This window comes from Streptomyces stoeckheimensis (genome assembly GCF_045822005.1).
Lineage (GTDB): Bacteria > Actinomycetota > Actinomycetes > Streptomycetales > Streptomycetaceae > Streptomyces > Streptomyces stoeckheimensis.
The window spans coordinates 964,520-1,415,115 of record NZ_CP169550.1; the positions used below are offsets into that span (position 1 = coordinate 964,520).

General features: G+C 71.1%; 436 protein-coding genes and 17 pseudogenes (1 of these 453 cut by a window edge). 242 read left to right on the forward strand and 211 right to left on the reverse strand.

What is annotated here, in order from left to right; genetic code table 11:
* On the forward strand, positions 1-568 hold the 3' end of the coding sequence (locus tag ACE1OC_RS04365) for a complex I subunit 4 family protein (protein WP_407835879.1). 938 nt of this gene lie to the left of the window's left edge; 568 of the gene's 1,506 nt are visible here — the last part of the coding sequence; the start codon falls outside the window, past its left edge; its stop codon occupies positions 566-568.
* Complete coding sequence (locus ACE1OC_RS04370) at positions 565-1,983, forward strand: NADH-quinone oxidoreductase subunit N (RefSeq protein ID WP_407835880.1); 1,419 nt, start codon at positions 565-567, stop codon at positions 1,981-1,983. Before ACE1OC_RS04365 ends, ACE1OC_RS04370 begins: the two co-directional genes overlap by 4 nt.
* Positions 1,984-2,344: 361 nt before the next feature.
* Here the strand turns inward: ACE1OC_RS04370 and ACE1OC_RS04375 are convergent, their stop codons facing one another.
* On the reverse strand, positions 2,345-2,731 hold the full coding sequence (locus tag ACE1OC_RS04375) for a hypothetical protein (protein ID WP_407835881.1): 387 nt from the start codon (positions 2,729-2,731) through the stop codon (positions 2,345-2,347).
* A 363-nt stretch (positions 2,732-3,094) separates the two neighbouring features.
* Here ACE1OC_RS04375 and ACE1OC_RS04380 point away from each other — a divergent pair, with 363 nt between their 5' ends.
* Positions 3,095-3,454: a cupredoxin domain-containing protein gene (locus ACE1OC_RS04380; protein ID WP_407835882.1), complete on the forward strand. Its 360-nt coding sequence runs from the start codon at positions 3,095-3,097 to the stop codon at positions 3,452-3,454.
* Between the two features lie 170 nt (positions 3,455-3,624).
* On the opposite strand, the gene ACE1OC_RS04385 is transcribed toward ACE1OC_RS04380, so the two are convergent.
* From ACE1OC_RS04385 to ACE1OC_RS04395, 3 genes are all read right to left on the reverse strand, one after another.
* Positions 3,625-5,217 (reverse strand): multicopper oxidase family protein, encoded by a 1,593-nt coding sequence (locus tag ACE1OC_RS04385; protein ID WP_407835883.1) that lies wholly within the window; start codon positions 5,215-5,217, stop codon positions 3,625-3,627.
* Between the two features lie 76 nt (positions 5,218-5,293).
* On the reverse strand, positions 5,294-5,719 hold the full coding sequence (locus tag ACE1OC_RS04390; protein WP_266448344.1) for a hypothetical protein: 426 nt from the start codon (positions 5,717-5,719) through the stop codon (positions 5,294-5,296).
* Between the two features lie 99 nt (positions 5,720-5,818).
* Positions 5,819-6,487 (reverse strand): TVP38/TMEM64 family protein, encoded by a 669-nt coding sequence (locus tag ACE1OC_RS04395; protein ID WP_266494544.1) that lies wholly within the window; start codon positions 6,485-6,487, stop codon positions 5,819-5,821.
* Between the two features lie 365 nt (positions 6,488-6,852).
* Between ACE1OC_RS04395 and ACE1OC_RS04400 the strand changes: the two genes are divergently transcribed.
* Positions 6,853-7,521, forward strand: coding sequence for a M23 family metallopeptidase (locus ACE1OC_RS04400; RefSeq protein ID WP_266448339.1), 669 nt, complete (start codon positions 6,853-6,855; stop codon positions 7,519-7,521).
* Between the two features lie 41 nt (positions 7,522-7,562).
* Here ACE1OC_RS04400 and ACE1OC_RS04405 read toward each other — a convergent pair whose 3' ends face one another.
* On the reverse strand, positions 7,563-8,603 hold the full coding sequence (locus ACE1OC_RS04405) for an NlpC/P60 family protein (RefSeq protein ID WP_266448336.1): 1,041 nt from the start codon (positions 8,601-8,603) through the stop codon (positions 7,563-7,565).
* 260 nt (positions 8,604-8,863) lie between these two features.
* Here ACE1OC_RS04405 and ACE1OC_RS04410 point away from each other — a divergent pair, with 260 nt between their 5' ends.
* The 4 genes from ACE1OC_RS04410 (at position 8,864) to ACE1OC_RS04425 (ending at position 13,137) form a co-directional block, all read left to right on the forward strand.
* Positions 8,864-9,871, forward strand: a complete 1,008-nt coding sequence (locus tag ACE1OC_RS04410; RefSeq protein ID WP_407841477.1) for an alpha/beta fold hydrolase — start codon at positions 8,864-8,866, stop codon at positions 9,869-9,871.
* Between the two features lie 786 nt (positions 9,872-10,657).
* Positions 10,658-11,080: a hypothetical protein gene (locus tag ACE1OC_RS04415; RefSeq protein ID WP_266448333.1), complete on the forward strand. Its 423-nt coding sequence runs from the start codon at positions 10,658-10,660 to the stop codon at positions 11,078-11,080.
* Positions 11,081-11,420: 340 nt separating this feature from the next.
* Positions 11,421-12,137 carry a hypothetical protein gene (locus ACE1OC_RS04420; RefSeq protein ID WP_266448331.1) on the forward strand — a complete coding sequence of 239 codons (717 nt, stop codon included), beginning with the start codon at positions 11,421-11,423 and terminating at the stop codon, positions 12,135-12,137.
* A gap of 295 nt (positions 12,138-12,432) precedes the next feature.
* Positions 12,433-13,137 carry a SanA/YdcF family protein gene (locus tag ACE1OC_RS04425; RefSeq protein WP_266448329.1) on the forward strand — a complete coding sequence of 235 codons (705 nt, stop codon included), beginning with the start codon at positions 12,433-12,435 and terminating at the stop codon, positions 13,135-13,137.
* Between the two features lie 126 nt (positions 13,138-13,263).
* On the opposite strand, the gene ACE1OC_RS04430 is transcribed toward ACE1OC_RS04425, so the two are convergent.
* Entirely contained in the window at positions 13,264-14,982 is a 1,719-nt protein-coding gene (locus ACE1OC_RS04430) for a VanW family protein (protein WP_266448327.1), read from the reverse strand.
* Positions 14,983-15,257: 275 nt separating this feature from the next.
* Between ACE1OC_RS04430 and ACE1OC_RS04435 the strand changes: the two genes are divergently transcribed.
* From ACE1OC_RS04435 to ACE1OC_RS04445, 3 genes and pseudogenes are all read left to right on the forward strand, one after another.
* Complete coding sequence (locus ACE1OC_RS04435; RefSeq protein ID WP_266448326.1) at positions 15,258-16,034, forward strand: GNAT family N-acetyltransferase; 777 nt, start codon at positions 15,258-15,260, stop codon at positions 16,032-16,034.
* A gap of 453 nt (positions 16,035-16,487) precedes the next feature.
* Entirely contained in the window at positions 16,488-17,075 is a 588-nt protein-coding gene (locus ACE1OC_RS04440) for a M15 family metallopeptidase (RefSeq protein WP_407835884.1), read from the forward strand.
* Between the two features lie 156 nt (positions 17,076-17,231).
* Positions 17,232-17,534 (forward strand): annotated as a pseudogene (locus tag ACE1OC_RS04445) (transposase); the annotation flags it as partial.
* Between the two features lie 56 nt (positions 17,535-17,590).
* On the opposite strand, the gene ACE1OC_RS04450 reads toward ACE1OC_RS04445, so the two are convergent.
* The gene (locus ACE1OC_RS04450; protein WP_407835885.1) at positions 17,591-18,559 is read right to left on the reverse strand and encodes a hypothetical protein; all 969 of its coding nucleotides are present in this window, start codon (positions 18,557-18,559) and stop codon (positions 17,591-17,593) included.
* 168 nt (positions 18,560-18,727) lie between these two features.
* On the opposite strand from ACE1OC_RS04450, the gene ACE1OC_RS04455 reads away from it, so the two are divergent.
* The 3 genes from ACE1OC_RS04455 (at position 18,728) to ACE1OC_RS04465 (ending at position 21,717) form a co-directional block, all read left to right on the forward strand.
* On the forward strand, positions 18,728-19,003 hold the full coding sequence (locus ACE1OC_RS04455; protein WP_266448318.1) for a heavy-metal-associated domain-containing protein: 276 nt from the start codon (positions 18,728-18,730) through the stop codon (positions 19,001-19,003).
* A gap of 79 nt (positions 19,004-19,082) precedes the next feature.
* A complete protein-coding gene (locus ACE1OC_RS04460; protein ID WP_407835886.1) occupies positions 19,083-21,338 on the forward strand; it encodes a heavy metal translocating P-type ATPase in 2,256 nt (751 codons plus the stop codon).
* Between the two features lie 97 nt (positions 21,339-21,435).
* The gene (locus tag ACE1OC_RS04465) at positions 21,436-21,717 is read left to right on the forward strand and encodes a metal-sensitive transcriptional regulator (RefSeq protein ID WP_266448313.1); all 282 of its coding nucleotides are present in this window, start codon (positions 21,436-21,438) and stop codon (positions 21,715-21,717) included.
* Between the two features lie 1,319 nt (positions 21,718-23,036).
* Here ACE1OC_RS04465 and ACE1OC_RS04470 read toward each other — a convergent pair.
* Positions 23,037-24,191, reverse strand: coding sequence for an aminotransferase class V-fold PLP-dependent enzyme (locus tag ACE1OC_RS04470; RefSeq protein WP_407835887.1), 1,155 nt, complete (start codon positions 24,189-24,191; stop codon positions 23,037-23,039).
* Positions 24,192-25,062: 871 nt separating this feature from the next.
* Between ACE1OC_RS04470 and ACE1OC_RS04475 the strand changes: the two genes are divergently transcribed.
* The 3 genes and pseudogenes from ACE1OC_RS04475 to ACE1OC_RS04485 all read left to right on the forward strand — a co-directional run bounded on the left by ACE1OC_RS04475 (position 25,063) and on the right by ACE1OC_RS04485 (position 26,595).
* Positions 25,063-25,800, forward strand: a complete 738-nt coding sequence (locus tag ACE1OC_RS04475; RefSeq protein ID WP_407841478.1) for a glycosyltransferase family 2 protein — start codon at positions 25,063-25,065, stop codon at positions 25,798-25,800.
* Positions 25,801-26,079: 279 nt separating this feature from the next.
* Positions 26,080-26,307 (forward strand): annotated as a pseudogene (locus ACE1OC_RS04480) (class I SAM-dependent methyltransferase); the annotation flags it as partial.
* Positions 26,308-26,337: 30 nt separating this feature from the next.
* Positions 26,338-26,595: a hypothetical protein gene (locus ACE1OC_RS04485; RefSeq protein WP_266448761.1), complete on the forward strand. Its 258-nt coding sequence runs from the start codon at positions 26,338-26,340 to the stop codon at positions 26,593-26,595.
* 600 nt (positions 26,596-27,195) lie between these two features.
* Here the strand turns inward: ACE1OC_RS04485 and ACE1OC_RS04490 are convergent.
* A complete protein-coding gene (locus ACE1OC_RS04490) occupies positions 27,196-27,615 on the reverse strand; it encodes a TIGR03618 family F420-dependent PPOX class oxidoreductase (protein ID WP_266448307.1) in 420 nt (139 codons plus the stop codon).
* A gap of 865 nt (positions 27,616-28,480) precedes the next feature.
* Here ACE1OC_RS04490 and ACE1OC_RS04495 point away from each other — a divergent pair.
* The 4 genes and pseudogenes from ACE1OC_RS04495 to ACE1OC_RS04510 all read left to right on the forward strand — a co-directional run.
* The gene (locus tag ACE1OC_RS04495) at positions 28,481-28,912 is read left to right on the forward strand and encodes a hypothetical protein (protein ID WP_407835888.1); all 432 of its coding nucleotides are present in this window, start codon (positions 28,481-28,483) and stop codon (positions 28,910-28,912) included.
* On the forward strand, positions 28,912-30,021 hold the full coding sequence (locus ACE1OC_RS04500; RefSeq protein WP_407835889.1) for an MAB_1171c family putative transporter: 1,110 nt from the start codon (positions 28,912-28,914) through the stop codon (positions 30,019-30,021). Before ACE1OC_RS04495 ends, ACE1OC_RS04500 begins: the two co-directional genes overlap by 1 nt.
* Before the next feature lie 26 nt (positions 30,022-30,047).
* Positions 30,048-30,134, forward strand: a pseudogene (locus tag ACE1OC_RS04505) (hypothetical protein); the annotation flags it as partial.
* Between the two features lie 95 nt (positions 30,135-30,229).
* A pseudogene (locus ACE1OC_RS04510) lies at positions 30,230-31,222 on the forward strand (amidohydrolase family protein); the annotation flags it as partial.
* A 37-nt stretch (positions 31,223-31,259) separates the two neighbouring features.
* On the opposite strand, the gene ACE1OC_RS04515 reads toward ACE1OC_RS04510, so the two are convergent.
* Positions 31,260-32,114, reverse strand: coding sequence for a helix-turn-helix domain-containing protein (locus ACE1OC_RS04515; protein ID WP_407835890.1), 855 nt, complete (start codon positions 32,112-32,114; stop codon positions 31,260-31,262).
* A gap of 566 nt (positions 32,115-32,680) precedes the next feature.
* Between ACE1OC_RS04515 and ACE1OC_RS04520 the strand changes: the two genes are divergently transcribed.
* The 9 genes and pseudogenes from ACE1OC_RS04520 (at position 32,681) to ACE1OC_RS04560 (ending at position 40,769) form a co-directional block, all read left to right on the forward strand.
* Positions 32,681-33,763: a hypothetical protein gene (locus tag ACE1OC_RS04520; RefSeq protein ID WP_407835891.1), complete on the forward strand. Its 1,083-nt coding sequence runs from the start codon at positions 32,681-32,683 to the stop codon at positions 33,761-33,763.
* Positions 33,760-34,518, forward strand: a complete 759-nt coding sequence (locus ACE1OC_RS04525) for an ATP-binding protein (RefSeq protein WP_407835892.1) — start codon at positions 33,760-33,762, stop codon at positions 34,516-34,518. Before ACE1OC_RS04520 ends, ACE1OC_RS04525 begins: the two co-directional genes overlap by 4 nt.
* 152 nt (positions 34,519-34,670) lie before the next feature.
* A complete protein-coding gene (locus tag ACE1OC_RS04530) occupies positions 34,671-35,387 on the forward strand; it encodes a WhiB family transcriptional regulator (protein WP_276565719.1) in 717 nt (238 codons plus the stop codon).
* A pseudogene (locus tag ACE1OC_RS04535) lies at positions 35,384-35,842 on the forward strand (DUF2637 domain-containing protein); the annotation flags it as partial. The gene ACE1OC_RS04530 and the pseudogene ACE1OC_RS04535, both read left to right, overlap by 4 nt.
* Positions 35,843-36,804: 962 nt before the next feature.
* Entirely contained in the window at positions 36,805-36,996 is a 192-nt protein-coding gene (locus ACE1OC_RS04540) for a hypothetical protein (RefSeq protein WP_407835893.1), read from the forward strand.
* A gap of 133 nt (positions 36,997-37,129) precedes the next feature.
* A complete protein-coding gene (locus ACE1OC_RS04545) occupies positions 37,130-37,756 on the forward strand; it encodes a plasmid mobilization protein (RefSeq protein ID WP_266448285.1) in 627 nt (208 codons plus the stop codon).
* Positions 37,753-39,489 (forward strand): relaxase/mobilization nuclease domain-containing protein, encoded by a 1,737-nt coding sequence (locus ACE1OC_RS04550; protein WP_266494494.1) that lies wholly within the window; start codon positions 37,753-37,755, stop codon positions 39,487-39,489. The genes ACE1OC_RS04545 and ACE1OC_RS04550 overlap by 4 nt, the downstream gene beginning before the upstream one ends.
* Positions 39,490-39,569: 80 nt before the next feature.
* On the forward strand, positions 39,570-39,992 hold the full coding sequence (locus ACE1OC_RS04555; protein WP_407835894.1) for a hypothetical protein: 423 nt from the start codon (positions 39,570-39,572) through the stop codon (positions 39,990-39,992).
* A gap of 84 nt (positions 39,993-40,076) precedes the next feature.
* Positions 40,077-40,769: a hypothetical protein gene (locus ACE1OC_RS04560; RefSeq protein ID WP_407835895.1), complete on the forward strand. Its 693-nt coding sequence runs from the start codon at positions 40,077-40,079 to the stop codon at positions 40,767-40,769.
* A 32-nt stretch (positions 40,770-40,801) separates the two neighbouring features.
* Here ACE1OC_RS04560 and ACE1OC_RS04565 read toward each other — a convergent pair whose 3' ends face one another.
* Together ACE1OC_RS04565 and ACE1OC_RS04570 are read right to left on the reverse strand one after the other, a co-directional pair.
* A complete protein-coding gene (locus ACE1OC_RS04565; protein ID WP_407835896.1) occupies positions 40,802-41,662 on the reverse strand; it encodes a nucleotidyltransferase domain-containing protein in 861 nt (286 codons plus the stop codon).
* Positions 41,663-41,977: 315 nt separating this feature from the next.
* Positions 41,978-42,286, reverse strand: coding sequence for a hypothetical protein (locus ACE1OC_RS04570; protein WP_266494483.1), 309 nt, complete (start codon positions 42,284-42,286; stop codon positions 41,978-41,980).
* Between the two features lie 415 nt (positions 42,287-42,701).
* On the opposite strand from ACE1OC_RS04570, the gene ACE1OC_RS04575 reads away from it, so the two are divergent.
* Positions 42,702-42,833, forward strand: coding sequence for a hypothetical protein (locus ACE1OC_RS04575; RefSeq protein WP_407835897.1), 132 nt, complete (start codon positions 42,702-42,704; stop codon positions 42,831-42,833).
* A gap of 152 nt (positions 42,834-42,985) precedes the next feature.
* Here the strand turns inward: ACE1OC_RS04575 and ACE1OC_RS04580 are convergent, their stop codons facing one another.
* The 3 genes from ACE1OC_RS04580 to ACE1OC_RS04590 are packed head-to-tail and all read right to left on the reverse strand — an operon-like array spanning position 42,986 to position 44,466.
* Positions 42,986-43,732 (reverse strand): DUF317 domain-containing protein, encoded by a 747-nt coding sequence (locus ACE1OC_RS04580; RefSeq protein WP_266449636.1) that lies wholly within the window; start codon positions 43,730-43,732, stop codon positions 42,986-42,988.
* Between the two features lie 24 nt (positions 43,733-43,756).
* Positions 43,757-44,050: a hypothetical protein gene (locus ACE1OC_RS04585; protein WP_266449639.1), complete on the reverse strand. Its 294-nt coding sequence runs from the start codon at positions 44,048-44,050 to the stop codon at positions 43,757-43,759.
* Between the two features lie 53 nt (positions 44,051-44,103).
* Positions 44,104-44,466, reverse strand: a complete 363-nt coding sequence (locus ACE1OC_RS04590; protein WP_266449642.1) for a DUF317 domain-containing protein — start codon at positions 44,464-44,466, stop codon at positions 44,104-44,106.
* Positions 44,467-44,766: 300 nt separating this feature from the next.
* Between ACE1OC_RS04590 and ACE1OC_RS04595 the strand changes: the two genes are divergently transcribed.
* Positions 44,767-45,237: a hypothetical protein gene (locus ACE1OC_RS04595; protein ID WP_266449645.1), complete on the forward strand. Its 471-nt coding sequence runs from the start codon at positions 44,767-44,769 to the stop codon at positions 45,235-45,237.
* A 56-nt stretch (positions 45,238-45,293) separates the two neighbouring features.
* Here ACE1OC_RS04595 and ACE1OC_RS04600 read toward each other — a convergent pair whose 3' ends face one another.
* Positions 45,294-45,593, reverse strand: a complete 300-nt coding sequence (locus tag ACE1OC_RS04600; RefSeq protein ID WP_407835898.1) for a hypothetical protein — start codon at positions 45,591-45,593, stop codon at positions 45,294-45,296.
* 182 nt (positions 45,594-45,775) lie between these two features.
* Entirely contained in the window at positions 45,776-46,126 is a 351-nt protein-coding gene (locus ACE1OC_RS04605) for a DUF6087 family protein (RefSeq protein ID WP_407835899.1), read from the reverse strand.
* Positions 46,127-46,338: 212 nt separating this feature from the next.
* Between ACE1OC_RS04605 and ACE1OC_RS04610 the strand changes: the two genes are divergently transcribed.
* Positions 46,339-47,166 (forward strand): SDR family oxidoreductase, encoded by an 828-nt coding sequence (locus ACE1OC_RS04610; RefSeq protein WP_266494470.1) that lies wholly within the window; start codon positions 46,339-46,341, stop codon positions 47,164-47,166.
* Positions 47,167-47,281: 115 nt separating this feature from the next.
* Here ACE1OC_RS04610 and ACE1OC_RS04615 read toward each other — a convergent pair whose 3' ends face one another.
* The 19 genes from ACE1OC_RS04615 to ACE1OC_RS04705 form a co-directional block, all read right to left on the reverse strand.
* Positions 47,282-48,274 (reverse strand): SpaA isopeptide-forming pilin-related protein, encoded by a 993-nt coding sequence (locus tag ACE1OC_RS04615; protein WP_266449656.1) that lies wholly within the window; start codon positions 48,272-48,274, stop codon positions 47,282-47,284.
* Positions 48,275-48,337: 63 nt separating this feature from the next.
* Positions 48,338-48,820 (reverse strand): hypothetical protein, encoded by a 483-nt coding sequence (locus tag ACE1OC_RS04620; RefSeq protein WP_266494468.1) that lies wholly within the window; start codon positions 48,818-48,820, stop codon positions 48,338-48,340.
* A 2-nt stretch (positions 48,821-48,822) separates the two neighbouring features.
* On the reverse strand, positions 48,823-49,662 hold the full coding sequence (locus tag ACE1OC_RS04625; RefSeq protein ID WP_266449606.1) for a DUF317 domain-containing protein: 840 nt from the start codon (positions 49,660-49,662) through the stop codon (positions 48,823-48,825).
* 32 nt (positions 49,663-49,694) lie between these two features.
* Complete coding sequence (locus ACE1OC_RS04630) at positions 49,695-50,954, reverse strand: ATP-grasp domain-containing protein (protein ID WP_266449603.1); 1,260 nt, start codon at positions 50,952-50,954, stop codon at positions 49,695-49,697.
* Positions 50,955-51,012: 58 nt separating this feature from the next.
* Positions 51,013-51,423 (reverse strand): hypothetical protein, encoded by a 411-nt coding sequence (locus ACE1OC_RS04635; RefSeq protein WP_266449600.1) that lies wholly within the window; start codon positions 51,421-51,423, stop codon positions 51,013-51,015.
* Between the two features lie 36 nt (positions 51,424-51,459).
* Entirely contained in the window at positions 51,460-52,725 is a 1,266-nt protein-coding gene (locus tag ACE1OC_RS04640) for an MFS transporter (RefSeq protein ID WP_407835900.1), read from the reverse strand.
* Positions 52,726-52,780: 55 nt separating this feature from the next.
* Positions 52,781-53,236, reverse strand: a complete 456-nt coding sequence (locus ACE1OC_RS04645) for a hypothetical protein (RefSeq protein WP_266494459.1) — start codon at positions 53,234-53,236, stop codon at positions 52,781-52,783.
* Positions 53,233-53,751 (reverse strand): hypothetical protein, encoded by a 519-nt coding sequence (locus ACE1OC_RS04650; protein WP_266449589.1) that lies wholly within the window; start codon positions 53,749-53,751, stop codon positions 53,233-53,235. The genes ACE1OC_RS04645 and ACE1OC_RS04650 overlap by 4 nt, the downstream gene beginning before the upstream one ends.
* The gene (locus tag ACE1OC_RS04655) at positions 53,748-54,617 is read right to left on the reverse strand and encodes a winged helix-turn-helix transcriptional regulator (RefSeq protein ID WP_407835901.1); all 870 of its coding nucleotides are present in this window, start codon (positions 54,615-54,617) and stop codon (positions 53,748-53,750) included. The genes ACE1OC_RS04650 and ACE1OC_RS04655 overlap by 4 nt, the downstream gene beginning before the upstream one ends.
* Before the next feature lie 31 nt (positions 54,618-54,648).
* Positions 54,649-55,056 carry a hypothetical protein gene (locus ACE1OC_RS04660; protein ID WP_266449581.1) on the reverse strand — a complete coding sequence of 136 codons (408 nt, stop codon included), beginning with the start codon at positions 55,054-55,056 and terminating at the stop codon, positions 54,649-54,651.
* Complete coding sequence (locus ACE1OC_RS04665) at positions 55,057-55,506, reverse strand: hypothetical protein (protein ID WP_266449578.1); 450 nt, start codon at positions 55,504-55,506, stop codon at positions 55,057-55,059. It abuts the gene before it with no gap.
* The gene (locus ACE1OC_RS04670) at positions 55,503-55,955 is read right to left on the reverse strand and encodes a hypothetical protein (protein WP_266449575.1); all 453 of its coding nucleotides are present in this window, start codon (positions 55,953-55,955) and stop codon (positions 55,503-55,505) included. Before ACE1OC_RS04670 ends, ACE1OC_RS04665 begins: the two co-directional genes overlap by 4 nt.
* A gap of 142 nt (positions 55,956-56,097) precedes the next feature.
* Positions 56,098-56,811 carry a hypothetical protein gene (locus tag ACE1OC_RS04675; RefSeq protein WP_266494449.1) on the reverse strand — a complete coding sequence of 238 codons (714 nt, stop codon included), beginning with the start codon at positions 56,809-56,811 and terminating at the stop codon, positions 56,098-56,100.
* A 40-nt stretch (positions 56,812-56,851) separates the two neighbouring features.
* Positions 56,852-57,550 (reverse strand): hypothetical protein, encoded by a 699-nt coding sequence (locus tag ACE1OC_RS04680; protein ID WP_266449568.1) that lies wholly within the window; start codon positions 57,548-57,550, stop codon positions 56,852-56,854.
* A gap of 3 nt (positions 57,551-57,553) precedes the next feature.
* Complete coding sequence (locus tag ACE1OC_RS04685) at positions 57,554-58,054, reverse strand: GNAT family N-acetyltransferase (protein WP_266449565.1); 501 nt, start codon at positions 58,052-58,054, stop codon at positions 57,554-57,556.
* Positions 58,039-58,683: a DUF3631 domain-containing protein gene (locus tag ACE1OC_RS04690; RefSeq protein WP_266449562.1), complete on the reverse strand. Its 645-nt coding sequence runs from the start codon at positions 58,681-58,683 to the stop codon at positions 58,039-58,041. The genes ACE1OC_RS04685 and ACE1OC_RS04690 overlap by 16 nt, the downstream gene beginning before the upstream one ends.
* Positions 58,680-59,165 carry a type II toxin-antitoxin system RelE family toxin gene (locus ACE1OC_RS04695; RefSeq protein ID WP_266494444.1) on the reverse strand — a complete coding sequence of 162 codons (486 nt, stop codon included), beginning with the start codon at positions 59,163-59,165 and terminating at the stop codon, positions 58,680-58,682. Before ACE1OC_RS04695 ends, ACE1OC_RS04690 begins: the two co-directional genes overlap by 4 nt.
* A complete protein-coding gene (locus ACE1OC_RS04700; protein WP_266449622.1) occupies positions 59,162-59,701 on the reverse strand; it encodes a DUF4913 domain-containing protein in 540 nt (179 codons plus the stop codon). Before ACE1OC_RS04700 ends, ACE1OC_RS04695 begins: the two co-directional genes overlap by 4 nt.
* A 279-nt stretch (positions 59,702-59,980) precedes the next feature.
* Positions 59,981-60,736, reverse strand: coding sequence for a DNA-methyltransferase (locus ACE1OC_RS04705; RefSeq protein WP_266494442.1), 756 nt, complete (start codon positions 60,734-60,736; stop codon positions 59,981-59,983).
* A gap of 533 nt (positions 60,737-61,269) precedes the next feature.
* Between ACE1OC_RS04705 and ACE1OC_RS04710 the strand changes: the two genes are divergently transcribed.
* The 18 genes and pseudogenes from ACE1OC_RS04710 to ACE1OC_RS04795 all read left to right on the forward strand — a co-directional run bounded on the left by ACE1OC_RS04710 (position 61,270) and on the right by ACE1OC_RS04795 (position 76,337).
* Positions 61,270-62,409, forward strand: coding sequence for a C40 family peptidase (locus tag ACE1OC_RS04710; RefSeq protein WP_407835902.1), 1,140 nt, complete (start codon positions 61,270-61,272; stop codon positions 62,407-62,409).
* 114 nt (positions 62,410-62,523) lie between these two features.
* Positions 62,524-62,838, forward strand: coding sequence for a DUF6112 family protein (locus tag ACE1OC_RS04715; protein ID WP_266449619.1), 315 nt, complete (start codon positions 62,524-62,526; stop codon positions 62,836-62,838).
* Positions 62,838-63,521: a hypothetical protein gene (locus ACE1OC_RS04720; RefSeq protein WP_407835903.1), complete on the forward strand. Its 684-nt coding sequence runs from the start codon at positions 62,838-62,840 to the stop codon at positions 63,519-63,521. The genes ACE1OC_RS04715 and ACE1OC_RS04720 overlap by 1 nt, the downstream gene beginning before the upstream one ends.
* Before the next feature lie 32 nt (positions 63,522-63,553).
* The gene (locus ACE1OC_RS04725) at positions 63,554-64,897 is read left to right on the forward strand and encodes an SCO6881 family protein (protein WP_407835904.1); all 1,344 of its coding nucleotides are present in this window, start codon (positions 63,554-63,556) and stop codon (positions 64,895-64,897) included.
* Positions 64,898-64,992: 95 nt separating this feature from the next.
* Entirely contained in the window at positions 64,993-66,456 is a 1,464-nt protein-coding gene (locus ACE1OC_RS04730; RefSeq protein WP_407835905.1) for an SCO6880 family protein, read from the forward strand.
* A gap of 41 nt (positions 66,457-66,497) precedes the next feature.
* Positions 66,498-66,941: a DUF6238 family protein gene (locus ACE1OC_RS04735; RefSeq protein WP_266449539.1), complete on the forward strand. Its 444-nt coding sequence runs from the start codon at positions 66,498-66,500 to the stop codon at positions 66,939-66,941.
* A gap of 30 nt (positions 66,942-66,971) precedes the next feature.
* Positions 66,972-68,489: a VirB4 family type IV secretion system protein gene (locus ACE1OC_RS04740; protein WP_266494429.1), complete on the forward strand. Its 1,518-nt coding sequence runs from the start codon at positions 66,972-66,974 to the stop codon at positions 68,487-68,489.
* A gap of 97 nt (positions 68,490-68,586) precedes the next feature.
* Positions 68,587-69,414, forward strand: coding sequence for a ParB N-terminal domain-containing protein (locus ACE1OC_RS04745; RefSeq protein WP_266449536.1), 828 nt, complete (start codon positions 68,587-68,589; stop codon positions 69,412-69,414).
* Positions 69,411-69,923: a hypothetical protein gene (locus tag ACE1OC_RS04750; protein WP_266449532.1), complete on the forward strand. Its 513-nt coding sequence runs from the start codon at positions 69,411-69,413 to the stop codon at positions 69,921-69,923. Before ACE1OC_RS04745 ends, ACE1OC_RS04750 begins: the two co-directional genes overlap by 4 nt.
* 195 nt (positions 69,924-70,118) lie before the next feature.
* Positions 70,119-70,475: a hypothetical protein gene (locus ACE1OC_RS04755; RefSeq protein WP_407835906.1), complete on the forward strand. Its 357-nt coding sequence runs from the start codon at positions 70,119-70,121 to the stop codon at positions 70,473-70,475.
* Between the two features lie 37 nt (positions 70,476-70,512).
* Positions 70,513-70,761, forward strand: a complete 249-nt coding sequence (locus tag ACE1OC_RS04760) for a hypothetical protein (RefSeq protein ID WP_407835907.1) — start codon at positions 70,513-70,515, stop codon at positions 70,759-70,761.
* Positions 70,758-71,345 carry a hypothetical protein gene (locus ACE1OC_RS04765; RefSeq protein WP_407835908.1) on the forward strand — a complete coding sequence of 196 codons (588 nt, stop codon included), beginning with the start codon at positions 70,758-70,760 and terminating at the stop codon, positions 71,343-71,345. The genes ACE1OC_RS04760 and ACE1OC_RS04765 overlap by 4 nt, the downstream gene beginning before the upstream one ends.
* Positions 71,346-71,493: 148 nt before the next feature.
* Entirely contained in the window at positions 71,494-71,796 is a 303-nt protein-coding gene (locus ACE1OC_RS04770) for a hypothetical protein (protein WP_266494419.1), read from the forward strand.
* A 23-nt stretch (positions 71,797-71,819) separates the two neighbouring features.
* On the forward strand, positions 71,820-72,254 hold the full coding sequence (locus tag ACE1OC_RS04775; RefSeq protein ID WP_407835909.1) for a hypothetical protein: 435 nt from the start codon (positions 71,820-71,822) through the stop codon (positions 72,252-72,254).
* A 53-nt stretch (positions 72,255-72,307) separates the two neighbouring features.
* Positions 72,308-73,300 (forward strand): hypothetical protein, encoded by a 993-nt coding sequence (locus tag ACE1OC_RS04780; RefSeq protein WP_407835910.1) that lies wholly within the window; start codon positions 72,308-72,310, stop codon positions 73,298-73,300.
* Positions 73,301-73,448: 148 nt separating this feature from the next.
* Positions 73,449-74,504, forward strand: coding sequence for a hypothetical protein (locus ACE1OC_RS04785; RefSeq protein WP_407835911.1), 1,056 nt, complete (start codon positions 73,449-73,451; stop codon positions 74,502-74,504).
* Positions 74,505-74,678: 174 nt separating this feature from the next.
* Positions 74,679-75,587: pseudogene (locus ACE1OC_RS04790) on the forward strand (MFS transporter); the annotation flags it as partial.
* Between the two features lie 252 nt (positions 75,588-75,839).
* A complete protein-coding gene (locus tag ACE1OC_RS04795) occupies positions 75,840-76,337 on the forward strand; it encodes a hypothetical protein (RefSeq protein ID WP_407841479.1) in 498 nt (165 codons plus the stop codon).
* Positions 76,338-76,404: 67 nt separating this feature from the next.
* On the opposite strand, the gene ACE1OC_RS04800 is transcribed toward ACE1OC_RS04795, so the two are convergent.
* Positions 76,405-77,142: a TIGR02391 family protein gene (locus tag ACE1OC_RS04800; protein ID WP_266494406.1), complete on the reverse strand. Its 738-nt coding sequence runs from the start codon at positions 77,140-77,142 to the stop codon at positions 76,405-76,407.
* 158 nt (positions 77,143-77,300) lie between these two features.
* Here ACE1OC_RS04800 and ACE1OC_RS04805 point away from each other — a divergent pair, with 158 nt between their 5' ends.
* The 23 genes from ACE1OC_RS04805 to ACE1OC_RS04915 all read left to right on the forward strand — a co-directional run bounded on the left by ACE1OC_RS04805 (position 77,301) and on the right by ACE1OC_RS04915 (position 97,669).
* Positions 77,301-77,720: a hypothetical protein gene (locus ACE1OC_RS04805; protein ID WP_266449760.1), complete on the forward strand. Its 420-nt coding sequence runs from the start codon at positions 77,301-77,303 to the stop codon at positions 77,718-77,720.
* Between the two features lie 8 nt (positions 77,721-77,728).
* On the forward strand, positions 77,729-78,475 hold the full coding sequence (locus ACE1OC_RS04810) for a hypothetical protein (protein WP_266449762.1): 747 nt from the start codon (positions 77,729-77,731) through the stop codon (positions 78,473-78,475).
* A 32-nt stretch (positions 78,476-78,507) separates the two neighbouring features.
* On the forward strand, positions 78,508-79,218 hold the full coding sequence (locus ACE1OC_RS04815; protein ID WP_266449765.1) for a hypothetical protein: 711 nt from the start codon (positions 78,508-78,510) through the stop codon (positions 79,216-79,218).
* Positions 79,219-79,242: 24 nt separating this feature from the next.
* Entirely contained in the window at positions 79,243-79,992 is a 750-nt protein-coding gene (locus ACE1OC_RS04820; protein WP_407835912.1) for a hypothetical protein, read from the forward strand.
* Positions 79,989-80,630, forward strand: a complete 642-nt coding sequence (locus tag ACE1OC_RS04825) for a hypothetical protein (RefSeq protein WP_407835913.1) — start codon at positions 79,989-79,991, stop codon at positions 80,628-80,630. Before ACE1OC_RS04820 ends, ACE1OC_RS04825 begins: the two co-directional genes overlap by 4 nt.
* A gap of 29 nt (positions 80,631-80,659) precedes the next feature.
* Entirely contained in the window at positions 80,660-81,418 is a 759-nt protein-coding gene (locus ACE1OC_RS04830) for a hypothetical protein (RefSeq protein WP_407835914.1), read from the forward strand.
* Between the two features lie 28 nt (positions 81,419-81,446).
* A complete protein-coding gene (locus ACE1OC_RS04835) occupies positions 81,447-81,857 on the forward strand; it encodes a hypothetical protein (RefSeq protein WP_407835915.1) in 411 nt (136 codons plus the stop codon).
* A gap of 261 nt (positions 81,858-82,118) precedes the next feature.
* Complete coding sequence (locus ACE1OC_RS04840; protein WP_407835916.1) at positions 82,119-82,493, forward strand: hypothetical protein; 375 nt, start codon at positions 82,119-82,121, stop codon at positions 82,491-82,493.
* A complete protein-coding gene (locus tag ACE1OC_RS04845; RefSeq protein ID WP_407835917.1) occupies positions 82,490-83,290 on the forward strand; it encodes a DUF317 domain-containing protein in 801 nt (266 codons plus the stop codon). Before ACE1OC_RS04840 ends, ACE1OC_RS04845 begins: the two co-directional genes overlap by 4 nt.
* Positions 83,291-83,328: 38 nt before the next feature.
* Positions 83,329-83,676 (forward strand): hypothetical protein, encoded by a 348-nt coding sequence (locus ACE1OC_RS04850; protein WP_266494397.1) that lies wholly within the window; start codon positions 83,329-83,331, stop codon positions 83,674-83,676.
* Positions 83,604-84,497 (forward strand): DUF317 domain-containing protein, encoded by an 894-nt coding sequence (locus ACE1OC_RS04855; protein ID WP_266494394.1) that lies wholly within the window; start codon positions 83,604-83,606, stop codon positions 84,495-84,497. Before ACE1OC_RS04850 ends, ACE1OC_RS04855 begins: the two co-directional genes overlap by 73 nt.
* A 212-nt stretch (positions 84,498-84,709) precedes the next feature.
* On the forward strand, positions 84,710-85,366 hold the full coding sequence (locus ACE1OC_RS04860; RefSeq protein WP_266494392.1) for a DUF317 domain-containing protein: 657 nt from the start codon (positions 84,710-84,712) through the stop codon (positions 85,364-85,366).
* A gap of 35 nt (positions 85,367-85,401) precedes the next feature.
* Positions 85,402-85,986 carry a hypothetical protein gene (locus tag ACE1OC_RS04865; RefSeq protein WP_266494389.1) on the forward strand — a complete coding sequence of 195 codons (585 nt, stop codon included), beginning with the start codon at positions 85,402-85,404 and terminating at the stop codon, positions 85,984-85,986.
* 50 nt (positions 85,987-86,036) lie between these two features.
* Entirely contained in the window at positions 86,037-87,830 is a 1,794-nt protein-coding gene (locus ACE1OC_RS04870) for a type IV secretory system conjugative DNA transfer family protein (protein ID WP_407835918.1), read from the forward strand.
* A gap of 120 nt (positions 87,831-87,950) precedes the next feature.
* On the forward strand, positions 87,951-88,847 hold the full coding sequence (locus ACE1OC_RS04875; protein WP_266445259.1) for a hypothetical protein: 897 nt from the start codon (positions 87,951-87,953) through the stop codon (positions 88,845-88,847).
* Positions 88,848-88,948: 101 nt separating this feature from the next.
* Positions 88,949-89,614, forward strand: coding sequence for a hypothetical protein (locus ACE1OC_RS04880; protein WP_266445257.1), 666 nt, complete (start codon positions 88,949-88,951; stop codon positions 89,612-89,614).
* 28 nt (positions 89,615-89,642) lie between these two features.
* On the forward strand, positions 89,643-90,212 hold the full coding sequence (locus ACE1OC_RS04885) for a hypothetical protein (protein WP_266445255.1): 570 nt from the start codon (positions 89,643-89,645) through the stop codon (positions 90,210-90,212).
* A gap of 202 nt (positions 90,213-90,414) precedes the next feature.
* Entirely contained in the window at positions 90,415-91,179 is a 765-nt protein-coding gene (locus tag ACE1OC_RS04890; protein ID WP_266445253.1) for a hypothetical protein, read from the forward strand.
* A gap of 186 nt (positions 91,180-91,365) precedes the next feature.
* On the forward strand, positions 91,366-92,235 hold the full coding sequence (locus ACE1OC_RS04895) for a hypothetical protein (protein ID WP_407841480.1): 870 nt from the start codon (positions 91,366-91,368) through the stop codon (positions 92,233-92,235).
* Complete coding sequence (locus ACE1OC_RS04900; protein ID WP_407835919.1) at positions 92,181-93,479, forward strand: DNA cytosine methyltransferase; 1,299 nt, start codon at positions 92,181-92,183, stop codon at positions 93,477-93,479. The genes ACE1OC_RS04895 and ACE1OC_RS04900 overlap by 55 nt, the downstream gene beginning before the upstream one ends.
* A complete protein-coding gene (locus ACE1OC_RS04905; protein ID WP_266445249.1) occupies positions 93,479-94,609 on the forward strand; it encodes a DnaB-like helicase N-terminal domain-containing protein in 1,131 nt (376 codons plus the stop codon). The genes ACE1OC_RS04900 and ACE1OC_RS04905 overlap by 1 nt, the downstream gene beginning before the upstream one ends.
* A gap of 58 nt (positions 94,610-94,667) precedes the next feature.
* Positions 94,668-96,056: a DUF317 domain-containing protein gene (locus ACE1OC_RS04910; protein WP_266445247.1), complete on the forward strand. Its 1,389-nt coding sequence runs from the start codon at positions 94,668-94,670 to the stop codon at positions 96,054-96,056.
* A 95-nt stretch (positions 96,057-96,151) separates the two neighbouring features.
* Positions 96,152-97,669, forward strand: coding sequence for a gamma-glutamyltransferase (locus ACE1OC_RS04915; RefSeq protein WP_266445244.1), 1,518 nt, complete (start codon positions 96,152-96,154; stop codon positions 97,667-97,669).
* 327 nt (positions 97,670-97,996) lie between these two features.
* Here the strand turns inward: ACE1OC_RS04915 and ACE1OC_RS04920 are convergent, their stop codons facing one another.
* A complete protein-coding gene (locus tag ACE1OC_RS04920) occupies positions 97,997-98,890 on the reverse strand; it encodes a DUF5655 domain-containing protein (protein WP_266445242.1) in 894 nt (297 codons plus the stop codon).
* A gap of 1,342 nt (positions 98,891-100,232) precedes the next feature.
* Here ACE1OC_RS04920 and ACE1OC_RS04925 point away from each other — a divergent pair.
* Positions 100,233-100,571 (forward strand): hypothetical protein, encoded by a 339-nt coding sequence (locus tag ACE1OC_RS04925; protein ID WP_266494370.1) that lies wholly within the window; start codon positions 100,233-100,235, stop codon positions 100,569-100,571.
* A 185-nt stretch (positions 100,572-100,756) separates the two neighbouring features.
* Here ACE1OC_RS04925 and ACE1OC_RS04930 read toward each other — a convergent pair whose 3' ends face one another.
* Complete coding sequence (locus tag ACE1OC_RS04930) at positions 100,757-101,425, reverse strand: DUF1326 domain-containing protein (RefSeq protein ID WP_266445237.1); 669 nt, start codon at positions 101,423-101,425, stop codon at positions 100,757-100,759.
* A gap of 440 nt (positions 101,426-101,865) precedes the next feature.
* On the opposite strand from ACE1OC_RS04930, the gene ACE1OC_RS04935 reads away from it, so the two are divergent.
* Positions 101,866-102,486, forward strand: coding sequence for a DUF1326 domain-containing protein (locus ACE1OC_RS04935; protein ID WP_053682911.1), 621 nt, complete (start codon positions 101,866-101,868; stop codon positions 102,484-102,486).
* A 43-nt stretch (positions 102,487-102,529) separates the two neighbouring features.
* Positions 102,530-102,736: pseudogene (nrtS, locus tag ACE1OC_RS04940) on the forward strand (nitrate/nitrite transporter NrtS); the annotation flags it as partial.
* Between the two features lie 55 nt (positions 102,737-102,791).
* Here the strand turns inward: nrtS and ACE1OC_RS04945 are convergent.
* On the reverse strand, positions 102,792-103,625 hold the full coding sequence (locus ACE1OC_RS04945) for a DUF2182 domain-containing protein (RefSeq protein ID WP_266445229.1): 834 nt from the start codon (positions 103,623-103,625) through the stop codon (positions 102,792-102,794).
* 62 nt (positions 103,626-103,687) lie between these two features.
* Positions 103,688-103,879, reverse strand: a pseudogene (locus ACE1OC_RS04950) (hypothetical protein); the annotation flags it as partial.
* Between the two features lie 25 nt (positions 103,880-103,904).
* Between ACE1OC_RS04950 and ACE1OC_RS04955 the strand changes: the two are divergent.
* Entirely contained in the window at positions 103,905-104,450 is a 546-nt protein-coding gene (locus ACE1OC_RS04955) for a hypothetical protein (RefSeq protein ID WP_407835920.1), read from the forward strand.
* A 139-nt stretch (positions 104,451-104,589) separates the two neighbouring features.
* On the opposite strand, the gene ACE1OC_RS04960 is transcribed toward ACE1OC_RS04955, so the two are convergent.
* Positions 104,590-105,708 (reverse strand): carboxylate-amine ligase, encoded by a 1,119-nt coding sequence (locus tag ACE1OC_RS04960; protein WP_407835921.1) that lies wholly within the window; start codon positions 105,706-105,708, stop codon positions 104,590-104,592.
* A 329-nt stretch (positions 105,709-106,037) separates the two neighbouring features.
* On the opposite strand from ACE1OC_RS04960, the gene ACE1OC_RS04965 reads away from it, so the two are divergent.
* The 5 genes from ACE1OC_RS04965 (at position 106,038) to ACE1OC_RS04985 (ending at position 109,646) form a co-directional block, all read left to right on the forward strand.
* Positions 106,038-106,616 (forward strand): hypothetical protein, encoded by a 579-nt coding sequence (locus tag ACE1OC_RS04965; protein WP_266494365.1) that lies wholly within the window; start codon positions 106,038-106,040, stop codon positions 106,614-106,616.
* Between the two features lie 53 nt (positions 106,617-106,669).
* A complete protein-coding gene (locus ACE1OC_RS04970; protein WP_266445221.1) occupies positions 106,670-107,401 on the forward strand; it encodes a hypothetical protein in 732 nt (243 codons plus the stop codon).
* Between the two features lie 70 nt (positions 107,402-107,471).
* On the forward strand, positions 107,472-107,969 hold the full coding sequence (locus ACE1OC_RS04975; protein ID WP_266445218.1) for a hypothetical protein: 498 nt from the start codon (positions 107,472-107,474) through the stop codon (positions 107,967-107,969).
* A gap of 94 nt (positions 107,970-108,063) precedes the next feature.
* Positions 108,064-108,693: a DUF305 domain-containing protein gene (locus ACE1OC_RS04980; protein ID WP_407835922.1), complete on the forward strand. Its 630-nt coding sequence runs from the start codon at positions 108,064-108,066 to the stop codon at positions 108,691-108,693.
* 89 nt (positions 108,694-108,782) lie between these two features.
* Entirely contained in the window at positions 108,783-109,646 is an 864-nt protein-coding gene (locus tag ACE1OC_RS04985) for a F510_1955 family glycosylhydrolase (RefSeq protein ID WP_266445212.1), read from the forward strand.
* Between the two features lie 507 nt (positions 109,647-110,153).
* Here the strand turns inward: ACE1OC_RS04985 and ACE1OC_RS04990 are convergent.
* Both ACE1OC_RS04990 and ACE1OC_RS04995 read right to left on the reverse strand, forming a co-directional pair.
* Positions 110,154-110,702, reverse strand: a complete 549-nt coding sequence (locus tag ACE1OC_RS04990) for a hypothetical protein (protein WP_407835923.1) — start codon at positions 110,700-110,702, stop codon at positions 110,154-110,156.
* Positions 110,702-110,842: a hypothetical protein gene (locus ACE1OC_RS04995; RefSeq protein WP_266445206.1), complete on the reverse strand. Its 141-nt coding sequence runs from the start codon at positions 110,840-110,842 to the stop codon at positions 110,702-110,704. The genes ACE1OC_RS04990 and ACE1OC_RS04995 overlap by 1 nt, the downstream gene beginning before the upstream one ends.
* 118 nt (positions 110,843-110,960) lie before the next feature.
* Here ACE1OC_RS04995 and ACE1OC_RS05000 point away from each other — a divergent pair, with 118 nt between their 5' ends.
* Positions 110,961-111,623: a TetR/AcrR family transcriptional regulator gene (locus ACE1OC_RS05000; protein WP_407835924.1), complete on the forward strand. Its 663-nt coding sequence runs from the start codon at positions 110,961-110,963 to the stop codon at positions 111,621-111,623.
* 11 nt (positions 111,624-111,634) lie between these two features.
* Here the strand turns inward: ACE1OC_RS05000 and ACE1OC_RS05005 are convergent, their stop codons facing one another.
* Positions 111,635-112,060 carry a heavy metal-responsive transcriptional regulator gene (locus ACE1OC_RS05005; protein ID WP_266445202.1) on the reverse strand — a complete coding sequence of 142 codons (426 nt, stop codon included), beginning with the start codon at positions 112,058-112,060 and terminating at the stop codon, positions 111,635-111,637.
* 82 nt (positions 112,061-112,142) lie between these two features.
* Here ACE1OC_RS05005 and ACE1OC_RS05010 point away from each other — a divergent pair, with 82 nt between their 5' ends.
* From ACE1OC_RS05010 to ACE1OC_RS05035, 6 genes are read left to right on the forward strand one after another with little or no spacing between them, the layout of a single operon-like run.
* Positions 112,143-112,862 (forward strand): tRNA-dependent cyclodipeptide synthase, encoded by a 720-nt coding sequence (locus ACE1OC_RS05010; protein ID WP_266445200.1) that lies wholly within the window; start codon positions 112,143-112,145, stop codon positions 112,860-112,862.
* Positions 112,863-112,892: 30 nt separating this feature from the next.
* Entirely contained in the window at positions 112,893-115,205 is a 2,313-nt protein-coding gene (locus tag ACE1OC_RS05015; protein WP_266445197.1) for a heavy metal translocating P-type ATPase, read from the forward strand.
* Between the two features lie 26 nt (positions 115,206-115,231).
* Entirely contained in the window at positions 115,232-115,693 is a 462-nt protein-coding gene (locus ACE1OC_RS05020; RefSeq protein ID WP_266445195.1) for a hypothetical protein, read from the forward strand.
* Positions 115,694-116,014 carry a hypothetical protein gene (locus ACE1OC_RS05025; RefSeq protein ID WP_266494347.1) on the forward strand — a complete coding sequence of 107 codons (321 nt, stop codon included), beginning with the start codon at positions 115,694-115,696 and terminating at the stop codon, positions 116,012-116,014.
* Positions 116,004-116,957, forward strand: a complete 954-nt coding sequence (locus ACE1OC_RS05030; RefSeq protein WP_407835925.1) for an FAD:protein FMN transferase — start codon at positions 116,004-116,006, stop codon at positions 116,955-116,957. The genes ACE1OC_RS05025 and ACE1OC_RS05030 overlap by 11 nt, the downstream gene beginning before the upstream one ends.
* On the forward strand, positions 116,912-118,414 hold the full coding sequence (locus ACE1OC_RS05035) for a 2Fe-2S iron-sulfur cluster-binding protein (protein ID WP_266445185.1): 1,503 nt from the start codon (positions 116,912-116,914) through the stop codon (positions 118,412-118,414). The genes ACE1OC_RS05030 and ACE1OC_RS05035 overlap by 46 nt, the downstream gene beginning before the upstream one ends.
* Positions 118,415-118,495: 81 nt before the next feature.
* Here the strand turns inward: ACE1OC_RS05035 and ACE1OC_RS05040 are convergent, their stop codons facing one another.
* The 3 genes from ACE1OC_RS05040 to ACE1OC_RS05050 form a co-directional block, all read right to left on the reverse strand.
* Entirely contained in the window at positions 118,496-118,765 is a 270-nt protein-coding gene (locus ACE1OC_RS05040) for a heavy-metal-associated domain-containing protein (RefSeq protein ID WP_266445182.1), read from the reverse strand.
* Positions 118,765-119,904 carry a sulfite exporter TauE/SafE family protein gene (locus ACE1OC_RS05045; protein ID WP_407835926.1) on the reverse strand — a complete coding sequence of 380 codons (1,140 nt, stop codon included), beginning with the start codon at positions 119,902-119,904 and terminating at the stop codon, positions 118,765-118,767. Before ACE1OC_RS05045 ends, ACE1OC_RS05040 begins: the two co-directional genes overlap by 1 nt.
* A gap of 129 nt (positions 119,905-120,033) precedes the next feature.
* Positions 120,034-120,432 (reverse strand): hypothetical protein, encoded by a 399-nt coding sequence (locus tag ACE1OC_RS05050; RefSeq protein ID WP_407835927.1) that lies wholly within the window; start codon positions 120,430-120,432, stop codon positions 120,034-120,036.
* A gap of 210 nt (positions 120,433-120,642) precedes the next feature.
* Between ACE1OC_RS05050 and ACE1OC_RS05055 the strand changes: the two genes are divergently transcribed.
* The 16 genes from ACE1OC_RS05055 (at position 120,643) to ACE1OC_RS05130 (ending at position 131,895) form a co-directional block, all read left to right on the forward strand.
* Positions 120,643-120,870: a hypothetical protein gene (locus ACE1OC_RS05055; RefSeq protein ID WP_266445174.1), complete on the forward strand. Its 228-nt coding sequence runs from the start codon at positions 120,643-120,645 to the stop codon at positions 120,868-120,870.
* Positions 120,867-121,079 (forward strand): hypothetical protein, encoded by a 213-nt coding sequence (locus ACE1OC_RS05060; RefSeq protein WP_266445171.1) that lies wholly within the window; start codon positions 120,867-120,869, stop codon positions 121,077-121,079. Before ACE1OC_RS05055 ends, ACE1OC_RS05060 begins: the two co-directional genes overlap by 4 nt.
* Before the next feature lie 248 nt (positions 121,080-121,327).
* Positions 121,328-122,002, forward strand: coding sequence for a hypothetical protein (locus ACE1OC_RS05065; RefSeq protein WP_407835928.1), 675 nt, complete (start codon positions 121,328-121,330; stop codon positions 122,000-122,002).
* Positions 122,003-122,086: 84 nt separating this feature from the next.
* Positions 122,087-122,707 carry a copper resistance CopC family protein gene (locus tag ACE1OC_RS05070; protein ID WP_266445166.1) on the forward strand — a complete coding sequence of 207 codons (621 nt, stop codon included), beginning with the start codon at positions 122,087-122,089 and terminating at the stop codon, positions 122,705-122,707.
* Positions 122,700-124,766: a bifunctional copper resistance protein CopD/cytochrome c oxidase assembly protein gene (locus tag ACE1OC_RS05075; protein WP_266445163.1), complete on the forward strand. Its 2,067-nt coding sequence runs from the start codon at positions 122,700-122,702 to the stop codon at positions 124,764-124,766. The genes ACE1OC_RS05070 and ACE1OC_RS05075 overlap by 8 nt, the downstream gene beginning before the upstream one ends.
* Positions 124,767-124,773: 7 nt before the next feature.
* On the forward strand, positions 124,774-125,442 hold the full coding sequence (locus ACE1OC_RS05080) for a DsbA family protein (protein WP_407835929.1): 669 nt from the start codon (positions 124,774-124,776) through the stop codon (positions 125,440-125,442).
* Positions 125,439-126,017 (forward strand): carbonic anhydrase, encoded by a 579-nt coding sequence (locus tag ACE1OC_RS05085; protein WP_407835930.1) that lies wholly within the window; start codon positions 125,439-125,441, stop codon positions 126,015-126,017. Before ACE1OC_RS05080 ends, ACE1OC_RS05085 begins: the two co-directional genes overlap by 4 nt.
* Before the next feature lie 49 nt (positions 126,018-126,066).
* Positions 126,067-126,528, forward strand: coding sequence for a DUF3093 domain-containing protein (locus tag ACE1OC_RS05090; protein WP_407835931.1), 462 nt, complete (start codon positions 126,067-126,069; stop codon positions 126,526-126,528).
* Positions 126,529-126,581: 53 nt separating this feature from the next.
* Entirely contained in the window at positions 126,582-126,995 is a 414-nt protein-coding gene (locus ACE1OC_RS05095; protein ID WP_407835932.1) for a hypothetical protein, read from the forward strand.
* 92 nt (positions 126,996-127,087) lie between these two features.
* A complete protein-coding gene (locus ACE1OC_RS05100; RefSeq protein ID WP_407835933.1) occupies positions 127,088-127,732 on the forward strand; it encodes a DUF3105 domain-containing protein in 645 nt (214 codons plus the stop codon).
* Positions 127,729-128,412: a DUF305 domain-containing protein gene (locus ACE1OC_RS05105; protein WP_407835934.1), complete on the forward strand. Its 684-nt coding sequence runs from the start codon at positions 127,729-127,731 to the stop codon at positions 128,410-128,412. The genes ACE1OC_RS05100 and ACE1OC_RS05105 overlap by 4 nt, the downstream gene beginning before the upstream one ends.
* Before the next feature lie 191 nt (positions 128,413-128,603).
* Complete coding sequence (locus ACE1OC_RS05110; RefSeq protein WP_266445143.1) at positions 128,604-129,356, forward strand: cytochrome c biogenesis CcdA family protein; 753 nt, start codon at positions 128,604-128,606, stop codon at positions 129,354-129,356.
* A 68-nt stretch (positions 129,357-129,424) separates the two neighbouring features.
* The gene (locus tag ACE1OC_RS05115; RefSeq protein ID WP_266494293.1) at positions 129,425-130,090 is read left to right on the forward strand and encodes an SCO family protein; all 666 of its coding nucleotides are present in this window, start codon (positions 129,425-129,427) and stop codon (positions 130,088-130,090) included.
* Between the two features lie 118 nt (positions 130,091-130,208).
* Positions 130,209-130,544 (forward strand): ArsR/SmtB family transcription factor, encoded by a 336-nt coding sequence (locus ACE1OC_RS05120; RefSeq protein ID WP_266494289.1) that lies wholly within the window; start codon positions 130,209-130,211, stop codon positions 130,542-130,544.
* Complete coding sequence (locus ACE1OC_RS05125) at positions 130,544-131,284, forward strand: cation transporter (RefSeq protein WP_266494286.1); 741 nt, start codon at positions 130,544-130,546, stop codon at positions 131,282-131,284. Before ACE1OC_RS05120 ends, ACE1OC_RS05125 begins: the two co-directional genes overlap by 1 nt.
* Positions 131,281-131,895 (forward strand): methyltransferase family protein, encoded by a 615-nt coding sequence (locus ACE1OC_RS05130; RefSeq protein WP_407835935.1) that lies wholly within the window; start codon positions 131,281-131,283, stop codon positions 131,893-131,895. The genes ACE1OC_RS05125 and ACE1OC_RS05130 overlap by 4 nt, the downstream gene beginning before the upstream one ends.
* Before the next feature lie 127 nt (positions 131,896-132,022).
* Here the strand turns inward: ACE1OC_RS05130 and ACE1OC_RS05135 are convergent, their stop codons facing one another.
* A complete protein-coding gene (locus ACE1OC_RS05135) occupies positions 132,023-132,853 on the reverse strand; it encodes an alpha/beta fold hydrolase (protein ID WP_266445130.1) in 831 nt (276 codons plus the stop codon).
* A gap of 179 nt (positions 132,854-133,032) precedes the next feature.
* Between ACE1OC_RS05135 and ACE1OC_RS05140 the strand changes: the two genes are divergently transcribed.
* Both ACE1OC_RS05140 and ACE1OC_RS05145 read left to right on the forward strand, forming a co-directional pair.
* Positions 133,033-133,704: a hypothetical protein gene (locus tag ACE1OC_RS05140; protein WP_266494280.1), complete on the forward strand. Its 672-nt coding sequence runs from the start codon at positions 133,033-133,035 to the stop codon at positions 133,702-133,704.
* A gap of 27 nt (positions 133,705-133,731) precedes the next feature.
* Positions 133,732-134,442: a DUF1775 domain-containing protein gene (locus ACE1OC_RS05145; RefSeq protein ID WP_407835936.1), complete on the forward strand. Its 711-nt coding sequence runs from the start codon at positions 133,732-133,734 to the stop codon at positions 134,440-134,442.
* A 57-nt stretch (positions 134,443-134,499) separates the two neighbouring features.
* On the opposite strand, the gene ACE1OC_RS05150 is transcribed toward ACE1OC_RS05145, so the two are convergent.
* Together ACE1OC_RS05150 and ACE1OC_RS05155 are read right to left on the reverse strand one after the other, a co-directional pair.
* Positions 134,500-135,774: an MFS transporter gene (locus tag ACE1OC_RS05150; RefSeq protein WP_266445125.1), complete on the reverse strand. Its 1,275-nt coding sequence runs from the start codon at positions 135,772-135,774 to the stop codon at positions 134,500-134,502.
* A complete protein-coding gene (locus tag ACE1OC_RS05155; RefSeq protein ID WP_266445122.1) occupies positions 135,771-136,883 on the reverse strand; it encodes a PLP-dependent cysteine synthase family protein in 1,113 nt (370 codons plus the stop codon). The genes ACE1OC_RS05150 and ACE1OC_RS05155 overlap by 4 nt, the downstream gene beginning before the upstream one ends.
* A gap of 881 nt (positions 136,884-137,764) precedes the next feature.
* Between ACE1OC_RS05155 and ACE1OC_RS05160 the strand changes: the two genes are divergently transcribed.
* Positions 137,765-138,757 carry a cation diffusion facilitator family transporter gene (locus ACE1OC_RS05160; RefSeq protein ID WP_266445120.1) on the forward strand — a complete coding sequence of 331 codons (993 nt, stop codon included), beginning with the start codon at positions 137,765-137,767 and terminating at the stop codon, positions 138,755-138,757.
* Between the two features lie 44 nt (positions 138,758-138,801).
* Here ACE1OC_RS05160 and ACE1OC_RS05165 read toward each other — a convergent pair whose 3' ends face one another.
* From ACE1OC_RS05165 to ACE1OC_RS05180, 4 genes are all read right to left on the reverse strand, one after another.
* On the reverse strand, positions 138,802-139,710 hold the full coding sequence (locus ACE1OC_RS05165; RefSeq protein WP_407835937.1) for a cation diffusion facilitator family transporter: 909 nt from the start codon (positions 139,708-139,710) through the stop codon (positions 138,802-138,804).
* A gap of 186 nt (positions 139,711-139,896) precedes the next feature.
* Entirely contained in the window at positions 139,897-140,181 is a 285-nt protein-coding gene (locus tag ACE1OC_RS05170) for a DUF2690 domain-containing protein (protein WP_353962683.1), read from the reverse strand.
* Between the two features lie 450 nt (positions 140,182-140,631).
* Entirely contained in the window at positions 140,632-141,873 is a 1,242-nt protein-coding gene (locus ACE1OC_RS05175) for an MFS transporter (protein WP_266445115.1), read from the reverse strand.
* Between the two features lie 5 nt (positions 141,874-141,878).
* A complete protein-coding gene (locus tag ACE1OC_RS05180) occupies positions 141,879-143,243 on the reverse strand; it encodes an NAD(P)-binding domain-containing protein (RefSeq protein ID WP_407835938.1) in 1,365 nt (454 codons plus the stop codon).
* Between ACE1OC_RS05180 and ACE1OC_RS05185 the strand changes: the two genes are divergently transcribed.
* Positions 143,203-144,381 (forward strand): flavin-containing monooxygenase, encoded by a 1,179-nt coding sequence (locus ACE1OC_RS05185; RefSeq protein WP_407835939.1) that lies wholly within the window; start codon positions 143,203-143,205, stop codon positions 144,379-144,381. The two genes, ACE1OC_RS05180 and ACE1OC_RS05185, sit on opposite strands and share 41 nt — an antisense overlap.
* Positions 144,382-144,457: 76 nt before the next feature.
* Entirely contained in the window at positions 144,458-144,826 is a 369-nt protein-coding gene (locus ACE1OC_RS05190) for an ArsR/SmtB family transcription factor (protein WP_407835940.1), read from the forward strand.
* Between the two features lie 31 nt (positions 144,827-144,857).
* Here the strand turns inward: ACE1OC_RS05190 and ACE1OC_RS05195 are convergent, their stop codons facing one another.
* Both ACE1OC_RS05195 and ACE1OC_RS05200 read right to left on the reverse strand, forming a co-directional pair.
* Entirely contained in the window at positions 144,858-145,409 is a 552-nt protein-coding gene (locus ACE1OC_RS05195) for a DinB family protein (RefSeq protein ID WP_407835941.1), read from the reverse strand.
* 92 nt (positions 145,410-145,501) lie between these two features.
* Entirely contained in the window at positions 145,502-146,506 is a 1,005-nt protein-coding gene (locus ACE1OC_RS05200) for an alkylmercury lyase family protein (protein WP_407835942.1), read from the reverse strand.
* Between the two features lie 62 nt (positions 146,507-146,568).
* On the opposite strand from ACE1OC_RS05200, the gene ACE1OC_RS05205 reads away from it, so the two are divergent.
* The gene (locus ACE1OC_RS05205; RefSeq protein ID WP_266494258.1) at positions 146,569-146,967 is read left to right on the forward strand and encodes a heavy metal-responsive transcriptional regulator; all 399 of its coding nucleotides are present in this window, start codon (positions 146,569-146,571) and stop codon (positions 146,965-146,967) included.
* Here the strand turns inward: ACE1OC_RS05205 and ACE1OC_RS05210 are convergent.
* The 5 genes from ACE1OC_RS05210 to ACE1OC_RS05230 form a co-directional block, all read right to left on the reverse strand.
* A complete protein-coding gene (locus ACE1OC_RS05210) occupies positions 146,954-147,958 on the reverse strand; it encodes an arsenic resistance protein (RefSeq protein WP_407835943.1) in 1,005 nt (334 codons plus the stop codon). The genes ACE1OC_RS05205 and ACE1OC_RS05210 overlap by 14 nt on opposite strands.
* A 120-nt stretch (positions 147,959-148,078) precedes the next feature.
* Positions 148,079-148,993: a cytochrome c biogenesis CcdA family protein gene (locus ACE1OC_RS05215; protein WP_407835944.1), complete on the reverse strand. Its 915-nt coding sequence runs from the start codon at positions 148,991-148,993 to the stop codon at positions 148,079-148,081.
* 13 nt (positions 148,994-149,006) lie between these two features.
* The gene (locus ACE1OC_RS05220) at positions 149,007-149,597 is read right to left on the reverse strand and encodes a redoxin domain-containing protein (RefSeq protein WP_407835945.1); all 591 of its coding nucleotides are present in this window, start codon (positions 149,595-149,597) and stop codon (positions 149,007-149,009) included.
* 94 nt (positions 149,598-149,691) lie between these two features.
* On the reverse strand, positions 149,692-150,006 hold the full coding sequence (locus ACE1OC_RS05225; protein WP_407835946.1) for a hypothetical protein: 315 nt from the start codon (positions 150,004-150,006) through the stop codon (positions 149,692-149,694).
* On the reverse strand, positions 150,003-150,788 hold the full coding sequence (locus ACE1OC_RS05230) for a heavy metal-responsive transcriptional regulator (RefSeq protein ID WP_407835947.1): 786 nt from the start codon (positions 150,786-150,788) through the stop codon (positions 150,003-150,005). Before ACE1OC_RS05230 ends, ACE1OC_RS05225 begins: the two co-directional genes overlap by 4 nt.
* 308 nt (positions 150,789-151,096) lie before the next feature.
* On the opposite strand from ACE1OC_RS05230, the gene arsB reads away from it, so the two are divergent.
* Together arsB and ACE1OC_RS05240 are read left to right on the forward strand one after the other, a co-directional pair.
* Positions 151,097-152,218 (forward strand): ACR3 family arsenite efflux transporter, encoded by a 1,122-nt coding sequence (arsB, locus tag ACE1OC_RS05235; protein ID WP_407835948.1) that lies wholly within the window; start codon positions 151,097-151,099, stop codon positions 152,216-152,218.
* Positions 152,218-152,418, forward strand: a complete 201-nt coding sequence (locus ACE1OC_RS05240) for a DUF2180 family protein (protein WP_407835949.1) — start codon at positions 152,218-152,220, stop codon at positions 152,416-152,418. The genes arsB and ACE1OC_RS05240 overlap by 1 nt, the downstream gene beginning before the upstream one ends.
* 97 nt (positions 152,419-152,515) lie before the next feature.
* On the opposite strand, the gene ACE1OC_RS05245 is transcribed toward ACE1OC_RS05240, so the two are convergent.
* Genes ACE1OC_RS05245 through ACE1OC_RS05255 form a run of 3 tightly spaced genes read right to left on the reverse strand, consistent with a single transcriptional unit; the run spans position 152,516 to position 154,709 of the window.
* Positions 152,516-153,574: an ArsO family NAD(P)H-dependent flavin-containing monooxygenase gene (locus ACE1OC_RS05245; RefSeq protein WP_407835950.1), complete on the reverse strand. Its 1,059-nt coding sequence runs from the start codon at positions 153,572-153,574 to the stop codon at positions 152,516-152,518.
* On the reverse strand, positions 153,571-154,362 hold the full coding sequence (locus ACE1OC_RS05250; protein ID WP_407835951.1) for an aquaporin: 792 nt from the start codon (positions 154,360-154,362) through the stop codon (positions 153,571-153,573). Before ACE1OC_RS05250 ends, ACE1OC_RS05245 begins: the two co-directional genes overlap by 4 nt.
* Before the next feature lie 32 nt (positions 154,363-154,394).
* Positions 154,395-154,709, reverse strand: coding sequence for an ArsR/SmtB family transcription factor (locus ACE1OC_RS05255; RefSeq protein WP_407835952.1), 315 nt, complete (start codon positions 154,707-154,709; stop codon positions 154,395-154,397).
* Positions 154,710-154,801: 92 nt separating this feature from the next.
* On the opposite strand from ACE1OC_RS05255, the gene ACE1OC_RS05260 reads away from it, so the two are divergent.
* The 3 genes and pseudogenes from ACE1OC_RS05260 to ACE1OC_RS05270 all read left to right on the forward strand — a co-directional run.
* Positions 154,802-155,224, forward strand: coding sequence for an arsenate reductase ArsC (locus tag ACE1OC_RS05260; protein ID WP_407835953.1), 423 nt, complete (start codon positions 154,802-154,804; stop codon positions 155,222-155,224).
* Entirely contained in the window at positions 155,221-156,183 is a 963-nt protein-coding gene (gene trxB, locus ACE1OC_RS05265) for a thioredoxin-disulfide reductase (protein WP_407835954.1), read from the forward strand. The genes ACE1OC_RS05260 and trxB overlap by 4 nt, the downstream gene beginning before the upstream one ends.
* A gap of 47 nt (positions 156,184-156,230) precedes the next feature.
* Positions 156,231-156,851, forward strand: a pseudogene (locus tag ACE1OC_RS05270) (PhoX family protein); the annotation flags it as partial.
* Positions 156,852-156,904: 53 nt separating this feature from the next.
* On the opposite strand, the gene ACE1OC_RS05275 reads toward ACE1OC_RS05270, so the two are convergent.
* Both ACE1OC_RS05275 and arsM read right to left on the reverse strand, forming a co-directional pair.
* Positions 156,905-157,183: a hypothetical protein gene (locus ACE1OC_RS05275; protein ID WP_407835955.1), complete on the reverse strand. Its 279-nt coding sequence runs from the start codon at positions 157,181-157,183 to the stop codon at positions 156,905-156,907.
* Positions 157,184-157,345: 162 nt separating this feature from the next.
* Positions 157,346-158,149 carry an arsenite methyltransferase gene (gene arsM / locus ACE1OC_RS05280; protein ID WP_407835956.1) on the reverse strand — a complete coding sequence of 268 codons (804 nt, stop codon included), beginning with the start codon at positions 158,147-158,149 and terminating at the stop codon, positions 157,346-157,348.
* A 147-nt stretch (positions 158,150-158,296) separates the two neighbouring features.
* On the opposite strand from arsM, the gene ACE1OC_RS05285 reads away from it, so the two are divergent.
* On the forward strand, positions 158,297-158,602 hold the full coding sequence (locus ACE1OC_RS05285) for an ArsR/SmtB family transcription factor (protein ID WP_407835957.1): 306 nt from the start codon (positions 158,297-158,299) through the stop codon (positions 158,600-158,602).
* A gap of 11 nt (positions 158,603-158,613) precedes the next feature.
* The gene (locus tag ACE1OC_RS05290) at positions 158,614-159,090 is read left to right on the forward strand and encodes a GNAT family N-acetyltransferase (protein ID WP_407835958.1); all 477 of its coding nucleotides are present in this window, start codon (positions 158,614-158,616) and stop codon (positions 159,088-159,090) included.
* Between the two features lie 1,045 nt (positions 159,091-160,135).
* Here the strand turns inward: ACE1OC_RS05290 and ACE1OC_RS05295 are convergent.
* Complete coding sequence (locus ACE1OC_RS05295; protein WP_407835959.1) at positions 160,136-161,101, reverse strand: pirin family protein; 966 nt, start codon at positions 161,099-161,101, stop codon at positions 160,136-160,138.
* 120 nt (positions 161,102-161,221) lie between these two features.
* Here ACE1OC_RS05295 and ACE1OC_RS05300 point away from each other — a divergent pair, with 120 nt between their 5' ends.
* From ACE1OC_RS05300 to ACE1OC_RS05325, 6 genes are all read left to right on the forward strand, one after another.
* Entirely contained in the window at positions 161,222-161,590 is a 369-nt protein-coding gene (locus ACE1OC_RS05300; protein ID WP_407835960.1) for a tetratricopeptide repeat protein, read from the forward strand.
* A 173-nt stretch (positions 161,591-161,763) separates the two neighbouring features.
* On the forward strand, positions 161,764-162,969 hold the full coding sequence (locus tag ACE1OC_RS05305; RefSeq protein ID WP_407835961.1) for a methyltransferase: 1,206 nt from the start codon (positions 161,764-161,766) through the stop codon (positions 162,967-162,969).
* A 123-nt stretch (positions 162,970-163,092) separates the two neighbouring features.
* On the forward strand, positions 163,093-163,857 hold the full coding sequence (locus ACE1OC_RS05310; RefSeq protein ID WP_407835962.1) for a MerR family transcriptional regulator: 765 nt from the start codon (positions 163,093-163,095) through the stop codon (positions 163,855-163,857).
* A 119-nt stretch (positions 163,858-163,976) separates the two neighbouring features.
* Positions 163,977-164,609 carry a DUF6230 family protein gene (locus tag ACE1OC_RS05315; protein WP_407835963.1) on the forward strand — a complete coding sequence of 211 codons (633 nt, stop codon included), beginning with the start codon at positions 163,977-163,979 and terminating at the stop codon, positions 164,607-164,609.
* Entirely contained in the window at positions 164,600-165,013 is a 414-nt protein-coding gene (locus ACE1OC_RS05320; protein WP_407835964.1) for a DUF6114 domain-containing protein, read from the forward strand. Before ACE1OC_RS05315 ends, ACE1OC_RS05320 begins: the two co-directional genes overlap by 10 nt.
* Positions 165,010-165,666, forward strand: coding sequence for a hypothetical protein (locus ACE1OC_RS05325; protein WP_407835965.1), 657 nt, complete (start codon positions 165,010-165,012; stop codon positions 165,664-165,666). The genes ACE1OC_RS05320 and ACE1OC_RS05325 overlap by 4 nt, the downstream gene beginning before the upstream one ends.
* Positions 165,667-165,737: 71 nt before the next feature.
* Here the strand turns inward: ACE1OC_RS05325 and ACE1OC_RS05330 are convergent, their stop codons facing one another.
* Positions 165,738-168,521 carry a penicillin acylase family protein gene (locus ACE1OC_RS05330; RefSeq protein ID WP_407835966.1) on the reverse strand — a complete coding sequence of 928 codons (2,784 nt, stop codon included), beginning with the start codon at positions 168,519-168,521 and terminating at the stop codon, positions 165,738-165,740.
* Between the two features lie 143 nt (positions 168,522-168,664).
* Here ACE1OC_RS05330 and ACE1OC_RS05335 point away from each other — a divergent pair, with 143 nt between their 5' ends.
* Positions 168,665-168,964, forward strand: coding sequence for a DUF2087 domain-containing protein (locus ACE1OC_RS05335; protein ID WP_407835967.1), 300 nt, complete (start codon positions 168,665-168,667; stop codon positions 168,962-168,964).
* Here the strand turns inward: ACE1OC_RS05335 and ACE1OC_RS05340 are convergent.
* Positions 168,937-169,701 (reverse strand): metallophosphoesterase, encoded by a 765-nt coding sequence (locus ACE1OC_RS05340; RefSeq protein WP_407835968.1) that lies wholly within the window; start codon positions 169,699-169,701, stop codon positions 168,937-168,939. The genes ACE1OC_RS05335 and ACE1OC_RS05340 overlap by 28 nt on opposite strands.
* A 32-nt stretch (positions 169,702-169,733) precedes the next feature.
* On the opposite strand from ACE1OC_RS05340, the gene ACE1OC_RS05345 reads away from it, so the two are divergent.
* The 3 genes from ACE1OC_RS05345 (at position 169,734) to ACE1OC_RS05355 (ending at position 171,890) form a co-directional block, all read left to right on the forward strand.
* Complete coding sequence (locus ACE1OC_RS05345; RefSeq protein WP_407835969.1) at positions 169,734-170,249, forward strand: SDR family NAD(P)-dependent oxidoreductase; 516 nt, start codon at positions 169,734-169,736, stop codon at positions 170,247-170,249.
* Positions 170,250-170,521: 272 nt separating this feature from the next.
* Complete coding sequence (locus tag ACE1OC_RS05350; protein WP_407835970.1) at positions 170,522-171,355, forward strand: PIG-L family deacetylase; 834 nt, start codon at positions 170,522-170,524, stop codon at positions 171,353-171,355.
* Between the two features lie 190 nt (positions 171,356-171,545).
* Positions 171,546-171,890, forward strand: a complete 345-nt coding sequence (locus ACE1OC_RS05355) for a HopJ type III effector protein (protein WP_407835971.1) — start codon at positions 171,546-171,548, stop codon at positions 171,888-171,890.
* Positions 171,891-171,918: 28 nt separating this feature from the next.
* On the opposite strand, the gene ACE1OC_RS05360 is transcribed toward ACE1OC_RS05355, so the two are convergent.
* The 3 genes and pseudogenes from ACE1OC_RS05360 to ACE1OC_RS05370 all read right to left on the reverse strand — a co-directional run bounded on the left by ACE1OC_RS05360 (position 171,919) and on the right by ACE1OC_RS05370 (position 172,822).
* On the reverse strand, positions 171,919-172,044 hold the full coding sequence (locus ACE1OC_RS05360; protein ID WP_407841852.1) for a hypothetical protein: 126 nt from the start codon (positions 172,042-172,044) through the stop codon (positions 171,919-171,921).
* Between the two features lie 149 nt (positions 172,045-172,193).
* Positions 172,194-172,268, reverse strand: a pseudogene (locus tag ACE1OC_RS05365) (ATPase); the annotation flags it as partial.
* A complete protein-coding gene (locus tag ACE1OC_RS05370; RefSeq protein WP_407835972.1) occupies positions 172,265-172,822 on the reverse strand; it encodes a winged helix-turn-helix domain-containing protein in 558 nt (185 codons plus the stop codon). The gene ACE1OC_RS05370 and the pseudogene ACE1OC_RS05365, both read right to left, overlap by 4 nt.
* A gap of 650 nt (positions 172,823-173,472) precedes the next feature.
* Between ACE1OC_RS05370 and ACE1OC_RS05375 the strand changes: the two genes are divergently transcribed.
* The 5 genes from ACE1OC_RS05375 (at position 173,473) to ACE1OC_RS05395 (ending at position 179,453) form a co-directional block, all read left to right on the forward strand.
* Complete coding sequence (locus ACE1OC_RS05375; protein WP_407835973.1) at positions 173,473-174,678, forward strand: acyl-CoA dehydrogenase; 1,206 nt, start codon at positions 173,473-173,475, stop codon at positions 174,676-174,678.
* A 118-nt stretch (positions 174,679-174,796) separates the two neighbouring features.
* Entirely contained in the window at positions 174,797-175,255 is a 459-nt protein-coding gene (locus ACE1OC_RS05380) for an RrF2 family transcriptional regulator (RefSeq protein ID WP_274550680.1), read from the forward strand.
* A gap of 169 nt (positions 175,256-175,424) precedes the next feature.
* Positions 175,425-175,523: a putative leader peptide gene (locus ACE1OC_RS05385; protein ID WP_407835974.1), complete on the forward strand. Its 99-nt coding sequence runs from the start codon at positions 175,425-175,427 to the stop codon at positions 175,521-175,523.
* Between the two features lie 243 nt (positions 175,524-175,766).
* Positions 175,767-176,885, forward strand: a complete 1,119-nt coding sequence (locus tag ACE1OC_RS05390) for an ABC transporter substrate-binding protein (RefSeq protein ID WP_407835975.1) — start codon at positions 175,767-175,769, stop codon at positions 176,883-176,885.
* Between the two features lie 294 nt (positions 176,886-177,179).
* Complete coding sequence (locus ACE1OC_RS05395) at positions 177,180-179,453, forward strand: arylsulfatase (protein WP_407841481.1); 2,274 nt, start codon at positions 177,180-177,182, stop codon at positions 179,451-179,453.
* 25 nt (positions 179,454-179,478) lie between these two features.
* On the opposite strand, the gene ACE1OC_RS05400 is transcribed toward ACE1OC_RS05395, so the two are convergent.
* Entirely contained in the window at positions 179,479-180,672 is a 1,194-nt protein-coding gene (locus ACE1OC_RS05400) for an MFS transporter (RefSeq protein ID WP_407835976.1), read from the reverse strand.
* Positions 180,673-180,802: 130 nt separating this feature from the next.
* Between ACE1OC_RS05400 and ACE1OC_RS05405 the strand changes: the two genes are divergently transcribed.
* The 4 genes from ACE1OC_RS05405 to ACE1OC_RS05420 all read left to right on the forward strand — a co-directional run bounded on the left by ACE1OC_RS05405 (position 180,803) and on the right by ACE1OC_RS05420 (position 183,864).
* A complete protein-coding gene (locus tag ACE1OC_RS05405) occupies positions 180,803-180,934 on the forward strand; it encodes a putative leader peptide (protein WP_382981487.1) in 132 nt (43 codons plus the stop codon).
* A gap of 296 nt (positions 180,935-181,230) precedes the next feature.
* The gene (locus ACE1OC_RS05410; RefSeq protein WP_407835977.1) at positions 181,231-182,340 is read left to right on the forward strand and encodes an ABC transporter substrate-binding protein; all 1,110 of its coding nucleotides are present in this window, start codon (positions 181,231-181,233) and stop codon (positions 182,338-182,340) included.
* A gap of 162 nt (positions 182,341-182,502) precedes the next feature.
* A complete protein-coding gene (locus ACE1OC_RS05415) occupies positions 182,503-183,126 on the forward strand; it encodes a TetR/AcrR family transcriptional regulator (RefSeq protein WP_407835978.1) in 624 nt (207 codons plus the stop codon).
* A gap of 285 nt (positions 183,127-183,411) precedes the next feature.
* Positions 183,412-183,864, forward strand: a complete 453-nt coding sequence (locus ACE1OC_RS05420; RefSeq protein WP_274550673.1) for a PaaI family thioesterase — start codon at positions 183,412-183,414, stop codon at positions 183,862-183,864.
* A gap of 47 nt (positions 183,865-183,911) precedes the next feature.
* On the opposite strand, the gene ACE1OC_RS05425 is transcribed toward ACE1OC_RS05420, so the two are convergent.
* Both ACE1OC_RS05425 and ACE1OC_RS05430 read right to left on the reverse strand, forming a co-directional pair.
* Positions 183,912-184,433 carry a DUF3291 domain-containing protein gene (locus ACE1OC_RS05425; RefSeq protein ID WP_407835979.1) on the reverse strand — a complete coding sequence of 174 codons (522 nt, stop codon included), beginning with the start codon at positions 184,431-184,433 and terminating at the stop codon, positions 183,912-183,914.
* A gap of 32 nt (positions 184,434-184,465) precedes the next feature.
* Positions 184,466-185,164 (reverse strand): helix-turn-helix transcriptional regulator, encoded by a 699-nt coding sequence (locus ACE1OC_RS05430; RefSeq protein ID WP_407835980.1) that lies wholly within the window; start codon positions 185,162-185,164, stop codon positions 184,466-184,468.
* Between the two features lie 192 nt (positions 185,165-185,356).
* Between ACE1OC_RS05430 and ACE1OC_RS05435 the strand changes: the two genes are divergently transcribed.
* The 4 genes from ACE1OC_RS05435 (at position 185,357) to ACE1OC_RS05450 (ending at position 187,852) form a co-directional block, all read left to right on the forward strand.
* A complete protein-coding gene (locus ACE1OC_RS05435) occupies positions 185,357-185,635 on the forward strand; it encodes a pyridoxine 5'-phosphate oxidase C-terminal domain-containing protein (RefSeq protein ID WP_407835981.1) in 279 nt (92 codons plus the stop codon).
* A gap of 94 nt (positions 185,636-185,729) precedes the next feature.
* Complete coding sequence (locus ACE1OC_RS05440) at positions 185,730-186,002, forward strand: hypothetical protein (RefSeq protein ID WP_407835982.1); 273 nt, start codon at positions 185,730-185,732, stop codon at positions 186,000-186,002.
* Positions 185,995-186,360: a hypothetical protein gene (locus ACE1OC_RS05445; RefSeq protein ID WP_407835983.1), complete on the forward strand. Its 366-nt coding sequence runs from the start codon at positions 185,995-185,997 to the stop codon at positions 186,358-186,360. Before ACE1OC_RS05440 ends, ACE1OC_RS05445 begins: the two co-directional genes overlap by 8 nt.
* A 151-nt stretch (positions 186,361-186,511) precedes the next feature.
* Entirely contained in the window at positions 186,512-187,852 is a 1,341-nt protein-coding gene (locus tag ACE1OC_RS05450) for a DUF2252 domain-containing protein (RefSeq protein WP_407835984.1), read from the forward strand.
* A gap of 83 nt (positions 187,853-187,935) precedes the next feature.
* On the opposite strand, the gene ACE1OC_RS05455 is transcribed toward ACE1OC_RS05450, so the two are convergent.
* On the reverse strand, positions 187,936-189,399 hold the full coding sequence (locus ACE1OC_RS05455) for an oxygenase MpaB family protein (RefSeq protein ID WP_407835985.1): 1,464 nt from the start codon (positions 189,397-189,399) through the stop codon (positions 187,936-187,938).
* Positions 189,396-190,115 (reverse strand): polyprenyl diphosphate synthase, encoded by a 720-nt coding sequence (uppS, locus tag ACE1OC_RS05460; protein ID WP_407835986.1) that lies wholly within the window; start codon positions 190,113-190,115, stop codon positions 189,396-189,398. Before uppS ends, ACE1OC_RS05455 begins: the two co-directional genes overlap by 4 nt.
* 644 nt (positions 190,116-190,759) lie before the next feature.
* Between uppS and ACE1OC_RS05465 the strand changes: the two genes are divergently transcribed.
* Both ACE1OC_RS05465 and ACE1OC_RS05470 read left to right on the forward strand, forming a co-directional pair.
* Complete coding sequence (locus tag ACE1OC_RS05465; RefSeq protein ID WP_407835987.1) at positions 190,760-192,037, forward strand: Nramp family divalent metal transporter; 1,278 nt, start codon at positions 190,760-190,762, stop codon at positions 192,035-192,037.
* A 480-nt stretch (positions 192,038-192,517) separates the two neighbouring features.
* On the forward strand, positions 192,518-192,700 hold the full coding sequence (locus ACE1OC_RS05470; RefSeq protein WP_407835988.1) for a hypothetical protein: 183 nt from the start codon (positions 192,518-192,520) through the stop codon (positions 192,698-192,700).
* A 211-nt stretch (positions 192,701-192,911) separates the two neighbouring features.
* Here ACE1OC_RS05470 and ACE1OC_RS05475 read toward each other — a convergent pair whose 3' ends face one another.
* The 3 genes from ACE1OC_RS05475 to ACE1OC_RS05485 form a co-directional block, all read right to left on the reverse strand.
* On the reverse strand, positions 192,912-194,309 hold the full coding sequence (locus tag ACE1OC_RS05475; RefSeq protein ID WP_407835989.1) for an MFS transporter: 1,398 nt from the start codon (positions 194,307-194,309) through the stop codon (positions 192,912-192,914).
* Positions 194,310-194,460: 151 nt separating this feature from the next.
* Positions 194,461-195,891: a dihydrolipoyl dehydrogenase family protein gene (locus tag ACE1OC_RS05480; RefSeq protein ID WP_407835990.1), complete on the reverse strand. Its 1,431-nt coding sequence runs from the start codon at positions 195,889-195,891 to the stop codon at positions 194,461-194,463.
* Between the two features lie 61 nt (positions 195,892-195,952).
* Complete coding sequence (locus ACE1OC_RS05485; RefSeq protein ID WP_323182865.1) at positions 195,953-196,426, reverse strand: thioredoxin family protein; 474 nt, start codon at positions 196,424-196,426, stop codon at positions 195,953-195,955.
* A gap of 41 nt (positions 196,427-196,467) precedes the next feature.
* Here ACE1OC_RS05485 and ACE1OC_RS05490 point away from each other — a divergent pair, with 41 nt between their 5' ends.
* On the forward strand, positions 196,468-197,055 hold the full coding sequence (locus ACE1OC_RS05490) for a hypothetical protein (protein ID WP_407835991.1): 588 nt from the start codon (positions 196,468-196,470) through the stop codon (positions 197,053-197,055).
* Here the strand turns inward: ACE1OC_RS05490 and ACE1OC_RS05495 are convergent.
* From ACE1OC_RS05495 to ACE1OC_RS05505, 3 genes are all read right to left on the reverse strand, one after another.
* Positions 197,052-198,491 (reverse strand): aldehyde dehydrogenase family protein, encoded by a 1,440-nt coding sequence (locus ACE1OC_RS05495; protein WP_407835992.1) that lies wholly within the window; start codon positions 198,489-198,491, stop codon positions 197,052-197,054. The two genes, ACE1OC_RS05490 and ACE1OC_RS05495, sit on opposite strands and share 4 nt — an antisense overlap.
* Positions 198,492-198,654: 163 nt before the next feature.
* Complete coding sequence (locus ACE1OC_RS05500; RefSeq protein ID WP_407835993.1) at positions 198,655-199,854, reverse strand: thiolase family protein; 1,200 nt, start codon at positions 199,852-199,854, stop codon at positions 198,655-198,657.
* Positions 199,855-200,070: 216 nt separating this feature from the next.
* Complete coding sequence (locus ACE1OC_RS05505) at positions 200,071-201,108, reverse strand: LacI family DNA-binding transcriptional regulator (RefSeq protein WP_407835994.1); 1,038 nt, start codon at positions 201,106-201,108, stop codon at positions 200,071-200,073.
* Between the two features lie 287 nt (positions 201,109-201,395).
* On the opposite strand from ACE1OC_RS05505, the gene ACE1OC_RS05510 reads away from it, so the two are divergent.
* From ACE1OC_RS05510 to ACE1OC_RS05520, 3 genes are all read left to right on the forward strand, one after another.
* Positions 201,396-202,640 (forward strand): MFS transporter, encoded by a 1,245-nt coding sequence (locus ACE1OC_RS05510; RefSeq protein WP_407835995.1) that lies wholly within the window; start codon positions 201,396-201,398, stop codon positions 202,638-202,640.
* Between the two features lie 48 nt (positions 202,641-202,688).
* Positions 202,689-203,384: an alpha/beta fold hydrolase gene (locus ACE1OC_RS05515; protein WP_407835996.1), complete on the forward strand. Its 696-nt coding sequence runs from the start codon at positions 202,689-202,691 to the stop codon at positions 203,382-203,384.
* A gap of 485 nt (positions 203,385-203,869) precedes the next feature.
* Positions 203,870-204,331 carry a type II toxin-antitoxin system PemK/MazF family toxin gene (locus ACE1OC_RS05520; protein ID WP_407835997.1) on the forward strand — a complete coding sequence of 154 codons (462 nt, stop codon included), beginning with the start codon at positions 203,870-203,872 and terminating at the stop codon, positions 204,329-204,331.
* An 82-nt stretch (positions 204,332-204,413) separates the two neighbouring features.
* On the opposite strand, the gene ACE1OC_RS05525 is transcribed toward ACE1OC_RS05520, so the two are convergent.
* Complete coding sequence (locus ACE1OC_RS05525; protein WP_407835998.1) at positions 204,414-206,336, reverse strand: hypothetical protein; 1,923 nt, start codon at positions 206,334-206,336, stop codon at positions 204,414-204,416.
* A 198-nt stretch (positions 206,337-206,534) separates the two neighbouring features.
* On the opposite strand from ACE1OC_RS05525, the gene ACE1OC_RS05530 reads away from it, so the two are divergent.
* The 3 genes and pseudogenes from ACE1OC_RS05530 to ACE1OC_RS05540 all read left to right on the forward strand — a co-directional run bounded on the left by ACE1OC_RS05530 (position 206,535) and on the right by ACE1OC_RS05540 (position 209,268).
* Positions 206,535-207,287: a ricin-type beta-trefoil lectin domain protein gene (locus ACE1OC_RS05530; protein ID WP_407835999.1), complete on the forward strand. Its 753-nt coding sequence runs from the start codon at positions 206,535-206,537 to the stop codon at positions 207,285-207,287.
* 155 nt (positions 207,288-207,442) lie between these two features.
* Positions 207,443-208,364, forward strand: a pseudogene (locus tag ACE1OC_RS05535) (class I SAM-dependent methyltransferase).
* Between the two features lie 76 nt (positions 208,365-208,440).
* The gene (locus tag ACE1OC_RS05540) at positions 208,441-209,268 is read left to right on the forward strand and encodes a dienelactone hydrolase family protein (protein WP_407836000.1); all 828 of its coding nucleotides are present in this window, start codon (positions 208,441-208,443) and stop codon (positions 209,266-209,268) included.
* 17 nt (positions 209,269-209,285) lie between these two features.
* Here the strand turns inward: ACE1OC_RS05540 and ACE1OC_RS05545 are convergent, their stop codons facing one another.
* A complete protein-coding gene (locus tag ACE1OC_RS05545; protein ID WP_407836001.1) occupies positions 209,286-210,131 on the reverse strand; it encodes a TIGR02452 family protein in 846 nt (281 codons plus the stop codon).
* Between the two features lie 72 nt (positions 210,132-210,203).
* Between ACE1OC_RS05545 and egtA the strand changes: the two genes are divergently transcribed.
* From egtA to egtD, 4 genes are read left to right on the forward strand one after another with little or no spacing between them, the layout of a single operon-like run.
* A complete protein-coding gene (gene egtA / locus ACE1OC_RS05550) occupies positions 210,204-211,592 on the forward strand; it encodes an ergothioneine biosynthesis glutamate--cysteine ligase EgtA (RefSeq protein WP_407836002.1) in 1,389 nt (462 codons plus the stop codon).
* Positions 211,589-212,923, forward strand: a complete 1,335-nt coding sequence (gene egtB / locus ACE1OC_RS05555) for an ergothioneine biosynthesis protein EgtB (RefSeq protein ID WP_407836003.1) — start codon at positions 211,589-211,591, stop codon at positions 212,921-212,923. Before egtA ends, egtB begins: the two co-directional genes overlap by 4 nt.
* Positions 212,923-213,783, forward strand: coding sequence for an ergothioneine biosynthesis protein EgtC (gene egtC / locus ACE1OC_RS05560; protein ID WP_407836004.1), 861 nt, complete (start codon positions 212,923-212,925; stop codon positions 213,781-213,783). The genes egtB and egtC overlap by 1 nt, the downstream gene beginning before the upstream one ends.
* A complete protein-coding gene (egtD, locus tag ACE1OC_RS05565) occupies positions 213,780-214,832 on the forward strand; it encodes an L-histidine N(alpha)-methyltransferase (RefSeq protein WP_407836005.1) in 1,053 nt (350 codons plus the stop codon). Before egtC ends, egtD begins: the two co-directional genes overlap by 4 nt.
* A gap of 236 nt (positions 214,833-215,068) precedes the next feature.
* Here the strand turns inward: egtD and ACE1OC_RS05570 are convergent.
* From ACE1OC_RS05570 to ACE1OC_RS05580, 3 genes and pseudogenes are all read right to left on the reverse strand, one after another.
* Positions 215,069-215,599 (reverse strand): annotated as a pseudogene (locus ACE1OC_RS05570) (lysophospholipid acyltransferase family protein); the annotation flags it as partial.
* Positions 215,596-216,411 carry a GNAT family N-acetyltransferase gene (locus ACE1OC_RS05575; RefSeq protein ID WP_407836006.1) on the reverse strand — a complete coding sequence of 272 codons (816 nt, stop codon included), beginning with the start codon at positions 216,409-216,411 and terminating at the stop codon, positions 215,596-215,598. The gene ACE1OC_RS05575 and the pseudogene ACE1OC_RS05570, both read right to left, overlap by 4 nt.
* Positions 216,412-216,612: 201 nt before the next feature.
* Positions 216,613-217,872 (reverse strand): extracellular solute-binding protein, encoded by a 1,260-nt coding sequence (locus ACE1OC_RS05580; RefSeq protein WP_407836007.1) that lies wholly within the window; start codon positions 217,870-217,872, stop codon positions 216,613-216,615.
* A gap of 178 nt (positions 217,873-218,050) precedes the next feature.
* Between ACE1OC_RS05580 and ACE1OC_RS05585 the strand changes: the two genes are divergently transcribed.
* Complete coding sequence (locus tag ACE1OC_RS05585; protein WP_407836008.1) at positions 218,051-218,266, forward strand: dodecin; 216 nt, start codon at positions 218,051-218,053, stop codon at positions 218,264-218,266.
* Positions 218,267-218,397: 131 nt separating this feature from the next.
* On the opposite strand, the gene ACE1OC_RS05590 is transcribed toward ACE1OC_RS05585, so the two are convergent.
* Positions 218,398-218,892 carry a hypothetical protein gene (locus ACE1OC_RS05590; protein ID WP_274550646.1) on the reverse strand — a complete coding sequence of 165 codons (495 nt, stop codon included), beginning with the start codon at positions 218,890-218,892 and terminating at the stop codon, positions 218,398-218,400.
* Between the two features lie 82 nt (positions 218,893-218,974).
* On the opposite strand from ACE1OC_RS05590, the gene ACE1OC_RS05595 reads away from it, so the two are divergent.
* The 3 genes from ACE1OC_RS05595 (at position 218,975) to ACE1OC_RS05605 (ending at position 224,049) form a co-directional block, all read left to right on the forward strand.
* Positions 218,975-220,468 (forward strand): hypothetical protein, encoded by a 1,494-nt coding sequence (locus ACE1OC_RS05595; protein WP_407836009.1) that lies wholly within the window; start codon positions 218,975-218,977, stop codon positions 220,466-220,468.
* Between the two features lie 64 nt (positions 220,469-220,532).
* Positions 220,533-221,639 (forward strand): LLM class flavin-dependent oxidoreductase, encoded by a 1,107-nt coding sequence (locus ACE1OC_RS05600; protein WP_407836010.1) that lies wholly within the window; start codon positions 220,533-220,535, stop codon positions 221,637-221,639.
* A gap of 10 nt (positions 221,640-221,649) precedes the next feature.
* Complete coding sequence (locus tag ACE1OC_RS05605) at positions 221,650-224,049, forward strand: ABC transporter (RefSeq protein ID WP_407836011.1); 2,400 nt, start codon at positions 221,650-221,652, stop codon at positions 224,047-224,049.
* A 40-nt stretch (positions 224,050-224,089) separates the two neighbouring features.
* Here ACE1OC_RS05605 and ACE1OC_RS05610 read toward each other — a convergent pair whose 3' ends face one another.
* From ACE1OC_RS05610 to ACE1OC_RS05635, 6 genes are all read right to left on the reverse strand, one after another.
* Entirely contained in the window at positions 224,090-224,461 is a 372-nt protein-coding gene (locus tag ACE1OC_RS05610) for a cupin domain-containing protein (RefSeq protein ID WP_266961902.1), read from the reverse strand.
* An 88-nt stretch (positions 224,462-224,549) separates the two neighbouring features.
* Positions 224,550-225,206, reverse strand: coding sequence for a hypothetical protein (locus ACE1OC_RS05615; RefSeq protein WP_407836012.1), 657 nt, complete (start codon positions 225,204-225,206; stop codon positions 224,550-224,552).
* A 36-nt stretch (positions 225,207-225,242) separates the two neighbouring features.
* Positions 225,243-227,099: a stealth family protein gene (locus ACE1OC_RS05620; RefSeq protein ID WP_407836013.1), complete on the reverse strand. Its 1,857-nt coding sequence runs from the start codon at positions 227,097-227,099 to the stop codon at positions 225,243-225,245.
* A gap of 142 nt (positions 227,100-227,241) precedes the next feature.
* Positions 227,242-227,988: a succinate dehydrogenase/fumarate reductase iron-sulfur subunit gene (locus ACE1OC_RS05625; protein WP_407836014.1), complete on the reverse strand. Its 747-nt coding sequence runs from the start codon at positions 227,986-227,988 to the stop codon at positions 227,242-227,244.
* A complete protein-coding gene (locus ACE1OC_RS05630) occupies positions 227,985-229,937 on the reverse strand; it encodes a fumarate reductase/succinate dehydrogenase flavoprotein subunit (RefSeq protein ID WP_382972638.1) in 1,953 nt (650 codons plus the stop codon). Before ACE1OC_RS05630 ends, ACE1OC_RS05625 begins: the two co-directional genes overlap by 4 nt.
* 1 nt (position 229,938) lies before the next feature.
* Positions 229,939-230,643 carry a succinate dehydrogenase gene (locus ACE1OC_RS05635; protein ID WP_407836015.1) on the reverse strand — a complete coding sequence of 235 codons (705 nt, stop codon included), beginning with the start codon at positions 230,641-230,643 and terminating at the stop codon, positions 229,939-229,941.
* A 94-nt stretch (positions 230,644-230,737) separates the two neighbouring features.
* Between ACE1OC_RS05635 and ACE1OC_RS05640 the strand changes: the two genes are divergently transcribed.
* Together ACE1OC_RS05640 and ACE1OC_RS05645 are read left to right on the forward strand one after the other, a co-directional pair.
* Positions 230,738-231,616, forward strand: a complete 879-nt coding sequence (locus tag ACE1OC_RS05640) for a LysR family transcriptional regulator (RefSeq protein ID WP_266961908.1) — start codon at positions 230,738-230,740, stop codon at positions 231,614-231,616.
* Between the two features lie 169 nt (positions 231,617-231,785).
* Positions 231,786-232,421 carry a VOC family protein gene (locus ACE1OC_RS05645; protein ID WP_407836016.1) on the forward strand — a complete coding sequence of 212 codons (636 nt, stop codon included), beginning with the start codon at positions 231,786-231,788 and terminating at the stop codon, positions 232,419-232,421.
* A gap of 75 nt (positions 232,422-232,496) precedes the next feature.
* On the opposite strand, the gene ACE1OC_RS05650 is transcribed toward ACE1OC_RS05645, so the two are convergent.
* Positions 232,497-232,847, reverse strand: coding sequence for a hypothetical protein (locus ACE1OC_RS05650; protein ID WP_407836017.1), 351 nt, complete (start codon positions 232,845-232,847; stop codon positions 232,497-232,499).
* Positions 232,848-232,851: 4 nt separating this feature from the next.
* Positions 232,852-233,496: a TetR/AcrR family transcriptional regulator gene (locus ACE1OC_RS05655; RefSeq protein WP_407836018.1), complete on the reverse strand. Its 645-nt coding sequence runs from the start codon at positions 233,494-233,496 to the stop codon at positions 232,852-232,854.
* A 105-nt stretch (positions 233,497-233,601) separates the two neighbouring features.
* Between ACE1OC_RS05655 and ACE1OC_RS05660 the strand changes: the two genes are divergently transcribed.
* Positions 233,602-234,723: an FAD-dependent monooxygenase gene (locus ACE1OC_RS05660; protein WP_407836019.1), complete on the forward strand. Its 1,122-nt coding sequence runs from the start codon at positions 233,602-233,604 to the stop codon at positions 234,721-234,723.
* A 49-nt stretch (positions 234,724-234,772) separates the two neighbouring features.
* Here ACE1OC_RS05660 and ACE1OC_RS05665 read toward each other — a convergent pair whose 3' ends face one another.
* Together ACE1OC_RS05665 and ACE1OC_RS05670 are read right to left on the reverse strand one after the other, a co-directional pair.
* A complete protein-coding gene (locus tag ACE1OC_RS05665) occupies positions 234,773-236,962 on the reverse strand; it encodes a putative bifunctional diguanylate cyclase/phosphodiesterase (RefSeq protein WP_407836020.1) in 2,190 nt (729 codons plus the stop codon).
* Positions 236,959-237,789 (reverse strand): SAM-dependent methyltransferase, encoded by an 831-nt coding sequence (locus ACE1OC_RS05670; protein WP_407836021.1) that lies wholly within the window; start codon positions 237,787-237,789, stop codon positions 236,959-236,961. The genes ACE1OC_RS05665 and ACE1OC_RS05670 overlap by 4 nt, the downstream gene beginning before the upstream one ends.
* A gap of 1,129 nt (positions 237,790-238,918) precedes the next feature.
* On the opposite strand from ACE1OC_RS05670, the gene ACE1OC_RS05675 reads away from it, so the two are divergent.
* On the forward strand, positions 238,919-239,689 hold the full coding sequence (locus ACE1OC_RS05675) for a hypothetical protein (protein ID WP_407836022.1): 771 nt from the start codon (positions 238,919-238,921) through the stop codon (positions 239,687-239,689).
* Positions 239,690-239,898: 209 nt separating this feature from the next.
* The gene (locus ACE1OC_RS05680; protein WP_407836023.1) at positions 239,899-240,519 is read left to right on the forward strand and encodes a hypothetical protein; all 621 of its coding nucleotides are present in this window, start codon (positions 239,899-239,901) and stop codon (positions 240,517-240,519) included.
* Between the two features lie 142 nt (positions 240,520-240,661).
* Here the strand turns inward: ACE1OC_RS05680 and ACE1OC_RS05685 are convergent, their stop codons facing one another.
* Complete coding sequence (locus tag ACE1OC_RS05685; protein ID WP_407836024.1) at positions 240,662-241,177, reverse strand: hypothetical protein; 516 nt, start codon at positions 241,175-241,177, stop codon at positions 240,662-240,664.
* 352 nt (positions 241,178-241,529) lie between these two features.
* On the opposite strand from ACE1OC_RS05685, the gene ACE1OC_RS05690 reads away from it, so the two are divergent.
* Entirely contained in the window at positions 241,530-242,219 is a 690-nt protein-coding gene (locus ACE1OC_RS05690; protein WP_407836025.1) for a class F sortase, read from the forward strand.
* A gap of 60 nt (positions 242,220-242,279) precedes the next feature.
* Here the strand turns inward: ACE1OC_RS05690 and ACE1OC_RS05695 are convergent, their stop codons facing one another.
* Positions 242,280-243,191 (reverse strand): polysaccharide deacetylase family protein, encoded by a 912-nt coding sequence (locus ACE1OC_RS05695; protein ID WP_407836026.1) that lies wholly within the window; start codon positions 243,189-243,191, stop codon positions 242,280-242,282.
* An 88-nt stretch (positions 243,192-243,279) separates the two neighbouring features.
* On the reverse strand, positions 243,280-246,594 hold the full coding sequence (lysX, locus tag ACE1OC_RS05700; RefSeq protein WP_407836027.1) for a bifunctional lysylphosphatidylglycerol synthetase/lysine--tRNA ligase LysX: 3,315 nt from the start codon (positions 246,592-246,594) through the stop codon (positions 243,280-243,282).
* 61 nt (positions 246,595-246,655) lie between these two features.
* Between lysX and ACE1OC_RS05705 the strand changes: the two genes are divergently transcribed.
* Positions 246,656-247,117, forward strand: a complete 462-nt coding sequence (locus tag ACE1OC_RS05705) for a universal stress protein (RefSeq protein ID WP_407836028.1) — start codon at positions 246,656-246,658, stop codon at positions 247,115-247,117.
* 152 nt (positions 247,118-247,269) lie between these two features.
* Positions 247,270-247,995, forward strand: coding sequence for a DUF4328 domain-containing protein (locus ACE1OC_RS05710; RefSeq protein WP_407836029.1), 726 nt, complete (start codon positions 247,270-247,272; stop codon positions 247,993-247,995).
* 18 nt (positions 247,996-248,013) lie between these two features.
* Here ACE1OC_RS05710 and ACE1OC_RS05715 read toward each other — a convergent pair whose 3' ends face one another.
* A complete protein-coding gene (locus ACE1OC_RS05715) occupies positions 248,014-249,228 on the reverse strand; it encodes a CapA family protein (RefSeq protein WP_407836030.1) in 1,215 nt (404 codons plus the stop codon).
* 293 nt (positions 249,229-249,521) lie between these two features.
* Between ACE1OC_RS05715 and ACE1OC_RS05720 the strand changes: the two genes are divergently transcribed.
* The 3 genes from ACE1OC_RS05720 (at position 249,522) to ACE1OC_RS05730 (ending at position 251,571) form a co-directional block, all read left to right on the forward strand.
* Entirely contained in the window at positions 249,522-250,061 is a 540-nt protein-coding gene (locus ACE1OC_RS05720) for a sigma-70 family RNA polymerase sigma factor (protein ID WP_407836031.1), read from the forward strand.
* A 111-nt stretch (positions 250,062-250,172) separates the two neighbouring features.
* Complete coding sequence (locus ACE1OC_RS05725) at positions 250,173-250,835, forward strand: class I SAM-dependent methyltransferase (protein ID WP_407836032.1); 663 nt, start codon at positions 250,173-250,175, stop codon at positions 250,833-250,835.
* 271 nt (positions 250,836-251,106) lie between these two features.
* A complete protein-coding gene (locus ACE1OC_RS05730; protein WP_243341408.1) occupies positions 251,107-251,571 on the forward strand; it encodes a hypothetical protein in 465 nt (154 codons plus the stop codon).
* 14 nt (positions 251,572-251,585) lie between these two features.
* Here ACE1OC_RS05730 and ACE1OC_RS05735 read toward each other — a convergent pair whose 3' ends face one another.
* From ACE1OC_RS05735 to ACE1OC_RS05750, 4 genes are all read right to left on the reverse strand, one after another.
* Positions 251,586-251,990, reverse strand: a complete 405-nt coding sequence (locus ACE1OC_RS05735; RefSeq protein WP_407836033.1) for a hypothetical protein — start codon at positions 251,988-251,990, stop codon at positions 251,586-251,588.
* Between the two features lie 80 nt (positions 251,991-252,070).
* Positions 252,071-252,931 (reverse strand): Fpg/Nei family DNA glycosylase, encoded by an 861-nt coding sequence (locus ACE1OC_RS05740; RefSeq protein WP_407836034.1) that lies wholly within the window; start codon positions 252,929-252,931, stop codon positions 252,071-252,073.
* 57 nt (positions 252,932-252,988) lie between these two features.
* Positions 252,989-255,052, reverse strand: a complete 2,064-nt coding sequence (locus ACE1OC_RS05745; RefSeq protein ID WP_407836035.1) for a SpoIIE family protein phosphatase — start codon at positions 255,050-255,052, stop codon at positions 252,989-252,991.
* 7 nt (positions 255,053-255,059) lie between these two features.
* On the reverse strand, positions 255,060-256,337 hold the full coding sequence (locus tag ACE1OC_RS05750; RefSeq protein ID WP_407836036.1) for a DUF6777 domain-containing protein: 1,278 nt from the start codon (positions 256,335-256,337) through the stop codon (positions 255,060-255,062).
* A gap of 173 nt (positions 256,338-256,510) precedes the next feature.
* On the opposite strand from ACE1OC_RS05750, the gene ACE1OC_RS05755 reads away from it, so the two are divergent.
* The 3 genes from ACE1OC_RS05755 to ACE1OC_RS05765 are packed head-to-tail and all read left to right on the forward strand — an operon-like array spanning position 256,511 to position 259,490.
* The gene (locus ACE1OC_RS05755) at positions 256,511-257,500 is read left to right on the forward strand and encodes a YndJ family protein (RefSeq protein WP_407836037.1); all 990 of its coding nucleotides are present in this window, start codon (positions 256,511-256,513) and stop codon (positions 257,498-257,500) included.
* Positions 257,497-258,093, forward strand: a complete 597-nt coding sequence (locus tag ACE1OC_RS05760) for a DUF1990 family protein (RefSeq protein ID WP_407836038.1) — start codon at positions 257,497-257,499, stop codon at positions 258,091-258,093. Before ACE1OC_RS05755 ends, ACE1OC_RS05760 begins: the two co-directional genes overlap by 4 nt.
* Positions 258,051-259,490: a lipase maturation factor family protein gene (locus ACE1OC_RS05765; RefSeq protein ID WP_407836039.1), complete on the forward strand. Its 1,440-nt coding sequence runs from the start codon at positions 258,051-258,053 to the stop codon at positions 259,488-259,490. The genes ACE1OC_RS05760 and ACE1OC_RS05765 overlap by 43 nt, the downstream gene beginning before the upstream one ends.
* On the opposite strand, the gene ACE1OC_RS05770 is transcribed toward ACE1OC_RS05765, so the two are convergent.
* Positions 259,476-260,459, reverse strand: coding sequence for an NAD-dependent epimerase/dehydratase family protein (locus ACE1OC_RS05770; RefSeq protein WP_407836040.1), 984 nt, complete (start codon positions 260,457-260,459; stop codon positions 259,476-259,478). The two genes, ACE1OC_RS05765 and ACE1OC_RS05770, sit on opposite strands and share 15 nt — an antisense overlap.
* A gap of 210 nt (positions 260,460-260,669) precedes the next feature.
* Complete coding sequence (locus ACE1OC_RS05775) at positions 260,670-260,846, reverse strand: hypothetical protein (protein WP_250741880.1); 177 nt, start codon at positions 260,844-260,846, stop codon at positions 260,670-260,672.
* Positions 260,847-261,158: 312 nt separating this feature from the next.
* Here ACE1OC_RS05775 and ACE1OC_RS05780 point away from each other — a divergent pair, with 312 nt between their 5' ends.
* Positions 261,159-261,521 carry a hypothetical protein gene (locus tag ACE1OC_RS05780; protein ID WP_407841482.1) on the forward strand — a complete coding sequence of 121 codons (363 nt, stop codon included), beginning with the start codon at positions 261,159-261,161 and terminating at the stop codon, positions 261,519-261,521.
* A 105-nt stretch (positions 261,522-261,626) separates the two neighbouring features.
* Here the strand turns inward: ACE1OC_RS05780 and ACE1OC_RS05785 are convergent, their stop codons facing one another.
* On the reverse strand, positions 261,627-263,114 hold the full coding sequence (locus tag ACE1OC_RS05785) for an SDR family NAD(P)-dependent oxidoreductase (protein ID WP_407836041.1): 1,488 nt from the start codon (positions 263,112-263,114) through the stop codon (positions 261,627-261,629).
* A 200-nt stretch (positions 263,115-263,314) separates the two neighbouring features.
* On the opposite strand from ACE1OC_RS05785, the pseudogene ACE1OC_RS05790 reads away from it, so the two are divergent.
* Positions 263,315-264,100, forward strand: a pseudogene (locus tag ACE1OC_RS05790) (DMT family transporter); the annotation flags it as partial.
* Positions 264,101-264,250: 150 nt separating this feature from the next.
* On the opposite strand, the gene ACE1OC_RS05795 reads toward ACE1OC_RS05790, so the two are convergent.
* Positions 264,251-265,504: a transglycosylase family protein gene (locus tag ACE1OC_RS05795; protein WP_407836042.1), complete on the reverse strand. Its 1,254-nt coding sequence runs from the start codon at positions 265,502-265,504 to the stop codon at positions 264,251-264,253.
* Positions 265,505-265,711: 207 nt separating this feature from the next.
* Between ACE1OC_RS05795 and gndA the strand changes: the two genes are divergently transcribed.
* Complete coding sequence (gndA, locus tag ACE1OC_RS05800; protein ID WP_407836043.1) at positions 265,712-267,157, forward strand: NADP-dependent phosphogluconate dehydrogenase; 1,446 nt, start codon at positions 265,712-265,714, stop codon at positions 267,155-267,157.
* 24 nt (positions 267,158-267,181) lie between these two features.
* Here gndA and ACE1OC_RS05805 read toward each other — a convergent pair whose 3' ends face one another.
* The 4 genes from ACE1OC_RS05805 to ACE1OC_RS05820 all read right to left on the reverse strand — a co-directional run bounded on the left by ACE1OC_RS05805 (position 267,182) and on the right by ACE1OC_RS05820 (position 268,650).
* Positions 267,182-267,349, reverse strand: coding sequence for a hypothetical protein (locus tag ACE1OC_RS05805; RefSeq protein ID WP_407836044.1), 168 nt, complete (start codon positions 267,347-267,349; stop codon positions 267,182-267,184).
* Positions 267,350-267,436: 87 nt separating this feature from the next.
* A complete protein-coding gene (locus ACE1OC_RS05810) occupies positions 267,437-267,799 on the reverse strand; it encodes a GNAT family N-acetyltransferase (protein WP_407836045.1) in 363 nt (120 codons plus the stop codon).
* 14 nt (positions 267,800-267,813) lie between these two features.
* Positions 267,814-268,233: an aspartate 1-decarboxylase gene (gene panD / locus ACE1OC_RS05815; RefSeq protein ID WP_383948972.1), complete on the reverse strand. Its 420-nt coding sequence runs from the start codon at positions 268,231-268,233 to the stop codon at positions 267,814-267,816.
* Positions 268,234-268,296: 63 nt separating this feature from the next.
* Positions 268,297-268,650, reverse strand: coding sequence for a hypothetical protein (locus tag ACE1OC_RS05820; protein ID WP_407836046.1), 354 nt, complete (start codon positions 268,648-268,650; stop codon positions 268,297-268,299).
* Here ACE1OC_RS05820 and ACE1OC_RS05825 point away from each other — a divergent pair.
* Positions 268,637-268,930, forward strand: a complete 294-nt coding sequence (locus ACE1OC_RS05825) for a hypothetical protein (protein ID WP_407836047.1) — start codon at positions 268,637-268,639, stop codon at positions 268,928-268,930. The genes ACE1OC_RS05820 and ACE1OC_RS05825 overlap by 14 nt on opposite strands.
* Positions 268,931-268,951: 21 nt before the next feature.
* Here the strand turns inward: ACE1OC_RS05825 and ACE1OC_RS05830 are convergent, their stop codons facing one another.
* From ACE1OC_RS05830 to ACE1OC_RS05850, 5 genes are all read right to left on the reverse strand, one after another.
* A complete protein-coding gene (locus tag ACE1OC_RS05830; RefSeq protein ID WP_407841483.1) occupies positions 268,952-269,641 on the reverse strand; it encodes an ABC transporter ATP-binding protein in 690 nt (229 codons plus the stop codon).
* A gap of 14 nt (positions 269,642-269,655) precedes the next feature.
* Positions 269,656-270,399 (reverse strand): ABC transporter ATP-binding protein, encoded by a 744-nt coding sequence (locus ACE1OC_RS05835; RefSeq protein ID WP_407836048.1) that lies wholly within the window; start codon positions 270,397-270,399, stop codon positions 269,656-269,658.
* Positions 270,396-271,310, reverse strand: coding sequence for a branched-chain amino acid ABC transporter permease (locus ACE1OC_RS05840; protein ID WP_407836049.1), 915 nt, complete (start codon positions 271,308-271,310; stop codon positions 270,396-270,398). Before ACE1OC_RS05840 ends, ACE1OC_RS05835 begins: the two co-directional genes overlap by 4 nt.
* A gap of 158 nt (positions 271,311-271,468) precedes the next feature.
* Positions 271,469-272,347, reverse strand: a complete 879-nt coding sequence (locus tag ACE1OC_RS05845; RefSeq protein WP_351372288.1) for a branched-chain amino acid ABC transporter permease — start codon at positions 272,345-272,347, stop codon at positions 271,469-271,471.
* A gap of 1 nt (position 272,348) precedes the next feature.
* Positions 272,349-273,521 (reverse strand): ABC transporter substrate-binding protein, encoded by a 1,173-nt coding sequence (locus tag ACE1OC_RS05850; protein ID WP_407836050.1) that lies wholly within the window; start codon positions 273,519-273,521, stop codon positions 272,349-272,351.
* 296 nt (positions 273,522-273,817) lie between these two features.
* On the opposite strand from ACE1OC_RS05850, the gene ACE1OC_RS05855 reads away from it, so the two are divergent.
* From ACE1OC_RS05855 to ACE1OC_RS05865, 3 genes are all read left to right on the forward strand, one after another.
* Positions 273,818-275,446, forward strand: coding sequence for a carboxylesterase/lipase family protein (locus ACE1OC_RS05855; RefSeq protein WP_407836051.1), 1,629 nt, complete (start codon positions 273,818-273,820; stop codon positions 275,444-275,446).
* A 261-nt stretch (positions 275,447-275,707) separates the two neighbouring features.
* The gene (locus tag ACE1OC_RS05860) at positions 275,708-276,415 is read left to right on the forward strand and encodes a tRNA-dependent cyclodipeptide synthase (protein ID WP_351372283.1); all 708 of its coding nucleotides are present in this window, start codon (positions 275,708-275,710) and stop codon (positions 276,413-276,415) included.
* Positions 276,405-277,589 carry a cytochrome P450 gene (locus tag ACE1OC_RS05865; protein WP_407836052.1) on the forward strand — a complete coding sequence of 395 codons (1,185 nt, stop codon included), beginning with the start codon at positions 276,405-276,407 and terminating at the stop codon, positions 277,587-277,589. Before ACE1OC_RS05860 ends, ACE1OC_RS05865 begins: the two co-directional genes overlap by 11 nt.
* 82 nt (positions 277,590-277,671) lie before the next feature.
* On the opposite strand, the gene ACE1OC_RS05870 is transcribed toward ACE1OC_RS05865, so the two are convergent.
* The 6 genes from ACE1OC_RS05870 to ACE1OC_RS05895 form a co-directional block, all read right to left on the reverse strand.
* Entirely contained in the window at positions 277,672-279,435 is a 1,764-nt protein-coding gene (locus tag ACE1OC_RS05870; RefSeq protein ID WP_407836053.1) for a glycoside hydrolase family 35 protein, read from the reverse strand.
* A 40-nt stretch (positions 279,436-279,475) separates the two neighbouring features.
* On the reverse strand, positions 279,476-281,434 hold the full coding sequence (locus ACE1OC_RS05875; protein WP_407836054.1) for a glycoside hydrolase family 5 protein: 1,959 nt from the start codon (positions 281,432-281,434) through the stop codon (positions 279,476-279,478).
* An 80-nt stretch (positions 281,435-281,514) separates the two neighbouring features.
* On the reverse strand, positions 281,515-282,357 hold the full coding sequence (locus ACE1OC_RS05880) for a carbohydrate ABC transporter permease (protein WP_407836055.1): 843 nt from the start codon (positions 282,355-282,357) through the stop codon (positions 281,515-281,517).
* Between the two features lie 7 nt (positions 282,358-282,364).
* Positions 282,365-283,414 carry a carbohydrate ABC transporter permease gene (locus ACE1OC_RS05885; RefSeq protein WP_407836056.1) on the reverse strand — a complete coding sequence of 350 codons (1,050 nt, stop codon included), beginning with the start codon at positions 283,412-283,414 and terminating at the stop codon, positions 282,365-282,367.
* Entirely contained in the window at positions 283,414-284,637 is a 1,224-nt protein-coding gene (locus ACE1OC_RS05890; RefSeq protein WP_407836057.1) for an ABC transporter substrate-binding protein, read from the reverse strand. Before ACE1OC_RS05890 ends, ACE1OC_RS05885 begins: the two co-directional genes overlap by 1 nt.
* A gap of 181 nt (positions 284,638-284,818) precedes the next feature.
* Positions 284,819-286,006 (reverse strand): ROK family protein, encoded by a 1,188-nt coding sequence (locus tag ACE1OC_RS05895; protein ID WP_407836058.1) that lies wholly within the window; start codon positions 286,004-286,006, stop codon positions 284,819-284,821.
* A 119-nt stretch (positions 286,007-286,125) separates the two neighbouring features.
* Between ACE1OC_RS05895 and ACE1OC_RS05900 the strand changes: the two genes are divergently transcribed.
* Both ACE1OC_RS05900 and ACE1OC_RS05905 read left to right on the forward strand, forming a co-directional pair.
* Complete coding sequence (locus ACE1OC_RS05900) at positions 286,126-288,303, forward strand: alpha-galactosidase (RefSeq protein ID WP_407836059.1); 2,178 nt, start codon at positions 286,126-286,128, stop codon at positions 288,301-288,303.
* A gap of 70 nt (positions 288,304-288,373) precedes the next feature.
* Positions 288,374-289,216, forward strand: coding sequence for an alkaline phosphatase family protein (locus ACE1OC_RS05905; RefSeq protein WP_407836060.1), 843 nt, complete (start codon positions 288,374-288,376; stop codon positions 289,214-289,216).
* Between the two features lie 80 nt (positions 289,217-289,296).
* Here the strand turns inward: ACE1OC_RS05905 and galK are convergent, their stop codons facing one another.
* Together galK and galT are read right to left on the reverse strand one after the other, a co-directional pair.
* The gene (gene galK / locus ACE1OC_RS05910) at positions 289,297-290,454 is read right to left on the reverse strand and encodes a galactokinase (protein WP_407836061.1); all 1,158 of its coding nucleotides are present in this window, start codon (positions 290,452-290,454) and stop codon (positions 289,297-289,299) included.
* Positions 290,451-291,536: a galactose-1-phosphate uridylyltransferase gene (galT, locus tag ACE1OC_RS05915; protein ID WP_407836062.1), complete on the reverse strand. Its 1,086-nt coding sequence runs from the start codon at positions 291,534-291,536 to the stop codon at positions 290,451-290,453. The genes galK and galT overlap by 4 nt, the downstream gene beginning before the upstream one ends.
* Positions 291,537-291,663: 127 nt before the next feature.
* Between galT and ACE1OC_RS05920 the strand changes: the two genes are divergently transcribed.
* Positions 291,664-292,476, forward strand: coding sequence for a DeoR/GlpR family DNA-binding transcription regulator (locus ACE1OC_RS05920; protein WP_407836063.1), 813 nt, complete (start codon positions 291,664-291,666; stop codon positions 292,474-292,476).
* A gap of 13 nt (positions 292,477-292,489) precedes the next feature.
* Here ACE1OC_RS05920 and ACE1OC_RS05925 read toward each other — a convergent pair whose 3' ends face one another.
* Genes ACE1OC_RS05925 through ACE1OC_RS05945 form a run of 5 tightly spaced genes read right to left on the reverse strand, consistent with a single transcriptional unit; the run spans position 292,490 to position 298,344 of the window.
* Positions 292,490-293,497 carry a LacI family DNA-binding transcriptional regulator gene (locus ACE1OC_RS05925; protein WP_407836064.1) on the reverse strand — a complete coding sequence of 336 codons (1,008 nt, stop codon included), beginning with the start codon at positions 293,495-293,497 and terminating at the stop codon, positions 292,490-292,492.
* Positions 293,494-295,269, reverse strand: a complete 1,776-nt coding sequence (locus ACE1OC_RS05930) for a glycoside hydrolase family 36 protein (protein ID WP_407836065.1) — start codon at positions 295,267-295,269, stop codon at positions 293,494-293,496. The genes ACE1OC_RS05925 and ACE1OC_RS05930 overlap by 4 nt, the downstream gene beginning before the upstream one ends.
* Before the next feature lie 2 nt (positions 295,270-295,271).
* Positions 295,272-296,102, reverse strand: coding sequence for a carbohydrate ABC transporter permease (locus ACE1OC_RS05935; protein ID WP_407836066.1), 831 nt, complete (start codon positions 296,100-296,102; stop codon positions 295,272-295,274).
* Positions 296,099-297,022: a carbohydrate ABC transporter permease gene (locus ACE1OC_RS05940; RefSeq protein WP_407836067.1), complete on the reverse strand. Its 924-nt coding sequence runs from the start codon at positions 297,020-297,022 to the stop codon at positions 296,099-296,101. The genes ACE1OC_RS05935 and ACE1OC_RS05940 overlap by 4 nt, the downstream gene beginning before the upstream one ends.
* Complete coding sequence (locus tag ACE1OC_RS05945) at positions 297,019-298,344, reverse strand: ABC transporter substrate-binding protein (protein ID WP_407841484.1); 1,326 nt, start codon at positions 298,342-298,344, stop codon at positions 297,019-297,021. The genes ACE1OC_RS05940 and ACE1OC_RS05945 overlap by 4 nt, the downstream gene beginning before the upstream one ends.
* A 282-nt stretch (positions 298,345-298,626) precedes the next feature.
* On the opposite strand from ACE1OC_RS05945, the gene ACE1OC_RS05950 reads away from it, so the two are divergent.
* Positions 298,627-300,594: a hypothetical protein gene (locus ACE1OC_RS05950; RefSeq protein WP_407836068.1), complete on the forward strand. Its 1,968-nt coding sequence runs from the start codon at positions 298,627-298,629 to the stop codon at positions 300,592-300,594.
* Between the two features lie 75 nt (positions 300,595-300,669).
* Here ACE1OC_RS05950 and trxA read toward each other — a convergent pair whose 3' ends face one another.
* Both trxA and ACE1OC_RS05960 read right to left on the reverse strand, forming a co-directional pair.
* On the reverse strand, positions 300,670-300,996 hold the full coding sequence (gene trxA / locus ACE1OC_RS05955) for a thioredoxin (RefSeq protein WP_407836069.1): 327 nt from the start codon (positions 300,994-300,996) through the stop codon (positions 300,670-300,672).
* A 24-nt stretch (positions 300,997-301,020) separates the two neighbouring features.
* Entirely contained in the window at positions 301,021-301,434 is a 414-nt protein-coding gene (locus ACE1OC_RS05960) for an arsenate reductase ArsC (RefSeq protein WP_250741915.1), read from the reverse strand.
* A gap of 89 nt (positions 301,435-301,523) precedes the next feature.
* Here ACE1OC_RS05960 and ACE1OC_RS05965 point away from each other — a divergent pair, with 89 nt between their 5' ends.
* Positions 301,524-301,838, forward strand: coding sequence for an ArsR/SmtB family transcription factor (locus ACE1OC_RS05965; protein ID WP_407836070.1), 315 nt, complete (start codon positions 301,524-301,526; stop codon positions 301,836-301,838).
* A 112-nt stretch (positions 301,839-301,950) separates the two neighbouring features.
* Entirely contained in the window at positions 301,951-302,754 is an 804-nt protein-coding gene (locus ACE1OC_RS05970) for an aquaporin (protein ID WP_407836071.1), read from the forward strand.
* Here the strand turns inward: ACE1OC_RS05970 and ACE1OC_RS05975 are convergent.
* Together ACE1OC_RS05975 and ACE1OC_RS05980 are read right to left on the reverse strand one after the other, a co-directional pair.
* Entirely contained in the window at positions 302,747-303,241 is a 495-nt protein-coding gene (locus ACE1OC_RS05975; protein WP_407836072.1) for a GNAT family N-acetyltransferase, read from the reverse strand. The genes ACE1OC_RS05970 and ACE1OC_RS05975 overlap by 8 nt on opposite strands.
* On the reverse strand, positions 303,238-303,600 hold the full coding sequence (locus ACE1OC_RS05980; protein WP_382972761.1) for an ArsR/SmtB family transcription factor: 363 nt from the start codon (positions 303,598-303,600) through the stop codon (positions 303,238-303,240). The genes ACE1OC_RS05975 and ACE1OC_RS05980 overlap by 4 nt, the downstream gene beginning before the upstream one ends.
* A 114-nt stretch (positions 303,601-303,714) precedes the next feature.
* Here ACE1OC_RS05980 and ACE1OC_RS05985 point away from each other — a divergent pair, with 114 nt between their 5' ends.
* On the forward strand, positions 303,715-305,076 hold the full coding sequence (locus tag ACE1OC_RS05985; RefSeq protein ID WP_407836073.1) for an NAD(P)-binding domain-containing protein: 1,362 nt from the start codon (positions 303,715-303,717) through the stop codon (positions 305,074-305,076).
* Positions 305,077-305,084: 8 nt separating this feature from the next.
* On the forward strand, positions 305,085-306,311 hold the full coding sequence (locus ACE1OC_RS05990) for an MFS transporter (RefSeq protein ID WP_407836074.1): 1,227 nt from the start codon (positions 305,085-305,087) through the stop codon (positions 306,309-306,311).
* A gap of 29 nt (positions 306,312-306,340) precedes the next feature.
* Here ACE1OC_RS05990 and ACE1OC_RS05995 read toward each other — a convergent pair whose 3' ends face one another.
* Together ACE1OC_RS05995 and ACE1OC_RS06000 are read right to left on the reverse strand one after the other, a co-directional pair.
* The gene (locus ACE1OC_RS05995; protein ID WP_407841485.1) at positions 306,341-306,751 is read right to left on the reverse strand and encodes a PaaI family thioesterase; all 411 of its coding nucleotides are present in this window, start codon (positions 306,749-306,751) and stop codon (positions 306,341-306,343) included.
* A 64-nt stretch (positions 306,752-306,815) separates the two neighbouring features.
* Positions 306,816-308,840, reverse strand: a complete 2,025-nt coding sequence (locus tag ACE1OC_RS06000) for an FAD-dependent oxidoreductase (RefSeq protein ID WP_407836075.1) — start codon at positions 308,838-308,840, stop codon at positions 306,816-306,818.
* 327 nt (positions 308,841-309,167) lie between these two features.
* Here ACE1OC_RS06000 and ACE1OC_RS06005 point away from each other — a divergent pair, with 327 nt between their 5' ends.
* Positions 309,168-309,881, forward strand: a complete 714-nt coding sequence (locus ACE1OC_RS06005) for an alpha/beta fold hydrolase (protein ID WP_407836076.1) — start codon at positions 309,168-309,170, stop codon at positions 309,879-309,881.
* Positions 309,882-309,907: 26 nt separating this feature from the next.
* On the opposite strand, the gene ACE1OC_RS06010 is transcribed toward ACE1OC_RS06005, so the two are convergent.
* The 6 genes from ACE1OC_RS06010 to ACE1OC_RS06035 all read right to left on the reverse strand — a co-directional run bounded on the left by ACE1OC_RS06010 (position 309,908) and on the right by ACE1OC_RS06035 (position 317,943).
* The gene (locus ACE1OC_RS06010; protein WP_407836077.1) at positions 309,908-312,931 is read right to left on the reverse strand and encodes an alpha-mannosidase; all 3,024 of its coding nucleotides are present in this window, start codon (positions 312,929-312,931) and stop codon (positions 309,908-309,910) included.
* A gap of 52 nt (positions 312,932-312,983) precedes the next feature.
* A complete protein-coding gene (locus ACE1OC_RS06015; RefSeq protein ID WP_407836078.1) occupies positions 312,984-313,868 on the reverse strand; it encodes a carbohydrate ABC transporter permease in 885 nt (294 codons plus the stop codon).
* On the reverse strand, positions 313,865-314,767 hold the full coding sequence (locus tag ACE1OC_RS06020; protein ID WP_407841486.1) for a carbohydrate ABC transporter permease: 903 nt from the start codon (positions 314,765-314,767) through the stop codon (positions 313,865-313,867). The genes ACE1OC_RS06015 and ACE1OC_RS06020 overlap by 4 nt, the downstream gene beginning before the upstream one ends.
* 53 nt (positions 314,768-314,820) lie before the next feature.
* Positions 314,821-316,155: an ABC transporter substrate-binding protein gene (locus tag ACE1OC_RS06025; protein ID WP_407836079.1), complete on the reverse strand. Its 1,335-nt coding sequence runs from the start codon at positions 316,153-316,155 to the stop codon at positions 314,821-314,823.
* Between the two features lie 420 nt (positions 316,156-316,575).
* Positions 316,576-317,538: a universal stress protein gene (locus ACE1OC_RS06030; protein ID WP_407836080.1), complete on the reverse strand. Its 963-nt coding sequence runs from the start codon at positions 317,536-317,538 to the stop codon at positions 316,576-316,578.
* Positions 317,539-317,586: 48 nt separating this feature from the next.
* Entirely contained in the window at positions 317,587-317,943 is a 357-nt protein-coding gene (locus ACE1OC_RS06035; RefSeq protein ID WP_407836081.1) for a hypothetical protein, read from the reverse strand.
* A 183-nt stretch (positions 317,944-318,126) separates the two neighbouring features.
* Here ACE1OC_RS06035 and ACE1OC_RS06040 point away from each other — a divergent pair, with 183 nt between their 5' ends.
* Positions 318,127-318,576, forward strand: a complete 450-nt coding sequence (locus ACE1OC_RS06040) for a universal stress protein (RefSeq protein ID WP_407836082.1) — start codon at positions 318,127-318,129, stop codon at positions 318,574-318,576.
* A gap of 34 nt (positions 318,577-318,610) precedes the next feature.
* Here the strand turns inward: ACE1OC_RS06040 and ACE1OC_RS06045 are convergent, their stop codons facing one another.
* Together ACE1OC_RS06045 and ACE1OC_RS06050 are read right to left on the reverse strand one after the other, a co-directional pair.
* Entirely contained in the window at positions 318,611-319,576 is a 966-nt protein-coding gene (locus tag ACE1OC_RS06045; protein WP_407836083.1) for a serine/threonine dehydratase, read from the reverse strand.
* Between the two features lie 31 nt (positions 319,577-319,607).
* Complete coding sequence (locus ACE1OC_RS06050; RefSeq protein ID WP_407836084.1) at positions 319,608-320,252, reverse strand: TetR/AcrR family transcriptional regulator C-terminal domain-containing protein; 645 nt, start codon at positions 320,250-320,252, stop codon at positions 319,608-319,610.
* Between the two features lie 192 nt (positions 320,253-320,444).
* Here ACE1OC_RS06050 and ACE1OC_RS06055 point away from each other — a divergent pair, with 192 nt between their 5' ends.
* The 4 genes from ACE1OC_RS06055 (at position 320,445) to ACE1OC_RS06070 (ending at position 326,682) form a co-directional block, all read left to right on the forward strand.
* Positions 320,445-322,160: a ricin-type beta-trefoil lectin domain protein gene (locus ACE1OC_RS06055; RefSeq protein ID WP_407836085.1), complete on the forward strand. Its 1,716-nt coding sequence runs from the start codon at positions 320,445-320,447 to the stop codon at positions 322,158-322,160.
* A gap of 119 nt (positions 322,161-322,279) precedes the next feature.
* Positions 322,280-324,628 (forward strand): alpha-N-acetylglucosaminidase, encoded by a 2,349-nt coding sequence (locus tag ACE1OC_RS06060; protein WP_407836086.1) that lies wholly within the window; start codon positions 322,280-322,282, stop codon positions 324,626-324,628.
* 179 nt (positions 324,629-324,807) lie between these two features.
* Entirely contained in the window at positions 324,808-325,071 is a 264-nt protein-coding gene (locus ACE1OC_RS06065) for a hypothetical protein (protein WP_407836087.1), read from the forward strand.
* A 6-nt stretch (positions 325,072-325,077) separates the two neighbouring features.
* Positions 325,078-326,682, forward strand: coding sequence for a molybdopterin-dependent oxidoreductase (locus tag ACE1OC_RS06070; protein WP_407836088.1), 1,605 nt, complete (start codon positions 325,078-325,080; stop codon positions 326,680-326,682).
* Positions 326,683-326,722: 40 nt separating this feature from the next.
* Here ACE1OC_RS06070 and ACE1OC_RS06075 read toward each other — a convergent pair whose 3' ends face one another.
* Positions 326,723-327,376, reverse strand: coding sequence for a DUF1326 domain-containing protein (locus ACE1OC_RS06075; RefSeq protein ID WP_407836089.1), 654 nt, complete (start codon positions 327,374-327,376; stop codon positions 326,723-326,725).
* Between the two features lie 233 nt (positions 327,377-327,609).
* Here ACE1OC_RS06075 and ACE1OC_RS06080 point away from each other — a divergent pair, with 233 nt between their 5' ends.
* Positions 327,610-328,437, forward strand: a complete 828-nt coding sequence (locus ACE1OC_RS06080; RefSeq protein WP_407836090.1) for a DUF2182 domain-containing protein — start codon at positions 327,610-327,612, stop codon at positions 328,435-328,437.
* Between the two features lie 189 nt (positions 328,438-328,626).
* Here ACE1OC_RS06080 and ACE1OC_RS06085 read toward each other — a convergent pair whose 3' ends face one another.
* Together ACE1OC_RS06085 and ACE1OC_RS06090 are read right to left on the reverse strand one after the other, a co-directional pair.
* Positions 328,627-329,613, reverse strand: coding sequence for a metallophosphoesterase family protein (locus tag ACE1OC_RS06085; RefSeq protein ID WP_407836091.1), 987 nt, complete (start codon positions 329,611-329,613; stop codon positions 328,627-328,629).
* A complete protein-coding gene (locus ACE1OC_RS06090; protein ID WP_407836092.1) occupies positions 329,610-330,494 on the reverse strand; it encodes a hypothetical protein in 885 nt (294 codons plus the stop codon). Before ACE1OC_RS06090 ends, ACE1OC_RS06085 begins: the two co-directional genes overlap by 4 nt.
* Positions 330,495-330,896: 402 nt before the next feature.
* Between ACE1OC_RS06090 and ACE1OC_RS06095 the strand changes: the two genes are divergently transcribed.
* Positions 330,897-331,976: an alpha/beta hydrolase gene (locus ACE1OC_RS06095; RefSeq protein WP_407836093.1), complete on the forward strand. Its 1,080-nt coding sequence runs from the start codon at positions 330,897-330,899 to the stop codon at positions 331,974-331,976.
* Here ACE1OC_RS06095 and ACE1OC_RS06100 read toward each other — a convergent pair.
* Entirely contained in the window at positions 331,953-333,254 is a 1,302-nt protein-coding gene (locus ACE1OC_RS06100) for a cytochrome P450 family protein (protein ID WP_407836094.1), read from the reverse strand. The two genes, ACE1OC_RS06095 and ACE1OC_RS06100, sit on opposite strands and share 24 nt — an antisense overlap.
* Before the next feature lie 144 nt (positions 333,255-333,398).
* Here ACE1OC_RS06100 and ACE1OC_RS06105 point away from each other — a divergent pair, with 144 nt between their 5' ends.
* A complete protein-coding gene (locus ACE1OC_RS06105) occupies positions 333,399-334,322 on the forward strand; it encodes an SDR family oxidoreductase (protein WP_407836095.1) in 924 nt (307 codons plus the stop codon).
* A 30-nt stretch (positions 334,323-334,352) separates the two neighbouring features.
* Here the strand turns inward: ACE1OC_RS06105 and ACE1OC_RS06110 are convergent, their stop codons facing one another.
* Positions 334,353-335,123, reverse strand: a complete 771-nt coding sequence (locus ACE1OC_RS06110; protein ID WP_407836096.1) for a TetR/AcrR family transcriptional regulator C-terminal domain-containing protein — start codon at positions 335,121-335,123, stop codon at positions 334,353-334,355.
* A gap of 106 nt (positions 335,124-335,229) precedes the next feature.
* Between ACE1OC_RS06110 and ACE1OC_RS06115 the strand changes: the two genes are divergently transcribed.
* Complete coding sequence (locus tag ACE1OC_RS06115; protein ID WP_407836097.1) at positions 335,230-335,625, forward strand: VOC family protein; 396 nt, start codon at positions 335,230-335,232, stop codon at positions 335,623-335,625.
* Between the two features lie 65 nt (positions 335,626-335,690).
* Here the strand turns inward: ACE1OC_RS06115 and ACE1OC_RS06120 are convergent, their stop codons facing one another.
* The 3 genes from ACE1OC_RS06120 to ACE1OC_RS06130 all read right to left on the reverse strand — a co-directional run bounded on the left by ACE1OC_RS06120 (position 335,691) and on the right by ACE1OC_RS06130 (position 339,401).
* Entirely contained in the window at positions 335,691-336,758 is a 1,068-nt protein-coding gene (locus ACE1OC_RS06120; RefSeq protein ID WP_407841487.1) for an enoyl-CoA hydratase/isomerase family protein, read from the reverse strand.
* A gap of 34 nt (positions 336,759-336,792) precedes the next feature.
* Positions 336,793-338,565 (reverse strand): FAD-dependent monooxygenase, encoded by a 1,773-nt coding sequence (locus tag ACE1OC_RS06125; protein WP_407836098.1) that lies wholly within the window; start codon positions 338,563-338,565, stop codon positions 336,793-336,795.
* Positions 338,566-338,648: 83 nt separating this feature from the next.
* Positions 338,649-339,401, reverse strand: a complete 753-nt coding sequence (locus ACE1OC_RS06130; RefSeq protein WP_351372162.1) for an AraC family transcriptional regulator — start codon at positions 339,399-339,401, stop codon at positions 338,649-338,651.
* Positions 339,402-339,464: 63 nt separating this feature from the next.
* On the opposite strand from ACE1OC_RS06130, the gene ACE1OC_RS06135 reads away from it, so the two are divergent.
* Positions 339,465-340,664: an MFS transporter gene (locus tag ACE1OC_RS06135; protein ID WP_407841488.1), complete on the forward strand. Its 1,200-nt coding sequence runs from the start codon at positions 339,465-339,467 to the stop codon at positions 340,662-340,664.
* On the opposite strand, the gene ACE1OC_RS06140 is transcribed toward ACE1OC_RS06135, so the two are convergent.
* From ACE1OC_RS06140 to ACE1OC_RS06160, 5 genes are read right to left on the reverse strand one after another with little or no spacing between them, the layout of a single operon-like run.
* Positions 340,645-341,235: a DUF6434 domain-containing protein gene (locus ACE1OC_RS06140; RefSeq protein ID WP_407836099.1), complete on the reverse strand. Its 591-nt coding sequence runs from the start codon at positions 341,233-341,235 to the stop codon at positions 340,645-340,647. The genes ACE1OC_RS06135 and ACE1OC_RS06140 overlap by 20 nt on opposite strands.
* A 41-nt stretch (positions 341,236-341,276) precedes the next feature.
* Complete coding sequence (locus ACE1OC_RS06145) at positions 341,277-342,623, reverse strand: TfuA-like protein (RefSeq protein WP_407836100.1); 1,347 nt, start codon at positions 342,621-342,623, stop codon at positions 341,277-341,279.
* Positions 342,624-342,667: 44 nt separating this feature from the next.
* The gene (locus ACE1OC_RS06150; protein ID WP_407836101.1) at positions 342,668-343,846 is read right to left on the reverse strand and encodes a YcaO-like family protein; all 1,179 of its coding nucleotides are present in this window, start codon (positions 343,844-343,846) and stop codon (positions 342,668-342,670) included.
* 19 nt (positions 343,847-343,865) lie between these two features.
* Positions 343,866-344,675, reverse strand: coding sequence for an ABC transporter permease (locus tag ACE1OC_RS06155; RefSeq protein ID WP_266962028.1), 810 nt, complete (start codon positions 344,673-344,675; stop codon positions 343,866-343,868).
* A gap of 4 nt (positions 344,676-344,679) precedes the next feature.
* Positions 344,680-345,621, reverse strand: coding sequence for an ABC transporter ATP-binding protein (locus ACE1OC_RS06160; RefSeq protein ID WP_407836103.1), 942 nt, complete (start codon positions 345,619-345,621; stop codon positions 344,680-344,682).
* A gap of 359 nt (positions 345,622-345,980) precedes the next feature.
* Here ACE1OC_RS06160 and ACE1OC_RS06165 point away from each other — a divergent pair, with 359 nt between their 5' ends.
* The 6 genes from ACE1OC_RS06165 to ACE1OC_RS06190 all read left to right on the forward strand — a co-directional run bounded on the left by ACE1OC_RS06165 (position 345,981) and on the right by ACE1OC_RS06190 (position 353,176).
* Positions 345,981-346,814, forward strand: coding sequence for a hypothetical protein (locus ACE1OC_RS06165; protein ID WP_407836104.1), 834 nt, complete (start codon positions 345,981-345,983; stop codon positions 346,812-346,814).
* A 39-nt stretch (positions 346,815-346,853) separates the two neighbouring features.
* Entirely contained in the window at positions 346,854-347,333 is a 480-nt protein-coding gene (locus ACE1OC_RS06170; protein WP_382972823.1) for an aroma-sacti cluster domain-containing protein, read from the forward strand.
* Positions 347,334-347,339: 6 nt separating this feature from the next.
* On the forward strand, positions 347,340-350,291 hold the full coding sequence (locus ACE1OC_RS06175; protein ID WP_407836105.1) for an adenylate/guanylate cyclase domain-containing protein: 2,952 nt from the start codon (positions 347,340-347,342) through the stop codon (positions 350,289-350,291).
* On the forward strand, positions 350,282-351,175 hold the full coding sequence (locus tag ACE1OC_RS06180; protein ID WP_407836106.1) for a S8 family serine peptidase: 894 nt from the start codon (positions 350,282-350,284) through the stop codon (positions 351,173-351,175). Before ACE1OC_RS06175 ends, ACE1OC_RS06180 begins: the two co-directional genes overlap by 10 nt.
* The gene (locus tag ACE1OC_RS06185) at positions 351,172-351,810 is read left to right on the forward strand and encodes a GAF domain-containing protein (RefSeq protein WP_274550538.1); all 639 of its coding nucleotides are present in this window, start codon (positions 351,172-351,174) and stop codon (positions 351,808-351,810) included. Before ACE1OC_RS06180 ends, ACE1OC_RS06185 begins: the two co-directional genes overlap by 4 nt.
* 82 nt (positions 351,811-351,892) lie before the next feature.
* Complete coding sequence (locus ACE1OC_RS06190; protein ID WP_407836107.1) at positions 351,893-353,176, forward strand: helix-turn-helix domain-containing protein; 1,284 nt, start codon at positions 351,893-351,895, stop codon at positions 353,174-353,176.
* A gap of 7 nt (positions 353,177-353,183) precedes the next feature.
* On the opposite strand, the gene ACE1OC_RS06195 is transcribed toward ACE1OC_RS06190, so the two are convergent.
* The 5 genes from ACE1OC_RS06195 to ACE1OC_RS06215 form a co-directional block, all read right to left on the reverse strand.
* On the reverse strand, positions 353,184-355,049 hold the full coding sequence (locus ACE1OC_RS06195; protein ID WP_407836108.1) for a S9 family peptidase: 1,866 nt from the start codon (positions 355,047-355,049) through the stop codon (positions 353,184-353,186).
* Positions 355,046-356,518, reverse strand: coding sequence for an NAD(P)/FAD-dependent oxidoreductase (locus ACE1OC_RS06200; RefSeq protein WP_407836109.1), 1,473 nt, complete (start codon positions 356,516-356,518; stop codon positions 355,046-355,048). The genes ACE1OC_RS06195 and ACE1OC_RS06200 overlap by 4 nt, the downstream gene beginning before the upstream one ends.
* Positions 356,515-356,832 carry a PqqD family protein gene (locus ACE1OC_RS06205; protein ID WP_407836110.1) on the reverse strand — a complete coding sequence of 106 codons (318 nt, stop codon included), beginning with the start codon at positions 356,830-356,832 and terminating at the stop codon, positions 356,515-356,517. Before ACE1OC_RS06205 ends, ACE1OC_RS06200 begins: the two co-directional genes overlap by 4 nt.
* Positions 356,813-358,312: a StsB family radical SAM/SPASM domain sactipeptide maturase gene (gene stsB / locus ACE1OC_RS06210; RefSeq protein ID WP_407836111.1), complete on the reverse strand. Its 1,500-nt coding sequence runs from the start codon at positions 358,310-358,312 to the stop codon at positions 356,813-356,815. Before stsB ends, ACE1OC_RS06205 begins: the two co-directional genes overlap by 20 nt.
* 72 nt (positions 358,313-358,384) lie before the next feature.
* Positions 358,385-358,651, reverse strand: a complete 267-nt coding sequence (locus tag ACE1OC_RS06215; RefSeq protein WP_250741964.1) for a StsA-related sactipeptide RiPP — start codon at positions 358,649-358,651, stop codon at positions 358,385-358,387.
* 311 nt (positions 358,652-358,962) lie between these two features.
* Here ACE1OC_RS06215 and ACE1OC_RS06220 point away from each other — a divergent pair, with 311 nt between their 5' ends.
* Positions 358,963-359,730: an AfsR/SARP family transcriptional regulator gene (locus ACE1OC_RS06220; protein WP_407836112.1), complete on the forward strand. Its 768-nt coding sequence runs from the start codon at positions 358,963-358,965 to the stop codon at positions 359,728-359,730.
* A gap of 53 nt (positions 359,731-359,783) precedes the next feature.
* Here the strand turns inward: ACE1OC_RS06220 and ACE1OC_RS06225 are convergent, their stop codons facing one another.
* Positions 359,784-361,634: an ABC transporter ATP-binding protein gene (locus ACE1OC_RS06225; RefSeq protein ID WP_407836113.1), complete on the reverse strand. Its 1,851-nt coding sequence runs from the start codon at positions 361,632-361,634 to the stop codon at positions 359,784-359,786.
* Positions 361,635-361,867: 233 nt separating this feature from the next.
* On the opposite strand from ACE1OC_RS06225, the gene ACE1OC_RS06230 reads away from it, so the two are divergent.
* A complete protein-coding gene (locus tag ACE1OC_RS06230) occupies positions 361,868-363,934 on the forward strand; it encodes a phosphocholine-specific phospholipase C (RefSeq protein WP_407836114.1) in 2,067 nt (688 codons plus the stop codon).
* Positions 363,935-363,995: 61 nt separating this feature from the next.
* Here the strand turns inward: ACE1OC_RS06230 and ACE1OC_RS06235 are convergent, their stop codons facing one another.
* Together ACE1OC_RS06235 and ACE1OC_RS06240 are read right to left on the reverse strand one after the other, a co-directional pair.
* Entirely contained in the window at positions 363,996-365,879 is a 1,884-nt protein-coding gene (locus tag ACE1OC_RS06235; RefSeq protein ID WP_407836115.1) for a hypothetical protein, read from the reverse strand.
* 216 nt (positions 365,880-366,095) lie between these two features.
* Complete coding sequence (locus ACE1OC_RS06240; RefSeq protein ID WP_407836116.1) at positions 366,096-367,727, reverse strand: phosphodiester glycosidase family protein; 1,632 nt, start codon at positions 367,725-367,727, stop codon at positions 366,096-366,098.
* 944 nt (positions 367,728-368,671) lie between these two features.
* Between ACE1OC_RS06240 and ACE1OC_RS06245 the strand changes: the two are divergent.
* Positions 368,672-369,249 (forward strand): annotated as a pseudogene (locus tag ACE1OC_RS06245) (IS5 family transposase); the annotation flags it as partial.
* 333 nt (positions 369,250-369,582) lie between these two features.
* Here the strand turns inward: ACE1OC_RS06245 and ACE1OC_RS06250 are convergent.
* Positions 369,583-370,965 (reverse strand): FAD-binding oxidoreductase, encoded by a 1,383-nt coding sequence (locus ACE1OC_RS06250; RefSeq protein ID WP_407836117.1) that lies wholly within the window; start codon positions 370,963-370,965, stop codon positions 369,583-369,585.
* 150 nt (positions 370,966-371,115) lie between these two features.
* Positions 371,116-372,855 carry a LuxR C-terminal-related transcriptional regulator gene (locus tag ACE1OC_RS06255; protein WP_407836118.1) on the reverse strand — a complete coding sequence of 580 codons (1,740 nt, stop codon included), beginning with the start codon at positions 372,853-372,855 and terminating at the stop codon, positions 371,116-371,118.
* Between the two features lie 245 nt (positions 372,856-373,100).
* Here ACE1OC_RS06255 and ACE1OC_RS06260 point away from each other — a divergent pair.
* Positions 373,101-373,698 (forward strand): annotated as a pseudogene (locus tag ACE1OC_RS06260) (IS5 family transposase); the annotation flags it as partial.
* 9 nt (positions 373,699-373,707) lie between these two features.
* Here ACE1OC_RS06260 and ACE1OC_RS06265 read toward each other — a convergent pair.
* Positions 373,708-374,037: a putative quinol monooxygenase gene (locus ACE1OC_RS06265; protein WP_267038229.1), complete on the reverse strand. Its 330-nt coding sequence runs from the start codon at positions 374,035-374,037 to the stop codon at positions 373,708-373,710.
* A gap of 496 nt (positions 374,038-374,533) precedes the next feature.
* Between ACE1OC_RS06265 and ACE1OC_RS06270 the strand changes: the two genes are divergently transcribed.
* The gene (locus ACE1OC_RS06270) at positions 374,534-375,958 is read left to right on the forward strand and encodes a tyrosine-type recombinase/integrase (protein ID WP_407836119.1); all 1,425 of its coding nucleotides are present in this window, start codon (positions 374,534-374,536) and stop codon (positions 375,956-375,958) included.
* A 183-nt stretch (positions 375,959-376,141) separates the two neighbouring features.
* Here the strand turns inward: ACE1OC_RS06270 and ACE1OC_RS06275 are convergent, their stop codons facing one another.
* From ACE1OC_RS06275 to ACE1OC_RS06290, 4 genes are all read right to left on the reverse strand, one after another.
* A complete protein-coding gene (locus ACE1OC_RS06275) occupies positions 376,142-378,358 on the reverse strand; it encodes a hypothetical protein (protein WP_407836120.1) in 2,217 nt (738 codons plus the stop codon).
* A 760-nt stretch (positions 378,359-379,118) separates the two neighbouring features.
* Entirely contained in the window at positions 379,119-380,009 is an 891-nt protein-coding gene (locus tag ACE1OC_RS06280) for a glycosyltransferase family 2 protein (protein WP_407836121.1), read from the reverse strand.
* Positions 380,006-381,367 carry a tetratricopeptide repeat protein gene (locus tag ACE1OC_RS06285; protein ID WP_407836122.1) on the reverse strand — a complete coding sequence of 454 codons (1,362 nt, stop codon included), beginning with the start codon at positions 381,365-381,367 and terminating at the stop codon, positions 380,006-380,008. The genes ACE1OC_RS06280 and ACE1OC_RS06285 overlap by 4 nt, the downstream gene beginning before the upstream one ends.
* Before the next feature lie 260 nt (positions 381,368-381,627).
* Positions 381,628-383,007, reverse strand: coding sequence for a hypothetical protein (locus ACE1OC_RS06290; protein WP_407836123.1), 1,380 nt, complete (start codon positions 383,005-383,007; stop codon positions 381,628-381,630).
* A 163-nt stretch (positions 383,008-383,170) separates the two neighbouring features.
* Here ACE1OC_RS06290 and ACE1OC_RS06295 point away from each other — a divergent pair, with 163 nt between their 5' ends.
* The 11 genes from ACE1OC_RS06295 (at position 383,171) to ACE1OC_RS06345 (ending at position 396,018) form a co-directional block, all read left to right on the forward strand.
* Entirely contained in the window at positions 383,171-383,575 is a 405-nt protein-coding gene (locus ACE1OC_RS06295; RefSeq protein ID WP_407836124.1) for a DUF6415 family natural product biosynthesis protein, read from the forward strand.
* A gap of 127 nt (positions 383,576-383,702) precedes the next feature.
* A complete protein-coding gene (locus tag ACE1OC_RS06300) occupies positions 383,703-384,872 on the forward strand; it encodes a hypothetical protein (RefSeq protein ID WP_407836125.1) in 1,170 nt (389 codons plus the stop codon).
* Positions 384,869-385,777, forward strand: coding sequence for a lactate/malate family dehydrogenase (locus ACE1OC_RS06305; RefSeq protein WP_407836126.1), 909 nt, complete (start codon positions 384,869-384,871; stop codon positions 385,775-385,777). Before ACE1OC_RS06300 ends, ACE1OC_RS06305 begins: the two co-directional genes overlap by 4 nt.
* The gene (locus ACE1OC_RS06310; RefSeq protein WP_407836127.1) at positions 385,774-386,880 is read left to right on the forward strand and encodes a hypothetical protein; all 1,107 of its coding nucleotides are present in this window, start codon (positions 385,774-385,776) and stop codon (positions 386,878-386,880) included. Before ACE1OC_RS06305 ends, ACE1OC_RS06310 begins: the two co-directional genes overlap by 4 nt.
* Before the next feature lie 182 nt (positions 386,881-387,062).
* Positions 387,063-388,307 (forward strand): methyltransferase, FxLD system, encoded by a 1,245-nt coding sequence (gene fxlM, locus ACE1OC_RS06315; RefSeq protein WP_407836128.1) that lies wholly within the window; start codon positions 387,063-387,065, stop codon positions 388,305-388,307.
* 2 nt (positions 388,308-388,309) lie between these two features.
* Positions 388,310-388,489, forward strand: a complete 180-nt coding sequence (locus ACE1OC_RS06320) for an FxLD family lanthipeptide (protein ID WP_407836129.1) — start codon at positions 388,310-388,312, stop codon at positions 388,487-388,489.
* Between the two features lie 144 nt (positions 388,490-388,633).
* Positions 388,634-391,600, forward strand: coding sequence for a lantibiotic dehydratase (locus ACE1OC_RS06325; protein ID WP_407836130.1), 2,967 nt, complete (start codon positions 388,634-388,636; stop codon positions 391,598-391,600).
* Positions 391,597-392,793, forward strand: coding sequence for a lanthionine synthetase C family protein (locus ACE1OC_RS06330; RefSeq protein ID WP_407836131.1), 1,197 nt, complete (start codon positions 391,597-391,599; stop codon positions 392,791-392,793). Before ACE1OC_RS06325 ends, ACE1OC_RS06330 begins: the two co-directional genes overlap by 4 nt.
* Positions 392,794-392,876: 83 nt before the next feature.
* The gene (locus tag ACE1OC_RS06335; RefSeq protein ID WP_407836132.1) at positions 392,877-393,863 is read left to right on the forward strand and encodes a thiopeptide-type bacteriocin biosynthesis protein; all 987 of its coding nucleotides are present in this window, start codon (positions 392,877-392,879) and stop codon (positions 393,861-393,863) included.
* A gap of 531 nt (positions 393,864-394,394) precedes the next feature.
* Positions 394,395-395,039, forward strand: a complete 645-nt coding sequence (locus ACE1OC_RS06340; RefSeq protein WP_407836133.1) for a helix-turn-helix transcriptional regulator — start codon at positions 394,395-394,397, stop codon at positions 395,037-395,039.
* A 16-nt stretch (positions 395,040-395,055) separates the two neighbouring features.
* Positions 395,056-396,018: a sterol desaturase family protein gene (locus ACE1OC_RS06345; RefSeq protein ID WP_407836134.1), complete on the forward strand. Its 963-nt coding sequence runs from the start codon at positions 395,056-395,058 to the stop codon at positions 396,016-396,018.
* Positions 396,019-396,034: 16 nt separating this feature from the next.
* On the opposite strand, the gene ACE1OC_RS06350 is transcribed toward ACE1OC_RS06345, so the two are convergent.
* The 11 genes from ACE1OC_RS06350 to ACE1OC_RS06400 form a co-directional block, all read right to left on the reverse strand.
* Positions 396,035-397,261 carry a nitric oxide synthase oxygenase gene (locus ACE1OC_RS06350; RefSeq protein ID WP_407836135.1) on the reverse strand — a complete coding sequence of 409 codons (1,227 nt, stop codon included), beginning with the start codon at positions 397,259-397,261 and terminating at the stop codon, positions 396,035-396,037.
* Between the two features lie 196 nt (positions 397,262-397,457).
* On the reverse strand, positions 397,458-398,138 hold the full coding sequence (locus tag ACE1OC_RS06355) for a sterol desaturase family protein (protein WP_407836136.1): 681 nt from the start codon (positions 398,136-398,138) through the stop codon (positions 397,458-397,460).
* Entirely contained in the window at positions 398,135-398,977 is an 843-nt protein-coding gene (locus ACE1OC_RS06360) for an SDR family oxidoreductase (RefSeq protein ID WP_407836137.1), read from the reverse strand. The genes ACE1OC_RS06355 and ACE1OC_RS06360 overlap by 4 nt, the downstream gene beginning before the upstream one ends.
* A 51-nt stretch (positions 398,978-399,028) precedes the next feature.
* A complete protein-coding gene (locus tag ACE1OC_RS06365; RefSeq protein WP_407836138.1) occupies positions 399,029-399,571 on the reverse strand; it encodes a flavin reductase family protein in 543 nt (180 codons plus the stop codon).
* A complete protein-coding gene (locus ACE1OC_RS06370) occupies positions 399,568-400,059 on the reverse strand; it encodes a type II toxin-antitoxin system RatA family toxin (RefSeq protein WP_407836139.1) in 492 nt (163 codons plus the stop codon). The genes ACE1OC_RS06365 and ACE1OC_RS06370 overlap by 4 nt, the downstream gene beginning before the upstream one ends.
* A gap of 1 nt (position 400,060) precedes the next feature.
* Positions 400,061-401,347 carry an aspartate aminotransferase family protein gene (locus ACE1OC_RS06375; protein ID WP_407836140.1) on the reverse strand — a complete coding sequence of 429 codons (1,287 nt, stop codon included), beginning with the start codon at positions 401,345-401,347 and terminating at the stop codon, positions 400,061-400,063.
* Positions 401,344-402,399, reverse strand: coding sequence for an SDR family oxidoreductase (locus ACE1OC_RS06380; protein WP_407836141.1), 1,056 nt, complete (start codon positions 402,397-402,399; stop codon positions 401,344-401,346). Before ACE1OC_RS06380 ends, ACE1OC_RS06375 begins: the two co-directional genes overlap by 4 nt.
* A 186-nt stretch (positions 402,400-402,585) precedes the next feature.
* On the reverse strand, positions 402,586-403,710 hold the full coding sequence (locus ACE1OC_RS06385; protein WP_407836142.1) for an acyl-CoA dehydrogenase: 1,125 nt from the start codon (positions 403,708-403,710) through the stop codon (positions 402,586-402,588).
* 271 nt (positions 403,711-403,981) lie between these two features.
* Complete coding sequence (locus tag ACE1OC_RS06390; protein WP_407836143.1) at positions 403,982-406,264, reverse strand: MMPL family transporter; 2,283 nt, start codon at positions 406,262-406,264, stop codon at positions 403,982-403,984.
* A 227-nt stretch (positions 406,265-406,491) separates the two neighbouring features.
* Entirely contained in the window at positions 406,492-407,916 is a 1,425-nt protein-coding gene (locus ACE1OC_RS06395) for a sensor histidine kinase (RefSeq protein WP_407836144.1), read from the reverse strand.
* Between the two features lie 68 nt (positions 407,917-407,984).
* The gene (locus tag ACE1OC_RS06400; RefSeq protein ID WP_407836145.1) at positions 407,985-408,674 is read right to left on the reverse strand and encodes a response regulator transcription factor; all 690 of its coding nucleotides are present in this window, start codon (positions 408,672-408,674) and stop codon (positions 407,985-407,987) included.
* Between the two features lie 248 nt (positions 408,675-408,922).
* Between ACE1OC_RS06400 and ACE1OC_RS06405 the strand changes: the two genes are divergently transcribed.
* The 4 genes from ACE1OC_RS06405 to ACE1OC_RS06420 are packed head-to-tail and all read left to right on the forward strand — an operon-like array spanning position 408,923 to position 412,407.
* The gene (locus ACE1OC_RS06405) at positions 408,923-409,306 is read left to right on the forward strand and encodes an ArsR/SmtB family transcription factor (RefSeq protein ID WP_407836146.1); all 384 of its coding nucleotides are present in this window, start codon (positions 408,923-408,925) and stop codon (positions 409,304-409,306) included.
* Entirely contained in the window at positions 409,306-411,270 is a 1,965-nt protein-coding gene (locus ACE1OC_RS06410) for a heavy metal translocating P-type ATPase (RefSeq protein WP_407836147.1), read from the forward strand. The genes ACE1OC_RS06405 and ACE1OC_RS06410 overlap by 1 nt, the downstream gene beginning before the upstream one ends.
* A gap of 3 nt (positions 411,271-411,273) precedes the next feature.
* Entirely contained in the window at positions 411,274-411,774 is a 501-nt protein-coding gene (locus ACE1OC_RS06415; RefSeq protein ID WP_407836148.1) for a signal peptidase II, read from the forward strand.
* Positions 411,775-411,801: 27 nt separating this feature from the next.
* The gene (locus ACE1OC_RS06420; protein WP_407836149.1) at positions 411,802-412,407 is read left to right on the forward strand and encodes a methyltransferase family protein; all 606 of its coding nucleotides are present in this window, start codon (positions 411,802-411,804) and stop codon (positions 412,405-412,407) included.
* 155 nt (positions 412,408-412,562) lie between these two features.
* On the opposite strand, the pseudogene ACE1OC_RS06425 reads toward ACE1OC_RS06420, so the two are convergent.
* From ACE1OC_RS06425 to ACE1OC_RS06435, 3 genes and pseudogenes are all read right to left on the reverse strand, one after another.
* Positions 412,563-413,833 (reverse strand): annotated as a pseudogene (locus tag ACE1OC_RS06425) (IS256 family transposase).
* Between the two features lie 114 nt (positions 413,834-413,947).
* Positions 413,948-414,373: an acyl-CoA thioesterase gene (locus ACE1OC_RS06430; RefSeq protein WP_407836150.1), complete on the reverse strand. Its 426-nt coding sequence runs from the start codon at positions 414,371-414,373 to the stop codon at positions 413,948-413,950.
* Positions 414,374-414,597: 224 nt separating this feature from the next.
* Positions 414,598-415,944 (reverse strand): helix-turn-helix transcriptional regulator, encoded by a 1,347-nt coding sequence (locus ACE1OC_RS06435; protein ID WP_407836151.1) that lies wholly within the window; start codon positions 415,942-415,944, stop codon positions 414,598-414,600.
* 1,744 nt (positions 415,945-417,688) lie between these two features.
* On the opposite strand from ACE1OC_RS06435, the gene ACE1OC_RS06440 reads away from it, so the two are divergent.
* The 9 genes and pseudogenes from ACE1OC_RS06440 to ACE1OC_RS06480 all read left to right on the forward strand — a co-directional run bounded on the left by ACE1OC_RS06440 (position 417,689) and on the right by ACE1OC_RS06480 (position 424,730).
* Positions 417,689-418,123: a hypothetical protein gene (locus ACE1OC_RS06440; RefSeq protein WP_407836152.1), complete on the forward strand. Its 435-nt coding sequence runs from the start codon at positions 417,689-417,691 to the stop codon at positions 418,121-418,123.
* Positions 418,120-418,875, forward strand: a complete 756-nt coding sequence (locus ACE1OC_RS06445) for an ATP-binding protein (protein ID WP_407836153.1) — start codon at positions 418,120-418,122, stop codon at positions 418,873-418,875. The genes ACE1OC_RS06440 and ACE1OC_RS06445 overlap by 4 nt, the downstream gene beginning before the upstream one ends.
* Positions 418,876-418,977: 102 nt before the next feature.
* Positions 418,978-419,625, forward strand: coding sequence for a WhiB family transcriptional regulator (locus tag ACE1OC_RS06450; RefSeq protein WP_407836154.1), 648 nt, complete (start codon positions 418,978-418,980; stop codon positions 419,623-419,625).
* 91 nt (positions 419,626-419,716) lie between these two features.
* A pseudogene (locus tag ACE1OC_RS06455) lies at positions 419,717-420,128 on the forward strand (DUF2637 domain-containing protein); the annotation flags it as partial.
* 601 nt (positions 420,129-420,729) lie between these two features.
* The gene (locus ACE1OC_RS06460; protein ID WP_407836155.1) at positions 420,730-420,921 is read left to right on the forward strand and encodes a hypothetical protein; all 192 of its coding nucleotides are present in this window, start codon (positions 420,730-420,732) and stop codon (positions 420,919-420,921) included.
* A gap of 92 nt (positions 420,922-421,013) precedes the next feature.
* Positions 421,014-421,703: a plasmid mobilization protein gene (locus tag ACE1OC_RS06465; RefSeq protein ID WP_407836156.1), complete on the forward strand. Its 690-nt coding sequence runs from the start codon at positions 421,014-421,016 to the stop codon at positions 421,701-421,703.
* 14 nt (positions 421,704-421,717) lie between these two features.
* Positions 421,718-423,427 carry a mobilization protein gene (locus ACE1OC_RS06470; RefSeq protein WP_407836157.1) on the forward strand — a complete coding sequence of 570 codons (1,710 nt, stop codon included), beginning with the start codon at positions 421,718-421,720 and terminating at the stop codon, positions 423,425-423,427.
* Positions 423,428-423,528: 101 nt separating this feature from the next.
* Entirely contained in the window at positions 423,529-423,960 is a 432-nt protein-coding gene (locus ACE1OC_RS06475) for a hypothetical protein (RefSeq protein ID WP_407836158.1), read from the forward strand.
* A 95-nt stretch (positions 423,961-424,055) separates the two neighbouring features.
* The gene (locus ACE1OC_RS06480; RefSeq protein WP_407836159.1) at positions 424,056-424,730 is read left to right on the forward strand and encodes a hypothetical protein; all 675 of its coding nucleotides are present in this window, start codon (positions 424,056-424,058) and stop codon (positions 424,728-424,730) included.
* A 298-nt stretch (positions 424,731-425,028) separates the two neighbouring features.
* Here the strand turns inward: ACE1OC_RS06480 and ACE1OC_RS06485 are convergent, their stop codons facing one another.
* The 3 genes from ACE1OC_RS06485 to ACE1OC_RS06495 all read right to left on the reverse strand — a co-directional run bounded on the left by ACE1OC_RS06485 (position 425,029) and on the right by ACE1OC_RS06495 (position 426,646).
* Positions 425,029-425,808 carry a DUF317 domain-containing protein gene (locus tag ACE1OC_RS06485; protein WP_407841489.1) on the reverse strand — a complete coding sequence of 260 codons (780 nt, stop codon included), beginning with the start codon at positions 425,806-425,808 and terminating at the stop codon, positions 425,029-425,031.
* Positions 425,809-425,823: 15 nt separating this feature from the next.
* Positions 425,824-426,150 (reverse strand): hypothetical protein, encoded by a 327-nt coding sequence (locus ACE1OC_RS06490; RefSeq protein ID WP_407836160.1) that lies wholly within the window; start codon positions 426,148-426,150, stop codon positions 425,824-425,826.
* Between the two features lie 136 nt (positions 426,151-426,286).
* On the reverse strand, positions 426,287-426,646 hold the full coding sequence (locus tag ACE1OC_RS06495; protein WP_407836161.1) for a DUF317 domain-containing protein: 360 nt from the start codon (positions 426,644-426,646) through the stop codon (positions 426,287-426,289).
* A 266-nt stretch (positions 426,647-426,912) separates the two neighbouring features.
* Between ACE1OC_RS06495 and ACE1OC_RS06500 the strand changes: the two genes are divergently transcribed.
* The 4 genes from ACE1OC_RS06500 (at position 426,913) to ACE1OC_RS06515 (ending at position 431,041) form a co-directional block, all read left to right on the forward strand.
* A complete protein-coding gene (locus ACE1OC_RS06500) occupies positions 426,913-427,683 on the forward strand; it encodes a heavy metal-responsive transcriptional regulator (protein WP_407836163.1) in 771 nt (256 codons plus the stop codon).
* Positions 427,680-427,994: a hypothetical protein gene (locus ACE1OC_RS06505; RefSeq protein WP_407836164.1), complete on the forward strand. Its 315-nt coding sequence runs from the start codon at positions 427,680-427,682 to the stop codon at positions 427,992-427,994. Before ACE1OC_RS06500 ends, ACE1OC_RS06505 begins: the two co-directional genes overlap by 4 nt.
* Positions 427,995-428,085: 91 nt before the next feature.
* Positions 428,086-429,087 carry an arsenic resistance protein gene (locus tag ACE1OC_RS06510; RefSeq protein ID WP_407836165.1) on the forward strand — a complete coding sequence of 334 codons (1,002 nt, stop codon included), beginning with the start codon at positions 428,086-428,088 and terminating at the stop codon, positions 429,085-429,087.
* A gap of 835 nt (positions 429,088-429,922) precedes the next feature.
* Positions 429,923-431,041, forward strand: coding sequence for a DUF3644 domain-containing protein (locus ACE1OC_RS06515; protein ID WP_407836166.1), 1,119 nt, complete (start codon positions 429,923-429,925; stop codon positions 431,039-431,041).
* 110 nt (positions 431,042-431,151) lie between these two features.
* On the opposite strand, the gene ACE1OC_RS06520 is transcribed toward ACE1OC_RS06515, so the two are convergent.
* The 18 genes from ACE1OC_RS06520 to ACE1OC_RS06605 form a co-directional block, all read right to left on the reverse strand.
* Positions 431,152-432,204, reverse strand: coding sequence for an MSCRAMM family protein (locus ACE1OC_RS06520; RefSeq protein ID WP_407836167.1), 1,053 nt, complete (start codon positions 432,202-432,204; stop codon positions 431,152-431,154).
* A gap of 80 nt (positions 432,205-432,284) precedes the next feature.
* Positions 432,285-433,973, reverse strand: coding sequence for an MSCRAMM family protein (locus ACE1OC_RS06525; protein ID WP_407836168.1), 1,689 nt, complete (start codon positions 433,971-433,973; stop codon positions 432,285-432,287).
* A gap of 115 nt (positions 433,974-434,088) precedes the next feature.
* On the reverse strand, positions 434,089-434,562 hold the full coding sequence (locus ACE1OC_RS06530; protein WP_407836169.1) for a hypothetical protein: 474 nt from the start codon (positions 434,560-434,562) through the stop codon (positions 434,089-434,091).
* A gap of 19 nt (positions 434,563-434,581) precedes the next feature.
* Positions 434,582-435,424 carry a DUF317 domain-containing protein gene (locus ACE1OC_RS06535; protein WP_407836170.1) on the reverse strand — a complete coding sequence of 281 codons (843 nt, stop codon included), beginning with the start codon at positions 435,422-435,424 and terminating at the stop codon, positions 434,582-434,584.
* Between the two features lie 29 nt (positions 435,425-435,453).
* A complete protein-coding gene (locus ACE1OC_RS06540) occupies positions 435,454-436,662 on the reverse strand; it encodes a hypothetical protein (RefSeq protein WP_407836171.1) in 1,209 nt (402 codons plus the stop codon).
* Positions 436,663-436,696: 34 nt separating this feature from the next.
* A complete protein-coding gene (locus ACE1OC_RS06545) occupies positions 436,697-437,962 on the reverse strand; it encodes an MFS transporter (RefSeq protein WP_407836173.1) in 1,266 nt (421 codons plus the stop codon).
* A gap of 82 nt (positions 437,963-438,044) precedes the next feature.
* Complete coding sequence (locus ACE1OC_RS06550; RefSeq protein ID WP_407836174.1) at positions 438,045-439,310, reverse strand: MFS transporter; 1,266 nt, start codon at positions 439,308-439,310, stop codon at positions 438,045-438,047.
* A 94-nt stretch (positions 439,311-439,404) separates the two neighbouring features.
* Positions 439,405-440,262: a winged helix-turn-helix transcriptional regulator gene (locus ACE1OC_RS06555; RefSeq protein WP_407836175.1), complete on the reverse strand. Its 858-nt coding sequence runs from the start codon at positions 440,260-440,262 to the stop codon at positions 439,405-439,407.
* Between the two features lie 53 nt (positions 440,263-440,315).
* Complete coding sequence (locus ACE1OC_RS06560) at positions 440,316-440,738, reverse strand: hypothetical protein (protein ID WP_267011046.1); 423 nt, start codon at positions 440,736-440,738, stop codon at positions 440,316-440,318.
* Positions 440,739-441,182 carry a hypothetical protein gene (locus ACE1OC_RS06565; RefSeq protein WP_407836176.1) on the reverse strand — a complete coding sequence of 148 codons (444 nt, stop codon included), beginning with the start codon at positions 441,180-441,182 and terminating at the stop codon, positions 440,739-440,741.
* Positions 441,179-441,622 (reverse strand): hypothetical protein, encoded by a 444-nt coding sequence (locus ACE1OC_RS06570; RefSeq protein WP_407836177.1) that lies wholly within the window; start codon positions 441,620-441,622, stop codon positions 441,179-441,181. Before ACE1OC_RS06570 ends, ACE1OC_RS06565 begins: the two co-directional genes overlap by 4 nt.
* Before the next feature lie 38 nt (positions 441,623-441,660).
* A complete protein-coding gene (locus ACE1OC_RS06575) occupies positions 441,661-441,966 on the reverse strand; it encodes an SH3 domain-containing protein (RefSeq protein WP_407836178.1) in 306 nt (101 codons plus the stop codon).
* Between the two features lie 161 nt (positions 441,967-442,127).
* The gene (locus ACE1OC_RS06580; protein WP_266949412.1) at positions 442,128-442,835 is read right to left on the reverse strand and encodes a hypothetical protein; all 708 of its coding nucleotides are present in this window, start codon (positions 442,833-442,835) and stop codon (positions 442,128-442,130) included.
* 57 nt (positions 442,836-442,892) lie between these two features.
* The gene (locus ACE1OC_RS06585; RefSeq protein ID WP_407836179.1) at positions 442,893-443,567 is read right to left on the reverse strand and encodes a hypothetical protein; all 675 of its coding nucleotides are present in this window, start codon (positions 443,565-443,567) and stop codon (positions 442,893-442,895) included.
* Entirely contained in the window at positions 443,564-444,202 is a 639-nt protein-coding gene (locus ACE1OC_RS06590) for a DUF3631 domain-containing protein (RefSeq protein ID WP_407836180.1), read from the reverse strand. Before ACE1OC_RS06590 ends, ACE1OC_RS06585 begins: the two co-directional genes overlap by 4 nt.
* Entirely contained in the window at positions 444,199-444,702 is a 504-nt protein-coding gene (locus ACE1OC_RS06595) for a hypothetical protein (RefSeq protein WP_407836181.1), read from the reverse strand. The genes ACE1OC_RS06590 and ACE1OC_RS06595 overlap by 4 nt, the downstream gene beginning before the upstream one ends.
* On the reverse strand, positions 444,699-445,328 hold the full coding sequence (locus ACE1OC_RS06600; RefSeq protein WP_407841490.1) for a DUF4913 domain-containing protein: 630 nt from the start codon (positions 445,326-445,328) through the stop codon (positions 444,699-444,701). The genes ACE1OC_RS06595 and ACE1OC_RS06600 overlap by 4 nt, the downstream gene beginning before the upstream one ends.
* Positions 445,329-445,496: 168 nt before the next feature.
* Positions 445,497-446,252 carry a DNA-methyltransferase gene (locus tag ACE1OC_RS06605; RefSeq protein WP_407836182.1) on the reverse strand — a complete coding sequence of 252 codons (756 nt, stop codon included), beginning with the start codon at positions 446,250-446,252 and terminating at the stop codon, positions 445,497-445,499.
* Between the two features lie 664 nt (positions 446,253-446,916).
* Here ACE1OC_RS06605 and ACE1OC_RS06610 point away from each other — a divergent pair.
* The 4 genes from ACE1OC_RS06610 (at position 446,917) to ACE1OC_RS06625 (ending at position 450,529) form a co-directional block, all read left to right on the forward strand.
* Complete coding sequence (locus ACE1OC_RS06610) at positions 446,917-448,029, forward strand: C40 family peptidase (protein ID WP_407836183.1); 1,113 nt, start codon at positions 446,917-446,919, stop codon at positions 448,027-448,029.
* 170 nt (positions 448,030-448,199) lie between these two features.
* The gene (locus ACE1OC_RS06615; RefSeq protein WP_407841491.1) at positions 448,200-448,502 is read left to right on the forward strand and encodes a hypothetical protein; all 303 of its coding nucleotides are present in this window, start codon (positions 448,200-448,202) and stop codon (positions 448,500-448,502) included.
* Positions 448,499-449,179, forward strand: coding sequence for a hypothetical protein (locus tag ACE1OC_RS06620; RefSeq protein WP_407836184.1), 681 nt, complete (start codon positions 448,499-448,501; stop codon positions 449,177-449,179). The genes ACE1OC_RS06615 and ACE1OC_RS06620 overlap by 4 nt, the downstream gene beginning before the upstream one ends.
* Positions 449,180-449,212: 33 nt before the next feature.
* Positions 449,213-450,529 (forward strand): SCO6881 family protein, encoded by a 1,317-nt coding sequence (locus ACE1OC_RS06625; protein WP_407836185.1) that lies wholly within the window; start codon positions 449,213-449,215, stop codon positions 450,527-450,529.
* The last annotated feature ends 67 nt before the right edge of the window (positions 450,530-450,596 follow it).

The following is a 450,596-nucleotide window of genomic DNA, read 5'->3' on the forward strand; positions in this document are numbered from 1 at the left end:
CCTCGCGATCGGCGCTGCCGCCGCGACCGCGCAGGGGCCCGCACAAGCCCGGTCACTCGCGATCACCGGATCGGTCACCCAGATGGTCAGCCACGGACTGATCACCGGCGCGCTGTTCCTGCTCGCCGGTGTTCTGTACGACCGCGGCCGCACGCACGACATGGGCGCCTACTCCGGGATCGCCGTCGCCGCACCCGTCTTCGCCGCCATGACCGGCTTGGCCGCGTTCGCCTCGCTGGGTCTGCCGGGGTTCTCCGGCTTCATCGCGGAGTTCCAGATCTTCACGGGAAGCCTCGGTCCACGGCCTGTGGCCACCGCACTCTGCGTCCTGGGCATCGTGATCACGGCCGCGCTGTTCCTCCGCGCGCTGCAACGGATCTTCATGGGTCCCCTGCGACTGCCCGACGCGCCGGGCACTCCTCGCACGTTCCCCGACATCCGCCTGCATGAGAGCGCCGCGATCGTTCCGCTGCTGGTCCTGGCCGTGATCCTCGGCGTGGCCCCGCGCTTCCTGCTCGACGTCATCGAGCCGGCCTCCCAGGCTGTGCTGGAGCTGCTCGCCCGATGACCGACATGAACGAGAACCCTCTCGCCATCCTCCCCGAGCTCCTGCTCGCGGCCTCGGCCGTCCTCGGACTGCTGCTCGGTGCCTGGCTGCCCCGGAACCGGCAGTGGATCGTCGGCGCACTGGCAGTTGTCGCCTGCGCCGGCGGGATCACCGCCGCCGCTGTGGCGGCGAGCGGTCCGACCCTGACCGCCTTCGGCGACGCGTACGCCGTCGACCCGGTCACCAGCACGTCCCGGATCGTGATCATCGGCGGCACCGTGCTGGTACTCGCCCTCGGCGCGAGCCCGCTGCACGCGCACCCCCGGGAGAGCGAGTTCTTCGTCCTGATCCAGCTCACGGCCCTCGGCTCCCTCGTTCTGGCCGGGGCACAGGACCTGCTTCTGCTCGCCGCCGGGTATCTCCTCGCAAGCATCCCCGCCTATACCCTCGCCGGGTTCCGCAAGGACGGCCCCGGCACGGAGGCGGCGCTCAAGTACTACGTGATCGGCGCCCTGCTCGGCGTCCTCATGCTGACCGGAATCACCATCCTGTATGCGACCGGACGTGCCACCGCCTACCCGGCCCTCGGCACCGCCCTTCGCGACGCGCCCGAAGTACTCGTCGCCACCGGAACCATCGGGCTCCTCGCCGGGATCCTGTTCAAGGCCGGAGCCGCGCCGGCCCACTTCTGGGTGCCGGACGCGGTGCAGGGAACCAGCCCTCCCGTCGCCGCGCTGCTCACCACGCTGCCGAAAATCGGCGCCCTGGCGGCCCTCTTCCGTCTCGGCGATGTCGTCCTGTCGGGCAGTACGCTCCCGTGGCCCGCGCTGATCTCTGTGATCGCCGCCGTATCCATGAGCCTCGGCAATCTGGCCGCCTTCTTCCAGCAGGACGTCAAACGCCTGCTGGCCTACTCGACGATCAGCCAGGTCGGCTACCTGCTGATGCCGGTGGCCATGGCGGGACGCTCGGACCTCGCCCAGGAAGCGCTGCTGTTCTACGCGGCCGCGTACGCCGTCACCAATCTCGGCGCCTTCGCCGTGGTCTGCGCCCTCCCCCGGGCCCTGAGCATCGACGATTACCGAGGCCTGGCCCGGCAGCGCCCGCTGCTGGCCGTCAGTCTCGTCATCTGTCTGCTGGGCCTCGTCGGCACCCCGCCCACCGCGGTCTTCGTCGGCAAGCTCGAAGCGTTCAGCGCCGCCTTCGACGGCGACTACGCCTGGCTCGCCGTGCTGGCCGCCGTGAACACCGTCGCCTCGCTCTTCTACTACCTGCGTTGGATCATGCCCGCCCTGTCACGCGGCACGGGGGACAAGCTCCGCGGCGGTGACCGCGGGGCGCGCGGAGCCGCATATACGGCCACCGCCGTCTCCATCGGTCTCGGCCTGGCCGGGGGCCCGGTCCTGGCTGTTCTCGACGGTCCCATCGCCACCTAGCTAGGGACGTGCCTGCGCCCAGACCACCTGGAACAATGAGCAGTGAGGTTCCGGTACTCGCACGGCGCCCCGCCCCCTCGCGGGACGCCGACTGGGGTGATGATCATGGCGGCCCTGGTAGCAGCGTTGATCGGCGCGCTGATCTTCCTGGCATTGATGTACGAGATAGCTCGGCTGATCACGCCGAACGAGAGCCGTCTCCCTCCTCTGGCACGTTTGCGGGGACGGCGCGCAGCCCTGGCGAACGCCGAGCGCTGGTGCGTCGGCCTGCTGCTGCACGGCCAGATCGGTACGGCCGACTACCAGCGGCGGATGAGCGGCCTCGCCCACGGCCACAGGACGTTATACGGCTCACCGGCAGTCAGAGGTCGGTCCAGCCATGCTTGCCATGCAGTGCATCGGCCTCGGCCTCGTCGAGCCAATCCAGCTTGAAATACCGGCCCCGTAGCTCGAAGACGCCTACGGACCAGTCCCGGAGTTCCTGGTCCAGAGCTTCAGCAGGAATGATGCCGTCGTCAAAATCGGGAACTGCCTCCGTCGGGCCGACGCTCATCAGAGCCCACTCGGGAAGCTCCCTCGCATCCACCCAGCGCCTGCGCCAGAACGGCCCCGCCTGCCACCACCACGTGGTCACGCGGATCACCAGAACACCGACCACCTCGTCACCGTCCAAGACGCGAGCCGCAGCGCGGCGGTAGGGATCAAGTCGGGTGTCGGTTTGCGGCTCGGGCCGCTCACGTCTGGGCACGCCCCCATTCTCCAGTCGGCCAGCGCGGTGTTGGTGACTGCGGTGCGGGATGCCTGCGCCGTCCCATCATCGGAACCGCCTGTCGAGAGAGTCTCAGCACGGACATCTGCCGCCCGCCGAGGCGGCGCCACGCCTTCAGGTGAGCTGACGAGGCGAATGGCGGTACTTGATGAAACGGGCGCCCCCGGGGCAGGCAAATCTGGGTATAGCGGATACCAGGGCCATCCTGAGTCGGAACTCTGTACCGACAGTGACCCCAGCCACTGATCGCCATAATCAGGCTTCTTCCGGAGGGTAAGCCCCATGCCGACTGCTACGTCCCGCCGAACCATGGGCCGTGCCCGAGGAGCGGCACTCAGCGCCATGTGCGCATTGCTCGCGCTGGTCGCCTGCACGGGCAACGGCAACGGCAACGGCGCCAACACAACACCGGGTCCAACCAGCACGTCATCCGCGACGCCCCAAGGCACGGAAGCACGGATCACCATCAAAGGCTTCAACTTCATGCCGGCCGACCTGAAGGTGCGCCCTGGTGAAAAGATCACCGTGTCGAACTTCGACTCTGCCCCGCACACAGTGACCGCCAAGGAAGGCAGCGCCTTCGACACTGGCAACATCGAAGGCGGCCAGTCAGCCACCTTCACGGCCCCGTCTAAGCCCGGCAGCTACCCCTTCTTCTGCTCGCTCCACCCGCGCATGACGGCGACACTCACCGTCGGCTGACCCGGGACACGGCTGACGTTGGCAGAGGCCGCAGACCTCCGGCGACGAGAGTTGCAGCTGCCGATGAGGCCAAAGTGGAGTTGCCGCGCAGTAGCGGCAACCCCACCCCTCACTTGCTCACCTCATGCGTAGCGACCGAGCAGCGCCACGCGCCGCACAGTCTCGTGCGTCTACCTCAGGTACCCGAGAGCCGTCATCATCCCGGATTCCGCGTGGTAGACGTTGTGGCAGTGGATCATCCACAAACCCGGGTTGTCGGCGTCGAAGTCGACGTCGAGGGTCTTGCCGGGCAGAACGATGGCGGTGTCCTTGCGTGCGCCGCCGTTGCCCAGCGCAAAGGTGTGGCCGTGCAGATGCATGGGGTGCCACATCTTGGTGCCGTTGACGAACGACAGCCGCACGCGCTCGCGCGAGCGGACCGGATATCGCTGAGCCGGGTCGTACTTCTTGCCGTTGATGGCCCAGTCGTACTTCTCCATCGTCCCCGTGAGCTTGAGCTCGATCGTGCGGTCCGGCCTGCGGGAGTCCAGTCGGACTGACTCTGCGGCCCGAAGCTGACCGGCCTGGAGCACTTTGGCGTCCAGTTCTTTCGGGCGTACGGACGCCTGCGGCGCTGCTCCGCCACCGGTGCGAAGGAGGGCGAGCGCCGTGCGGTTCTTGCCCTCGGCCAGCGCGGTGAGAGGGAAGACGCCGTCCCCGGCGGTGACGAGGACGTCGTAGCGTTCACCCATACCCACCAGCAGGGCGTCCGCTTCCGTCTGCTCGACGGGAAAACCGTCAGTGTGGGTGACCGTCAGCTTGTGACCGCCAAGGGCGATCCGGAACGCCGTGTCACCACCGGCGTTGATGATGCGCAGCCTGAGGCGGTCACCCGGCTTGGCCTGGAAGGTCTGGGGATCCTCCGGGGTGCGGCCGTTGATCAGGTAGTGCGGATAAGCGACGTCGCCCGCGTCGCCGCCGAGAAGGTCGCTCGTCGCTCCCATCATCATGCGCGACGGGCTGGACGGCTTCGGGGCGGGGGTTGCCGTGGTGCTCATCGACATGTTCGACATGTCGTGTCCCCCCATGCCGCCGGAGTCACCCATGTCCATCCCGCCCATGCCGTTGCTGAGTTCGGCGAGGACGGCGTCCGGGGTACTGCCGTCGACGCCGTCGACCCAGTCGTCGAGGACGATGACCCATTCCTTGTCGTACTTCAGCGGCTCCTTGGGGTCCTCGACGATCAGGGGGGCGTAGAGGCCGCGGTCCTGCTGGACACCGGAGTGCGGGTGGAACCAGTACGTGCCCGGGTGCGGGACCGCGAACCGGTAGTCGAAGGAAGCCCCTGCCTTGACCGGGCGCTGGGTCAGACCGGGCACGCCGTCCATGTCGTTGCGCATCGCCAGGCCGTGCCAGTGGATGGAGGTGGCCTCGGGCAGGTTGTTGGCGAGGGTGAGGGCGAGGGTGTCGCCGGCCGTGATCCGGACCTCCTGGCCCGGCAGCCGGTCTCCGAACGCCCAGGACCTGACCGTACGGCCACCCAGGTCGAGTGGAGTCTCCACGGCGGTGAGCTTCACCTTCCGTTCCGGGCCGGGCTTGCGAAGCGCTTCGGTGGCGGTGACCTCCTTGCCGTCCGGGGTCACATAGTTTTCGGCGGACGACACGGCGTCGCCGGCCGAGGAGTGGTTCATACCGCCCATGGAGCCGGAACAAGCGGTCAGCAGGCCGGTGCCGGCAACGGCGAGTCCGGCGCCCAAGACAGTGCGACGGGTGGGTTGGGTCATGACTGAGGAACCTCGTAACGATGTCGATGCGGGAAAGAGGAGCGCGATGCCGCTCCTGGCGGAGCGGCCTGCGGGCCTATATACGCAACAACGACAATCGGGCGAGGAAAGTACTACGGCTGACTGGCGGCGGCATCGGCCAAAGTGCGCGCAGGAGCCGCGCGAGCCCGGCGAGCAGGAGTCCCGAGAGCCGATATCTGCTGGAGGGGGAGACACGGAAGACCACCGTGCACGCGGTGAGCAGGGCCAGGCAGACGAGGGCGGTGTCCAGCCCCGGCAGGGGCGTGTGGCCGCCCTTGGCGGGAGCCGCGTCGGCAGTCGTCCGATGCTCGCCATCGACGGTGACCACGGTGAAGGCGACCGTAGCGAGCCGGTCAGGTGTGCGGGACGAAGCGTGCTCGGCGGGATGACCGAGCACGTGCATCGTGACCAGGCCGACGAGCAGCGCAGCGGACAGTAGAAGTCGACCGCACCAGGCGGCGGTCCTCCGCTGTCGCTCCATCGCCTACTCCGTCGACCGTCTCGGCTGAGGTAGTGATGATACCGGGCGGGGGTATGGATTCAATGAGTGCCCTCGCGGACGTGGACCTGCTCCGGGCGGTCAAACAGGCTCGCCGGCGCCCGACGGGACCATCGTGCGCCGGGCTCGCCTCATCGACACGAGCGTGAGCAACGTCATGGCGATCATCGCTGCCGTCGAGAGAAGGAAGGCAGGAGAGGTCGGCGAGGAGGCGGACGCTCCGGCGATCACGTATGCGGTCGTCCCGGGCAGCACACCGAGTGCCGTCGCGGCGACGAAGGGCCAGAGGCGGACTCCCGAAAAGGCCGCAGCCAGGTTGATCGCCTGGAAGGGAACGCCGGGCACGATGCGGAGGAGCAGCACGCTGCGAAAGCCTTGATCGGTAAGCCGCCGGTCGAGGGCAGCGAGGGCCTTCCTCTTCAACATCGGCCTAAGCGCGTCCCGGCCCAGGCTTCGTCCAAGACCGAAGGCCAGCACCGCGCCGAGAGTGGTCCCAGCGACCGCCAGCACCAGGCCTTCGGGGATCCCGAACAGGACCCCTGCGGCGGCGTTGAGCACCGGCTTCGGGAAGAAGGCGAGGGTGGCGAGCGCGAAAACAACGACGAAAGCGGGCGCCGCCCAGATCCCCGGGGCCGCAGAGGTGAAGCCCTGCGAAAGGAGCCGTTGCGGACTCCACAACAGCAGGGAACCCGCCGCGGCCGCCAGTAGGGCAACGAGGAGAGCGAGCCGAGCAGGCGGCGGTATGTGCACTCGCCGAGTCTACGGCAGTCGATTGCTGGCAACACCGATTGCCCTGCCGACTCCTACAAGACTTAAACCCACCCGAGTAATCGGTGATGTCTCGCACATGACCCGCATCACATACTAAGCTACTTAGGATACCTTGGGACGTACTCCCACTCTTCGAACCTGGGGCAGGACTCTCCAGTGAGGGCTGGGCCCAGGCACTGGACAGCGCTCACTTGGCCGCCGCGGAAGAGCCGCCAGCCCCGTCGCCGCTGCTACTACAGGCGGGCGTAGACGGACCCCTTGTTGCTCTCCGAAGGGCGGGATATCAAGGTACGGACCTCCTCGGATACCGCCGGGGATTCATTCGTTCCTTGGAGAAAACGCGTATGACGCAGCACGCCAATTCCAGTGCCTCGAGCAAGGCAATCCTGCGCCGCCGCGCTGCCGTGATGGCTGTCGGCATGGGGGTGTCGGTCGTACTCGGCGCGGGCGTGGCGCTCGCTGCGGAGCCTCAGGCGGACGCCTTCACGTACGTGGCGGGCGAACGTCTCGCGGCGACCGTGACGGCCCAGGTTGAGGGGCAGAAGCAAGCGGCGGACGCCAAGGCCGCCGTGGACCTCAAGAAGGGGGCCGCAATCAAGAAGAGCCCGGCCGCTTGGGTGAAGCCGCTGAACAAGTACACCATCGGCTCGACCTTCGGCCTCGGCGGCACCATGTGGTCCAACAAGCACTCCGGCCAGGACTTTGTGGCCCCCACCGGCACCTCCGTGAAGGCCGCGAACCGCGGGACCGTGGTCGAGGCCGGATGGGGTGGGTCATACGGGAACAACATCGTGATCAAGCATGGAAACCGTACGTACACCCAGTACGGGCACTTGTCGAAGATCGGTGTGCGAGTCGGGCAGAGCGTGACGACGGGCCAGGAGATAGGCAAGGTCGGCAGCACCGGCAACTCGACGGGCCCCCACCTGCATTTCGAGGCGCGCACGTCTCCCGTCTACGGCTACGCGATCGAGCCGCTGAAATTCCTGCGAGAGCAGGGCGTCTCGGTGTGACGCTGGGCCGGTCCCAGATCTGGGTGGAGCCCCGCGACGCATCAGCTGATGCGTACGCCCCACATGAACGGCATTCCGCTGCGGGCGATGGATTCGTACCGCACCTGGGCGCCGGGCTTGGGCGAGTGAAGGATCTGTCCGTTGCCGGCATAGAAGCCCACATGGCTCAGGTCAGTACGCATGATGATGAGGTCACCAGGCTTGAGCGCGCTCAGGGAGTTGATCCGCGTGCCGGCGTTCGCCTGCGACTGGGACGTGCGCGGTATGGACACACCTGCTTGGCGGAAAGCCCAGGAGGTCAACCCGGAGCAGTCGAAGGAGTTCGGCCCGCTGGCTCCCCACACGTAGGGCATACCGACTCTGCTCTTGGCCGCACTGAACGCTGAAGCGGCCCGCTGGGAACCACTGGCCTCGTTGCCGAGGTCGACCCGCTCACTGGCGCGGTTCGCCCGTGCCTCCTCAGCGTCGATCTTCGCTCGCTCTTCGGCCGTAAGCGTGCTCAGCAGCCTTCGCGCCTCTGCCAACTTGCCCTGGATCTCGGCCTTTCGGCTTCCCAGTTCCTTGCGCGTTGCCTCAAGGTCCTTGAGCTTTCCAGCGGCCTCGCCGCGCTGCTGGTCCAGCGACCGCTGCTGCGACAGGAACTGTCGCAGCAGACCGGCCTGCCTGTCGCTCACCCTCCCAAGCCGCGAGGCCTGGTCGAGGTAGGCGTCTGGATCGTTCGAGAGCAGCAGCTGGACCGACGGGTCCATGCCCCCGCCTCGGTACTGTGACGCGGCTAGTGAGCCCAGGGTGTTCCGCAGGTCATTGAGTTCGCCCTGCTTGCGGGCGGCCGCCTCCTGGAGGCTGGACACGTCCTTCTGCAGCCCCTCGGATTTTTCTTCCGCCCCGTTGTACTTCTCAGTGGCCTGCGTCGCTTCCTCATACAAACGGTCGACTTGGGCTTGGACGCCCTTCTTGCCCGGGTCGGGCAGAGGGTCAGCCGAAGCCGACTGCGTCGACAGGGCAACTGCCGCTGCCGCAGTCGCGGTCAGCACGGTCGCGTAGGCCGGGTTCGTCTGTTTGGGACGACGGTGGGATGCCACTGAGGCAAGCTCCTTCTTCCTCAGCCGCCTGACAGGGAAACAAGTCCAATCCCCCGCTTCGAGGAGCACAGGGGATTCAGCGGCACCTCCGCTGCCACCCGGGGCGGGTGATCGACCGTGCGAAGGGTTCGGCCGGATACTAATCAGTTTAGTGGCTCAGTGGCAACGAGCGGCAGGCAGATATGACGTCGCCCCACGGCGGAAACGATCTGATAGGTGATGTTCACGATGTGGCCAACCTGTCGAACCATGCGGCGTGCATGCGGACTGCGACCTGGTCGTCGACGCTCCGGTGGGGCGGGTACCCCCTCGTGCTCGTAGTTCTCGGGCTCCGGGTTCCCATCTCAAGGCGGCGCGTGCAGGGTGGGAGCTGGCCCCGCGAGCCGGGGACGGATCGGGACACTGGGGGCGCGGTGGAGTCGGTAGAAGTCGGTGGCGTGCGAATCGCCTTCGAGCGGCTGGGGACCGGTGATCCGGTCGTGTTGGTGGGCGGGACAGGAATGCCCCCGGTGGCATGGGAGTTGTGTGGGCTGCGAGACGCCCTGGTGGCTGCCGGGTTCGAGGTGGTGACGTATGCGGCACGCGGGGTGGCGCCCTCGGACGCACCGCCGGCCCCGTACACGATGGCGGACCTTACCGATGACCTCGCCGGGTTGCTCGACGCGCTCGGCATCGCGCAGGCGGCGGTGGTCGGCTATTCGCTGGGGAGCTTCACCGCCGAGCTGCTGGCCCGCAACCGCCCGGATCTGGTGCGATCGGTGGTACTGATGGCCGGCACCGGGCCGCTGAACGGTGTGCTGGACGCCGTCCTGCGGACCGAAGCGGAACTGATCGCGCTCACTGGACGCATCCCGCCCGCCTACGCCGCCGCGCAGACACTGCTGAGCACATTGCCGCCGCATGTGCTGACCACGGACGAGGCCCAGGTGCGGGCCTGGATCGAACTCCTCGGCGCGCAGGAGGACGTATGGGCCTCGACCGAGGGAGAGGTCGGGCAGTCCGCTGCCTCGGACGGCTGGGCCCGCGACCCCGGCCGGATGGCGGCCCTCACCCGGATCCGAGTGCCCGCGCTCGTGGTCGCCTTCGAACACGACATGCTGTTCCCTCCTTCCTCCGGTCGGACAGCTGCCGACGCACTGCCTCTGGGCGAGTTCGCCCTGATCTCCGGCGCCGCGCACGGCGGGTTGCTCACCAGCCCGACCGAAACCATCACGGCAGTACGCGCCTTCCTTTCGCGCACCACCTTGGGCGGAGGCCGGTCAAGGTAAACCGGACCGTGCGCTTGCCCTCGGTCAGCCCGACGCTCTGTAGGCTCACCGGCCACAGTCCGGTTTCAGACGAGGAGCCTTATGCAGCTGTCGCCAACAGCGCTTAATCGCGCCGCGAACAGCTCCCTCGGAGCCGTCCCGGCATGTGCGAGCGTTGCCTACGGAGCCCAAGCCACTGAAGTGTTCCCGCGGCTCGCCGCATGCTTCGTGGTGGCCGTGTGCGCCGTCCTCAGCGTCCGTGGGTATCGGCTCGGTGTCACATGCGACAGCACTCGGGTGACCGTCCGTGGCTATTTGCACACGCGGGTGATCATGCGAGAGCGCATTACGGAGGTCACAGACTTCCCAGCGATCAGATGGACTGCTCGCACGGGGCGTAGCCGGTGGACACCGGTCACGGCGTTCATGACCAGCCCGAGCGAGACGGCGGGGCCGCGGCTCAGCAAGAACAACAACACGGCGAAGCTGCGCCGGTGGGCAACGCGTTAAGTCAGTCGTGAGGTGTGCCGGACGGTCGGCCAGTCCGACGGCGCCCATGGGGCCGACAAGGGCATGGCCAACGTCATCAGCACCTCGCATAGCGCCGAGCCACCTGGATGAGCAAACTCTGGCGGGGGACCGGCCACCGGCAGCCCCGCCGTACGCCGCATCCCGAGAGACCCCCGCCCCTCGGAGCGATCCACCAGGACCGTGTGATCCCCCGCGTGCGGCGTACACCACCTATCAGGGTGGCGGTTATGCCTGGGGGGATGCACCGCGTGGAAAGGGAGCCGTTAAGATCACGGCGTGCTCACGCCCTGGTCATCCAGCCACCACCTGCGGGTCCGCCCCTCGGCGGGTCCGCTGCGCGTGCTGTGGGTGGCCCTGTTGGTGTTCACCTTCCTGTACTCCCATGGCGTGAGCACCGAGGGCGTACGAGGGCATCTCCAGCAGACCGCGTCCGCGGTCATGACCGTCCCGGACGGCCACGAGGTCGTCGAGGCGGCGCCGGTCGACCACCAAGGCGGTCACGGCGCCTCGCACCCCGCCGAGGAGTGCACGGCCGGGTACCCGCAGCAATCGCCCACGCTGGAGGACCCTCACCTGTGGGCCCTCCCGATGGAGCGACTGTCACCGGCCGCGCCGTTCGCCTTCTCCGGGACCCGCACCACGACGTCGCCCGCTTCATCGCCCCACACATCCACCAGGGCGATTGTCGTGCGGGTCTAGGATCCGCCGACTGAGAGTCTTCCGGCGGCTCCTGCCCGACCGGAACCTCCCCGGGATCGCACGCCGATGCCGAACCAGCCATGGTTCGTACAGTCGGCCATGCTTCCGCGCCTACTCGCTTCCTGGCGCAACGCCTGCATGAGCGTGGGTCTCGAGCCGTGCCCTGACGCTTCGGCCCAGGAACGCTCGCGCACCCATACGCCTGTCAACGACATGGCCTGACTGCTCGTGCCCCGTGGCGGAGAGCCGTACGGCAACGTGCGTGCGCCCCCGGGACTTCTTCTACTCCCTACCCAGCTATTCCGCCATCCCTAAGGCCACAGGCCAAGGAGCACCACGTATGACGTCCACCCAACTCACCGACCGTCCCGCCGCGTACAGCGACCAGGGACCTGGCTCCGGGACCAGCCGGTCCGGCGTGCGCCAGGCCCGCTCCCGCAAGAGGGGCCTGCTCGCCCGCTACCTCGGCTACGTCGGCTACTTCGTCGGCGCCGGACTGATCAGCGGCGCCGTCGTCCACCACCCCCTGGACCCCGCCCGCTACACGCTCATCGCGATGTACGGCGTCCTGGTCTTCCTCGCTGCCACCGTCCTCAACGAGTTCGTCCTCGCACGCCAGCGCCCCACCCTGCCCCGCGCCATCGCCATCATGGGCGCCTCGCTCCTGCTGTCCTTCGGCATCGGCATGCTCAGCGGCGGCCTCCAGCACTTCGAGGACTTCCCCACGCGCGCCGCCGTCCTCATCCCGGCCGGCATGATGCTCTCCTTCATCGCCTACGTCCTCAAGGACGAGGACACCTCCTGGCGGCGCATCTTCGGCCTGGCCGGACTCGCTGTCCTGGTGACCGCCCTCATCAGCTTCGCCGGCCTGCGACAGGTCGCCGCCAACCTCACCGAGCAGCCCGGAAGCGGCGGCCACGGCCACAGCTCCGGCGCGGAGGAGCCCGAAGAGGAGCACCAGCCCAAGGCCGGCGACCCCACAGCCGGAGCCCCCACCCCGAAGGCCACTCGCAGCCAGAGCGCCAAGCCGGGGCACGCCGACGGGCCCGGCCACTAACGATGCGGGGGCACTAGCCGGCGGGTCACGACATGAGACCGTCGCCTCGGGCGAGGTGACGGTCTCATGTCCTGGGCACGAACACCGGGGCACGTCTTGCTCCACGTGTTCGCGGCCACCGTGCGGCTCCCAGTTCGCCTACGGGCTTCAGCACTGAGTGAAGTTGTCGCGCCGCGCGGGTGAGCTGGGGACCAAGTGCGGCGTCTGGTGGAAGCTGTCGAAACGACAGAGACAGCCGAAAAACACAAGCCGCCGCCGTTGAGTACGGCGGCCGATGAACCCGGGAGTTACTGTCATGCGCTTGCCCCGCCTGCGCCTGAGCGACATCCACAGGCCGCTTCTGCCTCGTACGCGCGCGGGGCAGCGGCGGGCCGTGCAGGCGGTGATGCTGCTGTGCGTGCTGGCGCTCCTGCCCGCGACGTGGATGTTCACGGCGGCGGACTACCGGCTGCGAACGACCGCCGACGTCCCGCGCACAAGTGTGGCCGTGGTCTTCGGCGCGGGTCTGTTCGGGAACGGTGAGCCGTCGATCTTCCTCGCCAGCCGCCTCGACGCGGCGGCGAAGCTGTACCGCGAGGGCCGCGTGAAGGTGCTCCTGGTCACCGGCGACAACAGCACCGATCACTACGACGAGCCGCACGCCATGCGCCAGTACCTCACCCATCGCGGCGTACCGGACGCCCGTATCGTCAGTGACTACGCCGGCTTCGACACCTGGGACTCCTGCGTGCGGGCGAAGGAGATCTTCGGCGTCGACCGCGCCATCCTCGTCAGCCAGGGCTTCCACATCCGCCGGGCCGTCGCCCTGTGCCAGGAGGCCGGCATTGAGTCGTACGGCGTCAGGGCGGCCGATCACCAGGACGCAGTGTGGTACTACAGTGCCACCCGCGAACTGTTCGCCGCGCACAAGGCTGCTCTGGACGCAGCCCTCGAGCCGGACCCCCAATTCCTCGGGCCGAAGGAACCGGGGGTGGAGCGGGCGCTGGCCGACCGCCGGTGACCAGGCGTCGGCCATCGAGACCTCTGGGGCCACGGCCGCGCACGCTGACGATGGGGCGCGGCCCACGCGCCACACGGGCCGTCAACTCCCGCGTCAGCGAGCCGTGGTTGCCTGTCGTGCGACTGCTCAGCCGCAGATGACTTCGTCACGGGGCACATAACGGGTCTTGAACGTTTCTCGCTTGACTTCCTTGCCATCCGACCGGAAGACCCGGTCGACGTTGACGTCGAAGCCTTCGAGCGGTGTCTGCGGCAGACAGTCCGCCGCGGGCCCCTGCCGCTTCTCGGGCTCCTTGACGTTGGTGCGGGGGCTTTTGACCGCTTCCACTTCGCCGTATTTCTTGGTGCCGAGGAAGGTGACAGTGACGGAGGTGTCCGTGGCGCTCGCCTCGATGTAGATGGCGTTGCCCGAGTCGTTGAGGAACCTCAGATCGAGACTGCCCCAGGCCACCGTTGCTTCGCGACCTTCCGGGTAGCGCTCAATGTAGAACGAGTGGGCGCCATGCTCCAGCGGTTTGACCCCGGCGAAGAAGAGGGCGTTGAAGACCGTGGTGGCGACAGCGGAGACGCCACCTCCGGACGCCTTGGTGAACTGGTCGTCCTGAATGATGATGCCGTCTACGAATCCGTTGGCCTTGGTCCGCTCGCCGACGGTGCGGTTGAAACTCCAGGTCTCGCCGGGCAGCACGACCGAGCCGTTGATCAATTCGGCAGCGCGGCCGATGTTCGTGGTGCGGTACGGGGCGGGCTCGAAGTTGACGGTGAACGTGGACATCTTCTCCTTGATGCCCAGGGGCCCGACGGTGTCGCGGGTGAGCTTCGGCTGCACTGTCTGGGTGGCCACCGCAGCTGTGCGGGCCGCCCCCGTCTTGGTCAGCAGTGGCAATACTGCTTTCTCGATCGCCTGGGGGGTGACCTCCTGACCGGGTTTGCCGTCCGAGGCCACCGTCACCCGTTCGCCGTCCAGTCGCAGCTTGGCCTCGACCGCCTTGTCGGTGGCCTGTGCCAGCGGGTCGGCAACCGCCGGATCCTTCAGGAGACTCTCGCCGTCGAGGGCAGGGGTGAGCCGGTTGGACTTGTCCGGCTTCACCGTGAGGTGCTTGCCGATCGTCAACGGGCTGATCTCGATGGACCGGCCGCCTGTGGTTATCGTGACCGGGCCCGACATCGCGGGGGTGGCGAACTGGGTCATGGCACGGTTCACCTCTGCCGCATCGACGGGGGGTTCGCTGCGCCGGACCGGCAGTGAAACGGGCTCGGGCTTCTGCTCGAGGACCGCGGAGCCCAGGGCCTTGACCGCGGCCTCCACGTCGAGCACCTGCCCGGTCTGCGGCTGCACAGGCACCGGCTTGCCCTGGTCGAAGAAGATCGCGCCGTTCTTCACCGTGCGCTCGTACTGCTTCGCTGCCTTGTCCAGCGCCGCCGGGGTCTTTGCCTCGTCCACACGGATCACCGGCTCGACGTCGCGCTCCCCGCTGCTGAAGAGGCGCCCGATCACGGTCAGCGGGTCGAAGCCGTCGCGCGCGGCGCGTGCGGCGGTTTCCCGACCATCCAGAGAGAAGCCAGCCGCGCGCACGTCGATGATGCCATTGGTGTCGCCGACGCGCACTTTCACCGGTTCTGGCCAGCTCTGGCCCAGCTGCCTCTCCAACTTCTGCTGCGCCTGTGAGGCGCTCAGTCCCCCGATATCCACGCCCCGCACCCGCGTGCCCGCCGGGACGTCGTCATCGGAGGCGAGCAGCCCCGCCACGTACAAGCCACCGACACCGAGGGCCGCCACCCCCGCCACGAGCGCGACGGGGCGTGGTACGCGGCGCCGGCCGACCGCCGTGGTGGCAGCGGGCATGCCGGGTCCAGAAGAGTGAAGCACTGAATCTCCTTGTCCATGGCGCCATCACGTCGCCAAGAGGGCCTCGCGCCGCACGCCACAAAGCAACCGATCGTAATAAGAGAGCCCGTGAAGGCTGAATAAGATCAGCAACCTCAGGTCTCGTCCCTTGTGGGTACTGTGCCGGTGATTTCCGGCTTGGTGCCGGGACAGCAGGCCCCACGGAGGCAAGAGGAAGCTGCTGCGGGCCCCCGTTCTACTAAGCCACTTAACACTGTAGTACTTTCATATTCATGGACGCCGACCCGTACGCTGCCGAGCGACCGAACCGCCGGCCAGCATCCACGCACACCTGGCCCGCAGGACGTCGGATACCTGCCCTGGGAGAAGACAGCTCCTGGCAGGGCATACCCTTCCAGATCCGCCGGATGGGTCCGGAGCAGTTGCCCTTCGTCGTAGCGGAGCACCTCAAGTACTTTCCCGACGGGTTCTTCGCCCGCCTCGGCCCGTCGTTCCTGACCGCGTACTGCCGTACCTACCTCAGCAGCCCGCACGCGGCGGCCTACATAGCCGAGCGGGACGGGGAACCGGTCGGTTTCCTGGTCGGCGTGGTCGCACCGGAGGCTCATCGCCGCCACGTGCTGGAAGTACATAGGCGCAAGCTCCTGGTCTGTGCCGCGGCCGGTCTGGCTGTGCGCCCACGGTTGACCACGCACTTCTTGCGGACGCGATTGCCGAGGTATTGCCGCAAACTGCTGCCCGGACGCCCGGCCGATCAGGCTGCTGCCGGTCCGCGCGGCACCACCGCGGTCCTGGCGCATGTCGCCGTAGTGGAGCACGCCCGCTCCAGAGGCATAGGAGACGCCCTTATCGACCGGTTCGTCGAGGACGCCGCCGACGCCGGATGTGCGCGTGTCAGCCTCGTCACCGCCTTGGGCGATGATGGCGCCGGGCCATACTACGAGCGACGGGGATGGGTGTACCGAGGGGAAACCCGTACTCCCGACGGGCGCCAATTGGCCACGTACGATCTGCCTCTGCCTCTCGGCCTTGGGACCGAGACCCGGTGATCTTCGCGCTCGTTTGATTTCGCCGAAACCTTCTCAATCCGACCCTACGTCGGGCGTCGACGCCCAATGGATTGTCGCGCCCTTCCGCGTCCGGTCCCGTACCGCTGACGTCTGGCATGCCGACACGCCACGTCGGTGATCCTCAGGAGACCTTGGTTGACAACGCAGGACAGTTCCAAGCCGACCGCCGCCCTCAGGCGCCCCCGGACAGCCCCTCGTGCCGCCTGCGCAGCGCTCGCGACCGCCGCACTCCTGACAGCGGGATGTTCGACCAGCCCGGACACGGAGAACGACAACCGTCGCGACGGGAGGTCCGTACCGTCCTTCAAGACCTCGAACCCGAGCCCGAGCCCGAGCCCTTCCCCCAGCCCGAGCCCTTCCCCCAGCCGCTCCGCCGACGCCGTTGTCAAGGAACTCACGGACACACAGTGGAGCCGCATGGTAGCCGCGAATATGTGGCGCAAGGAATGCCCCGACGTCCGTGACCAACTGCGTCGTGTAGAGATCAACTACGTGAACTTCGAAGGCAAAGTCCGCCGCGGCGCCCTCGTCGTCAACGCCGACGTGGCAGACAGCGTCGTCCGCATCTTCACGCGGCTGTTCGACGCTAGTTTCCCGATCCGCCGCATGAAGCCGGTGGAGAACTACGGTGGAGACCTCAACGCGAGTCTTCGCGCCGACAACACCTCAGCTTTCAACTGCCGCCGGCCCGAGCAGATCAATGCCCCGTTCAAGGAGTCGCCCCACGCGAACGGCCGCGGGATCGACATCAACCCGCTTGAGAACCCCTGGAAGGACCTGCGAACCAAGAGCTGGTCACCGAGCGGGGAATTCAGCTCACGCACCCCTGGCAAGGGCAAGATCCTTGAGGGGGGCCTGGTGTGGCAGGCGTTCACGGACGAGGGGTGGATCTGGCAGAACATCGACGTGCCCGACTACATGCACTTCGACACGGGGTATCCGTCCGCCCCCTACAAGGGGCCGGGTGCCGGCGGGGCGACCTCGACAGCTATGGCCCCCAGCCCCTCTCCGGCCGACTGACGCCCACGGGGCCGACCGCTCCGTCTCAGTGCGGGACCGGCCGCAGACCTTCCCCTGTTACGTGCAGTGCTTCCTGAAGATCGCCGCGTCGTCTGCGGGCATCGAGGCTCGAGCCGTCCTGCGGGTAGATCTCACCGAACGGCCAGCCACTGATCGAGCGACGCTCACGCCTGGCGCGAGTCGGACCTGCCGGCGAAAGCGGCAGGCACCAAAGCCATCGCGGATGGCGCCTACCAGGGCACTGGCTGATCGTCCCGCACCGCAGAAGGGCCGGACGCCCCCTCCTGCGAGGCCAGGAGGACGACGAACTCCGGCGGGTGAGGGCCCGCATCGAGCACACCTTCGCCCGGATGAAGAACTGGAAGGTCCTCCGCGACTGCCGCCGAAAAAGGAGACAGCCTCCACCTCGCCGTCCAACCCATCGCCACCATGCACAACCTCGCACCCGGTGACCAGTGAAACGAGCAGGTCAACCAGCCCACCGCCTGCCCACACCCACCCTTCCGCAGCAACCTTTAGTGCCGGTGGCTGCCGGTGCTGTTCTCTGCGGCGGGTTCCTGCTGTCCGCCACCGGTACCTGCGGCGGCGCCCGCCTGAACGGTGAAGGCCGCGGTGCGAACGGTTCCGTTGTGCTGAAAGTCGAGGAAGAGGCGGTAGGTCCCCGCGGTGGGGGCGGTCGCGGTGAACGAGATCTCCGGGCCGGCCTTGGTGGTGCCGTCGCCCGGTTCACCGTTGGGGTGGACGTGCAGGTAGGCGAGGTCTCCCGAGCGCAGGGCGACGAGGTGACCGTAGGCGCCGAGGTAGGGCTGGAGGTCCGTGACCGCTTGGCCTTCCTTGGTGACGTTCAGCTTGAGCTCGCCTGCCGAGCCGGGACGCAGGTCACCGTTCACGGTGACCGTATATCCGTCGACCGCGGCGGTACGGGAGGGCGTGGGCGGTTCGGCGGCCTTGTAGGGCCCGGAGGCAGCAAGGTCGGCCCCGAGAGTGAGGTTCTTCTTGTCCTTGCCGGCGGGGGTGAAGTCGGCGAAGACCCGGTAGTCGCCTGCGGCGGGAAGGCTGAGCGGGATGCTCCAGCTGCCGTCTTCGGCCCTGGTGGGGTGCAGGTGGCGGTAGGTGGCGAGGTCGCGTGAGGCGAGAATCAGGTGGAGTTCCTTATCGTGCTCGCGCTGGTATGCGGTGACCTGTCGCCCGGCCTCGTCCCGTATGGCGAAGCGCAGCTCGCTCTGCTGCCCCGCCTCCAAGCGCGGGGTCTCGAGGTCGAGGGTGTAGCCGGCTTCAGAGACCTGCAGTCCCCCGGCGGGAGAGTCCGCGAGGCCGCTGCCGACGTCTGCGCCAGCCGATGCGGTGCCCGCGCCATGGCCGGCGTGGGCCGCGGGCCCGGAGCCAGCGGTGACGGGCCCGACCGCCCCGCCCACGCCGTAGGCGGCGCCGAAGGACGCCGCGAGCACGGCGGTAGACACGGTGATCTTCATAGCGGTGTTCATGACGGTCTCCTTCGACAAGACGGGCTCGCTGAGTGCCCAGATCGTATACCCCCCCGGGGTATACGCAAGGGCGCTCGGAGGCTTGCAAAAAATACGGGGTGGGGGTATACCTGACCCTGCAAGCGTGATACCCCCAGGGGGTATCACTCCATCTTCTGGGAGGTAACTATGTCCTGCTGCTCCACGGATGGCACCTGCTCCACCAGCGCCACCACCGCCGTCGCCGAAGGCACTAAAACGGTCTACAACGTCTCCGGCATGACGTGCGGGCACTGCAAGGCCACGCTCACCAAGGAGATCGGCGCCCTCGACGGCGTCCTGTCGGTGGACGTCGACCTCAGCGCCGGCCAGGTTTCCGTGACCACGTCGAACGAACCTGACGACGCGCTGCTGGCCCAGGTCATAGACGAGGCGGGTTACGAACTCACCGGACGGGCCGCCTGAGGCACCCGCCGCCTCACGCCGGGCCTGGCACACGACAGGCCCGGCGCCCCGTTCCCTTCCACCAGCCCGAGGAGCAGAGATGACTACCACGGTCCCAGGTACCGCCGAGGTCGAACTCGCCATTGGCGGGATGACCTGCGCCTCGTGCGCCGCACGCATCGAGAAGAAGCTCAACCGCATGGACGGGGTCGAGGCCACCGTCAACTACGCCACCGAGAAGGCCAAGGTCAGCTACCAGGGCGGGGCCGTCTCAGTGGCGGACCTGATCGCCACGGTCGAGGCGACGGGGTACACCGCCGCCGAGCCCACCCCGATACGTACGGGTTCCGGATCCGGCGAAACGGCGGCTGACGAGACCGACGAGTTGCGGCCGCTGCGGCACCGGCTGATCACCTCCGTGGCGCTGTCCGTACCGGTGATCGCAATGGCGATGATCCCGGCCCTCCAGATCGAGTACTGGCAGTGGCTCTCGCTCACGCTGGCCGCGCCGGTCGTCACGTACGCGGCCTGGCCTTTCCACCGGGCCGCGTTCACCAACGCCCGGCACGGCGCGGCCACCATGGACACGCTGATCTCGGTCGGCACCTCGGCCGCGTTCCTGTGGTCGCTGTGGGCTCTGTTCTTCGGTACCGCCGGCACACCCGGTATGAAGCACGCCTTCGAGCTGACCATCTCCCGCAGCGACGGCGCGGGCAACATCTACCTGGAAGCCGCGGCCGGCGTCACCGCGTTCATCCTGGCCGGGCGGTACTTCGAGGCCCGGTCCAAGCGCAAGGCGGGCGCCGCCCTGAAGGCGCTGCTGGAGCTCGGCGCGAAGGAGGTCACCGTCCTGCGCGGGGGCCGCGAGCAGCTGATCCCGACTGGGGACCTGCAAGTGGGTGACCGTTTCGTGGTCCGTCCGGGCGAGAAGATCGCCACCGACGGCACCGTGGTCGAGGGCGCCTCGGCGGTGGATGCCTCCATGCTGACCGGCGAGTCGGTACCGGTCGAGGTCGGCGTGGGCGATTCGGTCACCGGCGCCACACTCAACGCGGGCGGCCGCCTCGTGGTCGAGGCCACCCGTATCGGCTCCGACACCCAGCTGGCCCGGATGGCAAAGCTGGTCGAGGACGCTCAGAACGGAAAGGCCGCGGCCCAGCGCCTGGCCGACAAGATCTCCGCCGTCTTCGTCCCCATCGTCATCGCCCTCGCGCTGGCCACGCTGGGATTCTGGCTCGGGAGCGGTGCGGGTCTCACCGCCGCATTCACGGCAGCAGTGGCGGTACTGATCATCGCCTGCCCCTGCGCCCTGGGCCTGGCCACCCCGACCGCTCTTATGGTGGGCACCGGCCGCGGCGCCCAGCTCGGCATCCTGATCAAGAGCCCGGAGGTACTTGAAACCACCCGCAAGGTCGACACCATCGTCCTGGACAAGACCGGAACCGTCACCACCGGCAAGATGACCCTTCTGGCCGTCCACACCGCCGACGGCCAGGACGAGGCAGAAGTCCTGCGGCTGGCAGGCGCGTTGGAGCACGCCTCCGAGCACCCCATCGCCCAGGCCGTTGCCGCCGGCGCGGCCGAACGCGTGGGAGCCCTGCCCGTACCGGAGGACTTCGCGAACATCGCCGGGCTCGGCGTTCAGGGCATCGTCGACGGGCACGCGGTCCTCGTGGGCCGCGAGCGGCTGCTGGCCGAGTGGGCCATGGAACTGCCCGTCGGCCTGGAGCGCGCGAAGGCGGAGGCCGAGGCGGCCGGCCGTACGGCGATCGCGGTCGCCTGGGACGGCGAGGCCCGCGCGGTCCTCGAAGTCGCGGACGCCGTCAAGGACACCAGCGCCGAGGCCATCCGGCGGCTCCGCGCCTTGGGCCTGACACCGATCCTGCTCACCGGCGACAACAAGGCCGTCGCGGACTCGGTGGCCCGTGAGGTGGGCATCGACCAGGTGATCGCCGAGGTCATGCCCGAGGACAAGGTGAATGTCGTCAAGCGCCTCCAGGCCGAGGGCCGGTCGGTCGCCATGGTCGGCGACGGCGTCAACGACGCCGCCGTCCTGGCGCAGGCCGACCTGGGCCTGGCCATGGGCACCGGAACGGACGCGGCCATCGAGGCGGGCGACCTGACCCTGGTCCGCGGTGACCTGCGGGCCGCGGCGGACGCCATCCGCCTCTCCCGCAAGACCCTCGGCACCATCAAGTCGAACCTGTTCTGGGCCTTCGCCTACAACGTCGCCGCCCTGCCGCTCGCGGCCTCCGGCCTGCTGAACCCCATGATCGCGGGCGCGGCGATGGCCTTCTCCTCCGTCTTCGTCGTCGGCAACAGCCTCCGCCTGCGCGGCTTCCGGGCCGCGAGCTGACGCCGCCGCTTGGCCAACGGGGGCGGGCCGACCAGGCCCGCCCCCTTCCTGTCTACGCCAGTTCCGACCCGCGATCCCCCGAGACAAGGAGCTCACCATGACCGGTTATGAGAACGGCAAGGACGACATCCTGCGTCGTCTGCGCCGCATACAGGGGCAGGTAAGGGGACTTGAGCGGATGGTAGACGAGGACACCTACTGCATCGACATCCTCACCCAGGTCTCCGCCACCACTGCCGCCCTGCAGTCCTGCGCGCTGGCGCTTCTCGACGATCACCTCAGCTGCTGCGTCTCCGACGCCATCGCCCAGGGCGGAGACAAAGCGCAGAAGAAGGTCACCGAAGCCTCCCGGGCCATCGCCCGCCTCGTACGCTCATGAAAAGCGCCCTGCCGGAGCAACGCGGAGGTGAAGGCCTGCCAGGGCACCGGGACGGCCGCCTGATCGCTACCTTGGAGGGGTGCCGGCCGACCAGTGCGGAATTGGGCGGTAGGTGCGGCCGCGATTTCCGCGAACCACGGACGATCCATCGTCGGCACGAGTTCGTCGTCGCCCGCCATCGCGACATCGACCAGCGCCTCCAGCAGCGCGGGGTTGTTTCGGAAGACGAAGTGATCGGACCCTGAAGCCACTGGTCGAATGCCAGACCGCGAGAGTCGCGGCCCACGGCCGTCGTTTCTACGATGGAGAGAGAAGCATTGCCGACGATCACCAGGCCCTGTCCGGAAGGCGTTACCGCGTCGATGATGCGGCCGGTCCATCGCCCAGCCGGGAGGTGTGCACCCCATGGTGATGGGGTTCCCCGAGTCCGAGAGAAGGATCCGCCGCACGACGGGCCCGGATTGAGCAGATGCGCCGCGCCTCACGCAGACCCACGCCGAGCCACGTGCCGGAGAGCGAGCCGACGGGTCCTGCTACTCAGCCGAAGCGTCCCCGGCGCCTGGCTCTTGAGCACCCTGCTCCGCAAGCCATGCCAGCAATTCCTCGATCCGATGGTCGGCCGGCGCTTGGAGCCCTGAACCGAGACTCTCACCCGGCGGCCGCATCGAACACCGTTCATATCCCACGCTCTGACGTGGAACACCATGCATCAGCTCGAAACAGAGGCGCAGCTCCGCGTCGGTGAGCGAGGCCATTTCAGCCGTCACAATCGCGCACATCCGGCGCCCATCCTCATTCAGCCACTCACGCTGCACCCACCGAGCCACGATTCCCCCCACCCTTATAGGACAGACAGGCAGATTACGCGCACGACAGGCGGGGACACCAGAGCGGTGCACGGTCGAGACCTCATCACCTGGCTCAGAGCCGCCTCCGGCCGGCGGACCCTTTCGGCCAAGTCCACCGACAACCCGAATCCTGGCGGGATGGACGAAGGCTGTTGCGTCGGTATTCGCCTCGTACACCGTCCTCCGTCGCTGGTACAGCTCCCGAGTGTGCTGCGCAGTCGGGACCAGCCTGACAGTCTGGTCCTCCTCCTGACGCCGGAGGAGTTCTGCGTGCAAGTCCTCATCCGGGCTCGGCTGCGGTTGCAGGGAGGCCGCTCGGTCGATCGCTTCGAGCATGGCCGACCCTGTACCTGCGTGTCCTGGGGGAGGTTCAGCCGGCCGAGCTCATCGCGACCCACCTGGGCCACGGCCTGTCCACCACGCCGACGAAGGTGTGATCCCGATGGATGTGAGGCTGCGGGCAGCGGCTGTCTAGCGGGTGAGGTCAGCCAGGCTGTTCAGTGCGGTGTCGATCTCGGCTGGGGTGTTGATAACCGAGGTACCGATCCGGGTGTAGGTCGAGGTGGACAGCCGCACGCGGCGGGTGGCGGCGTGGTCGACGACCTGCTGATGGGTGTGTCCGGCCACGCTGAAACAGGTGACGCCCGCTGACAGCTTCGCGTCGGCAGGGGTGTGCACGGTGACCCCGGGAATGCGGTTCAGTCCTTGCTTCACCTGCGTCGACAGCTGTGTGATGCGGGCGGCAACGCGTGCCCGGCCCAGCTGCTCATGCAGTGCTACCGCCACCGGCAGGGCGAAGGCATGCTCGAACGCCAGGAACCCGCCGGGCGACAAGGGCGCTGCTCCCCCGCCGCTGATGAAGCTCACGAATGTGGGCCGCAGCTGGTCGAGGACGTCCGGCGCCACCCAGACCAGCCCCGTGCCCCTTGGACCGAACAACCATTTGTGCGTACCGGCGATCACCACGTCCGCGCCCAGGCTGGCGGCATCCTCGTCGATCGCCGCCAGCCCGTGCACGCCGTCGACGACCAGCAGGCACCGGTCGGCAGGGCTCCGGCCTTCATTGGCTCGGCGCACCACCTCGGCCACCGCACGCACCGGCATCCGGAGCCCCGTGCTCGATTGCACCCAGGTGATCCCCACGACCCTGGTGTTCGGGCGAATCGCCTCACCGACCGCCGCTGCGATGCCGTCCGCCGTCGCGGTGGCCGGATCGGCGAACCAGGAGCCCAGCCGTAGCGTGTTGCCATGCTTGACGGCGGCCAGTCGGGCGGCGGTGCGATGGGCGATGTGGTCGTGCTCGGTCAGCAGGAACTCCTGTCCCCGACGGGTCACGACGCCGTTGTAGAAAACACCCAGCCCGATGCTCGTGCTCGCCGTCATCGCGATGTCCTCGGGTCGGCCTCCCAGATAGGCCGCGAGAGCCTGGCGTACCCGGGGCCATCCGGTAGGACCATCGGGCAGCGCCAGCCCGGTGGGCACCGAGAGAGGATTGGCGTCGACCTGTGCGCTCAAATGATCCACCGCATCCCGCACCACCTTCGGATGCGAGGCCAGATAGAACAACGCAAGGTTCACCCATCCGGGCTCCAGGCGAAACTGCGCCCGCAAGGCGTCCCAGTCCACGCGCCCGTCGACCGTAGCGACCGGCCGCTCCCGCGGTGTGTCCACCCCTGCCGCGCCGCAGCCGGGCACGAGGGTAACCGCCACCGCTCCCGCAGATCTTGCCAACAGACCGCGCCGACTCGTCATCGACATCCCGCACCCCTTTGCACCGCGACCGGCGAAGCGGTGGCGGAATAGCTGTCCGGTGCCCTTCTGGTGACGAGATTACCCAAAGTGGCCGCGGGTGCCGACGTCACCATTACCCAAACAGCCTCTATCGAGATGCCGCACAGCACCGACCACCCGAAAAGACCAGCCATCTTGCCTGGGGAGCACTCCGTCCTTGCTCTTCGCTGGTAGTACGTCGTGCCGTGTCCCGTTCACATCTGCAGCAGTGCCGAGGCCAGAGGAATTCGACCAGATCAGTCCCGGCGACCACACACGGCCACCAACCCGGGTGGACACTCGAAGAACTGGCGACGTTGAATAGGTGAGCTCACCAGCAGACCGGGTTGAGTCGTCAGCGGAGGGGGCTTACCAGTCCGTTCGGGGTGAGCGGCGTGGACGTACTTCACGGATACTTCGCTTGACGATCTTGTCCAGCGTCGTCGGCGGCCAAACCGGCTGCATTTCGAGCCCACTGGTACTCCGAGAGCCCAGTCCTGTATCGACGGGGCCGGACTCTCCGGCACGTCGGCACGGGACGACCGCGAGGGCGGCAGAATCCTCCGCCGCAGGAGGTCACCAACTGAACCCGCACGAACTCCACTTAGTTCGCTAGGCCGAGCCATGCCGTGCGAAGAGGTCGCCTTCCGCCTCGCCCACCCCGTACGGGGTGCCCTGTGATCAGATCATCCCGGCCCGCGACCGGCCCTGACCGCTCCACCGCGCCCTGCGCAGCCTCGCCCGCCAGACCTACCGCCACTTCGAGGTCATCGTCGTCCGCGACGGCGGAACTCCCGTCGACCAGGTGGTCACCGGCTGGCAGCACGAGCTGCCCATCACCCTCCTGGGCACTGACCAACCGCTCCGTGTCTCCCACGCCCGCAACCTTGCCCTCTCGCACGCCCGGGGCGAGCACGTGGCCCTCCTCGACGACGATGACGTCTTCCTGCCCCACCACCTCGCCGATGCCGCCGACGCCCTCCGCGACGGCCAGGCTGACGCCGTCTACGGCCAGGCTCTCGTCAGCCACACCTGGATCGAGGCCCTGCCTCGCACCCCTCACGGCCTGCCCCGCAAGGACTGCCCCTTCGACGCCGTCTTCCTCGCCGTGGCCAACACCATCCACACCGGCTCCCTCGTGATCCGCAACCCCGCCTCCACCCCGGTCCGCTTCGACGAGACCATGACCCACTGCGGGGACTGGGACTTCCTCCTCGCCCTCCACCACACCGCCGGCTACCGCTTCAACCGCCTCAACACCATCACCTGCATCTACCACCAGCTACCCCGCCCCGGCGCCGTCACCAGCGCAGCCCCACGCCCTTCTCCCGTGCCCAGACCACCGTCTACCAGCGGTGGCCCGCCCAGGACCGGCGCGAAGGCGTATCGGGAGTGGTTCCGGGAGTTCGACGACCGGATCGACGCGCGCGTCGTCGGCGACCTGCCCGTCGCCCCACACCTGTAGGAGCACGCCGTCCGCGGCCTCCATGCCACGTTCACCGCCGGACGCGGACCGGACCGTACCCTCCTCGACCGGCTGCTCCCGCCCCTGGGCCAGCGGAGCGGAGAGAGCTCTCCCGCGCCGACTGCCCCGGCGCTGTCCGGAGGCACCCGTGCCACGAGCTGACGCCCCGTACGACGGGTTAGTCGACACCTTCGCCCGCGAGGCCGCCGAGCCCCCTACAACGCCCATCACGACCGGCCCGCCATCCTCGAACTCCTCGGCGACGTACGAGGGCAGCACATCCTCGACGCCGGCTGCGGCCCCGGCCTCTACCTCGCCGAGCTCACGGCCCGCGGCGCCAACGCGGTGGGCATCGACCAGAGCGCCGACATGGTCCGCCACGCCCGCACCCGCCGCGGCCCGCACGTCGAAGTCCGGCAGCACGACCTCAACGAACCCCTCGCCTGAGCCGCCGACTCCCCCTTCGACACCGTCCTGCTCGCGCTCGTCCTCCACTACGTCGAGGACCGCGTCCGCACCCTGGCCGAACTCTCCCGCGTGCTGCGCCCTGCCGGCCGGATCATCGTCTCCACCAGCCATCCGACCGCCGACTGGCTCGTCGACGGCGGCAGCTACTTCGACACCGGACACGCAGAGGAGACCTGGTCCAACGGCATGACGCACCGCTACTGGCGCCAGCCCCTCCAGGCGTGGGTGACCGAGTCTCAGCGGCGGGCCTCGCCATCGACCGCCTGGTCGAACACCCACCCGCCGCCTCAATGCCCCACCAGCACCCGGCCGCGTACGAGAAACTGAGCTACGCGAGGGCCGTGCGGGCGGCGGCGACGGTTCCAGGACGCGCGTGCTGCAGGTCGCTGGGAATCCTGGCAACGGTGCTGGGTGCGCCGGCCATCGAGCGCGGCGCTCTCACAGGGCGGGGTGCCGCGCTCCTGGCCTGCTTCGGAGTGTTGCAGATTCTGTCCCTCTGGCGGTGGAGGTCCGCGGGACGGCCGCCCTCCCGCCCCGTTCACCTTGACGAGCGGTAACAAGCCCGGTCCCGCGCCTGCCACGGGCTTGGCCGTCCTCAGCGTGTCCGACGGGCGAGAGTTCACCGCCAAGGCGCGGATGTTCGATCACGCACATCCGCCGGATCGAGCCATGCCGCGTGAAGAGGTAGACGCTAGCCATTTCGTGGACCACATCGCTCATGGACCAATTCCGGGCGCAAGTACCGTCAGGAGATGGGGGTATGAGGAAGTGCGCCTCCCCGGGTACCCGCCATCGCAGAATGACGCCAGCACGGAAGCGACCTTAGCCGCCGACGAATTGAACCCACCCGGCAATCCAGACGGCCTACTATCGCAGCACTTAAAAAGCAATTCCACCCAACGATAAGAAGCTCACGCCCCAACCAGCTTAGGAGCGGGCGGGCAACTCAACCCTGCCCATGGTACGCACCGGGGTTATCTCCAGGACAACTCGCTCGGGGTCCGGAGCGGGCCGTCGTCCATAGCGATCCGCGTAACTGTTCACCGCACTGGAGACTTCGTCCTCAGCGGTTCGAACTTCCGCAACGCCCTCGATTGTCAGCCACCTTGGGCCTGCGACCTGCGACACAGCCACGCGCGCCTCACCTGGAAGCGCGGACAGAATGTTGCTGACCTTCACGCTGCTCTTTCGTGTAATGACGCGCGCGACACCCGCTCCGTGGTCGTATGTCACACCGACGGGTACAACGTGCGGGGTTCCATCCGGACGCAATGTCGTCAGCGTGGCGAGGTGGTACTCAGACCAGAAGTCCACGAAGGCATCGGTCTTGTTGATCGCGGTAGCCATGTCGCCAGGTTAATTCACTTCTGCATTCGGATCACTGCGAGCTATGTCACGTGATCCAAGATCGCTAATCCACACCCCACCCTGGCGTCCGAAAAAGGTCGTTTTGAGCGTTATCAACTAACCCCTTTCATTTCAGATTCATAACGCCCACAACAGAACGACATCCTCGCGTACCTGACAAGTGCTCAGTATCGTTCGGGCAGGTCAGAGGGCATGCATGGCAATTCATGCCACCTTGAAGCTTGATCACAACGAGCCGTCTTGATCTTGCTTTGATTTTGCAGCGTCGCCGCGATAGCGGGCTCGAAGATTTCCACGGCCCTCGCATGACGTACGGTTCGATCAAGCAAGCGGAACCACAGGTTCAGGGGCGCCCGGCGCCCCCGACCAACCCGCAACCCCATGGGGCGCGTGCATCGCACCTCCCCCTGACAGGGCGCGGAAGTAACCCGCCCTCAGAGCCGTTGAATGATCACCACGGACGGCTCCGCTTGGAGGGCATCAAGGGCGCGCGGTCGACCAGCCGCACCCCTCCCCTATGCACAGCACGACGATACCGAGCCGCGCCCCCACTGCCGTGGCATCCGGCCCGCGTATCGAACATACGCACGATTTTGGTAGTGACCGGCCTCCGCCTTCGCAGGGCGCGGCGGTCGGCACGCCGACTGACGAGGGACCTATGTGGTGGCGAACCGGGGAAACAACGCTTCCCCACAGCAGACTTGATCGCCCGGCACGTGCCTGGCCTCTCCTCCGACTGGATACTTCGCGTCCGCGAGGGCGTGCTGACCGACTGACAGACCGCCAACTGCGCAGGCGCGTACGGCGGGAGCTGCAGGAGCTCGGCATCCAGCCTCCGCTGAGCGTGGACGAGCTCCGGATGGCGCTCGCGGCTCAGCGCGGCCGTCCCATCGTGGTGCAGCAGAAAGCGCTGCCAATGCCGGGACCGCTGGGCTTCTGGATCGATCACAAGCTCGCCGACATCATCGTCGTTCAGGAGCGCACCACGAAGCTCCACCAGGACCACATCGTCCTGCACGAGCTGTGCCATCTGAAGGCCGATGTCTCGGAGGCAACGCCCTGGGAGTCGCTTGTATCGGGCAGCGAGACGGACGGCGGGCATCAGCTCTTCCAGCGGTGCTCCTACGACAACACCGAGGAGTGCCGGGTGGAGAAGGCAGCCACGATCATCATGGAGTGGGCGTCCGTGCTGGAGCAGGTAGGGCCACCGCCCGCTGCTGATCCCTCCGTACGGCGCGTCAATCTGGCGCTGGGTGACCGGCAGGGGTGGCTGTGATGACTGTCCTGTTCCTTCTCGTCCTCGCCGCTGCCGTGGCGTGGAAGGTGTACCAGCTTACGAAGGCGCCCCGCGACGGGGCCCTTCGGTCCGTGACGCTCTGCCTGGTGTGCGCCGCCCTCTCTTACCCGGTGGCCATGCCGGGAGGCGCGAGTGGCGTGGACACCGTCGCCGGCCACGGCGCGGCGAAGCTTGTGCAGAACTTGCTGCTGCTCGGCACGGTGTACTTCCTGATGTGCTTCTACCTGTATTCGTCGGCCGATCGGGCGACCAGCAGGCGGCGGGCGCGTCTGGAGGCCGTCGTCGTGCTCGGTGTCGCGGTGGTGCTCGTCGTCGCGGCCACGACCGTGCCGCATGAGACCTTCGCCGGCAGCTTCTCGTCAGCGGATATGACGATCACGCAGCTCGCCGCCTTCTACGGCATTGCGGGGCTGTATCTCACGTACGCGCTGGGCGCGGCGGGCGTCTGGACCGTTCGCTATGCCCGGCTCTCTCCGCGCCCGCATTCCACAGGGCTGTGGATCACGGCGGTCGGGCTGCTGGCCATGGCCGCGGCCTGCGCGGTCCGGGCGGTCTTCGTCGCAACCCGCTGGCAGGGCGGCACCGTGCCGAAGGGCCTGATGGCTTCGGTGGCGATGCTGCTGGTCGTCTCCATCCTCCTCTTCGTCGTGGGGGTCTCTTACTCCGGTGCCCGCAGCCGCCTCTCGGCACTCCGGGTGTGGAGGCAGCACCGGCGCGGGTACCACCGGCTGGATGCGCTGTGGACTCTGCTCTCCACCCGGTTCCCCGAGACCGTCCTCGCCTCGCGGTCAACCCTGCTCGAACGGTGGGGTGTGCGTGGCGTGCACCGCCTCTACCACCGCCGCGTGGTCGAGTGTCGGGACGGGCTGGTCCGCATCAGCCCGCTCATGGGCGACCTGACCCCGGAGGAGCTGATGTCCATGGACGCGAACGTCCTGGCCGACCGTCTCCGCGCGGCAGCCGCTGCCGACGTCCACACGCGCGAGGGAGCCCAGCCGGTGATCCCACTGGCCGTGCCCCGGACCGACAGCCGCGGCGCTGACGCCGCTCACCTCTTCGCGCTCTCCGACGCACTCCGCGCCGCCTGACCACCCCTCATGGAAAGAGACACCCGATGCTGATCACAGCCGGCCGCATCCTGACCGGAGACGCCGAAGTAGCCGACGGAGCCGTGCTCGTACGGGACGGCGTCATCACAGCCGTCGGACCGCGGGCAGACATCGAAGCCCAGGCCGACAGCGGCGAGCTGCGGCACGACTTCCCGGACTCCACCCTGCTGCCCGGCCTGATCGCGCACACGTCCACCTCGTCTTCGACGCCGGCGCCGATCCCGTCGCCACCATGCAGGAAGCCAGCGACGAGGACCTGCTGGACGGCATGCGCAATCGCGCCGACCAGCTGCTGGCCACCGGCGTCACCACGGCCCGCGACCTCGGCGACCGGAGCGGCCTCGCCCTGCGCCTCGCCCAGGAGATCGCCGCCGGCAACTCGGCAGGCCCCCGCATCATCGGAGCCGGAGCACCCATCACCCCGCCGGGCGGCCACTGCTGGTTCCTCGGCGGCGAAGTCTCCGACGCCGAAGAAGCCCGCGCCCTGGTCCAGCGCAACGTGGCCGCCGGCGCCAAGGTCGTCAAGGTGATGGCCGGCGGCGGCGGACTCACCAAGGGCGGAGCGCCCAGCTGGAAGAGCCAGTTCGGCGCGGAGGAACTCGCGGTCGTCGTCGAGGAGGCCCATCGGGCCGGCCTCAAGGTGGCCGCCCACGCGCACGGCACCGACGCCATCGCCGACGCGGTGACCGCCGGCGTCGACACCATCGAGCACTGCACCTGGATGACCGAGGACGGCTTCGACCTCCGCGAGGATGTCCTGGCGCAGATCATCGAGAAGGGCATCTACGTATGCCCTGCCGTCAGCCCGCACTGGCGGATGCTCCCGCGCTTCTTCGGCGAGGAGAAGGCAGCGGCCATGTTCGCGCTCGTACGGCAGATGGCCGAGGCCGGGGCCCGACTGATCGCCGGCACCGACGCCGGAGTCCAGCGCGCCGGGTTCGACGGGATCGTCGGGGCCCTCGGCTTCTACGAGCACCTCGGGGTCTCCCACGACCGGATCCTGGCCATGGCCACCACCGACGCCGCGGCAGCCCTCGGAGTGGGCGAGCAGACCGGCCGTGTCGCACCCGGCTACACCGCCGACCTCCTCGTGGTCGACGGCAACCCGCTCGAAGACCTGACCGCCCTCAGCGCGGTGCGCGCCGTGTTCGCCAACGGCCGCCAGCACCAAGCCGCGTAACCGGGCACACGAACGAGCGGGGCTCCGCCCGGCGCCACTAGGCGCTGGGCAGGCCCCGCTCTTCGATTTCCGCGACCATTTCGTTGATCATGGCCATGACCTCGGTGGGCAGCCCCTCGGGCCCCATCTGTCGGCCTTTCAGGCCTCGAATACTGCCGGACTTCACGTGCGCGAGGAGCGTTAGCCCCTCCGCCACCTGCTGCTTGACCACGTCTCGGCTACGGAAGAAGAGGGCGCTGACGCCGAAGGCGGCCGACAGCCCCTCCAGCACCGGCGGGGACGCCTCGGTCACCTCGCCCGTCCGCAGGTCCGCCACACCGCCAGCGGAGATCACCCGCGCACCGACGTACTCGTTCACCGCGCTAGCGATGTCAGCATCCGAGGGCGGCACTTGATCGTCGCCCGGGTTGTCCAGCAGATACCGCATCTTGTCGGCAAGACTCGTGGGCACCTCGGGATGAGGCTCGGGCACATCCACGCCGAAGGAGCGCTCCTGGGCCGCCATCAGCTGCTCGACGCTCACGCCGTACGCCTTGGCCAGCGGCTCCACGTAGACGCCCGAAAGCCTCCGCTTGGCTCGCTCCGCGTTCGCGACCGGGCCGGCGGATTTGGTGCCCAGGAGTGCCGGGACCTCGTTCTGGAAGTAACCCGCATCGGCACGCAGATCGGCCAGGGTGGGCAGACCGTCGCGGGGGAACAGCTCGCCGAGCGACTGTCCCAGCGCGCGGGCGAGAGCCGGAAGTCTCTCCGGATCCGGGTGGCTCGTGCCTCTCTCCCACGCGGTCACGCTGGTCGCGTGGACTCCCACGGCGGTAGCCACGGCCTCCTGCGTCAGCTCGGCGGAGCGACGGAGCGCGCGTACACGCTGTCCATCGAAGATACGTGCCGGCATGCCCCTCCATCCCTTCCGTACTGTCCTGGGTTCACTGTATTCAGGAAACCTAGTTTTAGCCACTTGTGCGGTTCGCCGAACGCAGATAACTTCGACTCGACGAACGGTACCGGCCGCCGGCCAGGTCGCCTAGCCCTCGTGACTGTCTTGTCACCCGAGGGATCGGCACAGGTCAGGACGCATGTCGTGACCTGTGAGGAGTTCTAGAGCGAAGTCTAGGTATTCCGGCAGGTTCTACGTATGTTCGTCGTCGCCCGCCGGTCACCAGGTCCGGCGGAAGACTCGGAGGGGGACTGGATGCGCAGCGGATGGATCTTAAGGGCTGGCTGAGCCCGGAAACAGCGACGGCGCCCGAGAGCGGGAACTCTCGGACGCCGGACGCTTCTGGCAGCACAACCGCCCACGAATGAGCGGACAGCCACCCAACATCGCCGAACCGGACCTTCTCACGGGCACACCGGTACGGCGGGTCACACCAGAGGAGAGTGTCGCATGGCGACCGCCCCGCGCAAAAGACCGGAGCCTAAGGCCGACCCCGCAACTCGCGATCAGGGTGGTGTCGCCTAATGGCCCGCATCCGCACGATCAAGCCCGAGATGTTCTGGTCGGAGGACCTCGCTGCGTGCGACGTCACCGCGATGGTGACCTTCCAAGGACTGCTCACCCAGGCCGATGACAGCGGACGGTTCCTTGCCCACCCGGCGATCATCGCCGGACTCGTGTGGCCGCTGCGTATCGAGCACACTCCCGCCCACGTGGCCAGGGACCTCGACCAGCTGGCGGCCGTCGGCATCATCTGCCGCTACACCGGGTGCGACGACAAGGACTACTTGCACGTCGTGAAGTGGGAGAAGCACCAGAAGATCGACCGGCCCTCCGCGTCGCGCATGCCGCGGTGCCCCGTGCACCAGGCTCAGCGCCTGTGCAGCGAGTGCGGTAACGCGGCCTGCCCCGCCTCCTCCTCACCCGCCATGGCGTCGGCGCCGACCACGGCAGCCGGGCTTGCCGGTAGCGCCTCGCAGGATTCGACGAGTACTCGTCGAATACTCGATCAGCCGGTTTCGACCGATTCTGTGCCTGCAGCGAAGCCGGACCCCGCACCCGTCGGCTTCGGTACGGCCCCGGGACCCGCCTCGAGAGCCCTCCAGGAACCGCTTTCTGACCTGCCTGAAGAAACCGCAGGTCAGAAGGCATTCGACGAAGGCTCGACACAAATACGCGAGGGCTCGTCGTCTGGATCTAGGATCTTGGATCCTGGATCAGTACCTACGGGGCGCCAGGCGCCAGCGCCTGGCAGCTTCTCGGAGAAGGCGTCCGCCAAGGACCTGGTGGCCGAGTACGTAAAGGGCTGCAGGCAGAAGCCTCCGAGCGACACGCGCGGGCTGCTGGGCCGGAAGATCAAGATGCTCCTCGACGAGGACTTCGCGCCCAGCGACATCCGCGCCGCCATGGACCTGCTGCGGGACAAGGGCCTGCATCCGAGCGTCCTGCCCAGCCTGGTGAACCAGGTCGTCAACGCCTCACCGCAGCACGCAGGCTCGACGCCGTCCTCCGCCTCCGGCGCGGGGCCATGGGCCAGCACCGGATCCACCTACACGCCCTACTTCAACCCGGCGCCCGCGCCCACCACGTTCGGAGGAAGCCTGTGACCCGCGCCCGTCTCGCCGACCCGCAGCCCGCCGTCTCCGACCGCCTGCAAGCCCGCCTCGCAGCGCGCCTCACCGAACGCGGCATCGACCCGGCCGCCCCGATCCTGGCGAACACCCCGGAGCCGATCCCCGCCCTGGAGGCAGCCCAGCGGCGCATCCCGTACGACTACCGGGACGCGTTCGCCGATCACCCGGCGGTCACGGCCTGGGTGCGGACCATCGCCGAGGCGGCGACCGCGCCGCACACAGATGACCACAACCCCCACTGGGGCAGCGGCGGGCGCCGGGTGATCGCCCGCGGACCTTCGCTGCTGCTGTGGGGCAACACCGGAGCGGGCAAGACCCGCCAGGCGTACGGGGCGATCCGCTCCCTCACCGCCGCCGGGTGCGCGGTCCGCTGGCACGCCGTCAAGGCCGTCGACCTCTTCGGGCAGATGCGCCAGCGCAGCGGCGTGGACGTCGAATGGCTGCTGCGCGATATCGCCCGGGTGCCGCTGCTGCTCCTGGACGACCTCGGCGCCGGCAAGTCCAGCGAATGGAACGAGGAGATCACCTTCCGGCTGCTGGCCTGGCGCGGCGAGAACCACCTCCCGACGCTGGTCACCACCAACCTGGCGCCGATCCGCACCGAGCGCACGGACCCTCGCCAGCCGGTGCTGCGCGACAAGGTCGGAGACCGGATCCTCTCCCGGCTGTCCGGGATGTGCACCCCCGTCGAATTCGACGGCCCGGACCGCCGCTTCCAGCGCGCCTGACCGGCCCCTTCTCCTCCCTCTCCCTTTCGGTGCGGCCCCGTAGCCGCTCCCCCTGCCCTGCCTCGCCGCTGAGCCGCACCCACACCGCTTCACCGCTGGTGTGCCGCGCTGCCCGCCCGCCGGCCCATGAGGCGTACCCGGAGAACATCCCCATGCGCTACATCACCACCAACACCCCTTCCACAGACCTCCACGGCGTCGCCGATATCAGCTGGCACGCCCGAGCCGCTTGCAACGGAGTCGACCCCGCCACAGCGGACGAGCTGTTCTTCCACACGCCCAACGACGACTACGCCATCGCGGAGGCGAAGGAGATCTGCAGCTGGTGCCCGGTCCGCCGCGAATGCTTCAACTACGCCTTGGACAACGAGGTCAAGGAAGGCGTCTGGGGCGGCCTGACGGAGAGCGAACGCCTGACCTGGCACGACCAGGTTGAGAACCGGCTGGACTACAGCCGGGTGAAGGCAGCGATCGAGGGCCGGGACGTCCAGCTGAGCCGGCTGGAGCGCAGGACGCTCACCCGCTACGCGAGTGCCCAGGGCTGGAGCCCGAGTCGGCTCGCCCACACCCTCCAAGTCGGCGTCGAGTGGGCCCGTGACCTGCTCCGGGTGGAGGCCCGCGCCATCGAGAACCGCGACAACCACAACCTCGCGTCGGATCCCAATCCTGCGGAGACCGCCCGGCAGGCCGCCCTCGACGGGAAGCAGCCCCCTCGCTCCGGCCAAGCTCACGACGGTGACGGCCCCGAGCGTGACCGCAGTCTTCCCCGCAAGGACAGACGGGGCAAGGCCGTGAAGCAGAAACCGAAGCCGGTGGCTCGTCACGTGCAGACCCAGGCCCTGATCAACAACCTCCGAAAGGCAGTATGACCACCCCCGGCACGGGCCCCAGGGCCACGAAGAGCACCGAAGCCGCCGAGCGGTTCACCCTCGCCGCCGCCGGAGCTGTCATCGCAGCCCTCACCGCCGCCGCGTTCTGGCTGTCATACGCACACCTGGCCGAAGTGGCCGGGCAGCACGGCCTGGCCAAATCGCCCGAGCGCCAGTGGGCCTGGCCCGGCACCTTGGATGCCTTCATCGTCATTGGTGAACTGCTGATGCTGCGGGCGGGGCTGCGCAAGGTCACCGACTGGTGGGCTGTGGCTCTCACCGCCATCGGATCGGTCGGCTCGATCGTGCTCAACGTCGCAGGCGTGAGCGGGACCGGCACCGACCCGGTCCCCGTGCTGGACTACGTGGTCGCCGCTGTCCCGCCCACCGCCGCACTGCTCGCCTTCGGCGTGCTGATGCGACAGATTCACCAGCACGTCGCCGCACCCGCAGACGAAGCTCCGCTCCCCACGGAGGACGTCCCCGAGGGCGAGATGGCCGTCCGGACAACCAGTGGGGACCAGCCGTCCGCACAGTCAGGGGACCGCAACGGGGCCGCGGTCCCCGCCGGCGGGGACCATCGCGCGGGAGCACGTCCGGGTGGGGACCGGACGAGCACGGTCCCCGGGAAGAGCCACGGTCCCCGACTGGTCCCCGACCCGGCGGTCCCCACAGGGGCCGATACGGAGAAGGCAACGGGGACCGTCCCCGACCTGAGTACCGGGGACCGCCACAACGGGGACGGGCCAGGCACGGTCCCCACAACGACCCCCGGTCCCAACACGGTCCCCGGTACTCAGGTCGGGGACCGTCCCGGGACCGTCACCCCTGCGGGGATCGGCAACGAGCCCCGCACGGTCCCCAACCCGGTCCCCAACATCAAGGCCACCAGCGGGGACCGACCGGGGCACGCGCCCGCAACGGTGCGGAACAACGGCGTCAGCGGGGACCGTACCCGCCACGACCGCAGCTCCTCGGTCCCGGGGACCGGGGACCGTCAGGGGACGGCCCCCGGGACCGAGACGGACGGTCCCCGTCCCCACCCCGCACCGGACGGGGACCAGGACAAGGCCGGGGACCGTGACGGGGACCGGGGCAGCGCCGACCCCGAGGACCCGCCGGCGAACCCGCGCCGGGGACCGGTCCCCAAACCGAAGCGGGGGACGGGGAACCGCGTACCGGACCGGTCCCGCACCGGACGGGGACCGAGGTCCCGTCCCCGCCTCACCGAGGACGAGATCGTCGACCGGCTGCGTCCCCACGTGCGGACCGCACTTGAACGGGACGGCAACGAAGCGGTCACCCGCGTGCAACTGCGAGCGATCATGCGCGCCCAGCAGATCCCCATCCGCAACGACCGCCTCACCCCAGTCCTCGCCCGACTGCGCGACGACAACACCAAGACGAGGAGCCCCCGATGAAGACCTGCCCCCGCTTCACCCGCATCCGCGCCGACTTCGAGCGGGACATCCACTACCTCGGCAACCACGCCACCCGCCACCAGGGCACCGCCCCGGCGAAGGCCAGCGCCCGGACCGCGCTCGGCACCAAGCAGCGAATGGCCAAAGCCCTCACACGGCACTACGAGCACTGCCTCGAATGCAGCTAAACCACCCATAACGGCAGACGGAGCGCCCCCTGAGGCGCTCCGCAGGGTGGCCCGGACTCATTGCCGGGCCCCCTGCCGTTCCGCACCGCCGCCGATCCCCCGACCGAACCAGCATCACGAGGACCCGAACCCGATGGCGAACCCGCCGACTAGCGCGACCACCGACCTTGAGCAGCCGGACGCCAACTCGCTCTCGCGGCGAGCAAGTTGGGACGGAAGCGTAGCTTCCGTCACACCCGCCCCCGAGGGGGCGGGCGAGGACCTGCACCAGGGGGCGCAGGTCCTTCTGGCTCCGACCGGGGGCGGATCGAAGCCAGAGCAGGAGGAGAAGCCGTCCGATCGTCGTAGCCGCCGCGACCGCGCCGACCGCGCCCGACAGCGCCCGCGCCAGCCGCGCGAGAAGAAGCGCCTGCATCAGCCCAATACCCGCTTCAACGAAGAAGAGTTCGCTCTGATCAAGTCCGCCGCCGCCAGGTGTCACCTGTCCGTCGCCGGTTTCCTCGCCCGCGCCGCTCTTGCCGCCGCCCGTGACCTCGACCGCACCAGTGCCGAGATCGCCGACGAGCGCGAAGTGATCACCGCCTTGTTCGAGAGCCGGCGCAGGCTCGGCTGGGCCGGCAGCAACCTGAACCAGGTCTCCAAGGCCTTGAACTCCGGTGCTGACGTCCCCCAGCTCGACACGGCGGTCTCCGCCGTCCAGCGGGCCGCCGAGACCGTGCACGAAGCCGCCTCACAGCTGATCGCGCAGCGCACGTCGTGATCCCCAGCGTCAACGACCCCGGATCGCGGACCATCGGCCTCCTCGCGTACCTGTACGGGCCGGGCAAGCACGAGGAGCACACCGACCCGCACCTCGTCGCGTCCTTCGACGGCATGTCCCCCGACCCCGGCCGCGATCCGAAAGCCACCTTGAAGGACCTCCAGCAGCTCCTCGACCAGCCCGTCGAGGCCCTCCCGGAGCACGCCCGACCCGCCAAGCACGTGTGGCACACCTCCGTGCGCGCCACCGCGGGCGACCGGATCCTGTCCGACGAGGAGTGGGGCGAGATCGCCCGCCGGGTCGTGGCCGCCACCGGCATCGACCCCGGCGACGGCGAGCCGGCCTGCCGCTGGGCCGCCGTACGGCACGCGGACGACCACATCCACATCATCGCCACCCTGGTGTGCGAAGACGGCAGCCGCCCCGACGACTTCCGCTCCGGCAAGCGCGCCCAGGCCGAGTGCCGCCTCATCGAGAAGGAACTCGGCTTGCACCAGGTCGCGCCCGGAGACGGCACCGCCGCCCAGCGCCCCACCAGCGCCGAACGCCACAAGGCCGAGCGCCAGGGCCGCGAACGCACCGCCCGGGAAGAACTGCGCGAGACCGTGCGTCGTGCGGTCGCCGGCGCCCAGAGCGAGGGGGAGTTCTTCGATCGCCTGGCGGCCGCGGGCCTGCTCGTCCACAAACGGGTCGCACCTTCTGGTGATCTCCTCGGGTACAAGGTCGCGCTGCCCGACGACCGCAACAAGAAGGGTGAGCCGGTCTTCTACCCTGGTGCGCGGCTCGCCCCGGACCTTTCCCTGCCCCGCATCCGCGAGCGCTGGACAGCCCCGGTAGCGGCCGGGCCGGACGGCGAAGGCGTCACCGCGGATGCTCCGCTGCGCTCGGTGCCCGGTCCTGCTTCCGCACGTCGGGCCGCGACGACCGCCACGTGGCAGGCCGTGCTCGTTTTCGACGACGGCGACGACGGCGTGATCTCCGCGCACATCGCGGCGGCGGGCGAGGTCCTGGACGCGCTCGCCAAGACCTCCGCCGCGCACACCCGCAAGCAACTGGGCGAGGCAGCCATCGCGTTCGAGCGGGCGTCGCGCTCCCACGTCCGGGCCGCACGCGGGCACGACCGCGCCCTGCGCCAGGCCGCCCGCGACCTCGTCCACGGCGGACCGGCACTCGGCCGCGGGGAGGACGGGGCGAGCACCGCGATGATGATCGACATGGCGTTCTTCCTCGTCACCGCCGCCGCCGCGTGGCACGGCAGGAAGGAACACGCCCAGCAGGCCGCTGCTGCCCTCCAGGCCGCCGAACACCTGCGCACCGCCTACCAGGCCGCAGCCGGCCACCCCATGGCCGTACTCCACCAGCGAGGCCGCCTCCTGCCCCAGGCGCTCCAGCGGCGGCATGCCGCCGTCGTGCGCGAAGCGGTGCCGGAGCTCGCCGAGCAGGTCCTCGCCGAGGCCGGGTGGCCTGCGCTCGCCTCCACCCTCGCCGACGCCGAAGCGGCCGGCCACGATCCCGCCGAACTCCTCGTGCAGGCCACTGGGCGAAGGGAGTTGGACACCGCGTCCTCGGTCAGTGACGTCCTGGTGTGGCGACTGCGCCGTCTGGCCGGGCTCCCCGCCGACGCGTCCGCGATGCCGCTCCCCGGAAACTCCACTGCCCAGCCGTCGCGTTCGCACACGAACGGCCCCGCAGGCACCCGCCAGGACAGCCGCAACCGGCCCCGTGGACATTGAGAGATTTTAGAGTAGAACGACGACAGGGGTGTGGTGCACGATCTATGGTGCCCGGCAGGACAAGGACGAGGGGGGACCTCATGTTCGGACGCAATCGCGAACAACGAGAACGACTCGAAGCCCAGCAGCGGTGGGAAGCGTGGAGTGCGGCGCACGTCGAGCCGCCGCTGGAACCGCACCACCAGGAGCCAGGAGCCGTGCCGGTCGTGGACGACTTCCTGCCGCCCGACCTGCGCCTGCCGACGCGCGAGGAGCTGGCCGGGATGCTGACGGCCCATGACAGTCCCCTCGTCCTCGACGGTGAAGTCCGCGCCTGCAGCGAGTGCGGTGCGTACCGGAAGTGGATCGTCGCGAGCACCAACGACGGTGTGTGGCTGCGCTGCCCGGCCGGCCACCAGCAGGTCGAGCCCCGGCTCAATGCGGCCTGGTTCAACACGATCAGCGGGCCCATCACCGCGCAGCACGCCTCGTACGAGGAATGCCTGCGCTTCCTCGGCCACTGACCCAACCCCTGCCACCCACAACGCCGGAGGAGAGCCCCACGGGGGCCCGGCCGTCAGACCCGATCGACCACACCAGGGGTTCACATGCGCATGCGCGCCATCGCCACCAGCTTGACCATCGCGGCCTCCTTCGCCATATCCGGCTGCTCCGGCAACACCGCCGCAGGTTCCACCTCCCCCTTCGGGGAGCTGTCGGGGCAGCCCAAGGCCGACGCCTCAGCGTCCAACACTCCCCTGCCCTCTTCCGTGCTCGCCGCACGGCTCCTCGTCGAGGCCGATCTCGGCCAGGACTACACCCGCAAGCCCGAGAAGGCCGCCCGTCACGACGACGTGACGGTGATCGGCTGCCCGGCGCTGGAACAGCTCGGCGGTGACGCCGCCACCGGCGGGAGCCTGGACTTCCCGCACAAGGCGAAGGCCACCTTCCTCTACAGCGGCGACACCGGCTCCGAAATCTCCGAGGAGCTCTACAGCGATACCGCGCCGAAGCTGACCGACGGTACGAAGCGGATCTTCGACGCGATGACCGGCTGCCCCGTCTACCAGGTGGTGATCGGCAGCAAGCCCATCAAGATCACCACCCAGAAGCTCGCCGCCCCAGCCCTAGGCGACCAGGCCTGGAGCCAGTTGCTGACCTTCACCGCCAGCGGGCAGGACAGCATCGTCAAGCAGACCGCCATCCGCACCGGAGCCGTCCTGCTGATCGTCTCCGGATCACCGGCCCTGGTCGACTCCCACGTGGAGAAGGCCCTCGCCAAGGCCCACCCCGCCAACTGACCGCACCGCGTGCCCGGCCCGGCCGCGCAGGTTTACAGCTCCGGCAGCGCCGCGGCGTCCCGGACGGTGATGTGCAGAGCGTGCAGCGGCTGGGTGCGCGTGGGGCGGATGACCTCGAAGGTCTGTGCACCCCGGTGCAGGCGGAAGAGAAGCTGGCTGAAGTCGTACCAGCCGAGATTGATCCACACCGTGCCGGGCAGCTCGAAGCTCTGCCCGCGCTGGAGCGGATCTCCCTGTACCCACACGGCTCCCGTGACCGCCGCCAGGTCCTCGGTGTAGCGAAGGGCGGCGCCGGCGGCGCGGCGCAGCGGACTTTCGGCCTTCCACCGCCGAGCCAGCAGGGCGATGGCGTCGGGGCGGATGGGCGGGGCGTCAGGCAGTTCGACCCGGTGGATGTCGATCGCTCCCGCGGTCACCATCTCCACCAACCGGGCCCGCACCGGGAGGGGGATCCAGCGGTCCAGCCCTTCGAACTGCTCGATCATCTCGTCGCGGGGAGCCCGCCCCGCGCCGGGGTCGGGCTCGATGGCCGCCAGACGCGCCTGGGCGTCGGAGAGCGCATCCCCGCGCTTCCACAGCAACACCGGTTCTGCCCCCGCCGGCAGGTCGCTGTTCTGGTTGAACTCGAATTGGATTCCGCGCTTGTTGCCCTTGAGTGCCCTCTTCATCCCGGCCATGGGGTCCCGCCCGGACATCATGGCGCCGACGAGGCCGGCCGCGAACTCCCTGTCGGTGCGGTGCACCACCGCCACATCCAGGTCTCCCGGCTCGAGCGCACCCCGGGCGTGCGAGCCGAAGACGTACACCTCGTCCACGAGGTCCAGCGGGCGCTCGCCAGCGTCAAGCCGGGCGAGCATCTCCCGGAGCAGCTCGGTAGCTCGCTCGCGTTTCATCCCGAAACTCCCGTCCCCTATACCGCCCCCTGCTCGACCCTACGGGTACGGGAGGAACGTACGAGATCCCTCAGACGGGTGAACATCATGGCCGCAGACCCTCATCGTCTGGCCTGCTGGGCGCCAGGCGGGCCGTGGGCGGCCAGCGCTCGGAGGGGCAGTGCGCGGGGGGGTACGCGTCAGGCCCGGTTCCCTTCTCCTGGTGGAGTGGGAACCGGGCCTGACGGGCTACTGACGCTTCCATGAAGTGAGCCACCCCGTGCTCAGGGTGCCCCGGACCTGCTCTGTGGATCTCCCCAGGCGCATCGCGGCTCGTTACCCCTCGCGTTGCGGGGCGGGCAGCACGGTCGCAGTGCCGGCGGCGAACGGGCGCTGGATACCGAGGAGCCGGCCGCCGTGGACACGAGCATCGGCGATGCGGTCTTCGCCGGGCAGATAGACGACAAGGTCGACGCGGCTGTCGTAGCGGTGCCGGGAGGCGGCAACGACGTGGTGCGCTTCATCGCAGCCAGAGATCGTGTACCGGTCACCCGGCTCCAGCGACCATGCACGGTCCTCGAAGGCGCCGTGCGCATCCGGGTCCGATCTCGCCGCGTATGCGCGTACCTCGGGCAGCGTGTACATCTGGCGGAAGGTCTCCTCCTCCGCCCACAGCCGCAGGCAGCCAGGGCACTCGTGAGCCCCGGGGGCCGGAACGGTGGGCTGCCGTTCACCGCAGTACGTCTGGCCGGTGGCGCCGTTGCGGCGGTGGCCGAAGGCGGAGCGTCCAGCGCCGTGCAGGGTCCACAGCAGGTTGTCGTCACCGTGGCACGGCTCGGCCGCGGGTAGGACGAGTTCACCCGCTCGCCGGCGAAGCGCGTCCAGGGTCTTGGTGAGGTGAGCGCAGTTGGCGCAAGCACGCCTCCCGGTGGCGCGACGGGAGTCTAGGGTCTTGCCGCAGTAGCCGAGGAGGTGCCCGGGGATAGGGCGGTGGGCGGCTGCGCTCCTCCCAGCACCGGCTGCGGGCCTGGCGTCAAGCTCGCCTGAGTGGGGCGGGGTCATGAGCACCAGGAGAGCCCTCGTACAGCTCTGGCAGGTCTGGTGGGCTGTACGGTCGCTGATCGGGGCAAGGTCGGGCGAGTGCGTGGCACACGCCGTCAAGGACTCGGCGCTCCCGAACATCACGCCGTAGTGGGCAACACCGTTGGCGCGGCCGATGGAGAGTCGGATCAGCGGGTGGGGCAAAGGGCCTCCTGGTAGTCAGAGAAGTGGGCATGCCGAAGGAAGCTGCCGCCGTCCTGGAGAAGGACGGACGGCAGCCCGTTGCGGTGCAGGACGGCAGTGTCAGCCGGGGAGGCTGAAGGTAAGACGTCCCGCGGCGAGTTCCGGCAGTACTCGGCGCCGCACCGGGGCAGGCGAGGCGATCGAGGCGGCGAAGGCCGCGACCAGGTCGTGCGGGGTGCTCGCACTGAACGTCGCGCACCAGAGATAAGCGGCGCCGAGGACCGGCTCGGCCCACGCCTGCCAGCCCACAAGGTCCGGGCGCGGGTCCCCGTCCTGGATCCCCGCCGGCAGCTCCCCCCAGGTGAAGCCCGCCGACATTCCTGCATCCCAGGCGGTGGTCTCCGGGTGGTCAAAGTCCCGGGGCCAGCCCATGGCCGTCAACGCCGACATGACGGCCCCCGGGCCGCAGTAGTTGACGACGGGGTCCGTACGGGCCTCGACGGCAAGGAGGAAGTCCGCGACGGCCTCGTGCGGGGTGTCAGGGGTGAAGTACGCGTTCCACTCGGCCAAGGCACTCCCCCGGTGCGTGCGGGCGGAGATCTGCCAGGCCACCGGTAGTCCGCCCAGCAGGAAGGCGTGGTCGGTACGGATCCACTCGGCGCCGCACAGGCCGGTCGGGCTCACGAAGACCAGGGTGCTGCGGGCGGTCGTCCAGCTCGTCCAGCCGGCCTCGGCGAGGGTGTCGCAGATCCGGTCGGCGAGGACACCATCATCGCCGGCGAGGTGTCGGGGAGTGACCCAGTACGACGGGCCGGGGTCGGGGGTGGACGGGTAGCGGGAAGAGCGGGAGTTCAGGGGCGCCTCCAAGGCAGTACGGAGCGGGGGAACGGGCTACTGGTTGCCGGTGGCGCTTCGGCGCCGGCGGGACGGGGCTTCGACCGGCTCGTGCCAGGTCAGCTCAACGGCTACAGACTTGGGCAGGGGGCCGAGCTGCTCGCCGCCGTCGGCGAGGTAGACGATAGTCCGGCCCTGCGGGTCCACGGCGCTGACGATGGAGCCTGCCGTGTGCTCCATTGCGAAGAGCGGGTTGATGGCCATCCGGCAGATGGCATCACGGTCGAAGGCGGAGAGCCGGTCGATGATCTCGCCGACGGTGTACTCCGGGTCCAAGGTGTTCTCCTTCATCGTCAACAGGACGCGTGCGCGGGGTTCGTGCCACAGCGCACGCGGGGAGAAGTTCAGTGCGAGCGTACGGGCGCGGAGGTGGCGATGACCTCTGCCACCACCGCAGCTACGACCTGGGCGGGGGTCTCGGTGTCGAAGATGACGCGATAGCCGGGGACGGTGGCCGTTCCCGTGACGGCGATCACCCAGCCATCGCCATCCGTGCCGGGCCGACCCGTGGGGAACCACCCGAGATAGAAACGGCCGTCGCGGGAGTTGATGTGCATATCGGCCCGATCATCCACGACGAGTTTGAAGTCCTCGTCGGTGAACTGGTCGATCACCATGGCCGGCTGTCCAGGGCCGAGTCGCCAAGTGCGGAGCCGAAGAGCCTCGATCGTCGTAGAGAATCCGGGTTTCGCTGTGTCCACGGTCAACGGCAGACACCTCTCTGACCTGGGGTTCCTTGGGAAGGTGTCTACGTTGACATTCGTTGCGGCGTTGCACCAGTCTTTTGGGGTTCTTTCTTGTCTGCCCCGGGCGAACTGGCACTTCAGGGCCGTCCGACAAGATGTCGGCCAGCCCGTTCTGCACGTTTATGGCATTGACTCCGAGGCGGTCTCCTCGGAAGGGAGCGGCTGCCGGGCCGAACGGTCCTACATGCCGCCGTGATACCGATAGCAGTAAAGAGGTGAGATTACCCCCGCAGGCGCCCCCGATTCCGCTAGAAGGGGGCCATGGCTAAATTCGATGATCCGTGGCTGGTCGACGCGTTGTGGCGGGCGACCGACCTGACGCGTGCCTACCTCTCCCAGAACCGGGCCCACGTCGAAGCGTGCCTCGCGGGCCTGGACACCGGCCGGATGGAGCGCGTGCTGGCCTGGCTGGTCCTCGACCACGACGAGCTCTTCGAGCGGCTGGGCGAGCCGTCGATGGCGGTGCGGGAGATCGACGCGGTGGCAGCCCTGTCCCCCATGGAGAACGAGTTCGCGACGACGTCGGCTGTACGCCGAGTCGCATCGCGGGAGAAGGGACTTACTGCCGCAGTGGGGGACCTGGCGCTCTCCGACCAAGTCCACGCGGTCTCCGTCTGCACGGCGGTCATGGCGCTGCAGGCCCTTGGCCGTGCCCGTGCGCTGGAAGAAGTCGACGAGAAGGCCGTGGAGTACGAGCGGATGGGCTATCCGAGGCCCTACCCGGTCACCTGAGGCTTCGGTCCGGGCGGGCCCAGGCGGCTAGCGGGTAGGCCGACCCGGGCGTACGGTCAGACGGGATCGGTGAACGAGATCGACTTGCCGGTGGCCTGGGCATATGCGATCTCCCTCTTCGTGGACTCGCCGATATACCCGCCGGGGTTGACGACCAGAACCCGGTCAGCCAGGTCGATCTTGCGCAGGTGGAGGGCGTCCAGGGCGGTCTTCTGCTCGCTGGTGATCAACTCGCCTGCTTCGCCTGGCGCGACGACGATGACACCTGCGAAGGTCAGATCACGGTTCGCCGCACGCATCTCATTCACGAACCGGGTAGAGCCACAGATGCGGACAATCTCGGGCAGAACGGGCACGGCTCAGTCCTTCGGTCGAACGGGAAACCGTCCGTGTGCACGCTGACGTCACAGAAAGGCACACGAGCCAACGGTTTACGTAGCGAGATGGACGCCGCACAGCTACACCGTCGCAGGCAGGAGGCATGGCCCGTACCGGGAATGGCGCTGCTCGACGGCTAAGTCTGGGGTGCATCCCTGGCTCACCAGCCTTCTCTAGCAACACGGCCTAGTTCACGAACTGGGCTTGCGGTGGCGTCCGGTACCTGGGGCCAGCGTTTGCGCCCCATGACGGGACCGGTCGCCTCGGCCTGGTTGGCCGGCGTGCTATCAGGCTGCGGGTTGAGGGCGCGGCGGGCCGCTGCGTAGTTTTCCACGGGCATGAGCGGCTGCCAGGCGAAGCCGTCCCACTCCAAGATCAGGCGCGGGGCGTCGGGGTCGACGTGCGCGGCTCGCTGCGGGCCCGTGCCGAGGGTGATGGCCGTGCGTTCGCCGGGCTTGCGCAGACGGCCTTGACGGCGGGCGGCCCAGCGTTCGAGGGGTTCGTCGGTCATGGTTACCTCCGTGAGGGGCAGCACCCTACCGAAGTCGGACAGCGCGCCGCCCCCTCACTCCCAGGGCGGAAGGAAGGGGCGGTCATGTGTACGACTGTGGGCTCGGCTTGCAGAGCAGGGCCTGGACGATCGGAGGGCGTCTGGTGGTCCGTGGGGGTGGGCATCCTCTGTTCCGCCTCGGTCTGCGTGCGGTTCAACTAACGTGTAGCGGCATGACAGTGCTGGTCATCGGTGGCAGTGGCTTCCTGGGTACAGAGCTGCTGCGGCAGGCGAGGTCCGTCGGCCGCTCCACGGCCGCGACGTTCAACTCCCGTCCCGGCAACACCGCTAACACCTCGTGGCACCACCTGGACCTTCAAGACCACCGGCGTATCGACGAAGTCCTCGACGTGGTGCAGCCCAGCGTGGTGATCAATTCCTCCAGCGGGAACAGCAACTGGGCGGTCACCGCCGACGGCCCTGGCCGTATAGCCCAGTGCGCGGCGAGGCGGGGCATCCACCTCGTGCACGTCTCGAGTGATGCCGTGTTCTCCGGGAGCCGCGGCTCCGGCTACGACGAGATGGCGCTCCCCGATCCGGTCACGCCCTACGGCGCTGCGAAAGGGGCCGCCGAGACTGCGGTTCGCCTCCTCCACCCTGCCGCAGCAATCGTGCGGACCTCGCTGATCATCGGGGATGGTGGGTCCGGCCACGAACGGGTGGTGCACGAACTGGCCGATGGCACAAGGTCGGGAGCCCTCTTCACGGACGATGTGCGCTGTCCGGTGCACGTCGCCGATCTGGCTGCCGCGCTCTTGGAGCTCGCGACGTCCCGGGTGGCCGGCATCGCCCACGTCGCGGGCTCCGAGGCCCTCACCCGATACGAGCTCGGTTTGCTCATCGCGCGGCGTGACGGCCTCGACCCCTCGCTGCTGCCCGCCGGTCGCCGGGCGGATACCCGGCTCCCGGGGGCCCTCGACGTGCGCCTCGACTGCCGGGCCACGCAGCAGCGGCTGAGTACCCGATTCCGTGGAGCCCGCGCGTTCCTCCGACAGGGCTGAGAGGGGTGTCTGCGAGGAGCAGCCTGAAGCGGAGACACACGAAGGCCCCAGGAACCGGGGTCATCTTGGTTCCTGGGGCCTTGGCGTTGGGGGTCAGTTCTGGGTGGCTGTCCGGTCAGCCGGTGGTCTGGTCATCCTCGACCGCATCGCGGCGCCGTCGTACGGCGAGCAGTGCGCCTCCGCCTGCGGCGACCAGTAGTCCTGCCCCCGCCAGCAGCCATCCGGTGGCGTCCGCGCCGGTCCGGGCGAGGGAGCCTGTGGGGGCGGGCGAGGAGGTGCTGGAGGTGGTCTCCTCGGGGGTCGGGGCCGCGAAGCTGGTGGGGGGCTGGGAGGTGGCCGGCGTGCTCGGGGTCGGCTTGGTCGACGGTGTGACCGGCGGGGTGGTGGGGGTGGTCGGGGTAGGTGCCGGGGTGGTGGGCGGCTGGGTCGGCTGCTCCTTCTTCGTGTTGGTGAAGGTGGCGGTGACCGGGGCGCCGGGCTTGGCAGTGATCTTCACCGGGGTGGAGTTCAGCTGGTAGCCGTCAGGGGCCTCGGTCTCGGTGGCGGTGTAGATGGTCCCGGCGCGGGCGGTGACCGGGAGCTTGGCGGTGGCGGTGCCGTCCTTGCCCGTGGTCAGGGTGACGGGCTTGCCGTCACCGGAGGCGGGAGTGATGTTGATGACGGCGCCGGCGAGCGGCTTGCCGCTGGCCTTGTCGGTCTTGGTGACCGTGAGATCGGAGGGCTTGAACGGATCGACGACGGCGAGCTTCACGGTCTGTCCGGGGGTGACGATGACGTCCTGGTCCGGTGCGAGTTCGTGGATCGGGCTGCCGGTCGCCGTCTCCTTGAGCCGCCAGACGCCGGGGGTGACGCCTTCGAAGCGAAGGACGCCGTCCGCGTCGGTCGTCCCGCTCAGGGCCTTGGTCCCGTTGAGGGTGTCGAGCAGGTTGAACTCGGCGCCCGCGAGGAGGGCTCCGTCGGGGTCCTTCTTGGTGATCTCGACGGTGCCGGGCTGCGGTTCGGGAGCTTCGGCCCAGGCGGTCGAGGCGCTGAGCAGGGTCCCTGCTACGAGGGCCGCCACAGTTGCGGCGACTACGGTCGGGAAACGGTCGGTGGCGCTGGAGTGCATGGAGGGAGCGATGTCCTTGATCGTTGATGGCGGTGTGCTGGCGGCGGTCTCTGAGGCCGGAGGTCAGCGGGAGCGGCCGGAGGCGGGGCGCGCGGTAGGCAGAGTGGGCAGGCTCGGGCGGGAGTGATCGGGCGCCGGGGCGGGAGCCCAGACCTGGGTGTAGTGCGTGATGCCGCGGCGAAGACCGGTCAAGTCGGCGCCCTTCCAGGGCGGGGGCCCTGTCTCGTGCCAGTCGCGGAAGCGGGCGTAGCCGTCCCGTCCGGGGCCGATGCCCGTTGCCGCGTCACGCCGGGCGAAGGTCTGGTGGTCGGCGAAGGAGAGGAAGACCGTGTCCAGGGTTCCCCGGTCTGGATGGAGTACCGCCAAGCGAAGGCCGTCGTATTCCCGGTGCCGGATCGTGCTCTGGAAGTCGATACGGATCCGCACCGGGGAGTCCGCGACGGGAATGCCGTAGTAGGTGTTCCCGACGACCGCGCCGGGGAAGGCTGGCTGGAGCTCGGCGAAGAACTCCGCTGCGTGCAGGGACAGGTGAACCTCCAGGGCCATGGTCAGCGGCGAGCGGGAGCGGGAGTGGTGCTGGTGCTCCAGCGCGGCACGCTGGTTGTGGTGAGCACCGGCCGGGGGCGGGCTGCCGTGCGGCGGTGCACATCCAGCGGGGTGGGAGCCGGCGGCGGGGGCGGGACGATCGGCGTGAGCTGGACGTGCGGGAGGAGCGAGGAGAGGATCCCTTCCTGCCAGCGAGGAACGGGTTCCGGGTCGGCCAAGGCGGTGGTGATCGCGGTGACCAGGTGGACCGGGGTGCCAGTGGAGGCGGTGGCGTACCAGCGGGGTCCCTTGGGGCCGCCCCACATGTACCAGCGTGCCTCCAGGGTGGTCAGTTCCTTGGTCTCGTCGAGCCGGCCGGTGACGTACTCCAGGCCGGCCAGGCCGTCGGCGCTCTGGAGTTCCAGGACGCCCCAGCGGGGGTGCTGGAGCTCCCAACCTGCCTTCAGGAGCGGGGCAACAGCGTCGAACCGGTCGCGCGGCTCCTTGTCGAGGTAGGCGTCGGGGCCCCGGGTGTACGCGGCGGCGAGGGCGGTAGTGAAGGCGGTGACCAGTTCCGTGGGGGTCATGTCGTTGAAGCACACGCCCCAGGCGGGGGCGGCGAAGGGGTCGCGGTAGGCCGTGATGCGCCACAGGCCGTCGTCGTCGCCTTCGGGGAGGAAGCCGAGGCGGATTTTGCGGTCCGGGGAGGCGACGTACAGGTTGCCGACGTCGTCGTGGCGGCGGTCCCAGCCGAGCTCGAACAGTGGCTGGAGGGCTGGATCCCCGATCCAGGCGCTGCCAGCCAGGTATCGGGGGGTGACGTAGACGTCACCGTCGGTCTGTTCAGGTGCGGTGTAGGTCAAAGAGCAGTCCAGAGGGCAGGGGTGTGCGGCGGCTACGCGGTCGGCGTGACGGTGATCGTGATGTGGTCGCGGGCGGTCTGGAGTCGGGCTTCGGCCTGGTCGGCGTCGGGGGCGGTCACGACGAGGAGGCCGACGCGGGCGACATCGACGTCGCCCTCGGGCGGCAGGGTGACCTTCTCGCCCGGGGTGAGGATCCAGCTGGCCTGCTCCAGCCAGTCGGTGGCCTCGGCGAACTCCGAGTGGATGCTCCGCTCGACGACGGTTCCGGAAACCTCGGGGTAGAGGAGGGCGACGGCCGCGGCCTGCTGTCGGGTGGGGGTGAGGTCGGGCTGGCGCCCGAGGGCGAGGTCGGCCGCGGCGCGCGGCAGGTCGATGCCGGTGGCGAGCAGGACGAGCTTGCCGATCAGGTCGCCGCCGATCCGGCCGTTGACTTCGATGATCCGCGGGCCCGTGCTGGTGAGGCGCATCTCGACGTGCTGGATTCCGGTGGTGAGCCCGAGTGCGGCGACGGCTGCCTGGGCGACCGGTCCGACGCGGCGGAGCAGGGGGTCGGCCCCGTCCACGGTGTGGCCGACTTCTTCGAAGTAAGGAGCGAAGGCGAGCTGCTTGCGGGTGACGGCAACCGGGGTGGTGACTCCGTGGTGGGTGACGCACTCGACGGAGATCTCTTCGCCGTCGAGGTACTCCTCGACCAGGACGTCGGTGGACTCGCCGCCCCACAGGCTCGCGCCTTCGGTCGCGAACTCGAAGCCGGCGGGCAGTTCTTCGGCTCGGTCGACGCGGATGACGCCGACACTGCCGGCCTGCCCGGACGGTTTGACGACGACGGGGTAGCCGATGAACTCGGCGGCGAGGGCTGCCTCCAGGAGGTTGGCTGCCTTAAGCGACCGGGCCGACGGCACGCGGTGGTGGTCGAAGAGCTCGCGGCTGAGGGACTTGTCGCGGCATCCATGGAGGATGTCCGGGCGATCGGTGGCCACCTGCAGGTGCTGGGCGAGGACCGCGGTGTTGACCAGGAGCATCTCGTTCCAGGTGAGCACGGCGGAGATGGGCTGTCGTGCGGCCAGCGCATCCCCCGCTGCCAGCAGCGCTTCGATGTCGTACGGGTCGGCGACCTCGTGGTCGGCGACGAGGGTCTTCTCCCAGGTGAGGGGGGCCGGGGTGATGACGACGGTGTCGTAGGCGGCGGCGACGGATTCGAGGCAGTAGCCGCGGTACAGATCGTCGTTGGGCGCGACGACCAGAACAACAGGGCGGGACGTGGCAGTACGAGGGTTCTTGGACGGGGTCAAGAGTCGGGGGGCCTTTCGAAACAGACAGGGAGCGGGGAGCTATCGGGGCGCGGGAAGTTCATCTGCGCGGGCCGGGGCCTTGGGTGTTGGCCACCAGGCGGGACGCGGCTGCTGCCGCTGCGGGTGGTGGTTGCTGGCGGGGCAGGGCCAGGGGGAAGACCGTCTCCTTGGCCAGAAGCGAGAGCGGTGCCAGTTGGTCCGCTGCCTGGCCGAGGGCGTCTTGGACTTCAAAGGGGAGCGGTCCCTCGTACAGGGACGGACCGCTGGTTCCCGCCCAGTGGGATACGGCGCGGAGCAGGTGCTGGACATCGGCGACGAGGCCGTCTTCGGCGAGGAGGTTCTGGGCCAGGGCCTTGGTCTCGCCGACGGGCAGGGTGTCGAAGCGGGCGGCGAGCAGCCGTACGAGGCTTCCCGCTGCTGCGGCTTGGTCGGCGTTGAGCGAGGAGATGGCCGAAGGGCTCGGGGGCATGGGTCTCCCTGGGCGGGTGAGCGGGGGCTGGGGAGGTCAGGTCCGCTGGGGTGCGGGAGGGCGGTGGTGGCGCATGGCGGGTTCGTTGCGCAGGCGCCAGAACGCGCTGAGGAGGCCGATGGCCTGGAGGGCTGCGCAGGCGGTCAGGACGTGTCCGAGTGCCGCTGCGGGGGTGAGGGCGACAAGGATTCCGGCGAGTGGGAACGGGGCGAGCATGATCAGGATGGTGATGCTGAGGGTGGCGCCGAAGACCTTCTCGGGGATGAGGTGGGAGCGAAGGGTCCGCAGGACGACGGTCATGCCGCCTTCGCCGGCCATCAGTACGGCGGTCAGGACGAGGAGCTGGTTGTACGTGCCGGCCTGGGAGACGGCGAGGCCGGCCAGCGCTGCGACTACGGCGCTGGCGGCCCCGGTGGGCCACAGGCCGACGCGGTCGATGGCGTAGCGGCAGCAGGCGACCGCGACGAGGGAGGCTGCGGCGGCGGCCGACCAGATCACGCCGACGGCGGCGCTGGAGTGACCCAGGTGCTGCACGACGATGATCGGGGCGGCGGCCTGGAGCATGCCGGTGGCGAGGTTGGAGACGGTGAGTCCGGCGATCAGCCAGGCGAGGGCCGGCAGGGAGGCGAGGGTCGTCCATCCGGTGCGCAGTCCGGTGAGGGCGGACGCGGCGGCGGGGACTAGTCGGGTCTCTCGGTGCCAGGGGGCGAGGGCGGCGCCCAGGAGGGAGCAGGCGGCGATGGTGATCAGGGTGCCGCTGACGCCGGCCCAGTGCAGGAGGAATCCGGCGGCTGCGGGACCTGCGAGGGTGGCGGTCTGGTCGATGCCCAGGAGGGCTGACTGCACCCGGTGGGCTCGCTCCCCCGCGTCCTTGCTGGCCGTGGCCCCGGCTGTCTCGGCCGCAATGTAGCTGAACTCGGTGGCCACGCCGGTGATGGCGGCGAGCGCCATCACCGTGATCGTCGCTCCGGGGCCACCTGCCTGGGTGGGCAGGATGACGGCTGCGGCCAGGACCACCAGGGCGCGCAGCACGGAGGCGATGCGGAAGACCCGCTTGGTGCCGTGCCGGTCGACAATCGTCCCGGCCAGGGAGAACGCGGCGAGGCGGGGGATCCACTCCAGCGCGAACGCCAGCCCGGTGAGGGTGGCGGAGCGGGTGGTGGCGAGCACGATCAGCGGGATGCCGTACGTGGTCATCGCGAAGGCCGCGGCGTCCGCGGACCGAGGGAGGTAGATGCGGCGTAGCAGGGACAGCTGCGGGAGGAGGGCATGCCGTGGGCCGGCGATCACAAGATCGGTCATCGTCGCTTTCACGCAAGAAGACGCCCGCCGCGGCGAGCAGAACAGGAAGAAGAAGTCAGCGGCGCGGCGTGCGCGGCTGGGGCGCGGCGTGCGCCGGATGCGTCGGGCTGAGGGCCATCGACGGTGTGACCGAGGGGCTCGGCTCGGCTGCGGCCTGGCGGTAGACAGCCAGGTGCGTGTCGAGCTGGCGGAGCAGGTATCCGCGCTTGATCGTCAGGCCGTCGATGCGGTCACCGAGGAGGGCCTCGGTCCAGCGGTGGCCGACAGTGTCCTTGCCGGCCAGGATCTTGGACAGCTCCTGGATCGCACGAGCCGCCTCGTCGAGAAGCTGCCGCTGCACGGCATCAACTTCAAATGCCGTGTTCATCACGGCCATAACCGTCGCCTGAATATGGCCGGGGGCGTCCTGCATCGCCGTGAAGGCCCAGGCATTGGGGTCCATGCCGACCGCGCGGGCCACCTCGCTGGTCCCCAGCGCGGCCACGGCTCCCTCGTACCGGCCGTCGCTCATGCGGCAAGCTCCATCTCGTCCTGCGAGGCGGCGGTCAGCTGGGCGGCAAAGGTCGCCCCGTGGTCGCGGACCCATGACGCGAGCACGGTCCGGGGCCCGTCGAGGGATTCGTAGTCCAACTCGAGGACGTGCCCGTTCGAACCGGCTGGGGCGGAGCCGAGCAGGGTGAGCGTGGCCTGGACCCGAGTGACGAAGTCGGAGACGTCGCTGGGGTGATGGTGGGTTCTGGCCCAGCGGGCCGCCGTGTCGTAGACCTCGGCCAGCGCCTCTCCCGCGGGAGTCAGGACCAGACTCGGGATTCCTCCATGGGTGGAGGCCTTCAGCAGGCCCAGCGCGCGCCCGACCGCGGAGGCCTGGCGCAGCTGCCAGCGGGAGAGTCCGGTGAGAGTCCGGCTCAGGAGGTGCCGTTCCAGGGCCCCGTTGTCATCGATGTCACTGACGATCCGGATGAGGCCCGGGTGGGACAGAGCGGCCGTAGCCGGTACCAGCGACTTCGCGTGGGTGTCGGTGTTCATCGGGTGCGGCCTCCAGTCGTCGGCGCACCCGCAGGGCGGACCACGGTGGTGGTGTGGGAGAAGAAGAGATCGCCCGGCTTCCATGCCGGACGGGCCTGGGGCGTCGGCACTGCCGGGATACGCGGCTGGGTGGTGACCCACACAGCCGGGCGGTCCTGGGGCTGCACGGGTGTTGGTGCCCACACCGGGTGGCTCGCGGCCTCGCTCAGGGGAGCGCCGGCGGCCCAGGCGGACAGTGACTGGTAGACCGGGGCCAGATCCCGGCCGGCGGCCGTCAGTTCGACGCGGCCCTCACGGTCCTTGGTGACGAGGAAGTCCTCGGCCAGGCGGTTCAGCGGCTGGTAGACGTTGGTCAGGTGCCGCTCGGGCATGGCGGTGGCGGCCAGGGCCTTGGCGCTGGATGTTCCACGGACGCGCAGTGCCCACAGGATCGGGGTGGCCTGTCGCGGGGCGATCAGAGCGATGGTGTCCTCGATGTCCTGTGCGCGGGGCACCGCCTTGGGTACACGGTGACCGGTCGCCGGATCCAGCACCGTCTCCTTCTCCAGGTGCTTGCCACCCCAGGCAGCGATCACGCCGAGGACCGGCAGCAGCTCGCGGCCTCGGACGGACAGGCCGTACAGCACGTCCTGGGGCTCGAACTCGGTTCGTTCAAGGAGTCCGGATTCGGTGAGCTTGCCGAGCCTGGGGTGGAGCTGGCCGTCGGGGAGCCAGGGCAGTGCGCTCTTGATCTCCCGGTAGCGCAGCGGCTTCTGGGACAGGGTCAGCAGCACCCAGACGTTCCACCGCGGGGCCAGCATCTGCAGGCTCTGGGTGACACGGGACAGGTCGGACGATATGGATTCGGGCAGGCCGGTGGTAGCCAAAGCGGGTGCTCCTGGAATGTGGGTGCGAGGTTCAGCGGGCGCGGGAGGGCGGGGCGGCGGCCGGGATCGGTGGCGGGACCGGGGCGGCGGGTGTGGTCTCCAGCACGGGGGTGCGGTGCAGGCTCTGCAGCACTGCGGAGATGTGCCTGGCCTGGGTGTCTCGGACAGCGACGGCTTCACCGATGCGGCGGGCGCAGTCGAAGATGTGGCCGGCGTCGTGGCGTCCGACCTCGCGCTCGGGGTCGACCAGCTTGCGCAGTCGCTGGAGCTGGAAGTTGATGTCGGTTTCGGCGAACTCGATGGCGCTGTTGGCGGCCAAGAGCGCGGACAGCATGTTCGGGTGGGTCGTGGAGTCGGCGTGCGCTTCAAGTTCGGCGCGCGGGCGGCCGTATAGGGACTCGATGTGCTCGGCGATCTGCCGGGAGGTGGTGTGGGTCAATCAGCGGCCTCTCGCGCTCTGTGCCGCCGGGCGCGCCCCGACAGGTGAGGCTCCGGCGGCGGGGCGGGTGGTGGCCCATGGCTGGTCCAACTTCGGCGGTCCTTCGCGTGCGGTGCCCGGCGGCGGCATGGCCCGCAGGAGTTCACGCAGGGCCGTGACGTACTGGGTACGCGCGGAGAGGGCTGCGTCCATCCACTGCGAGTCGAAGCGGAGCTCGGATGTGGACAGCGTGCCTATGTCGGTGTCCGGGGCGGTGTACTGGTGGACGCGGTCCCGGACGCGGGCAACCTGTTCCTCGGCCAGGGCCAGGAATGACCGCAGCTCCAGGGCGCGGTGCGTCGCGGGCGTGGCGGCACCTGCCGCGGCAGCGGCGTAGAGCTGCGCGACCGGGGCACCGAAGACCTCTTCGAGGTGAGCGTCCTGGCTGGACGGCTTCGTCCAGGTGCTCATCGCGCGCCTCCCCGGACAGGTACGGCGGGCACTGCGGCCGGCCGGGGTACGGGGGTGGTCGCGATGGCGGGCCCGGTATGGGCGGCGCCGCGCCAAGGCCCTGGTGTGCGGTTGCCCGGTGCGTCGTCGTCGAGGAGGTGGCGGACGACCATGGCTCGGCCGTCGCGCACGGCCACGAGGGTGTTCACGCGGTCGGCGAGGGCCATCACGGGGTCGTCAAGCTCGCCGGCAGGAGCGTGGTCCAGAGCGCCGAGGATGTCGTCCTCGGCCGTGGAGAGGGCCTCTTGGGCTTCTTCGAGGAGTCCGTACCAGCGGGCCACGGTCGTCGCCTCGGCATTCGCCTGGGGCGCCGCGGTCACCGCCTGACGCAGCTGGTGCAGCGGCATCTGGAAGCGGGATTCGATCTGCTGGGCGAAGGCGCCGAGCACGTCGTCGAGTTCTTCGGACATGGCGAACTCCTCTCCATGAAGGCATGGGGTGGGAAGGGTGAAGGGGCCGCCCGTTTCTGCGTGGTGGGCCATTTCCTAGGGTCCGGAGATTCCCCGGTTTGGCTGACCGGGGATGTGCTGCTATGTTCCGGGCCCGCCGGAATCAACGCGTCCGGCCAGGCGTCCTCGGCGGGGCGCTCGGGAGGACGCTTGGGCCCGCCGTACGGACCGTGGACGGTGCGGGCGCCGGCAGCGGAGTGGAGCGGTCCTCCATCCAGTCGACGGCGGCCTCCAAGGTCTCGAAGGCGCCCTCGCGCAGGGTGTGGGTGAAGCTGTCGAGGTCGGCCTGCTCCAGCAGGACCCGGAACGGCTTCTGCACCCGCTCGCCGAGCGCTTGCAGGAGCACCACGGTCTCCGTCTGGGACGAGGTGTCGTCGGTGTAGCTATCGAGCAGGGCGAAGTGGTCACCGTCACGCATGAGCCGCCGCTGCAGAGCCACGGTTGCCGTGTCGGCGGCCGTGGTCCCCATGCCCGGCGGCAAGGCGATGCCTGCGGCGGGGCAGCCGCGCTTGATGAGCCAGGACTGGGCCATCGCCGGAAGCGGCAGCTCAGCGTGCTCGAAGGCGTACGTCATCGCGCTGCTGTCCCGTTTGATGTGCGCCGCGATGAGCTGGGGCTCGCCGGGGATTCCCCACGTGACGGCACCGTTGTGGATCACGTAGAAGCTGTTGCGGCCATCGGGGCTGTGGTGGGTGGCGAGCGTGGTCATCGACTCGCTCTCCGCGTCGAGGTGATTCCAGAACGCCTCTTCCACGGCTTCGCTGGCGGGCTCGAACCCGTCGAGGCGGAAGTCAGGACGGCGATCGCTTGGCGGCATGGAGCTCCCTTCGTATAGGGGGTTGGCGGCGGCCGACAGGTCAGCGGGACCGCGCGGGCGTCGCCGGCCAGGACCCCGCCCTGGGCGCCGGGGTAACCGTTGCCGCAGGCGAGCGGGTGGCGCCGGTCAGCGTGGTGCGGCCGGTGTCGGTGAGCGAGATGGGCTGTCCGGCGTGGAGGGGGTGGGAGGTGTCGCGGACCACCAGGCGGGCGTCCTCCAGCCGCTGGTAGAGCGGGTGGGCGACGCGTACGCCGGAGGCCGTGACGACGGACATCCGTCCGGTCTGTAGGTGCTGGTGGAGCTTCGCGCCCTGGCTGATGGCCAAGAGCGCGGCGAACTCATGGGCCAGGAGGTCCGCGCGCTGCCTGGTGGCCGGTGCCGGGGCTGCGGCTTCCAGCGCCTCCAGCACGGCGAGGGCATGGTCCTGGCGGATGTCCCGTGTGGCCGTGGCGTCCTTGAGTTGCCCGACGGTCCGCTCGATGCGAGTGAACAGAGCCTGGTCGAAGGGCAGATCCCCGGAGGCGAGGCGCTGGAGACGGGTCAGGTTGAAGGTCACGCCGCGTTCGGCGTCGGAGAGAGCGCGGTGGGCTTCGGCGAGACGACGCAGAGGTTCATCGAGCAGGCCGCGGTCGTGGTAGGCCCACAGGCTGTCGATGTCGTGGCCAGTTACCGTCGCGACGCGGTGGTCGATGCCGGTCGGGGCATTCGCCGGCTGCGTGGTGGACGGCAGAGAGAGCACCTCCTAGAAGTGGGGCGGGGAAGGTGTTGCCGGGAGCGGTACGCGGACGTCGAGGTGGGTGCCCTGTTGACGGGACTCGGTGGGGCGGCCGAGGCGTCGGGCCAGGCCGAGCATCGGCAGGTTCGACGCCTCGGCGCACACGGAGAAGGTGTGGGCGCCGCGGGAACGGGCGTGGGCGGCGGCGTGCCGGGCGAGGGCCAGGCCGATGCCTCGGCGCTGGTGGACGTCGGCGACCTGCAGGCCGAGGTCGAAGACGCCCGGCTCTCGGCTGACCGGTCCGGCCGAAGCCAGGGCGACAACCTCGTCGTAGGCGTGGAGGGCGATCCAGCAGCTGGAGTGGTCCAGCAGGCGCTCGACGTCGCGGCGAGTGATCCGCGTTCTGCCCCAGCGGCGGTGCAGTGCCTGCTCGGAGCAGCTGCGGTGGAATGTCTCGATGAGCGGCCAGTCCGCCAGGGTCGAGGTCCGGACGTGGGCGGCGCCGGCGGAGTTCAGCAGCTGGTGCACACGCCCATGGCGATGAGGAGGGCTTCGCGGCTGTAGGACTTGCGGCGGCGGCCGTCCGGCAAGGTGATGTCGCGGGTCTGCATGCCGTACGGGGCCAAGAGCTGGGCGAGGCGGGCCTGGGTGAGGTCGCTGTAGCGCCAGTGGTTTCCGGCGGTGCCCGGCAGGTGCCGAAGGGCGACGACGAGGTCGGCGGAGGCCACGGCGTGGGGGTGGCCGAGCTCAGCGAAGACGTTGCTGCACGCGTCGAGCAGGCAGGTCGCGGGCTCGTCCGGTTCCTTGCAGCACTGCTCGTCCGTGTCGATGCGGAAGGTCGCCCTGACGGCCTCCGCGGCGGCCTCTGCAGCGGCAAAGTCGGCCTCACTGAGGCAGGGCGCCGACAGGAGCAGGGACAGCTCGCGTCCGGCGGCGAGTCGTGCGATGAGGAGATCGGTGCACAGCTCCCACTCCTCGGCGCCCCCCATGTCGGGCTGCGGCGGGGCGGTCAGTGCGGATACCAGGCGCTGTTCGAGGTCCTGGACCCCGACGAACACGTTCAGGATGTGGCGGTGGCGGGGGTTTTCATACGCCGGCTTGCCGCCCAGGAGGCTGGTGGCGAAGTTGTCGAGGAAGTTGTTGGGGAAGGTCGTCAACGGGTGGGGCCTTTCGGGGTGAGCGGGAATGCGGGCTGGGGAAGTCCGGGGACTGCGTAGGGGGGCGGTCCGGGCTTGGGGAGGGTGCGGATGGTGTCGAGCTGGGGGGAGCGGCCTCGGGCGGCGTGGGTGAGGGCGTCGACCGGGCGGCGCTTGATGCCCAGGCGGGCGGCGGCGGTCCGGTAGACGTCGCTCTGTTCCCGGGGCCGGACCGCGACGACGTGGATCTCGTTGTGGAACGCGGATCCTTCGGGGGCCCGGCGCGTGGCGTAGACGATGCGCCAGGCCGAGCGGGAGTCGACGTAGACCTTGCGGAGCCCGTCCAACTCGTGGGTGAGTTTCCCGCCGAACAGGTTGGCGCTGACGACGTCCTGGAGTTTGGCGAGCGCGAGGTCGCGGATGTCGCTGGGCGCTTGGAGGAGGTCGGTCAGGGCGCGCGGGTCGAAGGTCAGGCCGAAGGCGGGTTGGTCGTTGCCGCTCACGAGGCCGCCTCGAAGGCGTGGCCCGTTTCGACTGCCGCGGTGGTCGCCGGGCGGGTGGAGCGGCCGGGGCCTCGAAGCAGGCGGTGGGCGGGGCGGTCGGGGTCGGTCTGGCAGGCAGACAGCGGTCCGCCGGCCGAGCGGATGGCGGCCATCGCGTGGGTGAGGAAGTCCCGGTGCCACACGAACATCCCGGACGGTCCGGCTTCGGGGTCCTTGTGCTGCTGGTAGGCCATCCACAGGGCGTGGAGCCACGCGACAACGTCGAGGTGTTCCTGCCACTGCTCGCACCACGGCGCGGCGGTGGTGATCTCCGCGCCGTAGACCGGCATGAGGAAGTCCTCCACCCAGTCGGTCAGCGAGTCGAGTTCGTTCTCCCGCTCTTCGCCGTCCAGTTCCAGGATCGGCTTCGGGTCGGGCGGCAGCACGGGGGCGGGCATGCCGGGAAGGCCCGGCATGGAGAAGCTGGCGAAGGGCATCGGGTCGGGTGCGGCGGCCAGGCTGTCGAGCTGCCTGGCCTGCTGGGCCGACTGGTCCAGGAGCTTGCGGACGCTGGCCTCGATGCTCTCCAGGTCGGCTTCGGGAACGCGGATCGGATCCATCGGCTGGCCTTCGGGGCCGTCTATGGGTTCGAGCACGAAATGTCTCTCCTCGCGGCCGCATGCGGCACGTCGGAATTCGGTAAAGGGGCTGGAGTTCAACGATCCGCACATTCCCCGGTTTGGCTGACCGGGGATGTCGTGCTACAAAGCCCGGCGCACGGCGGGGGCAGGAATACGAGAGGTCATCTCCCTGTCCCCGCCGCATGCGGGTGAGGGTCAGGCCGTGAGGACGAAGTCGTCCTGGGAATGCGTCTGCTGGAGGGCTTCGGTGAGGCGGTCGGAGGCGATCTCGGCGTAGTGCTTGGTCTTCTCGACGCCGATGAAGTCCCGGCCCTCCAGCAGGGCTGCGACACCGGTGGAGCCGGATCCGGCGCAGAAGTCGAGGACGGTGCCGCCCGGCGGGCTGATCTTGACGAGCTCGCGCATCACCGAGACGGGCTTCTGCGTGATGTGCTGCCTCTTCTTGCCGGCCGGCTGCGAGCCGGAGTACAGACCCGGGAGGTACACCTCGTTCCGGGAGCCGTCCATGTCGCCGTTGGATCCCCAGACGATGAACTCGCAGTTCTGGGTGAACCGGCCCTTCTGCGGGCGCGCGGCCGGCTTGTGCCAGGCCAGCACCCCGCGCCACACCCAGCCGGCGGCCTGGATCGCATCCGTGGTGATGGGCAGCTGGCGCCAGTCGGTGAACAGCAGCGCCGTGCCGCCGGGGCGGGTGAGTCGGTTGGCTTCGGTCATGATCTGCGTCAGCCAGAAGCCGTAGCTGCGCTGATCCATGTTCTCGCCGGTGAAGTCGGGCAGGGCGTGGCCGGCGTCCGCGGAGGTGTACTTCTGCCGGGCCGTGCGGCTAGTGCGCTCCTTCGCTGTCCGCCCGCCGCTGTTGTACGGCGGGTCGGTGATGACGGAGTCGACGCAGTTGTCCGGGAGGGTGGACAGGACGCTGAGGGCGTCGCCCTGGTGCAGGGAGAAAGGCAAAGAGGTACCCCAATATCGGTTCGGGAAAGTCGAGGGTGAACTCCGGCTCGCCGCAATGAATCCGCCCGCCCGGATGTGGACACAGGTGTGCCATAGGGCCATGGGGCGGTTGTGCGGGGGAGTTCCAAAACTGTAGGGCACGATCCCCGGTTGACCACGGTCGCCGCCAAAACCCTTGAAATAGAGCCTTGATCATCTTTTTCTTGGTCAACCGGGGATCCGCACTTACTGTTTTGGAACTGCCCGGCGCACACAGCGCCGGTGGTCGTATTCCCCCGTCATGCCCATACGGAGGCACCCCCTTGTCCCGGCACACCTGATCGGCCCGTACGTCGTCGCGAGCGGCAACTCGCAGCGACGTTCCGAGGCACAGCTCACCCATCACCCGGCCTACCGCGCCCTTCTCACATCTCCACGGCACCGCGCGGCCGGGGCTTCACACACTTCAAGGACACCGCTATGCCATTCCTGCGCCCTCCCCTGCCTGAAACCCGGCCGCCGGCCCTGACCGGCGAGCGCGGAGGCACTCCGGGTTGAAGGCCGTAGCCGCCGCCATCGGCGTCCTCTGCCTCTCCCCCCTCGTCCTCGCCACCACCGCCGCCATGGCCGCAGCCGGAAGCGGCGCAGCCTCCAAGGGCGCCGCCTGTGCGCCCGGCGGCAGCAGTGTCGATGCTGCCGCGGTCGCCAAGCAGGTCGGGGCGATACTCGGCGGCCAGGGCAGCGACGGCTCGATCCGCGTCGAGGGCCTGGAACTGCCCGCCGAGCAGATCCCCCATGCCAAGACCATCGTCGCCACCGGCATCGCCCTGAAGGTGCCCGAGCGCGGACAGGTCGTCGCGCTCGCCACCGCCATCCAGGAATCCCGGCTCCGCAACCTCACCTACGGCGACCGGGACTCGCTGGGCCTGTTCCAGCAGCGGCCCAGCCAGGGCTGGGGCACCCCCGAGCAGATCCGCGACCCCGTCTACGCCTCCACGAAGTTCTACAAGGGGCTGCTGGCCGTCAAGGGGTGGCAGCAGATGACCATCACCCAGGCCGCCCAGGCCGTGCAGCTCTCCGGTTTCCCTAACGCGTACGCGCAGTGGGAGCCGCTGGCCCGGGCCCTGCAGCAGGCCATCGTCAAGACGCTGCCGAACGACGGTGCGGGACAGCCCGGCCAGGAACCCGGTACCGCTCCGGGTGGCGCCGGCGGCTGTAAGCCGGGCGAGGACGGAGCCGACTGGGGCTCCATCCCCGAAGGGACAGTCCCCGCCGGGTACAAGATCCCCGCCGACGCCTCGCCGAAGGCCCGCATCGCCATCGACTGGGCGATGCACCAACTCGGCACCCTCTACCAGTGGGGCGGCACCTGCACCGCGCCGCACGGCCCCGACCCCATGGGCCGCTGCGACTGCTCCAGCCTCATGCAGCAGGCCTACGACAAGGCCGGAATCCAGCTCACCCGCACCACGTACACGCAGGTCAAGGAGGGTGACGCCGTACCGGCGAACACCCTGAAGCCCGGTGACCTGCTCTTCACCCGCGGCACCGCCGCCGTCCCCGAGCACGTCGGCATGTACATCGGCGCCGGCCTGGTGATCAACGCACCGCGCACAACGAAACCGGTGCGGATCGAGAAAGTCGGCGACTGGCAGATCCTCGGCGTCCGCCGCATCCCCGCGCTCAACAGCTAGGCCCCCAACCGCCGATGCGGGCCCGCGCCGGGCCCCTTCGCGCCCCGAGCGCCCCTCTCCCTTCCCCGCACAGCCGCAGGGCCTCTTGGGCCTGCGCCCGCAAGGAGCTTCGCCATACCCATTTCACTCGCAGACCGCGTCCTCTATCTCGCCTACGACCCCGGAATCACTCCAACGGATGGCGGCCTCCCCGGGCTCGATGTCCTGAAGAAGGTCGTCAACTCGATCAACATGTTCGGCATCATCGCCGTCGTCGGCGCGCTCGCCGTCTCCCTCGGCGTGTGGGCCTGGGGCCACCACAGCGGCGGCCACCAGGCCGAGGCCAACGGTAAGAAGGGCGCCGTCGTAGCCGCGGGCGCCGCCCTGGGCCTCGGCGCCGCCAACGGCATCGTCGCGTTCTTCTCCGCACTCGGGACGCAGGTCAAGTAGTGCCGAAACGTTCCCTCTCTCCCCTGCACCGGGCCACCACGCATTGGACGACCGGGCGACGGATCCTCGTCGCCGCCGTGGTCATCACCGCGCTCCTCGGGGCCGCCGGACTGACCGCCTGGTTCACCTCCCGCGGCGGCCAGAGCAAGACCGGCGCATCCCCCACAGCCCCCGCGCCGAGCTCGCCCGCCACCACGGCACCAAAGGCCTCCGCCGGTACGGGCTCGGTCCCGGCGCCGCCCAAGCTCACCGACCCGCTCGCCTACGCCAGGGCGGCGGCGGTGCTGCTCTGGTCGTACGACACCCGCACCACCAGCCGTGACCAGCACCTCGCCGGCATGCACGCGTGGATGACCAGCGAGACGAAGTACACCGACTGGACGGCGATCTCCGGGCAGGTCCCGGACCCGGTGCTGTGGTCGCGCATGGCCGACAACGCCCAGTACGCCACCGCCGCCGTGGGCGAAGCCCACTTCCCCTCGGCGTTCAAACAGGCCCTCGCCGAGAACCCCTCCGCGATCACCGAGGCGTACATCTACGCGGTCACCGTCACCGGCAAGCAGACCATCGCCTGGAAGGGCGGCGGGGGCGGCGCCGAGGACCGCGCCGTCACCCTCGCCGTCCAGTGCCGCCCCAGCTCCGACTGCGCCCTGGTCTCCCTCGCCCCGAGCGTCGCCCCGTAACACGCCACTGAAGACAAGGAGGTACCCCTCCAGTGGACTTCTGTTCCATCCCCATCGCCAGCAAGCTCTGCAGCGCCGCCGACGCCATCGACTTCGTCAACGACCCGGGCAAGGCCATCACCGAGGGCATCGGCAACTGGATCGCCAAGTCGGCCGGCCAATTCGCCGCCGCATCCGCCGACCTCGCCGCCGAAGCCGTCAACACGACCACCAAGGTCGACCTGCGCGCCGGCTGGTTCGTCGCCAACTACGAGCTGCTGCTGCCCATCGGCCTGACAATCCTGGTCGCCACCTTCTGCGCCCAGCTCATCCGGGCCGCGATCCGGCGCGACGGCCAGGCCCTGACCCAGGCCTTCACCGGCACCGCCGGCGGCGTGATCTTCTGCTTCATCGCCATCGCCGGCACCACCGTCGCCATCGAAGTCGTCGATGCCTTGAGTGACGGCCTGTTCGCAGCAGCCGGCACCTCGATCGAAGAGTCGGTGCGCCGCATGGTCAAGGCCAGCTCCGTCGCCTCCATGGTGCCGCTGGGCTGGATGATCCCCGGCATCGTCGGTATCGGAGCCGGCATCGGGGCCATCCTCTACTGGTGCGTGATGATGGTCCGCAAGGTCGGCATCCTCGTCCTGGTGACCTTGGCTGTCTTCGCCGGAGCCGGAGGCGGATGGGAGGCCGCGCGGCGCTGGCGCCGGGGCTGGATCGAAGCCACCGCCACCCTGGTCGTCTCTAAGCTGCTGATGACGATCGTGTTCCTCCTGGGCATCTCCGCCCTGGGCCAGACCCAGGCCAAGGACGGTCTGGGCGCCCTCGCCGACTGCCTCGCCGGAGTCGTGATCATGATGATGGTCCTGCTCTGCCCGTACGCCACGTTCAAATTTGTCCACTGGGCGGCCGAGGGCACCGACGGCGAGTCGCTCCACCGGGCCGGTGGCACCGGCGCGCAGATGGCCAAGCAGCACACCGAGCAGGCAGCCCGCAAGGCAGCCGCGATGGCCGCCACCGGCGGAGCCGGCGCAGCTGCCGGAGCGGGCGCGGCACCGCAGGGCCCCGCCGGGTTCCCCGGCGACATCGCCGCCAACCCCACCGGTGGCTCCGGAGGCGAGCAGAACAGCGCCCCGATGCCGTCCTCCGGCGGGGGTGCGGCAACCGATGCGCTGTCCAAGGCGGTTCAGCCTCCGCCGACCAGCGTGAGCCAGGACACCAGCGGCCAGCTCGGCGGAAGCACCGGATCCTCCCCGTCCGGTCCCTCTGGTTCGGGCGGTACGGGTCCCGTTCCTCGCAGCACCCAGGAAGGCCCGCCGCAAGGCGCGCCCGCGCAGGGCCCTGCCGCCGCGAACAGTCCCTTCGCGAGCGGTCCCTCGCCCACCGGCTCCTGAGCTGACCCGTCCCCGCCACCCGGGCGGGACACGCCGCACCACGATGCCGTGTCCCGCCCGGGTCCCAACCCCGAGCCCCGAAAGCGGACTCCGCCTTGTCTGACCTTGTCCTCCCTCTCACGATCAAATTCCCCCACCGGTCGCGGCGCGGCATCCTGCTCGGCCTCTCCCTGCCCCAGCTCGTCCTCACCTCCACCGCACTCGCCCTGCTCCTGGCCACCGTGGTATCCACCGGCCTCGTCGGCGCCCTGGCCCTGACCCCCCTGTGGGCCGCGGTCGCAGCCCTCGTCGTCATCCGGCGCCACGGCCGCTCCCTGATCGACTGGGCGCCGATCGTCCTGCGCTACGCCCAGCGACGGCGCACCGGCCAGAGCCTGTGGCTGGCCCGCGTGGTCTCCAGGCCCCGCACCGACGGTGTGCTCCACCTGCCCGGCACCGCCGCCTCGCTGCGCGTGGTCACCCCCTCCGGCTCGCAGGCCGCCGCCGTCCACGACCCCCACGCCCAGACCCTGACCGCCATCGCCCGCGTCTCCAGCAGGGCCTTCGCCCTCCTCGACCCCGCCACCCAGAACAGCAACGTCACCTCGTGGGGCCGTGCCCTGGCCGGCATCGCCCGCAGCGGACACATCGCCACCGTGCAGGTCCTGGAACGCACCGTCCCCGACAGCGGCGACACCCTGACCCGGCACTGGACCACCCACGGCCATCCCCAGGCCCCGGTCGCCGGGCAGGTGTACTCCGAACTCGTCTCCTCCGCAGGGCCCGCCGCCGCCCCGCACGAGAGCTACCTGGCGATCTCCCTGGACCTGAAGGCCGCGAAGCGGCTCATCTCCCAGGCTGGCGGTGGACTGCCCGGTGCCTTCACCGTGCTGGGGCAGACCACCGCATCCGTCGCCCAGGCCGCGCGCGGCGCCGGACTGATGGTCACCGGCTGGCTCACCGCCCGCGAGATCGCCGCCGTGGTCCGCACCGCGTACGACCCCAAGGCCCTGGCCGCCCTGCAGCAGTGGTCCGAGCACGGCAGGGCCGAAGCCGAACCGGCCGCCGCAGGTCCCGTCGTCCAGGTCGAGGAATACGACCGCGTGATCACTGACAGCGCCCGACACGCCACCTACTGGGTGGAGAACTGGCCGCGCACCGAGACCACGTCGGGCTTCCTGCACGGGCTGATGTTCACCGCCGGCGTGCGCCGCTCCTTCTCCCTTATATACGTGCCCCAGGGACTCGAGTCCGCGCTGCGCGACGTCCAGCGCACCAAGGCCACGATCATCGCCGACGCCGCCGAACGCCAGCGCCGCGGACAGGTCGACTCCGAGGCCGACTCCGTCGAGTACGGGGACGTCAAGGAACGCGAGCGCCAGCTGATCGCCGGACACGCCGACGTCGCCCTCACCGGACTCCTGACCGTCTCCGCCGAGACCGACGCCCAACTCGACGCCGCGTGCGCGCAGATCGAAACCGCCGCAGTCTCCGCCCAGGTCGACCTTCGCCGCCTGATCTACCAGCAGCCCGAAGCCCTCACCCTCGCCGCGCTCCCCCTGGCCCGCACCGCCCTGTAGCCGACCACCCGCCGCACGCAGCGGCAGCAAGGACCCACCACTTGACCAACACCACGATCCCGGCCGGCGACGCCCACCCCTACCTGCGGGCCGCGACCGCCGGCATCCGCCACCACACCCGCCAGTCAGCAGGAACCCTTGGCCACGCCGACCGCGTGCACCTGGACGTCCTGCACAGCCACTTGACCGGCCTCCACCTCCTGATGGACCAGCTCGCCGAGACCACCCGGCCCCTGTATCCGGCAGCCGGACGGCACATAGCCGCCGCCCACCTGCGGCTGTGGCAGGCCGCGACGAGCCTCCACGAGGCCTTCCACACCCTCCCGGCCACCGAGTCCAGCACCGATGCGGGCTGCCGCCCCGACCGGCTGCCCGAGGGACCACCGGTCCTCACCATCTGCCAACGCCAGCTCGCCTCCGGCCACGCCATCCGCCGCAAGACCACCCCCGCCGACCACGGCCCCCGCCCGGCACGCACCGCCTGAGGGCAGCCCCCGCAGAAACGATCCGCCCCCATGTCCCAGCACCGCCCCGGACGCCGCGCCCGCCGCGCCTCCGCCAGCCCCCTGTTCACCCCCCACGGCACCGACCGCCATGCCCGCAAGGCAGCCCGCCGCCAACTCGCCGAAGCCCAGGCCAAAGCCCGCGCCGAATCCACCTCCCCTTCCGGCGAACACGAGCCCGCCGAGGCGGAGATGCCCCTCCCCCTCTACTCCGCCGCCGGACGGCCCGGCGCCGCCAGCGCCCGGGGCAACAAGCTCCGGCTGCCCGCCCACCGCATGACCACCGCCGTCGCCGCCGGCGCCTACCCGTTCCTCGCCGAAGGCGGTCTCGGAGCCGACGGCATCTACATCGGGCGGGACGTCCACGCCGAAGCCGCTTTCACGTTCGATCCGTTCACCCTGTACGGCAAGGTCGACGGGTTCACCAACCCGAACGTCCTGCTCGCTGGCGTGATCGGCCAGGGCAAGAGCGCCCTCGCGAAGAGCTTCGCGCTGCGGTCGGTCGCCTTCGGATACCGCGTCTACGTGCCCTGCGACCCGAAGGGCGAGTGGACGCCTGTCGCGCAGGCCCTCGGCGGCACCTCGATCGCGCTCGGCCCCGGCTTGCCCGGCCGCCTCAACCCCATGGACGCCGCCCCGCGCCCCCCGTCCGTGACGGAGGCCGACTGGGCGGGTGAAGTCCGAAAGCGCCGCCTACTCCTGCTCGGCTCCCTCGCTCGCACCGTCCTGGGCCGCGACCTGATGCCGATGGAGCACACCGCCCTCGACATCACCCTCGACGGCGTCGTCAAGGCCGCCGCCGCGGCGGGCCGGACCCCGCTCCTGGGCGACATCGCCCACACACTGGCCCAGCCCGCCCTCCTCGACCAAGCAGCCGGCACCGTCTCCGGCCACCTCGGAGACGCGGCCCGCGACCTCGCCCACGCCATGCGCCGCCTTGTCCACGGCGACCTCGCCGGAATGTTCGACGCCCCCTCCACCGTCGCCTTCGACCCGGCCACCCCGATGCTGTCCATCGACCTGTCCCGCCTCGGCGGATCCGGCGACGACACCGCACTCGTCCTCGCCATGACCTGCGCCTCCGCATGGATGGAGTCGGCGCTCACCGACCCGCGCGGCGGCCGAAGGTGGATCGTCTACGACGAGGCGTGGCGCCTGATGCGACACCCCGCCCTGCTGCAGCGCATGCAGTCCCAGTGGAAGCTCTCCCGCGGCCTCGGCATCGCCAACTTGATGGTCATCCACCGGCTGTCCGACCTGCTGACCGCGGGTGACGCCGGATCCCAGGGCCGTGCCCTGGCCGAGGGCCTCCTCGCGGACTGCTCCACCCGCATCATCTACCGGCAGGAAACCGACCAGGTCCACGCAGCCGCCACCCTGCTCGGCCTGACCTCAGTCGAGACCGAAGCCATCTCCCACCTCAGCCGCGGACGCGGCCTCTGGAAGGTCGCAGGCCGCTCCTTCATCGTCCAGCACCTGCTCCACCCCGCCGAGCAGACCTTGTTCGATACGGATTCCCGGATGAGCTAGGCCTCCGACCGCGCTGCGCCGGGTGCGCTACCCCGTATCGACCAACGTCAGAAGCAGTCCCGATCGACGCTTCCCTCTCCCTTCACCTCGTATCCCCATGGAGAACAACATCGAGCTACACCCCACCACCGCGCTCTTCCCCATGCTCGATGAGGAAGAAATCCAGGCCCTCGCGGACGACATCCGCGAACACGGCCTCGACAATCCCGTCGTCCTCGACTCCACCGGCCGGGTCCTGGACGGCAAGAACCGCCTGCGGGCCTGCGAGATCGCCGGCGTCGAACCCGACTACGCGACCTACGACGGCGACGACACCAGGCGGTACGTGCTGTCGGCGAACAAGCAGCGTCGAAACCTGACCAAGGGCCAGCTCGCCATGATCACCGCCAAGGCTTGTTCATTCAGTGAACACGAGCAGCGTCCACTCGGTGAACAGTCCGTCCGTTCACTCAGTGAACAGTCCGGCGTCTCCACGGGACGCATCGGACAGGCCAGCATGGTCCTACGGCACGCGCCCGACCTCGCCGACGCCGTCATCAACGGAACGATGGGCCTGAACGAGGCGTACTCGGTCGCCCAGAAGAACAAGGCCCAGGCCGAGTCTGCGGAGGCACAGCTCGCCCGCCTTCGCTCAGAGGACCCCCAGCTCGCTGACCGCGTCGCCGAAGGCGAACTCACCATCCAGGGTGCATGGGCGGAACGCAAGGCCCGGCAGGAGGAAGACCTGCGGCAGCGCCGCGTCGCCACCAACCTGCTCTGCGAGATCCTCCCCGCCCTCGCGCAGATACGTGGCAGCCGCACCTTTGCCCAGTACGACCCCGAACTCGCCCCGCCCGGCCGTGCCGTCACCCACGAGGTGATCGAGCACGCAGCCACCGCCCTCACCGAAATAGCCGCTGTATGGAAGGAACGCAACCTCCCGTGAAGTACTCCGCCGACCCCCACCTGCGCCAGCTCGCCCTCGAAGCCGCGCAGCACGTCACCACCGACGCCGGCCGCATGCACAAGGACGACGTGCTCGACGACCTGTGCGCGCGGATCCGCGAACGCGAGGACCTCAATGGCGCCGTCCTCCGGAAAGCCGCCCAGGCCCTGATGCGGGACCTCGGTGAGCGCCGGAGCCCCCGCCGTAACCGACGGACCGGCGGCCTGTACCACCCCGAGAGCATCATGAAGCTCGGCAACGGAATCTGGGTGTGGATGAAGCACACCACCCAGACAGACATGTCGCAGTGGGGCGTGATCTGCGCCCGGAACACCATCCGCACCATGACCGCGGGTGCCGACAACCAGCAGTACGTCTACGAACGGACCGACGCGTTCCGGGCCAACCCTGGAATCACGACCCTGCACCCGCTGGAGTTGTCCGTCTTCCATTACCGGCAGGACACCCTCGACGGTACCGACTGGGACGAAGACCATGGCGAACTGTAGGTATCACCGCTCGCGTGCCCGCCATACGCACACACCTGCGGCCCCGGCAGCCACGCCCGTACCCGCCCGGATCCGGTGATCTCGCGTCAGGAGCCGGGGGCGGGTCGTCCAACAGAGCGTCCGCTGGCGCCTCTACCTGATCATCGCAACGTCCACGACCCCAGCTGGCAGCGGGCATGGGCCCGCTTCGCCCACGTGACCACTCCGCTGCGCGAACGCGGCCTGATCTGCGATGTCCAGTACGGACTGGATGACTGGATCGTCTATGCCTGGCCACCCCGACACGACTCCGTCATCCTCATCGGAAGACAGGGCGGATGGCTGGCCACGCACCAAGCTCCCGCCGAGAGCTGGACTTCGATGACGGTCCTGTACGACACCACAGCGTCCTCCGGCCCCGGCGACTTCGACGACGTCGGCCCGCTGCTCTCGGCGCTCGACGCGCTCCTCGCACGGCTTACCCGCGCCCCGTCGACACCGGCAGCCGGCGGCGTACACGTGGCCGAGGTGCCTGCCCCTCCGCCGGCCGGACGCGGCACCCTCGGCCGCTGATCACCACCCCCGTCCCCGTCTTTCAGGAAGGTTCTCCGTGTACCACCCCGTCAGCATCCACATAGGACTGCATGCCGCCGGACCGCTGTCCCTGCCGCTTACCGACCCGGTGCAACGCGTCCTGTGGTCAAGGGGGTTCACCTATTGCTCCCGACTGGACGCGTACACCGCGCCGGCCGCCCTGCCCGTCGAACAGCAGGAGCACCTCGTGCACCAGGCCGTGCATGCGCTGCAGCCGCTCGGACTTCCCGTGGCCCATCTCCACCACCCTGCGGCTTCCGCATGACCACCCGCTCCTTCATCGCCCGACCCACCGAGGCCGGCGGGTACGAGGGCATCTACGTCCATCTCGACGGGCTGCCCAGCCACCATCTCCCCCTCCTACTCACCGCCTACCAGTACAGGTTCAACTGTGACCTGGAAGCCATGTCCCGGCACCTGGTCGACGGCGTGGCCATCGGCTGGGACGAGCTGGGTACCGACCTCCTCGACCACGCTCCCCCGGAGCTGTTCCTCGCGCTCACCGGCGGCGAGACCTGGCCGAGCACTCAGCCCGAGAACCTCTGGACCCTGGACGGCTCGCCCCCGCAGCGGATGACCGTCAACCCCGAGGCCACAGACGATCTGGAGTGGGGGTACGTGCTGCACCCGCACGGCATCGAGGTCATCAGCCTGAGCGAACAGCACCGCGGTCCTGTTGTCGGGTGGGCGACCGACCCCCTCTACCCCTTCAGCGACAACGCGGCGATGTGGGCGCCGACAGGTCCTGGCCCGGGCCGGGTGCCCCGAACCGCGCCGAAGCTGTCCACCACCCCGGTCGCCACGAGCGTCTCCGCCCCCGCCTCCCCATCGCGCACCACGCGCCGCTGATCCACAAGGAGTCTTTCTGCCCGAACAGTTCGTCGTCGGCACGCACCCCAAGTACGGGTACGTCGCCTCCGCCCAAGGAATCCCCCACCACATCAGCCAGTGGTACCTGACCCGCCTCGGCTTCCAGCCCCTTCACGGCCTGCACGGCGTGTACCTGCTGACGGCCCCCACCCACGACGGGCCCCGCCGCACCCGCCAGGCCGTCGAGAGCCTGCGCAGCAGTGGATATCAGGTCCACGCCGACTACTCCCTCGATCCCGCGAACACCAGGACGGCACAGACCGGGCCGGTCCGGGACCCGCGCGAGTGGTACCGCATCGGAGTACCGCAGGCCGCCGCCACTGCCTCGCCCCAGTACGCCACCGCACGGGCCTGGGGCTCCAGGCCGCCGCAGACCACGCCGGTCACCCCCACACCCGCAGCATCCACACAGCCGAGCCGCACCCGCTAACGCGAGAAGGATCCGACCCGCCCATGCTCACCACCACCTACGACGGGCTCGGCAGCAGCGAACTGCGCCGTCGGGCCGCCCGGGAGGCCGCCGCCTTCCTGCGCGGCCTGCCGGTCTCGCGCGATCCCGCTGCCCCGCTGCGCGCCTGCACCGAGGCCATGGCTCAGGCCACGACTCCCGCCGAGGTCCACGCTCTGACCGAGCTGGCCGCCGGTGGCGAGGACGCCGGACTGATCGCGCTGCGGAACCTGCTTCGCGCCGCCGGCAGCCGCTGCCGGGAACAGGGCCATGCCCAGCTCGCCGCCCGTTACGACCGCACGAGCGACCTCCTCGACATCGCCGACCGCACGCTCTTCCAGCTCGGCGTCGACCTGCTGGCCGCCGCGCACGACACCCTGTCCGACCGGTCCGGGCCCACTCCGGCGCTCGTCGCCGGCGCCGAGGGAGGTCCCCGCTGACCTCGTCCGAGATCACCCTGTTCACCAGCCGGCACGACGGCATCGTCGGCCTCGTGTCCGGCGAGAACTGGCGCTGGGCCCGGACCGCGCTCCAGCTCGCAGGATTCGAGAAGGACAGCGACGGCAACTACGTCACGCCCCTGACCGACATCGCCCGCGCCCGGCAGTCGCTGGCCGCCCTCGGCGGCACCGCTCTGGCGCACGAGGCCCTGGTCGCCACCAACGGCAGCCGCTACATCGGAGACTTCGCCCGCAAGCTTGGTGAGAACCTGCCCGGCCAGTGGAGCGTGCGGGTCGAGAACTACCCGGTCCCGATAGTGCAAGAGGACCTCTTGTACGACCTGTGGACACCCCGCGCCGACCCCCTCGCGCACACGGTCAAGACCGACCGTCTGCTGGCCGCGGCGATCCTTCGCGGCGAGAGCGGCGTCGAGCTGGCCGTCGTACCGGTCCCCGGCCGCGATCAGTACCGCGTCGGCGCGCTCATCCCGGTGGACATGAACCTGACCCCGGAGGTTGCCGGGCCCTCCAGCATCACCGTGGGGGACGCGCTGGCGCACGCCGCCCACCAGGTCAGCGCCTCCCTCCTCGCCGAATACCACCATGCCCTCTGGCGGCTGCAGTTGATCACCCTCAGGGACGATCTGGATTGGGCCCACGAGGCGTACGAGCCCGGCACGGTCACCGATCCGCCCCAGCATGACCTGGCCGACGCCTTCGCCCGCTTCGCCGACGCCGCGCCGCACATCATCAGCACCGTGCGCGCCAGCAACGCCCAACTCAACCCACATGAGCAGGCGTTCCTGGAAGACATGGATGCCGTATTCGGCCAGCCAGCCCTGCCGCAGGAAGCCGCCACGGAGGCGCAGAAGACCTCGGATCCCGATCCGCTGGCGGTGTGGCTGCTCGAAGGCCAGGACCTGGTCGACCTCGCCCGCTCCGTCAGCCTGGCCTCTTGGCCCCGGAGAGCCCTCCCCCCGGTCCGCACAGCAGCCGCTCTCCCCTCCCCGCCCCTGCAGATCGCCGCCTCACGCAACCGCAGGTAGCCGCCACCCTGGAGCCTTCATCCCTCACTCCCCAACCCCACCACTGCAAGAAGCAATCGACGCTCTGACCGGCTGGGGCACCCGGTTTTCGGTCACCACGCTCAGCTGCGAGCTTGCCCTGGAGCGCCTCCACAACCGCCACGGCGACATGCTCGACGAGCAGGCTGCCCAGGCCGTCGAGGCGGACCGCAACCGGGAACTTGCCGAACTCTTCGGCGATCTCCTGCCCCACGTGCCCGCGTTGCTCGCCTACGTGAGTGCCGGTATCGAGGCCATGCCTCCCGCTCGCCACCACGCTGGCTGGCATCTTCTGGTCTCCGACCTCGCCCACGCCGCGGACGTAGCCGTACGCATCTTGGAGGACCACCCCACGGGCCACGACTCCGCAGCCCGCGACGCACGGCTGTGGCCCTACCTGCGGACCTGGGGCGAGCACGACGTACTCCTGCGGGACCTGGCCCTCCAGCCGGCCCATCCCCCGCGCCCCGGCCCGCGGCTCACGGGAGAGGAGCAGGAGTGGTGGACCGCCCGGGCCCGCGCGGCCCGCAGCCGTGATCTTCTCCAGCCCCAGGAATCGCGGTACGACGCCGCAGGCCGCCAGCTCACCGTCGCCCTGCTCCCGTACCCGGACGAGGACGAAGAGGCCGTCCTGATCCTTGCCGGGGACATCGACAGCCCCCACATGCAGGTACTGGGCTGCTACGACACCGACGACGCGGCCATCCGGGACCTTCCGCCGGCGGTCCCGCCCGGGGTGCTCTTCCCCGACGGGCACACCCCGGCACCGACCGCGCTCCCCGGGCTCCCCCTCGCCCAGCTGACGCGCGACGTCATCGACGCGAAGCACACCGGAGACGTCGCCGAGGCAATCTCCTACGTCACCGACCGGCCGCCCCACGCTCCCGCCGGGCATGTAGCCCAGCTCACGGAGTTCCTGGACACCTGCGCCACCTGGGCCGCCGCGCTGGACACCCGGGCCGGGCACGAGATCGCCGTCCGCCTGCGGATGCTCTCGGCACAGACCGGCCACCTCCTCCAGGACCTCACACACGTCGGAGAGCAGCTGGAGGAAGCCGTGGCCGTCCTGCCACCGCACCGCACCCCCGCTCCCCGGCATCTGCCCACACCCCGCCCACCAGCCATCACCACCACGCCCGTGGCGGCATCACCTCCGGTGAGCACGACCTCCGCGCACCGCCGTTAACGGCCAGCCCGGCGCCCACTCCTCGCCCGCCTTCTGACGGAAAGCCCTGCCCTGTTGACCCTGGCCGATCACCCGACCACCACCTCACCGCCCGCCACGTACGGCGCCGTCCTGAGCAGCCGGCACGTTGTCCGCCTGCTCGGCGGCACCCTGACCGGACGCCTGCCCAACGGCATGGTCCCCGTCGGACTCGTCCTGTGGATCACCGGAGGTGGTGGGTCGCTGGCCTTCGCCGGCCTGCTCGCCGCGCTGTACGGGCTGGCGTCCGGGCTGTCCCAGCCGGTCAAAGGCAGGCTGATGGACCGCTACGGCCAGACCCGCGTCTCCGCCCCGGCGGTGCTGCTGAACTCCGGCTGCCTGGCCGCGCTCCCCTGGATCGGCGCAGGCGGGCATCCAGCGGTGGTGACCGCGGTGGTGGGGTTCGCGGGCCTGGTCACGGCGCCGCTGGAATCCGGCTTGAGGGCCCTGTGGCCGACCGTCGTGCCCGATCTCGGGCAGCGCCGAGTCGTCCAGGCCCTGGACACCGGATCGCAGGGACTCCTCTATATCACGGGCCCGTTGCTCGCCTCCTGGCTTTCCACCACGCACGGTCCCGACACCGCCTTGACCGCGACCGCCGCACTCGGGCTCCTGGGCACGGTGATCGTCCTGACCGCCGCCCCGTCACGGACATGGCGTCCCGCCACCGCAGACGGGGCGGCGGGAAGCGGCCGCTTGATCGGGGCCGGCCTAGTCCTGCTGTGCACCGCCCTGGCGGGAACGGGCTTCGCACTCGGCGCGATGACCGTCTGGGCCGCCGGCATGGCCACCGCCCACGGACTGGCCATGCTCTCCGGCGTACTGCCCGCCGCATTCTCCACCGGCAGCTTCCTCGGCGGCCTGATCTACGCCCGCAGGACATGGCCCGGCACGACCACCACCCAACTCATCACCACCAGCACCCTGTTCCTCTTCGGATGGGTTCCACTCCTGGCCCAACCCGAACCCCGGGCCGCCATCGCCCTCGCGGTGATCCCGGGACTGTTCCTCACCCTGATCATCACCAACGGCTTCCACACCGTGGACTCCCTTGCCCCCGCCTCCCGCACCACCGAGGCGTACGCCTGGCTGATCCTGTCCGTCGGCACCGGCCAGGCCGCCGGGACCGCTCTCGCCGGAGCGCTCGCCGAGCACCCCTACGTACTGGCCGGGCTCCCCGCCGCCGGAGCCGCCACCTCGCTGACCATCCTCACCCTCGCCCGCCGAAAGCTCGGCCCCGGCCGTCGCCTCGGCCGCCACCGACGCCCCCGCCAGACCCAGAACCCCACCTCAGCAGCCCTCGAAGGAGATTCACGCATGGCCGTACGAACCGAATGGAAGATCGTCCACAGCTGTGGACACGAGATCACCCGGGACCTGTCGGACCGTCCCGCCGACAAGCGGGCCGGGTTCGCCCGCTGGCTCGGCGGGCGGGACTGCACCGACTGCTGGAAGGCCGCCCGCGACTCCGACACCGTCGCCCGCGAAGAATGGCTCGCGGCCAAGCGCGCCGAGGAACAGCAGGCCGCGCTCGCCTGGACTGAGCAGTTCGACATGCCGCCGCTGGAGGGCCCGGACCGGGCCTTGGCCTGGGGCGAGCGATCCCGCTACCAGCTGGCGACCACCGCGTACACCGCCCTCGTCACCGAAGGGTCCTGGGACGAGGCGGACTGGTCCGCTCTGGAGGAGAAGATCCGTACGGTCACCCGAGCCGGCTGGTGGATCGACCAGCGCGATGCCGAGGGAACGGACCTTCCCGAGCTGCTCGATGCGGCCACAACGGAGGATCGGGGAACGGAGAACCCGTTTCGTTAGCCGCAGCACGATCGACGTCACTGCCACGCGATCAGGCAGCGCAGGTAGCTCTGACGTACATCCGCTACTACGCGGCGCCTCGCGCTTTGGCTCGCTCGACAAGTCGCAGGAGTAGATCCGCGAACTGGACGATCTCGGCTGCCTCAATCGCGTCGTCAAAGACAACTGTGCGGTGGCTCGGAGGATTCTTGAAGGCCCCCATCGCCGCGGCGAACAGGTTCGTCATCGCGTCTTGCTCGCCGCCTTCTGCCCCTTGATCGGTGAGAGGGCCGGCTGGCGACGTCTTCTGAGGATTCGCCACGCGGAACGCTGCCCTCATCAGGTTGACACCTACGAGGGAGTTCTCCAGACCAGCGGCATTACGGACAGCGACCTCGACGGCCTTCATTGCAGCGAAGCAGGCGGTCTCATACTCGCCGAGGTTGAAGATGGTTCGTACGTGCCCGTCCAGGTCAGGGTGCAGGGGCCCCGCTAGGCGCTCGGCCGCCTCCATCTTCCGGAGCGCGGCCGGATCGCCGATGAGCTCCCGACCTTCCTTGGTCACCCGATGGTTGTCACTGGGTCGTGAGGTCGCAACGCTGACCAGCGCCTTGGACTGCAGCCAGGCCCAAGCTTCACCAATTCGCTCGACGAGCTCCTCCGCATCCGGAACACCTCGGAAGGCCATTCTGGCCCGAGCGAAGATGTTCTGCGGCAGGAAGAACGGCTCCTTGACCAGGTCCGCCAGCAGCAGCATCCCCAGCTCGGGTGTCGGGAGGGTGCGTAGAGCGTCGGCCGGCACAGGGGCAGCGGTATTCGTGGTCACTCCGGGAAGGTAGCCCGTTGGCCCACCGGCGTACGGCGGCATCCGGGAGCGGACATATATAGCCGACGATCCCCGGTCAGCCAAACCGGGGATTCTCCAGACCATTGAAGTACTTCACCAGCCGCTCCCCGCGGCACCTTTGTGGAAGGACTTCTGCCGTGCCCGACGCCAACCGCGCCGCGTTCATACCCGCCGATGCAATCACCCCCGAGCGGGACATCACCCACGAGCACTTCGCCCCCGGCGACCGGATCGTGGTCATCAAGGGTGTGGACGACGGCACCCTGTGGGGCGACGCGATGACGGTGGTCACCCCGTCCTGGCACACCCCGACGAACGAGGACGGGTGGCGCCTGCGCAACCCGGAGGGAGGCGCACGCAGCTTCATCACCGGACACCCCCGCTACCTCGTCCACCTCTCCGCGCACTGCCCCGACTGCCTGATCTACCAGCGGGCCCTGCAGGACTACCTGGTGCCGAAGTTCCCCGGGGCCGAGGCCGTGGATGTGGGCTGGTACTCGATCACCGAGCTGAACCAGCTCGTCCACGTCGCCGACGGCCGGGCCGGCATCCGATGATCCCCACGGTGCACAAGCCGAGCATGTCCTCGGTGGACGGGCTCGCCGAGGCGCTGGGCCGGCCCGTCAGCGACCAGGAGGGGCTGACCACCGAGGGCACGATCGTCGCCCACTGGCACTACCTCGACTACTTCACCGACGAGGACCGGACCTGGACCTCGGCCGAGTGGGCCCAGCACATCGACGACCCGCGCAGGCTCCACCCGTTCCCCGCCACTTACCGGGGCGACCCCCGCGTCATCTTCCACGCCAGCGTCCGCCTGCACCCCAAGGACCGGGAACTCACTCCCGCCGAATGGTCCGAGGTCGGCTACCGGCTCGCGCGCGTCGCAGGGATCGCACCGCCCGGCGACCCGAATCCCGGCAGGTGGATCGCTGTTCGAGACCAGTCCCACCGCCTCGACCTGCTCGCCAACCTGATCCGCGAGGACGGCAACCGCGCGGCCCTGCCCAGGCAGGTTCACCACGTCCTGGCCGCGGAATGCCGGCGTATCGAAGCAGACCTCGGTCTTCTCTCCCCGCTAGAGCACCAGGTCAGCCCCTTCAAGGCGAACATGCTGGCCTCCACGCAGCCCACCACCGAGCGACTCGAACCCAGCATCGCGGCGCACCTGTCAGACGAGGCGCACCGGCACCTGGCCGCCGCGCGCCGCCTCATGGAGAGGGCAGGTCAGCATCTCGGCGCCCCCGTCCCAAGCCCTTCCCCGCTTCTCCCCTCCGGCTTCCCGGCGCCCCGCTCCCCCCGGGGCCGCTGACCGGCCTCTCCCTTGCAGAAAGCATTCTCTTCTTGGCCCTTGCCCACCGAATTCTGACCATCCGGCGCGATCCGCACTCCGGTGAAGTCCTCGCCCGTGGAGGCGATCCGGAAGCCCACAGCCTCCTTGAGCGCAGCGGGTTCGTCCCCGTGGTCCGCCGCCACGAGACCTACCACCGTCTGCCCACCGGCCTCGACCAGGACGAGGAAATCCGCCTTGCCACCCGGGCCGTGGCCCGTCTGCAAACCGTCGGCTACGACCTCGACACCGACCCCGTCTTCGCCACCGAGCGACGCGAGCCGCATTACCTCAGCCTCGGCGACCAGGTCCGGCACCTCGCGGTCCGGATCCGGGAAGCCGAGAGCACCGAAGAGGTTGCCGACGCCCTCACGGAGCTGACCGCCACCCACGACGGGATCCTGGCGGCGCTCACCAAGGTCCTGCACACCGCGGCCGACTTCCTGCAGGATCTCGGACATCCTGCGGACCCGCACACGGCCGCCCGGCTGCGCCACCTGGCCGACGAGCGGCTCCACGTCCTCGCCTCCGACCTGCGGCACGTCCGAAACGATCTCGCCGACCGGCAGGCAGTACACCCCCACCGCGCGCCCTGCCCGCAGGAAGTCGCCGGTGACGAGCGCGAGAAGTCGGCTTCCTGCCCCTGTCCCGCGCCCGCCCGTATCCCCACCACGCCCAGCGCACCGGCCGCCGCTCCGCCCGCCCCGGCCGGCCGCCGCCGCTGACGCCCGACCCCGCCCGAGGAACCCATGCCCGACCACGATCCCGAAGAGCTCGACTCCTTCGCCGCCATCCTCACCCAGCTCCTGCCCGGTACCTGGACCCGGGAACTGCGCCAGCACACCGCCCACGACGACCAGTTCTTCCTCACCGCCGACGTCTGGGACATGAACCGTGTCGCCGACGCCCTCGCCCAGCACGCCCTGAAGCAGGACGTCATCCTCACCAGCGAGGACGGCCGGCGCCTGTTCCTCATGGACCACCCCCGCTACGAGGACGAGTTCCTCGTAGCCGCCATGGCCCCCGCCGACACCCACGCGGAGGCGTTTCGCGGGGTGCCGGAGCCGGACGGAATCACGATCACCGCCGACCCCGAGCAGGCCGCCGCCGCCATCGCCACCCAGCTCCTGCCCCGCTATGAGACCGCTCTGGCCCAGGTCCAGGACAACGCCCTGGGACTGAACCGCGCCTCCGCCCAGCCCGACACCCTGGTGCTGAACTGGACGGAATCCGGCGACCTCACCGCCACCACCGACCGGGCGGAGGTGGCCGAGGTCCTGACCGCCCACGGGTTCGTCCACGACCCCGGCCAGCAGACGTACGTCGCCTCCGGCGACGACACCGCTCACCAGGCACGGTGCGTGCGGGCGGCCGGGGCCGCGCTCGGCGCCCTGAACATCGGTGTGACCCTGCGCAACGCGCCACACCGGGGCACGCCGGCAACGCGGCCGCTGCCCGCCCCGCGCCCGGCCGGGGCGAACACGGTGCGCTCCCGGTGAAGGACGGCGGAGAGCCCGAATTCCTCGTCCTCGATTACGTCACCATCACCCGCGACCCTCGCACCCAGCTGGTGGTGACCAGCAGGTGCACACCAGAAGCCGCGGGCATCCTGGAGACCGTCGGACGTTTCCGCGACGGCGGCGTCCACTACCTCCGTCAGCCGCACGACATGCCCGTCGAACAGCAGCGCCACTACGCGACCGCCGCGGCCCAGGCCCTCCTGCTCGCCGGGTTCAGCGTCTTCCTGGATCCCTCCCTGAACACGCTCGCCACCCCCGACGGCGACCGGGCAGCGGCCCACCGCTACCTGGACCAGCTCGCCGAGCGGGCCAGCAAGGCCACCGACGACAAGCAGGTCGCCGAGGTCCTCGCCGAAGTGGCCGCGCCCACCGAGGGCCTGCTGTCCCACCTGGTGCAGACCCTGATCACGACCTGGGCCACCTGGAGCCAGCGCACCGAGGGCGCACTGTCCAAGGAAGACCTCGCGATGCGGCTGATGGACACCACCAGCGTGCTCTCGCGCGGCGGCGACGAGATCCGGCACATCCGCAATCAGGCCGCCGCCGCCAAACCGGCCGCCCAGCAACCACCTGCACCTCCAGGCCCAGCGGCGTCGCCACCCGCCCGGGGACGCTGAACCCGCCGCACTCCACCCCCGAAACGACCATGCCTCCACGACACCATCGAAGCGACCTCGCGGCCTTCGCAGACGGCCTCGCCGCCCGCCTGCCCGATACCTGGACCAGCACCTACACCCGCCACGCCGCCTACCACGACCAAATCGCCACCACGTCGACGGTGTGGGACATGGGAGCCGTCGGCTACGCCACCTCCAACTTCGTCCTCGGCCACCAGGCCGTGCTCACCCGAACCGACGGAGCACGCCTGCTGCTCTTCGACCGCCCCCGATTCCGGCACCAGTTCATGATCGGCGCACTGGAACCAGACGCCCATCACGACGCCTTCCACCAGGTAGACGAACCCAACGGCATCACCATCCCCGCCGACCCGGCCCGCGCCGCCGCCCAAGTCACCCGCAGGCTGCTCCCCCGCTACGAGAAGGCGCTGCGCCAGGTCCGGCACAACACCGCCCACCCCGCGCCCCGCCGACCCGAACCGGTGCTGATCACCGGTGCGGTGAGCATGGCCTGGCACCCGGACGGGGCCGTCGGCGCCGTCACCGGAGTCCGCGAGGCAACCGCGGTCCTGTACGGCGCCGGATTCCAGTACCACCCCTACCACCGGCAGTTCCTGCTTCCGGCGTCGTACGGCGACCGCGAGCAGATCGCACGCGTCCAGGCCGTCTCCCAGCAGCTGGCCCGCATCGGCGTCGGCGTCACCATGCGCCCCGCCCGACCGGCCCCCGCGCCCACGGCACTGCCCACTCGCCCGCCCTCCCCGACGGTCGCATCTGCGACCCGCTGATCCACCCACCACCGTGAGGAGATCCCCCGTGGGAAATCTGGCCGATGAAGCCGGCACCGACGTCGAGATCTACCGACGGGCCCACACCCCCGGCAACGTCCACATCGTCAGCCGCAGCAACGCACCCGAAGAACTCCTGGCCCTCCTCGACAGCGCCGGCCTTGAACGCCACACCGAGGCGACCTCCGGCCCCGTCTACGTCTGGCACGAAACCCCTGACGGCCTGAGCAAGCGGGCCCAGAACCGGCTCGCCACCCGCACGGTGCTCCCGCTGCTCATCGCCGACTACAAGGTCAACATCGACCCGGACGTGTACGACGTGACCGCCTGGGCCCAGGCGATGGCCGAGCACCGCACGCGACAGGCCAAAGCCCAGACCGGACTGGCCACCGCAGTGCCGCCGCAGGGGGCGCCCGGATCCCCACCTCGTTCTCGCTGACCACGCCGTCCCGGCCCTTCCCGGGCCGGGGACGGCTCCAGCCCGACCCGCCTGGAGCATCACGATCCAGCAGACCCCCAACCGACTGCCGCCGATCTCCCCCGCCCGGCGCCCGCGCCTGGCCGTCTTCCTCCTACGCCGCTACCTGCGCGCCGTGACCGCGGGGACCCCTGGCCGGCACACCCCCGCCCGTCCCGGCCCGTCCGGCCACACCGGCGCATCCCGAGCAGAGCAGCCGGCCCCGACCACCCCAGGAGGAGCATGACCGTCTACGACCCCGAAGCCCTGGCCCGCCAGATCGCACATCAGATCGCGGAGCTCAACGAGTACCTGATCGTGGCCTCACCCCGGCAAGCCGCCCGCATCCTGGGCCAGGTCCTCGAACCCGAAGAAGGCATCCTCGGATCGCTGACCGCACTGGTGGGCACCGGATCGCGCTTCGCGCAGGGCCGGGCGCTTACCGGAGCTCTGCCGCCGGAAGTGTGGCTCGCCCTCGGCCGTGCCTCGAACGAACTGCACGACATCGCCCTCGACCTCGACGAGCACGCAGAGGACATCCGCGGGCTCACCCAGAGCCCGCCGACCAGTGTGCTCCCGCCTGCTCCGTCGGCGCTCGTCGCCCGGAGGCACCGGTGAAGAAGACCTGGACAGGCTGGGGACCGACCGCCGACCAGCCCCAGCAGCACTACCTGGTCGAGCCCCGCCACCTCGGCGGCGGAGGCGACCTCCGCTTCGTCGCCGAGTACCTGCGCGCCTCCGGCTGGAAGGACATCTCCCGCACAGGCGGCCCGATCGTCTTCGACAGCCCCGACCGCTCCGTACGGGTCGGCTTCGACCCGACGGCGATGCCCGGCGGCTGGACCGTCTCCGGACAGGCTGTGGGTCAGCAGCCGGCCTGGCATGCCACGTTCACCATGGCCGTGCCGATCGAGATCGTCGCCGGGTTCACCGACACCCTGACCAAGCCCCGCTCGGCCCACGCACCGAACGTGTGGGCGCCGCTGGAGGAGAACGGGTGGGAGACCGAACGCGGGCAGCACTTCACCGCCGTCTCCCCGGACCGCAACGCCTGGCTGCAGTACCACCAGAGCGAACCCGGTCAGGCGCACTGGTGGGCCGGGGCCCGCACCGAGCACGGGACGACCTGGGACGCCGTCTTCACCCCCACGACACCGATGCACCTCATCCAGGGATTCTCGGCCGCGCTGTCGGACCCGACCCCAGTCCTGCGCCCGCGCGGCGACATCCCCGCCACGAAGTGGATCAGCACCACTTCGGTGTCCGTACGCCCCTCCGAACTCGGCGCCTGGCAGCAGGCCCGGATCACCGCCGCCCGCGCCGCCACCTGGGCCCGCAACTCCTGGAGCGCCGCCCGCCCCCGCCAGCCCGCCAACCCCTACACGGCAGCCGGCGCAAACAAGTCCCGCCGCTGACACGCCCGTTCCGCGCACCACGACCCTCGAGGAGCCCCATGACCGCATTCTCCACAGACCCCAGCCCGAAGAAGATCGAGCAGGCCGTCGACATCCTCCTCGAGCTCAGGGACTACCTGCGAGCCGAGCCGCCCGCCGACGATGTTCTGACGCTGCTGGAACCACTCCTCGACGAGGACGACGGCATCCCCATGCTCCTGTCCGACGTCCTGCGCGCATCCGCCCGAGCCATCGCCACCCGCGCCGAGCCGTACAGCAGCGACGTCAGCTCGGTGGTCACCACCCTCCGCGAAGCAGCCACCGAGATCATGCAGTGGCACTCCCTGCACTGGGAGGTCCGCCACCTGGCCCGCGCCATCGCCACCACGCCGGGAGCGACGTCCTGAGCCAGCGGCCCTTCATCCACACCCGCGCCGACGAACCGCACAACCAGATCTGGTTCGAGACCAGCCCCCGCCACCTCGCCGGCCGCGGCGACCCCCGCCACATCACCCAAGCCCTGCGGGCAGCCGGATGGTCCAACCACTCCGACCCGGACTACCCGCACGTGATCCTGGCCAGCCCCGACCAGCGCTACGCCCTGGCCCTGGAGCCGGAGAACGAGTCGTACTCCAAGTGGTGGCGGATCAGCTGCACCAGCGACACCGAGAACTGGTACGCCGAGTTCGGCGGGAACACCCCCGTGGAGATCCTCGCCGGATTCACCGACGCCCTCCTCGCACCCGCGCCCCAGACCGTCCCCGACGTGTGGCCCGTCCTCACGGCAGCGGGGTGGAGCTACGTCCAGGACGAACGCGGACACGAGCTCGCCGAACACCCCGACGGGATCATGCAATTCCGGCGGTGGAACAGGACGACCAGCTGGAACACCGGCTGGATCGCCTGCGCCCTGCTCCCCGACGGCCTCGGCGGGCAGGAATCGGTGTGGGAGGCCCACCTCGGCAACGCCCCGCACCTTGCCGCCGCGTTCGCCACCGCGCTCGTCGACCCCGCGCCGGTCGCACGGGCCGAGTTCGACGTCCCACACAGCAGCCTCGTCACCCAGAAGCCAGGTGGCCGCCAGGGCAACGACCTCGCGAAGGAGCACGCCGCGCGCCTGGCCCAAGCCCGGGCCACCGCCGTACGCAACCGGCGCACCCCCCTCACCACCCAGCCCGTCCCCAGCTCAGCCCCGGCGGCGCCCCTCGCCGCCGGGCCCCGGCGCTGACACGGGCACCCCGACCGGTCTTCAAGGAGCCCTCCCGCCTGTCCATCACCGACCGGCAGCTCGCCGCCTTCGCCTACGACCACGAGAACACCCTCGGCTCGGCCATCACCCCGCGCTACCTCGCCGACGCCGGCGACCCCCGCCACGTCACCCACGCGCTACGGGCCCGCGGATGGAGTCTGGACTCCGACCCGCTGCACCCGGCGATCCGGATGACCAGCCCCGACCACGCCTTCCGCCTCGACCTCACGCCGACGCCCAGCAGCTATCACCGCTGGTGGCGCATCGACAACAACCTCGGCCCCGGCCTCTGGTACGCCACGTTCAACGGCGACACCCCCGCCGAGATCGTGGCCGGCCTCACCGACGCACTCATCCGACCCGAGCCCGAAGAACCCTCCCCCTCGGTGATCGAGGTCCTCACCGGCCGCGGCTGGGAGCACACCACGTCCGAGACCGGCTCGCAGAGGCTGACCTCCCCCGACGGCATCGTCCAGGTGGAGCTGTACGTCTCGCCTTCCCTGGGCGTCATGGGCTGGGAGATCGAGGCCGCCCACCACCACGGCGAACACGGCCCAGAGCAACGTATTTGGCGGGCCCACCTCGACGCCGCAACCCCCGCCCACTTGCTGGCCGCCGTCGCCGAGGCGATCTCCAACCCCACGCCGGTCCTGCGCGCCCGATTCAAGATCAACGACAGTACACACCTCACGCAGGGACCGGAGTTCGCGATCGGCTCCGAGGTGGTCAGCGCACACAAACAGCGCCTGGCCGAAGCTCGCCATCACCGGCCCAAGCCGCACCTCACCACCACCGTGGCCACGCCCGCACTTCCGCGCACCGCCTCACCGGCCAGGCCCATCCGGTAGCCACCAGCTACGAACTTCCCGCCCCCGAAGGACCCGTGACCAAACCCGACCTCCACTCCAGGCACCAGCACCTCCTGCAGCAGCTCGCCCTATACCTCCAGGAGGCGGAGCAGATCCTCGCCGCCTGGGACACCTACTCCGACAAGCACACCGGCCCCGAGGGCTGGCCGCACGACGAGGAGGCCTACGGGTTTCGCCAGGCCCAGCGCGACGCCGACACCTGGCGGTCCTTCAACCGGATCCGCTCCGGAGCCAGCGACCTGGTCGCCACAGCCGAAGTCCAGCTGCAAAGACTCTCGGGGCGGACCCTCAACCACCGCTGGGCCTGGCAGATCGGCGCCCTGCGCACCGCCGAGGAACGGATCGGCGCCCTGCAGAGCGATTGGCTCGAGCTGCGCGCCACCCTGCCGCCGTCCGTACGGCCCGGAGTCGAGGAGTACGACGGGCCGCTCGCCGGGCGGAATGCCGAGGCCTGGCACTACCTAGACGAATGGTCCCTCCACGGCCAGGCCGTCCTCGACATCCACAGCGCTCTGCGGCACACCCAGTTCCGGCCGGCCACTGCCCCGGTAGCCGCGCTCCCCCACCGGGACTCCAACCCGGCAAAGCCCCGCCGGTAGCGGTTCTCCCCCGCCGAGTCCACCACCCCCTTCCCCCTGGAACCGCCCTCTTGTCCAGCCCTTCCCCGAACTCCAACTCCGACGGCTACGACATAGCCTTCAAGGCGCTCCTCGGCGCCTTCGCCATCACCCTGCCCCTGTCCACCCTGGCCTGGCTGGGAGGCAACGCGACCGCCTGGATCACCGGCAGTGGCGCCTGGGTCCCCTACCAGCCGGCCGAAGCCCTTCTCCACCCCGAAGCCCTCTGGCCCGCAGCAGGAGAAACGTCCCTGCTCGTCGGCACCCGGATCCTGCCCGCCGTGGCCCTCCTCGCCCTCACCGTGTGCGGCTACCTGTGGTGGTCCCGGCACAAGGGCACGCTCGGCAAGAAGAAGCGCATCGCCGGGATGGCCAAGCAGAAGGACATCGAGCCGCTGCTCGCCAAGGCCATCACGGCCAAGGCCCGATCCCTTCGGCCGAGCCTGAAGGACGCCAAGGCCATCGAGGCCAAGGACACCGGTGTCCTCCTCGGCAACCTGCAAGGCAGCCGTCACGAAGTCCGGATGGGATACGAGGACGTCGCGGTCGCGATCATGGCCCCCCGCTCCGGGAAGACGACCTGCCTGGCCATCCCCGCGATCCTCGCCGCCCCCGGGCCCGTACTCCTCACCTCCAACAAGGCCGCCGGAGACGCCTACACCGCCACGCTCGACGCCCGCGGAGTGGACGGCCGGACCTGGAGCATGGATCCCCAGCAGATCGCCCACGCGGCCCGCGAGATGTGGTGGAACCCCCTCGCCTCCGCCAAGTCACTCGACGGCGCAGGCCGGTTGGCCGGCCACTTCCTCGCCGCGAGCGTGGACGCCTCCCAGCAGGGCGACTTCTGGTCCAAGGCAGGATCCAACATCCTGAGCCAGCTCTTCCTGGCCGCAGCTCTCGACGAGCGGCCCATCACCGACGTCATGCAGTGGCTCGCCTTCCCCGCCGACCGCCGGCCCCTGGACATCCTGCGGGACCACGGATTCTCGGCCGTCGCCGCCCAGCTCAAGGGCACCGTCGAAGGCCCCCCGGAAACCCGTGACGGTATCTACGAGACCGCGCGCCAGTACGCCTCGGCCCTCCTGAACGCGGAGATCGCAGCCTGGGTCACCCCGCAGAAGGGCGTCCCCGAGTTCATCCCCGCCGACTTCGTGACCAGCAAGGACACCCTGTACCTCCTGTCGAAGGACGGAGGCGGCGGCGCCTCGGCGTTGATCGCGGCGTGCGCGGACTCCGTGATGCGGGCCGCCACCGCCGAGGCCGAGAGGGCCGGCGGACGGCTGGACCCGCCCATGCTCGCGATCCTCGACGAGGCCGCCAACGTGTGCAAGATCAGCGACTTGCCCGACCTGTACTCCCACCTCGGGTCCCGCGGAATCATCCCGATCACCATCCTGCAGTCCTACCGCCAGGGCCAGAAGGTCTGGGGCGACGCGGGGATGGACGCCATGTGGTCCGCGAGCACCGTGAAGGTGATCGGCTCCGGCATCGACGACCCGGACTTCGCCGACAAGCTCAGCAGGCTGATCGGCGACCACGACGTCGAGACGAAGTCCACCTCGATCTCCGACTCCGGGAAGTCCACCAGCATCAGCATGCGACAGGAGCGGATCCTGCCCGCCGACGCCATCCGCGCCCTCCCCAAGGGCACCGCGCTCTGCTTCGCCACCGGCATGCGGGCCGCCATGCTCGACCTCCGCCCCTGGTACCTGGAGCCCGGCGCCGACACCCTCTCCGCCGCCTCCGCCGCCGCCTCCAAGGGCATCACCGACCGCGCCGTCGCCAAAGCCATCCCGAAGAAGACCGATTTCGGGAAGGCGGCGTAAGCGAACCAGACCGCTCACCGCCCCGCGTGCACCCTGCCGGGTCCGCTGACTCCCCGGACAGACCGGAGGGGCCTCTCGCCCCGGCCCACCACCTCAACCCCCGCAAAGAGAAGGAAGCCCGTGCCCGATTCGAACCAGCCGCCGCTGGAGAATCCAGGCCTAGCCGACGGTATCGACGTGATCATCCAGGATCTGCGCAGCCGTCCGTTCAACATTGACCACGCCACCGTCACCACCGTGATCCGGCACATCAGCCAGGTCAGCGCGCTCCTCACACAGGTAACCGGCGAGGCTCATGCACACAGCGACCACGCCCGCCGGCACCCCGAGCCCAGCCTCTGGCGGCCGACCCACCTTCTCTCACTCGCTTCGATCCAGTTGGCCGAAGCACTGTCCAGCTACACGAAGATCCTCGCCCCCCTGACGATCGCCTGCGAGCCCACCCCGTACGGCACCGTCGACGACGCGATGGACCGGATCGACTGCTACGAAGCCATGGAGGAGCACCTTCCGGCCATCGGCCGGGCTCTGACCGAGGCACATGATCACGTAAAGCCGGACGCACCCACTCCACCACCGCCGGCGGCACCCAATCCACCAACCAAGGCCGCCGCAATCGAGGACTCGCCTGATCGCCCCGTCTCCTCACCGGCAGCACCGATCACCCACCACAGCCCACAATCACCCGCGCCCGAGGCCTTGCCCAAGCTGAACGACACCCAGCACCGCGCACTTCAGACCATCGGCGAGCACGAGATCGTGGTGTACCTGCGCAAGCACAAGCTGGCCCTCTCCGGACAGAGCGATTCGCGCCGGTTCACCATGCGCACGGTGGAAGCACTGGAAGCGAAACACCTGGTTGCGCGGAGTTTCGCCACCACTCTCGCTATGGGACAACGGCTGCACCTGACCCCCTCCGGCAAGCAGCTCCTCGACTCCCTCGGGCGGGCCCCACTACCCCCACCAGCTTCGTCTCCTGTACGGCCAATACGCCCGCCATCAGCCAGGACCCGCTAACAACCTTCGCCATACCCGCCCGGACCACCTTGGACGAGGGCGTCCACTTCATGTGCATGCCCAGGAAGCCAGTTGTCCCCGATTCTGCATAGGAGTTCACCTTGCAGATCATCGACCTTGCAGAGCAGACCCGAGTCCTCGGCCAAGTGGGCCCCACGCTGAAATCCCTCCGCCAGGAAGTGGAGAGCGTGAAGGCCGGCGAGATCGCCAAACCCATGCACGAGATCGGACCGGTCGCCATCCGCGCGCAGATGCTCGCCCTGACTTGCACTCAGCAGGTCGCGCTCCTTGCGACCAGCCAGTACGCCGCGATGAAGGACGGCCACCAGAACCTCGCCGAACTCGTCGAAGCCACCACCCAGATATCCCTCGCGGCGACCCTGTGCACCCTCGCCACCCATGACCGAACCGAAGTCCTCTTGTACGAGGGCGCCGACGAAACCCCGGCGGCGAGCCGCACCCGGCTGACCCAGGCCACCGAGGAGCTGGATCGAGCGGCGACGACGTACAGACGGCTGGCGCAACGACTGTCCTACCGCCTGGCCTCGTTCCCCGCGCGCCGCGAGGACGAGCAGCTCATCGCCCGTGCAGCCGTCCCGCCGGGTGCGGCCACCTCGCCGACCGAATCCACGGCACGACGAGAAGACACCGGCAACTCGGCAGTTGTCACCGATTCACCGCGCCCCATCACTGCAGCACCCGCCACCCCACTGCCCGGCGCACCAGCCCCTGCGGCGCCGGCGAGGTCTGCCACGCCCACCCGCTAACCCTCTCGCCCGAAGGAGCTTCCGCCCTATGCGGAACATTCCCGTTCCGGTACACGTCGACCGCCTGAACGCCCTCGCTGACCAGTTCGACCGCTTCCGCAGCGAACTGGGGAGCACTGCCCCGCTGACCGGGACCGACGGGCTGCACCAGCTCAGCGGGTACCTGCGTACCTCCCACGAACTGACCGCCGAGGCTCTCGCCCAGCTCACCGCGATCAACGGCAGCCAGGTCACGCAGATGAAGGGCGCACTCGCGGCCCTCAGCTGCCTAGCCCAAATTGTCCAGCAAGCCGGTCTGGTATCGGAGGGCTTGACCGATTCCATCGCGGCCAATGCCTACGACGGAGCCACCTGGGATCCCTTCGCGGACGCCGACAAGATCGGCCGTGGCCTCCGGCACCTCGATGCCCGAAAGGCCATCCTCCTCCACTTCGGCGACGCCGCCAGCAGCCTGGAAATCTGCGTGGAAGGCTGCCGGATCGTCGCCGGCCACCTCGACAAGGAGTTCCCCGCAGGAACAAGTGGGCCGACTGAAAAGTCCGTTGCTCCTGTGGTCACCTCGCCCGTGTCCGCTTCCGGCGCCGGACGCAGGAGGTAGCGCCGTCAGGGGCCTACGCCCGCCCCGTACCGCAGTACACCCGTGAAAGTGCTTCCGCATGACCGACGACGACGCCCTGTTCTCCCTGTCCGACGCGCCAACCCCAACCGCACCTGACCCTCCGCCCCGAACAGCCCCCGCAGCCCCTGCGCTGCCCGTACAGGGCCTCCCCGCACCAGTTGAACCGAGCGCGCCCTCGCCCGTGGCGATCCGCCTGCTCGCCCTTGCCGACCAGTTCACCCAGCACACCGACGGTCTCGCCCGGCTCCAGCCCGCCTACGTCGCGGCCCGAGGCCACGCCTCCGCCCAGTTCCTGGTCAGCGCCTGCACCCAAGCGGTCCAGGCGATCCAAGACCAGCCGGCACTCAAGGCCGCCTCGGGAAGCGAGGCCCTGGTCCGGATCAAGCAACTCGGCTACCTCACCGCCGAAGCCGGCCGCCACTTCGCCGCAGCCAAGGCACTGCTCGCCCTCCCGGCCAAGGACTCGAACCCAGAACCCAGGGCTCGAGAGTTCGACCGCCTGATCACGCTGGCACAGGAACTGCTCGTGCTGGCGCCGGCCACGGCCCTGGAGGCAGCAGCCGCCATCGCGGCAGAAGCAGGTCGCCTCGCCCCCGTTGCGGCATGGGCCTCCGACGGCCTGTCCCCAGTCGAGCAGACCGCCCTGCATGCCGCCGCCCGGGGCGACCTCGTGATCGGTTTCAGCGGAGGCCGCGAGTACGTCGAGAGCCGCGAGCCCGCCCTGCGCGCCAGCGTCGTGCACTCCCTGGAGCAGCGCGGGCTGGTAGCTCGCGAGATCGCCTCCGTGCCGCCTGCCTTCGACGGCGGGCCTCCCCATGACCGGATCCGGCTCACCCCCACTGGCGCCACCGCCGCCGCCGTCTATCTCGGCCGCCCTGCCCGCACCCCCCATGTGGCAACCACCGCCGTTCTCCCTCCCCGCGCGACCCCGTCTCGGGTCCGCTGAATCCCTCCCCTCCCCGCCGCACGTCCGCGCCGCTCAGGTGCGTGCCTACACCCGCAAGGAACCACCATCCCCGCCGACACCATCGCCCGCCGGACACCGCTCACCACCGATCTGGCGTCCGCCTCCTCCACCGAGCGCCCCGTGAAGCGCATTTTGTCGCTTGGGGCCGGCGTCCAAAGTTCCGTCCTGCTCTGCCTTTCCGCAAAGGGTCTCCTGCCCAGGATCGACGCCGCCGTCTTCGCTGATACCCAGTGGGAGCCGAAGGCGGTGTACGACCACCTCGACCGGCTCGAAAGGGAGATAGCCGCGCCTGCCGGAATCCATATCCACCGTGTCTCCTCCGGCCATATTCGCGAGGACGCCCTTGATCCGGATCACCGATTCGCTTCCATGCCCCTCTACATCCTGAATCGGGACGGAAAGGCAGGGATGACCCGGCGCCAATGTACCGGGGAATATAAAATTAAGCCGATAAAGAAGAAGGTCCGGGAAATCCTCGGATACCCTTATCCCACTCGGGTACCCAAGGGTGTATTCGTCGAGCAGTGGGTCGGCATCAGCACGGATGAATTTCATCGTGCGAAGGACGCCGACGTCAAGTACATGCGCAACGTGCACCCCCTCCTCGATATAGGCTGGTCGCGGGCGGACTGCGTCCGCTACCTGACGTCACTCGGCCTGGCGGACACTCCGAAGTCGAGCTGCCTCGGATGCCCATTCCACGGAAATGCCCAGTGGAGGACTATCAGGGATTCCTCTCCGGACGAGTGGTCGGATGTAGTCGAGTTCGACGCGGCGATACGGCGGGGAAATGCCCGCGCGAACGCGACCGGCAACCAGCTTCTTGGCCAGGCGTTCCTGCACCGGTCCCGGGTGCCGCTTTCCGAGGCTCCGATCGACCACGTCACCGCCGCGGAATGGGCAGCCCTCCAGGCTCAGGACGGCGCACCGGACGCCGAGGAACTCGAAGCCGGCGTCGTGGACGGTTGCTCGCCCTGGGCATGCCGGGGCGAGCAGCCCGAGCCGACCCGCGACGACTTCGGACTCACCGCGTGAAGGACCTCGTCGTCGATCTGTTCGCCGGTCCGGGCGGGTGGAGCCACGCCCTGCACGTGCTCGGCGTACGCGACGTGGGTTTGGAGTGGGACGAGTGGGCGTGCAAGACCCGCGCGGCGGCTGGGCAGTTGACCGTCCGGACGGACGTGGCGATGTATCCCGTGTGGCCGCTGGTCGGCCGCACCCGAGGGTTCATCGCATCGCCGCCCTGTCAGGCCTGGTCGATGGCTGGCAAGCGGCTCGGGCTGCTCGACCAGCCTCTCGTCCACCAGGCCGTCGCCGACCTCGCCGCCGGTCGGGACACCCGGGAGAAGCTCCTGACCGCCTGCAAGGACCCGCGCTCGCTACTGGCCGCAGAGCCGATGCGCTACCTCCACGCTCTGCACTCGGTGGGTGAACCGGAGTGGATCGCCATGGAGGAGGTCCCGGACGTCCTGCCGCTGTGGCGGCAGTACGCCGTGATCCTGCGGGGCTGGGGCTTCTCTGTCTGGACCGGGATCCTCAACGCCGCCGACTACGGCGTACCGCAGACCCGGCGGCGGGCGATCCTGCTCGCCTCCCGCACCCGTACCGCCGAGCCTCCGCCACCGACCCACGCCCAGGCCGCCGAACCGGAGAGCCTGTTCGGGCCGGGCCGCGAGCGATGGGTGTCCATGGCCGAGGCCCTCGGCTGGGGCGCCACCGACCGGCCCACCCCGACCGTCTGCGCCGGCGGCGGACCGGGCGGCGGGCCCGAACCGTTCCCCTCCGGGGCCCGCAAGACCCTCACAGACGCCCGCGACCGCGGTACCTGGAAGCCGCCCGCCCCCGGACAGCGCACCAGCCGCAGGGCACGTCCCGGCCGGTTGCGCCTGCCGAGCACCGATGCCCCCGTCTGTACCTGCGGGCAGCACCGCTGGTCCTGGTCGCTGCGCAGCAGCAACCAGGCCAACGCCACCGTCCGGGGTGCGGACGAGCCAGCGGGGACACTGTTTTTCGGACACCGCGCGAACGAATGCGTGTGGGTCGCCGAACCGCACTCCCTCGAAGCCGACGAGGAGAGTCCGGCACCGGAGTCGATCCGGATCACCGCCACCGAAGCGGGCGTCCTGCAGACCTTCCCCGCCGACTACCCCTGGGCCGGCAACAAGGGGCAGGCCTTCTCCCAGATCGGCAACGCCGTCCCGCCTCTACTGGCGGCCCATCTGCTGGCCCCGCACCTCGGCAAGACCCTCACCCGCTCCGACTTCACCCTGGCCGCCTAATGCCCAACCCCGCCTCGAATCAAGAAGATCTGGCCCTGGACGACGTACCGCCGGACCCGCCCGTCCGGTTCGCCGAACAAGCCCTCCTCGGCGCGGTCATCCTCGAGCCCCTCCGGATCAAGACGCTCGGCCCCCTCGGCCCCGAGCACTTCAGCGTCGCGATGCACGGCGCCCTGTTCGCGGCAATGAGCGCGCTCACCCCGCCGGCCCCGGAACTCCACGCCCGGGAACCGGTATGGATCACCGCCCTCCTCGACCACGCCCGGCCCCACGCCCGCGGACTGACCGCCTCCTACCTCCACACCCTGACCAGCGCCTGCCCCAACCCCAGCCACGCACCCGCCTACGCGCAGATGATCGTGGCCAACAGGGCACGCCTCACCATCCGCGCCGCCGCCGAGCGCCTCGTCCAAGCAGCCACCGACCTCGTGCCGAACCCCGCCGCGCACGTCCTGGACCGTGCCGATGCGGTCGCTGCCGTCCTCGACAACCTCGCGGGGCTCTTCCCCTCACACCCCGGATCCCTCCCCCGCACCGTGCTGCCGCCCCCACCGACCCTAGACGCGGGAACCGGGCCCGATGCCGTCGGGGAGGAACAGCTGCTGCTGTCGACGGCAGCAGCGCGCGCCGTCTACCTGCCCGAGATGAGGTGGCTGCGGCCCGAGGACTTCACCGTCCCCCTTCACGGCCTCCTGTACCGGTGCATGACCTCCCTCGCCTACCGGGGAGATCCGGTCGACGCGGTAACGGTGCTCTGGGAAGCACAGCACCACGGCTTCCTCGCCTCCGGGACAACCGCCACCGAGGTGCTGGACATCCTCGCCACCCCGGCCGGCTCACCGGAGCATTGGGGCGAGCAGATCCTGCAGCGCTCCCTCCTCCACCACGCCCACACCACCGGCCTGCACATCCACGCCTTCACCGACGACCCCGCGAACACCCCGCACCAGCTGATCACCGGCAGTCGCCGCGCACTCGCCGACCTCGGCGCCGTCCGAGCCCGATGGCAGCACGCCACCCGCCCGCCGTCCGTCAGCCCATCGGCTACCAAGCCCGTCCCAGCAGCGCGCGCCGGGCCTGCCACCCCACGTATTACCCCGCCCGCGGTACCCACGCGGGCCTCCCGATAGACCATCCCCCAGCGGGCCCGGCCAGCAGCACGCCGGCCGGGCCCCGGAATCGAGCCCCATGCCCCAGCCCGGCCTCAGCGACGCCCACATTTCCCTTGCTCTCCACCCCGACCACAGCAGCGCCGTAACCGCCACCCTCGCCGGCCCCGAGTCCAGTCAGAACCTCGCACGCACCGCGCTGTCCTATCGCGGCTTCCACCCCATCGACCTCAGCACGCTCGTCCTGGCCCGCATCGACCACGACGAGCCCCACTACGCCGACCAGGCCGCACAAGCGCTCCGTGAGGTGGGCGCGACGGTGGAGATCACCCCGTCGCTCCAGGAGGAGATCGACACCGAGTGGACGTACGGCAACTACCCGATGCCCTACCTCGATCGCGACGAGATCCGGGAGGTCAGCGCCGAAGCCCAGCGGATCCACGACGATATCGCCGCCGGCCGCCTGACCATCCACTGTCATGCCCATGACGGCTGGACCACCGTCGCCGTCGGCACCTACCAAGGTGGCAAGAGCGTCCACCTCCACGGCGAGAACTACCTCCGCCAGGAGGCCATGGATTACGAATCCGAGGCGGAGGCCGTGGCGGACTTCCACCGCCAGCACTCCGTCGCCGTCCGCCCCGGACCCGCGCCCCTCACCGACATCGAGCGCGCCGCCAGGGAAGCCCTCGCCAGACCGCCCGCCAACCGGCCTGTACCCACCCTGGACCCGAGCATCGCGCCCAGCGAGGCGACGTCGGAAGCAGTGCTGGCCAGCGTCGACGCCCCCGGCGACCACGAAGCACTCTTGGCCGACTTCTTCACCAAGCACGATGCGTGGGAGAAGTGGCGGCCTCACGACGAGACAACCATCGCCAGTCACGAGTCACTAACCCTGCGGGTCGAGTTCCTCCACGAAGCCCTACACGGTGACGACGCCTGGACGATCGCCGCCTACGAGTCACCGGTCGGGGAGCGTCTGTGGCATGCCACCGCAACCCCCACCACCCCTGTCGAGATCATGCGCGTCCTGCTGGACAGCCTCGGTTCGGAAGACAGCTGGGGCCAGGGCACCCCCACCCCGGTCACGGAAGAAGACCTCGCCGAAGCGTCCCGCCCCCTGGATGACGCCGGCTGGCTCCTGAAGGTCGGCTCCCGTTTGATCGACTGGGCGCCCCCCACCGCCGGCCATGAGGCGGGCCTGCGTTTCGACACCTCCGCCAAGCAGGGAAGCCTCCTGCCGGCCTGGACCCTCTGGGGCGGAAACACGGCCGACAGCCCCGACTGGGCCATCCGACTCTCCACCTACGCCCCCGCAGCACTCATCCAGGACGTCGCCTTCGAACTCGCGTACGGCCCAGGGCGGTGGCAGCCCCAGTCCACCGCAGCAACCGCGCCCAGCCTGCCGACGAAGCCCGTGGTTGCCCGCCCCTCAGCATCGGCGCCCCGGGCCGCGGCCAAACGCTGAACTCGCCGCCAGGCGGCCTCCCGAGCTGGGGATACGGGCGGAGCCCGTAAGACCCAGGATGCGGGAGCATCCCTGGTGAGTGGCACAGTAGGCCGGTGATCCCTTCCCCCTTCGCCGATGTCCCGCCCCTCCTGTACACCGACAGCGTGGACATACCCGTGGTGTTCCGCGACAGTCCGGCGGCACGACCGTTCAAGCAGTGGAGGACCGCGAAGCCGGCACCATGGCCGGCAACCTCCGGGTTTCCCGCGAAGAACGGCTGGTACCTGCCCACCACCACCTGGCGGGAGATCCTCAAGGCCGCCACCGAGGTGGGCCGGGACATCACCCCGAACCTCCTGCGACTGCCCCAGCTGGCCAGCAGCGAGCTCGTCGCCCGCGTCGCTCCTCTCTACGCCTACCTCGGCACCCACGCCGTCGACACCAAGCACCCCTTGGCCGGCAGCAAGGGCCGCCGCCTGACCGTCAACCCGGTCTACGAGTACGGAACCGAACGCTCCGCGAAGAACGCCCTCGGCTACCGCCTGGGCATGACCATGGCCGAGTGGGCAACCCGCTCACTGATGGGGCTGGGCCAAACCCTGCACATCGAGGACGGCGGCCCCATCCCCGCCCTCCGCGACAAGTTCGTCAGCACCTCTGCGAAGCTGCCCGACCTGTGGGGCCTGCACGCGCAGGAGAACCTGTACTGGATGATCGAGGCCAAGGGCGGGAACGTCCGCAGCCCCCGCCTCTGGGAAGGCTGGAAACAACTCCAGGGCGGCAGCAAGGTCCTCCACGAATACGCCCACCGGCGGATCCTCGTGGGAGCCAGCGTCCAGCCCCAGGGCGACCTGTTCCTCACCATCGACCACGACCACCACCCCGGCAAACCGCCGCTCCCTCCCACCGTCAGCACCACTGGTCCCCAGCCACCGGGGTCCCCCGAGGACCATCTCGGCGACAGCGACGACGCCCTCATGGGCACGGCACGCGCCCAGATGCTGGTGTACCTCGCGCTCAGCGGCGCCCAGCCCTCCCGACTCAAGACCGTGGCCCTGCCCGCCGACCGCACGAACCGCCGCAGAAGCACCCGCGGCGTCACCACGCCCCTGGAGCGCGACACGGACGCCCACGCCATGCGCAGCGATGCCCGCGCCGAATTCGCCGACGACGCCGAGCCCGGCCGCCGGGAGTACGCCCGGTTCCTCGGCCTCGACGACTTCCTGACCTACCGCGTACCCGGCACCGAACTGCGCCTGGGCATGTCCCGGCAGCTCTTCGCCGCCTGCGCTCAACTCCATCGCGAGGACCAGCTCATCGCCGAGCGGACCCCGGGCATGCGGGCCGAAGACGTTCGGGCCGACGAACCCGTCAGCGAGGAAGCCGAGGAGCGCCGGCGCCACACCCAGCGCAGGGTCTTCCGGGAACAGCAGGAGGAAGAGCGGGCCCGGATCGAGCCCCGCGTCCGTGCGGCCTTCGAGAACGGCAGAGACCGCCCGTGGCGGGAACTGCTCCACACCCACAGCGACCCATGGCTCGACCTCGACGAAGACCCCGGCCTCCTCGAAGCCGCGACAGCCGAGACCTACCTCGCCATCCACGAAGACGACCTCCCCCACCACGAACGATGACCGCCGACGACATCCTGCCGCTACACCGCCACGCTGCACGTCCAACGGTCGTACGGGAGGCCCCGCGTACGGCGGATGAAGCGGGGCCCCTGTCCCGCAGATAGTGCGCCCGAATCGTGTCCAGGCACACTCCGCGAGCACACCTGCCGCTGGGCGCGGCGGAACATAGCAGCAGATCCCCGGTCAGCCAAACCGGGGAATCGTCGGATCATTGGAAATCCACCGCCATCCATGCCCGCGCCGTCGAGAGGCACCATCACGAACCCAGATCGCCAGCCCGCTTCGCGCTCCTCCAATACCCGTGGTCCGGCCACGGACACCGGGCCATCACGCCAGCGCGTAGCTCTGCCGGAAGTAGTCGGCCGCGCGCTCCAGGTCCCGCTCGGACTGGAGCGTCAGCTCCAGGTCACCGGTGCCGTGGTGGCCGAGCCCCGTTACGTCACGCGCGAAGCCGGGCACGAGGTCGACCGTCGTCGGGTCGGCCTTCAGGTAGACCAGCAGCTTGGCCTTCTTCGGCGGGACCAGGCACGCGTAGTTCTGCATACGCCGGTACGCGGTGTAGGTCTGGTTCGAGACCTTCGTGAGGTCATCACCGAGCCCGAGCAGCACCTCGTCGACCGCCGCGGCCAGCTCCGCCATGGCCCCGGTCTCCGTCGCGGTCCGCTGCGCCTTCGCCGTACCCCGGTTCCGACTCCCCGCCTTCTGCGTCGCCGCGCGGCCGGCGAAGGAGGCTACCGTCTCAAGGCCGACGTGCTCGCTGCCGAAGTACCGGTAGCGGACCAGGTCGATGGCATGCCGGTGCTCGCGGACAGCGTGAATGTCGTAGCGGGTGAAGTCACCGGCCACGCAAATCAACCTCGGTGCGCTCCACAGCACCTGGGCTGCGGCGTGGGACCCGAGCCGGTCGCGGACCAGGTGCCCGAACTCGGCTCGATGGTCTAGTAGCCACGCCATGTAGAACAGGCCCTGCGAGAGGACCCCCGGGTCGGTCGCACGTTTGTACTCAATGACCGTCGGCGCACCGTTCTCATCCAGGCCCAGCGAGTCGATGCGCCCGCCGTGAACCGGTCCGGTGCTGTATTCGCTCGCCAGGAACCGGACGCCGAGCATGGTCTGCATGTGCGCCTCGACGAGGTCCTGCACGTCGGCCTCGACCTCGGCCAGACGCGGCGCGACCTCGGTCACGCCGCTTTTCGTGTTGAACAGCTTCAGGCCCGACACCTCCCCCTTCTCGACTCCGTCCTCTGCAACAGCGGGCGGGTCAAGATTGTTTCCGGGAGGGTCTTCGGCCTTGTGAAGGTCGTGTGAGAAGCTACGTCCGGCGGCTGGGGCGGTTCCCGTCCCAGATCCCACATGCGTCCCACGCTTCCCCTGATCAACCGTCAGGAGGGCACGTTTTCGCAGGTCAGCCCCCGTAGCTCAGTGGATAGAGCACGCGCCTTCTAAGCACCTGCTCTATTAGCGGGGCCCAACCCTCGACTTCACCAAAGGCCCTCGGATCGCCTTCGCCGGCCCGGGATCTTGTCCGTCGGCACCTCCGGGAGGCAATATCCCCAGGCACGACCAGGGCAGATGCCTGGAACACGGGACGAGCCGGCCCCGGGCCCTGGCCTCGGCGGGGCTCCCGGGAGCGCCGCCATTGCAGGTGTGCGTACCGCGGGGCCCCGGTTGCGGGCATGCTGGTGAGCATGAGCAGCAGGTACGCACAGCTTCGGCCGTACACCCTGCCTGGGTGAGGGGGAAACGGAGCTGGTCGCCTGTGCGTCCGCGACCGCGTTCCGGGGCCTGGACACGATCAGTGGTGAGGTGCTGAACACTGCCGCGCTGGGTGAGCGGGTGGGCTGGCTGGCCGCGCTGGTGGAGCCGATAGCTGGTGGGGTGATCGGCTGTCATTCATTGGAGCCGGGCCGAGTTGGCGCAGCTCGCTTCGGGTGCCGCGGCGTCGGGTGAGTGGTTGTCGTCGAACGCGTGGACGGCGTTGCGGACTCTGGGCTGAACCGCGACCGTTCCGGAGAGCGGGTATGTGCCCGACCGGGTCCGTCGGGTGGCTGAGGAGCAGGCCGGGCGGATGTTGCGCTCGGTCGAATGGCGCGCGGCGGTCCTGGCGGCGTGGTTGGCCGGTGTTGACCCGATGAAGCGCACCGAGGAGGAGTGCGGCGCTGCGGGACGCCTGCCCGCAGGGGGCTGCGGTGCCCGCGTCCCGTCTTCCGCTCGCGCACCCGACAGGTGGCGCGGTTCCTCGCCGCGTACCGGCGTCCGCTGGTCTGTTTGAGCTGGAGGAGACGCCGGGCGGGGGCCGTCAGGTGGTGCTGGCAGCCGCCGACAAGCAACTCGCCACCCTGGCCTGCCGCGAGGACGACCCCACCCACTACGCGGTGCTGACCGTACGGCTCCCGGCACGCCCTGACCCGCGTACCCAGACTGACTGGCATCCGGTACGGATCCGTTTCCGCCTGCCGCCCACCATCGACTCCACCGCTGCCCTGCGCACCCCCACCCTGCGCCTACGCGCCGGACGGCTGGGCCTCGGTGTCGCCCACACCACCTCTGCGCCCAAGACGCTGTGCGCTCCGGGCACAGCCGGGCGGTGGCCTTCGGCTACGGACTCAACACCCTCCTCACCGGCGGCACCCTCGCCCAATCCAGCGGTACCCAACCGGTCGTCCTGACCGACGGGCAGCCGGTCTTCCTCCGTATGAACGGGGCACTGGCCAAGGCCGACCGGCTCCGCATCCACGCCGAACGCCTGTGGGCCAAAGCCGCACACATCCACGCACTCCTGGACAGCCAGCGGGCCCTGGGCCGGTGCCCCGACCCGGCTACCGCCGCCAAGTTTGCCGTCCTGCGCACCGAGCACTCACGGGTAAGAGTGGACACGCCCAAGCCGCGCGGGCAATGGTGATCTGTCTGGAGGATCTGCGGGACATGGAGGCCCGTGGCAAGGGCCGCACCCTCAACACCCGACTCTCCAGCTCAGTACGAGGGCAGGTCGTGGCGGACGTAGACCACGCCGCCACCCGGCGCGGCATCGCCGCACCAGGCAGAACACCCAGCCTCAACCAGGAAAACCTAAGCTCATTCGAGACGCTAGTCCGGTCCCGCCCAGTCGAAGGTGATGTGCTTGCTGGACTGGCCCTCGCGGCTCCAGTGGAAGCCGAAGGCGTCGGCGCGGTCCGCGGTGGCGCGGCCCCAGGTGGCGACCTGGCCCGGCCCCGTTTCCGAGCCCGGCAGGTTGGTCGACTGGACGCGCGCGCCCTCCGGTGTCGTCGGCCCCGTGAGGGCCACCGCGCTCGCCTCGACCCGGCCAGGGATCGTGGCCCTCCAGCCGCCGAGGTCCTCGTCGACCTCGATCCGGATGGGTGCGAAGTCCATGCCCCGCATCTCGGCGGCCATCATGGTCACCATCTCGGCGGGCCAGCCGCCCGCCTGGCCGCCGAAGATCATTTGCAAGGCCCCGCGCTGCGCGTCGTCGGCCCGCTCGTCGAGGAATACCGCCGCGTACGAGTCGGTGTGTTCCGCCCATATGTTGCCGACGAAGGAGCCGAGCATGAGCACGTTGAGGCCGTCCAGCGGTACCTCTCCGTAGTTGCCCTCGCGGATGTGCCAGGCCAGGACTCCATCGCAGTCACCGAAGGTGGGCTTCTGGGCGAAGGAACAGGGGCAGGGAACATTGCACTTGCAGGTGTCGAACCAGTCCCCGGCCGCGTGCCACCTCGGGACGGTCGCCGTCGTCTCGGACGCTGTCGTCTCGGACATTTCATCGCCTCCACACGGTCCCGCGCCGGGCAGGGAACACGTGGTCGACAATGCCCCGCCGGACATCACCACAGGCGCTCGGTGGCACGGGCCATCACGTCGATTCTCCCACCGCTGCCGCTATGGGAAAAGCGGGGGCGACCGAAGCTGAGGCGATCTGTACACCCGTGGCGGGCGCGCCTAACCTTGAAGGGAAAGGCTGGCTCCTCGGACCGGAACGCCGTCCGCAGGGGCGAGTCGGAGATGCATGCTGCCATCGCGCTGGACGTCCCTGGCCCGGGCAGCGGGGTGACCTGTGCCGCCGCTGTCGTGGTAAACCTCGGCTCCTCAGCCTGCCGCGTGCCCGCCTCGCGGTCCGCGCGCTCCCCACCCGCCGCTCTCGACGCCGGCGTCGTCCGTACCGTCGGACGACGGAAACCATCCAGCGATCGGGAGCAGTTATGACGTGGAGTATCTCGGGCAACTACCTGGCTGGTTGCTCATGCGCAATGGTCTGCGGGTGCGCCGTCGACGCGAAGCCGCACGACCCGCAGGGTCGCGAGGAATGCCTCGGATGCGCCGCCTTCCATGTGGCGGACGGGCGCCTGGACGACGTCGACCTGTCCGGGGTGACGTTCGCCTTCTACAACCACTTCCCCTCCAACCTGACGGCCGGCAACTGGAAGGTCGGGATCGTCGTCGACGAGGGTGCCAGCGACGAGCAAGTCGATGCACTCGAGCGCATTCTGTCCGGGCGCGAAGGTGGTGCGTTCGGTGAACTGTCCCAGTTCTACGGCGAGTACCTCGGCGTGGAGCGGGCGAGCGTCTCACTGACGGACGGGGAGAAGCCACGGCTCAGCGTCGGCGGGAAGACGGAGCTCGCGTTCGAGCCTCTTCGCGGTCCCGATGGCGGTCCTACGACGATGAAGAACGCGATGTTCGGGTTCTCCCCCGAGTTCACCCTGGGGCGTACGACCGGCACTTCGAGCGCCTTCGGCCTGTCCTTCGAGCCGGCGTACGGGGAGCAGTCCGACTACACGTTCTCCAGCGAGCAGCCTGAGGGCGCGCCCGTAGGGCGGTAGCGCGCAGTCGGCCAGTCCGTCGAACGCGGGAGGAGGACGTCACATGTCTCCTCCCGCGCAGGTGAAGCCACGCCTGCTGCCGACCGTGTTCTCGCGCGCGTCGCTGTCCCGGTGCGTACCGATCGCGCTTCTCGTCGGCACTGTACTGTCCCTGGTCAACCAGGGATCCGTCATCGCCTCGGGCGACGCCGACGCGGCCGCCGCCGTGCGGGTGGCGGTCAACTTCGTCGTGCCGTTCTGTGTCTCCAGCGCCGGATACTTCAGCTGCCGACGGGCTGCATGGCGGGCGGATACAAGACCGCCGGTCAGAGCGAGCCCGTCATCTGGTTCATCTCCTCCATCGGCGGAGCGTTCTCCAGGCCCGGCAGCAGCCAGTCCTGGAACGGAGCGAGAGCCGCCAAAACGAGGAAGACGAGGCCCACGGCCCAAGTGAGCCAAGGCCCCTGCCGCCACAGCTTCTCCAGGAAGATCACCGCGGCCACGGCCGCCATGGCCGCCACGTTCATGAAGCCGAGCGGGATCAAGACGAGCATCAGCCCCCAGCAGCAGCCGACGCAGTACAGGCCGTGATGCGCGCCGACCCGCAGATCCTTCGCCCACGGCCGGAACCGTGAGTACCGCAGCAGCTGGAACATGGGATTGCGGCAGTGGCGCAGGCAGACCCGTTTCAGCGGCCCGAACTGGTGCAGCCCGGCGAGGAGGAAAGCCCCGGCTCCGATCCAGCGGCCGGCGTCCGGATTGCCCTCGACCAGTCGTCCGGTCGCCGCCAGGGCGCCGTACGCGAGCAGCCCGAAGCCGGTCCAGGCCAGGAGATAGCCGCCGACGAATTCGGCGATGTGCAGTGCGCGGGCCGGCCCTGCCGAGCGGCGGCTGATCCCCCTTACCCAGGTGATGGCGACCGGGGCCACCGACGGCAGCATCATCGCCGCCATCATGACCACCCACAGCAGCAAGAAGAGGGGAAGCGCCAGGCCCATGGTGCCGGGCTCCATCCCCATGTGGCGAGCCTGCCCGATCGTGAGCACCCACGCGAGTACGGCGATCAGTACCATCAGCGTCCAGCCGACCGCCAGATCGCGCCGCGTCAGAAGGACCCCGGGCCGGGTCGGCGCGGGTGCGTCGAGATGGACGTGCGGCATGGCGGGCCTCCCAGGGGCGCCGTTGCCTGAGGACACCTCCAGCTCAGCACAGAACCCGCGGGTCAGCGATGCAGCGGCTGGAAGCGGCGCAGTCGCAGGCTGTTGGTGACGACGGAGACGGACGAAGAGGCCATCGCGGCACCGGCGATCATCGGGTTGCGCATGCCCAGGGCGGCCAGCGGCACGGCGGCCACGTTGCAGGCGAACGCCCAGAACAGGTTGGCCTTGATCATACGGAGGGTGCGGCGCGCCAGTGGGCCCTCGTACTCCAGGCGCCGGGTGATCGGCGAAGGCCGCCCCGCGTGGGACGCCGCCGACTTCCTGCGCTTGGGCCCTGGGACGATCGTGGGTCAGCTCAGTCACGTCACCAACCGCTCAGGCGTTGACCACCTGCGCCACCAGCTCGGTTCCGAAACCCGTGTCCATCTACTGCAGCCCGATGACCCGCACGCCATGCACATCGATGCCACCCTGTGTCCTTTGCGCGAAGGACTGGCCCTGTACAACCCCGAGCGGATCGATCCCGTCCACCTCGTCGGCAGTCCGCTGGAAGGCTGGGAACTCCTACCCGCGCCCACGCCCGAACCACGCCACAGCCCACCGCTTTACATGACCAGCCCCTGGGTGAACATGAACCTGCTGGTCATTGACCACGAGCACGTTGTCGTCGAAGCCGGCGACGAAAAGCTCCAGGCGGTCCTCGTCTCACTGGGTCTGACGCCGCTGCCCCTTCCTTTCCGCCATGTCCAGGCACTGGGAGGCTCTTTCCACTGTGCCACGCTCGACCTGCGCAGAATCCGCCACGCACCAGTGCCGGCCGGATAGACGAGGGCTCCGACAGCGCACTCAACCTTCCCGGGCCCCGGGCCAAGCCGACGCCGCTGCGGCCCCAGTGCAGCACCGATGTCGCCGAGCAACCACCTCGCCGGTGCGCCGTCCCGGCGGCTGCTGCGCCTCCCCGGAGTCATGACACGCCCGACTTCCCGCCATCCGGCCGTTCGACGGTTGCCGTGATGAGGTCGACGACCGCGCGGATGCCGCCGTGGGCGTAGGCGTGGCGCTGGCGGTCGGCGGGAGTACCCAGGCGGAGGAAACGCGTGAGCCGGGTGGTGACGTCCTGGGTGTCCCCGGCCTCCACGAGGGCCGGGGAGATGTGGTGCATCAGCCGGTCCAGCATCTCCCGGGCACTCAGCCTGGTACCGCAGGCCGTCAGCAGGGCTCCGCCGAGTCCGTGCCGCGCGGCGTACCAGTTCGCCGCCTGGAGCATCTCGGGCGGCCAGGAGGGCAAGGGGGCGTCCGTCTCGGCCTCACGGAGGGCTGTGGAGACCAGCGCACGGACCAGTCCGGCGAACAGGACGGCGTCGTCGGCGTGCAACTGTACGTCCGCGCACCGGATCTCCACCGTCGGATAGCGCTCGGACAGTCGGGCCTGCCAGTAGATCTGGCCGGTGTCGCGGATGACCCCGCCGGCCAGGAGGGACCGTACCCTCCGCTCGTGGTCGGCGAGGCCGCCGAACTGGGGTGGGGGGCCGCTGACCGGCCACCGTCCGAAGACCACCGTGCGCCAGCTGGCGAAGCCGGTGTCCCTGCCGCCCCAGAAGGGGGAGTTGGCTGACATGGCCACCAGTACGGGCAGCCACACACGGATGCGGTTGAGGACCGCCACCCCCCGGTCGCGGTCCGGGACACCGACATGGATGTGCATGCCGTTGATCAGCTGCTCCGCCACCAGCTGCGGCGCCTGCTCCCGCAGTTCCAGGTAGCGCCGACTCTCCGTCACGGGGACCGGCGCCGACTCCTTCAACGGAGGGGCGCCGCAGGCGGCGACCCGGCAGCCGAAAGCCTCGGCCGCCTCACCGAGCGCGTGGCGCATCCGCAGCAGATGGCCGCCCACCTCGCGGAGCGAGGTACATACTGGCGTGGCGATCTCCAGCTGCGCCTGGAGCAGCTCCGCCTGCACCTCCTCCTGCCTCACCCCGGGCCGCAACCCCGCCACCGTACGGACCTTCGCCGCGAGCGGCGCCGGGAGGCCCGTGGCGGCGTCGAGCAGCAGAAACTCTTCCTCGACCCCGAGCGTGATCACGGGATACGGATACCCGCCCGGCGGCCGGAGCAGGCTAGGGCAGACGGATGCCGGTGCCGTCGGCCGGGCCTGTGGCGTAGGTCAGCGGGCGGCGCCCCCCGGGGGACGGCGAAGTCGGTCAGCCGGGCCGAGCCCGGAGCAAGCTCCTGCCAGGGACCGGAGGCGCGGTTGCCGCGCGCCCGCGTCGTACCTCTGTCCGCTCCTCCGGCCACGTACACCGCGGCGGTCGACCGGTACCTCACCGGCGAACCGGCGAACCGGCGCCGACCGCCGGGCGCGAAGCCGCCCTCTTCCCCGTCGCCGCGATCGACGATCCGGGGCTGCCGGAGGTGCTGGCCGAGCTGGCGGCGGCGCGGGCGGACGAGATGGACGCCGACACCGTCAACCGGGAGCTGTCCATCGCGCGCAAGGCGATCGGCTGGTGGCAGCGCCAGGGCTGGATCGGATCCGATCCGACGATCGGTATCGAGCGGCGTCCTGCGCCGCCGGACCGAACGCGGGCCCTCACGGCTGTTCGGTCGCTACGTGGCTACTTCGTCGGCGCCGGACTCCTCAGCGGAGCTGTGGTCCACCACCCGTTGGACCCCGCCCGCTACAGCCGCATCGCGGTATACGGCGTCCTGGTCTTCCTGGCCGCCACGGCTCTCAACGAGTTCGTTCTGGCCAGCCGACGGCCGACCCTCCCCCGCGCCCTCGCCGTCATGGGCGCCTCACTGCTGCTGCCCTTCGGCCCGCGCCGCAGTCCTCATACCTGTCGGCATCGCACTGTGCTTCGTCGCCTTCGTTCTCAAGGACGAGGACACCTCGTGGCGGCGCATCTTCAGTCTGGCCGGGCTCGCCGTCCTGGTGACGGCACTCGTCAGCCGCCTGACGCCTATACATCCCGCTTTACCCTATTCACGCCATGACATGACGTGGAGCGATCAGCCACGCCATGTGCACAGCCAAGGAGTTCGCTCGCTTGTCCTCGCACCAGCTCATCGACCGCCCCTCCCCCACCGCCCCGACCCCCGCCGCCGCTTCCGGCACGCGGGCCGCGCTGCGCCGAGCCCGTAGTCGGCAGGCCCGGCGGCTGTCCCTGCCCGCCCGTTACCTCGGATACGTCGGCTACTTCGTCGGCGCCGGTTTGATCAGCGGCGCGGTGGTGCACCACCCGCTGGATCCCGACCGCTACACCAGGATCGCCGTCTACGGCGTGCTGGTCTTCCTGGCTGCCACGATCCTCAATGAATTCGTGCTCACCCGCGAGCGGCCCGGCCTGCCACGCGTGCTGACCGTGATCGGCGCCTCACTGATGCTGTCCTTCGGCATCGGCATGTTGAGCGGCGGGCTCCAGCACTTCGCCGACTTCCCGGCGCGCGGGGCCGTCCTCGTCCCGCTGGGCCTGGTGGTCTCGTTCACCGCGTTCGTGATCAAGGACGCTGACACCTCCTGGCGACGCCTCTTCAGCCTAGTGGGACTGGCCGTACTCGTGGCCGCGACCATCACCTTCTTCGGCCTGCGCCAGGTGGCGGCATCCAAGGAAACTGCCGAGAGCGGCGGACACGGCCACGGCACCGCGGAGGGAGCCGAGCCCGAGCAGCACGCGCCGGCCGCCACACCCGCCGCCACCAGCGTCCCTGCCCCGAGCGCCTCGTCTAAGAGCGGCGCTGCCAAGCCGACCTCCGGCCACAGCGACGGCGATAGCCACTGACGGACCCGGAGCGGCCTGCGGGGGCGTGCGCTCCCGCGGGTCGTTATTGTCGGATGCGGAGGTAAGAGTGATGGTGCGGACGTACGCACGCGTGGTGGGCCTGGCGGCACGGCTGCTGTTCGTCGCCGTGCTCGCACTCGGCGTGCTCGTCATGCACACCGTCGGCCACCCCTCGGACGGTTCCGGCACGGCTGCCGGCTCCTCCTCCCACGCGGCTGCGATGGGCTCGGCGCCCGGCAGCGGCACCGCCACCACCGGGCATCACCCGGATGACACGATCACCGTGCCAGCGGGGCACTCGTCGGTTGCGGCTGCCCTCGCATGGACCACGCCGGTGGCCACCGGCGCCACGGCGGTTCCGGTGGATGGTCCCGGCATGGCGATGGACATGGCCTCGTTGTGCCTGGCGGTCCTCGGTACCTGGGCGCTGTCCGCCCTGCTCTACGCGATCGCCGTGGGCCGGCGGGGCTGGCTCACCGCGCTCTCCGCCCGCGTGCTGGCAGTCGTACGGCCCAACCCGCCGCCCATGCCTCCCGACCTCGCACAGCTGTCGGTCCTGCGGATATAGGCCGGTCGTCCCGCGCACGTCCACGCCCATCAGGGCTGCCGCGCGCCTACGCCTGCCCACCTCTCGCAGCACCGATCACACGAGGTACACCGACATGACCGCCTTCAAGCGTTCCCTCCACCGACCCCTCAACCGGCGCCGTCTCGCCGTGGCGGGAGCCGTCGCAGCCGGGGCCCTGCTGCTCGCCGCCTGCGGCGACGGCGACAGCGCCAGCTCGCCCGCGTCCTCGACACAGGCCATCGCGCCCGTCTCGGCTGGCGCGTTCAACGACGCCGACGTCACGTTCGCCCAGGGGATGATCCCTCACCACCAGCAGGCCCTGGAGATGGCCGGGCTGGCCGACGGGCGCGCCGAGGACCAGGAGATCAAGACCCTGGCCGGGCAGATCGAGAAGGCCCAGGACCCCGAGATCACGACGCTGCGGTCCTGGCTCACGGCCTGGGGCAAGCCGGAGTCGCCTGCCGCAGGTCACGGCGGTGGCCACGGCGGCATGCCCGGGATGATGTCCGAGCAGGAGATGAAGGACCTCACGGCCGCCAAGGGCAAGGACTTCGACCGCAAGTTCGCCCAGCTGATGGTCGCCCACCACAACGGCGCCGTCGAGATGGCCAAGACCGAGCTGAAGGACGGCAGCAACGCCGACGCCAAGAAGCTCGCCGACGCCATCATCAAGGCCCAGTCCGCCGAGATCACGCAGCTGCAGAGCATCCTCAACCGGCTCTGAGCCTCGTCACGCCATCGCCGTGTTCCGGGCCCTTCGTGTAAGGGCCCGGAACACGGGGCGCACACCACTCCCCCGGCAGGACAAGGACAATGAAGCCATCACTCCTGCGGCGCATGGGCGCCGCCACGCTCCTCGCACTCACACTGGCCGCCTGCTCGGCCACCCCCGACTCACCCTCCGCCGAATCGTCCAAGACGGCGGTCAGCCACATCCACGGGCTGGGCATCGACCCCGCGGACCAGCGGCTCTACGTCGCCACCCACGACGGAATCTTCACCCCGGCCCAGGACGGCACCGCCCTGCTCATCGGTGACAGCAAGGACGACTTCATGGGCTTCACCGTGGCCAAGGCGGGCACGTTCCTGGCCAGCGGGCACCCGGCTCCGGGCAGCGGCGGGCCCGGCAACAAGGGCCTGATCGAGAGCACTGATTCCGGGAAGACCTGGAAGACCCGGTCCCTGGCCGGCGAGGTCGACTTCCACTCCCTCGACTACGCGCACGACACGATCTACGGCTACGACAGCACCAACGGCCTGCTGCGCGTCAGCAAGGACGGAACCGCTTGGGACGACCGGGCCCGCCTGAAGGCGCTCGACATCGCCGTCTCGCCGGCCGACCCCGACACGGTACTGGCCACCACCGCCGACGGGATCGCGAAGAGCACGGACGGCGGCCGGACCTTCGCGGCGGGCAGGCAACCGGTCATGGCCTTCATCTCGTGGGCCGCACCGGATGCGCTGTACGGGATCGACGCCTCGGGCGGGCTCCACCGCAGCGCCGACGGCGGTACCACCTGGCAGGCGCTCGCGCCGGTGCCCGGCGGAGCCCCCCAAGCGCTCACCGCGGTGGACGCCCAGCTCCTCCTGGCCGCCACCCAGGACGGGGTCTACGAGTCGCGGGACGGCGGCAAGACGTTCACCAAGCAGCTCGCGGTCGCCGGCGGCGGCCACTGACCAATACGGTCTCACGCGACGGCCCGCCGGAGCGTGGCGAGGTGTCCGGCCTGGTGGGCGATGACGTCCTCGACGACCTGTTCGAGGGTCCGGGTGCCGTCGGAGAGGTGCGGGATCGGCGGGGGAACCGTCGAGCTGGTCGGCCGTCAGGCCGGCCAGCTCACTGATCGGGACCTCGCCGTCGGCCAGGCGGCGGACCAGCCTCGGCACGGTCGCCGGCGTCGACGCCTGGCCGTCCGGCCGGGGGTGCCCGTGCCCGGATGCCGGGCCATGGGCGGTGCCGCGCACGAGACCGCCCAGGCGGTGGTACCCCTCGGCGACGTGCTCGGCCAGGGCGCCGACCGTTTCACCGGCCTCCCCACCCGGGCAGGGTCTGCGCAGGTCGCCTTCGGTGAGTGTGGCGAAGAACCGGGCCGTCTCCGACAGCTGTCGGCTTGCCTTCGCCATCAGTTCCGTACCGCGTCCGTTCACGGTGGGCCTCCTTTCGGCGGCCGGGAGGGGGCGGGATCAGCGCGCGCCCACACCATCAGTGGGAGGCACGGTGCGCTGCTGTTGCCGCTTCCGGCGCCCGTAGCGGGTCAGCCCCTGCGGCTTGTACACCGACAGGACCGCGGCCACGAGGAGCACCAGCACGGCGGCGCCGGACTGGATCACGAGCTGGCCGGACAGGCCGGCGTGGTCACCGGCGGACCAGTCCGGGCCCGCCGCAAGGCCGGCGACATAGCTGACCGGGCCCATGTGGACGAGCAGCAGGATGGTCGCCAGGACGGTGATCACGAGCTTCACGACGACCCAGTAGTACCGCAGCAGGCCCCAGGTGGTCCCGAGTGCGGAGATCACGCCGGTCAGCAGTGAGGCCGCGGCCAGCGGCACGATCACGTACCAGCCGGTCACCTCCATGGCCATGTACATGGCCCGCGTTGTCTGGGCGTTCTGGCCGGTCATGCCGACCGCGGCGAGGGCCAGGAAGGCCGCGACCGCGCCGAGCCAGCCCACCGAGGCCGCCACGTGCGCGGTGAGCGCGAGCTTGCGCTGCCGGGGCGTCATGGCGGCCATCAGCCGTGGCCCCCCATGCCGCCGCCCGCGAGGTGGACGATCAGGAAGACCAGGACCAGGGCGATGGCGACGTAGAGGAACGCCTTCACCCATCGAGGCCGGCCCGGGTCCGATCCGGGGGAAGAGGGAGAGCCGGTCATGAGTGTGTCTCCTCCGCTGTCGCGCGTGGCTACCGTCCTTGCGTCGACCACTTTTGCGAGACAGACTGTCTCTGTCAAGTCATAGTGTCACGTAATCGGCGTCGCGTATATTCGGAGCATGCCGAAGCTGTGGAACGAGACGATCGAGTCGCACCGGCACGCGGTGCGCGAGGCGGCCCTGGACGCCACCGCCGCCCTGGTTGCCGAGCACGGCCTGTTGTCGGTGACGATGTCGCGCATCGCCCAGGAGACCGGCATCGGGCGGGCGACCCTCTACAAGTACTTCCCGGACGTCGAGTCGATCCTGGCCGCCTGGCACGAGCGGCGGGTCGCCGGACACCTCGAACGCCTCACCGCCGTACGGGACCAGGGCGGCAAGCCGGGTCGGCAGCTCGAAGCCGTTCTGTCCACCTACGCGCTCATGACCCACGAGCGCAAGGAGCACCACGGCACCGAAGTGGCCGCGCTCCTGCACCAGGGTGAGCACATCGCCCAAGCCCACCGGCAGCTGCACGACCTCCTGCGGGATCTGCTGATCGAAGGCGCGCGGAGCGGCGAACTCCGCGATGACGTCTCAGCCGACGAACTGGCCGACTACTGCCTCCACGCCCTCAGCGCGGCCTCCGGGGCGCCGTCCCAGGCCGCCGTGCGCAGGCTCGTCGCCGTCACCCTCACCGGCCTCCGCGCTCCGGGCCACCCCGCCAGCACCGCCCCCGAGGGCGAGGGCGAGGGCGAGGGCGCAACGGACGGGCACCACCACCCGCGCCACAACCACCGCTGAGAGAGAAACGGTCAGGCCGTCCGGCTGCCGGATGGTGTCGGCGTGTCCTCGATGATGTGGCAGATGACACCGGGCTCACCGCGGCCCGCCGCCTGGTCGGCGCGGTCGCGGGCGGCCTTGAGTGTGGTGCGCAGGGCCATGAGGTCGGCGATGCGCTGGTCTATTTCGGCGAGGTGTTCGTCGAGGAGGCCGGTGACCAGGGTGCAGGGCTGCTGGCCCTGGCGCTGCAGGTCGAGGATGGCTTTGATCTGTTTGAGGCTCAGGCCGAGGGCCTGGGCCTGGCGGATGAACCGCAGGTTGGGCACGACCTGGCCGGAGTACGTGCGGTACCCGGCGGCGGTGCGCTCGGGCGGGTCGATGAGGCCGTTGGCCTCGTAGAGGCGTACGGCCTTGGGGCTCATTCCGGCCTGTTTGGCGACGCGGCCGACGGTCAGCACGGGCGGTTCTCCTCGGCGTAGGGGGGATGTTGCCAGTGTGCGCTTGACCTTGCCCATGGGGCAAGGTTTTAGCGTCCGGAACATGACGACCCAGCGACAGGACGGCACCGCACCGGCCATGGCGGTCACTCCCATGAGCGCGGAGTGCGGCGCCGTGGCGGCACGCGCCGAGCACGCGTGTATCGGGATCAGCCCGTTCAACGGCTACTTCTCCGCCGAGCGGATCCGGGAGCTGGCCGAATGGGGGCTGGAACGGTTCGCTCGGGTGGATTTCTTCGTCCCTGACGCGGCGAGCGCCTTCACGTTGGAGGCTCTCGGATACACGCCCGAGCGGGCCGCGTGGAAGGCACGCCGGCAGGGGCAGTACACGCGGAACAAGATCCGTGCCGCTCTGACCGGCCTGGGTGTGGCGGACCCCGAGGACCGTGTCCTGGGGTGGGCCGAGCTGGACGGCAATGCCGCTTTCGCGCGGCTGCACGCACAGGGGTGCGAGCAGTACGGCCGCGACGAGGGCTTCCGGGCGGCCTGTCAGGAGGCCGCCGGCTGGGTGCTCGCGGGCAGGCTGCCCGACGGCGGGCCACCGGACGAGCGGCAGATCGAATCCGCGGTGCGCTACTTCCTGGCCGAGCTGCCCCTGTTCCTCGACACCCCCGCCATCGTCGGAGCCGGGGCCTCGGTCTTCTGCTATCACCAGCCGCCCGACGTACTGCGCCGCTTGTACGGGCGCGAGCTGAGCCTGCACCCCGCGCCGGGCCAGGGATTCGCCGTCGTGGCGCCATTCGCAAACGCCCCATGGAACTGACCCACGCCGATGAGTAAGGACGACCGTCGCATGACCACCACCGAAATACCGGGTCAGGCTCCCGACGTGAGCGAGCCGGTGAACACCGTCGACCTGTCGATCACGGGTATGACCTGCGCGTCCTGCGCGGCGCGGATCGAGCGGAAGCTGAGCAGGCTGCCCGGCGTGAGCGCGTCGGTGAACTTCGCCACCGCCGGCGCCCGCGTCTCCCACCCGGCTGACGTGACACCGCAGCAGCTGATCGACGCGGTGAAGGCCACCGGCTACGGCGCCTCGCTCCCCGCACCACCCGCGCCCGCCCCGGCGGGCACGAAGGCGGTCGCGGTGGAGGACGCGGAAGGCCGTCATGTGCGGGCGCTGCGGGATCGGCTGCTGGTCTCGGCAGCGCTGACCGTGCCCGTGGTCGTGCTGTCGATGGTGCCCGCCACGCAGTTCCGGTTCTGGCAGTGGCTGGCCTTCGCGCTCGCCTCGCCCGTGGCGCTGTGGGGCGCGTGGCCGTTCCACCGCGCCGCCGCCCTCAACCTGCGGCACCGGGCAGTGACCATGGACACCCTGGTTTCGCTGGGTGTGCTCGCGGCCTGGGTGTGGAGCGTGTACGCGCTGTTCCTCGGTGGGGCGGGCGAGCCGGGGATGCGGATGGAGGTCTCGCTGTTGCCCCGCTCCGGCCAGCACGGCGCGGCGGCCGAGGTGTATCTGGAGGTGGCCGCGGCGCTGACCGCGTTCATCCTGGCCGGCCGCTACTTCGAGGCCCGCGCCCGCAGGCGTGCCGGGGACGCGATCCGGGCCCTGATGGACCTGGGCGCCAAGGAAGTCACCGTGCTGCGGGACGGGCGAGAAGTACGGGTGCCGATCGATCAGCTCGCGGTGGGCGCGGAGTTCGTCGTACGGCCCGGGGAGAAGATCGCCACCGACGGGGTGGTGGTCGAGGGTTCCTCGGCGGTGGACGAATCGCTGCTGACCGGGGAATCGCTGCCGGTGGAGGTCGGCCCGGGTGACGCGGTCACCGGCGCGACCGTCAACGCCGGGGGCCGGCTCGTCGTACGGGCCTCCCGTATCGGGTCGGACACCAAACTCGCGCAGATCGCCCGCCTGGTGGAGGAGGCACAGACCGGCAAGGCGGCCGTGCAGCGCCTCGCCGACTCGATCTCGGCGATCTTCGTGCCGATCGTGATCCTGATCGCGGCCGAGACCCTGTTCGCGTGGCTCGTGCTCGGGTATCCGTCTGCCATCGCCCTGACGGCAGCGGTGGCGGTGCTCATCATCGCCTGCCCGTGCGCCCTGGGCCTGGCCACGCCGACGGCGCTGATGGTCGGCACGGGGCGGGGCGCCCAGCTCGGCCTGCTGATCCGGGGCCCCGAAGTACTAGAGTCCACCCGCAAGATCGACACGATCGTGCTGGACAAGACCGGCACCGTCACCGAGGGCCGGATGCGCCTGGCCGATGTCGTGGCGGCCGAGGGCGAGCACCGGGGCGAGATCCTGCGCCTGGCGGGCGCGATGGAGTACGCCAGCGAGCACCCGATCGCCCGCGCGATCGCGGACGCGGCCGAGGAGCAGCACGGCGACCTCGCGCCCGTCACCGACTTCGCCAACCACGCCGGGCGTGGCGTCACCGGCACCGTAGACGGACGCCGGGTGCTGGCAGGCCGGGCGAGCTGGCTCACCGGCCAGTGGGGCATGGAGATCCCGCCCGCGCTGGCCCTCGCCCAGGAGCAGGCCGAACAGGCCGGCCGTACGGTCGTCTTCGCCGCCTGGGACGAGGAAGTGCGTGCCGCACTGGTCGTCTCCGACACCGTGAAGGTGACCAGTGCCGAAGCCGTCGCCCAGTTCAAGGCACTCGGGCTTACCCCCGTGCTGCTCACCGGCGACAACACCGCCGCCGCTCGGCACGTGGCGGCGGAGGTCGGCATTGAAACCGTCATCGCCGAGGTCCACCCCGAGGACAAGGTCGCCGAGATCAAGCGCCTGCAGGCCCAGGGCAAGGTCGTGGCGATGGTCGGCGACGGCGTCAACGACGCCGCAGCCCTCGCCCAGGCCGACCTCGGACTCGCCATGGGCACCGGCACGGACGCGGCCATCGCCGCCGCCGACCTCACCCTGGTCAAGGGCGACCTGCGCGGCGCCGCCGACGCGATCCGCCTCGCCCGCAAGACCCTCGCCACCATCAAGGGCAACCTCTTCTGGGCCTTCGCCTACAACGTCGCCGCCCTGCCACTGGCCGCCCTCGGCCTGCTCAACCCCCTCATCGCCGGGGCCGCCATGGCGAGTTCCTCGGTGTTCGTCGTCACTAACAGCCTGCGGCTGCGCCGCTTCCAGCCCACCAACCGCACCGTCCGCAACTAAGCAGACAGACAAGGAAGAACCACCCCATGGCAACACCCGTCAAGCACCGCACCGCCCTCGCGATAGCCGCAGCACTCGTCACGGTCAGCGTCACCTCCGTCGTCGCCACCGCGGCCGTCGCCGGCGGTGGCCCCGACAAGCCCGCCGTCTCGACCGCCCCGGCCGCCTCGCCCACATCACCGGCTTCGCCCGCCCCGATGAACAGCCCGATGGCACCCTCGCCCTCGACTCCGCCCAGCCCGGCCCCGAGTGCTCCCGCCAACGGAGCTCAGAACAACGGCATGAACGGCAGCGGCGACATGAGCATGGAGATGCGGATGCAGCTGGAGGCCATGCGCATGGGCATGAAGGCCGGCATGGAGGAGGGCATGCGTATGGGTGCCGACAAGAACTCCGGCTCCACGGGCGCCAACGGCCAGAACAACACAGGCGGCTCCATGGGCGGCGGCAACGGCATGAGCGGCGGCATGGGAATGGACGGGATGTAGGTGTCCGACCTGAACGCCGCCGCAGACGACGAGCGGGACCGGCGCATGGCGGTACGCATCGGCGTCGCCACGGCGGGCCTCGCCGGTGCAGCCCTGCTCACCGCCGCACTGGTGTCCGGCGCCCAGCCCTCGGCGGCTGCCGCACCGGACACCTCGGCCCCGGCGGCAGCGGCCCCGGCAGCACCGCAGATCACACCCTCCGCCCCGGTGACGCGCAGCAGTGGCAGCGGCTGCGGCGCCTCACAGGGCTCGGCCGCTGCCGCAGCGCCGGCTCAGCCGTCGCAGCCCTCGCCTCCCGTGACGCGCAGCAGTGGCAGCTGAGGCAGTCGAGGCCCGGTTCCCGGTGATGGGCAGTGCCGGCCACCTCCTGGTGGCCGGCCGCCCTGACCTCCTGGCCGGCGCCCGCGAGCGGCTGGAGGAGCTGGAGTCGCTGTGGTCCCGCTTCCGCGCGGACAGCGAACTGTGCCGACTCAACGCCTCGCCGGGCCGCTGGGTGCCGCTCTCCGCTCCGACGGTCGCGCTCGTACGGCGGGCCGTACGGGCATGGGAGGTGACCGGCGGGCTGTTCGACCCCACCGTACTGCCCGCCCTGGAGGCCGCCGGATACACGCGCGGCTTCCCCGACCTGCCACCCAAGCCGCAGCCCGGCGGCCCGTCCGCGCCCACCCCGGGCTGCGCGGGCATCGAGATCGACGGCGACCGGGTGCGCCTGCCGCCCGGCGTACGGCTCGACCTCGGCGGTATCGGCAAGGGGTACGCCGCCGACCTCGTCGCGGGCGAACTGCGGGCAGCGGGCGCGCTGGGCGCCTGCGTCAACCTCGGCGGGGACGTACGTACGTCCGGCTCCGCCCCAGGCGCAGCCGGCGCCTGGGTGATCGCGGTGGAGGACGAGGCCGCCCCCGGAACCGACCTGGCCTGGCTGGCCCTCGCCGAGGGTGCGGTCGCCACCTCCACCCGGCTACGCCGCCGCTGGCAGCGGCAAGGCCGGCAGCTCCACCACTTGATCGACCCGGGCAGCGGAGCACCGGCGTGCGGCGAGGTGGCCACCGTGACGGTCGTCGCCGCCGAGGCCCACTGGGCGGAGGTACTGGCCAAGGCCGCGCTGATCGCCGGACTGCCCGCCGGGCGCTCCCTGCTGGAGGCCCACGGGGTCACCGGGCTGCTCGTGACCGAAGACGGGACCGCGCACCACGCCGGGCCCTGGGAAAGGTATGTGACATGGACCCCCAACTCTGGTGGTACCTCGCCCGCGTCGGCGGGCTGATGTCCTGGTGGCTCCTGTCGGCCACCGTCGTATGGGGGCTGCTGCTGTCCACCCGGGTGACGGGCCCACGGGCTGCCGCCGCGCGCCTGTACGACCTGCACCGCTTCCTGTCCGGGCTGGCGCTGGCCTTCCTGACGGTGCATATGCTCGCGCTGGTCGCCGACTCCTGGGTCGATATCGGCCTGCTGGAGCTGCTGGTCCCCTTCGCCTCCGGCTACCGGCCCGCGGCCGTGGCCTGGGGCGTGATCGCCTTCGAACTCGCGGCGGCGATCGGCGTGACGTCCCTGCTCAAGACCCGTATCCCGCACCGGTGGTGGCGCTACGTCCACACCAGCGCCTTCCCCGTCTTCATCCTCACGACCGTCCACGCCCTCACCGCCGGAACCGACGCCGGTACCGTCCGCTGGACCGCGCTCGTGCTGGTGGCGGCCATCTCCTTCCTCTCCGTCTACCGGCTCCTCGCGGTACGCCGTACGGACGACACGGTCGCGCCCTCCGCACCCGTACGCCCCGAGCCGCCTGACTCCCGGCCCGTCATCGTGAAGCGGCTGCGCCCGGTCGCGGACGGCGTCGTCCTGGTCGAACTCGCCGCCACGGACGGCGGTCTCCTGCCCGCATGGGAACCGGGCGCGCACATCGACCTCGCCCTCCCCTCGGGGCGGATCCGGCCGTACTCGCTGTGCGGGGACCCGGCCGACCGGACCACGTACCGCATCGGCGTCCTCAACGCGCCGAAGGGGCTCGGCGGATCAGCCGAAGTGCACGCGCTGCGGACGGGCCGGCAACTCGCCGTGTCCCGCCCCCTCAACAGATTCCCGCTGGTCCTGGCCCCGCATTACCTGTTCATCGCGGGCGGCATCGGCATCACAGCCCTCCTCCCGATGATCCACGCGGCCGAGGCGGTCGGCCATGACTGGCGGCTGCTCTACGGCGGCCGGACCCGCCTGTCGATGGCCTTCACCGACGAACTCCTCGCGCTGGGCACCGACCGGGTGCACCTGGTCCCCCAGGACACTGACGGCCTGCCCGACCTCCACACCGCGCTCTCCAAGACCACAGCGGGCACCGCCGTCTACTGCTGCGGTCCCGAACCCCTCATCGTCGCCGTGGAGAAGGCCGTAACCGACGGCTTCCCCCACCGGCACCTGCACATCGAACGCTTCGCCGCCACGGCAAAGCCATCGGCGGCCCGGGCGTTCCAGGTCGAACTGCGCCGCACGGGAAGCCTCCTGCCCGTCCCCGCCGACCGGACCCTCCTCGACGTCATCCGCCAAGCCGTCCCCGGCACCCCCGCCTCCTGCGAGGCCGGGGCCTGCGGCACCTGCGCGCTACGCGTCCTCGCCGGTACCCCCGACCACCGCGACGCCGTTCTGACGGGCCCCGACCGCAGCCGCCGCGACCTCATCTACCCCTGTGTCTCCCGCTCCCACTCCCCCACCCTCGTGATCGACCTCTAGACGGCCCCTCTCACAGCCCGAAGGCCCGGCCGGGAATCGCTCCCGGCCGGGCCTTCGGCCATGTCCGCGCGCGTACGCGCGTCAGTCGGCGAGGCGCGCTGTGTAGTCGCCCGCCCCCTCGACGGCAGCGATGAGAACCGCGGTGTCGACGTCGGCTCCGTCTTCAAGGAGTACGACGCTGCGTCCGGTGCGCGCGTCGGTGGCGGCCGAGCGGACCCCGGGGAGTTCCTCCAGCTCGTCGTCGATGAGCAGGCCGCAGCTGCCACAGTGCATGCCCTCGACGAGGAGCACTACCCTCGCGCCTGTCTCTGCCTCGGCCGCGGCCTTGTTCTTCCGTCCGAACAGGTTCATTACGCGTCCTTCTTGAATTCGATGGCGCCGGTCTGCATGCCCATGGCGCAGGAGAAGCGGAGGGTGCCGGGCCTGCGGGTGCCCAGGTCGATCTCGGTGTCGCCGTCCCGCTTGACGATTTCCTGAACGCCGAGCTCGGGGATGGTGAAGGCCCGGGCGCACCCACCGGAGTCCTTGCCCCTCAGTACCAGTGTGGTCGGCACGCCGGCCTTCACGGTGAACTGCGTGGGGAGGTAGAAGTCGGTCACGGTCAGGATGACGGTCTGCTTTCCGGAGGCGTCGATGCGGACCGGGGCATCCTCGGCCGTCGCCGTCCCGCCGTTGCCGTTGCCGCTTCCGTCGCCGCCCTCGACGATGAACGGCCCGCTCGCCACCGACTGCTTTTCGGGGGTGTTGAACGACACCCAGCCGCCCGCCTGAAGCGCGGAACCCATCGTCCAGGCGGCAACGGCCAGCACCACCACGCCCGTGAGCACGGCCAACTTCCCGGAGAGCGCCTGGCTGCTCCGCCGGAAGACATATCCGAGCGCGGCGAACAGCGGCGCAGTGCCGACCACGAACCCCGCCATCACCGCGGCCCCAGCCACCGGCGACCCCGAGGCGATGGCCAGCAGCTCCATCGAAAGCGTCACCCCACAGGGCACCAACACGGTGGCGAAGCCGATCAGCGCCGGAGTCGCGACCGAATCGGTCTTCGCGCTGCGCCGCATCAGTCGGCCAAACGAAGCCGGCATGCGCGGCAGCAGCCGTCCCACCCACTTCACTCCGAACAGGTCCAGCGCGAACAGCACCATGAGCAGCCCGGCGACCAGCAGGAGCACCGCCTGCGTACGGGGGCTGGGCTGCAGCGCATTGCCGAAGACGCCCAGCAGCGCGCCGAGCAGGGTGTGGGAGACCAGCTTCCCGGTCAGGAACGCCCCGACCGGAGCGAGCGGCGTGCCGGCCGGCTGCGCGGGCGGCGCAGCCGGCCGACGGGAAGCCTTGCGGGAGGATTTCGCGGGGGTGGGGACGGAGGCAGGGGTGCGGCGGCGGGTGACGGCTCCGGCCAGGAGGCCACCCTGTACGGCGGCGCACGAGGCACCACCGGCCAGCAGACCGGTGCTCGCACCGGTGATCAGCAAAGCGACGGACGACGGCATGCGTCGTAACTCCTGTTCTGCGACGACGGCACGCGCGCACGGAATCGGGAATCCGGGCGTGCCGAAGAGGACGTGAGGGATCACGGCGTCCCGCGAGGTGCGAACAGCAACCTCGCGAGCAACCGCCCGTCACGTCCGTGACACGCACAACCGATGCAGATCAGGAGGTTCCGCCGGCAGGGGCGGGGCATTGGGCTGCGCCACCAGGAGCGAAGGAGAACAGTCGATCGGGCTCGACTCGGCCGCGGGCACCTGGCCCGACGGGCCGTCCTGCGCGAGGACACCCTTCGGCGCCACACACTGCTCCTGCGCCACCGGGCAGCCCGGGCTGTGATCCACAGACCTTGCCACAACCGAAGCCCCGGCATGCCCGACGGCCGTCGCCTGCGGGGACATGTCCATCGACCCTGGCATCGTCGTGCCCACGGCCATCGCCGGACGCGCCAGCCCCGACAGGCAGACGAACAGCGCGCACACCAGCAGCACTCCGGGCCAAGCCCGGAGCGACAGAGGCAGGCGTCGCAGCATGGCGGCCATGCTAGGCCATCGCGGAGGCCCCCTCGCACGCCGGATCAAGCGGCCTTGACCTTGCCCCGGGGGCAAGGTTTTAGCGTCGCTTCAGGCACAGAATGGAAGTAAAGGGCACGTCATGGCACTCGTCGAAGACGCGGTGTACCGGTGCCCGGACCTCTCGCCCGATTCCCTGCCGATACCGAAGAACAACCGAAGGGGTCTGTGATGCGTGAGCTGCTGTACCTACTGCCGATACTCGCGTGCCCCCTGGGCATGGGGCTGATGATGTGGATCATGATGCGCTCCAAGCGCCACTCGACCCCCGACCACCCGAGCCCTCCCGCCCCCACCGCCGAGCAGGAGCAGGAGCTCGGCCGTCTCCGCAAGGAGGTCGACGCCCTCCGCGGCGAGCTCGACGCGGATCCCCGTCTACGCAAGGACGCCTCCGCGTGACCGGCCTCTGGCTCCCCCTGGCCGCGACCGTGCTCGCCACGGCCCTCACCTACGTGTGCTGTATCCGCGCGATGCGCAAACAGGGCGGCGGCTGCACGCCCCCTCCTCCGCAGCCACCGCAGGGCGTCGAAGAGGAGATCCACCGCATGCGGGAGGAATTGCGCCTCCTGCACGAACAGACCTCGGCGCCCCAGCGTGGCGACCGGTGAGGGCGGACGTCGGCCCGGCGGCGGACCGCGTAGGTGCGCCCGCGGTCTGATCGGACCGCGAGGGAGGGCCACCGGTGTGACCGGCGGCCCTCCCTGTGTCACGGATCGGTCCTGCCGCGCGGACGCAGAGCCGAGAGGGTCCTGGTGCCGAAGCCCCAGGGGTGCCGGGATACGCTGCTGACTGTCCCTGGGCTCCCTTCCAGTCTCAGAGGCCCAGCCGACCTCACTCCCCGAAAGTGCAGCAGCCCATGTCCGCCACCATCACCTCGCGGTCGGCCTCGCCGGCTCGCGGGCTGGTGCGCGGCCTGCGGGCAGGTGTTCTGGCAGCGCTGTGCGTGCTGCTCCCGATGACGGGGCACCTCCTCTCGCAGGGACACATGCCGCGCTGGGTGATGCTCCTGGGTATGGCCGCGGTCGCGGTGCCCGGCGCCGTGCTGCTGACGCGGGACAAGCTCTCCGACACCCAACTCCTCGCGGCGCTGGCCGGCGCTCAGCTGGCATACCACGCGGCGTACGCCGTGCCGGGCGCCTGCGCGGCGGTGACCGGGACGCGTGGGCCGCTGACCCTGCTGGAGCACGCCTCGACGTCCGGTATCCCGCCCGAGGTCTTCCTCGGCGGGCACCTGGTCATGCTGGTACTCGCCGCGCGGCTGTTCGGGCTGACCGAACGCCTCCTGTGGCGCGGCGGGCCCGTCCTGGACTCGCTGCGTGCCCTGCTGCTGTTCGTCTGGCCGCAGTTGCGCACCGACGGCGGGCCGGAAGGCGACCTGCGCGATCGGGAGACCGGAGCGCTGCCCCCGTCCGCGCTTGTGGCCCGGCTGCACTCGGGCCGGGCACCACCGTCGTCCGGGCGCACGCTACTGCGGCGTGCCCCTCTCTCGATGACCGGGCTGATGCCCGGCGGCGGTCTCTGCCTGCCCTGAGGACTGGGTGCAGGGGCCGTCCCGGGTATCGGCGTTCCCTGCTCCGGCTGGTCCGGGGAGCACAGAGAGACTTCCTCCCTTCCCATGCGTTCCTTCACCCGGCGTGCCGCCCGTACGGCGGCCCGCACCCTCGCCCTACCCCTGAGCGCCGCCTTCTTGTGGGCGGGAGCTCCAGCGGCCTCGGCCCATACCGACCTGACTTCCAGTTCGCCGTCCGACGGCGCGACGTTGGACACCCTGCCTTCGAACATCCGGCTCACCTTCAGCGACGAGATGACGGATGAGTACGCCAAGATCGCGCTGACGGCGCCAGACGGCAGCCCTGCCGGCGTGGCCGATCCGCAGGTTGACGGCAAGGGTGCCGCATTGGCTGTGAAGCCCGGCCTGCCGTCGGGCACCTACACCGTCGGATACCGGGTCGTGTCGGCCGACGGCCATCCCGTGAGCGGCTCGTACAGCTTCACTGTCCGGGCCGCGGCCACAGGCACAACCGCGCCGGTTCCGGCGCCGTCCTCACCTCCGCCTGCCCCATCGGGCGCCGCCCCGCATGACTCAGGTGACAGCCCCGCGCCGACCGCGATTGCGGACGGATCGTCCCCGTCGAGCAGCGTCGCAACATCGGTGGGCCTCGGCGTGCTGATCGTGGCGGCTGCCGGCGCCGCCGTGTTCGTCGCACGTCGCCGGAGGGTCCACCGTGGTGACTGACCTTGCACGCGGCGGAGCGGGCCGCCGCCTGCCGCTGATCATCGTCGCCTCGACTGTCCTGGCCGTCGGCGTCACGGTGGTGGCCATGTGGGCTGCGGGGTCCACGGCGCAGCGGGTGCCTGGCATCGAGGACGCCGGCCCGCTCACTTCCTGGGGTCTGCCGCTTTCTCGGATCCTGGTCGACGCCGCCTCGGTGGGGACGGTGGGAGCCCTTCTCCTGGCCGGGGTTCTACTGCCCGGCGGTCGGGATCTGGGCGCGGCGCGGATGCGCTACGTGGCGTGGGCGGCGGTCGCCGCCGGGCTGTGGGCGCTGGCGTCCGCCGCGCTGCTGGTCTTCACGCTGTCCGACCTCTTCGCGCGGCCGGTCGACGAGGTACTGGATCCGGCGATGGTGGCCGACTTCGCCCTCAGCTCGGCGCAGGGCCGGTCGTACGCGGCCATGGCGGCGGCCGGGCTGATCCTGGCGACGCTGTGCGCGGGAGTGACCACCGTCCGGTGGGCGCGGGCCGCGCTCGTCCTCGCCGTCGCGGCCGTTCTGCCACCGGCGTTCACGGGGCACTCGGCCGCCTCCGCGAACCACGACGCGGCCGTCACCAGCCTCGCCCTGCACGTGGCGGGAGTCGCGGCGTGGGTCGGCGGGCTGCTGTTCGTCCTGGTCGCCGCCCTGGGCCGAACCGAGGGGGCCGCGGTGGCGGCACGGCGGTTCAGCACGCTGGCCGGTGGAGCCTTCCTCGCGGTGGCCGCGAGCGGCCTGGTCAACGCGTTGGTCCGGCTACCCCTGTCGGGTGCGTGGTTCACCACCTCGTACGGGCGAATGGTGCTGATCAAGTCGGTGGCGCTGTTGCTCCTGGGCGCGGTGGGATGGTGGCACCGCCGCCGGACCCTGCCGGCACTCGCCGACGGCGCCCGCCGGCCCTTCGTACGACTGGCCGCGGGCGAGCTGTTGGTGATGGCCGCGGCGATGGGTCTGGCCGTCGCCCTCTCCCGGACACCGGCGCCCGGCCGGGGAAGCGGCTCGCCCTCCCCGGCGGAGGAACTGCTCGGCTTCCCGATGCCGCCGCCGCTGGGCGACTTCCCGTGGACGCCGCTGTTCACCCAGTGGCATTTCGACCCGGTCTTCGCCTTCGGTACCGGCGCGGCCGCCGCCCTCTACCTCGTCGGTGTGTTCCGGCTCCGGGCTCGCGGCGACCACTGGCCGATCGGCCGGACGGTCTCGTGGATGCTGGGCCTTACGGTCACCGTGGCAGCGACCATGAGCGGCCTGGCCGTCTACGGCAAGGTCATGTTCAGCGTCCACATGGGCCAGCACATGATCCTCGCGATGACCGTGCCGATCCTTCTGGTCCTCGGCGCCCCGGCGACGCTCGCCCTGCGCACCCTGCCCAAGGCTGGCAAGGACGAGGCGGCCGGTCCACGCGAGGCGTTGATGTGGTTGCTCCACAGCCGCTACGTGAAGATCATCTCGCATCCGGCGGTGGCCGGTGTGCTGTTCATCGGCAGCGCGTTCGCCGTGTACTACACCTCGTGGTTCGAGCGCCTGATGGGAAGTCATCTGGGTCATATGGCCATGCTGATCCACTTCCTGGCCGTCGGACTGCTGTTCTTCTGGGTGATCATCGGTGTCGACCCGGGGCCACGGCGGCCGCCGCACCTGGGGCGGCTCTTCGTGTTGATGCTGACCATGCCGTTCCACTCCTGGTTCAGCATCTCCGTGATGAGCTCCACCGGCATCATCGGCGCCGGGTGGTGGGAGGCGGTCGGCCGCACCTGGGGGCCTGATCTCGCCCAGGACCAGTACAACGGCGGTGCGATCGCCTGGGCCACCGGGGACATCCCCGTGCTGATCACGACGATCATCCTGGCTGCCCAGTGGGTCCGCTCCGATCACCGGGAGGCACGCCGCGTCGACCGGCAGATCGACCGGGGCGACGCGGGCGATCCACTGGCCGCGTACAACGCGTACCTGGCGGGCCTGCACGCGCGGGACCGGCGCCTGCAGCAGGCCGCCAAGCCTGCTGCTCGTGAGGCCGGCCCAGCGTCGGCTCAAGATCACACGTAGAGGAATCATGAACAAGCTGAAGAAGAACCTAGTGGTCGTCGCCGCCCTCCTCGCCGTCTTCGGGGCCGCGTTCGGCACGTTCCTGCTCGTCAAGGAAGGCGACTCGGCCGGGGCCGCGCAGGCACTGCCCGCACCGGGCGAGGCTCAGGTCGTGCGGGAGGACAGCCACCGGCTGACCAGCCCCCAGCGCAGCGAGCTGACGATCGTGGAGTTCCTGGACTTCGAATGTGAAGCCTGCGGAGCCGTCCATCCGACGGTGGAGAGGCTGCGCCAGGAGTACGGCGACCGGGTCACCTTCGTCGCCCGCTACTTCCCCATGCCCGGCCACAGCAACAGCCGCACCGCGGCGGTCGCCGTCGAGGCCGCCGCCCAACAGGGCAAGTTCGAGGACATGTACCGCAAGATGTTCGCCACTCAGAAGGAGTGGGGCGAGCTGAAGAACTCGCAGGCCGATGTGTTCCGCGGCTACGCCCAGCAGCTCGGCCTCGACATGGGCAAGTTCGACGCCGCGGTGAAGAACCCGGCGACCGAGGACCGGGTCCGCGCCGACCAGCGCGACGGCATGGGCCTGAACGTCCAGGGCACCCCCACCTTCTTCCTCGACGGCCGGCGAATCCAGACGCCTCGGACATATGAGGCGTTCAAGGCCGTCATCGACGAACGGCTCGCACCATGAGCGGGCCGTTCGACCAGCCGGCACTGGCCGTCCTCGTCGAGGGCAGCCGCACGTACCGCGATCGCGCTGCCGCGGCCGGAATCCGGCTCGGCGTCCTGGGCAGCGGCCAGCGTCCGAGGGTCATGCTCATCGCCTGCTCCGACGCGCGCCTGGTCCCGTCGCTGATCACCGCGAGCCGCCCGGGTGAGGTGCTGGAGCTGCGCACGCACGGGGGCGTCATCCCGCGCTTCGAGCCGGAACCGCACGCGGGGGAGGCGCTGACCATCGAGTACGCCGTATCCACCCTGGAGTTCACCGACATCGTGGTCCTGGGCCACTCCCACTGTGAGGTCGTCGACGTCGATGTCGCCGACCGCATCGCTGACGGGACGGAGCCGACTACCTGGTCCACCGGTGACTTCACAGCCGCCGGGCACGCCCACGTGCTGCGCCAGCTGGACATCCTCAGCGACTACGCCTGCATCGCACCCCGCCTCGCCGACGAAACCCTGCGCCTGCACGGCTGGTACCACGAGCTGGAGACCGGTTCCACGCTCTCCTACCGGCCTCACGCGAGCGCCTTCCTCCCCCTGTGACCGCCCGAGTCCCGGCCCCGCACCCGCATCCCGAAGGACCTCAGAACCGATGACCTCTCCCGTGCCGCTCGCCTACGACGAGCGGCTCACCGCCCCGCGGACCTGGTGGCTGATCGCAGTCGCCGTCGGCTTCTCCATGGCTCTGATCGTCCTGCCGTACGGCGGCCTCGCCGCCCTCGGCGGGTTCGGCGTCGGCACCCTGGTCGCCTGTATGTGGGTGAGCGCACAGGGCTCCTCACGGATCCGCATCACGCACGATCAGCTGATCGCCGACCAGGCGCGGATCCCCCTGACCGCACTCGGCGATGTCCTCGTCCTCGAAGGTGAGGAGGCAAGGGCCTGGCGCACCTACAAGGCCGACCTGCGCGCCCACACCCTGATGCGCAGCTACGTCACCGGCGCCGTGCGCATCGAGAACACCGACCCCGACGACCCCACCCCTTACATCTTCCTGTCCACCCGCACCCCGCAGGCCCTCGCCGACGCCCTGGGGCACGCGCGTACGGCCTGATCTCCGCTTCCTGCGCTCCCCGCCTCGGTCACCCACACTAGGATCTGCCCACCATGACGATCACGCCGTCGCCGCTCCCGCAGCCCGTCCGGGCGTTGCGGTGGCGTGCGTTCGTGAGCTGGATGTGCTGCGTCGCCGCGCTCCTGCTCGCCGTGACGGTGTGCCACCAGAGCGGCCCTACGCCCACCGCGCTGTCCACCGGGAGACCGGCCACAGCCGCCGCCCTGAGTGAAGATCAGGTGCCCGCCGGAAGCAGCCAGGGCTGCGTGAACCATCAGCCGGGCGACGCCTGCCTGACCGGGCTACAGCACCTGCCGCAAAGCGTTCAACCGCTCCCGGACACCCCCGCGCTGCCGACCGGTACCGCCACGAGGACGCCAGCGCCCGCACGGGCCGGCCCCATGGTCCGCGCCCCTGCTCCCCGTCACGCCGTCGATCTCCACTCCCTGCGGGTCCTGCGGATCTAGGCAGCCCTCCCGCGCACGTCTTCCGCTGCGTGCGCGCGCCGCTGCCCCTTCCCCGACCCGCCACCCCGTCCTGGGGAGTGAAGGAACCGATCATGGGCCTGCCCAAGAACTCCGCTGCCGCCACCCGGCGCGCCAAACTCGACGCCGTCCGCCGCGCCCAAGCGGTACGTGACCGCCGCAACAAGATCATCACCATGGTTGTGTGCGCTGCCATCTTCGCCGCCATCGCCGGCGGCACCACCTATCTGCTCTTCACCATCAAGGGCGAGGAGAAGAAGAAGGAAGCCGCCAAGACCGCACCCGTCTCCGGAGAGAAGACCTGGGACAAGCTCACCCAGAATCACGTCGCCCAGCCCGTCACCTACCCCATGACCCCCGCCACCGGCGGCGACCACGCCCAGGCCTGGATGAACTGCAACGGTGACGTGTACGCGAAGGAGGTCCGGCAGGAGAACGCCGTACACGCCCTCGAACACGGCGCGGTGTGGATCACGTACAGCGACAAGGCCGCACCCGAGGACGTCAAGAAGCTCACCGACCGCGTGAAGCAGACTCCCTACACTCTGATGAGCCCCCACTCGAAGCAGACCTCGCCGATCACCCTGTCCGCGTGGGGCAAGCAGGTCGACGTCGACAGCGCCTCCGACCCGCGGGTGAACGCCTTCCTCACCAAGTACGTACAGGGGCCGCAGACGCCCGAGCCCGGTGCGGCCTGCACGAACGGGCTGACCGCGTGAGCGGCGCCACGGGCCGGCCCCGTTGGCTGGCCTGGGGCACCGGATGGCTCCTGCTCTGCGCGCTGGCGGTCGCCGTCACGTTCGCCTCGTCGCCCGGCCGGGCGGCAACCCCGGAGCCGGGGACCGCGACGGCAGCCGATGAGGGCTTCGCCCGCGACATGGCCGTGCACCACCAGCAGGCCGTGGAGATGTCCTTCCTCGTCCGCGACAACACCGCGGACGAAGAGGTACGCACCCTTGCCTTCGACGTCATCAACACGCAAGCCAACCAGCGCGGCATGATGCTCGGCTGGCTGGACACGTGGCAGGCCCCCAAGATCTCCGTCGAAGGGGCGATGGCCTGGATGGAGGGCCACGGCGGCGGGATGGCCCCCACCGACATGCCCGGCATGGCTACCCGGGAACAAGTCGACCGCCTGAAGAACGCGAAGGGGGCGGATGCGGAAGTCCTCTACCTCCAGCTGATGATCCCTCACCACCAGGGCGGTGTCGCGATGGCCGAGGCCGCCGTGAAGCAGGCCAAGAACCCGCAGGTCAAGGCCCTGGCCGAGGGCATCGTCCGGGCACAGCAGTCCGAGGTCGACCTGATGACCAGCATGCTGGGCCGGCGCGGAGCCACGCCGACGCCCGCATCACCTGGGCCCGCCCCCTCGGCGCCCGCCCCGTCCGCACACCACTGACCGCCCCGGGCGGGCCGCCGCGGGCGGCCCGCCCCCGCCCGTGGAAGCCCGGCATGCCGCCGCACGACCGATCTGCTTCCCCATGCCCGAAAGCCACGATGACGACCACACTCCCACCCGTGCCCGAATCTCCGGGGTCCCGGCGAGCACTGCCGCCAGCCGCCCAGGTACCCGTCAAGGAGGCCTGAGCCATGCTGCTGTCAGCCGGAATCGAAGCCACCGTGGTCAGCGGGTCACTGCTGTTGGCCTTGCCGATCGCCGCGCTCGCCGGATCGGTGTCCTTCTTCTCGCCCTGCGTACTGCCGCTGGTCCCCGGATACCTCTCCTACGTGACGGGGATGAGCGGCGCCGACCTCGCCGAAGCCCGCCGAGGCCGGATCTTGGCGGGGACGCTGCTGTTCCTGTCGGGCTTCACCGCCGTCTTCGTCTCCTTCGGCGCCGCCTTCGGGTACGCCGGCAACACCCTGCTCGAGTACCAGGAGCCGCTGATCCGCGTCATGGGCGGGCTGACCATCGTGATGGGTCTGTCCTTCCTCGGTGTGCTGCCGGGCATGAGCCGCGAATGGCGTCTGCACCGACGCCCCGCAGCCGGACTGGCCGGGGCGCCGATGCTCGGCGTGCTGTTCGGGCTCGGCTGGACCCCCTGCATCGGGCCGACGCTCGGCGCGGTTCAGGCACTGGCATTCAGCGAAGCGAGCGCCGGGCGGGGCGCAGTCCTGACCGTCGCCTACTGCGCCGGACTCGGGCTTCCGTTCCTCGCCGCGGGGCTGGCGTTCCGCAGGGCGTTGGGCTTCTTCGACTGGATCAAGGCCCGCTACCGATGGGTCATGCGCATCGGCGGAGGCATGATGATCGCCACCGGACTGCTGATGGTCACCGGAGTGTGGAGCGTCCTCATCCGGCACATGCAGTCCTGGACGGCCGGATTCACCATCGGCATCTGACCACCCGACACCCGCCGCCTCCCCCCGCGCCGCCGGCCTCGGCGGCTCAATCTACGATCGGACACCCCGTGCACTCCCCCTCCAGTCGCCTGCGTCTCGCTGCCGCCGCAGGTTTCCTCTCGGCCGCCCTTCTCCTGTCGGGTTGCGGCACGCCGTCCAAGCCCGGGGCCGACGGCGCCCTGCAGAAGGAAGCCGAATCGGCCTACCAAGGCACCGAACTCGACCGGCCGTTCGACAAGCCGGACCTGCGCCTGACCGGCACCGACGGTCAGCCCTACGACCTGCGCCAGAAGACAGCCGGCAGGGCCACCCTGCTCTTCTTCGGCTACACGAACTGCCCGGACGTGTGCCCCACCACCCTGGGGGACGTGTCGGTGGCCCTTCAGCGCCAGCCCAAGGAGGTCCGGGAGAACATCGACGTCGTGTTCGTCACCACCGATCCGGAGCGCGACACCCCCGCACAGCTCGGCAAGTGGCTGCAGGCTTTCGGTGACCGCTTCACCGGTATGAGCGGCGACCTCGCAGAAGTCAAGGAAGCGGCGAAGTCCCTCGGCGTCAGCGTCGAGGATCCGACCGTCCACCACGACGGCAAGGTCACCTCCTCGCACGGCACCCAGGTCCTCGCCTTCCTGCCTACCGACAACAAGGCACACGTGATCTACACCAGCGGCACCCCCATGGAATCCTTCGTGAAGGACCTGCCCCTGCTCGCCAAGGGCGCCACGACCGGCTAGCCCGAAGGCGGCTGACGGGGAGCGGACGGCGCAGCCTCCTGGGAGAGCCGACCGCCAGACGGAACACGGACTTGAGTTCACGATTTCCTGGATTCAGGATTCTCTGTATGGTTGTGGTGTGTTGACTATCGCCACTGACATCGAGGCGCTGGCCCGGTTCGGCCGCGCACTTGCCGACCCGATCCGCTGCCGGATCCTGCTGGCCCTGCAAGAAGGGCCCGGTTACCCGTCGGAGTTCGCCGACGCGCTGGAGATCTCCCGTACCCGGTTGTCGAACCATCTGGCGTGCTTGCGCGACTGCGGCCTGGTCGTCGCAGTCCCGGATGGCCGCCGTACCCGCTACGAGCTCGCCGACCCGCGCCTGGGCCACGCGTTGGGGGACCTCCAATCGGCGGTCCTGGCGGTCGAGGCCGACAAGACTTGCGTGGACGCCGAGACGGAGGGCTGCTGCTGATGAGCGTCATATCCCTGGGCGCCTCGCCCGCCCGCCGCGAAGCGCTTACCCGCCGCATACGCTTCCTCGTCGCGGCGACGATCACCTACAACGTGATCGAGGCGATCGTGGCGATCACCGCCGGGACGATCGCATCGTCCACCGCTCTGGTGGGCTTCGGACTGGACTCGGTGATCGAGGTGTCATCAGCGGCCGCGGTGGCCTGGCAGTTCTCCGCCCGCGACCACGCTGTGCGAGAGGCCCGGGAGCAGAGGACGCTGCGGATCATCGCCGTGTCCTTCTTCGTACTCGCGGCCTACGTCACCGTCGACTCCGTCCGCGCCCTCACCGGCACGGGCGAGGCCGAGACCTCGGTGCCGGGCATCGTGATCGCCGCCCTGTCGCTGGCGATCATGCCCTTCCTGTCTGCCTCACAGCGCAAGGCGGGCCGCGAGCTCGGTTCGGCCTCTGCTGTCGCGGACTCCAAGCAGACCTTGCTGTGCACCTACCTGTCAGCGGTGCTCCTGGTCGGCTTGATTCTCAACGCCACCCTCGGCTGGTCCTGGGCCGACCCGTTCGCCGCCCTGGTCATCGCGGCCGTCGCAGTCAAGGAGGGCGTCGACGCCTGGCAGGGCAAGGGATGCGCTTGCGGCCCCTCCCCCACCGCGTTGACCGCGCCCGCTGACGGTCAGGCGGAGGGAAGCTGCGGCTCCACCGGGGATGCCTGCTGCTCCGGCGAGAAGTCGGACACCGCGCGGTGAACGGCTGGTCATGGGCCGCGCTGGCCCTCTTCACCGTCTGGGCGGTCACCGCGTTCGGGATCCGGGCCATGATCCAGGCGCGCCGGACTGGTGACGCGGGCTTCCGCGGGATCTCCGGCCGCCCTGGTACGGCCTCCTGGTGGGCCGGCGTCGCCTTCGTCCTCGCGCTGCTCGGCGGTGCGGCCGCCCCCGTCGCCGCGCTTGCCGGGATGCCCCCGCTGCCTGGTACGGACGCGGTGGCGCTTCGCTGGCTGGGACTGGCGACCGCGGGGGCCGGGGTGGTCACGACTCTCGTGGCGCAGTCAGCGATGGGCGCCTCCTGGCGGGTCGGCGTGGATGCCGCAGAGCGCACGGACCTGGTCACTTCCGGGCTCTTCGCGCACATGCGCAACCCCGTGTTCACCGCGATGGCCGTCACCGCTGCCGGCCTGATGCTGATGGTGCCCAACGCGGTCGCGGTCCTCGCCCTGGTGGCACTGGTGGCCGCACTCCAGTTGCAGGTGAGGATCGTCGAGGAGCCCTACCTCACGTCCGTACACGGCGCCGCGTACACCGACTACACCGCGCGGGCCGGGCGCTTCCTGCCCGGCATCGGCCGCCGGACCGCTTGAACCGTGTACCGGGAGGGCGACGACCGGGCTGCCGGGGGCGGTCGATAGCATCGCGGTCATGCTCGTCCGCGCTCGTGGCACCACCCGGCCCCAGGGCCCGGGCCGCCCAGCCGGTAGGCCCCAGGTATCAGGCCCTGTCCAGGAACTGCAGTAGGACCTCGGCGGTCGCCCCCGAGTGAGTAAGTACGCCGCCGTGCGCCGCACCCGCGACGACCGCCAGTTCCCCGCGCGGCAGCAGCCGGACGGCTTCGGCGCCCGTCCAGGGCGGGAAGTACAGGTCGTGCTCGAACGCCACCGCCAGGGTGCGGGCTCGGATCCCCGCGAGGGCAGCCATGCGGTCCGGGTCGCGGAGCCAGACGCGGGAAGCCGCCGACTGCCCGGCCTCTCCGTCCTGCGACGCCCACACCGCTTCTTGCCCGCCCAGCAACTCCCGCCAGGCAGCGACCTCCCCGGCGTCGTCGCGCAGCACCAGCGGCGGCAGCGTGCTCAGCAACGTCTGCAACGCCGCGAACGCAGGCGGCAGGTGCCCCAACAGGCCGACCAGCTCCGCCTCCGCGTCGAGCACGGCGTCCACCACGCCGGTCAGGGGGCCGGCCCCCGCCATCAGCACCAGTGCACCGACCAGGTCGGGACGGGTACGCGCGAGAAGCTCCGCGGTGAAGCTGCCGAGCGAATAGCCGACCACCGCCGCGCCCCGGATACCCAAGTGGTCCATCAGCCCTGCCAGATCGCCCGCCAGACCGGCCATCGTGTACGGGGCGGGCGGCGCGTCCGACGGCGCGACTCCGCGCGCCGCATACGTCACCACCTCGTGCCCGCGGGCCACCAGCGCATCCCGCAGCCCGCACAGTTCCCAGGCCACCGGCGGCATCCCTGTGCCTCCGGAAAGAACCACCGGCCGTCCTGAGCCGACCCGCTCGTAGGCAATGCGTACGCCGCCCACCGCAACCGATTCCATGAGCCACCCCCGTCACTCGTGCTCTACCGAAGACCCATCATCAAGGCCTTCGACAGGGCTGCCCAGAGCCGTGACGGTTCGTTTGTCCGGCGCAGCCGGAGCGCGCCCTTTGCGCCTTCGGCACAACATTCGGGAGCTCCCGGTGTGACGGGTGGTTCAGACGCAATGATGGGCGCGCCATGGCTGCGACGGAGCGATCACGTATCCGCGCCTGGCCTGCCTCGGTGCCCGGCCGGGGCTGGCCGGGCGCAGCGCTGTTCGCCCTGGTCAACGCGGCGCTCGCGGCGGTCGGCCATCACCTGGCATCGGAAGAAGCGGTGCCGTGGGCAAGGCTGCTCTCGGTCGCAGCCGCGGTCTTCCTGATCTCCGTGCCGGGCGCCCGGCGCCCGTGCGGGCTGGCACGGACGGTCTCCTCGACCCTCCTCGCGCAAGGGGTGCTGCACCAAGGGCTCGCGATGCCGCACCCGCACTCCGCGGACGCGTCGACGGGGTATGCGGCGCATCTCGCACCCTGGCTCATGACCTTGGCGCACGTTACCGCAGCAGTGGCTACGGCAGTCCTGTTGCACCGAGGCGACCAGAGGCTGCGCGGCCTGTCCACCGTGATGGTGAGGTGGGCGCGGGCAGCCGCCGTCGCGCTCGCGCGGGCGATCGGGTCCTTGCCGTGTCGCCCGCTCCGGCCGCCCTCCGAGGCGCGGCTCCCTCAGGTGGGGATACGCCGATCGCAAGCAGCTACGGAGCGGTTGGTGCATGTCGTCGTGCGGCGGGGACCACCTGAGGCACTCGCTCTCGGCCCAGACCGCCTGTGGCGCGACATCCCGCACGTCGGCAACGCGCCCGCACCGAAATGAGAAGACGCGACCTTGACCCGCTCACGTATGTCCACGCGCGCTGTACGCGCATCTGCCGCCATCGCCGCGGCCGCTGCCCTGGTTGTGGCTGGTGCCTCAACCGCCTTCGCTCACGCCGAGGTCACCGCCTCCGACGACCGGGCGCTGGCCGAGAACGTCACGCTCTCGTTCTCCTCGGAGGCCGAGTCCGAATCGTCAGGCATCAAGGAGCTCAGGGTCGTTCTGCCCGCGGGAATCACTCCGGACGCGGTGGTCCTGAAGGAGGCCCCCGAGGGCTGGAAGTACGCCACCACCGCCGACGGGTACACCGTCGGGGGCACCGCGCTGAAGGCCGGTGAGGACGCCAAGCACAGTGTGGTGATCAGGCAACTTCCTGACGCGAAGTCGCTCGCATTCAAGACGGTGGAGACGTACGAGGACGGCAAGGTCTCCCGCTGGATCGAGGTGCCCAGCGGGGGCCAGAAGGTGGAGAACCCGGCCCCCGTGCTCGACCTGAAGCCCGCAGCGCCGGGAGCCAAGCCTCTGGCGCCGAGCCCCAGTCCGACGCCGACCGCCGCCCCGTCGACCGCCGCGGCGACGCCGTCGCCCGAACCCAGCGTCGCCACCTCGGCTCCGAGCTCCGCCAAGCAGAAGGACGAGGGCGGCAGCACGGGTGTGGTCATCGGCATCATCGCCGTGGTCGTCATCGGCGCCGGGGCCGCCGTGTGGTTCAAGCGCCGCAGCACCAACTCCGGCTGAGCAGGTAGAGCAAGAGGGGCCGGGCACCCCGCCGAGCGCGCCCGGTCCCTCTCCCCGCTATGCGGCCACCGCCTCCTTCGCCGGTACGCGCAGGTGTCCGCCTCGGGCCAGGGCGGCGACCGCCACGGCGCACAGCCCGCCGACGGCGGCGAGCAGCACCCAAGGGGCGAAGGCGATACCCGCGGCCCGTGAGGCGTCGAGGACCGCGCCGGTCGCCAGATTGCCGAGGGTGATGCCGATCCCGCACACGGTGTTGTAGAGGCCGTAGTGCGTGGCCACCCACCGATCGCGGGCCAGCACGACGATGGTGTCCATCTCGAACGGGTACAGCACCGCCGTCGCCAGAGCCAAGCCTGCCGCGCAGGCGAGCAGGGGCAGCACCGCGAGTGCCGTGGCCGGCCAACCCGTTGCGGGCGACCGGAAGGAGCTCAGCAGCGGCGGCAGGAACGCCGCCCCCATCAGGAGCAGACCGGCCACCAGGCATTGTGGAGACGACCAGGTGCGTTTGCACCACGCCGTGATGCGCAGCTGTCCGAGCAGTGCGACCAATCCCGATACGACGAACAGCGCGCTCGTGGCGACCGTACTGGCCGAGCCCTCTCCCGTCAGCCGCTGTGTCTCCAGAGGGAGGGCGAGGTAGATCTGGAAGGACAGGACGTAGGAGCCGGTCATCGCGGCCGAGAACAGCCAGAAGGGCTTGTTGCCGAGCATCGTTCTCGCCTGCGTACGCAGGGACACGGGCTCACCCGCAGGCCCGCCGCTCCGCTCGGGCAAGTGGCGGGTCTGGAGCAGCGTCAGGCCGGCGAACAGAGCAGCCGCCACCAGGCACGTCACGGGAAACGACACGGTGAGTAGGGCCATCCCAAGCAGGGGCCCGAGCAGGATGCCGGTCTGGTAGAAGACGTTGAACAGCGCGAACGCCTCCACCCGCCGCTCGCCCGCTTCGGCCGCGAGGTAGGCCCGCACCGCCGGGTTGAACAGCGCGCCGGCCAGTCCCGTGGCCGCGGAGGCGGCGATCAGCGTCGCCAGGGAATCGGCGAACGCCAGGGCGGCGAACCCGACCGTGCGCAGCGCGCAACCGGCGACGATCAGCGGCTTGTAGCCCAGCCGGTCGGCGAGGGCGCCACCGATGAGGAACATGCCCTGTTGGGAGAGGTTGCGGACTCCGAGGACCAGGCCGACCGCCCAGGCCGCCATCGCCAGCGAGCCGGAGAGGTGGGCGGCGAGGTAGGGCATCAGCATGTAGAAGCCCAGGTTGATGGTGAGCTGGTTGATCAGGAGCAACTGCACCGCGGTGTCGAACGAGCGGGCCTGCCGCCACAGTCCGGTCACCGGCCGGCTCCCGTCTGGGGCGTGCCGGCCGAGGCGGCAGCACGATCCAGCGGATCGACGACGCGGGGGCAGCGCGTCCATGAGGTGGCTTCCCGCTCGCCGGGGTGCTCGAGAAAGTCCGGGGTTTCGGCGGGCTGGATGCCGAGGAGGTTGTTCGCGGCGCAGTAGTCGTCGTTGAAGACGGTGTCGAAGTAGCGGTGCGGGCCGTCGGGAAACACCGCGACGATCCGGGTCCCCTTGGGACTCGTGCGGGCGAGCCATCCCGCGACCAGGGCGACGGCGCCGACGCTCCATCCGCCGGTGGCGTAGTGGCGGGAGGCGAGGGCTCGGGCAGCCCAGACGGCCTCGCCCGGTGCGACCCAGTGGACTTCACTGAACGCCGGGTAGTCGACGTTGCCGGGGTGGATGGAGGAACCCAGGCCCCGCATGAGCCTGCTGCGAGCGGGCTGGCCGAAGATGGTGGAGCCGATCGTGTCGACACCGACGAGCTGCAGCCCGGGCATGCGCGGACGCAGGGCGCGCGCGATGCCCGCGGAATGACCGCCCGTGCCGACCGCGCAGACAAGGATGTCGATGGTGTCGAGTCGCTCTGCCAGTTCGGCGGCGAGAGGGGCGTACGCCTCGATGTTGTCGGGGTTGTTGTACTGGTCCGGGCACCACGCGGCCGGGTTCTCCGCGAGGAGTGCGGCAACCTTGTCGAGGCGGGCCTGCTGCCATCCGCCCGTGGGGTGAGGCTCGGGTACGAGGTGGACGTGCGCGCCGTGCGCAGCCAGCAGCCTGTCCATAATCGGTTCCATGCCCGGATCGGTGACCACATGGACGGGGTGACCGTAGAGGACGCCTGCGAGGGCGAGACCGAGGCCGAGCGTGCCGGAGGTCGACTCCACGATCGGGGCGCCGGGTCGCAGTTCGCCGCGTTCGCGGGCCCTGGCGACCATGTGCAGGGCCGCGCGGTCCTTGATTCCGCCCGGGTTGAAGCCTTCGAGCTTGGCCCAGAAGCCCTGTGGGGCGCGGGCGAAGGGTTCGTCGACGTACAGCATCGGCGTCGAGCCGACCGCGGAGAGCAGGCTGGGGTCCTGGGCAGGCACGGGTGAGCTGAGGTGCTTCATGGAGGTGCGGCTTCCTGTGTGCAGGCGCACGTGTCCGGCCCACGCCCGTAGGGGCAGGCGGGTGCCGGACAGCGCCGAGGAACGTGCAGATGGCGGCAGCCCGTCCTCCGGCCTTTGTCAGGACGGAGTCAGGGCAGGCCCGTTCATCTGCGGTCCACGCACGACAGGTTTCGCGGATCCGGTCGGGTGAGGGCCAGGGTCACGGCACGTGGAGACGAAGCGCGGAGCCCCGGCTCCGGGGAGTCCACCGCGGGTTCCAGGCCGGCGACGCGGCCCGCCTCGCCATCGGGCCTGTTCGCCGTGTGCTCTTCGACAGCCCGGCTTCCGGCATGGCATCCGCCGTCCATCGGCTCCACGGCACGCGGGTGGCCGGCGGAAGCGGTGTCAGCGGCCGCCGTCTGGACGGGCGAAGCGGCTGCGGCGGTGGACGTCAACTGGTGATGTCCTGCCGAATCACACACCCCGAGGAGCAGCACCAACGTGGCGCCGAGCAGGAGGCCGACGAGCCACCGCTCGCGCCTCACGCTCCGCCACAACCGCTCTCGATACCGCATCGTAATCTGAACGCTACCCTCAGTGACCACATGGTGCGACTAGGGAGCCCCGAACGAGTGACGTGGCCCGCGAGGCGCTCGCGCGAACGGCCTACGTCCGACTGGCGTTCGGTCCCCGACTCTTACATCAACCCATTGCTCCAGAAGCACCCCGGGCGGCGGACCGGGACGCCGCAACGCGTCCGGCGGTCAACAGCCCCTGAACGCGTTTGCGCAGTTCAGCGGCCCTCTAAGTGGAGATGACAACGGTCACCGATGCAGCCTTTGGTGATCTGCCGGTGCGTGGGTTTCACTGCCGGAAGACACCAGCCACGGAGGGGGATCCACATGAGCAAGCACGACCACGGTCATGAAGGCGCAGGGGGACACGCGGGGCACGCCCACGGTGTCACGGCTGACGCCGACCGTCGCTGGCTGACCATCGCACTCCTGCTGATCACGGGCTTCATGGCCGTCGAAGTCGTCATAGGCCTCGCAGCGCAGTCACTCGCCCTGATCTCCGACGCGGCGCACATGCTGACCGACGCCGTCTCCATCGTCTTCGCGCTCATCGCGATGCGACTGGCGGCTCGCCCCGCCAAGGGCGCGTTCACCTTCGGACTGAAGCGGGCCGAGATCCTCTCCGCTCAGGTCAACGGACTCACCCTGCTCCTGCTCGGCGCGTGGTTGGCATACGAGTCGATCGAGCGGCTGATCGACCCGCCGGAGGTCAAGGGCGGGCTGGTGCTGGCGACCGCTCTCGTCGGCATCGCCGTGAACGTGGCGGCCGCTTGGTGCATCTCGAAGGCCAACCGCTCGTCGCTGAACGTCGAGGGCGCCTACCAGCACATCCTCAACGACCTGTTCGCCTTCATCGGTACCGCCATCTCCGGCCTGATCGTGCTCACCACCGGCTTCGTCCAAGCCGACGCCATCGCCACGCTCGTCGTCGTCGCCCTGATGTTCAAGGCCGGCTACGACCTGATCCGCGATTCCGGACGCATCTTCCTGGAAGCCGCTCCCGCCCACATCAACCCGGACGAGGTGGGTGACAAGCTCGTCGCCCAGGACGGTGTCGTCGAGATTCACGACCTGCACGTCTGGCAGATCACCTCCGGACAGAACGCCCTGTCCGCGCATGTCCTCGTCGAGGACGGAGCCGACTGCCACACCGCCCGCCGCGCTCTGGAGCACCTCCTCCAGCACGACTACGGCATCACCCACACCACCTTGCAGGTCGACCACGCCGCCGAAGCGGCGCTCGAGCTGGCCGAGATCGGGAGCGGACACTGCGCCGACCCCCACGGGCCCGTCCACCTCAACGCACCCCACGCGCACTGACCACATCCACAGGCAGTGTCGGAACCGATGGCAGCGCCGCCTCGTCACCAGCCGAGTTCGTCACATCCGGCCTGGTCGGCCGGTTCCACCTGGAGGGTGGCGTGGGCGACGCCATAGCGGTCCTTCAAGATCCGCCGTGCCTCGATCAGGACCGCACGGGCATCGCCCTCGACGGGGGTGACCAGGTGGGCGGTGGCCACGTTCATGCCGGAGGTGAGGGTCCACAGGTGCAGGTCGTGGACATCGGCCACACCCTCGATCCGGGTCAGGTCCTCCGCGACCGCGTCCACGTCCATACCTTCCGGTACATGCTGCCCGAGCACGGCGAGGACCTCCCGCCCCAGCATCAGGGCGCGTACCACAACGAACACGGCGATGGCCAGCGCGACGACCGTGTCCCACACCGGCTTCCCGGTCGCCGCGACGAGCCAGCCGGCCACGATCACACCGACCGACCCTGCAGTGTCCGCGACCACTTCCAGGTAGGCGCCCTTGACATTGAGGCTTTCCGACGCCCCCGAGCGAAGCAACAGCAGAGCGACGGCATTGACAAGCAGGCCCAGGGCGCCGACGACGAGCATGGGTCCGGCTTCGACCTCGGGCTCGGTGCCGAGGCGGCCGATCGCCCCGATGACGATGTACGCGGCCACACCGAGCATCATGAGCACCGCGAGCGCCGAGGCGAACACCTCGGCCCGGTACGAGCCGTACGTACGCCTGCCGGTTGTATCCGCGCGGGTAGCGATCCGCGTAGCCACGAGCGCCGCCGCCAACGTCACCACGTCGGCCGCCATGTGGCCCGCGTCGGACAACAGTGCCAGGGAGTCGGACAGCAGCCCGTAAACCAACTCCACAACGAAGAACGAGGCGATCAGGACGAAAGTGATCGCGAGGCGCCAACGATGCCGCCCTGCCGCGTGGCCTGCCGGGTCAACACCGTGTCCGCTTCCCATGAGGCACCACTTCCTCATCGTCCGGAACCGTGGGCGTTGAGACCGCTGATCCAGGTCGGGACCACGTCCACCTCCCGACTGGCCCATGCAAGCACGATCAAGCCCCGACAGCGCGGCCGACACGACGCCCGGTCGGCCGCCCTGGCAGACCGGTCCACCTCCATCAGGGCGTCGCGGCGGTGACGCTCATTCAGCGGGCGGCGCGGGGACGATCTCGCACCAGTCCTTGCTGGTGCAGGCGAGCTTGCTTCCCGCGACGGCACAGGCTTCTTCCGTCCTGCGCTCGGACGCACGCAGCATGGGGCTGCTGCTCCCGTCTGCGCTGCCCACGGGATACGACGTCAGACGCGCGTCAGGCCCGGCCTTGTTCGAGACCTCCCTCACAGGTCCACCGGTGCGCGTGTGAACCTCGGCCCATACCGAAGAGCAGGAGGGGCTGTAGCGCAGACGCACCACGTACCTGCCGGCCATGACAGTGCTCTCCCCAACCCGCAAGTGGCTCCTCCTGGCCGGGAGAGGCGAGGCGATCGCCTGCGGCCGCACCGCAGTTCACTACAGAACGTGACCGTCGAACGGCTCCGACTTCGCGCCACCAAGGCTGGCGTCCGGCACCTCCACCGCATATACAGAAAGCCGTCTTGGGTGGCGGCGCGGGCGCCCCGACCGGGCGCACGACGTGGTCCAGAAGACGGCTCCACATTGCTGACGCTACATCAGAAAACAGGCTGGTCGAGCGTCAAATGAGCGTCGGGATATCGCCCGCAGCGCCCACAGCGCACATAATGCGCACCGCCAAACCTGCAGGTCAGCGATCCAGCGCACCTTCGATGCGCACCGGGGGCGTGGTAAATCCCTTGGCGTGCGCCGGGGGTGGTTCTGTCATCGACAACACGTCGGGCACAGCAGGCCTCCACAAACGCGTCACGCTTCAGCCGATGATGTGGGGATTGTCGAGTCGAAGGACTTGACCCGTGCGCCGACCGCAAGGAGGGCAGCCACCGCGGCAATGGCTGCGAGGGCCGCGAAGAGGTGGGGGTAGCCACCGAGGGGGCCAGCGAGAACAGCGACGACCCAGGGTGCGAGGGCTGCGGCGATGCGGGCGGGGGCGCCGAGGAGAGCGGAGAGACGGCCATAGTGGGTCGTGCCCCAGCGGTCGGTGACCGCAGTGGCTTGGAGAAGCGTGAGGTTTCCGCGCACGACACCAGCAAGGACTGCGAGGCAGACCAAGGCGGGCATGGGGCCAGGTACAAACGCCAGGGATCCTGTGGTTGCGGCGCCCAGGGCGATCAAGGTGACCGTGCGAGCGGCAACGGAGGTACGGGCGGACAGAACTGCGTACAAAGTACGGCCAAGGGTCTGGCCGACGCCGCCGAGTCCGAGGGCCCAGGCGGCGGTTGTCGCGTCCACACCGCGTTCGGTGAAGAGCGGGATGAGGCCCATGACGACGGCGTACATGACGAAGCCGGAGAGGGTGAAGGCGGCGGCCAGCAGGAGGAAGGGGCGGCTGCGGGCGATCGGGGTGCGGTCGTTGGTCGGTGCGGCTGGTGGGGCCGTCGGCCAGGGGGCCCGTAGGGCAAGCGCGTGGGCGGGAATGGTGACGGCGGCGAGGATCACGGCCAGTACGGCGTACGTCTGGCGCCAGGTGAGGTGTTCGGCGAGGGCGGCCGTGAGCGGGGCGAAGACGGTGGATGCGAGTCCGCCGGCGAGGGTGACGATCGTCAGGGCGCGGACGCGGTCGGGTCCCCACCAGCGGGTGATGGCGGCGAAGGCGGGCGGGTAGAAGGTGGCCGCCATCGTGACTCCGGCGAGCAGCCAGCCGAGGGTGAAGACCAGCAGGTTGGGTGCGGCGGCGATGAGCAGGATCGCGAGTACGCCGAGGACGGAGCCTGCGGTCATCACGGCTCTGGGGCCTCGGCGGTCGAGTATGCGGCCGACCGGGATCCCGACGACGGCGGAGACGAGCAGGGCGAGGGAGAAGGCGGCCGTGGCCGCGTTCGTGGACCAGCCGGTGTCCGCCGTCAGGCGCGGGAGCAGGACCGGAAAGGCGTAGTAGACGATGCCCCAGCTGGTGATCTGCGTGGCGCAGAGTGCGGGCAGCACGGCGCGTGGCCGCGACCGGGCCCCCGTTCCGGTCGCGGCCACGCTGGCCTGGGTGTTGGTCACCTCGGTTAGCAGCCACCGGAGGAGGCGGGAGCGCCAATGGTGAGGGTGGCCGGGGCGGCGCAGCAGCCGCCACCGGTCTCCTCGGCGGCCTCGGGCTGCTCGAAGAGGCCGGCGCCGCCGCAGACGCCGGTCTCGGGAAGCGTGAGCTCGACACGGTCTGCGGAGTCGATGTCACCGGCGAGGGCGGCGACGATGGAGCGGACCTGCTCGTAGCCGGTCAGGGCGAGGAAGGTGGGCGCGCGGCCGTAGGACTTCATGCCGACCAGGTACACGCCCTGTTCGGGGTGGGACAGTTCACGGTGGCCGTGGGGGTAGACGGTGCCACAGGAGTGCTGGTTGGGGTCGATCAGCGGTGCGAGCTCGAGCGGGGCCTGGAGGCGCTCGTCGAGGCCGAGCCGGATCTCGGACAGGAACGCCAGGTCGGGGCGGAAGCCGGTGAGGACGATGACCTCGTCCACCGGGTCGAGGCGCCGGCCGTCCTCACCTACGAGGACCAGGCGGCTGTCGGTGTCGCGCTCGATGGCTTCGGTACGGAAGCCGGTGACGGCGTCCGCGTGGCCGCTGTCGACGGCGGCCTTGGCGGCGAGGCCGAGGGCACCGCGGGCGGGGAGCTGGTCGGCGTTGCCGCCACCGAACGTGGAGCCGGAGATGCCCCGGCGCAGGATCCACAGGGCGTGCGTGCCGCTGCCGTCCTCGGCCTTGGCGAGGTCGGCCAGGTAGGCGAGGGCGGTGAAGGCGGATGCTCCGGAGCCGATGACGGCGGTGCGCTTGCCGGCGTAGCGGGCGCGGACGGCCGGGTCCTTGAAGTCGGGGACGCGGTAGGTGACGCGGTCGGCCGCGCTCTTCTCGCCGAGTGCCGGCAGTCCGCTGGCTCCGGCCGGGCTGGGGGTGGTCCAGGTGCCCGAGGCGTCGATGACGGCACGGGCGAAGAGGCGCTCCTCGCCGCCCTCCGCGGTGGTCAGGTGCAGGACGAAGGGCTGGGTGTCGCGGTCGGCGTCGACGATGCGGTCGCGGCCGGTGCGGGAGACGCCGGTGACCTTGGCGCCGTAGCGGACGCGGTCTCCGAGGGCGTCCGCGAGCGGCTGGAGGTACTGCTCGACCCAGTCGCCGCCGGACGGGTAGGTGGCGGCATCGGGCTTGATCCAGCCGGTGGGGGCCAGGAGCTTCTCGGCGGCCGGGTCGGTGACCTCGCCCCAGGTGGAGAAGAGGCGTACGTGCGACCACTCGCGCACCGCGGCTCCGGCAGCCGGGCCGGCCTCCAGGACCAGCGGTTCGATGCCGCGCTCGACGAGGTGCGCGGCGGCGGCCAAGCCTGCGGGGCCGGCTCCGATGACGACGACGGGCAGATCGGTGGTGGCAGGCGCGTTCACGGTCGACTCCTCGGTGTTTCGACATCTGTCGATGGCTTGCGTTGTCAGCATGCCACCTGATTCGATGAGCGTCAACATAGACATTCATCGAATCAGAGGGGTTTTCGTGGAACGCATCGAAGTGGCGGTGATCGGGGGCGGTCAGGCCGGTCTGGCGACGGCCCACGCCCTGATTCAGCAGGGCCTGCGGCCGGTGGTACTGGAGGCTTCGGACCGGCCAGCCGGGTCCTGGCCGCGGTACTACGACAGCCTCACGCTGTTCTCGCCCGCCCCGTACAGCTCACTGCCCGGACTGCCGTTCGAAGGCGACCCGGAGCGATACCCGCACCGGGATGAAGTCGTCGCCTACCTGACCCGTTACGCAGGGCGCCTGGATGCCGAGGTCCGCACCGGCACGCATGCAGCCACCGTCGACTCTAATGCCGACGCCAGGGGGAAGGGCTTCACCGTGAGCCTCACGGGTGGCGAACAGCTCTCGGCTCGGGCGGTGGTAGCCGCCTCCGGCACCTTCGGACACCCCCATCTCCCCGCCCTGCCCGGCATGGACCGCTTCGAGGGGACGGCGCTGCACGCGGCCGACTATCGCAGCCCCGAGCAGTTCACCGGGCGCCGGGTGGTCGTGGTCGGGGCCGGCAACTCCGCGGTGCAGATCGCCGTCGAGCTGGCCGGCGTATCGACGGTGTCGCTCACCAGTCGACAGCCCGCGAGATTCGCCCCCCAGCGCATTCTCGGCCGCGACATGCACTTCTGGCTGGTTCATTTCGGCGTGGACGCCGCCCCCATCGGGCGCTTCCTGCGCACCCCGCCCACCCAGCCGGTCTTCGACCTCGGCCGCTACCGGACCGCGATCCGGTCCGGGGCACCGGACTGGCGCCCTTTGTTCAACCGCCTGGACGGCCGGAAGGTCACCTGGTCGGACGGCGTGACGGAAGAGGTGGACGCGATCGTGCCGGCGACCGGCTACCGACCGAACCTGCCGTACCTGGAGCGCCTGAGCGTCATGGGCGACCACGGGCGGCCTCAGCACCGGGAGGGCATTTCGCTCGCGCACGACCGGCTGGCCTTCGTCGGGCTGGAAGGCCAGCGAAGCCTGTCGTCGAACTCCCTCCGGGGGGTGGCCGCGACGCCCGGCGGATAGCCGGCCGGCTGGCCCGCGCCCTCCGCTACTGAACACGCCCTGGCCCGACTGGTTCGACATGTGTCAACATAGACGTATGTCGAATGTGCAGGTGCTGCCGCTGCTGGAGCCGGGTGCCGTCGTACCGTGCTGCCCGCCACTGACCGAGCGCCCGCTGACTGCGGAGGAGGCTGAGCGCACGGCCATGATGTTCAAGGCCCTGGGCGACCCGGTACGGCTGCGGCTCTTCTCGGCCGTCGCCTCCCATGAGGGCGGCGAGGCGTGCGTCTGCGACATCTCGGACGTCGGGGTCTCCCAGCCGACCGTCTCGCACCACCTGAAGAAGCTCAAGGAGGCAGGGCTGCTCTCCTCCGAGCGGCGCGGCACCTGGGTGTACTACCGGGTGGAGCCCGCGGTTCTCGCGGCCATGGGTGCTCTGCTGGCCGGCGCGGCGAAAGCAGCCTGACCGCGGTACGGATGCCCCCGTGGCTCGCCCATCAACTGATGTCCTCCCCGCTGCCACCGAGGGTGAGCTGCCGACGGTGGAAGTCGAAGTGCTGCGTCGGGTAGCGGTAGACGTCCGCGAGGGTCATGAAGTCCTTGAAGAAGGGGTCCCAGCGGACGGGGTAGTGCATGCCGCGAGCAAGGCCGGCTTCGGACTCCGCCGCCAGGTGGCGCTGCAAGGAGCCGGTTACCCGGTCGAATGCGGCGCCCATGCGGCGCGGCCCGTACACCTTCACCGCCCCGCACGGACCGAGGTAGTTGATTAGGTCGAAGGGCACCGTGGCCGCGTTCAGCACGCGCGCGAACACCATGCTCACCCTGCGCGGGAGCCGGCTGAAAACGCGCACCAGGACGAGCAGCGCCCGGACGACCATGTAGCCGAAGAGCATGTGCCACAGCAGCTGCTCGTTGGTCCACTTCGTGCCACGAGTGGGCCGGGCGAGGTCATCCTGCGACGCCGTGTCGAGAAGGTGGTGAAAGGTCTGGCGGGCGCGCTCGTAGTCCTCGTACACGCCCTGCCGGTCCATCGGGTCCGCGTTCGCCATGGCCTGCCAGCTCTCGGTCGCCGTCCGGGACGCTGCCCCGACATTGCGATGATGCCCGCTCCACAGTGACCTCTCACCAGCAACCGCCGAGTTCAGTCCTCCTGGAGGAGAGTGCGGAAAGTCTGCTCCCCGATCTGCACGGCGCGACCCTGGCTGACGACCTGGCCGCTGATCTCGGGGTGCCCGCACTGCCACTGTTCGGCGGAGGTGCGGCTGGTGAAGAAGTTCAGCGCGTCACAGCACACAGCGACGGCGGGGCCGCTGCCTTCGCGGCGGCCGACGAAGACGACCGCGTCCGCCGGCTCCCACACCGCCGCACCGCCGGTGAAGGTGACGGTCACCGGCTCGCCGCTCACCGGGTCCGAAGAAGAGACCCGTACGTCCTGGCCGCCGAGCATGGCGGAGATGCCCAGGGCATCGACGGCACACATCGACCACACCTGCGTACCGCTCGCCAGCCGCACCCGATGCGGGGTCTCGACCGCCGAGAACGGGTACGCAGCCCGGATCCGCCCCGCCGCATCCAGGATCAGGAAGTCCTCCCGGTCCAGCTCGGCGAGCACGTCGGTGGCAGTCCGGCCGGCGCGGGCGGCGACGGCTTCGAGTGCACCTGCTTCCGGCGCCGTGCCGTGGGTGGCGAAGTGCCGCAGTACTGCCTGGTGGACGACGCGCAGCCCTCGCTCGGCCGGGGCTCGCCGGCCGCGTCCGGCCCGGCCGATCGGGTCCAGCAGATCCGCCTCGCAGCAATCCTGACCGTCGGCTGCTGCGAGGGCGGGCCTTGTGCCGGACAGGACCTCTCGCAGGGCCTGGATGCTCGGGGCGCCTTCCGCGTGGCCGTCCGCGTCCCGGTAGAGACGGCAGGACACGCTCGCCGGAGCTCCGGCCATCGCGAACGGATCGATGCCGTCCAGGAGGACCGTCGGCGAGCCAGTCATTCCCCAGCGGGCCGCTTCGGCCGCCTCTCGAACCTCGACGAGCTCCACCTCGGCGCTCCGGCCGCCGAGCACGGTGGTGATCCGCTCGCGTACCACCGGCACGTTCGGGCATTCCGGCACCGTCAGGATCGTGATCCGCATCTCCGCCGTCCTCCAGTCCATGGTCGTGGGCTCGACGGTAGACCTTCCAGTGCGCTGGAAGGTCAAGGCGTTAGCGTGGAGGTATGCGCATCGGCGAGCTGGCAGCGGCGGCCCGGCTGACCACCAAGACCATCAGGTTCTACGAGCAGGCCGGGCTGCTACCCGCGCCCCCGCGCACCTCGGGCGGCTACCGCGACTATCCGCAGCCCGCCGTCGCCCGCCTCGGCTTCATCCGTGACGCCCAGGCGGCCGGGCTGACCCTCGCCGAGATCCGATCCGTCCTGGCCCTTCGCGACAGCGGGCAGGCACCCTGTGCCCGGGTCGGCGCGCTCATCGACGAGCACTTGGCGGAGATCGACCGGCGGATGGCCGAGCTGCGCGAGGCACGTACAGAGCTACGGGAACTGGCCCGGCGGGCCGCGGTGACCGATCCCGACTCGTGTTCCGAGGGCGAGATCTGCACCATCCTCAGCCGGCCGTGACCGCGGGCCTCCGGTCCGGCTCCGGAACGAAGCGGGGAACGAGGCGTACGTAGGCGACCATGCCGATGACCTCGACGAGGGTCTGGGTGACCACGATGACCGCGGCGACGGCCAGATCGTCCGGCAGGGCGAGAGCAAGGGGCAGGACGACAAGGGAGTTGCGGGTCGCGCCGGTGAAGACGATCGCCCGGCCGGCCGGGGCTTCGAGCCGGAAGAGGCGGGCGACTGCCTTGCCGGCGAACGCCATGACGATCAGGAAGGCGACGTAGAAGGGGACCACGGCGGCGACGTCGGTGAGGCTGTCGCCGAGCTTGGGGACCTGGGAGGCGACCACGACGAACAGGGTGGCGGCCATCAGCGGGACCATCGTGGTGGTCGCGGCGTCGGAGACCTTCTGCCCGGCGGGCCGGCGGGCCGCCCACGCCTGGAGCGCCCAGGCCAGTGCCAGCGGGATCACGATCAGGATCAGGAACGCCTCGACGAACGGGCCGACCTCGACGATGTCGGCCAGCTCCGAGCCCATGAACAGGTACAGGAACAAGGGCAGCAGGAGCATCTGCGCGACCAGCAGCAGCGGGGTGGCGGCGAGCAGGCGGCGGCTGGAGCCTCCGGCCAGCCCGGAGAAGACGATCACGTAGTCCACGCACGGGCACAGCAGGACCAGCAGGACACCGATCCGTACGGCCTGGTCGGCGGGCAGGAAGGTGAACATCGCGGCGACCACGAGAGGCACCACCACGAAGTCCACCACCAGGGCGGCGGACAGGAACCGGCCGTCGCGCAGGGAGCGGACCAGTTCGGCCGCCGGGACCTGGAGGAAGGTGACGAACAGCAGCGCGCCGAGCACCGGGTTGATGGCGTGCTCCAGGCCGGGCCCGGCGGACGGGGCCGCCCAGCCCACCAGGGCGCCCGCCGCCATCGCACCGAGGTACACCGCGATCTGGTGGTGTTCCATCCGCTCCACCAGACCCTGCGGGCCCTGCTGCGACATGTGACGACTCCTCGTGGTGCTGTGCTGCTGTTCGTAGGCTGGCAGCCTGAATTCGGGCTCATTGTCGCAGGCCACAGGCCCGCCGGGCTGTGCGGGGGATGGTCCTGGCGGCGGTGGCCCTCAGGAGGCGGCCTGGGGGCCGGGCCCGGTGTCCTCGGTCGGCCTGGACCGGGTGCGATTGTGGGAGCGGTGGCGGGCGAGCAGGGCGGCTCCGCCCGCGAGCGCGGCCAGGGCGAGCAGGGTCAGGGCGAAGGGGGCGGGGCCGAGGTGGTCGACCCATCCGGCGAGGGTGTTCTGGATGCCGGAGGCCGCGGTGACGATCGGGTCGTCGGGGCTTGCGCCCGCGTACAGGCGCAGTTCGTAGACGCCGTACCAGGCGATGTAGGCGCCGACGAGGACGAGGAGGCCGCCACCGATGCGGGTGATGTGCGGCAGCACGGTGCGCAGCAGACGGGCGGCGGACTGCTGGGCGAGGGCGGCGGCGACCGCGAGGACGCCGACGACCAGGCCCATTCCGGCGGCGTAGGCGGCGTATGCGGCGATGCCGGTGGTGATGTCGCCTGCTTTGAAGGTGGTGGTGGTGACCACCAGGAACGGGCCGATGGTGCAGCCCAGCGAGGCGATGGCGTAGGAGACGCCGTACAGGGCCATCGATCCGAGTCCGGCCACGGGGTTCTTCGTGGCCTGGAGTTTGGGGGTGCGCAGCAGGACGTTGCGTCCGGTGAGCATGAAGATTCCGAGGAGCAGCAGGGCGGCGCCGATGACGATGGTGACGGTGGGCAGCCATCGCTGCACGGTGGAGGCGATCGGGGCCAGGGCCAGGCCGAAGATCCCGAAGACGGCGAGGAAGCCTGCGGTCATGGCGGCGGTGGCGGCCAGGGCCCGGCCGAGCGCGGCCAGGCGCGCCGACGGTGTGCCGCCGGTGCTGGACTGGGCGATGAACAGAGTCAGGTAGGCGGGCAGCATCGCGAACCCGCACGGGTTCACGGCAGCCAGGGCGCCCGCGGCGAGCGCGAAGGCAAGGGTCTCGTTCATGGTCGTCCGGTTCTTACGGGCCGGTCAGTTCGGCGACCTTGGCGGCCAGGGCCTTCTCGCCCAGCTCACCTCGCACGACCTCGACCTTGCCGGAGTCGTCCACGAAGGCGTAGGCGGGCTGCTGGACGACGCCGAACCGCTTCCACACCGTGCCGTCGAGGTCGGCTATGTGCGTGAAGGCGCCCACCTGGTAGTCCCTGACGAAGGCGCGCATGTCCGGAGTCTCGCCCAAGCCCGCGACGCCGACGAAGACGGCCTTGTCCTTGGTGGCGGCCTGGACGGCAGCGACGTGCGGAGCCTCGCGGCGGCACTCACCGCACCAGGGCGCCCAGAACCACAGCACCGCGTCCTTGCCCGCCAGCGTGGAACCCTCGAACGGCTTGCCGTCCACGGTCTCGGCGGCGAACTGCAGCTTCTTGGGCACCTCTGCCGAGGGGCTGGTGACGGCCGACGCGGCCGGTCCGGGTTCGGCCGGAGTCGGCGCGTCCGCGGCAGGGCTGGACAGGGACTTGGCGGGCGTGTCCGCAGTCGTGCTGCTCGTGCCGCACGCAGTCAGGGCGAACAGAGCAACAGCGGCGAGAGCCAGGGGACGGGCAGTGCGCACGTGCGGATACCTCCAGGTAGAGCGGACAAGCACCGGCCAACCGAGCCCAGAGAGTCCTGTTGAACGGGGAGAGGGAAGAGGCCGCTGGGTCCGGTCAGTGCCGCAACGGGTCTGTTTCGGCATCGGCCGGCGCGAGTGTGGGCATGCCCAGATCGACCACGCCGATCTCGGTCTTGCACGACGCGGTGCGGCGGCGGCGCACCACCCACACGACGCCCACCAGCGCGGCGACTGCCAGGATCGCGAGGGCGGGAATCCACACGGCGCCCAGCGCGGATACGGCTCCGATTCCGCCGAGCAGGGCCAGCAGCGGGCCCGCGCAGCACACCGCGCAGGCAGCCACCGCGGCCGCGCCGGCGCCGACCATGCCCCACGGACGGGACGGCTGGGGAGAGGTAGAGGCGTTCATACAGTCGCTCCGAACAGGTCGGCCAGCATGCCGGCGGCGCTCTCGGGCGCGCGGACATCCAGCTGGAGGGTGGTCGGGGTGAAGTGCAGGGTGAAGTCGAAGAACGCGCAACAGCCCTGCTCGGCTGCAGACAGCGCAGCGAGCTCGGCGGCCAGCGCGGGAGTAGCGGGGAAGGTCAGGCGTACCCCGTCCGGCACCTCCTGGCGCCCGGTGGCCTGGTCGATCAACGCGCGCCATTCTGCGGTCCGCTCCCCCAGCTCGTCGCCACCCAAGGTGCAGGCCACCGGTGCCTCCCGCCACGACTCGCCGGCCTCCGCAGGTGCCGTGGAGTGCGGACGGCTGGGCGACAGCTCCACCAGAACAGGACCCGGCGCCGCGCTCTCGCTGGTGCACCCGCACTCCGGCCCGCAGGCACCCGCTGGAGCCGGACCGGCCAGCCGTTCGTGCACTGAGGCCAGGTAGGTGGAGAACGCCGCCATCTCGGCGGCACGCCGGTCCGCGTCTGCGATCCGGTCGGCGACGAGCGGAACCATCCGGGCCCGCACCGACGCGCATACCCCGTCGTCCCGCACATCAAGAAGATCGCGGATGTCCTCGAGCGCCAGCCCCATCAGCTTGGCGGAGGAGATGAAGGCGAGACGCTCCACTGACTCCTCGTCGTAGAGGCGATAGCCGGACGCAGTGCGCTCGGCCGGCAGAAGCCCGGCCGTCTCGTAGAACCGCAGTGTCGACGGGCGAACGCCGGAGCGTTCGGCCAGCTGGGATATCCGGAAGGTGTTCATACCTCGAACGTAAACCTTCAAGTCGACTTGAAAGTCAAGCCCGCACCCTGCCGACCGCGCTAGAGGCACGGCTCCGCCACTCGTGGGCCGCGGACCAGGTTGGGCCATTCGAGGCTGATGTCAGCCATAAGTGGAGTCAGGGTGAAATGATGCGAGAACATCAGCATAAGCTGACATCAGGGTTCACTGATGCGATCGCGAATGTTGGCCACGCCGCAGGAAGCTGCTCTGGCCCTGCCTCGCACTCACCGGCGCATCCGCGCCATCGCCCTTCACTCCCACGCATTGCACCGAAAGAGAGCCTGTTCATGACCGCGACAGAACCCGGCACCGCCTCCCGGCCACCAAGTGGCGAGGACGCCTCGATCGTCGGCAAGCTGTCGACCCTCGACCGCTTCCTGGCGGTGTGGATCCTGCTCGCGATGGGACTCGGTCTCGGGCTGGGGCGTCTGATCCCAGGCCTGAACGACGTGTTGGCGAGGGTTGAGATCGGCGGTGTCTCGCTCCCCATCGCGGTCGGGCTGCTGGTCATGATGTATCCGGCGCTCGCGAAGGTCCGTTACGACAAGCTCGACTCCGTCGCCGGCGACCGCAAGCTGATGATCTCCTCGCTGGTGATCAACTGGATCGTCGGACCGGCCGTCATGTTCGCACTGGCCTGGATCTTCCTGGCAGACCTGCCCGAGTACCGCACGGGCCTGATCATCGTCGGCCTGGCCCGCTGCATCGCCATGGTCATCATCTGGAACGACCTCGCCTGCGGCGACCGTGAAGCCGCAGCCGTCCTCGTGGCCTTGAACTCGGTCTTCCAGGTGATCACGTTCGGCGTCCTGGGCTGGTTCTACCTCGACCTGCTGCCCGGCTGGCTCGGCCTGGGCGAAGGCGAGCACCTCGACATCTCCATGTGGAAGATCGCGCTGAACGTCGTGATCTTCCTCGGCGTCCCGCTGGTCGCCGGCTTCCTCACCCGCCGCATCGGCGAGAAGAAGCTCGGCCGTGAGACCTACGAGGCGAAGTTCCTGCCGAGGATCGGCCCGTGGGCCCTGTACGGCCTGCTCTTCACGATCGTCATCCTCTTCGCCCTCCAGGGCAAGAACATCACCTCGCAGCCCATGGACGTGGCCCACATCGCGCTCCCACTTCTCGTGTACTTCGCCGTGATGTGGTTCGGCACCTTCGCCCTCGGCAAGGTGATCGGCCTGCCGTACGACCGCACCACGACCCTCGCCTTCACAGCTGCGGGGAACAACTTCGAGCTGGCCATCGCCGTTGCCATCGCCACCTTCGGCGTCACCTCCGGCCAGGCACTCTCCGGAGTCGTCGGCCCCTTGATCGAGGTCCCCGTGCTGATCGCTCTGGTCTACGTGTCGCTGGCATGGCGGAAGAAGTTCGCGACTGGGGAACTGGCCACCCCTGGAAAGGCCCACTGATGCACTGCCTCGACTGCCACACCGCAGGAACGGTGAGCCATGCCGTCGGCGTCTGCCGTGACTGCGGTGCCGCCGTCTGTGCCAACCACGCCCGCGTCACCGAGCGCCAGGTCCGACGGCGGCCGCTCCTGGCGCCGCCTGTCGAGACGCCGGCCCGAACCGTGCACTGCTTCCAGTGCGCGGGAGTACACACAGGCTGACCAAGCCGACACGGCCCGTCCGCGCGGCGTCGGCTGCGTGGGGGCCGAAGGCCGTGCGGTCGATACCGACCGCACGGCCTTCGGGCGCGTGCGAAGGTCAGCTCCGGAGCAGTTCCGCGATGTCGCGGGCGGCCTCGCGGGCCGGGCGGCCTACACCGATCAGGGTCGCGGAGGCCGGTCCGGTCCAGTCCCCGTAACCGAGCAGGTGCAGTCGCGGCTCGTCCACCGCTCGAGTACCGATCGTGGCGATGTGGCCGCGGGTGCCGCGCAGGCGGAGGGAAGCGAAGTGAGCCAGGTCCGGGCGGAAGCCGGTGCACCAGATGATCGCGTCGGCCTGTGTGCTCGTCCCGTCGGCCCAGGCGACGCCATCCTCGGTGAGGCGGCTGAACATGGGCTTCGCGGCGAGAAGACCGGCATCCCGGGCGGCCCGTACCGGCGGGACGGCGACGATGTCGCCGAGCGAGGCGACACCACCGGTGTCGGTGCGGCCCGCATCGAGCGCCTGACGGCGGGCGGTGGCGGCGTCGAAGAGGGCGCGACCGTCGATGTCGTCGGGAAGGAAGCGGGGCAGGCGCTGGGTGACCCAGGTCAGGTCGGCCGTAGCGGCGAGGTCGGCGGCGATCTGGGCACCGGAGTTCCCGCCGCCCACCACGACCACACGCTGGCCCGCGAACTCCACGGGGCTCCGGTACTGCACTGTGTGGAGCTGGCGGCCGGCGAATTCGCGGCGGCCCGGGATCGCGGGTAGGAAAGGACGGGTCCAGGTACCGGTGGCGCTGATGACCGCGCGGGCTTGCCAGTCGCCGCAGTCGGTCGTGATGCCGAGGCAGGAGCCGTCGCGGTGGACTGCATCGACCCACACACCGCGCTGGACGGGAAGCTCGTACCGCTTCTCATAGTCGGCGAGGTACGAGACCACGTGTTCCGCGTCGGGGTAGACCTCGCCGGGCTGGGGCGGCATGAGGCGACCGGGCAGCGACGAGTAAGCAGCCGGCGAGAAGAGGCGCAGGGAATCCCAGGTGTGCGGCCAGGCTCCGCCGGGTGCCGCCTGGGCGTCGAGGATGACGTGCTCGATGCCCAGGCGGCGCAGGTGGTAGCCGGCGGCGAGGCCGGACTGGCCGCCGCCGATCACCACCACATCCGTGGACTGCGTCATGCGGAGGGCTGTCCGCTGTCACTCGAGCCGCGCATGAAGATGACCGCCACCAGGGCCAGGCCCACCACCGCACCCACGAGCTGCACGCCGACGAACGCCGGGACCGAGGCGGGGGCGATGCCCGCGAAGGTGTCCGTGAAGGCGCGGCCGATGGTGACGGCCGGGTTGGCGAACGAGGTGGAGGAGGTGAACCAGTACGCGGCACCGATGTACGAGGCGACGGCGACGGGGGCGAAGCGCAGGCGGTCGGTGCGGGCCAGGCCGAAGATCAGCAGGATCAGGCCGGCGGTGGCGACGACCTCGCCGAGGAGTAGGTTCCCGGCGGAGCGGTCGTGGGTGGACCACTTCACCAACGGCTCGCCGAACATTGCATCGGCCAGGATCGCGCCCGCGATCGCGCCGACGATCTGCGACGGGAGATACACGGCCAAGTCACGGGCGGTGACGCCCGAGCCACTGCGGCGGGCGGTCCACCACTCGGCCAGCGTCACGGCCGGGTTGAAGTGCGCCCCGGAGACCGGGCCGAGGAGGGCGATCAGTACGCCGAGGCCGAACACCGTGGCCAGGGAGTTCGCCAGCAGCTGCAGGCCGACGTCCTGGCTGAGCTCGGTGGCCTGGATGCCGGAGCCGACCACCACCGCCACGAGCGCGGCGGTGCCGACGAGCTCGGCGGCGGCGCGTGCGATCAGCGGAGTGGGGGGCGGGGTCGCACCAGGGGCGGGCTGGGGCGCGTCGGCGGCTATGCCGGACGCCGCTGCGGGGGCGACGACGGGCTCGGTGACGGACAACGGTTCTCCTCGGGCAGGTGAGGCAAAGCGGACTATGGGCAGGACCGCTTGACGTTCGCTTCGACGGTTGCGCGCGCGGTCTGAGCGAGGTCGGCGAACTGACCGGCGAGCTGGGCGATGACGTCCGGGCGCAGACGGTAGTAGATGTACCGCCCGCATGGCTCGGTCTCCACCACCCCGGCCTCTCTCAGCACCTTCAGGTGGTTCGAGAGGTTGGTCTGCTTGGCACCGGTCTCCTCCACGAGGTGCGTGGTACACAGCGTCTCGCGGGAGAGCAGGGTCACGATCTGAAGCCTGAGGGGATCTGCCAGGACTCGGATCAGTTCAGTGTCGACTGACGTCATCATGGACTGATACTCTCACATCAGTGGTGGCTGACACCACCGGGTGCTGATCTTTTCGTGGCCCCTTTTTCCCTTTGAGACGAGAGAGATCTCTGATGTCCGAGCAGTCCGGCAAGCCTTCTGTCCTGTTCGTGTGCGTTCACAACGCGGGTCGCTCCCAGATGGCTGCCGCTTGGCTGACCCACCTGGCCGGGGACCGCGTCGAGGTCCGCTCCGCCGGTTCCGCCCCCGCCGACTCGGTCAACCCCGCCGCGGTCGAGGCCATGCGCGAGGTCGGCATCGACATGTCCGCCGAGACCCCCAAGATCCTCACGATCGACGCGGTCAAGGCCTCCGACGTGTGCATCACCATGGGCTGCGGCGACACCTGCCCCGTCTTCCCGGGCAAGCGCTACCTGGACTGGAAGCTCGAGGACCCGGCCGGCCAGGGCGTCGAGTCCGTCCGCCCGATCCGTGACGAGATCAAGAAGCTGATCGAGGGCCTGATCGCGGAGATCGCCCCGGAGCCTGCAGCATGAGCGAGCCCACCGACATCGCGGCGATACGCAACGTCATCGTCATCGGCTCCGGCCCCGCCGGATACACCGCCGCCCTCTACACTGCGCGCGCGAACCTGCAGCCACTCGTCTTCGGCGGCGCGATCTTCGTCGGCGGCTCGCTGACGACGACGACCGAGGTCGAGAACTTCCCCGGCTTCCGGGAGGGCGTCGACGGCCCGGTCCTCATGGAGAACATGCGGGCCCAGGCCGAGCGGTTCGGCGCCGAGATGATCGACGACGACATCGTCTCCGTCGACCTGACCGGCGCCATCAAGACCGTCACCGACTCCGAGGGCACCGTCCACCGGGCCAAGTCCGTGATCATCGCGACCGGCTCCGGCTACCGCAAGCTGGGCCTGCCCAAGGAGGAGGACCTCTCCGGCCGGGGCGTCTCCTGGTGCGCGACCTGCGACGGGTTCTTCTTCCGCGACCGCGACATCGTCGTGGTCGGTGGTGGCGACACCGCCATGGAGGAGGCCACCTTCCTCACCCGCTTCGCCCGCTCGGTAACCATCGTCCACCGGCGCTCCACCCTGCGGGCCTCCCAGGTCATGCAGAACCGCGCGTTCACGGACGACAAGATCTCCTTCCTCTTCGACAGCGAGATCACCGAGCTGGATGACAAGGACGGCAAGCTCGCCGGGGTCACGGTCCGCAACACCCTCACCGAGGAGCTCCGCCACCTCGACGTGACCGGGCTGTTCATCGCGATCGGCCACGACCCGCGCAGCGAGCTCTTCACCGGCCAGCTCGACCTGGACGGCGAGGGCTACCTGCAGGTGCAGTCCCCTTCCACCCGGACGAACATCCCCGGGGTCTTCGCCGCCGGCGACGTCGTCGACCACACCTACCGCCAGGCGATCACCGCGGCCGGCAGCGGCTGCCAGGCAGCCCTCGACGCCGAGCGCTACCTCGCAGCACTCGCCGACGCCCGGTAACTCCACCCCACCACGAGAGGAGGCCACATCATGGCCCTCAAGAGCGTGACCGACGCGGCGCCACCAAGATGGACCGCCCCGAAGACGTCGAGCCCCATCCCCAGACCGGCCGCCTGTACGTCGCCCTGACCAACAACAAGGACCGCGGCGCCACCGGCAAGCCCGGCGTCGACGAGGCCAACCCCCGCAAGGGAAACAAGCACGGCCACATCCTGGAGCTCGACGAGCACCGCTCCGACGCCGCCGCCCGCACCTTCCAGTGGCGCCTCATGCTGGTCTGCGGCGACCCCGCCGACCCGTCCACCTACTTCGCGGGCTACGACAAGTCGCAGGTCAGCCCGATCTCCTGCCCGGACAACATCGCCTTCGACGAGCACGGCAACCTCTGGCTCGCCACCGACGGCAGCGCCCTCGGTTCCAACGACGGCCTCTTCGCCGTCCCGGTCAAGGGCCCCGAGCGCGGCCACGTCAAGCAGTTCCTCACCGTCCCGAAGGCGGCGGAGACCTGCGGCCCGATCATCACCGAGGACCGCATCCTCATCGCCGCCCAGCACCCGGGCAAGGCCGACGGCTCCACCGCCGAGAACCCCGCCTCCCACTGGCCCGACGGCCCGGGCAGCATCCCGCGCCCGTCCGTCGTCTCGGTCTGGAGGGAATCCCGCTCCTGATATGCACGGGCCCAGGCCGCCGCTCGCGGCCTGGGCCAGCCGGCTGGGCTTTGTCAGTACGACCGCGGCGACATGACCTGGTCTTCTGCCCCGGGGGCCTCCAGGATGCATCGCGGCATGCCGGGGCCCGGGGTGGCGCGTACGGCCACCTGGGCCGGCGGATCCGTGGGCAGCTCCACGTGCACGGCGACAGGGTGGTCGTCGCGGGTCGTGCCGTGCCCGGTCTCCTTACCGTCGACGAGAACCTCGACCACGACGGTGTGACCGGTCTGGACCGTTGCGCTCACGGGGTGCCCGGCGTGCTCGATGTGGAAGTGATGGCGTCGTCTCATCGGTACGCCCTCTCGCCGATCGCCTCAGCTCGGCCCCACCCCAAGCGTAGCCAGGCTGCCCCTCCGCTGCCCTCCCGGGAGCGTGACGAGCGCGCCGACTCGCCCCCGGCGTCGCGGCGGGCATCCTCGCGAAGGCCTCCGTGGCGACAGAGGGCCCTTGCCTCAGCCGCAGCAGGACACGCCGCCTGAGGCGTCCGTCGTGACGATTGCAAGCTCGGCACGGGCCGGCTTCACCGCGCGGACGATCGCCGAGTGCATGCCGTCGGCAACCGAGTGGGTTCGGGTGATCTCGATGTCGGTGAACCCCGCCTCCTCCAGACCGTGCCGGTACTCGGCGAACGTCAACGCGCCGGCGATGCAGCCCACGTAGTCCCCGCGCTCGGCCCGCTCGGACGGTGACAGCTCATCGTCGGCGACGACGTCCGAGATGCCGATCCGGCCGCCGGGAGTCAGGACCCGGTACATCTCCGCGAACACGGCGGGTTTGTCGATGGACAGATTGATCACACAGTTGGAGATCACCACGTCAATGGTGCCGGCGGGCAGCGGGGTCGCCTCGATGGTGCCCTTGAGGAACTCCACGTTGGTGGCGCCCGCCTTCTTCTGGTTCGCCAGGGCCAGCGCGAGCATCTCCTCGGTCATGTCCAGCCCGTACGCCTTGCCGCTCACCCCGACCCGCCGGGCCGACAGCAGTACGTCGACACCTCCGCCGGACCCGAGGTCGAGCACTCGCTCGCCCTCCCGCAGCTCGGCGACGGCGAGGGGGTTCCCGCAGCCGAGCGATGCAGCCACCGCCTCGGCCGGCAGGGCTTCGCGTTCCGCCTCCGCGTACAGCCCCGACCCGAAGTTCTCGTCGATCTCGACGCTTCCGGACCCGCAACAGGCGGTACCACCTCCAGCGACCTGGAGCGCTGCCGCCGCATAGCCGACACGGACTGCTTCGCGAAGATCGGACTGCTTGCTCATGATCTGCTCCCTATCCACTGCTTCGAGGCTTATGGGATCAACAATGAACCCAGCATCGACAAACGTCAACATAGAGGCTCATCGAAACAGCGCCCTACCCATCCCTCCTTCCATCGACTACCGTCGATAATCGATGGAAGGAGTCCGTTGACCACAGCACCTCTGACCGACGAAGACGCGGTCACCTACGCCAGCTGGTTCAAGGCCCTGGCAGACCCCATGCGCGTACGGCTGCTGCACCTGCTCGCCGGCGAGCAGCACTCCATGACGGTCGGCGAGATCACCGACCGCCTGCCTATCGGCCAGTCGACCGTCTCCCACCACCTCAAGACCCTGGCCGAGGTCCGCTTCGTCCTCGCCGAACGGCACGGCACCAGCACCCGCTACGAGGTCAAATCGGCCTGCCTGGAACGCTTCCCCGCCGCCGTACACGCGATCATGAGGCAGTCATGAGGATCATCCCGATGGCCGCTGAACATGGCGCACAGGTCCTGGCCATCTATCAGGCCGGCATCGACGAGGGGAACGCCACCTTCGAGACCGAGACTCCGGACTGGCACTCCTTCAACACGGCCAAGCTCCCCTCGCACCGCTACGTTGCCACCGACGACGCCGGGAATAGGACCCTCGGCTGGGTCGCAGTCAGCTCCGTCTCTGACCGCTGCGCCTACGCCGGCGTCGTCGAGCACTCGGTGTACGTCCACCCGGACGCCCGCGGCCAAGGAATCGCCCGCGCCCTCCTGGGCGCCCTGATTGCCTCCACCGAAGCCGCCGGCATCTGGACCATCCAGTCCGGCATCTTCCCCGAGAACACCGCCAGCCTCGCCCTCCACCAGCGCGCCGGCTTCCGCATCATCGGCACCCGCGAACGCATCGGCCACCACCACGGCCGCTGGCGCGACGTCGTCCTGCTCGAGCATCGCAGCCTCGCGATCGGGTAGACCCAACCCATGCCGGGAGGCACGCTGCGCTCAGCCCGCCGTGTTGGCCCGAGGCGCTGTAACCCCGCCACAAGCAGCCACGCCTGTACGTGTCCGAATCTTCATCGCCACGCCACCCTTGCCCCCTCTTGGAGGCGGCCGCAATCCGGCGGGCTCTCGCGGTGACCGGGTGCAGCGGCGCCAGGACCCGGCCGCCGCGCCACCCACCAGGAGGGCCGTGGTCGCCGCACCCCCACCCCTCCTCGCGGAGCAACTTCAGGCCTCCGGGCTCAAGGAGACGCCGTTGCTTCCGTCGGCACAGCCCAGGCGCTAAGGCCCTCCTCCGACAATCTCTGCGGCCTGGCGCGGAACCACAGCGCGCCCTCACTCCCCCACGACCAAGATCCGGGCCAGTTGCGGGCCGACACCCGCCCGATCGACGACGGATCCCTCTATTTTGCCTGATCAGGAGCGGTGAGGCGCGTGTACCAGCAGCACACGAAGAACCTGCTGACGAGTCACTCGCCTGAAGGACGGCCTGGCCCGTTCAACGAATAGGCGTGGCAGCCGGTGGGCCGAGCTGCCGCCAACGGCCACACCTGGACCTCCCCAAACCGCACCCGTGGGCACCCGCTGAACACGCCGCCAGGCATGGGGCCCTGCCAGCGCGACCGCGGCGGCTCCAGCACGGCGCCTTGTTGACTGCCTACAACCTCGTAGGCCGGCCTCCGCCGCGGGCGAACTGCGGGCTTCGACCCTGAAGGGGGGAGTCGAACCGGCCCTGTCCGGGGCAGTCGAACGGTTCGTGACCGGCACCTCTGCGTGACGCGCCTCTGCCACGAGGAACCGTCCGACTCTCCCTCCAGACATCTAACTACTCGTCAGTAGAGTCAGCAAAGTGTCAGCATTCGTTCGACTAGACCTGACCACACCCTGATCCACATGAGACTCGACGCCAAGATCAAAAAGCCACTACCGAGATCGTGTCGACTCCCGCCGGGCCCTCGGAAGCGGAACGATGTGAGCCGCCACGTACAGCCCGCGCCCTTGATGACATCAGCGCTGTTCAGCGCGTTCTACCCCTGGGCTTCAAGCGAGTTGGGGGAAGTTCCGGGGCAGGAATCGGAGGGCCGTCGTAGCCCTTCACGTCGCCGAAGCGACTGCCGTTCATCCAGTCCTCGCGGGCCTGTGCGATATCCTCTTGGGAGCGTCCGATCCAGTTCCAGAACATCACGATCTCCTCCTCGAACGGCTCGCCGCCCAGCAGCATCAGGCCGGCGTCCGAGATCGCGCGCAGGGGGAGGTCCGTGCGCCCGCAGCCGAGGTAGAGCATGGCGCCCGGGAGGAGGGGTACGCCGTCGACGTGGGCTTCGCCCGACATCGACAGGACCGCGTACTCGAAGTCCGGGTTCAGCGGGAGCCGGGTCTCCGTGCCCGCCGCCAGGGCCAGGTCCGCGCCGACGATCGGGCTGTACGCGGTTCCGGGCGAGGTCGCCGTGTCCAGGGTGCCCAGGATGACCGTCGCCGTCAGGCCGGGGGCGCTGACCTGCGGGAGGTCCGCGTGGTGCTGGAAGTGCGGGTCCACGTCGCGGTGCGCGTCCGGGAGGGCCACCCACAGCTGCGCGCCGTGCAGGAAGCGGGCGTGCGGGCGCGGGCTCTCCTCCGAGTGACTGATGCCCCGGCCGGAGGTCATCAGGCCGAGCTCGCGCGGGCGGATCGTCGCCAGGCTGCCGACGCTGTCGCGGTGCAGCACTTCGCCCTCGTGGAGCCAGCTGACCGTCTGGAGGCCTGAGTGGGGGTGCGGGGCCACCGCCATGCCGGGCTCGTCGGCGATGTCGTCGGGACCGTAGTGGTCGACGAAGCACCAGGCGCCGACCATGCGGCGGCCCAGGTTCGGGAGGAGCCGGCGGACTTCGGTGGACTCGCCGAGTGTGACGGTGCGCGGGCTCAGGAGTTCGCGCACGGGCTCGGCGACGACGAACCCGCGGCCGCCGCAGGTGGAGAGAGCGGGCTGGCGATCGAGATTGCTCATACCGCACAACTTAGTCCCGGCGCAGCCGCCGCAGTCAGGGGAATGTGCGTACGGATCCCCGTGTTGCAGCAGCCGGACGGAACGACGCGAAGGAAAGAAAGACGGAGGGCAGAGGACGCGATGGACGTGATGGGCGCGATCGACGCACAGCAGGGCTACCTGGAGCACGGGACCGACGCCGAGCGCTGGGACCGCGGCCGGCTCTTCTTCGAGGCGAAGGAGTACGCGAACGCCGCCCGCGTCCTGCACTGCGTGGCGGCCGAGGCCCCCGAGCTGCTGGCTCCGCGGCTGCTGCTGGCCCGCGCCTACTACCACTCCGCCCAGCTCTCCAAGGCCGAGCACGAGCTCCGCGCCATCCTGGACCGCTGGCCGGTGGAGGACTACGCGCAGCTGATGCTCGGGCGGACCCTGGAGCGCCAGGGCAGGGCCGCCGAGGCGGCTCCGTACCTGCGGATCGCCGCGGCGATGGCCGGGGATTTCCCGGAGTAGCGGTCCGGAGCAGCGGCGCCGGGCGACACCGAGCCGTGCCGGCGCCGCGCCGTGGCGGTACGGGATCCGGGTGCCCGGGCCGGGTCTACGGTGCGGCCGGGTGCCGCGCCGCCCACTCTCCCGGCCCCGCGCGTGCGGGACCGGGGCGGTCCCTCGGTTAGCCTGGGGGCAATATGAACCGTCTGACCACGCCCTTCGGCTCCTACGAGCTCGCCCGCTTCCCCGAGGACCCGCGCGACCGGCTCTTCGCATGGGACGCCGCCGACGAGTACCTGCTCCGCCACCTCGAATCCGGTACGGGTGAACGCGGCCCGGTGGATCTGGCCGGCGCCGGGCAGATCACCGTGATCGGGGACCGCTGGGGGGCACTGACGACGGCGCTGGCCGCGCACCACCCCACCCAGATCACCGACTCCAGCCTGACCCGCTCCGCCACCATGGCGAACCTGGACCGCAACGGGATCGGCACCGCCAAGGGCACCGTGACCCTGCTGACCACCCAGGACGCGCCGCCCGAGCGGATCGACGTGCTCCTGGTGCGGGTGCCGAAGAGCCTGGCGCTGCTGGAGGACCAGCTGTACCGCGTGGCCCCGCACGTGCACGCCGGCACCGTCGTCGTCGGCACCGGCATGGTGAAGGAGATCCACACCTCCACGCTGCGGCTCTTCGAGAAGATCCTGGGACCGACGAAGACCTCTCTGGCCGAGAAGAAGGCCCGCCTCATCTTCTGCACGCCGGGCAACCCGGGTGCGACCCGTCCGGCGACCCCCGGACCCTGGCCGCTGACGTACGTCGTGGACAAGGACGGCGGCTCCGGCGCCGGACTGACCGTCGTCAACCACGCGGGCATCTTCTGCGCGGACCGCCTCGACATCGGCACCCGTTTCTTCCTCCAGAGCATCCCGACCAACACGGACGGGGCCCGGGTCGTCGACCTGGGCTGCGGCAACGGGGTCGTGGGCACGGCGGTCGCGGTGGCCGACCCGCGCGCGGAGGTCATCTTCACCGACGAGTCGTACCAGGCGATCGCCTCGGCCAAGGCGACGTTCCGTGCCAACGTCACCCACGAGCGGGAGCGGGCGGACTTCCTCGTCGGCGACGGGGTGGCCATGCTGGACCCCGGCTCCGTGGACCTGATCCTGTGCAACCCGCCCTTCCACTCCCACCAGGCGACGACCGACGCGACGGCGCTGCGGATGTTCGCGCAGTCGCGCAAGGCGCTGCGGCCGGGCGGCGAGCTGTGGGTGGTGGCCAACCGCCACATGGGGTACCACACCCACCTCCGGCGGCTCTTCGGCAACAGCGAAGTCGCCGCGAGCGAGCCGAAGTTCGTGGTCCTGCGGGCGGTCAAGCGGCGTGAGCAGCCCCGCGGCGCGTGACCTGCCCGTACGTCCTGCGCATGGTCCCGCCGGCATTCCTGCCCGTAGTCCTGCCCGGCGATCTCCCAACCGCCCTGCGCTAACCCGCCGGTAGGCCCGTCGCCGCGTCCTACACTCGGCCGCGTGAGCAGTCAGGTGGATCAAGACGCGGCCGTCGGCGGGCACTACCGCCGGGACGAGGTGGCCCGCGCGGCCGGGGTCAAGGTGCGCAACCTGCGCTACTACCAGGAGCGCGGGCTCCTCCCGCCGCCGCGCCGGGAGGGGCGGATCGCCTGGTACTCCGAGGACCATCTCACCCGACTGCGCCTGATCAACGACCTGTTGGGGCGCGGCTACACCGTCAACGGCATTGCCGAGCTGCTGGCGGCCTGGGAGCAGGGCGGCGGGTTGTCCCAACTTCTGGGCCTCGAGCGGGAGATGACCCGCGACTGGGAGCAGGAGGACTCGGTCGTCATGTCCCGGGCGGAGCTGCGGGAGCTGTTCGGCCCGACGGCTTCCCCCGAGGACACCCGGCGGGCGGCCGAGTTGGGGTACGTGACGATCGACGGGGACCTGGTCACGCACCGCAGCCGGCGCCTGCTGGAGGCGACGGTGACGCTGGTGCGGGCGGGGGTTCCGCTCGCGGAGGTGCTGGACGCGGGGGACTTCGTACAGACGCAGGCGGCCGCGGTCGCGGACCGGTTCGTCGCGCTGTTCAGCACGCACGTGATCGGCACGGACGGGCTGGAGCAGCTTTCGGCCACGCGCCTGCAGCACATCACCGAGGCGGTGTCGGCGCTGCGTCCGCTGGCGGGCGAGGTCGTGGCCACCGAGTTCGCCCGGGCGATGGCCCGGCGGGTGGACGCCGAGGTCGCCGGGCTGCTGCGCACGGAGTCTCCCGGGACGTAACCGACGAGTAGGACTCGGCCTGAAAGGTACGCCCGAGCAACCTTGCCAACCCCCATTGGCACTCTTACATTCAACTCGTCGGTAACAACGGTGCACAGCCGAACATAAGGGACGATCTCATGGCAGATTCCCCACAGTTACCCGAGTCACCTGATTCACCCGAGGGCCGGGTCCGCTGGCGCCGGTTCGCCGTACTGACCCTCCCGGCCGTAGCCGTGACCGCCGGCCTCGGCATCGCCCTCGCCCAGGGTGCGCTCGCCGCCTCCTTCGCCGTCTCGGGCCAGCAGTTCAAGGTGTCGGCGAAGAGCCTGGAGGGCGAGGGCTTCGCCCAGTACGGCAGCGTCGACGTCAACGCCCGCGAGGAGCTCATCCCGGTGGCCGTCACCGCCATCAAGGAGGCCAAGCTGCACAGCCTCTGCCAGTCCGTGGTGACCACCCTCCCGATCATCGGGGACATCTCGCTCAACCTCACCGCCGGCCAGAAGGCCCCCGTCGAGGCGAGCAACCTCTTCGTGGACGCCACCCAGCTCTCCGGCGACGCGGTCTTCACCAACATCGAGATCGGCCGCGACGCCTCCACCCTCGACAAGGGGCCGGCGGACGCGGTGGGCATGCAGGACCTGTTCGCCCAGCAGGCCGACACCGTCAGCATCACCGATCTGCGCCAGACGGCCTGGGCCACCAATGCGGGCACCTTCAAGCTCTCCGGGCTGAACATGAACATCAGCAAGGGCAAGAAGGAATGCTTCTGAGCCGCTGGCGGCGCTGGCGGCGCGGCCGGCCCTTCTGGGGCGGGCTGTGCGCCATCCTCGCCGGGGCCGAGATCTGCGCCCTGCCGCTCGCGCCCTTGAAGATCATGCTCCAGCAGGGAGTCGCGGGGATCCCGTCCGTCCTGATGGGCATCGTCATGATCGTGCTCGGCCTCACCGCCTGGTTCTCCCCGCCCCAGCGCGCCCTGGCCGGCGTCCTCACCACCCTCATCGCCACGGCCGCGCTGGTCCTGTCGAACCTCGGCGGGTTCCTGATCGGCACCCTGCTCGGCATCCTCGGCGGCGGCTTGATGTTCGCCTGGCAGCCGTACGCCGCTGCGCGCCCATGCGCGCCCCCCACGTCCGCTCCCCCACAGCACCACGATCCCCAAGGAGCACAGCCATGAGCCGTACGCGCACCACCACGCTCGCGCTCGCCGCGGCCGCCGCGGCCGGAGCCATGTCCCTCGCCCCGGTCTCCGCCACCGCAACGCCCTTACCCCTGGCCGGGTCGACCACCGTCACCCCGGCCGGGCACGCGTTCAAGGCCACCCTCAGCGGGAAGGCCACCCTCAAAGCCGGTTCCGTCACGGTGACTTGTACGGTCTCCGTGTCCACCGGAACGGTGCCGGCCGCCCCCGGCAACACCAACCCGGCGGGCCCCGTCTCCTCGCCGATCTCGCCGCCCACGTACAGCTCCTGCACCTCCAGCATGTGGGGCGTGACCCCCACGGTCACCACGAGCGGCGCCTGGTCGGTGTCGATGCAGAACGGCTCCCCCGTCACCGCCACCCTGACCGTGCCCACGGGCGGGCTCGTCGTCCACACCACCGGCCTCGCCGTCTGCACGGTCACGGCCGCCCCCTCCGGACCGGCGAGCGTCCCCGGCGCCTGGACGAACGGCGCCCCGCCGAGCCTGACCTTCACCAACGCCTCGGTACCGGTGACCGTCACCGGCGGGTTCGGCTGCCCGACGAGCGCGACCGCGTCCACCTTCAACGCCCTGTACAAGGTCACCGACACCACGAACCCCGCGCAGCAGATCACCGTCGGCCCCTGACATCCCGTACGCGACGAGGCCCGCCGGTCCCGGAACGCTCCGGGGCCGGCGGGCCTTCGTGCACAGGGGCCTCAGCGGTGGGCGGGGAACTCGACCACCTGCTGATAGGTGGGCCGGTTCTGCCAGTTGATCTGCGGATGGGACAGGCCGCCCACCGGACGCTGGACGATCGCGTCCGCGCACCACTGGTTGCCCGCGGCGCAGGTCCCGTCCGCCGGATACACGGCGGCGGGTGTGGCGGCCGCCGCCTGTTTGAGCGTTGCCGTCATCGCGTCCCGGCACTCGGGGAGCGAACCGCTCCCGCAGTAGGCCCGGGCCAGGGGTCCGGACACGGGGCGGCCGAGCAGCGTGCGCAGATCCTTGTCCACGTAGCTCCACCAGCCGTACTGGAAGGCCGAGCCGGCGTGCGAACCGGTGGGCCCGTGGCCCGCGTTGGGCGCCTCGTCGATGGTGAGCGAGGCGCGCAGGGCATCGTAGAGCGGAGCCCCGAGACCGGGCTTGAACTCGGCCTCGACGAGCAGCGGCCACCAGGCGTCCATGATCCGGACGGCGTCCGCGTGCCCGTACGTCTTCGAACCGGGCGCGGTCTCCTTGCGCTCGGTGCCCGCGGCCTGCCACGCGGCGAGCTTGTCGATCGCGGCCGCGACGGCCGGATCGGTGACGGGTGCGCTGCGCAGGACGTCCAGCAGTTCGGGCAGCAGGTTCTCGGCGCGCAGGTCGGTGACCGCCGCGTCGGCCATGGCCCGGGTGAGTGCGGCCCGGGTCACGCCGCCCGCCGCGACGAGCGGTTTGACGCGCTGGTCGAGGAGGTCGCCGCGGTGGACGGAGCCCATTCCGAATCCGGCGGCGCCGTATCCCTTGGCCTGCTTGTTGTTCCAACTGATGTAGTAGTCCTGGCCGATGGACTGCGGGTGTTCGGCGGGCGGGGTGTAGGCCGCCGTGTTGGCGGCCGGGTCGAAGCCCTGCCACTCGTACTGCTGCTTGCCCTGGACGGGCAGCGCCGCGTCGACTCCGGCCGGACGGACCGGGTTCGACCCGCTGTTGTAGTAGGCCGCTTCGCGCGAGTCGACGTAGAACCAGTTGAAGGCGTAGCCGATGTGCTGGGCCGCCTCCTGGAAGGTGCGGGCGTCCTTCACGTAGGAGGGGTCGTTGAACATCTGGAAGCCGATGATCGAGTCGGCTTCGTGGCGGTACGTGGAGCGCAGTGCGGTGTAGGCCACGGGCTTGCCCGCGATGGTCGCGCGGTGCGTCACGATGCCGTAGTTCGTGCGCCACACCTGCATCCGGTAGGAGCCGCCCGGGGTGGGGTCGGCGACGGACGACTTCCAGGTGTTGGTGTGCTCCAGCTTCTCCATGGGCGTGCAGGTGCCGCGGTAGAGGTACGAGGCGCTCGTCCTGGTGGGGGCGCCGCCGCCGGGCTCGCACAGTTCGACGGCGAAGGTGTCGGTGATGTCCTGGCCGGCCGAGGTGGCGCTCCAGGCGTAGTCCTGGCCGCGGCCGAGCTGTACGTACATGCTGACGCCCGCGAAAGAGGCGCCGCGCGCGCTGATGCCCGGGCCCTGGAGCTCCTGGAGCATGAGGAGTTGGGGAGCGAGGTAGCCGGTCTGCGGGCCGAAGACGGCGACCGGGTGGCCGCTCGCGGTCTTCGCGCCGGAGACGAGCAGGGCGTTGGACATGCTCTGCTTCATCGGCTGGGGCGGGTCGGCTGCGGCGGCGGTGGCGGCCGAGCCCGTACGGTCGTACACGAGCTGCTCGGCGGTGACCGAGCCGGCGTCGGGCAGGGCGGCGCCCCGGGGGTCGGCGGGCTTCTGCGCGTAGGGGAAGCTCGTGCCGTCGTGGACGGTGAGCACGGCTTCCGGGTCCTCGCGCTCGCGGAAGGACTCCCAGACGCGGGTGCCCTCCTCCAGGCCGTATTTCTGCTGCGCGGACAACAGCGAGAGCGCGGCCTGCACTTCGCCGCCTCCGCCGCCGCCGAACAGGCCGCCCACGACGGAGGCGAGGGCGATCAGGTCGGTGAGTTTGAAGGGCTTGATCTCACCGGCGTTGGTGATCGAGTTGATGTGTCCGGTCAGTACGTACTCGCCCGGGAAGTAGCGGCCGTTCTTGGACTGCACGCGGTAGGCGTTGATGCCGTCGATGTACGCCTGGGCGTCCTCCATCGCGAGCCTTCCGCGCTCGCCCTCCGCGGTCCGGATCCGGTCCACCTGGGCCTGGAGGTCCGCCTCGGTGTACGGGGCCTGCGGCCAGAACTGCTGCTCCAGGCCCTGGTTGGCGAGGGCGCCGCCCGCGAAGGGGGTGAGGTCGCCCCGGCCGACGTGCCGGAAGAGGTCCATCTGCCAGAGCCTGTCCTGGGCAGCCGCGTAGCCGGCGCCGAAGGACGTCCCGTAGCGGGTGGTGCCCTTGATGTGCGGGACGCCGCTCTTCTTGTCCCGGGTGATGGTGACGTCGGAGCGCGGGCTCGTGGTGGACTCGACCTGGTCGGCCGGGACGCCGAAGGAGGCGTCGTTGAAGAAATCGTTGACCTTGGCGTCGGTCAGTCCGGGATAGCCGGCCACCAGCGAGTCGTAGCGCGCCAGTTGGTCGGAGGTGTGGGCGGGCAACGTGCCGAACGCCTTGTGGGCGAGGATCTGGGCGAGGGTGGCGTTGCCGCTCTGGCCGGGCGGCAGGATGTCCGCGCACTGCCGTCCGCAGTAGTCGGCGGGGTCGGCGTAGGCGGCGATCGGGCGCGGCGCCGGAGCGCCGGCCGCCGAGGCGGCAGAGGCGCCCGGGGTCAGCAGGGCCGCTCCGAGGGCGATGAGTGCGGTGGCGACGGCAGTTCTCGTGCGCTTGCTCGTGCGCGTGGCGGGGCGTCGCATGCGTGCTCCTCCGTGGGGGGCAGGAACCGGTCACGGGGAGGGTACTGGCAGGTGCTACCCCTCAGTAAGATGAACGACCGTCACTTTTGCCCGGCGGGAAAATCCGTTGCCGCGGGACGCCCGGCCGGGTGAAGCTCCATGGCATGTCACAAAGCACCGTGGAAACCGGCACGCGCACCCGACGCGGCGTCACCGACCTCTTCACCGCCGGCGGCCGCCTCGCGGCCATCCCGCGCAAGGCGGCGCGCCGCGAGCAGCTGCTCGTCCACCTCACCGAGACCCTCTTCGCGGCGGACCGCGCGTACACGGAACCCGAGGTGAACGCGCTGCTGCTCACCGTCCACGAGGACTGCGCGGCGCTGCGGCGGTACCTGGTCATCGCCGGGCACCTCACCCGCACCCGCGACGGTGCCGGCTACCGGCGGGCCACGACCACCCTGTAGTGCGTCGTCAGCCGGCCGTCCTCGCCGATCACGTGGAAGGCCACGACCGGCGGTTCGTCCGTGTGGATGTACTCGTTCCCCCCGGACGCCGCCTCCCAGGGGAGCCTCGTCGTGGACACCACGCCCGGCGCAACGAGCAGCGGCCGCCCGGCGAAGGTGGTCGCCGCGCCGGTGTGGGCGTGCCCGCACAGGAACGCCGTCAGGTGCGGATGCCGTTCGGCCAGCGCCGCCAGCCGCTCCTCGCCGAACTGCCGGATGCCGTCCACGTACGGGATGTGCAGCGGGACGGGCGGGTGGTGGAAGGCGACCAGGACGGGCACCTCGCGCGGGGTGTCGGTGAGCACCCCGTCCAGCCAGGCGATCGTCGAGTCCTCCAGGTACCCGCGGTGTTCACCGGGTACGGAGGAATCGCACACCGCGAGGACGAAGCCGTCGCCGCGCAGCACCTGGTCCACCGGGGCCGCGGACGGGCGCCCCTCCCCCAGCAGGCCGCGCCGGAAGGCGGTGCGGTCGTCGTGGTTGCCGGGACAGACGACCAGCGGATGGCGGGAGCCGAGGGCCTTGCGCGCCTCCTCGTACTCCTCCGGGCGCGCGTGATCGGCGATGTCCCCGCTCACCAGCACCGCGTCGAGCTCGTACGGGAGCCCCTCCAGGTACTCCATGACGGCACGGGTCCGTTCGGCGGCCCGGTCCCCGCCATCGAGGTGGACGTCGCTGAGGTGGGCTATCACGATCACGGGCGCTGACTCCTTCGGTCCGGAAGCTGGGATTGTATGCCCGCGGTACGAAGGCCCCGAGTTCTCGACCCATAGGTCAAGGATCGATAGCGCGGGGCCATGGGCAGGCCGCCGCCGCCACCGTGTCCGTCGACCTGAGCACGCGCGGAGGAGCGACGAGCGTGGTCCGGGAGGCGATCGACGCGGTCGGCCGGATCGACTTCCTGGTCAACAACGTCGGCGCGGGCGACCCGGACGGTCTGTCCCTGGGCGGCTTCCTCGACGTGGACGACGAGCAGTGGCAGGCCGTCTTCGACCTCAACCTGTTCAGCGCCGTCCGGTCGACCCGGGCGGCGCTGCCGAGCATCCGGGAGCGCAGGGGGTCGATCGTCGACATCTCGTCGATCAACGCCCGCGTGCCCGCCGGTTCACCGGTCGGCTACGCCGAGGCAAAGGCCGCACTGAACCAGCTCGGCAAGCGGCTCAGCAATCGTTGCGCCCACCCTCCCGGAGACGGTCGAGCGCCACCTCAAGGGAGCCACCTGCACCGCGCCGAAGCACGGCGATGACGGGACCACGTCGAACGGGCCTTGGACGAGCAAGGACGCCGGCGACCACCACCGACGCGAAGATCATCGTCGACCGGGCCGTTCCCGGTCTCGGCGACAAGGCGGCCCTGGGCCCGACCCCCGAGGACACCACTCGGTGAAGCCGCCCGGGCGACCGATCCCGTACACCGGGAACAACCGGCGCCACCGGCACGGTTGAACCGAACGTGGGGTCGCGTTACGCCCGCCGCACGCTCAGGCCACGACGTATTCCTGCAGGAGGACTGCTTTTCATGACCGACCGGCCCTTGACGCTCATGGCAGTACACGCCCACCCCGACGACGAGGCCACCAGCACCGGAGGGGTCCTCGCGCAGTACGCGGCGGAAGGCATCCGCACGGTTCTCGTGACCTGTACCGACGGCCGATGTGGTGACGGACCTGGGGGTACCAAGCCGGGTGCTCCCGGGCACGACCCGGCAGCCGTCGCCGCGATGCGCCGGGAAGAACTCGAGGTGAGCCGTGACGTGCTGAAGATCAGCGATCTGGAGACCCTCGACTACGCCGACTCCGGGATGATGGGCTGGCCGAGCAACGACGCCCCGGGATCCTTCTGGCAGACCCCCGTCGAGGAAGGCGCCGTCCGGCTCGCGGAACTCATGCGGCACTACCGGCCCGACGTGGTCGTCACCTACGACGAGAACGGCTTCTACGGCCATCCCGACCACATCCAGGCCCACCGCATCACGATGGCGGCCCTGGAGATGACCGAGCTGACACCGAAGGTGTACTGGACGACGATGCCCCGGTCGGCGATGCAGCGGTTCGGGGAGGTCATGCGCGAGTTCGGGGACGACATGCCGGAGCCGGATCCCGCCGAGGCCGCCGCGCTGGCCGACATCGGCCTCCCGGACGAGGAGATCACCACCTGGGTGGACACCACCGCGTACAGCGGTCAGAAGTACGATTCGCTGGCCGCTCACGCCAGCCAGGGCGAGAGCATCTTCTTCCTCAAGATGGGCAAGGAGAAGTTCGGCGAGTTGATGGGTGTGGAGACCTTCGTCCGCGTCAAGGACTCCACCGGCGCGGCCGTGCCCGAGACCGACCTCTTCGCCGGCCTGCGCTGATCCGCCCGTCTGTCGCGCGGGGACAAGGCGACCCCGCGGGACGGCGAGGGCGCAGGGACACACATCGTGACCTGCGGGGATACCGATCGTTCGGACGTGTCGCGCGATTCCTTCCGGCCGTCCGCAAGGGGGTAATGTCGTCCGGTCACGGACGGCACTCGGGCCGTCTGCTCAACCCAGGGGAACCACCATGACGACTGATCTGAACTCGCTGCGGGCAAGCCTCGCGTCAGGTGAGCACGAGTTCGCGGGCACCTTGGCGTTCGTCGCCGCGCACTACGCGTACCAGCCGCAGGCGTTCCGCAACGGGGACCTGGAGAACGCCGCGGGCGAGAACGAGGGCTCCTGCAAGACCCTGGGACTGGCCCTGCTGGAGGGCCTGAGCGACGAAGAAGCACTGCTGGCCTTCGGTGAGCACTACCGCAGCGTGCTGGCGACGCCGAACGGCACCGATCACGCGAACATTCGCAACCTGATGGCCCACGGCCTGGCAGGGGTGAGCTTCGCCGGGCAGCCATTGGCCCGCACGAGCTGAACAGCGAAGTCCGGGCGAGCCGGACCGGTCACTTAGCGGTCTGCGCGATGGTGTCCGAGATCAAGGCCGCCCGGACGGCCACCGGGCCGGCCGGTACGTCGACGAGCTCGTAGCCGAACCGCCGGTAGCTCTGTTCGTGGATCCGCTCGAACACCAGCGACTCCTCGAAGCTGATGCGACGGGCGGCGGTGGGCTCGCAGAAGTCGATGGTGTCGATGAAGGCCTCCTGTGTCCAGGGCTCGGCGTCGCCCGGGCCTGCTCCCGCGCGATGACCGCGGTCGCCGCCTCCTCCACGACATCGAGCCCTTGCTCCTGGAGCTCGCGGAGGATCGTCGTCTTTCCGGCTCCGGGCGTGCCGGTGAGGATGTACCGCTTCACTGGTGGTCGGGCACGTACTTGTACCCCACGCGCCGCACCGTGGAGATGCGGCCCCGGTAGGCGGGGCCGAGCTTGCGGCGCAGCCGGGCCACGTGGACGTCGACGGTACGGCCGTCGCCCACGTGCCCGTAACCCCAGATGCCCGAGATGAGCGCGTCCCGGGTGTGAACCGTGTGCGGGTGGGCCACGAAGTGGGACAGGAGGTCGAACTCCAGGTAGGTGAGCTCCAGTTCGCGCCCGGCGAGCTCGACCAGACGGCGTTCCCGATCGATCCGGATGACGTCGTCGGCGTGGACGGGGTCGAGGGGGGAGGCCGGTCCCCGATCGAGAGCCCACGGCGTCCCGGGGTCGAGGGGATGAACCTCCGGGCGCACACCGTGCGATGCCATCACCTCCACGGGGTCCACGTTCGCCGGCAGGAACACGAGGTATCCGACGCGGCCGCCGGCCGCTCCGTGGGCGGGGAGGACGGTCGGGCGGTCACCGACCAACTGGAGTCGGGAGCCCGGGGAACGGCGCGGCGGGGTGGCGGGCGCGGGAAGTGCGGTGGTCATGGTGAGCCCCTTCGGCTGCTCGGAGTGAACTGCGGATGCCGGGTGTTCGGGCACGACGACAGGGCAAGGCGGATCCAGCGGCGGAGGCTCAAAAGGGGGCCCGGCACCACGAGAACCGCTGCCAGGAGCAGAGCAGGGGAAGGCCCGGCGAGAGAAGCGGCGGCCGGATCGCCTGCGCACTACGGGGAAATGCCCTGTCGAAGAAGCCCTAGACGGGTCGGCAGGCGGCGCTGGCGACGAGACGGAAGTCAACGTGCCTGCGGCGTACGAGCAACGGCTGCGACGGGGACATGCGCACATCGTGAAGTGCCCGACAGGCCCGCGTCAAGGCTTCCCTAGTGATTCCATAGGAAACACCCGGAAGCCCCTTGATCCTGCGCCATCTCCCATTGCGAGACGGCACTGTCCGCCATGCGGTCACGCACTTGCCGAGAAGGCTGCTTCGGGCAAGTATTCCTATCAATCCGATGGGAAAAGTGGGGATACGGCGAAGCTCGGTCCGAGCGCCTCCCGCGCCACCCAGCGAGCAACCGGCCGCAACCCCAACTACGTTCCGGAGTAGCCGACATGACCACCGCCGCCCCCCATGGCACCGCTGTCCGCCCAGCCCCAGCGCCACGCAGCGACGCCCGGGTGTGTCGGTGACTCCCGTGCCGACCACACCGAGCACCGTCGGCCGCCGGTCCGCCGACGAGCAGCGCCGGGCGGCCCTCCTGCGCACCGCGCACGACGTGGCGGACGATCTCGCCGCGGACGCCATCTTCCGCGACCGGGCGGGCAGGCCGCCGACCGACGAGGTGGCCCGGCTGCGGGAGGCCGGCCTGCTGGCCGCCCTGACCCCGCCGGGGCCGGGCCGGGGAGCGGACTGGCGCACCGGATGCACCGTCATACGGAAGCTCTCCACGGCGGACAGTTCCGTCGGCGACGTGCTCGCCCGCCACTACGTGCACGCGTGGAGCGCGCGCTTCTACGCGAGCCACGACCACGCGACCGCCCTCGAAGAGGAATCGGTGCGCGAGCAGTGGCTGTGGACCGGCGCCACCCGCACTCCGGCACCCGATGACGACACCGGCGGGCCGGACCTCACGCTGCAGCCCCGCAACACCGGCTACGTGCTGAGCGGGAGCCGATTCGTGGATACGGCGGTGGCCGTCGCCGACCAGATCGTGGTCGACGCCGTCTGCGCGGTGACCGGTGACGTGCTGGTCGTACGGATCCCACCCGGCGTTCCGCGCATGACCATCGACCCCGCCCACGACCGCCTCGGGCAGCGCGTGGTCGGCGCCGGCGAGGTGGACTTCGACCGGGTCACCGTCACACCGGGCCAGGTGCTGGGCCGCCGCCCGTACGACGAGGAGCCGGCCGCCCCCTTCACCTCGCTCGCCGATCCGGCGCTCCGGCTGGCCCTGTGCCACGTCGGCCTCGGGATCGTCGAGGGCGCCCTCACCGAAGCCCGCGACCTCAGCAGGGGCGGTCACGCATACCGACTGCCTGGCGCGGACCCGGACCTCTTCCTGACGTACGGGGAACTCGCCTCCGCCGCCCAGACGGCCACCGCCGTGGTCGACCGGGCCACCGAGGTGATGGCGCAGGCCCTCGACACGGATGCACAGCTCGACGCCGAGGAACCCGCGGGCATCGCCGCCCTGGTCGCCACGGCCGAGACGGTGACGTCGAAGGCCGCCCTGCACGTCACGGCGCGCGTGCTGGAACTCGCCGATGCTCCCGGCCTGGACCGCTTCTGGCGCAACGCCCGCGTCCTGACGGCCCACCACCCCGCCGCGCACCGCCTGCGCTCCATCGGCGAGCACTACCTCAACGGCTCCCACCGCGCGGTGGCGGCGGCCTTCCACTGACACGGGACACCCCGCGGGGTGCGGATCCCCGGCCGCGGGGCGCGTGCTCGTACCCGCCCCGCGGCCGGCGGCGCACCCGCGGCGGACGCCGGACGCCGGCATGCGGGATAATGGCAGCATGCGGATCTCAGCCAGGGCGGACTACGCGGTACGTGCCGCACTGCAGCTTGCCGCGTCGCAGGACGCCGGGCCACTGAAGGCCGAGGTCATCGCCGACGCCCAGGACATCCCGCACAAGTTCCTCGAGGGCATCCTGAACGACATGCGCCGCGGCGGTCTCGTACTGAGCCAGCGCGGCGGCAACGGCGGCTACTGGCTGGCCAAGCCCGCCCAGTCCATCAGCATCGCGGACGTCATCCGCGTCGTGGACGGACCGCTCGTCTCGGTGCGCGGGGTTCGCCCTCCCGACCTGACGTACACCGGCCCCGCACAGGCCCTCCTCCCCCTGTGGATCGCACTTCGGGCCAACGTCCGCGAGATCCTCGACGGCGTGACCCTGGCGGACGTCGCGTCGTCCGACCTGCCCCCCGACGTGTCCGCCCTGTCCCGCACCCCGGACGCCTGGACCAACCCCTAGCCCTCCCCTTCCTCTCCACCCCTCTCCCCACCCCCTTTCCCACCTGCGGTTTCTCACATCTCGAGATGCAACCGTCCAGGATGTGGTCAGCATCTTGGGGCGCGTCTCCCTGTCTGCCAATATGCCTACCAACCAGGTGGGAAAACTAGGAATCAGGGGTGAGGCGACCGTGCAGACAGAGCAGCACGCCGGCCGGATCCTGCCCCTGACCTCCCGCCGGCACATCGACCTGGCCCGTACGTCCAGCGCCATCTGTCAGCCTTCCTGACACCGGCCACAGGGCCCGGTACCCCGCGCAGGGCCCTGCCGGGGCACTGAGCAGCCCGCGCCGTCGGCCGGCCCGGCCCCTCGGCCGACATCACCGCCCGCACGCTCCAGTGATCCCGCCGCCCACGGCCGGGAGCGTCTGCCGCGCGTGCCGACGGCTCCGCGTCGCCGTCTCCGTACCGCCTCTTCTCCGTACTTCCCCTATCGGTGCCTCCCCGACCGTCACCCGTGAAAGGACACCTCCGTGTCTGCCGCAAGACCGCTCACCACCCTGCGCGTCGTCGCCTTGACCGCCGCACTCCCCCTGCTGCTCACCGCCTGCGGCTACGGTTCCGAGGCCGTGAAGGACGACGCTCCGAAGGCGAACGTCGCCGCCGACGGCTCCGCGAAGAAACTCTCGGCCTCCGAGGTCCGCATCGGCTACTTCCCGAACCTGACCCACGCCACCGCGCTGGTCGGCCTCCAGGAAGGCCTGATCGCCAAAGAACTCGGCGCCACCACCATCAAGCCGCAGTCCTTCAACGCCGGCCCCTCCGAGATCGAAGCCCTCAACGGCGGCTCTCTCGACATCGGCTTCATCGGCCCCTCGCCGTCGATCAACGCCTACGTGAAGTCCAAGGGCTCCAACCTGCGGATCATCTCCGGCTCCGCCTCCGGCGGCGTGAAGCTGGTCGTGAACCCGGCGAAGATCAAGACCCTCGACGACCTCAAGGGCAAGAACATCGCGACCCCGCAGAAGGGCAACACCCAGGACGTCGCGTTCCTCAACTGGATCGCCGAAAAGGGCTGGAAGGTCGACCCGGAGTCCGGCAAGGGTGACGTCTCCGTCGTCCGCACCGACAACAAGGTCACCCCGGACGCCTTCAAGTCGGGCTCGATCGACGGCGCCTGGGTCCCCGAGCCCACCGCCTCCAAGCTCGTTTCCGACGGCGGCGCCGTCCTCCTCGACGAGACCGCCCTGTGGCCCGACAAGAAGTTCGTCATCACGAACGTCATCGTCTCGCAGAAGTTCCTCAAGGAGCACGCGGACGTCGTCGAGGCCGTGCTCAAGGGCACCGTCAAGACCAACGAGTGGATCAACGCCAACCCCGACAAGGCCAAGGCCTCCGCCAACGCCAAGCTCGCAGCCGAAGGCGGCAAGCCCCTCGACGCCAAGGTCATCGACCCGGCGTGGCCCAGCATCCTCATCACCGACGACCCGCTCGCCGCAACGCTGAAGACGCAGTCGGAGTGGGCGGTCAAGGCCAAGCTCATCGAGCAGCCCAACCTCAACGGCATCTACGACCTGACCCTCCTCAACAAGGTCCTCAAGGCCGCGGGCAAGCCCGAAGTCTCCGACGCCGGCCTCGGCGCCACCAAGTAGCACACGCTCTACGGTGCGACGGCAGTCCTACCGGACCGCCGTCGCACCGGCGTTCGCGCCGAAACCGTTCGGTGGAACTGCTGGACACGGTCGGCGTTCCCGACCCCGGACGGCTCTACGGCGGCACGGTCGTCGAAGACGGACCCACCGAGCAGGCGCTCGCCCGCCCTCCGTCTCGAAGGAGCTGCACCCGTGACCAGCCCGACCGCCCCCACGCCTCCCGCCGCCCCGGCCCCCACCCCCGCCCCCGCCGCCCCGAACCGCCACGATCCCTACGACGGCTTCGCCGGGCGGGTGGGCCGTACCTTCGCCGAGTCCGCACCGGCCTGGCAGCCGCCGCGCCGGCCCGCGGACCGCGCCCCGAACGTGGTCGTGGTCCTCGTCGACGACATGGGCTACAGCGACATCGGCCCCTTCGGCTCGGAGGTCCCGCCCCCCGTACTCGACGAACTGGCCGCGGGCGGCCTTCGCCTGGCCAAATACCACACCATGCCGCTGTGTTCGCCCGCCCGCGCCGCGCTGCTCACGGGCCTCAACCCGCACCGCGTCGGGTACGCGACGGTCGCCAACTTCGACCCCGGTTTCCCCGGCTACGGCATGGAGGTCGGCGAGGACGTCCCCACCCTGGCCGAGCTCCTGCACGACGCGGGCTACGCCACGTACGCCGTCGGCAAGTGGCACCTGACCCGCGACTCGGCCTCCAACGCCGCCGACGACAGGCGCAACTGGCCCCTGCAAAGGGGCTTCGACCAGTACTACGGCGTGCTGGAGGGCCTGACCAGCCTCTTCCATCCGCACCAACTGGTGCGCGACAACAGCCCGTTGGACATCGACGAGCTCCCCGACGGCTACTACTACACCGACGACATCACCGACCAAGCGATCTCGATGGTGAAGTCGCTCCGCGCGCACGACCCCGACAAGCCGTTCTTCCTCTACGTGGCGCACAACGCCGTCCACGGCCCCCTCCAGGCGAAGCCCGCGGACATCGCACGTCAGCGCGGGCGCTACGACGGCGGCTGGGACGCCCTTCGCCGGACCCGCTTCGCCCGCCAGATCGCCGACGGCCTCTTACCCGAGGGGACCAAGCTGCCGGACCGCAACTCCGAGGCGGGCTTCGACGTGGGCCCCTGGGACGAGCTGACGCCCGATCAACAACGCCGCTACGCCCGCTACATGGAGGTGTACGCGGCGATGGTCGACAACATCGACCAGAACCTCGGCCGGCTCACCGAAACCCTGCGCGCGCTCGGCGAACTCGACAACACCGTCATCGTCTTCACCTCCGACAACGGCGGAACCGGAGAAGGCGGCGCCGAGGGCACGCGCAGCTACTTCAGCCGCTTCGTCCACCAGCCCGTACCGGACGACTGGAACCCGGACGTGGACCTGGACACCGAGCTCATAGGCGGTCCGCAGAGCCTGGTGCACTACCCGCGGGGCTGGGGCATGGCCTCCAACACCCCCTTCCGGCTCTACAAGGGCCAGACCTACGCGGGCGGCGTGCGCGTGCCGTTCGTCATCTCCTGGCCCGCGGGCCTGCGCCGGACCGACGGCGATTCCGGGGTACGGCAGCAGTACCAGTACGTCACCGACATCACCCCCACCCTCCTGGAGCTCGCGGGCGTACGGCGCCCTGAACTGTGGCGCTCGCGGCCGGCCCAGGAACCGGACGGCGTCAGCTTCGCCCCCGTGCTGCACGACGGGCGGGCCCCCAGCGCCCACACCGAGCAGTACTGCGAGATGTCGGGCAACCGCAGCTACTACCGCGACGGCTGGAAGCTGGTCACCCTCCACCGTCCCGGGGCACCGTACGACGACGGTGAATGGGCGCTGTACGACCTGCGCACCGACCCGACCGAAACCCTGGACATAGCCCAGGACCACCCGGAGGTGGTGAAGGAGCTGGCGGCGGCCTGGGAGTCGGCTGCCTGGCGCAACGGCGTCTTCCCCCTCGCCGACGGCAGCGGCGCACTCGCCCGGCGCAACCCCGCCGAGGAGCGCTTCCACCGCCCCCTCACCCTGCTGGCGGGCACGCCCGAGCTGGAGCGCTACCGGTCCTCCCGGCTCGTCTCCTTCCGCTCCTTCGACATCACCGTCGAACTCGACGCACACGCGGCCTCGGACCAGGGCGTACTGGTCTCGCACGGCGACCAGGGCGGCGGCTACAGCCTGTACGTGGAGGACGGGCGGCTGCGGTTCGCCTACAACGAGTACGGAGAACTTCACGAGACCGACGCCGGCCCGCTGCCCGCGGGCCGCCGGACGATCGCCCTCTCGGCCGAGGCGGTGGAGGGCCTGCGCTGGGAGTTCCGCATCCTGCTCGACGGTGTGGAGACCGGCCGGTCGCCCCGCGTGCACCAGCTCATCGGCATGGCCCCGCTGCAGGGCATCAGCGTGGGCGTGGACCGCAGGTCCCCGGTCTCCTGGCCGGTCTACGAACGCCACCGCAGCTTCCGCTACACCGGCGGCCTGCGCTCGGTGACCTACTCCCCCGGCCCGCCGGCGCCCTACGACCCGGCGCTCGTGGCCCGCGCCCTGCGGGAGGCGGCCGCCGCCTTCGAGTGACGAGGCGAAGCGGTTGCCCCGTCGCTCAGGATGCGGGCCGCACGGTCCGCATCCGCCCGTAGGCGTACACGCACCCCGCGAGCGCGAGGTCCGACAGCAGCATGAAGCCGATCGAGTACGAGTCCTTCGCGCTGTAGATCGCACCCATCACCAGCGGGGGCACGAAACCTCCGAGGCCGCCCATCGCTCCGACGATGCCCGTCACGCTGCCCACCTGAGGCTGTGGCGTCACCTGCGAGACCAGGGCGAAGACACTGCCGCTGGCCGTCCCGAGTCCGGCCGCCATCAGGAGCAGGGCGCACGTGCCGACGGGGTTCATCGCCGGGTCGAAGGCCTGCACGATCGCGAGGAGCGCCACCAGGCCCAGGGCCCCCGCCGTGACCTGCGCCGGGTGGATCCGGTCCGACAGCCAGCCGCCGACCGGGCGGAAGACCACCGTGACCAGGGCGAAGCCGGCCGCCTTGGTACCGGCGTCGGTCGCGGACAGCCCGTACCAGGTCTTCAGGTACGTCGGCAGGTACACCCCGAACGCGACGATCCCCCCGAAGCCGATCGCGTAGAGCGCGGCCAGCTCCCACGTCACCCGCAGGCGCCCCGCGTCGCGCAGTCGCGAGGCCAGCGAGGCCGTCGGCACCGGCCGGTCGGGCCGGTCCCTGAGCAGCAGGGCGGCCAGGACGGCGTACCCGGCGAGCGCCAGCGCCACCACGAGGAAGGGCAGGTCGGGGTCGTGCTTGGCGATGCGCGGTGTGACGTACCCGGACAGTGCGACACCACCCATGCCCATCCCGAAGACCCCCAGCGCGAAGCCCCGCCGGGCGGGCGGGAACCAGGAGTTGACGAGCGGGATGCCGATCGCGAACGTCGTGCCGCCCAGACCCAGCAGGAAGCCGACCACGAGCGTCAGACCGTAGCTCTCGCGTGCCGGGATCAGCAGCAGCACGGGCACGATGGTGAGCGCGGACACCACCGGGAACATCAGCCTCGCGCCGTAGCGGTCGGTCAGCGCGCCCACCGGGATCCGCCCCAGCGACCCGACGAGGACCGGCACCGCGACGAGCAGCGACTGCTGGAACGAGGAGAGGTGGAGGCGGTCCTTGTAGTCGCCGGCCAGCGGCGCGATCAGGTCCCACGCCCAGAAGGTGAGCGTGAAGCCGAGCGTCGCCAGGGCCAGATTGCGGTACCCGGCGGACGAGGGCCGCGACGTCGACGTGGAGTCCATCCCGTCAGTCAAGACGCCCTGGGCCGTCCGGTCGCGCAGGACTGGGCCAAAAGGACCACGGAGGCCGGCCCACTATGTGGTCAGCCTCTTGGGCGGATGGCTCCCCTCTGCCAGGATTCCTATCAACCAGATGGGAAAACCGGGGAGTTGTGACGTGACCGTGCGAACACCGCACCCTGCGCGTCCTCCACTGCCCCCTCTTACGGCCCGTCGGTACATCGACCTGCTCCGGACGTCCAGCGCCATCTGTCAGCCCGCCTGACGTCACCGTAGGGCCCGGCTCCACGCGCAGTGCACCGTCATGCACCACGCCTTCCCGCTCTTCGCAGGCCGGGCAGCCCTTCGGCGCACCTCACCGCCGCGCGCCGCCTTCGCGCGCGGCGTGCGATGTACGGCAGCTCGACGTCCATTCCGCGACATCCCCGGCACCTTTCCCTCTCTGGCCTGCTCCGCCGTTCCCTCACCGGCGGCCGGGAGGGGGTGCCGTGCGTGTCGACGACGTCGCCTCGCCCGTCTCCCCGCCTTCCCTACCACCCACCCCCGTGAAGGGACACCTTCGTGTCTGCCGCAAGACCCCTCATCACCCTGCGCGCCATCGCCCTGACAACGGCGCTTCCTCTCGTCCTCACGGCCTGCGGCTACCGTGTCGAGGTGAAGAAGGAGGACGGCAAGACGAACCTCGCCGCCGATGCCGACAAGAAGCTGTCGGCCTCCGAGGTCCGCATCGGATACTTCCCGAACCTGACGCACGCCACGGCGCTGGTCGGCCTCCAGGAAGGCCTGATCGCCGAGGAGTTGAAGGGCACCACGATCAAGGCGCAGTCCTTCAACGCCGGCCCTTCCGAGATCGAAGCCCTCAACGGCGGCTCCCTCGACATCGGGTTCATCGGCCCCTCCCCCTCGATCAACGGCTACGTGAAGTCCAAGGGCTCCAACCTGCGGATCATCTCCGGCTCCGCCTCCGGCGGCGTGAAGCTGGTCGTGAACCCGGCGAAGATCAAGACCCTCGACGACCTCAAGGGGAAGAAGATCGCCACTCCGCAGAAGGGGAACACCCAGGACGTCGCGTTCCTCAACTGGATCTCGGAGAAGGGCTGGAAGGTCGACCCGGAATCCGGGAAGGGGGACGTCTCCGTCGTCCGCACCGACAACAAGGTCACCCCGGACGCCTTCAAGCAGGGCTCCATCGACGGCGCCTGGGTCCCCGAGCCCACCGCCTCCAAGCTCGTCGCCGACGGCGGCGAGGTCCTTCTCGACGAGGGCTTCCTCTGGCCGGAGAACATGTTCGTGATCACGAACATCGTCGTGTCGCAGAAGTTCCTCAGGGAGCACCCGGACGTGGTCGAGGCGGTTCTGCGCGGCACGGTGAAGACGAACAGGTGGATCCACTCCCACCAGGACGCGGCGAGGGCCTCCGCGAACGCCAAGCTGGCGGCGGACACCGGTGAACCTCTCGACCCGGAGGTCATCCACCCGGCGTGGCCGAGCTTCACGGTCACCGACGACCCGCTGGCCGCGACGCTGAAGAAGCAGGCCGACCAGGCGGTCAAGGCCAAGCTCATCGAGCAGCCCGATCTCAACGGCATCTACGACCTGCGGCTCCTGAACAAGGTGCTCAAGGCGGCGGGCAAGCCCGAGGTCTCGGACGCCGGCCTCGGCGCCAAGTAGGCAGACCGGTAGCCCGCCCTGGACGCACACACCCGTGCCGCGCTCCACGACGGGCTCCCTTCGCCCCGCCGGCACCTCCTCGGCTGGCCGCGAAGAACCACCCCGACACCCCTTGCATGTTCTATGCCATACCCCATAAGTTACTGCGAGGTAGCCCGCTCGGTGGGTCGCATCGTCGTCGCGAAGGTGGTGGAGCGGGTGAGTCCGCGCAAGAGTGACAGCCGTGACCGGATGGTCCTCAGCACGGTTGCCCTGCTGCCCGAGTACGGCGCGAGCGGCACCAGCATCGACCGGGTCCTCGCCCACAGCGGAGCCCCTCGGGGCTCGGTGTACCACCACTTCCCCGGCGGGCGGACTCAGCTCATCGACGAGGCGGTGACGCTGGCCGGGGACTTCATCTCGGGTCTGATCGACACCAAGATGCAAGCCGGCGATCCGGTGGACGCCATCGACGCCTTCTTCGTGCTGTGGCGCGACCGGCTCGTGGAGAGCGGCTACCGGGCCGGCTGCCCGATCGCGGCGGTGGCCGTGGAGAGCAACGACGAGGCCCCGCAGCTCACCCGCTCCGCCGCCGCGGTCTTCGCCCGCTGGCAGGAGGCCTTCGCGGCCCTGTTCGTCCGGCACGGCCTGAGCGAGGAACGCAGCCGGAGGCTCGGTTCCTTCGTCATCGCCGCGGTCGAAGGCGCGGTGATCATGTGCCGGGCCGAACGGAGCACCGCTCCGCTCGATGCGGCGGCCGCCGAGATCCACGACCTCCTCGTGCACGCCCTGCGCGACCGCCGCTAGGGCCTGTCGTCAATATCCCGTCGTCGCCCGAAGGGCGGCCGCGCGGCAGACGGGAGTTTGACGACAGGCCCTGGGCCTGACCCCGCTCCGGCCCGCAGCCCGCCACGACCCGCATCCGGCGGCGCCGACGCCGCGTCCGTCGGCGTCGTCGACCAGGCGGTCCCTGAGGATGCCGCGCTCTCCTACGCCTCGGCGCCGACACCGGCACCGGCACCGGCACCGGCACCGCCCATCGGCCACCCCCACTCAGGGGCCACTCAAGCACCTCACCCAAGGAGAACGACCGTGACCACCACCGACCTCACCGCCCTGGCGGGCCTGTCCGGCCTGGAACTGATGCGCTGGGTCCAGACCGAACGCCCGGCCGACATCCCCTCCATCGGCCGGCTGCTCGGCATGCGCTTCGACGAGGTCGAGCACGGCCGCATCGTCGTCTCCCTCGACACCCGCCCCGACTTCGCCAACCCCCTCGGCACCGTCCACGGAGGCATCGCCGCCACCCTCCTCGACTCCGCCATGGGCTGCGCCGTCCACACCACCCTCCCCGCCGGCACCGGCTACACGACCCTCGAACTCAAGGTCAACTACATCCGGGCCGCCCGCACCGACGGTCAGGTGCTCACCGCCGAGGGCAAGGTCATCCACGCCGGCCGCCGCACCGCCACGGCCGAGGGCAAGGTGCTCGACGAACAGGGCAAGCTGATCGCCCACGCCACCACCACCTGCATGATCTTTTGAGCGCCTGAGCAGATCCTCGCGACGGCCGCGGACTCAGGGCGGTCCGCTCAGGCCGCGCCGACGGGACGGCCCGAAGGATCCGGTGCGGCCCCGGCCTCAAGCTCGGCGGCCTCGGCGGCGGTGTAGGAGGAGGCGAAGGTGAACGCGCGCGGGGACGGCCCGTGCGCCTGCAGCTCCGCCAGCCGCTCCAGGGCCTCACCGACGGTCGGGAGGTGACCGGCGGGGACCCACCAGAGCACCAGGTGAGCCTCGACGTGCCGTGCGAACCATTCGCGGCGCCGCCGCATCATCTCCAAGTGCCCGCTGCGGTAGGCGAAGTCCCACAGCGACTCCTGGGTTTCCCACACGGAAAGGTTGACGATGAGGTCCTCGCCCGCCGGGCGCAGGCCGGTGGCGTCGGCCGCCCCCTCTTCCACGAGCCGCCACACGAAGCCGGGCGCGCCGTCGGCGGCCGCGTTGACCGGGTCGAGCATCTCCACGAAGGGCGCCACGCGCGGGTCGTCGAGGGGGTGGAGGAGCGTGGCGACGTTGAGTTGGGCCAGGTGGGCGGCATGCAGGGATGCGGTCATGGACTCATCCCAGCATGGCGCCCATTTCTATGTCAACAATCATTGTTTTTAGAAGGCTCGACCACGACGCAACACTCCCCCGGACGGGCGTCCATGCGGGCGCGGACGGGACCGTCCGCACCGAGCAGCCCCTCCAGCAGAGCGAGATTCATGCCGCACACGAGCGGCGGGAAGCGTTCGGCAACGGCGTGAAAGGGGCAGTTGCGCATCCGGACGACGGGCGCGGCCGCCCCCTCGGAACCTTCCGGGTCCGGGGGACCGTCGACACCTTCCAGGTGCGGTTCGTAGCCGCGGGCGGCCAGCACCTCCAGGGCCTCTTCGAGGCTGCCGCACGGCCCCGCCGGGCCGCGCAGGGCCTCACCGCGCCGGCGCGCGGCCGCGCAGAGCCCGGCATCCAGCCCGGCCTCCTCGGCGGCCTCGGCCAGCAGCTCGGCGGCGGTGCGGTAGTCGCGGGCGGGCAACGACACCGACCGCTCGGCCTGCGCCCGCGTGTACACCTTGGCGGGACGCCCCGCCCCGGGCCCCGAACGACCCGTCAGTCGACGACTCCCGCTCTCCAGCAGCCCGGCCCCCGTCAGCTTGTCCAGATGGTGCGCGGCGAGCGTGCGCGCCACCCCGACCGCCTCGGCAGCCTCGTTGCGTCCGACTTCACGGCCCTGCGCCGCCACGTACTCGTACAGACGGCGCCGCACCGGATCCTGCAGAACCGCGATCGCATCGATGTCGTTCACCTGGTCAGTCTACGAACAACGCAGGTTGGAGATAGAAGGCCGCGACCCGCCGCCAGAGGGTGCCCCTCTCGCCCCTGCGGACCGGCCCGAACGAGAACATCGCCCGGAAACGCATCTGCCGCCCACCTGGTCAATCAAACAAGGATTTGCAAGCTGATTTACGAATCCACCCTCGTGGATGCAAGATACGGAGTGCAGGGTGCAGAAGGCTCGGCCGAGGCGGCCCGCGCGGAAGCCCTGCTGGCGCGCCAGAGCCAGTACCTGATGGACATCGCGGAGCGCGACCAGGCCCTGGAGAAGTCCCGGGCCCTCATCGAGCGGGAGCCCTCGCTCGTCGATTCCGCCTGGACCCTCTACACCCTGGCCCCCTCCGAGGTGGAGTTCTGGCAGGCCGCACAGAACCGCACGCACACCCGGCTGCGCTACGAACGCTCCGGCGACGACTGGGAGCGGTTCCAGCTCTGGTCGTAGCAGCGACACACCCGCTCCCGCACACGCCCGAACCACCGGCGAACCGCGGAGCACCACTCCCCCTGTTCCGGCTCACGAGGCGAGGCAAGAACCCATGACCACACGCACGCAGGACGGCAGCGCCGGCGACGTCGGCTACGGCGCCATCGGCTCGGGCTACGCCACCTACCGGAGGCCCGACACCCGCATCGCCCGGTTCATCGCCGAGGCCCTGGGCGGCGCCCGCGACGTCCTCAACGTCGGCGCGGGCACCGGTTCCTACGAGAGCGCCGCCCGCGCCGTGACGGCGGTCGAGCCGTCCGAGTCCATGCGCGCCCGGCGCCCTGACCGCCTCGCCCGCGCCGTCTACGCCCGAGCTCGTGCGTGACTTCTGGCTGTACGCGTACGCACCCGAGGTCCTCGACACCGAGGCCCGCCGCTACCCGCCGATCGGAGACATGGCCGCCGCCCTGGGCGGCACCGGCACCATCCGGACCGTCCCGATCCCCCTCGACTGCACGGACGGCTTCAACGAGGCCCACTACGGCCGCCCCGAGCTGCTCCTCGACCCCGCGGCCCGCCAGGCCTGCTCCGCCTGGAGCTTCGTCGACGACGACGTCCGCGAACACTTCGACCGGACCCTGCGCCGCGACCTCGCCTCCGGAGCCTGGGACGAACGCTTCGGCCACCTGCGCACGCAGCCCACGTACGAAGGCTCGCTCGTCATCGTGCGCGCGACTCCGTAGAGGGACTGCTCCTTCTCCCAGCAGGCCCATTTTAGGCCGGCAGGACGAGGCTCGCCGGTCCGGTGCCCGCCGGACCCGGAGCCGCCGAGCCGGTGGACGTGCGCCGGGGCAGCGGTGCGCCCAGGCTTGGGTGGGGACAAGGAGATGGGGCATGACCAGTCCGACCGAGAAGGCCCGACGTGGCCGGGCCGCCCGCAAGCAGGTGACCCGGACCTCGCACGGGAGGTGGACCGCGGCGGCGGACCGGCCCGACCCGCTCGATGTGTTGGAGCGGCAGGCTGCCGACCGGCTCGTCGAGCTGCTGCCGATCCGCTACGGGCGGATGGCCGCTTCCCCGTTCGCGTTCCTGCGGGGCGCCGCCGCGGTGATGGCCGCCGACCTGGCGGACCGGCCCGACACCGGCCTGATCGTCCAGCTCTGCGGCGACGCCCACCTGCTGAACTTCGGCCTCTTCGCCTCACCCGACCGGGCGTTGCTCTTCGACCTCAACGACTTCGACGAAACCCTGCCCGGACCCTTCGAATGGGACGTCAAACGGCTCGCCGCCAGTGTGGCCGTGGCCGCCCGGGAAGGCGGGCACGGCGAGGACCGAGCGCGGCAATCGGCCCAAGCCACCGCTCGGGCCTACCGGTCATCCATGCGACGGCTCGCCGGACTCGGTGAACTCGCCGTCTGGTACCAGCGGTTCGACACGGCCGAGCTCCTCCCGATGATCCGCGAGACCAAGCTGCGGAGCCGGGTCGAAGCGAGTCTGGCGCGTGCCCGACGGCGTACCAGCCTGCACGCACTCGCCAAACTCACCGAGACCCGGGAAGGCCGCCGGCACATCGTCCACGACCCGCCCCTGCTCGAGCCCCTCACCGCACCCGACAGCCAGGCCGTCGACGAGATCTTCGGCGAATACCGGGACACCCTCCCGGAGGAGCGGCGGCTCCTGCTCGACCGCTACCGGTTCGTCGACGCGGCACGGAAGGCGGTCGGCATCGGGAGCGTCGGCACCCGCTGCTTCATCGTCCTGCTGACGGGCCGCGACGAGGAGGACCCGCTCTTCCTCCAGATCAAGGAGGCCGGACGCTCGGTCCTGGAAGACCATCTCCCCGCCGACGGCCACGGCCACCACGGTCACCGCGTGGTCGCGGGACAGAAGCTCCTCCAGGCAGGCGGAGACATCTTCCTCGGCTGGACGACCGGACCGGCCGGGCGCGACTTCTACGTCCGGCAGCTACGCGACATGAAGGGATCTGCCGTCGTCGAGACCATGACCCCGGCCCTTCTCCGCCAGTACGCGGAACTGTGCGGCACCACACTGGCCCGAGCCCACGCCCGCTCCGGCGACCGCATCGCCATCGCCGGGTACCTCGGCGACTCCGACGCCTTCGACCGCGCCATCGCCGACTTCGCACTCCACTATGCGGACCAGACCGTCCAGGACCACGCCCTGCTCACCGCAGCCGTCTCCGACGGCTCCATCACCGCCACCCACGGCATCTGAGCGGCGGCAACTACCTCCCGTGGGCTTCCAGCAGCCGCCGTCAAGGACGAACGTACCTGACGGGCGGTGTGCAAGCGTGCTCGTTAGGCGTCGGCGAGGAGGTGGTCGTACGGCGTGCCCGTGCGGCGGCCGGCCATGAAGGAGAGGAAGTCGCCGACGAAGGCGCTTTTGCCGTAGGCGCCGTCGGTGGTGATGAGGTCGCGGTGGAAGGCGGTACGGAAGAGGGTTCGGTACTCGTCCGCGTCGATGCTCCCGTTGCCGTCCTTGTCGGTGGCGTCGAAGAGGACCTCGGCAACGCGGATGAGCGCGGGTCCGGCGAGGGAAGGGACGGCGGTCGCGTACTCTTCGGCGCTGACGCGGCCGTCGCCGTCCGTGTCGAGGGCGGCCTGGAGTTCGCGCCACCAGGCGGCGAAGGCATCGTAGAGCCGGGTCTCCTCCGGCTCGTCCAGGTCGAGTCGGGTCGAGAGTTCGCGGGCCATGGCAGCGAGATCGGGCCAGTCGAGGTGGCCGTCGCCCGTCTGGTCCAGCACCCGGTGGAAGAACTCCTCCGCCGAGCGTCGGTTCTTGTCCGTTCCCCTCGGGGGATCCGGTTCGAAGTCGGCGTCGCCGCTGAGTGGTGTGAGGAGGCGGAGCAGGGCCGATGCCCGCTTCATGCGGGCGCGCAGGGCGGTTACGGTGCGGGCGCGGGGGTCGTCGCTGTCGGGCGAGAGCGAGAGGGTTTCGATGATGCTCTCGGCGTTGATCCAGCCCTCGGGCAGGAATCGGGTGAGCCCGGCAGCGAGGTAGGCGCCCTGCATGAGGGTCGCGGCGCCCGGCATCTCGGGCAGGCCGGCCCGGCGCCGGTAGGGCTCGGGGAGGGAGGCGACGGTGATCGCGCCCAGGAGCGGGCCGACCACGGCGCGGCCGGCCGCCCACAGCGTCGGCGCGCCGTCGAGCAGCGCAGGAGCAGGAAGGTGGTCGAAGAGCCGGTAGAGGATGACGCGGGCCGCCTCGGTGTTCTCCAGCTCGTTCTCGACGACCCGGTCGAAGTATCGCCAGAAGTCGTGCAGGTCCTCGGGGAGTTCCGCGGCGTCGCCGTCGAGCGCCGCGAGGAACGTGCGGTACTCGGCGTACATCCGCTCCATCGTGTCCTGGTCGAGCGGCTGGCCGCTCAGCCGGCACATGGTGACGGCGCTCTCGAAGAGGGTGGCGACCACCCAGGCGCGGGTCGCGCGGTCCATCGCGTCGTAGGCGCGCCCGCGAGAGTCGGATCCACTCATGCGGGCGTGCAGCCGGTTGAGCCGGGCCGCCTCCCGTTCGCGTTCCGCCGGGTCGGCGGCGAACATGCGCCGCATGCTGAGGAAGGTGTTGCGCAGTCGGCGCCAGGGGTGGGTGACGAAGGTGGAGTTGTCGGCGAGGGCGGCGCCGATCTGCGGGTGAGCTGCCTCCAGGACGGTGGCGCGGATGATGGCTAAGGCCCAGCGCGGGTCGTCGAAGAAGGCGCCGAACTGCGAATTCGGACCGAACAGGGGTACCCCGTCGGCCGCTCCCGTGGTTTCGGTGGTCATGATGGGTCTCCGTTCGTCCGGGCGGCCACGCCGCCGAAGCGGCGATCGCGGCGCCGGTAGGTGTGCAGGCAGGCCAGGAAGTCGGGGGCCCGGAAGTCCGGCCAGAGCACCTCGGGGAAGACCCACTCGGCGTAGGCGACCTGCCAGAGCATGAAGTTGGAGATGCGCTGCTCACCGGAGGTACGGACGACCAGATCCACATCAGGGGTGTCGGGGAAGGGCAGGTGGTCGGCGAAGAGGCGCTCGGTCACCTCGTCGGCGGGCGTCCCGCTGAGGATCAGCGACCTCGCGGCCTCGACGATGTCCCGGCGCCCCCCGTGGTCGAAGGCGACGGTCAGCGTCATCCCCCGGTTCTCGGCGGTCAGTAGTGCCGCGTCCTCGAAGTCCTGGGCAAGTGCACGGGGGATCCTCGGGTCGCTGACCCCGAGGAAGCGGCAGCGGATACCGCGCGCGAGCAACAGCGGCGCATGCTTGCGCACGACCCGCCGCACCAGACGCATCAGGAATTCGACCTCGGCACCGGGGCGGTTCCAATTCTCGGTGGAGAACGCGTACAGGCTGAGCCACTCCACGCCGGCAGCCCGGGCCGCCTCGATGACATCGATGACGGCGGCCTCCGCCGCGCGGTGACCCGCCGTGCGGGGAAGCGAACGCCGTTGCGCCCAGCGCCCGTTGCCGTCCATCACGCAGGCCACATGCCGCGGTCCGGCACGCAACGCCCGCTCCTCCCGCCGCTGCCCAACGGGTCCGCCAGTGGACAGTGGCCCGCCCGGCGGATCCTCCGTCACCACACGTGCACGCGGGACTCCGTGGTCCGTCCCGCCCGGCCCTGCCCCGTCCGGAGCAGTACGACCAGCCGTACCTTGCTCTTCCACGCCCACCCCGCCTCACCCAAGCCCCACCAGCGCATTCCCTCCCCGGAGTCTGGCAGTGCGAAAGGGCCATGATCGGCCGAACGAGTGGCCATCACCTTCGACTCGCACGTTCGATTCCATCCACTGATCCGGAGCTGGCCCCCGTCGTGATCGCGCCGTTCCTCGAAGCCGCCGTGGGCGCCTTCCCCGGCTGGGTCCGGCTGCAGGTTCCCGTCCCTCCCGTTCCCGATGTGGTGGGACCGCGACGCGAACGCCTGTGTACGGGACGACTTCTGCGCTCCACATCCGGGAAGTGGCTCACGAAAGCTCCTCTCTGCGGGCGCCCAGGCGGCCGACCCCCGCAGGCCGCTCCCCCATAGCCGGTTCCATTCCGGGGCGCCAGGCGCTACGCCGCCATCCCGGGGCGGAGGGCCTCTTGCGCGACCGCCACCGAACCGTTTTGGTAACTCCCGTCACTCAGGGGGCGAACGGGAAGGCAGCCGGAGATGGCGGACACCACACAGACGGACGCCGTGGGGAGCGAAAACCACGCTCCGCGCAAAGCGAGTTGGCGATCCATCGGCCCCGGAATCGTCGTGGCGGCGACCGGTGTCGGGGCCGGCGACCTCGTTGCCACGCTCCTCGCGGGCAGCAAGTTCGGCTACACACTGCTGTGGGCCGCGGTCATCGGCTGCCTCGTCAAGATCTCGCTCGCCGAGGCGGCCGGCCGCTGGCACCTCGCCACCGGCCGTACCCTCTTCGACGGCTGGCACAGCCTCGGCTCCTGGACCACCGTCTACTTCGCGGGGTACGTCGTCGTCTGGGGCTTCGTCTACGGCGCCGCCGCGATGTCCTCCAGTGCGCTCCCGCTGGCCGCGCTCTTCCCGGGCACCATGGACCTGAAGCTCTGGGCCGTGCTGTGCGGTCTGGCCGGGCTGGTCTTCGTCTGGTTCAACCGGTACGCCGTCTTCGAGAAGGTCATGACCGTCCTGGTCGGCGTGATGTTCCTGGTCACCGTGTATCTCGCGATCCGCGTCACGCCCCGGCTCGACGCGGCCTTCGCCGGCCTCGCGCCCGTACTGCCGGACGGTTCGCTGGTCTACACGCTCGGGCTGATCGGCGGCGTGGGCGGCACGATCACCCTCGCCGCGTACGGCTACTGGGTGAACGCGAAGGGCTGGACGAACACGAGTTGGATGAAGGTGATGCGGCTCGACAACCGCGTCGCCTACTTCACCACCGGGATCTTCGTGGTGGCCATGCTCATCGTCGGGGCCGAGCTGCTGCACTCGTCCGGCGTGGCCCTGGCCAAGGGGGACAAGGGGCTGCTCGATCTGAGTGCCGTCCTGGAGGAGCACTACGGAAGGGCGACCGCCAAGCTCTTCCTGGTCGGGTTCTTCGCCACGTCCTTCACCTCCCTGATCGGCGTGTGGCACGGAGTGAGCCTGATGTTCGCCGACTTCGCCGCGAAGTTCCGCCCGTCCCTCGTCCCGGCCGGGACGAACCCGGCGAGGTCCCTGCCCTTCCGGGTCTATCTGCTCTGGCTCACCTTCCCGCCCATCAGCCTGCTCTTCCTGGACCAGCCCTTCGGTCTCATCGTCGTGTACGGAGTGATCGGCGCACTCTTCATGCCCTTCCTCGCCTTGACACTGCTGTGGCTGCTCAACTCCTCGCGCACACCGGCCCAGTGGCGCAACGGCCTGCTGAGCAACGCGATGCTGGGGGCCGCAGGCCTGTTGTTCGTGGTGCTCTGCGTCCAGCAACTGTGGGAGCTGCTCAGGTAGCGGGCCCGGCCTCGATCCAGCACTGGAGGAGGAGGACGACGCCCGCGACGGTCGCCGCCGCGCCGAGGACCAGGACCTGAACGACGAAGACGAGGTCCCGAACGGAGGTGCGGCGGGCGGCGGCGGGGTCCAGGGCGAACGACTTCGGATCGCCGGGCGCGTAGTGGACGGTCAGGTCCCGGCCGTACGCGCCCTCCGGGTCCTGCGGCGGGGTGGGGAGGCGTGCGGTGACGGTCGTTCCCTCGCGGGTGGTGAGGCGATGGATGTGCGATCAAACAAGGTGTGCACCGGTGTGACATCCGGTGCCCCGTGACACGCCCGAGGAGTTGACGCGGATCCTTCGGGGTGCGCTGCGCCGCGGGGATTTCGCCCCGTATCGGTTCGTCGGCCGAGCCGGCCTCCCTGTCTGAGTACGAACGCTCGGGCAACTGAGTACGAGAACCCGGGCACTTACAGCACCCGGGGCGGTTCAATGGACCCATGGTCGATACGAACAGCGCGCAGCCGCAGGCCTCGTCGGCACGGCGCACGAGGCCGTGCCAGTGGTGCCGGCGCCCCGTACCGCAGCGCTTCCTGCTGATGCCCAAGCTCCACTGCAACAGGAACCACTGGCTGAACGACGTGCGCGACAATTTCTGGCGCAAGCTGTTCGAGCACGGCTGAGCGCCCGCCCATGGCACTGCGAGCACCCCGCCATCCATCCAGTGGCGGAGATCGGTGATCAGGCCGGGGCTCAGGTCATAGGACCAGGCCGCGAGGTAGGCGCCGATCCTTGTCATCAGGGCCGGACCACTCTCGTAGGCCAGTGGCACGAGCTCCGGGTAGAGGATGCCCGCTTCGTCGTCGATCAAGCGGGAACCAGGTCTTCATGCCGTCAGCAGCGACGGGGCTGGTACGGCACGGGGACGCGTACCGGTTCGGGCCGTGTCGGGCACCGGGTCAAGGCGACGAGGAAGGTCAGCCCGATTCCGCCTGCCACAACGAAGAGAGCGGTGCGGATCCCGCCGGCGGTAGCGGTTCGAAGCTGTTCACCGGAGAGGCCGTCGAGGCCGGCGGTCGCTACCAGGACGAGGACGGCGAGGCCGACGGCTGCGCCCGCGCCCGAGCCGGTCGAGGCAATGCCGGAGGCGATGCCTTGTTGTCGGTCGGAGATCCCGGTGGCGGCGGCGATGAACATGGCGGTGAAGACCACTCCGTCGCCGATGCCGAGCGCCACCAGGCCGGGGGCGAGGTCGATGTACTTGCCGTTCGGCGAGATCGCGAGGCCGAGAGCGACCGCACCGACCGCGAGGGCGGCGGCCAACGTGCGTCTGAGACCGAACCGCGTCACGAGCTGGCCCGCGGTTGTCGAACCGGCCACCACCACCGCCGTGGGGATGAGGAAGCCGGCGCCGGTCTGCAAAGGGTCGTAGCCCAGAACCTCCTGGAAGTAGACGGACAGGAAATAGAGCACGGAGCCAAAGGTCGCCATGAACATGAAGGCGATGACGACGCCGGTGATCAGGTTGGAGTTGGAGAGCAGCACTGGCGGCATGAGCGGGTCGGAGCTGCGCCGCTCGATGACGGCGAAGGCCCCGATCAGCAGGAGGCCCGCTGCTGCACTCAGCATGATGCCCGGCGAAGACCAGCCCGATCCGGGGCCCTGCACGAGGGCGAACACGATGAGGGTGACACCGAGAGAGATGCTGAGCGCACCGGGCAGATCGAACGTGCGGCCCTTCTCGCGTTCACCGTCCCGGGGGATCACTACGAAGGCGAGCAGCAGCGCGGGGCCGGCCAGGACGACGTTGACGAAGAAGACCGCTTCCCAGCCGAACACCTGCGTCAGGAGGCCGCCGAGCAGCACGCCGATGACGAGTCCTGCCGCGCCCGACCCTCCCCAGATGCCCAATGCGCGGTTACGGGCACGACCTTCGGCAAAGGTGGTGTTGATGAGTGCCAGGGTGGTGGGAAAGACAAGAGCTCCGCCGAGACCTTGGAATGCGCGGGAAGCGAGGAGTACTCCGGGACCGGTCGCGAGTCCTCCCGCAAACGCCGCTCCGGCATAGAGCGCGAGGCCGGTGGCCAGGATACGGCGCCGAGGGGCAGCAGGGCCGCGACGGCGCTGCCGAAGACGAGGACGAGCAGGACGAGCGTCACGGGTCCCACGGCGGCACTCCTCGCGTTGTGTGCGGAGCCCGCGCTGCGGCCCCAGGTGGAGGCGCTGGTGGCGGGTGCTCCAGCCCCCGCTCCCGAGGCGTGAGCGCGGGGTGGCCCGGCGGGGTACGGGCATGCCGGGGCGCGCCGGGCGGGCTCAGAGCCTGTCGGGTGGCTGTGGGTCCGACGTGAGTGATCGTGGGGTTCTGACTCATGTGCACACTCCGGTCACGCATTGCCGCATACCGTGCCCGCAGACCTCCGCCGTTTGTACTTGGCGGCGGTAGCTATCCCCTGTACTCCTCCAGCAGTCGCAGCCAGATCTCGCTGATCGTCGGGAACGCCGGGACCGCGTGCCACAGGCGGTCGATGGGGACCTCGCCCGCGACCGCGATGGTGGCCGCGTGCAAGAGCTCGGCCGCGCCCGGGCCGACGAAGGTGACGCCGAGCAGGATCTCGCGGTCCAGGTCCACCACCATGCGGGCCCGGCCGCGGTAGCCGTCGGCGTACAGGCCCGCTCCGGAGACCTTGCCGAGGTCGTGGTCCACGGCCCGGACCCGGTGGCCGGCGCGCTCCGCCTCCGCGAGGGTCAGGCCCACCGACGCGGCCTCCGGGTCGGTGAACACGGCCTGCGGGAGGGCCTCCGTATCTGCGGTCGCGGCGTGCGCTCCCCAACGGCCGTTGTCCAGCGGTGTGGTGCCCGCCACCCGGTCGGCGATGACGGAACCCGCGATCCGGGCCTGGTACTTCCCCTGGTGGGTGAGCAGCGCCCGGTGATTGACGTCGCCGACCGCGTACAGCCAGTCGATCCCGGGAACCCGGCAGCTGTCGTCCACCGCGATCCACCCGCCCGGCGCGAGCCCGACCGTGTCCAGCCCGATGTCCTCGGTGCGCGGGGTACGCCCCGTCGCCATCAGCAGCTCGTCGCCCTCCAGCGTCTCGCCGCCTTCGAGCACCACCGTGACGGGCCCGGTCGAGCCGTCCCGTGCGACGGACTCGACGGCCACACCCGTACGGACCACCGCGCCCGCCTCGCGCAGCGCGTCGGCGACCAGTTCCCCGGCGAAGGGCTCCATGCGCGGCAGCAGCCCGGAGCCCCGTACGAGCAGGGTCACCCGGGAGCCGAGGGCCTGCCAGGCCGTGGCCATCTCCGCGGCCACCACCGACCCGCCGACGATCAGCAGCCGGCCCGGCGCCGCCTGCGCCGACGTGGCCTCGCGGCTGGTCCACGGCCGGGCGTCCGCGAGGCCCGGCAGGTCCGGGATCACGGCCCGGGTTCCGGTCGCGACGACGACCGCGTGCCGGGCGGAGAGCACGTGGTGCTCCCCCTCCGGGCTGGTGACGGCGACCTTGCGGACCCCGTACAGCCGCCCGTGGCCCCGGTACACGTGGGCGCCGACCGACTCCAGCCAGTCGATCTGGCCGTCGTCCTTCCAGTTCCCCGTCCAGTAGTCCCGGTGCGCGAACACCGCTTCCGCGTCCAGCGGACCGGCCACGGCCCCCGCGAGACCGGGCACCCGGCGCGCGTCGGCCCGCGCCAGCACCGGGCGCAGCAGCGCCTTGCTGGGGATGCAGGCCCAGTACGAGCACTCGCCGCCCACCAGCTCGCTCTCGACCAGCGCCGTGCTCAGCCCGGCGGCGCGGGTCCGGTCCACGACGTTCTCGCCGGCCGGGCCCCCGCCGAGGACCACTACGTCGTACTCCACCGCTTCGCTCATCGGGCCAGTCTCACCGCAGGGCGGGGGCCCGTCACGTAATCAGGCGCCCGGCGTGCCGGGATCAGGCGTCCGGCGTGCCGGGCTCCTCGGCCGCGGCACCGGCTGCGCCGCCCTGCTCGGCGGCGATCTTCGTGCGCACCTCGTCCATGTCGAGAGCCCGGGCCTGGGCGATGAGGTCCGTCAGCGCCGCCTCGGGCAGCGCGCCGGGCTGCGAGAAGATCGCGACCTGGTCCCGGACGATCATGAGGGTCGGGATCGAGCTGATCTGGAAGGCGGCGGCGAGCTCCTGCTGCGCCTCGGTGTCCACCTTGGCGAAGAGCAGGTCGGGATTGGCCTCGGCTGCCTTCTCGTAGACCGGGGCGAACTGCAGGCAGGGGCGGCACCAGCCCGCCCAGAAGTCGATCAGGACGAACGAGTTCTCGCTCACCGTCCGGTCGAAGTTCTCCTTGGTGAGTTCGACAGTAGCCACGGTTTTCCAGACCTCCAGAGTGCTGTGCTGCTTGTTTTCCCTGAACGAACGACCGGCTCGAAGCATTCCTGACCGCGGACGATGCCCGGAATGCGCACAATGGGGCCATGACCCCCACCGTCCCGAACACCGTGGAGTTCCTCCGCCGGCTGTACCCCGGCGACGACCCGGACCGTGCGGCCTGGGGCGTCCGGATCGACGGTACGGACCTGCGCGCCCTCGTCGCCGAGGCCACCCGGGCCGGCTGGTCCCACGAGTGGGACACCTCCGAGGAGCCCCCCGACGGGCGGGAGGAGCGGGAGGAGCGCCTCATGAGCCAGCACGCCCCCTTGGTCATGGAAGACGACGCACACGCGCGCCGCCACTTCCTCGGCGACCCCGACCCGGAACGGCGCGCGCCGGGGACCGGGGCCATGGCCCTGCTGGGCTGCATCTGCGGTACGGACGAGTGCTGGCCCATGATGGCCACCGTCACCGTGACGGCCCGCACGGTCACCTGGTCCGGCTTCCACCAGCCCTACCGCCCCGAGTGGGGAATCCTCGCCCTGGGGCCGTACGCGTTCCCGCGCACGGCCTACGAACAGGCCCTGGCGGATCCGCTCCGGCTCCCCGGGCGCGGGTTCCTCTCCGTATCCGACCACCACGGCTTCGACGGCTGCGGCTCCCCCGAGTACGGCTCCGGGGAGACCCCCTAGAAGGGATGCCCGCCCGGGGCGGCCCGGAGCGTGGTCCAGCGCAGCTCGGTGAAGGCGTCGAGGTTCGCCTCGCCGCCGAAGCGGGCGCCGGTGCCGGACGCGCCGACACCACCGAAGGGGGCCACCGCCTCATCGTTCACCGTCTGGTCGTTGACGTGCGCGATCCCGACCGGGATCCGCCCCGCCAGGTCCAGCCCGCGCGCCGCGTCGCCCGTGACGATCCCGAGGGAGAGCCCGTAGGGGCCGGCGGAGGCCAGCTCCACGGCCTCGTCCTCCGTCGCGAAGGACCGTACGGGCGCCACCGGACCGAAGACCTCCTCCGCGTAGGCGGGGCTGTCGTCGTCTGCCCCCGCCAGCACCGTCGGCCGGTAGAAGAGGTCCTGGTGGGCGCCGCCGGTGACGAGTTTGGCGCCCTGTGCGGTGCTGGCTTCCACCAGGCCGTGGACCCGCTCCAGTTGGGACCGGTCGATGAGCGGCCCCAGGTGCACCCGCTCGCGGTACGGGTCCCCGACCGCGAGCTCCTCGGCGCGCGCGGCGAGCCGCTCCACGTACTCGTCGTAGAGCGAGGCGTGCACGAGGTGCCGGCCGGCCGTCATGCAGATCTGGCCCTGGTGGAAGAAGGAGCCCCAGGAGGCCTGCGCGACGGCCGCCGCCACGTCGGCGTCACGGAGCACGACGAGGGCCGAGTTCCCGCCCAACTCCAGGTGGGCGCGCTTGAGGTGACGGCCCGCCAGTTCGCCGACGGCCCGGCCGCTCGCGGTGGACCCGGTGAACGACACGACCCTGACCAGCGGATCGCCGACCACCGCCGCGCCCGTCTGCGCACCGCCGGGCAGGACGTGCAGCAGTCCGCCGGGCACGCCGGCCGCCGCGAAGACGGCGGCGAGTGCGAGCCCGCCGCTGACGGCGGTACGGCGGTCCGGCTTGAGGAGCACCGCGTTGCCGAGGGCGAGCGCGGGCGCGACCGAGCGGATCGAGAGGATCAGCGGCGCGTTGAAGGGCGCCACCACCCCCACCACACCGACGGGTTCACGGCGGGTGAAGGACAGTCGCGGCGCCTCGCTCGGCAGCACCTGCCCGGCCGGACGCGAGGCGAGGGCCGCGGCCTCGTAGCACTCCTGCGCGGCGACGTGCAGCTCGAAGTCGGCCTTGCCGGGGATGGATCCGGACTCCCGGACCAGCCAGTCCCGCAGCTCGTCGGCGTGGGCGGTGAACAGGTCCCCGGCCCGGCGCAGCACGGCCGCCCGCTCGAGATGGGTGGCCCGCGCCCAGTCCCGCTGGGCCGCGTGGGCCCGTACGGCTACCTCCGCCACATCGGCCGGAGCGGCCAGGTCGATGGTCGCGAGGGTCTGGCCGGTGGCGGGTTCGAGGACCGGGGCGGTACCTCCGGTGAGGGTGGGCCCGTCCTGCCAGAGCGTCGGATCGAGGAGCGGCATGGCGCGAGGCCTCCGGATGCGGTGTGCGTGGCGGGGGGGCGGCAGCACGCGCCATCGTGCCACCCCACCGCACCGGAGGCATCAATTCTCTTTACTTAGCGATCAGTTGCCACCCGACCATGTCCGGAAACGATCGCCACCCCGGAGTCGGGCCGACGTCGGATCAGCGCTCCAGAACGAGGGCGATCCCCTGCCCCACACCGATGCAGAGGGCCGCGATCCCGGTACCGGATCCGGCCGCCGCGAGCTGGTGCGCCACCGAACCGGCCAGCCGGGCGCCCGAGGCGCCGAGAGGGTGCCCGATCGCGATGGCCCCGCCGCGCGGGTTGACCACGGCCGGATCCAGCTCGGGCCAGGAAGCCAGGCATCCCAACGCCTGCGCCGCGAAAGCCTCGTTGAGTTCGAAGGCGGCGAGATCGGCGAAACCGCGGCCCGCCTTGGCGAGCGCGCGCTCGACGGCGTCCACCGGCCCCAGCCCGAACAGCTGGGGCTCGATCCCGGTGACGGCCGATGCGCTGATCCGGGCCAACGGCTCCCGCCCGGTGGCGGCCAGGCCCTCCTCGTCCGTCAACAGCAGTGCGGCGGCCCCGTCGTTGAGCGGGGAGGCGTTGCCCGCCGTGACCGTGCCGGTGCCGTCGGTCCGGAAGGCGGGCTTCAGACGGGCGAGCGCCTCCGGGCCGGAATTCTCGCGGATGCACTCGTCGCGCAACAGATCCACACCCGCGTACGGCACGACCTCGGCGTCGTACTCTCCCGCCGCCCAGGCGGCGGCCGCCTTGCGGTGGCTCTCCAGCGCGAAGGCGTCCTGCGCCTCGCGGGTGATGCCGTGCTTGTCGGCGACGAGTTCGGCGCCCTCACCGAGGGAACCGGTCCACTCCGCGGGCATCCGCGGGTTGGTCATCCGCCAGCCGAGCGTGGTGGACCACATCTGCTGGTGCCCGGCGGGGAAGGCGCGCTCCGGCTTCTGCACCACCCAGGGGGCCCGGCTCATGGACTCGACACCCCCGGCGATGGCCACGGACGCATCGCCGAGCGCGATGGCGCGGGCCGCCTGCACGACGGCTTCGAGCCCGGAGCCGCAGAGGCGGTTGACGGTGACCCCGGGCACGGTCACGGGGAGCCCGGCGAGCAGCACCGCCATGCGGGCCACGTCCCGGTTGTCCTCGCCCGCGCCGTTGGCGTCCCCGAAGACCACGTCGTCGATGCGGGCCGGGTCCAGTGCGGGCGTACGGTCCACGAGCGCGCGCACCACGTGAGCGGCCAGGTCGTCCGGGCGGACCCCGGCGAGGGCGCCGCCGAACTTCCCGATCGGCGTGCGGACGGCGTCGACGACGTAGACGTCGCGGACGGTACGGATGCTCATGGAGTCCCTCCGGAGCGAACGGGAAGCGGCGCGGCACACCGACACCGCTGTCCGGCCCGGCGCACGCTCCGCCCGCGCCCGGGTGGGGCGCGCCCGAAGTCTCCGTCGCCCCGATCCCCCTGTCAACGCCCCCCGGCTCCCGACGGGGCCCCGACCTGCGCGCGGAGCCCGCGCCTCACGCGCCGGCAGGGCCGGAGGCGCCGCGGAGCCACCGGCTCACGTCGAGTCCCGCGGCACCGCCACCGCCGCCATCAGGTCGTGCCTGCGTACCGCCGCCGCGGGCTCCCGCACCGCCTCGTCCACCAGCGCCGCCAACCGCTCGCCCGTCGGCATCTCGATCTGCACCGTGCTGAGCCTCGGGCGCAGCAACCGCCCGATCAGCAGATCGTCCGCGCCCATGACGGCCACGTCCTCCGGCACCCGCAGGCCCACGTCCTGGAAGGCCCGCATCAGCAGCATCGCGTACTCGTCGTTGTACGCGAACGCCGCGTCCAGCCCCAGCGACCCCCACCGCTGCGCCAGCTCCGCCGCCGACTCCTCCGAGTAGGCCATCCGCAGGGCCACGATCTCGGCCCCCGCCACGGACCGCGCACCCTCCAGGCGGGGCGTCGAGAACAGTCCCAGCCCCTCCTCCTCCGGAACCACCACGCCGATCCGCCGCCGGCCCCGCTCCACCAGGTGCTCGGCCGCCCGCGCGCCGACCTCCGCCTGGTCCATGAGCAGCGCGTGGGCCCCGGGAACGGCTTGCGGCCCCATCGTCAGCACCGCGCGCGCCCCGGCCCGCTTGAGCGTGGCCACGTTGTGCGCGGACAGGGCGATCTCCCCGAGGGAGAGCACCGCGACCGGCCGCAGTTCGGCCCAAGCCCGCGCGGCCTCGTCACCGGTGAGGCCGAGGCTGCCGTACTGGACCACGGTGTAGTCCAGACCGCGCAGCGCCCACTGCAACTCGTTGAGGAAGGTGCTGTACAGCGGGCCGATCGGCACGTGCGAGGTGGGCAGCAGCACGATGCGCGTGTGCCCGGCGCGCAGACTGCGCGCGGCCGCGTGGGGGACGTAGCCGAGCTCCTCGGCGGCCTCGCGCACCTTGCGACGGGTCGGCTCGCTGATGCGTACGGCCTCCGCGTTGTTCAGGACGTACGAGACCGTCGCGCGCGACACTCCGGCGAGACGGGCGACGTCCGCGCTGGTCGGGACGGGCGCCGGCGACGGGGACGGCGGCGTGGGGGGCTTCGGCGGTTTCGATGACTGAGACATTGCCGTGGCATCTTTCCAGACCGTTTGTGCCCAGGGGCTAGCGGATGGCCGGAAACCAATGCTACACAGTGGTTACACGATTCACTGACACGTGTAACCACGACGTCACCCCAGCTTCACCAAGGGTGTCTCCACACGTGCCCGTGCCGTGTCCGGTCGTGCCGCCGCCCTGCCGTGTTCCGTCGCACCCCCGCCGTCGCGACAGGGCGGCGCGCACTCCTCCCTACACCCCTCAGTGCACCCCTCGCTCCCCCCTCGCCCCTTCCCAAACCGCCCAGGAGGGCACCGTGGCCCTTTCCTCCCCCGGCACCGGCACCGCCGCCGCCACCACCGAGGCCCCCGCCAACCGGCGCGGCCTGCTCCCCTTGCTGCTCGTCGGCAACGGCGCCATGTACGCCCTCTACATCGGTGTCGCCGGCGTACTCCTCGCCCTCCAGGTCGAAGACATCGACGCCGCGAACAAGGTCGCCAACTTCGGCCTGATCGCAGGGGTCTCCGCGATCTTCGCGACGGTCTTCAACCCGGTCGCGGGCGCCCTGTCCGACCGCAGCGGACGGCGCAACCCCTGGATCCTGGGCGGTGGACTCGCCGCGATACCGGCGATGTTCCTGCTCGGCGCCGCGGACACGATCCTCCTCATCACCATCGCCTGGTGCCTCGGCCAGGCCGTGATGAACATCTACCAGGCCGCCATCACCTCCGTGGTCCCCGACCGGGTGCCCATGAGCGCCCGCGGCAAGGCCTCCGCGGCCGTCGGCCTCGGCCTGCCGCTCGGCTCGACCGTCGGCGCCCTGATCGGCGCGGCCTTCTCGGACGACTACCGCACCGGATACCTGGTCTTCGGCGCGATCGTCGCCGCCGCCGCCGTCCTGTTCACCACCTGCACCCGCGAGGAACGGCGCCCCGCCAAGCCCTCCATGCCGGTCAAGGCCCAGCTCGCCGCCTTCGCGAGCGCCCTGGCGGACCACGACTTCCGCTGGGCGTTCATCGGCCGGGCCCTGCTGGTCCTCGGCTACTTCGCGGTGAGCGGCTACCAGCTCTACATCCTCCAGGACCACACCGTGCTGCCCGAGGGCATGAAGCCGGAGGCGGCCGTCGCGATCATGATGCCGCTGACGAGCGTGGCCATGGTCGTCTCCACCGTCCTCGGCGGCTGGCTCTCGGACAAGTACGACCGCCGCAAGCTCTTCGTCGGCGCCTCCGCCCTGCTGTCCGCCGTCGCGCTGGTGATCCCGGCCCTGTCGACCAGCTGGACGGCCATGCTGGCCTTCGCCGTGATCAACGGCCTCGCGTTCGGCTGCTACATGGCCGTGGACACCGCCCTGGTGACGATGGTGCTCCCCAAGGCCGAGGACGCCGCCCGCGACATGGGCGTACTCAACATCGCCAACGCCGGCCCGCAGATCATCGCCCCCTTCATCGCCTCGGTGATCGTGTCCGTGAGCGGTGGCTACACGGCCCTGTTCATCGCGGCCGCCGCCTTGGCGGTGGCCGGCGCCCTGGCCGTCAAGCCCATCCGCAGCGTCCGCTAACCACAACCGGCGCCCCACCACCCACCTCTCCCCCTGAAAGGCACCACAGTGCAGCTCCACACCCACACTTGGGGCGAGGGCGACCGCATCGCCCTCCTGATCCACGGGATCATGGCCGACCACCGGACCTGGCGCCGGGTCGGCCCCGCCCTCGCCGAGCGCGGCTACCGCGCCATCGCCGTGGACCTGCGCGGCCACGGCGCCAGCGGCCGGGGCGAGTACAGCCCGGAAGCCTTCGCCGACGACGTGGTCGAAACCCTCCCGGCCGGCGCCGAACTCGCCATCGGCCACTCCCTGGGCGGCCTGACCCTCGCGAAGGCCGTCACCCGACTCAAGCCGCAGCGCGCCGTGTTCTCCGACCCGGCCTGGCACCTGGCGGAGCTCGGCGAAGGTTTCGGCCCCGAGATGTTCGCCCAGTTCAAGTCAGCGCCCAAGGAACAGATCCAGGCCATGAACCCGCGCTGGGAAGAGGCCGACGTGGACATCGAACTGGCCACCCTGGCCGTCTGGGACGAGGCGACCGCCCTGAGCCTGGCCCCACTGACGGGTACGGACCTGCTGCCGGCCGCCCCGGTGGTCCCGTCCCTCGTCCAGCTGGCGGACCCGAGCTTCCTGATCTCACCGGAGCGCGCGACGATCCTCAAGGAACGCGGCTTCGAGGTCCGCTCGGTCACCGGCGCCGGCCACACCATCCACCGCGACGACTTCGACGGCTTCATGGCATCGCTGGAAGGCTGGATCTAACAAGACCCAGCCCGCACCACACCCTCCCCGTCCCCCTCCACCTCCCCCTCCACCGAACTTCGCACTCCGTCTTCGGTCGAGGGGGGGGTGGAAGTATCGATCACAGACGGCCGGCAGCCGCTAAACCAACCGAAAGCGTGTAGCGATCCATCGCGCCCCCCGACCCTGAAGTCCCTCTCCTCCCCCGCCCCTCCCCGCACTTCCCCCCGGCCATTCCCCGGGTGGATCCCGAAAGTCTTGTGTTTTTCCGTGGTGGGACGGTCCGTCAAGGGTGGCCGAAGGCCATCGCGGAGCGACGCGACGCAGGAGCGCCCTTGACGGACCGTCCCACCACGGAAGGACGCTCGACTGCCGGGACGCCGCCCGGCACCCCACGCAGCCACCGCCCGGCCGACGCACCCACCCACCCCACCCCACCCACCCACCCCGCCGACCCACCGGCGCAGGCACCCCCAGGCACCTCCTCACCCGGTAACCTCGCCCGAATGACGGCACTTTCCCACCACAGCAATGGTCACGTCGAGCAACCGGGTCGCGACGGGGTCACCGCGACCGCCGAGGCCGATCCGCACGCCATCGGGCCGGTGCAGACCTCGTACGCCCCCGATCGCGACGGGGATCCCGATCCGGGCGAGATCGTGTGGACCTGGGTCCCGTACGAGGAAAACGACGGGCGGGGCAAGGACCGGCCGGTCCTGGTCGTGGCCCGGGAAGCGAGCGGCACGCTCCTGGCCGTGCAGTTGTCCAGCAAGCGGCACGACCACGACCGGGAGTGGGTCCCCATCGGGACCGGTCCGTGGGACAACGCGGGACGGGAGTCCTGGGTGGACGTGGACCGGGTGCTGCGCGTACACGAGGACGGCATGCGGCGGGAGGCGTGCGCGCTGGACCTGGGCCGCTTCCAACTCGTCGTGGACCGACTCCGCGAGCGGTACAACTGGCGCTAACCGGGTCCTGAGCCCAGCCCCAACCCAAGCCCCAGCCCCAAACTCAGCCCCAACCCCACCACCAGGCCCACCCACCCCACCCCTACAACACCCCCGGCAGTCGTTCCGCCAGCAGCCCCAGCCCCCTCCTCAGGCGGCGAAAGTACGTAGCGCGGCTGACGTGCACCTCTCGGGCGGCCTGCTGGTGGGTCCGGGGCCGCCCGCTCAGGTAATAGGCGCGCAGGATGGCGCCCGCCTCGGCGTCGGCGGGGGCGTCGGCCAGTGCCAGTTCCAGCACGGCGTTGTCCAGCCAGTCGCGCAGTGCCTGCGCAGCGCCCAGGCCCGGGCGGGCCAGCAGCGGGCTGCGGGCCAGGGCGCGCGGGTCGCGGATGCGAGCCAGCGCCCAGGCGACGGCGCCGGGGACATCCACCACGCCCGGGACGCCCACCGCACCCGGTGCCTCCCCCTCCACCCGCCCCACCCGCCCCCCACCGGGCCCGAGGGTCCGCATCCAGGCGGGAAGCCCATCGGGGTTGAAGTCGTGGCTGTAGACCTCGGGCCGACGCCCGCAGCGGTAGACGTCGTCGCGGATGCCGCCGTGCGGGCGGAAGCTCAACGCGCGCAGCAGCGTCTGGTAGTCGGGGCTGGCCGTGGACACCACCAGGTGCCCGGCGAGCACCGACTGGCCCAGGATGTCCCGCAGGATCTGCGCGTGGGCGACCGGGTCCGCCGCGTAGGCGGCTCCGAGGAACAGCCCGCCGGAGTGGTCGCGGGCACCGTCCAGCAGGCCGGTGGCGTGCTGCTGGAGGAGGGGTTCGATACCGGCCTGCGTGCCCTGCGCGACGGGCAGCAGCGCGGCCAGTCCCACGGGCCGCCCGTCCCGGTCGCGGGCCAGCCGGAAGGCGGCGGGGCCGGCCGCGTCCAGCCACTGGCCGGTGATCCGCTCGCAGCGCCGTACGTCGAACCCCCCGCGCACCGCCCACCCGCGCATCAGCCGGCCGATGTCCTCGGTCTCCCCGGCGCGGGCGGGTCCGATCGCGGCGGGCCCGATCGCGGCGGATTCCTCGGCGGGCGGGAACAGCGAGCCGCGCAGGGTCGGGTCGCCGGACAGGAACAGCCCCTGTTCCACCAGACGGGCCCGCTCCTGCGGGTCTCGGCGTTCGGTCAGCAGGGCCCGCCGGTAGTCGGCGGCGCGGGCGCGGAGCCCTTCGTGGTGCTGCGGGCGCCGCCACTGGTAGGCGAGTTCGAACAGGGTGCGGAAGGGTTCGCGGACCGCCAGCCCGAGCCGTTCCCTGCGGACGAGGCTCAGCCCGGCCAGCGCCGAGAACAGGTCGGGGCCGCCGCTCAGCAGCCGCTCGTCCCCGGCCCGTACGGTCGCCAGCAGCCGCAGCGCGTGCCGTCGGCGCCCGCTCCCGGGGGCGGCCGCCGGGCGTTCGCGGTCGAGCCGGAGCAGCACCTCCTCGGTCATGGCGTCGGCGACGGCCCCGGGGGCGTCGGCCGGGGTGCCCGCGAGGAGCGTCCGGGCAGCCAGCTGGGCCAGCAGCGGGTTCCCGCCGGCCAGCCGGACCGCCAGGGCCACCTCCTCGGGGTCCTCGACGCCGCTCGTACGGACCTGGGTCTCGACGGCCCCCGCCCGTACGGGCCCGAGGGTCAGGGTGGTCAGGGGCCGGTCCGCCCAGCCGGCCACGGCCCGCAGGGGGAGCCGCCCGACCAGCAGCACCGGCCTGCGGGGACCTCCACCCGTCCCGGCCGGGGGCTCTTCGAGGGCGGCGGCGACGGCTTCGGCCTGCCCGGGCGCGTCCACGCTGTCGACGAGCAGCAGTCCTCCGGCGGACCCGGCCGCCAGCGCGGCGCGGACCCGGGAGCCCGCCTCCCCGGCCCGTAGCCCGGCCAGGTCGACGGCGTCCGCAACGGGCAGCCGCCGGGCCAGCCGGGACTTGCCGCTGCCGAGCACCCCGCCGAGGTGGACGGGCGGTCCCGCTTCCAGGGCGGCCCGCAGCGCCGCGAGCTCCTCTGTTCTCTCCACGCTCCCGGGACGATACCGATCCGGCGTCCCGCCTGGTCAGCAGGCAACCAGCCGTTCTCTGGCCGGAGTTGACACCACGGTGAGACTGTCCGGCCGCGCCGCGCGGCTACTGTCGAGCCGACCGCGGGCCCGGCGGCACCTTCCCTCTCCTTCCCTCTCCTCCTTTCTCTCCTCCTTCTCTCCCGAAAGGAGCCACGCGTGAAGCTGGCTCGATGCCTGTCGGCCGCTGCCGCCGCTCTGTTCGCCGTCACGGCGCTGTTCGCCTCCCCGGCGGGCGCCACCCCGGCCACCACCCCGGCCGCGGCCGCCGCCCCCGCCGCCGTCTCGGGGGCCCTGGCCCCGACCGCCCCGAAGTACTTCACCGGCATGGGCTACGGCCCGTACAACATCGCCGTCGAAGGGGCCTGGAGCAGTGCCTACGGCCAGGCCGTGGGCGAGGGCTACGAGACGTTCCGCTGTTCCAAGAGCAACGGTCCGCGGGCGATGCCGATCGGCGGCGACGGGTACTACCAGGTCCTTGTGGAGATCTACTGCAACCCGGCACCGCCCGCCGGATCCGGCCAGATCGTCGGCGTGCACTCCGGCAAGTGCCTGGACGTCAAGGCCGCGGGCACCAAGGACGGCACGCCGATCCAGATCTACCAGTGCAACGGCACGGACGCGCAGGCCTGGAAGCTGGAGAGCGACGGCACGGTCCGCGCGCTCGGCCGGTGCATGGACGTCCAGTTCGCCAAGACCGAGAACGGCTCGCTGATCGGGCTCAACTCCTGCCACCAGGGCCTGAACCAGAAGTGGGAGGCGATCCCGGGCGGTCTGCTGCGCAGCGTCCACTCGGGCAAGTGCCTCGACGCCCTGGGCTGGGCCACCGCCAACGGCGCCCGGGTCGGGCTGTGGGACTGCATGCCCACGGCCACCAACCAGCAGTGGCGGGGCAGCGCGCTCGGCACCTGATCCGGCCGGGAGCCGGGGCCGGGGGCGGGGTCTCCCAGCTCCCGGCCCGAGCCCCGGCACCAGCCCGAGCCCGATCCCCAGCCCCAGCCCCAGCCCCAGCCCCAGCTTCCCCGCTCCGACATGTGGCCTCCCCGCCCCCTTGGGACAATGGCTCCATGACCGGCACAGGGCCCCAGGGCCCGGGGCGCTACGGCGAGCGGGTCTTCCGCCCCGAGGCCGGCGGCGAGGGGGACCGGATCGACCTCGGCTCCCTCACCTACGACGCGACGACCATGTCCCGGCTGCGCCGACTGGGCGCGGGCCCGGGCTGGACCTGCCTGGACCTCGGAGCGGGCACCGGGACGGTGGCGCGCCGGCTGCTGGAGGAGGCGGGGGTCGCGGAGGTCGTCGCAGTGGACCGGGACGTACGCTTCCTCGCCGCGCACCCCGTGCCGGGGCTGACCCCACTCCAGGCGGACATCACCGCGGACGGATTCTCCCCCGAGCTCTTCCCCGAGCTCTTCCCTGCCCCCTCCCCTGGCCCCTCTCCTGCCCCCTCCCCGGACCTCTCCCCGGGCCGCTTCCACCTCGTCCACGCCCGCTTCCTCCTCATGCACCCTGCCGGACCGGCCGCGGTTGGTCGCCCGGTTCGTAGAGCTGCTCGCCCCCGGCGGGGTCCTGGTGATCAGCGACGCCGTGGACCTGACGACGGACTCCGCGCCCCTCACCCCGTACACCGCCGCGATGCGGGCCATGTGGCGCGGGCTGCGCGACAGCATCGGGACGGACGTGTCGCAGGTGGCCCGCCACCCGGAGCTGCTGGAGGCGGCGGGGCTGGAATCGGTGGCCGCCGAGATCCACGTACCGCCGCTGATGCCGGGCAGCGCGATCAGCCGGTTCTGGGCGGACACCTGGGACCGGGCCCGGGCGGACATGCTGGCGACGCGGCTTCTCGACGAGGACCGGCTGGCCGAGGCCCTGCGGCTGCTGGACTCCCCCGGATACGCCGGACTGTCGCCCGGCATGCTCACGGCCTGGGGCTGGAAACCCGGAGCACCGCAAGCACCGGATGCACCGGAAGCACCGGAAGCCTCGTAGACGTCCGCCGCACCCCGTGCTGTACGGTCCCTCCCGTCACGGTCAATGAGCGAGTCGATGAGCGAGGCGGTCGTCCATGGCGGACCACGACCTGTCGGGTTTCGAGCGCGAGGCGTTCACCCACGGGGGCAGCACGCGTCCCGTCCTGCGCCGCGGCAGCGGGCCCGCGGTGATCGTGCTCGCGGAGATTCCCGGGATCACCCCGAAAGTGCTGGAGTTCGCCGAGCGGGTGGCCGCACTGGGCTGCACCGCCGTGCTCCCGGTGCTGTTCGGCACGCCCGGCCACGACCCCCACCCCAAGGCCCACGGCCTGCTGCGGGGCGCGCTGTACACCGCGTCCAGCCTGTGGAACGTGTGCGTGAGCCGGGAGTTCACCGTCCTGGCCACCGGCCGGAGTTCGCCCGTCGTGGACTGGCTGCGCGCGCTGTCCGCGGACGAGCACAAACGCTGCGGCGGCCCGGGCGTGGGCGCCGTCGGCATGTGCCTGACCGGCGGCTTCGCCCTCGCCATGGCCGTCGACGAGCACCTCCTCGTGCCCGTCCTGTCGCAGCCGTCCCTCCCCCTGGGCATCACCGCCCGCCGGCGGGACGGCATCGACATCTCCCCCGAGGACCTCGCCACCGTCCGGGGACGCTGCGAGCGCGATGGCCTGCAGGTGCTGGGGCTGCGCTTCAGGAGCGACCGGCTCACGCCCGGCGCCCGCTTCGCCTTCCTGCGCCGCGAGCTCGGTGACGCCTTCGTCGCCGTCGAGTTGGAGGACGAGGACGCCAACCCCGAAGCCGCGCTGCCGCCGCACTCCGTCCTCACCGAGCACCTCGTCGACCGGCCCGGGCAGCCCACCCGCGCGGCGCTGGACCAGGTGCTCGACCTCCTGCGGACCCGCCTGCTCCCGGACGCGGCCTAGTTCTAGGCCGTCTCCCCCTAAGCCTCCCCCGCCCCCGCCAGCACCCGCTCGAACGCCTCCCGCGTCTCCGGCTTCCGGTCGAGCACGCCGAACACCACCCGTTCGAACACACCGGCGAACCGTCCCGCCAGCAGCGCACGGAAGGCCTCCGCCACCTGGGCCGGGTCGTTCTGGAAGACTCCGCACCCCCAGGCCCCCAGCACCAGCCCCCGGTACCCGTGCAGCGCCGCCACCTCCAGGACCAGCTCCGCGCGGCGCGCGAGGGCGGCGGGGATCTCCGGCACGCGGTCCGGCTCCTGGCGGCGGATGGTGCCCGCGTTCGGGGCCGGTGAGGTGAGGAATCCGGCCCGGAAGGGGGTGTCCAGCAGGTCGCCCCGGTCGTCGCGGAAGACGGGCACCCCGGGCGAGTGAATCACCCGGTCGGTGTAGAAGGTGCTGACCTCGGCACGGTGGATCTCGTAGTACTCCGGGGCCTCCAGGAGGGTCTCGTACAACGCCGAGGCGCGGCAGAGGGCCTCCTCCTGCGCCTTGGCGCCGCGGACGTAGCCGCCCCCGGGATTCCGGGCCGAAGCGAAGTTCAGGACGGCCACCGAAACGGTCCCGGGGCGTTCCCCGTGTTCGCCCACGAGCCTGCGGGCGGCGACCGTGCTGCTCTCGCCGGTGACCTCGACGGCGGTCCGGTGGACGTCCCGCCCGTCCGGCTCGCCTGGAATGACCCGGTTTGGGCCATATATTCTGGTTCCTGCCTTGGCCTCCGCCACGGCGGCGGCAAGCGAGACCTGCCGTCCCGACCGCGTCCGGTACCCGCCGGCCGCCACTATCTCCGCGTTCTCCCGCGCGATCTCACGCAATCTGCCGCTCATGATGTGATCTTCGGCGCACCGGCACGGCGCCCGCAATGGATTTGTGCCCCGAGGGACGGGTAGGCACGGGTGATGTCACAGCCGACGACAGGAGACGAGGGCCCCGTCATGCCCCAGGACTCACTCACCCGACTGACCGAAGCCACCGCCGAGGAGCTGATCCACGGCATCTGTTTCAAGACCGGCCCGCCCCGCCAGCTGGGCGCGGAGCTCGAATGGCTGGTGTTCGACGTCGAGCAGCCCGGCCTGCCCGTGTCCCACGACCGCCTGGCCGCCGCGCACGCCGCGGCCCGCGCCCTACCCCTCGGTTCCGGCGTCACCGTCGAGCCCGGCGGCCAGCTGGAGCTCAGCTCGGCCCCCGCCGCCTCCCTGACCGGCTGCGTCGACGGCCTCCAAGCCGATCTGGCCGCCGTCCGGAGCGCCCTGCACACCCAAGGGCTGGCGCTGCGCGGACTCGGCCAGGACCCCCGTCGGCCGCTGCGGCGGATGCTGGCCAGCCCGCGGTACGACGCCATGGAGACCTACTTCGACCGCACCGGCCCGGCCGGGCGCGCGATGATGCGCGCCTCGGCCTCCGTGCAGGTCTGCGTGGACGCCGGTCACGAGGAGCCCGGCCCGCTGGGCCACGGCAGGCGCTGGCGCCTCGCCCACCTCCTCGGCGCGGTGCTGGTCGCCGCCTTCGCCAACTCGCCCGCGCACGAAGGCCCGTACGCCGGCTGGCGGTGTGCGCGCCAGGGGGTCTGGAGCGACCTCGACACCCGGCGCTCCCTCGCCCCGCCGCTGGAGGCGGAGCCGCGCGGTGCGTGGACCCGGCAGGCACTGGACACCGAGGTGATGTGCGTACGGACGGACGAGGAGGGCGCGCCCTGGGCGGTACCGCGCGGGCTGACCTTCCGCGACTGGCTCCGCTCCGACGGTGACCACCGTGGCCCCGGCGGTCACGACGGTTACCGCCCGCCGACCGCCGCCGATCTGGACTACCACCTGACCACCCTCTTCCCGCCGGTACGGCCCCGCGGCCATCTGGAGCTGCGGATGATCGACGCCCAGCCCGGCGAGGACGGCTGGCTGGTCCCGGTGGCCGTCGTGCACGCGCTGTTCGACGACCCGGAAGCCGCGGAGACCGCGTACCGGGTGGCGAAGGGGCTGGCCGACTCCTACGGCACCCAGCCCGCGCCGCGCAATCCGCTGTGGCGGTCCGCCGCCCGTGACGCGCTGTCCGACCCGGAGCTGCGGTCCGCGGCCCGCGCCTGCTTCCGGGCCGCGCTCTCGGCGCTGCCCGGGCTGGGAGCCGACGGCCACGTCATCGACACGGTCGGCGAGTTCACCGAGCGCTACGTGTCCCGCGGCCGCTGTCCGGCCGACGACCGGACCGAACCGCAGCAGCCGCACGCGCAGGCCCCGGCCCGCCCGCGCCCGCGAACCCGACCGCAGCCGGCCGGCGAGGAGGCACGCTCATGACCACCGAACCGGAGCTCCTGCGCGAGCGGGCCGCCGCCGCCCTGACCGCGGCGCGCGTCCGCACGGCCGGACTCACCGATGCCGTCAGCGAGGCGGAACTGACCGCCCAGCACTCCCCCTTGATGTCCCCGCTGGTCTGGGACCTCGCGCACATCGGGAACATGGAGGAGCTCTGGCTGCTGCGCAACGTGGCGGGCCGCGATTCCATGCACCCCGAGATAGACCCGCTCTACGACGCGTTCGAGCATCCCCGCGCGGAGCGCCCGAAGTTGCCGCTGCTGAGCCCGGACGCGGCCCGCCGGTATGCCGCCGAGGTGCGCGGCCGGGTCTTCGACCTGCTCGACCGCACCCCCCTGGAGGGCACGGCCCTGCTGGACGGCGGCTACGTCTTCGGGATGATCGCCCAGCACGAACAGCAGCACGACGAGACGATGCTGATCACCCATCAGCTGAGGCAGGGTGCGCCGGTGCTGACGGCGCCCGACCCGGATCCTCCGCAGGGACCGCCGCCGACGGCGACCGAAGTGCTCATACCCGCCGGCCCGTTCACCATGGGCACCTCCGCGGAGCCCTGGTCGCTGGACAACGAGCGGCCCGCGCACCGCCGCGAGGTCGAGGCGTTCTGGATCGACACCGTTCCGGTGACCAATGCCGCCTACCAGGAGTTCATGGCGGACGGCGGGTACCACGAGGAGCGGTGGTGGGAGGCGCCCGGCTGGTCGGAGATCCGCCGGCACGGGATCGAGGCCCCGCTGTTCTGGCACCGCGACGGCGACACCTGGCTGCGCCGCCGCTTCGGGGTCACCGAGCCGGTGCCCGGGGACGAGCCGGTGCTGCACGTGAGCTGGTACGAGGCCGACGCGTACGCCCGCTGGGCGGGGCGGCGGCTGCCCACCGAGGCGGAGTGGGAGAAGGCCGCCCGCCACGATCCGGCGGCCGGGCGCTCCACCCGCTACCCGTGGGGCGACGCGGACCCCACGCCCGCGCACGCCAATCTCGGCCAGCGCCACCTGCGCCCGGCCCGAGCGGGCGCCTATCCGGCCGGGGCCTCCCCGCTCGGGGTGCGCCAGCTCATCGGCGACGTGTGGGAGTGGACGGCTTCGGACTTCCTGCCCTACCCCGGCTTCCGGGCGTTCCCCTACCGCGAGTACTCGGAGGTGTTCTTCGGCCCCGAGCACAAGGTGCTGCGCGGCGGTTCCTTCGCCGTGGACGCCGTGGCCTGCCGGGGCACCTTCCGCAACTGGGACCTGCCGGTGCGCCGGCAGATCTTCTCGGGGTTCCGGACCGCGCGCGGCGCCGCCCCCGCGGGCTCCATCGCCGGGCAGGCCTGATGTGCCGTCACCTCGCCTACCTCGGGGCGCCCGTGAGCCTCGGTCGGGTGCTGAGCGATCCCGAGCACTCGCTGGTCCGCCAGTCGTGGGAGCCGCGCCGCCAGCGTTCCGGCACGGTCAACGCCGACGGCTTCGGCGTCGGCTGGTACGCGGAGGGGGACCCGGTGCCCGCCCGCTACCGCCGGGCCGGGCCGATCTGGGGCGACCTGACCTTCAGCGACCTCGCCCGGGTGGTCCGCAGCGGGGCCGTAGTGGCCGCCGTACGGGACGCCACGCGTCCGGGGGCGGACGGGGAGGCGGCGGCCGCGCCGTTCGCGGAGGGGCACTGGCTGTTCAGCCACAACGGCTCGCTGCGGGACTGGCCGGACGCCGCGGCCCCCGTCGCGGCGTGCCTGCCGCCCCAGGAACTGCTGTCGCTCGCCGCCCGGACGGATTCGGCTTTGATCTGGGCACTGGTCCTGCACCGGCTGCGGGCGGACCCGGACCTCGGTGCGGCGCTGGCCGGGACGGTACGGGAGCTGGCCGAGGCCGCGCCCGGATCCCGGCTGAACCTGCTGCTGACCGACGGCCGGGCCATCGCGGCGACGGCCTGGGGGGATTCCCTGTGGTACCTCGCCGACGCGGCGGCGCAGCGCACGGTGGTGGCCTCGGAGCCCTACGACGACGATGCGCGCTGGTGCGAGGTCCCGGACGGAACCCTGCTGACCGCCACCCGCACCCGGGTCGACCTCGTCTCCCTGAAGGAGCCCCCCACCGGTCCATCACCTGCACGGCACGCACGGCACGCACGGCACGCGCACCACTCACTCGACGCACCGCACGCACACCACGCACCGCAGCAAGGAGACGAAGGCAAGTGAACGACTTCCAGCTGACCCGCACCCTCGACGAGCACGCCGCCGAGACGGCACTGCGTACGGATGTGCACGACGGGCTGACCCGGTCCCCCAAATCGCTGCCGCCCAAGTGGTTCTACGATGCCCGGGGCAGCGAACTCTTCGAGGAGATCACCCGGTTGCCCGAGTACTACCCGACGCGCGCCGAGCGGGAGATCCTGCTCGAACGGGCCCGGGAGATCGCCTCGGTGAGCGGGGCCCGCACCTTGGTGGAGCTCGGTTCCGGCTCCTCGGAGAAGACCCGGCACCTGATCGAGGCGCTGCCCGCGCTGGACACGTACATACCGGTGGACGTGAGCGAGAGCGCGCTGACCGGGGCGGCGAAGATCCTGCTGGAGGAGCATCCGGGGCTGCGCGTCCACGCGTTGCTGGCCGACTTCACGCGCGCGCTGCGGTTGCCGGACTCCCCCGGACCCCGGCTGGTGGTGTTCCTGGGCGGCACGATCGGGAACCTACTGCCGCCGGAACGCGCGGTGTTCCTCGCGGACGTACGGGCGATGCTGTCGCCCGGGGACGCGCTGCTGATGGGGACGGACCTGGTGAAGGACCCGGCCGTCCTGGTGTCGGCGTACGACGACGCGCAGGGAGTGACGGCCGAGTTCAACGGAAACGTGCTGTCCGTGGTGAACCGGGAGTTGGGCGCGGATTTCCACACCGCCGACTTCGCGCACGTGGCGGTGTGGAACCGGGAGCACGAGTGGATCGAGATGCGGCTGCGGGCCCGCAGGCAGGTGGTGGTGAAGGTCCGGGCGCTGGATCTGGAAGTGCCCTTCGAGGCGGGTGAGGAGATCCTGACGGAGATCTCGGCGAAGTTCCGTCAGGACGGTGTCCGTAAGGAACTCGCATCTGCGGGGCTTGAGTTGACCCATTGGTGGACGGACGCCGCGGGCCGCTTCGCCCTGTCGCTGTCGGTGGCGGACGGCATCGGCACCGACGGCTGGGAGGGTACTCCGGGCAGCAGCGGCGCCGCGGATCGCGACACGGGTACCGGTTCGGCGAGCACGGCGGCCTGAGCCGCGGCCGCGAGGTCCCGCCGGTGCGCGTACCGGCCCGGCGGGATCCGCGGCAGCAGCCGGACCTCGGCGCGCACCCCGCGGGCCCGCGCGATCCGCCACAGCGAGGCGGTCAGCGGATCGTCCCCGACGAAGGCGGGCGCCCCGGCCGGCCCCCCGTCGTCGAGCAGGTAGGTGATCCGTACGGGCTGTACGGGCACCCGCGCGTCCAGCGCGGCCTGGAACGCGGCCCGGCGAAAGGGGCCTTGGGCCCGCCCGCACCAGGTGGAGCCCTCGGGATAGACGGTGACGCGGTCACCGTCGAGCAGGGCCCGTGTGAGGAGGCCGACGGTGGCGGGGAGGGTGCGTAGCCGGTCGCGTTCGATGTAGAGGGTGCCGGCCTGCCGGGAGAGCGGTCCGAGGACGGGCCAGCTGCGGATGTCGCTCTTGGCCAGCATCCGGGACGGCAGGGCGGCGGCGACGAGCGGGATGTCCAGCCAGGAGATGTGGTTGGCGACGATCAGCCGGCCACGGCCGGGGCCGGGTGTCCCGTGCACGGTGATCCGCAGGCCGAAGGCGCCCAGCAGGGCGGTCGCCCAGGCCCGTACCAGCACGTGCCGCACCCGCTCCGGCAGCAGCCGCAGCGGCGGGGCTCCCAGGATCCCGAGCAGGACCAGGGCGATGGCGGCGGCCAGCCGCAGGACCGCGCGCGGCACGCTCGCGGTGCGCCCCTCGTGGCCGGCGCAGTCCGCGGGGGTACAGGGCGAGGTCGGGAGCCAGGCGCTCATGCGGACGGGGCGAGCGACAGGAAGTGCTTGAGGTAGCGGGGGTTGGTGCGCCGCAGGGAGAGCAGGACGTACAGGTCGGCGCAGCCGAACTCGGCGTCCAGGGCGGGCTCGCCGCAGACCCAGGCGCCCAGGCGCAGGTAGCCGCGCAGCAGCGGGGGCAGTTCCATCCGGCCGGGGACGTGGATGCCTTCGGGGCTCCAGGGGAGGTGCGGGGTGACCCGGTACTCGACGGGTGCGAGGCTGCGGGTGAGGACGTTCTCCCGGGTGGCGGCGGCCAGCACCCCGCCGTCGGAGAGCGGTATGGAGCAGCAGCCGGCGAGCCAGTTGTGCCCGGAGCCGTCCATGTAGCGGGCGAGGCCGGCCCAGATGAGGGCGATGACGGCGCCGTTGCGGTGGTCGGGGTGGACGCAGGAGCGGCCCACCTCGACGAGGTCGGGGCGGATGGGGGCGAGGGCGGAGAGGTCGAACTCGCCCTCGGAGTAGAGGCGTCCGGCCACGGCGGCGCGTTCGGGGGGCAGCAGCCGGTAGGTGCCGACGACCTGCTCGGTCTCCTCGTCCACGACGAGGAGGTGGTCGCAGTAGGCGTCGAAGGGGTCGGAGTCCAGGCCCGGCTCCGGGCCGTCGAGGCGGGCGCCGAGCTCGTCGGCGAAGACCTGGTGGCGCAGCCACTGTGCGGCGCGCACCTCGTCCTCGTTGCGGGCGAGGCGGACGGCGTAGTGGGGTGCGGGGGCGTCCGCCGCGCGCCGGGCGGGCGCCGGGGCGGGGAGGAGGGCGGGGGACACGGCGGACGGGGACAGGGGGGCGATGGTCATGACGGCTCCTGGTCCGGCACGGGGAGCCAGGCCGGCAGGTGTGTGGCCTGGCTTCTTTACTTCTTCCGTGACCGGCTGGATTCGACATGGCCGCTTCGCGGCCCTTGGATGTGCGGACGCTGAACTTGGCGGGCGGACCCCTCCCGGGCCCTCTAGCGCACCCTCCCGCACCCTCCCGCGCCCTCGCGCGCCCTCCCGGCGTCAGCGGTCGGAGCTGAGGACCTTGCTGATGGTGTCGGAGGCCGCCTTCGCCGCCGTCTCGGGGTTCTGGCCGGTGAGTACGGCCGTCATGAACGGCTTGATCGGGTTCTTGGCCTCCACCTCGGCCCAGCGGGGGGACTGCGGGGTGGCGCGGCCCTGGGCTGCGCCGGGGGCCATCGCGGTGGCGCCGTCGTTGCCCTCGACCACGTGCGCGAGGGTGGTCTTGTTGGGTACGTAGCTCATCGTGCGGGCGAGCTCGGTCTGCCACTTCTCGCTGACCAGGGCCGTGATCACGTCGACCGCGTGCTTACGCTGCTTCGTCTTCTCGGGGATGATCAGGTCCGAGCCGCCGGTGAAGACCGAGCCCACCTTGTCGGCGGTCTTGCCGGGGATCGGGAAGAAGCCGAGCTTGCCCTTGAGCTCCGGGTTCGCGGCCTCGATGGCGGCGGCCTGGCCGGGCGGGGCGATGATCTGGGCGATCCCGCCGCGGGCGAAGACGTCGGACTGCGGGGGCGTCTCCTCGTCGGCGTCCTTGGGGCCGTCACCGAGGGCCTGGAGCTGCTTGTAGAACTCCATACCCGCCATGGCCTTCTCCTCGTCGAGGGTGCCGAGCCACTGGCCGCTGCTCTCGACGGCGAGCTCGCCGCCCTCGTCCCAGACGAACCCGGCGAGGACGTACCAGTTCTGCCCGGCGAGGTAGATGCCCTGCTGGGGGCCCTTGTCGAGCTTCTGCGTGGCCTGGATCCATTCCTGCCGGGTCTTGATCGGCGCTTTGACCCCGGCGTTCGCGAAGAGGTCCTTGTTGTAGATCACCACGCGGTTGGCGGCGTACCACGGGACGCCGAACTGGGCTCCGCGGACCTTTCCCGGTTCGGAGAGACCCTTCAGCCAGTCCTTGCCGTCCCACTCGCGCAGGGCCTCCAGGGTGAGTTCCGAGACGCCGCCGCCCTCGACGTACTGGGCGACCTGGGTGTTGCCGACCTCGATGACGTCGGCGCTCTCCTGGCTCTGGCCGGCCAGCACGGCGTTGACCTTGTCGCCGATGCCCTTCCACTCCTGGATCTTCACTTCGAGGTCCACGCCCGGGTGTTCCTTCTCGAAGCTGCTCGTGAACCGGCCTATGAACTCCTCGGAGGCGCTGCCCTTCATCAGCCAGAGCGTCACCTTCTGCGTACCTCCGCCCGCCCCGGCGAGGCTGCAGCCGGTGAGAGCGGTCGCGGCCGCGAGAGCGGTGGACACGGCAAGGAAGCGCATCTTCACGAAGGTCACCTTCTGGGGGGATGGATCGCAGATGGCTTGAAATTGGCATAGACCAATGGGTGGGTCAAGGGGGTATCGCTAGGGATCGCTATGGATTGTTCACGCAAAGTTCGCGGACCCGGACTTACTGGGGCACCGTAGAACAAGGCAACAGCCACCCCAGTGTCGGGAGACCCCCATGTCCAATCACACGTACCGGGTGACCGAGATCGTGGGCACGTCCCACGAGGGCATCGACCAGGCCATCCGCAACGGCATCGCGCGCGCGGGCGAAACGCTCCACAACCTTGATTGGCTTGAAGTCGTTCAGATCAGAGGGCACATCGAGAACGGCGAGATCGCGCACTTCCAGGTGGGGATCAAGGTCGGTTTCCGTCTCGACGGCGAGGCCTGAGGCCAGCCCGGCACCCTCGGGGCTCCCGGGACACCCGGGACACGTGCTCCCGGGGTGCGGCCTCCCCGGGGCCCCTCGGGCCCGCCCGAGGAGCCCTGGGGGCACCGGGGCACGGGGGTGCGGAAGTGCCCTCAGGTGCGGCCCTCGCCCTCCTGTGCGTCCTTGAGCTCCGGCGCGTCCGCCGCCCAGTCCGCCAGGACCACGCGGAAGCCCTCCGCGCGCGCCGCCCCGCACACCAGCTCGTCGTCGTCCACCAGCATCCGCACCTCGCGGCCCCTCGAGATCCGCCGCAGCACTTCGAGCTTGGTCGTCCGGGCGGGCCGCCGGTCCTGGTTCCCGCGCATCCACAGCCGCCCCTCGGGCAGCCCGTTCCGTGCGAGCCAGTCCTCCGTGTCCGCGCGGCACCGCTCCGGGCGGCCGGTGAGGTACGTGACCTCGCAGTCGGCCGCGCTCTCCACCGCGAGCGCGATCCCGCGGGCGAGGGGCGGATCGGCCGGGGCCGCGCCGAAGAACCCGCTCCAGTCGCGCGGCCGGCGCTCCAGGAAGTGCTGGCGGTGGGCGGTGTCGGCCAGGGTGTTGTCGATGTCGAAGACGGCCAGGGGCCTGCGATTCTGAGTCTCGGTCACCCCGCCAGCCTAAGCAGCGGGGCCGGTAGGGTCGTGGCCCGGTGGTCCGGGGGGACCAGCTGACACACGGGGGTTACGACACATGCCTACGCCTGAAGACATCTGGGCGGCCGCCGACCTGCCCGCGCGTCGGCTCGCCGGGGTGGCCCTCAATCCGTCCTCTCCGGAGGACGTCCTGCTGCGGCTGCTCGCCGACGGCCCGCCGGCCGTACGGATGGTGCTCTGCCGGGACCGGATCCTGCCCGACGCCGTTGTCGACGCCGTGCTCGAGCACCCCGACACCCGTACCCGCAGCTTCTTCGCCCGCAACCCCCACGTCGACCCGGCCCAGCGGGCACAACTGGTCGACGACCCGGAGTGGTTCGTCCGCGCCCACCTCGCCGCGGCGCCCAGACTGCCCGTCGGCGGCGCGTACAGGCCACTGCCCGACGAGACCGTCGTCCACATGATCAGCACGTACGAGAACGACATCCAGCCCGACTACCGACAGATCTCCATGGAGCTGCAGCGGTCCATGCCCACCCATCCGGTCGCGAAGGTCCGCAGCTGGGGGGTCGGCAGGTGGGGTGTGCTGCCCGCCGAGATCCGGGCCGCGCTGCTGGCGGATCCCGACGAGGACGTCCGGGAGGGCGCGCGGCGGCACGCGCGAAGCGAGGATCCGGCATGGGTGGAGCGCGAACTGCCCGACCGCACGTGCCACGCACGCTGGGGGATGCTGATGCACCAGGCCCTCAGCAGAACCGTCGTGGAAGGCGTCCTGACCTCTCCGGTCGCAGAGGGCGAACGGGCGGCGATCGCCGGGAACCCCAGCCTGCCCGCCGACGTGGTGGTCCTCCTGGCCGGCGATCCGGACCCGGAGGTGCGCGAGCGGATCGCGCACCGCACGGACCTCGGACCCGCCGAGATGCGCGCACTCGCCGTGGACCCCGACCCGACGGTGCGGCTCGCCCTGTCCGTGCACCCCGCGCTGAGCGAGGAGGAACGGGCCGGGATCGACTACGAGGTCCCCGCGGACGACCGATTCCATCCGTGGCCCGGGCCCAGAGCGCCCCGGGACCCCCAGGAGGTCCGCCGGGACGCGACCTCGGGCCACCCGCTGCTTCGCCGGAGGGCGGCCGTGGTCGCCACGCTGCCGCCCGATCTCGTGGAACGCCTGGCCGCCGACGAGGATCTCGGGGTACGCGTCCTGCTGGCCCAGAGCCATCCGGACGCCCCGGCCGCACTCCTGCTCCGCAGCTTCCTCGAGTACACCGACGAGCGCGCGCACCTCACCACCCGGCCGAAGTTTCCCACGACCGGTCTGGCCGCCTTCGCCGACCACGAGGACCCCGAGGTCCGGGCCTTGGCCGCCCTCGACCCGCAGACCGCGCCCGCCACCGCCGAGCGACTCACCCGGGACCCGGACCCGGTCGTGCGCGCGGCGATGGCACGCCACCCGAACCTTCCGCAGCACCGACTGACAGAACTCCTCGACGACGAGGAACTGGCCCACGTGGCCGCGGCGAACCCCGCATTGGATTCCGAGGTGATCCGCCGGCTGGTGGAGATGCGGGGACGGTCGGCACGACCGCTGTGACGCAGCCGGACGGTGCCCGACGGCGCCCGGGGAATCCTGACGCCCTCCGCGCGTTGACCCCAGTGTGATCCGCACACTCTCGATACTCGACCGGTCCCGCACCCGCGAGGGCCACCCCGCCGCCCAGGCCCTGCGCGACACCGTGGAGCTCGCCCGCACCGCCGAGCGGCTCGGGTACCACCGGTTCCTGGTCTCCGAGCACCACAGCGTGCCCGGGGTCGCCGGATCCGCGCCCACGGTGCTCGCCGCCGCCGTGGCCGGGGCCACCTCCCGGATCCGCGTCGGCACCGGCGGCGTGATGCTGCCCAACCACCAGCCCCTGGTGGTCGCCGAGCAGTTCGGGGTCCTCGAGTCGCTGTTCCCCGGCCGGATCGACATGGGCCTCGGCCGCTCGGTCGGCTTCACCGGCGGGATCCGCCGCGCGCTGGGGCGGGACACCGCCGACGCCGACCGGTTCGAGGAGCAGCTCGCGGAGCTGCTGGGGTGGCTCGACGGCTCCCAGCGGGCCTACCCCGACGTGCACGCCCGCCCGGCGGAGGGGATGCGGATCCCGGCGTACGTGCTGGCCACCGGCGAGGGGGCGGGCATCGCGGCCCGCGCCGGGCTGCCCCTGGTCGTGGGAGACCTGCGGACCCGGGCCCGGGTCGCGGAGATCATCACGGCGTACCGCGAGGGGTTCCGCCCCTCTCCCTGGGGCACGCGGCCGTACGTCGTGGTCTCCGGGACGGTCGCGGTGGCCGCCACCACCGAGGCCGCCCGGCGGATCCTGGTGCCGGAGGCCTGGGCCGTCGCGTACTCGCGGACCCGGGGCAGTTTCCCGCCGCTGCGCCCGGCCGAGGAGGTCGAGGCCCTCCCCATGAGCCCCAAGGAGCGGGAGCTGTACGAGGGCGCCCTCGCCGGACACATCCACGGCACGGAGGAGCAGGTCGCTGCGGAGCTGTCAGCGGTCGCGGAGCTGACCGGGGCGGACGAACTGCTGGTCACCACGTCCACGTACGACCGGACGGCGCTGGTGGACTCCTTCACGCGCCTCGCCCGCCTCACCGGCCTCACGGATACCGCGGACGGACACACGGACGGGCACACGGACGGGCACGCCGACCGGCGCACCGACGAGCGCGCGAACGGTCCCGCGGACCCCGTCGGGCAGTCCGCCGGCCCCGGACACTAAACTAGGACGAATGCACCAGCCCGCCACCCCGCACGCCCACGATCCCTACGTCCGCGTCCGCGGCGCCCGGGAGCACAATCTGCGCGGGGTCGACGTGGACATTCCGCGCGACGCGCTGACCGTGTTCACCGGGGTCTCCGGCTCCGGGAAGAGCTCGCTGGCCTTCGGCACCCTCTTCGCCGAGGCCCAGCGCCGGTACTTCGAGTCCGTGGCCCCGTACGCGCGCCGGCTGATCCACCAGATCGGCGCGCCGAAGGTCGACTCCGTCACCGGGCTCCCGCCGGCCGTCTCGCTGGAACAGCGGCGCTCCTCCCCCGGGTCCCGGTCCTCGGTCGGAACGGTGACCACGCTGTCCAACTCCCTGCGGATGCTGTACTCGCGGGCGGGCTCCTACCCGCCCGGCGCCGAGCGCCTGGACTCCGACTCCTTCTCCCCCAACACCGCGGCCGGGGCCTGCCCTTCCTGCCACGGCCTCGGCCGCGTGCACCGAACCAGCGAGGAACTACTGGTTCCCGACGCCGGCCTGTCGATCCGTCAGGGTGCCATCGCCGCCTGGCCCGGCGCCTGGCAGGGCAAGAACCTGCGCGACATCCTGGAGGCCCTCGGCCACGACGTGGACGCGCCCTGGCGGGAGCTTGCGGCGGCGGACCGCGAGTGGATCCTTTTCACCGAGGAGCAGCCGGTGGTGACGGTGCATCCGGTGCGGGATGCCGACCGGATCCAACGCCCGTACCAAGGCACGTACATGAGCGCCCACCGGTACGTGATGCGGACCTTCTCCGACAGCAAGAGCCTCACCCTGCGGGCCCGTGCCGAGAAGTTCCTGACCGATGCGCCGTGTTCCGTGTGCGAGGGCAGGCGGCTGCGTCCGGAGGCCCTGGCCGTGACCTTCGCGGGCCGCACCATCGCGGAGACGTCGGCGCTGGCGCTGACGGAGCTGGACGGGGTACTGGCCACCGCGCGCGGCGGCGGCGAAGCGTCCCGGGTGCTCACCGAGGACCTGCGCTCCCGGATCGGCCCGGTCACCGAGCTGGGGCTGGGCTACCTGAGCCTGGACCGCGCCGCCCCGACCCTGTCGGCGGGAGAGCTGCAACGGCTGCGGCTGGCCACGCAGTTGCGTTCGGGGCTGTTCGGGGTGGTGTACGTACTGGACGAGCCGTCGGCGGGGCTGCACCCGGCCGACACGGAGGCGCTGCTCGGCGTCCTGGACCGGCTCAAGGAGGCCGGGAACACGGTGTTCGTGGTGGAGCACGACCTGTCCGTGGTGCGGCACGCGGACTGGCTGGTGGACGTCGGCCCGCTCGCCGGGGAGCACGGCGGGAGGGTGCTGCACAGCGGACCCCCGCAGGCTCTGGCGGCGGTGGCGGACTCGGCGACGGCCCCGTACCTGTTCGGGGTCCGGCGGCCGGACGAGTGGCGCTCGGGGGCCGCACGGAAGGCGACCGGGTCCGTCCGGCTCAGCGGTGTCGACCGGCACAACCTGCGGGACGTGGCGGCGGAGTTCCCGCTCGGAGTGTTCACGGCGGTGACCGGGGTGTCGGGGTCCGGGAAGTCCACGCTGGTGGGCCAGGTCCTCGCACGGGAGGTCCACGAGCGGCTGGCGGAGCCGGAGTTCCCGGTACGGCGGCTGGTGGAGGTGGACCAGAAGCCGATCGGCCGGACCCCGCGCTCCAACCTGGCCACGTACACGGGACTCTTCGACGTGGTGCGCCGGCTCTTCACGGCGGCGCCGGAATCGAAGGCGCGGGGCTGGAAGGCGGGCCGCTTCTCCTTCAACGTGCCGGGCGGTCGGTGCGAGTCCTGCCAGGGCGAGGGCTTCGTCTCGGTGGAGCTGCTGTTCCTGCCCAGCACCTACGCCCCGTGCCCGGAGTGCGCGGGAGCCCGGTACAACTCCGAGACGCTGGAGGTCCGTTACTCGGGGTTGAACATCGCGGAGGTGCTCGCCCTGACGGTGGAGTCGGCGGCCTCCTTCTTCGCCGGGGTCCCGGCGGCGGCCCGCAGCCTCGGCGCGCTGTCGGACATCGGTCTGGGGTACCTGCGGCTCGGCCAGCCCGCCACGGAGCTGTCGGGCGGCGAGGCGCAGCGCATCAAACTGGCGACGGAGCTCCAGCGCGTGCGCCGCGACCACACCCTGTACCTGCTGGACGAGCCGACGACGGGGCTCCATCCGGCCGATGTCACGGTGCTGCTGCGGCAGTTGCACGGCCTGGTGGACGCCGGGCATTCGGTGGTGGTCGTGGAGCACGACATGGCGGTGGTGGCGGGCGCCGACTGGGTCATCGATCTGGGGCCGGGCGGCGGCGCGGACGGCGGCCGGGTGGTGGCCGCGGGCACCCCAGCCGAGGTGGCCCGCGCCACGGGCAGCCGTACGGCGACCTATCTGGCACGGGCCCTCGCCGCGGTCCGGTAGGGCCGGTAGTCGGGCAGGCGGTCACGCGTGAGCCAGGCGGTCACGCGTCCTTGGGCTTGGCGAAGTCTCCGTAGCCCTGCCAGTCGAGGACGACGCACTGCTCGTCGCCGAGCACCCAGGCGTCGTGGCCGGGGTCGATCTGGATGAAGTCTCCGGGCTGCGCCTCGACGCTGTCGCCACCGTCCATGACGATCTTCATCCGGCCGCTGATGATGTAGGCCACGTGGGCGGCCTCACAACTGTCGGTGCCCGCAATGGGCTTGATGTGCTGCGACCACTGCCATCCGGGCTCGAACACGGCCCGGCCGATCGGCCCGTGGTCGGTGTTGAGCAGGTCGAGCCTGCCCTTGCCGTCCTCGAACCGACGGGTCTCGTCCGCGGAATCGAAGCCCCTTCGCACGATTCCAGTCATGATCGTCGACCTCCCGGCGCACCACTGCCCCGAGTCCACTTCTCAGCGTACGCCCGTACCGCGCGGTCCTCGCGGTGTCCCGGCGCGGCTACGCGTCGCCCTGGAGCAGGTGCTGCGGAAGCTCGCGGAAGGTCCAGACGCCCTGTCTGCGGGTGAAGGTCCACACCAGGTCGTAGCGGTCGGGCCAGGCGGCCGGCAGCCCCAGCACGTCCTGCGCTCCGAGGCCCCGGATCAGGCGGGGCATCCCCTGGTGCTCCCAGCAGACCAGGACGGGTGTCCGCGCCGCCAGCACCGCCCTGGCCAGGGCGGGCTCGGCTCCGACGGCGAACTCCGCGCGGACGGGCGTACCCAGTGCGGTGGCGAGCGTCTCGACGGTCTGGCGGCACCGCGCGGGCGCCCCCTCCTTGCCGCCGGCCGCGAAGACGGCCCCCGGCCGGGGCAGGCGGGCGCCCCGGGTCGGCGGGAAGAGCGCGGGCAGCTCCTGCGCGCGGCGCCGGCCCCGGATGGCGAGGAAGCCGGGGTCCTCGTTGCCCTCGTCGTCCTCGCCGGTGTCCCCGGCGTACGGCTTCTCGGCGTGCCGGATGACCATGACCAGCACGTCCTTGACGGCCTCGGGGCCGGGGCCCGGCGCCGGAGCCCGTTCCTCCCCGGCACATCCGGCCACCGCCAGCGGGGCGAGGGCGGCGGCCAGCACGCTACGGCGGCGCGGGCCGGATCCGGCGGGGGTTGGACGGCCTGAAAGCATGCGCCCACTGTCGCCCACGCCCGGGAGGGCGGCCGGTCACGGCGCGGCGGGAGCCGCTCCGATCATCCGATCGGCGGACCCGTCGTGGCGGTGCGCGGACGGGTCGTCGCCGTGCCCGGCGGTACGGCCCTTCGCGGCGGCCCGGCCCGGAGCCTCGTACGGCGAGGCGACGGGGAAGTAGGCCTCCAGGAAGGCCTTGAGCTCGCGCTGCTGCACGTCGGGGGAGACCTCGGTGCCCGAGTCGTCGGCGAGGCAGAAGGCGTCGGTGCCCCGATCGCGCAGGAGGCCGCCCAGCCGCTGGAGCTCCTTGGTCCCGGCGGTGGACACGTACGCGGTGGCCAGGTCTCCTTCCACCGCGCGCCCCTGGGCGAGTGCCAGGTGCAGGGCGAGGGTGACGGGGGCGAGGTCGGTGGCACTGCGGAAGACGGACCGGCTGGTCGCGTCGAGCCCGCCGGGCAGCGCCTCCTCCAGCCGGGCGTAGAGGGAGCGGCTCTGCGCGTACGGGGCGTGCGCGAGGATGCGCGGGTACGTGCGCCCCGCGAGCGCTTCCACCGTGCGGCGGGTCGCCCGCTGCGAGGTGGTGTAGACGTCGTCGTGGCTGTCCGGGGAGCTGGGCGGGACGGCCCGGGTGTCGTGGAAGACCTTCGGCAGACCGGACGGCAGGAAGTAGTTCTGCGGGCGCTGGGGGCGGCCGAGGAAGATGTCGTCGTTGAAGTAGAGGTAGTGCTCGGCGAGGCCCGGGATGCGGTGCAGCTGGGTTTCGATGGCGTGCGAGTTGAAGACGGGCAGCGCGCCGGGATCGGCGAACAGCTCCCGGTGGTGGACCACGGTGAGCCCGGGGTGCTCCAGGGCCAGCCAGTCGGGGACCTGGTCGTCGGTGACGAGGAAGACGCGGCGGATCCAGGGCGCGTAGGCCGCGATGGAGCGCAGACAGGAGCGCAGCTCGCCGCGGTCCCGGAAGCGGTGGTCGCCGCTGTCGGCGGCGTCGTCGTCGGCTGTATCGGGACCGGCAGCGGTGTCGGCGCCGACAGGGCTGTCGGCCTCGCCGTTCGCGACGCCCGCGGCGGCCGCCTCGGCCCGGTCCCGGCGGCGGCGCCACTCGGGGTCCGAGCCGTCCACCCAGGTGATCACGGCGTCGATGGGGAAGTCGATGTCCTCGGGGAAGCGGCGGTCGAGGGCCGTCACCACCGGGTAGTCGCGGTCGCCGATGCGCCGGCGGGCCGTGGCCTCCATGGAGGGCACCCACCAGCCGAAGGGGGTCTCCCGGAGCGAGGCGACCCCGCCCGGGCCGTTGGCCGGCTTCCAGAACTCCAGGTCACAGCCCTGATCGGCAGCCATGTGAAGGGTGTATCCCGAGGTGACCACGGGAATGTAGAGCCGGATCCCCGCGACGACGGCGCCGGGCGTCTCGGCCTCCGCCGCGGCGACCGCCTCGGGCAGCTCCTCGGCGAGGACGGTGCCGAGCGCGGTGCGGTGGCCGAGGAGGTCGGCGTAGACGGGCCGGCCGGCGAAGCCCTTCGCACAGGCGGCGAGTGCGTCGGCACGGGTGCCGGGGGCGAGCGCCACCCGGTGGACCAGTTCCCCGTCGGGGACCAGGCCGTAGGACATCGAGGCCGCTTCCAGCACCTCGGCGACCTCACGGAGGTTCATCTCGGCGAGGTCGGCGGGGAGCAGGTCGTCCCGTACGACGGCCAGCCGGCCCCCGTGTTCGACGATGCTCCCGGTTTCGGCCGCCTGCGCCCGGATCTCCCGTTCGCGGACGGCCCGCCGGGCCTCCCGCGCCTGCGCCGGGGTCCGGGACCCGCGGCCGCGCTGCGACCCTCTCGGCTGCGACGGCAAGGCGGTCCGGGGCTGGAACGGCATCCAGCTCAGATGCCGACGGATGCCGCTCATGATCACCTCAGGGCTCGTGGACACAGAAATCGGCCCCACCGTTCCCGGCGGCCCCCGGTGGCCGAAACTCACCTTACGTGTCGGTGTCCGAAAGATGAACAGGATCTTTCTCCCAAGACCTCATTCTTATGAAATCCACAGGTCAGCGGGGGCCTCGGCGAACCGCCTTCAGCCACTCCTTGTTCATGGCCGCGATCGACGGCAGCGGGATCCCCTTGGGACAGGCGGTGGCGCACTCACCGGTCAGGGTGCATCCTCCGAAGCCCTCGGCGTCCATCGTGGCGACCATGTCCAGGACCCGGGTCTCGCGCTCCGGCGAGCCCTGCGGGAGCACGTTCAGGTGGTTGACCTTGGCGGAGGTGAAGAGCATCGCGGAGCCGTTGGGGCAGGCCGCCACGCACGCCCCGCAGCCGATGCACTCGGCGTGCTCGAAGGCGTAGTCGGCGTCGGGCTTGGGAACGGCCGTGGCGTGCGCCTCGGGGGCGGAACCGGTCGGGGCGGTGATGTAGCCGCCGGCCTGGATGACCCGGTCGAGGGCCCCGCGGTCGACGACGAGGTCCTTCACGACGGGGAAGGCCGAGGCCCGCCAGGGTTCGACGTCGATGGTGTCGCCGTCGGCGAAGGAGCGCATGTGGAGCTGGCAGGTCGTGGTGCGCTCCGGCCCGTGGGCGTCGCCGTTGATGACGAGGCTGCACGCACCGCAGATGCCCTCGCGGCAGTCGTGGTCGAAGGCGACGGGGTCCTCTCCGCTCAGGATGAGGTCCTCGTTGAGCGTGTCGAGCATTTCGAGGAAGGACATGCCCTCCGAGATGCCGTCGACCTCGTACGAGGCCATCGCGCCGGGGGCGTCGGCGTTCTTCTGGCGCCAGACGCGCAGGGTGAGCTTCATGCGTAGCTCCGCTGGGTGGGGTGGACGTACTCGAAGACGAGGTCTTCCTTGTGCAGGACGGGCGCGGCGCCGGTTCCGGTGTACTGCCAGGCGGCCGCGTACCCGAACTCCTCGTCGCGGCGGGCGGCTTCGCCGTCCGGGGTCTGGGACTCCTCGCGGAAGTGGCCGCCGCAGGATTCGGCGCGGTGGAGGGCGTCGAGGCACATCAGCTCGGCGAGCTCCAGGTAGTCGACGATGCGGTTGGCCTTCTCCAGCGACTGGTTGAACTCCTCGCCGCTGCCGGGCACCTTGATCCGCCGCCAGAACTCCTCGCGGATCTCCGGGATCCGGGCGAGGGCCTTGCGCAGGCCCTCCTCGGTCCGGGCCATCCCGCAGTACTCCCACATCAGTTCGCCGATCTCCCGGTGGAAGGAGTCGGGCGTGCGGTCCCCGTCGACGGCGAGCAGCTTGGCGAGGCAGTCGCGGGTCTCGCGGACGGCGGCCGCGGCCTCGGGGTGGGTGTCGTCGACGGTGTCCCGGTGCGGATGGCGGGCCAGGTAGTCGTTGATGGTGGAGGGCAGCACGAAGTAGCCGTCGCCGAGGCCCTGCATGAGGGCGGAGGCGCCGAGACGGTTGGCGCCGTGGTCGGAGAAGTTGGCCTCGCCGATCGCGAACAGGCCGGGGACGGTGGTCTGGAGGTCGTAGTCGACCCACAGTCCGCCCATCGTGTAGTGCACGGCGGGATAGATCCGCATGGGGACCTCGTACGGGTTCTCCGCGGTGATCCGCTCGTACATGTCGAAGAGGTTGCCGTACTTCTCGGCGACCTTCTCCTTGCCCATGCGGCGGATGGCGTCGGCGAAGTCGAGGTAGACGCCCTGGCCGCCGGGTCCGACGCCGCGGCCCTCGTCGCAGACGTTCTTGGCCGCGCGCGAGGCGATGTCGCGGGGCACGAGGTTGCCGAAGGAGGGGTAGATCCGCTCCAGGTAGTAGTCGCGCTCGGCTTCCGGGATGTCGGCGGCGGGGCGGGTGTCGCCCTTGGCCTTGGGGACCCAGATGCGGCCGTCGTTGCGCAGGGACTCGCTCATCAGGGTGAGCTTGGACTGGTGGTCGCCGGTGCGCGGGATGCAGGTGGGGTGGATCTGGGTGAAGCAGGGGTTCGCGAAGTACGCGCCGCGCCGGTGGGCCCGCCAGACGGCCGTCGCGTTGGAGTTCATGGCGTTGGTGGAGAGGTAGAAGACGTTGCCGTAGCCGCCGCTCGCGAGGACGACGGCGTCCGCGTAGTGGGTGTCGATCTTTCCGGTGACCAGGTCGCGGGCGACGATGCCGCGGGCCACGCCGTCGACGGTGATCAGGTCGAGCATCTCGGTGCGGGCGTGCATCTCCACGTTGCCGGCGGCGATCTGCCGCGAGAGCGCCTGGTAGGCGCCGAGCAGGAGCTGCTGTCCGGTCTGGCCGCGGGCGTAGAAGGTGCGGGAGACCTGGACGCCGCCGAAGGAACGGGTGTCGAGGAGGCCGCCGTACTCGCGGGCGAAGGGGACGCCCTGGGCCACGCACTGGTCGATGATCTCGACGGAGATCTGGGCGAGGCGGTGGACGTTGGACTCGCGGGCGCGGAAGTCGCCGCCCTTGACGGTGTCGTAGAACAGCCGGTGGACGGAGTCTCCGTCGTTCCGGTAGTTCTTGGCCGCGTTGATGCCGCCCTGGGCGGCGATCGAGTGGGCGCGGCGCGGGGAGTCGGAGAAGCAGAACTGGACGACGTGGTAGCCCTGTTCGGCGAGGGTGGCGCCAGCGGCGCCGCCGGCCAGGCCGGTGCCGACGACGATGACGGTGTGCCCGCGCCGGTTGGCCGGGTTGACCAGCTTGGCCTCGAAGCGGCGGCGGTCCCAGCGCTCGGCGATGGGGCCTTCGGGGGCCTTGGCGTCGGCGATCGGATCCCCGGTGGTGTACTGCGCGTATTCGTTGCTCATGTCAGCTCACCACTCGGGTCATGACGGCGACGGGCACGGACACGAAGCCCGCGAAGAGGACGAGGGCGAGGGCGTTGGCGAGGAACTTCAGCGTCCTGTCCCGGCGGGCGTTGCCCGCGCCCAGGGTCTGGGCGGCGCTCCAGAAGCCGTGGCGGACGTGCAGTCCGAGGGCGGCCATCGCCACGAGGTAGATGGTGTTGCCGTACCAGGTGGAGAAGGTGGCGAGGACGTTCTCGTACGGATGCCCGGCCCAGGCCCGCTCGTTCACGGTGAGCGTGGTGAGGTCGAGCAGGTGCCAGACGATGAAGAGGGCGAGGATGATGCCGCCCCAGCGCATGGTGCGGGTGGCGTAGCTCGCGCGGCGGCGCTTGTGGGCGTACTTCACCGGGCGCGCCTTGATGTCGCGGCGGCTGAGCTGGTAAGCGCAGACTCCGTGCGCGACGACGGCCGCGAGCAGGACCACGCGGACGATCCACAGGGCCCACTCGTGGTGCAGGAAGGGCGAGCCGAGGGTGCGGAGCCAGTGGGCGTAGCCGTTGAACTCCTCCGCCCCGAAGAAGATCTTGAGGTTGCCGAGCATGTGCACGACGAGGTAGCCGAGCATGATCAAGCCGGAGACGGCCATCACGGACTTCTTGCCGACGGAGGAGTCCCAGAGCGTGCGCGTGGTGGACGGCCGTCGATCCGTCCGCGTTGCCAGAGCCATGACATTGACCGTAGGGACGAAGGTCCCGAAAGGTCCAAGACATGAAAGAGCTCAAGTCAATAGGATCAACCTATGCAGGCGCTAGCCTGGAGTCATGCAGTTCCAGCAGCTGGTCTACTTCGTCGCCGTCGCCGAGACCCGGCACTTCACGCGCGCGGCCGAGCGCGAACACGTGGCCCAGCCCTCCCTGTCGCAGCAGATCAAGGCGCTCGAACGGGAGCTGGGCGCCGAGCTCTTCAGCCGGGCCCGCGGGAACATCACGCTCACCGACGCCGGCGAGACCCTGCTGCCGCTGGCCCGGCGGATCCTCGCGGACGCGGACACGGCGCGGCTGGAGGTGCAGGAGCTGGCGCAGCTGCGGCGCGGCCGGATCCGGCTGGGGGCCACACCGAGCCTGTGCACCGGCCTGCTGCCGGGCGTGCTCCGCGCCTTCCACACCGCCCATCCGGGGATCGAGCTGCTGATCGAGGAGAGCGGTTCGCTGGACCTCGTACGGGAGCTCGCGCGCGGCTCCCTGGACCTCGCGCTGATCGCCCTGCCGCTGCCCCCCTCGGCGCCGGCGCTGACGACGGTGGAGCTGCTGACGGAGGACCTGGTGGTGGTCTCCTCCGCGGCCCTGCCGCCTCCGGCGGGCGGCGGTTCGCTCACGGTGTCCGCGCTGCGCGACGAGCCGATGGTCATGTTCCGGCACGGCTACGACCTGCGGGACCTGACGGTGGCGGCCTGCCGCGCGGAGGGCTTCGAGCCGGTGTTCACGGTGGAGGGCGGCGAGATGGACGCCGTACTGGGCTTCGTCCGCGCAGGGCTCGGCATCGCGGTGGTCCCGGCGATGGTCGTCGACCACGCGGGCTCCGGCCTGCGCGCCACCCCCCTGGCGGGCTCCCCCCTGCGCCGCACGATCGCCCTGGCCCACCGCACGGACGTGGCACCCCCGCGCGCGGCCCGCGAACTGAAGCGCATCCTGCTGGGCTGAGACCCCTCGGGGACGCGTTCGCCCCGCACAGGCCGATCGAGCGGGTCGATGCGTTCCACTGCCGAATCCACGGCGGACGCGGCCGGGGCGGCGAGCATGGCCGGGGCGGCGAGCGTGGCGTCGGGCGTGGCGTCGGGATTTGTGCGGGATGTCGGGCAATGATGGCGCCGTGCGACTTGATCACGTGTCCTATGCGGTGGCCCGCGACAGCTTCGTCTCCACCGTCCAGTGGATCGGATCGGCCCTGGGCGCCGGGTTCGTCGACGGGGGCGTGCACCCACGATTCGGCACCCGCAATTTCATTCTCCCGCTGAGTGGCGGCACCTACGTCGAGGTCGTCACCACGCTCGACCACCCCGCCGCCGACCGTGCACCCTTCGGCCAGGCGGTCGCGCGCCGCGCCGCCGAGGGCGGCGGCTGGCTCGGTTGGGTGGTCGCCGTCGACGACATCGCCCCGGTCGAGGCCCGGCTCGGCCGCACCTCGGACGAGGGCCACCGCGTCCGCCCCGACGGGTTCGACCTGAGGTGGAAGCAGATCGGTGTGCGGGAACTGATGGAGGACCCGCAGCTGCCCTACTTCCTCCAGTGGCTGGCCCCCGTCGAGGAGCGTCCGAGCGCCGGCCCGCGCACCTCCTCCACCATCCACGGGGTCTCCATCGCCGGCGACGCCGCCTCCATCGCCGAATTCCTCGGCGAACCTGCCGACCACCCCCTCGACCAGATCGACGTCACCTGGGTCGAGGACGAGGAGCCGGGCCTGGTCTCGGTCGAGTTCGCCACCGCCCACGGCCCGGTCACGATCTGACCACCGCGCCGGTGGCCGCTGACGGCGGTGACCACACCGGCCACCGCCTGCGCTGAGGGCGCCTCCGGGTTCGGGCTAGGGACCGGGGTCGGATTCGGGTTCGGATTCGGGTTCGGCCGCTGCGGGCACGACCGTGGCCGTCCACGAACCCGGCTCCGACGGCGGGTCCCAGACCACCACGACCTCTCTCCCGTGATAGTCCCGGGCGAGCCCCTGCACCATCTCGGCGGCAGCCCGCTGCGCCTCCTCCAGGGCCACGTCGGACGGGACGTCGCCAAGCCCGCCGCACAAGGTCCCGTTTCCGGTGATCACCCCGGTCCGCCACCCGTTGATCCCCACGCCACCCCGGCCGGCCATGAGGATCACGCCGGTGGGCAGGCCGAAGGAGGGCCGCCGCTTCTTCACCTTGCGGTTCGTTCGGGCCATGGCGTCAGGCCCGGCGGGCGGGCAGCGCCCGGTCGAGGCCGCCGGCCAGGAGGACGAAGGCACGCTCCGCGTCGGCCACGGCCGCGGGGTGGGCCTCGTCGGCGCTCCGGCCGGCGTCGATGCGACGCCAGTTCTCCCGGCCGAGTTCCTGCCGGGCAGCCACCAGGTATCCGGCCGCCAGACGGGCCGTGAGCGGGTCGACCGCTTCGGCTTCGAGCACGGCGGCGAGCAACTCCACCTCGCGGGCGGTGTAGTGGGCCAGCCGGGACTCCAGGCTGGCGGTGCTGTAGAGCAGCCCCTCGAAGGCGAGCACGTTCGGGTGGTCGCAGAGCCCTGTGATCGGGTCGCGCTCGGCGAGCGCCGCCAGGAAGTGCGCGCGCACGGCCGCCAACGGGGTCTGCCCCGCGGCCCGGTCGCGCACGATGCGCGCCGCCTCGTCCTGATGGTCGGCGAAGCGGTCGAGGACCAGGTCCTCCTTGCTCGGGAAGTAGCGGAACAGCGTCGGTTTGGAGACCTCGGCAGCGGCTGCGACATCGGCCACCGAGACGGCGTCGAAGCCCCGCTCCAGGAAGAGTTCCAGCGCCGTGGCAGCCAACTGCCGGCGCGTACGGAGCTTCTTGTTCTCGCGCAGACCCTTCGTGTTCTCCATGCGTCCAGCCTAACACGAATGAGTGACCCGGTTAGTTTTGTAACCGGGTTGCATTTTTTCGCGAGAGGCGCTTTCCTTGAGACACCGACGACGAGGGGACGTCTCATGACCGACGCGATCGACCTAAGGGATGCGGTGGGCGCAGCAGGTGGTGCGGATCGTGCCGACGTGCTGATCGTGGGCTCCGGCCCGACCGGCCTCACGCTCGCCTGCGACCTGGCCCGCCGCGGCATCGCGGTGCGGGTCGTCGAAGGCCGCCCGGCACCGCACCGCGAGTCCCGGGGCAAGGGCCTCCAGCCGGACAGCCTCGCGTTCTTCGAGGAGCTCGGCGCAGCCGACTCCGTGAGGCGCAAGGGGCGCGAAGGCGTGGTGCTGCGCAAGTACTTCGACGGGGAGCCCGTCAAGGACACCGCCGTGGAGGGAGGCCTGCTCATCGGGCAGTGGCAGGTGGAGGAGAGCCTGCGCGACCGACTGGGCGAGCTGGGCGTGCGCGTCGCGTACGGGTCCCGGCTCGCCGGAATCACCCAGGACGCGGACGGCGTCCGCGCGCAGCTGGAGGACGGCACCGTGATCCGGGCCGGCTACCTGGCGGGGTGCGACGGCGGACACAGCACCACCCGCGGACTCCTCGGCATCCCCTTCGAGGGGATCGGGGAGAGGGAGCCGGCGATGGTGCTGGGGGACGTGAAGGCGCCGGGGCTCAGCCGCGCGTTCTGGCACCAGTGGTTCACGTCGGACGGGGGCGGGATCCTGCTCTGCCCGATGCCGGGGACGGACACGTTCCAGCTGCAGGCCGCTCCGGAGACGGACGAGCGGGGCGAGGCGCTGCCGCCTTCGCTGGAGAGCTTCCAGCGGCTCTTCGACCGGCACGCCCGGATGCCGGGGGTACGGCTCGCGGAGCCCACCTGGCTCTCCTCCTGGCGGGTCAACGTCCGCATGGCCACCCGGATACGCGAGGGCCGGGCATTCCTCGCCGGGGACGCGGCGCACGTCCACCCCATAGCCGGCGGGCTGGGCATGAACACCGGCATCCAGGACGCCGCCGCCCTCGGCCGGACGCTGGCCGCCGTCCTCTCCGGGGCGGCCGGGGAGGAAGCGCTCGACGGGTACCAGGCGGAGCGGCTGCCGGTGGCCGCCCACGTCCTGGCGGACACGGCCCGGCGCTACGAGCGGGTGGTGGCGGCCGTCCGCGAGCCGGGCCGGGGCACGGAAGCGGGCCTGGAGTGAGCCCGGGCGGCCCGAAGGCCCCGAAGGGCCCCGGCGGCCCGGGCTGCGCTCAGAGGGTGGGCACCGCGTCCGACAGGGACAGCGTGTGGATGCGGTCGGCGGCGCCCGGGCGGGCGTAGTACCAGCCCTGGGCCGTGTCGCAGCCGAGGGCTCGGAGCTGCGCGGCCTGCGCGCCGGTCTCCACGCCCTCGACGGTGACGGCGAGTTCGAGACTGTGGGCCAGGGCGACTATGCCCTCCACGATCTTGACGTCGACCGGGTTGGCCGGGTGCTGCTGCATGCCCTTGGTGAAGGAGCGGTCCAGCTTCAGCACGCTGACGGGCAGGCGGCGCAGGTTGGCCAGGTTCGAGTAGCCGGTGCCGAAGTCGTCGAGGGCGATGTCCACGCCCAGGGCGGCGAGCCGGCGCAGCGGTTCGAGGAGTTCGTCGTCGGCGCCGATCAGGGCCGACTCGGTGACCTCCAGGCACAGCGTTCCCGGAGTCAGGCCCGAGGACTCCAGGACGCGGATCGTGTCGGCGACCAGGCCGGGATGGTGCAACTGGGTCGGCGACAGGTTGACGTTGATCCGCAGGGTGGCGCCGCCCTTCTGGTGCTGCCAGGCACGGGCCTGGCGGACGGACTCCTCCAGGACCCAGCGGCCGAGCGGCACGATCAGTCCGGTGCGTTCGGCGAGCGGAATGAACCGGTCCGGCCCGAGCACCCCGTGCTGCGGGTGCGACCAGCGCACCAGCGCCTCGGCGCCGTGCACGCTGCCGTCGTGCATGTGGACCAGCGGCTGGTACTCGATGAAGAACTCGCCGCGTTCCAGCGCCGCCGGGAGGGCGTTGGTCAGTCCGTGCCGGGTGATGGCCCGCGCGTCGGCAGCGGCGTCGGCGAACTCGAACCGGTTGCCGCCCGCCGCCTTGGCCCGGTACATGGTGATGTCGGCGCTGCGCAGCACCTCCGCGGGGGTGCGCTCGCGGGCCGGGCCCTCGACGATGCCGATGCTGCCCCGGACCGTCAGCTCGCGGCCCTCCAGCCGGATCGGGACGGAGAGGGCGGAGAGGATCCGGACGGCGAGTTCGGTGGCCTTCTCCTCGGTGTCGGGGCCGGTGGTCAGCGCCACGAACTCGTCGCCGCCGAGCCGTGCGACCACCTCGCCCGGTCCCGTGGCACAGCTCTGCAGGCGGTCGGCGACCTCCACCAGCAGCCGGTCGCCGGCGGAGTGGCCCAGGCTGTCGTTGACCGCCTTGAAGCCGTCGAGATCGAGGTAGCACAGGCCGAAGCGCGAACCGCCGGAGCCGCTCAGGGCCTTCTCCAGACGCTCGAAGAAGAGCGTCCGGTTGGGCAGGCCGGTCAGGGCGTCGTGGGTGGCCTCGTAGCGCAGGCGCAGGTTCAGCAGCCGGCGCTCGGTGGTGTCCTCCATCAGGGCCAGCTGGTACTGCGGCACGCCCTCGGCGTCGCGCAGCAGGGAGACCGTCAGGTTGGTCCACAGCACGGTGCCGTCGTGCCGGTAGTACGGCTTCTCGACGCGGTAGCTTTCGCGTTCGCCGCGCACGAGCTCCCCGTACATCCGCCAGACGTGCGGGGTGTCGTCGGGGTGGCTCCATTCGCTGACGTTGCGGCCGCGGACGTGCCCGTCCATGCCTCCGAACATCTGGAGCAGCGCGTCGTTGATCTCCAGGACGTTGCCCTCGAGGTCGGCGATGCCGATCCCGACGGCCGCGCCCTCGAAGACCGCCCGGAAGCGCTCCTCGCTGGCGTGCAGCGCCTGCTGGGCGTCGGTGCGGGCGGTCAGCGCGGAACGCGCGATGGCCTCCTGCTCCTTGAGCGTGCGCTCGCGCAGGGCACGGGCGAATCCGGCCGCGATGCCGTGCTGGAGCCGGGCGCAGCGGGACCGGTACTCCTCGGTCCCCTCGACGCTCTCGGCGTCGGGGCCCTCCGGGCCGCAGTACAGCACCAGGTAGGACTCGACGACGCCGAGCGTGCCGGCCAGGGCCTCCGGGTCCGTGCAGTGGACCGCGACGAGCTCCTCCCCGACCCGCTGGCCGACGGAGGAGTCGAAGGGGCGGGCGCGCAGGGCCTCGACGAGGGTGCGGGTGAGGGGTACGAGGTGGCGTTCGAACTCGCCGCGGGTGAGCGAGGTCGCGGTGACCGGGAAGATCGCCCTTCCCCAGATGGTCGCGAACCGCCCGATCCGGTCCTCCAGGCCGCCCTGCGGCGCGGCCGGGTCGTCCGCCGTCTGCGTCGGCAGTCTCACGCCTTGCGTCCCACTCCTGCGAAGCCCGAGAAGGCATAGGGATCTTCGTCCACGGCGTCACCCTCGGGCCCGCCGGTGGCGTCGGGCCGCCAGTCGGGCATGGACACCAGTCCGGGCTCGATCAGGCCGAAGCCGTCGAAGAAGCGCCGGATCTGCTCCGCGTCGCGCATGACGAGCGGGTTGCGGATCTCGCGGTAGACGCCGACCGTTCCGCTCGCGACCTCCTCCGACAGCGGGATCCCCGCGTACGAGGCGTGCGTGAGGATCAGCAGGCTGCCGGGGGCCAGGGCGTCGCACAGCTGGGCGACGGCGTCGTAGGGCTCGTCCGCGTCCTCCAGGAAGTGCAGGACGGCGACCAGCATCAGGGCGACCGGGCGGCTCAGGTCGAGCCCCTGCGTGACCTCGGGGGCGGTCAGGATGTCCTGTGGCTTGCGCAGGTCGGCGGCGACGACCCCGGTGCGCTCGGTGCCGGCCAGGACGGCCTGGCTGTGAGCGACCGCCACCGGGTCGTGGTCGACGTAGACCACGCGTGCCTCGGGGCTGGCGGCCTGGGCGATCTCGTGGACATTGCCGAAGGTGGGGATGCCGGAGCCGATGTCGAGGAACTGGGTCACGCCCTCGGCGACGGCGTACCGGACGGCACGGCGCATGAATGCCCGGTTCGCCTGCATGATCTTGGGCAGGCCCGGCATGAATTCCATGGCCCGACGGGCCGCCTGCCTGTCGACCTCGAAATTGTGGGAGCCGCCCAGGTAGTAATCGTAGATGCGGGACACGCTCGGCACCGATATGTCGATGCCTGGCGGGGCCCAGGCGGGGCGCTCCATCGGGGTCTCCAAGCCTTGGTCGTGCGGTGGTCCGGACGGATCGGACTCCTGTCCGAGCCGAATGTACTGATCATTGCCCAACGGAGCGAGCGAAAGCGGAAATTGGCGATCCGTTCTTCGTCACACGTCAAAGGCCGAACGGCCGCGACCCGGAGAATGATCGAAACCGACAAATACCTTTTGGGAAAAGGTCGGTGAACGGTCGGTCACGACGTGAATCTGGCTCAAACCTCCATAGCCAAAGCCTCACCCGTTCAGGCGAACCAAGGTCAACCTTCCCGCGCGCGAGCGCGCGCGACCCCATGATCCCCGGGTGAAAAGAGCCTCTTCCAGGCGCCTGCTGGCAGTCCCGGTCCTCCTGTGGGCGGCCCTGTCCGCGACACCGGCCATGGCCGATAGCAGCGCATACGCGACGATCGACGCCGGCGACGGGACGAGCGCCGTCAGGCCGGCCGTGTCCGCCCTGCGCGGCGCGACCGGGGGCACCCGAGGTGGCGGACGTCACGGCGACCAGGGCCGCCAGGGCGACCACGGCAACCGGGGCGGACGGGGTGACCGCGGGAACCAGGGCGGCCCGGGCAACCACGGCGGACCCGGTCAAGGCCACGGCCACGGCCACGGCGGACACGGCCACGGTCACGGCCCCGGCGGCCACCACGGCCACCCGCCCTGCCCGCCGCCGCCTCCCCCGCCGTGCCCGCCCAAGCCCACCCCAAAGCCCCCGCCACCGCCACCCCCGAAGCCCACGCCCATCCCGACGCCTCCCCCGCCACCGCCACCCCCGCCACCGCCCGCCCCGAAGCCGGTACCGAAACCCCCCGAGCCGGCCCCGCCCCCCGCGCGCCCGGCCCCCGCTCCCCCGGCACCCAAGCCGGCCCCGAAACCGGCCCCGAAACCCGCCGCCGAGCCCCCCGCGCCACCGGCGCCGCCCCGGGCGATCCCGGCGGCCGCGCCCAAGAAGCCTGTCGCGCGCCCCGCTTACCACGCTGCGGCGCGCAAGCCGGTGGAGCGCCACATCTCGCCGGTGACCTTCACCTTGATGACCGCGGCCCCCGCGGTGCTCGCGATCGTCGCGCTGCGCCCGCGCTAGAGCCGCCGCATTCCACCCCGTAATCGATTGGGAGTCATCTTGTCGGAATGGCTCGTCCTGTCCCTCGCGATGGCCGCGGCGTGTGCCGTGGTGCTGGCCATCGCCTTCTTCAATCAGCGCCGGATCGGTGAGGACGACGATCCCAGCGAGACCCCGGACGTCATCGAGTACATGACGATGATGATCGGCGTGATCTACGCGATCGTGCTGGGCCTGGCGATCGCCGGCGTCTGGGAGGGCCGCGGGGCCGCCCAGGAATACGTGCGCCAGGAATCGCAGGCCCTGCACGAGATCAGCGTCCGCTCCGAGGTCTACCCGGCGGACGTGCGCAAGAAGATCAGGTCCGACGTCGACGCCTACGTGACCTACGTCGTCGACACCGAATGGAAGGAGATGGCCGAGAACGGCGAGCTGACGGACCGCAGCGGGGAGCTGCTGGAACGCATCCGCCGCGACGTGACGGACTACGAACCTCAGACCGACCACGAGGGCCAGGCCTACCAGCCGCTCGTGGACCAGGTCGCCGTGGTCGACGACGCGCGCAACGCGCGCGGCCAGAGCGCCGGGGCCACCATGCCCGGGGTGGTCTGGTTCGGCCTGATCGCCGGAGCCCTGGTGACGGTGGGGCTGATCTTCACCCTCCAGATCAGGCGCTCCTTCCGGGAACTGCTGCTGGCCGGACTGTTCAGTGCGCTGATCGCGTTCCTGCTGTTCCTCATCTGGGACTTCGACGCCCCCTTCGGCCGGGGCATCGCCGCCACCGCCGAGCCGTTCCTCTCCCAGTTCCCGCATCTGGGCCTGGGCGACTGACACCGCGTCGCCCGCCTGCCGGGCCCGGCGGCCCGGCAAACCGGGGACGGGCCTCCCGTCCCCGGTTCGGCCTATCGCCATGCCCCATTCGCCCGTTCCTGATCGCGGGTCACCGCGCCCGGACCTAGCGTGGCGGACATCGAGGCGCACGACCCCCCACGTGCGGAAACCGTTCCGCGGCTGCTCCTCGGGGATCCGGAGAATCAACCATGGGCGCGATACCCACCTCCCCCACAGCCCTGTTGGGCGCCGCCGCGGCGGGCGCCCTCCTGATAGTCGGCGCGGCGGCCGCTCCCGCCGCGCGCGCGGCCGAGGCCGCGCCCATCACCTCCTTCGGTTTCGCCATCACCCCCTCGACGGTCGCCCCCGGCGGTCAGGTGGTGCTGTCCGTCACCGGCTGCAACGCCGCCTTCGCCACCGTCTCCTCCGGCGTCTTCGACACCGTGAGCATCGACCGGGGCAAGACCGCACGGGTCACCGTGGACCGGGACGCGCGGCGCGGAGCCCAGTACTCCGTCTCCTTCACCTGCGCCGGCGAGACCGGCTCGGCCGACCTGACGATCGCCGGCGGCACCGGCAAGCCCACGACCAGCTCCACCGTCGGCGCCCGCAGGAGCGCGAGCGCGGACGCCGGTACGAGCACGGGCACCAGCGCCGGTACCGGTACGGGCGCTTCGCGCCGTGCCACCCTCGGCGTCCGCGGAGGCCTCGGCGGCAGTGTGGCCCGGCTCGATCCCCTGGAACTCGGCGCCGGCGCGGGGCTCGTCCTCGGCGGGCTGGTCGGTCTCGGCTACGCCCTGCGCCGCCGGGACATCCGCCGCATCCACTGACCGCACCCCACCACCGGTGCACCCCTCACCCGTACCCGTACCCCCATCCGCTCGATCCCTCCGGAAACGCCGGTCGCCCCGTGTCCTGGCCAGGACACGGGGCGACCGGCGGTTGTCCGGGCCGACCGGGGAGGTCGGCCGGTCAGGCCCGGCCGCGGATCGGGCGCCGACGGCGCATCACGTGGGCGCCGGCACCGAGGGCCGCCGCACCGACGAGGCTCGCGCCGATGGCGGTCTCGGCGGTGGACGGGCCGAGGGAGCCGCCGAGGCCTCCCTGTGCGCCGCGGCCGTCCAGGATCGTGAAGCGGTGCGTGGCGACGAGGCTGTTGTCGTGGCACTTGACCGACAGCGTGTGGTGCCCGGGCGAGGCGTGGTTGAAGATCCGGACGGTCGCGAAGCCGATGGAGCCGGCGGACAGGTTCGTCTGCGGAAAGTTGCCGTGCGAGAAGACGATGCCGCCGTGGCCGCAGCCGGCCGCGCTGACCTGCATCGTGGAGCCCTGGTGCACGGAGTACGGGTTGACCGTGACATTGCTGGGCCCGCCGTTTCCTCCCGAGGGCGGACCGCCCGCGGGGTTCGCGGAGGCGAAGGGGGCACTGAGGGCGATGGCGGCGCAAGTGGCCGCCGCGGTCACGGTAAGAGCGCGGAGAACACGCATGGTGGAACCTCCAGCGGAAAGCGCCCCGGAGCGGTGGCCCGGGCAGATCGACGAGAACGCCTCCCATCACGAACCCTCGACTCGGTCCGCAACCAGCGCATGTTCGCCTTTGGGCCGCAAGGTTGAGCGACACGCCGATGCGCGGACGCGCATCCTGACGGATCCGCAGGTCACGACCCGTCAGGCATTTATGTGACGATTACCTGGATGGGCGCACCCCTTCCGGCCCCACCACCCGTTCGCCCTTCCCCGATCGCCGTCCCGCACGCACCGCCTTAGCGTGCGTGAAGTAGGGCGTGAAGGGGTGGGACAAGAACGCGGGTCGGGACCCCCGCGTCGGGAAGGGAGAACCATGCTCGAGGACGAGAGTGAGAGGCCACCGAGGAGACGCTCCCCCTGGGGTGCGATCGCGCTGGTCATGCTCACCGGCCTCGCCATGATGCGCAACGGAGCCGAGGCCGGCGACGGGCCCCCGCAGCCGGCCGCAGCGGCGGCGGTGAGTGCGCCGGCCGGTTCTGCGGTCGGGCCACAGGACCATCAGGCAGCAGGCGAGCCGCCCGTGCCGCCACCGGACATGGAAGTGCTGGAGCACTCGTCGGTGCAGCGCATCCGGATCCCGTCGATCAGCGTGGACGCACCGGTGATGACGGTCGGGCTGGACGCGCAGGGCTGGATCGACGCGCCGCCGCCGCAGGACAAGAACCTGGCCGGCTGGTACCTCAACGGCATCTCGCCGGGCCAGCGGGGTTCGTCGGTGATCGTGGGCCACGTGGACAACGCGCAGGGCCCCGCGGTCTTCTACGGGCTGGGTTCGGTCCAGAAGGGCAGCCGCATCGAGGTGGCGCGCTACGACGGCCGCACGGCGGTGTTCGAGGTGTACGGCGTGGAGGTCTTCTCCAAGAACACCTTCCCCGGTTCCCGGGTGTACGGGGACACCGGACACCCGGAACTCCGGGTGATCACCTGTGGAGGCGGCTACTCGAAGGGGCGCGGCTACGACGGCAACGTCGTCGTGTTCGCGCGGATGGTGGAGGCCCGCTGACCGACACCGACGCACCCGCGCGGCGGCGGACCAGGCCGCCGCCGCGCGGGGTACGGCCGCTCAGCGCGGCGGCAGCTCCGGCAGCGTCATCCGGAATCCCCGTCCGAGCAGTTGCGGCAGGTAGCTCGCCAGCGCCTGCACGCTCTGCGAGCGGTTGCCGCCCGCGTCGTGGTTCAGCACGATCACGCCGGGCGCGGCCTGCTTGAGGACCCGCGAGACGATCGCGCCGGTGCCCGGCTCCTTCCAGTCCAGGGTGTCCACGGTCCAGGCGAGCGGTTCCATGCCGAGCTCCGCGCCGATCTCGAAGGCGGCCCGGTTCCACGCCCCGTAGGGCGCCCGGAACCACAGCGGAGCGGTGCCGACGGCCTGCTGTACGACCTCGCTCGTGCGGCCGATCTCAGAGGCCATCGCCGGCCGGCTGATCTTGGTGAGCTGCGGATGGGTCCAGGTGTGATTGCCGATGACGTGTCCCTCGGCCACCATCCTGCGCAGCAGGTCCCGGTTCTCCACCGCCATCTCCCCGCAGACGAAGAACATGGCCCGGACCCCGTGGCGCGCGAGGGTGTCAAGGATGCCAGGGGTGTAGCGGGGGTCGGGGCCGTCGTCGAAGGTGAGGGTCATGGCGCTCGCCGTGCTCGCGCCGGCGGGCAGTTCCAGGATCGGCCGGGTCCGTACGGCGGGCTTCGCCGCGGGTGCGCGCTCCGGGGCCCCTTCGGAGGTCATCGGCTCGAGCCGGTACGGGGATCCCCGCGGGAACTGCGGCAGTCCGGCGGGAGCTCCGGTGAGGGGTCCGGGCCCTGCGGCCCCGCCGGGTGCCGCCCCGGGGCCGGCGCCTGCGACGGGGGTCCGTGCGCCCGATGGCGGCAGATCGGTCTCACCGCCCGTCAGCAGCCCTGCGGCGGCGGCGACTCCGAGGAAGACGGCGGAGCGCAGGAGCACGCGTCGCCCTACTGTCGGCTCGTCATTTTTCATTACTACTACGTATCAACGACACCGCCGCAGATGTCGAGAGGCGCGGACGCGCCCCCGCGCGCTCACCCGCTCGGAGCAGTCCCGCCGGTCAGCCCCGCCTCACCAGCGGGAACGGCAGCGTCTCGCGGATCGTGAGCCCCGTGAGGAACATGACGAGGCGGTCGACCCCGATGCCCAGCCCGCCGGTCGGCGGCATCGCGTACTCCAGTGCGTCCAGGAAGTCGTTGTCGAGCTCCATGGCCTCCGGATCCCCGCCCGCCGCCAGCAGCGACTGCGCGGTCAGCCTGCGCCGCTGCTCGACCGGGTCGGTCAGTTCCGAGTAGGCGGTGCCCAGTTCGGTGCCGAAGGCCACCAGGTCCCAGCGCTCCGCGAGCCTGGGGTCCTTGCGGTGCTGCCGGGTGAGCGGGGAGACGTCGGTCGGGAAGTCCTTGTAGAAGGTGGGGAGCTTGGTCCGCTCCTCCACGAGCCGCTCGTACATCTCCAGGACCACGTCGCCCCGGGTGTTGTCGGGCGTGTGCGGCACGGCCGCGCGGTCGCACAGCCGCCGCAGGACGTGCTCCTCGGTGTCGGCGTCGACCTCCTCGCCCAGCGCCTCGCTGATCGCCCCGTACATCGTCTTGACCGGCCAGGGTCCGGAGATGTCGTGGACGACGAGCTTTCCGTCCGGTCCCGCCTTGTGCGCGATGGGCGAGCCGAAGGCGGCCGTGGCGGCGCCCTGGATCAGCTCGCGGGTCAGGTCGAGCATCACGTCGTAGTCGGCGAAGGCCTGGTAGGCCTCCAGCATCGTGAACTCGGGGTTGTGCTTGTAGGAGACGCCCTCGTTGCGGAAGGTGCGGCCCATCTCGAAGACCTTCTCCATACCGCCCACGCACAGCCGCTTCAGGTACAGCTCGGGTGCGATGCGCAGGTACAGGTCGAGGTCGTAGGCGTTGATGTGGGTGCGGAACGGGCGGGCGTTGGCCCCGCCGTGGATCTGCTGGAGCATCGGGGTCTCGACCTCCAGGTAGCCCCGGTCCAGCAGCCCCTGCCGCAGGGCCTGGACGGCGCTGGAGCGGGCCCGTACGACGTCGCGCGCCTCGGGGCTGGCGACCAGGTCGAGGTAGCGCTGGCGGACCTTGGCCTCCGGGTCGGCGAGGCCCTTGCGCTTGTCGGGCAGCGGGCGCAGGCACTTGCCGGTGAGCTGCCAGGAGTCGACGACCACGGACAGTTCGCCGGCCTTGCTGGCACCGACCTCGCCGCTCGCGACGACGTGGTCGCCGAAGTCCACCTGGGAGGTGAAGGCGTCGAGCACGGAGGCGCCCGCCTCGTCCCGGGTGAACATCAGCTGGATGTCCCCGGACCAGTCCCGCAGGACCGCGAACACCACGCCGCCGAGGTCGCGGACGACCATCACGCGTCCGGCGAGGGTGACGGGCGAGCCGGTGCGGGTGCCGGGCGGGTAGCCGGGGTGGGCGGCCTTGAGCTCGGCGACGGTGTGGGTGCGCTGGGGGATGCCGACGGGGTACGGGTCGGTGCCGGCGGCCCGGATCCGCTCCAGCTTGTCGTGCCGGACCCGGACCTGTTCGGGCTGCCGCTCGGCCCGTGCGGCCTCGGCGTCCTCCTCCCCTACGGATTCCAGCCCGAGGGACTCGATGGGCGGCAGGCCCGCGGTGGTGGCGGGGGCGGTGAGCCCGCGCGGGTGGCCGTTGCCCCACAGGGTGCGCATGCTCGGCACGGAGACGAACCCCTCGGCGATGCCGGAGGCGAGGCTGACCCGGGCGAGCGAGCCGGCGTCCTGGAAGCAGAGGAACCGCGGGTACCACTCGGGGCCGTACTTGACGTTCGAGCGGTACAGCGCCTCCAGCTGCCACCAGCGGGAGAAGAAGAGCAGCAGCTTGCGCCACACCTTGAGGACGGGACCGGCGCCGATCCGGCCGCCCTCTTCGAAGGCGGAGCGGAAGACGGCGAAGTTGAGGGAGATGCGGCGCACGCCCAGGCCCGGGGCGGCCGCGCAGAGCTCGGCGACCATGAACTCCATGACCCCGTTGGGGGCGGCCCGGTCCCGGCGCATCAGGTCGAGGGAGATGCCGTCCTTGCCCCAGGGCACGAAGGAGAGCAGGGCGATCAGCTCGCCCTTGTCGTCGAAGGCCTCGACGAGGAGGCAGTCCCCGTCGGCGGAGTCCCCGAGCCGGTCGAGGGCCATGGAGAAGCCGCGTTCGGTCTCGGTGTCGCGCCATTTGTCGGCCCGGTCCACGATCGTCTGCATCTCGTCCTCGGAGAGGGCGGAGTGGCGGCGGATGAGGGTGGTGGCTCCGGTGCGCTTGACGCGGTTGACGGCCTGGCGGGTGACGCGCATGTCGCGGCCGTCGAGGTCGAAGTGGGCGACGTGCAGGATGGCCTCGTCGCCGAGCTGGAGGGCGCCGAGTCCGGAGCGGGCGTACGCGGTCGCGCCGTCCTCGGAGGCGCCCATGACGGCGGGCTGCCAGCCGTAGCGCCGGGCGACGGCGAGCCAGGCGTCGATGGCGGGGGTCCAGGCGGCCGGGTCGCCGACGGGGTCGCCGCTGCCGAGGCAGACGCCGGCCTCGACCCGGTAGGTGACGGCGGCCTTGCCGTTCGGTGCGAACACGACGGCCTTGTCCCGCCGGGTGGCGAAGTAGCCGAGGGAGTCGTTGCGCCCGTAGGCGCCCAGCAGGGCCCGGATGCGGGGCTCCTCGTCCCCGTGCAGGGCGGCGGTCAGCCGCTGGGAGCGGAAGAGGGTGGCGGCGGCGTTCAGCAGGGCGAGGGCGCCGAAGAGGCCGAGCAGGAAGTACAGGGGCCTGGGCGGGTGGCCGTCGAACTGCCGGGCCGAGAACAGCCCGCCGAAGACCTGCTTGGCGGACCAGTCCAGCCACTGCCCCCGGGGCAGGCTTCCCGGGAACAGCGCGACCAGGCCCCAGCCGAGGAAGACGGCCGCGAGCAGGCCGAGCCCGAGCACGAGCAGGGCCCGCCACAGGGCCCCCGGCCGGGAGGCGGCGTTGAACTCCTTGCGCGCGGCGATCAGGATCACGAGGGCGGCGACCGCGAGGGCCATGGAGGAGAAGCCCACCCAGTAGTCCTCTTCGGCCACGGTCAGCACGTCGACCAGGACCAGCAGGGCCAAATAGGTGACGACGATCCACCAGGCGACCTTCTTGCGCATGCCGAGTGCGGCGGCGAGGAGGAAGAGGAAGACGGCGTAGGCGAGGTTGGCGCTGACCGGTACGACGATGGCGTCGAGGAAGCGCACGATGGGCCGCAGCAGGCGGCGCAGCGTCGGGGAGAGCGCCAGCAGGGCGCACAACAGTCCGAGCGTGCCGAAGAACGCTCCGAAGGCGTCGGGCACCCGGTTCAGGAAGCGGCTGCGGCTGCCGCGCGTCCCGCGCGTCTCCTCCACGGTGGCACTCATGGTTCGCACTGTAGGGAGGGCCGCGCCCCTTCGCGCGGTGAGCGGGTTTAGCCTCGGAAGGGTGACGGAGCATGTGAGTACGGGATTCGAGCGCGGTACGGACGGTCCGAAGGTGATCCTCGCCGGGGTGGACGGGTCGCAGTCCTCGCTCCGCGCGGCCGCCTACGCGGCGGGGCTGGCCCGGCGGCAGAACGCGCTGCTGGCGCTGGTGTACGTCCAGCCGGTGATGCCGGCCGGGGCCTCGCTGGGGGCTCCGGTGGCGGAGGCCACCGAGGAGATCGCGGAGGGGCTGGTGGCCGAGATCCGGGAGTCGGCGGAGCGGCTGAAGGGCGTCTACGACGTCCGCTGGCAGTTCCACACCTTCCGCGGGGACGCGTACGCCGGGCTGGTGAGCGCGGCGGACGAGCTGATGGCGGACGCGGTGGTGGTCGGGGCCTCGGAGCAGGCCGGGCACCGGATCGTGGGCTCGGTGGCGGTCCGCCTCGTGAAGGCGGGGCGCTGGCCGGTCACCGTGGTTCCGTAGCGGCTGCGCCCATGGTGGCGGTTTGCCCACGCAACCTGATCACCGTAGACGGAGGGGCCGCCGCTGACGTATGTTCGGGCAGCTCGGAAGGCCTGTGGGCCGTTCCGCTTCCTGCCATACGTCACACATGTTCCCGTGGGGGGTACTTCGTCATGTCCTCGATCGCGCCCGGTCCGGCAGGTTCGCCGTCGCCGTTTCCGCCGTCCCAGCCTGTCCCGGCCCTGCGTGATCCGCAGCCTCTGGCGACCGCCACGACCGTCCTGCTGTCCGTGGGAGCGGTCGTCGCTCTGCTATCGGCCTGGGGAAAGCTGACCACGTGGCAGAACATGAAGGAGGTGCTCGCCGATCCCGTGGGGGCCGACCGCAGCGGCATGGCCTCGACCGACATGCTCAGCGCCTTGGTCGGACTCGTCCAGAGCCTGACGATGCTGGCGACGATCGTGGTCTTCATCGTGTGGTTCCACCGGGTCCGCTGCAATGCCGAGGTGTTCCGCCCCGACGGCTTCAGCCAGTCCGCCGGCTGGGCCATCGGCGGGTGGTTCGTCCCGATCGCGAACCTCTTCTTCCCGTATCGGACGGCACGGGAGACCTGGGACGCCAGCACGCAGAACGCGCCCGACGGCTCCTTCCGCTCCATCTCGGGCGCGCCGGTGGTCGCATGGTGGCTGGCGTGCGTGACCGCCTGGTTCCTCGACGGGCTCGCCACGTACAAGGGCGCGAAGGCGATCGGCACCGCGGCGGCCCGCGACGCCTCCTCCCTCGGCGCGGTCGCGGACCTGCTCCTCGTCGTGGCCGCCGTGCTGGCCGTCCTCTTCGTGCGCAAGCTGACCGCGCTCCAGGGCGTCAAGGCCGCCCAGGGCCCGAACGCCGCGGCCTGACGGGAGCGGAACCCCGGCCTACTTCGCCATCGTCAGCCCGTCCTTGGCCGCGCCGCGGCCGAGGACGGCCTCGGTGATCTCGTCGCGGGCGTTCTCGTAATCCTCGCGGCCCGGCGACTGGGCGAGGGCGGCCGGGAGGTTGACGACCCGGCCCGCTCCGAGGTCCATCATCTGCGGGACGAACTCTGCCTTGGTGACCTGCCAGCGCTGCCCGGGGGCGGCCGGTGGGGCGAAGGTGAAGCGGCCGATGGAACCGTAGTTGCCGCGCATGTCCCGGGCGCCGGTGTAGTTGAACATCTCGCCGGCGACCTGGTCGCCCATGCCGTAGACGATCCAGGTCCCGTTGACCTTCTCGTACGCCTGCGGGATGTGTGCGTGGGTGCCGAGGATCATGTCCACGTCGGGGCGGCCGCCGGTCTGCGAGGCGGTCAGCGCCTTGCCGAGCGCGAGCTGCTTCTCGTCCGGTTCGGTCTGCCACTCCGTGCCCCAGTGGAGGCTGACGAGGACCACGTCGGCGCCCGCCTTACGGGCCGCCCGGGAGTCCGCGATGATCTTCTCCTGCTCCATCAGGTTGACCGCCCAGGGCTGGCCCTCGGGCATCGGGTAGCCGTTGGTGTCGTACGTGTAGGCGAGGTGCGCGACCTTCGCGGAGCCCGCGGTGTACATCGTCACGGTGCCCGCCTCGGCCTCCGTACGGGCCGAACCCGCGTGCTTCAGACCGACCTTGTCGAACCGGTCGAGGGTGCGCTTCAGACCGGAGCCGCCGCCGTCGAGGGTGTGGTTCGAGGCCGTGGAACAACCGTCGTACCCGGCGTCCTTGAGGCCGTCGGCGACCTCGGGCGGGGACTGGAAGGCGGGGTAGCCGGTGAACGGGCCGCCGTCCGGGCCGTAGATGGTCTCCATGTGACAGAGGGCCAGGTCGGCGGCCGAGACGATCGGCTTGACCCCGGAGAACATCGGCCGGAAGTCGTAGCCGTCGCCGTCCGCGTCGGAGGCCGCCCGCCGGATCACCGACTCGTGGGGCAGCACGTCGCCGCTCGCGACCAGGGTGAAGCCCTTCATCGAGCCGGCGGCGGGAGCCGTGGTGGATCCGGGAGCACCCGAGTGCGCCGGGGCGGACGGGGAGCCGGCGAGGCGGGCCGGCGCGGGGTCCCCGCCGGCGGAGCAGCCGGCTACGGCCGACAGCACGACGGCGGTCAGGAGTGCGAGGGCGTGGCGGGTGCGCGCGGTCATCTGTCCCGGCTCTCCTTGATGAGCTTGATTTGTACGACTACCCGATCTTCAGTCAATCCATAGAAAGAGACGCCTGAAGTCAAGGAGCGGCTCCGTCGGCCGGCCGCGCACTCACTCCAATGGCCGTTCGGCGTGCCGTTCGACCGTTCACCGCCCCGCGCGGCCGCCCACCGGATGACCCGGGTGCTTGGGCGCACCGTCCGGACGGGACGGTTCCCGGGCGGCCCGGTGCAGGTCAGGGTGGATCCGTCGACCCCGACCACCCCCGCACCGACCCCCGGAAGGAGCCTCCCGTGCCCCTTGCCCCCACCCTCCGACGCACCGACCCCGAGGCGCTGGCCGAACTCCAGCGCGAACACGGACGGGCCCTGTTCGGTTTCCTGCTCGGCCTCACGGCCGGGGACGCCCAGCGCGCCGAGGACCTCGTGCAGGAGACCCTCCTGCGGCTCTGGCAGCACCCGGAGGTCCTGGGCAGCTCCTACGAGTCCCTGCGGCCCTGGCTGTTCACGGTGGCCCGTCGGCTCGCCATCGACGCCCGGCGGGCGCGCCTGTCCAGGCCCCTGGAGGTGGACCCGGAGGGGCTGGAGCAGGCACCCGCGCCGGGGGACGCGGTGGCGGGGTCGGTGACGGCCATAGACGTACGGCGGGCCGTGGGATCCCTGGGGCCGGAGCACCGGGACGTGCTGGTGCAGGTCTACTTCCAGGACCGCTCGGTGGCCGAGGCCGCGGCCGAGCTCGGCATTCCGGCGGGGACGGTCAAATCCCGTACGTACTACGCCCTGCGCGCCCTGCGGAAGGGCCTCCAGGGCTACGGGTACGGACTCGGCGCCTGAGGGCGGGGCGGCCGGCGTCCGGGGGCGTCGTCAGTGCCGGCCGTGTCGTGCAGGGCGGCTGCGTTGTCGGCGCCGGGCTGCGTTGTCAGTGCCGGCTGCCAGACTCGCGGGATGCCGAACTCCGCGAACACCGCTGCCATCACCGCCTACTGGGACGCGGCCGCGGCCCGGTTCGACGAGGAGCCGGACCACGGCCTGCGGGCCCCGGAGACCCGTGCCGCCTGGGCGGACCTCCTCGGCTCCTGGCTGCCGGCCGGACCGCTCGACGTCCTCGACGTGGGCTGCGGCACCGGCTCGCTGTCCCTGCTGGCCGCCGAAGCCGGGCACCGGGTCACCGGCGTGGACCTCTCCCCGCAGATGGTCGGGCACGCCCGGGCGAAACTGGCCGCCGCCGGCCTGACCGGCCGGTTCCTGGTCGGCGACGCCGCAGCTCCGCCCACCGGGGACCAGCGGTTCGACGTCCTGCTCTGCCGCCACCTGGTGTGGACCCTGCCTTCCCCCGGGGCCGAGCTCGGCGAGTGGATCGGCCGGCTGCGCCCGGGCGGCACCCTCGTCCTCGTCGAGGGCCGCTGGGGCGAGTCCGGTGCGAGCGCAGCACCGTACGTACCCGGCGCGGAGACCCTGCCCTGGGCGGGCGGCGTCGGCGCCGACGAACTCGCCGCCGCCGTACGCCCGCTCGTGACCGCCCTGCGCGTCGAGCCCCTCGGGGGCGACGCCGCCCTGTGGGGACGCGCGGTGACCGACGAACGCTACGCCGTGATCGCCACGGTCTGACCGGCCCGGGGCGGCCCGGGACGGCCCGGGAGGCGCCTCGCCCGAGGTACGGCGAATGCGTCAAAGAATGGCCTGAACGCCCTCGAAGCGGACACGAACCGCATCGAAACCGGCACCGGACCGTTCAAGTTGAGTAAACATCCCCCGCTCCGCGAGCCGCGCAAGGAAGGCTCGGCGCTGACGGTGGGAAGACGCGACGCATGCGGGAGAAGGTGGAACGGTGCAGCCCGAGGGTACGAACGGCACCAGTGACGGTGGGCTGGCGGTGCCCATGGCATGGCTCTACGCGGAGTACATCGCCGACGAACTGCTGCGCACGGGCCGGCTGATCCCGGTCAGCACCCTGGAGTTCCGCGCCGGACGCGACACGCTCGCGCTGACCATCTACCTCTCGGACGCCGCCGGCGAACTCTCCGGGATCCGGGTCGTCTCGCAGCTCGACGAGTGGATGTCGCTGACGGCGTACGGTCACCCCTGGCGCGACTGGGTCCACACCCGGTTCCTCGCGCTGGGCGAGGAGGCCCGCGAGCGCGGCCGGGGCGAGGACCCCGATCTGGAACTGGCCCGGGCGGCCTGGCGCTGGCTGGACCACACGGAGCTGTTCGCCACCAACCTCGACCCGGGACGCCACGGCCACGCCGACACCCCGCCGGGCCTGGACGAGAACGCCCGGGTCTGGACCCCGGCTTGGCAACTCGGCCTGCCGCTGGGGCATCTGGCGATGCACCTGTTCTGAGCGCGAACGGCGGCCTACAGCGGCCGGCGCGGGCCCGGCGACTCCGTCGGGTCGGTGACCAGCCCGGTGAAATCGGCCTCGTTGCGCTCGGCCCGGATCACGTACGCACGGGCGACGCACCACAGCACCGGGTACACCAGCACCCCGAGCGCGACCCAGACCAGCGGGCCCGACGCGACCCGCGGGAGCAGGAACAGCAGCGGCAGCAGGCCCACCAGGAGGACGAGCGCGGCCAGGGCGGCGAGTCCGGCGCGCAGTTGGCTGCGCATCAGGGCCCGTACGTACGTGGCGCCCAGGGTGGTCTGCTCGGAGATCTCGGACCGCGCCGGCGTGTGCGCGGGAGGCCTCGTGCGACCGCCGCGCGGGACCCCGGTGACGACCTCCCGCCGGGGCGGCTGCGACTGCTGCTCCTCGGGCATGGGCCCGAGTCTAACCGCAGTCGGGCCGGCCGGGCCCTCCAGGGAAGCCCCGCGGCAGGGCCCGCGGCAGGGCCCCGGGCCTACTTCAGCAGCTTCGACAGCCTGCGGTCGGCGAGCGGCTTCCCTCCGGTCTGGCAGGTCGCGCAGTACTGGAGCGAGGAGTCGGCGAAGGAGACCGAACGGACGGTGTCCCCGCACACCGGGCAGGGCTCGCCCGCGCGGCCGTGGACCCGCATCCCGCTCTTCTTCTCGGCCTTGAGCCGTCCGGCGGCCACTCCGTGCGCCCGCTCGACGGCCGTGCGCAGGGTCTCCTCGACGGCCGCGTACAGCTGGTCCACCTGCGCCTCGTCGAAGGAGGCCGCCAGTTTGAAGGGCGAGACCTTGGCGTGGTGGAGGATCTCGTCGCTGTAGGCGTTGCCGATCCCCGCGATGACGCTCTGGTCGCGCAACACCCCCTTGATCTGCCGCCGTTCCCCGGCGAGCAGCGCACCGAAGGCCTCGCGGTCGAAGCCCTCGGCGAGCGGGTCCGGGCCGAGCCGGGCGATGCCCGGGACCTCCTGCGGATCGCGGACCACGTACACGGCGAGCCGCTTCTGGGTCCCGGCCTCGGTGAGGTCGAACCCGCCGCCGCCCTCCAGGACCAGGCGCAGCGCGAGCGGTCCCTTGCCGGGGCGCGGCGGCCGGTCGGGAACGGTGTCCATCCAGCGCAGCCAGCCGGCCCGGGCGAGGTGGGTGACGAGGTGCAGTTCGCCGATGCGCAGGGCGAGGAACTTGCCGTACCGGGCCGTGGTCCCGGCCCGCTGCCCTTCGAGCGCGGTCAGGGGCGGGTCGTACGTCTTGAGCACGCTCACGGCGAGCGGGAGGACGCGCTCGACCAACCGCCCGGCGAGGTGTTCGTCGAGGAACCCCCTCAGGGCCTCGACTTCGGGCAGCTCGGGCATGCCCCCAGCCTGCCGCGCCCCCGGACGAAGCGCGAGCCGTGGGCGGACCGTACGGGCTCACGGCATCGTGAACTCGCACCACACGCACTTGCCGCTCCCCCGCGATTCCACGCCCCAGACGTCCGCCAGCCGGTCCACCAGCATCAGACCGCGTCCCGAGACCCCGGCGTCGCCCGCCTCCCTGCGGCGGGGCAGGGCGCTGGAGCGGTCTTCGACCTCCACCCGGAGCCGGCGCTCGGGGCCGGTCAGGACCCGCAGCGTCACGATGGCGGGACCGTCGGTGTGCATGAGGGCGTTGACGATGAGCTCGTCGGCGACCAGCTCGATCTCGTCCGCCCGCTCCCGGGCGCCCCAGGTCCGCACCGCCGCGCCGATCATGTGGCGGGCCGATACGAGGGCCTCCGGATCGCCGGGCGCCACGTGCTGCTGGAGTCGGCCGCCGGCCTGCTGGACCTCTTCGGCCTCGCGGCGGAGCAGCAGCAGCGCCATGTCGTCGTCGCCGCCCCGGTCGTCCACGACCTCGCACAGCCGGTCGGCGAGCAGGGCCAGGTCGGCCGGTCCGGTGCGGACGAGGGAGGCGAGGAGCCGGACGCCGTCGTCGAGGTCGGCTCCGGGCTGTTCCACGAGACCGTCCGTGCACAGCAGAAGCGTTTCTCCTGGTCCGAGCTCGACCGTGGTCACCGGATACTCCAGCAGCCCGAACTCCGCGGACAGCCCCAGCGGCATCCCGCCCTCCAGCGCGAGGCGCTCGCAGCCCCCGTCCCGGGTGCGCAGCAGGGGGTCGATGTGGCCGGCCCGGACCAGTTGCAGCACCCCGGTCGAAAGGTCTGCCTCGGCGTACGTGCAGGTGGCGAAGCGGTCGGTGTCGAGCTCGTGCAGGAAGACGGAGGCCCGGGCCATGACGGTGGCCGGCGAGTGTCCTTCGGCGGCGTAGGCGCGCAGCACGATCCGCAGCTGGCCCATGACCGCCGCGGCGTGGGTGTCGTGGCCCTGGACGTCGCCGATGACCGCGCCGACCCGGCCGCCGGGCAGCGGGATGACGTCGTACCAGTCGCCGCCGATGTCCTGGCCCATCTTGGCCGAGCGGTACCGTACGGCGATCTCGGCGCCCGGCACCGAGGGGATCCGGCGCGGCAGCATCGCCTGCTGGAGCCCTTCCGCGAGATCGTGCTCCTGCTCCAGCAGCATCGCCCGCTGCAGGCTCTGGGCGATGCTGCTGCCGAGCGCGACGAGCAGGTTCCGCTCCTCCTGGGTGAAGCCGTCCTTGTCCCGGTAGAGCAGGCCGATCGCGCCGATCGGGCGGGCCTGGGCGATCAGCGGCAGGTAGGCGGCCGCCGAGATGTGCATGGACGAGATCTTCGCCCAGAGCCCGGGGTACCCGGCGGCGAACTCGGCCGCGGAGTCCAGGAACCGCGGCTGGAGCGAGCGCACCACCTCGCTCATCGGGTACTGCTCGTCGATGCGGGTGTAGCGGGTGCCGGGGACGAAACTGCCCGCGGGGCCCTCGGCGACGAGGTGGATCCGGCCTGCTTCGACCAGTCCCATCACCATGCCCATGGATCCGAGCCGTTCCAGGCCGTGGGCGTCGCCGAGCGCGTCGATGACGTCCTGGACGGTCCGGGCGTGCGCGAGTGCGGCGGTGGTGCTCTCGACCACGGAGGTCTGGCGGCGCCGCTCCTCGTCCAGCCCGAGGCGCTCCGCCGAATGACTGAGCTCCTCGGTGGCGTCGCGGACGATGCCGATGATCCGGTACGGGCGGCCGTCCGGGCCGCGCATGACCCGCCCCTGGGTGTGCGTCCAGCGCAGCGTGCCGTCGTGGCAGCGGATGCGGAAGTAGGCGCCGTAGCTGTCGACCCCGCTCTTGAGGGCCGAGGAGACCAGTGCGTCGAGCCGGACGGCCTCGGCGGGCGGGACCCGCGGCGAGAGCGACTCCGGCCGGCCGTCGTACTCCTCGTCCGTCGTGTCGAAGACCTCGAGGGCCGCCGAGTCCATGTGCATGAGACCGGTGACCAGGTCCCAGTCGAAACTGCCCATGCGGTTCAGCGAGAGCGACCGGTCCGGATGTGCGGGCCAGTCCTCCGGCAGCGATACGGCGGTCGGCACCGGTCCACCATGACACACGGGCCGGTCAGGCGCTCTCCAGGTACTGGCCGTCGTACGGGGCCGAGGGCTGCTGCTCGGGGACGGAGTAGGGGTCGGCATAAGGGTCCGTGTCGGGGTTCGCGTACGGGTCCCCGTACGGATCGCTCGGCTCCGGAGACCCCCCGTCGGGGCCCACCAGGGTCCCCGGGTCGCTCGGGGTCTGCCCGGGCAGGTCGGAGGGGATGTCGGTGGGCTGGTCGGGGGCCGGCGGCGGGGCCTTGGGCTGGCCGGAGGGGATGCCGTTCGAGGGCTGGTCGGGGGCCGTCGGGGTGTTGGGGGTGTTCGGAGCCGTCTGCGGGGAGCTCGGCGGGCAGTCGGTCGCGTTGGGGGCGGGGCTGCGGCCCGGGCTGGGCGGGCCGGTGGGCGGCTCGGTGCGGGCGAGGCTGTTGCTCTCCGGGGTCCGGCACGGTTCGGCCGGCGAGGTGCCGGGCGGGGTCGCGGGCCCGGCGGGGATCCCGTCGGCCGGGTCGTACGGGGGCGGCGTCCGCGGGGTGCGGTCCTGGGCTCCGTCGTCTCCGGCCGTGCGCTCGATCCAGGTGTTGTCGGCGATGTTGACGATGACCAGGTTGTTGATCACCTGCATGGTCGGCTCGATGACCACGACCTGGGTGGGCTGGTAGCCGCTCCAGGGGTCCCCCTTGAGCACCGGCGCGCCCTTGGCGGCGCGCGGAGCGGCCAGCGGGTTCCCGCAGGCGCAGCGGACGCGGGGCATTCCGTGGTCGTCCACGAGGACGGCGGTGCCGGCCTGGAGGACGGACTGGAAGGCGTTGGGGCTGCCACCGACGAAGCCGTGGTTGGTCACCCGGGTGTCGGCGCGCAGCACGACCGGGGTGAGGCCGCGCAGGAAGTCGGGGATCTTCTCCTGCTCCACCTGGGAGGCCTCGGCGAAGGCGCGCGCCTTGGCGTCGTCGGCGGTCAGGGACTGGACCTGCGCCTCCACGTCGCAGCTGCCGAGCCGCTGGGTTCCGCCGTACAGGCCGGGGGTGGCCGCGTTGACGGTGCGGATGCCCTGGCCGGTCGCGTTGGGCAGCGGGGGCTGGACGGGGGCCGATTCGGCGGTGGCGGAGGAGGAGGTGAAGGGGTCGGGGCCCGCCGAGGCCACGGGCTGGAGGTGGACGTCCTGGCTCTCGGCGGCGGGGCCCTTGGTCCGTCCCTCGTCGCCGGTGGCCCCGCAGGCCGCGGCGAGGAGTCCGAGGACGGTGAAGAGGGCCGCCCGGGCCGGTGCGTGACGACGCGGCGCCTGACGGGGTGTCGGTGCGTACACGTTGCATCTCCCTTTTCGCCCCGGTTGCTCCCTCTTGTCTGCCGTATGTACGGGGTGCCCGCAACCGGAGATCGCGCACCCGACGTCGTCTTGAACATGTTCAAGACGACGTCTAAGCTCACGACCGTGAATTGAACGCGTTCAATGCGTTCGTATCCGGAGGGGGATCCGCGGTGACCGTACTGGTGAATCTGATCGTCACCTTGGGCATGCTCTACGTCGTCCCGGCCGGCCTGCGCCTGATCGATCCGGTCCGGTTCGGGCGGACGGCCCGGCTCTGGCCGCTGTTCGCGGCCCCCGGAGCGGTCTGCCTGTGGCTGCCCCGGGGAGCCCCGGCCACGGTGCTCGCCTCGATCTACGCGGCGGCCACGCTGGCCCTGGCGGTACGGGCCGTGGTCCCGGCGGTACGGGCCGCAGCCCTGGCGGTGCGCGCCGTGGTCCCGGCGGTACGGGCGCCGGCCCGGTCGGCGCGGAGCCTGACCCGTACCGGCGCGTCCGGGCGGGGCCCCGGCCCCGCCGGGGTGGCCGTGCTCACCGCGCTTGCGGCGCCCTCGGTCGCCGGGACCGCCCTGGTCGCCGAACGTGCCGGACACCGGCTCTTCGGCTTCGACCTCGACATCCTGGCCCTGACCGTGCCGCACTTCCACTTCGCCGGTTTCACCGCGGCCCTGGTCGCCGGTCTGGTGTGCCGGGCCTCCGCCGCCGGAGCCCTCGCGCGCTGGGCGGCGTACAGCGTCCCGGCCGGGACCGCGCTGGTGCTCCTCGGATACTTCATCGACGACTGGGCCGAGCTGGTGGGCGCGGTGACGCTGACCGGCGGCATGTGGGCGGTGGCCCTGCTGACCTGGCGGGACGTCCGCCCCGGGACCCGCGGCCGGGACCGGTTCACCGGTGCGCTGCTCGCGTGCTCGGCGGTCGTCCTGGTGGCCACCATGCTGCTCGCCCTGTGGTGGGCGCTCGGCGAGGCCACCGGGATCGTGCACCCCACCCTGACCTGGATGGCCGCGACCCACGGCCTCGGCAACGCCCTCGGCTTCGGCCTCTGCTCACTGCTCGCCTGGCGCCGCCTGACCGCATCGGCCGCTCGGCCCGCACCCTCACCTGTGCCTGCACCCGCACCCGCATGCGCCGCCCTGCCCGACCGAACGGAGATCCCGGCATGACCCGCCTCCTCAGCGAAGCCCGCACCACCTTCAACTACCCCGACCAGGGCGCCACGGCCCGGCGGCCGCTGCCCGCCGGGTACAACTTCACCCACCACCGCACCCGGATCGGGCACGGGCAGGCAGCGCTGGACGCGGCCGGGGCCGCCGTCACCACCTTCCGGGCGCACCGCGCCTCGGGCATGCTCGTCACGGCCGGAGCGTTCCCCGTCCGGCCCGGCGACCGGGTCGTGGTCGGGATCGGGATCGGCCCCGTGCGGGTCGACGCCCCGTGCGAGGTGATCTGGACCGCGTACGAACCCCGGCGGACCGGTTTCGCGTACGGGACGCTGAGCGGGCATCCCGAGTGCGGCGAGGAGTCCTTCGTGGTGGACATGGAGGCCGACGGCTCGGTGTGGTTCGAGGTGACCGCCTTCAGCCGCCCGGCAAGCTGGTACACCCGCCTGGCGGGCCCGGTCGTCCCCCTGCTCCAGCAGGCCTACGCCCGGCGGCTCGGGCGGTACGTGCGACGGCTCGCCACGGGTGCCCGGCCGACCCGATACTGGAGGGGATGGACTGGTTCACGGCGCCCGGATACTGGCTGGGGCGGCTGATCTTCCAGCGGGCCCTGGCCGGTGTCTACCTCGTCGCCTTCGCCGGGGCCGCCCTGCAGTTCCGGGCACTGATCGGGGCGCACGGCATGCTGCCCGTGCCGCGCCACCTGCGGTACGTGCCCTTCCGGCGCGCCCCGAGCCTGTTCCACCTGCACTATTCGGACCGGTTCTTCGCCTCCTGCGCCTGGACCGGGGCGGCCCTGGCGGCGGCGCTCGCCGCGGGGGCCGGGGACGCGGTGCCGTTGGGCGCGGCGATGGCGATGTGGGCGCTGCTGTGGCTGCTGTACCTGTCGATCGTGAACGTGGGGCAGACCTGGTACTCCTTCGGCTGGGAGTCGCTGCTGCTGGAGGTCGGCTTCCTGGCCGTCTTCCTCGGCAACGCCCGGGCCGGGCCGCCGGTGCTGGTGCTGTGGCTGCTGCGCTGGGTGGTCTTCCGGGTGGAGTTCGGCGCGGGGCTCATCAAGATGCGGGGCGACCCCTGCTGGCGCCGGCTCACCTGCCTGTACTTCCATCACGAGACGCAGCCGATGCCCGGCCCGCTGAGCTGGTTCTTCCACCATCTGCCGAAGCCGCTGCACCGGGTGGAGTGCGCCGCCAACCACGTGACCCAACTGGTCGTGCCCGTCCTGCTGTTCACTCCGCAGCCGGTGGCCTCGTACGCCGCCGCGATCATCGTGGCGACCCAATTGTGGCTGGTGGTGTCGGGGAACTTCGCCTGGCTGAACTGGATCACGATCACGGCGGCCCTGCCGGCCTTCGACTTCACCGCCCTCGCGGGCGCCCCGCCGCCGGCCGCCTCCCGGCAGGGGCCGCTCTGGTACGTGGTCCTGGTGTGCGCGCTCACCGCGCTGGTGCTCGTGCTGAGCCGGCATCCGGTGGCCAACATGGTCTCGCGCCGCCAGGTCATGAACCGGTCCTTCGACCCCCTCCACCTGGTCAACACCTACGGGGCGTTCGGCACGGTGGGCCGGATCCGCGAGGAGGTGGTGGTGGAGGGCACCGCGGACCGGCAGCCCCGGGAGGACGGCGCGTGGCGGGAGTACGGCTTCCGGGGCAAGCCGGGTGACGTCCGCCGGATCCCGCGCCAGTTCGCCCCGTACCACCTGCGCCTCGACTGGCTCATGTGGTTCGCGGCGCTCTCCCCCGGCTACGCCCGCGACTGGTTCGGGCCCTTCGTGGAGCGACTGCTGTCGGGCGACCGGGACACCCTGAGGCTGCTCCGCCACAACCCCTTCCCGGACGCGCCGCCGCGCTACGTCCGGGCGCGGCTGTACCGCTACCGGTTCACCACGTGGCGGGAGCTGCGCGAGACCGGGGCGTGGTGGCACCGCACGCTGGTGCGCGAGTACCTGCCACCGACCCGGCTCGCGCAGGCGGCCCGGTCAGAGCCCGAGTAGTTCCGCCTCGCGCTCGGCCGATATGCCCTTCATCGGCCGGTCGGCCCGGTGGGGGGCGACTCCGCCGAGGGTCTGGAGCCAGGTCCAGGTGTCGGCGGCGGTCTCTTCCACGGGGCGGCAGACGAGGCCCGCCGTCAGGGCCTTGGTGACGTCCCCGCCGAACATGAAGTCGTGCATCTCGCCTTCGGGAACCCAGACGGGCAGCTCGACCCAGGGCTCGACCCCGGCCTTCTCGAGCACCGCGGCGTCGGTCCAGCGCGGTTCGGCGTCGGAGCCGGTGGCGGCGGCGCAGGCCGCCAAGAGGCCGCCCATCGTGGTGTGGCCGACCGGGGAGATCGTGTTGTAGGCCCCTCCGAGACCGGCCTCCGCCGCATCCAGGGAAAAGCGCGCGAGGTCGCGCACGTCGATGTACTGGAGCGGCAGGTCGGGGCGCCCGGGCGCGAGGAAGGGGCCGCCGCGGGCGATGCGGTTCAGCCACCAGGGCAGCCGGCCCACGTTCTCGTACGGGCCGAGGATGAGGCCGGCGCGCAGCAGGAGGGCACGGTCGCCGAAGGCGTCGAGGGCGGCGAGCTCGCCGCCGCGCTTGTCCTCGGCGTAGGCGGTGGCTTCGGCGTCGGGCGAGCCCTCGACGAGCGGGCCGTCCTCGGCCAGCCCGGCCGGGGCCGGGTAGGAGTACACCGAGCGGCTGGAGATGTACACGTACCGTCCGACCCGGCCGGCCAGCAGGCGGGCGCTGTCGCGCACGGCGGTGGGGGCGCCGCCCCAGGTGTCGACGACGAGGTCCCACTCCCCTTCGGCGAGGGCTTCCAGGCCTCCGGGAGCGGTGCGGTCCCCGTGCAGGGCAGAGGTCCCCGGCGGGGGTGCGTGGTGGCCTCGGTGGAAGACGGTGACGTCCCACCCGCGGCTCAGGGCGTCTTCGGTGATCGCGCGCCCGACGAATTCGGTTCCACCCAGCATCAGCAGCTTCATGCAGGTCAGCCTGCCCGGGACCGGGGGCGCGCGGAACCCTTGATCGCCCACAGCGATGACGCCCTCGGCGTACGGGTCGCGGGAACTTCCGGGCCCCGCCGGGCGTGGTCGAGGACCTCGGGGACTACTCCCTGAAGGCCCTCAGCGAAGTGTCACGCCGCCGCCCGCCGTCCCGGTTCGTTACCGGGACGGCGGGCGGACCGTACGGATCTAGTCGATGCCGGGCAGGATGTGCGGCTCGGCGAGGTCGTCCTCGTAGCCGGCGAGGCGGATGGGAGCGGACCGGGCCCAGACCTCCAGGTTGCCGAGCGTCTCGGGGCGCTTGCTGCTCCGCGACCCCGTCCGTTCCCTTGGCGCCTGGTCTGTCGTCGTCAGTTCTGGTGTCACCGCGCACTCCTTTGTGTCGCGTAACCCGGCGGGCGAGCCGCGCGCCGGTGCGGGAAGAGAAGGTTTCCGGACGCGGTGGCGCCTTGGTGGAGCGAGGGCCCGTGTGGGGCTCTCATGGCGATCAGAGTACACATATGAGCGCACCCCCGCTCGATGGAATAGTAAAATCCACTCCGGACAGCTTGTTTTCGCCACGAGTTCATCACCTCGCACGTCGGCGCGTCGCGTACGACTGATCTGCTCGACGGCGCCATACGGGTGATACGCGGTCGGGCGACGGAAGGAACGACAGTGGCGAAGTCCGAGGTGCCGGTGGTCGTCGGAAGCGTCGGGGAACTGATGGACCTGCTGCGGGGCGGGCAGGGCGACGGCCACGGCCTGCGGGTCGCCGCGCTGCTGCGCCGTTCGCACCCCTTCGACAAGGAACTGCAGGTCGCGGGGCTGCTGATCGACCACCCGGCGGAGACGATCCGCCCCCTGCTGGGCGAGCGGGTGGCCCGGCTCCTACGGCTCCACGGACGCGGCGCACCGGACGCCGGACCGGACCCCGACGCGGAGTCCCTCGGCCACGCGGCCGAAGCGGGCCGCTCCCCGGGCCTGGACGCGGGCGTGCTCGAGGACTGGCGCCCGGTGCTGGAACTGGTGGCGGCGGGGTCCTACGGCCGCACCGCCTGAACCGCACGAAACACCTGAACCGTCTGAACCGCCTCAAAAACAAAGCGCCCCCGGCCCTCTCCAAGGAGGGACCGGGGGCGCTCAGATGAGCCGGGTGCGTGCGGCCTACCAGTTGGCGGGTGCGTAGTCCTTGAGGAAGACCCCGTACAGGTCCTCGCCGAGCTCGCCGCGGACGATCGGGTCGTAGACCCGGGCCGCACCGTCGACCAGGTCGAGGGGCGCGTGGAAGCCCTCCTCGGCGAGGCGCAGCTTGTCGAAGTGCGGGCGCTCGTCCGTGATCCAGCCCGTGTCGACCGAGGTCATCAGGATCCGGTCGGTCTGGAACATCTCCTGGCCGCTGGTCCGGGTCACCATGTTCATCGCGGCCTTGGCCGCGTTGGTGTTCGGGTGCCCCGCACCCTTGTAGCCGCGGCTGAAGACGCCCTCCATCGCCGAGACGTTCACGACGTACGCCCGCCCGCCCGCGGCCTTGCGGGCGGCCTCGGCCATGGCCGGCCTGAGCGCACTGATCAGGATGAACGGCGACGTGTAGTTGCACAGCTGGGTCTCGAGCAGCTCCACCGGGGAGATCTGGTCGATGGTCTGCACCCACGTGTTGCTGTCGACGACGTCGGGCAGCAGGCCGCCCGCGTCGATGGCGGTGCCGGCGAGGTGTCGCTCCAGGCTGGCGTTGCCCGCGACCAGTGCGAGGTCGGCGACCTTCTGCGCCTCGAGCCCGCTCACGCCGATGGGCAGCGCCGCCAGGCCGTCGACCGCGCCGGAGTTGAAGGCCCCGATGACGTGGTGGGACGGGAGCTCGCCGGCCGGCAGCGGAGCGCTCTCCCCCTCGACCAGCGCCGCGTAGGCGCTGGGCAGGCGGCGCACGGTCTGCGTCGCGTTGTTGATCAGGATGTCGAGCGGGCCGGCCGCTGCCACCTGGTCGGCGAGGGCCACGGACTGGGCCGGGTCGCGCAGGTCGATGCCGACGACCTCCAGCCGGTGCATCCACTCCGCCGAGTCGTCCATCGCCTTGAAGCGGCGGATGGCGTCCTTGGGGAAGCGGGTGGTGATCGTGGTGTGCGCACCGTCGCGCAGCAGCCGCAGCGCGATGTACATGCCGATCTTGGCCCGGCCGCCGGTGAGCAGCGCGCGCTTGCCGGTGAGGTCGGCGCGGGCCTCCCGCTTGGTCCGGTTCACGGTGGCGCAGGCCTGGCAGAGCTGGTGGTAGAAGTAGTCGACCTCGACGTAGCGCGTCTTGCAGACGTAGCAGGAGCGCGGGCGCTGGAGTATTCCGGCGATCCGTCCGGCCTCCGTGACCGACGAGGGCAGCAGGCCCTCGGTCTCGTCGTCGATGCGCTCGGCGGAGCCGGTCGCGGTCGCCTCGGTGACGGCCTTGTCGTTGGCGGTCTTGGCGGCGCGGCGGTCCTGGCGGCGGCGCTGCTTGACCGTGCGGTACAGACCGGCGGTGGCGCGGCGCACGGTGATCGCGTCCGGGTGGTCGACGTCGAGCTTGTCGAGCTCGTCGAGCACGCTGAGGCAGAGGGCCAGGCGGTCGGGGTCGATGCCGGGCCCGAAGGCGTGGCCCTGCTCCTGGCTGTCTTCGGTCACCGTCATACCGCTGTCGTTCCTTGATCAGTCGTCCGCGTCCGCCGGCTGCGGAAGTCCCCAAAAGGGCTAGTGTACGGATCCCCCCGGCGGGAAGACAAACGCGCTCCTCCGCTCACGGCTACTGCGTTCGGAGTACGCCCCAGGGCGTACCCGTCCCCGCCTCTAGGGGGAGGAATAGCTCTCCCGACTCGGGCATTGTGACTTTTATGAGTGCCCTAGCGTTTTCGGTCCTGCTGTGCCTGGTGTCCGCCGTGGCGTATGCGGCCGGAGCGATCGTCCAGGAGCGGGTCGCGTCCGGTGCGACGGGCGGGTCCTACGCCCCGGTGCGCCGGCCCGCCTGGTACGCCGCGATCGCGCTGAACGGCCTCGGAGCCCTCCTGCACGTGGTGGCGCTCGCGTACGGGCCGCTGAGCCTGGTGCAGCCGCTCGGGGCCCTCACCATCGTCTTCGCGCTCCCGATGGCGGCCGTGTTCGTACGGCATCGGCCTCGACGGGCGCAGTCGGCCGCCGCCTGGCGCGGGGCCGTCCTGGCCACGGCCGGGCTGGCCGGGCTGCTGGCCCTGACGGGCGGGAGCGGGCGGGCCGCACAGTCCCTGTCGGGCGGGGACCAGAGCCTGCTCCTGGCGGCGACCGGGGCACTGGTGTCCGTGCTGTTCCTGGCCGCGCGCCGGGTGCGGCGGGTCACCGTGCACAGCGTGCTGCTGGCCACGGCGGCCGGGGCCGCCTTCGGGATGGCCTCGGTGTTCACGAAGGCGGTGGCGGAGAGCTTCGCCCCGGACGCGCTGGTCACCCTGTGGCCGGAGCTGACCGCGATCGCCGCGCTGGCCGCCACGGGGCTGCTGCTGTCGCAGGCGGCCTACCGCGGCGCCGGGCTGACCGCCCCGCTGGCCACCGTGACGGTGGCCAACCCGGTGGTCGCGGCGGCGGTCGGCATCGCACTGTTCGACGAGGGCTTCCGCTACGGGGCGGCCGGTGTCGCCGCGGCGCTGGTGAGCGCGGCGGCGGCAGCGACCGGGCTCGTCCTGCTCACCCTCGCGCCCCGGGACGGGCGCGTGCCCGCCCCGTCGGTACCGGCGCCGGCTGTCGCGCCGACCGCGGCGCCGACTGCGGCCGGGAGCCCGGCCTCCGCCGCGGCCCCGGCTTCAGATGGCGACTCCGTGGGCCCGCAGGTACTTCAGCGGGTCGATGTCGGTGCCGTAGCCGGGTCCCGTGCGCATCTCGAAGTGAAGGTGCGGTCCGGTCACGTTCCCCGTCGAGCCGGAACGGCCGATCCGCTGTCCGCCGGTGACCGCCGCGCCGGCTTTGACCGAGAGCGCCGAGAGGTGCGCGTACTGGGAGTACCGGCCGTCGGTGTGCCGGATGACGACCTGGTACCCGTACGCTCCGGCCCAGCCCGCTGAGACGACCTCCCCGCTGCCGACGGCCTTGACGGTGGTGCCGGTGGCCACCGGGAAGTCGATGCCCGTGTGGTAGCCGCTCGACCAGGACGAGCCCGCGACGTGGTAGGCGGTGCCCAGGCGGGCGTCGACCGGGGCACTGAAGGCTCCGGAGGGTGCCTGCGGCTTTTCCGCGGGCTTCTCGGCCGGCTTTTCGGCCGGTTTCCCACCGGCCTGCTCGGCGGGCTTCGCCGGGGCCACGGGCTTCACGGGTTCGGCCGTGCGCGGTGGCTTCTCAGGATTCGGCGCGGGCGGTGCGGCGGTCACGCGCAGGGTGAGCCGCTGTCCGGGGAAGATCAGGTCCGGATCGCCTCCCACGACGGCCCGGTTGGTCTCGTACAGGGACTGCCAGCCGCCCTCGACGTGCTGCTCGGTGGCGATCGCCGACAGCGAGTCCCCGGGGGCGACGACGTAGGGGTTGGGCAGGACGGACGTCCCGGTCGGGCGGGGCGTCGTGCCCTGGGGAGCCGCCTTCTGAGCAGCCGGCGCCATGGCCTTGGGAGCGGCCGGCGCCACGGCTTTCGGGACCGCCTTCGCGGGGCCCGTCGCCTTGCCCTGAGCTCCGAGAGCGGGCGCGGGGCCGCTGCGGCTGAGTCCGGCCTGCTTCCCGCAGACCGGCCAGGCCTGCGGCCCCTGACCCTTCAACACCTTCTCGGCCACGGCGATCTGCTGTTCCTTGGTGGCCAGATCGGCGCGGGCTGCGTACGCGGTTCCGCCGAAGGCGCGCCAGGTGCTCTGACTGAACTGGAGTCCGCCGTAGTAGCCGTTTCCGGTGTTGATGTGCCAGTTGCTCGTGGATTCGCAGGCGGCGACCTTGTTCCAGGTGTCCACCGAGGCGGCGTGTGCCGCTCCCGCTCCGATCAGGGGCAGCGCGATCCCGGCTCCGCCCGCGGTGACGACGAGCGAGGCACGGTTGATGCTGCTCGGCTGATACCGGCGGTGCCGGCCCCGTACACCCATGGGAGCCCCCATCGAAGACATCAGGAACCTCGCAACCTAACGCCACGACCGGGGCATGACAAGGCGCACAACACAACGCGTTCGAGCGGAAGTTGGTTTCCCGCCGAATGTAGGACACCGGTAAGGATCTCCGTCGGGGTAGCGTCGGTGTTCCTGCATTCCTCCGCACATCGAATGCATTGTCGACGCACTCAGGAGCGCACGCACATGACCAGCAGCACGGCCCAGATCGGAGTCACCGGACTCGCGGTGATGGGCAGCAACCTCGCCCGCAACTTCGCCCGCAACGGGTTCACCGTCGCCGTCCACAACCGCACCACCGCCAAGACCACGGCGCTCGTGGAGGAGTTCGGACACGAGGGCTCCTTCGTGGCCGCCGGGAGCGCGAAGGAGTTCGTGGACGCGCTGGAGCGCCCGCGCCGTCTGATCATCATGGTGAAGGCCGGCGAGCCGACCGACGCGGTGATCCGCGAGTTCGCCCCGCTGCTGGAGCCGGGCGACGTGATCATCGACGGCGGGAACGCCCACTTCGAGGACACCCGCCGCCGCGAGAAGGAGCTGCGCGAGCAGGGCCTGCACTTCGTGGGCGTCGGCATCTCGGGCGGCGAGGAGGGCGCGCTGCTCGGCCCCAGCATCATGCCCGGCGGATCCGAGGAGTCGTACGCCTCGCTCGGCCCGCTGCTGGAGAAGATCTCCGCCAAGGCCGCCGACGGCACGCCCTGCACCTCCCACGTGGGCCCCGACGGTGCCGGGCACTTCGTGAAGATGGTGCACAACGGCATCGAGTACGCCGACATGCAGCTGATCGCGGAGGCCTACCACCTGCTGCGCGAGGTGGCCGGCTACTCCCCCGCGAAGATCGCCGAGACCTTCCGCGCCTGGAACAAGGGCCGGCTGGACTCGTACCTGATCGAGATCACCGCCGAGGTGCTCGCGCACACGGACGCCGCGACCGGTCTGCCGTTCGTGGACGTGGTCGCCGACGCCGCCGAGCAGAAGGGCACCGGCCGCTGGACCGTGCAGATCGCCCTCGACCTGGGCGTGCCGGTCTCCGGGATCGCCGAGGCGGTCTTCGCCCGCGCGGTGTCGGGCCACGGCGAGCTGCGCACGGCCGCGCGGGGTCTTGCGGGACCGCAGGCCGCGCCGCTGTCCGCCGCGGCGGCGGACGCCTTCGCGGCCCGGGTGGAGCAGGCCCTGTACGCCTCGAAGATCGTCTCCTACACGCAGGGCTTCCACCAGATCCAGGCCGGCAGCGAGGAGTACGGCTGGGGCGTGGACCCGGGCGCCGTGGCCTCGCTGTGGCGCGGCGGCTGCATCATCCGCGCCGCGTTCCTGGACCGGATCCGGGCCGCGTACGACGCCCGGCCGGAGCTGCCGAGCCTGCTGGCGGACGCCGGCTTCGCCGACGAGATCGGCGCCGCGCAGGACGACTGGCGCGAGGTGCTGGTGGCGGCGGTCCGCCAGGGCATTCCGGTGCCGGCCTTCGCGGCCTCGCTGGCGTACTACGACGCCCTGCGCTCGGAGCGGCTCCCGGCGGCCCTGACCCAGGGCCAGCGCGACTTCTTCGGGGCGCACACCTACCGGCGCACCGACCGCGAGGGCTCGTACCACACGCTGTGGAGCGGAGACCGCTCCGAGGTCCGTACGGCCTGACGCGTACGGCCCGGCGGCCCCGCGTCAGCTCAGCGGCTCCGGCGGGGGCTGGGGCGCGGGGCCGGGCGGCGGCGGTACGGGGTCGGGTTCGGGGACCGGACCGGGTGTCGGCGGCTCGGGCCGGGGCAGCGGCGCCGGATCCGGGAACGGGTTCGGCACCGGGGCCGGGTCGGGGACGGGAGGCTGTGTCATACCTCCAGCCTCCCTCGAACCCGGCCGCTGCGCCCACCGGACGCCGCGCCCACCGGACGCCGCGCCCACCGGACTACGTGGGCGGCGTCACCACAGGTCGGAGTCCGAGGCGAGCTGCGCCTTGGCGGCGGCCACCACCCCGGCCGGTGCCTCGGGCGCCTGCTCGGGGTGTTTGGCGGCCCAGGCGGCGGCATACGGGCAGAGCGGGACGACGGGTACGCCCTCGTCGGCCGCGATCCCGTAGAAGGCCTTCACCAGGTTCCCGGCGATCCCCCGGCCCTCGTGCCCCGGCTCGACGATGGTGTGGACCGCCACGAGGGCGTGGGGGTCCCCGGCGAGCGCGAAGTAGGCGATGTGTCCGACCACCGCCCCGTCCTCGACGGCCTGCAGCCGCCCGGCCGCGCGGTCGTCCACGATCTTGATCGATTCACTCGACCCGGTCTGCGACATCGTCCCCACTCTCCTCAGACAGCCACCGCGTGGGGGCTGCGCTCCTGGTCCGTTCCCGGAACCGGGGCGGAGGGATCCACACCCAGCTCGATGATGCGGTTGTCGCCGTCGACATGGACGACACGCGGCTCGAACACGCGCGCCTCGGCGTCTTCCATCTGCCCGTAGCTGATGAGGATGACCAGGTCACCGGGGTGCACGAGGTGCGCGGCGGCCCCGTTGATCCCGATGACCCCCGAGCCGCGCTCGCCCTTGATGACGTACGTCTCGAGCCGCGCCCCGTTCGTGATGTCCACGATGTGCACGAGCTCGCCGGGCAGCAGGTCCGCCGCGTCGAGGAGATCGGCGTCGATGGTCACGGACCCGACGTAGTGCAGGTCGGCCTGGGTGACGGTGGCCCGGTGGATCTTGGACTTGAACATGGTGCGAAGCATGCAAAACTCCCGATGTGTCTGCTCCCTGCCTGCTTCACGCAGGTCAAGGGCGGTCTGCGGAGCCTACAACGATTCGCATCCGCGGTCAGCTCCAGATGTCCAGCAGTTGGTTCGCCGCACGGATGGACCAGGCTCTTGTCGGGGAGGACGAGGATGCCGGTTCAGACCGGCGCCGATCGCCATCTTCGCCTCGCCGACCGCGTCGTCGCCGGGTCCGCCGGACAGCCACACGATCGGATCGGGTTTCGGCTGGGCCGCCTCGGCCGCCACGATCGCGACACCGAGGGTGATTCTTCGGCTGTCCGGCTTCGTGCGGTTCTCCGGCACGGTGAGCGTTCCACAGCGGGCTCCTTCGAGCTCGGCGACCGGATCCGCCGTCTTGGGGCAGGGGCCCGGCTCGAACGTGGCATCACCCACGGTGCGGGCGACCGTACCGGTCGCCGAAGGCGTCTCCTCCTGCGCGCTCACCGGAGCCGCGGTGGTCGCGCGGGACAACGTACGGGCCGTCTTGGGAGCCCGGCTGGCCCCGGTCTTCATGTCGAACGTCCCGTTGATGAAGAGGACCGGCACGGAGCTGACGGTGGGCACCCGCACGTCGGCGGTGTGGGCCGAGACCGTCATCGCCCTCTGCCTGATCACCGTGGTCGTCACCGGCATCCACAGTGCCCTCCAGGCGGACGACACCCCGCGCACCTAGTGGGTTCCGCGGATCGCCCGATCAGTCGACCCCCAGCAGGCGGCGCAAGTCCCCCGGACGGGAAGCCAGTTCCGCGGCGGCCGACCGGTGGACGATGACGCCCTTCCGCATCACCGCCACGCTCTCCGCGACGGACAGGGCCAGCCCCAGGTTCTGCTCGACGAGGACGACCGACATGCCCTGCGCGCTCACCTCGCGGATCACCTCGCCCACTTGGGAAACGATCGCCGGCGCGAGCCCGTCGGACGGCTCGTCGAGGAGCAGCAGGCGCGGATTGCCCAGCAGGGCCCGGGCGATCGCGAGCATCTGCTGCTCCCCTCCGGAGAGCTGGTCGCCGCGGTGACCGAGCCGCTCCCCCAAGCGGGGCAGCAGGTCGAGGACGCGGGTCCTGGTCCAGGGGCCGCGCGCCGGGCTCCGCGAGGCGATCGTCAGGTGTTCGTCCACGGTCAGCGGGGCGAACACCCTGCGCCCCTGGGGGACCACGCCGACCCCCGCCCTGGCGATCACGTCGACGCGGGCTCCGGCCAGCTCCCGGCCGTCGAGGAGGACGCTGCCTCCGTAGGGGCGGACGAGGCCCATGACGGTCGAGATGAGGGTGGTCTTCCCGACCCCGTTCCGCCCGAGGAGGGCGACGGTGCCGCCCTCGTCGAGGTCCAGGTCCACACCGCCGAGGACGACGCCCCCGGCATAGCCGGAGCGCAGTCCGCGCATGCGCAGGAGCGGGTTCACGAGGCGACCTCCATGGTGCCCAGGTAGGCGGTCTGGACTTCGGCGGAGGCGCGCACCTCGTCCGGGGAGCCGGTCTTCAGGTGTCTGCCGAGGTGCATGACCGTCACCGTGTCGGCGAGCTCGAAGACCATGTCGAGGTCGTGCTCGATGAGCAGGACGGTGACCTCCCGGGGCAGGGCGGCGATCAGTTCGGTGAGCCGCGCCGTCTCCGCCGGCGACATGCCGGCGGCCGGTTCGTCCAGGAGCAGCAGCCGGGGTTCGGTCCCCAGCGCCACGGCGACCTCCAGTTGGCGGCGCTCGCCGTGCGAGAGCTCGGCGGCCGTGAGGCCGTGCCGGGCGGGCAGGCCCACCCGGTCGAGCAGTTCGTGCGCCTTCGCGATCGCCGCGTCCCGGGAACCGGCCCGGGAACCGGTGCGGCGCACCACGGCGAGGAGCACGTTCTCCAGAACGGTCTCGCGCAGGAAGAGACTGGAGTGCTGGAACGTCGCCGCGACACCGAGCCCGACCCGGCGGTGTACCGGCAGCCGGGTCACGTCCCGTCCGTCGACATGGATGGTTCCGGCAGTGGTCGGCAAGGTTCCCGAGATCAGGCCGAACAGCGTGGACTTGCCCGCACCGTTCGGGCCGATGACCGCGTGCCGGGCACCCGCCCGAACCGTCAGGTCGACCTCGTCCAGGGCCCGGAAGGAGCCGAAGTGCCGGGATGCCCGGCGCAGTTCCAGTAGATCGTGATCTGTCACGCCGTCCTCTTCCGGGTGAGCCTGTGCGGGATGCGTACGCCGGCCAGCCCTCGGGGCAGCGTGTAGACGGCGATGACGAAGAGCAGTCCGAGCAGCAACGGGCCGCGGCCGGCGACGGCTTCGAGGTTTCCGAGGTAGTCGCGGGTGAGCCAGACCAGCGCGGCGCCGGCGCAGGCCCCCCTCATCGAGCCGGAGCCTCCGATGACCACGGCCAGCAGGGCGAGCGCGGCGATCTCGAAGCCGGCGTCGCCGGGCGAGACGAACCGCTGGACCGAGACCCACAGGGCCCCGGCGGCTCCGGCCAGCGCCCCGGCGCCGCAGTAGACGGTCAGGGCGTACCGCTGGGTGGGGTAGCCGATCGCCCGCATGCGGGGCTCGTTGTCGCGGATGCCGCGCAGGGCCAGGGCGAAGGAGGTCGAGCCCAGGCGGGCGACCGCCGCGTAGAGCAGCAGGAACACGGCCAGGACGTAGAAGTAGACCAGTCCGTCGAGCTCCAGGGCGGGCATGCCGGGCAGCGGTACGACGGGCGGGATGCCCGACATGCCGTCGGTGCCGTTCGTCAGGGACTTCCAGTTGACGGCGGCGCTGTAGACGATCTCGCCGATGGCCAGCGTGAGCATCAGGAACACCACGCCCCGGGCTCGCACGGCCAGCCATCCGGTCCCCGCCGCCACCAGCGCGGAGACGGCCGCGGCGATGAGGAGTTGGAGCGGTCCGAGGTCGGTGATGCGCGTCGCCACGATCGCCGCCGTATAGGCGCCGACGCCGAAGTAGGCGGACTGGCCGAGGGTCGGCAGCCCGGTCAGACCGGTGAGCAGGTTCACGCTCAGTACGAGGAGGGCGAACACCAGGATCCGCGACAGGGTGCCGACGGCGTACGGGCCCAGCACGAAGGGGGCCAGGGCGAGCACGCCGGCGACCGCGGTCGCCGACAGCCGCCGCCGTGTCGCGGGGCGGGAGGATGTGGGAGCAGGGGATGTGGGCGCGGGCGATGCGGGAGCAGGGGATGCGGGCGCGGCGGGCGCGGGCGCGGGGGATGCGGACGCGGAGCCGTCGGATGCGGGCGGCCTCATGCGCGCACCGCCGAGGCGACGAGGCCGTGCGGGCGGACCACGAGGACGAGCAGCATGGTGCCGAAGAGGAGGAAGGGCGCGTACTCCGGGAGCAGCGCCACCCCGAGCGTCTGCACCTGGCCGATCAGGAGCGCTCCGGCGAGTGCGCCGCGCACCGATCCGAGGCCCCCCACGACCACGACGACGAGGGAGAGGACGAGCACGGTCTCGTCGACGCCCGGCCCGGGGCCGAGGATCGGCGCTCCGAGGACTCCGCCGACCGTCGCCAGGGCGGCGCCGGACGCGAAGACTCCGTAGAGCACCTTGCGGACGTCGACGCCGAGGGCGCGGACCATGTCCCGGTCGGCGACGGTGGCCCGGACGAGGGCGCCGAGCGAACTGCGCTCGAAGACGAGGTACACGAGGAGCGCGAGGCCGGCCGCGACGGCGATGAACACCAGCCGGTAGACGGGATAGGAGTGGCCGAGGAGGCCGACCGTCCCCCGCAGGGCCGTGGGCGGGTCCGTGGGCAGTACGTCTCCGCCGAAGGACGCTGCCAGGAGGTCCGCGACGATGAAGGTGATGCCGAGCGTCAGCACGGCCTGGTCCAGGTGTCCGCGGCGGGCCAGGGGCTGGGTGAGGAAGGTGAGCGCGGCACCGCCCATGGTGCCCACCAGGACGCCCGCCAGCAGCGCGAGGAGGAGCCCCGACAGGCTGCCGTCGGACAGGGCGTAGGCGACGTAGGCTCCGGCCAGGTAGAGCGTGCCGTGCGCGAGGTTGAGCACGTCCATCATGCCGAAGACCAGGGAGAGTCCGACCGCGATCGTGAAGAGCAGCAGACCGAAGGCGACCCCGTCGACGACGCTGACGAAGTTGCCGTCCAACCATCCGGACATGTCAGCCGCCCAGTCTGCCGAGCTCGGAACTGACGGTGTTGGCACCCTGCTTGACCTCGCGCAGGTACCAGGGCTGGACGGGCGTCCCGCCGCTGTTGAACCGCCAGGTGCCGCGCGGGCTGTCGATGTCGCCCACCCGGGCGATGGCCGCGTTGACCGATGCGGAGGTCACCGTGGAACCGGCCGCCTTGATCGCCTTGTCGAGCACCTGCGCCGCGTCCCATGACGCCATCGCGTACGTGGTCGGGGCCGTGCCGTGGGCGGCCGTGTACGCCGGTGCGAACTGCTTGTTGGCGGGATTGTCCAGGTCAGCGCTGTAGTTGAGCGCCGTGAGGATGCCGTTGGCCGCATCTCCCTGTCCCTTGAGCACGCCGCCTTCGGTGAGGAAGCCGGGCGCGTAGAGCGGGATCTTGCCGGCCAGTCCGAAGTCCCGGTACTGCTTGACGAAGTCCACGGCCGCGCCGCCGGCGTAGAAGCAGAAGACGGCCTTCGCGCCGGACTTCTCGATCTGTGCGAGGTACGGCTGGAAGTTCTTGGTGCCCGGGAACGGCGTGTAGACCTCCTCCCCCGCGATCGTGCCGCCCGCCGGGAGGAAGGTGGACTTGAAGCCCTCCACCTCGTCCTTGCCCGCCTGGTATCCCGCGGCGATCAGGAAGACCGGGCCGCCGGCCCGCTCGGCCACGTGCTTGCCGAGTGCCTTGCCCGGTTCGTCGTTGACGTACGAGGTGCGCCAGATGTACTCGGTTCCGGTGAGTGTCGTGGGCGAGGCGTTCGAGCCGACGAGCGGGACCTTGCCGGTCTCGAAGAGGTCCTTGACACCGTTGATGGTGGCCGAGCTGACCACCCCGCTCACCGCGAGCACCCGGTCCTGCTTGACCAGCTTCTCCGCCGCGGCCTTGCCCGAGTCGGCCGTCTCCCCCTCGTCCGCGACCACGATCTCCACCTCACGGCCGCCGAGCTTGCCGCCGTGCTGCGCGACGTAGAGCTCGAAGCCCTGCTTCATGTCGTCGCCCAGCGCCTTGTAGGTCCCCGACTGCGGGACGAGGAGCCCGATCTTCACGGGCCCGCTCTGCTGGTCCTCACCGGCCCCGAGGCTCGCGCCACCACATGCGGTGGTCAGCAAGAGCGCCGTCGATGCGGCGACCAGACCAACGGGACGAAACCGACCTGCCATGGGAACTCCGTACGTTGTCAACCGGCCCTGAAGGGCGGGATGTTGCTGATGAGATCGCCATGGGGAGTCCCAGGCGCGGAAGATCCGGCGCTCAGGTCCAGGCCTGGCCTCCGGTCGAGGTGACACGTGTCTATCGCGCTTTTGCGACGCTCGTCAAGACTACGCAAGACATACGCCCACAGCCGCCCCGGACCTCTTGACCCGCGCCCTGCGCATGGCGGAATACTGACCCTCGTCACATTGGCGCTATAGAAATTCCGGCTACGGGCCCAAGATCCGTCAGGGAGTGAAGCACCATGACCGACGATCCATCACGGCGCAAAGTCCTCAAGAACAGCGGGGTGTTGGCAGGCGCCGCACTGCTCTCCGGGGCGGGCGGGCGCGCGGCGCAGGCCTCCCCGCGCACTGCGGCCGAGCCCTCGCCCGTCGTGGAACTGCCCTCGGGCCGGCTGCGCGGGGCCACGGAGGGGGGCCTCTCCGTGTTCAAGGGCGTGCCCTACGCGGCGCCGCCGGTCGGCGCCCTGCGCTGGCGGCCGGCTCAGCCTCATCCGGGCTGGCAGGGCACGCGCGACGCGACCGCCTTCGGCCCCAGCGCCCCGCAGCCCTACCGGGAGGGAGGCGACCAGGTGCTCGGCACCCACGGCTCGCCCCCCTTCGACGAGGACTGCCTCACGCTCAACGTATGGACGCCCGGAACCGACGCCGCCAAGCGGCCGGTCATGGTGTGGATCCACGGCGGCGGCTTCATCTCCGGGTCCGGCTCGATGCCCAACTACTCCGGCGAAACCTTCGCGCGCGACGGCGACCTCGTGGTCGTGACCGTCAACTACCGCCTGGGACCGCTGGGTTACCTCTACTTTGGCGAGGACGGCGCCGGGGGCAACTTCTGGCTCACCGACCAACTCGCCGCGCTGCGCTGGGTGCGCGACAACATCGCCGCGTTCGGCGGCGACCCCGACGACATCACCGTCGCCGGCCAGTCGGGCGGCGCCCTGTCGGTCGCGGCACTGGCCGGTGCCCGCCCCAAGGGTCGCCCGCTGTTCCGGCGCGCCATCCTGCAGAGCCCGCCGCTCGGGCTGAAGATCCCCACCCGTTCCGAATCCCTTGAGCGCACCGCCGCCTTCCTGGACATCCTGGGGGCCAAGAACGTGACGGAACTGCGGGCCGTGCCCTGGCAGCGCCTGATCGCCGCCACCTTCGAGATGTTCGGGCGCACCGGACGCTGGGGCTACTGGTCGACCCCGTTCCTGCCGGTGCTCGACGGGGTCACACTGGACCGCGACCCCGCCGACCTGCTGCTCGGCGGAGCCGGGGCGGACATCGACGTCCTGCTCGGCTGGACCAGGGAGGAGGCCAACTTCGCCTTCGCGCTGAGCGATCCGTACGTCGCCGCGACCAAGGAGCAGGTGGTGGCCAGGGCGCGGGACACCTTCGGGAACCGGGCGGAGCAGGCGTACACCGCGTACGAAGAGGCCCGTCCGGGCGCCCGCCCGGTGGACGTACTGATGGACCTGATCACCGACGACCTGTTCCGCATGCCCGCCGTGGCGCTGGCCGAACGGCGCGCGGCCCGCGGACGTCCGGTCTGGGCGTACCAGTTCAACCTTCCGACGCCCGCGCACGGCGGCCGGCTCGCGGCCGCGCACTGCCTGGAACTGCCGTTCGTGTTCAACAACTTCGACAAGTGGTCGCAGGCACCCTTCCTCGCGGGGCTGAACCCGAGGGTCCGTGACGGTCTCGCCTCCACGATGCACACGGCGTGGATCTCCTTCATCCGCACCGGCGACCCGAACCACCACCCCATGCCGCAATGGGGTCGCTACGACCAGGACACCCGCACGACGATGGCCCTCGACTCGGTCACCACCTCCGTCGGCGACCTCGCGGGGTACTGGCGTCGCCTGCACCATCCGGCAGGGCGGTAACCGGTCATCCTCCGGGGGTCGCCTCGACGGGGCGGGCGACCCCCCACAGGTCTCGCGGGCTCGGCCGGCGAGCACCGCCTCCAGCCGCCAGAAGGCAAACGCCCTGCTCGTAGCCCCGGGCAACTGTGATGTCCAGCAGGTGAGTTACTGGCCGGAAGGCATGGAACGGTGCGCACCCCTCCGGTACCTTTCCGTCACGTCGCCGCCACACCCGGGGCACAGGGCCCCATGGGACTTGCGGCGCGAAGGACCCGACACCTGTTGACGACATTGACCGAAGTCTTCACAGTCCGGCCGTACACCCCGCACTGCCAGGTGATCCACACCGAAGGCGATCACGCCGTGATCGGCATCTCGCCGGGCAACAGCTACTTCTCCGCCCAGCGCGTCCTCGACCTCGCCCAGTGGGGCATGCGCAACTTCGCGCAGGTCGATCTCATCTACACCGACCTGCACGTGGCCGAGATGTACGAGGCCCTGGGCTACGACCCCGACGAAGCCCGGCGCAAGGCGGTCAAGAACCTGCGGGGCGTCCGCGCCAAGGTCAACAACGCGGCGGCCGAAGCCGATCCCACCGGCACGCGTTTACGTGCCCGGCCCATGTCCGCCCTCACCGACATTCCCGCGTACCGCGCGCTCCACGCCCACCTGTACGACCTGCTCGACACCGACCCGGAATTCCGCAGCACCTGCAATTCCCTGGTCGACTCCTTCCTCTCCTCCAAGGTGCTGGGCGGCAAGACCGCCACCACCCGGCAGCGCGAAGTCTGCCTGCAGTACGTCTGCGCCGAAGCGCCGCTCTTCCTCGACACCCCCGCGATCCTCGGGGTGCCGTCCTCCCTGAACTGCTACCACCAGCTCCTGCCGATGGCGGAACTGCTCTACTCGCGCGGCTCCGGCCTGCGCGCCTCCCGCAACCAGGGCCACGCCGTCATCACCCCCGCCGAAGGAGCCACCGATGTCCACTGAGACCCTCCTCGACTTCCCGTTCTCCGCGCGCGGCGACCAGCTTCCCCACGAGGTGGAGGAGCTGCGTGACGAGCCGGTCAAGCGGGTCCGCACGATCGCCGGGGACGAAGCCTGGCTCGTCTCCTCCTACGAGCTGTGCAAGCAGGTCCTCGAGGATCCCAGATTCAGCCTGAAGGAGACCTCCGCCCCCGGGGTGCCCCGCCAGTACGCGCTGACGATCCCGCCCGAGGTCGTCAACAACATGGGCAACATCACCGGCGCCGGGCTGCGCAAGGCCGTCCTGAAGGCGATCAACCCCAAGACCGACGGCCTCACGGACTGGATGCGCGGCCACGCCTCCACCCTCGTCGACGGTCTCCTCGCCCACGGGGCGCCGGTCGACCTGCGCGGCCAGTTCACCAACCCGTACGCCGAGAACCTGCACTGCCGCATCCTCGGCATCCCGCAGGCCGACGCCCCGCGCCTGGCGTCCAGCCTCGACATCGCGTTCATGAACTCGGCCTGCCCCGTCACCGGTGCCAAGCTCAACTGGGACCGCGACATCGCGTACATGATCGAGCGCCTCGACGACCCCACCACCACCGGGCTCGTCGCCGAGCTGGCGGCCCTGCGCCCGGACCCCGAATACGCCCATCTCACCGACGAGATGCTCGCCACGGTCGGGGTCACCCTGTTCGGCGCCGGCGTCATCTCCACCATGGGCTTCCTGACCATGGCCGTCTTCTCCCTGCTCCAGAACCCGGACGTGTGGGAGCAGTTGCGGAAGGCTCCGGAGAAGATCCCGGCCGCCGTGGACGAACTCCTGCGGGTCAACCTCTCGATCGGTGACGGCCTGCCCCGCCTCGCCCTCGAAGACCTCACCCTCGGGGACGTCGAGGTGAAGAAGGGGGAGCTCCTCCTCGTCCTGGTCGAGGCCGCCAACACGGACCCGGCCGTGTTCAGCGATCCCCACGTCGTCGACATCGACCGGCAGAACGCGGCCACCCACCTCTCCTTCGGCGGCGGCCAGCACTACTGCCCCGCCACCGCCCTCGGCAAGCGGCACACCGAGATCGCCCTCGAAGTGCTCCTGGAGAAGATGCCCCGCCTCCAGCTCGCCGTACCGGTCGACCAGCTCGTCTGGCGCACCCGGTTCATGAAGCGCCTCCCCGAGCGGCTCCCCGTCCTCTGGTAGCAGGGCGGTGGGACGAGGGGTCACGGCCGGACCTTCCGGCCGGGGCCCCTCGCCCCGGCACACCGGTGGGCCGGACGGCGGGTCAGTCCTCGGTGCGGCCCAGGTCGGGGCGGTCGCGCAGCTCCACCGTGCGGGTGGCCGAGGCGTGCAGTTCGAGGACGGTGATCTCGTTGCGGCCCGCCCGGAGCACCGGGGCGGGGACGTACAGGGTGGCCTGCGCGCCGCGGGACCAGTACCGGCCCAGGGCGAAGCCGTTGATCCAGACGTTGCCCTTGGTCCAGCCGGGCAGGGCGAGGAAGCCGTCGGCCGGCTCGTCGATGTCGGCGTACCCGCGGTGGAAGGCGGGGCCCACCGGCGGCGCCATCGGATCGAAGGCGCCGAAGGGCAGACCCGCGAGGTCGGCGGGATCGTCCAGGGGCAGGGCCCGGCTGGTCCACCGTTCCGGGGCCAGGCCGTTGACGAGGACGCGGCCGAGCAGTCCCTTCCGGTCGTGGATGCCCGGCCCGTAATTGACCCGCCCCTGGTTCTCGACGAGTACGGACAGCCGGGCTCCGGGGCGGGGCACGGTGAAGGAGAGGGCGTGTTCGTGGCTCTCGCGCTCGAGTACGCCGACGGGCTGTCCGTCCACGAAGACCTGCGCGCGGTCGCGCACGTGCTCGACGGACAGCACGGCCGGGCCGCGGGCCGCCAGCCGGGTCTCGTACAGGACGAAGCCGAAGTCCTGGCCGAGTTGCTCCATCGTGAGCGGCCGATCACCCTCCACCGGCCCGCCGAGGAAGTCTGTGTACTCGAACAAAGGCGCCGAGTCGGTGAGTTCGACCGGTCCGTGGTCGAGCTTCGCGCCGGGTGCGGGCACCGGCCCGTCGGGGACGGGGCCGTACTTCGCGAGGACCTCCCGGAAGGCCGCGTACTTGGCCGTGGGGTCGCCGGCCTCGTCCAGGAGCGCGTCGTAGTCGTACGAGGTGACCGTGGGCCGGTACGTTCCCTTGTCGTTCGCGCCGTTGGTGAAGCCGAAGTTCGTTCCGCCGTGGAACATGTAGATGTTCACGGAGGCGCCGGCGGCGAGCAGCCGGTCGAGGTCGGCCGCGGCGTCCTCGGGGCCGCGCACGGTATGGGGTCCGCCCCAGCGGTCGAACCAGCCGATCCAGAACTCCGAGCACATCAGGGGCCCTTCGGGGAGGTGCGCACGCAGCTCCGTGAGCCCGGCCTCGACCTTGCTGCCGAGGTTGACGGTGCTCAGTACTCCTTCGAGGCTGCCGCGCGCCAGGTCCGCGGGCTGGTCGCAGGTGAACAGGGGAACGTCCACGCCGTGCCGGCGCAGCAGTCCGGCCAATTCGGCGAGGTAGCCGGGGTCCTGGCCGTAGGCCCCGTACTCGTTCTCGAGCTGGACGGCGAGCACCGGGCCGCCCCGGCTGCCCAGCCGGGACAGCAGGGGCGGCAGGAGCACGCCGAGGTACTCGTCCACGGCCCGCAGGAAGCGCGGATCGCGGCTGCGCAGTGCGATGCCCTCCTCGGCGAGGAGCCACGGGGGCAGGCCGCCCCCCTCCCATTCCGCGCAGATGTACGGGCCCGGGCGCAGCAGGACGTACAGGCCTTCGGCGGCGGCGAGGTCGAGGAACCGGGGCAGGTCGAGACCCCCGTCGAGCCGGAACTCCCCGCGCCGCGGGGCGTGGAGGTTCCACGGGACGTAGGTCTCGACCGTGTTGAGGCCCAGCAGGCGTGCCTTGTGGAGCCGGTCGGCCCATTGCTCCGGATGGACGCGGAAGTAGTGCAGTGCACCGGAGACGATGCGGAACGGCCGGTCGTCGAGACGGAAGCCGTCTGCGGCGATCTCCAGTCGGGGCATGCCGTGCGCTCCTAGGGGAGGAGGGGAGGGGTGAGGGGGGTCAGCTCAGGGGGCGGCACAGCAGGGCGTCGGGAACCCCGCCGTGGTTCCACTTCCAGGTGTAGGCGACACCGGCGATGTACTCGGTGTCGTTGCACTGGCCCTTGTAGCGGCCCGGCGCCCAGTCGCTGGCGTTCGAACCGCCGGTGGCGGGGCGGTTGTCACCCTTGTCGAACCAGAGCAGGCGGTTCGTGACGGGCAGGGTGGTGGCGGCCGGTGCGCAGAGCAGGGCCGACATGGCGTTGTTGCGGATGCTGTAGCCGACCGCGAAGGAGTTCGCGGGGCATTGCAGCTTGTTGTAGCCGCTCGCCCAGTCACCCCCGGTGACGAATCGCTCGTCCGTGACCGTGGTCCAGGCGCCGCCCGCCTTGGCGGGTTCGGCCGCGTCGGTGCACAGGCTCCTGCCGGAGCTGCGGGCCAGGCCCGTCAGCCGCTCGGTGTCCGGGCAGTTACCCTTCCGGTTGCCCGGGGACCAGTCCGCCTTGGCGGACATGACGGCGGAGACGTTGTAGTCGGCGTGGTCGAGGTCGAGCATGTTCCAGTGGTTGACCTGCGGTACCTGGCCGGTCCGTCCGGCCGTCCCGACCAGCCTGTGCCAGTCGTCGGCCCGCCAGTCGCCACCGTCCTCGATGCCCCGGCGGGCACCGGTCGCCCCGTAGGACAGCAGGGCCCAGTTGTCCATCGGGACTCCGGCCGCGTCGGTCCAGCCGACGAGGGGCCAGATCGCGAAGTCCGTGTCGTTGGCCACGAGGATGTCGGTGAAGTTGTGCAGCCAGGCCTTTTCCTTGGCGTTGTCGGAGCCGAGGCCGCCGGCCCCGAACTCGCTGATCCACACCGGAGCGGTGAAGTGCTGGCCGGCCCGGGTGACGAACAGGGCTTCGGAGTCGACCACTTGGGCGAGCTGCTGGGGGGTGAAGTCCTGGTAGCGGGGGTCGTTGGTGGAGCCGGGTCCGCTGCCGGCGCCGGTGTTGGCCGGGCCGGTGTAGGCGTAGAAGTGCGCGGAGTAGACGAGCTTGCCCGATTCGATCAGCGTGTGGGAGAGGTTGGCCACCGGTGTCAGCTGCGGCCGCCCGTGCGGGAGTCCGGCGAGCGGGATGCCGTACCAGTTGATGCCCTCCATGACGATCAGCAGGTCGGGGGCGGCCTTCAGGATCCGGTTCCCGGCCTCCTCGAAGGCCGCGTAGGCGTCGTGGTCGTCGTACCAGCCCCAGTTGGGGTCGTCCCAGGTGTCACGGCGCACCTCGTTGCGCAGGTCGGCGCCCACCACCCGCTTGTCCGCCTTGTAGCGGTTCGCCATGAACACCCAGTCGTCCAGCCACTGCTGGGTGCTCTGGCTGCTGTTCCAGCGTTCGTTGCCGTCCAGGCCGCAGCAGAACCGGGCGGTGGTGGTGTGGTTGTTGAGGATGACCGCGAACCCGTCGGCGGTGAGCGCCGCGATGACCGCGTCGAGCACCTGCAGCGGGGTCTTGCCCTTCAGCTGCGGGTTCGCGGCGACCGCTGTGTCCGGGACGGGAGCGGTGTCGTGGACGAGGGCGTTGGAGAAGGGCAGCCGGATGCTGTTGAGGCCCAGGTGGTGGAAGTCGGCCAGGATGGCGGCCATGGGGGCGCGGTCCAGGCCGAGGGGCATGTTGTGGGCGGATATGCCCTGGTGGTGGCTGGCGGGATCGTTGATGTCCCCGCTGCCGGTCCATGTCCCCTGGGCGCCGGCCCAGTTGCCGGCCTTGAGCTTGAAGCGGTTCCCCGCGGCGTCGACGATCCAGCGGCCCCGGGTGCTGAGCGGTGCGGTCCAGGAGGCGGCCAGTTCGGGGCCGGTGAGGACGGTGGGCGCCGCCGGGGCGCCGACCGCGGCGGGGGCGGGGGCGGGGGCCGTCGCGCCGGCCGCGGTCGTGGTGCCGAGGAGCAGCGCGGACAGCACGGCGAGTGCCGATGCCGCGCGTCGGAGCAGTGGTGTGCCTGTCACGTTGGATCCTTCGGAGAGGGAGGATGTGCCGTGCCGTGCCGTGCATGTGCGGTTGCGGTTCCGTGTCGTGCTCTTGGCGCTCAGCCCTTGAGGCCGCTGGTGGCGATGCCCGCGACGATGTAGCGCTGGGCGACCAGGAACATGACGACCAGGGGGACGATCGTCACGACGGCCCCGGCGAACAGGCCGGGCAGGTTGATGGTCTGCGAGGTGAGGAACGTCGACAGGGCGATCTGGGCCGTCCAGGCCGACGGGTCCTGCCCGATGACCAGGGGCCACAGGAAGGAGTTCCAGCTGTCGATGAACGAGAGCGCACCGAGCGAGGCGAGCATCGCGCCCGAGTTGGGCAGGGCGATCCGGCGGTAGAGGCCGAACCAGCCGAGCCCGTCCAGTCGTCCGGCTTCCTCGATCTCGGCCGGGAACTGGAGGTAGAAGTTGCGGAACAGCAGGACGGCGAAGGGGTTGAACAGGCCGGGCACGATGATGCCCCACAGCGTGTTCACGCCGCCCAGGGAGCCGACCACGACGAAGGTCGGGACGAAGGTCACCGATCCGGGGATCATCAGGGTGGCGACCACCAGGCCGAGCAGGACGCCGCGTCCCCGTACGGGGATCCTGGCGAAGGCGTAGCCGGCCGCGGAGGCCAGGAGCGTGGAGACGGGGGCCGTGATGAGGGCGATCACGGTGGAGTTCGCCAGCGCCCGGCCCATGGACAGGGTCGGGTCGTCGAAGAGTGCGGAGAAGTTCTCGAAGTGCATCGTCGACGGCCACCAGGTCCAGTGCGGCGACGTGATGCCCCGGGCGTCCATCAGGGAGCCCCGCAGCATCAGGTAGAAGGGCGTCAGGAACGCCGTCGTCAGCAGGCCCACCAGCAGTCCGCGCGCGCAGAGGCACAGCGCTCCGGACAGTCTCGATGCCGTCATGGGCGGTTCATCCCTCGCTCCTGCCGAATCCGGTGAAGCGCCCCTGGATCAGGGTCACCCCGACGATGAGCGCGGTGAGCACGAAGGCTCCGGCCGATCCGAGTCCGTAGTCCTGGCTGCCCATCGCGGTGTTGTACAGGTAGCCCAGCGGGGTCTGGACGGGGGCCGAACCGGTCCCGGAGAGACCGCTGTTGAAGAGGTTGTAGAACTCGTCGAAGGCCTGGAAGGCGGCGATGAAGAGCAGCATGAGCACGGCGACGGAGGTGTTGCGCAGCATCGGCAGGGTGATGCTGCGCAGCAGCCGCAGGCCGGTCGCGCCGTCGAGGGCGGCGGCCTCGTAGAGATCTTTGGGGATGCCCTGGAGTCCGGCCAGGAAGAGCACCATGTAGAAGCCGACCTGGAGCCAGAGCCGGAGGGTGACCAGCACGATCCAGTACAGCGGTGGCGAGGTGGTCTGCAGCCAGGGGACCGGGTCCATGCCGAACCAGCCGCCGAGGGTGTTGGCGATGCCGGACGGGAGCCCGTTGAACAGGCACATCTTCCACAGGAGCGAGGCGGCGACGTAGGAGACGGCCGCCGGGATGAGGAAGACGGTGCGCAGCACCGCCCGCCCCCGCCGGATCCGGTGGACCAGCAGGGCGAGCCCGAGGGAGGCGGCGAAGGTGACCGGGACGATGAAAGCGGTGAACAGCAGGATCTGTGTCAGGGAGTCGCGGAACGCCCCGTCGGAGAGCAGGGCCCGGTAGTTGTCCAGCCCCACCCACCGGCTGGGAGCGATGGTGCCGCGCGCGTCGCTCAGGCTGAGCAGGAAGCTCCAGCCGATGGCGACGTACTTGAAGACGCCGAGCCCGATCAGCATCGGAGCGGTGAGCAGCGCGAAGGCGATCCAGGCGGAGCGGCCGGCGCGGGGGCGGCCCGCGCCGGGGCGGCCCGCGCGGAGGCGACCGCCGCCGGGGCGGCCCGCGCGGGGGCCGTCGGCGCGGGCCGCCCCGGCCACGGACCGCCGGGACGGTCCCGGCCGCCCGGACGGCCCTGTGGTTTCCGGTGCGGGGAGCATCAGCCGCGCTGCTTGTCGATGGCGCCCTGGGCCTGCTTCACCGCGTCCGCCAGGACCTCCGCGGGGACCCCCTGCCCGCCGGTGATCTTCGCGGCGGCCGCCGAGAAGGCGGAGCTGACCGCGGTGTCCCAGGTGCCCGGGTTGGACTTGCCGTACTTGGCGGCCAGTTCCACGGCCTCCTTGGCGGCTCCGTCGGTGAGCTTCGCGGCCCCCGCCGCCACGGACTTGCGGGGCGGGACGTGGAACCCGTAGCTCTCGGCCCAGTCCTTCTGCAGGTCCGCCTGCTGGATCCACAGCCACTGGACGAACTTCTTCGCGGCGTCCACGTTCTTGCTCTTGGCGTTGACGCAGCTGGTCCAGCCTCCGACGCGCACGACGGGGGTGCCCCCGGCCTTGTAGGCGGGCCACGGCAGGACGCCGAAGTCCTCGCCCAGCGCGGTCTTGACGGCGGGCATGGCCCACAGGCCGCACCACTGCATCGGAACGACGCCCTGGACGAGGGCGGACGGGTCCCACCAGTCGGTGGTGAAGCCGAGGAGCAGGGACTTGTCCTCGTGCAGGCGCCGCAGGCCGTTCAGTGCCTCCAGTGCTTGCGGGGAGCCGAAGGCCACCGTGCCGTCGGTGACCAGGTCGCCGCCGTTCGAGCGGACGGCGAGGATCGGGCTGTCGCCGAGGCCGTCGTTGCCGAGGAAGAGGCCCTTGCCTGACTTGGTGGTGAGGGCCTTGGCCGCCGCGACCAGCTCGTCGAAGGTGGTGGGCGGGGTGATGCCGGCCTGGGACAGCACGCTCTTGCGGAAGTACAGCATCATGACGTCGTCGATCATCTTGACGCCGTAGAGCTTGCCGTCGACGCCCACACCGGCGATGGCGTTGTCGTTGAAGTCCGACCTGTCGCTGCCGTAGAGCTCGTCGAGGGCGGCGATCTGACCCCGGCGGGCCAGGCTCTCGCTGAAGTCGCCGATCTCGAAGACGTCCGGGGCCGCGTCGGTGAGCAGGGTCGCGTTGAGCTTGCCGGAGTAGTCGCCCGGAACCCAGGTGACCTTGACGGCGATGTCCGGGTGGGCCTTGGTGAAGGCGGTCGCGTAGCGCAGTGCGGCCTGCTGCGTGCCGGCCTCGCCGTACGCGTGGAACCAGACGTTCAGGGTGGTCTTCGCCTGGCCGGAGGCGCCGGCGTTCGGGTCGGTGGAGCAGGCGGTGGTCACCACCGCTCCGGCGACGATCATCAGTGATCCGCCGAGAAAACGCCGTCGGCTAAGCTCGGTTCTGTGCGCGCTCATGTCGCATCCTTCCGTGAGGGTAGGCGGGATGTGGGTGTGTCCGGCCCGTTCGGTGCCCTCCATCAGTGCTTGCCGGCAGTGAGGGGCACCGGCCGGGTGGGCCGGGTGCGGTACGCGTGGTGCGCCGCTACGGAAGTGCCGCGGCGGCCGTGCTCGGTGGGAACAGCGCCTGGACCGCCACCGCGGCGGCTCCGCGGGCCCACTCCTCCCAGGGGAGCGGGCGCAGGGACAGGGGGCACTTGACCGCGGCCCCGAAGGCGTGTGCCGCGTAGGCGTCCTTGATGTGCTGTCCGAACAGGTCGTAGGTACCGGCGCCCTCGCCGCTGACCACGACGCGTTCCGGGCCCACGAGGTTGACCAGGGTGGCGATGCCGACGCCGATCGCGCGGCCCGCCCGGGCGAAGGCCTCGCGGGCCACGGGGTCCCCGTCGCGGGCCATCTCCACGGCCCGGTCGAAGCCGAGGTCGGCTGCTCCGGTCCCGCGGCGGACCGCTTCGAGGATCGCGCCGGTCGAGGCGATGGCCTCGACGCAGCCGACCGCGCCGCAGCGGCAGCGCGGACCGGCCGGGTCGACGGGGATGTGCCCCATCTCCCCGGCCACTCCGTAGGCGCCGGTCACCAGCTCTCCGTTGACGACGAGCGCGGAGCCGACCCCCGCGCCGATCGTGACCAGCGCGAAGTAGCCGGTGCCGACCCCCTCACCGAACCAGTGCTCGGCGATGGTGAGTGCTTTGACGTCGTTCTCGACGGTGACCGTCAGACCGGTGGTGCCGGCCAGCGTCTCGGCGAGCGGTACGTCGCGCCAGCCGAGGCGGCCGGAGAAACGGACCCGGCCGCCGCCGCGGTCCACGTCGCCCGAGACCGCGATGCCGAGGTGCCGGGTGCGGTCCCGGAACGCGGTGTCGGTGTCGAGCAGTTCGTCGACCAAATCGGTCAACAGCGCTGCAACGGAGCTCGGTTCATGGCTGTCGAGGGTCCGCTCGGCCGTGGCCCGGACCCGGGCCCGCAGGTCGCACACCACGCCGAACAGCCGGTCGTCGCTGATCTTCACTCCGACGAAGAACTCCCGGTCCGGGGTGACGGCCAGCGGGTTGACCGGACGGCCGGCCCCGGGGGCGGTGCGCTCGGGCGGGAGTTCGTACAGGTACCCGTCGTCGATGAGCGGCCGCGCGGCCTTGGTGATGGCCGTCGAGGAGAGCCCGGTCCGGCGCGCGAGCTCCACCCGGCTGAGGGGGCCCTCGGCCAAGAGCAGGGCGAGGACCGCCGTTTCGGCCGGTGCGGTGACCAGGGGTGACTGGGAGTGGTTTCGAAACACGGGTGCAACGTAGAGCAAATAAATAACTTCGTCCAGTATTGATTTCGCCCCGGTGTCAGCCCTAGCCTCTGGCCAACTCCTTGCCCGCATACGGGCCTTCGACCTCAGGGGACCTCTTCGTGCCTGCCGCGCTCCCGCTCGTCGCCTTCGACCCCGCTTCCGGCATCGCCGTGCTCCGCACCCCGAACAGCGCGTACGCCCTGCGCATCGGCCCCGACGGCAGCCCGCGGCACCTGCATTGGGGCGCACCGCTCGGCACCGCCGCCCTGGCCCTGCTGCCGGAGAGCGCCTCCCCCGCCGCGAGCAGCTTCGAGGCCGGGGCCGCGGCGGACGAGCTGGCCCCGCAGACCGGGGCGCGGTTCGGTCCGGCGGGCCTCCAGGTCCGCTTCGCCGACGGAACCGTCGGCGCCCAGTGGGAGTTCGCCGGGCACCGCATCGACGGCGGCGAACTGCGGCTGTTCCTCGCGGACCGCCACTATCCCCTGCGCACGGAGCTCTGCTACCGCGTCCGGCCGGGCAGTGACGTCGTCGAACGCTGGGTGGAGCTCACGCACACCGGGGCCGAGGCCGGGGCCGGGACCGGGGCCGGGACCGGGGCCGGGACCGGGGCCGGGGCCGAGGTCAAAGCCGGTCCGATCACCGTCGACCGGCTGGACTCCGCTTCCTGGACGGCCCCGACGCTCGCCGACTACCGGCTCAGCCACCTCACGGGCGGCTGGAACAGCGAGTTCCAGCTGCGCCGCGACCGGCTTCCCGTCGCCGAGACCGTCCTGACCAGCCGCCGCGGGCTCACCGGCCACCACGCCAGCCCCTGGCTCGCCCTCGACGACGGCGCCGCGACCGAGGAGCGGGGCGAGGTGTGGAGCACAGCCCTCGCCTGGAGCGGTAGTTGGCGCATCACGCTGCACCGCGACGCGGTCGGCCGCACCACCTGGACGGGAGGGTTCGGCCACGAGGGGCTGCGCTGGACGCTGGAACCGGGCGGGAGCCTGCGCACCCCCGTGTTCGCCGGGCTCTACACCCCGCACGGCTTCGGAGCGGCCAGCCGGGCCTGGCACGGCTACGTCGCGGACCACGTCCTGCCGGAGCCCGAACGGGAGCGGCCCGTCCTCTACAACTCCTGGGAGGCCACCGGCTTCGACGTCGACCAGGCCGGCCAGATCAAGCTGGCCCACCTGGCCGCCGGACTCGGCGCCGAACTGTTCGTCCTGGACGACGGCTGGTTCGGCGCACGGCGCGACGACCGGGCCGGGCTGGGCGACTGGACCCCGCGCCCCGAGGCCTTTCCCGAGGGGCTGCGCCCCCTCGCCGACGAGGTCCACCGCCTCGGCATGACCTTCGGTCTGTGGGTGGAGCCCGAAATGGTCAACCGCGACAGCGAGTTGTACCGCGCGCATCCGGACTGGGTCCTCCACTCCCCCACCCGGGAGGCGACCGAACTACGTCATCAGCTCGTACTGAACTTCGCCCGGCCCGAGGTCGAGGCCTGGGCCCACCGCACCCTGGACGGCCTCGTACGCGACCACGGGGTGGGCTGGCTCAAATGGGACGCCAACCGCGCCTTCACCGAGGCCGGCTGGGAGGGGAACCCCGATCCCGACCGGCTGTGGATCGACCACACCCGGGCCGTCTACCGCGTCATGGACCGGCTGCGCGCGGACCACCCGGGCCTGCGCATCGAGGCGTGCGCGGGCGGTGGCGGGCGCTCCGACCTCGGCATCCTGGCCCGCACCGACCAGGCGTGGACCTCCGACAACACCGACCCCGTCGACCGGATCGGGATCCAGGACGGCTTCAGCCAGCTCTTCCCGGCCCGGACCATGGCCGCGTGGGTCACCGACAGCCCCAACACGGCCACCGGCCGGAGCACCCCGCTGCGCTTCCGCTTCCACGTCGCCATGTCCGGTGCCCTCGGCCTCGGCGGGGACCTGACGGGCTGGTCCGCCGAGGAACTCGACGAAGCCGCCGCGCTCGTGGCCCAGTACAAGCAGATCCGCCCGCTGGTCCAGTACGGGATCCAGCACCGCCTCGAGGGCGCGGGCGGGGTGACGGCCGTCCACTACGCCGCCGGGGACGGTGGCGAGCACGCCGTGCTCGCCTGGCGGCCCGCGACCCGGTTCGGCCACCGGCCCGCCCCCCTCAAGCTGCCCTCACTGGACACCGGCGCCCACTACCTGGACCCGGACCGGGACCAGGTGCACAGCGGCGCCGTCCTGGTCCACCGCGGCATCGAGCTCGCGCTGCCCGCCGGGGACTACGCGAGCCGGCTGATCCGGCTGCGCCGCATCACCCCCTGACCCTGCGGACCGGCCACCGCGGCCCCCACGCAGAGATCCGCACCCACCCACGGACACCCTGGACCGGACCATGCACACTCACCACGTTCTGGTCGTCGGCATCGACGGCGTACGGCTCGACCTGCTGCCGCAGCTCGACACCCCCCACCTCGACGGGATAGCCGACGCGGGGTTCCTCGCCCCCGTCGAGATCGACGAGGCCACACCGACCATGTCCGGGCCCTGCTGGGCCACCATCGCCACCGGGGTCACCGTCGCCAAGCACGGGGTGTGGGGCAACCGGCTCGACGGCAACCGGCTCGACGTCTTCCCCGACTTCACCACGCGGCTGGCACTCGAATGCGGGCGGCGCACCTTCGCGGCCGGCGGCTGGGCCCCCTTGTTCCTCGCCCAGCAGGGCGGCCCGCTCTTCACCGCCCCCAGCCGGCTGAGCTTCATCGCCCCCCGCGCGGACACGCCGGAGGGCTGGGAGGAGGCGGACGAGGCCGTGACCGCCGAAGCGGCGCACGTGCTGGGCTCCGGGGAGGAACTCCACGCCTCCTTCGTCTACCTCGGCGCCGTCGACGAGACCGCCCACTTCCTCGGCTGCGGCGAGGAGTACCGCCGGTCGATCGAGACGGCGGACCAGCGCCTGGGCCGGCTCCTCAAGGCGGTGCGCGAGCGCCCGGGCCAGCCCGGGGAACAGTGGACGGTCATCGTGGTGACCGACCACGGACACCGTGACGAGGGGGGCCACGGAGGACGCAGCGAGCTGGAGCGGACCGCCTGGGTGGCGGCCTGCGGGCCGGGCCTGGCCGCCGGCGTGACGCCGCCGGCGGTCCGGCACACCGATGTCGCCGCCCACGTCTACGCCGCGCTGGGCATCGGCCTGGACGCCCACTGGACGCTGGACGGCACGCCCTTCACGGCCTGAACGGGCGGGCTGCCGGGGCCGGGGCGCCGGGACTTCTCCCGGGGCCCCGGCCCCGGCTTGCGCTCGTACCCGCGCTCCGGCTACAGCTCCAGTCGGCGCGCGCCCGCCGCCGGGGTCGCGGTGAGGAGCCGCGGCAGCCGGTGGCCGGCCGCCCCGAAGGCCGCCGTGACGGCCCCGCCCACCGCGTCCTCGCGGCCCGCCTCCACCAGCGCGATGACGGAGCCGCCGAAGCCGCCTCCCGTCATCCGGGCACCGAGGGCCCCGGCTTCCAGCGCGGCCGTCACGGCGAGGTCGGTCTCCGGGCAGGAGACCCGGTAGTCGTCGCGGAGCGAGGCGTGACCGGCCGTCAGGATCGGGCCGAGGGCGGCCGCGTCTCCCTCCCGGAGCCGGGCGACCGCCTCGGCGACCCGGCCGTTCTCCGTCACCACGTGGCGGACCAGCGGTACGAGTTCCGCCGGGAGCTCGTCCAGGGCCCCCGCGAGGTTCCCGGCGGGCAGATCCCGCAGGGCGCGCAGGCCGAGCAGCCCGGCCGCCCGTTCACAGCCCGCGCGCAGGGCCGCGTACGCCCCGTCGCCCAGGTCGTGGGAGACCCGGGTGTCGATCACGAGCAGGACGAGTCCCTGCCCCGGGAGGTCGAGGGGGACCTGCCGGTGGAGCTCCGGGGTGCGGGCGTCGAGGTGGAGCGCGGCCCCGGTGGTGCAGCACACGGAGGCCATCTGGTCCATGATCCCGCAGGGGACGCCGGCGAAGGCGTTCTCCGCCCGCTGGGCGATCCGGGCCAGTTCGGGCCCGGGCAGCCGCAGTCCGTACAGCTCGTCGTAGGCGACGGCGACCGCGCACTCCAGCGCTGCGGAGGAGGAGAGGCCCGCGCCGGTGGGCACCCTGCTGTCGAAGTGGAGGTCCGCGCCACCGACCGGGTGTCCCGCCTCGGCGAGGGCCCAGACCACTCCGGCCGGGTACGCGGCCCAGCCCGGCACCGCTCCGGGGGCCAGGTCCGCCACGGCGAGCTCGGTGATCCGGCCGTCGCCCTGCGCGCTGTGCAGCAGCAGCCGGCCGTCCGTACGGGTGCGGGCGGCGAGCAGGGTGGTCTGCGGGAGGGCGATGGGGAGGGCGAACCCGTCGTTGTAGTCGGTGTGTTCACCGATCAGGTTGACCCGGCCGGGCGCGGCCCAGATCCCGTCGGGGGCGCCGTCGTAGAGCTTCGTGAAGGCGGCCGCGGCCTGCTCGGTGCGGCTCATGCCAGGGCCTCCCGCAGGCGTCGCGCGGCCGTCTCGGGAGCAACGTCGTTGATGAAGGCTTCCGTACCGGACTCGGTCCCGGCGAGGAACTTGAGCTTGTCGGGGGTCCTGCGGATGGTGAACAGCTCCAGGTGCAGGGCCAGTTCCTCGCCGTGGGTGCGGGGCGCCTGGTGCCATGCGGAAATGTACGGGGTGGGGGTGGGGGCCGGCTTGTGCGGCCGCTCGGCCTCCGTCTCCGTCCGCGCCTCCGCCTCCGGTACGGGGAACAGCCGGTCGAAGCGGCGCAGCAGGTCGAGGTAGACGGAGGGGAACTCGGCCCGCTCGGCTTCTGTGAGGCAGGTCAGGTCGGGGACCCGGCGGTGCGGATAGAGGTGGACCTCGTACGGCCAGCGGGCGGCGTGGGGCACGAAGGCGATCCAGTGCTCCCCGGCCGTCACCACTCGCTCGGTGGCGGCGCGGGCCCTGCTCAGCAGGTCCTCGAAGAGGTTGCGGCCGGTGGCGGCGCGGTGCGCCTGCGCGGCGGCCGTCATCTTGGCGGTGCGCGGCGTGACGAACGGGAAGGCGTAGATCTGGCCGTGCGGGTGGGCGAGGGTCACCCCGATCTCGGCTCCGCGGTTCTCGAAGCAGTACACCTGCTCGACTCCGGGGAGCGCGGAGAGCTCGGCGGTGCGGTCGGTCCACGCGTCGAGCACCAGCCGGGCGGCGGCCGGGGTCAGGTCGGCGAAACCCGCGTCGTGGTCGGGGGTGAAGCAGACGACTTCGCAGCGTCCGGCCTCGCCCGCGAGGGAGGGGAAACGGTTCTCGAAGACGGCCACCTCGTAGTCGGCGGCGGGGATCTCGCTGAGCCGGCCGTCTCGTGACGGACAGAGCGGGCACTCGCCGGCGGGCGGGTGGTAGGTCCGGTTCTGGCGATGGGAGGCGATGGTGATCCAGTCGCCGGTGGCCTCGTCGCGCCGCAGTTCCGGCCGGCTGTCCACCGGATCCAGTGGGCGCAGGTCGGGCGCGTCGCGCACGGCACCTTCGTCGGTGTCGAAGTAGATCAGTTCGCGGCCGTCCGCGAGTTTCGCGAGGGTCTTCTTCACCCACCGAGAATAAACACTCTCGAACATTTTCCACCAGCCCAAACCGAGGTTTCCCCCAGACCTCAACAACATGGCCGTGTTATCTTGCTGCCTTCTGACCGGTTTCGCCGATTCCCGGGAGCGACCCGTGGCCGAGCAGGCTGCCCAACTGGCCCACCAGCGACGCGCTCTCATCCTCGACGCGGTCCGGCGCGAGGGCGCGGTACGGGTGGCCGACCTGGTCGGGCAGCTCGGCGTCTCGGACATGACCGTCCGCCGGGATCTGGACGCCCTCGCCCGGCGCGGCGTCGTGGAGAAGGTCCACGGCGGGGCCGTCGCCCCGGCCGGGGCGAGCGGCCACGAGCCCGGGTTCGAGGCCAAGTCGGACCTGGAGGGCGATGCCAAGGCCGCCATCGCGGACACGGCCGCGGCCCTGGTGGAACCGGGCAGCGTGGTCGCGGTCTCCGGCGGCACCACCGCACACGCCGTTGCCACCCGTCTCCTCGGGATCCCCCGGCTCACCATCGTCACCAACTCCCTCCCGGTCGCGGAACTGGTGTGGGCCGACGGCCGCGACCGCGGAGCCGGCGCCCCGATCCTGCTGCTCACCGGCGGCTCCCCGACCCCCTCGGCAGCCCTGGTCGGACCGCTCGCCGACCTGGCGATCGGCTCGCTCCACGTGGACCTGCTCTTCCTCGGCGCGCACGGGGTGGCGCAGGGCGCGGGCCTGACCACCCCCAACCTCATGGAGGCCCAGACCAACCGCGCCCTGGTCGCCTCGGCACGCCGGGTCGCCGTCGTGGCGGACCACAGCAAGTGGGGGGTGGTGGGGCTCAGCGGCTTCGCGGCGCTCCACCAGGCCGACTGGTTCGTCACCGACGCCGGCCTGCCCGACCCCGCGCGCGCCGCTCTCTCGGAAGAGGTCGGCGAGCTCCTCGTCGCGGGCGAGGAGCGGCACTGAGTCCGCCCCCGGATCAGGCCCCGGGGTCCGCGGGGGCCGGTCCGGTGGTCGCCCGGATGACCAGTTCGGGGTCGAAGAGCAGCTCCCCCGTGGGCACGTCCCGGTTGCTGACCAGCGCCAGTACGCTGCGCCCGACCTCAAGGGCCAGCCGGTCGGCGGGCTGGCGCACCGTGGTCAGGGGCGGGTCGGTGAACTCGGTGATGGACGAGCCGTCGTACCCCACGACCGATACGTCCCCGGGCACCGTCCGTCCCTGCCGGCGGATGCCCCGGATCGCCCCGAGGGCCATGTAGTCGCTGGCGGCCACGATCGCGGTGGCGCCCAGGGCGAGCAGCGGGCCGACGGCGGCCTGGCCGCCCTCCACCGTGTACGACTGCCGGATCACCCAGCGCTCCGGCTCCTCGATGCCCCGCTTGGCCATGGCCTCGAGGAAGCCCCGCACCCGACGGTCCGCGGGCTGGTTCCCGGCCGGGCCGGAGGCCATCCCGATCCTGCGGTGGCCGAGGCGGTGGAGGTGGTCGACGGCCAGCTCCGCGGCGAGCGCGTCATCCGTCGAGAAGACCGGGGTCGCCACCCCGTCCGCGAACTCGCCGTTGATGCCGACGTACGGGACCCTGCGCTGGCGCAGCAGTTCGTACGTCTCGGTGTCGGCGCCCTCGACGGTGTTGGAGGCGGAGAGGAAGACGACGGCCGCGACGCCCTTGTCGACGAGCGCGGAGATGAAGTCCCGCTCCTGGACCCCGCCCGGGAAGGCCGGGCACAGAATGGTCTTGAGTCCGTGCGGGGCGAGCGCCGACTCGATGCGCTCGGCGACATCGGCGAAGAACGGATTGGACACGAACTCGGTGATCACCGCGACCAGTTGGCCCTGGGTCTGCCGTTCGTAGCCGACGTCCGCCATGGCCTGTTCGACCGCGTCCCGGGTCTTCTTCGACACGCCCTGGCGTCGGTTGATCACCCGGCTCACGGTCGCCTCGCTGACCTGGGCGCGAGCGGCGACCTCGGTGATCCCGACCTTCATCGCGGTCCTTCCGTGATCGTGAGCGATACCAGCCCCCCGCGCGGCACCGCCAGCGAGCGTGCTCCCTCCGGCAGGTACGACGGCGGACCGTCCATGATACGGCCGTCCGGCCCGTGGACCACTCCCCGGACCTCGCCCCCGCCGCCCAGCACCTCGACCATCACCCGGTCCCGGTCCGAGCCGTTGACCAGGTCGAAGCGGCGGTACGCGGAGAAGTCCAGCGGGACGACCCGGTCCCCGTGCACGCTCAGCAGGCAGTGGTCCCCGGCACTCACCCGCACCAGCGGGTACAGCTCGTCGGGCCGGCCCGGTTCCACCTCCCCGTCCAGCAGCAGTTCCCGGTGGGCCCACCACTGCGCCAGCCAGAACCCGATCGCCTCCCGGTGCGCCGCGGGGACCCGGTCCAGCCGTACCGAGACCTGCGGCACCGAGTGGAGTGCCCCGATCAGCTGCCGGGCCACCGTCGTCACGGGCGCGTCGGGTGACCACAGGAGCATGTCGGAGTGGACGGCCCCGCCGAGGGCGAGCAGCGAGGTGTCGAGGGTGCGGACCCGGTTCGCGGTGGCGTCCGCGGGGCAGTCGAAGGAGCGCAGCATGTTGCCGAAGGGGGCCATGCCGGGTCCCGTGTAGGGCTGGCGCAGCTCCAGCAGCACGCCGGGACGTACGGTCTCCAGCGCCGCGCGGAGTTCCGTCAGCAGGGCCACCATGGCCTGTCCGACGTCGCCGGCTCCGTCGCCCGCGTAAACCATGGCCTGCTCGAGGAAGTCGAGCTTGAGTCCGTCGAGCCCGTACGCCCGGACCAGCCGGACGCAGAGCCCGACGACGTGCGCGCGCACCTCGGGGCGGCGGGGGTCGAGCACGTGCGCGCCGGGCACGCCGGACGGGGCGGGCGCGCAGGCGGCCCAGCGGTCGTGGCAGGCGGCTCCGGAGCCCAGGAGCAGGGGTGCGACCCAGGCGAGGTAGCTCAGCCCGTGGGACCGGACCCGGGCCACGTGCCCGGCGAAGTCGGGGAACTTGGACCGGTCGGGCTCCCAGTCCCCGCAGCCGGCGTAGCCGCGCCCGTGGCCGCCTTCCTGCCAGCCGTCGTCGAGGATCAGTGCTCCGCAGCCGAGTCCGGCGGCCAGTTCGGCCTGGGTTTCGACGGCGGTGGCACTGACGTCCTGGTTGAAGGCGTACCAGGTGGAGTAGACGGGGGTGCGGGCCGCGTCGGGCACCGGCGCCGGGGCGAGCTCGGCGTCGAACCAGGAGCGCAGGGCCCGCATGGCCCGTGCCACGGAGGGTGCGCGGGGGACGAGCAGGATCCGGTGGGCCTGCCGTGCGGCCGGCAGGCGGAGGTGGACGACGTGGGTGTCGTTCTCCTCGGAGACCCCGAAGCGGAGCTCCGCCTCGGGTACCGGGTCGGTGGCGGCGAAGGTGAGCAGGGTGGCGCCGCCGTGGTCGTACAGGCAGCCGGCGGCGTGTCCGTCGACCAGCGAGACCCGGGAGCGGCCCTCCCAGTCGGCGAGCAGGGTGCGCCGCCAGCTGCCCTGCGGGTGCCAGTATCCGGCGGCGTCGCCGAGGGGCACGGAGAAGCGGATCTCGACGGGGGCACCGTCGGCCCGTACCTCCAGCATCCGCAGTCCGCCCGGGAGTTCGGCCAGGGTCCAGACGGGGTGGACGCCGGGGGCGTGGGCGAGGACGGCGAGCGAGACCCCGTCGAGCAGCGGCTCCTCGGTGGCGGGTGCGAGCCCCGCGGTGGTGACGGGATCGACGGTGGTCTCGGCGGTGGTCACGGTCACTCCTTCACGGCGCCGGCGAGCAGGCCGGACACGAACTGGCGCTGGAGCGCGAGGAATACGAGGGCCATCGGAATCGCGGCGGCCGCGGTTCCGGCGAGGATCGCTCCGTAGTCGGTCTCGTCGAGGCCCTGGAGGGAGGCGAGGGCCACGGGGACGGTGAACGTGGCACTGTCGCGCAGGACGATGAGCGGCCAGACGAAGTCGTTCCACTGGTACAGGAAGAGGAAGATCGCCAGGGCGGCCAGTGCCGGTTTCATGGGCGGGAGCACCACCTTCCAGAACAGCCGCAGTTCGCCGCAGCCGTCCATGCGCCCCGAGTCGAGGAGTTCGTCGGGGAGCGCGGCCATCGACTGGCGCATCAGGAAGATGCCGAAGGGCAGAGCCAGGTTGGGCACGATCACGGCCTGGTACGTGCCCAGCCAGCGCAGTTCGGCCATCAGCTGGAACAGCGGCACGAGGGTGACCTGGGCGGGGACCACGAGTCCGAGCATGAGCAGTCCGAACAGCGGTTCGCGGCCGCGGAAGCGGTACTTGGCGAAGCCGTAGCCGGCCAGGGTGCAGACGGCGCCCGCGCACAGGGTGTAGATCGCCGCGATGAGAACGGAGTTGAGCAGCACCCGGCCGAACTGCGCGGTGTCCTGGAGCGTTTGGAGGTTCTCCGCCAGATGCCCGCCGGGCAGCAGCGGCGGCGGACTGTCGAAGATCTCCCCGGAGCTGTGCGTGGCGGCGACCACGAGCCAGTAGAAGGGGATCAGGACGGCGGCCAGCGCGATGGCGAGTCCGGAGGTGAGCAGGATGCTCCTGCCGCGGTGACGGGCGGCGGTCATGACTTCTCCCCCAGGAATCGGAACTGGATCACGCCGAGGATGCCGATGAGGACGGCGAGGGCGTAGGCGATGGCGGAGGCGTAGCCGAAGTCGAAGTACTTGAAGGCGTTCTGGTAGAGGTACACGCCGATGGTCAGGGTGGCGTTGTCCGGGCCGCCGCCGGTGAGCACGTACGGCTCGTCGAAGATCTGCAGGGTGCCGATGGTGGACAGCACCGTGGTGAGCAGCAGGGCGGGGCGCAGGCCCGGCAGGGTGACGTGGCGGAAGGAGGCCCAGGCGCCGGCCCCGTCGACGGACGCCGCGTCGTACAGCTCGGCGGGTACGGACTGCAGGCGGGCGAGCAGGATCACCGCGTTGTAGCCGGTGTAGTGCCAGGTCAGCGCCAGGCCGAGGGAGACCTTCGCCCACAGGGGGTCGGTCAGCCACGGCACCGGGTCCAGGCCGGCCAGGCCCGTCAGCCAGTTGACCAGCCCGTAGTCCTTGTTGAGGAGGACGGAGAAGACGATCCCGTAGGCGACCAGCCCGGTGACCATGGGCAGGAAGAAGCCCAGCCGGAAGACCGTGCGGCCGCGCAGCAGCGTGGAGTCGAGTGCCACGGCGAGTCCGGTGGCGAGGGCCAGCATGACCGGCACCTGGACGGCGAGGATCACCGCGGTGTTCTTCAGGGCGGTCCAGAACAGCGGATCACCCATCAGCCGCGTGTAGTTGTCGGCTCCGACGAACCGCTCGGTCCCGCCGACGGTCTTGTGCAGGCTGATCACGAAGGACCGGCCGATGGGGTAGAGCTTGAAGGCGGCGAAGAGGAGCAGCGCGGGCAGGACGAAGAGGTACGGGGCCACGCGCCGGCGGGGCCGGGTGCGCGGGGCCGTCCCCCGGGAGGGGACGGCCCGGGTCTCGCCGCCAGTGAGCGTGACGGTCATCGGGAGACCTTGCGTCCGGTCTGCTGGGCGAGCTGGTCGGCGGCCTCCTTGAGCACCTTCGCCGGGTCGGCGCCGCCCAGCAGCACCTTGGACTGGGCGTCGGTGACGAGCTTGAGGGCGCGGGCGTAGTCGGCGGTGTAGTTGAAGGCGGACGAGGGTGCCTTCAGGGCCTCCAGGAAGACCTCACCCTTCTTCTGGCCGCCGAAGAAGGGGGACGGCTCGTGGAAGACCGCGTCGTCGTACGCCTTCATCAGGGCGGGGGCGATGCCCTTGCCCTTGTAGATCTGCACCTGGGAGGCCGGGCGGGTGAGGACGAACTCGACGAAGGACCAGGCCGCGGCCTGGTGCTTGCTCGCGCCCGCCACGGCGAGGTGGGTGGAGTTGACCGTGGCCGCCGTCGAGCCGCCCCGGCGGACGGCCGGGGGAAGCCGGACCTTCCACTTCCCGGCCTCCTCGGGCACCTGCTCCTGGATGATGCCGCCGAACCAGGTGGGCATGGGCAGGACGGCCGCGGTCCCCTGCTTCAGGGAACTCATCAGCGCGTTCCAGCCGCCGGCGAGATCGCTGACCAGGCCGGCGTCGTTCATGGTCTTGATGAGGGTCATGGCCTTCACGGCTTCCGGGGAGTCGAGCGTGATGTCCCCGGCGAGGCTGAAGTAGAAGGAGCCCTGGAGCTGGAGCAGCATCTGGAAGAAGTTGGCGGCGTCGGCCTGTGAGGCGGGCTTGTCGATGCCCAGCAGGTGGGCGCCGGTCTTCGCCTTGATCTCCTTTCCTGCTTCGATGGTCTCCTCCCAGGTCTGGAGGGCGCCGGCGTCGACCCCGGCCTTCTCGAAGAGGTCCGCCCGGTAGTAGAAGCCCGCCGAATTCGCCTCCCAGGGGAGGGCGTTGACGCGCTTGCCGTCGGGGGACACGGTCTGCCACATGCCTTGCGCGAAGGCGTCGCGGTAGGCGTTCGCGCCGAGCGGGCCGAGGTCGGCGAGGCCTCCGGGGAACTTCTCCACGTAGCCCGGCAGGTAGTCGACGCCGATGTGCAGGACGTCGGCGAGGCCCTGGCCGCCGGCGGCGAGCCCGGTGGTGATCTTGTCCCAGATCGCCGGGTTGCCGATGTCTTCGACCGTCACCTCGATCCCGGGGTACTTCTTGTTGAACTCCGGTACGAGGGCCTTCATTTCGGCGGCGGGACCCTGCCAGGACCAGACCGTGATCTTGCCCTTGTCCTTCTCCCCCGCGGCTCCCGTGGTCCCGCCCTGGCCCGTGTCACCCGTTCCGGAACAGGCGGTCAGGCCGGTGAGTCCGGCCCCCGCGGCGATCGCGCCACCCATCTGCAGCACTCTCCGACGTTCCAGTTCCATACCTGACCCACCCCTGCTCGCACCGTTGCGGAAGCCGACTGGCCAGGACTGTAACCAGGCCGACTCTCGACTTGCAAGAGTTCGATGAAATCTTTCAGTCCGATCACGCAGAGAATTTTGACACGGTCATTGCAAATCTTCCGACGGGGTTGCTAGCGTGCCGCCCGCCCCGCTCCGTACGGGCCCTCCGCCCCACCGCACGGCCGCCCCACCGCACGGCCAGCCCACCCCACCCCCATCAGGGAGAACCCGATGACGCGTTCCCGTGTGTCGCTCCTGTCCGCCCTCGCCCTGCTCCTCCCGTTGACCCCGCTCGCCCTCGGCGGCCAGGCCGCGGCGGTCGCGCAGGCCGCGCCCGCGCCGCTCACCGTCACCAACCCGGGCTTCGAACAGGGCCGTACCGGATGGCAGTTCACCTCCGGGACCGGAGTCGCGACGAACTACCCGCACGGCGCGGCCCGGCTCGCGTACCTCGACGCCGGGTCCGGGATGAAGGTGTCCCAGACCGTGACGGCCACGGGCCGGGGGACGTACGACATATCCGCCTGGATCGCGACGGGCGGGCCGAACGGCCGCTACACCGCCCGCGTCAACGGCGCGGTCGCCGCCACGCTCACCCTGCCGAGCGCGACGAACTACCGCCGCTACACGCTCAGTCGGATCGCCCTCGCCCCCGGGGACAGGCTGGAGATCGCCTTCGAGTCGGGGGACGGCTGGGTCAACGCCGACGACGTGATGCTCTCCCCGGCCTCCCCCGCCGACCCGCGGGTCAGCTCGTCCGACCCGAAGATCGTCGAGATGTTCGACTGGTCCAAGCGCAAGGCCAACAGCTGGGTCCACCTGCCTGGCACGAAGGGCCCGCTCAACGTGGACGAGAACCACACCGGCGGCAGCGGCACGGGCACCTACGCCGCCTCCTACTGGGCCGGGTACGCCAACCGCAGCGGCTACTACTCGCGCGACATGGCCCACCAGCTGTCCGGCGCGGGAGTCCTCGCCCTGCACGCCGAGAACAAGTCGATGCTCCGCTCGTTCGCCGCGTCCGCCACCGCCGAGCACAAGTACTACCCGGCGTGGGCCTTCAACTTCGACACCTCGACCTACCTCTCGATCGACTACAAGAGCCCGACGAACTTCGTCCGCGAGGTACCCGCCACCTTCGAGCTGGTACAGAAGTCCGAGGAGGCGTACCGCTGGAGCGGGGACCGCTCCTACCTCGACGATCCGGCCCTGTGGAACTTCTACCGCCACGCCACCGACGAGTTCGTCACCCTGCACGACGGGCTCAAGGACAACGGCGCGGTCCGGGTGGCGGAAGGCACGGGCCAGGGCATCTTCCAGGGCACCGCCAGCTACAACGAGCAGAGCGGCGAGCCCCTCGCCGAGGCCGGCGACGCGATCGGCTCCCAGTACCAGGCCTACCTGGCGATGGCCTCGCTCGCCCGTTCCAAGGGCGACGGCGCCCTCGCCGACCAGTACGAGACCAAGGCCCGGGACCTGAAGGCCTACTTCAACTCCACCTGGATCGGCACTGGTTCGGGCTCGGCCATGGTGCGCGGCTACACCACGGACGGGCGCGCCCTGACCGGCTGGGGCAAGGAGAACAGCTGGTTCATGCCGATGAAGCAGATCATCGACCCCGGCCCCCGCCGAGAGGCCTACCTCGACTACATCGACCAGCAGGCCTCGGGTCCGGGCCGGCCCTCCAACATCGAGGCCCTCACCTACCTGCCGGACACCTTCTTCCGGAACAACCGGAACGACACCGGCTGGAAGTGGATGAAGGACGTCTACGACCACAAGGACGTCCAGCACGTGAACGCCAAGCAGGGCACCAACGGGGACTACCCCGAGGTCTCCTTCACCCTGCTCGGCCAGACCGTCGAAGGCCTGCTGGGCGTCACCCCCGACGCACCCTCACACGCCCTGAGCACTCGGTCCCGGCTGCCCTCGGGCATGGACTGGCTGCGGATCGACGACCTCCGGATCGGCGACTCGACGTTCTCCCTCCGCCACGACGGGGCGACGAAGTCCACCCTCACGCACACTTCGGGTACCTCGCCCTACACCTGGGAGGCCCGCTTCCCCGGCACCTACGCCACCCTCACGGTCGACGGAGTGCCCCAGCCGGCACGCACCAAGGTCGTGGACGGAGTGACGTACACCTACGCCACCCCGACCGTCACCCCGGGCCGGACCATCACCGTCCAGACGGGCTGACCCCGCCCCCGGACGCCCGCCGACGCGCCGGGAACACGGCGCCGTCGGTTCCTCGCCCCTCAGTCGCGAGCCGCGTCAGCGGGAGATGAACTCGCGCAGCTCGCGCTGGAGGGCGGCCTTGGGCTTGGCCCCGACGATGGTCTTGGCGACCCGGCCGCCGACGAAGACGCTCATCGTCGGGATGGACATGACCCCGTAGGCGGCGGCCGTCTCCGGGTTCTCGTCGATGTTCAGCTTGACGATCTTGATTTTGTTGCCGTGCTCGGCGGCGATGGCTTCCAGCGACGGGGCGAGCTGGCGGCAGGGGCCGCACCAGGCCGCCCAGAAGTCGACGAGCACCGGCTTGTCGCTCTGCAGGACGTCCGCGAGGAAGGACTTGTCGGTGACGTTCTTGAGGGCCATGGTGCGGCCTCCTCTCGTGTGCGGTCAGCGCTTGGCGTCGATCTCGGCGATCAGGCCCTCGATGAGGCCCTTGATCTCGTCGCGGATGGGGCGGACGGCCTCGACGCCCTGCCCGGCCGGGTCTTCGAGCTGCCAGTCGAGGTAGGTCTTGCCGGGGAAGTACGGGCAGGCGTCGCCGCAGCCCATGGTGATGATGTAGTCGGACGCCTGAGCGGCCTCGGGGGTGAGGACCTTCGGCTTCTGGTCGGAGATGTCGATGCCCAGCTCGGCCATGGCGGCGACGGCGGAGGGGTTGATCCGGTCTCCGGGGACCGAGCCGGCGGAACGCACCTCGACCCGGTCGCCGGCGAGGTGGCGCAGGAACCCGGCCGCCATCTGGGAGCGGCCCGCGTTGTGGATGCAGACGAACAGGACGGAGGCGGCAGGAGCGGAGGACATCTGTTCTTCCTTGGGGTGGCATGTGCTGCGGAGTCGGCGAGGTCAGCTCGGGCTGGTCTCAGTCCCTACTGATGTGACAGTATCAGCGCATGATGACGTCAGTCGATACTGATCTGATCCGAGTCCTGGCCGACCCCCTCAGGCTCCAGATCGTGACCCTGCTCTCCCGCGAGACGCTGTGCACCACACACCTCGTGGAGGAGACCGGCGCCAAGCAGACCAACCTCTCCAACCACCTGAAGGTGCTCAGAGAGGCCGGGGTCGTGGAGACCGAACCGTGCGGCCGCTTCACCTACTACAGGCTCCGCCCGGAAGTCATCGAGGCCGTCGCCGGCCAGTTCGCCGACCTCGCTCAGACCGCGCGCGCCACCGCCGAAGCGAGCGTCAAGCGGTCCTGTCCCTAGGGCCTGTCGTCAAACTCCCGTCTGCCGCGCGGCCGCCCTTCGGGCGACGACGGGAGTTTGACGACAGGCCCTAGCCCGCTTGGATTCCCCCTCACCTGCCCGAGGAGAACCGTTGTCCGTCACCAAGCCCGTCGGCATTGCACCCGCAGTGGATGCCGCGATACCCGCCGACGCGGCCCCGTCTGCCAATCCGCTGGTGTCCCGCGCCGCGGCCGAACTCGTCGGAACGGCCGCGCTCGTCGCGGTGGTCGTCGGGTCCGGGATCCAGGCGACGAAGCTGACCCAGGACGTCGCCCTGCAGCTGCTGGCCAACTCCACCGCCACGGTCTTCGGCCTCGGTGTCCTGATCGCCCTACTCGGCCCGGTCTCCGGGGCCCATTTCAACCCGGTGGTCAGCCTCGCCGAGTGGTGGACCACCCGCCGCACCGGCGGCGGCGTCACCCCCCGCGAGCTGGCCGCATACGTGCCCGCCCAGATCGCCGGCGCCATCGCGGGCGCGATCCTGGCCGACGCGATGTTCGGCGAGCCCCTGGTGAAGTGGTCCACCCACGACCGCTCCGCGGGGAATCTCCTCCTCGGCGAGGTCGTCGCCACCGCCGGCCTGATCCTGCTGATCTTCGGCCTGGCCCGCACCGACCGCCTGCGCTTCGCACCCGTGGCCGTCGCTTCGTACATCGGCGCCGCCTACTGGTTCACCTCCTCCACCTCCTTCGCCAACCCGGCCGTCACCGTCGGCCGCGCCTTCACCGACACCTTCGCGGGCATCGCCCCCGCCTCGGTCCCGGCCTTCGTCGGCGTGCAGCTGGTCGGCGCGGTGGTGGGCCTGGCCCTGGTGGCGGTCATCTTCATGCGCGGCACGACGGAGACCGCCGGAGCGCCCTCGGCGCCCGCGGCACCCGCGGACACGCTCAACTGATCGCCGGGCTGCGGCGCTCCAGCAGGACGACGTCGCGCCACGTGCCGTGGTGGCGGCCGATGCGCACGCGGGTGCCGATGACCCGGAAGCCGGCCCGCTGGTGCAGGGCCAGACTCGCGGTGTTCTCGGGGAAGATCCCGGACTGGATCGTCCAGATGCCCGCCGCCTCGGTCGAGGCGATCAAGGCGTCCAGCAGGGCTCGGGCGACTCCGCGCCCCCGGGCGCCGGGGTGGACGTAGACGGAGTGTTCGACCACGCCGGCGTACGCGCACCGGTCCGAGACCTTGGACGCGGCGACCCAGCCGAGCAGCTTCCCGTCCGGGTCGACCGCGGCGAAGCGGTGCTCGGGCAGCCTCGCCGCGTCGAAGGCCTCCCAGGTGGGGGCCTCGGTCTCGAAGGTGGCATTGCCCTCGGCGATCCCGGCCCGGTAGATCGCCAGGACCTCGTCCGCGTGCGCCCGGGTCAGCGGCTCGATACGGAGGCTCATGCCGAGCCCGCCCGGGTGAGCAGGGCGCCCATGGCGGCGAGGACGGCGGGCTCCACGCGGTAGTAGACCCAGGTGCCGCGCCGCTCGGAGGAGAGCAGGCCGGCGTCCTTCAGTTTCTTCAGGTGGTGGGAGACCGTCGGCTGGGAGACGCCAACGTCCGAGATGTCGCACACGCACGCCTCGCCGCCCTCGTGCGAGGCGACGGCCGAGAAGAGCCGCAGGCGCACCGGATCACCGAGGGCCTTGAACATCACCGCGGTCCGCTCGGCCTCCTCGGCCGTCAGCGGGCGCTCCGACAGGGGCGGACAGCAGGCCGCGACGGCCTCCGGCTCCAGCAACGGCAACACCTTCGTAGTCATGCCCCCATCATCGGCGGAAATTCGACAGATGTCTATGTTGACGAACGTCGATACACGGGTCACTCTAGAGGCGTCAGGACATCGACAAACGTCAAAACAACCAGGGAGCCTGCCGTGAACGCATCCACCGAAGCCCTGCCTGTCATCGTGATCGGCGCCGGCCCGATCGGACTCGCCGCGGCTGCCCGCCTCATCGAGCGGAACATCGAGCCGCTGGTCCTGGAGGCCGGACCGGCCGCCGCCTCCGCCGTGCGCGACTGGTCGCACGTACGCCTCTTCTCCACCTGGTCCGAGGTCACCGACCCCGCCGCAGAGAAGCTCCTCGCCCCCACCGGCTGGATCAAGCCGGACGGTGCCACCTACCCCTCGGGCGGCGACTGGGCCGAGCGCTACCTCCAGCCGCTGGCCGACGCCCTCGGCGACCGCGTGCGCTACGGCGCCACCGTCACCGGTGTCTCGCGCTCGGGCCGCGACCGCATCGTCGATGCCGACCGCGAGAGCCAGCCCTTCGTCGTCCACCTCACCGGTGCCGACGGCCGCGAGGAGAGGATCTTCGCCCGGGCCGTGATCGACGCGTCGGGTACCTGGTCCGCCCCGAGTCCGGCCGGCGGCAGCGGCCTCTACGCGCTCGGCGAGAAGGGTGCGGCCGGTCGCATCTCCTACCGCGTCCCCGACCTGAAGGACCCGGCGGTCCGGGCACGGTACGCGGGTAAGCGCACCGCCGTGATCGGCTCCGGCGCTTCCGCCTTCACGGCTCTGGCCTACCTCGCCGGCCTCGCCAAGGCGGAGGACGGCGCCGGGACGCACGCGACCTGGATCCTGCGGCGCGGCATCAGCGGCTCCACCTTCGGCGGCGGCGCAGCCGACCAGCTGCCCGCCCGCGGAGCGCTCGGCCTCGCCGCGAAGGCCGCGGTCGACGACGGATATGCCGACGCCGTGACCGGGTTCCGCACCGATGTCTTCGAGAAGACCGGCGACGGGCGTCTGGTGCTGGTCGCAGAGGACGGCCGCCGCCTGGACCCGGTCGACGAGGTCATCGTCCTCACCGGCTTCCGCCCCGACCTCACCTTCCTCGACGAACTGCGCCTCGCCCTCGACGAGCGCCTCCAGGCCCCCGTCGAGCTGGCGCCCCTGATCGACCCCAACCAGCACTCCTGCGGCACCGTCTACCCCCACGGCGCCGCCGAGCTCGCCCACCCGGAGAAGGACGTCTACCTCGCCGGCATGAAGTCCTACGGACGCGCCCCCACCTTCCTGGCCATGACCGGCTACGAGCAGGTCCGCTCCATCGCCGCCGCCCTCGCCGGCGACCACGAGGCCGCCGAGCGGGTCGAACTCACCCTCCCCGAAACCGGAGTCTGCGGCGGAGCCGGCCTCTTCGACCAGCCCGTAGCAGCCGAGGAGACCGGTGGTGGCTGCTGCGCGGCGCCCGCCACCCTCACCATCGGCGCCCCTGCCTCTACCGGCGGCTGCTGACCAGCGAAGTGACGAACCTTCACAGCGGCGCGGCCGCGACCGGGACGGGGGTCCGGGCGCGGCCGCGCGCCGCCCTGCCCGCCCTCTGCGTCACCCAGATCACCAGCTGGGGGGTCGTCTACTACGCGTTCCCCGTCCTCCTGTCACGCGTGACCGCCGACACCGGCTGGTCCGCCAACGCGGCAACGGGCGCGTTCTCCTTGGCCCTTCTCGTCTCCGGTGTGGCGGGAATCCCGGTCGGCCGCATCCTCGACCGACGCGGACCCCGCGCGGTCATGACCGCCGGGTCGGTCATCGGCGTGCTCGCACTCCTGCTGATCGCGGCGGCCCCCAGCCTCCCCGTCTTCTTCCTGGGCTGGATCCTGGCCGGCATCGCGATGGCGGCCACCTTCTACCCGCCCGCCTTCGCCGCCCTCACCCGCTGGTGGGGGCCCGACCGCATCCGTGCCCTGACCATCGTCACCCTCGCCGGCGGACTGGCCTCCACCGTCTTCGCCCCACTGACCGCCGTCCTGGCCGAACACCTCGACTGGCGGCAGACGTACACGGTCCTCGCCGTGATCCTCGCCGCCATCACCATCCCCGCACATGCCCTGGCCCTGCGCGCCCCGTGGCCCGCCGCCCCACCCCAGCCGCCCACAACGGACCGCACCCCGATCCCCCGAAGCCGCCCCTTCCTCCTCCTGGCCTCCGCCTTCACCCTCTCCAGCTTCGCGATGTACGCCGTGGTCATGGGTCTCATCCCGCTCCTCACCGAGCGCGGCGCCGACGCGTCAACAGCCGCCTGGGCACTGGGACTCGGCGGGGCAGGACAGACCCTCGGCCGCACTCTGTACGCAAGCCTGTCGGCCCGCACGTCCGTCACGACCCGCACGGCCACCCTCATCGCCCTCGGCGGCGCCACCACAGCCGCCCTCGCCCTCGTCCCGGGCCCGATGCCCCTGCTCGTCGTCCTCGCGGTCCTGGCGGGAATCGTCCGCGGCAACCTCACCCTCCTCCAGGCCACCGCGGTAACCGACCGCTGGGGCACCACCCACTACGGCCGCCTCTCCGGCCTCCTGGGCGCCCCCGCGCACATCGCCGCAGCCCTCGCCCCCTGGGCAGGTGCCGCACTCGCCGGGCCGCTCGGTGGATACGGGCACCTCTTCGCAGCCCTTGCCGCCCTGTCGTTCATCTCGACGATTCTCACGGTCATGTGCCCGATGAAGGCGCAGAGAGCAGGTAACGGCGGATAGCCAGGATTCCGGACCCTACGGCCGGCCCGTCATCCCAGCAGGGCGTAGACCGTCGAGGCCTTCGCGGCCGGTTCTTCGGCACCGTCGGGGGTCATGGTGATGTCGGCGAAGGCCATCCGCTTGCCGAGTTTGGTGATCCGTACGTCGATCAGCACATCGGCGCCGACCACCGGCCGCTGGAAGCTGGTGGACTGCTGGACCGTGGTCATCGGACCGTAGGCCCCGCGCGCGGCGGAGATCGCGATCACGGTGGCGGTGTCCGCGGCGGCCATCAGGGCCTGGCCGCTGAGGCCCCCGCCGTCCCGGGCGAGGGCGTCGGACCAGGGCAGCCGCAGCACGGCGTGCCGGTCGCCGGTCTCCTGGACCGTGAGCCCGAGGGCGAGCACCCAGGGGGCGAAGTTGTCGTGGAGGATCTTGCTCGCGTCGGCCGGTGTCAGCATCGTCACCGGGTGATTGTGGCGGCCCCGGCCGGGCCGCCACAACTCCCCCTGCGTCAGCCGGTCCTCAGAGGGTGGCGGCCAGTTCCGTGCCCTGGCGGATGGCCCGCTTGGCGTCGAGTTCGGCGGCCACGTCGGCACCGCCGATCAGGTGCGCCTCGATGCCGGCCGCGCGCAGGGCCTCGTACAGGTCGCGGCGCGGTTCCTGGCCGGTGCACAGGACCACCGTGTCGGCGGGTACGAGGCGCTGCTCGCCCTCCACCGTGATGTGCAGGCCCTCGCCGTCGATCCGGTCGTACGCGGCCCCCGCGACGGAGACGACACCGCGGTGCTTGAGCTCCGCCCGGTGGATCCAGCCGGTGGTGGTGCCGAGCCCGGAGCCGACCTTGGTGGTCTTGCGCTGGAGCAGGTGGACCTGGCGCGGCGGGGCGGGGCGCTCGGGGGCGGCGAGGCCGCCGGGGCCGGTGTAGGCGGTGTCCACGCCCCAGTGGCGGAAGTAGACCTCGGGGTCCTGGGAGGCGCCTTCGCCGCTGTCGGTGAGGAACTCGGCGACGTCGAAGCCGATTCCGCCGGCGCCGAGGACGGCGACGCGCTGCCCGACGGGGGCGCCGTCGCGCAGGACGTCGAGGTAGCTGACGACGTTGGGGCCGTCGACGCCCTCGATGTCGGGGGTGCGGGGGGTGACGCCGGTGGCGACGACGACCTCGTCGTAGCCGCGCAGGGTCTCGACGTCGGCGCGGGTGTTCAGCTTGACCTCGACCGCGTGCTCGGCGAGTTGGGTGCCGTAGTAGCGGATGGTCTCCTCGAACTCCTCCTTGCCGGGGATGCGGCGGGCGATGTCGAGCTGGCCGCCGATGTGGCCGGAGGCCTCGTACAGGGTGACGGCGTGGCCGCGGCCGGCCGCGGAGACGGCGCAGGCCAGGCCGGCCGGGCCGGCTCCGACGACGGCGACGCGCTTCTTCAACTGAGTGGGAGACAGGATGAGTTCCGTCTCGTTGCAGGCGCGCGGGTTGACCAGGCAGGTGGTGAGCTTGCCGCTGAAGGTGTGGTCCAGGCAGGCCTGGTTGCAGCCGATGCAGGTGTTGATGGTCTCGGAGCGGCCGGCGGCGGCCTTGGCGACGAAGTCGGCGTCGGCGAGGAAGGGGCGGGCCAGGGACACCAGGTCGGCGCGACCGTCTGCGAGCAACTCCTCGGCGATTTCCGGGGTGTTGATGCGGTTGCTGGTGACGAGCGGGACGGAGACCGCGCCCATCAGCCGCTTGGTGACCCAGGTGTAGGCGCCGCGCGGGACGGAGGTCGCGATGGTGGGGATGCGGGCCTCGTGCCAGCCGATGCCGGTGTTGATGATGGTGGCGCCGGCCGCCTCGACCTCCTTGGCGAGGTGGACGACCTCATCGAGGGTGGAGCCCCCGGGAATCAGGTCGAGCATCGAGAGGCGGTAGACGAGGATGAACTCCTCGCCGACGGCCGCGCGGGTGCGCCGGACGATCTCCAGCGGGAAGCGCACGCGGTTCTCGTAGGCGCCGCCCCAGCGGTCGGTGCGCTTGTTGGTGGCGGCGGCGATGAACTCGTTGACCAGGTAGCCCTCGGAGCCCATGATCTCGACGCCGTCGTACCCGGCCAGCTTGGCGAGGCGGGCGGCGCGGACGAAGTCCTCGATGGTGCGCTCGACTTCGGCGTCGGTGAGCGCGTTCGGGACGAAGGGGCTGATGGGGGCCTGGAGGGCGCTGGGGGCGACCAGGTCCTTGTGGTAGGCGTAGCGGCCGAAGTGGAGGATCTGCATCGCGATCTTCCCGCCCTCGGCGTGCACCGCGTCGGTGATCACCCGGTGCTCGGCGGCCTCCTCCTCGGTGGTGAGGCGGGCGCCTCCCTCGAAGGGGCGGCCGGCGTCGTTCGGGGCTATGCCGCCGGTGACGATCAGGCCGGCGCCGCCGCGGGCGCGCTCGGCGTAGAAGGCGGCGAGGCGCTCGAAGCCCCGCTCGTGCTCTTCGAGGCCGGTGTGCATGGAACCCATGATCACGCGGTTCGGCAGGGTGGTGAAGCCGAGGTCCAGGGGGCTCAGCAGGTGCGGGTACCGGCTCTGGGAACTCATGGAGGCGCCTCCTCGCGCGGGGGTGATGCTCCTGTTCTAGCTGAGCGGCCGCTTATTATGCAACTAGGTGCACAATCGAGTGCGGAACTCCACGGCCCGGAGCTCCGGGGATTCCCGGGGCCTGGGACCCGCGCCGAGGGGGCCTGTGGCGCAGTTCACGGCCCGGGTGATCGCCAACGACGGGGGACGCCCGCCTGGGGCGGATCGGCCACAAGGGACCACGGGAACCCGAGCCGGGTCGAGCGGCGGCGGGGCAGCGGGACGGCGGGGCGGCGCACCCGACACCTTCGAGGCCCGAGCCCGACACGGCCCTGTACCCTCTGGCGGATGACGCGCGAGCCCGGGACCACCCGGCCGACCGAGCAGCACACCGTCACGGTGAACGGCGGAGTGCGCCTCGCCTACGAGGTCACCGGCCCGCCGGCCGGACCGCCGGTGGTCCTTCTCCCCGCGCTGGGCGAGACCGCCGCGGACTGGGCGCCCGTACGCGACGAACTCGCGCGGGAGCGGCGGGTGTTCGCCCTGGACCTGCGCGGCCACGGAGCCAGTGCGCGGCCGTCCGCGTACTCGCTCCCGCTGATGCGGGACGACGTACTGGGCTTCCTGGACGCCCTCGGCCTCGACCGGGTGGACCTCGTGGGCCACTCGATGGGCGGTGTCGTCGCCTACCTGGCCGCCTCCGCGCAGCCGCACCGCATCGGCCGCCTCGTCCTGGAGGACGCGCCCGCGCCGCTCCCCCGCGAGGCCGTGGCACCCGTACGCCCCGAGGGCGAGCTCGCCTTCGACTGGGCGATGGTGCTCGCGGTCCGCCCCCAGCTCGACCGCCCGGACCCGGCCTGGCTGGCGGGCCTGGCCCGCATCACGGCCCCGACCCTGGTCCTCCACGGCGGCCCCACCAGCCACCTGGCGCCCGCCTCCGTCGACGAGCTGACCCGCCGCATCCCGGACGCGCGCCTGATCACCCTCCCGTACGGCCACTTGATCCACGCGGCGGCGCCGGAAGAGTTCACGGCGGCGGTTTCGGCGTTCCTCGCGGAATGATCCCGGCCCGCACCACGGGATGACGGTCAGGCCCGGCGGAGGCGGACCGTGACGATCTGGAACGGGCGCAGGGTGAGGGGGATGGTGCCGTCCGGGGCGGGGGCGGAGACGGCCGCGCCCTCCAGGGGGCGTTCCAGGAGGTCGCTCTCGATCGCCGCCGACAGCGGGAAGTCCGCCGCCAGGGTGGCCTTCGCGCGGCCGCCCCGGGATTCGTAGAGGCGGACGATCACGTCGCCGCCGCGGTCCTCGGCGAGCTTCACCGACTCGACCACCACCGCGTCCGAGTCGACCGCGACGAGCGGGGCGACCGGCCCCGCGCCGCGGAGCACGCGCTCCGGCAGGTTCAGGGCGTGGCCCTCGCGGACCGCGTCGCCGACGGCCGCGCCCGGAGCGAGCGAGAAGCGCAGGGTGTGCGCGCCCTGGTCGGTCTCCGGGTCGGGGTAGCGCGGGGCCCGCAGGAGGGAGAGGCGGACGGTGGTGGTCTGGCCGCCGTCGGGCCGCATGTCGCGGGTCACGTCGTGGCCGTACGTGGAGTCGTTGAGGACCGCGACCCCCCAGCCCGGCTCCTCCGCGTGGATCCAGCGGTGCGCGCAGATCTCGAACTTGGCGGCCTCCCACGAGGTGTTGGTGTGAGTGGCCCGGTAGACGTGCCCGAACTGCGTTTCGGAGGCGGAGCGTTCGGCCTTGACGTCCAGGGGGAAGGCCGCCTTGAGGAACTTCTCCGTCTCGTGCCAGTCCACGTCCGTGACGATGTCCACCGTCTTGGCCCCGGCCCGGAGGGTCACCGACTGGGCGACGGAGGACAGGCCGAAGGACCGGGTCACCCGTACGGTGACCGAGGACGGCCCGGCCTGCGCGACCTCCAGCGCGTCCACGTCCACCAGGTCGGTGACCTTGTTGCGGTAGAACGCGTCGATGTCCCACGCGTCCCACATGTTGGGGAAGTCGGGGTGGATCTGGAGCAGGTTCGCGGCGGCCCCCGGTGCGACCGCTTCCCGCCCGGCCTCCAGGTCGTACGCGGACACGATCAGCCCGCGGCCGTCGATCTCCACGAGGAGCCTCCCGTTGGCGAGGACGTGGCCGCCGCCGTGACGGTCCTCCACCGTGACGGGCTGCCCGGCGGCCACCGGCCGGCCCGCGCCGCCCGCCGGGACGCCGTTCCGGTCGTGCGGGGCGCAGTTGAAGACCAGCTCCTCCTCGCCCTCTCCGGCGAGGGCCGTCTGTGCGGCCACGGTGATGGCCGTCAGCTCCTCCCGCACCGCGGCGTACGTGGCGCGGGCCTCGCGGTGCACCCAGGCGATGGAGGATCCGGGGAGGATGTCGTGGAACTGGTGGAGCAGCACGGTCTTCCAGATCCGCTCCAGGTCCTCGTACGGGTACGCGTACCCGGGCACCTTCACCGCGGCCGCGGAGGCCCACAACTCGGCCTCGCGCAGCAGTGATTCGCTGTGCCGGTTGCCCTGCTTGGTCTTGGCCTGCGAGGTGTAGGTGCCGCGGTGCAGCTCCAGGTAGAGCTCGCCGGCCCAGACGGGGGCGTCCTCGTACTCGGCGTGCGCCTTCTCGAAGAACGCGTCGGGGCGCTCGATCTCCACGCGCGGGGAGCCTTCGAGGTCCCGCTGCCGCTGGGCTCGGCCGATCTGTTCCCGGGTCGGGCCGCCGCCGCCGTCCCCCCAGCCGAAGGGGGCCAGCGAGCGCGAACCCCGGCCCTTCTCCTGGTAGTTGCGGGCGGCGTGCGCCAGCTGGGCGCCGCCGAGGTCGGAGTTGTAGGTGTCGACGGGCGGGAAGTGCGTGAAGACGCGGGTGCCGTCGATGCCCTCCCACCAGAAGGTGTGGTGGGGGAACTTGTTGACCTGGGACCAGGAGATCTTCTGCGTCAGGAACCACCGGGAGCCGGAGAGCTTGACGATCTGCGGCATGGCGGCGGTGTAGCCGAAGGAATCGGGCAGCCAGACGTTCTTCGTCTCGATGCCGAACTCGTCCATGAAGAACTTCTTGCCGTACAGGAACTGGCGGGCCATGGCCTCGCCGCCGACCATGTTGGTGTCGGACTCGACCCACATCCCGCCGACCGGCACGAACTGCCCGTCGGCGATCTTCTTCTTGACCCGCTCGAAGAGCTCGGGCCGATGGGTCTTGATCCAGTCGAGCTGCTGCGCCTGGGACATGGCGAAGACGAAGTCGGGGTGCTCCTCCATCAGGCCCAGCATGTTGGACGTGGTCCGCGCGACCTTGCGCACGGTCTCGCGCAGCGGCCACAGCCACGCGGAGTCGATGTGGGAGTGGCCGATAGCGCTGATCCGGTGCGCGGAGGCACTGGCGGGGGCGGCCAGGACGACGACGAGCCGGGCGCGGGCGTCGGCCGCGGTGCCCGGGACGTCGCAGAGGTCCACCGCGTCGAGGGCGGAATCGATGGCGCGCAGGATCTCGTACCGCCGGGCGTCGCGCTCGTCGAGCTGCGTCATGAGGTCGTAGAGGACTTCGAGGTCCTGTACGAGTTCCCAGACCTCGGTCTCGAAGACGGCGAGGTCCATCCGGGCGAGCCGGTAGAGGGGCTGGTCGCCGCTGGTCCGCTTGTCGCCCTCGTAGGTGACCGAGTGGTCGACGAGGATCGGGTTGGAGGCGCCTTCGACGTACCACTCGATGCGCTCGCCGCCGTCCGCGCGGTCGGCGACGCGCACCCAGTCGTTGTACGGGTTGAGCGCCTTGACCTCCCCGCCGTCTGCGCGGTGGACCAGGCCCTCGCACTGGAAGCCGGGCATCATCCGGTCGAAACCGAGGTCGAGTACGGCTTCCACCGTGCGGCCGGCCCAGTCGGCGGGGACGGTGCCGGTGACCTTGAACCAGGTGGTGCCCCAGGCCGGGCCCCACATGTCGCCGATGGCGCAGGGTGCGTAGGAGGCCGCCAGGCCCTCGGCGACGGGGACGGGCTCGCCGGGGGCCTCCCAGCGCTCCACCGTCAGCGGGACCGAGCGGGAGTGGACGGCGGGCTTGATGCGCTCCTTGAGGACGCGGCGGAGGCGGTGTTCGGTGATGCTGCGGTCGTCGTGCATGACGGCTGCTCCAGGGTGGGGTGGACTGCGATCCAGCGGTCGGTCGGGGCGGTCAGGTCTTGATGGCTCCCTCGCCGACGCCCTTGAAGAAGAAGCGCTGGAGGGCGAAGAAGAGCAGCATCATCGGGATCAGCGCGGCCATCGCACCGGCGGCGATGATGCGCTGGTCACTGACGGTGGTGGCGCCGGCCAGGGTCTTCAGGCCGAGCTGGAGGGTGTAGTTGTCGCTGTTGGTCAGCACCAGCAGGGGCCAGAGGAAGTCGTCCCAGGCGCCCATGAAGCCGGTGATGCAGACGACGGCCAGGGCTCCCTTGGCGGCGGGGAGGAAGACCCGGGTGAAGCGGGTCCACTCGTTCGCGCCGTCCAGGACCGCGGCCTCCTCGACCTCCTTGGGGACGGCGAGGAAGGCCGATCGCATGATCATGATGTTGAGGACGGAGACCGCGCCGGGCAGCCAGACGCCGATGAGGGTGTCGACCAGGCCCATCCCGCGGACCGTGAGGAACATCGAGATCATCACGGACTCGAAGGGGAACATCAGCGTCGCCACCAGCACGGTGAAGACGATCTTGCGGCCCTTCCAGGCGGCCCGGGAGAGGGCGTAGCCGCCCATGGCCGCGAAGAGCATGTTCGAGGTGATGGCGAGGACCGCCACCGTCAGGGTGTTGCCGACGTACTGGAACAGCGGGAACGACTCGGCGACCCGGACGTAGTTGTCGAGGGTGGGCTGCGAGGGCAGCATCCCGTCGTACACGTTCTCGGTGCGGCCGCGGATGGAGGTCAGGAACTGCCAGACGATCGGCCCGAGCATGATGACGAGCATCAGGAGGAGCGTGGCGTACCGGCCGGCGAGGCCGAGCCGGTGGCGCCGCGCGTCGGCTCCGACACGCTTGCCCGCCTTGTCTCCCCGGGATCCGAGGGAAGCGAGGGTGCTCAACTTTCGTCTCCCTTCGAGAGACGGCGGCCCAGCAGGCTGAAGACCAGCGTCAGGAGGAACAACAGGATGGAGATGGCGGCCGCGTAGCCGGTCTCGCCGGAGAAGCCGAGGCCGACCTGCCGGATGAGGAAGGGCAGGGTACGGGCGCCGCCGCCGGGCCCGCCGCTCTCGCCGCCGAGGATGTAGATCTCGGTGAAGACGCGGAGCGCGGAGATCGCGGAGAGGGTGCCGACCAGCAGCATCATCGGCTTCACCTGGGGGACGGTGATGCTGAAGAAGCGGCGGACGGGGCCCGCGCCGTCGAGCGCGGCGGCCTCGTAGAGCGAGGTGGAGACGTTTCCGAGGGCCGCGAGGTAGAAGACCATGTAGTAGCCGAGGCCCTTCCACACGGTCACGATCATCGCGGAGACCAGCAGCATGGTGCTGTCGGTCAGGAACGGGATCGGCTCGGAGATGATGCTCAGCTTCTGGAACAGCGTGTTGACCAGGCCGTCGCTGCGCAGCACCCACTGCCAGATGAGGCCGACGACCACGGCCGAGGCGATCACCGGGGTGTAGAAGGCCGAGCGGAAGAAGCCGATGCCGGGGACCTCTCTCTGCACGAGGACCGCGAGGGCCAGCGGCAGGAACACCAGACACGGGACGACGACCACGAGGTACAGCACGCTGTTGCCGGTGGCGACCCAGAAGTCGGAATCGGCGAAGGCACGGGTGTAGTTGTCGAAGCCGACGAACCCGCCGCCGCGCAGGATCTGCGCGTCGGTGAAGGAGAGGATCACGGTGTTGACGAACGGCCAGAGGCTGAACATCGTCACCATGATCAGGCCCGGGGCGAGGAAGAGGTACGGGGTCCACCACGCGCGGTGGCGCAGCCCGGTCTCGGCCTCCATGGCCTCCATGGCCTTCTTGGCCTTCTTGGCCAGCTTCGCCTGTTCTCTCTCCACTGCCGCCGTCACTGCAGGGCCGTCTTGGCGAGCAGCTTGTTCGCCTCCTCCTGCGCCCGCCTCACCGCCGTCTTGGGGTCCTGCTCGCCCTTGATGGCCTTCTGCATCTCGCGCACGACCACGTCGCCGACCTGATTGGTCCACTGGACGGGGGTGTTGGCGTCGAGTCCCGCGGTCTTGAGCTGTTCGGCGCCGACGGCGCGGGCCACCGTCTCCGCGTCCTTGCCGTCGCCCCTGTCGGCGAAGAAGGGGTCGGCGAGGCCGGCCGCGTTGGAGGGGTAGATGGTGGCGTGCCTCGAGAACTGCACCTGGTTGGGGCCGTTGGTGAGCCACTTGGCGAACTCGGTCGCCGCGTCCATGTGCCGGGTGTCCTTCTTGATGCCGAGCGACTGGGCGTAGATGCCGATGTGGCCGAGCTGCCCGGTGACGGCATTGGCCACCTGCGTGTTCGCGTAGATCTGCGGGGCGTTCCGTTTGATGTCCTTGACGAAGCCCGGGGAGCCGGGGCCGAACACGATCTTGCCGCCGCCGTAGAGCTGGTTGATGTCGTCCTGCTTGAGCAGGGACTCCTTGGGCATGGCGCCCTTGGCGTACAGGTCCTTCATCCGCTCGACCCACGCGACGGCCTTGTCGGTGTCGAAGGTGAACCGGTCCTGCTTCTCGTTCAGGATCGGGACGCCCATCTTCTGCCAGTCCCCGGGCAGCCGGCCCTTGGGATCGGCCATGAAGGCGGAGTACTTGCCCCCGGACGTGGCGGCGATCTGCTCGGCGTAGTCGAAGAACTGCTCGACGCTGGTCGGCGGCTTGGCCGGGTCGAGACCGGCCTTCTCGAAGAGGTCCTTGTTGTAGGTGAGGATCTCCGGGGTCACGTACCAGGGGTACGCGAACACGCTGTCCCCCTTGCCGGGCAGCTTGAACTGCTCCCAGGCACCGGGGACGTAGTCCTTGGCCACCTCGGGGTCGAGTTTGGCCACGTCGGCCAGCATGCCGCGGTCGCCGAGGAGTTGGAAGGAGTCGGTCGAGAGGTTGACGACGTCGGGGAGGGCGCCGGCCTGGGCGTCGGCGACGATCTTCTCGTTGTAGCCGTCGCCCGGCACGTCCTCCCATGCGACCTTCGCGTCCGGGTACTGCTTCTCGAACGCGTCGATGACCCCCTGGACGTACGACGTGAACATGGGTTTCAGCTGGAGCGTGCGGAACGTGATCCGGCCTGCCACCTTCCCGGTCTTCTCCCCCTCCTCCACCTCTCCGGCGCCACCGCTCATTCCGCACGCGGAGGTCGCGAAGAAGGTGCCGGCCACGAGCGTGGTGATGGCTATACGGGTCACGTTCTCACGGGTCATCGTCGCCGCCTTCAGGGGAGTTCCGGCCTCGTCGCCGGATCACTGGGCCCAAAGTCACCCGAGATCAAGATTCCGTCAATATGACCAGTGTCCCGAAGGGCAGGCATCCGTACGTCCCGAATTACGACAGAGCAGGGACACACAGTCCGAAAGTCACCCCACAACCACCACCTTGAGCTGCACTGATGCGCTTTAGTCCTCATCGCCATTGGCGGGATATCGATTCAGTAGCGACCCTACCCGGCCTCACCCGTCCGCCGGGGTTTGACTTCTTATCACCGGTGAACCAAAGCTCGCACTAATGCGGTTTACCCAGCACATCTCATACCCGCATACCCGCAGTAAAGCCCCCCGCATGACGGTCGCCCGGACCATGGACTTCGCCCGACACCGTCACCCTGGGCCGCGACGGCTCGCCGCCTAGCCGCGTACGGGAACCACCGCCACCGGGCACAGGGCGTGCAGGAGCACCGCGTTGGACACCGAGCCCATCAGGAGGGAGTTGGCGCGCAGGCGGCGGCGGTGGCGGCCCACCACGATGAGGTCGGCTTGCTGGGAGGCGGTGACCAGACGGCCGGCCGGGTCGCCCGGGGTGACCACCGCTTCGACGGTGACGTCGGGGTAGTGCCTGGTCAGGTACGGATGGAGCCGGGTGCGCTGGTCCTCGGCGAGTTCCCGGGCAGCGTCGGCGGCCTCGCCGCCGACCGTGCCCGGCGGGTAGCCGCCGCCGCGCTCCGCGACGAGGGAGCCGACCAGGGTGAGCGAGGACAGCGGGACCAGGTGCGTGGAGACGACCTGGAGCACCGCGCCCCGGCGGCGGGCCTCCGCGAAGGCGAAGTCGACGACGTCCTCGGAGGTTTCGTCGGGTGCCAGGCCCAGGACGACCCTGCGTTCGCCGCCCGGGGCCCGCGCCCCGGGCTCCTGCGTGACGAGCCGCGCGCTGTGCGGGACGACCACGACCGGGCAGGGCGACTGGGCCGCGCACACCCGGCTGTTGGAGCCGAGCAGCAGGCTGGCGAAGCCGCCGAGTCCGCGCGATCCCATGACCAGGAGCTGCGCTCCCGCCGCGAGTTCGGTCAGGGTGGCGGAAGGGGTTCCGTCACGGGAGACGTAGGTGACGGGCGGCAGGTCCTCCCGGCCGGCCAGCCGGTCCCGTACCGCCCCCAGCACCGGATCGATGTCCCAGTCGGGCGGCGGTACGAGCGACTCCCCGGGGGCGTGGACCCGCGGGGAGTCCGGCCGTACGTGTGCCACGTGGAGCTCCGCTCCACGCGTGCGGGCGGTGTCGAGGGCCCAGTCCAGGGTCCTCAGGCTGTGTTCCGAGCCGTCCACCGCGGCCAGGACGGGCCTGGCGGGGAGGGTACCTGCCGAGTTGGTCTGCATGCCTCCACCTTCCGGCGGAGCGGACCCTGCGGGCAGGGACCGAAGGCCCTACTTCATGCGGTAGTCGGCCTTCTCGGCGAGCTTGCCGTCCTTGTAGCAGAAGCGCAGCACCGTATCGCCGCTCCCGGAGTCGGACAGGTACCAGGAGCACTGGCTGCCGGCGGGCACGGCGGGGCCGCCGTCCTTCAGGGCCGAGGTGACGAAGCTTTCGCCGGTCGGGAGCTTGGCGCGGACCTCGGCCTCGGAGTCGCCGACGCTGACGGCCTCGTACACCTTGTGGTCGACGAGGGTCTTGTCGGCCACGTCGATGACCTTGCCCACCCCGAACAGCAGCGCCACCAGCAGTCCGATCCCCAGTACTCCGGCCACCGCACAGCCGATCAGACATCCATTGCGTCGCGCCACGTCGAGCTCCTCGTTCCTCTTCGGACGGCTTCCGTCCGTCTTCTCGACTCTCGCAAGCGCGGGCGGCCGCTGCTGTTCTCCAAAGTCTTGGATCCGCGCAACGATCGTCGTTCGAGGTCGGACCCGGTGCGGCGTGTATACAGGGATGAGAACGATCATTCGGACGAAACGTGAGGAACCATCGTGAGCCAGAACACCGAGCCTCTGATCGTCGTCGGCGTGGACGGTTCGAACCACTCGAAGCAGGCCCTGCGCTGGGCCGTGGCCCAGGCGAAGGCCATCGGCGGCCGCGTGCACGCCGTGATGAGCTGGGAGTGGAACACCAACCCCTTCGGCGTCAGCCCGGCCGAGCAGACCGAGCTGGTCCACGCCGAGGACGCGGCCCGGCAGAAGCTCGCGGACACCGTGGCGGAGGCGGTCGGCACCTCGCCGGGCGTGCCGGTCTTCCGCCGGGTGGAGCAGGGCTCGCCCGCGCAGGTGCTGGTGGAGGCTTCGAAGGAAGCGGCGCTGACGGTCGTCGGCACCCGCGGCTACGGCGGCATCAAGGGCGCGCTGCTGGGTTCGGTGAGCCAGCAGGTGGTGCAGTACGCGGCCAGTACGGTCGTCGTGGTCCGCGAGGACGGCTCCGCCTGACGGGCTGAGGGCCGGGGGGCCGCGGCCCCGCTCCTCAGGACGGCGCCGCGCCGAGGTCCGCCGGGTCGGTGTTGGCCCCGCAGAGCACCACGGCGACCCGCTCGCCGAGGGGCCCGGGCGCGGTGCGTACGGCCGCCAGGGCGGTGGCCGCGCCCGCTTCGACCACGATGCGGTGCTCGTCCCAGAGCGCGCGCCGGGCGGCGGTGATCGCCGCGTCCGGAACCAGGACCGATACGGCGTTCGGCTCTCGTACGGCGGCCAGCGCGTCCGCGGAGACCCGGGTGGCTCCGAGCGAGTCGGAGGCCACGGAGTCCACGGGGACGTCCACCAACCGGCCGGCTTCGAGGGCCGCGTTCAGGGCCCTGCAGTTCTCCGGCTCGGCCGCGACGACCCGTACGCCGTGTTCCCGCGCGGCGGTCGCGATGCCGGCGAACAGCCCGCCTCCGCCGACCGCGACGACGACCGTGTCCAGACCGGGCAGGGCGGTGCGGATCTCGTCGAGCAGCGTCCCGGCGCCCGCGGCGATGAGCGGGTGGTCGTACGCGTGGCTGCTCAGCGCCCCGCTCCCGGCGGCGAACTCCCGGCAGGCGGCTAGCGCTTGGGCGTACCGGTCGCCGACGAGCCGTACGTCGGCCCCGTAGCCCCGCAGTCGCTCCACCTTCACGCGCGGGGCCGTGGCCGGCAGGAACACGGTGGCGGGTACGCCCTCGGCGCGGGCCGCCCAGGCGCAGGCGAGCCCGGCGTTTCCGCCGGAGGCGATGGTGACCCCGGCATCGGGGAGGGTGCCGGCGTCGCGGTGGGCGACGAGGAAGTTGCGGGCGCCGCGCGCCTTGAAGGAGCCGGTGTGCTGGAGGTACTCCAGGGCGTACGAGATCCCTCCGCCCGCCGGTATCACCGCGACGGGGCGCACGGCCCCGGCGATCCGGCCGGCGGCGGCGCGCACGGCGGCGTAGTCGAGCGGCACCGCGTCGAGCTGTACCGCGTCTAGTTGCTGTTCCATGAACCCGTACTCCTGTCGTTCGACACTCTCGTCAGGCTCCGGCGGGCCGGTTCGCCTCGATCAGCTGGCGCAGGGCGCCGTAGTACACCTCGTGGTCGGTCAGGGCGGGCAGTACGTCGGCCAGCCCGGCCGAGAGCACGGGGAACTCGGCGGGATCCAGGGCGGCCAGCGCCGCGCGCGAGGCGGCGGTGGCGGCGGCCGGGTCCCGGTGGTCGACGAAGGCCGCGCTGCCCAGGGTCAGCAGGTACATCCGCCGGTACGCGGTCATCGCCTCGGCGGGGGTCATCCCGGCGGCCACGCTGTCGGCGAGCGCCGGTTCCACGAGCCGGGCGAGCAGCTGCCGGCCGAGCCAGGGGCGGCCGCCGCGCAGGATCATCAGCCCGGGGTGCGCCGCGAGGAGCCGGTAGAGGGCGGTGAACCGCTGCTCGGCGGCTTCGGCCCAGCCCACCTCGGCCGGGATGTCGGGCAACTGGGCGGCGAGGTGTTCGGTGCAGAGGTCGAGCAGCCCGGCGAGGTCGGTGCACCGGCGCTGGACGGTGGCGTGCGAGACGTCGAGCTGCTCGGCGAGCGCGCGGAAGCTGAGCGCGGCGGGCCCCTGCTCGTCGAGGATCCGCAGGGCGGCGGCGGCGATGGCCGCGGGTGTGGCGCGGTCCAGGGCGGCTGATCTTCTCGGCATGAGATACATCGTATCATCCACCGTTACAGACGCCGTAACGTACGGCGTACGGAACGGCGTATCAGCCCCTTCGCACGTACTCGACTACACCCATATTGCTGGTCATTGATCAATAACCCCCGACTTATGTTGACAGCGGGTAGTCACACCGCTGCACTGAGCCCTCGACAGCCCCCACGTCAAGGAGACTCCGTGCCGCCTCGCCTGCGTGCGTCGCTCCCCTGTCTGACCGCGGCCGCCCTGCTCGCCCTCGCGCTCTGCCCCGCCCCGGCGGCGGCCGAGCCCACCGCGACGTCGGACACCCCGCTCGCGCTCACCCCGCCCATGGGCTGGAACAACTGGGCGCACTACATGTGCGATATCGACGAGGCCAAGGTCGTGGCGAACGCGGACGCGCTCGTCGCCACCGGCCTGGCCGCCAAGGGGTACGACACCGTCACCATCGACGACTGCTGGATGACCAAGAGCCGCGACGCGGACGGCAATCTGGTCGTCGACACGGACAAGTTCCCGCACGGCATGGCCTGGCTCGGCGCCTACCTGCACGCCAGGAAGCTGAAGTTCGGCATCTACCAGGACGCCGGCTCCCTCACCTGCGAGCGCTACCCCGGCAGCGGCTCCCCCGAGGGCGGCGGCCCCGACCACTACGCCCGCGACGCCCGGCAGTTCGCCTCCTGGGAGGTGGACTACGTCAAGATGGACGGCTGCAACCTCTGGGTGCCCGAGGGCAAGACCAAGGAACAGGCCTACCGGGACGCCTACAACTCCGTCGCCCGGGCGCTGCGCGACAGCGGCCGGGACATGGTGCTGTCCGCCTCGGCGCCCGCCTACTTCCAGCAGGGCGAGTGGGGCGGGTCGGACTGGCACAAGGTGATCGACTGGGTCGGCGAGACCGGCCAGCTGTGGCGCGAGGGCCGGGACATCAAGGTCTACAACCCGGCCGCCCCGGCCACCTCGCGCTGGAGCTCGGTCATGGGCAACTACGGCTACAACCGCTGGCTGGGCAGGTACGCCGGCCCCGGCAACTGGAACGACCCCGACTTCCTGATCGCGGGCGCCCCCGGACTCACCGCGGCCGAGAGCCGCAGCCAGGTCGGCCTGTGGGCCATGATGGCCGCGCCGTTCATCCTGTCCTCGCAGGTCTCCGAGCTCACCCCGGACGGCCTCGCCGCCCTGGGCAACACCGACCTGATCGCCCTGGACCAGGACCCGATGGGCCGTCAGGGCACGGTGGTCTCCTCGAACGCCACCTTCGACATCCTCGTGCGGCCGCTGGCCAACGGGGACCGCGCGGTCGCCGTGCTCAACCGGTCCGGCGCCGTCCGCGACATCCGCGTACCGCTCGACGAGCTCGGGCTGGACTCCTGCACCGTCGAGGCGAAGAACCTGTGGAACGGTGAATCCCGGGAGCTGTCCGACACGTTGACCGGGACGCTGGCCGCGCACGACACGGGCGTCTGGCGGCTCACCCCGCACACCGGCTGCGCCGAGGCCGTGCCCACCGGGCAGATCGCCGGCCGCGGCTCCGGCACGAGCGCCGCCTGCGCCGACGGGGCGAACACCACCGGCGTCGGCGCCGTCGTGATGGCCGCCTGTACGGGCGCACCCGACCAGCGCTGGACCCTGGGCCGGGACAGCAGCCTGCGCCTGGCCGGTGCGTGCCTGTCGGCGGGCGAGGAGGGCCTCGTGGAGCTGGCCGACTGCTCGGACGGGCGGCAGCGCCGCGCGGCGGGCCAGAGCTGGACGCCCCGCCGGGACGGGGCCCTGGTCGAGGACGCGAGCGGGCTCTGCCTGACGGCGCCCGCCCCCGCGGCGGCCCCCGTCGAACCGGGCACCCCCGCCGAGCGGCTGCGGCTGACGCCCTGCGGCGACCACCAGGTCGACCAGGCGTGGGCCCTGCCGGTCTGACGGCCCGCCCCATGGGGAAGCAGACGAGGCACCAGAAGAGGAAGCACCCACCCATCGGGCCGAGCGAGCCGGCCGCAGCGCCGGGGCCAACCGAGCCGACGAAAACGAGGACGACGCGCATGCCGGTCCCCCTCCCCCACCGCGGCCGGGCCGCCCGGCGGGTGCGCCGCCGGGTCACCCTGGCCGCACTGCCCGCGGCCCTGCTCACCCTGGCCGTCGCCGGGGCGGCCCCGGGAGCGACCGCTCCCGCCGCGGGGGCGACGGCTCCCGCGACCCAGTCCCCCACGTCCCCGGCCCCGGCCCCCGCCCCGTCGCCCGCGCGGGCCGGGGCGGGACACGGCGCGGCGGGGGCCCCGGCGCGGCCGCGGGTCTTCGACTCCGCCCCGGCGCGGGCCTCGCTGCAGCGGCTGCTGCCGCGCCACGCGGGGCAGTTCACGCTGGTGCCCGACGCGGGAGCCGGGCCCGACACCTTCACCGTGTCCGGGACGGCCGGCGCGATCACCGTCCGGGGCTCCACCGGCGCCACCCTGCTCACCGGGGTCGGCTGGTACCTCCAGCACGTCGCCGGAGCCGACATCGGCTGGCCCGGCGACAGCATCGGCCTGCTGCCCGCCGAGCTGCCGGCGGTGCCCTCCCCGGTCACCCGCAGCGCGCAGGTGGCGCACCGGTACGCGCTGAACGACACCGACGACGGGTACTCCGGCCCGTACCGCACCTTCGAGGAGCACCAGCGGCAGATCGACCTGCTCGCCCTGCACGGCGTCAACGAGGTGTTCGTGCAGGTCGGTGCCGAGTACCCGTACTACCGGGCGCTCCAGCAGTTCGGCTACTCCGCCGAGGAGCTGCGGGAGTGGATCCCCGGTCCGGGTCACCAGAGCTGGTGGCTGCTGCAGAACCTGAGCGGCTTCGGTGGTCCGGTGTCCGAGGAACTGATGCGCGGCCGGGCCGAGTTGGGCGGCAAGATCGCCGAGCAACTGCGCGGCCTCGGCATGACCCCGGTGCTGCCGGGCTACTTCGGGACGGTGCCGCCGGCCTTCGCCGGACGCAACCCGGGCGCGGTGACGGTTCCGCAGGGCGACTGGGCGGGCTTCGAACGGCCCGACTGGCTGGACCCGGTATCGCCGCCCTTCGCCCGGCTGGCCGCCGCGTACTACGCGGAGCAGCGCGCGGTGTTCGGGGACAGCACGATGTACCGGATGAGCCCGCTGCACGAGGGCGGGCAGACCGGCTCGGTGGACGTGAAGACGGCCGCCGGGGCGGTGCAGCAGGCCCTGTGGGCGGCCCATCCGGGCGCACTGTGGGCGGTGCTGGGCTGGCAGGACGATCCGACCAAGGAGCTGCTGGCCGGGGTGGACACCTCGAAGCTGCTGATCCTGGACGGGCTCTCCGACCGCTACAACCGGCTGGACCGCGAGACCCGTTGGGGCGGGACCTCGTACGCCATCGGCTCGATCTACAACTTCGGCGGGCACACGACGATCGGCGCCAACACCTCGGTGTGGATCGACCGGTACCAGTCCTGGCGGGCGAAGCCCGACAGCGCGCTGACCGGCATCGCCTACCTGCCCGAGGCGACCGGGACCAATCCGGCGGCCTTCGACCTCTTCACCGACCTGGCCTGGGAGCCCGGCCCCGTCGACCAGCAGAAGTGGTTCGCGGACTTCGCGAGCCGGCGGTACGGGGCCCCGGACGCCGCGGCCGCCGCGGCCTGGGAGGAGCTGCGCAAGGGTCCGTACAGCACCTCCTCGGGGCTGTGGTCGGAGTCCCAGGACAGCCTGTTCAGCGCCCGGCCGAGCCTGACCGCGGTGGGGTCGGCCTACTGGAGCCCCAAGGCGATGCGGTATCAGGCCGGTTCGGTGCGCCGGGCCCTGGACCACCTGCTCGAGGTGGACCCCCGGCTGCGCGGCTCCAGCGCCTACCGCTTCGACCTGGTGGACACCGCCCGGCAGGCCCTCGCCAACCACTCGCGGGTGCTGCTGCCACGGATCAAGGCGGCCTACGACACCCGGGACCTGGCCCTGTTCCGTCAGCTGACCGCCGACTGGGCCCATCGGGAGAAGCAGTTGGACGCGCTCGTCGGCTCCGATCCGAACTTCCTGCTCGGCTCCTGGCTGTCGGCGGCCCGCGCGCACGGCGCGGACGCGGCCGAGCAGGACCGGTACGAGTACGACGCCCGCTCGATCCTCAGCGTGTGGGGGCGGCAGAGCACCAGCGAGGGCGGCTTCCTGCACGACTACGCGAACCGCGAATGGAGCGGACTGATCAGCGAGTTGTACGCCCGGCGCTGGTCCTCCTACTTCGCCTCGCTGGAGGAGGCGCTGGTGCGGCGCGCCGCACCGAGGGCGATCGACTGGCACGCCTTCGAGGACGACTGGGCCAAGCTCACCACCCGCCACCCGACGCGGCCGAGCGGTGACCCGTACACCTTGGCGTCCGGCATCGCAGCCACCCTTCCCGAGGTCAACTGACTTACACGACAAGGGAGATGGGAGTCCCCCGGTCGGGGGACAACCGGGCCGACTGCGCCGCGCTCCAGCGCGGCACCGGGTTCACTGAAGGACACTGCCGGAAACGGATCAGGGGCGGTCGCCGGAGCCATCCGGCGACCGCCCTTTCCGACGCCTCCCTCGCCGGAAGGACGCCCGCCATGTCCGAGACCGACCCGCACCGCACCTCCACGCCGCTGGAGCTGCTGACGCTCCTCACCGGCGGGGCCACGGCGCCCGCCACCGCCCGGTTACGGCCGCCCGCGGACCAGGACCAGCAGCTGCGGCACCCTTCGGACCTGCGGGAACGCCTCACCGACGGGATCGTGGAACTCCGCAAGCGCCGGCAGATCGCCGCCCACCGGGCGGCGGAGGCACCCTGGTACCTGGGGGGGGACACATCCCACCGAGCGGGGCGGCGGTGACTCCGCATGATCCGTACGAAACCGCGGCGGGCCGACCCCGGCACGCCCCGCAGGCCCGGCCGTGACGCGCTCGGCGCCGTCAGCGGACTGCTCGCCGCCTTCGCCGGGCTCGCCCTGGCCCAGCTCGCCGCGGCGGCCGTCCGGCCCGAGGCCGCCCCCGTCACCGCCGTCGGCGGGGCCGTGGTCGACGCGACCCCGGCCGCCGTCAAGGAGTGGGCGATCCGCCGGTTCGGCACCGACGACAAGCTGGTCCTGACCCTGGGCATCGGCGCCCTGCTGGCCATTGCGGCGATCGCGGCCGGCCTGCTCGCCGTACGCCGCCCCGCCGCGGGCACCGCCCTCGCGGCCGCCTTCGGCGTGCTCGGCGCGGCGGCCGCGCTCAGCCGGCCGGAGGCGGCCTGGCAGGACGTGCTGCCCTCGCTGACGGGCGGGTTCGCGGCCGCCGGAGTGCTGTACCTCCTGGTCAGAGCCATCCCGCGGCCCCGTCCGCGACCCTCCGGCGCCGGCCCGCCCGGCGCCATGGACCGGCGCGGTTTCGGCCGCCTCGCCCTCGCCACCCTGGCCCTCTCGGCCGGAGCCGGGTACGCCGGGCGGCGGCTCGGCGCCTTCGGGGACGCGGGAGCCACGGCCTCGCGGGCCGGGTTCGTCCTTCCCCCGCCGACCGTGCCCGCCCCGCCCGTACCGGCCGGGGCGGAGCTGCGGATCCCCGGAACCACCCCCTTCATCACCCCCAACCGGGCGTTCTACCGGGTGGACACCGCCCTGGTCGTCCCGCGCGTGGACGCGGACACCTGGCGGCTGCGCGTGCACGGGGACGGGGTCTCCAGGCCCCTCACCCTCGGACTGCGGGAGCTGCTCGACCGGCCCCTGGTCGAGCACGACGCCACCCTCACCTGCGTGTCGAACGAGGTCGGCGGCCCGTACGCGGGCAATGCCCGCTGGCTGGGCGTGCGCCTCGCCGACCTGCTCCGCGAGGCGGGGGTGCGACCGCCTTCGCAGGGTGGTCCCGCAGACCAGCTCGTGGCGCGCTCGGTGGACGGGATGACCCTCGGCACCCCCGTCGAGGCCGTGATGGACGGCCGGGAAGCGCTGCTGGCGGTGGGCATGAACGGCGAGCCGCTCCCCTTCCGGCACGGCTTCCCCGTCCGGATGATCGTGCCGGGCCTGTACGGGTACGTCTCCGCGTGCAAGTGGCTGCGCGAGCTGCGGCTCACCACCTTCGCCGCGTACGACGCGTACTGGGTGCGCCGCTCCTGGGCGCAGCAGGCCCCGGTCAAGACCCAGTCGCGCATCGACACCCCGCGCCCCTTCGCCGAGGTCGCGGCGGGCCGGGTGGCGGTCGCCGGGGTGGCGTGGGCGCAGCACCGGGGCATCGCGCGGGTGGAGGTACGGGTGGACGCGGGCCCGTGGCGGGAGGCCCGGCTCGGCGCTGCGGACGGGGACGACACCTGGCGCCAGTGGGTGTGGCTCTGGGAGGCGGCTCCCGGCGGGCACACCCTCCAGGTCCGCGCCACGGACCGCACCGGCGCCGTACAGACGGGGGAACGCGCCGGAACCCTCCCCGACGGTGCCACCGGCTGGCACACGGTGACGGTCCGGGTGCGGGGCTAGACACCCCCGAGCGCCCCTCACGCGGTCCGAGCGTCCCCACCTAGTCGGGCCCGGTCCAGTCGAAGGTGATGTGCTTGCTGGACCGGCCCTCGCGGCTCCAGAGGAAGCCGTGGGCATCGGCGCGGTCCACCGTCGAGCGGCCCCAGGTCGCGACCTGGCCGGGTCCGGTCTCCGAACCAGGCAGGTTGGTGGACTGGACGCGCGCACCCGCCGGGGTCGTGGGTCCCGTGAGCGCGACCGCGCTCGCCTCGACCCGGCCCGGCACCACGGCCCGCCAGCTCGCGAGGTCGTCGGCGACCTCGATCTCGATGGGGGCGAACTCCATGCCGCGCATCTCGGCGCCCATCATGCTCACCATCTCGGCGGGCCAACTGCCCGCCTGCCCACCGAAGATCATCTGAAGGGCCGTGCGCTGGGGGTCGTCGGCTCGTTCGTCGACGAAGACCGCGGCGTACGTGTCCGTGTGCTCGGCCCAGACGTTGCCGACGAAGGAGCCCAGCATCAGCACGTTCAGGCCGTCCAGCGGTACGTCACCGTAACGGCCCTCGCGGATGTGCCAGGCCAGGATGCCGTCGCAGTCGCCGTGGGTGGGCAGTTGTGCGAAGGAGCAGGGGCAGGGCACGTTGCACTTGCAGGTGTCGAACCAGTCGCCCGCCGCGTGCCACCGGGGAACGGCCGCCGTCGTTTCGGACATCTCCCTGCCTCCTCGTGACCGTGCCGGGACGTCGGTCTCGGGCGGACGGCAGCGCCCCCGGGAACCGTCACCGGCCCACGCCCGGGTCGTACGGGGCGTACAAGACGTACGGGTATCCACCCCGATTGTCCCACCGCAGGGGTCACGCGGAGGAGGTACTTTCCTCATACACGCGTACACACGTACCCGCGCTCCCGCGCGCACGCGCGGGTCCGCCGTGATGTGCTGGAGGTGTGCGCCTCGACCGGAAGGCCCTGTCACCCCCTCTCCGTCCGGCGAATCTGCTGTCGGCCCGTCGGCTCGCGTTCGCCTGGTCCGTGATGGCGTCGATCGCCCTCCTGGCCTGGGTGCTGGTGGTCGACCAGGCCCGTGACATGGGGGTCGAGCCGGGAACCATGGGCATGGGCGTCCCGCCGTTCCTGCTGCTGTGGCTGGTCATGATGATCGGCATGATGTTCCCGTCGGTGGCCCCGGTGGCCCTCACCTGGGTGCGGGCCATCGGGCGCCGGTCGCCCACGGGAGTCGTGCGGACGGCTCGTACCGCCCAGTTCCTCGCCGGGTACCTGCTGGCCTGGACGGCCTTCGGCCTGATCGCCTACGGGCTCCTCGCCGGGACCGGGGCCCTGGTGGACGAGCACCCCGGCGCCGGGCGCTGGATCGGTGCCGGGGCGTTCCTGGTCGCCGGGCTGTACCAGTTCGGCCCGTGGAAGGACCTCTGCCTGCGGCACTGCCGGAGCCCGATGGGCCAGCTCGTGCGCTACGCGGGCTTCCGGCCCCGGGCCCGCGACCTGCGGGTCGGGGCGCACCACGGGGCGTACTGCGTGGGCTGCTGCTGGGGGCTGATGGTCGTGCTCGTCCCGCTGGGCGTCATGAACGTCCTGGCGATGGCCGCGGTGGCCGTGGTGATCTTCGTCGAGAAGCTGTGGCGGCTGGGCCCCGTCTTCTCGCAGGTCGTCGGGGCCGCCTTCCTCGTACTCGCGGTACTGAGCCTCTTCCAGCCCTGGCTCCTGCCGGGCCTGATCCCGTCGCAGTCGCCCATGACGGAGATGCTCCGCTCCTAGGGCCTGTCGTCAAACTCCCGTCGTCGCCCGAAGGGCGGCCGCGCGGCGTCTGGTGCGTGCTCTCGGCGTGCCGGGCGGAAGCCCGAGTACTGGACGTACTTGGCTTCCGTCCGGTGCGGTGAGAGCGCGTGCCAGGCGTCGCGCGGCAGACGGGAGTTTGACGACAGGCCCTAGGGGGCCGGGTCCCCCTCAGCAGGAGACGGCCGTACCCTCGGCCGGGCAGACCATGGCGGCCGGGCCGGCCAGGGTGCGGGCCTCGTGGAGGAGGCCGGGCGGGGTGGCGGCGCTGAGGGTCCAGACGACGGCGCCGCCGCCCGACGGCGCCGGGACGGCCGCGAACCGGTCCCGCAGGTCGGCCTCGGCGGTCTCCGGGTACGGGAGGTGGAGCGTCTCGTAGCGCACCGGGGCCGTGTCCACCGGGAGGATCCCGATCCGGCGGCGGTCGCCGACGGGGCACGGGTCGATCAGCAGCTCCGTGAAACCGCGGCCGCCCGTCTCTCCGGGGCCGCGGGCGTGCGTGTTGCCCGGGTACGCGGCGAAGGCGCCGGCGCCGGGGACCAGCCGGTGATGGACGTGGCCCAGCGCCCAGTAGTCGTACCCTGCGCGGGCCAGCGTCCGCGGGTCGGCCGGTGCGCAGATCCGGCGGCTCCAGGCCCCGTGCAGGCTGGTGTGCAGCAGCCCTATGTTGACGGCGCCGGGGGTCGCGGACGGGAAGCCGGCCGCGAGGTCGCGGTGCTCGTCGGGCTCCGCGACCGACTGGCCGTGGACGGTGATGCCGAGCTCGGGCCAGGTCACCGACTCGGGGGCGTCGGCGCCGAGCCAGCGCACCGAGGGCGGGAGGTGCAGTTTGTGCGGCAGCGGGGTCTCGGCGTCGTGGTTGCCCGACACCACCACCGTGTGCAGGCCCGCCTCGTGGAAGGCGCCGAGGGCGTCCTGGCAGGCGGCCAGCGCCCGGGCGTCGCAGTGGCGGCGGTCGAAGACGTCCCCGGCGATGAGCACCGCGGCGTAGCCGCCCTCGACGATGCGGCGCACGGCCGCGCGCAGGGCCTCGTACGGGGCTTCGCGCCGGTCTATCGCGGGCGCGCCGGGGTAGTCCGCCAGCCCGCGCAGGGCGGAGCCTATGTGCAGGTCGGCCAGGTGGGCCACGCGTATCGGCGCGGTCGCGGAGGGGTTCACGGGCCGAGGACGAGTTCGGTCTTGAAGGCGTCCCGCTCCAGCAGCCAGCCCTCGGCGCGGAGCTTGCCCATCAGGTCGGAGCGCAGCTCGACCGCGTCCCGCAGGGTGCGCCCCTTGGCGGTGATCTCGGCGAACCAGGCCAGCTCTCCGGAGGCGGTCCGCAGCCGGCTGACTTGCGTCTCCATCGCGTGATCGAGCATCCGGCCAGGATAGTTGGCCTGTCTTACGGGACCGTGGAGTCGGGATGACGCGGTGACCGACTCCGCCCAACCGGGAGGTTTCGCAGCCCACTTGGCGAGCTTTCCGGGGAGGCGCTCCAGGACCAGCTCGCGGGAGGCGTCGAGCCCCGGGAGTTCACCGGGCGCCAGGCCCGGGACCGGCCGACACTTCTTGTTGGTGAAGTCGAGGGTGGCGCGGGTGTGGCTGAGGTTGACCTGGACGGAGTAATTGCCGTCATCCGCACAGAAGTTGTAACCGGAGGCCCGGTCCATCACACGCCGCACCGCGGCCGGGTCCGTGCCGTCGCCCTCGATGTCGAAGCGGGCCTTGTAGGCGAGGCGGATCCGGTTCTCGTCGTCGTGGCGCCGGATGCGGACGATCCAGCCCTGCCCGTTCAGGCTGCGCCCGGCGTCGTCCATGTACTGGGCGACCTCGAAGCGGCCGGGCGCGCCGAGGGACAGCGCGGCGGCCGCGGCGGCCGTGGGCAGGCCGTCGGCGTCGAGCACCCGGTCCGGGTCGACCAGCAGCTTGACCTGGTAGCCCGCGCGCACCGGAGCCACCGGCGACATCCTGGTGTGCACCCCGGAACGAATCCGGCGGCTCGCCGATTTCTTGATCTTCTTCGCGTTCTGCGTGTTCTGTACTTTCTGCGTTTTGCGCATATCCCCGTCGATCATGCCTCATACGGCCCCAACTCGCCCGAAAACCCCGGAACGCGCAGGTGAACAGGCGGTGAATCTACCCCAGGACCAAGGCCACGACCCGTGAGGTCTCACGGCCCGCAGGCCCGGCATCCGCACCGCACGTCCACCCGGGACTTCGTGAACGCATTCACAAAATTCGGCAACGGGCGAAGGCGCACGTCATGACCACTCCTGCGGCACGGGACGAAGGACCCCTTCGCGCACACCTTCGACTCGGTAGCCGGCGCCGGCCGGCTTGACGCGATGCCACCCCCGGGTTCGACACGATGCGCGCCGCCCGCTCCCCCGGGCGGTGCACATCGTAGATTTGGCGTAATGTCCGGAATTCTCCGATTCCGTCGCACGTCAGGAGCCGGCGCAGTGGAGCTGACCAGTACGTCGTTCCTCGTCACGCTGATCGTCGTCACCGGGCTCGCGATGCTCGCCGCGCTGCTCCTGTGGAACCGGATCCCCGGCCCAGGCTGGGTGCGCTGGCCGGCCCGGCTGCTGATGATCGGCCTGTGCCAGCTCACCGCCATCTGCGTGGTGGCGACCTGGATCAACGGGAGCTACGGCCTCTACTCCTCGTGGGACGACCTGCTGGGCACCGACGCCGGACAGAACGACTCCGCCATGACCGGGCCGCCGCTCGGGCGGGCCAAGTTCACCCTCGGCGGCGACGGCACCCGCACCACGTACTTCCGCGGCTCCCACTCCAAGCTCGCCGGCCAGGTGATCGTGTGGACTCCCCCGGAGTACGACGCACCGGGCGCGGAGAAGACCCGGTTCCCCGTGCTGATGCTGCTGCACGGCTATCCGGGCTCGCCCCGGTCCTGGCTCGACATCGGCGACATGCCCGGCGCGCTGGAGCAGCTCGTCCAGCTCGGCGCGGCGCACCCCTTCATCCTGGTGATCCCCGACCTGTACCCCGGAGGCGTGAACACCGACTGCACGAACACCCCGCAGCGCAAGGTGGCCAGCTGGCTCGCGGAGGACGTGCCGGACCTGGTCGCCAAGAACTTCCGCACGCTCCCCGAGCCCAAGGGCTGGGGGCTGATGGGCATCTCCACCGGGGCCTTCTGCGCGGCCAAGCTCCCGCTCCAGTACCCGAAGGCGTTCCGGGCGGGCGCGGCCCTGGACCCGGATCCGCTGACGGGCGACCCGGACGTGCTGTCCGATCCGGTGCTGCGCGAGCGCAACAGCCCGATGTGGCTGGTGCAGCAGGCGAAGCGCGACAAGAACACGGACGTCGGGCTGTTCCTGGCCACCTCGGCGCAGGACAAGGACAGCCCGCCGCAGCAGCTGACCGAGTTCACCGAGGCGGCCCGGAACTCCGGGGTACGGGTCAAGACCCTGGTCCGCCCTCAGGGCGGGCACAACTTCCAAACCTGGATCGCCATGTACCCGGACGCACTGGGGTGGCTCAGTACGGAGATCTCACCGCCGTCCGAAGCCCCGTAGGCGGACCGGCAGCGACTCGACGCTGTTGCCTATGAAGCTGCGCTGGTGCGGGAGTTCCGCCTCGGGGACGGCCAGGTCCAGGTCCGGGAAGCGGGCGAAGAGGGCTTCCAGCGCGATGGTGGCCTCCAGCCGGGCCAGCGGGGCTCCGACGCAGTAGTGGGCGCCGTGTCCGAAGGAGAGGTTGCGGGCGGCGGTGGGGCAGGTCAGGTCGAAGCGGTCGGCGTCCGGGCCGTGGAAGGCCTCGTCGCGGCCGGCCGCCGTGTAGCCGGCGAGGACCGGGGTGCCCTGCGGGATCACGGTCCCGTCGATGGTCAGATCGCGGGTCGGGTAGCGGAACGGGAACCAGCTGACCGGGCCGTCGAAGCGCAGGGTCTCGTCGACCACGTCCGACCACGTGGCCTTCCCCTCCAGGACCAGCGCGAGCTGGTCTCGGTGGGTGCACAGGGCGCGTACGGCGTTGCTGATCAGGTTGAGCGTGGTCTCGTGGCCCGCGACCAGCATCAGCCGCATGGTGCCGGTGAGTTCGGCTTCGCTGAGCCGGTCGCCGTCGTCGTCCCGGGCGGCGATCAGCGCGCTCGTCAGGTCCTCGCCCGGATCGGCCCGGCGGGTGGCGGCGATGGTGCCGATCAGCTCGATGAGCTCGCGCACGGCCGCCATGACCTCGGCCGGGGTGGTGTCGGTGGCGATGACGGCGGTGTTGGTCAGCTCGTGCAGCCGCCCCCGGTGTTCGGGGTCCACGCCGAGGAGTTCGCAGATCACGCTCATCGGGAGCGGGAGCGCGACGTGCGTGCGCAGGTCCGCCACTCCGTCCGGGGAGGCCTCCGCCGCCCGCTCCAGGTCGGCCAGCAGCGCGGCCGTCAGTTCCGCGATGCGGGGACGCAGCCGCTCCACCTGCCGGACGGTGAAGGCGTTGCCCACCAGGGAGCGCAGCCGGCGGTGGTCGGCGTCGTCGGCGGTGTGCATGCCCTGGGCGTTGGCGAAGACGCGCAGCGGCCAGTCCGCGGCGATGGTGCCGTCGTGCAGGGCCGGGAAGTGCCGGGCGGACTTGGCCACATCGGGGTGGGCGAGGAACTCCTTCAGCGCCTCGTGACCGAGGACGACCGCGCCGGGGACCCCGCCGGGAAGCACCACCTCGGCCACGGCGCCCCGGGCGCGCAGCCGGGCGTTGAGGGCGTGCGGGCAGCCGCCCGCGGGGTCGATGACGTGCGGGAGCGCGGCCGCGGACGGGAGCGTGGACGGGGGCGTCGGCTCGGATGCCTGCGCGGGGTCGGTGGACAAGCCTGTCTCCTGACAATACGAACGGATCTCGGCCAACAGTGCGGCCTCGGGGGCCGGTTGTTCAAGGCCGCACCCGCCCGTCTCACGAATCCGCAGGCGCGCCGCACGGGCCCCGCCGCGCCCTGGCGTCGTAGGGTCAGGGCCATGGCGCAGGTACGGCGGACTCTCGAAGGCAAGGTGGCCCTGGTGGCCGGGGCGACCCGCGGCGCGGGCCGGGGCATCGCGGTCGCCTTGGGGGCCCAGGGCGCGACGGTGTACGTGAGCGGGCGCAGTACGCGCGGCAGGCGCTCGGAGTACGACCGGCCCGAGACGATCGAGGAGACGGCCGAGCTGGTCACGGCGGCGGGCGGGCGAGGAATCGCGGTGGTCGCGGACCACTTGGTGCCCGAGCAGGTCGAGGCGCTGGTCGCGCGGATCGACTCCGAGCAGGGCCGGCTCGACGTGCTGGTGAACGACATCTGGGGCGGCGAGCGGCTCTTCGAGTGGGAGAGCACGGTCTGGGAGCACGACCTGGACAAGGGACTGCGGCTGCTGCGGCTGGCCGTGGAGACCCACGCGGTGACCAGCCACTACGCGCTCCCGCTGCTGCTGCGCCGGCCGGGTGGGCTGGTGGTGGAGATGACGGACGGCACGGCGGAGTACAACGCGAGCCGCTACCGGGTCTCCTTCTTCTACGACATCGCCAAGTCGGCGGTGCTGCGCATGGCGTTCGCCCTCGGACACGAGGTGGGACCGCGCGGAGCGACGGCGGTGGCCCTGACCCCGGGCTGGCTCCGGTCGGAGATGATGCTCGACGCCTTCGGTGTCACCGAGGCGAATTGGCGGGACGCGCTGAAGACGGTCCCGCACTTCGGCATCTCGGAGACCCCGCTCTACGTCGGCCGCGCGGTCGCCGCCCTCGCCGCCGACCCGGATCTGTCCCGCTGGAACGGGCAGTCGCTCTCCAGCGGGCAGCTCGCCCGGGTCTACGGCTTCACGGACGTGGACGGCAGCCGGCCGGACGCCTGGCGGTACATGGTCGAGGTGCAGGACCCCGACCTCCCGGCCGACCCCACCGGTTACCGGTAGGGCGCACCTCGGCCCCGCTCCAGGCCCCGGTCAGCCCCGCTCCAGCAGCCGCGCGATCCCGTCCAGGACGCAGCGCAGGCCGAAGTCCCATACGGTCTCGGGGCTGTACCCGCCGACCGCGCTGCCGACCCGCCCGGCGAGGGGGTAGCGCTCGGGGTCCATGGCCCGTTCCAGCAGCGGGGCGCTGAGCTCCCACCACTCCTGGTCGCTCTGGCGGGCGTTGTGCGCGGCGGTGTCGGCGGCGGCCAGGGCCTGCGCGTGGACGAAGCCGAGGAGATGGGTCAGGGCGGCGTCCATCTCCACGTCGGTGAGGCCGATGCCCTCGAAGGCCGCGAGCTCGCACTCGTACTTGCCGATCACTCCGGGGCCCAGCGGGGGCCGGGTGACGGACACCTCGCCCATCCACGGGTGCCGCAGGTACAGCGTGCGGTTGTCCTCGGCGACGCGTGCGACCTTCTCCCGCCAGGAGTCCTCCGGGCCCGGCGCGCCGCGCTCCATGGCCAGGTACGCGGCGTCCAGCATCAGGTCGAGCAGCTCGGCCTTGCCGGGGACGTAGGTGTAGAGGGTCATGGGGGTCACCCCCAGCCGCTGGGCCAGCGCCCGCATCGTCAGGGCGGCCAGCCCGGACCCGCCGTCCCGCCCCGCCTCGTCGGCGAGTGCGATCGCACCGTCGACGACGGCGTCGACGGTCAGCCCCTGACGGGGCCCGCGCCGCCCGCTGGGCGCTCCCTGCCCCGGCTCGCGCCACAGCAGCTCCAACGTGCGGACGGGGTCGCCCGCGCCGCTCCGGTCCGTGGTCACTCCCGACCCCTTCCCGCCGCCTTCCGGCAGCCCGCTCATTTAACTTTCTACGCTGTATAGAATACTGTGTATAATGAAATTCCGAGCCACGACACCAGGAGGACCCATGCGGATCACCGACACCGCCATCTGCCTCACCGTCGAGGACACCACCACCTCATCCGCCTTCCTGACCAGGCATTTCGGATTCAAGGAAACGATGGCCGCCGACGGCTTCGCTTCCCTCTCCCACCCCGACGGCCCGAACGTGATCTTCGTACGGCGCGGCCTGGAGGTGCTTCCCGAGGAGCTCCGCGAGCAGCACGCCGCCGGAGTGCTCCTCGCGTTCACCGTGGCCGACCTGCCCGCCGAGTACGAGCGGCTGCGCGCCGAGGGCGTCCCGATCGTCATGGAGCCGCGCGTGGAGCCCTGGGGCGAGCGGGTGTTCCTGGTGGCCGACCCCAACGGAGTCGTCATCGAGCTGGTCGACTGGGTGGAGACCCCGACCGACCCGGCTCCCTGATCCGTACCGGGCACGGCAACCCGCCCCGGCAACCCCGCCCCCGGCGCCCACGCCCCGGGGCGGGTTCACCCCGCGGCGATCCCGGGGCCGCCCCCGGTGAGCGGGGCGAAGAAGCGGGCCACGTCCTGCTCGGTGACCTCGCCGAGGGTGGCCGGGGACCAGCGCGGGCTGCGGTCCTTGTCGACGACCTGCGCCCGGATGCCCTCCACCAGGTCGGGGGAGGTCAGCGCATTGCAGGAGACCCGGAACTCCTGTTCCAGCACCGGCTCCAGCGCCCCGAGCGCGGCGGCCCGGTGCACGGCCTCCAGGGTCACCTTGAGGGCGGTCGGGGACTTGGCGAGGATCGTCTCGGCGGCCTCCTTCGCCTCCGGGTCCCCGTATCCGAGCAGCCGGTCCACGATCTCCTCGACGGTGCCGGCGGCGTAGCAGTGGTCGATCCAGCCCCGCCCTTCGGCCAGGGCCGCCGGCCCGGCGTCGGCGGCGTACCGGCCCAGCACCTCCCGGACCGGCGCCCCGGCGAGCTCGGCGGTCAGCGCCGGCAGCCGGTCGGCGGGTACGAAGTGGTCGGCGAGCCCGCACAGCAGCGCGTCGGCGGCGCCCACCGCGGAGCCGGTGAGGGCGAGATGCGTGCCGAGCAGGCCGGGGGCGCGGGCCAGCAGGTGGGTGCCGCCGACGTCCGGGACGAAGCCGATGCCGGTTTCGGGCATGGCGACGCGGGAGCGCTCGGTGACCACGCGGACGCTGCCGTGGGCGGACACGCCGACTCCGCCGCCCATCACGATGCCGTCCATGAGGGCGACGTAGGGCTTGGGATAGCGGGCGATGTGCGCGTTGAGCCGGTACTCGTCGCGCCAGAAGGCTGCCGAAGCGCGCGTCCCGGCCTTCGCGTCGTCGTGGATGGCCCGGATGTCCCCGCCCGCGCACAGCCCCCGGTCACCCGCGCCGCGGATGAGCACCTGCTCCACGCCCGGATCCCGCTCCCAGCCGGTCAGGGCCTCGGCGATGCGGAGCACCATGGGGTGGGTGAGGGCGTTGAGGGCCCTGGGCCGGTTGAGGGTGATCACCCCGGTGCGGCCTTCGACGGCGCACAGGACGGTGTCGGCGGTGTCGGCGGCTGCGGTGTCGGCTTCGATCTTCACGCCGTCCAGTATGGAGGGCGCGGGTGTCCTACGGGGTGGACAGCAAGGCGACGTAACCGGACAGGGCTGCGGCCGTGCCGGACAGCGGGAAACGGGCGCCGAGGTACCCGTCCGGGCGTACGAGGAATCCGGTCGGGCCGTCGGCGCCGTACAGCCGGGCGAACTCGCCGGCGGCGTCCCGGTATCCGGGGACGGGGGCGGGGAGGCCGGCGGACGCGTCGAGTGCGGCCTCACGGGCGAGGACGACCACGGTGCGCGGGCCGGTGGCGCCGTCCGCGGAACCACCCTCCGCACCGCCCTCCGCACGCCCCTCCTCCGCGACCTCCGCAAGCGCCGGGCCCGCGGCCCGGGCCTGCTCGGCGGCCTCGGCCAGGGCAGCGCCGTCATCCCCGTACAGGAGCACCACGTGGCCGGCCCGGCCGCGCAGGACGTCGAGCAGCCGTGCGGGGTAAGCGGCGAGGGGCAGGGTCAACCCGCTGCAGTCCGGGGCCCGTTCACCGGGCTGCGGTGCGTCCTCCGGGCCGAACGGCGTGCCGGCGAGCGGTCCGTCGCGGTAGCCGACGAGCAGTTGGGCCTCGCGGAGCAGCACGGTCCGCAGATCGTCCGGCTCCTTGTCGATGCCCTGGGTCGCGTGCCGCACGGTCCGGCCGACGACCTCCTCGCCGACGGGGCGGCGCTCGGCGTCGTAGCTCGCGAGCAGGTGGGGGCCGCCCGCTCCCCGGAGCGCGAGTGCGAGCTTCCAGGCCAGGTTGCAGGCGTCCTGGATCCCGGTGTTCATGCCCTGGGCGCCGGTGGGCGGGTGGATGTGGGCGGCGTCGCCCGCGACGAAGACGCGCCCGTCGCCGTACCGGTCGACGATGCGGTGGCTGATGCGGAACACGGAGGACCAGCGCATCCCGGAGACCGTGGCCGGGGCCGGGGCGAGCCGGTCGACGACGGCCTGGATGTGGGAGAGCTCGGGAACCCGGCCCCCTTCCAGCCCGTGCAGCACGCCGTCGCCCGCTCCGGGGCCCCCGGCCGAGCCCCCTGCCGGTCCGCCGGCCGGCTGTGCGGAGAGTTCGGGCGGGACCAGCATCGACATGCGGTAGCGGCCCCGGCCGGGGAGCGGGATGCACACCAGCACGTCGTCCGTGGACCCGTCGACGCCCTGGTGCATGGACCGCAGGCCGTACCCCTCGGGCAGGTCCCAGTCGCTCACGACGTCGGCCAGCATGTACTCCTCGGCGAAGGCCCCGCCCTCGTAGGAGAGTCCCAGCCCCTTGCGCACGGTGCTGTGCGCTCCGTCGCAGCCGATGAGGTAGCGGGTGCGCAGCTCCTCCTCGCCGCCGGACGGGGTGCGCAGGAGGCTGGTGACGCCCCCGGCGGACCCGCCGCCCCTTGCGGCCCCGTCCCCGTCCTGGGTGAACGACAGCAGTTCGGTGCCGCGTTCGATGACGGTGCCCAGCGCCGCGAGGTGCTCCTCGAGGATCCGCTCGGTCTCGTACTGCGGCAACGCGGCGAACCGGTAGGGCACTTCAGGAGGAAGCATGAGCTCGATCCGGGCCTGTTCGGTGCCGTTGACGTAGATCAGCTGACCGCGCAGGGGCACGGCGGTCTCGATGACGGTGCGGGCCAGGCCCATCCGGTCCCAGATCTCCAGCGTGCGCGGCTGGATGCCCACCGCCTTCGCGTACGGCAGCCGGGCCGGCAACCGGTCGACGAGGCGGCAGCTCGCGCCGTGCCGGCGCAGTTCCGCCGCCGCGCTGAGGCCGACCGGACCGGCGCCCACGATCAGTACGTCGGTCATCGGGGTGTGCGCCATGGGTTCCTCCCGATCGCCCTACCCCGAACCGGTTCCCTGCCTCCATGCTGACCCGGTGTGGCGCGGACGGCCAGACGAGCCGGTCAGCCCTCCTTGGCGTGCGCGCCCGGGGTGTGCCCGAAGGCACGCCGGAACACGTCGATGAACGCGCTCGCCGAGGACCAGCCGCAGCGGTGCGCGACCGCGGTCACGGGGGTGTCCACCGCCAGCAGCCGCAGCGCGTGGTGCAGCCGCAGCTGGGTCCGCCACTGGGGGAAGGTCATGCCCAGCTCGGCGCGGAACAGCCGGCTCAGGGTCCGCTCCCCCGCCCCGGCCCCGGCCTGCGCGGAGAGTTCCGCCAGTCCGCGCGCATCGGCGGGATCGGCGTACAGCAGCGCGCACACCGCGGCCAGCCGGGGATCGGAGGGAGCGGGCAGGTGCAGCGGCTGGAGCGGCGAGGCCCGCAGCTGGTCGAGCAGCACCGCCAGCATCCGGCGCCGCTCGGCACTGCCGTCCTGCGGGGCCCGGGTATAGGCCAGGATCAGCTCGCGCAGCAGGGGGCCGACGGCGAGCACGGCCGGGGCGGAGAGCGAGAGCGGGTTGAGGTGCGTGGGCAGGCCCACGCAGTGCAGGTCGACACGGCCGAAGGCCCGATGCTCGTGCACGGTCCCGGCGGGGATCCACAGGGCGCGGGTGGTGGGCGCCACCCAGGTGCCGGCGTCGGTGGTGACGGACAGCACGCCGGAACCGGCGTAACAGATCTGGTGGTCGTCGTGGCGGTGCGGATCGATGCCGTGGTGGGTGTCGAGCTCGCGGATGCTCGTCGCTGCGCGCGGGGTGTGGCGGATTTTCTGCATCACCCGGCAATTTATCGGAAGCGGGACGCCCCCGGCGAGAGCGATTCTCGACCGGTGACCTCCATGAGACCGCCCCTGCCCCTGCCCTCCCGGCTCCGTACGGCCGCCTTCTCCGCGGGCCACTCCTGCGTGGACGTCTACCAGGGCGCCGTCGCCGCGCTCGTGCCCTTCCTTGTCTCCGAGCGCTCGTACGGCTACGCCGCCGCGTCCGGCATCGTGCTGGCCGCCTCGCTGCTCTCCTCCGTGGTCCAGCCGCTGTTCGGTGCGCTCACCGACCGGTGGCCGATGCCCTGGCTGATCCCGCTGGCCACGGCCGCCGCGGGGCTGGGCGTGGCCCTGGTCGGACTCGACGCGGGGTACGCGGCCACCCTCGCCGCCGTCGCCCTGTCCGGGCTGGGCGTCGCCGCGTACCACCCGGCGGCGGCCCGGCTGGTCCGTACGGTGGGAGGCCCCGGGCACGGCGCGATGAGCTGGTTCGCGCTCGGCGGCAACATCGGCTTCGCGTGCGCCCCGCTGCTGGTGGTCGGCGCGCTGGCGCTGCCGGGGCCGGCGGGGTGGTGGCTGCTGGCCGCCCCGGCGGCGCTGGGCGTGTTCCTGAACAGGCCGCCGTCCGCGAAGCGTTCGGCTGCGGACGGGGCGGCCTCAGGTCCGGCTCCGGCCGCGTCCCGGCGCCCCCGCGACGACTGGCGGGCCTTCCTGCGGCTCTCTCTGGTGGTCGTCGTGCGCTCGGTCGTCTTCACCGGCCTGAGCACCTTCATCGCGCTGTACGTCCGCGAGCGCGGCGGCGGCGAAACCGCCGGCGCCGTCGCCCTGTTCGCCCTCTTCGCCGGGAGCGCCGGCGGCACCCTCCTCGGCGGCCGGCTGGCCGCCCGCTGGGGCCGTGTCACCACCGTCCACCGTGCCTACGCGGCCGTGGTGCCGGCCGTCGCGGGCATCCTCTTCCTGCCGCTGCCGCTGGTGTACGTCTGCTCGGCGCTGGCCGCCACCGCACTGTACGTGCCGTTCTCCCTCCAGGTCACCCTTGGCCAGGACTACCTGCCGACCCGCATGGGCACGGCGAGCGGGGTCACCCTGGGCCTGACCGTCAGCGTGGGCGGTCTCGCGAGCCCCCTGATCGGCGCGGCGGCCGACGCGGCCTCCCTGCGGACGGCCCTGCTCCCGCTGGCCGTGCTCCCGCTGCTGGCCTGGGCCCTGGCCCGGCGGCTGCCGGAGCCCGCGGAGCCCGACCCCGCGGAGCCGGCGCTCACTGCGGCCCGGGGCTGACGGCGCCCTCCCGGGGGCTGGAGCGGTGGGCCCGCCAGGCGGCCAGGGCCTGCGGGCGGGTGCCCTCGGGGTGGCGGGCGTGCCAGTCCCGGAGGAACCGGTTCAGCTCGAACTGGGCACCGATCTCCCGGGGTTGAGCCGCCTGAGCCCGGGTGGCGTGCCAGTGGGCGACCGCCTCGGCGAGGGTGCGTCCCGCGCCCTGGGCGACGTAATCCCGCATGAAGGCGTCGAAGTGGAAGCCGGGCCCGATCTCCCGGACGAAGTACTCCCGCAGTACCTGGCTGCACCGCTGCCCCGGCGGGATCACGCTGGTCCCGTCCACGGGCGCGGCCAGCTGCCGGCCCGCACCGCGGGCGGGCCGGGAGCCGGCCGGAGCCTGTACCGGGGCCGGAAGCCCGTCCAGCGCGGCGGCGATCCGCGCCGTGACCGCCGCCTTCCCGCCTCCGACGGGAAGGCCCATCCGGCGCGCCAGCGCGGTGAGTTCGGCCAGCGTCCAGTACCAGCGGGCCAGCTCCGCCCCGGTCAGCTCGGGACTCGGAGCGGGCCGCACTTCACCTTCATTCGTACTCACGTTCCCATCCTAGACGCCTCACCGCCCCGGCCCGCCCACGGTCAACGGACCCCGGCGTTGCGACGCTCACGGCCGCGCAGGACGTCGAGGGCGAAGAACCTCGTGACCGCCCCGCCCAGCCCGTCGGGGCCGGAGAACCCGCGGCGGGCCATTTCGACGTCCGGTGAGGTGCCGCGCCCCTGCCAGTGGCGCAGGAAGAGCTTCGCGCACATCGGCGGCGGCGGGACCACCAGCCTGGGCCTGGTCTCCTCGGCAGCCTCGTCGGCCCGGACGACGAGAGCGCACCACTCCTCCCAGCGCTCGGATTCCCGCAGGCGCGCCAGGACCGCCGGCCGCCAGTCCACCGACTGCCATACGGGCCACACCCGCACCATGAGGAGCCGGATCCGGTCGGCGGCGGGGAGCCCGTCCCGCTCCTCCTCCGTGAACCAGCGGGCGAGGGAGTCCGGTAGCTGCGAACGGCCGTCGAGCCCGAGCTTGGCCCGTGCGTACGCTTCGAGCGTCATGCCCCGGGCCCCGGCGAGCTCCTCCAGCAGACCGGTCAGCACCTCCTCGTGCAGCGCGGGGTAGCCCTCGTCGAACAGCCGGGCGGCGTCCAGTACGTCGAGGTCCGACATCCACCGGCCGGGAGCGTGCTCCCGGCGGGTCCGGCGGACCAGGGCCTGGGTCCGGCTGATGCCGGTGAAGGGCACTTCGGGCGCGACCGGACCGGGGGTCACCGCGCCCCGGCTCGCGATCGCGCGCAGCGCCGCCATCGCGTCGAGCCGTTTGAGGTCCCACACGCCCGAGGCGATCATCTCCTCCAGCGTCCCCAGGGATTCGTGGTCCTCCTCGTCCAGCGCCCGCTCGACGTCCTTCCAGCCGCGGTGGGTGAAGGGAAGCGCCGCGGCCGCCGCCACGATCCGCCGTCCGGCGTCGGGCGCGATCAGCTCGGTCTCGGCGCCCTCCTTACAGCCGTAGCGGAGGTTCACCAGGGCCACGGTCTGCGCCGGGTACCCCATCTCGGCCGGGCCGTGCAGGACCCCCACCTCGTCGTCCCCGTCGATCTCGCCGGAGGCGTACATGGTGAAGACGGTGCCGAGGCCCCGCATGCCGCACGGGGCGAGCTCCGCGGCCCGCAGCGCGCCCATGCTCGCGGCGCCGATCACCTCCGCGCCCTCGGTGAGCACCTGGAGGATCTCCTTGTGGCCGACGGAGCGCCGTTCCCGGAAGTAGCCGTCGACGACCACGACCACGTCTCCCGGGTGCCACTGGTCGGCGAGGAGGTCGCCCCGCCCTGCGGGCGGGCGCACCTCCGCCTCCGGGAGCACCGCGTGGACGTCGGCGGCCGAGAGGGTCGGCCCCGCGTAGACGATCACCCTGGACCCGTTCAGGCTGTGCGCGTTCACGCTGTGCCCATTCACACTGCGCCCACTCACACTGTGCCCATTCACTACAGCACCTCCGGGCATACGCGGCTCCCCGGAGCCACGACCTTGACGACCGGGACCCCGATCTCCTCGCGCGTCAGGTCGACGAGGAGGGGCGGATGGGAGAAGGCGGCGGCCGCCCGGCGCACCACGTGCGCGAGGGCGCCGGCCAGACTGTCGTGCGGGACGGGCTCCTCCACGAGGCCCTTGATGTCGGCGGCCGCCGGGCCGGACCGCGCGCTCCGCAGCCGGCCGGCGTCCACCTGACCGAAGTCGTCCCGGAGGTCGTCCCGGGCCCCCGAGATGTACGCGAGCCTGGCCTGTGCCGCTTCGGAGACGGCACGGGTGAGGGCGATCTCCGGGCTGAGGTGGCAGCCGAAGCCGAACATCGGCGCCGGGTACTCCTCGCTCGCCACCCAGGACAGGAAGCACGGCAGGCCGGTGGGCGACGGAACGAGGCGGACCTCCAGGGTGACGTCGGCCCGTTCGATCAGCGTGCACAGCTCGTCGGCCACCGGCGACCCGAGGGAGCGCGGGTCGACGCGTACGCCCATCTCCCCGCCCCCGGTGACCGCGGCCGTCATCGCGTCGCGCTCGATGACCTCGCAGAGGGCGTGCAGAGCGGCTTCGATGCGGGTGTTCCCGCTGGCCAGGCCGTTCGTCGACTCGAAGAACACCGGCGGGTTCCAGTCGGTGTGCTCCTCCAGCGTCAGCCGGACCACGTTCACGGGAACGAGGGTGCGCGCTCCGTCGACCAGGGATCGGGCCGCCACCCAGTCCAGCGGCAGCCCGTCGTGCAGCAGGCTCGGCGCGGAGGGCGCCAATGCGCCCACCTCGTAGCCCAGTTGTGTACGGAGCTTGCGGGGCGTGGCGGTCAGCGCGGGCAGGGCCGGCTGTTCCACGTGCCAGGTCTCGACCGATTCCATCACCGCCGAGAGCCTGGCCAGTTCGGGTGTCATCCCCTTGCCCTGGGAGACGGCGAGCGTTCTGGAGAGAGGCCGGATCGCCTGGTAGGTCGGGATGCCGATGGAGTCGAGCCGGGTGATGTCGGCGACCCGGGTGACGCCGACCTTCGCGGCCGCGCGGGTCGCCATGTCCCAAGTGGCCTTGGGTGGTTGGGCCCGGTGCGTGCCCGGCAGGCGGTGTACGGAGCGGTCCGCCGGTGTGGCGAGCCAGGCCAGGGGTGCGTCATCGGTCTGCACGGTGGGGAGCTCCTGCGGGTCAGAGGTTCCGGGTGCGCCGCAACAGCGCCCGGCCGGCGACGAAGTTGGCGACGATCGCGACGACGGCGAGCACCACCAGGGAGGGCCAGGCCTTGCCCAGGCCGAAGATCGCGGCGTCGCGCATCCCCGTGACGGCGTACGACACCGGGTTCACGGTCGAGATCCACCGCAGCACCGTGGGGAGCTGCTGGGAGGTGGACAGCGACGGCGCGGCGAAGACGAGGACGGGCACCGACACGCTGGTGAGCACCATGAAGGTGCGGTAGTCGCTGATGAGGACGGCCGCCGCGAGGTACAGCCCGTTGAAGGCCACCGACGAGAGCACCAGGGCCAGCAGCAGCCAGATCCAGTGGGACGCGTGGAACGGGTAGTCGAAGATGATCGCGGCGACGGCCAGGGCCAGCAGGCTCTGGGCCAGCACGAGCGAGACCCCGGCCAGCAGCTTGCCGGCCAGGAAGCGCGACCGGCGCAGCGGCCAGCTCCAGAGCTGGGTCGACACCCCGCTCATCTCCTCCTGGAACATCGCCATGCCCGTCGTCCCGGAGGCGCTGACCACCGACATGGCCAGCACCATGGGGAGGAGGAAGACGGCGAAGGGGAGGGTTTCGCCGCGGTAGGTGATGTTCCCGACGACGTTGCCCAGCGAGGTGTTCACCAGGAGCAGGTACACGAGCATGGGGGTCAGACCGAGGATGAGGTTGACCCTGTTGCGGGCGAGGAGCGCGTACTCGCGGTAGAACACGGCGGTGAAGTCCGCCGGCTTGCCCGACGCGACCGGTGCGGTGGTCTTGAATCCCAGGTCGGCCACGGTGTCAGCCCTCGTTCCCGGTCATGCGCAGGAAGACCTGCTCCAGCGAGTCGGTGACGGTGGAGATTCCGGAGATCGCGACTCCGGAGTCGTGGCAGTGCCGGGACAGTTGCGGCAGCACGTCCCGGACCTGCGCGTTCTCGATGCGCACCTCGGCGTCCTGGACCGTCGCGGCCAGTCCGGCCGCGGCCGCCCATTCCTTGACGACCTTGGCGCCGACCGCGTCGTCGACGCTGACCAGCAGGTGCGCTCCCCCGAACTCCTTGACGAGCTCGCTCGGTTGGGCGAACCGGACCACCTTGCCCTGGTTGATGACCAGGACCCGCTGGGCGTTGCGCTCCAGTTCCTGGATGATGTGGCTGGTCCAGATCACGGTCATGCCGTACTCCTCGCGCAGCCACCGGACGAAGCGCTCGATCTGGTGCCGGCCGGCCACGTCCAGCCCGGCCGAGGGCTCGTCGAGGATGAGGAGTTCGGGGATGGTCAGCAGGGCCCGTACGAGCTGCAGCCGCTGACGCTGCCCGCCGGAGAGCTGGAAGACGAGCCGGGACAGGTGGTCGGCCAGGCCGAGGTACTCGGCCACCTCCATCGCCCAGGGGCGGGTGGTGCGCCAGGACAGTCCCTTGAAGCGGGTGGCGATCAGCAGGTTGTCCAGGGCCGAGAGCATCTCGTCATAGGGGGCGGACTGGTGCATCGCGCCGATGCCGGTCTTGGCGGCGACCGGGTCGCGGGCCGGGTCCACGCCGAACACCCGGATCCGCCCGGTGGTGGGCGGGGTGACGCCGCAGATCATCTTCATCAGGGTGGTCTTTCCGGCACCGTTGGGTCCCAGCAGCCCGATGGTCTCGCCTTTGGCGATGTCGAATGAAATTCGGTCGACTGCCGGCGTCTCTTTCCCGCGATAACGCTTGGTCAGTTCCTCGGCGTTCACCACACCATTCGCCACGGTCCGCCCTCCAGAATGTGATCGATGTTCCTCTTGGTGTTTCTCCGGACGGTGCTCTCCGGACGGTGTTCTCCGGCTTGGCCGGTCGAGTTGCTGCGGCTGGACGTTACGCCCGCGGGACGGCACGGAAGCGGCCGCTGCCCAAGTTGCCTTGAAGCTGCCTCCGTTCTGCCGCCTCCCGCGCCGTCCCCGTTGGCTAGCATGCGCAGATGAGCCGTTCAGGACAGGCGGAAGACCGTGACGGCCAATCCGTTGTGGTTCTGGTGAATTGCGCGGGCGGTCGTGAATTGGAGGTCGTTCGCGATGCTTTGACGGGCCCTCTGGAAACTCCGGCGATATTGATCCGGCAGGACGAACTCATGTCCACGCCCCTGGCTCTGGACGTGGACTCCGGTCTGCTGGACGTGTCCGGGCGCCGGGTCAGACCGGCCGTGGTGTGGGTACGGCACGGTTCGGCCTGTGCGCTGATGGCGCAGGCGAGGCCCGCCGGTTCGATGAATCCGCTGCGGGCCGAGTCCTGGTCCGGGTTCCTCCGTCAGGTGGCGGCCACGGCGGACGCCGCACTGCCCGGCGGCACGGTCGTCGGGCCGGGCCAGCTGGCGCAGGCGCGCCGGCTGGGCGTGCGCACGCCCCGTACGGTCGTCACCAATGACGTGCCGGCGGGGGCGCGGGAGGTCGGGGCGCCGACCCTCGTGGTCAAGACTCCGGACTTCCGGCTGTTCGAGCCGGACCGGCGCAACTGGAAGGCCGCCCTGCCCTCGGTCGTGGGCCTGGAGGCGGTGGAACAGGGCCCCGGACCGGCCCCGGGCGTCGCGGGAGAGCGCCCGGTCGTGGTCCAGGAGTACGTGCCGCACGCACGCGAGCTGCGCGTCTACCACCTCGACGGCGGGATCTGCGCCTTCGAGGTCCGCAAGCCCGATCCGTCGAGCCCCATGACGGATCCCGACAGCGTCACCGTGACACGCGTCGACTGCCCGCCCCCCGCGGCCGAGGCGGTGCGCACCCTGTGCACCGCCTGGAACCTGCGCTACGGGGCGTTCGACCTGCTCGTGTCCGACACCGGGGAGGCGGTGTTCCTGGAGGCCAACCCGGACGGGGACTGGCTCTGGTTCGAACGCAAGGCGCGCTGGCACGGCGTCTCGTTCATGGCCGCCGTCATGGTCCGCGAGTTGTTCGTACGCAGTACGTCCTGAGGGAGAGCGTCGTGAGGAGAGCGTCGTGAGGAGAGCGTCGTGGAGCTCTCGCCGGTGACGGCGATACGGGGTACGGCGATACGGGGTGCCGAGATCTCCAGCCGGGGCCTGGTGCTGGTGGCCCTGGTGGCGCGGGGTCATACGACCGACCGCGTGGCCCGTGCGCTGCGCCTGAGCAGGCACACGGTGGGCGAGGAGATCAGCGTCCTGCTCGACCGGTTCAACTGCAGGAACAGGGCTGAGCTGGTGGCCTACTGCTATGTCCACCGGCTCCTGCCGATCGATGTCTGGCCGCCGCCGTGCGGCCCCGTGAAAGGGGTGGGTGACGTGTTCGACCCTCTGACCGCTCTGCGCGAGGCCGGGCTTCCGGTCGACCAGTTGAGCACCGCGCAGCGCGAGGTGCTGGCGGGCCTGACCGAGGAGGAGACGTCGGTCGTCGTATCGGTGCAGCTGCGGCTGGTCGAGGCGGATTCCGGTGCGGATGCCGAGGTGTGGGCGCACGACCTGAAGCTGCTCTGAGCGCGCATGAGCCGGAGACTGGTGGTCGTTCTCTTCCTCGATCTGGTCGGGTGGACCCGGCTCGCCGAGCGCGTGGACCCGGAGCCGCTGCAACGGCTGCTCGACGAGTACTACGAGATCTGCTCGGCGGCGGTGGAGGAACACGGCGGGGTCGTCGAGAAGTTCATCGGCGACGCAGTCATGGCGGTCTTCGGAGCCGACACCTCCCAGGAGGACGACGCTCCGCGGGCGCTGCGCACGGCGATGCGGATCCGCGCCGAGGTCCGTGACCTGCGCACGCCCGCCACCGACGCCGCCCCGGTCGAGGTCCATTGCGGGATCGCGGCCGGTGAGGCGCTGGTGACGCGTTCGGCCCGGGCCGGCATCCGGGTCGTCGGCGACGTGGTCAACCTCGCCGCACGGCTCCAGTCGCTGGCGGTCGCCGGGGAGATCATCGTGAACGAGACCGTGGCGCACCTGGCCCGTCCGCACTACGCGATGGTCCCGATGCCCCCGGTGGTCCTGAAGGGCAAGGCCGAACCGGTGCCCGTGCTGCTGGTCACCGGTGAGGCGGTCGACGGCGGGGCCGGCGAGGACTCCCTCATGGTGGACCGCGGCGCCGAACGCCACCGGCTGCGCCGGGTCTACCACCGGGTGGCCCGGGAGCGGCGCGCGGAACTGGTGACGGTGCTCGGACCACCCGGCATCGGCAAGACCCGGCTGGTCCGGGAGGCCGTGGACGACCTCGTCGCGGCCGGGGCGAGGCCCGTCGCGGTGTTCGGCAGCTGCCAGTCCTACGGAACGGCCGGGAACTACGGGGCGCTCGTCGAAATGCTGGACGCGCTGACCCGGCGGGCGCCGTCCTGCGCGGAGTTGCTGCGGGCGGACGAGCGGATCGCCGGAGTGCTCGCGGCGCTGCGCGACGCCTCGCTCCCCCGGCGGGCCGGTGCCGTCCCGGGCCCGGGCGTGGAGGAGGTGTCCTGGGCGACCCGGGAGCTCCTCACCGCCGCGGCCGGCGACCCGCTCGTCGTGGTGTGGGACAACCTCGCGTGGGCCGGGCAGTCGCTCCTGCGGCTCATCGGCGAGCTGATGGACGGCCTGCGGGACCTCCCGCTCCTGATGGTGTGCGTGTCCAGACCGGAACTGGCGGGACGGGACGCGTCGCAGGAGGCGGACGTGATCGAGGTCGGGGCGCTGGTCCCGGCTGACAGCGCGCGGCTGGCGTTCTCACTGGCCGGGCGCGGGAGCGGCGACGAGGTGGAAATGCACGGGCTCGACCTGGCCGAACAGGTCGACCGGGTCGCCCTCTACAGCGCGGGCAACCCGCTGTACATCCGGCTGATGATGGACTGGCTGAGGAACGGCCGGACCGTCGACGAGGTGCCGCCGAGCATCACGGCCATGGTGGGGGCGATGATCGACCGGCTGCCCGCGCCGGCCCGGCGGCTGCTGGGCGCGGCTTCGGTGATCGGGCCCTCGTTCACCGTGGAGCAGCTCGCGCTGCTGGGCGAGCCCGCTCCGGAGGCGGCGGTCGCGGAGCTCGCCGGACGGCGCCTGTTCCGGGCCACGGAGGAAGAGGGGGGCTACCGCTTCGTCCAGCAGCCGGTGCACGAAGTGGCGTACGGGAGGCTGGAGAAGGAGCAGCGCGTCTCCTGGCACCGGCGGCTGGCCGAGCACGGTTTCAGTCCCGGCTTCCACCTCGAAGCCGCCACCCGGCTCCTCGGAGGGCTGCGCCCGGACGATGCGGAGCTGCCGGAGTTGGCGCGGCAGGCGGCCGGGGCCCTGCTCGGCGAGGGCACCGTGGCGTTGCGGCAACGTGACGTGCCGACGGCGATCGGACTGCTCGGACGGGCGCTCGTCCTGGCGCGGGGCGGGCCGGACCGGTGCCGGTCGGTCGCGGCCGTCCGGCTGAGCGACGCCCTCATGCTGTCCGGGGACACCCCGGGTGCGCTGGAGGTGGTGGAGGAGGGCCCGTGGCGCGCCACGTCGCCTCCCGCCCTGGTACGGGTGCAGCGGCACCTGCTGGCCGCCCGGCTCGGCAAGGTCACGGCGGCCGACGTGGAGGGGCTGCGGGCCGCGCTCGAGGGACTCGACGGACTCGACGGCGAGGAGCCCGACCGGTCCGCCCGGTGCCGGTTCGAGCAGCTGCTGATGCTGATCCACTTGGACCGCGGCCGGTTCGGGGCGGCCGAGGAGGCGGCCTGCGCCGCGCTCGACCATGCCCGCGGAGTCGGCGACGCGTACGAGGAGGACCGGCTGCTGGTGGCGCTGTGCGAGATCCGGCAGTGGTCGCCGAGTCCGATGGCGCAGAAGCTCGCGGGATGCGCGGAGCTGCTGGAGAGGTTCGCCGCCGACCGGTTCCTGGCCCTGCCCGCGCTGGCCGCCCGCGCGCGCTGCCTGGCGCTGACCGGCGACCGGAGCGGTGCGCGTTCGGCGCTGACCGAGGCCGAGTCCGTCGTCGTACAGCTCCGGCTGACCCTGGGGCGGGTCCTGGTGGACCAGGTGGCCGCGCTGGCCGCGTCGCTGGACGGTGAGCACGCGGAGGCGGAGCGGCGCTTCGGCCGCGCGGCGGACGCTCTCGAACAGGCCGGCTACGTGCCGGTCGCGCTGACCATGCGGGTGCAGGCGGCCCGCGAGTGCGCACGCCGGGACCGGGCGGACGAGGCGGCCCGCCGGATCGCGGAGCTGCTCGCGCGGCGCGAGGAGATGGACGTCCGGGGGCGGATCCTGTGCCTGTCGGCCGCCGTGCTGGGCGCCGCTGCGCAGGGACGCGCCGAGCCGATGCGCGCCGAGGTGCTGAGGCTGCTCCGGAACCTCGACGACCCGTGCCTGCGGGGCGAGGTCTGCTTCGACCTGGCCCGGGCCCACCGGTGCCTGGGCGAGGGGGCCGAGGCCCGCACGATGGCCGGGCTGGCCGCCGACAGCTATGCGGCCGTCGGCGCGGTGAAACCGCTGGAGGCGGTACGGGCATGGATCTGAGCGGCGCGCCCTGGCGGCGCGAGCGGCGGCCGCACGCGTCGGGGATGCCCGCGTGGAGCATGCCGGCCGGCGGGGACCCCGGCGAGCCCCTGCCGACGGCCCTGTTCGAGGGGATCGGCCCCCGCTGGGCGTGGGAGGGCGCCGACGGCGAGGGCGTACGGGTCTGCGTGCTCGACAGCGGTGTCCAGGCCGGGCACCCGCTGGTCGGCACGGTCGAGCGGGCCTGGCAGGTGGTGAGCGCCGAGGGCCGGGCTCCGCGCGTGGAGGAGTGCGAGCCGCTCGACAGCGCCGGGCACGGGACCGCCTGCGCGGGGATCATCCGCTCCATCGCGCCCCGGGTGTCGCTCAGTTCGCTCAAGGTGCTCGGCGACGGACGGGCCGGGAGCGCCTCCGCGCTGATCGCCGGGCTCGCCTTCGCGATCGAGGAGGGGTTCGACGTCATCAGCATGAGCCTGTCGACGACCAGGGTCGAATTCCGCGACCGGCTGGGCGAGTTGTGCGATCGGGCCTACTTCCGCCGCACCGCGGTCGTGGCGGCCGCGCACAATCTGCCCATCGAGAGCTTCCCTTGGAACTTCGCCTCGGTGATCTCCGTCGCCAGCCATGCCGAGCCGGACGGCATGCGCTTCTACTACAACGCCGCTCCCCCGGTCGAGTTCCGGGCCCGGGGGGTGCGCGTACCGGTGGCGAGCCTGGGCGGCGGCACGGTCCGCAACACCGGCAACAGCTTCGCGGCGCCGCACATGGCAGGGATCGCCGCCCTCGTCCTGAGCAAGCACCCGTGGCTCACGCCGTTCCAGCTCAAGAGCGTCCTGTACCACTGCGCGGCGAACGTATCGATCCCCGACGTTTCGGTCCGAGGAGAAGGAGGCGGAGAAGAATGAAACCCTGGCCACACGATCTGATGGCCACCGAACGTCAGCTCCTGCAGTCTGTCGTCACGGTGGCCCGCTACATCTACGGGGCCGCCGCGTCCTCGGTCTTCATGGTGAGCCCCGACACCGGTGAGCTGATCTTCGCGGCGGTGGCCGGCGAGGGCGAACAGGGCCTGGTCGGCAGGCGGTTCGAGCCCGGCACCGGCATCGCCGGCTGGGTGGCGGCCAGCGGGCAGCCGCTGATCACGGACGACGTGGGCGCGACCGACCGGTTCGCCCGCGACGCCGCGGCCTCCACCGGGTACGTACCGGCGAGCATCATGGCCGCCCCGCTCATCGCGGACGGGGAGTGCATCGGCGTGATCGAGGTGCTGGACCGCCACGCCCACGACGCGAACGCCCCGGGCCGGGAACTCGACGACATCGAGCTGCTGGGGCTGCTCGCCACGCAGGCCGCCCTGAGCCTCGCGCTGCTGCGCCGCAGCGAGCAGGCCGCGGACGCGGCGCCGCGCATGGGAGAGCTGCTGGCCCGGCTGTCCCAGCACGCGGTCATGGACGCGTCCGACCCCTTGGCCGTCTCGCTGCTGACCCTCTCGCTGGATCTGCTGGACCGGGGTTCGCACCCCGGTTCGAAGGTGGTCTGACGGCCGACGGAGACGGAGCGCAGACGTGCCGGGGACGCCGCGGAGACGCGTACGGAACGGGCCCCTCCTACCCTCCTGGCCTATGGTCCACCGTGCCGAGGCCCAGGCTCCGTCGTTTCCCGAACTGCTCCGCTTCAAGCGCGTGCAGGCCGGGCTCACCCAGCGGACGCTGGCCGACCTGTCGACGATCAGCCCGCGGACGATCCGGGCCCTGGAGTCGGGCCGGGTGAACGCGCGGATGCAGACCGTCCGGCTGCTCGCCGACGCGTTGGGGCTGGAGGGCCTGGCGCGGGAGCTCTTCGTCAGCGCGGGCCTGGGCAGCGGGGGGCCGGCTCCGGCCGGAGCCGGTCCCTGCCTCGCGGTGCCCAGGTCCGTCAACGCCCTCATCGGGCGGGACGTCGAGGTCCGGGCGATGGTGGGCGCCCTGGAGTCGGACCACCGCCGGATGATCTCCCTCTCGGGGCTGGCGGGCGTGGGGAAGTCGCGGGTGGCCGCGGAGACGGCGGCACGGCTGAGTTCCCGGCGCGGCTGGCCCGTGCTGTGGATCGGGTCCGGGACGGCGGCCCCCGACGGTCTCGGCACGGCCTTCGGGCCCTTGCTGCGGTCCTTGCGCCTGCTCGTCGAGTCGGGTGCGCAGGACGTGTCCGCGGTCTGCCGGCTCATCGGCCGGCACGAGGTGCTGGTCGTGCTCGACGGGGTCGCCGACGCCCGGGAGCCGGTCGGCGTGGAGGAGCTGTTGGCGTACTGTCCGGGCATCCGGGTGATCAGTACGTCACGCGCGCCGTGGAACGTGGCCGGCATCCAGGGGACGGTGCTCGCGCCGCTGACCGTCCCGGGGCCGGACTGGGAGGCAGCGGGGTCACTGGACGTCCTGGCCGCCGTCCCGTCGGTGCGGCTGCTCGTGGACCGGCTCTCGGAGATCCGGCCGGGATTCGTACTCGGCCGGGCGGACGCGGGGGCCGCGGTCCGGCTGTGCCGGACCCTGGACGGCCTGCCGGCCGCGCTGGAAGCGGCCGCCGCGGGGTGCGGGGTACTGAGCCTGCACCGGCTCGCGGACATGCCCCCGGCCCAGCTGCTCGAACTCCCGGCGGCCACCCGGCCCGCCGGTGTTCCCGGGACGATCGGCTGCCCCATCCGGACCGGGGTCGAGCGGCTGGACCCCGGCCCCCGCACGCTCCTCGGGGAACTGGCCGGTTTCGACAAGGCGTTGACCGTCTGCGAGGCCGCCGAAGTCCTGGACCGGCCGTTGCCCCGGGTGGTGGACGGACTGGGTGCGCTGACGGGCGGCGGGTTCGTCCGCGCCGCGCACGAGGAGGCGGAGACCCGCCTGCACCTGCCCAACCTGGTGCGGGCGGCCCTGTCCTGAGGCGAAATCAGCCCATGTGCTCCGCGAGGAACCGCTCGACCGCGGCGTAGTAGGCCTGCCGGTTCGCGGGCCGGGACAGGCCGTGGCCCTCGTCCGGGAACAGCAGGTACTCGTGCGGAAGTTCCTTGGCCGCCAGTGCCGCGACGATCTGCTCGGCCTCCGCCTGCGGCACGCGGACGTCGTTGGCGCCCTGGACGACCAGGACGGGGATGCGGATCGCGTCGACCCGCGACAGCGGAGAGCGTTCCCACAGCATGGCGCGGTCCGTCTCCGGGTCCCCCACCTGGGCGTGCATGAACGAGCGCAGCGCGGTGCGGTAGGGCGCCCCGGCCGCCAGCAGCGTCAGCAGGTTCGACGGACCGCAGAGGTCTATCGCGCACGTGAACGCCTCCGGGGTGAACGCCGCGCCGACCAGCGCCGCGTACCCCCCGTACGAGCAGCCCATGATCGCGACGCGCGCGGGGTCGATCCCGCCGCCCTCGACGAGGTGGTCGACCGCGTCGAGCAGGTCGGTCTGCATCGCGGCGCCCCATTGCTTGGCACCCAGGTTGCGGAACCGCTTGCCGTATCCCGTCGAACCGCGGAAGTTGACCTGGATGCAGGCGTAGCCGCGATTGGCCAGGAGCTGCGCCTCTTCGTCGAACGCGAAGGTGTGACGGGCCCAGGGCCCGCCGTGGACGTTCACCACCGCGGGCAGGCCCGCCCGTTCGGCGCCGGGCGGCCAGGTGACGTAGCCGTGGACGGTGACCCCGTCGCGCGCGGCGAAGGCGAAGGGTTCCATCCTGGCCAGCGTGTACGCCTCCAGCTCCCGCTGGTGGCTGAAGAGGTAGCGGAGCGCGCCGGCCGGCCGGTCGTAGACGTAGTAGAGGACGGGACCGGCTCCGGTCACCACGGAGACCGTCCACAGCCGGTCGCCGCGGTCGGTGCGGTCCACGTACACCTCGCCGTCGACCGACAGGAGCGTGAGCTCCCCGCGGATCCGCCCGAGGTCCTTGCCGAACTCCTCGTCGAGGAAGACCCATTCGTCGCGGTCCTTCGCGAACAGCACGGCTTGGGGCCGGCGGGTCACCGGGTCGAACTCGACCTGCTTGACGTCGTACACCGGATCCTCGGCGAGCAGCGTCCGCCGCCCGGTCGCGAGGTCGACGGCGAACAGGCGGCCGGCGTTGGCCCCGATGGAGGACAGGAGGTGGCAGGTGGCGCCGTCGCGCGAGAAGCCGACGACGCGCGTCCCGACGGCGTCCTCGTAGGGCACGTCGAGCCAGGGCGGGGCGCCGTCCGGGCCGCCCGGAGCACCCGGCCCCTCCTCCGGGTCGAGGAACACGGACAGGCCGCCGTCGGGCTTCATCACCGTGCCGCCGCGCACCCGCAGGTCGGTGTCGACGATCCAGCTCACGTACCCGGGATTGTCCGCGACCTTGGTGAGCCGGTCCGTCTCCAGATCGAGGGCGTAGACGTCGTGCAGCCCCGGCCGGTCCTTGTTCAGCCCGATCAGCAGGGTCGTCGGATGCCACCGGTTGTGCGCCAGCACCCGCGCCTGGACGCCGTCGAAGGGCGTGGCGCAGCGCTCCCGGCCGGTGACCAGGTCGACGAGGTGGACCCGCCAGCTCTCGTCGCCGTCCCGGTCGCGGAGGTAGAAGAGGGTCCGGTCGTCGTGGCACAGGCCGTACGTCCGGATGCCGCGGCCCCGGTCGTGCGTGACGGGCCTCGCCTCCTCGGGCCGGTCCACGGGCGCCGTCCAGACGTTCAGCACGCCGTCGTCCGGGGCCAGGTAGACGAGACGGGTCCCGTCCGGCGAGATCTCGGGCACGAGGTAGGACGGGTTGCCGAACAGGACGGAGTGCGGGATCAGCGGTACGGCTTCGGTGGTCACGATTCCCTTCCCGGGGTGGGCTGGTGGGGGCCGCGCTCCGAGAACCACCAGTCGCGGAGCCCGGGGAACTGCGCGACCGCCTCGTCGGTGTCGAGCGGAGGGGCCGCGGAGCGGCCGGCGGAGGGCCCCGGGAGAGCCGCCCCGGAAGGGACCAGCGTCTGGGCGCGGAACAGCCGGGTCATCAACACCGGGCTGCTGAGCACGGCTTGGGACACCCGGGCCCGCATCCGCTGCCCGGCTGCGGAGCCGGAGCCCTCGGCGGATCCGGGGCTTGAGCCGGAGCCCTCGGTGGATCCGGAGTCCTCGGCGGATGCGGAGTCCTCCGCGCGGGCCCGTACCCGGTCCTGTTCGGTCGCCATCCTCCAGGACTCGGCCGCCACGTCCGCCACCGCCGCCTGGACCGCGGGCAGCACCGAGGGCCGGGCGCCGCGCTCCGCCAGCTCCCGGTCCAGTCGCACGGCGCCGAGCAGCGCGACGGACATCCCGTGCGAGTACACGGGGTTCACCGCCGTCAGCGCGTCGCCGATGACCAGGAACCCGTCGGGCAGGGGCAGCCGCTCGAAGTACCTCCGGCGGTTCGCGGTGGCGCGGAACGGCCGCACGCCGCCCAGGGGTTCGGCCGCTGCCAGCAGCTCGGCCGCGATCGGCGAGCGCAGCGAGCGCGCGCCGTCCGTGAATCCCGGCTCGTCCACCGGCGGTCTGGCGGCGCGCGTCCCGGTCAGGGTGAAGATCCACCGTCCGCCCTCGATGGGGAACAGCGTGGCTCCGTACCCCGGACGGCCGCTCGAAGGCCGCGGGTGCACCATGATCGCCGGGAGGTCGGCGGCGAGGCCGGGGGGCGCCCGGTAGATCCTGGTGGAGTACGCCAGCCCCGGGTCGACCACCTCCTCCTCCACAGCGGGTCCGCCGATCGCGGTCAGCCATCGCCCGGCCCGCGAGCGCCGGCCCGTCGCGTCCACCACGAGGTCGGCGCGGAGGGTCTCGGCGGAGCCGCACTCGCCGGAGTCGCCCTCGCCCGCGACCCGGACACCGGTCACGCGCGATGCGTCCCCCACGAGCCCCAGGACCCGGGTGCGCTCCCGTACGGTGACCGCCCCGTCGGCCAGGGCCCGCTGCCGGATGACGTGGTCCATCAGCCAGCGGCTGCACGAGACCATGAAGGCCCCGGTCTCGTGGCGGCGGAACCAGCCGTCCGCGCTCAGGATCAGCGCGCCGTCCGGCAGGCCCCGGCGGTGCGCTCCACGGGCGAGGAGCGCCTCCAGCGTTCCCGGGAGCAGCGTGTCCAGCGCCTGGGCGCCGGCGGTCACCAGCACGTGGCTGTGGAAGGCCTGCGGGAGCCCCGGGCGGACGCCCGGGCCGGCCGGGTACCGGCCGCCCTCGACGACGGTGACCTCGTCGACGTGCCGGGAGAGCACCTGGGCCACCAGCACGCCCGCGAAGCCCCCGCCGAGGACGACGGCCTTGGTCATGACCGCGCGGCCGGCTCGCTCCGTGTGGCCCGCGTTCCGGGGTCCGACTCCTCGATGAGGTCGGCTTCGATCATGGAGCTGATGAAGGCGTCCACTTCGGCGCGGATGCGGGCCGTCATCACGGGATTGTGCCCGGCGAAGAGCAGGGACAGGTTCCTGATGACCGTCTCCCGGTCCCCGTCGCTGTCCACGAGCGCCCAGATCTGGGCGGCCGTCGCGTTCAGGGTGCGGAAGTCGCCGGACTCGCTGTGGTAGAGCGAGATGCCGTCCCCGCTCTCCTGCCAGATCACCGCGTCACTGATGTGCAGGGACATCTCCCAGCCTCCTGTTCACCGGCATGATCGGAATCAGTTCGCCCACCTTGATCGCGGGCACGGGCGCCGGCGGACGGACGTAGGTCTTCCACTGCTCGTGGGCCTCGTGCACCTCTCCGGTGGCGACCAGCCGCGGGACGGTCATCTCCTCGCCGCCCAGGGCGAGTTCGGCGCGCGTCACGCCGGTCTCCTGCCACAGCTGCGTGGTGACGCCGTGCCGCAGGATCCGGCACAGGTGGCGGCTGTTGCGCCGCAGGTCCCCGGACTCCGACATGTGCGCGGCCCGGCAGCCGCCGCCGCAGTTCGCCTTGATGTAGCACTTCTCGCAGTCGGCGTGGAACTCCCCGCCGTACACGGTGCTCTTGCGCATCGAGGTCAGGATCGGGCCGGCGAAGATCTCCGACAGCCGCTGCTTCCTGATGTTTCCGGCGAACTCCCCCTTGCCCGTGATGAGTTTGCACGGGTAGACGTCACCGAGGGAGTTGACGTAGATCTCGTTGCCGCCCATGCCGCAGTTGCCCTTGACCGAGCACGCGGTGACGGGCCTCGGCCCGTCCGGCTTGAGCTTGCCGGCGACCGGCGAGGTCCAGACGAGCTGCTGCACCTTCAGGTGGTCCTGCCAGCCGAAGTCGTAGTCGTCGCCCACGCCGCGGCCGAGGTCGTTGTGGTTCATCAGGCGGACGCTGTGGATCTCGATCCCGTCGAGGAAGGAGGCGAAGTCCTCCAGCTCGTGGACGTTGTCCGAGGTGACGATGTGGTTGATGGCCGGCGCCACCCCGGCCTCGTTGAGGAGCTGGATCGCCCGGTGGGTCTTGGCGAACGCGCCCTTGCCGCGGGTGCGGTCGTGGGTCTCGGCCGTCCCTCCGTCGAGGCTCACGGTGACCGCGTCGAAGAGCTCGGCGAACCGCTTGGCCTTCGCCTCGGTCCGGATCATCGTCGCGTTGGTGATGATGTTGACCTTCAGGCCGCTGTTCTTCGCGTGCTCGACGATCTGGAACAGGTCCTTGCGGAGCATCGGCTCGCCGCCGGTGAAGATGATGGTCCCGGCGCCGAAGTCGGCGATCTGCGAGACCAGGTCCAGGGATTCGGCGGTGTCGAGCTCGCCAGGAAGGCACTTCTCGGAGGAGGCGTAACAGTAGGGACAGCGGAGGTTGCAGCCGTCGGTGATGGCGTAGTACGCGACGCCCAGGGGCGGTTCGCCCAGCCTGACCTTGGGCTTGTTGCCGTTGAAGTACACGATCCAGTTCAGGATGAGCTTGGCGAGGACGCGTTCCGTCGCGTCGTTCTGCTCCAGCCCCGGCTGCTCGCCCCGGGCCCGGGCGGCCGCCAGGGTTTCGAGAATGTGAAACTCACGTCCGGAGAGGACGCACCGGGCGGCCACCTCCGGGTTGACCACGAGGTGGTCCTCACCGTGCACGAAGTACGTCAGGTCGTTGGGCACCTCGAACAACGACAGGTTCCGAACCAGGTTTCCGCGCATCCCGCCTCCTCTCTGGGCTGACACAGGCGCGGCCCGACGCGAAACGGCCGCCGGACCCCGCCTGTGGAACGGTCAGTTCTCGGCCTGGCCCGATCCCGACCAGAGGCCGCAGGCACAGAGCATCGCGGCGTCGAAGCCCTCCTTCGTGGCCTCCGGGGAGGTCCAGTCCTGGGAGTGCGCCACCACGTCGGGCAGGATCGCCGCGAGGCGGGTCTTCGTCGAGATGAGGACCTTGGTCTCCTCGGGAGTCAGGCTGGCGTAGAACTCTTCGAGGGCGGGCGCCATCGTGCCTCCGATGACGCCGGCCGCACGCAGGGACTCCAGGGCGTTGAAGGTCATGCTTCCACCTTTCGCTGTCGCGTTCGATCGGGGACGCAACCGAGACTGCGCGCGGCGGACCCCTGAAACAACCCCACGAATGTGGGTTGTGCGGGAGCGACGAAGGGGACATACGCAACGCGGGCGAGCGTCTTCCGACAGCGCATCGGGACGGCTGGAACGCGCCGCGCACGGGTGTTGACGATCTCCAGACCTTGCCCCACGCTCATACCACAGCCGTTGTGAAGCTCATGTGAAGCGAACGTGGAAATCGGGATCAATGGAGCGCCCACCCGGCGGCCGGCGGCCCGTCGGACGACCCGAGAGGTGCGATGAACCCCACCGGCTTAGGCATCGTGCACATATCGCTGTTGCCAGGCTTCGTCTGCCGCATCGACCAGCGGGTCACCGATCTCAGCGACATCCAGCAACGGCTCGTCGCCGCCCTGGTGCTCGGCGACCGCCCGCTCCGGCGCGGTGAACTGGCGGCCCGACTGTGGCCCGATGCCCCGCCCGACCGGGCGGGTGCCCGGTTGCGCCAGACCTTGTGGCGGCTGAATCAAGCCACGGACGGGGGACTGTTGAGGGTCTCGCACACCACCGTCGCCCTCGCCGATCACGTCGAGGTGGACTACCGGGCGGCGGCGCGGCTGATCGCGGCGGAGACCGGTGCGGTCGGGGCGGCGACGGCGCCGGCGATGGCGGGCGAGGACCGGCTGCCGCAGGCGTGGAGCGTACTGCGCCACCCACTGCTGAACGACTGGGACGACGACTGGCTCGTACCGTTCCAGGAGAAGTGGAAGGTCCAGCGCGTCCAGACCCTGGAGCGCCTCGCCGAGCGGTTCCTCCAGCGTCGACAGCACGCCGCGGTGCTCGAACTGGCCGACGCCGCGACCCAGGCCGACCCGCTGCGGGAGGCACCCCGGCGGATCGCCGTGCAGTCGTGCCTGTTCGTCGGCGAGGTGGCCGACGCGCACCGCCGCTACCGCGGCTATCAGGAGCTGCTCTCCGCGGAACTGGGCGTGGCGCCGAGCGGCGCCATCCCGCAGCTGCTCAGACAGGACCGCGAGCGACAGCTCGCCCTGGCGGCGGAGTTCTGACCCCGGGGGCCGTCGTACCACCGCCGGTACGACGGCCCCCTCCCGTCCCTCCCTCAGTGCAGGTCGGCCCGTTCGGCGGTGTCGTCGATGAAGCCGCCCGACTGGTGCTGCCACAGCTTCGCGTAGGCGCCGTCCGCGTCGAGCAGTTGGTGGTGCGTGCCCTGCTCGACGATCCGCCCGCGGTCCAGGACGACGAGCTGGTCCATGGTGGCGACCGTGCTCAGCCGGTGCGCGACCACGAGCGCCGTCCGCCCGGCCATCAGCCGCCACAGTGCGTCCTGGACCAGGATCTCGCTCTCGGAGTCCAGGGCGCTGGTCGCCTCGTCGAGGAGCAGGATCGGCGCGTCGCGCAGGATCGCCCGGGCGAGGGCGACCCGCTGGCGCTGCCCGCCGGACAGCTTCACCCCGCGCTCGCCCACCATGGTGTCGAAGCCGTCCGCGAGCCCGTCGGCGAACTCCGTGACGTGCGCCGCCTCGGCCGCGCGGCGGATCTCCGCCTCGGTGGCGTCCGGGCGGGCGAAGGCGATGTTGTCGCGCAGCGTGCGGTGGAACATCGCCGGGTCCTGGGGGACGTAGGCGATCAGGCTCCGCAGGTCGGCCTGGCTCAGCCGGCTGATGTCCTGCCCGCCGATCAGGATCCGGCCCGCGTCGATGTCCGTCATCCGCAGCAGCAGCCGGGTGAGCGTGGTCTTGCCCCCGCCGGACCGGCCGACGAGGCCGAGCTTGGACCCCGCGGGCACGACCAGCTCCAGACCCTCGAAGAGCGGCTTCCCGCCCTCGTGGCCGAAGCTCACCCGATCGAAGCGGACATCGGCGGTCGGCGGACGCCGCAGCGGTTCGGGCTCCACCGGGTCGAGCACGGTCGGCGGTGTCAGCAGCAGCTCGGTGAACTGCGCGGCCTCCGTCATGGAGCTCTCCAGGCGGCGGTAGATCTGGTTGAACTCGAACATGATCCGCGTCGCGCTGGCGTAGTAGGTGAAGGCGACGATGACCGCTTCCACCCCGTGCGCTCCTCCGCCGAGCACGATGGCGAGCATCAGTCCCAGCACGTTGGTCGCCACGGACAGGGGCGCGACCAGGGTGTCGATGCGCAGGTTGCCGTAGTCCCACGAGCGCAGGGTGAGCTTCCTCGACTCCGCGACCCGGGTGCGGTGTTCGGCGGCCTCACGCGATTCGGCGGCGAAGGCCCGGACCGTGTCCATGTTCATCAGGCTGTCCGCCACGTGGCCGGACACCCGGGCGATCGCCTCCTCCCGCCGGGCGACGAGCACTTGGCGGCGACGGATCAGGGGCGCCACGCACAGCCCCGTGATCGTGATCATCACCAGGAGCCCGACGACGAGCAGCGGGTCGTACTGCCACAGCACCACCGAGGCGAACAGCAGGGGCACGAAGCTGCCCATGACCGAGAACGTCAGCGTGTCGACGAACTCCTCGAAGCGGGAGGCGAAGCTCAGAACCCGCTTCGTGAGGGATCCGGCGAAGTTGTCGTGGAAGAACGCCGCGTCCTTGGCGAACAGTTCGTCCATGCCGGTGACGTAGAGCTGCTCGATCCCGCGGGCGTCGAGGCGGTTCAGGCAGTGCAGCCCGATGCGCCAGAACGCTTCCGAGAGCAGCAGGACCCCGGCGAAGCCGAGGACGTAGGGCATCGCCCAGCCGAGGGCTCCCTCGGTGGCTCCCGTGCCCTCTTCCCCGCCCGCGATCCGGCCGACGAGCTTCGCGACGACCAGTGGTGCGATGTAGTGGATGCCGATGTTGCCCAGCGCCGGGAGCAGCATCGCGGGCGCCGTCAGCCGGCGCAGGCGGACCAACTCCCGCCCGTAGTAACGAAGCGCGAGGAGCACGGGACTCCTGCGCGGTGGGTGTGTGTTCGGTGAACTTCCGTGCGATTCGGGCGATCCCATCCCAACCCTGCCTTCTCGGACCGTCTGGCCAGAAAGCGGAGTGTCCCGCACGGGCGCCCGCAGGGTCCAAGGCTTTTCTCCCGATAGCCGAAAACCGGCCGACCTGCGCACGAAGCCCGACCGGCGTTCGCCTGGTGTACGCGCCTGCGTCACGCCAGGCTCCCTTACCTGAACCCCGGACGCGCTGTGCTGGGGTGTTCAGCCACCCCTCAACCGCGGAGGTCGTCCCCGCCATGGCAGAACTCAATCGTCGGCGTTTCCTGCAGCTCGCAGGCGGCACCACCGCCCTGACGATGCTGGGCGAGAGCATCGCCCGCGCCGCCGCCATCCCCGCACAGGGGACCACCGGCTCCATCGCGGACGTCGAGCACATCGTGGTGCTCATGCAGGAGAACCGTTCCTTCGACCACTACTTCGGCGCGCTGCGCGGAGTCCGCGGCTTCGGCGACCCGCGCCCGGTGACCCTGCCCAGCGGCAAGTCCGTCTGGCACCAGTCCGACGGCACGAAGGAGACACTGCCCTTCCGGCCGCCGTCCGAGGACCTGGGGATGGAGTTCCTCCAGGGACTCAACCACGACTGGGCGGGCGGCCAGAGCGCCTTCAACAAGGGCAAGTACGACAACTGGGTACCCGCCAAGACGGCCACCACGATGGCCCACCTGACCCGCCAGGACATCCCCTTCCACTACGCCCTGGCGGACGCGTTCACCATCTGCGACGCCTACCACTGCTCGTTCATCGGCTCCACCGACCCCAACCGCTACTACCTCTGGTCGGGCCACACCGGCAACGACGGCCAGGGCGGCGGCCCGGTCCTCAACAACGCCGAGGCCGGCTACGGCTGGACCACCTACCCGGAGCGCCTGGAGGCCGCCGGGGTCTCCTGGAAGGTCTACCAGGACATCGGCGACGGCCTCGACGCGGCCGGATCCTGGGGCTGGATCAACGACGCCTACCGCGGCAACTACGGCGACAACTCGCTGCTGTACTTCAACAACTACCGCAACGCCCAACCGGGCAGCGCCCTCTACGAGAAGGCCCGTACGGGCACCAACGCGGCCGCGGGCGAAGGCTACTTCGAGAAGCTGCGCGCGGACGTGGTGGGAGGCACCCTCCCCCAGATCTCCTGGATAGCCGCCCCCGAAGCCTTCAGCGAGCACTCCAACTGGCCCTCGAACTACGGCGCCTGGTACATCTCCCAGGTCCTGGACGCGCTCACCGCCGACCCCGACGTGTGGGCGAAGACGGCCCTGTTCATCACCTACGACGAGAACGACGGCTTCTTCGACCACGTCGTCCCGCCGTACGCCCCCGCCAGTGCCGCGCAGGGCCTGTCGACGACGCCCACCGCCCTGGACGTGTTCCCCGGCAAGGCCGGGTACGTGGCCGGACCCTACGGCCTGGGCCCGCGCGTGCCGATGCTCGTCGTCTCCCCGTGGAGCACGGGCGGCTACGCCTGCTCCGAGACCTTCGACCACACCTCGGTCATCCGCTTCATGGAGCAGCGCTTCGGCGTCCACGAGCCCAACATCTCGCCCTGGCGGCGAGCCGTCTGCGGCGACCTGACCTCCGCCTTCGACTTCGCCCGCAAGGACACCGCCCCGGCCCCGCTGCCGGACACCGACGGCTGGTTCCCGCCGGACCGCGAGCGCCACCCCGACTTCCGGGCGACCCCGCCGGCCCAGGGGGCCATGCCCCGCCAGGAGAAGGGGCTGCGCCGCACGCGCGCGCTCAAGTACGCCCCGTACGTGGACGGCGCCGCGCTCGTCTCCGAGGGCAGGTTCCGGCTGACGTTCAGCGGCGGCCCGGAGCTGGGCGCGCAGTTCTACGTCACCTCCGGCAACCGCAGCGACGCCCCCTGGACCTACACCACCGAGGCCGGCAAGTCGATCGCGGACACCTGGAACACCGCCTACTCGGCCGGTGCCACCGACCTGACCGTGCACGGCCCCAACGGCTTCCTGCGCGGCTTCCGCAACCCCGGCACCACCCCCGGCCCCGAGGTCACCGCCCGCCACAACGCCGCCACCGGAAACCTGGACCTCACCCTCACCAATGCGGGCAGCACCACCGCCACGGTGACGCTCACCAACGCCTACGGCGGCGGCCCGAAGCGCCTCACGGTCCCCAAGGGCGCCACCGTCAAGCACACCGTCTCCCTGAAGAACACCCGCCGCTGGTACGACGTCACGGTCACCGCATCCGCCTCCCCGGCCTTCCTCCGCCGCTTCGCCGGCAAGGTGGAAACCGGCGCGGCGGGCCTGTCGGACCCGGCGATCCTGACGGAGCAGTCCTCCTGACGACAGGCGGCGCCACCGGATCGACCGGCGGCGCCGCCTGTATTGCTCGGTGCAGGTGAGCTCAGAAGAGGTTGGTGACGCTGGTCGCCCAACCGCTCGCGCCGACCAGCTGGGGCTGCTTGAGACCGGCGGGACCACCCGGATAGAAGAGCAGGCAGCCGGTGGGGCACGTGGTGGTGGCCGCCTTGCCCGCGCTGTCGACGTAGTTCACCACGCGCTTGGCGTCGGCCGGAGTGGTGGCCCACAGGTCGCCCTGCTCGTCACCCGCCTTGGGCTGGAACTGCTTGTACGGGATGACCTGGCCCTCATCGGTCATCGTCTTGCTGACGACGGCACCCTGGGCATTTCCGCGACTGACGACCACCGGCCGGTCGGCGGTCCGCCAGCCCCCGGTGGCGTAGGTGGTGCGGGGAGCCAGGCCGAACTTGCCGTCCGCGCCGATCTTGCCTGCGTAGAAGTACAGGTTCCCGTCGATCTTGTTGCGGGCGAGGATGTCCTTGACGCCGTCGCCGTTCTGGTCCCCGATGCCGAGGATCGTGTAGTTCTTCCAGGTGGTGCCGCCGGTGTAGCCGGGGTTCTGGAAGTCGAAGGGCTGGTTCTGGTTCGGGCTTGCATCGCCCGGTTTGGTCCGGCCGGAGTAGATGCGCAGACGGGCGCCGGAGCAGGCATCGTCCACGCATTCGACGACGACCAGGTCATTGCCCTTCTTGAACCCGACATCGGTGCGCTGATCCAAGTCGCCGGGGGCGATGATCTGCTGGATTCGGCCCCAGCCCATGGATCCGAGGCCGACAGGCGGGAGCAGCTCGCGGCGGTTGGCGTACGAGGGGTCGCCCTGCCCGTTGCCGGGATAGATGTAGAGCTTGTTGTCGCTCAAGCGGGCAATGACGTCTTCGAATCCGTCGGGTGCGTCCGTGGAGCCCCTGAAGCCCATGAAGTCCCCTCCGTGCGCGATCAGCGCGTCCTTCCAGCCGGAGTCTCCGACCACGCGCATCTGCACACGGCCGGCGCCGTTGCTCGCGTACAAGCGCAGGCCGCCGTCCGCTTCGGGGCCGAGCAGGTCGACGAAGCCGTCGCCGTTGAGGTCGCCGACGAGGTCCGTGACCGACCGGTTCAGCGGAGTCTGCCCGGCCGGGTAGACGAAGGACGCCGAGAAGGTGTTCAGCGTTGTCTGCGTGGTGGGCGAGCTGTTGCCGGCCTTGTCATAGACGACGGTGGACAAGTTGTGCCCGAACCGGTCCGTCAGGTTGACCTCGATGACGGCTTCCGTGACGCCCTGGGCGAGAGGAATCCAGTTGTTTCCGCCACACGGCGTGCTGGATACGGAGAGGGAGCGGTCCAGGGACCAGCAGAACCCGGCGAGATCGGTGGCCGGGTTCTTCAGCTTGAGGCGCATCTTGGTGCGCGCCTGCTGGATGGTGAGGGCGCTGCCGTCCTCCTTGGTGACGGTGACGGAGTCCATCGGCGCGTCCGCGTCCACGCTGAAGGCGCATTCGCCGGTGAAGGCGCTGTAGGCACCCTCTTCGTCCTTTGCGCGGACCTTCCACTTGTAGCTGCCGGTGGGAAGGTTCTGGGCGAGGACCATTCCGGTCGCCGTGCCACCGCTGGACACGGAGGTGACGTAGGTGACCGGTACGGCCGCGCCCGCGGCAGTGGTGACGACGAACTGCGGGGTGACGGTGCCGCCGTCGTCGTCGCGCAGGACTGCAGTCAGGGCCAGGCCACTGTTGCCGACGACACCGTTACAAGGGACCGGCCTGTTGCCTTCGGCCGAAGGCTCCCAGTTCCCTGCGAAGGCTCCGGCGCTGATGACCTCGGGCTTGGTCTGGGTCGCTGCGGCCGCGCCCGGTGCGGAGAGCAGGTCTGCCGCCGTGAGCGGGAGGATGAGCGTGAGAAGGGCTATGAGCGCGCGGGGCGCTCCTGCACCGGCTCTTCGGCGAGTCATGGGATCTCTGCGTCTTTCTGAGAACGTCAAGCACGTGGATCACCGAAGAGTAGGGCACACAATTCGCATTGGCACAGCAAAATCTGAACGGGTATCACTACGACAACGGCAAGCCCGAGCCCAAATGATCCAGTTCATGATGATCTGGTCCGGGGCGGTTGGGTTCGGGCCTGCACGTTCCCTTCATTCCCCCGCGGCGTTTGCGACACCAAACAATCAGCGCGCGGCAGCGCCGGCGTGCAGCAGCAGGACATTCCCCAGGTAGCGCGTGCCCGTGGCGTCCGACGGGCGGTTGATGATGCCCGAGCCCGCGGTGACCATCACGCTCGATCCGCCGCCGTCCAGGTTCAGCGCCTCCTGGGCGCCCAGGGACTTCATCAGCTTCGCGGCTCCGGCCACGCCCAGGCCCGCGCTCCACCCGGCCCTGCGCCCGTCCACGACGACCATCAGCAGCCTGCCCTGGGCGTCGACCCCGAGCATGGTGCGCGGGTTGCCGCGGACCACCCAGTTGTAGGTGAAGGTCTGGTCGTCTCCCTGGCGGATGATGCCGTCGGCCACGGCGTTCACCGCGATCCGGCCGTCCCGGATCAGGGTCGGGCCGACCTGGACGATCGTGGTGTCCGAGGTGAGCGGGACGGCGTATCCGGAGCCGTCCAGCACGCGCTGGATGATGCGCAGCCTGGCGCCGGTGCGCGCGTGCGCGAGCAGCCAGTCGGCGCTCTCGCCGATCGCCTGGAGGGTGGAACCGCCCGCGGGCGGCTTGGCCCCGCGCGTGCGGTGCACCGCCGTCACCCGGTCGTTGCGGTCCAGGACCACCTCGGCGCCCGCTCCGGTCGGCGGGGCGCTCCACTCGGGGGTGAAGCGCACGATCTCGCTCTCGTCGGTGCACTTGAGGTCGTGCTGCGGGTGCTGGGTGGGCAGGTCGCCGCCGACGCCCCCGCAGTTCCAGATCTCGCCGGGTATCCGGTTGATGCCGTCGACCTCCCTGATGGAGCCGCCCGCGCCGACGGTGATCCGCGTGGTGTACGTGTCGACGTCCAACTGCCGCCCGCCGTCCGTGATCCTGACCCCGCTGCGGCCCTGGGTGGCGGCGCTCAGCAGCCGGCCGTCCTTCACGTACAGGCCGAGCGAGCCCTTGTCCGCGAACCACTGGGCGTTGATGCCCGCCAGCGCCCCGGCGGCGGTCGCCAGGTCGGGCAGCTTCTCGTGGACGTCGATGGTCGGCCCGAAGTCGCTGGCCAGGCGGCCGGTGAACTGCTTGAAGTCCACCCGCAGGACGAACACCCGCTGGAGGGCGTCGGCGTCCGTGCCGTCCTGCGCCGTGTACCGGGTGTCCCCGGCGAACCCGGCCGCCCGGACCTGGGCGAGCGCGGCCGTCGCCGCGCTCTGGTCGGCGTACCGCCCGATCCTCACGATCCAGCCCAGCGTGCCGGCCGGGCGGTCGGCGAAGGCGGGGATGAGGACCCTTTCCACGCGGGGGTCGAAGCCCTTGGCCCGCAGGGCCCCGGCCACCTGATCGGCCCGCTCCTTGGCGCCGAGGGCCGCGGTGGCCCGGTCGTACGGGCCGTCGGCGGCCAGGGGCTGGTTCACGTGGACGGTCCAGACGTCGTCGGCGCCGGCCCGGCCGAGGACGAAGGAGGTCCGGGTGACCCCGGGAGCGAGCACGACGGACTGCGCCGACGCGACGGGCGGGATCGTGAGGGGTGAGAAGTCGGCGGCCTCCGGCGCGCGCGGTGACGCGGCCGGCCGTTCCGGTGCTCCGGTTGCCGGTGCCGCACCGACCGCGGTGACCGCACAGAGGACGAGGACGGCGGCGGACGACGCTGCGACCCGCGGTGTCAGACGCATACGGCTCTCCCTGGAGGTGAGATGGTGCGTCTTCTCAGTCCAGGGGCGGCACGTGGCGCACGGCGCAACACCGCTTGCTGCTCACGTGAATTCCGCGGAACCGCGGGGAAGGCGGGCATCGCAGGTCCGGGGCATTGCGCCCGAGGTACACGAAAACGACCGAGGGGCCGTTTCGGATTTCTCCGAAACGGCCCCTCGGTCTACGACTCTTTCGAGTCGGGACGACAGGATTTGAACCTGCGACCCCTTGACCCCCAGATCGATGGGTCGGAGGAAAAATCATGACATACAGCATAATCTGAGGGCGCACAGCGTGCACACCCGCACATGCTGTGCGCCCATCGACGTGGGCGCTGGTCCCCAACTGGTCCCCAAGGGGCACCACACGACCCTCGGGCCCGCCAGACCCCGATTGAGGGCGAGACCCGGCTGGACGACGTGGGAATCGATGCCCACATCATGCCCTCTTGACTCACGGAGCTGATGTCGCGTCACTCCGTCCCCCCACTGCGAGGCAGGCGGCCACACCGGAGAGCACCGCGAGCAGCCCGAAGAGCTGGGGGTAGCCGCCGAGAGGGCCGACCAAGGCGGCGCCTACCCAGGGGGCGAGGGTGGCGGCGATGTCGGCGGGGCGCCGAGGAGTCCAGAGAGGCGACCGTAGCGGGTTATGCCCCACCGGTCGGTGACGGCGCTTGCCTGTAGAAGGGTGAGAGGTCGTTTTCGCCTGAGCTGCCTCAGTATCAGCCGATTCTCAGGGTGCGGCATTGCGGTGCGGGTGAGGTTGTGGACGCGGTCGATCCCTGAGGGGCATGTGGGGTTGCGGATGGGGCAGAAGGTGACGTATTCCTGCCTCATCCCAGGATGCCCGGCTTTCGGGATCGCGTGCTTCCACCGTCGTTGCCGTACGCCTGGGCGCACTCGGTCCTCGGCGGTACGCCGGAACCATGCCGAAGCGACGCCCTTACCCGAGCGATCTGTCCGATGCCCGCTGGGAGTTGATCGAGCCGGTCCTTGCCGCCTGGCGCTTCGACCGCCGCGGCAGGGCCCTGGACTTCGGCCGGCCACCCGAGCACGACCTGGGCGACATCGTGGACGCAATCTTGTACGTCGACCGCACCGGAGTCCAGTGGCGCTACCTCCCGCACGACTTCCCGCACTGGAACACGGTCTACGGATACTTCGCCAAATGGGCAGACGAGGGCGTGTTCGCCCAGCTCAACGGCCTGCTCCGCCAACTCCTGCGGGAGAAGGAGGGACGGAGCGGCGAGCCGTCGGCCTGCGTGATCGACGCCCAGAGCGTCAAGACCTCCACCAGCGTCCACGCCTCCAGCCAGGGCATCGACGCGGGCAAGAAGATCGTCGGCAGAAAGCGGAGCATTGTCACTTGCTCGCGGTTCTGGTTACCGCGGCGAGCGTGCAGGACTCTATCGCTGGCACCCGGCTCCTGGACCAGGTCGCCGCCGACCACCCTGGTGTGCGTTCCGGGGGCGTGGGGCGTGTTCGTTGCCGTCACGCCGCGACTGGCCGTCGGGGTAGATGGGTGAGGATCGGAGCTCGGTCCTTGCCGGTGGTGTTGTCCGGCTGTTGCTTTGGCGGGGCTCGAGCTAAACGATCCCGTGATGTCCGGGGCGACTCTTCCCGGATCGAGGGCAGCTCGAATGCCGCGGACATCACCATGCCCAGCTCCGTCCGCACCGGGTAAACCTGATGCCGGATCAATCACTCATACGAGTTAGGAAAGCCAAAAGAGACACCACGTATGAGTTCACGCACCGTCCTGGATGACAAGCTTGGCGGCCTGGCGCAACGCCGCCACCCGCCCGCGTCCCCACCCGCCCGCGGTCCTGCGGACCCCTCACGGCACGATGTTGTGGTTGAGCCGGAACAGGTTGCCCGGGTCGTAACGGCGCTTGAGCTCGCGCAACCGGCCGGAATTCTCACGGTAGTTTGCGTATACCTTGGCCTGGTCGTCGCCGTCCATGAAGTTCACGTAGCCGCCGCCGTCGGCTGAATACGGCTCCAGCGCCGCGTAGTAGCCGCGGACCCAGTCCTTCTGGGCCTCCATGTCCGCCCGGTTGGTCATGGTGAGGCTGAGCGCGGTCGAGAACCGGGCGTCCCGGTAGGAGAACGCCGTGTCTGTACGGCCGACCCGCCCGCACGCGCCGTCGATGGGGAAGACGATGGTGACGCTCTGGATGGATGGGGTTGCGGCCCCGAACTCGACGTGGGCGTCGATCAGGCCGTCCGGCAGGTCCTCGCTGAACGTTCCCTTCCAGTAGTGGAACAGGCCCGGCGGCACCAACTCGTCGAAGAGCGTGTTGATCAGGGGGTACGGGATCCGGCCCACGTGCTGCCCCAGCACCGGGCCGAGCTCCGCGAGCATGGCCCGCACCCGGTCGTCCTGGTCCTCGGGGCCGGTCCAGCACAGGATCACCCCGCACACCGGCCGCCCGTGCCAGCGCTCGGGCAGGAACGGGACGGGCGGGCCGAGCCCCACCACGAGGACCGCGCCGAGCTCCTCCGCCGAGTCGGCGATCAGCTGTCGGTAGCGGCGGATCACGTCGCCGTCGAGGGGGTAGAAGGTCGGCCCGCCGAGGATGTCCCCTGCGGGGTGCAGCCGGTACTCGAAGGAGGTGACCACGCCGAAGTTGCCGCCGCCGCCGCGCAGCGCCCACAACAGGTCCGGGTCGCGGTCCTCGGTGCAGGCATGGAAGCTGCCGTCGGCGGTGACGACGTCGGCCGAGAGCAGGTTGTCGCAGGCCAGGCCACAGCGCCGGGCCAGGTAGCCCATGCCGCCGCCGGTGGTGAGGCCGCCGATGCCGGTGGTGGAAACCATCCCGCCGGTGGTGGCCAGCCCGAAGGCGTGGGTGGCGTGGTTGACGTCGGCCCAGGTGCAGCCGCCCTGGGCGCGGGCGGTACGGGTGTACGGGTCGACCCAGATCCCGCGCATCCGCCCGAGGTCCAGGACGACGCCGTCGTCGCAGGTGCCGGGGCCCGCGACCCCGTGGCCGCCGCCGCGCACGGCGAGGGTCAGGCCCTCCTCGCGGGCGTAGCCGACCGTTTCGGTCGCGTCTCCAGCGTCGGCGGCGCTGACGACGACCGCCGGGTGCTTGTCGTGCACGGCGTTGTAGACCTTGCGGGCCTCGTCGTAGCCGGGGTCCCCGGGTGCCGCGACGTCCCCGTGGACGGTCTCGCGCAGTCGCTCCACCGGTGGGGCACCGGTGCCAGTGGTGGTCATGGCCGCCACCTGCCTTAGGTCGTTCCGGGAGTCCTGCTTCCGTTGTAGGCGCGGCGCCGGTGGCCGCGCATCGCCGGAACTGCCCATTCCGGCAGGTGGGGCATGGGTGGAACGGCCCATGTTCCGCTGGCCGGGGTCCGCGGCGGGCGCTCAGACCAGGCCGTGCGTGTACGCGTACGCGGTGGCGGCGGCCCGGGAGGAGACGTTCAGCTTGGCGTAGATGTTGTTCAGGTGGCGGGCCACCGTGTGCTCGCTGATCACCAGCTCGGCGGCGATGGACCGGTTGGTCCCGCCACGCGCGACCAGGCGCAACACCTCCATCTCCCGCAAGGTCAGCTCCCCGGACTCCCGTTCCGCCATCGCGTCGAGGAGGGCGGCCGCCCGCCGTGCGTCCGGTACGGCGCCCAGCCCTACGAAGGCCGCCCGTGCGGCCCGCAGCTCCATCCGGGCACCGTCCAGGTCGCCCGCCGCCCGGTCGGCAGCGGCCAGGGTCATCCTGACCTGGCCGGCCTCGTACGGGACCGCCAGCTCCAGCCAGAGCGCCAGCGCCCGCCGCAGCAGGGCCAGCGCTGTCGGGAGGTCGCCTTCGGCGAAGGCCACCGTGCCTTCCGCGGCCGCGGCGCTCGCGTGCAGGGGAGTGGTGGCGGACCCGCGCCGCCGCTGCCAGGAGTCGGCAAGGCGGGCCAGCTCCTGCGCCGCCGTGCGGGCCTCGTCGAGCCGGCTGAGGGCGAGGGCCGTCTCGGTGCGGGCGGCGAGCAGCCGGCACCGTTCGAGCGGGCGGCCGTCCTCGGCGTCCTCGGCCGCCGCTCCTGCACCGGTGGTGCCGGCGGCACCGGTCGCGCTAGCTGCGGCCGTGGGCAGCCACAGGGCGGAGGCCGCGGCTTCCGCCCTGCCCTGGGCCAACCGGAGCAGGGCCAGGCCGGGCTGCGGGTCGCGGCCGAGTGCGTGCGCCCGGCCGTAGGCCGCCTCCGCCTCGGTGTACGCGCCGCGCCGCCGGTGGATCTCGCCGGTCAGGTAGCAGGTCTCGGCGGCGATCCGGGGCTCGTTCGGCAGCAGCTCCGTGCAGGTCAGCTCGGCCTCGTTGAGCGCCTGCGGCCATGCGCCGCGCAGCTCCAGCACCTCCACCCGGTGGACCCGGCACAGGCCGCGGAAGTTGTTCTCACGGGGCATGGAGGCGCACCAGGCAATGGCCGCGTCGGTCCACTCGGCCGCCCGCGCGAAGTCGGCGCAGGCCATGCACTGCTGGAGGCCCAGGCAGTAGATCCAGCCGGTGTAGAAGGAGCTGAGCTCGCCGGCCGCGGCGGCGCACATGGCCTCGTCGAGCAGCGCGAGGCCGTCGGCGACCCGGCCCTGGGCGAGCAGGACGGCGGCCTGCGCGTGGATGCTCATGGCGTACAGGTCGGTGCTGCCGCACCGGCGGGCGACGGCGGCCATCCGCCGGGCGGAGGCCGTCGCCTCCTCGAAGGCGCCGCGCTCCTGGGCCTCCTGCGCCTCGACCCAGGCCAGGAAGCACTGCTCGGCGCATTCGGGTGCGCTGCCGAGCTGTTCGCGTGCCCGGCGCAGCCAGCCTGCGGCCGACCCGTTCCGTCCGGCGAGCCGGTGCTCGTAGTAGAGCATCCAGGCGCAGTATCCAGCTCGCCTGGCTGCGCCCGCGGCCGTGTAGCCGGCGTACGCGCCGGCCCGCGCCGTGATCGACTGCTCGACCCGGCCGGTCCACCAGGCGGCGTCGGCGAGCGCGGCGAGGTCGTCGGGGGTCAGCAGCCCGGGGGCCAAGCCGTCGAGCAGCGCATACGCCTCGCCCCACGCTTCCCGGGCGATCGCGTCCTGTGCCTGCCGGGCGGTGTGCGCGGCCGCTTTCGGCGGCGCCGTCGCCCGTGGCTGACTGCCCACGCTCACCAGCATAGGGCGGCCCAGGGAGCCGCATCGCGGACAGGATCGGTCCTGGATCCGGGGCCGGCTGGCTCGCGGGACTGCGCCAGTTCTTCTCCCACGCTCACCGCACCGGCGTGGTCCTCCACAACGCCGCCGCGCTCCTCGACGCCCCACAACCACGCGGCTTTCGGGGCGCCACCCTCACCCTGGCCGAGCAACGTGTCCTCTACCGGCGCTGGAGCAGCGGCACGGACGTCCACCCACTGCCGGTCAGCAACGGGCGTTGTGGCCGCTGGCGGGATCACCGGCAGGTGATCGATGGGATTCTGCACCGGGTGCGGACTGGGTGCAGTGGCGTGACCTGCCCGAACGGTTCGGTCCGTGGAAGACGGTCTATGAACGCCACCGGCCGTGGTCGGCTGACGGCACGTGGGAGCGTCTGCTCCAGCAGGTCCAGGCCGCAGCCGACGCGGCCGGTGAGATCGACTGGGGCATCTCGGTGGACTCCACCATCGTGTGGGCTCACCAGCACGCGGCGGGTGCTCGCATCGATCCGCCGCCGGCTCCCGTGTCAAAGGGGGCCGAGATGATGGAACACCAGGTCGAAACGGAGTGGCAGATCCTACAAGGCCGGCTGGTGGAGGTGGTGAGGGAGGTGAGGGCCTGGGCCGTTCGCGGGGCGGGTTCACCAGCAAGATCCACCTGAGTGCTGACGGTCGCTGCCGCCCGCTGTCCCTGGTCGTCACCGCAGGTCAGTGGGCGGACTGCACCCAGTTCATGGCCGTGCTGGAGAAGATCCGTGTGCCGAGGATCGGGCTGGGCAGGCCGCGCAAGAAGCCCGCCAGCGTGGCTGCCGACAAGGCGGCTCGGCTACCGGGTCAGTCCGGCTTTCGCAAGGACTTCATCGAGAGTCAGCGTCGAGGCCAGGTCATGGATCCAGGCCTCAGGTGGTGCTGCGAAGACGTCGCCCAAAGCGGCCATGAGGGCCTCGAATTCATTCCGGAAGTGCCTGTATACGGCGTCGAGGTTGGCCCACTGCTCGATGATCACGAAGGTATTCGGCGCCTCGAGATCTTCGGCGACCTGGTAGCCCTCGCAGCCTTCCTCAGCACGGGTCCGAGCCGCGTTGCCGCGAATCACCTCGAGCCAGTGCTCACGCTGCTCCGGCTTGATCGATGCTCTGACAACTTGGAGAACCATGCACTGCTCCTTATCTCGCCCGGCGCCGCGTCTTCCGGGATCGCTCAGTTTTGGTGCCCTGCCCAGTAGACCGCCCTGGGCAACCGACCACCTCCCGTTGTACGCCGCTCGTGTCAGGCGTTGTGGCAGTCGGCCACCCTCGACTATGGCCCGGCCCCCCCAACCAACCTCACAGGGCAATACGCGAATACGGCGTGCTGCTGACCACGCCGGCGCTGCTCGTATCGCGCCCCCAAGATCCGGACCATTCGCGGGCCAGGAGGCGGGAACTTGGCCCAGCGTCCGCCATTTTGGCTGGTCAGCCGTGGTGCGGCGTCTGTACCGCCAGCAGACGAAGAATCTCCTGGGCGTCTGCGGAGCTAGGTCAAGGCGCTGCCCTTGGCGCGCGAACAAGGGAAACGCACTGGTCACGGCCGGTGTGAGGAGCGTGGTGGTCGCATGTGGTCGCACGAGACTGGAGGTGCCGGCCCTTCCTCCGCCCCTGGAGGCGATCCTCATGCGTACCACCGGCGACCGCGGCCGCATCTACCGGAGGTGTGGCTGCCGCGACACATTGCGTCACCAGCTCGGAGCACACTGCCCGCACCTGCTCGCTGACGGTGACCACGGGACGTGGACCTTCGCCATCGACGTCCCGGCACCGCGCCACCACCGGACGACCGTCCGCCGTGGCGGATTCGGCAGCCACGACGCGGCCGAAGGGGCGCTGCGGAGGTTCCTGGAGGGCGAGGCCGGTGGGTTCAACGCGGACCCGAACCAGAGCGTCGCCGACTACCTGACCGCCTGGCTGGACGCGAAGGCGCTCGTGCTCAAGCCGACCACCATGGCGCGATACCGGGACTACGTCCACAACGACCTCGTCCCCGCCTTCGGCACCCTCAAGCTGGACGAGCTCGGACACCGGCACATCGCCGCCTTCGTCACCGGCGAGCTCGCTGCCGACCGCGGCAAGACCACCCTCTACCGGTGCCTGGCCACCCTCTCCAGCGCCCTCGGTGACGCGGTCCGCCAGCATCGCCTCGCCCACAACCCAGCCAGTCCCCCGGCTCTTCACCGCCCGCCGTCGCCCGAGCGGCGGATCTGGACCGCTGACGAGGCCGTCCGCTTCCTCCAGCACTGCCACCGGGCAGACCCGGAGATGGCCGACCTGTTCGAGTTCCTCATCGGCACCGGCATGCGCAAAGGAGAGGCCCTCGGTCTGCACTGGGACGACGTCCACCTGGCCGAGCGTGTCCTCTATGTACGGTGCACGCTCTCGGCGATCGACAACAATCACCTCGTCATCACCACGCCCAAGACACATACCAGTCGGAACTGGGTCGCTGTCTCACCCCGCGTCGCGACCGCACTCGAGCACCAGGCCCGATCAAGGGCCCGCCGCCACAGTGACCCCGGCGATCCGTTCACCGGACTCGTCTTCTGCAGACCCGACGGCCGGCCGCTGCGACCCCACACCGTCCTCGACCGTCTCCGGCAACTCTCCCAAGAGGCCGGTGTACCGCAGGTGACCGTTCACGACCTGCGGCACCTGGCCGCCACCATCACCATCACCGCCGGAGTCCCGCTCACGGTGGTCTCCAAGACGCTGCGGCACTCCACCCTCTCGACCACCGCGAACATCTACAGCCACCTCACCCAACAGGCCGCCCGCGAAGCCGTCGACACCATCGACCACACCCTCACCCGGGCCCAGAAACGAAACGACCGACGGGCCTGGCTGGAACGGCTGCGACCACCACGCGACCACGTCCAGCACCTCCGCGAAGCCCTCAACCGGCTCCGCTCCCCCGCCCCACCCGTGTTCAGCACCACGGCGGACCAGCCCCGAACCGGGCGTGCGACCACACTGCGACCACCAGGACTCAGGGCATGGAAAAGGCCGTCCTCTCAAATACGAGAGAACGGCCTCCGACCTGCATGAAGCAAAGTCGGGACGACAGGATTTGAACCTGCGACCCCTTGACCCCCAGGGCGCACAGCGTGCACATCCGTACATGCTGTGCGCCCATCGACGTGGGCGTTGGTCCCCAACTGGTCCCCAAGGTGCTCCAGATGGTCATGGGGGCCGCCAACCGCCACAGATGGCCACCAGGGAGAAGACGGCTCAGGAAGCGGTCTGGCCCCGCTTCCGTTCGGCTCGGCGTCGCAGGTCGCGGATAACCTCATGCCAGCGCCAGGAACCGTCCCAGTCGCAGCCCTCGTGTCCGCCCGGCTCCCAGTCCGCAAGCTCGTCCAGCTGCTTGATCAGGACATCCGGATCGACAGGCACACGGTGTGCACGCTCATCGTCGAGCTGCCCTGCGATGTCGTGCAGCCGGTGAGCAGCGCGGTAGTAGGACAGCTGGGTGTCGGTCAGCCGGCGTACGGCATAGCCACCGCACTTGCTGCACCAGTCCCAGTCGTCACGGGCTAGCAGGTCCGCCACGGTCAGGAGGTCATCGCTCGCCGCGAGGCCTCGATCCCGTGTATGCCGGCACAAGGGTGAGTGCCCCTTGCCCTCGAACTTGGGATCCGAGTTCGTGGCGTAGATCTGCGCCTGGCCCAGGACACCCAGCGGAAGTCCGCTGCCGCTGCGCCAGCGGTCGGTGCCGGGTCGCCGGAACGGCGAGAGGTCCAAGGAAGCAGGCGCGAGCAGGCCCTCCCACACTGCGAGGGGCAACATGCCGGAGCGGCCGGCGTCGAGGCTCCGCAAGTCGGAAACGCCACGTGCCATGGCGAGCAGGCGCAGACTATGTTCCTTGTCACGGTCCCGGTACGTCCGCCGGACCACGTCCTGAGCCCCGGCTGCGAGGCCAAGGTCAGCACCAAAGTGGCCATCCTGCCGTGCATGGCTCTGGCCCGAGGATGGGGCATCGTCAGCCTCTGACGCGGGGACGACGTCCTTGATCCACGGACTGATCACGCTCTCGGGGAGGTCCGACGCGCCGGCGACGATGACACCGAGCCAGCCTTCGGCAAGTCGACTCTCAATGACTTCGAGGGGCAGAACCTCCGCGCCCCCGCTCGTCGAGAAGACGATGTAGAGCTGATCGCCTGCGTACGAGAAGTTGCGCAGCGCCCGGAGGTGCGCGGGTGTGACGGGCAGGCGGTCGAAGACAGGCGTGTCATCGAAGACCCCGGGCCGGACGGAGTCCGGCTGCCCTTGGGGGCCTGCCTCAGTGGCCACGGCATCGGAACCGCCCGGATCGCACAAAAGGTCGCCCGAGGGTTCCATGAGTCTGGCGGCGACAAGAGCGGGGACTCGCAGCGTCAGCGTGCGCCGACCCCAGTCCGCGGTCACGGTCCACGTCACCAGCACGCCGAGAGTCCACCGATCCAGGCCGTCCAGGACGTCCGGAAGGCCTCCGCGCGAAGGCTCCTCCGTTCCCTCCGGCAAGCGCGCCGTGACCCACACCATCGGTGTCGAATCCGTCGCCGCAGCGGCGGCGAGGGCTTCGTCCTCCCAGGACTGAATCAGGCGGGCGGCGCCTTCCAGAGCTTCCGCGTGCCCCTTCTTGTTCGGCCGGATGCCGTGTACGAGGTCGTAGCGGTTGATCGACCGCGATGCCGGTCCTTCCCAGCCCCGCTCAGCTGAGTACTGCCACCTGCGCCACAACGCGCTAAGGCCTGTGGAGATCTGGCTGCTTTTGCCGAGCACCGCGAAGGCAGGATCGTCGGTCGGCAGCGGGGGCGTCTCCAGTCTCGCTGCCGCAGCGGCCACGACGAGACCAGCCGGGTCCACGAAGAGGGTCGCCTGCGCCCGCAGGGTCTCGAGGTAGCGCTCCTTCGCCGACACCTTCGGCTCCGCCCAGCCGGTCAGCCATGGGAAGTGAGCGATGGCGACCTGCGTTCGGTGAAGGCTCTGGGCTGCATGCCGCCAGCGGGACAAGACCTGTTCCTGCAGCTCTCGGGCCTCCCTGCGTGCTTCCCACGGCCCGTCGTCCTCCTCCTCATCTTCGCCCTCGTCCGCGGCGCCCCGTTCCGACTGCAGAAGCTCGGCCGCAGCCTGCACCTCGCCCTGGGTCCAGTGCACGTCCTCGTCCGGCTCCGCATAGGCCTGCAGCTGATGGAGCAGTCCCGATCCGCCGAGCGCCCTCACGAAGATGCCCAGCCCCGATGTCGGCCGTGACGTCGGGCCCCAGTCCGCACAGCCCGAACAGAACCTGTCCACCACGTCCGCGTTCAACGGGACCTCGATCGTGGCCACATGGGGCGTCCGGAGCTGACCACACTCTCTGCGCACATGCAGTCTGGCGTTCTTGCCCTTCGCGGAGTGGACGGTGATCTTGGTGCCTTCGAACGGCCCGAGTGGTACGTCGGCTGTCAGCATGCGATCGCGCACGAACTCCCCCTTCTCCTGCCTTGCGAGCTTAGGGCCGAGCAGTGACACGCACAGCCGGACGCTGAATGAATGCTCCTGATGGCACCGACTGCGTCCGCATGTTGCTCGCGGCCAAACACCCGGCCGACTCCAGCAGGACCATCCGACCTGCCAGATCGAGATGTCCGGCCAGAGCGTCCCTGTCGGGCCGGTCCAGCACACCCTGCCCATCGATGCACAGAGGGCGGCCGGAACGTCGCGTTGGAAGCCGATGCCCAGCCAGTAGGCAGCCCAGCGGCCGCGGGGCATACCGGCTGACCAGCCGTCCGCCACGGCGTTCAGATCTCCTTGCTCCCTTCCCCAGATGCGTGTACTCGACACTGGTCCCCAGATCTGGTCCCCAGATCCGGGGCCGCCGGACATCGTCCTGGCTTCACCCGCACACAGGCGCCGCAGCCAAGCTCTCGCGGGAAGCAGGCACGGCTCCGTTTTCTCGTCATGGGCCGGGATCATGGTTGCCGGCCCGTTGCCAGGCGTGGAAAGCAGCGATCGCTGTCATCAGGGTCGGGTAAATCCGGACCGCCACGACCGCCGCCGTGAGGCCGTAGGCGTCGAGGGATTCGCAAAGCTCCTGCTTGACACGGGCGAGGGCGAACACGACGCGGGCCGCCCCAACGACACCAACGCCCTTGGCGGCAGATGACCTTCGCGGTGAGGTGACGGGGTGCACGCGGCCAGCGCCATGCTCCCCGTCACCTCACAGATCAGAAACCGGGGAAGGTCAGATCACCGGCGGTCGGCCGAGTCGGGTCATGCGCCACACGGTCCGCCACCGCATCGGACGCCGTGGTGGGCACGGCACCCGCACCCCCTCGAAGAACCCGGCCCACCACGACCTCAGCCCGGCCAGTGGGGGCCGTTGGGCCAGCGTGTACGCCGCCCAGGTGGCGAGGTAGACCGGGACGAGGATGGCAGGCAGGTGCCGCTTCGCGAGCCAGACCCGGTTGCGGCCGGTGTTGCGGTAGTAGACCGCATGCCGGGAGGCCGGGGTCCGGGGGTGGGTCAGGACCAGGTCGGCCCGGTAGTCGATCTCCCACCCAGCATCCAGGGCCCGCCAGGCAAAGTCGGTCTCCTCATGTGCGTAGAAGAACTTGTCAGGGAAGTCGCCGACCTGGTCGATGACGTCCATGCGGATGGCGTGGGCGCCGCCCAGGAACGTCGTGACCGGCCCGGAGATGAGCGGGTCAGCGCCCCCGAGACGGGGGACGTGTCTGCGCTGGGAGACGCCGTTCTCGTCGGCGATGCGAAAGCCCACGATCCCAAGCTTCGGATTCGCCGTGAACGCTTCCCGGACGAGGTGGAGGGTGTCGGTTCGAGGGAGGAGGCCGTCGTCGTCGAGGACGAGGACGATGTCGGCGCCGCCGTGTTCACGCAGCCACCGCACCCCGGCGTTCCGGCCGCCGGGGATTCCCAGGTTCTCCGGCAGTTCGACGGCCGCCACCGGGTCCGGCAAAGCGGGGAGCTTCACTCCCTGCCCGAGCACGATGACCTTGGCGGGCTCGCCTTCCTGGGCCTCCACCGACTCCAGGAGAGCACCGAGTTCAGCCTCCCGGTCCCCCATGGTGATGATCACGACGCCGACCGTCGGCGGACCGGTCCGGGCGCGGTTCATGCCGGGCCTCGCAGAAGGTCGACGGCGCGTTCATGCAAGGCCCCGGCTCCGGGGATACGGCGCTTGCGGTAGCTGGCGGCCGTTTCCTGGATCGCCCTGATCTCCTTCACGGTCCGGTCCGAGACCAGGCCATCCATGAAGTCCAGCGACCGACCCCACACGGCCACGGCCTCCTCGTGCCGCTGCTGCGCGGCGACCGACCGCCCGATGTTCACCATGGTCAGGCCGTGAACCCGCTGATAGGTCCCCGGCGTCCGTCCCTTGAGCGCCGCCCGGTAGTGCTTCTCAGCAGCCTGATGGTCGCGCATTTCGGTCAGGGTCTTGCCGGTGTGGGAGGCGACGGTGGCCGCGACCGGACCCGACGCCGCGGCGTAGCCAGGCACCGGGTCGCCTGCGGTGAGCATCGCGTCTTCGGCCGACAGCAGGGCCGCCGCCGCCTTCCCGCTCTGTCCACCGGCCCCGTACGCCCTGGCGCAGGTGACCAGCAGTAGGGCCTCGGTCTGCCGGTCGACCTTGCCCGTCGCCCGCCGCAACGCTTCCTCCGCCAGGCCGATGCACGCCTGCGGGTGACCGAGGTCGAGTGCCTGGTGGGTCAGAGCCCGCATCATCCACGCGGCGTGCCCGTACGGGTCTGACTCGCAGGCCAACTGGAAGCCGAGGAGGTAGTAGCGCTGAGCGGCGCCCTCGCGGCCCAAGTCGTGGTGCTTCCAGCCCACCAGGCACGCCAGAGTCGCCGCCGCCCCGAACGCGCTGCGCCGTACCGGCTCCGAGGGGAAGCGGCTCTCCAGCATGGGGACCACGGTGTCGGTGAGGTAGGCGGTCACCATGGTCAGGCCGTGGCCGCCGCCCAGGCGTTCATCCATGCTTCGGAACGTCTCCGTGAGCTCCCGCACGGTGGCGACTTCCTCGGTGCCGACGACGCCGCCGCGTTCGGCTGCCCGCAGGGTCGCGGCAACTGCCCGGTGGTCGTAGCCGAGCGGCAGGGCGACGGCGGCCGTCGCGAACGCGGCGTTGAGGAAGTTCCTGCGACGGAGCATCACAAATCTCCCGAGGTCTGTGGCGTTGGCCAGTGGATCGGCCCCCAGGGCCTCGCCGGTGCCTGCGCAGCCTAGACCGATCTCTGTGGGCGTGACCTTCCGCTTCATCCTTCTGGTGAGGGCTTCGGCGATGTACGAGCGTGTCTGACCGCTTGGTGTACCGCCCATGACCCAGGAGTGAACGGCCGAGCGGGAGGTATGCAGCGTCACTCCGGACTCGGCGGCCACCGCACGGACGTCCCTGGCCAGGACCTCGTAGGTACATCCGGCCTCGGCGATGACGTCCGCCAGCGCAGTGTTCGGGCTACGGCTCTCCGCCAACTCGCACTCCCCGCAGCGATCTTGAACAGATTGAACAAGGTGCTCCGCCGCACACGGTACCCCCGCCCAATCACCGTGAGTTGAATAGCCGTAACGCCAAACGTGATCGGCCCGGAACCTGTCCGGACCCGGCCCCACGCCGACGCTTCGCCCTGCACGGACTACCGCGAACAGGAGCCAGGGAGATGTCTCGTACGACAGCACCGCTCCACCCCAGGACCGGCGTCACCTCCGCCGGCCCGCGTGCTCCCGGTCACCCCCTAAGCGGTGGCGAGGAACGACACGGCCCGCTCGTCCAGCTCGGCCGCGCAGCGAAGCCCCCGGGCCCGGAAGGGTGCGAGGTCGGCCCTCATGGTCTTGACGGCCTTGCGGGTCCGCACGGAGCGGACGCCTTCCATGTGGTCCATGGCCTGCCCGAACGTGGCGCACGCCTGCTCGATCCGGCCGCGCTTGAGGTGGAGCTCCGCCCCCGCGACCAGATCCAGGGCCACGATCCGGGCGTAGGTTCCGGCGGGCCTTGTGGCGGCGGCATGCAGGTACTCGGCGGCAGCAGCCCGGTGGTCCCCGAGGGTTTCGAAGACCTTCGCCGTCCGGGAGAACACCGACGGCGCCACAGGCCCCCACGCCAGGCCCCAGAACGGCACCTCGTCGCCCCGCTGGCTGCCCTGTTCCAGCAGGGCGCGGGCCCGGCCGACTTCGGCGAGGGCAGCGGCCGACAGTCCCGTCTTGGCCAGGGTGTGTGCGTGGACGACGCGGAAGAGGGCTTCGGTCTGGGAGTCCACGCGGCCCTTGGCCCGGGTGAGGCCGGTCTCGGCGAGGCCTTGGCAGTGCTCGGGACGGTGCAGCTTGAGCCCCTGCATGGCCATGGTCCGCATCACGAACCCGTCATGGCCGGGCAGTCCGGACTCTACGGCGAGCCCGTAGGACTGGAGGTAGTAGCGCTGGGCGAGGCCCTGCTGTCCGGCGTCGTAGGACTTCCAGCCCAGCAAATGGACGCCCCGGCTCGCGGCGGACAGCATCTGGGCGCGGATCTCGTCCGTGCGGAACCGGCCCCGGCACAGCGGCGCGACGTCGTCGCGGAGGTAGGTCACCAGGGCGGAGCGGCCGTGCTGGCCGCCATGGCGTTCGTCCATGTCGGAGAACATGCCGATCATGTCGCGCACGGCGTTGACCTCGGCCATCCCGATGACCTGACCGGTGCGGGCGGCTGCGGACCTCTCCGCGATGTCGCGTACGTACGCCAGGGGCAGGGCTGCGGCGGCCACCGAGTAGGCGGAGGCCGACAGGAAGCGTCTGCGGTCCAACTCGGCCCTCCACATCGGGATCAGGGAGTCGATCGGGTCGCCCCCCAGCGTAAGACCGATGCTGTCATGGCCGTCCGGGTCGCCGTCGGCGAGGCCCAACTCCACGGGGGTCAGGAGGAGGCCCAGGCGGCGGGAGAGCGCGACGGCCAGATAGCGGGCCGTGTCGGGCTGTGGTCGGGCGCCCTGCACCCAGTGGTCCACGGCCGACTTGTTCGTCCGCAGGGCCGTCCCGCACTCGGCCGCGACGGACCGGACCGCTTTCGCGACGGCCTCGTACGTTAAGCCGGACTCCGCGATCACATCGCGGAGACGGTCGTTCGGTGTGCGTGTGGCCATGAAGCACCTGCCCGTATACCCGATATACCGCTTGCCCTCGCCGACACGGTACCCCTGCCCGGTCACCGTGAGTTGAATAGTCGTCATGCCCGAGGAACCGGCCGCCCGGCGGCCTTCTCGGTGCTGCTCTCATCCGGATCAGCCGTGAACAGGAGCTATCGAGATGTCCCGCACGAGCGCACCGATCCTCCCTGCCCGGCCCAGGGCCGGCATCGCACCGCCGGCCCAGGTACCGCCGGTCACCTCTTCCGTGGACGTCGCCTGCGACATCGACACCGCACTCGCGCTCGCCGACCACGCCCCCCACGGCACGGCCGCCGCGCAGATCCGTGAGCGGCTGCGGCAGCACATCACCAACCTGGCCGGGCCCGCGCAGGAGTTCGCCGACTGGATGCCGGACGGCCGGGGCCGCGACATAGCCCTCGCCACGGTCCACCACGCCCGCAACGTGGCCGCCACGCGGGGCGGGGACCCGGTCGCCTCGCTGAGGCTGCTGGCCAAGCTCGCCCAGCACCTGGCCCGGTACGCGGCCGACAACCACTCGCCCGCCAGACGGCGGGCCGCCTGACCGGCTCCGGCCGTGGCCTGGCCTTGGCGGCCACGGCCGGAGCCCTCCACCCGCGGCAGGTACTCCATAGCACCTTCGCCGGCGCACGTGCTCCACACCACCTTCGACCGTCATCGAGGAGCCCACCGTGAACACCACCGTCAGCCCGGACACCGTCTTCGCCTACGCGGACGAGCGGATCGCCCAGGCCGCCGCCGCCCTGTGGCCGGACGGCCCGGTGGTGGTGGGGCCGCACATCCCGTCGGTGACCGGGTACGTCCGCCGGGTGGAGGCCGCCGGACGCCCGCTGTTCGCGAAGGTGTCCCTGCTGGGGGTGTCGCTGGCGTCGGTGCTCCGCGGCACGCACGGGGACTGGGCGGAGGTGAGGGCCAAACAGGCCGCGTACTTATCGTCGCCCGGCGCTCTTTTGGAGCGGGAGGCCGCCCAGTACGGGGCACTGGCCGGAGCCGGACTCGGGACGGCGACGGTGGCCGGACTGGCCGGCGGGGTCCTGTTCACCGAGCCCGTGAGCGGTGTGACTCTCGGCGAGGTCCTGGCGAAGGACCCACACCGCACGTTCGATCTTTTGGCGGGTGTGACCGAGGAGTTGGGCGCACTCCAGAAGCACGCGGTGGCCGCACTGGTTGAGGGCGCCGCGATCCGGGAGCGGTCCGTCCACGGCACGTTCGCCCGCAAGTTCAACGGGATCTCCGGGGAAACCTACGTGTCCCTGACCGGGCCGTCGGCGCCGGTGCTGGGGGCCGTCGTGCCACGGCTGCGGAAGATGCGGCTGTCCGGCACGTACGGCACGTACGGCACGTACGGCAGCAGGATCGTCTATGGCGACTTGAAGCCCGAGCACGTCGTCTTCCCGGACGGGCCGGAGCGGCGGCCGGCGTTCATCGACCCGGGCCTGGCCTTGGGCCATCCGGCATCCGACGTCGCCAAGCTGGTCTCGCGCATGGTCCTCGGGCTCATCGTCCAGCCCCCGGCCGGGCCCGGCGCCACCGCCGTCCTGCGAGGGATCGGCGAGTTCACCGACCTGGCCACCTACCGGCTGACCCCGGCGGAGCGGGCGGCGTGGCTGAGGCAGCTGGTCGTCCTGTGGCTCATGGACACCGTCAACATCTTCACCACCTACCTGACCGCTCCCACCGGCCTGCCCCTGCCGGAGTCTGCCCGCACGCTGATCGCCCAAGCCCCCGCCGTGTGCACGCTCCTCGACCGGGTCTCCGCCCTCCTTGCGGCCGTGTCGATGGACGGCCGCACCGTATGGCGCCTGGCCCTGGACCACGCGGCAACGGCGGCCGGACGATGAGCGCGCGCACCGGCCCCGTCGGGGTCATCGGAGCCGGAGCCGTCGGCCAGACCGTCGCAGCCCTCCTCGTGGCCGCCGGATGGTGCGAGGAAGTCCTGATCGCCTCCGGCAGCGACCGCTCGGCCGCCGCTCTGGTCACCGACCTCCAGGAAATGGCCCAGATCGTCGGTTCGCGCGTCCGGGCCCAGACCGCCCACCCCGCCGACATGCGCGACTGCGCGGCCGTGGTCGTCGCCCCCCGGGCGAAGTTCACCAACACCGCGACTGCCGACGTCCGGATGGCAGGTCTGGAGGCCAACGCCCCGCTGATCGCCGCCCTGGCCCGGTCCCTGACCGGGTACGAGGGGACAGCCGTGGTCGTCACCAACCCCGTCGACCCTTTGACGTGGCTGTTCGCCCGCGCCTCCGGCGCGGCTCGCGTGTACGGGGTCGGCTCCGCCACCGACACCGCCCGCTACCGCCTCGCTCTGGCCGCCGAACTCGCCGTCCCCGTGGAGAGCGTGGCCGGGCACGTGATCGGCGAGCACGGCGACGCCGCCGTGCTGTGCACCTCCACCACCCGGATCGACGGCCACCACGTTCGTGTCCCTGTCCGGGCCGTACGGGCCGAGCTGAGCGCCCGCCCGCGCCGCATCAACGCCGGGATCGGCCGGGGCCGCTGCGGTCCGGCCGGCGCTGTGCTCCATGCCCTCACCCACTCCCTGGGCCTGGTGGACGGGCCGGTCGAGCTGTCCATCGACCACCAGGGAGCCCAGCTCGGCCTGCCCGTCCACTTCACCGCCGGGCACCCGGCCGTCCGCCTGCCCCGCCTGGACCCGGCCGAACGGCGTCTCCTCGCAGCCGCCGACCACAAGATCCACCTCGCGTGCAAGACGATCTCCCACCACCTCGAAGGAGCCCGATGACCCTCGCGACCCGCATCAGCGCCGCCGAAAACCACGTCACCGTGACCAGCAGTACGGCGGTGATCACCGACTGGTCCATGCGCTACTTCGGCCCGTGGTGGAACGCCGTGGACGCCGTCGCCCCGCACACCGGTCCGGTCGTGGCCGCCGACGTCGAGGCGATCGAGGTCGCCGCCCTCGCCCAGCAGATCGGCGAGGGCCCGCACCAGGAGTGCCTGTACGCGAACGAGCCCATGCTCTACGCCCGAGGCAAGGACGGTGTCGTAGCTGCCGTCCAGCCGGGCGAGCGCCTGGCCTACCGGTACGAGCCCGGCCTGCTGCGGATCGTCGGCTGCGACGAGGTGCCCGTCGCGCTCGCCGCAGCCCGCCTGGCCCGCGAGGTCCTGCGCTCCCGACTCCTCGCGGACGGCTGGCGCATCCTTCACGCCTCCGCCGCCGTCCGCGACGGCCGTACCGTGCTGGCCCTCGGAGAGAAGGGCGCGGGGAAGTCCACCGTCGGGTTCCTCCTGGCCCGCGCCGGCTGGCAGCTGCTGGCCAACGACCGCGTGTTCGTCCGCCCCGACGAAGACGGCGGGGTCACTGTGCTGCCGTGGCCGTCGGCCGCCGCGATCGGCCTCGGCTTCCTCGACGCGATCGGTCTGTACGACGACGTACGCGCCCGCGTCCTGTCCGGGGAACAGCTCCACCCCACCCAGCACGAGTCCGTGACCCGCGCCCTTCTGGACGGCCGCCGCCTGCCCATCCGCTCCTCCTCCGGCAAGGAGCTCAAGCCGCAGTTCTTCCCCGACCAGCTGACCACCTGGCTCGGGCTGACCCTGGCCACCGAGGGGACCGCCGCCAAGATCGTCTTCCCGCGTATCGACCCCGACGCCAACCCGGCCGTCCTCGGCGAGGGGCGGGCCCTGGGCGAGGGCGACTTCTTCACCGGGGCCACCGAGGACCGCTACCCCGACGTCTTCGGCCTCGCCCCCACCGGCGAAGCCAGCCGGGTCACCCGCGAACTTCTCGCCACCCGCCTCGCCGACCTGCCCCGTCACAACGTCGTCCTCGGCCACGACGTCAAGGCGAACGCCGAATTCCTCGCCGAGCTCGCCACCACCTGAACCCGCGGCAAGGGCTCAACAGCACCTCGCCGGCGCGCGTGCTCCGGTCACCTCCGCCGGGCGCGTCCCCACCAACACCACACCCAGGTACGACCTGTGGTGTGAGCTGAACCCCCGCCGCGGGCTCCCGGAGCGTGACGTGGCGGGACCGCCACGGAGACCGACAAGAAGGAAGAGAGACGTTGACCGACACGACGGATGACAACACGACTGCGCTGCGCCAGGCGATGACCAGCAACATGGTCAAGGCCGGAATGATCACGAGCGAGCGGGTCGAGGCCGCGTTCCTGACGGTCGCCCGTCACCGGTTCGCGCCCGAAGCTACGCCCGAGAACGCATACGAGGTGGAGTCGGCGGTCCCCACCAAGAAGGACCAGCACGGAATCACCGTCAGCTCGGTATCGGCGCCGCGCATTCAGGCCATGATGCTGGAACAGGCCGACCTGAAGCCTGGCCAGAACGTGGCCGAAGTCGGATCGGGCGGCTTCAACGCCGCGCTCATGGCCGAACTCGTCGGCGACAGCGGGGTGGTCACCACCATCGACATCGACGCCGACGTCACCGTGCGAGCCCGCAAGCTCCTGGACGAGAACGGCTACGGGCGGGTCAAGGTCCACACCGTCGATGCCGAGGGCGGCATCCCGGGCACCGGAGCCCTCGACCGGCTGATCGTCACCGCCGGGGCCTGGGACATCCCGCCCGCCTGGACCGCCCAGCTGAGCGACGGCGGGCGCCTCGTCGTCCCGCTGCGGATGCGAGGCCTGAGCCGGTCGGTGGCCTTCGACCGCGACGGCGACCGACTCGTCTCCCAGTCCGCCCAGATGTGCGGCTTCGTCACCATGCAGGGCGCCGGAGCACACCAGGAGCGCCTGCTCCTGCTGCGGGGGAAGGAGATCGCCCTGCGCTTCGACGAGGGCTGGCCCGAGGACCCGGACGCCCTGAACGGGGTGTTCGACACCGAGCGGGCCGAAGGGTGGTCCGGGGTCACCGTGGCCATGAGCGAACCGTTCACCGGCCTGCAGATGTGGCTGGCGACCACCCTGGACGGCTTCTGCCTCATGTCCGTGGACGGGGACCTGGACACCGGTCTCGTCGCCCCGCAGAACAAGTCGGCCTGTCTGTCCCTCCTCTACGGGTCCTCCCTCGCCTACATGACCATCCGACGCGACGGCGACCGGGCCGAGTTCGGGGCGCACGGCTACGGCCCCGACGCCGAAAAGGTGGCCCAGGCCCTGGTGGAGGAGATCCGCGTCTGGGACCGCGACCACCGCCGCAGCGAGCCGGTGATCTACGCCTACCCCGCCACGACCCCCGAGGCCGAGCTGCCCGCCGGTCGGGTCATCACCAAGCGGCACCGCCGCGTCGTCATCTCCTGGCCCCCCGAGGACCAGGCCAACCAGAGCACCACCGACACGAAGGAGAAGTGATCATGACCAAGCAGATCGCCACGGCCACCACCAGCCTGAGCGGCGAATTCAACCTGGACGTACGCGTGGTCGAGGCCGGGGCGCCCGTCGCGAGCCTCCTGCGCAGCACCGACGACGGCTGCGGCTCGACCTGCTCCAACGGCTCCACCGCGTGCGCGTCCTCCGTCAACGACCCCTCCTGACTGGACCGCGTGAAAGGTGAGGCGGAGCACGGTGGCCGGCCGCCGCACTCCCCGTCACCTGCACCATCCCCGCCGCCGGGCACCTACGCGTGTGCCCGGCGGCACCACGACCACACAACGACAGCTGCCAGGGGGCGAAGAGTCATGGGGCGCGGAGCACGGCTGTACCGGCACACGCAGGCCCTGATGGTACGGGCCACCACGCATCCCGGCACGGGGGTTCCCGCGCCCGACGTGGACCTGTCCGGGCCCGGCGGGCCCGAACGCGGCCGGGCCTGGCTGGCGGCCGTCTGGGAGCATCCCCAGGCACGGGAGGCGCTGGAGACGGCAAGCCCCGTCCTGGCCACGCAGACCACGGCCCTGCTCACCGTTCCCGTGCCGTCCGGGAAGGAGGTCCGGCGGCTGGTGCATTCCACCGCCGCCTACCTGCTGCGCTGGCAGGGACGGGCCACCCCGTTCGGGCACTTCGCCGGAGTCGCGCCCGCCCTCACCGGGCCCACCCCGCAGGCCCTGTGGGGCAGCGGGCAGCGGGCCGTGCTGCGGCCGGACGCCGCCTGGCTGGGCACCGTGACCGACCGCCTCGCCGCACACGCTGGCATCCGCGAACGCCTGCTCATCGCGGCGAATCCGGCCGCGTGTGCCCGGGGAGGCCGGATCGTGGGGCCGGGCCGTACGCCCGCCGACGGCCTCGCCCCGCTGGAGGTGTCCGTGGCGGCCACCGGGCCCGTCCGTACCGCCCTCGCCGCCGCCACCGCCCCCGCCTTGTTCCCGGACGTCGCCAAGGCCGTCGCCGCCGACTACCCGCACGCCGACAACGAGAGCGTCTACCGGCTCCTCGTCCAGCTCCTGGAGCACGGCGTGCTGCTGTCCGCACTGGAGGGCACGGCCACCGCCGCCGACCCGCTCGCCCAGCTCCGTACCCTCACCGACCCCACCGTCACGCCCGGCCCTCTCCTAACCCTCACCTCGGAGGTGACCGGCAGCACCTCGCCGTCCTGGCCGGACACGGTCCTCGACGCCCAGGTCACCATTCCCTCCGCCGTGCTGTCCGAGGCGGAGTCGGCGGCGTCCGTGCTGGCCCGGCTCTCGCCGCACCCATTCGGGAATCCGGCCTGGCGTGACTTCCACCAGCGATTCCGTCAGACGTACGGGGCCGGTGCTGCCGTGTCCGTCATGGAGTTGGTGGGCGATGGGGGGCTCGGCTTCCCGCCCGGGTTCCTGGGGGCCGACCGCCCGGCCCCGGCCCGCGTGCTGTCCGCCCGTGACGAAGCGTTCCTCGCGCTCGCCCAGCAGGCCGCCCTCGACGGGGCCCGCGAGGTGGCCCTCACCGAACCTCTCCTCGCCTCGCTGGCCGTGGTCGACGCCGACGACCTGGCGCTGCCGCCCTCGGTGGAGCTCGCCTTCCAGCTGTACGCCGACGATGCGGACGCTGTGCGGCGGGGCCGGTTCGAGCTGTGGCTGACGGCAGCGGCCCGGCCCTCGTCGTCCATGGCCGGACGGTTCGCCGACCTCCTGCCCGAGCCGGATGCCGCCGCACTGGCCGCCGCCGTGGCAGGCCCGGCCGGGCCGCTGCCCGCCCAGCTCGTCTTCCCGGCCCGCAGACGGCGCAGCTCCAACGTCATCCGGACCCCGCGCCTGCTGGAGCACACGATCTCCCTCGGCTGGCCCGAACACGGGCCCGGCAGCATCCCGCTCGATGATCTCGCCGTCACCTGCGATGCCCGCCGCCTGTACCTGATCCGCTCCTCCAACGGACAAGTCCTTGAGCCCCGCGTACTGCACGCGTTGGAGCCGCGCGTGCAGACGTCGCCGCTGGCCCGGTTCCTCGCCGAAGTCGCAGGCGCCCGCCGTACCGTCTGGCGGCTGCCCGACTGGGGCGCCGCCTCCCGCCTCCCGTTCCTGCCCCGGCTCCGGCACGGCCGGACCGTCCTGGCCCCGGCTCGCTGGCTGCTGGCCGCAAGCCTGTTACCCGGCCCGGCCGCCGACCGCACCATGTGGGAGGAGGCGTTCGCCTCGTGGCGGGACCGGCAGCGCGTCCCGGCGCACGTGGTCCTGGCCGAGACCGAGATGCGGCTGCCCCTCGATCTGGACGTGCCGCTCCACCGCGACCTCCTCCGGGCCCGCCTGGATCGGGCCGGGGAGGTGGAAGTGCGTGAAGCACCTTCGCCGGCCACAAGTTCCACGTCACCTTCCGCGGGCGGGTTCATGGGGCGCGCCCACGAGTTCCTGACCGTCCTGCACGCCACCACCCCCACCCCCGCCTCCGTCGGGCCCGCCGTCGCGGCGGCCATACCGCAGATGCCTGGGGTCTCCCGCATGGTGTGTGCGCACCTGCACGGGCACCCTGCCCGGCAGGACGAAGTCCTGACCGAGCACCTGCCCCGCCTGCTCGACGGATGGAGCCCGGCCCCGGGCTGGTGGTTCACCCGTCACTGCGACACCTCCCACCCCGACCGCGACCGCCCCCTGGTCCTCAACCTCCACCTGGACGGCGCCGACGCTTGGGGGCAGGCCGCCGAACGGCTCGGTACCTGGGCCGACGAGCTGCGAAGCCTCCATCTCGCCTCCCGGCTGGACCTGATCGCCTACCGGCCGCAGGACGGCCGTTACGGGCACGGGGAGGCCCGCGAGGCCGCCGAGCGGGTGTTCGCCGCCGATAGTGTCGCCGCGCTCGCCCAGATCGCGTACGCGGCCCGTACCGGCCTTCCGGCCCAAGCGGTCACCGCCGCTTCGCTCGCCGACCTCGCAACCTGCTTCGCCCCCCGTCCGGCCGACGGCTGGGCGTGGCTCGCCGCGAACCTGCCGCGCGAGAGCGGACCCCAAGACGCCACCCTGACCCGGCACACACGCATCCTCACCGCCGGCGCCGTGTGGCGCCACGACCCGGACGCGTCCGACCTGGCCGAGGCGTGGGCGGTCCGCGCCGACGTCCTCGCCGCCTACCGGCACACCCTCGCCGAGCAGCGTGAGCCGATGACGGTGCTCCGCTCCCTCCTCCACCTCCACCACGTTCGCGCCCTCGGAGGCGGTCCGGACGCCGAGCGGGTCACCCATCGCCTCGCCCGCACCGCCGCCCTCCCGCACACCCACCGCCGCAAGGCCTGCCGGTGAACGCCGCCGCGGTCCTCGAGACCCGCTTCGGCCCGCGTCTGGCCGCCCCCGACCCGGCAGGGGACACCGCGCTTGGGCAGTCCCTCGTGACCGGCGCGGCCGGGGTCGTTCTGTGGCACATCGAACGTGCCCTGACCAGGGCCGGTACGTGGGAGCCGGTCGAAGCATGGCTGACGGCCGCGACCCGCGCGGATGTGACCGCCGCCGACACCGCCTGCCTCAGCTACGGTGCCCCGGGCCTGGCGTTCGTCCTGCACGCGGCCGGAGCCGACGGCCGCGACCGCTATCGCAACGCCCGGGGCCGGCTCGATGCGGCCACCGCCGCCCTCGCGCACCGCCGCGCCGAAACCGCCCACGCCCGAATCCGGCGTGGCGAGCTGCCCACGTTCGCCGAGTACGACCTGCTGCACGGCCTGACCGGCATCGGCATGCACCTGCTGCACCACGCCCCCGGCAGCGACGCCCTCGCCGCCGTCCTCACCTACCTCGTCGCCCTCACCCGGCCCCTGACCTTCCACGGGCAGACGCTGCCGGGCTGGTGGTGCGCCCACGACCCGCACCGCTTCTACACCCCTGGCGGACACGGCAACTTCGGCATGGCCCACGGCATCGCCGGCCCCCTCGCCCTCCTCGCCCAGGCCCAGCGGCGGGGCGTCGCCGTGGACGGGCAGCGCGAGGCCATCGCAACCATCACCGCCTGGTTCGGCCAGTGGCGCCAGGACGGCGAGAGCGGCCCGTGGTGGCCGGAGACGATCACCCGCGAAGAGGCGGCGGCGGGACGCCCCAATGCAACCGGGCCGTGGCGGCCGTCGTGGTGCTACGGCACCCCCGGCATCGCCCGCGCGCTCCAGCTCGCCGCCATCGCCACCGCCGACACCCGCCGCCAGGAGGCCGCCGAACACGCGCTGCTCGCCTGCCTCGCCGACCCCCGCCAGCTCGCCAAGGTCGCCGACCCGGGCTTGTGCCACGGCGCGGCGGGAGTGTTCCAGACCGTGTGGCGGGCAGCCCGCGACGCCCGCGCTCCGGGCCTTGGTTCCGCCGCTCGCAGTCTCGCGGACACGTTCACCGTCCAGCACGCGCCCGAGGCCACCGGGTTCCTCGAAGGCGCCGCCGGACAGGCACTCGCCCAGGCCACCGCCTTCTACGACCGGCCGCCTGCCTCCGGCTGGGACGCCTGCCTCCTCATCACCTGACCCTCGCACCAGCCCAGGCGCTTCAGAGCACATGCGTCGGCCGCGTATTCCCCATTACCTTCTGCGGAGAGGAACCACTCCTGATGAACGCCCCGCACGCCCCCCAAACGACTGAACACGCCGTCCTCGCCGTCCTGTCCGGGCAGTCCCTCGCCGCCACTGCCGCCCGTGCGGGCATCGACGCCGAAGAACTCGGCGACGCCGTCACCCTGTACCGGGCAGCCGGGCAAGCCGTCCTCGCCGAGCAGGCCACCCGCCGCGACTGGCACCAGGTCCGCATCGAGTTCGCCGACTTCGACCGTGCCGAAGACGCCGCCGCAACCCACCTGGCCCAGCGCCTGCGAATGCTGGAGGACAGCGGGCTCCTGGCCGCGTGGTGGTACATCCGCAAGGCGCCGTGCTGGCGGCTGCGGCTGTTGCCCGCACCGGGCGCCGACCCCGCCCGCCTCCACCTCGCCACCTCCGAACTGCTCGGGGCACTCGTGCAGTCCGCAGAGATCATCCGCTGGTGGCCGACCGTCTACGAGCCGGAAGTCCTCGCCTTCGGCGGCCTGGAGGGCATCGACACCGCCCACGCTCTCTTCCACGCCGACAGCCGCCACTTCCTCTCCCGCACCCACCAGCCCCAGGGGTTGGGGCGGCGCGAGATGTCGATGCTGCTGTGCACCGCCCTGTTCCGGTCGGCCGGGCTGGACTGGTACGAACAGGGTGACGTGTGGGACCGGGTGGCCCGGATGCGGCCCCTGCCCGAGGACGTCACCCCCGACCACCTGAACGGCATGGGCGACGGACTGCGGAGGCTTGTGTCCCTCGACACCCGCACGCTGTCCGGCCCCGGCGGCACGATGGAAGCCGCCGCCCCGTGGCTCGCCGCGTTCACGGCTGCCGGGCAGGCCATCAGCAACGCTGCCCAGAGCGGCATCCTGCAACGCGGACCCCGCGAGATCCTCGCCCACCACGTGATCTTCCACTGGAACCGTCACGGCCTCACCGCACGTGCACAGGCCACCCTTGCCCACGCCACCCGAGCCGTCATCATGAACCCGGCTTCCGCCGACCAGGAACCGTGACAGGACGGGTTCCCGCACGCCAGATCCGGGCGGCCTGCCATCGAGGACAGGTGACCGGCAGCACCTGCGTCGGCCGCGGTGCTCCTTCTCACATCGAGCTCTTCGCGGTCTGTATGTCGCGGCGGGTCGTTCCGGCGGCGGTTGAGACAGGCGGTACCCGAAAGTGGTCGGGCGAGATGTTCGCTCGGACGGGGGCCCGGAAAACTTGACGGATAGTCGGCTGTGCGCGGTGGGGAGGCGGGGAAGAACAGCATTGCCGGGCGGAGCCTGGTTGCTGAGCTGTTGCCGACACATGGAGGTGATCGCGATGAGTCGTTCCCGGAAGCACCTCGAGTCCGCTCCTGGCATGTCCCTGCGCTTAATCAGCGGGACCCTGGCCCAGCCGCTGCCCATCCCATCGGCACGGCCGTGACCGCTCGGGAAGCAAAGGGCCCTGTCTGGTCCGGCGCTGTGACGCTCGAGCCAGGATGGCTGACATTTACCGGCCGAGTCGGCACGACAGGTCTCCACTCGCACGCTGCGGCGCAGCTGATGGTGGTCACCGACGGACGGGTCGAACTGCAGGACGGGCACGGAGAGCGTCTGGCCGTGCGGGCCGCTCTGATTCCTACACGGGCCGTTCATGCCGTTTGCGGTTCGGGAGCCACCGCCGTGTTCATCTACTGCGACCCGGACGCTCTTTTTGGGCGCGCGCTCCAGGACTGTTTCGAAGGCGAACGGCAGGATCGCCTCGCCGCATGGATCGCGGCAGCCCGGCCGGCTCGTGAGGCGGCTCGGGCGTCCTCACAACACCAAGTGGCCAAGGCGGCGCTTCGGGCAGTGGGCGTCGAGACATGCCTGGTGGGCGTGGGTCACCCAGCGGTACGCCGTGCCATCGACCGTATGCAGTGTCTGCTGGGCGGCCCGTTGCGGCTGCAGGATATGGCCGAGGCCGTAGACCTTTCCCCCAGCAGGCTCGGCCATCTGTTCGCAGAGGAGTTGGGGCTGTCGTTTCCCGTGTATGTGCGCTGGGCGCGCTTGCGTCGTGCGATGGAGCTGGTGAGGGGAGGGGCCACGTTGACGCAGGCGGCGCACCGGGCCGGCTTCGCCGACAGTTCGCACCTGACCCGGGTGTTCCACGAGATGTTCGGCCTTGCCCCCTCGGAGGTTCTCCGATTCGTTCGCTGGAGTACCTGAAGAGGCCCAGCTTGTCATGTGCGCGATCGCAGCGGATCCGTCCAAGCGGGTCGAGCCGGTGCCGCGCACGCTGACGAGCATGGGCAACGACTTCGTACGCTTCTTCTACGCTCCGCTCCTGCTGGTGGGGATCAACGGGGCGGGCATCGCTCTTGTGGCCGCGGGCGCCTCCAGGCTGTGGCTCCTCGGGCTCCTGGCGGCCGCAGTCGTCGCGTCCTTCACGGCCGAGCGCCTTCTGCCGTATCGCCCGGAATGGAACGAAGCTGCCGGGGACGGTGGTCGTGATGCCGCGCACGCGGTGGTCAACGAGACCTTGATCCTCGGCAGCGTGACGGCCATCCCGCTGCTGGCCGCCGTCGTCACCGTGGCCGATGTGTGGCCGCTCGGTTGGCCGATCGTCGTTCAGGTGCTCTTCGCGATCCTGGTGGCGGATGCGGGTATCACGCTGGTGCATTTCGCCAGCCACAAGGTGGGTGTTCTGTGGCGGTTCCACGCGGTCCACCATTCGGTGCGCCGGTTCTACGGGTTCAACGGGTTGATGAAGCATCCCCTGCACCAGAGTGTGGAGCTGACCGCCGGGGTTGCCCCGCTCCTGGCCATCGGGCTCCCCGTCGATGTCGCCGCCGCGCTCGCGCTCGCGGTCGCCGTCCAGTTGCTCCTGCAGCACTCCAACGCCGACTATCGCGTCGGGCCGCTGCGAGCCGTACTGGCTCTGAACGAAGGGCACCGGTTTCACCACCTGAAGTGGGCCGGGGCCGGTGACGTCAACTTCGGTCTTTTCACGCTGTTCTGGGACCGGTTGCTGGGTACCTACGCCTTCGATCCGGGGCGGCGGTTCACCAGTGAGGACATCGGAATGGCGGACAAGCCGCACTACCCGGACGGCTATCTCGCCCAGCTCGTCGAGCCGTTCCGGGCGCGCGGCGCATGTGCGGCCGATCCGGCCGCGGGGAACAGGGCGGAGCAAGCCGAGGCGTGATCGGGGTGGCCTTGGGTCAGTGGCCGTACGGGCAGCCGCCCCGGCCGCGGGTTTTGGCGTCGTCGTCGAGGTAGAAGTTGGGGCGTTGGTCGGCCTGGTCGTAGTAGCGGTGGAAGACCGGGGTGATGCCGCCGGAGACCGGGGGCACGATCCAGCTCCAGTCGGCCGGCACGCTGCGGCCCTGGCGTTCTTCCTTCTCCAGGTGGGTCAGGAAGTGCCGGGACTCGGTGTGGTGGTCGCTGATCTTGACGTCGGCCGCGTTGAAGGAGTGCAGGACCGCCCTGTTGAGTTCGACGAGGGCTCGGTCGCGCCACAGGGTGGCCTCGTTGCTGGTGTCGAGGCCGAGGTGTTCGGCGATGGCGGGCAGCAGGTTGTAGCGGTCGGTGTCGACGAGGTTGCGGGCGCCGATCTCGGTGCCCATGTACCAGCCGTTGAACGGGGCGAGGGGGTAGTCGATGCCGCCGATGCGCAGGCGCATGTTGGAGATGGCGGGTACGGCGTGCCAGCGCAGGCCCAGGTCGGCGAAGTGCGGGTGGTCGGGGTGGGTGAGGTGGACTTCGAGGACGAGGTCGCGGGGTACGTCGAAGAGCTGGGGCTTGTCGTCGTCGGTGTCGATGACGAGCGGCAGGACGTCCCAGGGGCCGACGGGGGCTTGCCAGCCCAGGCGGCGGACGGTGTCGGTGAAGGCGACGTAGGTCGGATCGCCGAGGATGCCTCCGCCCTCTTGCCGGTAGCCGGCGTAGCGGATGAGCTGGTCGTTCCACACCCGAGGGGCGCGCCGGCCGGGGGTCTCGGGGGCGAAGATGGAGATGGTGGGGCGGATGCGTCCGCCGTTGGTGGCCTGGCGCAGGTGCTCGCACAGCTGCTGGTGGATCTGCTCGGGTGTGGTGGCCTGTCGGCGGTCCAGGACGCGCAGGCTCTTCCAGTACAGGCGGCCGATGCAGCGGCTGGAGTTGCGCCAGGCGACCTGGGCTCCGAAGGTGAGCTCGTCCTCGGTGTGGGTGTAGGTGCCGGTCTGGTCGATCTGGGTGCGGACCTGGTGCAGGCGTGCGGCCAGCGGCGTGGGCTGGTCGGGGTGTTCGGCGTGGAAGAGGCGCACGAACTCCTCGGCTTCGTCCCGGTCGGCGGTGGCCGCGAGGTTCGCGTCCGCGGGGGCGAGTGGCCTGGGTCCGTCGGCCGACGGTGCGTTGTGGGTGTGTGGCGGGTGGAGGGTGGTGCGCGCCAGAAGAGTTTCGGAGTTCATGGGTTTCCTCGCGGGTGGCGTTCGGCTCCGGACACCCACCTCCATGAGGCGGTACGGCCGGATGTGCTGTGGCGCGGGGGTGGGCGTGGGCGTCCACGCGGGGGGCATCGACGACTTCAGGGGGGTGAACCGTCTCGCCGCGTGGGCGCCCACGCCGTCTTGAGGGCCCCGGCCGTGCCGGCCGGGGCGTGCGGGTTCAGGTCGCCTGGCCGCCTGAACCCGCCGGAGTACGGGACTCGCGGGCGATGGAGGTGCCGAACAGCTCGTCCCAGTAGGGGGCGGAGATCCCGAATCCGCGGGTGTCATCGCGGAAGTGGTGGCGCATGTGCAGGGAACGCAGATGGCGCATGAGCCGGTTCTTCGGGGTCGCGTGGTGCAGGTAGAGGTGGAACAGGTCGTACGTGAGGTAGCCGAGGGTGTAGCCGGCCCCGAACGTCAGCGGCAGCGAGCCCAGCCCGGAGGCCAAATAGATCGTGCCACCGACCATGGGAATGCTCAGGATCGGGCTGAGGATGGAGCGCCGCGCGTCCTGCGGGTAGTCGTGGTGGACGCCGTGCAGGATGTAGTGCAGGCGCGCGCCGAAGCCCTTCTCGGGCTCGTAGTGCAGCACGATGCGGTGGCCCCAGTACTCCGACAGCGTCCACGTCAGATAGCCGGCCCCGGACCATCCGAGCAGCGCCCAGCCACCGGCCTGCTCGCGGGCGACGGAGAGCCAGACGCAGACGGCGACGACCGGGGTGAACATCGCGACCGTGGTGGCGGGATGGACGTGGAGCAGATTGTCCAGCCAGCGCCGGCCGACGACGGCGGGTGCGTTACCGCGGCGTACCGCTCCCTTGCTGCTGCCCGTGCTGCGGGTGGGAGGTGCGGAGGTCATGCACCGGCTCCTTCCGCGGTGGGGACCTTCACCCGCGTCTCGTAGCCGGTACGGGCCTGGAAGTCGGTGGTGCGCAGCAGCTGGTCGGCCTTGAGGAAGCGGCCCATCGCGTCGCGCCACGGCTGCGGCAGCAGGAACAGGGAGCGGGTGACGGGGTTGGTCCAGCCGGGCACGTACCGGTTGTAGACGGGGCGGCGCGCGGTGCGCAGCACCGAGCCGGCGATGTCGTCCGGGGTGAGGAGGGGGACGAAGCGGCCCTTGCCGACGCCGGAGGTCAGCTCGGTCTGGGCGGGGATGGGCAGGATGATGGACAGGTCGACGCCGCTGCCGCGCAGTTCGGCGCGTACGCCTTCGGAGAGGCCGACGACGCCGTGCTTGGCGGCGGAGTAGGTGGCGCAGCCGGGCAGGCCGATCATGCCGACGGCGGAGACCATGTTGATGATGTGGCCGCGTCCGCGGGCCCGCATGGGGCCGATCGCGGTCTTCATCCCGTTGAGGGTGCCCATGAGGTTGACGCCGACCTGGTGGGCGGTGTCCTCGTCGCTCTCGTTCTCGAACCGGCTGACGATCATCTCGCCGGCGTTGTTGACGAGGATGTCGATCTCGCCGAGGTCGCTCTCCACCTGCTGCCAGAACGCCCGCATGCTGGCCGGGTCGGTGACGTCGAGCTCGTAGGCGTGCGCGTTGATGTCGGCGGCGACCTTGGCGGCGAAGTCGTAGTTGCGGGCGCCGATGGCGACCTTCGCGCCGGCGGCGATGAACTGTTCCGCGGTGGCGCGGCCGATGCCGCGGCTGCCGCCGGTGATGGCCACGACCTTGTTCTTGATGTCCCTGGGCACTGGTCCTCCTGCTGCGTGATGGGGCTACTGGGGGCGGGCGAGGTGGTGGATCTAGGCGAGGGTGCGGAAGGTGCGGGAATGCCAGACCAGGGGCTCGGCGCCGGCTCCGTGCCCGCTTCCGAGGGTGCGGACGTGTCCGGTGACGATGGTGTGGTCGCCCCCGGGGTGCGTCTGGGCGACCTGGCAGGTCAGCCAGGCGAGCGCCTCGGTGAGTACGGGCACCCCGTCGGTGTGGTGGTGCGGGGTGCGGGCGAAGCGGGCGGCCTGGCTGATCCGGCTGTCGGCGAACTGCTCCGCCCAGTGGGCCTGGTCGTGACGCAGGATGTTGATGGCGAAGGAGCCGGTGGCCTTCAGCCTGGCCAGCGTGTTGCTGTGGTTGTTCAGGCAGAGCAGCACCAGGAGCGGGTCCAGGGACAGCGAGCACACGGCGCTGGCCGTCATGCCGCTGGGCTCCGCGGCGCCGGGACCGCTGGTGGTCACCACGGTGACCCCGGCGGGCAGCTGGGCGAAGACGTCCCGGAACGCCTGGCTGGTCACGGGCTGCGTCGCCGGGGTGTCGCGGGTCGGGGTGTGCAGGGCTACGGACCCGGTCACGGGCGGCCGCCGGTGACGGAGGCGCCGGCCTCGGCCGGTTCGGGCACGGTGAGGGTGATGTGCTCGCCGAGCAGGCCGCGCAGGATCAGCGTGATGGCCTCGATCAGCGCGTCGCAGGCGATCGGGTCGATCAGGGCGGCCAGGCTGGGCATGCCGAGGTCGAAGACGGCGGTGAACCGTACGGTGACCGACTCGGTGTCCTGGGCGACCTGCCAGCTGCCGGAGAAGGTGTCGAAGTCGCCCTCGGTCTGGGTGAAGTCGATCGTGAGCGAGTCGGCGTCGATGGTGTCGCGCTCGCTCCAGCACAGCACGCCGTTACGGAAGTTGACCGACCACTGGGAGTCGACGGTGTCCGCTCCGGCTTCGGTGACAATCACCTCGCGGACCGCGTCGGTGTACTTCGGGTAGGCGGCGAAGTCGCGCAGGAGGTCGAATACGGATCCTGCGGTGACGGCGGGGACGAGCGCGTCGAGAGTGACCTGCGGCATGTCAGAGACTTCCCTTCCGGGAGAAGGCGGTGCGGGACAGGGCGGTGGCGGCGCCGGTGAAGGCGTCGCTGATGCGGTCCAGGTCGGTATCGCCGAGCAGGGCGGGCGGGGTGAGACGCACGACCGTGTGGGCGTTGAGCGAGTGGTTGACCAGCAGGCCGGCTTCCATCAGGTGCAGGACGAGCTCCCCGGCGGCGTGTGCATCGGCGAGTTCGATGCCCAGCAACAGGCCCTGGCCCCGGATGTCGACCACCGGGCCGCCGCGCAGGGGGGCGAGGGCCTTCTCGATCCGTTCGAGGATGTTGGCGCCCAGGACTGCGGCGCGTTCGACCAGACCCTCGGAACCGATGGCTGTGACCGCAGCCGCGGCTGCGGCCATGGCGACGGGGGCGGCCGCGAAGGTGGAGGTGTGCAGGAACGGGTCCTTGTTGAACGGGGCGTACGCCGCTTCGGTGGCGACCGCCGCTGCTACGGGGATGACGCCGCCGCTGAGGTTCTTGCCGACCAGCAGCACATCGGGGCGGATGTCCTCCTTATCGGCCCCCCACCAGGAGCCGAGGCGCCCCAGGCCGGTCTGGATCTCGTCGAGGACGAAGAACGCGTCGTGCTCGGCGGCCAGCTGCTGGACCCGGGTGAGGTAGCCGGGCGGGGGGATGACGACGCCGCCCTCTCCCTGGACGGGTTCGAGGATGACGCAGGCCGGGCCGCCGTCGGCCAGGGCGGCGGCCAGCGTGTCGGCGTCGCCGTACGGGACGTGCTCGGCGGCCAGGAGGGGCCTGAACGGGTCCTGGTAGAGCGGTTTCGCGGTGACGGCCAGCGCGCCGGTGGTCTTGCCGTGGTAGCCGCCGACAGCGGAGATCAGGCGGTGCTTGCCGTGTGCGCGGGCGAGTTTGATGGCGGTTTCGGTGGCCTCGGCGCCGGAGTTGACGAAGTGGACGTAGTCCAGGCCCGGCGGGGTGATGGCCGCCAGGGCTTCGGCGGCGGTGGCGGCCACCGGCTCCAGCAGGATCCGGGTGGCCATGGGGTGCCGCTGGATCTGCTCGATGACCGCTTCGACAACCTTGGGATGGCGGTGGCCCAGCAGGAACACGCCGTAGCCGCCGCAGTCGAGGTACTCCTTGCCCTCGGAGTCCCACACGTACGCGCCGTCGGAGGCGACCTCCATCGCCCCGCCGGTCAGCGAGGCCAGACGGGCCCGGCCGCGGCTGAGGTGGCGGCGGTAGATGTTCAGGACATCACCCACGGTCGCCTCGTCGGCGACGGTGGCGTTCAGGGTGAGGCTGCTCATGCCGGCACCTGCTCGGCGAACCGGCGGCCCAGGCGGCGGGCCTGCGCCAGGTGCAGCACGGTGGCACGCAGGGCGGACTCCGTACCCAACGATCCGGGATGGGGCGGCAGGCCGGGCTCGCCGAGGCTGCTCGGGAACGGGCGCGCCCCGGCGAACAGGGCGGTCATGGCGAGCATGTCGTCGAAGCGGCGCCGGGCCCGCGGGTGCAGATTGGCGATGAACACGGGGCGGATGAGCCGGTCCACCATCTCCGGGCCGACCGTACGCGGCACGGCCACCTCCAGGCCGACTTCGCTCGCGGCCTCGCTGACCAGCTGCAGGACCCGGCCGGTGCTGGGTGCGTGCGCTCCGGCGGTCACCCACACCTCGCCGTCGCGCCGACGCGCTCGCACCAGGGCGCCGATGGTGGCGGCGACCACGTCCTGCGATACGAAGTCGACGGGAGAGGCGGGCGGCAGCGGCACCAGGGGCAGCATGCCGCGCAGCAGGCCCGTGAGCATGCCGTGCATGCCCTGGAAGGCGGAGATCTCCCCGGTGCGGGAGTCCCCGATGACGACCGAGGGCCGGATGATCACGGCCGGGACGCCGGAGGAGCGAACGACCTGTTCGCCGGCCCGCTTGGAGTCCAGATAGTCCTCGGGCCTGGCACTGGCATCCCCGGATTCGTGGCCGAGGGAGGAGCGGGTGAGTTCGGTGCGTGCGACGAACGCGGTCGACACGTGGTACAAAACGGCGTCCGCGTCGGCGACCAGCCGAACGATCTGCCGGGTTCCCGCCTCGTTGAGGGCGTGGGTGGCCTCGGCGCCGCTGGAGAAGTCGGTGACCGCAGCGCAGTGGACGACGGTGTCCACCCGCCGCACCAAGTCGTTGTAGACAGTGGCGTCCAGGCCCAGGCGAGGGGCTGTGAGGTCCCCGGCGAGCAGTTCGTCGGCGCCGTGCACCGGGGTGCGGTGGATCAGGGCGATCACATGGCAGTCGGACAGTTCGGGCAGGAGCGCCGTACCGATCACGCCGGACGCGCCGGTGAGCAGGACGGTGGGAGCAGAAGACACGAGCGAGCACCTCACGGATGGGCAGGATTGCGCGTACGAGAGGACAGGGCGCCGCCGAGACGGAACAGGCGGGCGCGCAGGGGTGCGGCGCCACGGCACGTACGGCCAAGGGCGCGGCACGAGATCCGTCCCAGGCCCCTGGGTGTGAGCCGGGGCGGGCGGTGAAGGAAGAGGAAGGAGCCTGGGTCAGGGGATGCGCAGCGGCTCGCCGGCCAGAGCGTCCACGAGGGGGGCGGCCATCCGCGCCCGGGAGGGCGGGTGGAAGGCCAGGGCCCGGCAGGCGGAGTGCAGGTAGGCGATGTCGCCCGAGGAGATGAAGGCCATGCCTCCCAGGGCTTCGACGCTCAGCGCGAGCACGCGGTTGATCGCGTCCTGGGCGGCGTAGCGGCAGATCAGGGCGGACGCGAGGGTGTCCTGCCCGATCGGCTCGGTGGAGGCGGCGAGCCCTTCGACGGCGAGCGCGGCCGCTTCGAGGGTGGTGGCGGCCTCGGCGCGTACCGCGGCGTCCACGCGGGTGTTGGCGAGGGTGCGTTCGACCAGTGCGGAGGCCGCGCCCAGGTAGCTGGCGGTCATCAGCAGTTCGAACCAGACGAAGCCGACGGTCTGCAGATGGTCGAGCCGGCCGTCGTCGGTGACGTCGGTGCGCACCAGGAGTTCGGCGGGCACCTCCACGTCCTCCAGGACGACCTCGTCGCTCTCGGCGCCGGCCAGGATGGGGCTGCCCCAGAACGGCCGCACGCTCAGCCCGGGCGCCTCCGCCGGGATCAGGGCGATGGCCAGCTGCGGTGTGCCGTCAGGTCCGGGCAGTGCGACGGAGGCGGTGAGCAGGTTCATCGAGTGGGCCAGGCTGCACGGCTTCTTCGACCCGCTCAGCCACACCTTCTCGCCCTCCACCCGCGCGGTGAGATTCGGGGCGAGGATGCCCTGGCCGGTGCGGCCTTCGGCGAATCCGGAGGCGAGCAGCAGCCGGTCCTTGGCGATGGCGGCCAGCAGCATCCATTCCAGGCCGCTGGTGTGGGCAGCGGCCTCGACCAGAGACGCTACGGAGAAGTGGTGCATGGTGGTGGCCACGGCCAGCGACGGGGAGCGGGACCCGATGGCGCGCTGCACCCGTACGGCGGTCAGCAGGTCGGCGCCGTATCCTCCGTGCTCGGCGGGCACCAGAAGTGCGGAACCGCCCGTCTCGGTGAAGGCGGCCAGGCCCGGCCCGCCGGCGCTCTCCAGGTCTGCGAACGGGTGAGCGGCCAGCTCCGCGTCAAGTCCGGGCAGCGCCTTGTCCAAAGCGGCGCGTTCGCGTTGCAAGAACTTCATTCCCGGATTCCCCCACGATGTCGTGTCCCGAACGTTGAACTGCCGCCTAGCAGAGGTTGGTTGGGCCCTGCTTGAGGCGACACCCATGACGCTACGAACTGGGGATGCAGCACTCGTCCAACGCCCGTGCAGCTCTCGAACAGGGTTTCTCATGGATGGGAATGTGTCGTTCCTTGAACTTGTGGACGCGTGGGCGGCCTGGGCAGCACGCCGCCCCGGCACCGTGAACGGCGCCGGGGCGGCGGGGTGAACAGCAGGCTTCGGGGTGTGGTCAGTCGTCGAGGCCGATCCGCTTGTGCAGGCGGGCAAGCGGCTTCGGCGCCCACCAGTTCGCGCGGCCGGCCAGGCGCATGAAGGCGGGTACGAGGATGCCTCGTACCAAGGTGGCGTCCACGATGACGGCCAGCGCGAGACCCACCCCGAGGAGCTTGAGCGGGGTGAGTCCGGAGGTGGCGAAGGCCAGCAGGACGGTGGCGACCAGGACGGCTGCGGCGGTGACGAGGCGGCCGGTGCGCTCCAGGCCCCATGCGACCGCGGAGACGTTGTCGCCGGTGCGGTGGTACTCCTCCTTGATTCTGGAGAGCAGGAAGACCTCGTAATCCATGGAGAGGCCGAAGGCGACGCAGAACATCAGCACGGGGGTGTCGATGTCGATGGCGCCGGTGACCGTGAAGTCGCCCACCAGCCAGCGCAGATGTCCTTCCTGGAAGACGTAGACCATCGCGCCGAAGGTGGCGGTGAGGCTGAGGAGGTTCAGCACGATGGCCTTGAGCGGGATGAGGAGGCTGCCGGTGAACAGGAACAACAGGAGCAGGGTGGAGGCGGCGATGATGCCCAGCGCCCAGGGCAGTTTGTCGCCGAGGGTGGCCTTCGAGTCCACCAGCAGGGCCGCCTGCCCGCCCACCAGGCTGTCCGAGGGTGCGGGCACGGCCCGAACGGTGGAGACCAGGTCCATGCCGCGCTCGGAGTACGGCTCGGTGTCGGAGATCACCGCCAGCCAGGTGCCGGTCTCGGCGCCCTTGGCGACGAACCTCTGGGACACCTCGCTGGGCGGCGCGACCTCACGGCCGGCGCTGTATGAGCCGGTGGCGGCATCGACCCGGGTCACGTCGGGCAGCTTCGACAGGGCGGTGGCATAGGCAGCCACCTCCTTCGTCTCAGCCCTCGGGTCCAGTCCGGGCGCAACGACGGAGATGGGCGAGCCTTCCTGGCTGTCGAACTGCTCGCGCAGGACCTGCGCACCCTGGTGGGCGGCCGAACTGGCGGGCAGGACCCGGTCGTCGCTGTCGGCGAACTCCACGCGCAGGAAGGGGATTCCGAGCGCGATCAATACGGCGACCACGGTGAGGGCGAAGGGCACAGGCCGGCGCATGACGGCCGTGGCGAGCCGGTGCCAGAAGCCCTCGCGGTCGCTGCGCGCACCGCTGTTCTTGGCCTTGCGGCGCCACCACCACACGTTCCAGGCGTCCACCCGGCGGCCGAGTACCGCCAGGAGGGCGGGCAGGACGATGACCGAACCCAGCGCGGCCAGAGCCACGACGGCGATGCCGGAGTAGGCGAAGGAGCGCAGGTGGTACATGGGGAAGACGAGCATCGCGGAAAGCGACAGTGCCACCGTCAGCGCGGAGAACAGCACGGTGCGGCCGGCGGTGCGCAGGGTCTCGGCGATCGCCGGATGCACATCGCGTCCCGCGGCCAGCTCTTCGCGGTAGCGGGTGACGATGAACAGGCTGTAGTCGATGGCGAGGCCGAGTCCCAGTGCGGTGGTGATGTTCACGGAGAACACCGACACCTGGGTCACCATGTCCAGGAGCCGCAGGACGACGAACGATCCGATCACGGCCAGCACGCCGACCGCGAGTGGCGTGCTGGCGGCCACCACGCTGCCGAACACGAGCAGCAGGATGATCAGGATCAGCGGCGCCGACAGCATCTCGGCTTTGGCCAGGTCCTCCTCGCTCTGCTTCTCGATCTCCATGCGCACCGCGGTCGCCCCGGTGGCGGTGAGCTTCAATGGCCCCCGGTCGCCGATGACGGTGGGTAGGACGCGCTTGGCGTGCTTGCGGACCTGGTCCTCGTCACCGGCCAGGCGCACCAGGATCAGGGCCGAGTGACCGTCCTTGGCCTTCAGCGCATCGGCGTTGCCCAGGGACCAGTACGAGGCGGCCTGCACCACGCCCGGTTCCTTGGCCAGGCGGTCGGTCAGCGCCTGGCCTTCGCGGGCGGCATCGTCCGCGTCGACGGATCCGTCGGTCTTGGCGATGAACACCAGGTGCGGGGAGCCGCCTTCGAAGCGGGTGTTGAGCAGTTCGTCCGCGCGTGCCGCTTCCGATCCGGGGGCGGTGATCCCGCCCTCGGACAGGCGGCTTTCGACATCAGCGCCGAAGGGGACGGCCACCACGAGCGCGGCGAGGGTGACCAGGAGCACCAGCACCCGGCGCCGCGCCAGCCACATGCCCAAGCGCGCCAGCCCTCTGGCGGGCGCTGGCGGCGGCGGGGCTGGAGTGGGTGAATCGGCGGTGACGGTCGTGCGGGCAGTGGGTCGGGTTCCCACGGCTCCTCCTAGGGGGTGAGAACGGCCCACGACGGGGCCGTCCAGATGAAAGGGACCAGGGGCCGGCGGCCGGAGCTATCGCCACCGGAGGGGCAGACGCCTATGTAGGCCGTCCGCGCGTACAGACCGTGTGCGGGACGCTGCGGGCGACCGGCGTCAGCGTAGAGAGCCACAGGTCAGGGAATCGGCAGCGCACGTGCAGGGCGTATGCAGGAGACATGGCGAGATCACCTCCTCCTCGCCTCGATGGCCGCGGGCCCCGCCGGAACGCGGGCGGCCGGCTGCTGCCAGGCGGGAAGACGCACCTCGGCGTGCAGGCCGCCGGTGGGAGAACGCTCCAGGAGCACCTCGCCGCCGTTGGCCCGGGAAAGGCTCGCGGCGATCGCGAGCCCCAGGCCGGAGCCCTCACCCGGTACAGCCCCTGGTCCCCGCCAGAAGCGGTCGCAGGCCCGGGTCCGTTCCAGGGCGGTCATGCCCGGCCCCTGGTCCTGGCACTGGACGGCCACCACGCCTCCGTCGGCCACCACCCGTAGCCGGATGGAGCCACCGCCCGGTGAGAGGCGTACGGCGTTGTCGAGGAAGACGTCGAGGATCTGGTCGAGGGTTCCGGGGATCGCTGCGATCAGTCCGTCACTCCCCTCCACGATGTCGATGCCGACCGATCTCGGGGTGGCCACCAGCCGCCAGGACGCGACTCGTTCCTCCAGAACGGCGAGCGCGTCGACCGGGTGCGCCGGCTGTTCCTGGCTCTCCGAACGCGCGAGCAGGAGAAGGGCGTTGAGAATGCGGCTCATCCGCTCCGCTTCCGCCAGCGCCTGTGCCAGGCGCGGGGCGCCGTTCTCGTCGACGTACGGCTCCAGGTTTTCCAGCCGCAAGGACAGGGCCACCAGCGGCGAGCGCAGCTGGTGCGAGGCATCCGCAACGAAGGACTGCTGCACCCGGACCTGATGCTGGACCTGCTCCGCCAGGTGATTGAACGTCTCCGCAAGCACGCGCAGCTCCGGCGGCCCCTGATCAACCGGCACCCGCGCATGATGGTCGCCGGCCGCAAAGTCCAGAGCCGCGCGCTCCAGGTACCGGATGGGCTTCAACATCCATCGAGCCAGCGGCTCCGCCAGGAAGGCGCCCACGGCCAACGCGAGGAGAGCGATGACGGCGATGATGGTCCATGCCGTCATCACATCGACCTGCAGGTCGTCCAGGAACGAGCAGATCACCACCACCGCGACCAGCTGACCGGCTTCGATGACCGGGACAGCGACCACCAGCTCCTTCGCCCGCCAGGAGACGCGCTGCTCAGCCGAGTCCAGGAAGTCGCCGCGCAGCGCCGCCTCCACGGGCTCCTTGCTTCGGATCTCCTGCGGCGTCAGGACGCATAACGCACCCACCAGCGCCTCACCCGCCGGGTCGTACACCTGCATTCGGCCGCCGGTACGGTCCTGGAAGTCCGCGATGCGCGCCCGAGCACCGGCCGAGTCACCGCTGCGTACCACCTCGGACGCCAGATCCTTCATCTCCCGCGCCTGCTGGGTGCGCACATGCGTGAGCTCGCGGACCGCCTGATCGTCGCGTGCCGCTGCCAGCGGCAGCCCCAGCAGCACCAGCACGATGGTGGGTAAGACCAACAAAGCCGCGACAAGGTGACGCCGCACACTTCCTCCGTACCTCTGGGCTGTCGGCGGGGCCGACGGCTCGCCCCGCCGTTGACGAATCGCTGCGGTCAGGCCACATCGGGCACGGCAAGGCGGAACCCCACTCCCCGCACCGCCTCGATCCAGTCCCGGGCACCCAGCTTGGTGCGGAGGGAGCCGACGTGAACATCCAAGGTCCTGGTCGAGCCGTGCCAGTTGGCGTCCCACACCTCGTTGATCAGGTCTTCCCTGGCCCGGACGGCTCCGGCATCGGCCGCCAGCGCCGCCAGCAGGTCGAACTCGCGCCTCGTCAGGCTTACCGGCTCCCCGTGCACCTCGACCTGCCGGGTCCGCAGATCCAGCACCAAAGGCCCGGCCGACCACTGCTCCTCACGGGACTCTCCCGCTGCGCCGGCTGCCGCGGGGCCGGTGACCCGGCGCGCGATGGCGTCCATCCGGGCCAGAAGCTCGCGCATGCTGTACGGCTTGGTCACGTAGTCGTCCGCCCCGGCCTGCAGCAGCAGAATGCGGTCCAGCTCTTCCGCCCGGGCAGTGACCGCGATGATCGGCACCCACGACCGCTCCCGAAGACGGCGGCAGACTTCCTGCCCGTCCAGATCCGGAAGCCCCAGGTCCAGGAGCACGAACTCGGTCTTCGCCGCCGCGGCCAGGGCCTCGTGGCCCGTGGCGACCCAGGCAACCTCATGGCCGAACCGTTGCATCGCCTCAGTGAGCGCATCCGCGATCCGCTCGTCGTCCTCAACAATCAGAACATGCATCGCAACCCCCACATCGATGCGGCTGGCCCCCCGACCAACCATGTCGATATCGAATCCTAGCGATATCATCGGCCTATAGCGATGAAACCAGAGGGTAACTTTCGGACCCCTCTCCGCCACCTGGCATCCATCACAGCCCTCGCGGCAAGGCCGGAAGCCGCGGCGCCCGCCGGGGCGCGCGCACCCGAAGCTCCGGGCGTGAGCCGCTCCACTGTTCAACCATTGCCCATGATGGATATCATCGCTACATGACGATGAATGAAGCGGTGGATGCCGCTCCCAGGTGCGACGCCCCCCCGGCGGCCGTAGCCCTCTTCCGCTCCCTTGGTGAACCAGCCCGGCTGGCCATCCTGATGCGCCTGGCGCAGGGTGAGGCTCGGGTGACGGACCTGGTGACCGCTCTGGGCCTGGCCCAGTCAACGGTCTCGGCACACCTGTCGTGTCTGCGTGATTGCAACCTGGTCGACTCCCGGGCCGAGGGCCGCTCATCGTGGTACTCCCTGGCCCGCCCAGAGCTGCTGGACGTGCTGGCCGCGGCCGAGGGTCTGCTGGCCGCGACCGGCGAGGCCGTGGAGCTTTGCCCGAACTACGGCCGTACGGCGGCCGGCACCGAGAACGAAGGAATGGCGTAATGGGTGACGCGTGCGGATGCAGCGGCGACGAGCCGCGTACCGGTGACGAGGCCGAAGAGGCAGTACCGGAGAAGATCTGGCAGGTCAGCGAGTTGCAGTGGGCCGCCGTCGGCGGAGTGTTCCTGCTGGCCGGCTTCCTCACCGGCCTGGCCGGCGGGTCGGAGACGGTCCAGCTGGTCCTGAACGCGGTAGCCCTGGCGGCCGGCGCGTGGACGTTCGTGCCGGGCACGCTGCGCCGCCTGGCCAAGGGCAAGATCGGTGTCGGCACGCTGATGACGATCGCCGCCGTCGGCGCGGTCGTCCTGGGTCAGGTCGAGGAAGCGGCGATGCTGGCCTTCCTCTACTCGATCAGCGAGGGCCTGGAGGAGTACTCCCTGGCCCGCACCCGCCGCGGTTTGCGCGCGCTGCTGGACCTGGTGCCCAGCGAGGCCACCGTGCTGCGCGTCGGCACGCAGGTCACCGTCGACCCGGCCACCCTGCAGATCGGCGATCTGCTGCTGGTCAAGCCCGGTGAGCGCCTGGCCACCGACGGCACGATCCGCTCCGGCCGCAGCGCGCTCGACGTCTCCGCCCTGACCGGCGAGTCCGTCCCTGTCGAAGCCGGCGTGGGCGAAGCGGTGTACGCGGGGTCGATCAACGGCACCGGTGTGCTGGAAGTCGAGGTCACCGCCACCGCCGCGGACAACTCCCTGGCCCGGATCGTGAAGATCGTCGAGGCCGAGCAGTCCCGCAAGGGCACCGCCCAGCGCCTCGCCGACAAGATCGCGAAGCCGCTGGTCCCCGGCATCATGGTCCTCGCCGCGATCATCGCCGTCACCGGCAGCATCCTCGGCGACCCGACCACCTGGATCGAACGGGCCCTGGTCGTCCTGGTCGCGGCGTCCCCGTGCGCGCTCGCGATCTCCGTGCCGGTCACCGTGGTGGCCTCCATCGGCGCCGCCAGCAAGCTCGGCGTCCTGGTCAAGGGCGGAGCCGCCCTCGAAGCCCTCGGCCGCATCCGCGCCGTCGCGCTCGACAAGACCGGCACCCTGACCCGCAACGAACCCACCGTCATCCGGACCGTCTCCGTCGACGGCCGCAGCGAGAAGCGCGTCCTGGAGATCGCAGCGGCGCTGGAGTCCCGCAGCGAGCACCCCCTGGCCCGCGCGATCCTGGCCGCCGCCCCCCGGCACCCCGACGCCGAGGGGGTAGAGGCGGTCACCGGCGCCGGACTGACCGGCACCGTCGACGGACGCCCCGCACGCCTGGGCCGCCCCGGCTGGATCGAGCCCGGCGCCCTCGCCGAGGACGTCACCGCCCTGCAGAACGCCGGCGCCACCGCCGTCCTCGTCGAATACAACGGACACCTGATCGGCGCCATCGGCGTACGCGATGAACTGCGCCCCGAGGCCGCCGAGGTCGTCTCCCGCCTGCACGCCTCCGGCTACACGGTGGCCATGCTCACTGGCGACAACCAGCGCACCGCCGCCGCCCTGGCCGCCCAGGCCGGCATCACCGAGGTCCACGCCGACCTGCGCCCGGAGGACAAGGCCACCCTCATCCGGTCCATGCGCGAGAAGTCGCCGACCGCGATGGTCGGCGACGGCATCAACGACGCCCCCGCCCTGGCCAGCGCCGACACTGGCATCGCCATGGGCGCCATGGGCACCGACGTCGCCATCGAAACCGCCGACGTCGCCCTCATGGGCGAGGACCTGCGGCACCTGCCCCAGGCCCTCGACCACGCCCGCCGCTCCCGCGCGATCATGCTGCAGAACGTCGGCATGTCCCTGGGTCTGATCACCCTGCTGATCCCGCTCGCCGCGTTCGGCGTCATGGGCCTGGCCGCCGTCGTCGCCGTCCACGAACTCTTCGAGATCGTCGTCATCGGCAACGGCGTCCGCGCCGGACGCACCCGCCCTCTGGCACCGGCCCCTGTGGCCAAGGCGGCCGACCAGCCCGTCCCCGCGTCGGCAGGAGTCTGAACCATGTCCGAGCACACCACCCGCGTGTCCTCGGCGGCCCGGCGGCGCACGGCCCTTGCGGCCGGCGCCGCCGCCCTGGCCGCAGCCGACCTGGCCCTGAAGACCTGGGCCCAGGACGCCCTGGCCGACGCGCCGATCGGCCCCGACCTTGCCCAGCTGCGCCTGGCCTTCAACCCCGGCGTCGCCTTCTCCATGGGCGACACCCTGCCCTCCTGGGTCGTGGTCGCCTTCACCGCCCTGATCACCATCGGGGTCGGCGTGTTCGCCTGGCGCACCGCCCCACAGTCGAAGGCCGCGGCCGCGGCACTCGCTGTGATCCTGGCGGGCGCCGCCGCGAACCTGGTCGACCGTGCGGGCGACGGGGTCGTCACCGACTACCTGCACACCGGCTGGTGGCCCACGTTCAACCTCGCCGACGTCTTCATCGTCTGCGGCGGCCTGGCCATGGTCGCCCTCTCCTGGCGCCGCACTGACCACGAACGCGACAACACACCCGTCGGCTGACCGCAACCACGAGGGGAGGTGAGCGCGATGGCCGTCCTCGCGCTCGCCCTGTACGCGGCGTTCCTGCTCATCGCCGGAGGGATGCGGGCCCTCATCCAGTACCGCCGCACCGGCGACCTCGGCGCCCGCCACGGCCGCACCGGCACCGCCCAGTGGTGGGGCAGCATCGCCCCCTGCCTGGGCAGCCTCCTCACCGGCATCCTCGCTCCGGCCGCCGACATCACCGGCCTCATGCACCCTCTGCCCGGCCTGGACACACTGCCGGTGCGCATCACAGGGGTGGCACTGGCCGCACTGGGGATCGCGGCGACTTTCACCGCCCAGCTGGCGATGGGCGCCTCCTGGCGCATCGGTGGTGACCCGGGTGAGACCACCGCCCTGGTCACCACCGGCCCGTTCAAGCTGGTCCGCAACCCCATCTACACCGCCGCGATCCTCACGGTGGCCGGGCTGGCCCTCATGGTCCCCAACCCGCTGGCCCTGGCCGGACTCGCCGCCACCGTGATCGGCATCGAACTCACCGTCCGCCTGGCCGAAGAGCCCTACCTGCGCCGCGTCCACGGCGCCACCTACGCGCAGTACGCCGCACGCGCTGGCCGCTTCCTCCCCGGCATCGGCCGGCACTCGGGCTGACCGGAGACACCGTCAACGACGCGAACCGAGCCCCGAGCTGCTGTCCCGCCGAGCAGCTGGGACGGTCCGCCCAGAGCGGGGTGTCATCCCCGAGGGGACACGGGGACGACGTTGCCGGTGGGGCGTGCCAGCGATCTTGTGAAAGTCTCCTGGTGTCATTGGATGCTGAGCCGGTCCTCGAAGAAGAGTGAGAACTGGTTCAGTGCCTCTTTCCAGTGTGCGGCGACGTGGTTGGTGTCGCGCGCTTTGGGGTTGATCTTCTCGCGGACCGCGAGGTAGAGGACCTTCAACGCGGCCTGTTCTGAGGGGAAGTGGCCGCGGTTGCGGGTGGCCTTGCGGAGGCGGGCATTCATCGATTCGACCATGTTCGTGGAGTAGACCACCGTCCTTATGGCCGGCGGGAACGCCAGGTAGGGAGTGAACTCCGGCCAGGCTGACCGCCAGGTCCGGACGATCGCGGGGTAGCGTTCGCCCAGGTCAGAGGCTGCGAACAGGTCGAGGGCCTGTTCGCAGCCTGCTCCGTCGGGGCCGTGTAGATGGCCTTGAGGGCCGGAACCAGCTTCGGGTGATCCCGCAACGACGACAGCCTGAGCGAGGCCCTGGCCAGGTGGATCACGCACGTCTGGACAGTGGCCTTGGGCCAGGTCGCGGTGACTGCGTCGGGCAGGCCCTTCAGGCCATCGCCGACCACGATGCAGACGTCCTCGATGCTTCGATTCCGCAGCTCCGACAGGACCACCATCCAGGTGGTGGCGCCCTCGCCCTCGGATCCGACCCACAGACCGAGGACGTCTTTGCGGCCGTCCATGTCGACCCCGACGGCCAGGTAGACCGGCTTCGAGAACACCGAGCCCGAGCGGATCTTCACCCACAATGCGTCGATGTGGATGATCGGCCAGACCGGGTAGAGGGGCCGGTTCTGCCAGGTCACGAGCTCGTCGATCACGGCGTCGGTGACCTTGCTGATCAGGTCGGGGCTGACCTCGACGCCGTAGATCTGGGCGAGGTGGGAGCGAATGTCGTGCACGCTCATCCTGCGGGCGTAGAGCGAGAGGATCCGGTCGTTGAAGCCGGCGAGGCGGCGGGCGTTCTTCGGGACGAGGCGCGGTTCGAACTCGCCGTTGCCGTCCCGCGGCACCGCCAACGTGACCGCGCCGGCGTCGGTCAGGACCGTCTTGGGCGAGGTCCCGTTGCGGGAGTTCCCCGAGCCGTGACCCGCTGAATCTCCGCGTTCGTAGCCGAGGTGTTCGCTCATCTCGGCTTCCAGGACCCGCTCGAGGACGGCCTTGGTGATCTCCGCCAGGAGCCCGCACTCACCGAGCAGGGCCGCTCCCGAGGCGTCAGCTTTGTCGAGCAGCCGCTCGATGACCTCGTCGACTGTCTTGTCGTCGGCCACGGACGTGGCCGATTCGTCTTTGTCTGCCATGACTCGTCCGATCCGCCTGGCCCACTGGCCCGAGGCCGAGCCCCGGGCCAGGCTGCCACATCACGGACTTACACGATCTTTCAGACACGCTCACCCGGGCCGACGATCGGCGGTTCAGTTGTCCGCGGCCTGGGTGGTGTCAGCGAAGCTGTTGAACACGTCGAGCTCGTCCTGCTCGAAGCGGCGGATACCTCCCCGGATGGAGTCGTAGCCGGCCACGACGGAGGTCGCGGTGGCGTAGACGTGCTCGTCGTCCTTGACCTCGAAGTGGAAGGTGAGGGAGACGCGCTTGACGTCAGCAACCCAGGCTTCGATGCGGACCGGCGTCTCCCAGGTGTCAAGCGGGTGCTGATAGCGGATGGTCTGCTCACGCAGCAGGAAGTTGCGGGCCAGGCGCTCGGCGGGGTCCTTGGGGACCAGCATGCTGAACATGCGCATGCGGGTCTCCTCCAGAAGAACGCCGTAGCGGGAGCTGTTGAGGTGTCCGTTCGCGTCGAGGTCCGACCAGCGAACGGGGCAGTCGTAGATGTGTCGGGACACAGTGACTCCTGAGGGTTGGGGGATCTGCCGTACCTCGAGGCGCTCGGCCCTTCCGAGGGCGGACTGGCGCACCCTCCGTCGTCGATGGCCCAGAGGCTGCGGGGACAACCGTCCAACGTTTTCTGTCGTCCGGACGGCCGCGCCCCGACCCCAGACCCCAGACGGAGACCGCATCAGTCGTGACAGTAAGTGGCTCTCCTTGGTCAGCGGGCCAACCACACCAGCTAGCAGGGCAGGCTTTCGCCCCCTTGGAGGTCATTGAAGATCTCGCGAAGGAGGGCGGCCCGGAGGTCGACCTGGGGCAGTTGCCCGTGGAGCCGGCTGATGGCCGCCTGGTCGGAGTCCGGCAGCGAGGCGCGCAGGAGTAGCTTCAACTCCGCTCTGGCCTGGGGGTCCACGATCGGCTGGTGGATGCGGTCGATCACGGCTCCGGCCCCCAGCTGCGTGATGCCCCACTCCCCAGGGACTTCCTGGATGGCCCACACCACGGAGTGATTTTCGGGCGACAGGGTGAGTCGGCACTCCGGCCCGGCCAGCGCGCTGAGTGCTGGGAGCGGGACGCCGTCGGGGCCGGCGAGCGCTGCGGCTTCGTCGGCGCTGTCGACGACGAGGCGGGCGGTTAGCGCGCGGGCCGCGCGGCGGCGGGCGGCATCGGCTTCGGCCTGGGCGGGGGGCTGCGGAGTGGACGTGCTGGGCTCAGCATGTGCCCAGGCGTTGCGCTTGCCCCCCAGAGCGTCGGTCTCGTCGTCGGAGGACTCGGCCTCGACCCAGGTGATCACTACGAACCGGCAGTGGGGCATCGATGCCGGGTACAGGACGTGGGAGACGACTTCGACAGTTTCCCAGCCCAGGGCGGGAATGATCATCCGAAAAACGTGCCCGTCCCTGTCGGCTTCCAGATCGGCCTCCGTACGCCATATGCGTTCGACGTCCGCGTTCTGGCGAACCTCGGCGATCAGGTCAACGAGCTCGGTGTTGTCCTTGTGGGTGGCCTGGGCGAACTTCAGCAGACGGACGTAGGCGGCGGCGTGCATTTCCCAGTCGTGGTACTGGGTGCGGGCCTCGGGGTTTGTCAGGGCCCAGCGCATGAGGTTGGCGCGCGGCTCCATGACCCAGGGCCACCACTCGGCCATCGCCGCGTTGTACGCGAGGATGTTCCAGTTGCGGTCGGTGAGGTAAGTAGGCGAGGGCATCTGCCTGTCGATCAGCAAGCGAAGTGCGCGGCGCAACTCCGGACTGGCGTCGATCTGCGGGTCGCCGTCGAGCGTGGTGCCGATGTTGTAGAGCAGCAGGGCGTGGCGCTCACTCTTGTCGAGGCCGAGCAGGTCCGCGAGCGCCTCACACTGGGGCTTGGTGAACCGGGGCGGGACGGCCCCCTTCTCCACGTTGCGGTAGGTCCGGACCCCCATGCCGAGGGCCTTGGCCACCGGGGTCTGGGTGATCCCCGCCGCCTGGCGCCATCTCTTCAGCCAGCCGCCGAACCCCATGAACTGACCGGCGATTTTTCCACCGTGTGCGCCCTTGTTCTCGGCGCGGTCATCGCCGAAGGGGACTATCCCCTGAGCAACCATGAGGCTCTTCCTTTATCTCCGCAGTCTGCAGGCGCAGCATCCGGTCGAGGGCATGAAAAAAGAGGGGCAGCACGAATGCAGGCCCCCCGGCCGGATGCCTCCCACAAAGACGATACGACGACGTTGAACCCTTTCCACAATTTGTGGCGTCGACCACAGGGCAGTTGGTTAAACGTGCAACCATGCCCACCGGCACCCGGCCGCCTTCCGTGACGAATCTGAACATTCCGTCACTCACGGTTTTTCATGATCGGGAAAGCGGCAAATCCTTGCCGGTTTTTGTTGCAAGGTGGCGAATGATCATTCACGCCACCAACGGTCACCCCTGACATGTCGACTCCAGCAACCCAAACCCCTTACAAATAAAGGACGTTACCCAGACCTTCCACGCGAACTCCGCATATGGAACGCATTCATCTACGCGCGTGGATTCGCTCTTGAGGTGCCGTTGACGAAGGCTTTGCCTGCGGGCTTAAATCCAGACCTGACCAGCCGGTACAGAGCGACAGCCTGCCGGTTCATGAACATGGGGGCTCTCATGAAGATCCTTTTCGGCGTACCCGGAGTGCGCCTGGGCAGCGCCGCCCAACAACGGCTCAAATCTGCACACCCTGGCGCATCGATGAAATGCTTGGCCTCTACAACTTTTCAGGGTCTGTAGAGCCAGGTCTGGATCTTGTGCGGGCGCCTGCGTATGTTCGTCGTCCCCCACCGGGAGGCAACCCGGTGGCGACGAAAGGAACGCATGCAGGACACACCAAGCGGCTAGTCCGCAAAAGCAATCGGCGCCCGGGAGAAGGCAACTCCCGGGCGCCGTACGCGAAGAGCCTTATCTCCAGCCGAGGCAACGGCCGGAGAGACCCGTCATCACCGCGCCGGCCCTTCCAACGGGACACACCGGCTGCGGCATCACTCAGGGAGAGTTTTGCATGGGCACGCCCCTGCGCGAAAGGCCGGACCCTCGGGCCGCCGCTGCGGACTGTGGAGCGGATACCGCTCACCCGCCCATTTCGGGCCTCTGCCGCAGGGGCGGTGCCTGATGGCACGCATTCGTACCATCAAGCCCGAGGCGTTCGAATCCGAGGACCTCGCCGCCGTCGATGTCACGGCGATGGTCACGTTTTTCGGCCTGCTGACCCAGGCGGACGACTCCGGCCGATTCCGTGACCATCCGGCCGTCATCGCGGGACGGCTGTGGGCGCTGCGCCCGGAGCACACCCCCGCCCACGTCGCCGGCGACCTGGAGCAGCTGGCCACAGCTGGCCTGGTATGCCGGTACACCGGCTGCGACGGCAAGTCCTGGCTGCACATCGTGACTTGGGACCGACATCAGAAGATCAATCGTGCTTCAGACTCTCGGCTGCCCCGCTGCCCGACCCACGAGGCGGCGAAGGCGTGCGGCGAGTGCGACCGCCCCCAGTGCCACACCCAGATCCATGCGGCAGCCAGCCCCCGACAGGCGCCCACCGAGGCCTACAGGGCGTCCGCCGACACCGTCGGCGGGGGCGGCTCCGCGAACGCTCACGGAGCCCTCACGCGACGTGTTCCGCCCGATTCACCCGCTTCCACCCTCACCGTGACGTGCGCCACTCTCGCCCAGGAGGGTGAGAGCGAGGCCACATCACCCCCTTGCCCGCCTCGCGCAGCACCCGCGAAGGAATCTGCAGGTCAGGGCGGTGCAGGCCGAGCAGATGATGTGATTGGCACCACATTCACTGAGGAGTCACGGTCTGGATCTAGGATCTTGGATCCTGGATCTTCCCGTAGGGGGCGCGAGGCGCCCGCACTCAGCTCCTCCCCGGAAACGGTGCTCGAGGCGGCCGACGCAAGCGAGTGGTCGGCGAAGGTCCTGATGGCCGAGTACCTGCGGGACTGCCCCGGAGGGCGCCCGCCGAAGAAGGTCCTCGGGCACCTGGGCAAAGAGATCCGCGCGCTGCTGGACGAGGGCTATCGCCCCGACGTCCTGAGGCCGGCACTGGAACGGCTGCGCGCCAAGGGGCTGAACCCCAGCGTCCTGCCGAGCCTGGTCAACGAGTTCCTCAACTCCGGGCCAGCGCCGTCGTCGAGCTCGAGCCCGTCCTCCGCCTCCGGCGCGGGGCCCTGGGCCAGCGCCTCCCCCGCCTACACGCCGTATCGCAACCCCACCGAGCCCGCCGGAATCTTCGGAGTCGCCCTGTGAACCGCACCAGCCTCGCCGACCCCCAGACCACTGTGGACAACGCTGCGATGGCCTGGATGCGGCGCAAGCTCGCCGAGCGCGGCATCGACCCCACCACCCCCATTGCGGACACCCCGGAAGCGATCCCCGCGCTTGAGGCCGCTCAGCTGCGAATCCCGCGCGATTACCGCGAGGCTCGCGTCGAGCACCCGGCCGTAGCCGAGTGGGTCCGCACCATCGCCGGCAGCGCCGTCGGCCACGCGGCGAGCTCGCTGAACCCGCACTTCGGGACTGCCGGGCAGCGAGAGATCACCCACGGCCGCAGCCTGCTGCTGTGGGGCTCCACCGGCGCCGGCAAGACGCACCAGGCGTACGCCGCGATCCGCGCCTTGACCGCCTCCGGGTGCGGGGTGCGCTGGCACGCCACGACCGCCGCCGACCTGTACGGCGAGATGCGGGCCCGGGGCGGTGGCGATCCGGAGTACCTGCTGCGGCGGATCGTGCGGATACCACTGCTGCTCCTGGACGACCTCGGGGCTGCGAAGGCGTCCGAATGGAACGAGGAGATCACGTTCCGGCTGCTGAACTGGCGTGCGCAGAACCAGCTGCCGACGATCGTCACCTCGAACCTGCCGCCGGTGCGTACCCCTGGGATGGCGACCGGGCAGCCAGTGCTTCGGGACAAGGTCGGCGACCGAGTGATCTCCCGCCTGTCCGGCATGTGTACCCCGGTCCACCTCGACGGCCCCGACCGCCGCTTCCGCGCCGCCTGACCACCTGCGCTCACCACCTTCCACCGCCGGTCAGCTGGCACCCACCGCCGAGTGCTGCCGCACCCGCTCGCCGCTATCCGGCATGCACTGGAGACCCATCCCATGCGCGAAATCACCACCAACACCCAGCCCGTGCCCGACCTACGTGGCATCGCCGACATCTCGTGGCACGACCGAGGGAACTGCCACGACCTGGACACTGCCGAAGCCGACCGAATGTTCTTCCCCGCGCCGCGGGCCCACGCCGACATCGCCGAGGCCAAGACCCTGTGCGGCGCCTGCCCCGTGCGGCAGGACTGCTTCAGCCACGCCATGGACAACGACATCCGGTGGGGCCTGTGGGGTGGACTGACCGAGGCGGAACGCAAGCCCTGGCGCGCCAAGGTCGCCAAGCGACTCGACTACCAGCGGGTCCGCGCCGCCCTCATGGGCCGGGACGTCCACCTTTCCGCCGCCGAACGCGACGCCGTCACCCGCGCCGCCCACGTACGCGGCTGGAGCACCTCACGGCTGGCCTACGTCCTCAGGGTCGATTTCGACCACGCCCGCGACCTCCTGCGTCGGGCGGCGCACGCAGTGGCAGACCGCGACCGGTACTGGAAGGTCCCCGCCGCGGACAGCCAGGTCAGCCCCGCCCACAGCAACGACGAGGGCGGCGACGACGGAAGCGCACCCGAGGAAACGTTCTGCCAGGTGCCGCGCCAGGCCCAGACGCGCGAGCTCAACGACGCGCTGCGGAAGGCGGCATGACCTGCCCGGCGCCGCCTCCCGACCGGTCGACCATGCGCGCCGCCGGCGGCCACACACCACGCCCCACAGCAAGCCCGGAGAAAGGGAGCCCTTGACCGAGGAGACCGCCGACCGATACGCGCTGATCGCTGCCGGGACGGTGATCATCGTCCTGACTGGCGCCGGATTCTGGCTCTCCTACGCCCACCTCGCCGAAGTCGCTGGGCGGCACGGCCTGGACCGCTCGCCCATCCGGCAGTGGGCTTGGCCCGCCACGCTGGACATGTTCATCGTCGCCGGCGAACTGCTGATGCTGCGAGCGGGTCTGCGCCGGGTGACGGACTGGTGGGCAATCGGGCTGACGGCCGCAGGGTCGGCCGGATCAATCGCGCTCAACGTCGCCGGCGTCAGCGGCACCACCGGCAGTCCGGTCCCGGTCCTGGACTACGTGGTCGCCGCCGTCCCGCCGACGGGCGCCATGCTCGCCTTCGGAGTCCTGATGCGGCAGATCCACCAGCGCATCGCCCGGCCCCTCCGGAACAGCGCGACCGAAACCCGGACCGGCTCCGGCCCGAGCCGGACCGCCGCACCGCCGGACACGACGGAGCCCCGGACCGGACCGAACCCGGACCAGGAAGAAACCCGGACCGACGCCCCCGCCGGACCGGACCGACCCAGCCCCAAACCCGGACCGGACCCGGACCCAAGCCGGACCACCGCACCGCCGGACACGACGGAAACCCGGACCGGACCGAACCCGGACCACGAAGAAACCCGGACCGACGCCCCCGCCGGACCGGACCGACCCAGCCCCAAACCCGGACCGCGGCGGACTCGGACGGGACCGGTACGTCCCCGGACCGTCCGGGCGAAGGTCCACGCCGGACGGTCCGAACGCCGGACCGGACCGCGCCGCCTGTCCGAGGAAGAGGTTGTCGAGCTGGTCCTCCCGGACGTCCCCGCAGCCCTGGCTGCGGACGGGAACGAGCAGATCACCCGAACCCAGCTGCGGAGCATCATGCGCGCCCGCGGCATCCCCCTCGGCAACGAGCACATCGGCCCCGTTCTAACCGCGCTTCGCTCTGCGACCGCCTCCCCCAAATCCCACGAAGGAGCCACCCACCGATGAAGACCTGCACCCGATTCGCCGACATGAAGGCCGGTTACGAGCGCGACATCGCCTTCCTGCGCGGCCATGCCGCCCGTCACGAGGGCAGCACCGCAGCGAAGGCGAGCACCCGGCACGCCTGGGGCGTGAAACAGAACATGGCCAGGGCCCTGGCCAAGCACTTTGAGCGCTGCCCCCTGTGCCGGTGACCGAACCCTGTCCCTACGGCGGCCTGGACCAGTACCCAGGCCGCCGTCCCGTTCCCCCACCACCTGGCCTCCCGGAAGGAGCCAAAACGCCCATGCAGCCTGCTGAAAACCAGCACGAACCGGTGCAGAACGGGACCTTCAGGTCGGCCGAATCCTGCGCCCGCGACGACCGTTCTCCCGACGTCAACTCGCTCCCAGAAGGAGCAAGTTATCCCTTTGGACACTCCACCATCGGCGGAGTGTCCAAAGGGTTCCCTGCCCCTGGGGGGCAGGGCCTCGTCCGGCGCCGGGGGACGCCTGACGAGGAGGCTGCGGCCGAGGGCGGGTCGCGGCCAGGAGGGGACCAACAACCCACGCACGAAGCCGCGTCAGCCTCAGCTGCACCCGCAGCCGCCCGTACGCGACGCCGTACGTACAAACGCCGTCAGCGCCCCAACGTGTGCAGCGTCCGCATGAGCGACGACGAGCTCGCCCTCGTCGCGACCGCCGCCAGGACAGCCGGCGTCACCCTCGCCGGCTTCTTCGCCCGCGCCGCCCTCAGCGCCTCCCGCGATCCGCAGACCAGCGCCGCCGCCATCGCAGGGCGCCGCGAGATGGTCGCCGAGCTGTTCGCCGCTCGCCGGCACCTCGGACAGATCGGCAACAACCTGAACCAGCTGGCCCGCGCGATCAACTCCGGTGCCCAGCCGCCTGACGCCCAACTCGACGCCGTGCTCGACTCGGTCCACCGCGCCTCCGCCCGCGTCCAGGGCGCCACCGCCCAGCTCCTCGAACACAACTAGGACTCCACACCACCATGGTCCCCAAGATCCACAAGCGCGGGCAGCGCACCATCGGCCTCCTGTACTACTTGTACGGGCCCGGCAAGGCCGAGGAGCACGTCGACCCGCACCTGGTGGCCTCCTGGGACCACGGCGCCCCCGACCCCGGCCGCGATCCCGAGGTCACGTACAAACAGCTCCAGCAACTCCTCGACCAGCCCCTGGCGCTGCTCGCCGAAGACGAGCAGCCGGCGAAGCACGTGTGGCACCTGTCGGTTCGCAACGGCCCCACCGACCGGACCCTGTCCGACGAGGAATGGGGCGACGTCGCCCGCCGCATGGTCGCCGCCGCCGGCATCGACGACCCCGACCAAGGCTCCGGCTGCCGCTGGGTCGCCGTACGGCACGCGGACGACCACATCCACATCCTGGCCACCCTGGTCCGTGAAGACGGCAACCGGCCGGAACTCGACTTCGACGCGGTCCGCGTCCAAGCCGAGGCCCGCCGTCTGGAAGAGGAACTGTGGCTGCGCCGCCTCAACCCTGGTGACGGCACCGCCGCCAAGCGGCCCACCAGCGCCGAACACCACAAGGCCGCCCGCCAGGGCCGCGAACGCACCGCCCGCGAGGAACTACGCGAGACCGTCCGGCGGGCCGTGGCCGGCGCCGAGAGCGAGAAGGAGTTCTTCGACCGCCTGGGCGCCGCCGGCGTTCTGGTGCGCACACGCGTCGCACCGTCCGGTGACCTCCTGGGGTACACAGTCGCGCTGCCTGGAGACGTCAACGCCCAAGGGGAACCAGTCCTCTACCCGGGCTCGAAGTTGGGCCCGGACCTGTCCCTGCCGCGGATCCGGGAGCGCTGGTCCGGCCGCCGGACCAGCCGGGTCGCCGAGCAGTCGGTGCCGTCGGGGCCCGCATCGGCACGGCGCCGGGCGAGCACGGCGCTGTGGCAGGCGGTGCTGGTCATGGACGGTGCGGACGACGGGGTGGCCGCGGCGTACATCGCGGCTGCCGGTGAGGTCCTGGACGCGCTTGCGAAGACGTCGGCCGCCCACACCCGGCGCGAACTGCGCAACGCCGCCTTCGCGTTCGAGCGGGCTTCCCGCTCCCACGTGCGGGCCGAACGCGGTCACGACCGGGCCCTTCGCCAGGCTGCCCGCGACCTCGTCTACAGCGGTCCTGCGCTCGGGCGGGGCGAGGACGGGGCGACGACCGCGATGGTGATCGACGCCGTGTTCTTCCTGGTGACCGTAGCCGCGCACTGGCACGGGAAGAAGGCCCACGCACAGCAAGCCGCCGTCGCCCAGCAGGCCGCCGAGCACCTGCGCACGGCCTACCGGGCCGCCGCCGCGCAGCCGATGGGCGTGCTAGCCGTACGGGGCCGGTCGCTGACCCTTCCGGTGCTGCGCCGCCAGGTCCTCCGGGTCCGGGAAGCGCTGCCGGCGGACCTTGCGGAGCAGGTCTTGGCCGAAGCCGGATGGTCGGCGCTGGCGGCGACCCTGGCCGATACCGAGGCAGCCGGGTACGACGCCACCGCCCTGCTGGCCGACGCAGCCGCCCGACGGGAGCTGGGGAGCGCCGAGTCGGTGTCCGACGTGCTGGTGTGGCGGCTGCGCCGCGCTGCGGACCTGCCGGCCGACGCCCAGGCGGTGCCCTTGCCCGACGGCGCCACCGCCTCGTCTGGCCCCGCCGGACCGAAGGCCGAGAGCCCGGCAGCGAAGGGCACGCAGCGCCGCCGGAGGTGACCTGGCTTTCAGGAGTTTGTGAGTTGCCGCTGGTGGGGCCCATGGGGCACGCTTCTTGACCCACCGCCGTGTGCGGGGAGCCGACTGGGAGGGGAGCCCAAGTGTTCGGTCGCAGGAAGGCCAAGCAGGAGCGTTCGGAGCTGGGGCCGGCAGGTGTCCCGTGGCTGGCGCACCCGGAGCCGCAGTGGCCCGACCCGGTGCAGCAGACGCCCGCCCCCGCTCCGGCCGCCCCGGTTGTGGACGACTTCCTGCCGCCGGACTTCCGCATGGACACCGATGACGACCTGGCGGGCCGGCTCATGCCGTGGCCCCGCCTCCTGGTCGTCGAAGGCGATGTCCGTGCCTGCCCGCAGTGCGAGGCGTACCGGGACTGGGTCGTCCTGTGCACTGAGGGGCGGATCTGGCTGCGCTGCCGCGACGGCCACGAGACCCTGGAGCCGCGGCTGGACGTGGCCTGGTACAACCGCAACAGCGGCCCAAGCAATGGCAAGTTCGGCACGCTCGAGGAGGGCCTGCGCTCCATCGGCCACTGAGCGGGTACCGCGCCCCTGGACCCTTGTGTTCCTTCCCTGCCGCTCTGAGGAGGCGGCCACGGTCAGCACACCCGCATCCGACCCAGGGAACCCGTATGCGCCTGCGCCATTCCACCGTCCTCACCAGCACCTGCCTCGCCCTCTGGGCGCTGACCAGTTGTTCCGCCCCGCCCTCCGCCACGGCGCCTGCAGCACCTCGGGCGGAAGCCTCCATACCCACCGCCAGCGACCACGAAGTGCTGCCGTCGGAGCGGCTGGCGGACCGGCTGCTCACCGCCGACGATCTCGGCCCCGGCTACGCTGCCCGCCCCGCCGCATCCACGGGTTCGCCCGAGGCGTCCGTCGAGGGCTGCCCTCAGCTGGAGCAGCTGGGCAGCGCCGCGGACAACCCGTACGCGATGTTCCCGAACCAGGCGAAGCGGGCCGTCGCCGGCCCCGACGGCACCCAGCTGACCGAGGAGCTGTACTCCGCGCCGCCCAAGGACCTTGCTGCGTGGGTCGGACGGATCATGACCGCGATGGGCGCCTGCCCGTCGTACCAGCTGGTCACCGACACCACCGTGGCGGAGGTGCGCACCCAGACGGTGCCGGTGCCCCGTCTCGGTGACGAGCAGTGGGGGCAGGTCCTCACCGTCAACGCCGGCGGGCGACGCACCGTCGTCCAGCAGACCGTGATTCGCGACGAGGCCGTGCTGCTGGTCGTCTCCGGCAGCCCGGCGGAAGTCGCAGTCCACGGGCAGACCGCCCTGGCCAAGGCAACAGCCCGCTGAGCCCTGCTGTCCATCAAACGGAAGACCTGGCCGCAGACGGGGGTCTCCCAGCTGCGCACTGGCACAAGCCCAGCGACCACCGCCCGGAGGTACCACGGGCCACGGCCGCTGACCGGTGGCCAGAGTCGACCGCCTGGGCCTGGCGCCCCTCCGGACTCGCGCACAAGCGCTGAGGCCGGGCGGGGTGTCGGTCGTCGGCAGCATCGCGACCGTCTCCTGGAGCCGCAAACCGATCGATGACCGTACTGCTACGCAACGGCCGACGGCCGGACCCATGGGGGGTCCGGCCGTCGGCGTATCAGGCAGTCGGTTGCACAGTGAGCTGGCCCTCGCTGCACTCCGGCAAGGAGTGGCGCAGCACCGGTGCGGGTGAGGCCAGAGAGGCGGCGAAGGCCGCAACGAGATCATGCGGCGTACTGGCGGAGAACATGGCAGCCCACAGGAGACCGGTGCCCATCCGCGGTTCACACCAGGCCTGCCATCCCGCCGCTTCGGCCTCAGGATCGAGGACGAGCGGATCGCCGTCCTGAATGCCCTCATCCGGCAAAGCGGTCAAGGCCATGGTGGCGGCCAGCCGCGGGTCGGACATGGCGGTGGGGGTATCGATGTCGCCGATCCAGCCGCTGCCGGCCAGCGCGTCGAGAACCATCTGCGGTCCGGCGTAGCCGTGGGCCGGATCCGGGCGGTCCTCCAGGGCGAGCAGGAAGTCGGTGACAGCCTCGGACGGGGTGCCGACAGAAAAGTACGCATTCCACTGGGGAAGGCTGGTGGGGGTGGCGCGGGCAGAAACCGTCCATGCCACCGGCTGATCACCTAGAAGGATGGGCTCGTCGGCCAGCACCCACTGCGCCCAGCTCAGTGCGTCCGGAGCGATGTAGAGGACGGTGCTGCGGAGAACCTGCCGGGCGTCGTCCGATTCGTCGGGCTCACGCCGGCCCCGGACGAGGGTGAGGCTGGTCCAGCCCACCGCGGTGAGGTGGGAGCCGACTTGGTCGGCAAGGAGGCCGTCGTCACCGGCGAGATGGCGCGGGGTGACCCAGTACGCGGGAAGGGAAGGGAAATCAGGGGGCGGGGGCAGAAGTGCTCCTTGTCGTCAGGGAGTGTCGCGGCTCGTATCGTCGTCGGAGATGGCGCGCAGTCGCCGTCCACGGACAGGCGACTCGACCGGAGGCATCCAGGTAAGGGCCTCGGCGACTGGCCTGGGGAGGTACCCGTATTGCACCGCCTCCGCGTCCTCGGCGAGATAGACGATTGAAGTCCCGTCCTGGTCCGTGCCCACTGTCACGGTGCCCATCTTGTGAGCCATGGGAAAGAAGGGGTTGATCGCGAGCCGAACGCGGGCGGCAGGGTCCGCCGCAGACAGGTGTTCCATCAGGTCAGCGACGGTCATCTCGGCGCCGGGCTCGGGCTGGGGGGCCACGGTTCTCCTCACGGGTGGAAAGCGTTGTGGTGGGTGCGAATGTTCGCCGTGCGGCCTGCGGGACCAGACCACGGAAGGACGCGCGAGCCAATGGAGGACGGGAGGCGAGCGCACCGGCCTCCAGGCGGCGTGGGCACTACTGCCGTCGAGCGGTGGCGAGCACCTCGGAAACGGTAGCGGCCACGAGCCGTGCCGGGGTTTGCGGGTCGAAGACGACACGGTAGCCGGGAACCTTCGCGGTGCCGGTGACGGCCAGGACCCAGCCCTCGTCCTCGGCCCCGGGGCGGCCGTCGGGAAACCAGCCGAGATAGAGCCTGCCGTCGGCCGAGGAGATATGGGTGTCGGCCCGGTCGTCGACGATGAGGGTGAAGTCGCCGTTCGCCTCGGGGAAGCAGTCGATGACCTCGGTCGGCTGACCGGGCCCCAGAAGCCAGCTATGCAAGCGCAACTTCTCGATTGTGGTGCGAAATCCGACGTTAGACAGCTCCACGGTCACAAGCAGCACCTCTCTGACCTGGGAAAACCCCGAGTCGGGGGAAGGTCGTCTAGGTTGACATGCACTGCAACGTTGCACCAGTCCTTGCAGGATCTTTCCTGTCTGCCACCGGCGAACTCGGCCTTGGGTCGGTGTTGTGGGATCTCAGTGAGGGTGCCGTATTCTCCGCACGCGCAGCTTTTATGGCGTGACGCAGAGCCCCGCGACCACCGGGCCCGCATCCGGGCTTGACCTTCGAGTCGGGTCGAAGGTTTACCGTCGGAGGCATGAGCACCTACCGGATCTCGCAGCTGGCGGAACGCTGCGGTGTACCCGCCACGACGCTGCGCTTTTACGAGGACGCCGGGCTCCTCCCGGCCGAGCGGACCCCGTCGGGCTACCGCGTGTACGGGGAGGACGCCGTCGAGCGTCTGGGTTTCATCTCCTCGGCGAAGCTCCTGGGTCTGGCCCTGGAGGAGATCCGCGAGCTCCTGGAGGTCCGGGAGGAGGGGGTGTGCGCGGCCGTCCGTACGCGGATGGTGCCGCTGGTGGCGGGCCGGATCGAGGAGACCGAGGGCCGGATCGCCGAGCTGTCGGCGTTCTCCGCGCACCTTGCGGCCGTGCACGCAGATCTGTCGGGCCCGGCGCCGGCGGGCGGGTGCGGGCCGGACTGTGGCTGCACCACCACCGCGGCCGCCGTCGGCCCGGTACCGGTGACGCTGTCGCGTACCCGTCCGGTGCCGGTGGCCGACCCATGGCGGGAGGCTCCGGTGGCCTGCACCCTGGGCGGACCCGAGCTGGAAGGCCGGACCCAGGAGTGGCGGCAGCTGGTGGAGCAGGCCGAGACCCGCGAGGAAATCCCCGACGGCCTGCGGCTCACCTTCCCCGCTACCGCGGAGCTGGCCGGGCGGGTCGCGGCCCTGGCAGCGGCCGAGCAGAGCTGCTGTGCGTTCTTCGACTTCACCCTGCACCTGAGCCCCGCCGCGCTGGAGCTGACCGTGTGCGCGCCTGAAGCCGGAGCCCCGCTGCTGGCCGACCTGTTCGGAGTGACCGCATGAGCCACCCCGCCTCTCCCTCTTCTCGCCGCCCGCGTCCTTGGGGAACGGTCGGCGCAGGCATCGCCGCGGTGGCCGCGTGTGCGGTGTGCTGCGCGGGCCCTCTGCTGGCCCTGCTTGGCGGCCTCGGCGCGGTCTCCGCGCTCGCCTCGTTCTGGGTTCCCGCTCTGGCGGTGGTGGCGGTGACCGCCGCCGTGGGCGCGTACGTGCTGCTCCGCCGGCGCCAGGCATCCGCCTGTGACACGACGACCGGCCCGGTAGACCTGGGCCTGCCCGCCGTCGGCCCGGCCCAGGACACCAAGCACACGCATTGACCTCGGTCGAGGCCCGAAAGTCGGGCCTGTGAGGATGGCGGAAGCGGCCTGCCACCAGGGGCGGGCCGGTACGGAGCAAGGGAGCAGCCGGGTGTCGCAGGAACCGTCAGGTCTGGTCGAGCGGATGGATCACCACCAGATCGCGGTGTACCTCGGCGCCATGGCTGCGGGCGCCCTGGTGGGCGGGGCGGCCCCGTCCGCCGGGCCCGGCCTGGAGCACGCCATCAACCCGGTGCTCGGCGCGCTGCTGTTCGTCACCTTCCTCCAGGTCCCGGCCGCCGAGCTGGTCCGCTCCCTGCGCGACGGCCGGTTCCTGTTCGCCGCGCTGGTGGTGAACTTCGTGGTGGTGCCGCTGGTGGTCGCCGCGATGTTCACCTTCCTGCCCGCCGACCAGGCCGTGCGGATCGGTGTCCTGCTGGTGCTGCTGTGCCCGTGCGTCGACTACGTGATCGTCTTCTCCGGGCTGGCCGGCGGCTCCAGCCGCCGCCTGCTCGCCGCCACCCCGCTGCTGCTCGTCGCGCAGATGCTCCTGCTGCCCGGGTTCCTGTATCTATTCATGGGCTCGGAGCTGGCCGACATCGTCAAGGTCGGCCCGTTCGTCGAGGCGTTCCTGATCCTGATCGTCATCCCGCTGGCCCTGGCCTGGGCCCTCCAGGGGTGGGCGGCCCGCCGCCCGGCCGGCCAGAAAATCTCGGACGCGGCGACCACCACGATGGTCCCGCTGATGGCCGCCACCCTGTTGGTCGTGGTCGCCTCCCAGGTCCCCAAGCTCGGCGACAGCCTCACCGACGTCGCCACCGTCATCCCCTTCTACGCGGCCTTCCTGATCGTCATGGCGTTCGCCGGGAAAGCCGTCGCCCGCCTCTTCCGCCTCGACGCCCCCGCCTCCCGGGCCGTCGTCTTCACCGGCGCGACCCGCAACTCCCTCGTCGTCCTGCCCCTCGCACTCGCCCTGCCCGACACCCTGTCCGTGGCCACGGTCGTGGTCGTCACCCAGACCCTCGTCGAAGTCCTCGGCATGGTCGCCTACGTCCGCCTCGTCCCCCGCCTCCTCCCCGCGGACACGGCCGCGGCGGCCCCGGTCGGTCCCTGAACGCGGTCAGTCCTCCCCACCGTCCAGACCGGCAGCGTCCGGGCGAACAAGCCCGCCTCGGCTCCTCGCGCTGGTGCCGGTGCGGGACAACATGAGGAAATGCCACGCTCGTGAGACTGACCAGCTGTGCCATCCGCCCGAGGCAACGAAAGAACGGCTGGTCAACGACCGCAGCCTGTGCGACGAGCGCCGAGACGCTACAAGCGAAGCAAGTCGACCAGCTCGCGCTGACCAGGCAAAGGCCGGACAGGTTCTGATCCACTACAAGGGTCTGGGCACGGTCGAGCGCAGATGCCACGACTCCAAGGGCCCACCCGCAGTCGCTCCGATCTTCGTGGAGCACAACGGACGCGTTGCCGCCCTGATCCAGGCCATTTGCCTGGACCCGCTGGTCTTCTCGCTGATCGAGCGGCAGCTCAGCCCGGAGCAGACCATGAGCGGCCTCTACCCCGACAACCGCCGCGTCCGCCCCACCGGCGGGCATGAGCTTCGACCACCTCGGGGAACTCACCCTGCGGATCGGCAACGTCACCGGCCTGCCCGCCCACCGTCCGGATCACCCGCGGCGTCCAACTCCACATCCTCGACCTACTCGACACCGACATCGAACAAACCGCTGGCCACAGACCTGAATCGGTGACCCGCGAATCCCGGGCTGTCGACAGAGGTGCCCGGTGATCCCGCGCGGACGAGTCACGTGGTTCACGGCCGTATCACACCCGCGGCGGCCATGCCTCGTGATCGCCCTGATTCCGGTGGTGACCTGTGAGAAATAATGCTTGTTACGGGGCGGCCGTGAATGTGATCCTTCACTGGAACGAGAAGGACGCACGCTATGGCACACGCTCGCTGGCACCACATCCTCACGGAGTCGCAGCGCCACGCCCTGAAGGCAGTTGACGAGTGGAACTGCTCAACGGGCGACTACTCCGACTTCCTGACGCATATACACAAGGCCTGGCACTACCTGATTCACGCAGAATTCCACAAGGCCAAGGTCGACTACCACTACAGGGACCCTAAGACCGGCCAACACGTTGCGATCGACGGCGAGCCGAAGGCATGGGACCTGGAACGGTGCTTGCGGGAGCGCTACCCCAACAGCGGCGACCCCGTCCGCCTGAACGCCGAGCTTTTCGTGGCGCTCCGCAACAAAGTGGAGCACCGGTACGAGCACAACCTAAAGATCGCCACGGGCGGCAAGGCTCAGGCGCTCGTGATGAACTACGAGCAGGAGATGGTGGACCAGTTCGGATCCAAGTACAGCCTCGCCGAAAGGCTTCGCTTCCCGATCTCCCTCCAGGCGCTCACAGCCGAGGGACGCGAGCAGCTCAAGGCAGCCGCCAGGAAGCTCCCGAAGCAGACCCGCGATCTGGTTGCCAAGTTTGAGGCAGCCATAGATCCGGACGTACTGGACGATCTGAAGTACGACTACCGGGTACGGCTCGTGCCCATCGTCGGTTCAAAGACCGACGCCGACCTGGCGATCGACTTCGTGAAGCTCGACGAGCTGACCGAGGAGGAGCGCAAGGTCATGATCGAGACCGGCCGTAAGGGCACCGTCATCGTCAGGGATCGTCAAGTAGAGGTCGCTGACAAGGCGAAGCTGCGCCCGAAGGAGATCTGCGCCGCCGTAGAGGAGCGGCTTCCCTTCGAGTTCAGTGTGTACAGGGAGCACCTCGAAATGTGGCAGCGGCTCGGGGTGCGGCCTGCGAAGGGCTCCGCGAAGCCGTACGAAACCGACGCCCGCTATTGCATCTACAGCGAGGCGTTCGACTGCTACCTATATACGCCAGCCTGGGTCGAGAAGATCGTCAGAGAGGTCGGTACACCCGAGAAATATCGGGCCTTTTTCGGCAAGGAGCCGTGCCTGAAGAAGGTCGTCCCGCTGCCGAAGCAGGCGGGTTCGCGCACCGAGGAGGGTGAACACCACCCGCAGAGCAAGAGCGCCTGATCTGTGGACGGAGTCGCCTCGATCGCCTCCCACCCACCGGGTACCGGAACCCCCCGAAACGCAGCTGGCCCCGGGAACCTGTCTGGTTCCCGGGGCCGGTGGGGGTGAGGTCAGTTGTCGTCGGTGCGCCGGTGCTGGCCGGTGCCGGTGTCGCTCTCGTCGTTCTTACGGCGGCGGGCGGCGTAGACGGCGCCGCCTCCGGCGGCGAGGAGAAGGCCGCCAGCTGCCAGGAGCCATCCGTTGGTGCTGTCGGCGCCGGTGTGGGCGAGGGAGCCTTCGGGCTTGGGGTCAGGTGCGGTGGGGGTCGCGGTAGCGGTGCCGATCTCCGGGCTGCTGGAGGGGGATGCTGCATCGGTCGGCTCCCCGGTGCCGGTCGAGGACGAGCTGGTCGGCGTGGGCTGGGAGGTGGGATCGCCGGTGGGCTTGGCCGTCGGCTTCCTGGTCGGTTCCTCGGTGGGCTTGGTCGTGGCCGCGTTCGTGAAGGCCGCGGTGGTCTCGGCTCCGGGCTTGGCCGTGATCTCGACCGGGGTGGTCTCCAGCCGGTAGCCGTCGGGGGCCTTGGTCTCGGTGGCGGTGTAGGCGCTGCCGGTCTTCTTTCCGACGGGGAGGGGGGCCTTGGCGGTGCCGTCCGGGCCGGTGGTGAGGGTGAAGGCGCCCTTGTCGTCCTTGGCGTCCTTCGGGGCGATGTTGACGATGGCTCCGGCCAGGCCCTTGCCGGTGGCCTTGTCGGTGACCTTGAGGGTGAGGCCGGCGGACTTGTACGGGTCGGTGATTGCCAGGACCTTGGGCTCGCCGGGGGCGACGACGACGTCCTGGTCGGGGACGGTGCCCAGCAGCGGGCTGCCGGAGGCGGTCTCCTTGAGGCGTACGACGCCGGGGGCGAGGTCGGAGAAGGTCAGGGTGCCGTCGGCGCCGGTCTTGCCCTCGGCGAGCGTCTTGCCCGCGGAGTCGAGCAGCTGGAAGGCGGCTCCAGGGGCGGGCTGGCCTTCGGGGTCCGTCTTGACGATGCGCAGCCCGGCCTTGTCCGCCGCCGCGGGGGTGCCTTGATCCTTGGGGGCTTCGGTGGACGGGGAGGGGGCTGCGGTGGCGGTGGTGGCCGGGCCGGTCAGGGCGACGGCGGCGGTCACGGCGAGCGCGGTGAAAAGGAAGGGGCGGTGCTTCATCAGGGGTGCTCCGGGCGGGATTGTGCGGTGCGGGACGGTGTGGCACGGGCTCCGAAAGCGGGGCCCGGCAGCGCGGGGGGTCAGCTGGGGGCGTCGCCCGTACGGCGGCGGCGGTTGATCAGGTAGAGGCCGCCGCCTGCGGCGAGCAGGGCGGTGGCTCCGCCGGCCAGCCAGGTGGTGGCGTCGGCGCCGGTGTGAGCGAGGGATCCGGGCGGCGTCGTCGGCGGGGTGGTGGCCGGGGGTGTCGCGGGCGGGGTGCTCGGGCTCGGCGGCGTGGTCGCGGTGGGCTTGTCGGCGAGGGTGACGGTGACGTCGGCTCCGGGTCGGGCGGTGAACGCGACCGGTGAGGCGTCGAGTTGGTAGCCCTCGGGGGCTTTGGTCTCGCCGGCCCAGTAGCGGGTGCCCGCCTTGAGCGTGACGTCGAGGGGGACGGTCGCGGTGCCGTCGGTCCCGGTGGTGACGCTGGTGATCACCTTGCCGGGGGTGTGCTTGCCGGTCTTGTCCGTCTCATCGGCGCGGATGGCGATGACCGCGCCCGGCAGGGTCTTGCCGGTGTTCTTGTCGGTCTTCTTCACCGACAGGCGGGCCTTCTTGAGCGGGTCGACGATGTCGAGGGCGTTGGCCTGAGCTGTGCGTCCGGCGGTGATCGTGATCGTCTGCTCGGCGATAAGGTCGTGGACGGGGCTGCCGGAGGAGGTCTCGCGCAGCCGGTAGGTGCCGGCGGGGAGCTTGTCGAAGACGAGGTTGCCCTGTTCGTCCGTCTTGCCTGCGGCGACCTGCTTGCCGTCGGAGTCGAGGAGCTGGAACGCTGCGCCGACCAGGCGGGTGCCTTCGGGGTCCTTCTTGCGGATCGTCACGCCGCCGGTGGCCTCGCCGACGGTGATGGCGGCGGAGTCCTTGACGCTGGTGGTGCCCCCGGCGAGCAGCATCCGCTGGGCGGCCGGGTTCTTGGGCGTGAGGACCTGCAGTCCGATGGCGGGCAGTCCCTCGGCTGTCGCGGTGACGCTGGCGGTCCCGGGCTTCTCGGCGGTGAACTCCCAGGCGCCCGTGCCGTTGTCGTTGGTTGTGACCTTGCCGGAGGCGGTGCCGGAGCCTGACTCGGCGAGCGTGACGGCGACCTTCGGTACCGGCGTTCCGGCGGTGGTGGTGACCTTCACCGCGACGGTGACCTTCGTCCCGGCGGTGGTGGTCTTCACCGACGGCGTGATCTGGAGGGTGTAGGGGCCCGCGAGCTTCTTGGCCTCGGCGACGTAGCCCTGGGCGAGGGTGCGGGCGGTCGGGGAGACGACCGGGTACGCCAGGCGCTGCTTGCCGCGGTCGCCGTCGAGGGCGTAGGTGCCGCCGGCCAGGTACTCGTACACCACGGCGTCGACCGCGGCGGCCTGGGCGTTGTCGCGAGTCTGCCCGTACTTGCCGATCACATAGGCGGCCTGGGCCAGGTTCTCCTTGGTGACGGGCTTCCCGGTCACCGACGACGTCCAGGACGGGACCGGCTGCGGGTCGCCGTAACCTCCGGCGTCGGCCGGGCCCTTGCGTTCAGGGTCGGCGCAGTAGGTCTCGGTGTCGCCGTGGACGGCCGGTCCGGGCGGGCCGTAGGCACCGATGTGGCTGGAGGCGGCGTGTCCCTCGGAGTCGGGGATGGTGTAGCCGGGGCCCAGCACCACGGAGGCTTCCGGGGCGGCCATGGCCGTCGCGGGCAGCAGGGTGCCTGCCGCGAGGGCGGCGACGGCGACGGCCAGGTGGGCGGGGTGGGCGGGGCGAAGGCGCATAAGGAGGAGAGGGTCCTGTCGGTGGAGAGGGAAAGTCGGGTGCGGGCGGCGGTGAGTCAGTAGGCGCGATGGGCCAATGACGGCCGAGGGGCGGGGCTTTACGGCAGGAGGGTGGTCACCGCGCCCGGGCGGCAGAGGTCCGAACTTGCCGGGACGCGGCGGCGGGGGGCTGGCTGATCCGTACCGGTGGAGCGCCGGGGATCCACAGGCGTACGTACTGGTCGATCGCGGCCCGCAGCCGGGTAACGCCGATGCCGACCCACGGGGGGTGCTCGCTGTGGTTCCAGTCGTTGAAGGTGCCGTACTCGCCCTGGCCGGGCTTGTGTCCGAGGCGCCGGTCTCGGGTGTCGAAGGCGCCGTGGTCGGCGAAGCGCAGCACGGCGGTGTCGATCGGTCCTTTGTCGAGGTGCACGATCTGCAGTCGCAGCCCGTCGTAGCGGTCGGCGTAGATCGTGGGGGCGAAGTCGATGCGGAGCCGCAGCGGGAGGTCTGGGGCGGGGGCGGCGTAGTAGGCATGGCCGACGACGGCGGCCTCGGGGTAGGGCAGCGTGAGGTGGTCGGCGAAGAACTGTTCGGTGAACAGGGCCAAAGGGGTTCCTCGTTGTCGGTCAGCGGCGTACAGCGCCGCGGGCGGGAAGGGCAGCGGAGGGGGCGGTGGCGGTGCTCCAGCGCGGCACGCTGCCGACCGCGACGGGCGGGCGGACCCCGATGCGGGGGCGGAGATCGCGGGGAGTCGGCACCGGAGGGCGGGGCGGTACGACGGGCGTGAGCTGCGCGAGGGCGCCGAGCTGACGGTCGAGGCCCTGCTGCCAGCGGGCCACGGGAGTTGTGTCGGTGAACGCCTCCGCGGTGGCCGCGATGATGTGGGAGGGCGTACGGGGGCTGAACGTGATCTCCGCGCGGGTGCCCCAGCTGGGAGGGCCCGCCCACAGTTCCGTCCCGTCCGGCAGGTCGCGGCGGGAGCGGTTGATGTAGACACCCGCGTTGCCGTCGGGGGCAGCCAGCTCCACGGTGCCGACCTCGGCGCCCGTGCGCTGCCAGCCGGCGGCGACCAGCGGTGCCACGCTGTCGGCCCAGTACGCCGACGGGGCCGCGAGGAAGCGGTCCTGGCCGTCGGCCCAGTCCCGGGCGAGGGCGGTGGTGAGGGCGGCGACGAGCTCGGGTGGGGTGTTCTGGTTGACGATGGCGGTCCACTGGGGTCCGGAGACCGCGTCGGGCGCGGCGCTGATCGTCCACAGGTCGTAGTCGTCTCCGGCCCAGCCGATCCGGATGCGGTGGTCCGGGCTGGTTACGACGAGCTGGTGCGGGCCCTCGTCGAGGTGGTGGTGGGGCCAATGCTTGACGGGGGCGAAGCCGGCATCGCCGTAGCCGGGCGATCCGGCGAGGTAGCGGGGGGTGACGTAGACGTCGCCGTCCACGGTGGCGGCGGACTGGGGGGCGGATGAAGGCAAGGGCGTCTCCACGAACGAAGGGGGTGCGGTCAGAGCGCGGCGGTCAGGGCAGCCGGGGCGGCGAGGGCCGGCCGGGGAGGGAGCGCGGAGGGCAACACGGTGTCCAGCCTCCGGATGGCGGCGAGGTCGGCGAGGACCTCGCGCTTGGCACGGGCGCGCAAGGCCGGGGTGAAGGTGTCCGGCTCGAGCGTGCCGTCCGCGGTGGCGTACGGGCGAAGCCGGGCCAGGATGCGGGCGGCGGCGGCAGGCTGCGCGGCGACGAGGCGGTCGAGGGCCGCGTCGATGGCCTGGCGCCGTAGATCGTGGTCGGGGGCGGCGCGGCGCCGGTCGGTCACCGTGATCGCGTACTGGTGGATCAGGCGGTTGTGTTCGGCTCGGCGCTGCCAGGCCGCGACCAGGAACCGGCGCGCGTTGAGGACCTTGAAGGCGTCGGGTTCGGGGATGCCGGCGAACCCGTTGGGCAGGGAGCCCAGGGCCGAGGAGCTGGAGGCGCGGGCCACCGGCACGGTCAGGCTGGTCAGTTCCTCCAGTGCCGTGTTCCAGCGCCGCTGCAGCAGCGGGTGGCGCAGCGCCGGGTCGCGGTCGTTCTGATTGCGGGCGTCATCGGCGACAGCGCTGCGGAAGGCCACGGCTCCCATGGACAGCAGCCGGTCGACCTCCGCTGTGCGGGGCGCGGGGAGGTAGCCATCGGCCCAGCCTTCCTCGACGGTGTCGAAGATGTCCTTGGCCAGCGGGCGCGCGGGCAGCCCTGCGGCGGCGTGCGCCTGGGCGAGGAGCTGGGCGAAGAGGACGGGATACGCCTGCGAGAGCCAGCCCCGGGTCGTTGTGACCGTGTCCGTCGAAGGAGTCTCCTCGGATTCGCGCGTGCGGTCTTCGGACCGGCGCAGCGCGGCGGTTTCCCGGTGGACTTGGTGGCGGGCGGTACGGACCTGCCTCAGCTGGCGGACGGTGCGGGTGGTGCGCGGGTCCTGGTGGTAGGTCATCCGCTCGACGGCGACCTGGAGGTCGCCCTCGGCGAAGGTGAGGGCGTCACGCAGTTCGTGCAGGCGAGTGGGAGCGTGGAGCAGGTCGTGCTGGGCGGGGCGGAGGTGGCCGCCGGCATCGGCTATCGCGGCCGTCACCAGGTGCTCGAAGCGCTCCTGCAGGTAGTGGGCGAACGCCTCGTCGTCGAGGGCAGCCACTTCGCGCAGGCGGAGGCGAAGGTGCTGCGGCTGGGGAGAGTCGGTGGGCTCGGGCATGGTGATCCTGTTCGGAATGGCGGGGCAGGGGAGGTCAGGCGGAGGCCGGGAGGCGGGTGGCCGGATGGGTGCGGAGTTTCGCGAAGGCCACGGCCAGGCCGACGGCCTGCAGGACGGCGCAGGCGGTGATGGCGTGGCCGAGCAGGTCCGGTGGTGTGAGCGCGACCAGGGCTCCGGCGAGGGGGAACGGCGCGAGGAGCAGCAGGATGATCAGCGAGAGGGTGCTGCCGAACACCTCGGCCGGGACGAGGTGGGCGCGCAGGGTGCGCAGCACCACGGTCATGCCCGCTTCGCCGGCCATCAGCAGCGCCACCAGGACCAGGAAGACGGTGTAGGTGTCGGCGGCTGCCAGAGCCAGGCAGGCCAGGGAGGCGATGGCGGCTGCGGCAGCTCCGACCGGCCACAGGCCGGCGCGGTCGATCGCGAAGCGGGCGAGGGTGACCATGGCCAGGGAGGCGATGGCGGCGGCCGACCAGACGAGGCCGACCTGGCTGCTCGTGCCACCGAGTTGCTTGATGACCAGGACGGGGCCGGCGGCCTGCACGAGGCCGATCGCGCAGTTGGACAGCACCAGCCCGACGCACAACCACCCCAGGGCGGGGAGCGACCGCAGGGTCCGCCATCCGATCTTGAGGCCCTGGGCGACGGGGACCGGGGCCTCTTGGGGCCAGACGGGACGCTGACGGGGGGCCAGGGCCGCGCCGAGCAGGGAGCAGGCGGCGATGATCAGTAGCATGCCAGTGGCGCCGCTGAACTGGAGCAGCACACCGGCCAGGGCCGGGCCAGCCAGGGTGGCGCCCTGGTCGATGCCCAGCAGGACGGCCTGGACGCGGTGGGCATGGCCTCCGGCGTCCCGGCTCGCGGCGCCGCCCGCGGTCTCGGCCGCGATGTAGGAGAACTCCGTGAGGACGCCTGTCGTGGCGGCCAGCGTCATGACGGTGATCACGGCGCTCGTTCCCTCGCCCACGGAAGGCAGAACGGCGGCTGCGGCAAGGACGACCACCGCACGCAGGACCGAGGCGATGCGCAGGACCCGGGTGCTGCCGAACCGGTCAACGGCGGCGCCCGCGAGGGCGAACGCCCCGAGGCGGGGAACCCATTCGAGCATGAAGGCCAAGCCGGTCAGGGTGGCCGAGTCGGTGACGGCCAGGACGAGCAGCGGGATGCCGTACGTGCTCATCGCGAAGGCGCCGGCATCGGCGGTGCGCGGGACGTAGACGCCGCGCACGGGTCCGAAGTCGGGGGTGCGGACATGTCGGCCGGTGGGTGGCCGCAGGACGGCAGCGTGCTTGGGGGACATCGTCTTTCCGGGGTGGGGCGGATACGTTCGGGGAGCAGACCGGCGGGACAGTGACGACAGTCCGAGCGAGCGGCAACAGCGGCTAGCGGGGCGTCGAGACCGAGTGGCGCGGGTGGCTGTTGCGCGGGCGGCGGTGGCGGCCCAGGCGTCGGCCGGGGCCGAGCTTGGGACGGGCGGCGGTCAGGACGGTCAGCGCAGTTGCGGCGCCAGCCGCGGGCAGGGCAGCGAGGATCTGCGGGCTGGTGGAGAGGGCTCCAGCGAGCGCGGTACCGGCGGCCTGCCCGGTGCCGACCGCGAGGATCAGCCAGGCGTACGCCTCGGTCGTGCGGGAGGCCGGGGCGAGGGCATCCACCGTGTGGAACCCATTGGTGATGATCAAGGTGAGGAAGAGGCCCGGTATCCCCACAAGACCGACGGCCGCTCGGGGGCCCGGGTCAGCCAGCAGGGGAAGCCAGCCGAGGAGGAACAGGACGCTGGTGCAGAGAAGTTGCGTGGTCGTGGTGCCGGGCCAGGTCCTGCGGGCGTAGACCAGGCCGCCCAGGAAACTGCCGGTGGAGAACACGGCGGGAAGGAGCCCGGACAACATCGGCTGCTCCTGTACGGCGGCCATGTCCGCAGCCCAGACGTTCATCGCGCCGAGCGTGAACCCGGTCCCCGCCAGGCCGGCGAACAGCATGACCAGCCCGCTACTCATCAGCCGTCCGGTACCCGCGCCGCCCTCTGAGGTCGGCCGCCATGTCCTCGACGGACCGGCGGTCAGCACGATCGCCGAGCCCGTCAGGCCGAGTGCCGCGGTCGCCAGCAGAGCGGTATCGGGGCCATGAGTGGTCGCCAGCCACGAGGCGAGCAGTGGGCCCACCACGTAGAGCAGTCCCTGCGAGCCGGTATCGAGGGCCTGCACGACGCGCCGCCGCCCCGCATCCGGCAGGACCGTCGGCCACAAAGCCCGCAGTCCGGCCTCCAGGGGCGGGGTGATCAGCCCGGCGAACCCCACGACTGCGGTCACCACCACCTGCTGTCCGTTGGCACCGACCCACGGGAGCGCCAGCAAGCAGGAGGAGTTGAGCACGGCGGCCGGGATGGAGATCCGGGTCTGCCCGTACCTGTCCATCAGCCGGCCCTTGACCGGCTGGGAGAGCCCCGAGGCCAGGCCGTAGAGCGCGGCGAGGAGTCCGCCGAACGCCAGCGTCCCGCCGCCCGCAGTGACCCACAAGACCAGCGAGACGGGGACCATGCCGTTGGGCAGGCGCCCGATCAGGGTGCCACCGAGCAGGCGGGCAACGTAGCGGCTGCCGAGGACGGATCCGTACGTGGCCGACGGGGCGGTGGCGGTCGAACGAGCGGTCAACGGGGGGCTTTCCGTCAGGGCTCAGCGCCAGGGCGCCGGGAGCGAGGGGATACCGGCGGCGGGCGGCCGGAACATGGCAGTGGTCGGTTGGGGTTCACCGGCTCGGTCCGCTGGTCGGTGCGGAGAACAGGTCCATGGGCCGCCACCCGGTGGCCGGGGCGGGGGCCGGCGGCTGGGCTACGGCCACGGCCGGGCTGGTCTTGCGGGCCTGGTGGGCGGCCCACTGCCCAGAGCGGTTGGCGGCCGGGATGCGGGGTGCGCCCCAGACGGGGTGTGCCTGGGCCACGGGAAGCGCGCGGGCGGTGGCCCAGGTCGAAAGAGCCAGGTAGATCGGGGCGAGGGCCTGGCCCGGGGCGGTCAGCTGCAGCGAGGCGGCGTCATCGCGGGTGACGGCCACCAGGCCGTCGTCGATGAGCCGACGGATCGGCGGGTAGATCGCGCTGGGGCTGTGGTCGGGCATCGCCTCGGCCGAGAGTGCGGCCATGGTCGAGGTCCCGCGGGCCTTGAGGGTCCACAGCAGCACGGTGGCGTGGCGGTGACCGATCACGGCGAGGGTGTCCTCGGCGTTCTGCGCAGCCGGTATCCGCTCCGGCTCCGTCTTGCCGGTGACGGGGTTGAGGACGAGGTTCTTCTCCAGGTGTCCGTCGCCCCAGCCCGCCAGGGCGGTCAGCGACGGCATAAGCTCCCGTCCGCGGGCGGTCAGGCCGTAGGTGACGTGCAGTCGGGTCTGGGCGGTGCGCTCGACGAGCCCGGCATCCGAGAGCGCCCGCAGCCGCGGGTGGAGCTGGCCGTCGCCGAGCCACGGCAGGTGCTCCTTGAGCTTGGTGTAGCGCAGCGGGCCGGGCTGGGAGGCCAGCGTCATCAGCACCCACACGCTCCACCGCGGCGTGATCATCTCCAGCGCTTCGGCAACGCGGGGCAGGTCGTTGGAAGGCAGGCGGGCAGCAGCCAAGGCGGTAACTCCAGACGGCGCGGGGTGGACGAGAAAAAGGAGAAAGGAGGGGGTCAGCGCGAGCGGGCGGGCCCGTCAGACGCGACCGGCGGCATGGCCGGTGTGACGGCCGCGGCCTGGGAGGCGGGCGCCGGGGACTCGGTGTCGGGGACACGAGCCAGGCTGTTCAGAACGTCGCCGAGAACCTGGGCGTGGGAGTCGCGGACGGTGACTGCGTGTGCCAGGCGGCGGGTGGCATCGGAGATGTGGCCGACATCCACGGATTCGATCGTGCGGTCGGGGTGAGTCAGCCGGTGGAGCTGCTCGGTGTGGAAGGCAACGGCGCGGTCGGCGTACTGCAGGGCGTCGAAGCTGTTGAGCAGGGCGTAGCGCATGCTGCCGGGCACGGCGTCCGTGGCGAGGCCGGTGACCGGGCGGCCGTAGAGCGCTTCGATCTGCGCGCCCGCCGCCCGGGAGGCGGCGTACGGATCGGGCACTCAGCGCCCCCGGGCCGCCGCCACGCCCTCGACGCCGGTGGGCGCGGGCCGTAGGCCGCTGCCCACGACGGCGGACCGGACCTGGAGGGGGGCGGCCGGCGGACGGGCGGCTGGCGGCGGCATCGCGGAGAGCAGCTTCTCCAGCGCGATGCGGTAGCCGGTGCGGCCGGCCAGTGCGGCCTCCAGCCACTCGGCGTCGAACCGGAGCGTGTCCGAGGACAGCGAGTCCAGTTCGGCGTCGGGGGCCATGGCAGCGTGGACACGGTCGCGGACGCGTACGACCTGGGCCTCGGCCAAGGCGAGGAAGGCGCGCAGTTCCAGGGCCCGGACCAGGGCGGGCGAGCTGCCGGGGCGGACCGCGCGCTGGTGCAGCTGGTCCAAGGGCCCGCCGAACATCTGCTCCAGGCGGGCGTCTTGGGTACTGGGCTTGCGAGCGTCGCTCATCGGGCACCACCCCTGATCCGTGCGGGCTGTGCCGGGACGGCAGTGGGCAGGGTCGTTGTCACCCGGGGTCCGAAGCGCCGCTGGATGCGGGCCTGCTCGACGGGGGACTCCAAGAGGAACCGGAGGACCTGCGCCCGACCGTCACGGGCGGCAACCGCGTAGTTCACACGGTGGGCCAACTCCATCACCGGGTCGTCCAGCACGTCCCCCGCCACCGTCTCCAGCGCGGAGACCAGAGCGTCCTCGGCCGTCTCCACTACCTGCTGCGCCTCGGTGAGCAGCGCGTACCAGCGGACCACCTGGGTGGCACTGGGGTAGGCGTGCGGAGCGGCCTGGACGGCCTGGGCCAGTTCGGGCAGACCCAGGCTGAACTGGGCCTCGATCCGCTCGGCGAACAAGCCGAGCACGTCGCCGTCGAAAACGTCGGGGATGTCGGACACGAAAGGTGGCTCCTGGAAGAGGGCAACGTACGGGCGGGTCAGTTCGGGCGGAGGCTGCCGTCGCGACGGAGGTCACCGTCGTCAACCCAGCCGGTGATGCCCGAGGCGGTGGTGACGTGCAGCCAGGCGCCGTCGGTGACCGAAGCCGTGAACGGCTCTCCGCGCCGCAGCACACCCACGGCCGTGGAGTCACCGTCGGCGCGGGCATGGACGGCGACGGCGAGCACCGGCTCGGCCCGGCGAGCCGTAAGGGGTGTGACGGGGCTGAGTACCGCGGTGGCGGCGGAACGGGTTGGGGTGCCGCTCAGGACGGTGGCGGTGATGGACGCGGGTGTGTGGCACACAGCGGATGGCTCCAGACCAGGCAGAACAACAGGAAGTGACCGCCCTCAGTGGGGCGGTGGTGTTGCAAAGGGTCCGGAGAATCCCCGGTTTCCGAAACCGGGGATCGGCGGCTATATTGCGCGCCGCCGGTCCGCCGAAGCGGGGTCGGCGAAAGCCGTGTTCAGCGTCCTTGAGGCCGACGGGAGACCGGCGGCACGGGTGTCGCCGGGGCGGTCTGGGCCGGGCTGCGGCGTGCGGTCGGAGCCGGCGGCGGTAGCGCCGGGGCCTCCTCGTCCGACCATGCCTCCCACCAATCGACCGCTGCGGCGTAGGTCTCGAACCCGCCTTCCCGCAGGGTGTGGCTGTTGGAGTCCCAGTCGAACTGCTCCAGCAGGATCCGGAATTCCGGCGCCGCCTGGGGGTCAAGGGAGCGCAGCATCACGACCGTCTGTACGGGGTCGCGCATGTCGTCGGTGTAGCTGGCCAGCAGGGCGAAGTGGTCACCATCTCCGCGGACGCGCGCCTCCAGGGCCCTGGTGCGGTCGTCTGCGGGGTCGTGCACACCCTCCGGTGCGTCGAGCGCATCGGAGGGACAGCCTCGGGCTATCAGGTACGACTGGGCCATCGCGTACAGCGGGAGTTCCTTGGAGTCGACCTCGAAGGTGCGGGCGCGCAGGTCACGGGAAACGTGAACGGCTCGGAGCTGCGGGCTTCCCGGAATGCCGTAGGTGGCTCCCTCGTCGAGAAGGACGAAGTAGGCGTCGGTGTACGTGCGGTACTCGCCGAGCACCTTGAAGGAAGAGATGTCGAGATCTTCGTAGTGCTGCTGATGGCCGTCATCGGCGGGCTCGAAGCCGTCCAGTTCGTAGTCGGGTTGGTGAAGAGGCACGTGTGGCGGGCTTCTTTCTTTAGGGGCGGAAGGGGACGAACCCCGGGGCACCTTGGGTCAGTGCTGTCGGGCTTGTGCCGGCCAGGCCCCGGCCGGGCGGGCAGGCAAAGGCGTGGCCATGGCCGGTGGACGGCGGGTGCCAAGCAGCGCGGTCCGGCCGGTGTCGGTCAAGGCGACCGGCTGGCCGACGGTTAGCGCCCGGGACGTGTCCCGGGTGACGAGTCCGTGGGATTCCAGGCGCTGGAATGCCGGAAGGTCGATGAGACGGCCCTGGACTGTTCGGACCGAGACCCGGTGGGTGAGGAGGTGTTCGCGCATCGTGCCGCCGCCGGCGAGCGAGAGGAGCGCCGCGAAGTCGTGCACCGTCAGCTCGTCGTCAGCGGGGGCGAGGGCCGGGGCGGCGGCCTTGACCGCCTCCAAGGCGGCAGCGACACCCTCCTGCAGCCGGTCGCGGGCGGCCGTGGCCTGGGCCAGGTCGTGCACAGTCCGGCGCAGGCGGTCCAGGAGCGGGGCATCCACGGGGTAGCTGCCGGAGGACAGGCGCTTCAGTACGTTGCGGTGGTAGGCGACCGCGCCCTCGGCATTCATCAGTTCCCGGTGTACGGCAGCGAGCGCGGCCCGCTCCGCCAGGAGCAGCCCGCGGAGATGGTCGTGATGCAGGACGGTCAGGTCGCCGACGACTTGCTCAATGGCGGCGTCCAGGGCGGTTGCCGGGGATTCGCGGGCGGTCACAACGGGCGGCAGTCGCAGTCGGCCGGGATGGCGGCCAGAAGGGCCGAGCGGCGGTAGGACTTGCGGCGCCGGCCGTCGCCGATGGTGATGTCGCGGCTGGCCACTTCGTAGGGGCGCAGCAGGGTGGCCAGGCGGGTCTGGGTGAGTTCGGCGTAGGGCCAGCGGCCCTCGGCGATGCCGGGCAGGGTGCGCAGCTCCGCGACGAGGTCGGCGGAGGACAGCGCGTCCGGACTGCCGCGGAAGGCGAAGACGTCCAGGCAGGCGGCCAGGATGCACGGGGCCGCGAAGGCGGAGACCGCGTTCTCTGCGGGGCGGCTCAGGACGGTCGGCGGCTGCTCGGAGTCGGCGCACGGCGGGCAGCAGCTGTCGGCGCCCAGGAGGTGCGAGACCTGCCGGCCCGCCTTGGCATGCTCGACCAGCAGATTGCTCAGGTCGTCGAGTTCCTTGTCCTGGGCGGCTTCGGTGGCGGGCTGCGGTCGGCTGGACCAGGCGCTCAGTTCCGCCTCCACCTCCAGCTGACGCTCGCGAGCATCCAGCAGGGCCTGGTGGCGCGGGTGCGGAGCCGGGCGGGGCTCGAGGAGGGCCGTCATCAGGGCCTGGAGCAGGGAGGAGGACTGGGCGGTGAGGTTGGTCATCGCGAAGGACCCTTCGGGGAATTCGTGGTGGCGATGCGGGCGGGTGCGGGGAGGCCGGGGACCGGGAACGCCGCGGCTGGAGGCGCCGGCGTGAAGGCAGGGCGCGGCCGGACTTGTGGCGAGAGGGAGCGAGCCGCGTACGCGCGGGGCCCGGCTGCGGGGCGGGGGCAGCCGACGCGGGCCCGGACGGTGTCGTAGATGTCGTGCTTGGCGCGGGGGCGTACGGCGACGATGTGGACGTTGGTGCGGGGGCTGGAGCCGGGCGGGGCCGGGCGGTAGTCGTAGACGATGCGGTACTGCACCCGGGAGCCGAGGTAGAGCTTGCGGTAGCCGGTCAGCTCGGCGGTGAGTTCGGGCCCTCTCACCTGGGCGCGCACGACGTCCTGGATGAGGGCAAGCCCGAGGTCGCGCATGTCGCCCGGAGCGGCGAGCAGGTCGTTGAGGGCTTCGGGGTGGAAGGAGAGGCCGAACGCCGGCGGAGGCTGCGGTGGGTGCGTCACAACGCGGCCCCGTCCGGGGCCAGGGTGCCGCCGGTCGTCTGGGCCTCCGACTCGCGGGCGGCGGACCGCGCGGAGGGGCCCGGCCCGCGCAGCAGGCGGTGCTCGGCACGGTCCGGGTCGGTCTGGCAGGCGCTCAGGGGGCCGCCGGGGGCGCGGACGTAAGCCATGCAGTGGGTGAGGAAGTCCCGGTGCCACACGAACATGCCACTGGGACCGGCCTCGGGGTCCTTGTGCTGGTGGTAGGCCATCCACAGCGCGTGCAGCCACGCGACGACGTCGAGGTGCTCCTGCCACTGCTCGCACCATGGCGCCGCGGTGGTGATCTCGGCGCCGTAGACGTCCATGAGGTGGTCGTCCACCCAGTCCGTCAGCGCAGCGATTTCGTCCTCGTACTCCTCGCCTTCCAGCTCCAAGATCGGCTTGGGGTCCGGCGGCGGGGTGGGGGCGGTGAACGACGGCATGCCGGGGAACCCGGCGAAGGGCATGCTCGCGGCCATCGGGTCCGCAGGCGGCGCGGAGGCCAGTGTGTCGATCATGCGGGCCTGCTCGGCCGACTGGTCGAGCAGCTTGCGGACGGACGCCTCGATCGATTCGAGGTCAGCGTCCGGCAGACGGACCGGCTCCATTTCCCCGCCATGGCGGGGCTCGGCAGATTCGGACACGAAAGGGGTTCTCCTTGCAGCCAGGGCCGTGAATTCGATGGCCCTGATGGTCCGGAGAATCCCCGGTTTCGGAAACCGGGGATCTGCCGCTATATTCCGCCTGCCACGGGATCGGGCTGTGGTGCAGCTCGGTCAGGAGGTCAGGGCGAAATCGTCCTGGGAATGCACCTGATGGGCGGTATCGGTGAGGCGCTCGGAGGCAACAGCCGCGTACTCCTTCGTCTTCTCGATGCCGATGAAGTCGCGTCCCTCCAGCAGCGCGGCGACCCCGGTGCTGCCGGATCCGGCGCAGAAGTCGAGCACGGTACCGCCGGGCGGGGCGATCTTCACCAGCTCCCGCATCACCTCGACCGGCTTCTGCGTGATGTGCCGGCGAGCCTTGCCCGAGGGCTGCGAGGCGCTGTACAAGCCGGGCAGGTAGACCGGGTTCGCGGCGGCTTCGATCTTGCCCTTCGCGCCCCAGACGATGAACTCGCAGTCCTGCCGGAACTTACCCTTCTGCGGCCTGGCCTGCGGCTTGTGCCAGGTCAGGACGCCCAGCCACAGCCAGCCAGCGGCCTGGAGCGCGTCCGTGGTCGCCGGCAGCTGCCGCCAGTCGGTGAACAGCAGCGCCGTGCCCCCGACCTTGGTGGCCCGGTGGGCCTCGGTCATGATCTGGGTCAGCCAGAGCGTGTACGAGCGCTGGTCCATGTTCTCGCCGACAAAGTCCGGCAGCGCGTGCTGGGCGTCCGCGGAGACGTACTTCTGGCGGGCAGAGCGGCTCGTGCGCTCCTTGGCGGTTCGGCCGCCGCTGTTGTACGGCGGGTCGGTGATGACGGAATCGGCGCAGCCGTCGGGCAGAGTCGCGAGCACGCTGAGCGCGTCGCCCTGGTGAAGGGAAAACGACAAAGGGGAACCCCAATTCGGTGAGGGATGCAGACGGGAAGGCTCCAGACCGTGCGGCGGCCATCGCAAGACATGCGGGCAGGCGGCGCGGGGAGGTCCCAAACTGTAGGTGACGATTCCCGGTTGAGACGCATCGCCGACCAAGAACCCCGGAAATCAAGCGGATTCCGTCCGTGATTTCGGTGACCGGGGATTCGGGCTTACTGTCTTGTCACTGCCCGGCGGACACCGCTGATGGCGACCCTTCCCCGTTTCCCCTCTCCCGCAGGAGGCCCCTGTGTTCCGTCCGTGACCCCGCACGCAGCCATCGCTGCTGCCTCGCCGTTCCCTGCCCGCCCGCCGCAGACCCTGACAGGGAGGCCGCCCATGTACCGCCCGTAAGACGCCCCGCCGTCCCGCTCTTCACCAGCCCGCCGCTGCGGGCCACTCCTTGAACGTCCCAGGAGGCACACCCATGTTCCGCCCGTAACCTCCCCCGTCCCACCGGGCGTGTGAGGCAACACGCACCCGAGCCGGGGCTCTTCGCCCACCTCCACCGCTCCGGCCGCACGGCCCTTCCCCTCTCACACCGTGCGGCCGGGGCCCACCCCGAGGACCTCCCTGTGACCCCTTCCTCTCCATCGCCACGTGACATCCCCGCAGCCCGCCGGCCGGAGGCCGCCCGGGAGTGAAAGGCATCGCCGCCGCGATCGGCGTGCTCTGCCTCTCCCCCGCGCTGCTGGCTGGCACCGCCGTCCTCGCCGCAGCCGCGAGCCACTCCTCGAGCCCGGGCACCTCCTGCGTCACCGACTCGGTCGACACCGACGCCGTACGGCGCCAGGTCGCTGCCGTCCTCGGCGGGTCAGGCGCTCAGAACGTCCACGTCGAGGGCCTGGACCTGCCCGCCGAGCAGATTCCCTACGCCCGGACCATCGTCGCCACCGGCATCACGCTCGAAGTGCCCGAGCGCGGCCAGATCGTGGCCCTGGCCACCGCGATCCAGGAGTCCCGGCTTCGCAACCTCAGTTACGGCGACCGCGACTCGCTGGGCTTGTTCCAGCAGCGGCCCAGCCAGGGGTGGGGCACTCCCGCCCAGGTGCGCGACCCCGTCTACGCCAGCACGAAGTTCTACCAGGGCCTGCTGAAGGTCCCCGGCTGGCAGCAGATGACGGTCACCCAGGCCGCGCAGGCCGTCCAGCTGAGCGGATTCCCCAACGCCTACGCCCAGTGGGAGCCTCTCGCCCGCGCTCTGCAGCAGGCCATCGCCCCGACGCTGAAGGGCTCAGCGCCGCCCGCCGACGGCCAGACCCCGCGCCTCCCTGCGACAGACCCGTGCACCCCGGGCGAAGACGGCAGCGGCTCCGGACCGATCCCCGAAGGGGCGGTCCCCAAGGGGTACTCGATCCCCGCCGACGCCGACCCCCGCGCCAAGACGGCCATCACCTGGGCCATGAACCAGCTCGGCACCCTCTACCAGTGGGGCGGCTCGTGCCTGGATCCGCACGGTCCGGACCCGATGGGCCGTTGCGACTGCAGCTCGCTGACCCAGCAGGCGTACAAGAAGGCCGGGATCACCCTGACCCGGACCACGTACACCCAGGTCAAGGAAGGCAACGCCGTCCCGCTGAACCAACTTCGCCCCGGCGACCTGGTGTTCAGCCGCGGCACCCCGGCGGTCCCCGAGCACGTCGGCATCTACGCCGGCCACGGCTACGTCATCGAGGCCCCGCGCACCACAAAGCCGGTCCGCTTCAGCACCCTCGCCGACTACGCCGCCCACAGCGCACGCCGTCTCCCGTGACACCGGTCCGCCCGGCCAGCCCTTGAGGCACCGGGCGGACCGGACCACCTTCGCGCCGCAGAAGGCCCCTTTCCCCTCCCCCCTTTTTCTTCCTGTTCCCGGCAGGGCCCGTCGTGTCCTGCGCATGCAAGGAGCGCACCACCATCTCCCCCGCCAATCTCACCCCACCCCTGTCCGAACGCCTCACCCTGCTTGCCTACGATCCGGGCGTCTCACCCAAGGGCGGCGGCCTGCCCGGCCTCGACGTCCTGCGCACCGTCGTGAACTCGATCAACCTGTTCGGGATCGTGGCCGTGGTCGGCGCCCTGGCCGTCAGCCTCGGCGTCTGGGCCTGGGGCCACCACTCCGGCGGCCACCAGGCCGAAGCCAACGGCAAGAAGGGCGCGGTCGTAGCCGCGGCCGCGGCCCTCGGCCTGGGCGCGGCCAACGGCATCGTGGCGTTCTTCAGCGCGCTCGGCCAGCAGGTCCGATGAAGAAACGTTCCCTCGACGTGCTCGGCCTGGGCTGGCAGCCACCCCGGCGCGTTCTGCTTTTCGCCGGTGTACTGGCCGCGCTGCTGGTCTTCGCCGGCGCCGCCGCCTGGTGGACCGGGAGCAATCAGAGCCCCGAGGCATCGGGCAAGCAGACCGGCCCGACCGGGGCGCCGAAGGCCCCCTCCGCTCCCGTACCGACAGCGCCCGCAGGAGGGTCCACGGTCGCCGGGCCGCCGCCGATCTCTGATCCGCTCGCGTTCGCCCGGGCGAGCGCGGTGATGCTGTGGACCTTCGATGCCCGCACTACCAGCCGCGACGCCCAGCTCGCCGGCATGCACAGCTGGCTGACCGGCGAAACCGCGTACGCGGACTGGGACTCCATCCAGGCCCAGATCCCCGACCCGGTGCTGTGGTCACGGCTGAAGGACAACGGCCAGCACGCCAGCGCCACCACGTCGGAGGCGCACTTTCCGTCCGCGTTCAAGCAGGCCCTGGCCGACAACCCGCAAGCCATCACCGAGGCGTACATCTACGCCGTCACGGTGCGCGGCAAAACCCAGCTCGCCTGGAACGGCGGCGGAGGCGGTGCCGAAGACCGGCAGATCACCCTCGCTGTCCAGTGCCGACCCGGCAAGGACTGCCGTCTGGTCGCCATAGCCCCGCGCGTCACCCCGTAGCCACCGCCTGTACCTCCCGAAAGGACGCCCGACGTGAGCTTTTGTGACCTGCCTGTCGCCGGCTACCTCTGCAAGGCCGGCGATGTGATCGACTTCGCCTCCGATCCCGTCGGCGCGATCGGGAAGTGGATGGCGGAAAGCGCCGGTGACGTCGCCGCCGCAGCAGCGGACCTCGCGTCCAAGGCCATCGACCGCACCACCAACATCGACCTCGGCGCGGGATGGTTCCGCGACAACTACGAGACAATTCTGCCAATTGGCCTGCTGATGCTCGTCGCGACGTTCTGTGCGCAGCTGGTGAGAGCCGCGATCAAACGCGACGGCCAAGCCCTCGCCCAAGCGGTGACCGGAACGGCCTCCGGTGTCTTGTTCGCCTTCTGCGCCATCGCCTTCACCACCGTCGCCATCGAAGTGGTCGACGCCCTGTCCAACGGTCTGTTCGCGGCTTCCGGGACGGACATCTCCTCCGCCGTGCGCAGGATCGTCAAGGTCCAGCAGATCAGCTCCATCGCCGGAATGGGCTGGCTCGTCGCAGTCGTCGCAGCCCTCGGCAGCGCGATCGGAGCGTTCCTGTTCTGGGGCGTGATGATGGTCCGCAAGGTCGGCATCCTGATCCTCGTCACCTTGGCCATTTTCGCCGGAGCCGGCGGCGGCTGGGAAGTCGCCCGACGGTGGCGCCGCGGCTGGATCGAGGCCACCGCCACCCTCGTCGTCTCCAAGCTGCTGATGACGATCATCTTCGTGCTCGGCATCGCAGCCATGGGCAAGACCGAAGCCAAGGACGGCGTCGCCGCCCTCGCGGACGTCGCCGCAGGCATGGTGATCATGCTCATGATCCTGTTGTGCCCGTACATGACGTTCAAGTTCGTGCACTGGGCCGCTGAGGGAACCGACGGCGAGTCCCTCCACCGCGCCGGCGGCGCCGGCGCGACGGTTGCCCGTCAGCACGCCGAGAACGCGGCGCGCAAGGCTGCTGCGGCGGCCACCGGCGGCGCGGCGGCCGGAGCCGGCGCTGCCGGTGGTGGCGCCGAGGCTGCGGGCAGCGGCGGGGGCTTCCCCGGCGACATCGCCTCCAACCCGACCGGCGGCATGGACATGGGCAAGGGCGACTCCGGCGGCAGCTCCGACGGGGGCTTCCACGACCTGATGGAGCAGGCCGCGCCCCCGCAGGCCCGGACCGGAAGCGGCCAGGACACCGGCCAGGCAGACGGTCCGCCGAGCTGGAGCGGCCCCGGATCCCAGCAGAGCGGGTGGAGCACCAGTGCGCCCGCCGATCCGATGCCTCCGGCCCACGGCGCTCCGGCCAACGGTGACAGCGCCTCCCAGACCGGCTCGCCGACCGGCCTGTAGTCCCTCCGCCAGCCCACCCCGGGGCAGGGCCACCACACTCCCTGCCCCGGGCCGACCCGCCCCGGGA

Excerpts from the sequence above, each read along its gene's own strand:
- ACE1OC_RS04370 (WP_407835880.1), top strand. The coding sequence starts at position 565 with ATGACCGACATGAACGAGAACCCTCTCGCCATCCTCCCCGAGCTCCTG.
- ACE1OC_RS04380 (WP_407835882.1), top strand. The coding sequence starts at position 3,095 with ATGTGCGCATTGCTCGCGCTGGTCGCCTGCACGGGCAACGGCAACGGC.
- ACE1OC_RS04385 (WP_407835883.1), bottom strand. The coding sequence starts at position 5,217 with ATGACCCAACCCACCCGTCGCACTGTCTTGGGCGCCGGACTCGCCGTT.
- ACE1OC_RS04390 (WP_266448344.1), bottom strand. The coding sequence starts at position 5,719 with ATGGAGCGACAGCGGAGGACCGCCGCCTGGTGCGGTCGACTTCTACTG.
- ACE1OC_RS04400 (WP_266448339.1), top strand. The coding sequence starts at position 6,853 with ATGACGCAGCACGCCAATTCCAGTGCCTCGAGCAAGGCAATCCTGCGC.
- ACE1OC_RS04410 (WP_407841477.1), top strand. The coding sequence starts at position 8,864 with ATGCGGACTGCGACCTGGTCGTCGACGCTCCGGTGGGGCGGGTACCCC.
- ACE1OC_RS04420 (WP_266448331.1), top strand. The coding sequence starts at position 11,421 with ATGACGTCCACCCAACTCACCGACCGTCCCGCCGCGTACAGCGACCAG.
- ACE1OC_RS04425 (WP_266448329.1), top strand. The coding sequence starts at position 12,433 with ATGCGCTTGCCCCGCCTGCGCCTGAGCGACATCCACAGGCCGCTTCTG.
- ACE1OC_RS04430 (WP_266448327.1), bottom strand. The coding sequence starts at position 14,982 with ATGCCCGCTGCCACCACGGCGGTCGGCCGGCGCCGCGTACCACGCCCC.
- ACE1OC_RS04435 (WP_266448326.1), top strand. The coding sequence starts at position 15,258 with ATGGACGCCGACCCGTACGCTGCCGAGCGACCGAACCGCCGGCCAGCA.
- ACE1OC_RS04440 (WP_407835884.1), top strand. The coding sequence starts at position 16,488 with ATGTGGCGCAAGGAATGCCCCGACGTCCGTGACCAACTGCGTCGTGTA.
- ACE1OC_RS04450 (WP_407835885.1), bottom strand. The coding sequence starts at position 18,559 with ATGAACACCGCTATGAAGATCACCGTGTCTACCGCCGTGCTCGCGGCG.
- ACE1OC_RS04455 (WP_266448318.1), top strand. The coding sequence starts at position 18,728 with ATGTCCTGCTGCTCCACGGATGGCACCTGCTCCACCAGCGCCACCACC.
- ACE1OC_RS04460 (WP_407835886.1), top strand. The coding sequence starts at position 19,083 with ATGACTACCACGGTCCCAGGTACCGCCGAGGTCGAACTCGCCATTGGC.
- ACE1OC_RS04465 (WP_266448313.1), top strand. The coding sequence starts at position 21,436 with ATGACCGGTTATGAGAACGGCAAGGACGACATCCTGCGTCGTCTGCGC.
- ACE1OC_RS04490 (WP_266448307.1), bottom strand. The coding sequence starts at position 27,615 with ATGGCTACCGCGATCAACAAGACCGATGCCTTCGTGGACTTCTGGTCT.
- ACE1OC_RS04500 (WP_407835889.1), top strand. The coding sequence starts at position 28,912 with ATGACTGTCCTGTTCCTTCTCGTCCTCGCCGCTGCCGTGGCGTGGAAG.
- ACE1OC_RS04515 (WP_407835890.1), bottom strand. The coding sequence starts at position 32,114 with ATGCCGGCACGTATCTTCGATGGACAGCGTGTACGCGCGCTCCGTCGC.
- ACE1OC_RS04520 (WP_407835891.1), top strand. The coding sequence starts at position 32,681 with ATGGCCCGCATCCGCACGATCAAGCCCGAGATGTTCTGGTCGGAGGAC.
- ACE1OC_RS04530 (WP_276565719.1), top strand. The coding sequence starts at position 34,671 with ATGCGCTACATCACCACCAACACCCCTTCCACAGACCTCCACGGCGTC.
- ACE1OC_RS04540 (WP_407835893.1), top strand. The coding sequence starts at position 36,805 with ATGAAGACCTGCCCCCGCTTCACCCGCATCCGCGCCGACTTCGAGCGG.
- ACE1OC_RS04545 (WP_266448285.1), top strand. The coding sequence starts at position 37,130 with ATGGCGAACCCGCCGACTAGCGCGACCACCGACCTTGAGCAGCCGGAC.
- ACE1OC_RS04555 (WP_407835894.1), top strand. The coding sequence starts at position 39,570 with ATGTTCGGACGCAATCGCGAACAACGAGAACGACTCGAAGCCCAGCAG.
- ACE1OC_RS04560 (WP_407835895.1), top strand. The coding sequence starts at position 40,077 with ATGCGCATGCGCGCCATCGCCACCAGCTTGACCATCGCGGCCTCCTTC.
- ACE1OC_RS04565 (WP_407835896.1), bottom strand. The coding sequence starts at position 41,662 with ATGAAACGCGAGCGAGCTACCGAGCTGCTCCGGGAGATGCTCGCCCGG.
- ACE1OC_RS04570 (WP_266494483.1), bottom strand. The coding sequence starts at position 42,286 with ATGTACACGCTGCCCGAGGTACGCGCATACGCGGCGAGATCGGACCCG.
- ACE1OC_RS04575 (WP_407835897.1), top strand. The coding sequence starts at position 42,702 with ATGAGCACCAGGAGAGCCCTCGTACAGCTCTGGCAGGTCTGGTGGGCT.
- ACE1OC_RS04585 (WP_266449639.1), bottom strand. The coding sequence starts at position 44,050 with ATGAAGGAGAACACCTTGGACCCGGAGTACACCGTCGGCGAGATCATC.
- ACE1OC_RS04595 (WP_266449645.1), top strand. The coding sequence starts at position 44,767 with ATGGCTAAATTCGATGATCCGTGGCTGGTCGACGCGTTGTGGCGGGCG.
- ACE1OC_RS04605 (WP_407835899.1), bottom strand. The coding sequence starts at position 46,126 with ATGACCGACGAACCCCTCGAACGCTGGGCCGCCCGCCGTCAAGGCCGT.
- ACE1OC_RS04610 (WP_266494470.1), top strand. The coding sequence starts at position 46,339 with ATGACAGTGCTGGTCATCGGTGGCAGTGGCTTCCTGGGTACAGAGCTG.
- ACE1OC_RS04615 (WP_266449656.1), bottom strand. The coding sequence starts at position 48,274 with ATGCACTCCAGCGCCACCGACCGTTTCCCGACCGTAGTCGCCGCAACT.
- ACE1OC_RS04620 (WP_266494468.1), bottom strand. The coding sequence starts at position 48,820 with ATGGCCCTGGAGGTTCACCTGTCCCTGCACGCAGCGGAGTTCTTCGCC.
- ACE1OC_RS04635 (WP_266449600.1), bottom strand. The coding sequence starts at position 51,423 with ATGCCCCCGAGCCCTTCGGCCATCTCCTCGCTCAACGCCGACCAAGCC.
- ACE1OC_RS04640 (WP_407835900.1), bottom strand. The coding sequence starts at position 52,725 with ATGACCGATCTTGTGATCGCCGGCCCACGGCATGCCCTCCTCCCGCAG.
- ACE1OC_RS04645 (WP_266494459.1), bottom strand. The coding sequence starts at position 53,236 with ATGAGCGACGGCCGGTACGAGGGAGCCGTGGCCGCGCTGGGGACCAGC.
- ACE1OC_RS04650 (WP_266449589.1), bottom strand. The coding sequence starts at position 53,751 with ATGAACACCGACACCCACGCGAAGTCGCTGGTACCGGCTACGGCCGCT.
- ACE1OC_RS04665 (WP_266449578.1), bottom strand. The coding sequence starts at position 55,506 with ATGAGCACCTGGACGAAGCCGTCCAGCCAGGACGCTCACCTCGAAGAG.
- ACE1OC_RS04670 (WP_266449575.1), bottom strand. The coding sequence starts at position 55,955 with ATGTCCGAAGAACTCGACGACGTGCTCGGCGCCTTCGCCCAGCAGATC.
- ACE1OC_RS04675 (WP_266494449.1), bottom strand. The coding sequence starts at position 56,811 with ATGCCGCCAAGCGATCGCCGTCCTGACTTCCGCCTCGACGGGTTCGAG.
- ACE1OC_RS04740 (WP_266494429.1), top strand. The coding sequence starts at position 66,972 with ATGTCCCAGCACCGCCCCGGACGCCGCGCCCGCCGCGCCTCCGCCAGC.
- ACE1OC_RS04745 (WP_266449536.1), top strand. The coding sequence starts at position 68,587 with ATGGAGAACAACATCGAGCTACACCCCACCACCGCGCTCTTCCCCATG.
- ACE1OC_RS04765 (WP_407835908.1), top strand. The coding sequence starts at position 70,758 with ATGACCACCCGCTCCTTCATCGCCCGACCCACCGAGGCCGGCGGGTAC.
- ACE1OC_RS04775 (WP_407835909.1), top strand. The coding sequence starts at position 71,820 with ATGCTCACCACCACCTACGACGGGCTCGGCAGCAGCGAACTGCGCCGT.
- ACE1OC_RS04785 (WP_407835911.1), top strand. The coding sequence starts at position 73,449 with ATGCTCGACGAGCAGGCTGCCCAGGCCGTCGAGGCGGACCGCAACCGG.
- ACE1OC_RS04795 (WP_407841479.1), top strand. The coding sequence starts at position 75,840 with ATGGCCGTACGAACCGAATGGAAGATCGTCCACAGCTGTGGACACGAG.
- ACE1OC_RS04820 (WP_407835912.1), top strand. The coding sequence starts at position 79,243 with ATGCCCGACCACGATCCCGAAGAGCTCGACTCCTTCGCCGCCATCCTC.
- ACE1OC_RS04830 (WP_407835914.1), top strand. The coding sequence starts at position 80,660 with ATGCCTCCACGACACCATCGAAGCGACCTCGCGGCCTTCGCAGACGGC.
- ACE1OC_RS04840 (WP_407835916.1), top strand. The coding sequence starts at position 82,119 with ATGACCGTCTACGACCCCGAAGCCCTGGCCCGCCAGATCGCACATCAG.
- ACE1OC_RS04850 (WP_266494397.1), top strand. The coding sequence starts at position 83,329 with ATGACCGCATTCTCCACAGACCCCAGCCCGAAGAAGATCGAGCAGGCC.
- ACE1OC_RS04860 (WP_266494392.1), top strand. The coding sequence starts at position 84,710 with ATGACCAGCCCCGACCACGCCTTCCGCCTCGACCTCACGCCGACGCCC.
- ACE1OC_RS04885 (WP_266445255.1), top strand. The coding sequence starts at position 89,643 with ATGCGGAACATTCCCGTTCCGGTACACGTCGACCGCCTGAACGCCCTC.
- ACE1OC_RS04900 (WP_407835919.1), top strand. The coding sequence starts at position 92,181 with ATGCCGGGGCGAGCAGCCCGAGCCGACCCGCGACGACTTCGGACTCAC.
- ACE1OC_RS04905 (WP_266445249.1), top strand. The coding sequence starts at position 93,479 with ATGCCCAACCCCGCCTCGAATCAAGAAGATCTGGCCCTGGACGACGTA.
- ACE1OC_RS04910 (WP_266445247.1), top strand. The coding sequence starts at position 94,668 with ATGCCCCAGCCCGGCCTCAGCGACGCCCACATTTCCCTTGCTCTCCAC.
- ACE1OC_RS04930 (WP_266445237.1), bottom strand. The coding sequence starts at position 101,425 with ATGTCCGAGACGACAGCGTCCGAGACGACGGCGACCGTCCCGAGGTGG.
- ACE1OC_RS04935 (WP_053682911.1), top strand. The coding sequence starts at position 101,866 with ATGACGTGGAGTATCTCGGGCAACTACCTGGCTGGTTGCTCATGCGCA.
- ACE1OC_RS04945 (WP_266445229.1), bottom strand. The coding sequence starts at position 103,625 with ATGCCGCACGTCCATCTCGACGCACCCGCGCCGACCCGGCCCGGGGTC.
- ACE1OC_RS04975 (WP_266445218.1), top strand. The coding sequence starts at position 107,472 with ATGGTGCGGACGTACGCACGCGTGGTGGGCCTGGCGGCACGGCTGCTG.
- ACE1OC_RS04980 (WP_407835922.1), top strand. The coding sequence starts at position 108,064 with ATGACCGCCTTCAAGCGTTCCCTCCACCGACCCCTCAACCGGCGCCGT.
- ACE1OC_RS04985 (WP_266445212.1), top strand. The coding sequence starts at position 108,783 with ATGAAGCCATCACTCCTGCGGCGCATGGGCGCCGCCACGCTCCTCGCA.
- ACE1OC_RS04990 (WP_407835923.1), bottom strand. The coding sequence starts at position 110,702 with ATGGCCGCCATGACGCCCCGGCAGCGCAAGCTCGCGCTCACCGCGCAC.
- ACE1OC_RS04995 (WP_266445206.1), bottom strand. The coding sequence starts at position 110,842 with ATGACCGGCTCTCCCTCTTCCCCCGGATCGGACCCGGGCCGGCCTCGA.
- ACE1OC_RS05000 (WP_407835924.1), top strand. The coding sequence starts at position 110,961 with ATGCCGAAGCTGTGGAACGAGACGATCGAGTCGCACCGGCACGCGGTG.
- ACE1OC_RS05010 (WP_266445200.1), top strand. The coding sequence starts at position 112,143 with ATGACGACCCAGCGACAGGACGGCACCGCACCGGCCATGGCGGTCACT.
- ACE1OC_RS05015 (WP_266445197.1), top strand. The coding sequence starts at position 112,893 with ATGACCACCACCGAAATACCGGGTCAGGCTCCCGACGTGAGCGAGCCG.
- ACE1OC_RS05020 (WP_266445195.1), top strand. The coding sequence starts at position 115,232 with ATGGCAACACCCGTCAAGCACCGCACCGCCCTCGCGATAGCCGCAGCA.
- ACE1OC_RS05035 (WP_266445185.1), top strand. The coding sequence starts at position 116,912 with ATGGACCCCCAACTCTGGTGGTACCTCGCCCGCGTCGGCGGGCTGATG.
- ACE1OC_RS05040 (WP_266445182.1), bottom strand. The coding sequence starts at position 118,765 with ATGAACCTGTTCGGACGGAAGAACAAGGCCGCGGCCGAGGCAGAGACA.
- ACE1OC_RS05045 (WP_407835926.1), bottom strand. The coding sequence starts at position 119,904 with ATGCCGTCGTCCGTCGCTTTGCTGATCACCGGTGCGAGCACCGGTCTG.
- ACE1OC_RS05050 (WP_407835927.1), bottom strand. The coding sequence starts at position 120,432 with ATGCTGCGACGCCTGCCTCTGTCGCTCCGGGCTTGGCCCGGAGTGCTG.
- ACE1OC_RS05055 (WP_266445174.1), top strand. The coding sequence starts at position 120,643 with ATGCGTGAGCTGCTGTACCTACTGCCGATACTCGCGTGCCCCCTGGGC.
- ACE1OC_RS05065 (WP_407835928.1), top strand. The coding sequence starts at position 121,328 with ATGTCCGCCACCATCACCTCGCGGTCGGCCTCGCCGGCTCGCGGGCTG.
- ACE1OC_RS05070 (WP_266445166.1), top strand. The coding sequence starts at position 122,087 with ATGCGTTCCTTCACCCGGCGTGCCGCCCGTACGGCGGCCCGCACCCTC.
- ACE1OC_RS05080 (WP_407835929.1), top strand. The coding sequence starts at position 124,774 with ATGAACAAGCTGAAGAAGAACCTAGTGGTCGTCGCCGCCCTCCTCGCC.
- ACE1OC_RS05085 (WP_407835930.1), top strand. The coding sequence starts at position 125,439 with ATGAGCGGGCCGTTCGACCAGCCGGCACTGGCCGTCCTCGTCGAGGGC.
- ACE1OC_RS05090 (WP_407835931.1), top strand. The coding sequence starts at position 126,067 with ATGACCTCTCCCGTGCCGCTCGCCTACGACGAGCGGCTCACCGCCCCG.
- ACE1OC_RS05095 (WP_407835932.1), top strand. The coding sequence starts at position 126,582 with ATGACGATCACGCCGTCGCCGCTCCCGCAGCCCGTCCGGGCGTTGCGG.
- ACE1OC_RS05100 (WP_407835933.1), top strand. The coding sequence starts at position 127,088 with ATGGGCCTGCCCAAGAACTCCGCTGCCGCCACCCGGCGCGCCAAACTC.
- ACE1OC_RS05110 (WP_266445143.1), top strand. The coding sequence starts at position 128,604 with ATGCTGCTGTCAGCCGGAATCGAAGCCACCGTGGTCAGCGGGTCACTG.
- ACE1OC_RS05125 (WP_266494286.1), top strand. The coding sequence starts at position 130,544 with ATGAGCGTCATATCCCTGGGCGCCTCGCCCGCCCGCCGCGAAGCGCTT.
- ACE1OC_RS05135 (WP_266445130.1), bottom strand. The coding sequence starts at position 132,853 with ATGGAATCGGTTGCGGTGGGCGGCGTACGCATTGCCTACGAGCGGGTC.
- ACE1OC_RS05140 (WP_266494280.1), top strand. The coding sequence starts at position 133,033 with ATGGCTGCGACGGAGCGATCACGTATCCGCGCCTGGCCTGCCTCGGTG.
- ACE1OC_RS05145 (WP_407835936.1), top strand. The coding sequence starts at position 133,732 with ATGTCCACGCGCGCTGTACGCGCATCTGCCGCCATCGCCGCGGCCGCT.
- ACE1OC_RS05155 (WP_266445122.1), bottom strand. The coding sequence starts at position 136,883 with ATGAAGCACCTCAGCTCACCCGTGCCTGCCCAGGACCCCAGCCTGCTC.
- ACE1OC_RS05160 (WP_266445120.1), top strand. The coding sequence starts at position 137,765 with ATGAGCAAGCACGACCACGGTCATGAAGGCGCAGGGGGACACGCGGGG.
- ACE1OC_RS05165 (WP_407835937.1), bottom strand. The coding sequence starts at position 139,710 with ATGGGAAGCGGACACGGTGTTGACCCGGCAGGCCACGCGGCAGGGCGG.
- ACE1OC_RS05170 (WP_353962683.1), bottom strand. The coding sequence starts at position 140,181 with ATGGCCGGCAGGTACGTGGTGCGTCTGCGCTACAGCCCCTCCTGCTCT.
- ACE1OC_RS05185 (WP_407835939.1), top strand. The coding sequence starts at position 143,203 with ATGACGACGACGGGCAGATCGGTGGTGGCAGGCGCGTTCACGGTCGAC.
- ACE1OC_RS05190 (WP_407835940.1), top strand. The coding sequence starts at position 144,458 with ATGTCGAATGTGCAGGTGCTGCCGCTGCTGGAGCCGGGTGCCGTCGTA.
- ACE1OC_RS05195 (WP_407835941.1), bottom strand. The coding sequence starts at position 145,409 with ATGGCGAACGCGGACCCGATGGACCGGCAGGGCGTGTACGAGGACTAC.
- ACE1OC_RS05200 (WP_407835942.1), bottom strand. The coding sequence starts at position 146,506 with ATGGACTGGAGGACGGCGGAGATGCGGATCACGATCCTGACGGTGCCG.
- ACE1OC_RS05205 (WP_266494258.1), top strand. The coding sequence starts at position 146,569 with ATGCGCATCGGCGAGCTGGCAGCGGCGGCCCGGCTGACCACCAAGACC.
- ACE1OC_RS05210 (WP_407835943.1), bottom strand. The coding sequence starts at position 147,958 with ATGTCGCAGCAGGGCCCGCAGGGTCTGGTGGAGCGGATGGAACACCAC.
- ACE1OC_RS05215 (WP_407835944.1), bottom strand. The coding sequence starts at position 148,993 with ATGAACGAGACCCTTGCCTTCGCGCTCGCCGCGGGCGCCCTGGCTGCC.
- ACE1OC_RS05225 (WP_407835946.1), bottom strand. The coding sequence starts at position 150,006 with ATGAACGCCTCTACCTCTCCCCAGCCGTCCCGTCCGTGGGGCATGGTC.
- ACE1OC_RS05230 (WP_407835947.1), bottom strand. The coding sequence starts at position 150,788 with ATGAACACCTTCCGGATATCCCAGCTGGCCGAACGCTCCGGCGTTCGC.
- arsB (WP_407835948.1), top strand. The coding sequence starts at position 151,097 with ATGACCGCGACAGAACCCGGCACCGCCTCCCGGCCACCAAGTGGCGAG.
- ACE1OC_RS05240 (WP_407835949.1), top strand. The coding sequence starts at position 152,218 with ATGCACTGCCTCGACTGCCACACCGCAGGAACGGTGAGCCATGCCGTC.
- ACE1OC_RS05245 (WP_407835950.1), bottom strand. The coding sequence starts at position 153,574 with ATGACGCAGTCCACGGATGTGGTGGTGATCGGCGGCGGCCAGTCCGGC.
- ACE1OC_RS05255 (WP_407835952.1), bottom strand. The coding sequence starts at position 154,709 with ATGATGACGTCAGTCGACACTGAACTGATCCGAGTCCTGGCAGATCCC.
- ACE1OC_RS05260 (WP_407835953.1), top strand. The coding sequence starts at position 154,802 with ATGTCCGAGCAGTCCGGCAAGCCTTCTGTCCTGTTCGTGTGCGTTCAC.
- trxB (WP_407835954.1), top strand. The coding sequence starts at position 155,221 with ATGAGCGAGCCCACCGACATCGCGGCGATACGCAACGTCATCGTCATC.
- ACE1OC_RS05275 (WP_407835955.1), bottom strand. The coding sequence starts at position 157,183 with ATGAGACGACGCCATCACTTCCACATCGAGCACGCCGGGCACCCCGTG.
- arsM (WP_407835956.1), bottom strand. The coding sequence starts at position 158,149 with ATGAGCAAGCAGTCCGATCTTCGCGAAGCAGTCCGTGTCGGCTATGCG.
- ACE1OC_RS05290 (WP_407835958.1), top strand. The coding sequence starts at position 158,614 with ATGGCCGCTGAACATGGCGCACAGGTCCTGGCCATCTATCAGGCCGGC.
- ACE1OC_RS05295 (WP_407835959.1), bottom strand. The coding sequence starts at position 161,101 with ATGAGCAATCTCGATCGCCAGCCCGCTCTCTCCACCTGCGGCGGCCGC.
- ACE1OC_RS05300 (WP_407835960.1), top strand. The coding sequence starts at position 161,222 with ATGGACGTGATGGGCGCGATCGACGCACAGCAGGGCTACCTGGAGCAC.
- ACE1OC_RS05305 (WP_407835961.1), top strand. The coding sequence starts at position 161,764 with ATGAACCGTCTGACCACGCCCTTCGGCTCCTACGAGCTCGCCCGCTTC.
- ACE1OC_RS05315 (WP_407835963.1), top strand. The coding sequence starts at position 163,977 with ATGGCAGATTCCCCACAGTTACCCGAGTCACCTGATTCACCCGAGGGC.
- ACE1OC_RS05320 (WP_407835964.1), top strand. The coding sequence starts at position 164,600 with ATGCTTCTGAGCCGCTGGCGGCGCTGGCGGCGCGGCCGGCCCTTCTGG.
- ACE1OC_RS05325 (WP_407835965.1), top strand. The coding sequence starts at position 165,010 with ATGAGCCGTACGCGCACCACCACGCTCGCGCTCGCCGCGGCCGCCGCG.
- ACE1OC_RS05330 (WP_407835966.1), bottom strand. The coding sequence starts at position 168,521 with ATGCGACGCCCCGCCACGCGCACGAGCAAGCGCACGAGAACTGCCGTC.
- ACE1OC_RS05335 (WP_407835967.1), top strand. The coding sequence starts at position 168,665 with ATGTCACAAAGCACCGTGGAAACCGGCACGCGCACCCGACGCGGCGTC.
- ACE1OC_RS05350 (WP_407835970.1), top strand. The coding sequence starts at position 170,522 with ATGACCGACCGGCCCTTGACGCTCATGGCAGTACACGCCCACCCCGAC.
- ACE1OC_RS05355 (WP_407835971.1), top strand. The coding sequence starts at position 171,546 with ATGACGACTGATCTGAACTCGCTGCGGGCAAGCCTCGCGTCAGGTGAG.
- ACE1OC_RS05370 (WP_407835972.1), bottom strand. The coding sequence starts at position 172,822 with ATGACCACCGCACTTCCCGCGCCCGCCACCCCGCCGCGCCGTTCCCCG.
- ACE1OC_RS05380 (WP_274550680.1), top strand. The coding sequence starts at position 174,797 with ATGCGGATCTCAGCCAGGGCGGACTACGCGGTACGTGCCGCACTGCAG.
- ACE1OC_RS05400 (WP_407835976.1), bottom strand. The coding sequence starts at position 180,672 with ATGGACTCCACGTCGACGTCGCGGCCCTCGTCCGCCGGGTACCGCAAT.
- ACE1OC_RS05405 (WP_382981487.1), top strand. The coding sequence starts at position 180,803 with ATGGGAAAACCGGGGAGTTGTGACGTGACCGTGCGAACACCGCACCCT.
- ACE1OC_RS05425 (WP_407835979.1), bottom strand. The coding sequence starts at position 184,433 with ATGACCGCATCCCTGCATGCCGCCCACCTGGCCCAACTCAACGTCGCC.
- ACE1OC_RS05440 (WP_407835982.1), top strand. The coding sequence starts at position 185,730 with ATGACCACACGCACGCAGGACGGCAGCGCCGGCGACGTCGGCTACGGC.
- ACE1OC_RS05450 (WP_407835984.1), top strand. The coding sequence starts at position 186,512 with ATGACCAGTCCGACCGAGAAGGCCCGACGTGGCCGGGCCGCCCGCAAG.
- ACE1OC_RS05455 (WP_407835985.1), bottom strand. The coding sequence starts at position 189,399 with ATGACCACCGAAACCACGGGAGCGGCCGACGGGGTACCCCTGTTCGGT.
- ACE1OC_RS05465 (WP_407835987.1), top strand. The coding sequence starts at position 190,760 with ATGGCGGACACCACACAGACGGACGCCGTGGGGAGCGAAAACCACGCT.
- ACE1OC_RS05470 (WP_407835988.1), top strand. The coding sequence starts at position 192,518 with ATGGTCGATACGAACAGCGCGCAGCCGCAGGCCTCGTCGGCACGGCGC.
- ACE1OC_RS05475 (WP_407835989.1), bottom strand. The coding sequence starts at position 194,309 with ATGCCCGTACCCCGCCGGGCCACCCCGCGCTCACGCCTCGGGAGCGGG.
- ACE1OC_RS05480 (WP_407835990.1), bottom strand. The coding sequence starts at position 195,891 with ATGAGCGAAGCGGTGGAGTACGACGTAGTGGTCCTCGGCGGGGGCCCG.
- ACE1OC_RS05485 (WP_323182865.1), bottom strand. The coding sequence starts at position 196,426 with ATGCTTCGAGCCGGTCGTTCGTTCAGGGAAAACAAGCAGCACAGCACT.
- ACE1OC_RS05490 (WP_407835991.1), top strand. The coding sequence starts at position 196,468 with ATGACCCCCACCGTCCCGAACACCGTGGAGTTCCTCCGCCGGCTGTAC.
- ACE1OC_RS05495 (WP_407835992.1), bottom strand. The coding sequence starts at position 198,491 with ATGCCGCTCCTCGATCCGACGCTCTGGCAGGACGGGCCCACCCTCACC.
- ACE1OC_RS05500 (WP_407835993.1), bottom strand. The coding sequence starts at position 199,854 with ATGAGCATCCGTACCGTCCGCGACGTCTACGTCGTCGACGCCGTCCGC.
- ACE1OC_RS05505 (WP_407835994.1), bottom strand. The coding sequence starts at position 201,108 with ATGTCTCAGTCATCGAAACCGCCGAAGCCCCCCACGCCGCCGTCCCCG.
- ACE1OC_RS05520 (WP_407835997.1), top strand. The coding sequence starts at position 203,870 with ATGACGGCACTTTCCCACCACAGCAATGGTCACGTCGAGCAACCGGGT.
- ACE1OC_RS05540 (WP_407836000.1), top strand. The coding sequence starts at position 208,441 with ATGGCGGACCACGACCTGTCGGGTTTCGAGCGCGAGGCGTTCACCCAC.
- ACE1OC_RS05545 (WP_407836001.1), bottom strand. The coding sequence starts at position 210,131 with ATGAGCGGCAGATTGCGTGAGATCGCGCGGGAGAACGCGGAGATAGTG.
- egtA (WP_407836002.1), top strand. The coding sequence starts at position 210,204 with ATGTCACAGCCGACGACAGGAGACGAGGGCCCCGTCATGCCCCAGGAC.
- egtB (WP_407836003.1), top strand. The coding sequence starts at position 211,589 with ATGACCACCGAACCGGAGCTCCTGCGCGAGCGGGCCGCCGCCGCCCTG.
- egtC (WP_407836004.1), top strand. The coding sequence starts at position 212,923 with ATGTGCCGTCACCTCGCCTACCTCGGGGCGCCCGTGAGCCTCGGTCGG.
- ACE1OC_RS05575 (WP_407836006.1), bottom strand. The coding sequence starts at position 216,411 with ATGACCATCGCCCCCCTGTCCCCGTCCGCCGTGTCCCCCGCCCTCCTC.
- ACE1OC_RS05585 (WP_407836008.1), top strand. The coding sequence starts at position 218,051 with ATGTCCAATCACACGTACCGGGTGACCGAGATCGTGGGCACGTCCCAC.
- ACE1OC_RS05595 (WP_407836009.1), top strand. The coding sequence starts at position 218,975 with ATGCCTACGCCTGAAGACATCTGGGCGGCCGCCGACCTGCCCGCGCGT.
- ACE1OC_RS05605 (WP_407836011.1), top strand. The coding sequence starts at position 221,650 with ATGCACCAGCCCGCCACCCCGCACGCCCACGATCCCTACGTCCGCGTC.
- ACE1OC_RS05610 (WP_266961902.1), bottom strand. The coding sequence starts at position 224,461 with ATGACTGGAATCGTGCGAAGGGGCTTCGATTCCGCGGACGAGACCCGT.
- ACE1OC_RS05615 (WP_407836012.1), bottom strand. The coding sequence starts at position 225,206 with ATGCTTTCAGGCCGTCCAACCCCCGCCGGATCCGGCCCGCGCCGCCGT.
- ACE1OC_RS05620 (WP_407836013.1), bottom strand. The coding sequence starts at position 227,099 with ATGAGCGGCATCCGTCGGCATCTGAGCTGGATGCCGTTCCAGCCCCGG.
- ACE1OC_RS05625 (WP_407836014.1), bottom strand. The coding sequence starts at position 227,988 with ATGAAGCTCACCCTGCGCGTCTGGCGCCAGAAGAACGCCGACGCCCCC.
- ACE1OC_RS05630 (WP_382972638.1), bottom strand. The coding sequence starts at position 229,937 with ATGAGCAACGAATACGCGCAGTACACCACCGGGGATCCGATCGCCGAC.
- ACE1OC_RS05635 (WP_407836015.1), bottom strand. The coding sequence starts at position 230,643 with ATGGCTCTGGCAACGCGGACGGATCGACGGCCGTCCACCACGCGCACG.
- ACE1OC_RS05640 (WP_266961908.1), top strand. The coding sequence starts at position 230,738 with ATGCAGTTCCAGCAGCTGGTCTACTTCGTCGCCGTCGCCGAGACCCGG.
- ACE1OC_RS05650 (WP_407836017.1), bottom strand. The coding sequence starts at position 232,847 with ATGGCCCGAACGAACCGCAAGGTGAAGAAGCGGCGGCCCTCCTTCGGC.
- ACE1OC_RS05655 (WP_407836018.1), bottom strand. The coding sequence starts at position 233,496 with ATGGAGAACACGAAGGGTCTGCGCGAGAACAAGAAGCTCCGTACGCGC.
- ACE1OC_RS05660 (WP_407836019.1), top strand. The coding sequence starts at position 233,602 with ATGACCGACGCGATCGACCTAAGGGATGCGGTGGGCGCAGCAGGTGGT.
- ACE1OC_RS05670 (WP_407836021.1), bottom strand. The coding sequence starts at position 237,789 with ATGGAGCGCCCCGCCTGGGCCCCGCCAGGCATCGACATATCGGTGCCG.
- ACE1OC_RS05680 (WP_407836023.1), top strand. The coding sequence starts at position 239,899 with ATGGGCGCGATACCCACCTCCCCCACAGCCCTGTTGGGCGCCGCCGCG.
- ACE1OC_RS05685 (WP_407836024.1), bottom strand. The coding sequence starts at position 241,177 with ATGCGTGTTCTCCGCGCTCTTACCGTGACCGCGGCGGCCACTTGCGCC.
- ACE1OC_RS05690 (WP_407836025.1), top strand. The coding sequence starts at position 241,530 with ATGCTCGAGGACGAGAGTGAGAGGCCACCGAGGAGACGCTCCCCCTGG.
- ACE1OC_RS05695 (WP_407836026.1), bottom strand. The coding sequence starts at position 243,191 with ATGAAAAATGACGAGCCGACAGTAGGGCGACGCGTGCTCCTGCGCTCC.
- lysX (WP_407836027.1), bottom strand. The coding sequence starts at position 246,594 with ATGAGTGCCACCGTGGAGGAGACGCGCGGGACGCGCGGCAGCCGCAGC.
- ACE1OC_RS05710 (WP_407836029.1), top strand. The coding sequence starts at position 247,270 with ATGTCCTCGATCGCGCCCGGTCCGGCAGGTTCGCCGTCGCCGTTTCCG.
- ACE1OC_RS05715 (WP_407836030.1), bottom strand. The coding sequence starts at position 249,228 with ATGACCGCGCGCACCCGCCACGCCCTCGCACTCCTGACCGCCGTCGTG.
- ACE1OC_RS05725 (WP_407836032.1), top strand. The coding sequence starts at position 250,173 with ATGCCGAACTCCGCGAACACCGCTGCCATCACCGCCTACTGGGACGCG.
- ACE1OC_RS05730 (WP_243341408.1), top strand. The coding sequence starts at position 251,107 with ATGGCATGGCTCTACGCGGAGTACATCGCCGACGAACTGCTGCGCACG.
- ACE1OC_RS05735 (WP_407836033.1), bottom strand. The coding sequence starts at position 251,990 with ATGCCCGAGGAGCAGCAGTCGCAGCCGCCCCGGCGGGAGGTCGTCACC.
- ACE1OC_RS05740 (WP_407836034.1), bottom strand. The coding sequence starts at position 252,931 with ATGCCCGAGCTGCCCGAAGTCGAGGCCCTGAGGGGGTTCCTCGACGAA.
- ACE1OC_RS05760 (WP_407836038.1), top strand. The coding sequence starts at position 257,497 with ATGACCCGCCTCCTCAGCGAAGCCCGCACCACCTTCAACTACCCCGAC.
- ACE1OC_RS05765 (WP_407836039.1), top strand. The coding sequence starts at position 258,051 with ATGGACTGGTTCACGGCGCCCGGATACTGGCTGGGGCGGCTGATCTTC.
- ACE1OC_RS05770 (WP_407836040.1), bottom strand. The coding sequence starts at position 260,459 with ATGAAGCTGCTGATGCTGGGTGGAACCGAATTCGTCGGGCGCGCGATC.
- ACE1OC_RS05785 (WP_407836041.1), bottom strand. The coding sequence starts at position 263,114 with ATGACGGTGACCGAAGACAGCCAGGAGCAGGGCCACGCCTTCGGGCCC.
- ACE1OC_RS05795 (WP_407836042.1), bottom strand. The coding sequence starts at position 265,504 with ATGGGTGTACGGGGCCGGCACCGCCGGTATCAGCCGAGCAGCATCAAC.
- gndA (WP_407836043.1), top strand. The coding sequence starts at position 265,712 with ATGACCAGCAGCACGGCCCAGATCGGAGTCACCGGACTCGCGGTGATG.
- ACE1OC_RS05805 (WP_407836044.1), bottom strand. The coding sequence starts at position 267,349 with ATGACACAGCCTCCCGTCCCCGACCCGGCCCCGGTGCCGAACCCGTTC.
- ACE1OC_RS05810 (WP_407836045.1), bottom strand. The coding sequence starts at position 267,799 with ATGTCGCAGACCGGGTCGAGTGAATCGATCAAGATCGTGGACGACCGC.
- panD (WP_383948972.1), bottom strand. The coding sequence starts at position 268,233 with ATGCTTCGCACCATGTTCAAGTCCAAGATCCACCGGGCCACCGTCACC.
- ACE1OC_RS05830 (WP_407841483.1), bottom strand. The coding sequence starts at position 269,641 with ATGCGCGGACTGCGCTCCGGCTATGCCGGGGGCGTCGTCCTCGGCGGT.
- ACE1OC_RS05845 (WP_351372288.1), bottom strand. The coding sequence starts at position 272,347 with ATGTCCGGATGGTTGGACGGCAACTTCGTCAGCGTCGTCGACGGGGTC.
- ACE1OC_RS05850 (WP_407836050.1), bottom strand. The coding sequence starts at position 273,521 with ATGGCAGGTCGGTTTCGTCCCGTTGGTCTGGTCGCCGCATCGACGGCG.
- ACE1OC_RS05855 (WP_407836051.1), top strand. The coding sequence starts at position 273,818 with ATGACCGACGATCCATCACGGCGCAAAGTCCTCAAGAACAGCGGGGTG.
- ACE1OC_RS05865 (WP_407836052.1), top strand. The coding sequence starts at position 276,405 with ATGTCCACTGAGACCCTCCTCGACTTCCCGTTCTCCGCGCGCGGCGAC.
- ACE1OC_RS05870 (WP_407836053.1), bottom strand. The coding sequence starts at position 279,435 with ATGCCCCGACTGGAGATCGCCGCAGACGGCTTCCGTCTCGACGACCGG.
- ACE1OC_RS05880 (WP_407836055.1), bottom strand. The coding sequence starts at position 282,357 with ATGACGGCATCGAGACTGTCCGGAGCGCTGTGCCTCTGCGCGCGCGGA.
- ACE1OC_RS05885 (WP_407836056.1), bottom strand. The coding sequence starts at position 283,414 with ATGCTCCCCGCACCGGAAACCACAGGGCCGTCCGGGCGGCCGGGACCG.
- ACE1OC_RS05890 (WP_407836057.1), bottom strand. The coding sequence starts at position 284,637 with ATGATCGTCGCCGGAGCGGTGGTGACCACCGCCTGCTCCACCGACCCG.
- ACE1OC_RS05905 (WP_407836060.1), top strand. The coding sequence starts at position 288,374 with ATGCACACTCACCACGTTCTGGTCGTCGGCATCGACGGCGTACGGCTC.
- galK (WP_407836061.1), bottom strand. The coding sequence starts at position 290,454 with ATGAGCCGCACCGAGCAGGCCGCGGCCGCCTTCACGAAGCTCTACGAC.
- ACE1OC_RS05925 (WP_407836064.1), bottom strand. The coding sequence starts at position 293,497 with ATGAAGGTCGGGATCACCGAGGTCGCCGCTCGCGCCCAGGTCAGCGAG.
- ACE1OC_RS05935 (WP_407836066.1), bottom strand. The coding sequence starts at position 296,102 with ATGACCGCCGCCCGTCACCGCGGCAGGAGCATCCTGCTCACCTCCGGA.
- ACE1OC_RS05940 (WP_407836067.1), bottom strand. The coding sequence starts at position 297,022 with ATGACCGTCACGCTCACTGGCGGCGAGACCCGGGCCGTCCCCTCCCGG.
- ACE1OC_RS05945 (WP_407841484.1), bottom strand. The coding sequence starts at position 298,344 with ATGGGTGGCGCGATCGCCGCGGGGGCCGGACTCACCGGCCTGACCGCC.
- ACE1OC_RS05950 (WP_407836068.1), top strand. The coding sequence starts at position 298,627 with ATGACGCGTTCCCGTGTGTCGCTCCTGTCCGCCCTCGCCCTGCTCCTC.
- trxA (WP_407836069.1), bottom strand. The coding sequence starts at position 300,996 with ATGGCCCTCAAGAACGTCACCGACAAGTCCTTCCTCGCGGACGTCCTG.
- ACE1OC_RS05960 (WP_250741915.1), bottom strand. The coding sequence starts at position 301,434 with ATGTCCTCCGCTCCTGCCGCCTCCGTCCTGTTCGTCTGCATCCACAAC.
- ACE1OC_RS05965 (WP_407836070.1), top strand. The coding sequence starts at position 301,524 with ATGATGACGTCAGTCGATACTGATCTGATCCGAGTCCTGGCCGACCCC.
- ACE1OC_RS05975 (WP_407836072.1), bottom strand. The coding sequence starts at position 303,241 with ATGAGCCTCCGTATCGAGCCGCTGACCCGGGCGCACGCGGACGAGGTC.
- ACE1OC_RS05980 (WP_382972761.1), bottom strand. The coding sequence starts at position 303,600 with ATGACTACGAAGGTGTTGCCGTTGCTGGAGCCGGAGGCCGTCGCGGCC.
- ACE1OC_RS05995 (WP_407841485.1), bottom strand. The coding sequence starts at position 306,751 with ATGCTGACACCGGCCGACGCGAGCAAGATCCTCCACGACAACTTCGCC.
- ACE1OC_RS06000 (WP_407836075.1), bottom strand. The coding sequence starts at position 308,840 with ATGAGTTCCCAGAGCCGGTACCCGCACCTGCTGAGCCCCCTGGACCTC.
- ACE1OC_RS06005 (WP_407836076.1), top strand. The coding sequence starts at position 309,168 with ATGACGCGCGAGCCCGGGACCACCCGGCCGACCGAGCAGCACACCGTC.
- ACE1OC_RS06010 (WP_407836077.1), bottom strand. The coding sequence starts at position 312,931 with ATGCACGACGACCGCAGCATCACCGAACACCGCCTCCGCCGCGTCCTC.
- ACE1OC_RS06020 (WP_407841486.1), bottom strand. The coding sequence starts at position 314,767 with ATGGAGGCCATGGAGGCCGAGACCGGGCTGCGCCACCGCGCGTGGTGG.
- ACE1OC_RS06025 (WP_407836079.1), bottom strand. The coding sequence starts at position 316,155 with ATGACCCGTGAGAACGTGACCCGTATAGCCATCACCACGCTCGTGGCC.
- ACE1OC_RS06030 (WP_407836080.1), bottom strand. The coding sequence starts at position 317,538 with ATGCAGACCAACTCGGCAGGTACCCTCCCCGCCAGGCCCGTCCTGGCC.
- ACE1OC_RS06045 (WP_407836083.1), bottom strand. The coding sequence starts at position 319,576 with ATGGAACAGCAACTAGACGCGGTACAGCTCGACGCGGTGCCGCTCGAC.
- ACE1OC_RS06050 (WP_407836084.1), bottom strand. The coding sequence starts at position 320,252 with ATGCCGAGAAGATCAGCCGCCCTGGACCGCGCCACACCCGCGGCCATC.
- ACE1OC_RS06060 (WP_407836086.1), top strand. The coding sequence starts at position 322,280 with ATGCCGGTCCCCCTCCCCCACCGCGGCCGGGCCGCCCGGCGGGTGCGC.
- ACE1OC_RS06065 (WP_407836087.1), top strand. The coding sequence starts at position 324,808 with ATGTCCGAGACCGACCCGCACCGCACCTCCACGCCGCTGGAGCTGCTG.
- ACE1OC_RS06070 (WP_407836088.1), top strand. The coding sequence starts at position 325,078 with ATGATCCGTACGAAACCGCGGCGGGCCGACCCCGGCACGCCCCGCAGG.
- ACE1OC_RS06075 (WP_407836089.1), bottom strand. The coding sequence starts at position 327,376 with ATGTCCGAAACGACGGCGGCCGTTCCCCGGTGGCACGCGGCGGGCGAC.
- ACE1OC_RS06090 (WP_407836092.1), bottom strand. The coding sequence starts at position 330,494 with ATGCGCAAAACGCAGAAAGTACAGAACACGCAGAACGCGAAGAAGATC.
- ACE1OC_RS06105 (WP_407836095.1), top strand. The coding sequence starts at position 333,399 with ATGGCGCAGGTACGGCGGACTCTCGAAGGCAAGGTGGCCCTGGTGGCC.
- ACE1OC_RS06115 (WP_407836097.1), top strand. The coding sequence starts at position 335,230 with ATGCGGATCACCGACACCGCCATCTGCCTCACCGTCGAGGACACCACC.
- ACE1OC_RS06125 (WP_407836098.1), bottom strand. The coding sequence starts at position 338,565 with ATGGCGCACACCCCGATGACCGACGTACTGATCGTGGGCGCCGGTCCG.
- ACE1OC_RS06130 (WP_351372162.1), bottom strand. The coding sequence starts at position 339,401 with ATGCAGAAAATCCGCCACACCCCGCGCGCAGCGACGAGCATCCGCGAG.
- ACE1OC_RS06135 (WP_407841488.1), top strand. The coding sequence starts at position 339,465 with ATGAGACCGCCCCTGCCCCTGCCCTCCCGGCTCCGTACGGCCGCCTTC.
- ACE1OC_RS06165 (WP_407836104.1), top strand. The coding sequence starts at position 345,981 with ATGTCCACGCCCCTGGCTCTGGACGTGGACTCCGGTCTGCTGGACGTG.
- ACE1OC_RS06175 (WP_407836105.1), top strand. The coding sequence starts at position 347,340 with ATGAGCCGGAGACTGGTGGTCGTTCTCTTCCTCGATCTGGTCGGGTGG.
- ACE1OC_RS06180 (WP_407836106.1), top strand. The coding sequence starts at position 350,282 with ATGGATCTGAGCGGCGCGCCCTGGCGGCGCGAGCGGCGGCCGCACGCG.
- ACE1OC_RS06185 (WP_274550538.1), top strand. The coding sequence starts at position 351,172 with ATGAAACCCTGGCCACACGATCTGATGGCCACCGAACGTCAGCTCCTG.
- ACE1OC_RS06190 (WP_407836107.1), top strand. The coding sequence starts at position 351,893 with ATGGTCCACCGTGCCGAGGCCCAGGCTCCGTCGTTTCCCGAACTGCTC.
- ACE1OC_RS06200 (WP_407836109.1), bottom strand. The coding sequence starts at position 356,518 with ATGACCAAGGCCGTCGTCCTCGGCGGGGGCTTCGCGGGCGTGCTGGTG.
- ACE1OC_RS06205 (WP_407836110.1), bottom strand. The coding sequence starts at position 356,832 with ATGTCCCTGCACATCAGTGACGCGGTGATCTGGCAGGAGAGCGGGGAC.
- stsB (WP_407836111.1), bottom strand. The coding sequence starts at position 358,312 with ATGCGCGGAAACCTGGTTCGGAACCTGTCGTTGTTCGAGGTGCCCAAC.
- ACE1OC_RS06215 (WP_250741964.1), bottom strand. The coding sequence starts at position 358,651 with ATGACCTTCAACGCCCTGGAGTCCCTGCGTGCGGCCGGCGTCATCGGA.
- ACE1OC_RS06220 (WP_407836112.1), top strand. The coding sequence starts at position 358,963 with ATGAACCCCACCGGCTTAGGCATCGTGCACATATCGCTGTTGCCAGGC.
- ACE1OC_RS06225 (WP_407836113.1), bottom strand. The coding sequence starts at position 361,634 with ATGGGATCGCCCGAATCGCACGGAAGTTCACCGAACACACACCCACCG.
- ACE1OC_RS06230 (WP_407836114.1), top strand. The coding sequence starts at position 361,868 with ATGGCAGAACTCAATCGTCGGCGTTTCCTGCAGCTCGCAGGCGGCACC.
- ACE1OC_RS06235 (WP_407836115.1), bottom strand. The coding sequence starts at position 365,879 with ATGACTCGCCGAAGAGCCGGTGCAGGAGCGCCCCGCGCGCTCATAGCC.
- ACE1OC_RS06240 (WP_407836116.1), bottom strand. The coding sequence starts at position 367,727 with ATGCGTCTGACACCGCGGGTCGCAGCGTCGTCCGCCGCCGTCCTCGTC.
- ACE1OC_RS06250 (WP_407836117.1), bottom strand. The coding sequence starts at position 370,965 with ATGACCACCACTGGCACCGGTGCCCCACCGGTGGAGCGACTGCGCGAG.
- ACE1OC_RS06265 (WP_267038229.1), bottom strand. The coding sequence starts at position 374,037 with ATGGTTCTCCAAGTTGTCAGAGCATCGATCAAGCCGGAGCAGCGTGAG.
- ACE1OC_RS06270 (WP_407836119.1), top strand. The coding sequence starts at position 374,534 with ATGCGTACCACCGGCGACCGCGGCCGCATCTACCGGAGGTGTGGCTGC.
- ACE1OC_RS06280 (WP_407836121.1), bottom strand. The coding sequence starts at position 380,009 with ATGAACCGCGCCCGGACCGGTCCGCCGACGGTCGGCGTCGTGATCATC.
- ACE1OC_RS06290 (WP_407836123.1), bottom strand. The coding sequence starts at position 383,007 with ATGGCCACACGCACACCGAACGACCGTCTCCGCGATGTGATCGCGGAG.
- ACE1OC_RS06295 (WP_407836124.1), top strand. The coding sequence starts at position 383,171 with ATGTCCCGCACGAGCGCACCGATCCTCCCTGCCCGGCCCAGGGCCGGC.
- ACE1OC_RS06305 (WP_407836126.1), top strand. The coding sequence starts at position 384,869 with ATGAGCGCGCGCACCGGCCCCGTCGGGGTCATCGGAGCCGGAGCCGTC.
- ACE1OC_RS06310 (WP_407836127.1), top strand. The coding sequence starts at position 385,774 with ATGACCCTCGCGACCCGCATCAGCGCCGCCGAAAACCACGTCACCGTG.
- ACE1OC_RS06320 (WP_407836129.1), top strand. The coding sequence starts at position 388,310 with ATGACCAAGCAGATCGCCACGGCCACCACCAGCCTGAGCGGCGAATTC.
- ACE1OC_RS06325 (WP_407836130.1), top strand. The coding sequence starts at position 388,634 with ATGGGGCGCGGAGCACGGCTGTACCGGCACACGCAGGCCCTGATGGTA.
- ACE1OC_RS06335 (WP_407836132.1), top strand. The coding sequence starts at position 392,877 with ATGAACGCCCCGCACGCCCCCCAAACGACTGAACACGCCGTCCTCGCC.
- ACE1OC_RS06340 (WP_407836133.1), top strand. The coding sequence starts at position 394,395 with ATGGTGGTCACCGACGGACGGGTCGAACTGCAGGACGGGCACGGAGAG.
- ACE1OC_RS06345 (WP_407836134.1), top strand. The coding sequence starts at position 395,056 with ATGTGCGCGATCGCAGCGGATCCGTCCAAGCGGGTCGAGCCGGTGCCG.
- ACE1OC_RS06350 (WP_407836135.1), bottom strand. The coding sequence starts at position 397,261 with ATGAACTCCGAAACTCTTCTGGCGCGCACCACCCTCCACCCGCCACAC.
- ACE1OC_RS06355 (WP_407836136.1), bottom strand. The coding sequence starts at position 398,138 with ATGACCTCCGCACCTCCCACCCGCAGCACGGGCAGCAGCAAGGGAGCG.
- ACE1OC_RS06370 (WP_407836139.1), bottom strand. The coding sequence starts at position 400,059 with ATGCCGCAGGTCACTCTCGACGCGCTCGTCCCCGCCGTCACCGCAGGA.
- ACE1OC_RS06375 (WP_407836140.1), bottom strand. The coding sequence starts at position 401,347 with ATGAGCAGCCTCACCCTGAACGCCACCGTCGCCGACGAGGCGACCGTG.
- ACE1OC_RS06385 (WP_407836142.1), bottom strand. The coding sequence starts at position 403,710 with ATGAAGTTCTTGCAACGCGAACGCGCCGCTTTGGACAAGGCGCTGCCC.
- ACE1OC_RS06400 (WP_407836145.1), bottom strand. The coding sequence starts at position 408,674 with ATGCATGTTCTGATTGTTGAGGACGACGAGCGGATCGCGGATGCGCTC.
- ACE1OC_RS06405 (WP_407836146.1), top strand. The coding sequence starts at position 408,923 with ATGACGATGAATGAAGCGGTGGATGCCGCTCCCAGGTGCGACGCCCCC.
- ACE1OC_RS06410 (WP_407836147.1), top strand. The coding sequence starts at position 409,306 with ATGGGTGACGCGTGCGGATGCAGCGGCGACGAGCCGCGTACCGGTGAC.
- ACE1OC_RS06415 (WP_407836148.1), top strand. The coding sequence starts at position 411,274 with ATGTCCGAGCACACCACCCGCGTGTCCTCGGCGGCCCGGCGGCGCACG.
- ACE1OC_RS06420 (WP_407836149.1), top strand. The coding sequence starts at position 411,802 with ATGGCCGTCCTCGCGCTCGCCCTGTACGCGGCGTTCCTGCTCATCGCC.
- ACE1OC_RS06435 (WP_407836151.1), bottom strand. The coding sequence starts at position 415,944 with ATGGTTGCTCAGGGGATAGTCCCCTTCGGCGATGACCGCGCCGAGAAC.
- ACE1OC_RS06450 (WP_407836154.1), top strand. The coding sequence starts at position 418,978 with ATGCGCGAAATCACCACCAACACCCAGCCCGTGCCCGACCTACGTGGC.
- ACE1OC_RS06460 (WP_407836155.1), top strand. The coding sequence starts at position 420,730 with ATGAAGACCTGCACCCGATTCGCCGACATGAAGGCCGGTTACGAGCGC.
- ACE1OC_RS06465 (WP_407836156.1), top strand. The coding sequence starts at position 421,014 with ATGCAGCCTGCTGAAAACCAGCACGAACCGGTGCAGAACGGGACCTTC.
- ACE1OC_RS06470 (WP_407836157.1), top strand. The coding sequence starts at position 421,718 with ATGGTCCCCAAGATCCACAAGCGCGGGCAGCGCACCATCGGCCTCCTG.
- ACE1OC_RS06480 (WP_407836159.1), top strand. The coding sequence starts at position 424,056 with ATGCGCCTGCGCCATTCCACCGTCCTCACCAGCACCTGCCTCGCCCTC.
- ACE1OC_RS06500 (WP_407836163.1), top strand. The coding sequence starts at position 426,913 with ATGAGCACCTACCGGATCTCGCAGCTGGCGGAACGCTGCGGTGTACCC.
- ACE1OC_RS06505 (WP_407836164.1), top strand. The coding sequence starts at position 427,680 with ATGAGCCACCCCGCCTCTCCCTCTTCTCGCCGCCCGCGTCCTTGGGGA.
- ACE1OC_RS06515 (WP_407836166.1), top strand. The coding sequence starts at position 429,923 with ATGGCACACGCTCGCTGGCACCACATCCTCACGGAGTCGCAGCGCCAC.
- ACE1OC_RS06520 (WP_407836167.1), bottom strand. The coding sequence starts at position 432,204 with ATGAAGCACCGCCCCTTCCTTTTCACCGCGCTCGCCGTGACCGCCGCC.
- ACE1OC_RS06525 (WP_407836168.1), bottom strand. The coding sequence starts at position 433,973 with ATGCGCCTTCGCCCCGCCCACCCCGCCCACCTGGCCGTCGCCGTCGCC.
- ACE1OC_RS06540 (WP_407836171.1), bottom strand. The coding sequence starts at position 436,662 with ATGCCCGAGCCCACCGACTCTCCCCAGCCGCAGCACCTTCGCCTCCGC.
- ACE1OC_RS06545 (WP_407836173.1), bottom strand. The coding sequence starts at position 437,962 with ATGTCCCCCAAGCACGCTGCCGTCCTGCGGCCACCCACCGGCCGACAT.
- ACE1OC_RS06565 (WP_407836176.1), bottom strand. The coding sequence starts at position 441,182 with ATGAGCGACGCTCGCAAGCCCAGTACCCAAGACGCCCGCCTGGAGCAG.
- ACE1OC_RS06590 (WP_407836180.1), bottom strand. The coding sequence starts at position 444,202 with ATGACCAACCTCACCGCCCAGTCCTCCTCCCTGCTCCAGGCCCTGATG.
- ACE1OC_RS06600 (WP_407841490.1), bottom strand. The coding sequence starts at position 445,328 with ATGGAGCCGGTCCGTCTGCCGGACGCTGACCTCGAATCGATCGAGGCG.
- ACE1OC_RS06620 (WP_407836184.1), top strand. The coding sequence starts at position 448,499 with ATGAAGAAACGTTCCCTCGACGTGCTCGGCCTGGGCTGGCAGCCACCC.